The following is a 367,729-nucleotide window of genomic DNA, read 5'->3' on the forward strand; positions in this document are numbered from 1 at the left end:
ATGCGCTTTACGGGACGTCATTCAGCGTCGAGGACGGGACTGGAATCCGGAAAGGGTGGGGCGGACGATCAGGGTGAAATCCAGATCCAACACGCTGGCCCCATACACACATTCTTGCCGCTAACCCATCGTGATGTCGGGTGAGTGTTCACAGTCCCGCGTGAGTGAATGAGAAATGGCCTCCGGATCAGATCCGGAGGCCATTTCCTCTGTTGTGCGCGAAGGGGGACTTGAACCCCCACGCCCGATAAGTTGGGCACTAGCACCTCAAGCTAGCGCGTCTACCAATTCCGCCACTCGCGCTGGCAACAGAGATTACTTTACACGCGACTTTCGGCCGTGCAAAATCAGATCGGCCGATTGTGACGCACGGCACTCAACTGATTTCGCTGAGCCTCTCACCGGCGCCTGCACACGCTCATTCGCGAAGTTCTGAGACCTCGGAGAGGATGTGCGGCTTGCCGGACTTGAGGTCGAAGACAGCGAACTTCGCGGCCTCATGCCGACGCCCCTCGGTGATCGCGAAACCGACCGTCGACGGCAGCAGCACGGGCTTGGCAAAGGATACGTCCCACCGGTAGGAGCTCAGCCTCGTATCGACCGCAGACAGGGCACGCGAGGCGCCGTACATTCCGTGGGCGATGAGCCGCGGGAAGCCGAAGCCCTTCGCCGCGAGTCCGTTGAGGTGGATCGGGTTGTAGTCACCCGAAGCGTGGGCGTAGCGCTGCCCGATGATCGGATCGAGTCGCCACAATGCGGTCGGGGTGGGAGCCGTGAACTCCTCCCGCGGTGGCTGCGGCTTCGATTCGGCATTGGGCAGCTTCTTGCCCTTGGCCAGATAGGTCGTGGTCTCGCGCATGCGCAATTCGCCTTCGACCTTGGCCTCGACGATGACCTCGATCGTGGTTCCAGCAGAATGCTGGAACGGACCGGCCAACTCCACATGGAAGTCGACGCTGTCACCGACATGTACGGCGCCGAGGCTGTCGATGCGGTTGTGGACATGGACCATGCCCATCATCGGCAGCGGCACCTCGGGGTCACCGAGGAGCTGCATGCTCAACGGGAACGCAAGCACGTGGAGGTAGCCGGGATGGACGGTGTTGCCCAGACCGGCGCCGACGACGGTGGTGAACCCGGCGTAGGCATCGGCCTCGATCGGCATACTGCGATCCAGGGCGCGGGTGGGCAGATCAGGACTCGTGCGTGTGCCCAACGGCAGTGCCTTGAGCACGGCCTTCGCGTAGAGCGGCAGCATGGATTCCTTCGCCATCACGCACCCACCATGTTCTGGCCGCACACGCGCAGTGTCGAACCGTTGATGCCCCTGGCCCCCGCCGAGGCGAGGAAGCCGATGGTCTCGGCCACGTCGACAGGGTGTCCTCCCTGCTGGAGGCTGGAGAGCCTGCGGGCGACCTGGCGGGTCAACGCCGGCATCTTGGCGGTCATATCGGTTTCGATGAAGCCGGGGGCCACAGCGTTGATCGTGCCGCCGAGCTTCGCGAAGTCCGACGCCGAGGCGGCTGTGAGTCCGATGACCCCGGCCTTCGACGTCGCATAGTTCGTCTGTCCGCGGTTGCCCGCAATGCCCGAGGTCGAGGCCAGTGACACGACCTGAGCACCCTCAGCGAACAGCCCCTTGGCCTGCAGGTGGGCGTTGATCCGGGCCTGGGAGGCGATGTTGACGGCGATGACGGAGTTCCAACGGGAGGCATCCATGTTCGCCAGCATCTTGTCACGGGTGATTCCGGCGTTGTGCACGAGGATGTCGACCGGTCCGCCGACAGCCTCGGCGATCTTCTCCGCCGCGGTGTCTGTGGTGATGTCGAGCTGGAGGGACCTGCCGCCGACTTCGTTCATCACCTCAGCCAGTGCCTGCCCGGCCTGGGGCATGTCGACGCCGATGACGTGGGCTCCGTCGCGGGCCAGGTTGCGTGCGATCGCAGCGCCGATTCCACGGGCGGCACCGGTGACCACAGCGGTGCGCCCGGCCAGCGGCCCAACGTCACCGGTGGACAGGAATTCCTTCATCCCGATCGGTGTGCCGGCCTGAGTCGAGACGGTGATGAACTGCCCCGAGACATAGGCTGATTTGCCGGAGAGCAGGAACCACAGCGCGGTGGCCACGGAGGGAGCCTGGACATCCACGCCGTCGAGGAGGATGCCGTTGGCGGTCGCTCCGCTGCGCATCTCGTGAGCCATCGACCGTGTCAGGCCGGTGATTCCCTGAGTCGCTGCCGCGAGCTCCGGGCTCTGCTGCTCAGGCTTGGGGGCTGCTGAGACTGTGATGACCCGACCGCAGCGGGCCAGTGATCGCAGTGCCGTTCCGATCTCAAGCACGGTCTCAGACAGGTCTGCGGGGGCTGACGCGTCATCGAAGACGGCGATGATCGCTCGCAGGGACTCCCCCGAGCTGGCATGGCGCCGAACTTCAAGACCGTTGTCGAGCAGCAGATCTGCCAGCTTCTGTGCCTCAGGCCCGGATCCGAGGACGAGGACCGGCTTCCGGTGGTAGTCCGCCGGTGTCGAGTCGAAGCGGTGCAGTTCGACCGGCTGGGGCAGGCCCAGGGTCTTCGCGACCTGCTTCAGTGGGCCGTTGACCAGGCCCAGGTAGGTGTCTTTCATGCTGCCTCCACAATCGCGGTGAGTCCCTGGCCGCCTGCTGCGCAGATCGAGACCAGCGACCTCTTCTTGCCTGTGAGCTTGAGGTACTTCGCGGTGGAGGCGATGATGCGTCCACCTGTCGCTGCGAACGGGTGTCCGGCGGCGAGGCTCGAGCCCAAGGGGTTGAGTTTGCTGCGGTCGATGGATCCCAGTGCTCCGTCGAGGCCTGCCTTATCGCGGCAGAACTTCTCCGATTCCCATGCCGCCAGGTGGCTGAGGACTGTCGAGGCGAATGCCTCGTGGATCTCGAAGACGTCGAAGTCCTCGAAGGTCAGGCCGTTGCGGGCCAGCAGGCGCGGGACTGCGTAGGCCGGAGCCATGAGCAGACCCTCGGCACCGTCGACGAAGTCAACTGCAGCGGCTTCGGCGTCGACGAGGCGAGCCAGGGGTGTGAAGCCGTGCTCGCTTGCCCAGTCTTCGCTGCCGAGCAGGACGGAGGAGGCTCCGTCTGTCAGCGGCGTCGAGTTTCCGGCAGTCATCGTGGCCGGAGTGCTCAGCTTCTTGCCGAAGACGGGTGAGAGCTTGGCCAAGGACTCGGCGGAGGAATCCGCGCGCATGTTCGTGTCCCGGCTGACGCCGAGGTACGGAGTCGAGAGGTCATCGAAGAATCCCTCGTCCCAGGCGCGGGCGAGGTTGTGGTGAGAGGCCAGAGCCAGAGCGTCCTGGGCCTCGCGGGTGATCTTCCACTCGGCGGTGGTGATCGCCTGGTGTTCGCCCATGCTCATGCCTGTGCGCGGCTCAGCTGTCGACGGAGCCTGCGGAGCCAGGTAGGCGGGACGGATCTGCGCGGCGATCTTCGCCCGCTGCGCAAGTGTCTTGGCCCGCGTGAGCTCGAGCAGGATCTCACGCATCGAGTCGTTGACGACGATCGGCGCGTCCGACGCTGAGTCCACACCCGATGCGATGCCCGACTCGAGCTGGCCGGCGTTGATCTTGTTGTTGAGGCTGACCACGGTCTCAAGGCCGGTGGCGCAGGCCTGACCGACGTCGAATGCGGGAGTGGTCGGCGACAGGGCGGAGCCGAGCACCGCCTCACGAGTCAGGTTGAAGTCCTTCGAATGCTTCAGGACAGCACCGCCGGCGACTTCACCGATGCTCTCTCCGGCGAGGCCGAAGCGGGCCACGAGTCCGTCGAGGGCGCTCGTGAGCATATCGAGGTTGCTTGCTTTGGAGTACTGCTTGTTCGAACGAGCGAACGGAATGCGGTTGCCGCCGAGGATGACAGCGCGCTGATTGGGAGTGGACATTTGCACCTCCGGTATATGGATTTAACTGTTACAGACAGTACCTGATACCGTCTGTCACATGAAATCGCTCACAGATGGTCGGTCCACTCGGTGGCAGCAGCATCGCGACCTCAGGCGCCGAGAACTGCTGCGCGCCGTCCGGCATGTCGTCGACGAGCACGGAGACGAGCTGTCGATGGAGCAGATCTCGGAGTATTCGGGCACCACCAAGTCCGTGCTCTACAGGTATTTCACGGATCGTGCCGGACTGCAGGCGGCAATGGGCGAATGGGCGATGGATGTCATCGCCAAGTCACTCGATGACGCAACAGCAGCCTCGGCGCAGGATGCACTCACCAAGATGATCCATGCCTTTGTCGCGCTCGCCGCAGAATCACCGAATATCTACCGATTCTGCGATACGGCAGTCAACCGCTTCGCACCGACGGAGACCGGCGGGTTCTTCAACTCGATCGCCGGCCTCCTCGCCGAGAGGCTGTCCCTGGAAGGAACGCAGGGACGCCTCTGGGCAGCAGGTGCGATCGGGTTCGTGCGTGCCGCGACCGAAAGCTGGCTGGCCGATCCCAGCCGCCCCAATGAATTCGCCACCGCAATCAGTCAATGGCTCTGGGCCTCGTTGCCCGCAAAACTAGGAGTAGACGAATGAAGCTTTCCCTTGATCCACAGGCGATCAACAATGCCCTCGATGGCCGGTGGGCCGAGGCTCGGCGCCAGGGCAGGACCCTGGCACTCGAAGAGATCACGCATGAGGATCCCGCCGATGACCTCGAGACCACGCGGGCGAAGACGCTCGCCGGGGTCGAGCTCATGGCCGACACCGGGCTGCCGATGGTGGCGCTGCCGCCCGCACTCGGCGGCCGCAACGAGCATGCGACCAATATCGCCAGCTTCGAGGAGACAGTCACAGCCTCACCCAGCCTGCAGGTCAAGGCCGGCGTTCAGTTCGGACTCTTCGGCGGAGCGATCCTGCACTTGGGCAATGCCGAACAGCACGACGCGTGGCTGGTCGCGGCGCAGACGGGCAAGCTGCTGGGCTCGTTCGCGATGACGGAGATCGGTCACGGCTCAGATGTGGCCGCGATCGGGACCACGGCAACCTATGAGGTCGAGAAGGACGAGTTCGTCATCGACACGCCCTTCCGTGCCGCGACGAAGGAATACATCGGCAATGCAGCCCGCGATGCCCGTGCCGCAGTGGTCTTCGCTCAGCTCATCACCAACGGCGTCAACCACGGTGTGCACGCATTCTTCGTGCCGATCCGTGACGAGGACGGCACCATCCTGCCGGGAATCAGCATTGAGGATGACGGCTACAAGGGTGGCCTCAAGGGCGTCGACAACGGTCGGATCGTCTTCGAGCAGGTCCGGATTCCTCGCTTCAATCTGCTCGATCGCTACGGTGCCGTGGATGCTGACGGGAAGTACACCTCCCCCATCGACTCCCCCGGACGCCGCTTCTTCACCATGTTGGGAACCCTTGTCCAGGGTCGTGTCTCCCTTGACGGTGCGGCCATCGTGGCGTCGAAGCTGGCGCTGGACATCGCCGTGCGCTACGGGCTCGAACGCAAGCAGTTCACCACTGTCGATGACATCAACGAGACCACCCTGCTGGACTACCAGCAGCACCAGCGCCGCCTCATGCCGGCCATCGCCTCGGTCTATGCCTCGGCCTTCGCCCACGAGAAGCTGCTCAACTCGTTCGAAGAGGTCTTCTCAGGCGCCGACGAGAGTGAAGAGAACCGGGCCCTGCTCGAAACCCGTGCAGCGGCGTTCAAGGCCGACACGACCTGGATGGCCCTCGACGTCATCCAGGAATGCCGGGAAGCGTGCGGCGGTGCCGGTTACATGGCCGAGAACCGTCTGGTGGGACTGCGCGCCGACCTCGACATCTATGCCACCTTCGAGGGAGACAACACCGTGCTCCTGCAGCTGGCAGCCAAGCGCCTCCTCGGCGACTATGCGAAGGAATTCGCCAATATCGATGTCGGCGGGGCCGCCCGCTACATCGGCACCCAGGCGGCTGAGCACACGCTCTACCGGACCGGACTGGCAAATGCGGGACTGGCGATCTCCGATGTCTTCACCCCCAACCTCGGCGAGAAGCGGATCCGGTCCGGACGCCTGCAGCGTTCGCTGCTGGAGACCCGGCTCGAAGTCATGGTCTCCGGCCTCGCGCAGGCGCTGCGCCCGGCGATGAAGATGTCGGCGGCAGACGCGGCCGACCTGTTCAATTCCAATCAGCATGAGTTCATCGAGATGGCTCGTGCCTACGTTGAGCTGGAGAAGTGGAAGGCCCTCGACGAAGCGATGAGGGAGCAGCAGGACCCCGTCCAGAACAAGCTGTTCCGGCGTCTGCGCGATACGTATGGTCTCAGCCTCATCGAGAAGCATGTGGGCTGGCACCTCATGTACGGTCGCCTGCCGATGCTGCGTGCCCGTCAGCTCAACGAGACGCTCAATCGCCTGTGCGCGAAGCTCTCGGCGAATGCTCTGGACCTGGTGGACGCCTTCGGCTACGGCGATGACCATCGTCGCGCCACGATCTCGACCGGCGTTGAGGCCGAGCGACAGGACGAAGCCGCGGACTACTACCGTCACTCCCGCGCCCAGGAAGACTATGCGGTGCCGGAGAAGCAGCTGCGTAAGGCCGAAAAGGCAGCGAAGAAGGCAGCCGAGAAGGATGCTCGCAAGGCGAAGGCCGGGAAGTAGAAGGCTTCACTTCCGGTGAGTCCTGACAGACAGTGAGTCCTGACAGACAGTGAGTCCTGACAGACAGTGAGAGGGCCGTGCGGCGAATCAGCCGCACGGCCCTCTCATGTGTTGTGCCCGGCGTGTTGTGCCCAGGCAGGCGATCAGGTGTCGAGGAAGTCCTTGAGTGCCGTCGAGACAGCCTCGGTTTCGGTGAGGAAGCCGTCATGGCCGATGCCGGAGTCGATGACGTGATGGGTCACGTCTCCGGGCAGGTTCTGGGCGAGGAGTTCGACCTGCGCGGGCGGGAACAGCCGATCCGAGGAGACGGAGACGACGAGGTTGTCGACGCAGGCATCGGCCAGTGCAGTCGTCAGGTCGTGTGAGCGACCGATGCGCACATCGTGGTCTCGCAGGGCTCGGGTGAGCACGACGTAGCTGTGCGGGTCGAACCGTGCGGTGAGCTTCTTTGCCTGGTGGTCGAGGTACGAGGTGACTTCGTAGTAGTCAGGCGATCGGCGTCGCCGGGAGAATCGGTTGTTGAGGTCGACATCGTTGCGGTACGTCAGGTGGGCGATCTGGCGTGCCAGACCCAGCCCCTGTGCGGGGAAGGCCCCGACCGCGGTGTAGTCACCGGAATAGTAGTCGGGGTCGAGTTCGATCGCGCGCTCCTGCATCATCGCCCAGGCGATCTGATCGGCTTCGCAGAAGGCCGGTGCTGCGATGATCGCGCACTTCTTCACCTTGCGTTTGTCGAGGAGCGCGAATTCGAGGGCTCTGGCTCCGCCCATCGATCCGCCGATGACGGCATGCCAGGAGTCGATGCCGAGGATCTGAGTGAGATTGTGTTCCAGTCGGGCCATATCGCGGATGGTGACCTGAGGAAATCTGGATCCGTAGGGCAGCCCGTCGTCATAGACGGACTGCGGTCCGGTGGTTCCCGAGCACCCGCCGAGCGAATTCGCGCACACCACGAAGTATTTCTCGGTGTCGATCGCCTGCCCCGGACCGACGATGCCTGCCCACCATTCGGTGACGCTGGTGTCGCCGGTCAGGGCGTGTTCGACCAGGATCGCATTGCTGCGCTCCGTGTTGAGTGTGCCGAAGGTCTCATAGGCGACTTCGACAGTTCCGAACGTGTGTCCGGATTCTGTGACGAAGCCCAGGATTCGCTCGACGGAAGTGCTCTGGGTGGTCATGTCAGGCGGCGGCCGATGCGATCGCTGCGGCAGCGGCGAAGCCCTTGTCGAGGTCGGCGATGATGTCGTCGCTGCCTTCGAGTCCCACGGACAGACGCACGAAGGCAGGGTTCACGCCGGCGGCGGCCTGTGCCTTTTCGTCCAGCTGGGCATGGGTCGTCGATGCCGGGTGGATGACCAGCGAGCGGACGTCGCCGATATTGGCCACGTGGGAGTGCAGTTCAAGTGCGTCGACGAATGCCACGGCGGCGTCGAAGCCTCCGGCGATGTCGAAGCCGAGGACCGATCCGACACCGTTGGGCAGGTACTTCTTGGCCTTGTCGTGCCAGGGGCTGGACTCGAGTCCCGCGAAGGCGACCCGGCTGACCTGGTCGTGGCTTTCGAGGTAGGAGGCGATCTTGTTCGCGTTCTCGACGTGGCGGTCGATGCGCAGGCTCAGGGTTTCGATTCCCTGGGCGATGAGGAATGCGTTGAACGGGCTGACGGCCGGTCCGAGGTCGCGCAGACCCTGCACACGGGCCTTGAGGCCGAAGGAGACGTTTGCGCCGAAGGCCGAGTCCGCGCCGAGGTCGCGAGCGTAGACCAGACCGTTGTAGGACTCATCTGGGGTGTTGAAGCCGGGGAACTTCTCCGGCTGTGTGCCGTAGTCGAAGTTTCCGCTGTCGACGACGACACCGGCGATCGAGTTGCCGTGTCCGCCGAGGTACTTGGTGGCCGAGTGGAGGACGACGTCGGCACCGTGCTCGATCGGGCGCACCAGGTAGGGGGTGGCCAGGGTGTTGTCGGCGAAGAGCGGAACACCGGCTTCGTGGGCGATGTCAGCCACTGCGGCGATGTCGAGGACATCGGAGCGGGGGTTGGAGACAACCTCGGCGAAGAAGAGCTTGGAGTTGTCCTTCGCTGCTGACTTCCAGGCCTCGAGGTCGTCGACGTCGACGAAGGTGGTTTCGATGCCCAGCTTGCGCAGGGTCACGTGAAGCAGGTTGTAGGTTCCGCCGTAGAGGCTGGAGCTGGCGACGATGTGGTCACCGGCTTCGGCGATGTTCGTGATCGCCAGCAGGGCTGCCGACTGACCTGAGGCCGTGAGCACGGCGTGGACGCCGCCTTCGAGGTCGGCGATGCGGTTCTCCACGACCTCGGTGGTCGGGTTGGTGATGCGGGTGTAGATGGGGCCGAGCTCGGCCAGGGCGAAGCGGTTCGCGGCCGTCTCATTGCTGTCGAAGACGAACGAGGTGGTCTGGTGGATGGGCAGCGCCCGGGAGCCCGTGGCCGGGTCCGGTGTCTGGCCAGCATGGATCTGACGAGTTTCGAATGACTGGGTCATGATGTGTCTCCTTCGGGTACGGGTGAGTCGCCCGTGGTGGTCCGCGCGATTGTTTGTGGTGATGTCACTACTGTCTTCGACTCTGTGACTTCCCCGATGCGATCTCGTCATGTTCATGTCACCTGGCGTCATGTTTCGTCACACCACTAGTTTTCGCAGCGCTCACACCGCCAGTCCCCTCAGCGGAAGTTGCGGGCCTTGGTCGGCAGCTGCACCTCGAGTGGGATGAGCTTGTGCGCGTAGAGGCTCACGACCTCTCCTCCGCGTTGGATCAGCCCGGTGACCACGAGTGCGTTGCGTGAGGTTGCGATCGGCCTGAACCTCTTCATCAGCCCGGCAGTGGCCACGACGTTGAGCATCCCGAATTCGTCCTCGAGGTTGATGAATGTGATTCCCGAGGCGGTGGCCGGGCGCTGTCGGTGGGTGACGATGGCGGCCACCGTCATCCGAGTCCCGTCCGCGGCCGCAGCGGCATCAGCCGTCGAGGCATAGCCGCGTTCGATCAGGGACGCTCGCAGGATCTCGGTCGGGTATCCGTCGACGGTGATCCCGGTGGAGAAGAGTTCTGCCAGGGTCGTATCGAAGGCGTCCATGGTCGGCAGGGTCGGTGCCGAGGAGATCGTGGCGGTTCCCGGCAGCACGCCCGGGTGTGCTCCCGCGACGCCTCCGGCCAACCACAGTGCCTGTCTGCGGTCGAGGTCGAAGCTGCTCAGTGCTCCTGCGGTGGCGAGCCCTTCGAGTGCCTGCTTTCCGATTCCGGTTCTCTCTGCCAGGTCCGCCACCGAGGTGAACGGTGCGTTCGCGCGTTCGGTCACGATCACCTCGGCGAAGGAGCCGACATGGGACACCGAGTCCAGACCCAATCGGATCCCGAACTCGCCCGAGTCTCCGGTGCCATCGGACTCGAGTCGTTCCAGGTCGCTGCCAGCCATTGAGTGGCGGATGTCCACGGGCAGGATTCTCACCCCGTGTCGGCGGGCGTCGGCGACGAGGGACTGCGGCGAGTAGAAGCCCATCGGCTGGCTGCGCAGCAGGCCGACGGTGAATGCCGCATGGTGGTGGTATTTGAACCAGGCCGACTGATAGACGAGGTTGGCGAAGCTGATCGCGTGGGATTCGGGGAACCCGTAGTTGGCGAACGCGGCGATCGTGGAGAAGATGGACTCCGCGGTCTCCTCGTCGACTCCGTTGGCCGCAGCGCCTGTTTGGAATTTCTGGGCCAGCTCGGTCATCCGCTTCTCTGATCGTCGCGATCCCATCGCCTGCCGCAGCTGGTCGGCATCGGCCCCGGTGAAGCCGCCGACGTCGATGGCCATCTGCATGAGCTGCTCCTGGAACAGCGGCACCCCGTAGGTCTTGGCCAGGGATTTGCGCAGCAGCGGGTGGAGGTACTCGACCTTGTCCAGGCCCTGCCGTCTGCGGATGTAGGGGTGGACGGAACCGCCTTGGATGGGGCCGGGCCGAATGAGGGCGACCTGAACGGCGAGATCATAGAACGTCTCCGGGCGCAGGCGGGGCAGGGTCGCCAGCTGAGCCCGTGATTCGACCTGGAAGACGCCCACCGCATCGGCCTTCTGCAGCATCGTGTAGACGGCTTCGTCCTCGTCGTCGATGTGGGCGCGTTCGATGAGCTCGCCGGTGTGCCGGTGGACCAGGTCGACCATCTCGTGGAGTGCGGTGAGCATGCCCAGTCCCAACAGGTCGAACTTCACCAGGTCCATGACGGCGCAGTCGTCCTTGTCCCATTGGACGACGGTGCGATGGCCCATCGTGGCCTTCTCGATCGGAACGACCTCACCGATGGGACGATCGGCGAGGATCATGCCGCCGGAGTGGATGCCCAGGTGACGGGGTGAGCCCAGCAGGTCATCCGCGATCGTGAGCACAGGCGCGGGGACCGGGGAATCCTCCGCCTCGGGCAGGGTCGACCAGCGGTTGCTGGCCTTTGAGAACGCATCCTGCTGCCCCGGTTCGTAGCCGAGGCTGAAGGCCGCGTCACGGATGGCTGATTTCGCCCGGTAGGTGATGACGTTGGCGACCTGGGCCGCCCGCTCACGGCCGAAGTGGTCGTAGACGTATTGGATGACTTCTTCGCGCCTGCCCGATTCGATGTCGATGTCGATGTCCGGATAGCCCTTGCGGTCCGGTGAGAGGAAACGGTCGAAGAGGAGTTCGTGCTTGACCGCGTCGACGGCGGTGATGTCGAGGACATAGCAGACCGCGGAGTTCGCCGCCGAGCCTCTCCCCTGGCAGAAGATGGCCACCCGATGGCAGAACTCGGTGATGTCGTAGACGATGAGGAAGTATCCGCAGAATCCCAGCGTCGCGATCATGTCCATCTCCCGATCCAGCTGGGCCCAGGCCTTCGGGTTCTCTGCTCGGGTCCCGTAGCGCCTGGCACCGCGATCTTCGATGAGCTCACGCAGATATTCCTCGGCCCCACGGTCATCAGGCATCGGCGCACGCGGCAGATCCGGGCGGGCCGAGTTCAGGACGAAGGAGCATTCCCGGCCGATGGCCACCGCGTTCTCCAACGCCTGACGCGGGAAGCGTGCCGCCATCTCCTCCCCCGTGTGGATCCGAGCGTTCGCCGTCGCCGGCAGCCACCCGGCCAGTTCGTCGAGGGACAGCCTGGACCTCACCGAGGCCCGCACCTGGGCTGACTTCCACTGCGCCCGAGTGGCGAAATGGACGCTGTTGCTGGCCACGATCGGCAGGTGGGTGCGCTGAGCCAGGTCGCCGAGGTGGCGCAGCCGTTCATCGTCATCCGGAGTCCCATCCCGGCTGAGTTCAACCGCGAGACGGTCGGCTCCGAAGAGCGCGATGAGTTTGCGCAGGGCACCGAGTCCCCCGTCCGGGTCATTCAGGGCTCGACGCAGGGGGCCTTTGCGGCAGCCAGTGAGAATCGTCCAGTCACCGCTCATCGCTGCCAGTTCCTCGAGGCCGAACACCGGTCGGTTCTTCTCCCCCGCCAAGTTGGCCTCGGTGATGGCCATCGAGAGTCGGTGGTATCCCTCGACTCCACGAGCAAGGACCAATAGGTGGGTGGCATCGGGATCGGTCTGGCCGGGGATCTTCTCCTCCAACCCCACGGACAGCTCAGCACCGAAGACGGTGGGCAGACCCACCTCGGCGGCGGCATGGGCGAACCGCACCGCACCGTAGAGACCGTTGTGATCGGTCAGCGCCAAGGACGTCAGCCCCGCGGCCGCACCCGCGGCCACGAGCTCCTCCGGGTCGGAGGCCCCGTCGAGGAAGCTGAACTGGGAGTGCACATGCAGCTCGGCCCACTCGACGGTCGAAGTGCGCAGAATGGGCCCCTGGCCAGGCCCCGAATACCGGCCGACACCATCGGAGCCGCCTGGACCCACCGAGACCTGATGGCGGTCTGGTCGGGAGAAGGCGGGCGCGTCGGATCCGTCGGCGTGTTCGTCAACCGATCGCCTGTTGACCGTCTGCCTGTCGGTGACCTGTTTGCGGTCGACCTGTTTGCTGCTGGTCTGCTTGCCCTCCAGCCGCTGGGCCAGCTGGGACCAGGGTGTGCGCGGATTCGAAAAGCCCATCAGCGGTTCAGCTCCCTCATCTCGGTGGTTCGGTGCATCAGCGGTATCGGCCGGTGATGTGCCACTGGCCGTTCTCTTTGCTCAGCAGCAGTGCCTGCCCCGAGTCGGTGACGACCTGCAGACGGGTCCGATAGGTGGCTTTCGCCGGATCCCACCAACCGGATTCCACGGGCCAGGAGCCCGAATAGTCAACGATTGCCTCGGTGGCTCCAGTCGGAAAGCGGATCGCGTACGGTGCCGATTCCAGGCCTGCGGGGCGAGCCCCCACCGAGCGACCTCCCACGGCAAGCACGTCGACGGGCAGGTTCTCAACCGTCGTCGGTCGGGGTGCGTGCAGTGCCCCAGGCCAGGGTGCCCCGGGGCTGCGCACCGGTGATGCCGCCTGCTGCCACGGCGTCCACAGGTTTGTCTCGGCCGGATCCCATCCGCCCTGCAGCCCCGGGACCAGAACCGCGTCGGGGCCGAACAGTCCCTGCAGCCGCTCCAGCGTGTGAGTGACCTGCCCGGTGTTCTCATCGAACAGGCTCCTCGTCGCCCCGATGGGGGTGGTCAGCTCCGCGGCCACGAGGCCAAGAGCGATGATGCCTTCCTCGGAGAAGTCCTCCGGGTCGGGGCCAGGCTCGTCGGGGGCCGGCGTCTCCCTGTCCTTGCTGTGCCTGCTGTCTTTGCGGTTCTTGCTGCTCGTGCGGGAAGGGGTTGAACCCTGCTGAGGGGAGGCCGGTCCCTTTCGAGTGCTTCCGGCCAACCATCCTTCTGCCTGCCACCGCAGACGATCGGCGATGGTGTTCTCGTTCATGTCCTCGATCCGCCAGGTCCGCTTCGAGGACTGTCCCGAGACGGCGATGAGCTCGATCGTGATCTGTGTGCATACGAGTCCTCGGCGGCGCACTGTGGTCAGCAGGTCGGCGGCGAGCTGGCGGGTCAGGAATCCTAAGGTGTCACTGCGAGTCGTCGGCTCGTCCAGACCGAGTTCGACGGTGAGCTTCTCCTCCCGCACATGATCGTTCAAGGGTGCCCATTCGACGCCTGTGGCCAGATCGTGAGCGTGTTTGCCCAGCGTCCCGAAACGTGAGTTCACCGCCCGCACGTCGATTCCGGCCAGATCTCCCAAGGTGCGCAGGCCCAGCTGGGTGAAGGTGTCGATGAGTTCGGTCGCACCTGCCCCCGCATACTCGAGGGTGCTGATCGGCTGGGCGGCCAAGAACTCTGCAGTCTCCCCCGGCTCGACCCGCCGCGCCTGCCCCGCGGCGAGGACTGCTGCGAAGACGGTGTCGGCGATGCCGGGGAAGAACTCCCACCCGGTGGCCGCCACCAGCGCGGAGATCAGAGCCTCAACGGCGCTGGGCTCATCGGCATAGCCGTGCTTGAGCGAGTCGAGGGGAATGGCGAGCGTGCCGGGGCTGAGCAGAGTGAACCGTGCCACGAGTTCCTCGAGCGCTCCGACTCCTGCGGAGAAGTGTCGGTTGTCTGTCTCTTCATTCCAGGCCACCACTTGGGCTTCGGGACAGCGATATCCGACCGCGCGTTTGTTGTTGCCCAACGCGATTCCGGCGGCACGAGCAGGCGCGTTGGCCGCAACGACCTTGCCCCCGCTGAGCACCGCTACCGGAGTGCGCGGGCTGAACTCGTGCTCGGTCGCGGCGGCCACGGCGGACCAATCGGGAACGGTGAGAACGAGCGTGCGACGACCCTCGGCGCTCGCGGCGGCAGGCGCACTGTCGCTATCTGCTGGGTCGCTGCGCACCGCCGTGGGGCTCTTCTTCCCTGGCGCGGCTTCAGCTGACACTGCGGATCACCGGCCGTTCGAATGTTCCCTCAGTCGGGGTGCGTGGTGGTGCTTCGCTGGGAGTTCCGTCCGGTCCGGGCAGCAGGAACCGGTGGACGCCGGTCTGGGATCGGGCCTGCACGAGGCAGGATCGGAGACGTCCATGGCCGTGTTCTGTGCCCGACCACTGCGTGTCGGTGATGGTGATCTGCTCCGTGCTGCCGGGCATCGAGGTCAGGCTGATGAAGCTGATCTTGCGTTCGCGCACCTTCGCCAGCAGCCGGGCGCGTTCGCCGGCACTGGGCAGAAATCCTGGATCGACGACGAGGACGTCGAAGGATTCGATGAGGATGGAGGCCACACGCAGCCAGTCTTCGGCCGGGGTGACGAGGTTGACGAAGTGGTCGAGGTCAACACCCAAGTCGGCGATGGATGACACGGCCGGTTCACCGAGTCCGATGCCTGCACACCATTTCTGTTCTTGGGTTGCCATGGCGATCGTGGCCAGGGCGCAGCTGAGGGATTGGCCTCCGGTCAGTGTCACGATCTCACCTCGGGGAAGACCACCTCGGCGGAACATCGGGGCCAGCACCGGGTCCACGGGGCGAGGAACGAGCCCATCGAACAGAGCAGTAGCCGTGGAGATACCCAGCTCCCGGCTGAGCTGTTCAACGAGTGGCACTGCAGACATGACATCCATTATCGAACTAGTGTTCTAAATAGGCAAGATTTACGCGGCCGTATTGTCCGCCCGGGCGTGTCGCCATTCCGCCTCAAACGGATCGGCCGGCGTTTTCTTCATCATGGTTCTCACCCTTCTTCTTCGGCCTTCACAGCCGCTCGGTCCGGGAGTCCCCCTGACCTCGAACCGTGCCTTCACCATACGAGGAGCCACTGACACGTGATCGGAATCATCATGTGCGAGAGAAGACTTTCAATCCACCTCATTCTATTTTGTTTCGTCTGTTGAATATCCCAGTTCGATATGATTGGAATCTCACGCACACAGGCGTCCCCGCGGAGACGCTCCGCGCTCGACCCGGACCGCCTCGGCGGTAGGCTGACTGCATGAGCGATGGGACCAACGAGACCACACACCCGGCTCGGACAGGCTCACAGGAACAGGTCGAGACGGCAGCCAGGGAGTGCGCCACCCGAGCCTCCTATGATGCGATCGCGGAGACGTACACAGACTGGATTTCTGCCGAGCTCACTGCGAAGCCGCATGACCGTGCGGTCCTCGGCGCCTTCTCCGAACTCGTGCTCTCCACAGGACATTCCGAGACCCTTGAGATCGGGTGCGGCCCAGGTCGGATCACGGCATTCCTTGCCGCCCTGGGGCTGAGCCCCTCTGGCCTCGACCTCTCCCCCGCGATGATCGCCCAGGCAACTCGCCTCTACCCGAACCTTGACTTCACCACCGGGTCGATGACCGCGCTGCCGAACCTCGACAACAGCGTCTCCGGACTCGTCGCCTGGTATTCCATCATCCATATTCCCGATGAGTCCCTGCCCACCGTATTCGCCGAGGCGGCACGAGTGCTGCGTCCGGGAGGGTGGTTCCAACTGGCCTTCCAACTCGGTGACCGCGTGGATCATCAGGCCCAGGCCGCCGGCTTCGACGTCGATCTCGACTTCCACCGCCGATCGATCGAACAGGTGCTCACGATCGCCGAAGACCATGGGTTCACGCCCGTGACCCGCATCGAACGCGAACCCGATCGTTCCGGCCCGTTCCCCGAGTCGACCCGCCAGGGCTATCTGCTCGTTCGACTCGCGACCACATCCTCGGACTCGCAGTAACCAAGCTCGTGGACCGGCAAGCGGGCGATCAGTGACAAAATGGGTGTCATATGAACATCGACATCGTCTTCCACACACCCGAGATCCCCGGCAACACCGGCAACGCCATCCGATTGGCCGCGGTCACGGGTGCCCACCTCCACCTCGTCGAGCCCTTGGGCTTCGACCTCTCCGATGCCAAGCTGCGTCGCGCGGGACTGGACTACCACGATCTGGCCCACGTCACGGTCCATGCGTCTCTGACGGATCTGTGGAACCACCTCGGCGAGCGTCGGGTCATTGCGTTCACGACCCACACGGATCAGTCCTTCGCCGAGGTGGACTACCGTGACGGTGATGTCCTCCTCTTCGGTCAGGAGTCGACGGGTCTGCCCGATTCCGTCGTCGACGATGACCATGTGGATCTGTCCGTGCGCATCCCGATGCTGCCGTCGAGGCGGTCGCTCAATCTTGCCAATTCCGCGTCGATCGCGATCTACGAGGCGTGGCGGCAGCAGGGATACACCGGCGCCTGAACGCGCGTAGACTTCTGCCCGACAGCAATTCCCGAAAGGACCACTATGACCTCCAAAGTGCTCACGATCGCCGGTTCCGACGTCTCCGGCGGAGCTGGACTCGAAGCCGACCTGAAGATGTTCGAAGAATACGGCGCATTCGGCACCGCCGCCGTGACCTGCATCGTCACCTTCGACCCGAATGACGGCTTCAGCCATGTCATCGAATTCATCGACCCCGAGGTTGTGACGAGGCAGCTCGAATCGACGCTGGCCGTGCACAAGTTCGATGCGATCAAGTCGGGCATGCTCGGGTCCGTGGAGAACGCGCTGGTCCTGGCTCAGAAGCTGAAGACCAATGAGCTGCCCTATGTCTTCGACCCCGTCCTCGTGTGCAAGGGTGCGGGCACAATGGTCGACCTCAAGGATCTCTTCGTCGACAACCTCGTGCCTTTGGCCACGGTCATCACCCCGAACCTCGAAGAGGCCGCCACGTTGGCCGGACTCGAGCCCATCGATTCGGTTGAGGGCATGGTCGAGGCCGCGAAGATCATCCACGCCCAGGGTGCGAAGAACGTCGTCGTCAAGGGTGGTGCACGTCTGACCGGTGAAGATGCCATCGACATCGTCTTCGACGGTGAGAGCATCACGACGCTGCGCTCACGCAAGGTCAATGAGAAACTCGTCAACGGTGCAGGCTGTTCCTTCGCCTCATCCATCGCCGCTGGCATCACCACTGGCTTGAGCATCCAGGACGCGGTCGTCTCGGCGAAGGAGAAGGTCGCTCACGGCATCGCAAACTGCCTCGACAACGCCACCGGCGTGGCCTCACTGTTCCACCCCGCGGCACGGACTCAGCCCTCACCCGAGGTCCGGGTCACGGTGGACTGACCCGAGCGTCCGAACCAGAGCGTCTCGACCAGCAGGAGACAGAGAACTGCCCCGCACACCAGCTCAGGTGTGCGGGGCAGTTCGCATGAGTCATGCGTGACGGTCGGAACCGTCGGGTCGGTCGAAACCGACAGGGGGTCAGCGCTTGCCGAAGCCCTTGTAGCGATCCTTGAACTTCTCGACGCGGCCTGCGGAGTCGAGGATGCGCTGCTTTCCGGTGTAGAACGGGTGCGATGCACTCGAGATCTCAACGTCGATGACTGGGTAGGTGTTGCCATCTTCCCACTCGATCGTCTTGTCGCTCTTCGCGGTCGAGCGGGTGAGGATCTTGGTTCCCGACGACAGATCGTTGAACACGATCGGTGCGTATTCCGGGTGGATGTCCTTTTTCATATTCTTACCTTTGCTGAATCCGCTCAGGCGCCTGGTATGGGTCGACCCATCCGCCAGTGCCCGAATTCGTCTGCTGGACACGCCCCGTACCGTAGGAACCGGACACGAAGCGACAGTCCAGTCTATCTGATGGACCGGCCCAAAGCGATTCCCGCACCGTCTCCTAAACTGTGGCCATGAACACCAAGGAACGCATCTCCGCGCAATTCGACCTCACGCCCGCCGCAACCGCTCCCGACCTCATGGCCGCATCGACCGCCGAGGCGCTGTCGTCGATCGCCGGCGAGGTCCACGCGTTCGCCATCGATCCGCAGATCGCCGACACAGCCGCCCTGCTCGATGCCACCGGGCTGGGACCCGAAACCTCGGCGAACTGTGTTCTCGTCGCCGGTTCGCGCGCCGGTGAGGAGCGCATCGCCGCCTGCATGGTGCTCGCGAACACCCGTGCCGATGTGAACAAGCGCGTGAAGAAACTCCTCGACGTGCGCAAGGCCTCGTTCCTGCCCATGGACCGTGCGGTTGGCGAATCGGGGATGGAGTACGGCGGCATCGGGCCCATCGGTCTGCCTGCCGACTACCGGATCCTCATCGACTCACGCGTCGCCGAGGCCAAAGAGCTCATCATCGGTTCAGGCATCCGTGGTTCCAAGCTCATCCTCTCCGGTGCGGCGTTGGCATCGCTTCCCACCGCCGAGGTGGTCGAGGGTCTCGCGAACGAGATCAGCTGAGATTCTCGGTCAGCTCAGGTCGTCGGTCAGCTGAGGTCGTCGGTCAGCTCAGTCCTGCCTTGTCGAGCACGAAGTCGATGAGTGGTTCGTAGAGGTAGGGCACGACGTCGTCATCGAGAGGGACGGTGACCTCGATGGCTCTCTGCGCCTCGGCGACGAAGAGGGCCGGATCGTTGCAGTCCGCGTAGCCCAGCGTGCGCAGTCCCCGTGTCGAGGCCGCACCTGCCCACCCATGATCGGCCACGATCAGGTCGGGGGCAGCGCCACCTCGGCAAGTGATGTCATCCAGCAGTGCGTGCATGGGTTCGGCGAGGTGAGTGTGCGGGGTCCCACCGTGCTGGTGCCAGGTCCACACGCGGTTGATCTGCCGGCAGTCGCCGCCGAGTCCCGGAACCGGAACGGCGTTGGCCTGGTGCATGATTGTGGCGCCGCCGGCATCAGCGGCCGCGGCGATGGCCATGTGCACGGGAAGGAGGCCCGCGGGATGACCGGTGGCGAAGAGTATCTCTCCCCCGGCACGAGTGACCTCGCCGATAGCCACGGCTACACGCTCGAGGGCATCGATGCAGCGTTGCGTCGAAATCGTGTCCACACCCTCGACGAAGTCCGTTTCGGGACGCAGCCCGCACCGGTCGACCATAAGAGCGAACACGGAGTCATAGTCCCAATCGCGGGTGAGTTCGACACCGAAGTCGAACTGCTTCTCCTGTGCGAGGAACCGGTGGATGTGGGAGAGGTTGTTCTCTCGGGGTGTTCCCACCTCACCGGTGATGCGAGCTGCTTCCAGGGCGTGGGCGAGTGTGGTGCGGTCCACTGGTCTCCTCTTGTGCGGTCACGTGCGCCAAAGTCACGACGAAAATGGTCATGAAAACGGCAGGACAATGTCTGTCTCCAGTCTCCCACAGCCGGTCTCGCCCCCGGTCAGCGCTGTGGAGGGCTCTGGTCCCGCAATGGTCGGCGCCCCGTGACTGTCAGCAGCATCTCCCGGGCGCTCGCCCGCACTTCGCGCGGGCCGGTGCCCATGCTGAACTCTGCGTCCTCGGCGATGAGTCTGACACCGGTGAGATCCGTGCCGAAGTAGGCGAGGTTCTTCTCCCCTGCCTGTTCGAGTACGAGTCTGATCCGTTCTGCGGGTGCCGATGCAAGTCCCAGAGGCTCCGTGATGTCGAGGCCGTGGATGACGTCGTGGCTGAGGGCTCCCACCGGACCGCCGCCGGGTGGTCTCCATGGATTGCGGATATTCTCTCTCAGCGCGGCCAGGAGGTCGGCGTTCGTGAGTGTGTTCGTGTCCTCGTGGGCGAGATGATCGGCGAAGTCGTTGAACCTGAATCCACGTCTGGCCAGGCCCAGAAGGAAACGGAGACCTCTGTGTCGGTAGGCCATCGTCATATGGGCGACGACTACCCTGACCCGCCACCCGGTGCACAGCGAAGGTGCCGACCAGTCGTGTGAGTCGAGTCCGTTAAGCAGGTCGACCACGCGGGCGCGCTCGGCGAAGGTCTCGTCGCGGATGAGTTCAGCGGAGGGATGTGTGTTCTTCTTTGGGTTCATACTTCTTATACGCAGGTCCGGGTGCGAACTCATCGGTCGACGACGAAATTCTTTTCAGACGAGCGTCTCAGGCAGTGGGGTCCACACTCTCTGGGAGGCCGAACTCGCGGAATCGTCCCTGGCTGCCGAGGAAAGTGACCAGATGGGACACCGTGTTCTCTCGCACCTCGACGAGGAGCAGCGCAAAGGCACGCGGCACACCGTCGCTGCCGACCCGGTACTGCCCGAAGCCTGGGCTGCCGTTGATCGGCACGGGAATGAGTCGGTCACCGTCGCAGGCATCGGCTGCGCTCATGACCGTAAGAATGGTCTCTCGTCCTTCGAGCCACCAGGCGAACGGCGGCATCGAGGACCGAGCGTCTTCACGCAACAGACGCCGGAGCGCGACCATGTCGTGGGCCTCGAAGGCGCTGACATAGTCATCGAGCAGTTGCCTCTGCCGGGCGTCGGTGGGGTCGAAGACCTCTGTTGTCTCTGGTGGGGACTTCGCCAAGCGTGCTCGTGCCCGTTGCAGGGCGCTGTTGACGGCAGGCACCGTGGTTCCGATGATGTGCGCGGACTCCTCGGCGCTGAAGCTGAGAACCTCACGCAGCAGGAGCACCGCGCGTTGCCGTGGTGCCAGACGCTGCAAAGCCGCGATGAAGGCATAGCGCACGCTCAAACGCTGTTCGACGATCTCGGCCGGGTCGGTGGCCGAGATCACCCGGGAGTCAGGGATCGGTTCGACGAAGTGATCGGCTGACAGCGGCGCACCCAAATCAGCAGACGTGGTGCCTGTCCGCGCAGGGCCCAGGTCGGTGGCCCTGGTCCGGCGACGTGCGCCGCGCAGCAGATCCAGGCAGATATTGGTCGCGATCCGGTGCACCCAGGTAGAGAGCGTCGCCCGTTGCGGGTCATAGCTCTCAAGGGAGCGGTAGGCCCGCAGGATCGTCTCCTGGACTGCGTCGTCGGTGTCCGCCACGTTCCCGAGCATTCGGTAGCAGTAGGCAGTCAGCCGAATACGCAGTTCCTCGAGATCATCGACCGTTGGTCTCAGCGGTGCGTCTGTGCTCACACCGACATCATCACACGAAACCGGGGCGAGTGACCATCATTGAGCAAGGATATGGATGGCGCTTGTGCAGTTGGTGTGGCGTGAGGCTCGACCTCAGAGAGCAGCTTCAGGCTCCGTCTGCAGAGCAAAGCAGGCCACCGCCGAGGCGGCTGCGACGTTGAGTGAGTCCACTCCAGCGGGCATCGACACCCTCCACTCAGTCTTTGCTGGAATTCGGGTCACCGTGTCTCAGGGATGATCATACGAATGATGAGTGCGATCATCAGATCTTTTTCGGCCGGATCACCAGTCGAGTGGTTATGCGTTGCCCCTCACTCTGAACTATCGCAAATTTCGCGACAGTTGATTCTCCTTCGAGCTCCCCGCGCAAAGCGTTGGAAACGTGCTTGCCGATAGTCTTCACATCGCGTCCAAATAGAAGCGTTAGCTGAGGGCGTGTCAGCCGCTGACACGAGATCAGTCGTTCTGCAGAGCAAAGCAGGCCACCGCCGACGCGGCTGCGACGTTGAGTGAGTCCACTCCCCCTGACATCGGGATCATCACCGTCGAATCGCAGGCGGCGATCGTCGAGCGGCGCAGACCGTCGCCCTCGGTGCCGAAGACGATGGCGGTGCGCTCGGGAGCGTTCGCAGCGAAATCACGGATGGCCACCGAATCCTGTTCGAGGGCCAGAGCTGCGACATGGAAGCCGAGCTCACGCAATGAGTCGACTCCAGCCGGCCAGGACTCGATCCGCGTCCACGGCACCTGGAACACCGTGCCCATGGAGACTCGGATGGAACGCCGGTAGAGAGGATCGGCGCACCTCGGCGTGACCAGGACGGCATCGACGCCGAACGCGGCGGCGGATCGGAAGATCGCGCCCACGTTGATGTGGTGTCCGGCTACGATCGGCTGCAAGGAAACCGCGCCTGACCAGGCACAACGGCATAAGCGCTTATCGCATGAGCAATTGGATAGATCATACCGATAGCGACGACTCTGGCTTTTGTATCGCAGTGAGTGAGGATGCCGAAGCGCCGAACTGCGATGAGATCGAGACGGCTCCGGCACTTGTCCAGGTGGCGTGCTGACGGGGATGCGGGCCGTCCTGCAATGTAGATTGGAACGTCGGACACACCGAGCGAGGTGGTGGTTTCGCCGAACGGTGCCACACTGCGAGATCGCCGAGCATTCGAGGAAGGAGGGGCATTGATGATCAGCAGCCCGTTCAACACGAGCGCGTCCAACTTCGGCAACGCGGCGATGCAGACGGCCGACGTCCCGTGGGACACTCCTGTGAAGATGCGGCTGGGAGCCGACGGGCCCGGTGAGACCGGCGCGTACATCGAGGTCAGCACCACTCGTGGATTCGCCAAGCGGATCCCGATCGACGAGGCACGCTTGTCCGAGTGCCGGCAAGAGCAGGACGGTGCGGCCGGGCTCGCGCTGTGCCAGCAACTCGTCGACGACCTGGCCGCGCGGATCGAGACGGCCGTGGCCGAAGCGGTGCGCGGTTGAACGGCCAGGCCGAGATGCTCGAACATGCCGCACCCTTGCGTGCCTGGCTGAATGCGCAGATTGTGGCGCGTGAGCGGCTGTGCCGCCAGCGCCCTTCGTGCTGACCTCAGTCCCCAGGCTCCCCACCCCCAGTGGCAAGTCCCCGGAACCGCTCGAAGAACCTGGAGAGCGCTTCGATGACCCGCTTCTTCTTGTCGCCATGGTTGGACTCGCGGTTGAACCGCGACACGGGTGGCAGGATGCGGGTGATCTCGGTGCCCGCTGTGCGCAGCTGGCCGTCCCGGAACGCGGCATCCACGAACGACCGCGTCTGCTCCAGCTTGAGCTTGTGCGTTTCGATGAGCTCTTGAAGCTCAGCCTCGCGCTTCGCGGAGATATACGCCTGCCACTGCTCATCGACCGCGCCCTGCAGCGACACCGACTCGACGAAGTCCTCGACGAGGTCGCGCTTGCTGCGCAGGGTCGGGCTCGCGTCGACGGCGCGGGTGATCTCAGCGCGGATCTCCTTGTCGTCGCCGTCGCCCTCCTCGGCGCGGAGCTTCTCGACGAGCATGAGAATGTAGTCGACGTTGATCTCGACCTGCTTGACGAGCTCGATCTCGAACGCGACGTCGTCATTGATGACCTCCCTGTCGCCGTCGCGATCGCGCGTGTACTCGTCGCGCAGGCGCAGGTAGATGCTGGTGTAATCCTGCCGCTGTCGCTCGGTGAGTGGGTCGTTGCCGTCGAAGTCGTCGAAGGACGTGAGGATGTTCTGCAGCCGCAGGATCGCACCGAACAGCTGGATGAAGTACTTCTGCGCCTGCTCCCCCACGATCTGCTGCCCGATCGGGAAGCGCGTGAGCAGTTCGGTGACCTTGTCGACGTACTCGCCGTAGTAGTCGCCGTACGGTTTCAACAGGACGACGCCGCGGGCATCCTTATTGCCGAACAGTTCCAACGCCGCGTTGGTCTCTTCCTCGAGGTCGCGGAAGGCGACGATGTTGCCGTAGGTCTTCACCGAGTTCAGGATGCGGTTCGTGCGCGAGTACGCCTGGATCAGGCCATGGGCGCGCAGGTTCTTGTCAACGAACAGCGTGTTCAGCGTCGTCGCGTCGAACCCAGTGAGGAACATGTTCACCACGATGACCAGGTCGATCTCGCGGTTCTTCATCCGCTGCGACAGGTCCTTGTAGTAGTTCTGGAACCGGTCCGCACTCGTGTCGTAGCTGGTCCCGAACATGTCGTTGTAGTCCTGGATCGCATCTTCCAGGAACGAACGTGCGTCACCGTCGAGCGCATCGGTGTCGAACGCTTCATCATCGAGGATGCCGTCGGCTTCGGCCTCGTTCGCGCCGTAGCTGAAGATCAGTCCGACCTTCAGGCGCTTGTCCGGTGGCAGCTGCTCCATCTGCAGCTGAAACTGGTTGTAGTACCGGCGTGCGGCATCGATCGACGCGGTCGCGAACAGCGCGTTGAACCCACGCACTCGCTTCCGCTCCTTGAGTGCCTCCGCCTGACGCCGGCCCCGCACCGAGTCGGCGACGTTCGTCACCACGCCGTGCTCGCAACTCGACGACCGCTTCGTCTTCTGATCGAAGTGCTCCAGCGTGTACGCCACGACATCGCGGATCCGGCGCACGTCCAGGAGAGCTCTCTCCCGGTCGATCGCTGACACCTGTGAGTCGTCGGGGTTTCCGACCTTGATGGTGTTGATGTAGTCGATCCGGAACGGCAGCACGTTCTTGTCGGTGATGGCGTCGACGATCGTGTACGTGTGCAACTTGTCGCCGAACGCCTGCTCGGTCGTGCGCAACTGAGGGTTGCCACCGCTGCCGGCGTTCGCAGCGAAGATCGGCGTACCGGTGAACCCGAAAAGGTTGTACTTCTTGAACGCCCGCGTGATGTCGGTGTGCATGTCACCGAACTGCGACCGGTGACACTCATCGAAGATGATCACCGCGTGGCCCGAGAAGACTTCGTGGCCCTTGTTCGCTTTGATGAACGTCGACAACTTCTGGATCGTCGTGATGATGATCCGCGCACCCCGGTCCTCAAGCTGCTTCTTCAGCACCGCCGTGGATGTGTTCGAGTTCGCCGCGCCCTTCTCGAACCGGTCGTACTCACGCATCGTCTGATAGTCGAGGTCTTTGCGATCCACGACGAACAGCACCTTGTCCACACTCGGCATCTTCGATGCCAGCTGCGCTGCCTTGAACGAGGTGAGCGTCTTACCCGACCCCGTGGTGTGCCAGACGTATCCGCCGGCATCGAGTGTGCCGAGCGTCTTGTAGTTCGTCGAGATCTGGATCTTCTGCAGGATCCGCTCCGTCGCCACGATCTGGTACGGCCGCATCACCAGCAGGTCGCGATCCGCGGTGAGCACGCAGTATTTCGTCAGGATGTTCAACAGCGAGTGCTTCGCGAAGAACGTCTTCACAAATGCCGTCAGCTCGGCGATCGGCTGGTTGTTCGCATCGGCCCACCAGCTGGTGAACTCAAACGAGTTGCTCGTCTTCCTGCCCTTCCCGGCACCGCCAGACTTCTTCTGCTCGGCCAGGTGCCTGTTGCGGGTGCTGTTGGAGTAGTACTTCGTGAGCGTGCCGTTGCTGATCACGAACAATTGCACGTACTCGAACAGGCCCGAGCCGGCCCAGAAGCTGTCGCGCTGGTAGCGGTTGATCTGGTTGAAGGCCTCGCGGATGTCGACGCCTCGGCGCTTCATTTCGATGTGCACCAACGGCAGCCCGTTGACGAGCACGGTCACGTCGTAACGGTTGGCGTACTTCGCACCGCCGTCGACGGCATCACCCTCGCCACGCGCGATCTCGTACTGGTTGATGACCTGCAACTGGTTGTTGTGGATGTTGGTCTTGTCGATCAGCGCGATGTTCTTCGTCGTCCCATCATCGCGCCTGAGGATCTGGACGTGGTCCTCCTGGACACGCGCCGTCTTCTCGATGATGCCGTCGTTGGCACCTGCGATCTTCGTCGTGAAGAACTGCTCCCACTCGGCATCCGAGAAGGTCATCGTGTTGACCTTCTCGAGCTGCACCCGGAGGTTGGCAACCAGCTCCGCTTCGGAGGTGATCGGCAGGTAGTCGTACGCCTGTCCCTCGAGGAGTCGGATCATCTCCTTCTCGAGTGCAGACTCCGACTGATACGCATCGGCCCGCGACGGATCGTGAACATACTCAGCGACAACCGTGCTCTCCGATGAGATTGCGATCGGATCGTAGCCGCGTGCCGGTGCAACGCTCATGCCGGCAGCTCCTTGAACGTCAACAGGCGGTCACGATAGTGCTCGTACTGCTTACGACGGGCAACGAGCTCGCCCGGGAGACCAATACTGATGTCATTGACCAGGGCGTCGAGCTTGTCGAGGGTTGCCACGATACGTTCCTGCTCAGCCCGCGGCGGGACGGGCACTGGGTACTTCAGGAACATCGGGCGTCGCAGCGACGTCACAGACGCATGTACCGACGTGCGTTCCAGGTACCTCGAGAAGTCTGAAACTAGATAGTGATAGATGAATCGGGAGTCGATTTGTTTGCCTGGCACAACGCGATAAGCACGCTGATGGAGAGCGTACTTCCCATCGGCGAAGTGGAAGACTTTGCCAACGCCGACCCCGTCTCCGGCAGTGATGATTGCCTGCTCATCGAAGTCATACGAGTCAAGCCGTAGCGGTTCGCGGCCACGTGCGTAGAAGATGAACTCACCGTCCGGGGTCGCGTCTTTCGTATCGTGACTGCCGGTGCCGATCGTGGCGACTTCTCGCAGTGGTCGCCGCGGAACGTCATCCCCAAACGTCAAGAACTCAGTGCGATAGTGCTCGTACTGGGTGCGCCGGGCTTCCAGCTCCGCTTCCAGCTGAGTGAACTTATCCAATACTCGCACGATCTCACACTGCACCTCGAGAGGCGGTACGGGGATTCGGTAAGCGCGGATCATCGCCAAATTGAGCCCACCGCGCGTTCCGTCACCAGACGAAACGTCCCGAAGACGCGAGTACTGAGTCTTGAGGTAATAGAAAAGAAAGTCGCTATCGAGTTCATCGGAGTCAGGAACGATTGATGCTAAGGACTGGTTGGTGCAGCATTCAAGACGCGTTCGAGCTACCATGCCGCGAGTCTTGCCCTGACCGGCAAGCGCGATGACGACGGCCCTCGCGGGTACCATCCTGGTGCTGCACGAGTCATACCCCTCTTTAGTGATAAAGGTGTCTGCCTCGTGAATCGTTCCCTTGTTAACCTCGCCCGAACTGAGCCAAGGGATCGTTCCATTAGTCCAGTAGGACGCGACCGATTTCGATGGAGTTGCACCAGCCGTAACGGTGGCAGCTTCCCCAATCGTGACGAACGTTACTCCGTCCGGGCAGAGCTCCTGGATCAGTTCATCGATGCGGCTCATGCGAAGAAGTCCTCGTCGATCTCGACGACCTTGTAGGTCTCTTTCACCTGCACGCCGACGCCGTAGCGGATCATGAGGCTTGTGAGGCGCTCACCATCGATCAGGATGATGCGGGTCGGCACGTTCTCGGCGTACGTGCGTGCTCCGTCAGAGAAACGGCTGGTCGTGATGAAGACGCCGCCGTCGGCCTTACCGCTGAGCGCTCCGACGAACGCCTGCAGGTCGGGGCGGCCGACCGTGTTTTCGTCCTTGTAGCGCTTGGCTTGGATGTACACGCGGTTGAGGCCCAGGATGTCCTGGTCGATCACGCCATCGATGCCACCGTCATTGCTGAGCTGGGTGACATTGCCGGCCCCAGTGGTGCCGCCGTAGCCCATCGCGAGCAGGAGATCGACGACCGCCTGCTCGAAGAACCCAGGGTCTTTGTCCTGCAGCCGGGTGAGTAGCTCGGCCGCGATCTCGTCGTGGATGCGCTCGATACCGCTCTGCACCTGCTCAGTTGGAGTCATCGACGACTCTTGCGCCGGAGGTGTCGTTACAGACTCGCTCGTCCTGCGGTCCGTGGTCGCCACGTACTCGCGGATCGGCGAGTCGGGATCCGCGCCGAGCGCCTTGATGTCGCGTTCCTTGGCACCGTTCGGAAACAGCCCGATGAGCTGCTTGCCGGCATCGGTGATCTGGTAGTGACCGCGCTTCGGGCGCGTGAGTGCGCCGACGTTCGTCAGGAACGAGACGCCCCAGCCGATCCGGTTCTCATACTTGAGTGCGCTCCCAGAGGGAAGCATCTCCTTCTTCTGCTCATCGCTGAGCTGCGCCTGATCAGCTACGAGAGGCTGAAACTCGCGCCAGTGGCGGATGATGCCATCGCTCATTACCTTGAGCGTCGGGATCATGAAGCCTTCCCAATTGGGCATGTCCGTCATGACCGCGCACCTTCCAGATCCGCCACGATCTCGTCGATTGCGGTGCGGAGCTCGGCCTGGCGCGCGACGATGCGGGCGATCTCGGCGTTCAACTCCGCGATGTCGACTTCCTCGCGAGTGTCCTCGGCCTCTACATACGACGACACCGCGATGTTGTAGTCGTTGGCGGCAATGTCCTCGTTGCTCACGACGGTGGTGAAGTAGTCCTCGGGCTCGCGCGTCGTGAACGCCTCGAGGATCCTCGCCTGGTGCTCCTCGAGCAGCTTGTTCTTGTTGCCGACCCGCTTGAACTCCGCCGAAGCATCGAGGAACAGCACGTCGCCGGTCTTCTTCGACTTCTTCAGCACGAGGATGCAGGTCGCGATCGTCGTGCCGAAGAACAGGTCGGGCGGCAACTGGATCACGGTATCGATGTAGTTGTTGTCAACGAGGTACTGCCGAATCTTCCTCTCCGCTCCCCCGCGGTACAGCACTCCAGGGAACTCGACGATCGCTGCCGTGCCGTTCACCGCCAACCAGCTGAGCATGTGCATCGTGAACGCGAGGTCGGCCTTCGACTTCGGCGCGAGGACTCCTGCCGGTGCGAACCGTTCATCATTGATGAGCAGTGGGTTAGCGTCGCCGTCCCACTTGATCGAGTAAGGCGGGTTGGAGACGATCGCCTCGAACGGCTCGTCATCCCAGTGCTGTGGATCGGTCAGGGTGTCGCCGTGGGCGAGGTTGAAATCGGCGTAGTTGACGTCGTGCAGGAACATGTTGATCCGCGCGAGGTTGTACGTGGTCAGGTTGATCTCCTGACCGTAGAACCCCTGTCGGACGTTGTTTTTGCCGAGCACCTTGTCGAACTTCAGCAGCAGCGACCCGGAGCCCACCGCCGGGTCGTAGACCTTGTTGACCTGCTTCTTGCCGACCACCGTGATGCGCGCCAGCAGCTCGGAGACCTCCTGCGGCGTGTAGTACTCCCCACCAGACTTGCCGGCGTTGGCGGCGTACATCTGCATCAGGTACTCGTAGGCGTCACCGAACAGGTCGATCGAGTTGTCCTCCCACCGCCCCAGCGGCAGGTCACCGATCGCGTCGAGCAGCTTCACCAGCTTCTGATTCCGCTTGGCGACCGTCGAGCCCAACTTGTTGCTGTTGACATCCAGATCATCGAACAGACCCTTGATGTCGTCCTCGCTGTCCGTACCCATCGCCGACGCCTCGATGTTCTTGAAGACCCGCTCGAGCGTCTCGTTGAGATTCTCGTCGCCCGCGGCACGATCGCGCACATTGGCGAACAGGTCGGACGGCAGGATATAGAACCCCTTCTCCGCGACAACCTCGTCGCGAGCGAACTCCGCGTCAGAATCCGCCGCCAGCCGGTAGTCAAACGACACCTCGCCCGCGTCGTGCTCGTTCTTGTTGAGGTACGTCGTGAGGTTCTCAGAAATGAACCGGTAGAAGAGCATTCCCAGCACGTAGGACTTGAAGTCCCACCCATCGACGCTGCCGCGCAGGTCATTGGCGATGCGCCAGATCGTCTTGTGCAACTCTGCTCGCTGCGCCTCTTTGGTCGTCGGTGCCATAGGTCTGTCTCCTCCGCGCCACTGCGCAATCACGGTGTTGGGTGGTTTGCTCTCACGATATCGGGCACGACTGACACTCGGGATTCCAGCCATCATCAGCGCGTCGCGTAGAACGCCACGGCTGCTGCTGCCGTCACGTTCAACGAGTCGACTCCGCCCATCATCGGGATCGTGACCCGGCGATCGAGCAGTGCGTCCGTCTCCGGGGTGATGCCGTGGCCTTCGGTGCCGAACACGAGAGCGAGCTTCTCGTGGTCCTCGGCCACCAGCTCGTCGAGGGTGATCGCGCCTTCCCCCAACGTCATCCCGGCCACGATGTAGCCAGCCGCTTTGAGCTCCGCGATGCCCTTTGTCCAATCGGGTATCCGTGTCCACGGCACTTGGAAGACCGTGCCCATCGAGACCCGCACCGCGCGTCGGTAGAGCGGGTCAGCGCAGGTCGGCGATACCAGCACAGCGTCGAGGCCCAGAGCAGCAGCATTGCGGAAGGCACTGCCGACGTTGGTATGGTCAACGAGGCCCTCCAGGACCGCGACCCGACTGCGTCTACTCAGGTCAGCTGTGGTTTCCGGACGGGGTAGTTTGGGACCACACACGTTCGTATGGTCGACGACGTCTTCGATGACGACGATGCGTCTGGCCTTGGCCACGAGCTGGGAGACATCGTCCATCGCCGGGCGATGCATGGCCGCCAGAGCACCTCGGTGCAGGTGGAAGCCGGTCAGCGCTTCGACAGCAGCGTCGGTGCCGATGAAGATCGGTGCATCGTAGGCGGCGATGAGGTCGGCTAAGTCGAAGAGCCACTTCGGGCTGGTCAGGTAGGACCGGGGAACCATGCCTGCGGCGTGGGCGCGGCGGATGATCTTCGAGGACTCGGCGATGAACAGACCCTCGGCTGGTTCCCGGACGCTGCGCAGGGCGACATCCGTCAGCTGGGTGTAGTCATACAGTTCGGTGGCCGAGACACTGAACTCGACCTCGTCGACGGCGCTGCCGCCGCCTTCGCCGTTGATCGTCTCCTCGTCGAAGAACCGCAGGCGGTCGGCGGTGATGCCGAGCTCGGCCGCACGGTCGATGACCTGCTGCCTTGTCAGTGGTGCCTTGGCGGGTGTGTTCATGCGATCACAGTGTGAGGATTCGCCAGATGGCGACGAGGCCGAGGATGACGATGATGGTGCGCAGCAGGACGGGCGAGAACTTGCGGCCCACGCGGGCCCCGAAGTAGCCGCCGATGAGTGAGCCGATGGCGATGCAGATGACGGCGATCCAGTTGATCCGGTCGTGGCCGACGATGATGTAGGTGCTCGCCGAGACCGTGTTGACGACCAAGACGAGGACGTTCTTCAGTCCGTTGAGCCGCTGCAGGTCATCGGGCAGGAGCAGTCCGAGCAGGGCGATGAGGATGATGCCCTGAGCCGCGGCGAAGTAGCCGCCGTAGATCGCGGTGAGGAAGACGGCGAGGAGAACGAGAACATAGCGGCCGGTGGAGAGTTTATCGCCAGCCGAGGCCGCCACATGCTCTTTGCCTGCCTTTTCGGCACGGCGCACCGCTCGGCTCTTGAGATGACGTGACAGCGCCGGCTGGGCCACGACCATGACGAGGGCGACGACGAGGAGGACTGGCACGATCGTCTCGAAGGCATCTTCTGGCAGGTGGAGAAGCAGATAGGCGCCGGTCAGCGACCCCAGGATGGAGGCCGGCACGAAGCCGAGGATCCTCCGCCATTGGCCCTTGAGCTCCTCGCGGTAGCCGAAGGACGAGGCGATGTTGCCGGGGATGAGGCCGACCGCGTTGCTCATCGTCGACACGACCGGGGGCACGCCGAAGGCGACGAGCACCGGGAAGGTGATGAGGGTGCCGGAGCCGACGACGGCGTTGATTCCGCCGGCGCCGATTCCTGCGAGGACGATCAGCGCGATCTGCCACAGTTCCATTCCGAGAACTGGGTCCATGCTCAGTACTGGGATCGGGCGTGGAACCGCTGCCCGTCGCGGGTGAGCTTGACGTCGATGCCGAAGGTCGCCGAGAGGTTGTCGGCCGTCAGCGTCTCATCGATGGGACCGGCGGCAAGATCGGTGCCCTCGGCCAGAAGCAGCACGTGGGTGATGCCCACAGGGATCTCCTCGACGTGATGGGTGACCATGATCGTCGCTGGAGCCCACTTCGAGGACAGAATCTCCGTCAGCGCAGCCAGCAGCTCCTCACGACCGCCCAGGTCGAGTCCGGAGGCGGGTTCGTCGAGGAGCAGCAGCTCCGGATCCGTCATCAGCGCACGGGCGATCTGCACCCGCTTGCGCTCGCCCTCGGACAGGGTGCCGAAGGTGCGATCGGCCAGGTGGGAGATGTTGAACGCGCCGAGGAGGTCCTTGGCTCGGTCAGTGTCATCGGTTTCGTATTCCTCGACCCAGCGACCGGTGACGCCGTAGGCGGCAGTCAGCACGGTGTCGAGCACGGCCTCGGACAGAGGGATGCGGTTGGCCAACGCGGTCGAGGCATAGCCGATGCGCGGACGCAGTTCGAACACGTCGACGCGGCCGAGGCGCTCTTCTAAGATTCCGACGGTGCCCGTTGTCGGGTGCATTCGCCCGGCGGCCATTTCCAGCAACGTCGTCTTGCCGGCGCCGTTGGGTCCGAGAACGGCCCAATGCTCACCCTCGGAGACGGTCAGGGAGAAATCTTGGAGGAGGAAATTGGCTCCTCGGCGCACGGAAACTGAATCCAAAGTCAGGACATCACTCATATCAGCCAACTCTATCGCAGGCTCGGCGTCTATTCTGGTTCGACATGGACTTGACTACTGACTCACTGCTGCTGACCCTGGCGATGAACCATCGCCTGCACTCCAGCCTCGCCCCTGACGAGGTCAGTGCTGCCTTCCTCGATGACGATCGTGATGTCCCTCTCATCGTCGCCGACGACGTCTTCGGCACCTCACCGCCGACGGGTCTGCTGCTCTTCACCGCCGAGGCGAAGGCCGCCGGTATCACGCACGCGCGCTTGGCTCTGCACCACCCGTCCCTGCCGCATACGACCCCACCGGTGGACAAGGCCGACCGGCTCAGGGTCGGTCGGCACACGGCTCCGATCGTCCTCCACTCGGGGTCGCACCAGGTGGGAGTGGTCCTCCTCGGCGCCGAGGCCAACGTCGAGGTCATCGCCTGCCGGGACACGGTCTTTCGCCCGGTCACGGTGGGAACCCCCGCCGAGGCGCTGCGCCGACTCCGGCTCCTTGTGATGGAGGGGCTCAACCTCATCGAGTCCATCGAGGTTCCCGCCGACTGGCGCGAGGGTCCATGGCGGGACTGGCAGGAGGAGCTGAGCACCAGCCACCCGATTTCACGGCTCATCCCCTCCGTCGCCGATGCCCGGGCCATCTATGCCGCCCTGGACATTCATGAACGGATGCGCACCGTGTTGGCTCCGGCCACGGTCGCACCGCCGGCCTTCGGTGATCTGCTCTCGCGCCTGCACCCCGCGGCCGCCGACTACATCATGGCTGTCGCTACGATGAAGGGGTGAATGACTCAGACTCCGCAGCCCCGATGCCAGGCAATTCGATCCAGCTCCTCGTCATGGACGTGGATTCGACGTTCATCAACGAGGAGGTCATCGACCTCATCGCCGTCCACGCCGAGGTGGGCGCTCAGGTCGCCGACATCACCGAACGGGCCATGGCCGGCCAGTTGGACTTCGCCGCTTCCCTGGCCGAGCGCGTGGCGCTGCTCAAGGGATTGCCGGTCTCCGTCCTCGATGAGGTGCGTGCTCAGATCACGTTGACGCAGGGTGCCCGCGAGCTGGTTGCCGCAGTCCAGTCCGGTGGCGGCGTCGTGGCGTTGGTCTCCGGTGGCTTCACTCAGATCATCGCTCCTGTCGCGGAGGCGATGGGCATCACCGAGGTCTTTGCCAATGGTCTCGACTCCCACGATGGACTGCTCACCGGTGTCACGAGCGGTCGTGTCATCGATCCCAGTGCGAAGGCCGAGATCTTCTCGCAGCTAATCCCCAAGTACGACTGTGATCCGGCCCGGACCGTGGCTGTCGGCGATGGAGCCAACGACATCGGAATGATCCAGGCCGCTGGTCTGGGTGTGGCCTTCTGTGCCAAACCGGCACTTGTCGCCGCCGCTGACGCCGCGGTGACGAATCGTGATCTGCGAGAGGTGCTCACCCTCATCGAAACACGCGCACAGGTGTGAGCCTCACCATGCGTGAACCTCACCACGCGTGAATAGAACTCAGGCGCCTGAACCTTGTTCAGACGCCTGAGTTCTCTCTTGGCTATGGCGTTCAGACGCCGAGGAAGACCCGCAGCTCGGGCTCCGGATAATTCCCGGGTTCGATGTCCCAGCTCTCAAGTGTGAAGACTGCGAGCGAGGAGGGACGGAACTCGTCCGGGACCGCCGATGAGCTGCTGAGGTGACCGACCACCTCGGCGACGGTGGGCTGGTGGCCCACGATATAGGCGCACTGGGAATCGGCCGGGATCGAGTTGATCGCGTCGATCCAGTCCTCGACTCCCCCGTTGTAGAGGGACTCGTCCTGGCGCAGTTCGAGGCCGGTACCGGTTTCGGGTTCCCCGTTGTTCCGGTTGACGGCTTCGACCACGGCCTGCCCGGTCTGGACGGTGCGCCGAGCCGCCGAGGCGATGGCCACGTCAGGTGACCAGCGCTCGGCGATTTCGGCTCCGGCCTCAACAGCCTGAGTCAGGCCCTTGGCGTTCAACGAGCGTTCGAAGTCCGTTGGGCCTTCGGCCTCGGCCTTCGCATGGCGGGCGAGAATGAGCACAGGCATCGTCGTGTTCTCCGGATCAGTGTGGGTGTCGGGTGGTCCGGTTCAGGCGCCGGTGGAGTGGAATCCGCCGTCGACGTGGATCATCTCGCCGGTGGTGGCGGGGAACCAGTCCGAGAGCAGGGCGACGATCGCCTTGCCTGCCGGGGTGGTGTCCTTCTGGTCCCATCCCAGCGGTGCGCGGTCGCCCCACATGTCTTCGAGGGTCCCGAATCCGGGAATCGAGGTGGCGGCGGTGGTCTTCAGCGGTCCGGCCGAGACGAGGTTGACGCGGACTCCGTCTTCGCCGACGTACTTCGCGAGGTAGCGAGCCGTGGACTCGAAGGCGGCCTTGGCCACGCCCATCCAGTCGTAGACCGGCCAGGAGATGGTGGCGTCGAAGGTCAGGCCGACGACTCCGGCACCCTTGTTGAGCACGGGCTTCGCGGCCACGGTGATGGCCTTGAGCGAGAACGCCGAGACGTGGATCGCTGCGGACACGGAGTCCCAGGGGGTGTCGAGGAACACGCCGCCGAGTGCGTCCTTGGGGGCGAAGGCGATGGCGTGGACGATGCCGTCGATGTTGCCTTCGAGGCGCTCAGGCAGTGCGGCCAGGTCGTCTTCGTTGGTGGCATCGAGTTCGATGACCTTCGGGGTCTCGGGCAGGCGTTCGGCGATCACCTGGGTGATCTTCATCTGGCGGCCGAAGCTGGAGAGGATGACTTCGGCACCCTGCTCCTGAGCGATGCGGGCTGCTGCGAAGGCGATGGAGGCCTCGGTCAGAACGCCGGTGACGAGGATGCGCTTTCCGTCAAGAATTCCCATTGTGGTCCTTTCAAACTGTTCAAACGTGGGTGAAATCGTTGTCGTCGACGGCTATGGAGCCGACGCCCTTGGTGTGAAGTCTAGATGTTGGCGGGGCTCAGTGCCCCATCCCCAGCCCACCGTCGACGGGAATGACGGCACCGGAGATGTAGGCGGCCTCGTCCGAGGACACCCAGCGGACGACCTTTGCGACCTCGGTCGCCTCGGCGAATCGCTTCGCGGGGATCGTCGCGAGGTATTCCTTCTGCTGCTTCTCGGGCAGTTCATCCGTCATGTCGGTGCGGATGAAGCCGGGAGCGACGACGTTGGCGGTGATGCCGCGTGAGCCGAGTTCACGGGTGACCGAGCGGGCGAAGCCGACGAGTCCGGCCTTCGAGGCCGAATAGTTCGCCTGACCGGGGACTCCGTAGAGCCCGGACACCGAGGAGATGAGCACGATGCGGCCCTTCTTCGCTCGGATCATGCCGGTGATGGCGCGCTTGACGGTGCGGAAGGTGCCTGTGAGGTTGGTGTCGACGACGGCTTCGAACTCGTCATCGCTCATCCGCATGAGCAGATTGTCTCGGGTGATGCCGGCGTTGGCCACAACCACCTCGACGGGGCCCAGCTTCTCCTCGATCTCTGCGAAGGCACGATCGAGTGAATCGGTGTCGGTGACATCTGCGGAGACGGCCAGTGCGCCTTCGGGTGCGTCACCGTTGCGGGAAGTCACGGCTACCTTGTCGCCCTGGGTGAGGAATTCCTCGGCGATGGTGCGACCGATTCCGCGGTTTCCTCCGGTCACGAGGACTATGCGTGGTTCTGACACGAATCTCTCCTGTTGGTGGACAATACAGATTGATCCACGATGGGGATCAAACCTACCGCCACTAACCTATCGTGAACCGGCGGGCGTCGATACGACTCACACAAACGAAGAGTATGATTTTGTAGGAGAAATCGAGCGAAGAAGGATATGTCCAAGCACCCGCAGCAGATCACCACGGCAGACACTGCCCTTGATGACGACATGAAGTCGCGGATCATCAAATATTCGATCACCATGGCGATTCGCACGTTCTGCTTCGTGGCGGCCTACTTCATGTTCCGGGCGGATCTGCATGTGCTGATGTGGGTCTGCGTCGGCGGTGCTGTGCTCCTCCCCTACCCCGCCGTGATCTTCGCCAATGCCGGCCGGGAACGCTCCAGCAATTCTGACAACGCCTTGATCGACAACGCGCCCATGCCCGAGCTGCCGCCGGCCACCGGAGACACGATCTCTGGAGACACGATCTCCGGTGACACCGTTCCTGGGGAGACCGTTTCCGGGGAAGCAGACGGCTCGGTCACCGACGACACTGACAGCACTGCGTCTGCTGACGGCAGCGCCGACCCCACTGACCCGACTCGAGGTGATCGTGCATGACCGAGAAGCTCCCGTGCTCGGCGAAGGGATGCCGGGCAGACGCCACGCGGGCAATCCTGTGGAACAACCCGAGACTGCACATGCCCAAACGCCGTAAGACCTGGCTGGCCTGTGATGAACATCTCGACTATCTGCGCGAGTTCCTCACCCTGCGCAGCTTCTACCAAAGCGACGTCGCCATCGACGACATCCCGGAGGACGCGGGTTGATGGCACGCTATTCCTTCCTCTTCAGCCCACGGTGGCTGAAATACATCGCGATGACGATCATCGTCGTCATTGCCTGCATCTTCCTCGCCCTGTGGCAGAAGGATCGTCGCGAGCAGCGTGAACACGAGATCGACACGATCAACGCGAACTATTCCGCGACTCCGGTCGACATCGACAGCATCCTGCCGTCCACCTCGGCAACGCTCGATGAAGAGGACGAATGGCGCCAGGTCTCGCTGACCGGGCACTACCAGACATCCGATACCGTCTTCGCCCGCAACCGCACGGTCAATGACAAGGTCGGCTACTACGTCGTCGTCCCGTTTGAGCTCACCTCGGGTGACACGATCGCGATCGTCAGAGGCTGGGTCGCGGAACCCGACGAGGTACCGCCGGCCCCGTCAGGTGAGCAGACCATCAACGCCCGCCTCCAGCCGGCGCAGGACGGATCCGAGGATAAGAATCCCGATGGGCTGATCAAGGCCATCGATCCTGCCCGCATCCCCGGCATGGACTCGGCCTATGACAATGTCTACGCCGAAGCCGTCCACACCGGAAACGGCCTGCCCGATGAGTCCGGGCTGACTCCCCTGCCTGCGCCCGACCTCGACCCGGGCAACCATCTGTCCTACATGCTCCAGTGGTTCACCTTCGGCATCATGATCATCATCGCCGTGTCGATCTCAGCCAGGCGTGAGCGACGAGCCGACGACGAGGCTGCCGAGAAGGTCACCGGTGACGTCGAGTACGTCGTGATCGACAAGGCGGCGCTGGGCGCGGGTGCGAAGATCTCGCAGCCCGGCAACCGCTACGGCCGCAACCGATTGAGATCAGCCAGCGTGCACGGTCGTGCCGAGGCCGAAGAAGACGAGTACATCGAGGACCGCTTCAGGCACAGCTGAGCACGCTTCCGGCACAGCTGAGCCAGCGGTCGAGCCTCAGGCCAGCGTGACGAGGTCCAGGTAGGTGTCGTTCCACAGGTCTTCGTCACCGTCGGGCAGCAGCAGCACACGATCAGGATCGAGTGCGGAGACGGCTCCCTCATCGTGGGTGACGAGGATGATGGCACCCTCATAGCGGCGAATGGCCGAGAGGATCTCCTCACGCGAGGCCGGGTCGAGGTTGTTCGTCGGCTCGTCGAGGAGGAGGACGTTGGCGCTGGAGACCACGAGTGTGGCCAGAGCCAGACGAGTCTTCTCGCCACCGGAGAGCACCTTCGAGGGTTTGTGGACGTCATCGCCGGAGAACAGGAACGAACCGAGCACATTGCGCACCGCGGTGTCATCAAGGTGCGGCGAGTTGCGCTTCATGTTCTCCAACACGCTGCGTTCGAGATCGAGCGTTTCGTGTTCCTGCGCGTAGTAGCCGAGCTTGAGCCCGAAGCCGGGCACGACCTCACCCGAGTCTGGTTCGTCGAGGCCGGCCAGCAGGCGCAGCAGGGTGGTCTTACCGGCACCGTTGTAGCCGAGGATGACAACGCGAGAGCCCTTGTCGATGGCCAGGTCGACGCCGGTGAACACCTCGGTCGAGCCGAAGCTGCGTGAGAGTCCCTCTGCTGTCAACGGCACGCGTCCGCAGTCTGCCGGGGCCGGGAATCGCAGGTTCGCGACCTTCTCGGAGCTGCGTTCGGCGTCGAGGCCCGACAGCAGACGTTCGGCGCGTTTGGCCATCTGCTGGGCGGCGACAGTCTTCGTGGCCTTGGCCATCATCTTGTTGGCCTGGGCGGTCAGTGCCGAGGCCTTCTTCTCAGCATTGGCGCGCTCACGACGGCGACGACGCTCATCGTCTTCACGCTGCTTGAGGTAGAGGCGGTAGCCCATCGAGTAGATGTCGATGGTCTGGCGGGTCGCGTCGAGGAAGAACACCTTGTTGACGACTTCATCGATGAGATCGAGGTCGTGACTGATGATGATGAGCCCACCGGAGTAGCCCTTGAGGTAGTCGCGCAGCCACAGCACGGACTCGGCGTCGAGGTGGTTCGTCGGCTCGTCGAGGATCATGGTGTCAGGTGCCGAGAACAGGATTCGGGCCAGTTCCACGCGGCGCCGCTGACCACCGGAGAGGGTGCCGATCTCCTGATTGATGAGATCTTCGTCAAGGCCGAGGTTGGCTGCGATGGCGTAGGCCTCGGACTCGGCCGAATAGCCTCCTGCTGCCATGAATTCGGCTTCGATGCGCGGGTAGCGGTCGATGGCCTTCATCGAAACGTTCTCATCGGGAGAGGCCATCTGGTGCTCGGCCTTGCGCAGACGCTTGACGAGGACGTCGAGCTCGCGAGCGGAGAGGATGCGCTCCATACCGGTGGCCTGCGGGTCGCCGCTGCGGGGATCCTGCGGCAGGTAGCCCACCGATCCCGACACGGAGACACTGCCCTTCGCGGCGCTGTGCCCTCCCATGATCACCTTCGTCAGGGTGGTCTTGCCCGCACCGTTGCGTCCGACGAGGCCGACACGGTCGCCCTTGTCGACACGGAAGGAGACCTCGGACATCAGCGTACGGGCGCCGACGTTGACTTCGAGGTCGGATGCCTGAATCATTCATTCTCCAAACTGCGACCGATGATGTCGGCCAAGAATTCTTGCGGGTGGATTCCCTGAGCCTGTGCCCGGGAGACGAGTTCGTCTGCGATGTGAGTGGGGACGCGACAGGAGACCAAGGTCGTGGCCTCGTCTGCGACGGGTGCTGTACCTGCGACCGGAGCCTCTTCTGCAACCAGATCGTCTTCGGCTGAGGGCGCGGTGACCGACTCCGACGTCCCCGCGGGGACGTATCCGGGCCCGGAGGGAACCGTGGAGTTCTTCTGATAGGCGGTCGCGGCGGCCCGGGCGCGATCGTCGGCGGCCTCGTTCATCGCATGATTGCTGTGGCCCTTGACCCATTCGAATTCGACCTCACGGCCCTTCAGCGCAGAGTCGAGCTGTTCGAGGAGATCCTTGTTGAGGACGTCCTTGCCGTCAGCCTTCTTCCATCCCTTGCGCTTCCAGCCGGGCATCCACTTCGTCAGGGCGTTGATGACGTACTTGGAGTCGCAGAAGACCTTGAGGTCCTCACCGGCGTCGGCTGTGGAGTTCAGCAGGTCGAGGACGGCCATGAGCTCACCGCGGTTGTTCGTCGATTCTTTCCATCCGCCGGCGTGCCAGCAGTCATCGTCGACATACCAAGCCCAGCCGGCGGGTCCGGGGTTGCCGAGGGCTGACCCGTCTGCGGCCGCGATGATCGTCAATGGTTCTCCTAGGAAAGTCGGTCTTCATTCTTTCATGCCGAGCCCGTGCCCCCGCGTTCAGGGCGGGTGATCTGCACAACCCCTGCCGGCTCGGGACCGGTACACAGGTACTCACGAACATCGCCGAGGTGGGGGCACCGGAATCGATGCTCCCACCTCGGCGAGGTGAGGGTGCGACGTCCCCGCGGGGACGTCTCAGGTGACGAAGATCAGATGTTGAAGCCGAGGGCGCGCATCTGTTCGCGACCGTCGTCTGTGATCTTCTCCGGACCCCATGGCGGCATCCAGACCCAGTTGATCCGGTAGGCCGGCACGATGCCTTCGAGGCACTGAGCCGTCTGGTCCTCGATGACGTCGGTCAGCGGGCAGGCCGCTGAGGTCAGCGTCATTTCGACGACGGCGGTTCCGTCGTCTTCGACTGAGAGGCCGTAGACGAGTCCGAGATCGACGATGTTGACGCCGAGCTCAGGGTCGACGACATCCATCATCGCTTCGCGCACCTCGTCGATGCTTGCATTCTGCGGTGCGTCTATCACTTCGGGCATTCTTACTCCTTCAGAGACGTTTGGGCTTGGTTGAGTGCATCCTTGAACGCCACCCAGGACAGGAGTGCGCACTTGATCCTGGCCGGGAACTTCGACACTCCGGAGAACGCCGCGGCGTCGCCGAGTATTTCCTCGTCCCCTGCCATTGTCCCACGGGAGTGCATGAGTTCGTGGAACTTCGCTTCGACATCGAGCATGCCCTCGAGCGTGTTCTCCTCGGCGAGCTCGGACAGAACCGAAGCCGAGGCCATCGAGATCGAGCACCCGTCGCCGGTCCAGCGCACGACGATGCTGCCGTCGCTGCCCAACTCGGTTTCGAGTTCGATCTCGTCCCCACACGTGGGATTGATCTGGTGCGAGGAGCCGTGCGGCCCCGCGGCCATGTCTCCGAGCAGATCAGCGTTGCCGATCCGTTCCCGCGAGTGGTCGAGGATGACCTGTTGGTAGAGCTGCTGCATCTGTGTGCTCATGACCGAGACCTCACTGAACGCCGAAGAAGGGACGTACCTCGGCCAGAGCGGTCAGGAACCGCTCACAGTCCTCGGTGTTGTTGTACAGGTAGGTGCTCGCCCGGGTTGTGGCGGTGACGCCGAAACGCCGGTGCAGCGGCTGAGCACAGTGGTGACCGACCCGGACCGCGACGCCCTGGGAATCAAGATACTGGCCGACATCGTGGGCGTGGACGCCGTCGACGTCGAAGGCCACGGTGCCGATCCGGTCCTCGGCCGAGCCGAGCACGGTGATGCCGGGAATCTCTGCGATTCCGTCGAGGAGAACTCGGGTGAGGTCTCGCTCATGGTCGAAGATTTTGTCCAGGCCCACCTCGGCGAGGTAGTTGACCGCGGTGGTGAACGCCGCAACCTCGGCCACGGGCTGGGTTCCGGCCTCGAAGCGCTGTGGTGCGTCCATGAACTCTGAATCCTCCATGGTCACCGTGGTGATCATGGATCCGCCGGTCAGGACCGGGGGCAGTGCATTGAGCAGCTCCGACTTGCCCCACAGGGTGCCGAGGCCGGTGGGCCCCAGTGCCTTGTGCGCGGAGAAGGCCGCGAAGTCGACATCGAGGTCAACGAAGTTCACGGGCATGTGCGGGACCGATTGGCACGCGTCGAGGACGACGAGGGCGCCGACCTCTCGAGCTCGGGCGACGAGTGTGTCGACCGGGTTGATGGTGCCGAGCACGTTGGAGACATGGGTGAAGGCGAAGACCTTCGTGGTCTCATCGACGATGGTGTCCAGATCACTGAGGTCGAGCTCACCGGAATCAGTGACGGGAATCCACCGGAGCGTGGCGCCGGTCGAGTGCGCCAACTGCTGCCAGGGCACGAGGTTCGCGTGGTGCTCCATCTCGGTCACGACGATCGAATCGCCGGACCCGAGGTTGAAGCGCTGCGCGGATTCCCCGCCGAAGCCGTGGCTGGCTCGGTCGATGCCGAGCGCGACCACGTTGAGGGCCTCGGTGGCGTTCTTCGTCCAGCACACCTGTTCCGGTGTTCCGCCGACGAGGTTGGCCACAGCTTCCCGGCCGGCCTCGAACGCGTCGGTGGCCATCACCGCGAGCGAATGCGCCCCGCGATGGACAGCGGCGTTGCGCTGCGAGTAGTACTCGGTGAATGTGTCGATGACACACTGCGGCTTCTGCGAAGTCGCGCCCGAGTCAAGATAGCTCAGAGGCGACTCCCCGACCCTGGTGTCCAGGATCGGGAAGTCGTTCCGAAGTCGAGCGAACATCAGGCCGGTGCTTGCAGGAAGCGGTCGTAGCCTTCGTTCTCGAGGCGTTCGGCCAGTTCCGGTCCGCCTTCTTCAGCGACCTTGCCCTTGATGATCACGTGCACGTGGTCAGGCTTGACGTAGCTGAGGATACGCGTGTAGTGCGTGATGAGGAGAACGCCGACATTGGTCGTCTCGCGGACCCGGTTGATGCCCTCGGACACGATTCGCAGGGCATCGACGTCGAGGCCGGAGTCGGTCTCGTCGAGGACCGAGAACTTGGGCTTGAGCATCTCCATCTGGAGGATCTCGTGGCGCTTCTTCTCACCGCCGGAGAATCCTTCGTTGACGTTGCGGCTGGCGAACTCGGGATCCACGCGGAGGTTCTCCATCGCGGACTTGAGGTCCTTGGTCCAGTGACGCAGCTTCGGAGCTTCGCCGTCGATTGCGGTCTTAGCCGAACGCAGGAAGTTCGTCACGGTCACGCCGGGAACCTCGACTGGGTACTGCATGGCCAGGAACACGCCTGCCTTGGCACGCTCGTCGACGGACATCGCGAGGACGTCTTCACCGTCGAGGGTGACGGTGCCCGAGGTCACCTGGTACTTCGGGTGACCGGCCAGGGAGTAGGCCAGGGTGGACTTGCCGGAGCCGTTGGGGCCCATGATGGCGTGGGTCTCGTTGGAGTTGATCTCCAGGTTGATGCCGTTGAGGATCGGCTTGGGACCGGTTTCGGTGTTGACGCTGACGTGCAGGTCAGTGATTTTCAGAGTGGACATGTCAATCCTTTTCAGTTCAGGTAAGCGTGGTGATCAGTTGAGCGTGCTGGTCAATTGAGCACTGTGCTCGGGTCAATCAGGATGCGGCCGGCGATCTCCTTGCAGTCATAGACTGCGATCGGTTCGAAGGCCGGTGGGCTCAGCGGCTTGCCGGAGGTGAGATCGAACTGGGAGCCGTGCAGCCAGCATTCGATGGCGCATCCTTCCACTTCGCCCTCGGCCAGCGATACTTCGCCGTGAGTGCAGAGATCGTCGACGGCGTGGATCGTGCCATCGGAGTCGCGGGCGATGCAGATCTCGAAGTTGTCGACTTCGATGCGCATCGTCGCTCCCGCGGCCACCTCGTCGGCGGCCGCAACGTCGATCATGGTCACAGAACGCTCCGGGAGAGTTCTTCCTCGATTCGCTCGTTGAGGACCTCTTCGATCTCGGGGACCTGGATCTGCTGGATCACTTCGTTGAAGAATCCGCGGACCACGAGCTGACGGGCGACTTCCTCGGGGATGCCGCGGCTCATCAGGTAGAACAGGTGCTCCTCATCGAAGCGTCCGGTCGAGGAGGCGTGTCCCGCACCGGCGATGTCGCCGGTCTCGATCTCGAGGTTCGGCACCGAGTCGGCACGCGCACCATCGCTGAGGATGAGGTTGCGGTTGAGCTCGTAAGTGTCGATGTCGAGAGCTTCGGGGCGGATGAGCACGTCGCCGATCCAGACGCTGCGTGCGTCCTTGCCCTGAAGAGCGCCCTTGTAGTGGACGTTCGACGTGGCCTTCGGCGTGTTGTGGTCGATGTAGGTGCGGTGCTCGAAGTGCTGTCCGGCATCGGCGAAGTAGAGTCCGAGCAGTTCGGCCTCTCCCCCGGCTGCGGAGTAGCGCACGTTCGTGTTCAGGCGCACGATGTCTCCACCGAGGCTGATGGCGATGTGCTTAAGCTTCGCATCCTTGCCCACGATCGCGTCGTGCTGGCCCAGGTGCTGTGACGCGTCGTCCCAGAGCTGCAGGGACACGAAGGTCACGTCGGCGCCGTCTCCGACCACGAGGGAGACCAGCTCGGAATGCCGGGCCAGACCTTCGTGCTCGATGACGACGGTCGCCTTCGCGTTCGCGCCGACCGAGACGACGACATGTCCGTGGGAGATGTCGTCGCCGGTGCCGTCAGCGTGGATGATTGCGGCACCGCTCAGTTCGGTGTTGGCCGGAACCGAGTAGTGGGTCACGGTCGAGGCGCGGTTGGCGGCCACGACTGCGGCCCGGTCCTCGGGTTCGAGGATGCCCAGTTCCTGAGCGGCCTCGAGCGAGATCTCCTCGACGGAGATGCCCTCGGGCAGGTCGCCCTTCGTGGTCAGCTTCGACTCGGAGGCAGCATCGGTGAAAAAATCACTGAGCTTGCGCACCGGGGAGAAGCGCCATTCCTCTTCGCGTCCGTGTGGGACGGGGAAGTCGGCGACATCGAAGCTGCGTGTACGTGCGTCCCGCTTGGAATCGGGAACCTGGACGCCGGCGCCATGAGAGTGCTCATCAAGGCCCAGCGGATTGGTGGTATCAGTCACTTAAAACTCCTTTAGCAGACGGTGGCAGGCTGACTCAGCCCACGCCACCTTCCATCTGGATTTCGATGAGGCGGTTGAGCTCGAGGGCGTATTCCATCGGCAGCTCGCGAGCGATCGGTTCGACGAACCCGCGCACGATCATCGCCATTGCCTCGGTCTCTTCCATGCCGCGGCTCATGAGGTAGAAGAGCTGATCCTCACTGACCTTGGACACGGTGGCCTCGTGACCCAGAGTCACATCGTCCTCGCGGATGTCGATGTAGGGGTACGTGTCCGACCGGGAGATGTTGTCGACCAGGAGTGCGTCACAGAGGACGTTGTTCGACGAGCCCTTGGCTCCGGGGTTCACGTGGACGAGTCCACGGTAGCCGGAACGTCCGCCGCCACGGGCCACGGACTTCGACACGATCGAGGAGTGGGTGTTCGGAGCGGCGTGAACCATCTTCGCACCGGTGTCCTGGTGCTGGCCCTCGCCGGCGAATGCCACGGACAGGGTCTCTCCCCTGGCGTGCTCCCCTGTGAGCCAGATGGCCGGGTACTTCATGGTGACCTTGGAGCCGATGTTGCCGTCGACCCATTCCATGGAAGCGCCCTCTTCGGCGATGGCACGCTTGGTGACGAGGTTGTAGACGTTGTTCGACCAGTTCTGGATGGTCGTGTAACGGACCTTCGCATCCTTCTTGGCCACGATCTCGACGACTGCCGAGTGCAGCGAGTCGGTCTTGTAGATCGGTGCTGTACAGCCCTCGACGTAGTGCACCGACGAGCCTTCGTCGGCGATGATGAGGGTGCGCTCGAACTGGCCCATGTTCTCGGTGTTGATGCGGAAGTAGGCCTGCAGCGGGATCTCGACGTGGACGCCCTTGGGGACGTAGACGAAGGAGCCGCCGGACCAGACCGCGGTGTTCAGCGCTGAGAACTTGTTGTCACCGGAGGGAATGATCGAACCGAAGTACTCTTCGAAGATCTCCGGGTACTCACGCAGACCGGTGTCGGTGTCCATGAAGATGACGCCCTGCTTCTCGAGCTCTTCATTGATCTGGTGGTAGACGACCTCTGACTCGTACTGAGCGGCGACACCGGCGACGAGGCGCTGCTTCTCCGCCTCGGGGATGCCGAGCTTGTCATAGGTGTTGCGGATGTCCTCGGGCAGGTCCTCCCAGGAGGTGGCCTGTCCCTCGGTGGAGCGGACGAAGTACTTGATGTCGTCGAAGTGGATTCCCGTGAGGTCTGCACCCCAGCTGGGCATCGGCTTCTTCTCGAACAGCTTCAGCGCCTTGAGTCGACGCTGCAGCATCCAGTCCGGCTCGTCCTTCAACTTCGAGATGTTGCGGACGACTTCTTCCGAGAGTCCGCGCGCGGCGAACTCGCCGGCGTCGTTTCCGTCGTGCCAACCGTATGCGTACTGTCCGAGGTCTTTGAGCTCGGGATTCGCATCGATGATCCGATTGCCTGTGTCAGTCATCGTGAACCTCCTTGAGGTCGATCATTGCTGTGGATGAGTGGTCTGGTGAGTTCCGAGGTCGGAATGTGGGTGGTGCAGACGTGGTCGCCGTGGGCCAATGAGGACAGACGGCGGACATCGACGCCCAGGTAGTCCGAGAACATGGCGAGCTCTGCTTCACAGATCTCGGGGAACTCGGAGGCGACTGCCTGGATCGGACAATGTTCTTGGCACAGCTGCATCGCTTCGAGAGGGGTTCCGGCCGCCACCGGTGTCGCCGAAGCGGCGTAACCCTCCTTGGTCAATGCCGCAGCCAGGCCCCGGGAGCGGGAAGCCACTGTGGTGCCTCCCCGTCGGTCCAGTTCCCCGCCGAGGTTGTCGCGGAGTTTCGCGACCAGGTCCTCGGTGAATTCCTCAACGGCTTCGGGACCGACTCGGTCCTTCATAAACCGCAGGATATCGACTGCCAGCTGGTCATATGAGTGGGTGACGGACCCATGGCCACGCGAGGTGACCACGTAATGCCTGGCCGGTCTTCCACGGCCTGCCTGCTTGCCGGCGAGCTCGCGGACCTCGATGAGGCCCTCGGTCTCCAGCGCATCCATGTGACGACGAATCGCCGCGGGAGTCAGGTCGAGGCTTTTCGCCAACGCCGAGGCAGTGATCGGCCCTTCATCGAGCACCGATCGAAATACCTTCTCCCTGGTACGGCGATCTTCTGTGTCGTTCGCAGCCATTCTCCACCTCCTTGACTAACACAACACTATTGTTGCGTAATTTGTTTCGTAAAACTAGGTGAGCCTAACTACGGGCCGATTCGACGCGTCGTAGAATGGTGTGGTGTCAGAATCGGCCCTCACCATTCGTGGTCTCCATTACTCGTACGGCGCACACCACGTCGTCGACGGAATCGACCTCGATGCCACCACCGGATCCATCCTCGGTGTGCTCGGCCCCAATGGTGCAGGCAAGTCGACGACGATCTCTCTGGCCGTGGGCACGAGGCCTCCGGATGCCGGTCAGATCGAGATCTTCGGGCTCGACCCTTACCGCCGCCACGACCAGACTTCCCTTCTTGCCGGTGTCATGCTCCAGGACGGCGGTCTGCCGATGAGCGCCAAGCCGCTCCAGGTCCTGCGGCATCTGGCGTCGCTGTATCCCAATCCGCTGACCATCGACGAACTCGCCGAGCCGTTGGGCATCCATGAGTTCGCCTCACGCACGATCCGCCGACTCTCCGGCGGCCAGAAGCAGCGCGTGGCCCTGGCCGCCGCACTCATCGGCCGACCGCGACTGGTCTTCCTCGATGAGCCCTGCGCCGGTCTCGATCCGCAGGCACGCGCGGTCGTCCACGATTTCATCCGTGAGCTCGCGGCCGCCTCGGTGGCGGTGGTCCTGACGACCCATGACCTCGCCGAGGCGGAGGAGCTTGCCGATGAGGTCATCGTCATCGATCGGGGACGCATCATCGCCCAGGGTGCGCCCGAAGATCTGCGCAACGCCTCCCCCGCCGGCCGCCGACTCGTCATCACCGTCGATCGTCCATTGGACCAGACACACCGCGAACTCAGCTCCACGATGAGCACCATCGCCCCCACCTCGGCGGTGGGATCGGGCTTCGTCATCGACGGAGACCTGAGCAGCGGCCAGATCGCGGCCCTGTGCACTGCCGTCGCCGAGGCGGGTCTGGCGATCACAGACATCGACATGCACTCGCAGTCGCTGGCCGACGTGTTCTTCGAACTCACGGGCAGGCCGCTGCGATGAACCAGATGCCCCCGACAAACCAGATGCCTCGCATGAGAACGAAGCGCGTCATCGCGCAGACGAAGTTCGAGACCATCTCGGTCCTGCGCAACGGCGAACAGCTGCTGCTCTCCCTCATTCTGCCGCTGGGGATGCTCATCTTCCTCGCGAAGACCCCGCTGCTGGGCGCCCTCGGCCTCGTCCCGGAGGGCACCGACCCACTGACCGTGGCACTTCCCGGTGCGCTGAGTCTCTGCCTGGCATCGACCGCGTTCACGGGGCAGGCGATCGCCACGGCCTTCGACCGTCGCTATGGGGTCCTGCGCCAGTTGGCGACGACGCCGCTGGGTGCCAACGGACTCATCCTCGGCAAGCTCGGCGCCGTCATCACCGTCGTCATCATCCAGTTCCTACTTGCCTTCGCCATCGCGCTGGGGCTGGGCTTCGATGGCCCCGTCAACGCCTTCGCACTGATCCTGACCACACTGCTTGGCACCGCGGCACTCCTGTCCTTAGGCTTGCTCATGGCAGGAACGGTGCGCGCCGAGGCCACTCTGGCCGGCGCCAACCTGATCTGGGTGCTCATGGCAGGCGTGGGCGGGCTCGTCATCGCACATCCCGGAGAATGGGGCACCGTGGTCGGCTATCTGCCTTCTGGTGCTCTCGGCGATGCCATGCGTGCGGCCGTCGGCGGAGCTGGCTTCGATATCAAGGCACTGATCGTGCTCCTCGTGTGGGGGCTGTTGGGAACGCTTGCGGCACGCAGGTGGTTCCGATTCGAATGAGGAGAGAAATGGTCACAAAGAAGATCCGCGTCGCTGCCTGGGTCATGCTCATCGCACAGGCCGGCATCATCTTCAGCGGTGGCATCGTCAGGCTCACTGGGTCTGGCCTCGGCTGCACCGACTGGCCGAAATGCACCCCGGACTCCCTGGTGACGACACCGGAGATGGGCATTCACGGCCTCATCGAATTCGGGAACCGCACGCTGGCGGTGGTTCTCGCCATGATCGGCGTCGTCATCTTCCTCATGCTCTGGAAGTCGCGGAAGCAGCGTCCCGACCTGTTCTGGCTCAACCTCGGACTGCTGGCCATCGTGCCCGTCCAAGCCATCGTCGGCGGAATCACCGTGTGGACGAAGCTCAACCCCTGGGTCGTGGCTGGGCACTTCGTCCCCTCCGCCATTGCGGTGGGAGTCGCCGCCTACTTCGTACGCCGCACCTACGACACGGGCATTCGCACCGGTGAGAAAGCACCGTCTCCGCTGCCCGCGCTGGGCTGGACCATCCTCGTCCTCACCGCGATCGTCGTCTTCTTCGGTGTGCTGACCACCGGTGCCGGCCCGCACTCGGGCTCGACCATGTCGACACGCAATGGTCTGGACAACATCTGGATCACCCGCGCGCATGCCTTCCCTGTCTGGCTCATGGTCATCGCCACGATCGTGGCCCTCTCCATCGCGATCAAGCGGCACAGCGTCATGGTCAAGCCCCTCGTCGTGCTCCTCATCGTCGAGCTCGCGCAGGGTCTCATCGGCTATGTCCAGTACTTCACCGGTGTGCCGATCGTCCTCGTGGCATTCCATATGATCGGGCTCTCGGCTACGATCGCGGCAAGCGTTGCCGTCCTGGACAGCGCATACTCGAGGAGTACCCATGCCAACACCGATCGTGCCCAGCCTGTGGTTCACTGATCACGCCGAGGAGGCGATGGAGTTCTACTGCTCCGTCTTCCCGAACTCGCACATCGTCTCCATCGAACGCTATCCCGATGAGTCGCTGGATCCCCATTACAAGGGAATGAGCGGGAAGGTCATCACCGGGGTCTTCGTCCTCGACGGAACCCGTTTCATCTGCCTCGACGGCGGCCCCATGTTCCACTTCAACGAAGCGATCTCATTGACGGTCGAATGCGCTGATCAGGCCGAGATCGACCACTACTGGACCTCACTGTCCGCTGTCCCCGAGTCCGAACAGTGCGGTTGGCTCAAGGACAAGTACGGACTGAGCTGGCAGATCGTTCCCGCGAATCTGGGCGAGCTGATGACCGGCGATGCGCAGATCAAGGCGCTGATGGGAATGAAGAAGATCGTCATCGAGGACCTCATCAACGCCGGGTGATTGAGTCACGCTGGGTGGGGCACGCTGGCGCGGGCGGCCTCTGCTGCCGCGCTAACTGAGGAAATACAAATGCCAGCGGCAGAATACGCCGCTGGCATTTGTAGAACCGTTACTCGGCCGGGCTTACGAGCAGCGACTTACCAGAAGCCGGGGAGAACGAACGGGTCGATTGCGACTGCGAGGAAGAGCAGCGACAGGTAGGTGATCGAGCCGTGGAAGACCTTCATCGCCTTCAGTGATGTTCCGCTCTTACCCTTCTTCGCCCGAGAGACGAGGGCGTAGCAGGAGAACAGGAACCAAGCGCCGGCGAGAACAGCCACAGCCGTGTAGACGGGGCCCATGGGGGCAAGCGGAATGAGTGCCAGCGAGCACAGCACCATGGCCCAGGTGTACGCGATCATCTGGCGACCGACGTTCGTCGGCGGCACCTTCGACGGCAGCATCGGAACGTCTGCGGCGTCATAGTCGGCCTTGTATTTGATCGCCAGCGGCCAGTAGTGCGGCGGGGTCCAGAAGAAGACTACGAGGAACAGGAGGAGCGCTTCCCATGCGAGTCCGCCGGTGACAGCGGACCAGCCGATGAGGACGGGCATGCAGCCCGCGGCGCCGCCCCAGACGATGTTCTGCGTGGTGCGACGTTTGAGGATCAGCGTGTAGAAGACCGCGTAGAGCAGGATCGCACAAGCGGTGAGGCCGGCGGTCACCCAGTTGGTGGTGCCGCCGAGCCAGAAGATCGATCCCAGGCCCAGGGCAAAGGCAAAGATGAGTGCGGCCCGGGGCGTGATCTCACCAGTCACGAGCGGACGGTGCTTGGTCCGTTCCATCTTCGCGTCGATGTCACGGTCGACATAGCAGTTGAACACCGAAGCGGAGGCGGCAGCTGCCGCGCCGCCGATGAGCGTGTTGATGACCAGCCAGATATTCGGCATTCCCTGCGCGGCGAGGAACATCACCGGAGCGGTGGTCACCAGCAGGAGTTCGATCACTCGAGGCTTGGTCAGTGCAATGTAGGCACTGATGATCGAGCGGGGACGTTTTGAGAGTCGCTCCTCGTCGATTGCCCTCTGCAGAGGGCGTTCACTCTGCGTGTCCTGGTTCTGACGAAGTTCACTCACGCACTCGATTCTACCCTCTGTCGAATATTTTGCCAGTCGGTGGCGGATGCGTTTCGGAGTCCGATTCTGGAGCCGAAAGGAGCACTGGACCAGAAAGGAACAGCGGGATCCAGATGATGCCGCCGACCGCCGCAAACAGGAACCACCACCTCGCTGCTGAGCACCACTGCGGTCGCGATCTCAGCGTTGGTGATCTCACCCCTCGCGTTTATCACCCGGCACGGTAGAGTTTGAGTGCACGCCTCTAAGACGAACGAAGGATCGCTCGAAGACATGAACTCCCTGTCCTGGACAGAACTCGACAACCGCGCAGTCGACACCGCCCGCCTCCTCGCCGCAGATGCAGTGCAGAAGGCCGGACACGGTCACCCCGGAACCGCGATGAGTCTCGCTCCCGTTGCTCACTATCTCTACCAGCACGGTCTCAAGCATGATCCCGCCGATCCGACCTGGGCAGGCCGTGATCGCTTCGTTCTCTCCTGTGGGCACAGCTCACTGACCCAGTACGTCCAGCTCTACCTCTCGGGCTTCGGTCTTGAGCTCGACGATCTGAAGGCGCTGCGCACCTGGGGTTCTCTGACTCCAGGCCACCCCGAGGTGGGACACACCGCCGGTGTCGAGATCACCACGGGACCACTGGGCTCCGGGCTTGCCTCCGCGGTGGGAATGGCCATGGCCTCCCGTCGCGAACGCGGTCTCTTTGACCCTGAGGCTGCTCCGGGCGCCTCTCCCTTCGACCATTCCGTTGTGGTTCTCGCCTCCGATGGTGACCTCGAAGAAGGCGTCTCCGGTGAGGCTTCCTCCTTGGCCGGAACCCAGGAACTGTCGAACCTGGTCGTCATCTGGGACGATAACCGGATCTCGATCGAAGATGACACCGCGATCGCCTTCAGCGAGGACACTGCCGCCCGCTATGCGGCCTACGGCTGGCACGTCCAGCACGTCGACTTCCGCGCCGGTGACGAATACAACGAAGACCTGAACGCTTTCCATGCAGCGATGGAGGCTGCGAAGGCAGATTCCCGTCCGTCCTTCATCCGTCTCTCGACGATCATCGCCTGGCCCGCTCCGAATGCGCAGAACACCGGCGGCTCGCACGGTTCCGCACTCGGCGACGACGAGATCAAGGCAACCAAGGAGATCCTCGGCTTCGACCCCGAGCAGAAATTCGAGGTTCCCGCCGAGGTGCTCAACCACACCCGTTCAGCACTGGACCGCGGTCGCAGCGCCCACATCGAGTGGGACGAGTCCTACACTGCGTGGCGCGAGGCTAACCCCGCCAATGCCGAGCTCTTCGATCGTCTGGCCAAGCGCGAACTGCCAGCAGATCTTGACGACCAGTTCCCAGTGTTCGAAACCAGCGACAAGGGCATCGCGACCCGCGCCGCCTCCGGACAGGTTCTCAATGCCATCGCCGCAACCATGCCCGAGCTGTGGGGCGGCTCGGCCGACCTGGCAGGCTCGAACAACACGCTGATCAAGGGCGACCCGAGCTTCCTGCCCGAGCATCGTTCGACCGGCGCATTCTCCGGCAATGAGTACGGGCGCAACATCCACTTCGGTGTCCGCGAATTCTCTGCCGGACTCATCGGCAACGGCATCGCCCTCCACGGCGGAACTCGCCCCTACAGCGGCACCTTCCTCGTCTTCAGCGACTACCAGCGTCCAGCCATCCGTCTGGCCGCCCTGCAGCAGCTGCCCAACGTCTTCGTGTGGACTCACGATTCGATCGGCCTCGGCGAAGACGGACCCACCCACCAGCCGATCGAGCACCTCTCCGCACTGCGTGCGATTCCCGGTCTCGACCTGGTCCGCCCTGCCGATGCGAACGAGACCTCGGTCGTCTGGCGCAAGGTTCTCGACCGCACCGACGGCCCCAGCGGGCTCGTGCTCACCCGTCAGGCCGTTCCGGTCCTCGACCGTGAGAAGTACGCTCCCGCCTCCGAGGCTGCTCGTGGCGGCTATGTCCTCCTCGACACTGCCGACGAGCCCGAGGTCGCCATCCTCGCCAGCGGTTCCGAGGTCGCCATCGCGATCGCCGCTGCCGAGGAGCTGCAGGCCGCAGGCACCGCTGCACGCGTCATCTCGATGCCGTGCCAGGAGTGGTTCGACGCGCAGCCCGCGGACTACCGTGCAGCGGTCCTCCCCCGTGGCCTGAAGGCGCGTGTGAGCATCGAAGCCGCATCGGCGATGAGCTGGCACAAGTACCTCGGCGATGCCGGTCGTGCCGTGTCGATCGAGCACTTCGGTGCCTCTGCCGACTACGCGACCCTGTATGAGAAGTTCGGAATCACCCCGGCCGCGGTCGTTACTGCCGCCAAGGAATCGATCGCAGCGGCGAAGGCGGACGCATGAGCACCAATCTGACGAAGCTGAGCGAGCACGGTGTCTCCATCTGGCTCGATGATCTGTCACGGACTCGCCTCGAGTCCGGTGATCTGGCACGACTCATCGAGGACTCGAACGTCACCGGAGTGACGACGAATCCGACGATCTTCGCCAATGCCATCGCCGGATCCGACAGCTATGACTCCACGCTTGCCGAACTCGGCGCCGACAAGGTCACCGCCGATGAGGCGATCGAATCACTGACCACCTCGGATGTCGCAGCGGCCGCCCGACTCTTCCGCCCCGTCTATGACGCCACCAACGGCGACGACGGGCGGGTGTCGATCGAGGTCGCTCCCCCATTGGCACACGATGCCGAGGGTACAGTCGCGGCGGCGAAGGCCCTGTGGGAACGAGTCGGCGAACCCAATGCGATGATCAAGATCCCGGCGACCGAAGCCGGACTGCGTGCGATCTCTGAGACGATCGCCGCGGGCATCAGCGTCAACGTCACCCTGGTGTTCTCGCTCACTCGCTACCGCCACGTCGTCGAAGCGTTCCTCCAGGGGCTGGAGAAGGCTCGAGCGGCGGGACATGACCTCAGCCAGATCAAGTCGGTGGCCTCGATCTTTGTCTCTCGCGTGGACGCGGAAATCGACGCACGCTTGGATGGCCTCGATGATCCGGCTGGAGCTGAGCTCAAGGGCCGTGCAGGCATCGCGAACTGCGTCCTGGCCCATGAGATCCATTCGCAGCTGTTCACCTCCGAGCGGTTCCGGGTCCTCGAGCTTGCCGGTGCCACACCGCAGCGGCTGCTGTGGGCTTCGACCGGAGTCAAGAACCCCGACTACCCGGACACCATGTATGTCTCGGGGCTGGTGTCTGCGAACACCGTGAACACGATGCCAGAACCCACGATGCAGGCTTTTGCCGATCACGGCGAGGTCACTGCCGAGATCTCGCCGGAGAACTACCGGGCCGCCGATGAGGTCTTCGACCGTTTGGCGCGGCTTGGAATCGACTATGCGGAGGTGATGACCGTGCTTGAGACTCAGGGACTTGAGAAGTTCGACGTCAGCTGGGCGGAGCTGCAGGAGACGATTCGCACAGCATTGGACCGGGCATGAGACTGCAGCACAGCGTCCCGGTCACCGAGGACTACGAAGCCGAAGCAGCTCGCCTCCTCGAATCACGTGTGCCCTCCCGCCTGGGTGCCAAAGATTCCACGTTGTTCACCGACGCCGTGGATACTGTGCAGCGCATGGGCTGGGTGGATCTGCCGCAGAGGGCTGCGCAGCTCGTCGACGAGATCGAATCTCTGCGCTCCCGGCTGGAGGCACAGGGACTGCGTTCCATCAGCCTGACCGGGATGGGCGGTTCGTCCCTGGCCCCTGAGGTTATGGCCGAGGCCGCCGGAGTCAGACTCGAAGTGGTCGACTCCACCGACCCTAACCAGGTCGCCGAGGCGATCGGGACCGATCTGTCCCACACCGTGCTCATCGTCGCGTCCAAGTCTGGAACGACGATCGAGACGGATGCGATCCGCCGAGCCTTCTCCGCGGCCTTCGAATCGGTGGGCATCGATCCCGCATCGCGCCTGATCGCGATCACCGATCCGGGTACAGAACTCGACGAATTGGCCACAGAGCAGGGCTTCCTGGCCACCTTCCACGCGGATCCGACGGTGGGAGGCCGCTACAGCGCATTGTCGGCCTTCGGTCTCGTCCCAGCAGGTCTCGCAGGCGTCGACATCCGCGCGATCGCAGACTCGGCGGCAGCGGCCGTCGACGGGTTCGCAGCCGATGCACCTGACAATCCCGCCCTGCAGTTCGGGACCTGGTTGGGCATCGGGCATGCCCGGGCGACAGAGAAGCTCGTGCTCGCGGAGACCACACCCGCATTGTCGGGATTGAGCAAATGGGTCGAGCAGCTCGTGGCCGAATCCCTGGGCAAGGACGGCCAGGGAATCCTGCCCGTCGTTGTCGACGGAACCGGCGACGTCGGCTTCTCTGATGCCCGAGCAGACGCCATGCTGTGCACCCTGGGTCCTGCCACCGACGTCACGGCGCCATCAGGCTTCGATTCCGACCTCGACGGTGACCTTGGCGAGCTGTTCGTGTTCTGGGAGTTCGCGACTGCCATTGCCGGATACAGCATCGGCGTCGACCCCTTCGACCAGCCGGATGTGGAGTCGGCGAAGGCACATGCCAGGCAGGCTCTCTCACAGGGCTCGTCGAGCGCACCCGCGCAGCCGGCGTTCCGCGAGGAGCAGATCGAAGTCTTCGGCGAGTTCGACGAAGCCACCGACCTCGTCGGTGCCATCGGCGAACTCTTTGCACAGGTCGATGAATACGGTTATGTCGGTGTGCAGGCGTTCCTCGACCGCATCGCCGACGCCCATGCCGAGGACCTTCGCGCACTGGTCTCCCAGCATGCGGGTGTGCAGACCACATTCGGGTTCGGGCCTCGGTACCTGCATTCGACGGGTCAGTACCACAAAGGCGGCCACCCCAACGGTGTGTATCTGCAGATCACTGCGGATCCCCGGACGGATCTGCTGGTTCCCGGACGCCACTATGGCTTCACCGAACTGCAGCGGGCGCAGGCTCTCGGCGATGCCGCGGCATTGCAGGAGAAGGGCCGTCCCGTCCTCCGCGTTCATCTGCTCGACCGCGCACAGGGCCTCGAGCAGCTGGGTCGCGCGATCGCAGCTGTCGAGCCGAAACATCATTTCGGTGTCGACTGACTGACGACGGTCTCACCGACCGCCTAGTCAGCTGAAATCATCTGCTGACGACGAAGGACCCTGACCACATGGTCAGGGTCCTTCGTCGTATTACGTGGTTCGTGCTTCCAGTCAGACGCACTCAGGCATTGAAGCGGGTGATGAGACCCAGCAGAATGATGCATGCGCCCCAGATGATCGCCATCAGGGTCGTGAACCGGTTGAGGTTGCGCTCGGCGACACCCGAGGATCCCAGCGATGAGGACATGCCTCCACCGAACATGTCTGACATGCCTCCGCCCTTGCCTTTGTGCATGAGGATGAGGAGTGTCAGGAAGATGCTCGTGATGACGAGCAGCACGATGAGTATGATGTTGAGGATTTCCACGTCGAGAACTACCTATATTTCGTCAGAGGATGTCTTGGTCAGTCTACTTTGCCACTGCGGCCTTGCACAAAGCGGCGAAATCGGGCCCGTTGAGGCTCGCTCCCCCGACAAGTGCGCCGTCGACATCGTCGGATGCGAGGATCTCGGCGACGTTGTCGGTCTTGACCGAACCACCGTAGAGGATCCGCGTGCTCGACGCCAGTGCGGAACCGTACTTCTCTTCCAGGTGGGCTCGGATGGCCGCCGCCATCTCTGCAGCGTCGTCGGCCGTCGCGGTCTCCCCTGTGCCGATTGCCCAGACAGGTTCGTAGGCGATGACGATCCCTTCCAGCGCTGCCGAGTCGAAGCCGCTCAGGGATTCTTCGAGCTGCGTGAGGGTGAAGTCCACATGTGTCTTCTCCTGACGCTGTTCCAATGACTCGCCGATGCACAGGATGGGCGTGATGCCCTGAGCCAGCGCCGCCTTGACCTTGGCCGCGACGACGTCGTTGGTCTCATGATTGTTCGCCCGCCGTTCGCTGTGTCCGATCACGACGTAGGTGCAGCCGAGGCGGGACAGGAACGAAGCGGCGATCTCTCCGGTGTGAGCGCCTGGTTCGTACTGGGAGACGTCCTGTGCCCCGTAGGTCAGCCACAGTTTGTCGCCCTGGATGAGTGTCTGCACGGACCGGATGTCGGTGAACGGAGGAATCACGACGACGTCGCACTGTGTTCCGTCGAGTTTGGCGTCCTCGAGTGCCCAGGCAAGTTTCTGGACGCTCGAGATCGCTTCGAGGTGATCGTGGTTCATCTTCCAGTTGCCGGCCAGAAGCAGGGTGCGGTCGCTCATTGTCGTCTTCTTTCTCACGCGAGTGCTTCGAGTCCGGGCAGCGTCTTGCCTTCGAGGTATTCGAGGCTGGCGCCGCCACCGGTGGAGATATGGCCGAACTCGTCGTCGGCGAAGCCGAGCGTGCGCACGGCCGCTGCCGAGTCGCCGCCGCCGACGACGGTCAGACGTGCACTGTCAGATCCTGCCTGGTTCGTCAGTGCGGATGCGACGGCCTTGGTCCCGGCGGAGAAGGCCGGGAACTCGAATACTCCCATGGGGCCGTTCCAGAACACGGTGGTCGAGTTCGAGATGACGTCGGCGTATGCCTGCGCCGAGTCGGGCCCGATGTCGAGGCCCAGTCCCTGCGCACCGGCAGGCGTGGATTCGAGATCCGCGATCGGACACACCCAGTTCTCGGCCTCGGCTGCGAATGACGCGGCCATGACGATATCCGTGGGCAACACGATGTTCGCACCCCCGGCCTCGGCACGTTCGAGGTAGCCCTTGACGTCGTCGACGCGGTCCTTCTCCACGAGGCTGGACCCGATGTCGTGGCCGAGCGCGGCGAGGAAGGTGAAGACCATTCCCCCGCCGATGAGGAGGTTGTCAGCCCGGTCGATGAGATTGTCGATGACGCCGAGCTTGTCGGAGACCTTCGACCCGCCGAGGACGACGGTGAAGGGCGACTGCGGTGAGTTCAGCAGACGGTCGCTGACTTCGACCTCGGCCCGGACGAGAGATCCGGCGTAGTGGGGCAGCAGAGCCGCGATGTCGTAGACCGAAGCCTGCTTGCGGTGGACGACTCCGAAGCCGTCGGAGACGAAGTCGTCTGCCAGTTCGGCAAGCTGAGCGGCGAAGGCCTGCCGCTCGCTGTCGTCCTTCGAGGTCTCGCCCGGGTTGAAGCGCAGGTTCTCGAGCAGGAGAACCTCACCGTCGGCCAGTTCCGCTGCTTTGATCCTTGCCTCCTCACCGACGGTGTCGGCGGCGAATGCGACATCGCGGCCGATCGCCTTCGCGAGCTCGGGAGCCAGCGGATGCAGTGAGAACTGCGGGTCGGGTTCCCCCTTGGGTCGACCCAGGTGAGACATGACGATCACCCGCGCCCCCGCCTCGGCGAGGGCCTTGATCGTGCCGGCCGAGGCCAGGATGCGACCACGGTCGGTGATCGTGCCCTCATCCATCGGCACGTTCAGGTCACTGCGAACGAGGACCGTGCGGTGGGAGAAGATCTGCGGGTCGTCGTAAGTCCTCATTTGTTCCTTTCGCCGAGGATGTAGCTGACCATGTCCTTGAGGCGATTGGTGTAGCCCCATTCGTTGTCATACCAGGCCACGACCTTGATCTGGTTCCCAAGCGTCATCGTGAGCTGGGAATCCACGATCGCCGAGGCGGTGGTGCCGACGATGTCGGTCGACACCAGAGGTGCCGTGCTGTATTCGAGGTACGGCGAGGATTCCGCGGCCTTGGCCAAGATCTCGTTGACCTCTTCGGTCGTGGCGTTCTTCTTCGGGGTGAAGGTGAAGTCGATGATCGATCCGGCGGGGACGGGAACGCGGACCGCGAGGCCGTCGAGTTTGCCGGCCAGGTGCGGCATCACCTTGCCGACGGTGCGTGCGGCACCGGTCGTCGTCGGGACGATGTTCACGGCTGCGGCACGAGCACGACGCAGGTCGCGGTGGGGCCCGTCGACGAGCATCTGGTCGCCGGTGTAGGCATGGACGGTGTTGAGCAGGCCGGATTCGACCCCAAGAGCGTCGTCGACGGCCTTGACGACGGTGGCCATGCAGTTCGTCGTGCAGGAGGCGTTGGAGACGACGGTGTGCTGGGCCGGGTCGAAGTCGGCTTCGTTGACGCCCATGACGAAGGTTCCGTCGACGTCTTTGCCCGGTGCCGAGAGCACAACGGTCTTCACGGTTCCGCCGAGGTGGACCTCGGCTTGGTCGCGGCGGGTGAATCGTCCGGTGGACTCGACGACGAGTTCGACCTCGTGTGCCGACCAGTCGATCTCGGCCGGGTCAGCCTGGCTGAGCACTGAGATGGTGGTCCCATCAACGGTCAGTGTCTCGTCGCTGGCTTCGACGGTGTGGTCGAAGCGCGGCCACACGGAGTCATAGGCCAGCAGGTGGGCCAGTGTCTGTGTGTCGGTGAGGTCATTGATGGCGACGACTTGGAGGTCGGAGCCGGGTTCGAGGGATAGACGGTACAGGGCACGACCGATGCGGCCGAAGCCGTTGATGGCGATTCGTCTCATGACTCGATCTTAACGATCTTCGAGCATTTCCGGGGTGAGACTGGCCTCTGTGCCGGGAATTCCCAGATCTTCGGCATGTTTGTCGGCGGTGGACAGCAGGCGTCGGATACGACCTGCGACGGCATCTTTGGTCATCGGCGGATCGGCCAGTTGGCCCAGTTCCTCCAAGGATGCCTGCTTGTGCGTCACGCGCAGCTGGCCGGCATAGCGCAGGTGTTCGGGGACCTCGTCGCCGAGGATCTCCAGGGCACGTTCGACTCTGGCTCCGGCCGCGACTGCGGCTCGGGCTGAGCGACGCAGGTTCGCATCGTCGAAGTTGGCCAGCCGGTTCGCTGTGGCGCGGACCTCGCGCCGCATCCGACGTTCTTCCCACACGAGCACGGCGCTGTGGGACCCCATGCGGGTCAGCAGTGCGGCAATGTCGTCGCCATCGCGGATGACGACACGGTCGACTCCGCGCACTTCGCGGGCCTTCGCGCTCAGTCCCAGGCGCCGAGCGGCACCAACGAGAGCAAGTGCTGCCTCTGGGCCGGGGCAGGTGACCTCCAGTGCGGAGGAGCGCCCGGGTTCAGTCAATGATCCGTGGGCGAGGAATGCGCCGCGCCAGGCGGCTTCGGCATCGGCGACGGACCCGTTGACGATCGCTGAGGGCAGGCCGCGGACGGGACGTCCGCGGTTGTCCACGAGACCGGTCTGGCGGGCCAGGGCACCGCCGTCACGGGTGACGCGTAGGAGGTAGCGGTTGGAACGGCGGATTCCGGCGGCATTGATGACGACGATGTCGGCATATTGGCCGTAGAGGTCCTTGATCTCGCTGCGGAGACGTTTGGCCGCCTGCGCGGTGTCGAGTTCGGCTTCGAGGACGATCGACCCGTTGACGAGGTGGAGTGCAGAGGAGAAACGGAAGATCGCAGACACTTCGGCTTTGCGAGCAGAAGTGCGGGTGATCTTCACCCGTGCCAACTCATCCTTGACCTGAGCGGTCAGTGCCATTGTTCGTCCTCCTGCAACTGAATTGGTTACCACTGCTCGTCCACGCCGATCCCGGCGTCCACCAACATGTCACGGTAACACGCGGCGAGCTTGAGGCTGTCATGCTGTCCTGCCCGGCGAGAGTGCAGTGGACGGGCCCAGAGTTTGGCATTGAACATCTCTCTGGCGCACCGCTCGAGCTCAGGTTCTGCCAGGGTTGCCGCCTCGTCGACGAGCACATAGCTCAGCTCGAGGGAAGGGGCATGCCTGTGCAGTGACATGAGGTGCTCGCTGAGACTGAGATCTCTCGTTTCTCCGTCGCTGGACCCGAGATTCAAGGTGAGGGACTTCACTGCAGAGGATCGTTCGATGGCAGCGGCGAGGGATGGAACCAGGAGATGGGGCATTACCGAGGTGTACCAGGATCCGGGGCCGAGATTGAGCACATCGGCTTCGGCGACGGCTTCGATCGTTTCGTGTCGTGCCGGTGGGTCGGGTGGATCAAGCCGCACGGTCTCAACGTGGCCGAGGGTGGAGGCGAGCACGGACTGCCCGCGCACGACCTGGAAGGATCCGGGGAACTTCACATCGGCTTCGATCGTCAGCGGGACCGAGGACATCGGCAGGACTCGACCGTGGGCGCGCAGAAGCTTGGCCATCCAGTCGAGGCCGGCGACGTGGTCGCCGTGGATCTGCCACAGGGCGGAGATGAGCAGGTTGCCCACGGAATGTCCGCTGAGCTCACCGTCGGAATCGAAGCGGTGCTGGATCACATCGCGCCAGGTCTTGCCCCAGTTCCCGTCATCGCAGAGGGCTGCCAATGCCATGCGCAGGTCTCCAGGGGGCAGACCACCGAGTTCGTCGCGGAGCCGACCGGAGGAGCCTCCGTCATCGGCCACCGTGACGACTGCGGTCAGCGACTCGGTGAGCAGACGGAACGCACGCAGGGCGGCGTAGAGGCCGTGTCCTCCGCCGAAGGAGACGATCTTGGGTCCCTTGTCCTTGACGGAGGGGATGATCTGAGGGAGATCCTCGGTCTCCATCTCACTCTCTCCCCAGATCGCGGTGGCGCACAGTGACCGGAATGCCGGTCTGCGCGGCGAGGCTTTTGGCGACACGTTCGCTGATCGCGACCGAACGGTGCTTGCCGCCGGTGCAGCCGATGCCGATCATCGCGTAGCCACGGCCTTCGTGGAGGTAGCCCTGCGAGACGGTGTCCAAGGTCGCGGTGTAGCGTTCGATGAATTCTTCCGCGCCGTTCTGTCCCAGCACGAAGTCCGCGACATCGGAGTCCAGCCCGTTGTTGCCACGCAGGTGCGGGATCCAATAGGGGTTGGGCAGGAAACGGACATCGGCGACGTGGTCAGCATCCTTCGGCAGCCCGTATTTGAAGCCGAAGCTCATCACGGTCAGGCGCAGCAGCGGGGTGTCGATGGTGCTGAAGCGTTTGCGTACCTGAGCCGAGAGCTGGTGAACGTTGAGTTCCGAGGTGTCGATGATGATGTCGGCACGGTGTTTGAGGGATTCGAGTGCCGAGCGTTCACCTTCGATGCCTTCCAGCAGCGTGCCCTCGCCCTGGAGCGGGTGCGGCCTGCGCGTTGATTCGAAGCGCCGGACGAGGACCTCGTCGGCGGCATCGAGATAGAGGATGCGCAGCGAGAGACCCTGATCGATGAAGTCGCTGATCGTCTCTTCGAGTTCTGTGTACTTCGCTCGGCCCTTCGAATCAGTGACGATGGCGATCTTCGGCACCGCCCCGTCTGCACGGGCGACGAGTTCGACGAGGGTGCGCATCATCTGCGGCGGCAGGTTGTCGACGACGTACCAGTCCATGTCCTCAAGCACGTTGGCCACGGTGGTCCGTCCTGCTCCGGACATTCCGGTCACGAGGACGACCTCGATGGGATGGTCGGCACCGTTTGATTCGGCCTGCGTACTCACACGTCCTCCTGGGGCTGCGCGGTTGAAGACAGCTGTCGAGGACTACTCTAGATCAGTTGACTGCTGGAGGGCTCAGCGCCGGCCAAACTGTCACTCGGCCAGGGCCGCGGCAACCTTCTCTGCGAGGGCCTGGCCGATGCCCTTGACCTCGCACAGCTCTTCGATGCTGGCTGCCCGCACCTTCTTCACTGAGCCGAAGTGGCGCAGCAGTGCGGTCCGTTTGGATTCGCCCAATCCGGAGATGTCGTCGAGGACGGAACTCGTCATCGCCTTCGCCCGCTTCGAGCGGTGGTAGCTGATGGCGAAGCGGTGCGCCTCGTCGCGCAGGCGCTGCATGAGGAACAGGCCTTCGGAGTTGCGGGGCAGGATGACGGGGAACGGATCCTCGGGAACCCAGACCTCCTCAAGACGCTTGGCCAGACCTACCACCGAGATGTCGACGATGCCCAGGTCGTGCAGTGCTCGAGTCGCCGCCGCCACCTGTGGACCGGCACCGTCGACGACGAGGAGGCTGGGGCGGTACCCGAAACGTTCGTCGGGTTCATCGGAGCTCATCTGCTCGAGGTAGCGACTGAACCGACGTGAGACGACGTCGTACATCGACGCCGTGTCATCGGTGGCAGCCTCACCGTGGATGGCGAAGTGACGGTAGTCGCGCTTCTTCACCAGCCCGTCTTCGAACACCACGAGGGAGGCGACGACATTGGATCCTTGGGTGTGGGAGATGTCGATGCATTCGATGCGCAGAGGGGCCTCAGGCAGCGACAGGTATTCCTGGATCTCTTTGAGTGCCGTGCTCCGGGTGGTCAGATCGGAGGAGCGTTTGAGCTTGTGCTGGAGCAGGGCCTCCTTCGCGTTCTTCGCGACGGTCTCAAGTACGGCCTTCTTCTCTCCGCGTTCCGGGACTCGGACGGTGACCCGGGAGCCGCGCTGTTCGCTCAGCCAGCTCTCGAGTGATTCGATATCGGCGGGGACGGTGTCGACGAGGATCTCGCGGGGAATCGCGTCCGCGTCGAGACCTGTGTACGCCTGGCGGAGGTAGTCGGTGGTGAGTTCGGCGGGGCTGTGATCGTCGGAGCGTTCGATGATCCATCCGCGCTGACCGCGGATGCGGCCCTGCCGGACGTGGAAGACCTGCACCGAGGCTTCGAGCTCCTCGGTGACGAGCGCGAACACATCGCAGTCGGCGTTGACGGAGAGGACCACAGCCGACTTGTCGAGGACCTTCTGCAGTGCGGTGATCTCGTCTCGCAGGCGTGCCGCCCGTTCGTAGTCGAGTTCCTCTGCGGCCGAGGCCATCTCCTTCTGCCGGTAGCTGATGAATCGCCCGGTGTTGCCGGACATGAAGTCGGAGATGCTGCGCGCCAGGTCCTTATGACCTTCCACGCTGATCTGCCCCACGCAGGGGGCTGCACATTTGTCGATGTAGCCCAGCAGGCAGGGGCGGCCGCTGCGTTCGGCGCGTCTGTACACCCCGGCGGTGCAGGTGCGCATCGGGAAGGCACGCAGCAGCAGGTCGAGTGTGTCCTTGATCGCCCACACCTGGGCGAAGGGACCGAAGTACTTGACTCCCTTGCGGCGCTTTCCGCGGGTGATGAAGGCCCGGGGAACCTCATCGTTCATTGTGATCGCCAAGTACGGGTAGGACTTGTCGTCGCGGAACATGACGTTGAACCGCGGGTTGAATTCGTTGATCCACGTCCACTCGAGCTGCAGCGCCTCGACCTCGGTGTCGACGACAGTCCATTCCACAGAGGCTGCGGTGTGGACCATCGTCGAGGTGCGCGGGTGCAGTTGGGCAGGGTTCGAGAAGTACGAGTTCAACCGGTTGCGGAGGTTCTTCGCCTTCCCGACATAGATCACCCGCCGGTCGGGGTCGCGGAACTTGTAGACCCCCGCCGAGGTTGGAATGCTGCCCGTGGCCGGGCGGTAGGATGCTGGGTCAGCCATCGAGCATCGCTTTGAGGAACCGTCCCGTGTGGCTCTTCTTGTTGCCGGCCACCTCTTCTGGTGTGCCCTGGGCGATGATCTTTCCACCGCCTCGTCCGCCTTCGGGACCCAGGTCGATGACGTGGTCGGCGTTGCCGATGACATCGAGGTTGTGTTCGATGACGATGACGGTGTTGCCCTTGTCGACGAGTCCCTGCAGGACATGCAGCAGCTTCGAGATGTCTTCGAAGTGCAGGCCCGTGGTCGGTTCGTCAAGGACGTAGGCGGTGCGCCCGCGGGAGCGCTTCTGGAGTTCGGCTGCGAGTTTCACACGCTGGGCTTCGCCACCGGAGAGCGTGGTCGCCGGCTGCCCCAGACGGACATAGCCCAGGCCGACCTCGACCAGTGTGTTGAGGTGACGGGAGATCGCGGGGATCGCGGCGAAGAATTCAGCGCCCTGCTCGATGGGCATCTCCAGCACCTCGGCGATGGATTTGCCCTTGAAGGTGACTTCAAGAGTTTCCCGGTTGTATCGGGCTCCCCCGCAGACCTCACAGGTGACGTAGACGTCGGGCAGGAAGTTCATCTCGATCTTGATCGTCCCGTCGCCGCTGCAGTTCTCGCAGCGTCCGCCCTTGACGTTGAAGGAGAACCGGCCCGGCTGATAGCCGCGGATCTTGGCCGATTCGGTCTCGGCGAACAGGCGCCGGATGCGGTCGAAGACGCCCGTGTAGGTCGCCGGGTTCGATCGCGGGGTGCGACCGATCGGCGACTGGTCGACGTGGACGACCTTGTCGAGGTTGTCCAGTCCGGTGACCCGCTTGTGCCGACCCGGCACCCGCGAGGCACCGTTGAGGACGTTGGCCATCTGGGTGTAGAGGATCTCGTTGACCAGTGTCGACTTGCCGGAGCCGGAAACGCCGGTGACGGCGGTGAGCACCCCGAGCGGGAACGAGACGGAGACATCGCGAAGGTTGTTCTCGACGGCCTTCTCAACTGTGACGACACGGTCCTTGTCCACCGGCCGACGGGTCGTGGGAACCTGGATCGACCTGCGACCGGCGAGGTAGTCGCCGGTGATGGAGCGGTCTGCGTCCTTGAGCCCGGGAACCGGGCCTGAGTAGATGACCTCTCCCCCGTGCTCGCCCGCCCCAGGACCGATGTCGACGATCCAGTCCGCCGAGGCGATGGTGTCCTCATCGTGTTCGACGACGATGAGGGTGTTGCCGAGTTCTTTGAGCTTGTTCAGAGTCTCGATGAGGCGCCTGTTGTCGCGCTGGTGGAGACCGATCGAGGGTTCGTCGAGGACGTAGAGGACCCCGACGAGGCCCGAACCGATCTGCGTGGCCAAGCGGATGCGCTGGGCCTCTCCGCCGGACAGGGAGCCGGCAGGGCGGTCGAGGCTGAGGTAGTCGAGTCCGACATCGAGGAGGAAGCCGAGTCGGGCGTTGATCTCCTTCATCACCTGAGCTGCGACTGCCGCGTCACGGGAGTCCAGCTCCAGTTGCGAGAGGAACTCCGCGGATTCGTCGAGAGCGAGCTCCGAGACCTCGGCGATCGACTTTCCGCCGACCTTGACCGCCAGGATCTCCGGTTTGAGGCGAGCTCCGTTGCAGCTGGCACAGGGGATCTCACGCATATAGGACTCATAGCGTTCCCGCGACCAGTCGGACTCGGTTTCCTCGTGTTTGCGCTGGATGTACTGGTAGACGCCTTCGAACCCGGTTGAGTAGGTGCGTTCGCGGCCGAAGCGGTTCTTGTATTTGACGTGGACCTTGTAGTCCTTGCCGGTCAGGATCGCTGACTTGTCCGCCTTCGACAGGTCCTTCCACGCGGTCTTCATGTCGAAACCGAGTTCGTCTCCGAGACCCTTGAGGAGTCGGTTGAAGTACTTCGTGACCTGTTTGCCGCCGGCCCACGGGGCGATTGCTCCCTGACCGAGGCTGAGGTCCTCATCGGGGACGACGAGTGTCTCATCGACCTGCAGTCGAGTGCCGATGCCGTCACAGGTCGGGCAGGCGCCGAAGGGTGAGTTGAATGAGAAGGTCCGCGGCTCGATCTCGTCGATGGCCAGGGCGTGCTCATTCGGGCACGACATGTGCTCAGAGAACGTCCGAGTGATGCCTTCGTCGACCATATCGACATCCATGCGGCCGTCGGCAAGACCGAGTGCCGTCTCGACGGAGTCGGTCAGGCGCGGGCGCAGTCCCGACTTCGCCACCAGACGGTCGACGACGACGGAGATCGTGTGCTTGTACTGCTTTTCCAATGTGGGTGGTTCGCTGAGGCTGATCTGCTCACCATCGACGATGGCGCGGGCGAATCCCTTGGCCTGCAGCTCGGTGAAGAGGTCGACGAACTCGCCCTTCCGGGACCTCACGATCGGCGCCAGGACGAGGAACTTCGTCCTCTCCTCGAGTTCGAGCAGCTGATCAACGATCTGCTGTGGGGTCTGTTTGGTGATGATCTCACCGCACACGGGACAGTGCGGCACACCGATCCGAGCCCACAGGAGGCGCAGGAAGTCATACACCTCGGTGATGGTGCCGACCGTGGATCGCGGGTTGCGGGACGTCGACTTCTGATCGATCGACACCGCCGGTGACAGGCCCTCGATGAAATCGACGTCGGGCTTGTCCATCTGGCCCAGGAACATGCGGGCGTAGGAGGACAGGGACTCGACGTAACGGCGCTGCCCCTCGGCGAAGATCGTGTCGAAGGCCAAGGAGGACTTCCCCGACCCCGAGAGACCTGTGAAGACGACCATGGAGTCGCGGGGCAGGGCGATCTCCACGTTCTTGAGGTTGTGGGCGCGTGCGCCCTTGACCCACAGAGTGTCGAGATGCGACACGCCTGCAGACTGCTCACCGCTGTTAGTTTTCATCACCTGTCCACTGTATTACTCGGCACTGACATTGCTTGAATGGGGACGGGCACTGATCTCTCCGACCGCGAGGATTCGGAGCACGATGTCTCCGGCTTCATCACTCGCGGGCACATCCACCTCGGCGTCGAAGGCCCAGTCCCTGTTGTCATCGGGATCGGCCAAGGTCTGTCGGACGGTCCACGTCTGTGAACCAGGTTCGATCGAGATATATTCCTTGCCTCTGGCCTTCCCGTCGGTGAGGAGGTCGCCGTATTCCTCGTAGAAGTCTTCGATCGCGTCCTCCCAGGCTGTGGCGTCGAAGCCGTCCTCGGCATCGAGGCGGCCCAGCTCTGCGTAGTCGGCGCGTTCGGCCAGCAGCACCCGGTGGAACAGGGCGTTGCGGACCTCGGCGGTGAAGACCTTCACATTGTCGGAGAACTTGCGGTCGAGGTCGGGCAGCTCCTCGTCGGCGAAATCAGTCGGGGACAGACCCTGCAGGGTCCGCCATTCGTCGAGCAGGGATGAGTCGGTTCTCGCGATCGTCTCCCCCAGCCATTCGATGATGGTTGAGAGCTCCTCATTCCTGTCGTCGGCGGGAACATTGTGCGTCAGTGCGCGGAAGACATCGGTGAGGTAGCGCAGGAGGCTGCCTTCGACCCGGGTGAGACTGTAATAGCTGACGAACTGGGTGAAGCCCATCGCCTGTTCGATCATGTCGCGCACGATCGACTTCGGTTCGAAGTTCCCGGCACGCAGCCACGGGTGGGCCTCGATGAAGTGTTCGAACGCGGGGTCGAGGATCTCTGCCAGCGGCTTCGGTCCTTCGATCTCGTCGAGTATCGCCATGCGTTCCGGGTATTCGAGACCGTCGGCCTTGAGCTCGGCCAAGGTGTCCTTCTTGATCCTGTCGAGTTGGCCCTTGAGGACGGGGAACGGCACCGGTGTGGTGGATTCGACGAGGGAGACCACGTCGAGGGCGTAGGTCTCCGCTTCCGGCTCGAGCATCTCGAGTGCGGCGAGCACGAAGGGTGCCAGCGGCTGGTTGAGCGCGAACTGCGGTCCCAGATCCGTGGTCGGGACCAGTTCGCCGTCCCTGACTTCGATGAGTCCGGCGTCGATGAGTGAGCGCCCGATTCTCAGGGCTGTGAGTTTGAGGTCGAGGTGACGTTCCCGGCTTTCGTGGGTCTTGTCGATGAAGCGGCTGATCGTGGACACGTCCGAGCCCGGGCGGGCGACGAGGTTGAGGATCGTCGAATGGTCGATCTTCATGCGTGAGCGCAGGGATTCCGCCTGGGACTCGATGAGCTTCGTGAAGGTCTCCTCGGACCACCCGACGAACCCGGCCGGTGCGGATTTCTTCTTGACCTTCTTCTTTTTCTTGTCTGTGTTGGCTGCCTTGGCTTCTGCCCGCATGTTCTCGATGACATGCTCGGGCGCCTGTGCGATCACGTAGCCGCGGGTGTCGAAGCCGGCACGTCCGGCACGGCCTGCCAGCTGCTGGAATTCGCGGACGCTGAGTTTGCGCATCTTCCGGCCGTCGAACTTCGTCAGCCCTGTCAGCAGTACGGAGCGGATGGGAACGTTGATGCCGACGCCGAGCGTATCGGTGCCGGAGATGACCAGCAGCAGCCCCTTGAGCGCGAGCTGTTCGACCAGCCTGCGGTATTTGGGCAGCATGCCTGCGTGGTGGACGCCGACGCCGTGCAGGAGGAGCTTGCGCAGGCTCTGCCCGAATCCCTTCGCGAAGGTGAAGCCCTTGATGGCTGCCGCGATCGCGGCTTTCTGCTCCTTCGATGCGAGATCGACGGACAGCAGGCCGGTGGCGAGGTCGATGGCCCCGGCCTGTGAGTAGGACACGACGTAGACGGGGGCCTTGTCGTTGCGCACGAGTGAGCGCAGAGTGTCGGAGAGGGTCTCGGTGGAGTATTCGTACTCGAGAGGAACCGGTCGAGTCGCCGAGGTGACCACGGAGCTGTCGCGGCCGGTGGTGTCTTCCATGGTGCGACAGATTTCACTCGTATCGCCCAATGTAGCCGACATGAGCACGAACTGCGCCTGAGGCATCTCGAGGAGAGGAACCTGCCACGCCCACCCTCGTGAGGGGTCGGCGACATAGTGGAATTCGTCCATGACGACCATGCCCGCGTCGACCAGCCCGCCTTCGCGCAGAGCCTGGTTGGCCAGGATCTCAGCCGTCGCGCAGATGACAGGGGCATCCCCGTTGACCGTGGAGTCGCCGGTGATCATACCGACGTTCTCAGCGCCGAAGGCATCGATGAGGGAGAAGAACTTCTCACTCACCAGAGCCTTGAGCGGGGCCGTGTAGTAGGCACGGATCCCACGGGTGAACGATTGGTAGAGAGCGAACAGAGCCACAAGGGACTTGCCCGAGCCTGTGGGGGTGGCCACGATCGTGTTGTCCCCGGCCAGGATATTGAGGATGGCTTCGTCCTGAGCAGGGTACGGTTCGATTCCCAGCTCCTGGCAGTAACTGCCGAAGGCCTCGTACACTGCGTCTTCATCAGCGAATTCCGCTGGGATCTCCTGCAATCGCACCACAACTATGCACAGACCTTTCCGTTTAGACTGATGTCCATCCTATTGATCGAACCTCAGGAGTTTCAGATGCCGGTTTTCGCTGTCAACTATGTCTATGGTCCAGATACTGACACCCGGATGGAATCACGGCCCGCCCATCGTGCGTGGCAGTCCGAACTGTACGAAGCCGGAACCGTTCTGGCTTCAGGACCTCTGGACAATGTTCCGGCCCCCGGCGGTCTTCTGCTGATGCAGGCTGCGAGCCGCGAGGACATCGAAGCTCATCTGGCCAATGACCCCTATGCTTCCGTCGGTGTGATCGACGAGACGATCGTTCGGGAGTGGACACCGGTCTTCGGTCCATTCTCCCAAGCCTGAGGCTGTTCTCGGCAAACTGGCCGCCAGGCCCTTTTGCCCATGTGCGCGGGTGCTCTCCCGAGGGAGGGCTCCCGCGAACAGTCGCATCTGCTGCGAGAAGGAACAGCCGCTCAGTCCTGCGAGTCGTCTGAGTCCTCGGCATTCGTGCTGCGGATGGGGATGCCTTCCTTCTTCATCTTCGCCAGGGAGGCGAGTGTCGCCACACCCATGGCGACCACGATGAAGCTCAACGACAGCCACGTCGGCACCTCAGGGATGTTGCTGCCCCAGGACAGGAACTCCCAGCCCGACTCGTGCAGAGCATGGATGAAGAGTTTGACGCCGATGAAGGCAAGGATCGCCGCAATTCCGTAGTGGAGGTAGACGAGCTTGTCGACGAGGCCTCCGAGCAGGAAGTAGAGCTGACGCAGCCCCATCAGTGCGAACACGTTGGCCGTGAAGACCAGGAACGTATTCTGTGTGACTCCGAAGATCGCTGGAATCGAGTCCAGCGCGAACATGACGTCTGTGGATCCGATCGCGATGAAGACGATGAACATGGGCGTCCAGTACTTCTTGCCTTCGATCGTCACGCGCAGGCTGTTGCCGTGGTATTCGTCGACGACGTTGATCCGTTTGCGCAGAAGGCGGATGAACCCGTTCTCTCCATCGCCTTCGTCCTCATCACTGAATGCCTGCCTGTAGGCGACGATGAGGAGGAAGATGCCGAAGATGAAGAAGACCTCGACGAATGCGGTGATGATCGCAGAACCGGCCAGGATGAAGATGCCGCGGAAGACGATGGCGATGATGATGCCCACCATGAGGACTTCCTGCTGATACTTCCGCGGAACCGAGAAGCTGCCCATGATGATGATGAACACGAACAGGTTGTCGATGCTCAACGAGTATTCGAGCAGCCAGCCGGTGAGGAATTCGCTGCCGTGTGTGGCGTCTCCGATGGCGAAGAGCGCACCGGCGAAGATGATGGCGAGGCCGACGTAGAAGGCGACCCAGATGCCGGCTTCCTTCATCGAAGGAGTGTGGGGGCGCTTGATGACGAGAAGGAGATCGAAGACGAGGATGGCGACGACGACGATGCCCGATGTGATCATGAACCACGGGGGAATGGCGGATTCACCCCCAGCTGCGGCTTGACCGCCTGCTGCGAGTGTGGAGGACAGGATATCCATGAATGCCTTTCAAAGGTGTCGGGAGTGTATCCGTGCCGAAAGTCTCTCCCACGCTAAGTCCACTGCAGCAGTGGCGGCGTGCGCTCCGCGCCCGGACCCTCTGTGGGATCGTGATGACGAGCACGGATGGACGGGATACTCCCTTTCGCCAGCCTTACCAGTATAGTCGCGTGGCTGCTCGTGCACTTGCACGCGGGTCGAATCAGGCGTGCCCGGCCTGCTTCATCTGCCGCAGCTCCTGCTTGAGATCCGAGAGTTCGTCTCTCAGCCGTGCGGCGAGCTCGAACTGGAGCTCCGCTGCGGCTGTGTGCATCTGCGAGGTCAGGGACTCGATGAGTTCGGTCAGGTCAGCAGCAGGTGGGCGCAGCGATCCCGACTTTCCTGCGGCCTGGCGCTGTTCATCGGTCAGCGTCGAGTTGTATCCGCGTTTGCCCTTGCCGTAGTCGAATTCGGTGAGGAGCTCACGCGTGTCTGCGTCCTCGCGCTGCAGGCGTTCGGTGATGTCCGCGATCTTCTTGACCAGCGGCATGGGGTCGATGCCGTGTTCCTTATTGTGAGCAACCTGTATTTCGCGTCGGCGATCAGTCTCGTCGATGGCCTCTCGCATCGACCGGGTGATCGTGTCGGCGTACATATGCACCTGGCCGTTGATATTTCGAGCCGCGCGACCAATCGTCTGAATCAGCGAAGTCGCCGAACGCAGGAAGCCTTCCTTGTCGGCGTCGAGGATGGCCACCAGGGAGACTTCGGGCAGGTCGAGACCCTCACGCAGAAGGTTGATGCCCACGAGCACGTCGAACTCTCCGGCCCGCAGCTCGGTCAGGAGTTCGACTCGGCGCAGAGTGTCGACGTCGGAGTGAAGGTACTGAACGCGCACATCGTGTTCGAGGAGATAGTCCGTGAGGTCCTCGGCCATCTTCTTCGTCAACGTGGTGACTAGGACTCTCTCCTGGGCATCGACGCGGGTTCTGATCTCGTCGAGCAGATCGTCGATCTGTCCCTTCGTTGGTTTGACGACGATCTCCGGATCGACCAGGCCTGTGGGTCGGATGATCTGCTGGACATAGCCGTTCGCGTTGCCCAGTTCGAAATTGCCCGGGGTCGCGGACAGATACACGGCCTGCCCGATGCGTTCACGGAACTCGTCGAATTTCAGGGGACGGTTGTCCATCGCACTGGGCAGGCGGAAACCGTGTTCGACCAAGGTGCGTTTGCGCGACATGTCGCCCTCGTACATGCCGCCGATCTGGGGCACCGTCACATGGGACTCGTCGACGACGAGGAGGAAGTCTTCGGGGAAGTAGTCGAGCAGACAGTTCGGTGCCGATCCGGCGGGGCGTCCGTCGATGTGGCGGGAGTAGTTCTCAATGCCGGAGGTGAAGCCCATGGACTCCATCATCTCGAGGTCGTAGGTGGTGCGCATCTTCAGGCGCTGTGCCTCGAGGAGCTTGTTCTGTGATTCGAATTCGCTCAGCCGCTTCTGCAGCTCGTCCTCGATCTCACTGACGGCCCGACCCATCCGATTCTCACCGGCGACATAGTGCGAGGCGGGGAAGACGTGGATGGTCTCCTCCTCACGGACGATCTCACCGGTCAGCGGGTGCAGCGTCTGCAGGGATTCGATCTCATCGCCGAAGAACTCGATGCGCAGGGCCAGCTCCTCATACTGCGGGATGATCTCGACCGTATCGCCCCTGACCCGGAAGGTTCCGCGAGTGAACGCCATATCGTTGCGTGCGTACTGCATCGACACGAAGCGTTTGAGCAGTTCGTCACGGTCACACTGCTCGCCTCTCTGCAGCGTCACCATCCGGTCGACATATTCCTCCGGTGTGCCCAGACCATAGATGCAGGACACGGTCGAGACCACGACGACGTCACGCCGAGTCAGCAGGGAGTTCGTTGCGGAGTGGCGCAGCCGCTCGACCTCGTCGTTGACCGAGGAGTCCTTCTCGATGAAGGTGTCGGTCTGAGGAACGTAGGCTTCAGGCTGGTAGTAGTCGTAGTAGGAGACGAAGTACTCAACGGCGTTGTTGGGCAGCAGCTGTCGGAACTCGTTGGCCAGCTGCGCGGCCAGGGTCTTGTTCGGCGCCATGATCAGCGTCGGGCGCTGCACCTGTTCGATCAGCCAGGCTGTGGTCGCGGACTTGCCTGTACCGGTGGCACCCAGGAGAACAATGTCCCGCTCCCCCTGATCGAGGCGTTCGGAGATCTCGGTGATCGCCGTGGGCTGATCACCGGATGGGGAGTATTCGGACACGACTTCGAACGGGGCGACTGTGCGCGTGACATCAGGCCGGTGGCCGATGGCTGGAAGGGGACGTTCTGTGCTCATGGTCCAACCCTAGCCCCCGCCCATGACACAGTGAATTGTTGGGACGAGACTCCGGTGTGCGCTGTTCAGTCGAAGCTGGCTGGGACGAGCTGTCGGCGCATCGCCAGGAAGTAGGGTTCCTTCGCCTCCGCATAGCCGTGGGAGTCTCCATGATCGGCATGTTCGTGGGCCAGAGCTCGTTTCAGCTGCTCATACCTGCGTCGTTCGCTCTCGTCGCTGCTCAGGAGCTCAACGAACTTCCGTGCGAAGGCGGCGCCGACGGAATCCGTCGTTCGGACGTGGAGGTTGACTGCCTGGCCCGGGTCCGTGTTCGCGTGAAATCGTTTGGCCTCCTGCTGCCCCTCGCCGAGGTTGTCGACCGCATCCTGGCCGGGAAATCCCAGCTCCGCCAAGCGGTCGGACAGATCACGTGCAACGCCGAGATCGGAGACGAGGAGCTGCAGATCGATGATGTCCTTCGCGGCGAGATCGGGCACCGCTGTTGATCCGATGTGATCGATGCGGAAATGATCGCCGAGACCGTGGTGGAGTTTGGCGATGATCCGCTGTGCCTGCAGCGACCAGTCGTGGCCAACGGGCTCGACGAGTTCGGCCGGTCCGCGCTGGGCAAGTTTCCGTTTGGCCAGATTGGCCGCAAACGGGAGGATCCGGTCTTCGACCAGCCGGGCGACGGTGTCCCGGGTGTCGCTGACCTCTCCTGCGTTGTCGATGATGACGTCGCAGACCGCGTAGCGCTGTTCATCGGTGGCCTGGCGGGCGATGCGTGACTGGGCATCGGCGCGGTCCATGCCTCGGGCGCTCATCAGCCGCTGCAGTCGAAGTTCGGCTGGCACATCGACGAGGAGGTTGAGGTGGTAGGACGGGGTCATCCCGTTCTCGACGAGAAGGGGGACATCGTGGACGACCACCTCGGCGTCGGCATGTTCGGCGAAGTGTGCGATCGTGCGATCGCGGATGGCCGGATGCATGAGGGCGTTGAGTGCCGCGGTCGACTCTTCGTCCCCGAAGGCCGCGGCCGCCAGCTGAGCTCGGTCGAGTCCCCCATCGTCGGCGATGACGTCCTCACCGAACCGCTGGGCGAGCTGAGCCAGCAGCGGCTCTCCCGGTGCGACGACTTCACGCGCGATCTTGTCGGCGTCGATGATGGCCGCGCCATGGTCGGCGAGGATCTCGGAGACGGTTGACTTCCCGGCACCGATGCCGCCGGTGAGACCTATTTTCAACATGCCTTCAGCCTAGCGATATGACCCGGCGCTAGCGATTCAGTGGGTAGACGAGAACACCCTCGTAATCGAACATCGGCTCGCCGAGGCTCGAGTTGAGGAAGTCTTCGTAGTCACCGGGTTCGCCGGGCAGCAGTGGGGCATCAGGGGCGAGTATCACATAGTCGACTCCCGAGGCGCGCAGCTCGTCGACGGCGGCACGGACTTCGGCGCTGTCGGGGTCGGGGAATGGTGCGCCGGCGAAGACCGTGTCGGAGAGGACCTCGTCGAGAGCGTCTTCGGGGGCCGCATAGGTGACGTCCGACTCCGGGCTCGAGCCGATGAAGTACCCGCCGGTCTCCCGGTAGTGAAAGCCGCTCACGGCCTGCCACACCATGGCCTCATCGGCATGCGGTTCGGCCCAGGCCAGGGGGCGCGGCACGGTCTTGACCACGGACCCGGCGGGGACCACCTCGGTGATGGACTCGGTGTAGAAGTCCGGCATGTAGACCTCTCGCGAGGTCTGCACCCCGGGGACCACGACCACCGCGGAGATGACGAGCAGTCCCAGCAGCGCCTGGGCTCGGCGCCTTCGGATATTCTCCAGGGCCCATTGCAGCCCGCAGCCGAGGATCGCGAACAGGGCGATCGTCGAATGCAGGACCAGGCGCATGGGCAGAATGTTGTTGAGCACGGGGATCGCTTCGATCAGCGCGAAGGGACCGACCCCGGATACGACCGTCCCGTTGAGGAGGACGGGTGAGCCCAGTGAAAGGACGAAGACCAGGAACCCCGTCGCCGAGGCGATGGCCAGGATCGTCTTATACCTTCGACTGCGGATCAGGCAGATGACGATGATGACGGCGGCGATGAGCGCGGGAATGCCGACATAGGCTCCGAGCTCGGCGGAATCGATGTCCATGACGCGCGGGATCGGCGATGATCCGGACCCGAGCAGCGTCGGGCCTGCGGGGATGATGGGGTCGAGCAGGTCGGTGTTCCACACCCCATGGGGTCTGATTGCGCCTGTGGGGGCGTTCGGGCCGCGCATGGTCAGCAGCAGGGGAATCGCGAGCAGCAGTGCAAGGGCAGAGCCGATCACACCACCAAGCCCTAACCGCAGCCAACCGGCCAGGGTCCACGCTCTTCGGCCGAAGACGGCGATGGAGATGAGCAGACACAGTGCCGCGATGAAGGTTCCGGCGAGCACCTCGGTGGAGACGTAGAACTGGAAGCCGAGGACGGCGCCGAGTCCGAGGCTCAGCGCCCAGAACTCACGGCTGGCGAAGCCCGTCTGCGGAGCCCGCAGGACCAGTTTGATGATGATCAGCGCCACCAGTGGCGGGGCGACGCCGAAGGCGAGGTTGGGATGGCCGGAGGCCTGTGCGATGACGTAGCTGGAGAAGCCGACACCGCCGGCCGCGACGAAGGCGGGGACGTGGGTGAGGAACCGTGAGAACAGCGCCGCGGTCGCCAGACTCACGAGGACAGGGATGGAGATGATGAGCAGGTTGTAGCTGACGACGGGTCCCGCTGCCCAGGTGATGGGCGCTAAGATCAGCCCCAGTCCGGCCAGGGAGGTGTTCCAAGCGCCGTTGACTCCCCCGTGGAGAGTGTTCATCGCCTCCGTGTAGAGGTAGCCGTCCGCGGTTCCGCCCTGAGCTGCGTCGTTTCCCAAGCCGAGCTGTGAGCCGAGCAGCTCGGCCGCATGTCCGAGCCACCAGATGAACAGCGATGAGTCGTCATTGCTTGCGACGACCTGCCCACCGGGATCGGCAGCGACCTGCCCGAACACACAGATGCTGACAACGGTCAGCAGAAGCGCGTACCACAGCCAGGGACGAGCCCGCTGTCGCAGAGTGGGAGCAAACACAAAGGGCTCCCGATCAATCGACCGGGAGCCCTTGTGAGTGCTGTTATCAGCTGCCTGCAAGCTTCTCACGCAGAGCTGCGAGAGCTTCGTCGCTGGCCAGTGTTCCTTCGTCGCCTGCCTCTTCCGAGGAGAACGATCCGGTGGCTGGAGCAGCTTCGGCAGGAGCGCTGCCTGCTTCTTCGGAGCCGGCTTCGGCATCCGCAGCGATCGCCTTGGCGACCTGCTTCTTGTGCTCTTCCCAGCGTTCCTGAGCGGCAGCGTACTGCTGCTCCCAGACCTCGCGCTGTGAATCGAAGCCTTCCATCCACTCGTTGGTCTCGGGATCGAAGCCTTCTGGGTACTTGTAGTTGCCGTCTTCGTCGTATTCCTGCGGCATGCCGTAGAGGGCAGGGTCGAGGAATTCGTCGGCCTCTGGGTCGACGCCTTCGTTCGCCTGCTTCAGCGACAGCGAGATGCGGCGACGTTCGAGGTCGATGTCGATGACCTTGACGTAGATGGTCTCGTCAACGGAGACGACCTGTTCTGGCAGGTCCACGTGGCGAACTGCGAGTTCGGAGATGTGGACGAGGCCTTCGATGCCGTCTTCGACGCGCACGAACGCACCGAACGGAACCAGCTTGGTGACCTTGCCGGGAACGATCTGGCCGATGACGTGGGTGCGAGCGAAGTGCTGCCATGGGTCTTCCTGAGTCGCCTTGAGCGACAGGGAGACGCGTTCGCGATCCATGTCGACGTCGAGCACCTCAACGGTGACCTCGTCACCAACGGTGACGACCTCGCCTGGGTGATCGATGTGCTTCCAAGACAGTTCAGACACGTGTACGAGTCCATCGACACCACCGAGGTCGACGAATGCACCGAAGTTGACGATCGAGGAAACGACGCCGGGACGGACCTGGCCCTTCTGCAGGGTCTGCAGGAAGTCGTGGCGGACAGCGGACTGGGTCTGCTCGAGCCATGCGCGACGGGACAGAACGACGTTGTTGCGGTTCTTGTCCAGTTCGATGATCTTGGCTTCGACCTGCTGGCCGATGTAAGGAGCAAGGTCGCGGACGCGACGCATCTCGACGAGGGAAGCGGGCAGGAAGCCGCGCAGTCCGATGTCGACGATCAGGCCGCCCTTGACAACCTCGATGACCGTACCGGTGACAACACCGTCGTCTTCCTTGATCTTTTCGATGTCGCCCCAGGCACGCTCGTACTGAGCGCGCTTCTTGGACAACATGAGTCGGCCTTCTTTGTCTTCCTTCTGAAGAACGAGGGCTTCGATTTCGTCCCCGACCTCGACGACTTCGCCGGGATCGACATCATGCTTGATGGAGAGTTCTCGCGAAAGGACGACGCCTTCCGTCTTGTATCCGATGTCGACGAGCACTTCGTCGCGATCGACCTTGACGACGGTGCCCTCAACGATGTCGCCATCGTTGAAGTACTTGATCGTTTCGTCGACTGCGGCGAGAAAGTCCTCAGCGGTTCCGATGTCGTTGACAGCGACCTGCTTCGGCTGCACCGATTCCGGCGTGGTGGTGGTCATATAGGTTGGGACTCCGATGGAATTATGGTCCAGATCCGATACTCTGAGGCGATGCTGTGAAACAGCCCGAGAACTGGATCCGGTCTCGATTACGATTTTGGACATGTATGCATACGCGCATACGGTTGTCAATACTAGCATCATCCATGGCGTGAATGCACGCCGAAGTCGGAAAAGAAACATGGCGATCGCCACGGAGGAATGATGAGCGACGGAAGTTATCAAGCCGAGGTCATCAGCGGTGGCTATCTGCCCATCGATGAAGAGGCCTCAGTACGCGCCAACAGAGGGTATTGGGACAATTCCGCCGAGGAGTACCTCGCCGAACACGGCAGTTTCCTGGGCGCCTCGGAGTTCATGTGGTGTCCCGAGGGAATTCACGAATCCGATGTGAATCTGCTCGGCGATGTGCGCCGACGCCAGATCCTCGAGGTCGGCTGCGGTGCCGGTCAGTGCTCGCGCTGGTTGGCCGAAGAAGGTGCCATCGCCACGGGCGTAGACGTCTCCGCCGGCATGCTCGAGCAGGCTTCTCGCCTGCAGCGAGAGCATCCCCTCAGCGAGGACGCCACTCCCCCGACGTTCCTCCACGCTGATGCCCGAGAACTGCCGTTCGCTTCGAACAGCTTCGATGTCGCGTTCTCCTCCTACGGTGCCCTTCCCTTCGTCAAGGACGCCGAGGTGGTTCTGTCCGAGGTCGCACGTGTGGTCCGCCCCGGTGGACGGTGGGCGTTCTCAACGACCCATCCGATGCGGTGGATGTTCCCCGATGTGCCCGGTGAAGCGGGCCTGACGGTCGAATACTCCTACTTCGACCGCACCCCCTACGTCGAGATCTCCTCCGATGGACAGCCCGTCTACGCCGAGCACCATCGCACGATGGGAGATTGGGTGAATCTGCTGGTCACGGCCGGCTTCACGATCGATTCGGTGACCGAGCCGGAATGGCCGGAGTCCAATCAGACGGCCTGGGGCGGCTGGTCTCCGCTGCGCGGCTCCCTCATGCCCGGCACCGTCATCTTCTCCACCACGCTCAACAAGGACTGACTCCGGGCTCAGTGCGCTGCGTCGTGCCAGGAGGTTCCGGTGCCGACGTTGACGTCGAGCGGCACGTCGAGTTCGAAGGCTGAGCCCATCTCCTCGGTGACGATCTGCGTGACAGAGTCGATCTCCTCGGGGTGGACGTCGACGATGATCTCGTCATGGACCTGCAACAGGACCGTTGACTTGTGATCACCGAGGCGGTCGCTGACCTTGAGCATGGCGATCTTCATGATGTCCGCGGCAGATCCCTGGATCGGGGCGTTGAGCGCAGCGCGTTCGGCCATGTCCCGCAGCTGTCGCCGGTCGCTGTGCAGTGCCGGCAGGTAGCGCCTGCGACCCATGATGGTCTCGGTGTAGCCGTTGGCGCGTGCCTGTTCGACGATCTCGTCGAGGTAGTCCTTGACTGCTCCGAAGCGTTCGAAGTACTGCTCCATGAGATTCTTCGCCTCGTCGACGCCGATGGCCAGCTGGCGGGAGAGACCATAGGCGGAGAGTCCGTAGACCAGACCGTAGGACATGGCCTTGACCTTCGAACGCATCGCCGAGTCGACCTCGTCGATGCCGACGCCGAAGACCTTAGACCCGACGTAGGAGTGCAGGTCCTCGCCGTCCTTGAATGCCTGGATCAGTGCGGCGTCGCCAGAGAGGTGGGCCATGATGCGCATTTCGATCTGCGAGTAGTCAGCCGTGAGCAGTCGAGCGTCGTCGACGTGTGGGTCGGCGATGAAGATCTCGCGGATCCGTCGCCCCGATTCGGTGCGCACCGGAATGTTCTGCAGGTTCGGGTCGAGTGAGGACAGCCGCCCTGTCGCAGCGACGGTCTGCTGGTAGGTGGTGTGGATGCGTCCGTCCTCGGCCACGGTTTTGAGAAGTCCGACGACGGTCTGCTTGAGCTTCGTGGAGTCACGGTAGGCCAGCAGGTGCTGCAGGAACGGGTGCTCGGTCTTGATGAACAGCTCCGCCAACGCCTCGGCGTCGGTGGTGTACCCGGTCTTCGTGCGCTTGGTCTTGGGCATGTCGAGCTCGTCGAAGAGCACGGTCTGCAGCTGCTTCGGCGACCCGAGGTTGACCTCATGGCCGATCGCCTCATAGGCGAGTTCTGCGCTCGCGTTGGCCTGCTTCGTGAATTCGTCGATGAGTCCGGACAGTCCTGCCTCGTCGACGGCGATGCCGGCCAGTTCCATTCTGGCCAGCACAGGCACCAACGGCAGTTCGATATCGCGATAGACCTGGCTCATATTGGCTTCGTCGATCTTCGCCGCCAGAATGTCATGGACCTCGAGCAGCGCGGCCGCCCTGTGCCCGTGGGTCTGAGCGGTTTGATCGGATTCGAGGTCAAGTGCCAGCTGCCCGCTGTCGGACTCGGCATCGCTGAGTTCTATCCCGGCGCGTTCGAGTGCGATCTGCTGCAGTTCGTAGCTGCGCTGATCGGGCACCAGCAGGTAGGCAGCCAGGGCCGTGTCACCGGCAACGTCGTCGACGTCCAGGCCCAGTGAACGCCAGGCCTTGATCTGTGTCTTCGAACTGTGCAGGATGAGGGTCTTCGACCGCAGCGCCGAGCTCAGTTTCGAGACATCGGCTTCCCCCGCCTCGGCGAGGTCGACGACCCAGGCCTCGTCGGGCGCACCGGACACGGCAAGGATCCGCACGTCACCGTGTCCGAGTTCGTACCGCGCATCGGAATCGAGGGCGAGCACATCGGAGTCCGCCATCTTCTCCAGAAGTGCGGGCACGTCGAGGGTCTCAACGGAGACCTCGCGGGCGGGACCCGAAGCCTCCTCTGGGACGGCCTCTTCGCCGAAGATCGCACTCAGTCGTTTGCCGAGGGCCTGGAATTCGAGTTGGTCGAACAGGCTCGAGAGCTCGCTCGGGTCGCCCTCTCCCCATTTGAGATCGGCATAGGTCAGGCCCAGGTCGACATCGTCGAGGAGGCGGTTGAGTCGGAAATTGCGTTCGACCTCAGAAATGTGGTCGCGCAGCTTCTCCCCGACCTTGCCTTTGATCGCGTCCGCGTTCTCCAGCACACCCGGCAGATCACCGTAGGCGGCCAACCACTTCGCTGCGGTCTTGTCACCGACCCCGGGGACGCCGGGAAGATTGTCGGCCTTCTCCCCCACCAGGGCCGCGAGCCCACGGTAGTTCACGGGCGTGACCGCGTATTTCTCTTCGATCGCTGCCGGGGTCATGCGATTGAGGTCGCTGACTCCGCGTTTGGGGTAGAGGATCGTCACGGAGTCGTTGGAGAGCTGGAAGGAGTCCTTGTCCCCGCTCATCACCTCGACCTGCGCACCGGCTTCGGTGCCCATACGCGCCATGGTCGCCAGCGCATCGTCTGCTTCGAAGCCCTCTTTGGTCACCACTGTGATGCCCATGGCCACCACGATGTCCTTGATCAGATCGATCTGCGGGTGGAACTCCGGCGGCGTTTTGGCTCGTCCTGCCTTGTATTCGGGGTACTCCTCGAGGCGGAAGGTCTGTCGCCCCAGGTCGAAGGCCACGGCCACGTGGCTGGGTGACTCGTCCCTGAGGACATTGATGAGCATCGAGATGAAGCCGTAGATGGCGTTCGTCGACTGGCCGGTGCTGGTGGAGAAGTTCTCCACCGGAAGGGCGTGGAATGCCCGGTAGGCCAGAGAGTGTCCATCGATGAGCAGGAGGGATTCGTTTACTTGAGTCACATGACATAGCCTATCGTTCAAAACTGACATGAAGGAGAACGATGTTCATTCCGACCGCATCGCTGAGCGCTCACACCACTGAAGATCAGTGTCGGGAGATGCTCGGCCAGCTCAACAGTCCAGAAGCGGTCGGTGCCCTCGCCGCGAAGATGGGCATCGAGTTCACAGAACTCAGCCATGACCATGTCACGGGAGCGGTGCCGGTGACGGACAACACTCAGCCGATGGGCCTCTTCCACGGCGGCGGTCATGTCGTGCTGGCCGAGTCCCTGGCCTCGATGCACTCGTTCCTCATCTCCGGTGGCAAGAACGTGGTCGGAGTCGACCTCAACGCCACGCATCTGCGCGCGGCTCGAGACGGTACGGTGACCGGCCGCGCCGAGGTGCTCCACCAGGGACGTACGATCGTGTCCCATGAGGTGAAGATGACCGATGCCGCCGGCCGGCTTCTCTCGATCGTGCGGATCACGAACATGATCCTCAAGACCGAACCCAAGTGAGCAGCGGCCGGTGACCGGCCGACAGGCTGTCACCGCTGAATGAAGGAGGCCGGCGAATCCTCATCGGATTCGCCGGCCTCAGTATGTGTTCGGGTGGGGTGTGAGCTACTTGCTGGAGCCGATCTGCTTGAGAACGGTATCGGCAACCTCACGCATGGTCAGGCGGCGGTCCATCGAGGTCTTCTGGATCCACCGGAAGGCCTCGGGCTCGTTGAGACCCATCGAGGTCTGGAGCAGGCTCTTGGCGCGTTCGACGACCTTGCGGGTCTCGAAGCGTTCGGTCAGGTCGGAGATCTCACTCTCCAGGGAGCTGATCTCCGCGTGACGCGACAGGGCGATCTCGAGGGCTGGGATGAGGTCCGCGGCCGTGAAGGGCTTGACCACGTAGGCCATTGCTCCGGCATCGCGAGCTCGCTCGACGAGCTCCTTCTGCGAGAAGGCGGTGAGCAGGACCACCGGGGCGATGCGCGCCTTGGCGATCCTCTCCGCTGCGGAGATTCCGTCGAGGATGGGCATCTTGATGTCCATCACGACGAGATCTGGGCGCAGCTCTTCGGCCAGGCGGATAGCGGATTCGCCGTCTGCGGCTTCGCCGACGACGTCGTATCCGACCTCGCGCAGCATCTCGACGATATCGAGACGAATCACGGCCTCGTCTTCCGCCACTACGACGCGGCGAACCGGCACGGACTCATCTGAAGTTGGTTGTTCGCTGTTTGAAAGCACGGCACCAGTCTAAACCAGGCCTCATCCGTGCACCGACATCGGTACCCAAGTTTCTTCTGTGATGGTAGCCACCCGTGTGATCGTCGCCACCGAACAGGAACTGGAAACGGCGGCAGCACCGAGCCTCGGCACCGATTGTGCAATCACATAAAAGCTGTCGTAAACTCGTCCCTGTCGCGGATTCCATCCGCGGCCCAGCCGGATTGGCGGAATCGGTAGACGCGGTGCACTCAAAATGCATTGTCGAGAGACGTGTGGGTTCGAGTCCCACATCCGGTACAAATAGCTCCAAGTCTCAGTTTGTTCTGAGATTCAGTGCGCAGATGAATCAGCGCTCAGATGCACAAGACCCCCGAACTCAGGTTCGGGGGTCTTGTGCATCAGTGCTCGGCGCTCAGGGCCAGCAGGCGTCGAAGCCGCTCAGGCTCGAGTCCCGCCCGACGGCTGTTCGAGTTCAGCCTCGTCGGAACCTTCGGCGCTGCTGCCGGCAAGAACGCTCTCGTCCGCATCCTCATCGACTGGCACATAGCCGTCGATGCGATCGGAATCATAGCGCACCTCATCGAGGATGCCGTGGCGCTTCGCGACGATCGCCGGGATGAGTGCCTGTCCGGAGACGTTGAGAGCCGTGCGCCCCATGTCGACGATCGGTTCGATCGCCAGCAGCAGTCCCACACCTTCGAGCGGCAGACCGAGCGTGGACAGCGTCAGAGTCAGCATGACCGTGGCACCGGTCGTTCCTGCCGTTGCCGCCGAACCGATGACCGAGACGAAGACGATGAGGAAGTACTGGACGATCGTGAGATCGATTCCGAAGAACTGAGCCACGAACACGGCGGCGATCGCGGGGTAGATCGCAGCACAGCCGTCCATCTTCGTGGTCGCACCGAAGGGCACCGCGAAGGCCGCGTAGCTCTGGGGAACACCGAAGTTGTCGGTGGCGACCTTCTGGGTCACCGGCATAGTGCCGATCGATGACCGGGAGACGAAGCCCATCTGCGCGGCCGGCCACACACCAGAGAAGTACTGGCGAACGGAGAGACCGTTGAGCTTGGCCAGAGTCGGGTAGACGACGAAGAATACGATCGCCAGCCCCACGTAGACCGCGACGACGAACCACAGCAGGGAACCCATGGTCGACCAGCCGTAGGAGTTCACGGCATTGCCGATGAGGCCAAGGGTGCCGATCGGTGCGATGCGCACGATCCACCACACAACCTTCTGCACGACGGCCAGTGCCGCCTCGGTGAACTGGAGGAAGGGTTCAGCGGCCTTGCCGACCTTGACCGCGGCGATGCCGATCGCGCCGGAGACGATGATGAGCTGAAGGATGTTGAAGTCGACCTCGGAGACCAATCCGCCGGCCTCATCGGCGGAGGTGCCGACCTCGAGCCCGAGGAAGTTGACGGGTACGAGTCCGGTGAGGAATCCGATCCAGCTGCCTTCCGAATCGGGGGCCGAACCGCTCAACGATGTGGCGTCAGCGTGCATGCCCGGCTGAATCACGACGCCGAGGATGAGTCCGATGAGAACGGCGATGAGCGCCGTGAATGCGAACCACAGGAGCGTGGAGACGGCGAGTCTGGCCGCGTTGGTGACCTTGCGCAGATTGCCGATGCTGGCAATGATCGCGGTGATCACGAGCGGCACGACAGCTGCCTTGAGGAGGGTCACATAGGAGGATCCGATGGTGTCCAGGGTCGTTCCGAGCCAGTTATCCTGGTCTTCGCTGACCGGCCCCCAGGAGCGGGCAATCAGTCCGAGGATCACGCCCGCAATCAGGGCTATGGTGACCTGCACCCCGAATGATCGGCTCCATTTGGGCAATCTCATGCCATTCCTCTTCTTCGTCTGTTGGTTTCCGGGCAAGGCTCATCTCACGAGCCGTTCACCCACAGCACAACTGTTGAGCAATCTCGGAAATTCCGCAAGTTCGAGTGAAGTGCATCTCACTGGCTCTTCGCCTGCCTGGGCACATGACAACGGCGGCCACCCCGACTCGGGGTGGCCGCCGTTGTCGACGCCTCAGTGCCTGGGTGTGCCGCTCTCTTTGACGATCGGCACCTCACGAGTGATCGGCGACTCGGACACGATGCCGTATCCGGCCAACGGATCCTCCTCGTTGTCCGAGGAGTCTTCGTACGCCGCGGCAACGCCCTTGGCCGCATCACCCATCGTGTGGATGCGCAGAGCGTTGGTCGAGCCGGGAATTCCGGGAGGGGACCCGGCAACGAGGATGCTCTGATCTCCCTCGCGCGCGGTTCCGTCGGCCAGCAGCACAGCATCGACCTGCCTGGCCATCTGGTCCGTATGACGCACGGTCTTCACGAGATAGGGACGCACGCCCCAGGTCAGCGCCAGCTGGTGGCGCACCTGTGGATCAGGAGTGAAGCCGAGGATCGGCCAGGCCGGACGCAGCCGCGACATCCGGCGGACGGAGTCACCCGTCTGCGAGAACGTGCAGAGCAGATCGATATCAAGCTGCTCGGCGATCTGAACGGCCGCTGCGGTGACGGCACCACCCTTGGTGTGGGGAACGGTGCCCAGCTGAGGAATCCGCTCCATGCCGTGTTCCTCGGTTGATTCGATGATCCGGCTCATGGTCCGGATCGCTTCGACCCAGTAATCACCGACAGAGGTTTCACCGGAGAGCATGAGGGCATCGGCGCCGTCGAGGACGGCATTGGCACAGTCGCTGGCCTCGGCGCGCGTCGGCCTGGCCGCATCGATCATGGTCTCGAGCATCTGCGTGGCCACGATGACCGGCTTGGCCTGCTGACGTGCGATCTCGACCGCGCGCTTCTGCACGATGGGGACCTGCTCGAGCGGCAGTTCCCCGCCGAGGTCGCCGCGGGCGACCATGATTCCGTCGAAGGCGTCGATGACGGCGTCGAGCTGCTCCACGGCCTGTGGCTTCTCAAGCTTGGCGATGACGGGGGCGGTGATGCCGACCTCGTCCATGACTGCTTTGACATCGTCCATGTCTTCGGGGCTGCGCACGAAGGACAGCGCCACCCAGTCGAACCCGAGGCTGAGACCCCATTTGAGGTCCTCGATGTCCTTCTCCGACAAAGCTGGGACGGATACCGGAACGCCGGGCAGGTTGATGCCCTTGTGGTTGGAGATCGTTCCGCCGATCTCCACCTCGGTGACGACGTCGGTATCGGTGACCTCGGTGGCCCGCAGGCGCAGGCGCCCGTCGTCGATGAGCAGTGGATCGCCTACGGAGACATCCCCGGGCAGCGTCGACAGAGTCGTGCTCACCACCTCGGCGGTGCCGTCGACATCGCGGTTGGTGATGGTGAACGTTGCGCCCTCGACGAGCTCTTCCTTGCCGTTGGCGAAATTGCCCACCCTGATCTTGGGGCCCTGGAGGTCGAGCAGCACGGCTACTGCGCGTCCGGTATCGAGTGCGGCCTGGCGGACCCAGGCGAACTTCTCTTCGTGCTCTTCGCGGTTGCCATGGCTGAGATTGAACCTGGCTACATCGACGCCCTCGTCTACGAGTGCGCGGATCTCTTCATAGGAATTCTGATTCGGACCTAATGTTGCGACTATCTTTGCACGCCTCATGTACACCACCCTACCTGCATCGTGACGGGCGGTTCGACCCGCCCGTCACGTCTGCTCGTCGTTGAAAGATCACGCACCACAATGTGCGGTCTTCTCATTTAATGACACGAATCATCTTAGCATTTAAAACTCGTGTCCTGTGGTCCGACCGGTGCTGGCAGCCTCGTCGACCCGGTGAGGAAGCGATCGACCTCAGCGGCCACGGAGCGGCCCTCCGCGATCGCCCAGACGATGAGCGACTGTCCGCGCCCGGCATCTCCGGCGATGAAGACGCCTGGCTGAGACCCCTGATAGGACGCGTCACGGTCGAATGCACCGTTCGCGGCCACCTCGAGAGCCAGGGACTCCGACTCCGGCCCTGAGAAGCCGAGCGCCAGCAGGATGAGATCGGCGTCGAGCCGATGCTCTGTTCCCGGGGTCGGGACGCGACGACCGTCGACGAACTGCGTCTTGGCGACCTCGATGCCCGTCACCCGACCGGTCTCATCGCCGACGAATCCCGTCGTCGATGCCAAATACTGGCGCGTACCACCCTCCTCGTGTGAGGACTGGACTTCGAAGACGCGGGGCACCGTCGGCCACGGGTCCATCTCGCTGCGCTCTTCTGGCGGCTGAGCGCCGATCGCCAGGGTCGTCACCGAGGCGGCCTTCTGCCGCAGAGCGGTGCCGAGGCAGTCGGCTCCGGTGTCTCCGCCGCCGATGATGATCACGTTCTTGTCCCGCGCATCGAACTGTGCGTCGACGATCGCGTCGCCGCCCGGACGCTCACCGGCCTGGGACCGGTTCGAGGGCACGAGGTAGTCCATCGCGAACTCGACGCCGTCGAGCTCGCGCCCGCCGATCGCCATGTCGCGGGGCACGGTGGCACCGGTGCAGACGATGACCGCGTCGAAGCTCGACCGCAGATCGTCGAGGGTGATGTCGACGCCGATCTCGACCGAGGTCTTGAACCGCGTGCCTTCGGCCCGCATCTGATCGATGCGGCGATCGATGTGGTGCTTCTCGAGCTTGAAGTCCGGGATTCCGTAGCGCAGCAGGCCGCCGAGGCGGTCGTCACGTTCATGGACGACGACGGTGTGACCGGCGCGGGTCAGCTGCTGGGCTGCGGCGAGCCCGGTCGGACCCGAGCCGATGACGGCCACCGTGTGTCCGGTGATCCGGTCGGGAATCGCCGGCTGGATGAGTCCGGCTGCGAATCCCTGGTCGACGATGGTGACCTCGACCTGCTTGATCGTCACCGCTGGCTGGTTGATGCCGAGGACGCACGCGTTCTCACACGGCGCCGGGCAGGCCCTGCCGGTGAACTCCGGGAAGTTGTTCGTGGCATGCAGGAGTTCGACGGCCCGCGGCAGCTCGCCCCGGTACATCGCATCGTTGAACTCGGGAATCAGGTTGCCCAACGGGCATCCCTGATGGCAGAAGGGCACGCCGCAGTCCATGCATCGCGAGGCCTGCCTGCGCAGCTGTTCGGGGTCGCCCGCTTCGTAGACTTCACGGTAGTCCATGAGGCGGATGGGCACGGGCCGACGGCGAGGCGTCTCCCGATTTTCGATGGTGAGGAATCCGTGCGGATCAGCCATTGGTGGCCTCCAGAATCTTGTGCCAGGCGGCGTCCGAATCGGCAGGCTGACCTGCGGCGGCGAACTCGTCCTGGATGTCCTTGACCCGTGCATAGGTGACGGGAATGATCTTCGTGAAGCGCGAGAGGACGTCCTCTCCGCGGCGGAGCCCGTCGAGGAGCTGGGAGGCCAACGGCGACCCTGTCCACTGAACGTGTTCGTCCAGCAGTCGCTGGAGCACAGCCATATCGTCGACGCCGACTCCCGTGAAGCGGAAGATACCCGCTGCACGTTCCTTCGGATTGAGCCTGGCCGGGTTGAAGTCGAGGACGTAGGCGGTGCCTCCCGACATTCCCGCGGCGAAGTTGCGGCCGGTGGACCCGAGGATGACGGCGATGCCGCCGGTCATGTACTCAAGCCCGTGGTCGCCGATGCCCTCGACGACCGCCTCGGCGCCGGAGTTGCGCACCATGAAGCGCTCCCCCACCTGGCCGGAGACGAACAGCTTGCCTGCCGTCGCCCCGTAGCCGAGGACGTTGCCGGCGATGACGTTGTACTCAGGCCGGGTCGGGTTCTCCGGGTGCGGCGCCACGCTGATGGTGCCGCCTGAGAGACCCTTGCCGACGTAGTCGTTGGCATCGCCGTGCAGGTCGATGCTCACGCCGCGCGGCAGGTAGGCACCGAGCGACTGGCCGGCGGTGCCGTGGAGATCGAGCCGGATCGTGTGCTCAGGCAGTCCTGCATCTGCATGCTCGAGCGTGACGTGGTGGCCGAGCAGGGTGCCAACGCTGCGGTCGGTGTTCTCGATCGCCGAGGTGATGGTGAGCTCGTTCCCCGACGTGATGGCCTCCCGTGCCTGAGCGAGCAGGCGCAGGTCGAGCTCCTCGGCGAAGTCGCGGTCGACGCCGGTGGAGCATTTGCGCTCCACATCGGTGCGGCCGTGGACATCGGCGGGAACCTTGAGGATCGACTCCAGATCGAGGTCGAGGCCCGAGGCGGCTGCCCGCTCCTCATCGACGCGCAGGCGTTCGACAGCGCCGATCGCCTCGTCGAGGGAACGCAGGCCCAGTGCCGCGAGATACCCGCGGACCTCCTCGGCGATGAAGGTGAAGAAGTTGACGACGTGATCGGCCTGACCGTGGAAGCGCTCGCGCAGCTTCGGGTTCTGAGTGGCCACGCCCACGGGGCAGGTGTCCTTGTGGCAGACACGCATCATGATGCAGCCGGAGACCACAAGAGCCGTCGTGGCGAAGCCGAACTCCTCACCGCCGAGCAGGGCAGCGATGATGACATCGCGGCCGGTCTTCAGCTGACCGTCGACCTGCACGCTGACCTTCTCGCGAAGGCCGTTGAGGACGAGGGTCTGCTGAGCCTCGGCGAGGCCGAGCTCCCAGGGTGTGCCTGCGTGCTTGAGCGAATTGAGCGGACTGGCGCCCGTTCCTCCGTCATGGCCGGAGATGAGGACGACATCGGCTCCTGCCTTCGCGACGCCCGCGGCGACCGTTCCCACACCGATGGCCGAGACCAGCTTGACGTGGACTCGCGCCTTGGCGTTGGCACGACCGAGGTCGTGGATGAGCTGTGCGAGGTCCTCGATCGAGTAGATGTCGTGGTGCGGCGGAGGCGAGATGAGGCCGACGCCTGGGGTGGCGTGGCGGGTCTGCGCGATCCACGGGTAGACCTTGGTGCCCGGAAGCTGGCCGCCCTCTCCGGGCTTGGCTCCCTGGGCCATCTTGATCTGGAGATCATCGGCCTCGGTGAGGTAGTGGCTCGTGACGCCGAAGCGACCGCTGGCGATCTGCTTGATCGCCGAGCGACGCTCGGGATCGACGAGACGCTCAGTATCCTCCCCGCCCTCACCGGTGTTCGACTTGCCGCCGATCCGGTTCATGGCGATGGCCAGGGTCTCGTGCGCTTCCTGGGACAGCGAGCCGTAGCTCATCGCACCGGTGGAGAAGCGCTTCATGATCTCGGAGGCCGGCTCGACCTCTGAGATGTCGATCGGGCCCGATTCGGTGGGAACGAGATCGAAGAGTCCACGCAGCGTCATCAGCTCCCGCGACTGCTCATCGATGGCCTTCGTGTACTCGCCGAAGATGTCGAAGCGACCAGTAGCCGTCGAGTGCTGGAGCTTGAAGATGGTCTCCGGGTTGAAGAGGTGTTCGGGACCTTCTCTGCGCCACTGGTATTCGCCACCGACCAGCAGGTTGCGGTGGGAAGGGCGCGGATGGTCGTCGCGGTAGGCATCGGCGTGCCGTGCGCTCGACTCTGCGGTGATCTCGACGATCCCCTTGCCGCCGAGCTGATGCGGAGTCGAAGTGAAGTACTCGTCGACGAAGGCATCAGCCAGCCCGAGGGCTTCAAACGTCTGCGCACCGTGATAGGACTGCACGGTCGAGATGCCCATCTTCGACATGATCTTCAACAGGCCCTTATTCAGCGCCGTAAGCACATTGGCGACGGCGGCGGACTCGCTGATTCCGCGGATCCTGTCGGAGCGCACCAGGGCTTCCGCCGTCTCCATGACGAGGTAGGGGTTGACAGCCGAAGCGCCGAAGGACACGAGCGTAGCCACATGGTGGACCTCGCGGACGTCACCGGCTTCGACGATGATCGATACCCGAGTCCGCGACCGCTGCCGCACCAGATGGTGGTGGAGCGCTGAGGTGAGCAGAAGCGAGGGAATCGGCGCCAGATCAGCGGTCGAGTCACGGTCGCTGAGGATGATGAAGACGGCGCCTGCTTCGACTGCCGCATCCGCCTCCTCGCAGAGAGCCGCGAGACGGTGCTTCATGGCCTCTGGTCCGGCGTTGACCGAGTAGAGGCCGGACAGGATGACGCTGGGGCGAGGATCATCGACGCCGAGGTGGCGGCCCTGAATGTGGGCGATCGCCGTGAGCTCGTCGTTGTCGATGACAGGCTGGTCGAGCAGAATGTGTGCTGAGTCCGGCTGTGAGAACTCCAGCAGGTTTCCCTCGCGACCGATGCCCGAGGACATGCTGGTCACGATGTCCTCGCGGATCGAGTCCAGCGGCGGGTTCGTCACCTGCGCGAAGTTCTGATGGAAGTAGTCGAAGAGCAGCCGGGGACGCTGGCTGAGAGCCGCGACGGCCGTATCGGTGCCCATGGCTCCGAGCGGTTCCGCTCCGGTTTCGGCCATCGGGGCGATGAGGACCCGCAGCTCCTCCTCGGTGTAGCCGAAGGTGCGCTGGCGGCGTCGCACGGAGGCCTGAGGGTGGGTGACGTGGACCCGTGTCGGCAGCTCGTCGAGACGCTTGGAGCAGTCGGCGACCCATTCCTCATACGGATGCTGGGTGGCGAGCTGGTTCTTGATCTCGGTGTCGGAGATGATCCGCTCTGACTCGATGTCGACGAGGAACATACGTCCCGGAGTGAGTCGGCCGCGGGACACGATCTCCGCCTCGGGAAGGTCGACGACGCCGATCTCGCTGGCGAGCACGACGGTATCCGAGGTCATGACGTAGCGGGCAGGGCGTAGGCCGTTGCGGTCGAGGACAGCGCCAGCGAGCTTTCCGTCGGTGAAGGCGACGCAGGCCGGACCATCCCACGGCTCCATGAGCAGCGAGTGGTACTCGTAGAAGGCCTTGCGTGATTCGCCCATGCCGGGGTTGTTCTCCCAGGCTTCGGGGATCATCATCAGCATCGCCTGCGGCAGCGACCTGCCCGAGGCGACCATGAGTTCGAGCACCGCGTTGAACGATGCCGAGTCGGACGCACCCGAGGGCACGATCGGACACAGTCGATCGAGGCTGCGTGAGGTCTCAGGCACAGGAGACTCGAGGAGGTCGGAGGCCAGCATCGATTCTCGCGCCTGCATCCAGTTGCGGTTGCCGCGCACCGTGTTGATCTCGCCGTTGTGGGCGATCGTGCCGAACGGCTGGGCCAGCTGCCAGGAAGGGAAGGTGTTCGTCGAGAAACGAGAGTGGACGAGAGCGATCCGCGAGGTCACGCGCTCATCGTTGAGTTCCGTGTAGAACGATGAGAGCTGGCCCGTCGAGAGCATGCCCTTGTAGGTGATCGTCGCAGGTGAGAGCGAAGGGAAGTAGAGCCCCTCGTGATCGAGTCGCTTGCGCAGGATGTAGGCGCGGCGGGTGAGGTCCTGATCGTCCCTGGCCGGGTAGTCCGGTGCGAGCGTGAAGAAGACCTGACGCATCCGCGGCATCGTCGTCAGCGCGATATCGCCGAGCACGCTCTCATCATGGGGCACATCGCGGAAGGCGAGGACGCTCAGACCCTCTTCACCCGCCAGACGCGCCACCAGTTCGTCCTGATCGGCATCCGCGGGAGCCTCAACTGCGTCGTTGTCGCGGCCGAGGATGTCTCCGGCCGGAACCAGGTCGTCGTTGTAGTTCTGAGCGAAGAATCCGATGCCCACTGCGTAGGATCCCGGTGCGGGAAGTTCGACGCCGTCTCCGGCGAGCACCTCGGCGAAGTAGTCGTGCGGAACCTGGAGGGTGATGCCCGCTCCGTCGCCGGTGCCCTCATCGGAGCCGATTCCGCCGCGGTGTTCGAGCTTGCGCAGGGCCGTCAGGGCCTGATCGACGACCTCATGGTCGGGGTTGCCGCGGTAGCGGACGATGAGCGCGAGGCCGCAGGCATCATGTTCGAGTGCCGGATCGTAGAGCCCGTCGCGGACTGGGTGGTGCGAAGATTTCGGGTTCGTCTGGTGTTCACTGTGCATCGCTGCCTTTACGGGGTCTAGTAATGATCGTTAAAGACGGCGCTGTCCCTAGCTGACTGAAAACATGCCCTTCGAAGATCGTCCTTGGACATAGATGTGTGACGTGGTTCTCACGGCCGGGTATCTAATTTACACCCTGTGACGCAAGAGACGAAGTTGAGAAAGGATCGAACAGTGAACCAAAACGTCTCACTCGCCGGACTTCGGGTCCTCGCCGCGCCGTGATTTCGACTTCACATCAGGAGTGATGGAGATCGCCGAGGTGACGGCTCCGTAGAATCCGAAACCGGGTGCTCGTCCGTTCTCTGCGCCCGTCTGCCCAGCCTCGCTCGAGGCGCGCGCGATCTTCCGGGCACGGCGATTGATGCGCACGATGATGGTCGTCACGATGATGCAGACGACGACGACCGCGGCCACCCACAGGACCCAGACCGGGATCGTCAGAGCCCCGAGGCCGATGGTGTCGGAAACGAGCTGTTGGGCCCGCCTCATGCACAGCCCTCTGCAAGCTCGGACGCCAGCGCTGAGATGCCGGGCACACCATCTGAGTCGAGAGCACGGACGAGGGCGGAACCGACGATGACTCCGTCGGCGTATTCGGCGACCTCTGCCGCCTGTTCACGGGTCGAGACCCCGAGTCCGACGCAGGCACGCTGCGCACCGGCGTCCTTGAGCCGGGAGACCAGGTCCCGTGCATGGTTGTCGACCTCAGAGCGGACTCCGGTCACGCCCATCGTCGAAGCCGCGTAGACGAATCCCCGGCTGGCGCCGACGATCGTCGACAGCCGCTCGGGCGTCGACGAAGGAGCGGCGAGGAAGATGCGGTCGAGATCGTAGTCGTCTGAGGCCTGCGTCCACTCGGCGGCCTCATCCGGAATGAGGTCTGGAGTGATGATGCCCGAACCGCCTGCCGAGTCGAGATCGCGGGCGAACGCGGAGACGCCGTACTGCAGGACGAGGTTCCAATAGCTCATGACCACGGCGGTTCCGCCCGCCTCTGCGATGGCTGAGACCGCTGTGAGCACGTCCTTCGTCCTGACTCCTGCCTCCAGGCCGCGCTCGGCGGCGTGCTGGATGACAGGACCGTCCATGCCCGGGTCGGAATAGGGCATGCCGACCTCGACGATGTCGACGCCGGACTTCACCAGCTCGACCATGGCCTCGATCGACCCGTCCACGGACGGGAAGCCGACAGGGAGGTAGCCGATGAGCGCGGCGCTGCGGCCGGCTTCGTCGACGGCGTCGAGTGTGGTGCCGGTTCTGCGTCCTGAAGTCGTCATTCCTGCACAGCTCCTTCGTCGATGTAGTCGAACCATTTGGCAGCGGTCGTCATGTCCTTGTCCCCGCGGCCGGAGAGATTGACGAGGATGACGGCGTCGCTGCCGAGGCTCTGGCCCACACGCATGGCCCCGGCCAGAGCGTGTGCGGATTCGATGGCGGGGATGATGCCTTCGGTGCGTGAGAGCAGACGCATGGCTTCCATAGCCTCCTCGTCGACGACGGGTTCGTAGATCACGCGCCCGGTGTCGTGGAGGTGCGAATGCTCAGGTCCGACCGAGGGATAGTCCAATCCTGCCGAGATCGAATGCGAGCCTCGGGTCTGTCCATCCTCGTCCTGCAGGATGTACGTGGCGGAACCGTGGAGGACACCGGGGCGACCACCGGAGAAGCGTGCGGCGTGGCGCCCGGATTCGATGCCCTCTCCCCCGGCTTCGAAGCCGTAGACCTTCACCTCGGCGTCGGCGAGGAACGCGGCGAAGATTCCCATCGCGTTCGACCCGCCGCCCACACACGCGCAGACCGCGTCGGGGAGACGCCCGGCGGCGTTGCGGATCTGCTCACGAGCTTCGACGCCGATGACGTTCTGGAAGGAGCGGACCATGGCCGGGAACGGGTGCGGACCGGCGACCGTGCCGATGATGTAGTGGGTATCGGCGACATTGGCGACCCAGTCGCGCATGGCCTCGTTCATCGCGTCTTTGAGCGTGCGCGTGCCGTTGCTCACCGCGTTGACCTTCGCTCCGAGCAGCCGCATCCGGGCGACGTTGAGAGCCTGTCGCTGGGTGTCCTCTTCGCCCATGTAGACCTCGCACTCCATGTCGAGGAGTGCAGCGGCTGTGGCGGTGGCGACTCCGTGCTGGCCTGCGCCGGTCTCGGCGATGACTCGGGTCTTGCCCATGCGCTTGGCCAGCAGCGCCTGTCCGAGGGCGTTGTTGATCTTGTGGCTGCCGGTGTGGTTGAGATCCTCACGCTTGAGGAAGATCCTCGCTCCTCCGCAGTGGGCGGAGAAGCGGGTCGCCTCGGTGAGCAGGCTGGGGCGGCCGATGTAGTTCAGTTGCAGGTCGAGCAGCTGCTCGGTGAATTCCGGATCGACCTGGGACTTGCGCCAGGTCTCCTCGATCTCATCGAGTGCGGGAATCAGCGCTTCCGGGAAGTACCTGCCTCCGTACGAACCGAAGTAGGGTCCGTTCTCCTGGCTCACATCGGTCATTGCAGTCCTCTTCGTGGTGCGAGTTGGTTCGGGTAGTCGGTTCAGGAGACGACGCGCGCCCGGTGCTCCTGCCCTGTCGCGGTGAAGGTCGCGACGGCTGCCTCTGGATCTCCGCCGGTGACGAGCGCTTCGCCGACGAGGACGAGATCAGCACCGGCATCCGCGTAGCCGGCGACGTCCGCGGGTCCTGCGACTCCGGATTCGGCGACGAGGGTGCAGCCCTTCGGCGCACGTGCTGCCAGAGGAGCGAAGCGGCCCGTGTCGACGCTGAGGTCTTTGAGATTGCGGGTGTTGACGCCGATGAGCGGGGCACCGAGGTCCATGGCGATCTCGAGTTCTGCCTCGTTGTGCGTCTCGACGAGCGCCGTCATCCCCAGATCGTTCGCCAGGGCGTGGAATTCGCTCAGCTGCGTCGGGTCGAGGGCAGCGACGATGAGGAGCACGAGGTCGGCGCCGTGGGCCCTGGCCTCGTGGAACTGGTACTCATCGACCATGAAGTCCTTGCGGAGCACGGGGATGTCCACGGCGGCTCTGACCGAATCGAGGTCGTCGAGGCTGCCCGAGAAACGACGCGCCTCCGTGAGGACGCTGATCGCCCGTGCACCGCCGGCGGCATAGAGCCGGGCGAGGGTGCCGGGATCGGGGATGTGCGCAAGGTCGCCGCGCGAGGGAGAGCGTCGCTTCACCTCGGCGATGACGCCGAAGTCCGCGTCGAGGTCGAAGGCACGGGCAGGCTCGGCCGCCCGCGCACGTTCGACGATCTCGCTCAGTCCGACCTGCTTGCGGCGCTCCTCGAGATCTTCGCGTACACCGGCGACGATGTCGTCGAGAACTGTCATTTCTTCTTCGGCTTGTTTCCCAGGCCGACGGCACGCAGGATGATGCCCACGATGAGGCCGAGTACGACGACTCCGACGCCGACGTAGGTGATCATCGCGGTGTGAATCGTGAAGCCGACGCAGCCGATGGCGACACCGATCAGGATGATGATGACTCCGGTCCAGCCGGCCACGGAGTTTCCGTGTCCTGGGTCGGCGATGGCGGCATAGTCGATCGTCGATTTGTCGAGATCGGTTGCGCCGTTACGAGCGACGGTTTGCGACATGGTGCTCCTTAGAGATGCAGGCGTGGCACGCGTGAAAACTTGTTGCATCCATTGTGACACGCTTCGAGTTGGGTCGAGACACCGACCCGGTCACGAGGTCATTTCGATTCATCGTCGGCCCCACCAGCGGCGGAGTCGGGATCGTCTCCGCGGGAAAGTGCGTCCCAGGTCGCGGCCGAGTCGAACTCTTCACCTCCGGCCTCTGCCGTCCGGGCGTACCGGTTCGAGTTCGTCCAGCTCGCCGAGGAGAAGGCGACGTAGACGATGACGATGAGCGCGATGGCTGCCGCGCACAGGCCCACGATCGGCCACGCGGTAGCTCCGGGGGCTGACACGGACTGCAGCGCGGTCATGCCGTAGCCCACGGCGGCCAGGCCGGCGAAGCCGAGGACGACGAAGCGTCCGATCTTTCCCAGCATGGCCGAGAGCAGTCCGGTGACGGCGATGATTGCGACGCAGGCGGTGGCGACCGGCGAGGCCTGAGAGCTCGCGTCTTCCGTGACGTCGGCCACACCTGCTGGTCCGAGCGTGTCGCCGGCGACCCCTGCCTGCCAGGAGGCGAGGCTGATCGCCCACAGGGCTCCCGCAAGAATGAGGACGAGGAGGACACCGCGTGATTTGGTCATCTCAGGTCCATTCCTCTCTCGGCTCTCCGAGCTTCGTCACCGCGCTGGCTGCCGATGCTGCACCCAAGACGGCGGCCGCCTTGTTCTGTGATTCCTGATATTCGGTTTCGGGAACCGAATCCGCGACGAGACCACCGCCGGCGTAGACGCTCATGACCGAGTCGCGGAGGACGCCGGTGCGGATGGCGATCGCCAGGTCGAGGTCTCCGGTGAATGACATGTAGCCGACGACACCCCCGTAGATTCCGCGGCCGATGGTCTCGAGCTCGTCGATGATCTGCAGAGCACGGGGTTTGGGAGCCCCGGAGAGGGTGCCCGCCGGGAACGTGGCACGAAGCACGTCCACGGCCCCCTTGCCCGGCGCGAGTTCTCCGCGCACGGTCGATGAGATGTGCATGATGTGGCTGTAGCGCACAATGTCCATGAACTCGCTGACATCCACGGTCCCCGCCTGGCAGACCTTCGCCAGGTCGTTGCGGGCAAGGTCGACGAGCATCAGGTGCTCGGCCAGTTCCTTCTCGTCGTTGATGAGGTCTCTGGCCAGGGCCGAGTCCTCTTCAGTGGTGGCGCCTCGGGGCCTGGATCCGGCGATCGGATGGGTGACGACGTCACCGGAGCGAACCGTCACGAGGGCCTCCGGAGAAGAACCGATGATGCTGGCGGGCTGGCCCTGATCATCGTGGAGGTTGAGCAGGTACATGAAGGGGCTGGGGTTCGAATGGCGCAGCATCCGGTAGACCGTCAGCGGGTCGGCGGTGCACTCGGTGTCGAAGCGCTGTCCGAGGACGACCTGGAAGATCTCGCCGTTGACGATCTCTTGCTTGGCTCGTTCGACGTTGTCGAGGTAGACCTGTGGGTCGGTGCGTGTCGAGACCTGCGGCGGGACGAAGTGAGTGCTTGAGATCTCGGCGTCGACGGGTTCGGTGATTCTGGCCAGCATCGCTTCGATCCGGTCGACACCCGCGTGGTAAGCCTCGTCGATGCCGGTGTCGGCACCGTTGACGTTGAAGATGTTGGCGACGAGCGTCAGGGTTCCTGAGTAGTGATCGTAGACCGCGATGTCGCCGGGGATCATCAGCTGCACGGTCGGCAGATGGTGCTCATTGGCCGGTGCCGGGCCGAGCTTTTCGAACTGGCGGACGATGTCCCAACCGAAGTAGCCGACGAAGCTTGAGACCATCGGTGCCAGCACCGACTCGGTCTCATCGACGGCGAGCAGTTCCAGGGTCGCGGTCACGGCGTCGAGAACGCTGCCCTCGGCGGGGATTCCCACCGGCGGTGTGCCTTCCCAGCGGAAACTCTCGCCCTCGGAGATCAGAGTGGCCACGGGAGCCGAGCCGATGAATGAGTACCGTGCCCAGGCTCCGGACACGGCCGACTCGAAGAGAAAGCTGCCGGGCCCGCCGTCGGTGAGCTTGCGGTACAGACTCAAGGGAGTCTCCGTGTCGGCAAGCACCTCCGCATGGACAGGCACCAGGCGGTGGTCGGCGCCCGAGGCTCGAAATTCTTCGAGACTGGGACGGATCGTCAGCCCGGTCTCGGTCGTCGAAGTGGACGTCGTCGAAGTCTCAGTTGGCACTGATGGTCCTTCCGGTGAAGCACGTCGGGGTCAGAGTATGGCAGGCCGGTCCGGTCTGTTCGACCTCCATGAGCAGAGCGTCTGCGTCGCAGTCGAGGCTCAGGGAGGCCACCTTCTGTGTGTTCCCCGAGGTTTCGCCCTTGACCCAGTATTCCTGCCTGGACCGGGACCAGTAGACTGCGGCGCCGGTGCTCAGGGTGCGCTCGATGGCTTCCACGTCCATCCAGGCCATCATCAGCACCTCCCGGGTGTTGACCTCCTGGACGATGACGGGGATGAGCCCGTCGGAGTTGAGAGTGATCAGTTCGCGCCAGTTCTCCGGGGTCGCGTCGATCTGCGTGGTGGTCTCGTGTGTGCTCATCGGACTTCGATCCCTTCGTTCCGGAGTGCGTCCTTGACCTCGGCGATGCTCAGAGTTCCGAAGTGGAAGACGCTCGCGGCCAGCAGCGCATCGGCTCCGGCCGCCACGGCGGGAGCGAAGTGCTCGACCCGTCCGGCTCCCCCGGAGGCGATGAGCGGAACGTCGACGGCTGCCCGTGCGGCGGCGATGAGTTCGAGATCGAAGCCATCGTGAGTGCCGTCTGCGTCGATGGAGTTGAGCAGGATCTCACCCACGCCGCGCTCGGCGGCCTCGGTGATCCAGTCGATGGCGCAGCGACCTGTGCCCTCTCTGCCGCCGCGGGTGGTGACTTCGAAGCCGGAACGTGTCTGCGTCCCCTGGCTCCGTCTGGCGTCGAGGGACAGGACGAGGACCTGGTTGCCGAAATGGTGGGCGATGTCGCTGATGAGCTGCGGGTTCGCGACCGCCGAGGTGTTGACGGAGACCTTGTCGGCCCCATCACGCAGGAGGCGATCGACGTCGGAGACGCTGCGGATGCCGCCGCCGACGGTCAGAGGGATGAAGACCTCTTCGGCACAGGAGCGGACGATATCGTGAACCGTCTCCCGGTCGCCGCTGCTGGCGGTGACGTCGAGGAACGTCAGCTCATCTGCCCCTGATTCCCCGTAGCGTCGGGCCAGTTCGACCGGATCGCCGGCGTCCTTGAGATCGGCGAACTTCACTCCCTTGACGACACGTCCCTCGTCGACGTCCAGACACGGAATGACTCTGATGGCAACCATATGACTCTCCTAGTTTCCCGGTCGACGATTAGATTCCAAGGGTGCGATACCGTTCCATCCGCCGTGCGAGACGACGGTCGGAGGGTTCGCGCATGAGCTCGATGAGTTCGTACTCAAGTGTCGCACCCACCCGGGACACGAAGTCCAATGGCTCCTTACTCGCGTCCGGGTGTTCGGCGATGATGCGGTCGACGACTCCTGTCTCCTTGAGCATCGGGGCATGCACCCCTTGGCTCTGTGCCATCTCCGGTGCACGGTCGGTCGTGCGATGCACGATCGCCGAGGCTCCTTCCGGAGGCAGAGGTGAGAGCCACCCGTTCTCCGCGCTGAGCACACGATCCGCGGGGATCAGGGCGAGGGCTCCCCCGCCGGAGCCTTCACCCAGGATGAGTGAGACCGAGGGGGCGTCGAGGTTCGCGAGGTCGGCGAGGCTGCGTGCGATCTCTCCGGCGATGCCGCCTTCCTCCGCCGATTTCGACAGTGCGGCTCCTGGTGTGTCGATGACCGTCACGAGCGGCAGGTCGAGTTCGGCGGCCAGTCGCATGCCGCGCCTGGCCTCGCGCAGAGCCGCCGGGCCCAGCGGCGCACGGGAGTCCTGCCGGAACCGGTCCTGTCCGAGGACGATGCAGGGGGCGGATCCGAACTTCGCCAGCGCCAACAGCAGTCCGGGATCCTTCTCACCCTGTCCCGTGCCGTTGAGGGGCAGCACGGTGTTGGCTGCGGTGCGCAGCAGGTCGCGGACCCCGGGCCGATCGGCCTTGCGGGAACGCGTGATCGCCTCCCAGGCGTCGGACTTCGGGTCGACCACCTCGGGGCGGGTGTCCGGGTCGCTCACTCGGCAGGGAATCTCCTTGGCTCCCATGAGGACATCGAGGACCCGAGCGAGGGTGGTCTGAATACGCTCGGGACTGATCACGGCATCGATGATTCCGTGCTTGTGCAGGTTCTCACCCGTCTGCACGTTCTCCGGGAACTTCTCCCCGTAGATGGCTTCGTAGACCCGCGGTCCGAGGAAGCCGATGAGCGATCCCGCCTCGGCGACGGTGACGTGGCCCATCGAACCCCAGGACGCGAACACCCCGCCGGTGGTCGGATGCCGCAGGTACACGAGGTAGGGCAGAGCTGCCCGGCGGTGGGCCATGACGGCGTTGGTGATTTTGACCATCGACAGGAACGCGATCGTGCCTTCCTGCATTCTGGTACCGCCCGAGGCGGGACCCGCCAGCAGCGGCAGCCCTTCGAGCGTCGCACGTTCGATCGCGTCGACGAGCCGCTGGGCCGCGGCCACGCCGATCGAACCGGCGAGGAAACGGAATTCGCCGGCGACGATGGCAACGCGACGACCCTCGATCCGCCCCTCTCCGGTGATGATGGCTTCGTCGACTCCGGACTTCTCCTTAGCGGCGGCGAGTTCGGCCGCGTACTCGTCGGAGATTCCTCCGGCGGGTGTGATCGGAGTCGTGTCCCAGGACACGAAGGATCCGTCGTCCACGACGATGTCGACGAGTTCATGAGCATTCAACCGTGCCACGTGCGTATCTCCTGTTTCAGATGTGTCTGACGAACGGTAAAGCGGTGTTGGACCTGCTGTGTTGGGCCTGCTGTGCTCGGGAGTCTCAGCCGTCCGAGTCGAGCCAGGACACGATCGCCTCGGCGTCCTCGTTCAGCAGCGGTGGGGCATCGTGTGCGGTCCGCGTGGTCTCGACCTCGGCCTCACCATCGGCGTCGAAGAAGCGCAGTGGCGGTCCCGGCAGGTCGATGTCGCCGAGGACCGGGTGATCGACGGAGACCTTGAGTCCCTGGCTCAGCGCCTGGTCCCAGGAGTAGACCTCTTCGAGAGTGCGCACCGTGCCGGACGGGATCCCTGCGTCGCCGAGCTTGGCGAGCAGGTCCTCTGGCCCGAAGGCGGCGAACTTGCTCTCGATGAGCTCGATCACGGCCGGGCGGTTCGCAACGCGGGAGGCGTTGTCGGACATGCCTTCGGTGGCCGGGTCGATGTCGAATGCGGCGCAGAACTTCTGCCACAGGTTCTCGTTGCCCACGGAGATCTGCACGGCGCCTTCATGGCATTTGAAGAGTCCGTAGGGAGACAGAGAAGGATGGTGGTTGCCGCCGGGCTGCGGGTTCTGCCCGGCCACTGTGGCGCGGGTGCCCTGGAAGGCGTGGACTCCGACCATTCCGGCGATGAGGGAGGTGCGGACGACCTTGCCCTTGCCGGTGCGTTCACGTTCGAGCAGGGCGGCGAGGACACCGTAGGAGCCGTAGATCCCGGCCAGGAGGTCTGCGATGGGGACTCCGACGCGCTGCATGTCGTCTGGCCCCGACCCTGTCAGTGACATCAGGCCCGCTTCGCCCTGAGCGATCTGGTCGTAGCCGGCGCGGGAGGATTCGGGTCCGTCGTGGCCGAAGCCGGTGATCGACAGGAGCACCAGGCGCGGGTTGATCTCCATGCACACCGTGGTGGAGAAGCCGAGGCGGTCGAGGACGCCGGAGCGGAAGTTCTCGATGAGCACGTCGGCCCGGGAGATGAGTTCGCGCAGCGTCTGCTTGCCGGTGTCCGACTTGAGGTCGAGGGCGATGGATTCCTTATTGCGGTTGCAGGAGAAGAAGTACGTTGCCTGCGGGTCGTCTTCGGGTCCTACGAAGGGAGGTCCCCAGGACCGCGAGTCATCGCCCTTGCCCGGGTTCTCGACCTTGATCACTCGGGCGCCGAGGTCGCCGAACATCATTCCCGCATGTGGGCCGGCCAATGCGCGAGAGAGGTCGATGACCGTGTATCCGGTCAGTGGGCCTTCGACCCCTGTGATTGTGTCGTTCGACATTCCTATTCCTCCTTGAAGTGGGTCCATCTAGCGATGAGCATACGCAATCGCTGACATTCCTCGTGGGCTCGGGGGCCATCCGCATGCTGGATCGCCATCACGCTGTAGGTGGTTCCGTCGGTCAGATCGAGGGTCGGCCAGGGGTCGTCTCCCTCCGGGGAGAAAGCGACGCCGAGAATCTGACCCCAGGCGAAGGTCCGCGTCCTGACCATGTTCTTCACGACCAGGCCGGATTCGCTGGGTCGGGCCTGGATGTCGGCGACGCGCAGCAGGGCGGCTGCGGAGATGATTCCCAGCAGGTTCATCCAGACCACATCGAGCGGGGTCCAAGGGTCCCAGTCCACGACGAGCAGTGCCACGGAGAGCACGGCAAAGCCGATGAACACCACCACTGCGCCGACGGTGCTGATGACGCGCACCTGGCGGGGTCGGAAGACGCGGAAATCAGATTCGGCAGGCGCCAATGTTCGTCACCAGAATCGCACGTGCACCGACCGCGTAGAGGCGGTCCATGACGTTGTTGACCTCTTTGGATTCGACCATGACGCGGGCGGCGACCCAGCCAGTCTCCTGCAGTGGGGAGATCGTGGGTGATTCGAGGCCGGGGGTCAGCCCGAGAGCTTGTGGCAGGAGGCGCTCTTCGATGTTGTAGTCGACGAGAACGTACTGACGGGCCACCATCACCGATTCGAGCCGGCGCTTGAGCACCTCGATGGTCTCGGCTGCCCCATCGCGTTGGACGAGGACGGCCTCGGACTCCAGCAGGGGTTCGCCGAAGGTCTCAAGTCCTGCCGCGCGCAGGGTGCTGCCGGTTTCGACCACATCGGCGATGGCATCGGCGACGCCGAGCTGGATGGAGACTTCGATCGCTCCGTCGAGCTGCACGGTCTTCGCATCGATGCCTCTGGCCTGCAGGTCGGCGTCGACGAGGTTGGGGAAGCTGGTGGCGATGCGGGCACCCTCGAGCTGTGCCGGGGAGGTGTAGGAACCGCTGACACCGGCGTAGAAGAAGCGGGAGGCACCGAATCCGAGTCCGATGACTTCCTGCGCCTCGGCCTTCGACTCCAGAAGCAGATCGCGACCGGTGATGCCGGCGTCGAGGATTCCCGACCCGACGTAGACGGCGATGTCGCGGGGGCGCAGGTAGAAGAATTCGACGCCGTTGACTTCATCCTGATGGACCAGGGTCTTGCTTCCCCGGCGGGTGGAGTATCCGGCCTCGCTGAGCATTTCGGAGGCGGCTTCGGACAGTGCGCCCTTGTTCGGCACGGCTACACGCAGCATGGTGTCCTTTTGTGTTTCATCGTCAACGGTTGTGAGTGGTGCTCGGACTGCGGTTCAGGCGGTCTCTGGTTCAGGCGGTCTCTACAGATGCGAGTTGACGTCGTCGAGGCTGAGATCCTTGGCGACCATGAGCACCTGGAGGTGGTAGAGCAGCTGGGAGATCTCCCCGGCAAGCTCGTCCTTGGTCTCGTACTCGGCCGCCATCCAGACCTCTGCGGCTTCTTCGACGACCTTCTTTCCGATCGCATGGACTCCGGCGTCGAGTTCGGCCACGGTCTTCGAGCCTTCGGGGCGATCGAGGGATTTCTGCAGGAGTTCGGCGTAGAGCGAGTCAAAGGTCTTCACGAATCCAGCCTAATACATCGCCTACTTCGCGTCCGCACAGGGTCTCGACCAGCGGGACAGCCCCAGTGAGCGGAACGGTCTCATTCCTCCGGGCTGCGGTTGATGTCCGTTGCGCCGAGGTGGGGCGCAGAGATCGTCTGCCGTGATCTCTTCGACCAGTCGATGAAGCCGATGACGACCATGACGAGGAAGATGAGGTACACAGCCCCGGAGAACACGAGGCCTCCGGCTACTGCCAGGGGAATGCCGACGAGGTCGACGGCCAGCCACACGAACCAGAATTCGACGATCGCCCGTCCCTGGGCGTACATCGCCACGAGTGATCCGATGAAGATGTAAGCGTCTGGGTAGGGGTTCCATGACCATCCGCCCAGTGCCAGGACATAGCCGAACACCGCGGTGCCCAGCAGCAGGGCACCGATCAGGAGGAATCGTTCCTTCCAGGTGGCCCAGCGGACGAGGACCTCTCCTGCGGCTTCGCGCGATTTGTTCCACTGCGTCCAGCCCCACACCGCGGCGACGATGATGACGACCTGCCGGGAGGCGTTGCCGCCCAGGCCCGCGGAGATGCTCGCGGCGAAGAGCAGGATGGAACCGAGGATCTGCACCGGCCAGGACAGGATGTTGCGGCGCAGCGCCAGGACCACAGTGGCCAGGGCGCAGATGTTGCCGAACAGGTCGGAGTACGGCACTGGTTTGCCCAGCAGTTCGAATGCCGGCGTGTTCAGCCAGTCGAGCAGTTCCATATCGGCCTTCTTCAGTGCACGTGTGATGCTGCGAGTTCACGCAGCCCTGAGATCGCGGCGGCGGCGTCTTCGGGTCCGTAGACGGCGGAGCCGGCCACGAGCACATCGGCACCGGCGTCGACAACGCGTTCGACCGTCGAGGTCGACACTCCCCCATCGACCTGAAGTTTGATCTCAAGCCCGGAAGCCGAAATCGCTTCACGCGTGCGCCGGATCTTCGGCAGGCACACATCGAGGAACTTCTGCCCGCCGAACCCGGGTTCAACGGTCATGATGAGGATCTGATCGAACTCGCCGAGGAGGTCGATGAAGGGTTCGATCGGAGTCGCCGGCTTGAGTGCGAGGCTGGCTTTGGCTCCCAGCTTCCGGATCTCCCTGGCCAGACGCACGGGTGCGGCGGCCGCCTCGGCGTGGAAGGTCACCGAGGCACAGCCGAGTTCGGCGTAGACGGGGGCGTGCCTGTCCGCCTCGGCGATCATCAGGTGAGCGTCGAGTGGGATCGGGCTGATCGCCTGGATCCGTTCGACCACGGGAGGACCGAATGTCAGATTGGGGACGAAATGGTTATCCATCACGTCGATGTGAGCCATATCTGCCGTGCTGATCTTCGCCAGTTCGCCCCGCAGGTCCGAGAAATCGGAGCTGAGGATGCTGGGATTGATCTCGATCGCCATTTCAGTTCGCCTTCCGCATCAGAGCCAAGAACATTCCATCGGTGTTGTGGACATGGGGCCACAGCTGAGCGTACCGTCCCGCTCCCCTGGTCACCGAGGCAAACCCCTCGGCGTCGGTGCCGGTGACCTCGGCGAGGACCGCCGGTGCGTCGAGGATCTCGACGTCGGTTTTGCGCAGGACATCGTCGACGACGAGCACGGTCTCTGCGTAGTGGGAAGAACAGGTGGAGTAGGCCACGACTCCCCCGGGAGCGCAGGCGTCCAAGGCCGCACGCAGAAGCTCGCGCTGCAGCCCAGCCAGGGCATTGATGTCCTCGGGGCGCCGCCGGTAGCGGGCTTCGGGACGACGCCGCAGGGCGCCGAGGCCCGAGCAGGGGACGTCGACGAGGACCTTCGCGTAGGGACCGGTGGCATCACGGGCATCTTGGACGCGGGTGGTGACGTTGTCGAGTGCCTGGGTGGAAGACCTCACGAGTTCAACCCGGTGCTCACTGGAGTCGAAAGCGTCGAGGGCACCGCCCTGCTGTTTGGCGATCGCTGCCAGGACTGCGGCCTTGCCGCCGGGGCCGGCGCACAGGTCTGCCCAGTTGCCTGCCGGTGCCTCAACCTGTGCCAGCGCCAGCGCCACCAGTGCGGAGCCTTCGTCCTGCACACGGGCGCGGCCGGTGGCGACGGCATCGACGTTCTTGGGCACGGCGGTCTCGAGGGTGACGCCGATGGGAGAGAATTCGGTCGGGGCCCCAGGCAGCTCGCTGCGGTCCACGAGTCCGGGCAGGGCGGAGACGCTGACCTTGGCCGCCGCATTGTCTGCCTCCAGCAGTGCCTGCAGTTCGGAGGCCTGACGACCATGGCCCTTGAGTGCTTGGGTCATGGCCCGAACGATCCATTCGGGATGAGAGTATTCGATGGCCTGTTCGCCCACAGCGGTGGCACCGTCAGTCACGCGACGCAGCCATTCGGCCCGGTCGACCTCGGAGATCCGACGCAGCACGGCGTTGACGAATCCGGCGGTCTTCGGTGCATTGGTCTTGATCACGGCGACGGTCTCAGACAGTGCTGCATGGTCGGGCACGCGCATGGACAGGATCTGGTGGGCGCCGAGGCGCATTCCGGCCAGCGGTTCGGCGTCGATGCTGTCGATGGGCCGGTTCGCGGCCCTGGCGATGATCGCATCGTAGAACTCCTGTTGGCGCAGGGCGCCGTACGTCAGTTCCGTTGTGAACGCCGCGTCCTGGGGTTCCATGTGCGTGCGGGCCAACTTGGCGGGCAGGAGCAGGTTCGCGTAGGAGTCCTTCGTCTCTACGTCGAGGAGGACCTCCCAGGCGATGCGCCGCGGCAGGTTCTTCGCCTGTCTGGGCTCACGCTCCGTCTGCTGTCGGCGCGGAGCCGACTTCCTGCCGGCTCCACCTGCTTTCCGGCGTGAGTTGCCGGCTGCGTTCCCGGCTGGCTGCTTCCGTGGCCTGCGCTCTTCTGCTGGCATCTGTCTCATGCTCCTTGCTCGGGATCGGCCGCCGGCTCGGCGCTGGTTTCCAGGGGATCGAATCGGATGTCGCCGCGGCCGCGCAGGAAGTCAACGGCGGCCATGCGTGCTTTGCCGAAGGGTTGGATCTCCGCCACGTGGACCCATCCGTCGCCGCAGCCAAGCACGGCGGTCTTCTCCCAGGATGTCAGGAGGCCGACCTCTGGCGGGTCGGTGACCTCGGGAGCAGGTGTGAGACCGAAGAGTTTGGTCCGCTTCCCATCGACATCGGCCCATGGTCCGGGGCTGGGGCTGACTCCCCGGGAGCGGTCGATGATGGCCTGTGCTGGTTCGGTGAAGTCGAGATGAGCATCATCGACGCCGATCTTGTCCGCGTGGGTCGCCTCTCCGGACTGTGGGGTGAGGACTGCGGTTCCGTCCTCGAGGTCGTCGAAGGCGGCGACCAGTTCTGCCGCGCCTTTGTGAGCGTAGTCATCGAGTGCGGTGGCGACGTCGGGATGGTCAAGCGGCAGTTCGAGGCGACGCAGGACGGGGCCGGAGTCCATGCCCTCGTCGATTCTGAACACGCTCACCCCGCTGTGCTGTCGGCCCTCGATCAGGGCTCGCTGGACGGGTGCGGCTCCGCGATGGGCGGGCAGGAGGGAGAAGTGGAGGTTGAACCAGCCGAGTTCGGCGGTGGATAGGGCTGCCGGTCCGGCGATTGCTCCATAGGCGACGACGGCCACGGCATCGACCTTGAGCGCGCGGAGTTCGGCGATGACCTCACCGCGGAGACGACTCGCTTCGATGACATCGAGACCCAGCTCAAGTGCGCGGGCCTTGACCGGCGAGGGGGTGAGGACTCGCTTGCGTCCCACCGGGGCGTCGGGTCGGGTGAGGACGGCACGGATGCGGTGTCGAGATTCGACAAAGGCCTCGAGGGCTGGCACTGCGGCATCCGGGGTTCCGGCGAAGACGATATCCACTTGAGGAATTCTACTTGTTCGGTCCGCAGGTGCGGCGCCCGGGCATCATCGGGCTCACAGCGACCGCGGATCGTCGATGCGGATACGGACTTGGGGCAGCTTCTTCGCCGACCGCGAGGCGATGAGATGGGCCAGTGATTCCCCCACCGCGTCGCCAGCCGCGATCGGATAGGCTGCGACCGCTTTCTGGTCATCGCCGTCGGAGTCGCGGATGAGTTCGGTCAGTTCGGGCACCTCGGCGAGGACTGCGTCGATGCCGGTGCCGGGACCGGTGAGTTCGACGATGCGACGGTAGGGCGGGAATCCGAGTTCCCTGCGATCGCCGAGTGCTCTGGACATGCTGGTGACCGGGTCGAAGGTGGTCACCGTGCTCCGGATTGCCTCGTCGGTGTCGCCGAGGTAGACGACTCCCCCGGCAGTGCGTGATCTCACGAGGACTGCCGCACGCAGTCGTCGGCTGATCCCCTCGTCGGTTGAGCGCATCCAAGGCCCAGGCCACAGCGAGTCGAGCAGAATGGCGCAGGCGTAGCCCCCGAGAGCATAGGGTTCGGCTCCGGTGGTGGCGACGACGATGCGGGCAGTGTCATCGATGGCGACGGGAATGTCATCCCCGCCGGATTCTAGGATTTCGATCCCCGGCATGGCCTTGCGCAGCTCTTCGACGGTGCGACCCCTGCCGCGCACGATCGACCGCACCTGGTTCGAGCGGCAGCGCCCGCAGGAGAAGGTCTCGGAGTGGAAGCCGCAGGATCGGCAGGCGAAGGGCCCCACCTCGGACTGGGTGGTCAGCGTGGCCGAACAGTTGGGGCAGCGGGCGACCTCTTGGCATCGTGCGCAGGCGAACACCGGGTAATACCCGGCTCGTGGGACCTGGACGAGGACGGGGCCGACCGCGTTGGTGTCCTTGGTTCCGGGGCGCAGGGCACCACGCATGAGCTGCCAGGCCCGCGAGGGGATGCGCTGCCAGGCGAAGGGGTCACGTTCCTCATCGGGGACGAATACTCGGGGTGCTCCCTCGCGACGTTCCGGGCCGGTGGGCGTACTGTCGCGCAGCCACCCGACTTCCACGAGACGCTGGATCTCGGCGCTGCGGTCGGTGGAGACGAACAGCAGCCCGGTGGTCTCGATGGTCGACCTCAGCAGGCAGACCTCTCTGGCGTGCGGGTAGGGAGCGTGCTGGTCGAGGTAGTTCGAGTTCGAGTCGTCGAAGCAGATGATGAGGCCCAGGTCTGCGACGGGAGCGAAGGCCGCGGCTCTGGTGCCGATCGTTATGCGTGTGTGTCCCAGCAGTCCCCGCAGCCAGGCATTCCACCGCTGTTCGGGCGATTGGTCGGCGCTGAGCACCGAGTGCGAGTCGATGTCCGCGCTGGCGTCGAGGGCCGCTGAGAGGACAGCAAGTTCGCGGTGATCGGGCACCAGCCACAGCACGGACTCCCCCGCGGCCAGTGTGGCCCTGGCTGCGGCCAGTCCGGCGGTGATCCAACTGAGTCCCGGGGTGGGCCCGGGTACGCAGGTCAGTGCGATGCGCGGATGTTCGGCGGCGGGGAAGTCCTCTGCCTGGTCGGACGGGGAATGTCTGAGGACCCATTCGCCGAGGCGGCCGACCGTGTCCTCGGCAGTCGCCGTCTCGTTGTCTGCAGCGGTGGTCGAGTTCTCGGACGCCGTGCTCGCGTTACCGGAGTCTGTCGGTGCGCTGGAACTGCTCGCGTTCTGCTCACGCGTCTTCTCAGCCTTGAGAACGGCCTTCTCGGCGCGGGCGTGGCGTGGTGGGATCGCCAGCCGAAGGACGTCGGAGAGTGTGCCGGCGTAGCGGCGGGCGGTGGCGGTGCCGAGACGCAGCAGCTCGGGGGTGAGGACTGCGACCGGACTGGTGATGCGTTCGATCGTGGCCAGTGGTCCGATGTGATCGGATGACTCGACCCGCTCGAGCAGGAAACCGTCACGCAGCTTACCTGCGAACTTGACCCGTACTCGTACACCCGGACGGGCGGTGTCGGCGAACTTCTCCGGCACCGCGTAGTCGAAGGCACGGGCCAGGTGCGGCACCGGGTGATCGATGAGCACTCGGGCCACGGGATCCTCCGCAGCCACCGGCACCTGTCCGAGGGCAGAGGTGCCGGTGTCGATCGGAAGAGGTTCGTCCATCAAGCCGAGGAGACTGCACGCAGCAGATCGTCGGCGCGGTCCGTGACCTCCCAAGTAAAATCAGGGAGCTCGCGGCCGAAGTGACCGTAGGTCGACGTCTGGGAGTAGATCGGGCGCAGGAGGTTGAGGTCCCGGATGATCACGGCCGGTCGCAGATCGAAGACCTCGCGAATCGCCTTCGAGATCGCGTTCGGGTCGACCTTCTCGGTGCCGAAGGTCTCGACGTAGAGGCCCATCGGGTCGACACGGCCGATGGCGTAGGAGACCTGCACCTCGGCGCGGTCGGCGAGCCCGGCCGCCACGACGTTCTTCGCCACCCAACGCATGGCATAGGCAGCAGAGCGGTCGACCTTCGACGGGTCCTTCCCAGAGAAGGCACCTCCACCGTGGCGGGAGTAGCCGCCGTAGGTGTCGACGATGATCTTGCGACCGGTCAGTCCGGCATCGCCCATCGGTCCGCCGGTGACGAAGGGACCGGCCGGGTTGATGTGGATGTTGGCATGAGAGTCGTCGAGACCGGAACCGGCGATGACCGGATCGATGACGAAGTCCTTGATCTCGGAATGCAGCTGGGCCTGGTTCACGTGTGCCGCGTGCTGGGTCGAGACGACGATGTTCTCGATCGACACGGCTTCGTCGCCATCGTAGCCGAGTGTCAGCTGGGTTTTGCCGTCGGGGCGCAGGTAGTCAAGGGCGCCGGTCTTGCGCACCTCGGACAGCTTCTCGGCCATGCGTGAGGCCAGGTGGATCGGCACCGGCATGAGGACATCGGTGGCGTTGTCGGCATAGCCGAACATCAACCCCTGGTCTCCGGCGCCCAGGCTTGAGCCGTGGTCGGATTCCACGGCTTCACGGAAGTCCAGCGGGTTGGTCACACCGGAATGGATGTCGGTGGACTGGCTGCCGATGGACACGGAGACTCCGCAGGAGTGTCCGTCGAATCCGGTGTCGGAGGAGTCATAGCCGATTCCTGTGATGAGCCGGCGGACGATGCCGGCGACATCGGCGTAGGCCGCGGTGTTGACCTCGCCGGCGACGTGGACGAGACCGGTGGTGACCATCGTCTCGACTGCGACCTTGGCGTTCGGGTCCTGACTCAGCAGATCGTCGAGAACGGCATCGCTGATCTGGTCGCAGATCTTGTCGGGATGGCCCTCGGTGACGGATTCGGACGAGAAGAAACGCAGATTTGATTGACTCACGGCGTCGATTCTACGCATTCCATTCGATTCACGAGAGCCGCGATGACCTTTTCCGAAACATCGTCCTTGCTGCCGTGGAATTCCACGGATGCGTCGACGTCAGTGCCGTCAGCGCTGAGGATCTGGACGGCGTTGTCATCGTGGCCGAAGGCTCTGTCCTCGGAGACATTGTTGAAGACCAGGAGGTCGACACCCTTGCGCCGGAACTTCGCCTTGGCGTAGTCGAGCGCACTGTGATGAGAATCTCCGGTCTCGGCGGCGAATCCGACGATGATCTGCGACTCGGGGCGTGACTGCACGAGCCCAACGAGCACATCGGGGTTCTGCACCAGGTTGAGGGTCAGGCCCTCACCGCCGGACTTCTTCATCTTCGAATCGGTGCGCTGTGCCGGCCGGTAGTCGGCGACGGCTGCGGCCATGATGATGGCATCGGCCTCGGGTTGAGAGGCGAGCATCTGGGTCTGGAGTTCGAGCGTGGATTCGACGTTCGTGATGCGCACGTTCTCCGGCAGACCGGACAGGAGTCCCGTGTCGATGTTGGCCGCGACCAGGTCCACGTGGGCTCCGGCTGCGGCGGCGGCTCGTGCCAGTGCGATGCCCTGTTTGCCTGAGGAGCGGTTGCCGAGGAATCTCACGGGATCGAGTGGTTCTCGGGTTCCGCCGGCACTGACGACAAGGCGCTTGCCCTGCAGCGGTCCGCCGAGCTTGGCGGCCGCAGCGTTCGCAGCGGCGGCAAGGGCGAAATCAACGATCGTCTCGGGTTCGGGCAGGCGCCCGGGACCGGAGTCGGGTCCGGTGAGTCGTCCCACAGCGGGTTCGAGGACATGGATGCCGCGCTGCTTCAAGGTCGCAATGTTGGCGACGGTGGCAGCGTTCTGCCACATCTCGGTGTGCATGGCCGGGGCGACGACCACCTCGGCGGTCGTCGTCAGGACCGTTGCGGTGAGCAGGTCATCGGCGATGCCTGCGGCCAGTTTGGCCAGGGTATTGGCTGTGGCCGGCGCAATGACGACGAGTTCGGCATCCTGCCCGATGCGGACATGGTTGACCGACTCGACCTCGTCGAAGACGTCGGTGCTCACGGTCTGCGAGGACAGTGCCTCAAAGGTGGCGGCACCGACGAAGTTCAGCGCGCTGGCAGTGGGCACGACCTTGACGCTGTGCCCGAGCTCCCGGAGCCGCCGAATGACATGGCACGCCTTGTAGGCGGCGATTCCACCGGCGACGCCGAGTACGGTTCTCACTGGTCGCTGAAGTCCAGTGCGCCATCGTTGCTGGCAGCGGGCTGCGCAGGCTCCTGGCTGAGGCCACCGAAGTCGGCTTCGGTGACTTCGCGAGCCACGATCTTGCCCTCGTTGATCTCGCGGAGCGCGATCGACAGCGGCTTCTCATGGGTGCCGGGGGTCACCAGCGGACCGACGTTTTCGAGCAGTCCCTCTTGGAGCTGGGCGTAGTAGGAATTGATCTGGCGGGCTCGCTGAGCCGCAATCGAGACCAGTTCGTACTTCGAGCTGGTCACGGCCAGCAGATCATCAATCGGTGGATTGGTGATGCCTTCAGGTTGTGCAGGCAATGAATGTCCAATCTAATCGGTAGTGGATATACCCATCAATGATATGAGTTCTTCGGCCGCAGTGCGAACGTGGTCATTGACGATGGTGACGTTGAACTCGGATTCGGCCGCCAATTCCTGCTTGGCAGTGGTGAGTCGACGCTCCTGTTCGGCCTCTGATTCCGTTCCGCGACCGGTGAGTCTCGACACGAGCTCGTCCCAGCTGGGTGGTGCCAGGAAGACGAACAGCGCCTCCGGCATCTTGTCCTTGACCTGGCGTGCGCCCTGCAGATCGATCTCCAACAGGGCCGGAATCCCCTGAGCAAGCTTCTCCTGCACTTGGGCCGAGGGCGTGCCGTAGCGGTGGCGACCATGGACCACGGCGTACTCGAGCAGCTCACCGGCGGCGATGAGCGAGTCGAATTCGTCATCGCTGATGAAGTGATAATGAACACCATCGACTTCGCCGGGCCGCCGTGGCCGCGTGGTGGCGGAGACGGAGAACCAGACCTCGGGATGGTGATCTCTGATGTACGCGCTGATGGTGCCTTTTCCGACCGCGGTGGGACCCGCGAGAACGGTCAGTCGATTATTCACAGATCTATTGTTCACACATTCAGGAGTATTTCTCCAACAGGGCATTCTTCTGGTGTACGCCCAGGCCCTTGATCCGACGTGACGAGGCGATGCCCACGTCGTCCATGGCCGCTTCCGCACGCCGGTCGCCGACTCCCGGAAGGGATCTCAGCAGATCGACGACGCGCATCTTCGCGAGTGCTTCGTCTGCGTCGGCCTTCTTCAGCACGGCGGCGAGATCGGTTTGACCATTCTTCAGCGCTGATTTGACCTCGGCTCGCGCCTGACGCGCTTTGAAAGCCTTGTCAAGAGCGGCTGAACGCTGTTGCGGGGTCAAAGGTTCGAGTGCCACATTATCTCCTCTGTCACCATGAACGGGCAGGTAGGGAAGTTGCTTCAGTCTAAAACAAAAACCCTCGTGAGAGGCATAAAGCGGCAAAGAAAACTCAATTGCTCGCAGAACTGCTCACTTCGGGTCCACCCCACTCCACCTCAGGCGACGCAGAAAATCGGAGGAGAGCATTCAGGCAATCGGCACAGAGCAGGCAACGAGAGAAGGCGTGCAGGCCGCACAATGACGCTGCCTGCACGCCTTAAGCGCAGTGAGATCAGACACACGCTCAGGTGGTCTCAAACAGCTCCTGCGCGACCGGCTGACATGTCCTGCGAGTCTCAGATCACCTGTGTCAGGGACTCGTTGAGCGACTTTGCCGCTGCCCGCACGCCTTCGGGTCCTGCGCTGAGCACGGCCCGTGAGGTGGTGGCCAGGATCTGGTTGGCCGCGATGGCCTCGGATCCGAAGACATCGATCAGCTCGGCGATCCCTGCTCCCTGAGCACCGACCCCGGGTGCCAGGATCGGACCGCCGCATGCGGCCGGGTCGAAGCCGAGGTCACGGGCCGCGGACCCGATCGTGGCACCGACCACCAGGCCGAACCGGCCCAAGCCCTCGGTGGAGTCTGCCTCGTTGCGCGCGGCGACCTGGGACACGATCGACCCGGCGACCGAGTCACCGAAGCCGTCTGCGGCCTCACCACGTCGTGCGTGCTGAACTTCCGCACCTTCGGGATTCGAGGTCAGGGCCAGGACGAAGACGCCCCGATCATGCGCCTCGGCGAGGTCGAACGCCGGGTCCAGTGCCCCGAATCCGAGATACGGGGAGACCGTGATCGAATCCGCTGCCAGCGCCGAGGTGGGCTCCAGGTAGGCGCGTGCGTACGCTCCCATGGTCGACCCGATGTCCCCGCGTTTGATGTCGAGGACGCTGATGAGCTCGTGTTCCCGGCAGGCAGCCAGAGTCTCTTCGAGCGCAGCGACCCCGGCCGAACCGTATTGTTCGTAGAAGGCCGACTGCGGTTTCACGGCGGCCACAGTCCCGGACAGTTCAGACACCGTGCGCAGAGAGAATTCGCGCACACCTTCCGCCGTGCGCGGCAGTCCCCAGGCCTCGAGAAGATGATCGTGGGGGTCGATGCCCACGCACAGTGGTCCGTGCTCGTCCATGGCCGCCTGGAGGCGGGCGCCGAACATCACGCGCTCCAATCCTGCAGACTGCGAACCTTGAACGTCTTGTCGCGGACGACCTCGAGCGAGGTGACTGCCGCGGCGAATTCGGCCAAAGTGGTGATCAGCGGCACGGAGTTCGCTGTGGCAGAAGCACGGATCTCGTAGCCGTCTGCGCGTTCCTGACGGCCGGACGGAACGTTGATGACCATATCGATCGTCCCCGCTGCCAGGTAGTCGAGGATGGTGCGATCCTCGGCATCGGCCTCGAAGTGCTTGTGCACCTGAGTGGTCTTGATGCCGTAGCGGGACAGGACCGCGGCCGTGCCGGTGGTCGCGACGACGTCGAAGCCCATGTCGACGAGTTCCTTCACGGGCAGGACCATGGCGCGCTTGTCCCGGTCAGCGACCGAGACGAACACCGTACCGGAGGTCGGCAGCTTCACCGATGCGCCCAGGAGACCCTTGGCGAAGGCCGTCGGGAAGTCGTGGTCGATGCCCATGACCTCACCCGTAGAGCGCATCTCCGGTCCGAGGATCGAGTCGACGACCTTGCCCTCGACGGTCCTGAACCGTCGGAACGGCAGGACCGCTTCCTTGACCGCGATCGGGTGGTCCAGAGGCAGCCGCGAACCGTCGCCGGTCTCGGGGAGCATGTCCCCGCGCAGATCTGCGATGGTGCGGCCGACCGCGATGAGCGCTGCTGCCTTGGCCAGCTGAGTGGACGTGGCCTTCGAGACGAAGGGCACGGTCCGCGAGGCGCGGGGGTTGGCCTCGATGACGTGGAGCACGTCGGCGGTGATGGCGAACTGGATATTGAGCAGTCCGCGCACATTGGTGCCTTCGGCGATCGCCGCGGTGGCGGTGCGCACGCGTTCGAGCACATCCTCACCCAAGGTCAGCGAGGGCAGCACGCACGCCGAGTCACCGGAGTGGATACCGGCCTCCTCGATGTGCTCCATGATGCCGCCGATGAAGATGTCGGTGCCGTCATAGAGGGCATCGACGTCGATTTCGATGGCATCTTCGAGGAACCTGTCGACGAGGACCGGACGGTCCACGGAGATCTCCGTGGCCGTGGCCATGTAGTCCACCAGCTGCGTGCGATCGTAGACGATCTGCATTCCGCGGCCACCGAGAACATAGGACGGACGCACGAGGACCGGGTAGCCGATCTCCTCGGCGATCTTCTCGGCCTCGGAGTAGGTCACGGCGGTGCCGTGCTTCGGTGCGGTGAGCCCGGCACGGTCGAGCACGGCCCCGAACTCGCCGCGGTCTTCGGCCAGGTCGATGGCCTCAGGCTGGGTGCCGAGGACCGGCACGCCTGCGGCCTTGAGCTTATCGGCCAAGCCCAGCGGGGTCTGCCCACCCAGGGTGCAGACGACACCGAGCATGGGACCGGCGGCCACCTCGGCGTGGTAGACCTCCATGACATCCTCAAAGGTCAGAGGTTCGAAGTAGAGACGATCGGCCGTGTCATAGTCCGTCGACACGGTCTCGGGGTTGCAGTTGACCATGATGGTCTCGAAGCCTGCCTCGGAGATGGCCATCGTCGCGTGCACGCATGAGTAGTCGAACTCGATGCCCTGACCGATCCGGTTCGGACCCGAACCGAGGATGAGCACGGCCGGCTTCTCACGCGGGGCGACCTCGGTCTCCTCGTCGTAGCTCGAGTAGTGGTACGGGGTGTGTGCGGCGAACTCACCGGCACAGGTGTCAACGGTCTTGAACACGGGGCGGATCCGCAGGGCGTGGCGGACACCGGTGACGACACCGGTCTCCATGCTGCGCAGTTCGGCGATCTGCTCATCGGAGAAACCGTGGTTCTTCGCGACCTTGAGCACCTGGGGATCGAGTTCGTCTGCTGCGGAGATGAACTCGGCGACCTCATTGATGAGTTCGATCTGGTCGAGGAACCAGGGATCGATCTCGCAGGCCTCGAAGACCTCCGCATTGGTCAGTCCCGCAGCCAGACCCCGCTGCACGGAGTGGATGCGATCCGCGGTGGCATGCGAGATGGCTTCGAGGACGGACTCTCTGACGTCCTCGTCGCTGATGTCGGGCAGGTCGGTCCAGGAGAATGAGGCCTTTCGCTGCTCCATCGAGCGCATGGCCTTCTGCAAGGCGGTGGTGAAGTTACGGCCCAGGGCCATGACCTCGCCCACGGACTTCATGGTCGTCGTCAGCGTCGGGTCGGCTGCGGGGAACTTCTCGAAGGTGAACCGTGGGATCTTGACCACGACATAGTCCAGCGTCGGTTCGAAGCTGGCAGGGGTGACCTTCGTGATGTCGTTGGGGATCTCGTCGAGCGAATAGCCGACGGCCAGCTTCGCGGCCATCTTCGCGATCGGGAATCCGGTGGCCTTCGAAGCCAGGGCCGAGGAGCGCGAGACTCTCGGGTTCATTTCGATGACGACGATGCGGCCGGTCTTCGGATCCACGGCGTACTGGATGTTGCAGCCGCCGGTGGCGACGCCGACGGCGCGGATGACGTCGATGCCGATGTCGCGCATCTTCTGGTATTCGCGGTCGGTCAGCGTCAGCGAGGGTGCCACCGTGATCGAGTCACCGGTGTGCACGCCCACAGGGTCGACGTTCTCGATCGAGCAGATGACGACCACGTTGTCCTTGTGGTCGCGCATGAGTTCGAGTTCGTATTCCTTCCAGCCGAGGATCGATTCCTCGAGGAGCACCTCGTGGTTCATCGAATCGCCCAGTCCAGCTCCGGCGATGCGGCGCAGGTCGGCTTCGTCATAGGCCATGCCCGAGCCGAGCCCGCCCATGGTGAACGACGGCCGCACGACGACGGGATAGTTGAGCTCTTCGGCACCAGCAAGTGCCTCGTCGATGGTGTGGCAGATGACGGACTTGGCCGATTCTGCGCCGCACTCTTCGACGATGGTCTTGAACTTCTGACGGTCCTCGCCGCGCTGGATGGCTTCGACGTCGGCGCCGATGAGTTCGACCCCGTACTTCTCGAGGGTTCCTGCGTCGTGGAGTTCGATCGCGGCGTTGAGCGCCGTCTGACCGCCCAGGGTCGGCAGGATCGCGTCGGGGCGTTCCTTCTCGATAATCGATTCGATGATGTCGGGATCGATGGGCTCGACATAGGTGGCGTCGGCGACATCGGGATCGGTCATGATCGTCGCCGGGTTCGAGTTGATGAGGATGACGCGCAGGCCCTCTTCGCGCAGCACACGGCAGGCCTGGGTGCCCGAGTAGTCGAATTCACAGGCCTGACCGATGACGATCGGTCCGGAACCGATGACCAGGACGGATTTGAGATCTTGTCTGAGTGGCATGAGTGCTCCTTAGGCCTGTGCGACCTGGGAAGTGGACATGAGGTCGATGAAGCGATCGAACAGGTAGCTCGAATCGTGAGGCCCGGCGGCGGCCTCCGGGTGGAACTGGACGGAGAACGCCGGAATGTCGAGGCACTGGAGGCCTTCGACCACGTCGTCATTGAGGCACACGTGGGAGACGGTGACTCGACCGAAGTCCGCGTCGTGTGGTGCCTGCGTCTCGCCCTCCAGGGGCGCGTCGACGGCGAATCCGTGGTTCTGCGAGGTGATCTCCACCTTGTCGGTGGTGCGGTCCATGACCGGGACGTTGATGCCGCGGTGACCGAAGGGCAGTTTGTACGTGCCGAAGCCCAGTGCTCGGCCCAGCAGCTGGTTGCCGAAGCAGATGCCGAAGAACGGGATCTTCGCAGCCAGGACCTCGCGCAGGAGTCCGACCTGGTCATCGGCGGTCGCCGGATCCCCGGGGCCGTTGGAGAAGAAGACTCCGTCGACGCCCAGCGCCTTGATCTCGTCGAAGCTCGTCGTGGCGGGCAGGAGGTGGACGTCGATGCCGCGTTCGCTCAGGCGTTCCGGCGTCATCGATTTGATGCCCAGGTCCAGGGCCGCGACACTGAACTTCCGCTCTCCCACAGCGGGGATGAGCTGGGGCTCGGTGATCGAGACCTCTTCGGCCAGTTTCGCGCCGGCCATATGCGGTGAGGCCTGGACCTTGGCCAGCAGCTCTTTGTCATCGGCATCGGCGGCGGGACCGGAGAAGATGCCCATGCGCATGGCACCGGCTTCGCGCAGATGCAGGGTCAGGGCACGGGTGTCGACGTCGCTGATGCCCACGATGCCGGATTCTTCGAGGCGCGTGGACAGGTCTCCGATGGAGCGCCAGTTCGAGGACACGCGGGAGGCGTCGCGGACGACATAGCCGGCGACCCAGATCTTGGCCGATTCGTCGTCATCATCGGTGATTCCCGTGTTGCCGATGTGCGGCGCGGTCTGGATCACGATCTGACGGTGATAGGACGGGTCGGTCAGTGTCTCCTGATAGCCCGACATGGCGGTGACGAAGACCGCTTCGCCCAGGGTCTCTCCGATGGCGCCGTAGGCAGAGCCTCGGAAGGTGCGTCCGTCTTCGAGGACGAGGACGGCAGGTGTGGTGGACAGTGTCATTGTGCCTCTTCGATCATTTCGCGGATGCGGTCGACGGTGGGGGTGGTGCTGGCGGCGTAACGGGCGCGGAAGCCTGTGTCGACGAGGGTCTCCCCCAGCCGCCAGGTGATGCGGACGATGCCGCCGCGTTCGACGAATTTGCCGATCATGCCGGCGGTGGTGTCGACGGAGACGATGTCGCGCCTGGGGATAAGGAAGTCCTCACGTCCGGCGAGGTCCATGATGACTCCCCCGTCGGTGACGACGATCTCTCCCGTGGTGCGGATGCCGAGACCATGGACGGCGACGCGTTCGAGTGGGTGCCCGGCCAGGGTCGTCGACACATAGGAGCCTTCGACAGGTTCTGCGACGGGCTTGATTCCCATATGCGGCTTCGCTGGCTGCGGGACGTCGGTCTGGCTCTTCTTTCGTCGGCTCCACCCCCAGGTGATGGCGAGGACCAGCAGCAGGAAGACGACCGCGATGATGATGACGCTTACTGGTCTGTCCATGATGCTCCTGCCGGATGGGGTGTGCTGAGTCGTCCGCCGGAGAGAACCCGGTGGCCGTAGAAGAATGTGTCGGTGATCGAGGTGGAGACCTCAAGACCGGCGAAGGGGTTGTTGCGGCCCTTCGTCGCGTGGTCATCGGGCACGATCGTGTGCGTCGAGTTCGGGTCGATGAGCACGATGTTGGCACTGGAGCCGATTTCGAGGCTGCCATGGCCGGTGGCCCCGGTGATCCGCGCCGGAGTCACCGACATGACCCGGGCGAGGTCGCCGTAGTCGAAGTCGTAGTCCGCCATCGCCTCGACGACGATGGACAGTGCCGTCTCCATGCCGACCATGCCCATGGCCGCGGCCGTCCACTCGCTGCATTTGTGTTCGGCGGTGTGTGGGGCGTGGTCGGTGCCGATGACGTCGATCGTGCCGTCGGCCAGCGCCTCGCGCAGTGCGGTGACATCGGCCTCGGTGCGCAGCGGCGGGTTGACCTTGTATACAGGGTCGAAGCTGCGGACGAGTTCGTCGGTGAGCATGAGATGGTGCGGGGTAACCTCGGCGGTGATCTCGACTCCGCGCGACTTCGCCCAGCGGATGATGTCGACGCTGCCTTTGGTCGAGACGTGGCAGATGTGCAGCCGTGAGCCCACATGCTCGGCCAGGAGCACATCGCGGGCGATGATCGATTCCTCGGCGACGGCGGGCCAGCCGGGCAGTCCCAGCTCAGCGGAGACGACACCCTCGTTCATCTGCGCGCCCTCGGTCAGGCGCGGTTCCTGTGCATGCTGGGCGATGACTCCGTCGAAGGTCTTGACGTATTCGAGGGCCCGGCGCATGAGCAGCGGGTCGGAGACGCAGATCCCGTCGTCGGAGAAGATGCGGACGCGAGCCGCCGATCGGGCCATGGCTCCGATTTCGGCGAGGTTCTTGCCTTCGAGTCCGATTGTCACGGCACCGATGGGCACGACTTCGGTGTAGCCGGCGGTACGCCCGAGGCGGTGGACCTGTTCGACCACGCCTGCGGTGTCGGCGACAGGTGCGGTGTTCGCCATCGCATGGACGCAGGTGAACCCGCCCGCCGCGGCCGCTCGTGACCCGCTCAGGATCGTCTCCGCGTCTTCCTTTCCCGGTTCGCGAAGATGCGTATGCATGTCGACGAGCCCAGGCAGAGCGATCAGTCCTTCTGCACTCACGACTTCCACCGAGGTGTCGTCGGGATCGAGCAGATCCGGATCGACGATCGTCGAGTCCTTGATGGCGATATCGGCACTTCCCTGGCCCAGCACGTTCGCACCGCGGATCAGATAGTCAGTCATTGGTCTCCTCCTGGCCTGTCAAGAGGCGGTACAGGACCGCCATGCGCACGCTGACTCCGTTCTCGACCTGGTCGAGGATGAGGGCGCGCGGTGAGTCGGCGGCTGCCGCTGAGATTTCGAAGCCGCGGTTCATCGGCCCCGGGTGCATGATGAAGGTCTCCTTCGGCAGTCCCGCCAGGCGGGCCGCGGAGAGTCCCCACAATCGTGCGTATTCGCGTTCGTTGGGGAAGAACGATTCGTGCATGCGCTCGTGCTGGACACGCAGCATCATCACGGCTGCGAAGTCTTCGCTGTGCAGCGCCTCGTCGAGGTCGTAGTGCAGGGTCACAGGCCAGGTCTCGACGCCCCAGGGCAGCAGCGTCGGGGGTGCGACCAGATGGACTTCGGCGCCGAGGTTGGCCAGCAGGTGAACATTCGAGCGGGCTACCCGGGAGTGGAGGACGTCGCCGACGATGGCGACCTTCGCCCCGTCGAGACCGCGTCCGCGTGGGCCGTCCTTGACAGCACCCGAGGCGGAGAATCCGCCGAGGGCACGGCGCAGGGTGAAGGCGTCGAGCAGTGCCTGAGTGGGGTGTTCGTGAGTGCCGTCGCCGGCGTTGACGACGGGAACATCGATCCAACCGGTGTGGGCCAGGCGATGCGGGGTGCCGGATCCGGGATGCCGAACGACGAGCGCATCGGCGCCCATGGCCGAGATCGTCTGGATGGTGTCCTGCAGGCTCTCGCCCTTGGATACCGAAGAGCCCTTGGCGGAGAAGTTGAGGACGTCGGCGGAAAGCCGCTTGGCCGCTGCCTCGAAGGAAAGACGGGTCCGTGTCGAGTCTTCGAAGAAGAGGTTGACCACGGTGCGTCCACGCAGAACAGGCAGCTTCTTGACCTCACGGTCAGAGACCTGTGTCATCTCTTCGGCGATGTCGAGAATCGAGATGGAGTCCTCGCGGCTCAGCGACACGGTGTCGAGGAGGTGCTTCATTCGCGGCCTCCCGAGATGGTCACGCCGTCTTCGCCGTCGATCTCAGCCAGGGAGACATTGACGCGTTCGCTGCTGGAGGTGGGGAGGTTCTTCCCGACGTGATCGGCCCTGATCGGCAGGTCCCGGTGGCCACGGTCCACGAGCACGGCCAGCCGAACCTTGGACGGACGGCCCAGATCCGAGAGCGCATCGAGTGCGGCTCTGATGGTGCGGCCGGAGAAGAGCACATCGTCGACGAGGACGACGGTCTTGGCATCGATGCCGGCGGCGGGAATGGTGGTGGGCTCCGGGGCGCGGTAGGCGCCGCTGCGCAGGTCATCACGGTACATGGTGATGTCGAGGCTACCGACGAGTTCGCCTGCCATCTCCGGTCGTGCCGAGATCGAGGCGATCTGTTCGGCCAGCCGGGTGGCCAGGGGCACCCCGCGGCGTGGAATCCCTAGGAGGACGAGGTCATCGCTGCCCTTGTTGGACTCGATGATCTCGTGGGCGATACGGGTCATTGCCCGTTTCATATCTGGGGCATCGAGCACTGTTCGCTGTGTCATGCTTCCCCTTCTCCGCCTCTCCGGACGGTGGTTAAAGGAGTGGTTCGATTCGATTGTAGACCTCGGTTGAGCGAGGTCGGTTCGCGGGTCCGGATTCCGGACCCGCGGACTCAGATCAGGGTCGGCTTGACGTCCAGGACGCGTGAGAGCAGACCCGAGATGAAGCCGGGTGAGTCATCGGTTGAGAACTGCCTGGCCAGGGACACCGCTTCGTCGATCGCTGCCTTGTCGGGCACCTCGTCGTTGAAGATGATCTCCCAGGTCCCGATCTGGAGCAGCGCCAGATCAACGGCCGGCATCCGCTCCAGAGTCCAGCCCTCCGCATAGGTGGCGATGATCTCGTCGATCTCCTCACGATGACTCGTGATTCCTTCGACGATCTCCACCGCGTAGGCCTTCATCGGATAGTCGGGATCGTTGGACCTCATGGTCACGATCTGCTCGGTGTCGAGGCGTCGCTGACCGGCCTCGAACATCAGTTCCAGGGCCCGACGGCGGGCCCGCGTACGTGCTGACACTTACTTGACGCGACCCAGGTAGTCGCCGTTGCGGGTGTCGACCTTGACCTTGGTGCCCTCTTCGAGGAACAGAGGCACCTGAATGTCGTATCCGGTCTCCAGCGTCGCAGGCTTCGAGCCGCCGGTGGAGCGGTCGCCCTGCAGGCCGGGCTCGGTGTGGGTGATCAGCAGCTCGACCGACGGCGGCAGCTCTACGGAGAGCGCCGTGCCCTCGTGGAAGGAGATCTGCAGGTTCTGGTTCTCGAGCATGTAGTTGGCGGCATCACCGACGAGCTCAGGCGAGACGCTGACCTGGTCGTAGTCCTCAGCGTCCATGAACACGTAGTCGGTGCCGTCATGGTAGAGGTACTGCATGTCGCGACGGTCGACGTTGGCTGTCTCGACCTTGGTTCCGGCGTTGAAGGTCTTGTCGATGATCTTGCCGGAGATGACGTTCTTGAGCTTGGTGCGGACGAATGCCGGACCCTTGCCGGGCTTGACGTGCTGGAACTCCAGCACCTGCCACAGCTGCTTGTCGATATTGAGCACAAGGCCGTTCTTCAGGTCGTTGGTTGAAGCCACTAATCCGTCCTTCTTCGTGTCAGTCTTGGCCACCGCGAGGTGATTGGGTGTGTTTGGCATTGGTTGGCAGTTTCGCCAAACAGCAATTCTAGCAAGCTCCTGCGGGGGCTGCCATCTCGGGCCCGCGAACTCGGCTCAGGATGCGCTCTCAGGTTGCCCCGAGCGCTGACTTCAGCCCAGGTCCGCACCGAGCATGACCCGCGGCGAGTCCTCCCCGATCTCCTGGTAGGCCGTATGGAGGATCGAGACATCTGGGATCTCCACGGTCGAAGGTGCCCCGACCTCACCCAGCAGCACCATGCGCAGCATGGAGCCGCGGGCCTTCTTGTCGCGCTTCATAGTGTCCAGCAGCTGTGGCCAGACATCGGCACGGTAGGCCACGGGCAGACCCAGTTTGGTCAGCAGCTCACGGTGGAGGTCGACGGTCTCGGGAGGAAGACTCTTGACCATCGCCGCCACCTCGGCGGCGAAGACCATGCCCACGGACACGGCGGCACCATGGCGCCACTGGTATCGTTCCTTGTGCTCGATGGCGTGTGCCAAGGTATGGCCGTAGTTGAGGATCTCGCGTCGACCGGATTCCTTGAAGTCATCGGCGACGACCTCGGCCTTGACAGCGATGGAGCGTTCGATGAGCTCGCGCAGGACGGGACCGTCCACCTCGGCGATCTCTGCCTTCGAATGACTGCTCACCAGATCGAGGATCTTGGGATCGGCGATGAAGCCGGTCTTGACCACCTCGGCGAGGCCGGTGAAGAGCTCGTTCTCCGGCAGCGTCTGCAGCGTGTCGAGGTCGACGAGGACACCCGAGGGGGCATGGAAGGAACCGACGAGGTTCTTGCCTTCGGCGGTGTTGATGCCCGTCTTGCCGCCGATGGCCGCATCGACCATTCCCAGCACCGTGGTGGGGATGTGGATGACGGAGATTCCCCGCAGCCAGGTGGCCGCGACGAAGCCGCCGAGGTCGGAGACAGCTCCCCCGCCGACCGTGATGATGGCATCGGAGCGAGTGAAATCACTCTGGCCGAGCACCTGCCAGCAGAATGCTGCGACCTGGACGTGCTTGGCTTCCTCGGCATCGGGGATCTCGGCGACGATGGCATCGAGGCCGGTTGCGCGCAGGTCGTCACGGACCGTCTCCCCCGTCGTCCGCAGAGCCCGAGGATGGATGACGAGCACCTTCTCGACCCGTGGCCCCAGAAGCTCGGGAAGTTCACCCAGGAGCCCCTGCCCCACGAGAACCGGGTAGTTCCCGCCGGCTTCGACGTTGATGCGTGTGAGACTCATTCGTGCACTTTCCCCTTTGCTGCCTCCGCGTCGGTGATGACCGCGGTGGCTGACTTCTGAACGTCTTGCGTCCCCAAGCCTAACTCTCTGCTTCCCGGTCCGAGTACTTGGCATACTCTTCGGCTCGCTGCAGCCCGGTGAGGACATCGACGACGCGGTTGACGATGGTCGAAGGATGCGAATTCGACGCGTGGACGCGGAAGGTCGCGACCTGGTCGTAGAGCGGCTCCCGTTCTTTCACGAGTGCCAACCAGTTCTCGACCGGCGTTCCCGCACCCCGCAGCAGAGGCCGATGCGGCGAGTTCAATCGCGTCATGACGGTGTCAACGTCGATATCGATGTGCACGACCTTGATCGCCGGATGACCCAGCTGCGCTCGGGTGCCCGAATTGAGGATCGCTCCCCCGCCCAGGGATACGATTCCCGGACGGTCGAGGAGACGACGCAGGGCACGTCGGACGACCTCGCGTTCGATCCGCCGGAAGTGGTCCTCACCGCGTTCGACGAAGATCTCTGCGATGACACCGTACTTGTCGACGATATTCGCATCCGTGTCGATGAGCGGCAGATCGAGTCGATCGGCCAAGAGCCGACCGATCGTGGATTTGCCGGCGGCAGGCGGCCCGGTCAGGACGATGCGCGACTGCGAGGCCGGGACCGGTTCCAATGGTGGAACCGGTTTCGGGTGCGGGCGTTGAGTCATTGGCCGATTCGGAGGTTCTCCGGAATGGCCGCCACGTAGGCATCCAGGTTCCGTTTGGTCTCGGCCACGGAGTCTCCCCCGAACTTCTCCACCACTGCCTCGGCGAGAACGAGAGCCACCATGGCCTCGGCCACGACTCCCGACGCCGGAACCGCACAGACGTCGGAGCGCTGGTGGTTGGCCTTGGCGGGTTCACCGGTGACGACGTCGACGGTGGCCAGGGCGCGTGGGACCGTGGCAATGGGCTTCATGCCTGCACGGACTCGCAGCGGACCACCTGTCGACATTCCGCCTTCGGTGCCGCCGGCTCGGTTGCTCACGCGTCGGATGCCGTCGTCACCCACAGCGAGTTCGTCGTGGGCCGCGGACCCGGGGCGCCGGGTGGTGAGGAAGCCGTCGCCGACCTCGACGCCCTTGATCGCCTGAATGCCCATTAGGGCTCCAGCGAGTCGGGAGTCGAGCCGACGGTCCCAGTGGACATGCGAGCCCAGTCCGGGCGGAAGGTTGTAGGCGAGGACCTCGACGACACCGCCGAGGGTGTCCCCGGCCTTCTTCGCAGCATCGATCTCGGCCACCATGCGTGCGGAGAGTTCCGGGTCGAAGCAGCGCACGGGATCGGCGTCGAGTGCGTCGACGTCCGAGGCGAGCGGCAAAGCTGGCTCGGACGTGGCTTCTGTGGACTCCGCAGCCGTGCCGATTGCCACGGTGTGGGAGACGAGTGTGATGCCCAGTTCGCCGAGGAAGTTCGCGGCGATAGTTCCCAGGGCTACACGCATCGCGGTCTCTCGGGCGGAGGCGCGTTCGAGGATCGGGCGTGCCTCGTCGAACCCGTATTTCTGCATTCCGACGATATCGGCGTGGCCGGGCCGCGGGCGGGTCAGCGGGGCGTTGCGGGCCTGACCGGCGAGCTCGTCCTCGTCGATCGGGTCGGGGCTCATCACGGATTCCCATTTGGGCCATTCGGTGTTCCCGACTTCAACGGCCACCGGTGAACCCAGTGTCTGACCGTGTCGGACTCCGCCGAGGAGGCGAACCTCGTCGGCTTCGAACTTCATCCGTGCTCCACGGCCGTAGCCCAATCGGCGTCGAGCCAATCTCGCGCGGATATCTTCCCTGGTGATCGGAACGTGGGCGGGAAGCCCTTCAATGATCCCAGTCAGCGCTTCGCCGTGGGATTCGCCTGCAGTCAGCCATCTCAACATTCAACCGATTCTACAAAAGGATTGGCGCAAGCACCGACCCGAACCACATTCCGGATAGCATTGCGGGTCCGAATGCGATCGTCGTCGTCTTCAGACTGCGTCGTGCGGCCGCCGACAGCAGTGCCGCGAGGCCGGCGATGAGCATCATGATGATGAGGACGAGAGCTGGCGCCCATACCGAGAACAGCGTGGGCACGCCGAACACGACGAAGGCGAGTTTGACGTCGCCGAGGCCCATGGTGCGTGCATGCATGACTCGCCCGATCAGGTGGAGGATGCCGAAGAACAGCACCCCGGCGCCACCGGCGATCAGGGCCAGAACCCACATCTGGGACTCTCCCAGGAGCGATCCGAGGGCGAGGACCAACAGTTCGGCGCCGATGAGCGGGTACATGATCCTGTCCGGCAGCCGGTGGATGACGAAGTCGACGACGACGAGGAATGGTGTGGCCGCGGCTGCTGTGCCCAGGCTCAGCGCCAGCAGAAATGCGTCGAACGCCCCTAGGCCAGCCGAGGAGCCAGCGACGGGGTTGGAAGCCGTCGAGGATCCAGCGACGGAGGCGGGACCGATCCCGGGGAAGAGCAGGGTGGCAACGGTTGCGAGCACGATGCCCAGGACTGCCAAGGGCAGCGGGCGGAAGGCATGTGATCTCGCGAGCACGCCGACGTGTCCGTCATCGGCTGTCCACCATGAAGTCGAGCGAGACAGGAGCAGTCCGAAGCCAGCGCTGATGAGGGCGCTGACCCCGATCGGCCATACGTGGAGAACTCCGATGTCCACCCTCGCCTGCCCTTCCCGTCTCCGTCGTCAGTCGCCTACCGGTCCAGGTGCGTCCTCGAGGGCTCGATACATGGCCACGGTGATGGCTGCTCGACGTGCAGAGTCCCTCGTGCGTCGGTCTCCGCCGTCTGCAGTCTCCGTGTTCCGCAACTCAGCCTCAGCGTTCTGCGACTCGGCTGCGGCGATGAACATCTCCGACTGCGCCACAGCCTGCTCGACGAGCATCACCGTGCCTTCGACCGGGATCAGGCCATGTGCCTCGGCCGCTCGAAGGAAGCCGGATTCGGCGGCATAGGCGACATCAAGTGCCACTCCGCTGTGAAAGTCGGGTGACCACTGCAGCTCGGGAACCGCCTCGGCGGGGAGGGTGGAGATGACGATGGCAGCGGGTTCGATCCGCCTCAGCGGTGCGGTGGTCGCCGTGATCCCGAGCCGTTGACTGAGTTCGAGGACCCGACGCGCCCGATCAGGGTTCCGCACGAGGAACTCGATCGAGGTGATGCCCAATTCGTGGCAGGCCAGCAGCGCAGAGGCCGCAGTCGCTCCCGCACCGAGGATCGTGGCCCTGTCACCATATTCCGTGTCGCACGTGGTCAGCCCTGGTGCCAGGGCTCGCACGATCCCCTGGACATCGGTATTGGCCACTGCCGTCGAACTCGCTGAACGGACAAGGGTGTTCGCGACACCGGTCAGCCCGGCAGTGTCGTCGAGATCCCACCCATGAGCGCGTGCGAGCTCGACGAGCTGCTCCTTCAGCGGCATCGTCAGGGAGAATCCGACTTCCTGATCATGATCCGCCAGAAACGCCTCGAGCTCATCGGCACCGAGGTCGTAGCTGGCGTATTCGCTGCCGTGAAGTCCCAGCGCCTGGAACGCCGCACGATGAAGCAGCGGTGACTTGGAATGAGCGATCGGGCGACCGAGCACCGCAGCCGAAATCGTCATCCGTCGCCGTTGCCTTTGTTATGTTCCTTGAGCCACTTCCGGTAGATCTCGACGTTCTTCCGGTGCTCGTCGAAGGTGTCGGCGAACTTGGTCTCCCCTGTGTCCGGGTTCGTGGCAACGAAGAACTGCCAGTCGCCTTCTGTCGGGTTGAGTGCGGCATCGACAGCACCGGAGCTCGGCGAGTTGATCGGCCCTGGAGGCAGCCCCTTCTGCTTGTACGTGTTGTACGGGCTGTCTGACTGGCGTTCTTCCTTCGTCGTCGTCAGGTCGCTGCGGGCACCGTGGATGTAGGCGACGGTGGCATCAGATTGGAGGAGTTTGCCGGTCTTCGAATCATCGGAGATGCGGTTGAGGAAGACGCGCGCCACCTTCTTCCGGACGTCCTCGTCACCAGGCGATTCGATCTCGACGAGGCTGGCCAGAGTCATGATCCGATTCGCGTCATCAAGGTCGATGCCGGAGTTCTCGATCTCGGTCTTCGTCTTGGCGACCATTTCGGACACAACAGCCTGGGCGGTCTTCTCCTTGTCGAGATCGTACGTCGCTGGGTACAGATAGCCCTCAAGGCTGGGAGCATCGACGTCGAGGCCGTAGTCCTTCGGGGTCTTATCGTCGATGGCTTTGTCGACCGCCTCGGCCTTCATCCCCGATTCAACCATCGTGGACTTGATCTGCTCGATCTTGCGCCCCTCGGCGATCGTGATCTTGGGCGGTTTGATGGGATTGACGAACGCTTCGACTGCTGCCTTGGAACTCATCTTCTCGCGCAAGATGATCGGACCGGCCTGAATCGTGATGTCTCGACGTTCGACCTCATCGAGGAACGGCTCGGAGTTCATGATCACTCCGGCTTCGACGAGCTGGTTGGCCACGGAACGGGCCGAGGCTCCCGGCGGGATCTCCACAGAGACCTCGCTGGTGCCGGCGCCCTCATAGTCGCCTTTGGGACCGAACAGGTCGTCGAAGACTCCGCCGGCGGCTCTGACACCGAAGAAACCGCCGATGCCGAAGACGAGAACACAGACGACGACGATGGCCGTCGTCCTGCGTCTGCGCATCATCCGGCGGTGCTTCTTGGCTTTGAGATCGGACCTGGACAGCCCTTCGTCTTCCGAAAACTCGCCTGGGAACGGGCTCATTGCTCACTCTCCTCGTCGGGCATTGCTCGACCGGCCGGTTGTCCGGTGTTGTGTTCGTATTCGAGGGCGTTCTGCAGAATGATGACTGCGGCCTGGGCGTCGACGATCTCTCGGCGCTGACGCGAGTTCTTCCCTGCGGCTGCGAGGGCGTGGTGGGCTTCGACAGTGGTGAAGCGCTCATCGACGAGGCGGATCGGCGTCGCCGTGGCAGCGCTGATCCGCTTCGCGAACTCCAAGGCTGTTGCTGCTGCCGCTCGGGCCGATCCGTCGAGGGATTTCGGGTCGCCGATGAGTAGTTCGATCGGTTCGTATTCGTCGATGATCTCCCGCAGCGTCTTCAACGCTGCGGGTTCATCGGTCCGCCTCACCACGGTCAGTGGCGTGGCGAGGATGCCATCGGGGTCGCTGGCGGCCACCCCGATGCGCACCGAACCGATGTCGAGGCCCAATCGACGGCCCCGGCGGAAACTCACTGGAGAGCTGCCTTGACTGCTGCGATGGCAGAGGGAATCGCGCTGACATCGCTGCCGCCGCCCTGGGCGAGGTCGGGCTTGCCGCCTCCGCCGCCGCCGAGTTCACCGCAGGCCAGGGAGACGAGCTTCCCAGCTTGGTGTCCCTCTTCACGTGCGGCGGCGGTCGTGGCGATCACGACGACCGGCTTCGAGTTGCTTGTGCCGATTCCCAGAACCACAGCGGACCGTTCGCTGACTCGGCCGCGCAGGTCGGTGACGACGGTGCGGATGTCCCCTGCGTTGGAGACGTCGCCGAGGTCGGCGACGACGAACAGGGTTGATCCCACGGTCTCGGCATTGTCGAGGAACTTGCCGGCTGAGGCCAACAGCTGCTGGGAGTTCAGGCGGGCGATTTCCTTCTCCGCGTCCTTGAGTTTGCTCATCAGGTCCCCGACGCGTTCCTGCACATCGGTGCCTGGCACCTTGAGCATGTCGGAGAGGGAGGACACGCTGCTGCGTTCTGCGGCCAGGGAGCGGAAGGCGTCCATGCCGACTGCGGCCTCGATGCGGCGCACACCGGAGCCCACGGAGGCTTCGGAGAGCACGGAGATCGGCCCGACTTCCGAGGAAGAACCGACGTGGGTGCCTCCGCAGAGTTCACGGGAGAAGGGTCCGCCGATGTCGACGACGCGCACGATGTTCGGGTACTTCTCGCCGAAGAGTGCCATCGCACCGGACTTCCGGGCGTCTTCGAAGGGCAGGAATTCGGTGCCGACCTCATAGTTCGAGCGCACCGCGAGGTTGGCGACGTCTTCGATCTCCGCACGCATCTGCTGGCTGGGTGCTTCGGGGAACGAGTAGTCGAAGCGCATATAACCGGGCTGGTTCATCGATCCGGCCTGAACTGCGTGGGTGCCCAGGATCTCCCGCAGTGCTGCGTGGACGAGGTGGGTGGCGGTGTGTGCCTGTGAACCCTGGAACCGGTGGTCGTGGTCGACGACGGCCAGGACCTCGGCGCCGACGTGGATCTCGCCGTCGATGACTTCGACCCTGTGAGCGGGCAGACCCTTGATGGGATTCTGCACGTCGAGGACACGAGCGGTGAAGCCATGGCCCTTGATGAGGCCGATGTCGGCACGCTGCCCGCCTGCCTCGGCGTAGAACGGGGTCAGATCGAGGATGAGGTCGGCGGTCTGTCCGGGTGTCAGGACTTCCTGGGCGAGACCATCGACGACGATCCCGCGCACCCGAGAGTCGGCTTCGAGCCTGTCGTAGCCGACGAATTCGGAGACACCGTCTTCGAGCAGTGCCGAATAGGCCGAGAGGTCGGCATGTCCGCCGCCCTTCTTCGCCTTCGCGTCGGCCTTCGCCCGGGTCCGCTGTTCGCTCATGAGGGCACGGAATCCCTCTTCGTCGACATTCACGCCCTGCTCGGAGGCCATTTCCAAGGTCAGGTCGATGGGGAAGCCATGGGTGTCGTGCAGAGCGAACGCAACGTCGCCGCTGAGGGTCTTGTCCGATGCGGGCAGTGAGGCTGCCGCGTTCTGGAACAGCTGAGTGCCGGACTCCAGGGTCCGCAGGAACGCCTTCTCCTCGGCATAGGCGATGCGGGAGATGCGGTCGAAGTCGGTCTCGAGCTCCGGGTAGGAGAGCTTCATCGACTCCATCGACACCGGGAGCAGTTCGGGCAGGACCTCGCTGGTCACGCCGAGGAGACGCATCGCACGCACGGCACGGCGCAGGAGACGGCGCAGGATGTAGCCGCGTCCTTCGTTGCCGGGGCGAACACCGTCGCCGATGATGATGAGGGAGGAACGCACGTGGTCAGCCACGACGCGCATCTGCACATCGGCTTCGTGATCGGCACCGTAACGGTGTCCGGAGAGTCGGCTGGCGGCTTCGATGACGGGGAAGACCTCGTCGATCTCATACATGTTCTCGACGCCTTGGAGCAGGAAGGCGACGCGTTCCAGGCCCATGCCGGTGTCGATGTTCTTGGCGGGGAGCTCGCCTGCGATGTCGAAGTCGACCTTGGACCGGACATCGCTGAGTTCGAACTCCATGAACACGAGGTTCCAGATCTCGATGTAGCGATCCTCGTCGGCCACAGGGCCGCCTTCGACTCCGTATTCGGGGCCGCGGTCGAAGTAGATCTCGGAGCAGTAACCGCCGGGACCGGGCTGCCCGGTGTGCCAGAAGTTGTCCTCGTTGTCGCGCGGCTGGATGCGGTCACGGGGAATCGAGGTCTCTTCGAGCCACAGGTCGATGGTCTCGAGGTCGTCTTCGTGGACTGTCGCCCACAGGAGGTTCTTGTCGAAGCCGAGCCCACCGTCGTCCACAGAGTTCGTCAGCAGGCCCCAGGCGAAGCGGATGGCCTCGCGCTTGAAGTAATCGCCGAAGGAGAAGTTGCCGTTCATCTGGAAGAACGTGCCGTGGCGGGTGGTCTTTCCGACTTCTTCGATGTCGCCGGTGCGCACGCACTTCTGCACGCTCGTGGCCCGATTGAACGGAGCAGGTTCCCGACCGGTGAGGTAAGGGATGAACTGCACCATTCCTGCGATGTTGAACAGGATCGATGGATCGGAGCTGATCACCGACGCTGAGGGGACGACCGCGTGCCCATTCGCTTCGAAGTAGTCCAACCAGCGCTGTTTGATCTCTGCCGTCTTCATCCAAGGCCTTTCACATGTTGCGTGTGCACTCTTGCACTCATCAGTGACTAGTTTAGTGACTCAACCACATTATGCGAGGTGCCGACGCTGCGCGCCGCCGACCCGCTGGTCACCCCGAGATCAGCTTTAGGTTCGGTCCTGTGGTTGAGCGATTGTCGGGCGGTTGTTCACCGTCCGAACGAATTGGGGGTGAATGCACAACTGCCCGGAACTCGATGTTCCGGGCAGTTGCTGCCGTGCGATCCCTCTGGGGTGATCAGCGCGAGTAGTGCTCGACGACCAGCTGAACGTCGACGGTCACAGGAACCTCTTCGCGCTTCGGGCGACGAAGCAGAGTGGTCTGCAGTCCCTCGAGGTTGACGTTGAGGTAACCCGGAACTGCAGGGAGAACATCCTTGTGTCCACCGGCTGCAGCGACCTGGAACGGATCCATCGATGCGCTGCGCTCGTGCACCTGGATGGTCTGTCCTTCCTTCACGCGGAAGGAGGGGCGGTCGACGCGCTGTCCGTCAACGGTGATGTGACGGTGCACGACGAACTGACGTGCCTGGGCGATGGTGCGGGCGAAGCCCGAACGCAGGACAAGGGCGTCGAGACGCATTTCGAGGAGCTCAACCATGGTCTCACCGGTCAGACCGGAGAGGCGGCTGGCTTCTTTGTAAGTCTTGAGCATCTGAGCTTCACGGATGCCGTACTGGGCGCGAAGACGCTGCTTCTCCTTGAGACGGACCGAGTAGTCGCTGTCATTGCGACGACGTGCGCGGCCGTGCTCGCCTGGAGGATACGGGCGACGCTCGAAGTACTTCTCCGCCTTCGGAGTCAGCGGCATGCCGAGGGCGCGCGAGACGCGCGTCATCCGGCGGTTACGTGCTGGTGCTGGCACTGTATTACCTTTCATCAATATGGTGTGTCACGACTGGCCATAGGTTCTCGCCCGAGTCGAAACGGTTGTTTCCCAGGATGGGAAAGAGGGATTGAGCGTCGAGATACGCTCGCACCGACCGCCTTTAGCTTGCAGGCACAACAGCAACCTATCTTAGCCGATTCCATTCCCCCTGCGCAAAGCGGAATCGATGGTGATCGTCTGGGTCTTCCGGCACCCAGCGTCGGGGTGTTTCGGCGCCCGATGTCCGGGTCTTCCGGCGCCGAGGTGGGCCGCCGATGGCCCGAATGTTCCCTTGAAGATCAGGTATCGGATTCGGTCCATTTGAAGAGCCGTATGCTTAGTCCGAAGAGCACCACAGTTCCAAGGACCATGAGTGCCCACAGCAATCCCCACGGCAGGGTCGGAGCGATGCCTGAGAGATCGAGATTGATGGCATCCGCCATCCAATTGGTGGGGATGAGATAGCGCACCCAGGGCACATCGCTGAGGTACGGAATTGGAATGACGGTGCCCGATCCGAACAAGACTATGATCGGCACCAAACCTGCCAGCTGCGTCACCAGGTCGGGGTTCTTCGCTCGTGCGGCAAGGAGGAAGCCGATGCTGAATATGAATCCGAAGGCGAGCAGCAGCGATACGATCAGTCGCGGCCAGCTCCCGCCGTGCATGTACCCGCTGAAGAAGGCGATCGCCAACACGATCATCGTCTCCACAAGGCACATCAGGATGCGTGGTGGTGCGTGGGCGATGAGGATATCGCGGGCCCTGACGGGTGTCGTACCCAGCATCGTCATGACGCCCTCGTTTCGCATGCGGGCGAAGGGCGCGGCCGTGCCGACGAAGGCGATGGCGGCGTACCCGGTCAACAGCGCCAGCGACAGGTTCTGTCTCAGAAAGTCGATCTGGGGACTCCCCTCATCATCGACCACGGTGATCTCGGAGTGGGGAACTCCAGCAGACTCAAGTGCCTCCACGATGCGCAGCCAGTCTGGTCGATCTTCGGAAGAGATGACGACTGTGTAGCCGGCTCCTGATCCCTCGCGTGTGAGCTCGGCATTGGCAGCGGCGGCGTCACCGGAAGCTTCGTTGCTCGTCTCGATCCCGTTCGCGGCGTCAAGCTGATCGGTGATTTTCGACTCGACCGTGTCAGTGAGGAGCAGTCGCGGCGTGCTTCCACCGCCGTTGATCATCGCTTGGAGTGCGATGAGCACTAGAACTGTCACTACGAAGAACACGGACATGCTGATGAGTGATCTGCTGTCACGAAGCAGTTCCTTGAAGTTGGCACGAATCAGCGTCTGCAGGGCCGTGCCCGAGGTGGTCTTGGAGCTTGTCATCTCATTCCCCTCTGACCAGCGAGGTGTAGACATCGTTGAGGCTGCCCGCTCGGATTCGCAGGTTTTTGAATCGGAGATCTGAGCTGTACAGGCTTCTGATGAACGAATCCGAATCCTCTGTCGTGACAGTGACGATGCCGCCGGGCGAGAGTCTCGACTGTTCAACCAGCGCATGGGTCTCACACCAGGCCCGCGCCGACTCGCCCTGACCGGGATCGAGCATTGTGAAATCGATGTTCGCGGTGGAATCGAATTGATTGATCAACGCGCCGGGAGACCCTGCGATCCGCATTCGGCCGTCGACCATGATGGCGACTCGATCACACAGCTCGGTCGCCTCTTCGAGATGATGGGTCGTATACACGATCGTCTTGCCCAGCGACTGCAGTCGCCGAATCGACACCTGCAGCTCCGTGCGCGCCGCGGGATCCAAACCGGCCGCTGGTTCGTCGAGGATGAGGATGTCCGTGTTGCCGACGACTGCGAGACTGAATGCCAGACGCCGTTTCTGCCCGCCTGAGAGTTTCGAGAAGCGTTGGCCACGGTGGTCAAGGAGTCCTGCAAATTCGATAGCATCGTCCGGTTTTCTCGGATCGGAATAGAACGATGCGTGCAGCTCGACGAGTTCGGAAACGGTCAGATACTGGAAGACACTTGATTCCTGCTGCTGGAGGGCAACATGCTCTACCGTAAATTTTCTGTCGCGGTAGGGATCGTGCCCCATGATCGCCACCTGACCGCTGCTGGCACGGCGGATTCCGGCAAGCATCTCCAGGGTGGTCGTCTTCCCTGCACCGTTGGGTCCGAGCAGCCCGAATATTTCGCCTTGCTCCACGCTGAAGGACAGATCGCTGACTGCGTGGATGTCGCCGTAGCGTTTGCTCAGATTGGAAACGTCAATGCAGGTGGTCATCACTAGCGTCCCTCCATCGGGCTGGCGTTCTCCTGTCGAGCAACTCCCTCGTCACCGGGTCAGGTGGTCAGATCGCACATCTGCAAGTGACTGGTTTCAAGGGAACGGCTACTACATTTGATCTTACATTTCCTTCGTCTACTGACAAAATTCCTTGCCGAGAGACCAAAGCATATGTGCCTTGTCTGTATGACTCGACCAGGCAGGGCGACGGCCGGAAGCTACCCTTCGACTCCGACGATGCCTATGATGGCGCTCATGGACGAACCTGGCTGGGAGCTCCTGTCGAAACGAGATATCCACCGTGGCTACGTCACCCTGACCGAACATGAGGTCATGCTCCCCAAGGGTGATGTGACCCGATATGAGGTCGATGAGTCCGCCCCCCTGCGGGTTCGCGGTTCTCGGCCTGACCGAGGACGGAATGCTGCGGCTGGCTCGGGAATACCGTTACCCCGTTGGCACGTGGATCTATGATCTGCCGGGTGGTGCTGCGAACAGCGGTGAGGATCCTGCCGATGCTGCGCGAAGAGAGTACGAAGAAGAGACAGGCCTGCGCCCGATCGATCTCGTTCACCTGCATACGTTCTATCAGAACCCGAGTCGCTCCCCCACACCGATTCATCTCTATTTCTGCCGATCGGTCACTGCAGGCACACCCATAGATGACGACCCCCAAGAGGAGGTGCGGACTGTGGAAATGTCAGTGTCCGCGTTCGACGAGCTCATCAGCACAGGCGAAATTGTCGATCCGGTCCTGCTCATCAGCCGTCTCATCGCAGCACAGAAGGGGTTTCTCCCGGAGATCTGCTGAAAAGTCAGATTTCAGCATCGCCTACATCGCCTACATCGCCTACATCGCCGGCATCGCCGGCATGGCCGGCAACATCTGTGTCGCCAGCAATATCGGTGTCGCCGGCTTCGCCGTCGGTCCCTCGTCCGGTCGGCAGCCGCAATGCCGCATCGGCGACCTCGGCCCCCGAACCACCGTAGATATTAACGACAGTGTGAACTCCTGCCGTGGTCAGTGCATCGGCTTGATCCTGACGCTGGACCACTGCGGCAATGGCGCCGCCGAATCCAGCTATTCTCAGCTGTTCGAGCGCGAAGGTGTTCGAGTCATGGATCGCCATAGCCAAAATCACGGTTCGGGCGGTGCCGCCAACGACCAGGCGGTGCCAGAACTCGTGATCGGTGGCGTCACCTTCGAGCACATTGAACTGTTCGCGTTTCAGCTCTTCCACCACCAGGTGATCGTTGTCGACACCGATGACTGAGAGCCCTCCGCTGTGAACGAGGCGTTCGTAGGCGCCGCGACCGATGCGCCCCATGCCCAGCACCACCACCTCGGCGGAACCGGTGTCGATCGGACGATCCAGTGGTCTCAGCTTGGATTCGTTCTCGTCGGGCAGGATCGCGTCGAGTCGGCCGACGATCTGCAGGCTGTAGGCATTGGCCAGTGAGGAGATGATCATGCCGATGGCCACGGCCAGGGCGGTCACGGTCAGCCAGCTGTCCTCGAAAACTCCGTTGCCGGCGCCGACGGCCACCACGATGAGGGCGAATTCGGAGAAGTTGCTCAGCGCAAGACTGGTGCGGAAGCTGGTCCGATTGCGCAGGCCGAAGAGGCGGCCCATCAGGTAGAAGCTGAGGAAGTTGAAGGGAAGAAGGATCACGCACAGGATCAGGGACATCAACAAGTCGGCCCAGGTCGGGACCGCCTGCAGTCCGATGGTGACGAAGAAGGCGACGAGGAAAAGTTCCTTGACGCTGAATAGGGACTTCGACAGCTCGGTGGATCTTGGATGGCTGGCAAAGAGAAGTCCCATCACCAAAGCGCCCAAGTCACCGTGAATGCCCACGGACTCGAACGCCACGTATCCCGGGCCCAGAGCCATGACCACGCCGAAGAGCACCAGCAGTTCTCCTCGGCCGACACGCTCGAGGACGCGGCGCAGCACCCATGCAGCGGGGACGAGGAGAACGAGAGCGAAGGCCCACGGGCTCGGTGGCTCTTCCCCTGCGATGGTGATGAAGGCGACGGCCGCAATGTCTTGGATGACGAGGATGGCGATGGCGATCTGACCGTAGTACGACCCGTCGTCGGAGCGATCTTCGAGCACCTTGACCACGAGCACCGTTGAGGAGAAAGACAAGGCGAAGCCGAGCAGACCGATCGTGCCCAGACCACCGTCGAGTGACACAACGCCCACGACCGCGGCGAGTCCGATCGTGCCGGCTCCGACGAGGACACTGGAGATCATATGGAGTGCAGCCGTGCCGTAGGCCTCGGGTTGCAGCAGGGATCGCAGATCGAATTTGAGCCCGATGGTGAAGAGGAGCAGAACCACGCCGAGGTCGGAGACCCGTTCGAGACCGTCGAACGCGGTGAAACCGAGGTAGTGAAGCAGGAAGCCGGCGCCGAGGAAGCCCACCAATGGTGGAATGCGCAGTTCACGTGCCACCAGCCCCAGGGCGAGGGCGGCCGCGATGGTGACGATGATGTCCTGCACGTCGCCCCTCCTCGGCCCCTACTGCGCCGACTCACCGACAGCGGCGGCGGCACGTGTTCATCTTGTGAACAAAACTACCGTGTCAGCCGGCTCGGCGCTACGACATCCGTCGTGGCTATCAGGGGCGGAGCAGTCTCTGCAGCATCTCGAGTCTCTCCCCTAGGGAGCGCTCCATGCCATTGCCCGTGGGTTCGTAGTATCGCTTGCCGCGCAGTGTTTCGGGCAGGTATTCCTGGGCGGCGACTCCGTGAGGATGATCGTGGGAGTATTTGTAGCCTTCGCCGTGGCCGAGTTCCTTGGCGCCGGGATAGTGCGCGTCGCGCAGATGTGTGGGCACCTGTCCTGAGAAGCCGTTCTTGACATCGGCGATCGCTGCGTCGAGTGCCCGGTAGCTCGCGTTCGACTTCGGCGCCATGGCCAGATAGGTGACCGCCTCGGCGAGGGGGATGCGGCCTTCGGGCATGCCGATGTTCTGCACGGCCGTTGATGCCGCGACCGCGATCGGCAGTGCCTGCGGATCGGCCATGCCGATGTCCTCGGCAGCCGAGATGACAACGCGCCGCGCGATGAAGCGCGGGTCCTCCCCGGCGACGATCATCCTGGCCAGGTAGTGCAGCGCGGCATCGACGTCTGAGCCGCGAATCGACTTGATGAATGCGGAGACGACATCGTAGTGCTGGTCCCCGTTCTTGTCGTAGCGCAGCACTGTCTCGGAGCTGGCCTCGGCACAGGCGGCCTCGGTGATGAGAATCGCTCGAGGCTCGGAATCCGAGGAGTCCTCAGAATCGACCTCAGCATCGCCCTCGTCCTCGTCCTCAGCATCAGCATCAGCATCAGCATCAGTCGAGTCTCCGGCGGTCGCCTTGGCGAATTGTGCCTGTGCGGCGGCGATGCCTGCCGCGGCTTCGAGGATCGTCAGGGAGCGTCGGGCATCGGCACCGGCGATGCGCACGATGAAGTCCTTGGCCGCCGGCTCAAGTTCGAACTGACCGGCCAGACCTCGCTCGCTGACGACTGCACGATCGAGGAGATCGGCGATGGCCGCGTCGTCGAGTGGGCGCAGTGTGAGCAGGAGCGAGCGGGACAACAGCGGGGAGATGACGGAGAAGGACGGGTTCTCGGTCGTGGCTGCGACGAGGACGACGAGGCGGTTCTCCACGGCCGGCAGCAGTGCGTCCTGCTGTGCCTTGGAGAACCTGTGGATCTCGTCGAGGAAGAGCACCGTCGTGCGCTGGTACATGTCACGTTCACGCCTGGCGTTCTCGATCACCTGGCGCACGTCCTTGACCCCGGCGGTGATCGCGGAGAGTTCGACGAAGGTGCGCCCGGGTGCGTGGGAGATGACGTGAGCCAGGGTGGTCTTGCCGACCCCGGGCGGACCCCACAGGATCACCGAGGAGGCTCCGGCCCGGTCTCCCCCGCTGGCTTCGACGAGTTGAACCAGCGGTGAGCCGGGGAACGTCAGATGGTCCTGGCCGACCACCTCGGCGATGGTGCGCGGACGCATCCGCACTGCCAGCGGATCGAGGGCACGGCCCGAATCGGCAGAGGAACCGCCGACGCCCGGACCAGGGAGTCCCTGGTCCGGGCCGTCGGAGGAGAAGAGGTCAGGACCGTTGGTCATCAGGCCTCGGCGTCGTCGTCTTCCGGTTCGAAGTCCACGCCGGCCTCGGCGCGCTGGGCGTCGGTGATCGGTGCGGGTGCCTGGGTGAGCGGATCGTATCCGGCACCGGTCTTCGGGAAGGCGATGACCTCGCGGATCGAGTCGACTCCGGCCAGCAGGGACACGATGCGGTCCCAGCCGAAGGCGATGCCTCCGTGTGGGGGTGCGCCGAACTTGAAGGCTTCGAGGAGGAAGCCGAACTTCTCCTGTGCGTCCTCTTCCGAGATGCCCATGATCTTGAAGACGCGTTCCTGGACATCCTTGCGGTGGATGCGGATCGAACCGCCGCCGATCTCGTTGCCGTTGCAGACGATGTCGTAGGCGTAGGCCAGGGCAGCGCCGGGATCGGATTCGAGGGTGTCGAGGAATTCGGGCTTCGGAGCGGTGAAGGCGTGGTGGACGGCGGTCCATGACCCTTCACCGACGGCGACATCGCCCGCGGCCTGCGCTGCGGCTGCGGATTCGAAGAGCGGTGCGTCGACGACCCACACGAAGGCCCAGTCGCCTTCCTTGATCAGGCCGGTGCGCTCAGCGATCTCGTTGCGGGCGGCACCCAGCAGCGAGCGTGAGCTCGCAGGGTCACCGGCGGCGAAGAAGATTGCGTCACCGGGGTTGGCTCCGGCGGCTTCGACGAGGCCGGCCTTCTCATCCTCGGAGATGTTCTTGGCGACAGGTCCGGTCAGAGTGCCGTCCTCGGCCACGAGAACGTAGGCCAAGCCCTTGGCACCGCGCTGCTTGGCCCAGTCCTGCCAGCCGTCGAGCTGACGACGGGGCAGGGAGCCGCCGCCGGGGTAGACGACGGAGCCGACGTACTCGGACTGGAAGACCCGGAACGGGGTGTCCTTGAAGAAATCCGTGAGGTTGTGCAGTTCGAGCTCGAAGCGCAGATCTGGCTTGTCGCTGCCGTACTTCTCCATCGCCTCGGCGTAGGTGATGTGTGGGATCGGAGTGGTGATCTCGTGGCCGATGAGCTTCCACAGAGCCACGAGGATCTTCTCGGCGAGCTCGATGATGTCCTCCTGCTCGACGAAGGAGGCTTCGATGTCGAGCTGGGTGAACTCGGGCTGACGGTCGGCGCGGAAGTCCTCGTCGCGGTAGCAGCGTGCCATCTGGTAGTAGCGTTCCATGCCGGCAACCTGCAGCAGCTGCTTGAACAGCTGCGGTGACTGCGGAAGCGCGTACCAGGAGCCGGGCTGCAGACGAGCCGGAACGAGGAAGTCGCGGGCACCCTCAGGTGTGGACCGGGTCAGGGTCGGGGTCTCGATCTCGAGGAAGTCCTGCTCGTCGAGGACGTTGCGGGCTGCCCGGTTCGCTGCCGAACGCAGACGCATGGTCGCGGCGGGACCGGACCGACGCAGGTCGAGGTAGCGGTAGCGCAGGCGGGTCTCTTCGCCGACGGTGCCGGCATCTTCGGCATGGTCGGAGACCTGGAAGGGCAGAGCCTCGGCCTGGCTGAGGATCTCGACCTTCGTGTCGATGACCTCGATATCACCTGTGGGCAGGTTCGCGTTGGTGTTGCCCTCGGGGCGCAGGGACACGGTACCGGTGACCTTGACGACGGATTCGTTGCGCAGTGCGTGGGCATCGTCCTCACGGACGACGACCTGGACGATCCCCGATGCGTCACGCAGATCGATGAAGGCGACACCTCCGTGATCGCGACGACGGTCGACCCACCCGGAGAGGGTGACGGTCTGTCCTGCGTGTGAGGCTCGCAGGCTTCCGGTTTCATGGCTTCGCAGCACCTAGGGCTCCTTTACGATGTTTATGTGGCAGCGCGTGAACAATGATAGTCGCTCGCTGCATGTTTGCTGGCACGGCCCACTGCGGGCCGACTGCTGTGGGGACGATGAAGAGGATGACATGAGCACTGGTGGTACAGGCCCGGAAGATCCCGCCGCGGATTTGGGAGGTGACCCCACCTCGGCGCAGGTCGAGGTGGCAGCGGAGACGTTTCGCATGCTCGCCTCCGGGACGCGTCTGCGGCTGGTCTGGACCCTGGTCAATCAGGAACTCGATGTCTCTTCCCTCGCCGAGGCGATCGGTGCGGCAGTGCCCACCGTGAGTCAGCATCTGGCGAAGATGAGGTTGGCTGGCCTGATCTCCTCCCGCCGTGACGGGAGGCGGATCTTCTACACCGTCGATGACCCGCACGTGGTCTCCATGGTGCGAGAGATCTTCGAGCACATCGCCCCGGACGGATCCCTGGCACCCGACCCGCCCGTGAGCGATTCCTGAGGCTGATCAGTCGCGGTACACCCGTGGCTTGCGATCTGCCTCGACAGGCTCCCAGGTCGCCGGGTCTGCCGTGACCTGCTCGCCGGAGCGGATGTCCTTGATTTCGTGACCAGACTCACCATCGGTGAACCATACGAAGGGAATCCCCCGACGTTCGGCATAGCGGATCTGCTTGCCGAACTTCGCCGCACTCGGTGAGACCTCGCAGGCGATGTCGCGGGCACGCAGAGCGGTGGCAACCGCATCGGCTTCCCCGCGCTTGTCCTCATCAGTCACGGCGACAACGACGACCGAGGGTGTTCCGCGTGTGGCTTTGATGCCGCTGTTCGCATCGAGAATGAAGGCCATGAGGCGAGAGACGCCGATCGACATTCCGACACCCGGGTAGCTCTTCTTCCCCACCGTCACGAGCGAGTCATAGCGACCGCCGGAGGCGACCGAGCCGAGCTCTTCGTGCCCGATCAGCTGAGTCTCGTAGACGGCTCCCGTGTAGTAGTCGAGTCCGCGTGCGATCTTCAGCTGTGCCACGACAACGCCGGGGGCGCGCTCATGGGCGGCCCGGAGCATCGTGGTCAGAGAATCGAGGCCCTCCTCCAGCAGGGGGTGTTCGACTCCGAGCGCACGCACTTCGTCGGCGAAGTCCGGCGAATCCGATTCGATCGCGGCCAGGGCCAGGCACAGTCGCTGCTGTTCCTCGTCGGCCTCGGCTTCCGTGGCCAACAGTTTGCCCACCTCGGCGGGACCGATCTTGTCGTACTTGTCCAGGCAGCGCAGGACAGCCTGGATGTTGGTCAGCCCGATGCCACGAGCGAATCCTTCGAGGAGCCTGCGATCGTTGACGACGATCTTGACTCCGGGCACGCCCAAGGGCGCCAGCCTGCTGAAGGCATCGGCGACGGCAAGCGGAATCTCCACTTCGAAGTGTCCGGGCAGCTCCGCCTCGGCGATGACATCGATATCGGCTTGGATGAACTCGCGGTAGCGGCCCTGCTGGGGGCGTTCGCCGCGCCAGACCGGCTGGATTCGGGCGGCTTTGAAGGGGAAGGAGAGCTCGTTCGCGTTGTCGGCGATGAATCGTGCCAGCGGCACCGTGAGGTCGAAGTGCAGCCCCAGTGGATTGCGCTCCGTGCCTTCGGAGTGCAGGCGGCTGACGGCGAAGATCTCCTTGTCGATCTCTCCGTCTTTGGCGAGCTGGCTGATCGGTTCGACTGCCCGGTGGTTGAGTGCCGAGTATCCATGCAGCGCGAAGGTGTGGTCGAGGATGTCGATGATCGACTTCTCGATCACGCGTTCTGCTGGAAGTCGTTCCGGGAATCCGGACAGTCGGGCTGACTTCGCCATTGTTCTCCTTGGTGCTCTTCGTCTCTGGTGGGGTTCGGGTGCTGCCTGTGGTCGGTCGTCGCCGTCAGGGAACCTGGTTCAACTCTAGAAGAACGGGTTCGTCGTCAGCTCGTGACCGACTCGGGAGCCGGGACCGTGTCCAGGATAGATGGGAACGTCGGGAAGCGTCGCAAACGCCCGCAGTGATTCTGCCATCGCCGAGGCGTCTCCCCCTGGCAGGTCGACCCGTCCGATCGCTCCGGCGAAGACCACATCACCGGTGAAGATGATCTCCTCATCGTCGGCTTGGACTCGCAGGAGGGTCGATCCTTCGGTGTGCCCGGGAGCGGCCACAGCGGTGATCGTGAGACCGGCGACCTCCACGGTCTGGGCGTCGACAAGGGCGGTGACCTCGGGGGCGGACCAGCCTTCGACGAGTGGCTGCAGCATCTGAGCGAACTGCGGGCTGAGGGTTTCGGCTGGTTTGTCCAGGCGGTAGCGGTCGGCATCTCCCAGGTAGACGGGCACATTCCAGCGGCTGAGGACGTTGGTCAGGCCGAGGATGTGGTCGGGGTGGCCGTGGGTGAGGAAGACGGCGCTGGGCACCAGATCCTCCTCGGCGACGATTTCGGCAAGTCCCGGTGCGCAATCGAATCCGGAGTCGATGAATATGGCCTCATCATGGCCTTCGGCACGCACGGCATAACAGTTGACTTCGAGAAATTCGGCGCTGGTCACAAATACATCCATGCTCAAAGTCTATCCAGAGCCTGAGGCTTGGTTATGCTGGGATAACGTCAATCAGGAAATCGAGTGATCTGCAGGCACAGAGTCCTGCAGGTTCGACCGATGGAAACAAGGTGAGAATCATGTCGACCCCGACACCGAAGCCGGTCCCGCGCCCGTCCTCTCTGCCCCGCCCACAGGCGGCCCAGACAGTGACCGGGACAACCGTTGATCATGATGCGGAAGTCCGGCGCGCAGTCGAGCACGGTCGCGCGGATCAGGAGGGCAACGTCTTCGTCGTCACGGCCGACGGCGAGCGTGCGGTCGGGCAGTATCCCGATGCCACTCCCGAGGAAGCCTTGGAATACTTCGCCAAGAAGTACGTGGATCTCATGGAGAACGCGGCACTTCTGCGCAATCGACTCTCCGCCGGTGCCCCGGGTCGCGAGATCGTCTCGGCAGCGAAGACGCTGCAGGAGACCCTGCCCGAGGCCAACGTCGTCGGCGATCTCAAGGGTCTGTCCGCCACCTTGGACACCCTGATCTCAGATGCGCAGGCCACCGAGTCGAAGCAGGCTGCCCGTGCCGAGGCAGCCAAGCTCGAAGCCGCACAGGAACGTGAAGAGATCGTCGCCGAGGCTGAATCGCTGGCCAAGCGCGATCCCTCGAAGATCCAGTGGAAGCAGTCCGGAGCACGTCTGCGTGAGCTCTTCGGCCAGTGGAAGGACATGCAGCGCAGCGGTCCCCGACTGCCGCGTGCAGTGGACCAGGAGCTGTGGGGCCGCTTCTCGCAGGCTCGCAATACTTTCGAGCACAAGCGCAAGGAGTTCTTCTCCGAGCTCGACAAGCAGAACTCCGAGGGCAAACGCATCAAGGAGAAGCTCGTGGTCGAGGCGGAGTCGCTGTCGAACTCGACAGACTTCCGCAATGTGTCCCAGAAGTACAAGGACCTCATGAGCCAGTGGAAGAAGGCTCCGCGGGCCTCACGCAAGGACGACGATGCCCTGTGGGCTCGGTTCCGTGCCGCTCAGGACGTCTTCTTCGCCGCCCGTGATGCAGAGAATGCTGCCGTTGATGAGGAGTACAAGGGCAACCTTGTGGTCAAAGAGGAGATTCTGGCCAGAGCTCAAGGTCTGCTGCCGATCGGCGATATCAGTGTGGCGAAGAAGGAGCTGCGCGTCATTCAGGACGAATGGGAGGCTGCGGGCAAGGTTCCTCGTGCCGACGTCTCGCGCATGGAGAACGGACTGCGTGAGGTCGAACGTGCCCTCGCCGATGCAGAAGATGCTGAGTGGAAGCGCAGCAACCCCGAGACCAAGGCCCGCACGTCCGGTGCGCTGAGCCAGCTCGACGACTCGATTGCCGAGTTGGAGCAGAAGTACGAGAAGGCGAAGGCGGGTGGCGATGAGAAGGCTGTCGCTGATGCGCAGTCCGCACTCGATGCGCGTCGCGCCTGGCGTGACCAGCTGGCTCAGACCGCGGCTGAGCTGGACTGATTCGGCGTCCACAGCACCACGAGCATAAGTCGCGCTTTATCCACAGATTGACCCTGCGGCCTTGAACATCGCCTCCCTACAGCGCAATAGTGGCTGTATGGAGGCGATGTTTCATCTGCGCGACTACAGCTATGAACACCTCACGGAACTGACTCTTGACGGGCTGCTGACACGCCTGACCGAGTCCACCTGGGTGCGCAAGGGCGCTGTGCTCAACGCCGCGGACAGAATCACGGCGCTGCGTGCGCAGATCCCTCCACGTCTTGTGCTCTCCCATGACATTGCGTGGTGGGTCCACAGCGGCCTGGGCAGGGCCCCGAGTCCGCTGACGTTCATCACCTACCCCCGGCGCCGCTACGTCGACGGGGCCGATGTCGTCGTTCATGAACTCACGATTGCTGCGCACGAGTGGGAGCTCATCAACGATCTGCCCATCACGACACCGGACAGAACGCTCTACGATCTGCTGCTTCCGCACTTGCGCAGTCCCGACGAATGGTCTGCTCAGACGGTGGGGAATCTCGTCGATGAACTCCCCGGCCAGGCCCGGCAGCAGTTCCGGCTGTATATGGCGGAGATGTCACGCCGACCCTACGTCGCTCATATGCGCACCGTCTTCGAACGCGCCTGCGCCGCCTCAGACCGCGACAGACGCTGACATTGACGTTGCCGTTGCCGTTGCCGGCGATGGCAGTGACGGCGGTGTCAGCCGCCGGCGATGCGGTAGACGTCGAAGACGCCTTCGACTTTGCGAACTGCCGAGAGCACGGTGTCGAGATGGCTCGCATCGCTCATCTCGAAGACGAACTTCGACTGGGCTACTCTGGCCCGTGAGGTGGCGACCGTGGCAGAGAGAATATTGACGTGGGTCTCGGTGAGCACCTTCGTGATGTCTGAGAGCAGACCGGAACGATCCAGGGCCTCCACCTGGATCTGAACCAGATAGATGCCGCTGGTCGTCTCGCCCCAGGAGACATCGACCATCCGCTCAGGCTCTCGCTCCAGAGAGGCGATGTTAGGACAGTCCACACGGTGGACGGATACTCCCGAACCGCGCGTGACGAATCCGAGGATCTCATCGCCGGGAACCGGTGTGCAGCATCGTGCCAGTTTCACCAGGACATCGTCGACACCTCTGACCGTGACTCCCCCGGACGACGAATGGTGTCCCGAGGACTGGCCGGTGCGATTGCGCGGCGACGGCGGCAACACGGTCTCATCATCGTCAACACCTCCGACCTCCTTGGCCAGCAGATCGACGACATGAGCCGCCGAGCTCACTCCATTGCCGATAGCAGCGTAGAGCGCGGACACATCTGGCAGCCGCAGCTCAGTGGCGACGACCTGCAGTGCCTCCTGGCTCATCAGCGACGAAGCCGACAGAGTGTGGCGGCGCATTGCCCGCGCCAGCTGTTCGCGACCGTTCTCGATCGCTTCCTCGCGGCGTTCCTTCGAGAACCACTGGCGGATCTTGCTGCGTGCGCGGGGGCTCTTGACGAAGCCCAGCCAGTCACGGCTGGGGCCCGCATTCTCATCTTTGGACGTGAAGACTTCGACAGAGTCGCCGTTCTTCAGTTCGGTGTCGAGTGCGACCAGACGACCGTTGACTCGGGCGCCCATGGTCTTATGCCCGACCTCGGTGTGAACCGCGTAGGAGAAGTCGACAGGAGTCGCCCCCGCAGGAAGGCTCATCACGTCACCCTTGGGGGTGAACACGTAGACCTCCCTGGAGTTCACCTCATAGCGGAGATTGTCGAGGAACTCGTCAGGGTCGCTGACCTCACGTTGCCATTCCAGCAGCTGCCGCAGCCATGCCGCGTCATCGACTTCGCCGTCGTCGGAGACCTTGACCGAGCGAGCGGTATTCGACGTCACGGCCTTCGAGACGTTGCGTCGATCCTTGTACTTCCAGTGGGCGGCAACACCGAATTCAGCGCGGCGATCCATCTCATGGGTGCGGATCTGGATTTCCACGGGTTTGCCGTTCGGGCCGATCACCGTCGTGTGCAAGCTCTGGTACATGTTGTACTTCGGCATCGCGATGTAGTCCTTGAACCGTCCGGGGACTGGATTCCACCGGGCGTGCACGATGCCCAGCGTGGCATAGCATTCGCGAACGGTCTCAACGAGGACACGGACACCGACGAGGTCGTAGATGTCAGCGAACTCGTGCCCGCGCACGACCATCTTCTGATAGATCGAATAGTAGTGCTTCGGGCGGCCCGTGATCGCGGCTTGGATATTGGACTCCACGAGCTCGGACTGGAGTTCGTTGGAGACAGTGGCCAGGTACTTCTCGCGTTCGGGTGCCCTGTCCGCGACGAGCCGGACCACTTCGTCATAGACCTTGGGGTGGAGAACTTGGAAGGACAGATCCTCAAGTTCCCACTTGATCGTGTTCATGCCCAGTCGATGAGCCAGCGGCGCATAGATCTCGAGGGTCTCCCGAGCCTTCTTCGTACTCGACGAAGCGGGCACGAAACGCCACGTGCGGGCGTTGTGAAGACGGTCGGCCAGTTTGATCACGAGGACGCGGATGTCCTTGGCCATCGCGACGATCATCTTGCGCACGGTCTCAGACTGCGCAGCCTGACCGTAGGTGAGTTTGTCGAGCTTGGTCACCCCATCGACCATGGCTGCGACCTCGGGGCCGAATTCCTCGGTGAGCTCATTCAGCGAATAGGACGTGTCCTCGACCGTGTCATGCAGCAGCGCAGCGGCGAGGGTGACCGGCAGCATGCCGATCTCGGCCAAGATCGTGGCCACCGCCACCGGGTGGGTGATGTAGTCATCACCGGATTTCCGGGTCTGGCCACGATGAGCCTGCTCTGCGATCTTGTACGCCCGGACCACCAGGTCGATATCGGCCTTCGGGTGGTTGGACTGCAGTGCCCTGATCATCGGACCCAGGACACGGGGGTAGCCAGGGTTGTTCTGTGCCCTGGCCGCCCACCAAGCTAAGCGGGAGATGCCTCGCGGACGGCGCGAATCGGCGGAAGAAGCCATGACATCCCCTTTCTGCTCAGACCTCGGCGTGAATCACCGGTGGAACATCTTCTGCTCCATTCTTCAAGCGTAATTCACGCACGGCCTCTTCCTGCTCCTTGACTGCGGGTTCATTCGCCCGCAGCAGGGCGTAGAGAGGGCTGGCAACGAACAACGTCGAAGCTGCTGCCACAATCGTACCGATGAACAGCGACAGAGAGATGTCGACCAATGTGCCGGCACCCAGCAGGAACACACCGATGAACAGAATCGAGGCGATCGGCAGCACCGAGACGACCGAGGTGTTGATCGAGCGCACTGTCGTCTGGTTGATGCCGAGGTTGACCAGCTCGGAGAACTTCAGGTCGCGTTTGTCCTTGAACCGCGTCGTGTTCTCTCTGATCTTGTCGAAGACCACCACGGTGTCGTAGAGCGAGAAGCTCAAGACGGTGAGGAACCCGATCACGGCCTCGGGGGTGATCTCGAACCCTGTCGCGGAATAGATGCCCGTCGTCACGATCATGACGACGAACAGTCCCACGATCGCGGCCAGAGACATCTTCCAGGTCCGGAAGTACAGAGCCATCACGACCATGGCGATGCCGACGAAGATGACAAGGGCCCGAATCATCTTCTCAGTCACGTCTTGGCCCCACTCAGGACCGACGAACGTCGATGTGACGTCCTCTGCTTTAACGTCGTAGCCGCCTACGAGAGCGTCACGGACTTCCTGCATCTGGTCATCGCTGAGCTGGTTCGTCTCGATGCGCACCGCAGTGTCACTCGTCGGAGTCAGGCGCGGTTCAGAGCCCGGCACCACCTCAGAGACGAGATCTTCGCCCTTGGCAGGTGCAGTGTCTGAGACGTGGTCGACTTGGAACTGAGATCCGCCCTTGAAGGCAATACCGAAGTTGAATCCCGCGATCAACGGCACGAGAAGTGACAGGAGCACCAGGGCGCCGGAGATCATCAGCCAGAGTTTGGCCTTCCCGACGAAGGGAATCGACGACTCACCGTTGTGGAGCCGGTTGCCCCAAGCAAAGAACCGTTTCACTTGTCTGCCTCCTTGCCCTTGTCGGCAGATTCTTCGGCTGCCTTCTTCGCAGCCGCCTTCCGCTCCGCGATGGTGCCACCGGCTGGTGCCGGATTCGTCGCAGACTTCGTCTTCTTCTTAGGCTTCTTCTTGGGCTCCGCCTCGGTCGCCTCATCGGCTGGCTCGGCGGAAGCTGAGACCTCGTCGGAGTCGGCGGACTGAGGCTTCTTCGACCGTTTGGTCGTCGTCGTGCCGCGAGGCTGGCCCGAAGATTCTGATTCGGCACCTGCCTTCGACTTCGACGATGCGGACGAGGATTCAGTCGATGAGGATGTCGAATCGACAGTCGATTCTTCGGTCGATTCCGCCTCGGTGTCGGACGACATTCCTGCCTTCCGGGTTCGAGCCTTCTCCCGTCGGCGTGCCTCGGGTGACTTCTCGTCGTCATCGATGCTGAGGTTGAGCGCACCACGATAGGCGGCGGGCTTGACTCCCAGCAGACGCGGATCCATACCGGACATCGGATGGCCCTGGCCGAAGAACTTGGTGCGGGCGAGGACTTCCAACATGGGGTGTGTGAACAGGAAGACGATGAGCACGTCGATGATCACGGTCAGTCCCAGGGTGAAGGCGAAGCCTCGCACGGAGCCGACAGCCAAGATGTAGAGGATGACCGCGGCGAGCATGTTCACTGCCTTGGATGCCCAGATGGTGCGTTTGGCGCGGTCCCAACCGACTTCGACTGCGGAGAGCAGATTTCGACCGCTGCGCAACTCGTCTCTGACTCGTTCGAAGTAGACGATGAACGAGTCCGCGGCCATGCCGATGCCGATGATGATACCGGCGACACCAGCCAATGACAGTCGGTAGCCGTATCGCCACGAAGCCAAGAGCAGCAGCAGATAGGTCAGCACACCTGCGACAACGAGGCTCGAGACTGTGACGAGTCCGAGCACCCGGTACTGCAGGAGCGAATAGATGACGACGAGTATGAGTCCGACGAGACCGGTGAGCAGACCGATGTTGAGGTAGTTGGAACCCAATGTCGGTGAGATCTGGTCCTCGCTCTGGACTTGGAAGCTCAACGGCAGGGAGCCGTTCTTGAGCTGATCGGCCAGGGTCTGAGCCTCGTCAAGGGTGAAGTTGCCTGAGATCTCGGCGTTGCCGTCGGTGATCGCTGCGTTCGATGACGGTGCCGAAAGCACATTCCCGTCAAGAGCAATGGCGAACTGGTTGTACGGCTGCTGCTTCCCGGTGATGTCCGAGGTGATCTGCTTGAAGATCTCGCGCCCGACGTTGTCGAACTTGAGGTTCACAGCCGGCTGGTTGGTCTGGACACCGTTGGCGCCCGCCGCATAGCCGAAGTTTGCGTCCGCCAGGTGCTCGCCTGAGAGTTCGACGGGGCCCAGAATGTACTTAGCCTCTCCGTCCTTGCCACAGGCGACGACTGGTTCATCTGCTGGCTGCTGCTGTCCACCGGTCCGGTTCTTCGGATCGGTGCAGTCAAGCTCCGTGTACTTCTTGATGATCTTGTCGGTCTGCCATTCGTCGACGTCTTTCTCAGGATCGAAGAGTGGCCGCGGCGTCGAATCAGTGACCTTCGTGTCGTCGCCCTTAGCGGAACCGCTCTCTTCGGTCGCCTGTTCGCTGCTCGCTTCTCCGGATTTCTCAGCGTCTTTGCCTGCTGGTCCGGGAACGCTTCCACCGGCGTTGGCGACATCGCCACCAGAATTGGCGGCGTCGCTGCCAGACTTGGCGACTTCGCCGCCGCCTGCAGGTGCTTCTGCTCCGCCCTGTCCGCTGCCATCGCCTTGCGCTCCGGCATCCGCCTGAGCGCCGGCGCTGCCACCGGTGAGTTCCTCGAGGCGTTTCTTCTGCTCGTCGGTGAGTCCCTCGGAGGGGTCCTGCTGTTCTTCCCCGCCGCCCTGCTCCTGTTCCTTCTGGATCTGCTCCTGGGAACGCGGGTCACCGACAAGGGCGACTCGACGGAAGACGAGCTGCGCGGAAGAACGAACCAGATTGCGTGTTTCCTCATCCGGATTGCCCGGCAGGTTCACAACAATGTTGCGGTCACCCTGAGTCGTGATCTCTGCTTCAGAGACACCGGTCGAGTCGACGCGCTGTCGAATGATCGACACAGCCTGGTCAAGCTGCTCCTTGCTGATGTCCGTGTCCTCCGATACCTGGGGTTCCAGGATGATCGAGGTTCCGCCCTCGAGGTCGAGAGCGAGCTTCGGCGTGGTTGTGGCATCTGACCACACGACGCCTGCGGCGATGATGCCGAGGAGCAGTGCAGTGACGATCCCCAGCCACACGAAGCGCAAACCAGGACGTGGCTTTTCTTCAATATCGGACACGTTTCAGCTTTCGATTGAGTGCAGTGAGCGAAGTCAGTTCTTCTTGGGATTCTCAGGATCGGAAGAATCGGTGCCGAATGCGTCCGCATCGGTCTCACCGGTGCCATCCACAGCATCGTCGGCATTCTTCGAGCCGGTGGCGTCATCGATCACGGAATCGGTTTCGTCTGCTTCAACCTGAGTCGTGTCCGACTTCAGTTCCGAATCGGAATCGACAACGTCGTCCGCTGGAAGATCGGTGTCGCCGCTGGTCTTTTCAGCCCGCTTACGCTCATTCATCGCGTCGAGTTCAGCGTCGGTGATCGCCGGGGTGTCGGTGCTCTCAGCATCGTCAGCAGCCTCTGGTGCGTCTGCAACAGCACCGCCAGCGGCAGCGCCTGTAGCTTCAGGATTGCTGATCTGGCCGATGGCCTGGCGGTGGACTCGAAGCACGGTGCCGGGACCCGATTCGAGGGTGACCTGGTTGTTCTCCTCGTCGATGGACAGGACGGTGCCGAATACGCCGAACGTCGTCATCACGGTAGCGCCGGGGACAAGGCCCGACTTGATCTCCTCTGCACGCGCCTTCTGCTTACGCCGAGAATTGAACAGGAAAAAAATAAGCAACGCAGCAAGCGCGAGAGGGATCAATAAATCCACAGGTATCTACCTTTCATAAGAACGAACCAGTCCACTACCTTAGTTCGTAGTCAGTACTCAAGGCGAACTCAATTGCCGGGATCAGAACTCATAGTTTGCTGGGATCTGCATTCCCAGGTGCTTCCAAGCCGCGGATGTGGCAACCCGGCCTCGCGGAGTGCGACTGATCAGACCTTCTCGCACAAGGTAGGGTTCCGAAACTGTCTCCACGGTGTCGGCCTCTTCTCCGACGGAGACTGCGATGGTCCCCAGACCGACCGGTCCCCCGCCGAATCGCTTGCACAGCACTTGCAGCACGGACCGGTCAAGGCGATCAAGGCCGAGTTCGTCGACTTCGTAGACCTTCAGGGCCGACAGGGCCGCGGCCTCATCGATGATGCCTGTTCCGCGCACCTGCGCCCAGTCTCTGACTCTTCGCAGAAGTCGGTTGGCTACGCGCGGAGTGCCGCGAGATCTGGTTGAGATCTCTTTCAGACCTGCAAGTTCTGCTTCGATTCCGAGCATGTGAGCTGAACGTTTGAGCACGGTCAGCAGATCGTTGCTTGAGTAGAAGTCGAGGAGTCCCGTGAATCCGAAGCGGTCTCGCAATGGCGCGGGAAGCAGACCGGACCGGGTTGTGGCGCCGACCATCGTGAACTGGGGCAGGTCGAGTGGAATAGCCGTCGCACCGGGACCTTTGCCGACGATGACGTCGACGCGGAAGTCCTCCATCGCGACGTAGAGCATCTCTTCTGCGGCACGAGCCATCCGGTGGATCTCATCGATGAAGAGGACTTCCCCCTCCTCCAACGACGAGAGGATCGCGGCCAGGTCACCGGCATGTTGAACAGCCGGGCCCGAAGTGACTCGCAGGCTCGTCTGCATCTCATGCGCGATGATCATCGCCAGCGTCGTCTTCCCCAATCCGGGAGGACCGGAGAGAAGGACATGGTCAGGGGCTCGATTTCGGGCCTTCGCAGCATCGAGTACCAGGGAGAGCTGCTCTCGGACCTGGGGCTGGCCGATGAAGTCCTGCAGTCCCTTAGGACGCAGGGCGGCTTCCGCATCGCGTTCGGCGGTCTCTGCTCGACCTGAGACCAGCCGTTCCTCTTCGGCGCCGGTGAGCTTCTGATCACCGAATTCCAGTTCGTAGGAGGCGCTGCCGTCATCAAAGGAGCTCGTCACTTCCGAGCACCCAGAACCTTGAGCGAGGCTTTCAGCAACGCCGATGTGCCGGCGTTCTGGCCAAGATCATTGACCACTTCCTGAACGACGTCTGCCGCCTGGGCCTCTTTCCAGCCGAGTCCGACCAGGGCATCGACAACCTGCTGGTTCGCGCCGCCGAACGACAGCTGCGGTCCGGGTTCCGAGGCGGAGAGCTTCGGCAGTTTGTTCTCAAGTTCGAGAATGATCCTGGAGGCCCCCTTCTTGCCGATGCCAGGCACCCGTGTCAGTGCGTTGGCGTCTTGGTTCGAAATCGCTGCGGCAAGTTCACCGGGGCCCATCACAGACAGGATCGCCATGGCCAGGCGCGGCCCGATTCCGGAGATCGACAGCAGCACTTCGAAGGTGTGATTCTCATCTTCGGTGCCGAAGCCGAAGAGCGTCATCGAGTCTTCACGGACCACGAGCGTGGTCACGAGTTCGATATCGGCGCCGTGGCGGGTGTTCGACAGGGTATCCGGAGTGACGTTGACTCTGCGTCCGACACCATAGGTGAGAATGACGAGGTGGTCAGCTGCGATGCGATGAACCGTACCGCTGAGGAAACTGATCACGGCCTGCCTTTCGAGTGGGAACACGTGTACGAATCCAGGCTATCAGCTTGGCGTTGAGCACCAGGTTCGACATACCGACGATACCAAGGCTCGCGACGCGAGAACCCTACTTAGCGTTGCGTAGCGCTTTGGCCCACTGCTCCTGAGCTTTTGTCAGACCTGTGCCCTGACGGCCGGCGCTCTTGCGCTCGTTGAGGTCCTTGTTCGCTCCAGGGGTCGATTGCCCGCTGAGAGCCCCGCGCCATGAGTGGCAGATGGCGATCGCCAGTGCGTCCGCGGCATCGGCGGGCTTCGGTGCGGCCTCGAGCTCGAGGATTCGGGTCACCATGTTCGTGACCTGTTTCTTATCGGCCCGTCCCGAACCGGTGATGGCTGCCTTGACTTCGGAGGGCGTGTGCATCGCCACGGGCAGCCCGCGCCTGGCGGCCAGCCCCATGGTCAGGCCGGAGACCTGGGCGGTGCCCATGATCGTGGAGACGTCGTTGCGGGCGAACACCCGCTCGATGGCCACGACATCAGGACGGTAGGTGTCGAGCCAGCTGTCGAACGCCTCGGCGAGGGCACCCAAGCGCAGGTCCACGGAATCGGTCGACGGTGTGCGCAGCACATCCACGGACACCATCTTCGCCTTGCGTGCGGGCAGGGTGTCGATGACACCCAGCCCGCAACGCGTCAGGCCCGGATCAACGCCGAGGATTCTCACCAGTCACCCGATTCAGTCTCATCAGGAATCAAGTTCGGCGAGAACCTCATCGCTGACATCAGCATTGGAGTAGACGTTCTGCACCTCGTCGCTGTCTTCGAGCGCATCGATGAGGTTGAAGACCTTGCTGGCGGTGTCCGCGTCCAAGCTGACTTCGATTCCGGGCACGAACGAGGCCTCTGCCGAGTCATAGTCGATGCCTGCATCAACGAGTGCTGTGCGCACGGCAACCAAGTCGGTGGCTTCACAGATGATCTCGAAGTTCTCGCCTTCGTCCTTGACCTCTTCGGCTCCTGCGTCCATGGTGGCCAAGAGGATCGAGTCCTCGTCGGTACCCTCTGCGGGCACGATGATGACGCCCTTGCGGTCGAAGTTGTAGGTCACCGATCCGGGGTCGGCCATGGTGCCGCCGTTGCGTGTGACTGCCACACGGACCTCGGAGGCTGCACGGTTGCGGTTGTCGGTCAGGCACTCGATGAGGAGGGCGACACCGCCGGCGGCGTAGCCTTCGTACAGAATGTTCTCGTAGTTGACGGCAGAGCCGTCGAGACCGCCGCCGCGCTTGACCGCACGGGTGATGTTGTCGGCGGGAACGGAGTTCTTCTTCGCCTTCTGCACAGCATCGAACAGCGTCGGGTTGCCGTCGAGATCAGGTCCACCGTTGCGAGCGGCAACCTCGATGTTCTTGATCAGCTTGGCAAAGAGCTTGGCCCGCTTCGAATCGATGGCAGCTTTTTTGTGTTTAGTCGTTGCCCACTTGGAATGACCTGACACTGGTGTTCCTTCCTATAGATACAGCCCCTAGAGTCTATACGCTCAGCACATCGTCATGTGCGCTGAGCCACGCAAGGCAGCTCCCTGCGCCTGCGCCACGGTCTCTCAACCGATGACGAGGGTCTCTCAGTCGATGACGAGGGGAACGTCGGGCACGGAGCCTGCCGTGACGAGGTCCATGAGGCTGAGCAGATTCTTCGGATAGATCGTCTCGGTCGTCGTCATCAGCTCTTCCCGCGACCACCACCGGAATTCGAGCAGACTGCGCTTCTCGATGTCCGTCCAGACGGCGTCTTCGAGTTCGATGTCCTCGCTCGTTCGGAAGGCGAAGTAGGTCTCCTGCTGATGCAGCGACTTCTCCGTGAATTCGAAGACCTCGTCACGTGTGGCCAAGGGGCCGATGAGTTCGCCGGGTTCGAATTCGATTCCGGTCTCCTCGGCGAGTTCGCGGGCTGCGGTCTGAGCGGCCGACTCCCCCAGTTCGGAACCGCCGCCGCAGGTCATCCACCACTGGTGTGTGGGCGTGAGCAGGTCCTGAGCTCGAATCAGGAGAACCTCGTCGCGCTCATTGAGTAATACGACCCGTGAGGCTTTACGAGGTTTCATGGTTCTCCAGGAGTTGACGATGGACGGACGCAGTCTGTGCAGAATAGTGAAGCGGCAAGCAAGCAGCAAGACCGCAATCGTAACCGACAGAACGATATCGGGAAGTGTCCACTCGACCAACCTGGAGGCGGTCAATGTGACGAATCACCGACTTGGGGTGTGTTCTGGCCAGGTACAGGAGGGGTCGGGTGAGCGCCTTGGAGGCGGTGGGGATGGTCATCGGCTCAGCTGTTCGCCGAGGTGGTCGGATCGTCGAGGTCAGCATCGACGTTTCCGCCCAGATGCTGATCCCACCAGTCGAGCATCGCTTCGAAGCGCTGCCGGCGGTGCCGCGGCTGACCCGCGCGTGAGAGTTCGTGGTTCTCTCCGGGGAAGATGAGCAGTTCGGTGTCCACCCCGGCACGCTGCAGGGCGGCATAGTACTGCTGAGCCTGTTCGAGCGGGCAGCGGAAGTCCAGTTCCGAGTGCATCACCAGGCTGGGTGTGCGCACCTGTGAGGCGTGTGCCAAAGGCGACTGCCTGTCGATGGCCTGCCGGTCACGGGTGGTGTACTCCTCGGTGAAGAACCGTCCGATATCGGAGGTGCCGACGAAGCTGTCGGGATCAAGATAGCCGCGTTCGACGATGGCTGCCTGGAACCGATGGTCGGCGGCGGTGATCATGGCGGTGAGATAGCCGCCGTAGGAACCGCCCTGGACGCCGAGGCGGCTGGAATCGAGCTGCGGGTCACCGGCCAGTGCGCGCTCGAGGACTGCGAGGACGTCGGCCATCGCTGGGGCCGCCATGTTCCCCTGCACCGCTGTCCCCCATTCGCGGGTGCGTCCGCCTGAGCCGCGAGGGTTCGCGTAGACCACGGCATATCCCGCCGAGGTGAGCACCTGAGTCTCGTCGAACCATCCGTGTGTGTACTGCGCGAAGGGTCCGCCGTGGATGTTGAGAATGACCGGGAACGGTCCCTCTCCGGTGGGTTTGGCCAGCCATCCGGTGATGGGTCCGCCCTCACCGTCGACGCGCAGGACCTGTGGAAGGACGGAGTTCGCGGGCGCTGGATGCTCACGGAGTGTGGCTGCAGCCGGCCGGGAAGCGTCCGCATTCGCGTGGGCATCACGTGAGGTGGTGATGCCCGCCTGTGCCAGGACTGCGCCGTTGCTCGGGGTCTGAGCGGTGAAGACCACCGTGTCGCCGTCGAGGTCGAAGCCGTTGACGACGGTCGTCTCATCCGTGAGGAAAGTCAGTTCGTCGAAGCCCACATTCTCAGCCGTGAGATCGATCGACACGATGCGGGAGGCACCGTCTGCGTCCACGACGGCGATGACAGAGGCGTCGTCGAGGACTGAGCCGTCGATGCCGTGGCCCACGATCTGAGGCCGGATGGAGGTGATTGCGACGGTCTCCGGGTCACTCAGGCGTCTGGTCGTGCCGGCAGTCGTATCGTGGACGAAGAGTCCTGGCATCTGAGCGACGAAGTCGAGTTCGTCTCGAACCAGTTCGTTGCCGACGAGCAGCACGGTCTCGTCGTCGACCCAGCGGTGCAGGTGCACGCTCATTCGCGGCAGCTGCAGTGCCTCCGGGTGATCCCCGCCGAGCAGCCACACGGTCGAGCGCAGGTCGGGCTCACCGTGGTCAGGCGCCAGTGCGGCAACCACGCTGACGCGGTTTCCGCTGGGTGAGAACTGCGGGTCGTGGACATCGGACTCCGGAGTCTTCAGGAGCGTGGACAGTGGGACTTCGGCACCGCCGGCGATGCCCGACTTCCCCAGTCCCGGTTCGACGAGGTCGACGATGAATGCCCGTGCCGGACGGTCGTTCGTGTACCCGAGACCATTGCTCAGGTAAGCCGCCGAGGTGATCCGCCGTGGAGCTTCCTCACTGGCTGGAATGTCCTCGTCCTGGCCATAGCGACCCGGTTCGGCCACCCGTGCGACGTAGAGCCCCCGTGCACCCTCGTCATCGAGTGCGAATTCGGAGACGCCGAGGTGGTTGTCCGTGATCCGGTGAGCCGTTTCGAGGGTGGAGCCGACGAAGAGCTGGCCTGCTTCCTTCTTGGCCGCACTGAGGTATCCCGACCAGCTGCTGCGGATCTCGGGAGCGTAGTCGCGCCAATTGTGGGTCAGCCGTCTCGAGGACTCCCCGGACAGGGCGAACAGCTGCGAGAGGTAGCTGTTGGACTCCAGATCGGGGCGGGTGATCGTGATGACGGCTTCGCTGCCTCGCACCAGTGGGGATGAGTACTCGGCGAGGGCGTCGAGGTCTTCGGGGTTCATCTGTTCCATTCCTTTGACAGCGCTGCCTGCACATCGGCGTGCACCTGCGGCAGAGCTTTGGTCTGTGCTACGACGGGCAGGAAGTTCGAGTCCCCGCCCCATCTGGGCACAATGTGCTGGTGGAGGTGCGCGGCGATGCCGGCACCTGCCACGGGTCCTTGGTTCATTCCCAGGTTGAAGCCGTCCGGGGACGAGACGGCACGGATCACGGTCATCGCCTTCTGCGAGAAGTGAGCGAGTTCAGCGGTCTCCGACTCGCTCAGATCCGTGTAGTCGGCAACGTGACGGTAGGGGCAGATGAGGAGGTGGCCGGGGTTGTACGGGTACAGGTTGAGCACCGCGTACACCTCCGCACCACGGGCCACGATCAGGCCCTGCTCGTCGGACTTCGTCGGCGCCGTACAGAACGGGCACTCGGCGATGCCGGAGTCCTTGGGCTTGTCCTGTCCCCCGATGTAGACCATGCGGTGCGGTGTCCACAGCCGCTGGAAGCCATCAGGCTCCCCGGGAAAGCCCGCAGCCGCCTCCGGCTCAGGAATGTCGCGAAGGTGATCGGGGCTGCCCTGGCCGAGGTGGTTGTGTGGGTCCTCCGTCATACCTGGGCCTTGGTTTCGATGGATTCAACGATCCTGGTGACCGCCTCGGCGACGGACACGCCGTTGTCCTGCTCACCATTGCGGAAACGGAACGACACGGCGTTGGCGTCGCGGTCCTCCCCACCGGCGATGAGCACGAAGGGCACCTTCGACTTCGAGGCGTTGCGGATCTTCTTCGGGAACCGATCGTCGCTGTCATCGATCTCGACGCGAACGCCGACGGCTCGCAGCTGTGCGGCCACCTCGGCGAGGTAGTCGTTGAATTCCTCGGCCACGGGAATGCAGGTGACCTGGACAGGTGCCAGCCAGACGGGGAATGCGCCCGCATAGTGTTCGATGAGCACACCCATGAATCGCTCGATGGACCCGAACTTCGCTGAGTGGATCATCACCGGCTGTTTGCGAGTTCCGTCGGCGGCCTGATACTCCAGGCCGAAGCGCTCCGGTTGGTTGAAGTCGAGCTGAACGGTCGACATCTGCCAGGTCCGGCCGATGGCATCGCGTGCCTGGACGGAGACCTTGGGACCGTAGAAGGCGGCTCCGCCGGGATCGGGGACGAGCTCGAGACCGGTCTCCATCGCGACCTCTTCGAGGACCTGCGTGGCTTCGGCCCACTGCTCATCCGAGCCGATGAACTTGTCCTTCTTCTTCCCGTCCTCATCACGGGTGGACAGTTCGAGGTAGAAGTCATCGAGCCCGAAATCGCGCAGCAGGCTGAGGACGAAGTCGAGGAGGTGGCGGATCTCCGCTGCGGCGTCCTCCTGAGCCACGTAGGAGTGCGAATCGTCCTGGGTCAGTGCGCGCACACGAGTGAGACCGTGGACGACTCCCGAGGGTTCATCGCGGTAGACCGTGCCGAATTCGAAGAGACGCAGCGGGAGTTCGCGGTAGGACCGGCCCCGCGAGCGGTAGATGAGGTTGTGCATCGGGCAGTTCATCGCCTTGAGGCGGTACGGAGTACCCTCCTTGACGATCTCTCCCGCTTCGTCGCGGACTTCGTCGACGGAGATCGGCGGGAACATGTTCTCGCCGTAGTACGGCAGGTGCCCGGAGGTGTAGTAGAGGGCTTCCTTCGAGATGTGCGGAGTGCCGACGTATTCGAAGCCCTCCTCGATGTGGCGGGCGCGGACGTAATCCTCCATCTCGCGCTTGACGACACCGCCCTTGGGGTGGAAAACGGGCAGGCCGGAACCGAGCTCCTCGGGGAACGAGAACAAATCGAGTTCGGCACCGAGCCTCCGGTGGTCCCGGCGCTCTGCCTCCGCGAGGCGATCCTGGTGGGCCTTGAGATCCTCTTTCGAGGCCCAAGCCGTGCCGTAGACGCGCTGCAGGCTCGCATTGGCCTGGTCTCCGCGCCAGTAGGCCGCCGAGGAGCGGGTGACGGCGAATCCGTTGCCGATCAGTTTGGTGGTGGGCAGGTGCGGTCCGCGGCAGAGGTCCTGCCATACGACTTCACCCTTGCGGTCGAGGTTCTCATAGACGGTGAGCTCGCCGGCGCCGACCTCAATGGAGGCAGAATCATCGGAACCAGCACCCTTGTCGGTGATGAGCTCAAGTTTGTAGGGCTCGTTGGCCATGCGCGCCTTCGCCTCGTCTTCGGTGACGACGACGCGGTTGAAGATCTGACCGGCTTTCACGATCTGGGCGGACTTCTTCTGAATCGCCTTGAGGTCTTCAGGGGTGAAGGGCTCTGCGACGTCGAAGTCGAAGTAGTAGCCATCGGTGATGTAGGGGCCGATGCCGAGCTTCGCTTCGGGGAACAGGTCCTGGACAGCCTGAGCGGTCACGTGCGCGGCCGAGTGGCGCAGGATGTCGAGTCCTGCCGAAGAGTCAATGGTGATCGGGGCGATCTGGTCGCCAGCGGCAAGTTCGCAACTGAGGTCGACAGGCTGCCCATCGAGCCACATTGCAACGACCGTGCGGTCCGTGGAGAAGATCTCCGTGCCAGTCAGCCCCTGTTTCCAAGGAATGGTCTCTCCCGCGCAGTCAATGCTGTCTGCCACTGATCTTCTCCGTTCGTCTGTGTTGGGGTGCCTCGCCATTAGAGTCTAATACCAAAACGACGGTGCCAAATCAGTTGGGTGGCAGTCGTGAGACTGCCACCCAACTGGTGAATCATACGCAATTTTCGATGCTTGCGCTGTTTCCTGTTATGTCAGTCGGGATCGGAGCGTCGTCCCGACTTCGATCACGCGGCCTTGCTGAATTCGAAATTCTTGCCCTTGCCCAGATCTTCGCCCAGTGCGAGCTTCAGGTGGACCTTGTCGAGTTCAGACGAAGGAACACCATATGCGAGTTGGACGGTCTTTTCGCCGCCGGCAGGAACCGTTGTGTCGAACACGAGGCTGGCCTTGTACTTGCCGCTCTCGAAGACGTCGGCATATTCCTTGCCGGCGCCATCGTCCGCAGACATCTGAGCGCTGCTCATATCGATATCGGAGCCGGAGTTGTTCTTCAAAGTCACGGTCACGACAGCGATCTGGCCATTGGTGTCCTCCGCACCAGCCGCAGTGTCGGACGCGGTACCCGGTTGCACACGGACAGCCGCGGTCAGATCGGTGCCGATCTCGACTCCCCCTTCTTCGACAGGAGGAGGAGCGGCTTCTTCGCCGCCGTCAGAGGGGTCTGCGCCCTGGCTGGGGTCCTGTGCAGGCTCGGACTGGTTCTGGATCGGTGACGCGGATGAGGATGCCTCGTTGGCAGCCTCGTCGATCGCAGAGATGAACAGGCCGCCGAAGATGAAGGTGACGATGACCGAGATGATCGAGAACAGGATGGCGATGAAGCTGAGGATCATGCCGGTGATCGTCATGCCCTTGTTGTTGGCCAGCCCCTTCTTGATCGCGGAGAGACCGACGAAGGCGAAGATCACACCGGCGACGCCGAAGAGGAATCCGATCCCGAAGAAAATGGACAGGACGATGCCGGCGATGCCGCCGACCAGCGCGAGAATCCCCCAGATGTTCTTCGACTTGTTGCCACCCGAACCAGCCGAATACGATCCATAGCTCGCATTGGGGTTGGCTGGGATGAACTGGTCCGAAGAACCGTCGGCACCGACATAGGCAGGCTGCTGGCCGTACTGGTTCGCGTCGTAGCCCTGCGCGTTGGGGTCGTAGCCCTGCGCATTGGGGTCATAACCCTGGCCGTAGCCGTCCTGGTTCTGGCCATACGGGTCCTGGTTGTAACCCTGTGCGTTGGGGTCGTAGCCCTGACCGTAGCCGCCCTGATTCTGGTCGTAGCCTGGAGCACCCGGATCGTTCGGCTGACCGTACTGAGGCTGCGAACCGTACTGAGGCTGCTGATTCGGATCGTTCTGTGAGCCGTACTGAGGCGGCTGCTGCCCGTTGCTCTGCGAACCGTACTGCGGCGCGCTGTTCTGATCGCCCGAAAAACCTGGCGCGTTGGGCGGCTGGTTGTCGGGGCCCGGACCGTTGGGGTTCTGATTTCCAGAACCGTTATTCGGTTCATACGGGTTCTGAGGAGTAGACATGAGTGCTCCGAAGTCTTCGTCGATGGTTACCCTCACTAGCGTACTAGTTAATATGTTGCTTTCCCCATGGCACCCACGTGGCAGTCCTGACACACGACCGACACATCGAGCCAAGCACGTCACGGCGAGAAGGAACGGACGATGAATGCACGAAGCCCCCGAGTGAGTCACTCGGGGGCTTCTTCTGTGCGCGATACTGGGATCGAACCAGTGACCTCTTCCGTGTCAGGGAAGCGCGCTACCGCTGCGCCAATCGCGCCTTATTCAGTTGTTGCACCGGAACACTAGGTCCCTGTGCGCGATACTGGGATCGAACCAGTGACCTCTTCCGTGTGAAGGAAGCGCGCTACCGCTGCGCCAATCGCGCCGACTCACCAACAGCGAACCGTTGGACGAATCCGAGGTGGCGACGGGATTCGAACCCGTGTATACGGCTTTGCAGGCCGCTGCCTCGCCTCTCGGCCACGCCACCATCAAGGCAGTGCCATGACGCCTTCGAGCGGATGACGGGATTCGAACCCGCGACCCTCACCTTGGCAAGGTGATGCTCTACCAGCTGAGCCACATCCGCATTTCTCACTGCCCGGTTTCCCTGGCAACGAGATACAACTCTATACGCAGGTGGGGGTCCATGCAAAATCAGATTCGAGTGATCGTGGTCACACACGCGAATCGAGCTTTCAGGCTCTTCGACTTATATTGGAAGTGTGAACGACGATCCCCAGGACAAGCGCCCCAAAGGGTGGCTGTCGCGCCATCACAAGCAAGGTGTGCGCCCCTGGCGCAAAACGCGTCTGAGCTTCCTGCGCTGGCGCGGAAACGTCATGGCCAACCCGCACGCGGCACGGCTCTATCGAATCGTCGTCGGTGCGGTGGGCACACTCATCGTGCTGATCGGGTTGCTGCTCGTGCCATTGCCTGGCCCGGGATGGCTCATCGTCATCATCGGACTGTTCGTCATCTCCAGCGAGTTCCACTGGGCGCAGAGGATTCTGCGCTTCGTCCGAGTCCACGTCGAGAGGTGGACGCACTGGATCATGGCGCGGCCGCTGTGGGTGCGCTGGACGGTCGGTGCGGTCACAGCAGCGTTCGTCGCTCTCGTCGTCTGGACCGCTTTCAGGATCATCGGGCTCCCCGACTGGGTTCCCGAGCTCGAGGTCCTCAAATACCTCGAGCTGCAATAGCGCCGAGGCGACGGCGCAGAGCGCCGGCTGTCGCCAAGAGCGCCTACTACTGCGAGGAGAGTGCCGTCAGGCGTGAGAGGCTGCGCATGTACTTCTTCCGGTAGCCCCCGGCCAGTGACTCTTCGGTGAAGACCTGGTTCAGCGCCTGTCCCGAGTTGATGATCGTCACGTTGCGATCGTAGAGCCTGTCGACGAGTGCGACGAAGCGCAGCGCCACGCCCTCGTTGTCGATCGTCTTCACGTCTTCCCACACGGCTGCGTCCAGACCGTCGACCATGCGACCGTACCGAGAGGGATGGACGGTCGAGAGATGACTCAGAAGTGTCGGGAAGTCGTCGCGGGCGACTGTGCCGGCCAGTTCGGCGGTCACGGCATCGAGGTTCTCAGCCGGGACGGGTTCGGCCGGCTCGCTCAACCCACGATGACGGTAGTCCTTGCCCTCGATGCGATAGATGTCGAATTGGTCGGCAAGTGCCTGGATCTCACGGAGGAAGTCCTGTGCGGCAAAGCGGCCCTCCCCCAACGACCCGGGCAGAGTGTTGGAGGTGGCGATGATCTTCACGCCGGCGTCGGTGAGTTCGCGCATGAGCCGTGACATCAGCACCGTGTCACCGGGATCGTCGAGTTCGAACTCATCGACGCAGACGAGTTTCATCTGTGAGAGATCGTCACGGGCACGGATGAATCCGAGCGCGCCGACGAGGTTCGTGTATTCGACGAAGGTGCCGAAGGTCGCAGGCTTCTCATTGGCATGCCATGCCGCGGCCAGAAGGTGGGTCTTGCCCACACCATAGCCGCCGTCGAGGTAGACGCCTTTGGGGCCGTCCTTTCCCTTCGAGAACAGCTTGTCCAGGAAGCCCTTCGACGTTGACGACGCCACGAACTCCTCAAGTTTGTTGCGTGCCTGGGCCTGCGAGGGCTCCGTGTCGTCGGTGCGGTAGCTGGCGAAGGACACGTCATGGAACTGCGGTGGCGGGACGAGGCCCGCAATGAGTTCGTCGGGTGCAACTTGGGGGGAACGGTCGCTCAGGGCGACCAGAGTCTGCTCGGCATTCACCCGGCCTAGTCTATTGCAGGCCACACGCTGTCAATCAACTGAGCCCGGCGTGAGAGTCCTCTCAGCTGAAGTCGAAGCCCAGACGCCCCAGCTGCTTGGGATCACGCTGCCAGTCCTTGGCGATCTTCACATGCAGGTCGAGGTAGACCTTGGTTCCGAGCAGTGCTTCGATGCCGCGCCGGGATTCGCTTCCGATCGCCTTGAGTCGGCTGCCGCCCTTGCCGATGATGATCGCCTTCTGGCTGGATCGTTCGACATAGAGGTTGACGTGGACGTTCCACAGCGGATTGTCCTCGCTGCGTCCCTCACGGGGGTACATCTCCTCGACCTGTGCGGCCAGGGAGTGGGGCAGCTCATCGCGGACTCCCTCGAGCGCGGCTTCGCGAACGAGTTCGGCGATCATCATCTCTTCGGGTTCGTCGGTGAGCTCGCCCTCCGGGTAGAGCGGCGGTGAGACGGGCAGGTGACCGGTCAGCACGGTATCGACCGTGTCGATCTGGAACCCGTCGACGGCGGAGACGGGGACCACATCGGCGAAGTCGGCGAGTTGGCCGACTGCCAGCAGCGCCTCGGCGACCTTCTCCTGGGGGACCTTGTCGGTCTTCGTCACCAGCGCCACGATCGGGGTGCGGCCGTCGAGGAGTTCGAGCTGTGAGGCGATGTATCGGTCACCGGGGCCGATGGGCTCATCGGCGGGCAGGCAGAAGCCGATGACGTCGACTTCGCTCAGCGTCGAGGCCACGAGGTCGTTGAGGCGGCTGCCCAGCAGCGTCCGCGGCTTGTGGAGTCCCGGGGTGTCGACGAGGATCAGCTGGTGATCGTCTTTGTGGACGATGCCGCGGATCGTGTGCCGGGTGGTCTGGGGCTTCGCCGAGGTGATCGCCACCTTCTCCCCCACCAGAGCGTTCGTCAGCGTCGATTTCCCGGTGTTGGGCCTGCCCACGAAGCAGGCGAATCCGGCTCGGTAGTTCTCAGGATAGTCCGTGCGAAATTCCATTTCAGTTCTCTTCCTTCGTGACCCTGACGTGGGTGATGCGGTGGCGGCGGCCCTGGCCCTCCATCGCTTCGATGATGAGACCCTCGATCCGTGCGTTCGAGCCGTCGATGGGAACGCGGCCGATGAGCTTCGTGAGAAGTCCGCCGACGCTGTTGACGTCGTCTTCGTCGATCTTCACATCGAAGTAGTCGGCGAAGTCGGAGATGGACATGCGGGTGCTGATGACGAATGACCCGTCATCGACCTCGACGAGCTCATCATCGCTGGTGTCGTATTCGTCTTCGATCTCGCCGACGATCTCCTCGACGATGTCTTCGATGGTGACGAGTCCGGCGGTGCCGCCGTATTCGTCGATGAGGATCGCCAGGTGCGTCGAATCGACCTGCATCTGCTCCATCAGGTCATCGGCGGGTTTGGTTTCGGGAACGAAGAGAACTCCTCGCGCCAGAATGTCGACCGGTCGCTCCGCGTCCTTCGGGTGGAGGTGGAGACGGCGGGCGACGTCCTTGAGGTAGGCGACCCCGCGAATGTCATCGAGGTCCTCACCGCTGACGGGGATCCGTGAGAATCCCGACCGGAAGAAGAGGTTCATCACCTTCGACAGCGGAGTGCCGGAGTTGACGGTCACGAGGTCCGTGCGCGGGACCATGACCTCATTCGCCGAGGTGTCGGAGAGGTTGAACACGGACTGGATCATCTCGCGTTCGCCGTCTTCGATGACATCCGATTCGCTGGCTCGCTCGACGAGGTCACGCAGCTGATCCGAGGTCACGAACGGTCCGTCCTTGTAGACACGGTCCGGGGTCAGCAGGTTGCCGAGGAGGACGAGGATCTTCGTCAGCGGCTTGAGCACGACGAGTGCCGCACCCACGACCCAGCTGAGGTTGAGGCACACGGCCAGGGAACGACGTCGCCCGATGGTCCGCGGGGACACTCCGGCGACGACGAAGACCGCGATCGAGGCGGTCAGCACGGTGAGCACGACCATGAGCGGTCCCACCGAGTAGATCGAGTTATACGCCAACGCGATGAAGACCGTCGCCAGTGCTTCGAGGAAGTTGCGGACGAAGATGATGACGTTGATGTTGGTGGGCAGATCGACGAGGATCTTCTCGGCCCGGAATGCGGCCTTCTTACCTTCGTCCTTCGCCTCCTGGATCGCCTGATGGGAGACGCTGAGCAGAGCCGCGTCCACCGCGGACAGCGTCGCCGAGATCACGAGACACAGGGCGGCGCCGAGGAACAGCCAGAGCACGGCTCAGACCTCGGTCGGTGAGGGGATGTCGGTGCGACCGTCGTAGCGGGCGGCGAAGAAGGTCAGCAGAAGATGACGCTGCAGGGCGAACATCTCTTCCTTCTCCGCGGGCTCACCGTGGTCATAGCCGAGCAGGTGCAGGAAACCGTGGACCGTCAGCAGCAGCACCTCGTCCATGGTCGTATGGCCAGACGACGATGCCTGGGCAGCGGCCACCTCGGGGCAGATGATGATGTCGCCCATCTGGCCCTCGGTGGGAGCACCGGGCTGGCCCTGGGTGAGCTGGTCCATCGGGAACGACATCACGTCGGTGGGTCCCTCGAGGTCCATCCAGGTGACGTGGAGTTCTGCCATCGCCGTGGCATCGACCATGGTCACCGCGAGTTCGGCGCCGGGGTGCATGTGCAGAGCCTGACCCAGGTATTCGGTCAGAGCGACAACCTCGTCGAGGTCGATCGACTCATCGGTTTCGTTGGAGATCTCGGTATTCATTCGCTGCTTCCCCACAGGTCGTAGGCGTCGACGATCTTCGTCACCAGCGAGTGGCGGACGACGTCCTTGCTGCCCAAGTGGCAGAATTTCAGGTCTTCGATTCCGGTCAGGATGTCCTGGACGACGTTGAGACCGCTGCGGGTCTTGCCCGGCAGGTCGATCTGAGAGACGTCACCGGTGACGACCATGCGAGCTCCGAAGCCCAGACGGGTGAGGAACATCTTCATCTGCTCACCGGTCGTGTTCTGCGCCTCGTCGAGGATGATGAACGCATCGTTGAGAGTGCGGCCGCGCATATACGCCAGCGGGGCCACCTCGATCGTGCCCGTTTCGATGAGCAGCGGGATCGACTCGGGGTCGACCATGTCGTGCAGGGCGTCGTAGAGGGGACGCACGTAGGGGTCGATCTTCTCGTTCAGCGTCCCGGGCAGGTAGCCCAGGCTCTCCCCTGCCTCGACGGCCGGGCGGGTGAGGATGATGCGTGAGACCTCTTTGTGCTGCAGGGCGTTGATGGCCATCGCCATGGCGAGGTACGTCTTGCCCGTGCCTGCAGGACCGATGCCGAAGGTGATCGTGTGATTGCGGATCGCCTTCACATAGTCGTGCTGGCCCATCGTCTTGGGACGGATCGACTTTCCGCGTGTGGACAGGATGTTCGTGCCCATCACCGCCGAGGCGGCCTGTCCTTCAGAGGAGAACGACGCGACCCTGTCGATCGTCTCCTCGTTGATGCGGTGGCCCGAGGCGTGCAGCTTCTTGAGTTCCCCGATCACGGAGACGAATGCCGCCACGCGCGTCGGCTCACCGCTGGCCTGCACCTGGTTGGCGCGCACATGCAGATTGAGCTCGGGGAAGACGCGCTCGAGCTTCCGCAGGTTCGACTCCCCCGGCCCGAAGAACTCGACCAGATCGATGGAGTCGGGAATCACGAGACGCACTGTGTCCGATGAGGCTGCTTCGGCAGGTGTGCTGTTCACAGAGTTCGTGGGCTGAGTGGAGGTGTCCAGAATGATCCTTAGTGACTGTGAGTACTTGTGGGAGTACTGCAATTGTGTGCTTCCATCGTAGTCCGCTTCGTCACCAACGGCCCAATGAATTCTGAGCCATGACGAGGCCGGCTGCTCCGGCCGAGGACGAACGCAGGACCGTCGGGCCCAGGAGCACTGTGTCGGCGCCGATGGCCGACAGGGCCTCGAGCTCGGCGTCGCTGATGCCGCCTTCGGGTCCCACGACCAAGACGATGCGGTCCGAACCGGCATCAAACCGAGACAGTGCCTGGGAGAGTTTCAGCTCGGCCGCCTCGTGGAGGACGTAGACGGTATCGCCCTCGGACAGTGCCCCTGCCAATCCGGTGCCGCGGACCAGATCGTGACGCAGTGGGAAGCGGGCGCGTCTGGCCTGCAGAGACGCAGCCCGCAGGACGTTGTCCCATTTGGCGGCGAGTTTGTCGCGCTTCTTCGCGGGCCAATCGGCGATCGAGCGTTCGGCGGCCCACGGGACCACCTCGTCGACTCCGATCTCTGTGGCGGCTTCGATCGCCTGCAGATCGCGGTCGGCTTTCGCCAGAGCCTGCACGAGGACCAACCGCGGTCGTTCCACCTCGGCGTGGGTCACCGAAGCAACCTGAAGTCCCATTTCATTCGCCGAGGCGCTCGTAACGGTTCCGCGCACGCGAGTGCCGGCTCCGTCGACGACTTCGAGCTCATCCCCGGGTCCGAGTCTGCGGACTCGGACCGCGTGCCCGGCCACGTCCTCACCGAAAGTGAGCACCTGACCGGCGGCCGCCTCGGCGACCTGGGAGGAGAAGAAGACGGGAAGACTCACCGACCGGCGAACTTCTCACGCATGCGGGAGAACATGCCTCGGTTCTGGGTGGTGATCTGCGCGCGTGGAGTCTCCTCATCGCGCAGCTTCGCCAACTGCGACAGCAGGTCCTTCTGCTCATCGTCGAGTTTGTCCGGTGTCATCACGTCGACCGTGATGAGGAGGTCGCCTCGGGTCTCCGAACGCAGACGGGAGGCGCCGAGTCCGGGAAGCTTGACGACGGTGCCGGACTGGATGCCGGCCTCGATCGAGAGATCCTGAGTGCCGTCGAAGGTATCGAACGGGATCGAGGCGCCGAGGGCGGCCGCGGTCATCGGCACCGAAACGGAGGCGCGCAGGTTGTCACCGTCGCGCTGGAAGACTTCGTGACGGGTCACCATGACCTCGACGAAGAGATCGCCGGCAGGTCCACCTCCGGGTCCCACCTCGCCCTGGGAGGAGAGCTGGATGCGCGTTCCGTCGGAGACTCCGGCGGGGATGCGGATCTTCATGGTCCGCTGCTTGCGGACGCGGCCGTCTCCCTGGCAGTTGAGGCAGGGGTTGGGAATGACGGTGCCGTAGCCGTGGCAGGAGTTGCAGGTCTGGTTAGTCACCATCTGGCCCAGCAGTGTCCGGGTCATGCGCTGGACGCTGCCGGCTCCGTGGCACAGGGTGCAGGTCTCAACGGAGGTGCCCTGCTGTGTTCCAGCACCCGAACAGGTGTCACAGACCACGGCAGTAGCGACGTCGAGGTCGATGTTGCCGCCGAATGCGGCGGTCTCCAGGTCGATGTTGACTCCCACGAGCGCGTCCTTGCCACGCTGCGTGCGCGGCATCGGGCCACCGGCTGAGCCGGCCCCTCCGCCGAAGAAGGTTTCGAAGATGTCGCCGAAGCCGCCGAAGCCGCCACCGCCGGCAGGGAAGCCCTGTCCGTTCTCGCCGCCGCCCATGTCGTAGTTGCGGCGCTTCTCCGAGTCGGAGAGAACGTCGTAGGCAAGGGAAATGGCTTTGAACTCATCCTCGTGGCCGGGGTTCACATCGGGGTGATACTTCCGGGCCAGCTTTCGGTAGGACGATTTGATTTCAGCCGCCGAAGCGTCTTTGGACACTCCGAGTGTTTCATAGTGATCGGCCACAGAAACTTCTCTCTCCCTGGTGGTGTGGGTTGTTCGCGTTGTCGTGCCTGTTCGCAGTGTGGTGCTTGTTCGCGCTGTGCTGTGCGCTGTCGGATCGGTACATCTAGCTCTGATCGAGGACAGAGGAGACGTACTTCGCCACGGCTCGCACAGCGGTGATCGTCGTCGGATAGTCCATCCGGGTCGGCCCGAGCACAGCCAATCGCGCGGAGGAGCCCGCGTCATGACCATATTCGGCGGCCACGAGGGATGTCGAGCTGAATGACTCGTGAGTATTCTCACGACCGATCCGAACGCTGATCTCCTCTTGGTCCTCGGCCATCGATGTCAGCAGCTTGAGCAGTACGACCTGCTCTTCGAAAGCTTCGAGGATCGGTGCCATCTTCTCACCGAACTCCCGTCCGGAGCGAGCCAGGTTCGCGGTGCCTGCCATGATGATGCGTTCTTCACGCGTGGCGATGACAAGATCTGTGACTGCGGCTCGCACCTGCGTCAGAGCCGCGGCGAGCTCAGCGCCGACTGAGTTGGCTCCGCCGAGGGGTTCTGTCTCGGTGCCGTCGGCGACCGCGCCCGTGGTGCTGGGGGTGACCGTGCTCATCACCTTTGAGAGCTTCTGGCCGGAGAATTCGGTGTTGACCTCATCGCGGATTCCGCGCAGTGATTCGTCGTCGATGACTCCCGGTGTGATCACGACCTTCTGTTCGACCTGACCGGCATCGGTGATGAGGACGACGAGGATGCGGTTGGGCCCCAGGCCCACGACCTCGATGTGTTTGATCGTGGCGCGAGAGACCGTCGGGTACTGGATCAGGGCCACCTGGTGGGTCAGACCCGAGAGGACTCGCACCGTACGGTCGAGCATGTCATCGAGGTCCCCGTTTCCGTCGATGAGCTGGAAGATCGCACGCCGCTCAGCCTGGGTCAGCGGTTTGAAGTCGTCGATGCGGTCAACGAACATCCGGTAGCCCAGGTCGGTTGGGATCCGACCGGCGGAGGTATGGGGCTGCGCGATGTAGCCCTCCTGCTCGAGGTGAGCCATGTCGTTGCGGATCGTGGCCGGCGAAACTCCGAGCGTATGGCGCTGAACGATGGCCTTCGAACCGACGGGTTCATTGGTGGCGACGAAGTCTTCGACGATCGCACGCAGAACCTGTGCTCGTCTGCTGTCGTTCATTCGTCCCTCCTTGAGTTCGGCGCTGCATTTGGCACTCATCTGCCTTGAGTGCCAATTCTACGCCTCTTGCAGTTCGAATTCACTTTCGCCCCTGTCCCAGCGGGTCACCGCCCATCGCGCCGAGTCCTTGATTAGGGTGGTTGACCGTGAATACCTTTGATCGCTACGGACCCGATGTACTGGCAGGTTCCTCTCCTTCCTCGCACCGGCCCAAGAAGTCCACCCCTGTCGAGCTCGCACTCGGAATGGTCCTCGAGGATGCCATGACCGGATATGTCGGTGCCGTCGTCGGCGCCGAGAAGACCACCGCCGGCGTCGTCGTCAATCTCGAGGACCGTGCAGGCAAGGTCCGCGCATTCCCGCTGGGGCCCGGCTTCCTGCTTGAGGGCAAACCCGTAGACATCAAGCTCCCTGCCAAGAAGAAATCGGCCCCAGGTCGCACGGCCTCGGGGTCGCGGGCAGTCGGCAATGCGCGGGCTCGAGTGGCTCGGGGATCGCGCATCTGGGTCGAGGGCAAACATGATGCTGAACTGGTGGAGAAGATCTGGGGTGACGATCTGCGCATCGAGGGAGTCGTCGTCGAACCCCTGGGCGGCTTGGATGACGTCGCTGACAAGCTCGCTGCCTTCGGTCCCGACAAGGAGCACCGCGTCGGGGTTCTCGCCGACCATCTGGTCTCTGGCACCAAGGAGTCCAAGATCGCCGATGCGGTGCGTGCCGATCCTCGCTATCGCGATGTCGTCCACATCATCGGACACCCCTATGTCGACATCTGGCAGGCGGTCAAGCCTCATGTCGTGGGCATCAGGGAATGGCCCGTCGTCCCCCGGGGCGAGGACTGGAAGACGGGAATCCTGAAGCGAATCGGCTGGCCCCACGCCGATCACCGGGATGTGGCACGCGGCTGGGTTCGCATTCTGGGCAAGGTCAGCACCATCGCCGACGTCGAACCCACGCTCTCCGGTCGAGTCGAGGAGCTCATCGACTTTGTGACGGTCGGGTGAGACGCCGTTCGGATAAGCCACCGGGACGGGGAAAACGCAGGTCAGTTGAGGCCCCAGGGAGTTTGTGATCGATCTGGTACACGATTCGGGCTTTCCCCCATTCGGCGCCAGAGCATTTCCGATAGTGTGAATGACCAGAAGCTCTGAAAGGACCCGCATGTCTTATAACCCCCAGCAGCCCAACAACGGCTCTGACCAGTCGCGTCCCATGCCACCGAACTATTCTCAGGCCTCTGGACCCCAACAGCCCTACAGCCAGCAGAACCAGAACTATGGTTCCCAGCAGCCGAATCCCGCTCCGCAGACCTACGGTTCACAGCAGGGCCAGCCGGCTCAGCCCGGTTTCGGATCGCAGCAGCCCGGTCAGCAGCCGAACTACGGTTCGCAGCAGCCAGGTTACGGTTCGCAGCAGGCCTACAGCGGCCAGCAGCAGTCCGGGCAACAGCAAGCGTACGGCCAGGGACAGTATGGGCAGGGTCAACAGCAGTATGCCCAGCAGCCCTATGGGCAGCAGGCGTACGGCTACGGACCAGGACAACCGGTCGGAAATCCGGCGCTGTTCGACTCACGGATGCTCCCGGAGAATGCCTACGGCCCCGGCTCCGAGATGTTCTGGCAGGCCAGCGAGAACGACAGAACCACAGTTCTCTGGACACACCTCGGGTCGATCATCGTCGGGTTCCTGCCCCTGATCATGTTCCTCATCAAGAAGGACGAATCGCCCTACGTGCGCGAACATTCACGACAGGGCCTCAACGCCATGATCACGAACCTCATCGCCACGTTCGCGGCCGTCATGGTGTTCATGGTCATCGGCTTCGTCCTCGCGCTCGTCACCTTCGGTCTCGGGTTCTTCGTCTATTTCCTGGCATTCCTCGTCCCGCTCCTCTACACGGTGCTCTACATCATCGCCGCTGTAGCCGGGAGCAAGGGAGAGGGCTATCAGTTCCCCCTCGTGATCAACTTCGTGAAGTGATCAGGTCCACCCCATGAGCTGAGAGTCGTTTCAGCATCAAGAAGCCGCTGCCATCGCAATCGATGACAGCGGCTTCTTCGCGTTCGGTTCAGTTCGCTGGGCCTGCGTTCAGCTGACCGAGTTCAGGCCTCGGAGCCGATTCAGTCCACGTAGTCGGTCAGGATACGAACCATATAGTCCGCCATGAGCCGTCCCTGCAGAGTGGGTTCGAAGCGACCTTCGTCCACGGCGTCGCCATCGAGCAGTCCCTGTTTCACAAAGCCGCGGATCGCCCGCTCGCTGCCTGCTCCCAACGAGTCCAGTGGCAGTTCCGAATCGATGCGGGCTGCGAGCATGATCCGCTCGATCTCCTGCGTCGACTCGTCGAGGACCTCACGTCCGATGGCAGGTGACTCGCCTGCGAGCAATCGGTCGGACCAGGCACGGGGATGTTTGGCGTTCCAGAACCGCACTCCCCCGACGTGCGAGTGGGCTCCGGGTCCGAAACCCCACCAATCGGCATTGCGCCAGTAGGCCATGTTGTGGTCACAGCGGGTCTCGGCTGACGTCGACCAGTTGCTGACCTCGTACCAGTGCAGACCAGCAGCCGCCATGGCGGCATCGGCGATCTCATACTTATCGGCCAGATCGTCTTCGTCGGGCATCGGCAGTTCACCACGGCGAACCATGGCGCCCATCTTCGTGCCGGGTTCGACGATGAGCGAATAGGCAGAGATATGGTCGACGTCGTTGCTCAGCGCGACCTCAAGTGACCTGCGCCAGTCGTCGATGGACTCCCCCGGTGTTCCGTAGATGAGGTCGAGGCTGAGTTCCAGACCGGCCTCTTTGATCCACCGAGCCACATCCGGAATCTTCGCCGGATCGTGAGTGCGATCGAGGGTAGCGAGCACATGGGGTACAGCTGACTGCATGCCCAAGGAGATCCTGGTGAACCCGGCAGCGGCCAGGGTCGCGATATAAGCCGGATCCAAAGTGTCCGGGTTCGCTTCGGTCGTGACCTCCACATCGGGAGCCAGCCGGAAACGACCACGGATGTCATCCATCACCCCGGCCAACACCTCGGCGGCCAACATCGTCGGGGTGCCGCCACCGAAGAAGATCGTCGTCACCTCACGGTCACCAGCACCCGCCTCGGCGAGGACACGGACCGAGAGGTCGAGCTCTCGGGAAAGATTGCTGCGGTAGTCGTCGCGGGAGGCCCCAGGGCCCAGATCTTCTGCCGTGTAGGTGTTGAAGTCGCAGTAGCCGCAGCGGACTCGGCAATAGGGGACGTGAACGTAGAGGCTCAGGCCGCGAGCGGCCGCGCCGACCCCGGCCGACGCCGGCAGCGAACCGTCGAGCGGTGGAGTCTCCCCAGTCGGTTGTGCCGGCACTTACTTCTTGGCGTCTTTCTTGGTCTCCGGCTCATCGGAGGACAGCGCGGCGATGAAGGCCTCCTGAGGGACCTCGACGTTGCCGACCACCTTCATCCGCTTCTTGCCTTCCTTCTGCTTCTCGAGCAGCTTGCGCTTACGGCTGATGTCGCCGCCGTAGCACTTGCTCAGAACGTCCTTGCGGATGGCACGAATGGTCTCGCGGGCGATGATGCGCGAACCGATGGCGGCCTGGATCGGCACCTCGAACTGCTGGCGCGGGATCAGTTTGCGCAGCTTGCCAGCCATGAGCACGCCGTAGGAGTAAGAGTTGTCGCGGTGGACGATCGCAGAGAAGGCATCGACCTGATCCCCATGGAGCAGGATATCGACCTTGACCAGATCCGCTGCGTCCTGTCCGTCATCGGAGTAGTCGAGGGTCGCGTAGCCCTTGGTCTTCGACTTCAGCTGGTCGAAGAAGTCGAAGACGATCTCCGCCAACGGCAGTCGGTAGCGGATCTCGACTCGGTCTGAGGACAGATAGTCCATCCCCTGCAGGCTGCCGCGACGCGTCTGGCACAGTTCCATGACCGCACCGATGTAGTCGCTCGGGGTGAGGATCGTGGCTTTGACCATGGGTTCGCGGACCTCTTTGATCTTGCCCGTCGGATACTCGCTGGGGTTCGTGACCTCCATCTCCGTTCCGTCTTCCAGGGTGACGTCGTAGATCACGCTGGGTGCGGTGGAAATGAGGTCGAGGTCGTATTCGCGTTCGAGTCGGTCGCGCAGAACTTCGAGGTGGAGGAGCCCGAGGAACCCGCAGCGGAAGCCGAAGCCCAGCGCCGTCGAGGTCTCCGGCTCATAGGCCAGCGAAGCGTCGTTGAGCTTGAGCTTGTCGAGCGCGTCGCGCAGGACCGGGTAGTCCGAACCGTCGATCGGGAACAGCCCGGAGTACACCATGGGCTTGGGTTCTTTGTAGCCGTCGAGCGCCTGCGTAGCTGGAGCGGAATTCAGGGTGACAGTATCGCCGACCTTGGACAGGCGCACGTCCTTGACTCCGGTGATGAGGTAGCCGACCTCACCGACGCCGAGGCCCTTCGTAGCCTTCGGCTCCGGAGAGGAGACCCCGATCTCAAGAAGTTCGTGGGTGCTGCCGGTCGACATCATCGTCAGCTTCTCACGCGGGTGCAGGGCACCGTCGATAAGGCGGACGTACGTCACGACACCCCGGTAGGTGTCGTAGACGGAGTCGAAGATCATGGCTCGCGCCGGGGCATCGGCATCGCCGACAGGTGCAGGAATGTCGGAGATGATGCGGTCGAGGACCGCGTCGACGCCTTCGCCGGTCTTGCCGGACACCAGCAGGCAGTCTTCGGGTTCGCAACCGATGAGGTTCGCGAGTTCTTCCGCGTACTTCTCAGGCTGGGCAGCGGGGAGGTCGATCTTGTTGAGCACTGGAATGATCGCAAGATCGTTCTCCATGGCCATGTAGAGGTTGGCCAGCGTCTGGGCTTCGATGCCCTGTGCTGCGTCGACGAGGAGGAGGGCACCTTCGCAGGCAGCCAGGGACCTGGAGACCTCGTAGCTGAAGTCAACGTGTCCCGGAGTGTCGATCATATTCAGAGCGAAGGGAGTGCCCTCGTTCTCCCAGGCCATACGCACAGCCTGGGACTTGATCGTGATTCCGCGTTCGCGTTCGATGTCCATCCGGTCGAGGTACTGAGCACGCATATCACGCGGCTGAACCGCACCGGTAACCTGGAGCATCCTGTCGGCCAGGGTCGATTTGCCGTGGTCGATGTGAGCGATGATGCAGAAATTGCGGATCAACTCGGGTGATGTAGCGGACGGAGAAATCCGTTCGAGTGCTTGTGGCTTCACCTGAGGTGACATGAACGCCCTTCCTTCGACAGACCAGAATCTCCATTGTTCCATGGGTTGTGCGCCAGACTGGAATCCTCCGCACCCCCGAGCGTGCTCTCCCCTGCTCTGCAAAGCCACACATAGAGTCGGGACGAAGTCACACGAACTCACCGAGAATTCGGGCTCTGATCCCCCACTTTCGGCCCTGATCGGCGAAGATTGTGCCATGAGCGACTTCTCGATCATGACCTTCAACCTCAGATATCCCGCTCTCGACGGGCACCCCGTGGCCACACGGCTGCCCATCGCCGCCGAGCTCATCACCCAGGCTCGCCCTCACATCATCGGCACGCAGGAGGGTGAACTCGACCAGCTCGAGAATCTCATCAGTCTTCTCCCCAAGGAGTACGTCTGGCTGGGCGAGGGCCATTCGGGCGGCAACTCCGGGGAATTCACCGCCGTCATCTACGATTCGTCCCGCTTCGACGTCGACAGGGTCGACATCAGCTGGCTCTCCGAACAGCCGGAGACAGTCGCCTCCGAATCCTGGGGCGTCTCCCATGCCCGGACCCTGACGGTCGTGGACTTCCGTGACCTGGTGACCAAGCAGCCGCTGCGCCTGCTCAACACCCACCTCGACCACAGATCAGAGGAGGCTCGTCTGGAGTCGGGGAAGATCATGGCCGATCACCTCGCCGAGGCGGCCGGACCTTGCGTGGTCACCGGAGATTTCAATGTCGCCACCGGATCCCCCGTGTACAACTATTTCTGCACCGAGCTGGGACTCACCGACACAGGGGCTGCCGTCCCGGGTGAGAACATCGGCACCTTCCACCGCTACAAGGGGCCGAAGGACGGCGACCCTCGCATCGATTGGATCCTCACGACATCAGACCTGCAGACCGTGTCGACCCGGATCAATACCTTCTCCGCTGGTGGCGAATATCCCTCCGACCACTTTCCGGTCGAAGCGGTTCTGCGCCGCGTCGATTAGGATCAGTGCACATGAGTTGGAAATCACTGGTCAGTCGCGTCGTCAGGATCGGCGTCAGAGAAGGCGTCAAATACTACAAAGATTCACAGCGGAAGAAGTCAGGTTCGCAGGGTTCGGAACCGCGCCCCAGCGGTCCCCCACAGGGTGATGGACGGTCGTCGGGATCCGCCTCGGCGAAGGGAGGCGACTACCCCGGTGACTACCGCGGCGCGGTCAACGTCTCCTATGCACCCGATCTCGACGGCGACGCCGATCCGGGCGAAGTCGTCTGGGGATGGATCCCCTTCGAAGAGGACCACAGCCAAGGCAAGGATCGCCCGTCCTTGGTCGTGGGCAAAGACGGACGCTGGGTACTGGCACTCATGCTCACCAGCACGGACCACATTCCAGGTGGCGTCGGAGAGGTCCGCGAGGACCGCCACGCCAAGTGGATGAACATCGGCAGCGGAGAGTGGGACTCACAGGGCAGGCCCTCTGAGATCCGTCTCGACCGTGTGATCCGACTCGATCCGGAGACCATCCGCCGCGAAGGCTCGATCATGCCTCGCGAGATCTTCGAACAGGTCGCGAACAACGTCAACGCGGGCTGAGTCGAATCCCGGACACCGATAATTTCTGCTTGACCGGTTCAGCCTGTATCGTTGGCTGTGTATCTTCATCAATGGCGTGTGTCTCGTCTAGGTCGGGTGAAGATGCCATCAGGCTCGATATCGTCGATGTGTTTCCCCGCGGAGATGAGTATGTCGGTCAGATGTGCCCTCACGACCATGTTCCACTAACACGAAAGAGTGTTGAAATTGGCTAATATCAAGTCACAGATCAAGCGGATTGAAACCAACGAGAAGGCTCGCCAGCGCAACAAGGCTGTGCGGTCCGAGGTTCGGTCACACGTCCGCGTCGTCCGCGAGAACATTGCTGCCGGCAAGAAGGACGAAGCACAGCAGGCTTATGCTGTTGCCGCCCGCAAGCTCGACAAGGCTGTTTCGAAGGGTGTTCTGCACAAGAACAACGCTGCGAACCGCAAGTCGCGCATGGCCACGCAGATCAACGCTCTCTGAGTCGATCACTGAGGCTATAGCTTCGAGGGGCCCGATCCATTTGGATCGGGCCCCTCAACTATTCACCGTTCGGTTCGGCTCACTGTTCGGTTCAGCGTTGGCGAGCCAGCCGGCAGACTTCGGAGACGAACCATTCGACGGCATAGACCGGGTCACGACCGCCGCCTTTGACCGCCTCATCAGCCTCGGCCGCCGCGATCAGAGACTGTCCCAGTGCCACTTCGTTCCACCGGCGCACCTCACGCCTGGCACGGTCGACCTGCCACGGAGCCATCTTCAGCTCCGCTGCCAGTTCACCGCTTGATCCAGAGAAGCCCTGCACCTTGGCCATCCCCCGCAATTTCATCGCAACGGCGGCCACCAGGGGAACAGGGTCCGAACCGGTCGACAGAGCGTGACGCAGCAGGCTCAGCGCACTCTTCACATCTCCCCCGACTGCAGCGTCGGCGACCTTGAAGCCAGTGGCCTCCACTCGGCCGCCGTAGTACTGATCGACGATCTGAGCGGTGATGGTGCCCTCAGTGTCCTCGATGAGCTGTTCGACTCCGGCATTGAGTTCGGACAGATCAGCTCCGAGCGCAGACATCAGCGCTGCCATCCCGGATTCGTCGATCTGCCTCTTCGCGGCCTTGAACCGACCCTGAGCGAACTTGGCCCGGTCACTCTCATTCTTCAGTGCCGCCGCATCGACCCGGGGGAAACCGTTGGCCTCGATCTTCTTGACCAATTTGGCACCGCGATTGCCGCCTCCGTGGAGGAGAAGGACGACGGCGTCGTCATTGGGTTCATCGAGGTAGGCGAGCGCATCAGCCAGGAACGCCTCCGAGCACTTCTCAACGCTGTCGACGATGATGAGCTTCGCAGTGGAGAACAAGGAGGGTGAAGCGGCCATGAGCAGCTCTCCACCCTGATATCCGGCGGCGTCGAATTCCACCTCTTCCGGGTCCTTCTTCCGTGCGGCAGCCACGATCCGGTCCTTAGCCATACGGATGAGCACCGGCTCGTTCCCGGAGATCATCACAACGGGCGCGGGCTTCGCGGAACTCCACGGGATCAGGGTCTTCTTCACTGCCATGGGCCAAGCCTATCGTCAGCCGCGGACACGATGCGCAACGGTCACAGGTGTCTCCCTCGATAGGCTCATTGCTCGTCCCCGTGACAGTCTCGCGCGGTGCTGTACTTCGCGTGTGCGTAGACGGCGACGGTGCCGCAGCGGTCGGTGCGCAGGACGGGGACCGGACCGAATGCCCGTTGGGCACGCGGGGTGGGATGTCCGTAGCTGTTCTCGCCCACGGAGATGACTCCGAGGCGAGCGCCTGCTGCCGTGAAGAAGTCCTCTGCCAGGTCCGAGGAACCGTGGTGGGGTGCGATGAGCAGATCAACGGGTTCCAGGCTCTGGGCGAGAATGAACTGTTCGTCTTCGCCGATGTCGCCGGGGACGAGGAAGCTCAGCCCCTCGAGTTCGACCCGTAGGACCAGGGAGTCTTCATTGCGCACCTCGGTCCCCACTGTCTCTTCACCCACGTCTGTCTCCTCATTCCCGTCTGCTTCCTCCCCTCTATCTGTCTCTGCGGTCTCTCGCGCCGGCGGCCAGAGCACCTCGATTCGGGCCCCATCTGCGTCGAGGCTGCGTCCACGTGTTGTCGGCACTACCTTCGCACCGGTGTCTGCGACGAGACCGCGGACCTCTGCTCCCCCACTGACGTTGCTGGAGACCCACAGACGATGGAGGATCCGCGACCAGGTGGTCCCGGCATACCCGGCGCTGTGATCGGCGTCGAAGTGGGAGATGACGAGGTCGAAGTCCTCGATCCCACCCTCATCGAGGCACACATCGACGGGCTTCGGATCCTTCCCCGTGTCCACGACGAGCCCTGCCCCCTCGCCGAGGTTGATCACCGTTGCCGAGCCCTGCCCCACATCGCAGATCATGACCAGCCAGTCATCGGCCGGTGGCTTCGTCCTGCCGACGACGATGATCAGCGCCGTCAGGCAGATGCAGACGACGACGGTGGGGATCCCCCACAGCTTCCTGCGCACCAGCATCCATAGGCCCGCGGCCAGCAGGATGAGGAGCCCGAGTGCTGCCAGTGTCCCCACAGGAGGTTTCGGCCAGTCCAGGGCTGCCCCGGGCAGTCCGGCACAGATCCTGGCCACGCCGACGATCCACCATGCGCACAGTGAACCGAGCCAGGCGGGCACCTGCGCACACCACAGCAGGCCGGGAACGCCGAGGAGCCCGAGTCCCCCGCACACCATCGACACGAACCCCAGAACGGTGGCCGGCAGGACAGCAGGGGCGGCGAGCGCGTTCGCTGCCACCGACCACAGCCCGATCCGCGGGTCGATCGCCACGAGCACCGGGGTACAGGCCAGCTGAGCAACCAAGGGCACGATGAGTGCACTGATGACGATCGTGGGGACCATGGACAAGTGCAGGCTCAGACGCCGCAGAATGATCGGAACGACGAACAGGATCGCGGCGGTGGAGACGACGGAGAGGACGAACCCCACAGAGGTTGCCAACACGGGAACAAAGCTGAGCAGGATGCATACGGTTGAGCTCATCACCGCCACCGGTGAGATCCCTCCCCCACGCAGGAACACGAGAGCAACCGCGATGGCCATACCCGCAGCGCGTATGGCACTGGGTTCGAATCCGACGATGAAGACATATCCCACACAGGTGAGCACCCCGACGCCCACCCGTGTCCGAGGGCCCGCCCGGCACAGTCCGGCAAGCAGTCCGGCGCCGAGGCTGACGATCGTGACATTGCTGCCCGAGACAGCAGAAATGTGCGTCAGGGACACAACGCGCATGTCATCTTCCATTCGCGCATCCTGGGGTTCGGTGTCTCCGACCACGAGACCCGGCAGCAGTGCGCCCCCGCTGTGCCCCGAGGCCAGCGAGTCGTGGCGCAGCTGCAGGCGCAGATCTGCCCGCCACTTCCAGACTCCGTTGGGCGCACGGATGATGCGAGCGTCATCGTTGCTGATGCGGATGTCATCGAGGGCTTCGGTGCGCAGTGACACGTGGGCACCGTCGGGTGGCGCCGAGGGGCTGAGCACCTCGGTGATCCCTGTCGACGTCAGCACGGTCAGCCGTGACCACCCCGAGTCACCCGGCTGGCTGTGCCCGACCGCGATGCCCTCCACTTCGGTGGCCTCATCGGGCCCGCGTGCAGACCCGAGCATCGTGGTCTGCACCGTGAGCAGGCACGCGAAGACGATGAGGAGCACGCCGAGGTGGTGGTGTCTGCGCAGGCAGAGGAACCCGAGACAGACGAGGGGTGGGACGGTGAAGAGTGCCCAGGGACCGGGTGCCGCCAGAGCGGTGATCCACAGACTCAGCGCACAGATGAGCAGGCGGAAGGACCCGGGCCAGACCTTCGCAGCACCGCGCACCCACGCCAGTGCACCCCTCAGCCGTTCCTTCGCCGCTTCGGCCCTACCCGACGATGACAAGGTCTTTGAGGCTTTCAAAGGTCTTGGGCCCGATCCCTGGGACCAGCAGCAGGTCGTCGACGGTGGCGAAGGGCTGTTCCTCCCGGTAGGCGATGATCGCCTCAGCAGTGACCGGTCCTACCCCCGGCAATGTCTCCAGGGTGGTGAGGTCAGCGGTGTTGAGATTGACGGCGGTACCCGAATTCGGATCTGCGGACGCACTGCCTGACGCACCTGCACTGTCCGAGGTACCGGAACTGCCTGCGCTGCCGGAGCTGCCGTCCTGTCCAGCACCGCCTCCTGCGCCTTGCTCGGCACCCCCTGCCGCGTTCGTGCCGGCACTGTCTGCATCGGATGCGCCCGGTCCTGGGTCCTCTCCGCGCATAGGAATATGGATCTGCTCACCGTCTTGGAGCACCCGAGCGAGATTGATCGCCTCCGCATCCGCTTCGCTCTTCAGACCGCCAGCCGCCTCCACCGCATCTTGGACTCGAGCACCGGGTGCCAAGATCACCACAGAGGGGCTTTGCACCGCCCCGGTGACGTGAACGATGACATCGCCGGACTCGGTGCTGGGGGCTGCAGATGCGGCTTCGGGCCCACCCTTGTCGCCGGAGGCGGTACCCGGTCCATCGTGAGAGGCGGAGCCGTGATCGTCGACAGTACCCGCCTGATCCTCAGACGCCGCGTGCTGTGGGGCCGGCCGGAAGAGGAGAAAGGCGATGACGAGCACAGCAATGGTCACAACTGCCAGAGCTACGAGGATGGGCAGGCGCACTCGACGCGGCTCTACCGGTTCGTCCTCTCCTTCGCTGTCGCTGCCGAAGACGTCTCCGGGGACCCAGCCGCCGCGCTCGGCGCTGGAGTTGATGAGGCCTGCGAAGCGATCATCGGGAGAGACAGCCATGTCGACAAGCTATGCTCGGCGATCACGAGGGCACCAGGCCCAGATTGCTGCCTGTGGACACCGTCTGCACATCCACAGGTCATGGGCACATGAGTCGGCCAGTCATCCACATGACGGCGACCGCGAGTGGGTGGGGCCTGCTCAGGGTCGTCTTTGAACCGTGATTCCGATCGTGCCGGATCCGACGTGGGCGGTGATGATGGCCGAGAGTGTCCGAAACGTCGTCGGCAGACCACTGGCTTCGATCTTCTCCTGCAGCGCAAGCACATCAGGGTGGGAGGGCTCGCCGTCTGCGTGCTGGATCTCTACGTACACGTCCTGCTCGTCTGAGGCGATCTCTGCCGCGGCCTCGCCTGCCAACACGGCCATACGCTCAAGTGCCTTCGTGCGGGTGCGGACTCGTGCGACGGGTGCCACGACCCCGGCGTTGAGTCCGAGGACCGGGACGATCTGCAGGGCCCTGCCCAGGAGCGAGGAGGCGGCCCCGATGCGACCACCTCGGCGCAGGTGTTCCAGGGTCGCCGGGGCGAACGCGGTACGGGTCTCGGCGGCGCACCAATCAGCGACGGTGCCGGCAATCGATGCCACGTCATGACCCTGTGAGATTCCGGCGGCCGCGATCGACACGGCCCCGGCCAAGCCCGCCGAGGTGGTCCGGGAGTCAACGACATTGATCAGCAGGTCCTCGTTCTCGGCTGCCGCGACGGCGGAATCTCGGGTCCCGGAGAGCTCGCCCGACATCGTCACAGTGATGATCGCCTCAGCACCATGGTCGATCAGTGTCGAATAGGCGTTGGTGAATTGGGCGGGAGTGGCCATGGAGGTCGAAACCTCGGTGCCCTCATCCATCCTCCGGCACAGATCCCCGGCGTCCAGTTCACCGTCGGCGAAGGCGACGCCTCCGACGAGAACCGTCAGCGGAACGACGGCGAAGAGGTCACCGGTGACATCGCGCAGCCCTGCCTCCTCGGAGGCAGAGAGCTGCGCGGTCGAATCGGTGACCAGGCCGATTCTCATGGACGGCCCAGCGCCCGATACGTCCAGCCTGCCGAACGCCATACCTCTGGGGTGAGCACATTCCGACCGTCGATGAGGACCTTGCCGGCCACCAGCGATGCCGTGGCCACGGGATCAAGATCCCGATACTCCTGCCATTCGGTGAGCAGCAGCACCGCATCGGCTCCGGCCAGCGCCTGCGAAGCATCCGCGACATAGTTGAGTTCGGGGAACGTCTTCGCGGCATTGTCGATTGCCTGCGGATCAGTCACTGTCACCACGCCGCCCTGGGTGGCGATCAGGCGTGCCACAGCCAGGGCAGGCGAATCGCGCACATCATCGCTGTTGGGCTTGAATGCAGCGCCGAGCACCGTGATCTTCTTCCCGATGAACGACCCGTCCAGGGTGTCCCGGGCGATGTCGACGATGCGCACTCGACGCCGCATATTGATCGAGTCGATCTCGCGTAGGAATGCCACCGCCTGATCGGCACCCAGCTCACCGGCGCGTGCCATGAAGGCTCGAATGTCCTTGGGCAGGCAACCGCCGCCGAAGCCGAGTCCGGCATTGAGGAACTTCCGACCGATGCGATCATCCATTCCGATCGCATCCGCCAGCTGAGTCACGTCCGCGCCCGAGGCTTCACACAGTTCGGCCATGGCGTTGATGAATGAGATCTTCGTGGCCAGGAACGAGTTCGCTGCGGTCTTGACCAGCTCGGCCGTCGCGAAGTCTGTGACCAGTCGAGGCGTCTGCTCCTCGAGCATCGTCGCATAGACCTCATCAAGGTTTTCTGTGGCCCGTTCACCGGCTTCGCCCTCGGCAACGCCGTAGACCAGACGGTTCGGGTGCAGGGTGTCCTCGACAGCATGGCCTTCGCGCAGGAACTCGGGGTTCCACATCAGGCTCGCTCCGGTGGGAGCGAGGATCGCGGCCAGACGCTCAGCGGTGCCGACTGGAACGGTGGACTTGCCGACAACCACAGACGTCGACGACAAGTGCGGAACCAGCGAATTCACTGCAGCATCGACATAGGTGACATCGGCGGCGAACTCTCCTGGCTTCTGCGGAGTCCCGACACACACGAAGTGCATCTGCGAGTCTGCGACACGCGAGACGTCGGTGGTGAACTCGAGGCTGCCGAGATCCTGACCCTTCACCAGCAATTCACTCAGTCCCGGCTCGAAGAAGGGCGGCCGGCCGGAGGTCAGCGCCGCAACCTTGTCTGCGTCGACGTCGACGCCGACGACTTCGTGTCCCAGTGTTGCCATGGCCGCCGCGTGTACTGCGCCCAGATATCCGCATCCGATGACTGAAATCTTCAACCCGTGTTCTCCCTGCTTCGTCCCGGCATTTCAGCCACACTATATGCCACTAGGTTCCACGATATCTGCAGGTTGAAACAGTACCCTTGTAAATGTGAAGCGTTTCTTGGATTTCCTGACCAACTCCCCCGCCGCGGTGACGTTCGCGGTGCTCAGCGTGCTGGGCATCGTGGCCTTCGCCATTCCCGGTCTGCACCCGTTCGCCTGGATCATCGGCCTCGTGCTGTGCCTGGGCGTCATCATTGCCCTGCTCCTCTTCCACGGTGAGTGGCGGCGTGCGCAGATCCAGATCGATTCGCTGCGCCAACTGCTCAGCACCGAGCGCGGACGTCTCGACACACTGGGACTGACACACGTCGATGAGGAGGTCACTGCACTGCCCGACGAGGAGCGAGCACAGCGGATCCTGGGTCTGCTCCCGGACTCGGCCGGTCTGGTGCAGTCACTGCGTCTTGATGCGACCTTCGGATCTCTCGAGGTCGACGAGCTCGAACCTCTGCACACGTTCAGGCAGGAATTCGCGAAGTCCAGCTTCGACAATCCGCGTTCGCACACCGCTTTCATGAATCTCTATCGGGCAGCTGAGGCCCTGTCGATCTGGGTCAACGAAGAGACACGGCAGCTTGCCAGCGATAAGACGAAGCGAGAGATCCGGCCCGGTGACTCCCGCAAGGGCGGATGGAGAGAGTACACGGAGGCACGCAGTCGCGGCGAGAGCCTCGGCGACCGGTTCGTCTACGCCCGCTGGGAGTTCAACCAGACAGCTTTGGAGCTCGGGCTCGTCGCCTGAGTCAAACACAGCCGAAATACACTGCTGGCGACGAACTCGATTGAGTTCGTCGCCAGCAGTGTATTCACCGTCAGTGGCGAATCCACCACGAATCTGTCGGAGCCACAGGGGTGCGACGCTTGTGCTCGGTGGCGCGGTACTTCTCAATGAGGAGAGAGGCGGCCGCCTTCTCGATGTCTCTGCCCTCAAGGAAGTCATCGATCTGGTCGTAGCTGAGTCCCAGAGATGATTCATCGGTCTGGCCCGGTGCATCGTCGAGCAGATCGGCTGTCGGAACTTTCCGCACCAGATGTTCTGGGGCGCCGAGGTGGTCGAGCAGTGCACGGCCCTGCCGTTTGTTCAGCCCGGCCAGCGGCACCACATCGGCGGCTCCGTCACCGAATTTGGTGAAGAAGCCGGTGACGGCTTCGGCGGCATGATCGGTGCCTGCGACGAGGAGTCGCTTCTCCCCTGCCAGTTCGAATTGTGCGATCATCCGCATCCGAGCCTTCACGTTGCCCTTGCCGAAGTCGGTGATGGCCTCTCCGGTCGCGGTATTGTATTCGGCTGCGGCTGCGTCTGTGGCGGATCCGATGTTGATGACGAGTTCATGATCGGCTCGGATGAATTCCAACGCGTCCTGAGCATCACTCTCATCGGCCTGCACATGATGCGGCAAACGGATCGCCCAGAATTCGGCGGCTGCCCCCCGCCGCCGCAGCTCCTCGACCGCCAACTGGCACAGGCGTCCGGCCAGAGTCGAATCCTGTCCGCCGCTGATGCCCAAGGTGAGCCCCCTGACACCGGTGGTCAGGATGTAGTCGGCGAGGAACTCGACCCGCCGGGCGATCTCCGTCGCCGGATCGATTGTCGGTCTCACACCCAGTGCGTGCCGGATCTGGTCCCGAGTAGCTTCCATTGACATATGTGTTTTCAACCCTTCCGGACAGACGCCGTATCTCAGGCGTCGGGGACGATATTGACCAGTTTGGGCGCACGCACGATGACCTTGCGCACTCCGGCCCCGTCGAGCGCCTTGAGCGCGTTCGGCGATTCCAGTGCCAGCTTCTCCAGCTCCTCGGCAGAGATATCGGGGTCGACCTCCAGTCGTGCCCGCACCTTGCCCTTGACCTGGACGACACAGGTGACCTGGTCGGCGACCAGATACTGTAGGTCGACCTCGGGGAAGGACGCGTAGGTCAGCGTCGAAGTGTGGCCCAGTTTCGCCCACAGCTCTTCGCCCAAGTGCGGCGCGAACGGAGAGAGCATGATGGTCAGCGGCTCGAGCACGTCGGCCGTGACACCGCCCTGCTTCGTCGCATGATTCGTGAGCACGATCAGCTTCGAGATCGCGGTGTTGAAACGCAGGTGGTCCATGTCCTCACGGACACCGTCGATGACCTGGTGGAGGACCTTGAGAGTCTCAGGATCGGCGACACCGTCCTTGATCACAGACTCACCCGTGGTCTCGTCCACGAAGAGACGCCACACGCGCTGCAGGAACCTCTGCGCACCGACGACTGCTCGTGTTTCCCAGGGGCGGGCCTGTTCGATGGGTCCCATCGACATCTCATACACGCGGAAGGTGTCGGCACCGTAGGCGTCGTACATCTCATCGGGCGAGACGGAGTTCTTCAGCGACTTGCCGATCTTGCCGTACTCACGGTTGACCTGCTCACCGTCGTACCAGAACGTCGACTCACCGTTGTCAGCGACGGTCTCTTCCACCTCGGCGGCGGGAACGTAGACGCCACGCGCATCGGTGTAGGCATAGGCCTGGATATAGCCCTGGTTGACCAGGCGGTGGAATGGCTCCGAGGAGGAGACATGCCCCAGGTCGAACAGAATCTTGTGCCAGAACCTGGAGTAGAGCAGGTGCAGAACCGAGTGCTCGGCGCCGCCGACGTAGAGGTCGGCTCCGCCGCGCGGCTTGGACTCGCGGGGCCCCAGCCAGTACTGCTCGTTCTCCGGATCGACCAGGCGTTCGGAGTTGTGCGGATCGGCGTAGCGCAGCTGATACCAAGACGATCCGGCCCAGTTGGGCATCGTGTTCGTCTCGCGGTAGTACTTCTGCGGCCCGTCGCCCAGGTCGAGTTCGACCTCGACCCAGTCGCGGTTGCGGCCCAGGGCCGGTTCCGGCTCACTGTCGGCGTCATCGGCGGCGAAGGTCCGCGGAGCGAATTCGTCGACCTCCGGCAGTTCGACGGGCAGCATAGAATCAGGCAGCGCGATGGGAGTCCCGGCCTCGTTGTAGACGATCGGGAACGGTTCGCCCCAGTAGCGCTGGCGTGAGAACAGCCAATCCCGCAGCCGGTACTGGGTCGATTCCGTGGCCAGCCCCTGGTCTGCCAGCCACGCTGTGATCTTGGCCTTGGCCGCTTCGACGTCGAGACCGTTGATGTCGATCTCGTCATTGGCTGAGTTGATCATGACGCCGGTGCCGGTGAACGGGGTGTCTTCGTCGTGGTCGGCAGGCGGCTGCACGGTGCGCACATAGGGCAGTCCGAAGGACTTCGCGAAGTCCCAGTCGCGGGCGTCCTCGGCAGGCACTGCCATGATCGCACCGGTGCCGTAGCCCATCAAGACGTAGTCGGCGATGAAGATCGGGATCTGTTCACCGGTTGCAGGGTTGACCGCGAATGAACCGGTGAAGATGCCGGTCTTGTCCTTGCTCTGCTGACGATCCGCGTCGGTCTTGGCCGCCGCATTGCGCTGGTAGGCGGAGATCGCCTCGGCGGGGGTGGATTCTCCACCGCGCCAGCCTTCGGGAGTCTGCTCGTCCCACTGGGCCGCGGTCAGCTGCTCCACCTGCGGATGTTCGGGGCTGAGCACGAGGTAGGTGGCACCGAACAGGGTGTCGGGTCGGGTCGTGTAGACCTCGACCTGAGTCTCCGAGGCGGCCACGGGCAGTCGCAGCAGGGCACCCTTGGACCGGCCGATCCAGTTGGTCTGCATACTGCGCACCGCGCTCGGCCAGTCCAGCGAGTCCAGATCGTCGATGAGACGGTCGGCATAGGCTGTGATGCGCATGTTCCACTGCCGCAGGCGGCGAGTGTAGACGGGGAAGTTGCCGCGTTCGGACAGTCCCTCGGCGGTGACCTCTTCGTTTGCGAGCACGGTGCCCAGACCGGGGCACCAGTTGACCGGCGACTCCGAGACGTAAGCCAGGCGGTAGCCCTGCAGGACATCTTCCTGCTCGGCGGGGCTCAGCTGAGTCCAGGGGCGGCCGTCGGGTGTCTGTCGGGTGCCCTGGGCGAACTGGTCGATCAGGGTTCCGATCGGTCGCGCCGCACCACGTGAGTTCTCACCTGCGGTACTTGCCTCCGGGTCATACCAGGAGTTGAAGATCTGCAGGAAGATCCACTGGGTCCACCGAACGAAGTCGTCGTCAGTGGTCGCGAAGCTGCGGCGGGCATCATGGGCCAGGCCCAGGCGTCGCAGCTGTCGGGTCATGTTGGTGATGTTGGCATCGGTGGTGATGCGCGGGTGCTGCCCGGTCTGGACGGCGTACAGATCGGCGGGCAGACCGAAGGCGTCGTAGGACAGTGCGTGCATGACGTTGTGCCCGCGCATCCGCTGATACCGCCCGTAGACATCCGTGCCCAGGTATCCCAGGGGGTGGCCGACGTGCAGCCCCGCTCCCGAGGGGTAGGGGAACATGTCCATGATGTAGAGGGACTCACGCTCGCCGAGGTTCTTAGGCGGTCCGTAGCTGGAGTCGACGTCCTGCAGACCGAGACCTGCACCAGCCTGGCTGAGATCACCGGTGGGATTCGGGGCGTGGAATGTTCCCGCCTGTTCCCATGTGTGCTGCCATGACTTCTCGATCTTTTCGGCCAGCCCCGCATCGTAGCGGAAACCGGTCTCTTCAGGGTTCGTCGTCATTACCTTCCTTCACTGAATGGACGTGAGCGGGTTTCGACCATCGTACTCTGAACAATCCCCGCTTCGGCTTGACTAGACTGGCCCAGAGAGCCGCGATGAGGGTTTGAGCTGCAAAACGTGAGCGATTTCACCTCACAGCCCAGGACCAGTAGTATGACCGGGCAGTAACTTATGCCCCAAAGGAGAGCTCATGAGCCCAGCGACAATGCCCCAATCGACCACTCCAGTTGTCGGCTTCAAGGTTGATACGACGTCATCGACGACCGATGTCTTCCTCGCGAAGGCTGCCGAAGACCCGAACCTGCCGCTGCTGGCCAAACCGGTTGACAACGGCTGGGACGAAGTCAGCGCCGGAGAATTCCTGACCCAGGTCCGAACCGCAGCCAAGGGGCTCATCGCCTCCGGCGTCGAGGTCGGAGACCGGATCGCCATCTTCGGCCCCACCTCCTTCGAATGGACTCTCAGCGACTATGCCGTGTGGTTCGCCGGTGGAATCTCCGTGCCGTTCTACGACACCTCCTCGGAATCTCAGCTTGCCTGGATGATCAAGGACGCCGCGGTCGGACGCGGTCTCGTCAGCACCCGTGAGCATGCCGACCGAGTTGAAGCCGCCGCAGCCGCTGCCGGAGTTGCCGCCCCACAGCTGTGGGTCTGGGACCAGGGCGCTTTCTCCGAACTCGAAACCACCGGACGACAGATCAGTGATGATGTGCTCGAGGCCGCACGCTCACAGGTCACCGGCGACTCGGTTGCCACTCTCATCTACACCTCCGGCACCACAGGTAAGCCCAAGGGCTGTGTCCTCACACATGGGAACTTCGTCCAGACCGTGCAGGCTGCCCAGGAACAGATCCCCGAGATCTTCTCGCACGGCATGCGCGCCCTGCTGTTCCTGCCTCAGGCACACGTCTTCGCCCGCTTCATCGAGGTCCTCTCGGTCAGCTCCGGTGCCCTGTTGGCCCACCAGTCCGACCTGACGAAGCTCACAGACGCACTCGGCAGCTTCCGACCCTCGTTCATCCTCGGAGTCCCCCGCGTCTTCGAGAAGGTCTTCAACTCCGCACTGGCCACGGCCGAATCCGGCGGCAAGGAGAAGATCTTCCGTCAGGCGGAGCGGGTCGCAGTCGCCTACTCCAAGGCCATGGATGCCGAGAAGATCCCCGTCTCACTCAAGCTCCAGCACGCACTCTTCGACAAGCTCGTGTATTCGAAGCTCCGTACGGTAATGGGCAACAACGTCAGCGCCGCTGTCTCCGGTGGCGGTCCTCTCGGCGCCCACCTCGGCCACTTCTTCCGGGGCGTCGGCCTCGTCGTCCTCGAAGGTTACGGTCTTACGGAAACGACAGCTCCGATCACCGTCAACGTGCCTGAGAAGGCCAAGATCGGCACCGTCGGCGTTCCCCTGCCCGGTGTGAGCGTGGCCATCGCCCCTGACGGCGAGATCCTCGCCAAGGGCGTCCCCGTCTTCCGCGAGTACTGGAACAACCAGGAGGCCACCGACAAGGAGTTCCACGACGGCTGGTTCTCCACCGGCGATCTCGGTTCGCTCGATGAAGACGGATACCTCACGATCAGCGGACGTAAGAAGGAGATCATCGTCACTTCGAGCGGAAAGAACATCGCACCGGCACCACTTGAAGATGCCCTGCGTCGCCACCCGCTCATCGGCCAGCCCGTCGTCGTCGGCGACAACCGCAAGTACATCTCAGCGCTGATCTTCCTCGACTCGGAGATGCTGCCCACCTGGTTGAAGAACAACGGTCTGCCCGAGATGGATCTGCCTCAGGCAGCGGACGACGAAACAGTGCGAGCCGCCGTCGAAAAGGCAGTCGAAACCGTCAACAGAACGGTGTCACGGGCCGAAGGCATCAAGAAGTTCACCATCCTGCCCGTCGAGCTCTCCGAAGACAACGGATACCTGTCGGCGAAGCAGTCGGTCAAGCGCCACCTCGTCGGCAAAGACTTCGCAGCCGACATCGACGGACTCTATGCCGACTGACCGCTCCGCGGTGGACTGACTCCGTGCCGACTGACCGCGTTGCGGTCGACGGAAGTAGGCTGGGACTGTGCGAGATGAACAAGGCACTTTCCGAAGGAGATGACAATGTCCGATGACAGCAGCCAGATGAACAGCTATGTGGCCAAGGGCGAGGCATTCGACCGGGACACGAACTACATCGAGGACCGAATCCTTGCCGATCCCGACTCCCAGTGGCCGGTCGAGCCGGGTCGATACCGACTCATCGCCGCGCGAGCCTGCCCGTGGGCGAATCGAACGATCATCGTCCGCAGGCTGTTGGGCCTTGAAGACGTCATCTCCATCGGCATGCCGGGGCCCACACACGATGCACGGTCGTGGACCTTCGACCTCGATCCCGGCGGCGTCGACCCGGTGCTGGGCATCGAGCGCCTGCAGCAGGCGTTCTTTGCCCGGTTCCCGGACTACCCGCGCGGAATCACGGTTCCTGCCATGGTCGACATCGCCAGCGGCGCAGTCGTGACCAACGACTTCCCACAGATCACCGAAGACTTCTCCTCACAGTGGAAGCAGTATCACCGCGCCGGCGCCCCTGATCTCTGGCCCGAGGAGTCTCGGGACGAGATGGAGAAGGTCATGCGCCTGATCTACACCGAGATCAACAACGGCGTCTACCGCTGCGGCTTCGCGGGGTCGCAGGAGGCCTACGAAGCCGCCTTCGACCGACTGTTCACTGCCCTGGACACCATCGAAGAGCGTCTGAGCCATTCCCGGTATCTCATGGGAGGCTCCATCACCGAGGCGGATGTCCGTCTCTTCACCACTCTGGTTCGCTTCGACCCGGTCTACTTCGGTCATTTCAAGTGCAACCGTCAGACCCTGCGCGATTTCGAGAATCTCTGGGGCTATGCCCGCGATCTCTACCAGACGCCGGGATTCGGCGACACTGTGGACTTCACCCAGATCAAACAGCACTACTACATCGTCCACGTCGATGTGAACCCGACGCAGGTCGTCCCCAAGGGCCCTGACCTCTCCGGCTGGCTCTCGCCTCACGGTCGGGAGAAGCTGGGCGGTTCACCCTTCGGCGAAGGCACCGCACCCGGGCCGGTGCGCGCCGGTGAGGAAGTTCCTGAGGAACACACCGCAGCAGCCTGGCTGTGATGGCCGCAGCTGCGAACTGAACCTAACCGAAGGCTCAGCCCCCGTACGGGTCGGCTGGGCCTTCGGTGTCTTCGCCGGCGGCATCGGTGCGATCCGCGGCCTTGGCTCGTGAGCGCTTGCGGATCTTGAGCACGATCCACACCACAACGAAGACGACCACAGCAACGATGACCAGAGTCTGGAAGTAACCGGCGTAGGTCTCCACGATCGACCAGTTCTCACCGAGGTAGAAGCCGGCGACGATGAGAATGGTGTTCCAGATCGCGCTGCCGGCCGTGGTCAGCACCAGGAACTTGATGATCGACATGTTCCGCATGCCGGCGGGGATGGAGATCAGAGACCGGAAGATCGGAACCATCCGACCGAAGAACACGGCCTTGTCACCGTGCTTGTCGAACCAGCCGACCGTCTTGTGCACATCGTCGACGTCGACGAGCGGCATCTTCACTGCGATGCGAGAGATGCGCTCAAGACCGATCCATTTGCCCAGGGCCCACAAGATCACCGCGCCGACGACGGAGCCCACTGTTGCGAAGATGATCGCCAAGACGATGTTCATGCTTCCCTGGCTGGCGGTGAAGCCCGCCAGCGGCAGCACCAGCTCACTGGGAATGGGTGGGAAGATATTGTCCAAGAACACCAAGAACCCGACGCCGAGAGGACCCAGCGCCTCCATGAGCCTCACCGCCCAGCCGGAGAAGCCACTGAGATTCTCCGCCGCTGAGGAGCCAGCGGAGAGCAGCAGATCTGTGGACGGGACAGTCGAAAACAATGTCGGCATGGTCAAAAGTCTAGATTGGAGGCGCGGCCCACCCCTCTCAGGACGCTCCCAGCGGTTAGTGTTGAAACAGACACCTGCGGGTCAAGATCGAAGGAGCACGAAGTGGCACCAGCCAAAGTACTGGCCTCACGCAACACCGTCGCCGAAGTCGGCCACAACGCCATCACCCAGCCGGGACCCGCCCACCTGAAGCGGGCCGTCAAGCGCTTCGGCGAACGGTTGGGCAACCAGTTCGGTGCAGCCATCACCTACTTCCTGGTCCTCGCAGTCATGCCCATCGCGATGTTCACCTTCGCGAGCCTCGGTTTCGTCCTCGATGTCCTCAAACCCGAGCTCCTCCCCGTCGTCGTCGAGCAGATCGAGACTCAGGTAGGCGGCAACTCGTCGCTGACAGAACAGCTTGAGAGCTTCCTCACCAGTTGGCAGTCGGTCGGCATCATCGCCATCCTGGCTGCCCTCTACACAGGACAGGGATTCATCGGCAACCTCGGTGCTGCTGTGCGAGCTCAACTCCACGCGGACTTCGACGATGTCATCGAAGACAAGTCGTTCGTCAAGAAGGTCCTCAACAACGTCGTGACTTTGCTGGGGCTTATCATCGGCCTGCTGCTCACCGTGGCGTTGACTGTCGTCGGCGCCGGCTTAGGGTCCGTCATCAGCGACCTGCTCAGCCTTCCCGGCTGGGCGAGGGCCCTCTTGGTCATCATCCCGCCCCTCATCACCTTCGGTGCCGCGTGGTTGATCTTCATGTTCCTCTTCACCATGCTGCCCGACCACCCGGTGGGCAAAAGGGCCAAGATCCGGGGCTCCCTCATCGGTGCTCTGGCCTTCACCATTCTCATCAACTTCGCCACGGTCCTCGTCGACCTCTTCTCCGGCAACAAGGCTGCTGGTGCCTTCGGTTCGATCATCGCGATCATGCTCACGATGAATGTCTTCGCCCGCATCATCCTCTTCGTCGCCGCTTGGATCGGCACCGCGACGCCACCGCGCCCGCAGGAGGATTCCACGCCCGAATACCGCTTCGTCGAACCGAGAGTCCAGATCCAGAGCCTGGGTGCGCTGCTGGCCGGCGCCGGCATCATCGCGCTGACTCTGCTCGGATTCCGACGACTCGATGAGCGCCAGACGAAACACGAGTAGACAACGCGTTAGACTGAGCGAGAATTCGCCAACTGACCGAGGAGACACGACCTTTGACTGATGCAACGACGGCTCGCCTGAACGAATGGGCGAACAAGCAGACTGCCGCCGAAGAACTCATTCCACTGACCGGACGACTTTACCGCGAGAACGATGTGCTGCTGACGCTGTTCGGCCGTTCTCTGCTGAATAAGTCGGTGACCGGGATGATCAAGGCTCACCGCTATGCCCGCCACTTCCTCGGCGAGGATCTCGACATCGAAGAGACCCTGAAGATCGTCCGCGCTCTGATCGAACTCGATCTCGGTCCCACTCGAATCGACTTGGGTCGCCTCATCCAGAAGCTGCAGGACCAGTCGGCCTCGGTCGAGGACTTCCTCTCCACGGAGCTGGCATCGGTCACCGGAGGCAATGCTGAAGAAGGCGCCGTTCGCGATGTCGTCCTCTACGGCTTCGGTCGCATCGGTCGCCTGCTCGCCCGCATCCTCATCGATCGTGCCGGCGGCACGGGGATGCGCCTGCGTGCGATCGTCGTCCGCAAGGGCAGCGATGATGACATCGTCAAGCGTGCCTCGCTCCTGCGCCGCGATTCCGTTCACGGCAGCTTCGACGGCAGCATCGTCGTCGACGAAGAGGCCAACACGATCCAGGCCAACGGAACCCTGATCCAGGTCATCTACTCCAACGATCCTTCTCAGGTCGACTACACCGAATACGGCATCAACGATGCGATCATCGTCGACAACACGGGAATCTGGCGTGACGAGGAGAGCCTGTCCAAGCACCTGGCCTGCCCGGGTGCCTCGAAGGTCCTCCTCACCGCGCCCGGCAAGGGCGAGGTCAAGAACATCGTCTACGGCGTCAATGACGCGGCCATCCTCGAAGAGGACACGGTCATGTCAGCGGCTTCGTGCACCACGAACGCGATCACCCCTGTGCTCAAGGCCCTCCATGACAAGTACGGGGTCCGAAACGGTCACGTCGAGACGGTGCATTCGTTCACCAACGACCAGAACCTCATCGACAACTTCCACAAGGGCTCCCGTCGTGGTCGTGCCGCCGGACTCAATATGGTGCTCACAGAGACCGGTGCTGCCAAGGCAGTGGCGAAGGCTCTTCCCGAGCTCAAGGGCAAGCTCTCGGGCAATGCGATCCGCGTTCCCACTCCGAACGTGTCGATGGCGATCCTCAACCTCAACCTTGAGAAAGCCACGAGCGTCGATGAGCTCAACGCATTCCTGCGTGAGACCTCGATGAATTCGGAACTGCGCAACCAGATCGACTATGTCTCCTCCCCCGAGCTCGTCTCCAGCGACCTCGTCGGCTCGAAGCGGGCCGGTGTCGTCGATGGTCTGGCCACGATCGTCGACGATGACCGTGTCGTCGTCTACGTCTGGTACGACAACGAGTTCGGCTACAGCTGCCAGGTGATCCGCTGCGTGGCCAAGATGGCCGGGGTCGACGTTCCCGCCTTCCCCTGATCTGATCGTCAGCGGTCCGTTCCTCTGATCTGATCGTCAGCGGTCCGTTCCTCCGATCGGAAGATGAAACGCCCGCAGCCTGAATGGCTGCGGGCGTTTGTTCGTCTCTGAGTCTTTGGTGATGGATGCGCGCTCAGGCTCGGTCCTGGCCTGCCTTCTCATTCTCCATCGCTTCGTGGAGCCAGATAGGGGTGTAGGTGCTGAACCGTTTGGCCAGTTCGTCGTCGCTGTCGAGGATGACGGCGAAGCGATCATCGGCGGTGGAGAGCTCATTGGCCCAGATCGGACCCAGGCAGGCCAGAACGGCACACGCCAGAACGATGGCGATGGCCAGGATCGGTGTCGCCGTGAACAGCATCCATCCGAACAGAAGCCCGAGCACCGCGAAGCCGATCGCGACCGCCATTCCCGTATTGCGGGTTCTCGGAGCTTTGGCGCGGGCGGGTTTGGCCGAGGCCGCCGAGTCAAGGACGTCACGATTGATCCTCGTCCAGGCGAGGATCGCCCCCAGTGCACAGACGATTCCGATCATGATGAGGCTGAACGCGGAGAACAGCAGGACCGTGTCCACCCGAGTCCCCTGCGCCTGCATCGCCGCACCGATTCCGGCGACGAGCATGGCCAGAGCCAAGACCAGCATGCTCAGCAGTCGCGCTCGGCGCACCGCGATGAGCTCGCTGACGACTCGAGCGAGGTACGCCCGTTCGTCAGCATGGTCAGACTTCTCGCTCATCGCACGTATCCCGCTGCTTTGTCGACCGTGTGCGGGAATGCCTCACCTGCCATGTGCTTGTCGAAGAGGTCGACGAACTGGTTGGCCAGACGCATGCGCCATCCGTCGGTGTCCCCGCTCATGTGCGGGGTGACGATGACGTTGTCCGCCTGCCACAGCGGATGATCGGCAGGCAGAGGCTCTTCGTCGAAGACGTCGAGTCCGGCGCCGGCGATCTGGCCCGTCTCAAGTGCGTTCACGAGGTCGGAGGTGACGACTCCCTCCCCACGACCGACATTGACAAAGTAGGCATCCGAGTCCATGGCGGCGAACACCTCGGCGTCGATGAGGTTCCTCGTCTTCTCCGTCAGCGGTGCAATGTTGATCACCCAGTCGACTCCCGACAGATGCGAACTCAGCTGAGCCGAGTCGATGACGGTTCCGAAGTCGGCGTCACCGGTCCGAGCACGGCTGCCGGCGCCGGTGACGTTGACGTCGAGCGCGCTCAGTACTCTGGCGATCTCTCTCCCGATCGACCCGGTTCCGACGACCATGGCATGAGATCCGGCGAGGTTCTTCGTCGAGCGACGGTTCCAGGTCGATGTTTTCTGGTCCTGGAGCGAACCCAGCGAGTTCTTCGCATGGATGAGGATGTAGTTGAGCACGAACTCCGCGATCGGCCGGTCGAAGATCCCCCGCGCATTGGTGACGACGACATCCGAGGCCGACAGCTCATCGAAGAGCAGCGAGTCGACTCCGGCCGCGGCCGCATGGATCCACTTCAGGCTGTCAGCACGGTCGAACTCGCTGCGCAGCGCTTTGGAGAAGAAGTCCCAGAGCAGGAGAACATCAGTGCCGGGGAGAGCAGAGCCGAGATCCTGTGCCTCGACGATCCGAAGTTCGACTCCCTCCCTGTGACCGAGGTCAGTCAGCTGGTCGGGAATCTCCGTCCCCGGGGCGTTGAGTAATGTCAGTACCGTCATGAGTCGACTCCTTCAGCCTAGCCTTCTCCGCCAGACTATCGGATGTGACGGCGTGAGAGGCGGACGAATCCGCGTGGCTTGCAGAGGAGTCGGCCCCGACAGTGACAAGCTCGCGCTTTGCAGGGTCGGCCTTGAGCGTCTGCGCCAATGGCGTGTTGGGCAGGAAGCACAGGAAGACGAACCCGAGGACTGCCAGTGGGGCGACCCACAGGAACAGCGGCACCAGGGCGTCGTTGTACGACGTGATGATGAGACTGTGCAGCGGCTCAGGCAGGTCGGCGACGATCTGGGGTGTGAGCCCCGTCGAGGAGACCTTCGGCAGCGGCTGTGAGGGTGCGGCCTTGGCGAGCTCACCCATCCCGTCCTTGATGTTGTCCAGGAGGCGCTGAGTAAAGACCGACCCGATGAAGGCCATGCCCAGGGTCGCTCCGACCTGGCGGAAGTAGTTGTTCGACGCGGTGGCTGTGCCGACCATGGCAACGGGGAAGGCATTCTGGACGACGAGCACGAGCGTCTGCATGCTCAGACCCAGTCCGAGTCCCAGCAGAGCCAAGCAGCCCATGGTCTCCCACGCGGCGCTTTCGGCCTTGAGCTGCGAGAGCAGCACCAGAGAGGCGGCCATGATCAGGATGCCCATGAGCGGGTACTTTTTGTACTTGCCGGTGCGCGAGACGACGAAGCCGATGAGGGTCGAGGAGATGAGCATCGTGCCCATCATGGGAACCATCATCAGTCCGGCCACTGTGGCGTCGATTCCGTGGACCATCTGCAGGTAGGTGGGCATGTAGGACAGGACACCGAACATGCCGATGCCGATGAACAGGCCAGCGATGGTGCACAGCAGGAAGTCACGGTTCTTGAACAGGTACATCGGGATGACCGGTTCGCTGACCTTGAGCTCGACGAAGATGAAACCGACGATGGAGAGTGCTCCGACGATGATGAGTCCGTTGATCTGCCATGAGCCCCATTCGTAGTCGTGCCCGCCCCAGGCGGAGACGAGGACGATGCAGGAAGTGACGATCGAGATCAGGGCCATACCGATGACGTCGATCTTCGGGCGTGGTCCGGGGGCACGCTTGGGCACCTTGAGGAAGATGGCGGCAGCGAAGAGAGCGATGATGCCGAGTGGGAAGTTGATGGCGAAGGCCCAGCGCCAGCCGGGTCCTTCTGTCAGCCAGCCGCCGATGAGGGGACCTGCGACCGAGGACACTGCGAAGGCGGATCCCATGATTCCCATGTACTTGCCGCGTTCACGTGCGGGAACCACGGAGGCGATGATGGACTGCGAGAGGATCATCATGCCACCGCCGCCGATGCCCTGGAGCACACGACCGAAGATGAGCATGCCCATATCGTTGGCGATGAGCGCGAAGACCGAGCCGAGCAGGAAGCAGCTGATCGCGAACATGAACAGCGGCTTGCGACCGAACAGGTCCCCGACCTTGCCGTAGATGGGCATCATGATCGTCGAGGCGAGCATGAATGCGGTGGAGACCCACAGCATCTGGTCGACGCCGTCGAGTTCACCGACAATTGTCGGCAGGGCGGTCGCCAGCACCGTCTGGTTGAGGGAGAACATGAACATGGCGATCATGAGTCCCACGAAGAGCAGGATGATCGCAGATGTCTTCATCTGCTCTGGCTCGCTGCTGTCTTCCGGGGTCTTCGGCATCTCCCCGGTTCGCAGTCCTTGATTGCTTCTCATTTCAGCCTTTGTCATAGTCGGTCCAGAACCTTGAGGAAGAGTCCCAATGATTCTTCGAAGAGTGGTTGTGTGCCGGTTTTCTCGTCAATGCGCTCGGGTGAGCGTTTGACCGTCTGTCCAGCATGGTTCAGGGGCACCCGGCACAGTTGGGTGAGCATCCTGGCGCTGCGCCAGGCCGATTCTTCAGTGGAGAACTCTTGGCCCAGAAAGCGCAGACGCGCCAGCACGTGTTCGGCCACGAGCTCTTCCAGGGCCTCGGCCCGGTCAAAGCGCTTGCTGACAAGCTCCGGATAGCGGGCGAACAGCTTCCTGCGACGGGCCGGCAGGCTGGGATCCATCGATCCCATGAGCAGCACCTCGCGGACGAAGCGGGCAGTGTCCTCGGCCAGATTCTCCACCCCGGAATCGGAGTGGACGTAGTCATCGACCAGTGTGGCGTCGATGTTGGATTCGTCGAGGCCGACGATGGCGTCTTCCTTCGTCGCGTAGTAGTTGAAGAAGGTTCGTGTGGAGACGCCGACGTCGGCGGCGATGTTCGCCACCGTCGCGCATTCGAGTCCTTCATCGAGAACCCGAGTGATCGCCGCGTCATGCAGCGCATGACGCGTCTGGCGGGCCTTTTTGGCACGGAGGGATTCGGGTTCGGATTCACGCATGAGACCATTTTTGCATCTCATGCAACATTTCATCAACTGCAAAATTGCAATTGTGCACTATTTCACGTTCTCAGGCGAGAATCGCAGCCCTCACATCGGTGTCTTCACATGAGAGTCTTCAGCCGCGCCCGGTGCTGTTCGAGCACCTGGAGCTGCCCCAGAAGAGTCGTCTGCGCAGCTGTGTCAGTGGTGTCCTGGCGCTGCAGTCGCGAGTGCAGCTCCTTGGCGATGCGTTCGAGATCGTAGTCGAAGAGACGGGCCACGATGCCGCGGGCAAACCCTTCCGCGCTGACGCCGTCTGCCACCGGCAAGGGCGTCACCAGCAGCTGTGTGACGTAGGGCTTAAGGTCCTCGGCGCTGGCGGAGAGGACCGCGTCGGCCCAACGTGTAGCGGCGGCGGTTCCCGCTGTCTGCGCACCACCGGCCGACTTCAGGCCGCCGGCAGCCTTCACCGCGGCTTGGATCCGTCGATAGCCGGGGTGTTCGAAGGCTCGTGCGGACAGGGAATCGAACAGTTTGGCGTTGACGAACTCGGGATGCTGCAGCGCCACCATCAGGGCGCCCTTCTCTGTCTTCAGGCGAGCGGGGCTGATCGGTGCTGACAAGTTCGACACGTCGGGGCGCTCATCGTAGACGTACTCGATGGCGGTGTCGTCTCCCCCAGCACCTCCCCCTGCGGGTGCGAATCCCGTGGACGGCCGCTGTGCGTCCGCCCCCTGCTGCTGGCCCTGTCCCGATGCGGGCTGGCCGGAAAGCTGCTGTCCCTGTGTCGGCTGGCCGGATGGCTGTTGACCCCGTGCCTGCTGTCCCGGCGCGTACTGGCCCGAGGACTGTGGCCTCGATGCAGGATGACCCGACCTCTGCTGGCCCTGAGATCCGTACCTCTGCGCCTGCGACGCGCCTGCTTGCCCCGGCGGACCCGATGCGACTGGCGGGGCACCGGGCGGGGTCTGGGACGGGGCAGGCTGAGGCTGACGAGACTGGTTCGCCTGCGGTCTGCTGGGACGTTTCCGGGCATCTCTGACCGCAGATTCCACCTCGTCGATGTCGACACCGATGCGACCGGCGACGAAACGGTAGTAGTGGCTGAGACTATTGCGGTCCCGGATGTCAGCGAGCACCTCGGCGCTGGCCTTGACTGCTGCGATCCGACCTTCGACCGAGTCGAGGTCGTAGCGAGAGATTGCGGTGGTGATGACGAACTCGAAGAGCGGCTTTCGACCGTCGATGAGCTCGCGCAGGGCCCCATCGCCCTTCTGCATCCGCAGATCGCAGGGGTCGAGCCCATCGGGTTCGACGGCGACGAAGGTCTGAGCGGTGAACTCGCTTTCGAATTCGAAGGCCCGCAGAGCCGCCTTCTGTCCGGCCGCGTCGCCGTCGAAGGTGAAGATCACCTGGCCTGTCGGATCATCGCCGAGCAGACGCCGAACGATCTTCACATGCTCAGGCCCGAAAGCCGTTCCACAGGTCGCCACCGCCTGTGTGACGCCGGCCAGATGCGCGGCCATGACGTCGGTATAGCCTTCGACGATGACCACGCGCTTGGTCTTCGCGATGTCCTTCTTGGCCAGATCCAGACCGTAGAGAACCTGGTTCTTGTGATAGAGAGCCGTCTCCGGAGTGTTCAGGTACTTCGGCCCCTTGTCATCGTCGTACAGTCGCCTGGCACCGAAGCCGATGGTCCGAGAGGTCATGTCCTTGATGGGCCAGACAACCCGGCCGCGGAAACGATCGTAGATGCCGCGGCCGCCTTCACTGGCCAGACCTCCGGCGAGGATCTCCTCCTCGGTGAAGCCGGCCCGCTTGAGCTGGCTGGTCAGAGAATCCCAGGACTTGGGGGCGAAGCCGAGGCCGAACTCCTTGCTCGAACTCAGTGGGAAGCCACGACCCTCGAGGAACTCCCGACCGATCTGCCCCTGCTCGGATTCCAGGCACTGGGTGAAGAAGCGCTGTGCGACTTCGTGCATCTCCAGCAGCCGCTGTCGTCGGCTGGCCTGCTCACGGTCGGGGCCCTTGCCGTCCTCGTAGCGCAGATGCATCCCGATCTTGCCGGCCAGCGCCTCGACCGTCTCAACGAAGCTGAGCTGTTCGACCTTCTGCAGAAACGAGAACACGTCGCCGGACTCACCACAGCCGAAGCAGTGATACATCCCGACTTGGGGGCGAACCGTGAACGAGGGAGTCTTCTCATCGTGGAAGGGGCACAACCCCTTGAGTGAGCCGATTCCCGCGGTCTTGAGCGTGACGAACTCACCGACGACCTCGTCGATGCGGGTTCGACTGCGCAGCTCGTCGATGTCCTCACGTTTGATCAGTCCGGCCATGGTCTAGAGACGATCCCCCGCCCCTGCTTTGAGCTGGTGGTACAGGGCCCAGGCAGAATGGTCGGTCAGTGATGCGATCTGGTCGACGACGACACGCAGCCGTGCCGCATCGTCGGCAGCTTCGAAGTAGTCGGCTCTGAACATCGGGTCGAGCTTGGTCGGCATCGCGGAGTACCACTGGGCCAACTCGGTGATGACGGCAGACTGGATGTCATGGAGTCGCAGACGGTCTTCGGCGACCATCACCGTCAACGTCGCCATACCCTTGAGGACGGCGATCTCGACGACCGTGGGCTCGGGGACGACCAGCGAGGCCGCGTAACGGGCCAGGGGCTCCCAGCCGAACTCCTCACGTGTTGCGGCTTCGGCCGCACCGACGAACCGCCCGATGAGCTGACTCGTCATGTGCTTGAGCGTGGCCTGGGCCTTCCTGGAACCGTCATAGACATCCGCGGGCCAGTACGCGGCCGCCTGCAGCCGCGACAGCGCCTTGTCCATCTCTTCGTCGCTCGTGGTCGGCAGATACCATTTGCGGGTGATGTCGAAGAGCTCAGCCCGACGGCTCTCCGCAGCGAATTCACCCAGATGCAGGTGGCCCCCGGCGATCGCGTCCTCAACATCGTGGACGGAGTAGGAGATGTCATCGGCGAGATCCATCACCTGGGCTTCGATACACCGTTTGCCGTTCTCGATCCCGTCGCGGTAGAAGTCGAAGACTCCCCTGTCGTCATCGTAGACACCGAATTTCCGCACGCCGGAGTCACGCCGCCCCGCGGACGCTTCGCTCCGTGACCAGGGATATTTCGTAAGTGCGTCGAGGCTGGCCCGCGTGAGGTTGAGTCCTGCCGGTCGGCCGTCATCGGCGATCACCTTCGGCTCGATCCGGGTGACCAGGCGCAGCGTCTGCGCATTGCCCTCGAATCCGCCGATGTCGATGCACAGGGCGTCGAGGATGGTCTCGCCGTGGTGACCGAAGGGCGGATGGCCGAGGTCATGGCTCAGGCACGCGGTGTCGACGATGTCGGGATCGCAGCCTAAGTATCGGGCAAGTTCGCGCCCGACCTGAGCGACTTCGAGAGAGTGGGTGAGCCGGGTGCGGACGAAATCATCAGTGCCTGGTGACACGACCTGAGTCTTGGCGCCCAGACGCCGCAGTCCCGCGGAGTGCAGCACCCGGGCCCGGTCACGTTGAAAGGCCGAGCGGCGTGGATTCTTCGCCGGTTCGCTCACCCATCGTTCCTCGTCCCACGGCGTGTAGACCGCCACGGTCCCCGAGCGCACCGAGGTGCGTGGGTGAGTTTCGAATGGCATTGTCATCCTCCCGAGATGTCGAGTTCCGCCTCGGAGAGCAGTGACTTTCCGCTCACATCGAAGATGCGGGAGTCGAGCCACCCTTCGGGCAGATGCGGCTTCTTCGGGCGGGTCGTCCGCCCCCGGGAGCCTTCCGCGTCCGTACCAGGATACGGTGCGTCCTGATCAAGCTGAGCCAGCAGGCCCGCGAGCTCCTCGAGCGAGGAGACCATCGCCAGCTGACGCCGCAGGTCTCCCCCAACCGGATAGCCCTTGAAATACCAGGCAATGTGTTTGCGCAGGTCACGAACGCCGTAGAACTCGTCCTCGTAGTATTCGGCCAGGTACTCGCCGTGCTTGTAGACGGCGCGAGCCACCTCGGCGAGACCCGGCCGGAAGCGTTCATCGCTGCCGTTGAGGGCATTGGCGAGGTCGCCGAACAGCCAAGGTCGTCCCTGGCATCCGCGTCCGATGACGACGCCGTCGCAGCCCGTGCGGCGCATCATCTCAAGTGCATCCTCTGCCGCGAAGATGTCACCGTTGCCCAGAACCGGAACGGTGTCGCCGAGGTGGTCCTTGAGTCGGGCGATGGCGTCCCAGTCCGCCTGGCCCGAGTACAGATCCGCCGCGGACCGACCGTGGAGGGCGACCGCTGCCACACCCGCATTGCGGGCAGTCTCACCCGCGTCGAGGAAGGTCTGGTGGTCCTTGTCGATGCCTTTGCGCATCTTCACGGTCAGGGGGATGCCGCCGCGATCTGCCTCGGTCACGGCTGTGGTGACGATGGACTCGAACAGGTCCTTCTTCCACGGCAGGGCAGAGCCGCCGCCCTTCCGGGTGACCTTGGGCACGGGGCATCCGAAGTTGAGGTCGATGTGGTCGGCCCGGTCCTCCTCGACGAGCATGCGCACGGCCTGCCCGATCGTCACCGGGTCGACGCCGTAGAGCTGGACCGAGCGCGGTGTCTCATACGGCTCGTGCCGGATGATGCGCATGCTCTTGGGGCTGCGTTCGACCAGCGCCCTGGACGTCACCATCTCTGTCACATACAGGCCGGCTCCGTACTCGCGGCACAGGCGCCTGAAGGCGGTGTTGGTGATTCCGGCCATCGGCGCGAGCACGACCGGCGAGGACAGCTCGATGGGACCGATGCGCAGGGGCTCGGCAGCGGCTGGGGATACTGATTCTGGGGCAGGGCTGATGACACTCACCATGCCATTATCCCCGAGCAGTCAAATGATGGATCACTGGCACGGGCGGCTGGCTCCCGCTCACGATCGCGCATGTGAGGCCTCCTCAAACTCGTTCCTGTCTCCATCAACCTGCTCGTCTCCTTCAACCTGTTCGGGGAGAAGAAATTCCCGAATGTCCCATTCGACGTCGAGGCGCAGCTCCTCGGCGAGACGATCATCGTGGGTGATGACGATCATCGCTCCGCCGAATCCGTCCAGGGCGGTCACCAACGCAGTCAGCGAGGAAAGGTCGAGGTTGTTGCCTGGTTCGTCGAGGATGAGCAGCTGGGGCGCGGGGTTTTGGAGCAGACTCTTCGCCAGAGCCACTCGAAAGCGCTCCCCTCCCGACAATGTCGAACACAGCTGCTCGGTCCGTCCGGCCCTCAGCCCCATCGCGGCCAACACCTCATGAACTCGGTGTGGTCCGAGACCAGGGTTGTCCTCCCTCACGGCTTCCATGACGGTCAGCGTCGGCGGCAGCCTGTACTGCTGGTCGAGGAAGCCGCTGGACACGGGAACGGTGAAGGTCAGATCGGGGAACAGCTCGTTGATCGGGGCACCGGTGTCGTATCGCCCGGCGATCGCCGACAGCATGGTCGACTTCCCGGAGCCGTTGGCACCGGTCAGCCTGATCCGCTCGGGACCGACGATCGTACGTGGCTGCTCGAGCACCGGACCTGAGACCTCAAGGACACGCTTCGCCGAGTGGATCACGGTCTCGGGCAGGTCCAGGCGGATGCTTGAGTCCCTGCGCAGAGCGTCCTTGGCGGTGCGCACCGAGGAACGGGCGGCCTCCTCGTCGTCAGCCTTGTCTCCGCGTCGCTTCGCCGCGCTCTTCTGGGCGAAGTCGGTCAGACCATTCATGACGATCTTGGGTCGGCGTTTGTTCTCCTTGTCCTTGGCAGCCTTGCGATCGGCCCTGGCCAGCTTCGTCTCGAGTTCGATGCGCTGGCGCTTCTCGATCGCCAGGGACTTCTTGGCGTCGACGAGGTGAGCGAGCTTCGCCTCCTCTTCGGCGGCGACCATGCGTTCGTAGTCGTCGAAGTCTCCACCGTAGATGCGCAGCTGGTCCGTCATCTCGACGATCGTCGTCACTTCCGCCAGCAGTGCACGATCGTGGGAGATCACGAGTGTCGGCCCCGTCCGGTCCCGCAGCAGGGAGGCCAGCCGGCGACGTCCCACCTCGTCGAGGTTGTTGCTCGGTTCGTCGAGAATCAGCCAGCGATCACCGGCCAGAGCCGCCCGCGCCAGTCCGATGCGCATGGCCTGACCGCCGGAGAAGGTCGACAGTCGCCGGTCAAGGGCCGCGGCATCGAGTGTGAGTCCGAGATCGGCCAGGGCGCTCAGCGCCCGTTCCTCGATGTCCCAGTCATCGCCGATGACGTCTAAGTCGGCGAAATCGGCGTCACCGGCCAGGGCCTTCGACAGTGCCGATCTGATCTCGCTGATTCCCAGGGTCGAGGCGACGCTGAGGTCGGTATGGGGCAGCAGCTGATCGATGTACACCGCGTCCTCGGCGCCGGTGACGGAGCCCGCGCTGGGGCGAAGCTGTCCGGCGATGATTCTGGCGAGGGTGGATTTGCCGATCCCGTTGTCACCGACCAGTCCGACAAGGGAGGCAGGGATCGATGCAGTGAGAGCAGTGAAGATCTCGGTGTCATCGCCGAGGCGGTAGCCGAGTTTCGAGAGAGATATGGCAGCAGTCATGTGTGTCCTCATTTCGTGCACAGAAGTGCGTTGCGGGTCCGTAGCACCCGCATGATGCGGAAATGAGGAATTACTTCACGAAATGACTGTCTTTCGCCGGGAATGTGTCAAGTCAAGGATGCCGGAGGTCGGCCGTCCTCGTCAAGGGCTGTTGCGAATCTCAGACGATGATGAGCATGAGCTCCGCCGGCTCGTTTCCGGGGTTGGACAGCTGGTGCGGAACATCGCCGGGCGCCTGCGCACAGTCTCCGACCCGCAGGGTGGTCCGGCGATCGATCGTGACGATTTCGATGGTGCCGGCGAGCACGAAGAAGGTCTCACGGGAGCCGCTGCGGTGAGCGGCGAAGGATGCTGTTTCGCAGTGCGGATCAAGCTTGTAGTGCACGACCTCCATGTTCTCCTGCGGAGCGGGGAGGTCTCGGCGCAGAGTGCCTCTGCCGTATGCGCTGTGAGCGGGAATGGCAGCACTGGAGGTGATGACCACTTCGGGCGGGGCGAGGAGCTCTCCCACATCCACGCCGAGGGCACGGGAGAGCCCCATGGCGTTCGAGACCGATGTGTCCTGTTCCCCACGTTCGATCTTCGACAAGGCCGCTCGGGAGATTCCGGCGCGCACAGCAAGTTCGTTGAGCGTCAGGTCGTTGTACTTGCGGCGCGCCCTGATGCGCGCGCCGAATACTCGAGCTCCGAGGTCCTCTGTGTTCACCATGGTGACATCATAGATTGTTCTTGAATAGTAGAGTGAATTCTACCAAGTCTTACTTCTTCACACGATGGAACTGTTCCCATGACTCCACTGCTGGCGCTGACGCCGATTGTGCTCGCGATCGCTCTGCTCGTATTCAAACAGAGCTCCTGGATCGCCGCTGCCGCCGGGGTCATCGCCGCCTGCCTGGCTGTCATTCTCTTCTTCCCGACGCCGATATCCGTTCTCCTCGAATCCGGGGCGGACTACTTCCCACTCATCCTCGAAGTCGCCCTCATCCTTCTCTTCGGCATGGTCCTGGCACGCCTGCTCGAGTCGTCAGGATCGATGGGCGAGATCTCCGCCTGGGTCGAAGCAGCGGCGCCCAGTCGCGCTCTCGGAGTCGGACTCGTCGTGTTCGGACTCGTGCCCTTCGCCGAGTCGGTCACCGGGTTCGGCATCGGTGTGACGATCGGAGTCCCGGTCCTGCGGCTGCTCGGCTGTTCACTGCGGCAGTCGGCGATTCTCGGACTGCTGGGCCTCATCGCCGTCCCCTGGGGCGCGCTCGGCCCAGGAACCACGGTCGCCGCCGCGCTCACCGGCATCAACGTCGACGATCTCGGCGTCGCAACGGCCTGGATCAATGCGATCCCCGTCATCATCGTGGCCACCTCGGTGATTCTCGTCATGCGCCCCGCCCTGTCTTCCTGTCTCGGAATCATTGCCGCCGCGGCTCTGATGTGGACCGGCATCCTCGCTGCGAACATCCTCATCGGCATGGCCCCGGCCGGCATCATCGGCTCACTCCTCGTCATCGCCGTCATGGGCACCCTCTTCATCATCCGCCGCCGCAGAACCGGCTTCACCCGTCAGCTGGGTCTCGCGGTCCTGCCGTACACGACCCTCACAGTGGGCCTGCTCTTGGCCCGTGCACTGGAATCTGCAGTCCCGTCACTGGTGACACAGATCGTGGCCTCTCCCCCGTTCTGGTTGGCCGCCGCCTGTGTCATCGCCGCGCTCAGGGTCACTTCTCGCGGTGCTGTCACCTCCGCCGCCCTTCGATCCTGGCTGCCGATCGGCGCCGGCACAGCCGCCTTCATGCTCATGGGCTGGATCATGACGACGACGGGGATGAGCGCGTCCATCGGGACCTTGGTGCCCGCCGGACTCGTTCTCTTCACGCCCTGGCTGACTGCGGTCGGAGCCATCGTGACCGGATCGAACACCGGCGCCAACTCCATGTTCACCGGCACCATCGACGCGGTCGCCACGGCCTCCCACGTCTCCTCACTGCCGGTGGTGGCAGCAGGAAACGCCGCCGCCTCGCTTGCGGCACTAGCCGCTCCCCCACGGGTGGCGATGTCAGTGCAGATGGCAGACCCCTCAAGCCCCGCCTCGGCGAATGACATCGCCTGGGTCCAGGGACGGGCACTGACCGTCGCAGGGATCAACGCGGTGGCCCTCGGCCTCTGGATTCAGTTCATGGCCTGAGCTACCAAGCGTGGACCTCAGACGCGGATGATCTCGCGCGGGAAGTCGGTGAACGTGTCACAGCCGGTATCCGTGATGAGGACGGACTCGGAGAGCTCGTAACCGTAGCCGTTCATCCACATGCCGCAGATGAGGTGGAAGGTCATTCCTGCCTCGAGGATCTGGTCGTCCTCGGTCCTGATCGAGATCGTGCGCTCGCCCCAGTCGGGCGGGTACCCGATGCCGATGGAGTAGCCCAGCCGGCTCGGCTTCTCCAGACCGGCCAGCGCCAGCACCCGGTTCCAGGTGCGGGCCAATTCGGCGGTGGGCACCTCTGGTGCGGCGACGTCGAGAACCGCGGCCAGCGCCTCGGAGACGACACCCTCGAGTCGGATGAGCTCCTGCTTCGGCTTTCCCACGACGGCGGTGCGCGCCAGGGGCACGTGATAGCGACGGTGGACGCCTGCCAGCTCGATGCTCACCGACTCATCGGCAACGAACTTCCGATTCGTCCAGCTCAGGTGCGGGGTGTCCGCGCTCTCCCCCGTGGGCAGGAGCGGAACGATGGCCGGATAGTCACCCCAGGCACTGCCGCGTCCGCGGGCCTGAGCAGCGGCGATCTCAGCCGCCACCTCATTCTGTGCGACACCGTCGCCGATGGTCGCCAGGGCAGCGTTCATCGACTCCGTGGTCACCTCGGCGGCCTTGTGCATCAGTGCGACTTCGGCTGGGGACTTGATCGCGCGGATCCAATTGACCAGCTCGAAGGAATCCACCAGGCGCCACTCCGGGACACCGTTGACCAGTGAACGGAAGGCGCGCGGAGAGAAGAAATGCGAGTCCATCTCGACCCCGACCGGCGAGGAGGAGGCACGGGCGACTTCCCAGCGCTGCCGCAGCGCGAAGGACACCCAATCGAAGGGATGGATGTGAGGGCGCTGCACGTAGCGTTCCGGATAGCCCACGATGTCCTCCGGGGGCAGCCATGAGGTGTGCATAGCGCCTCGGGCATCCATGTCGCGCATGAACAGAGTCAGCGGTCCCGAGGCCGGGACGAAGAGGAGCTGAGGGGTGTAGAACGACCAGGCGTTGTACCCGGTGAGGTAATAGATGTTGGCGGGGTCGGTGACGATGAGTGCAGACAGACCCTGGTCGATCATGCGATTGCGCACCGAAGCGATGCGCCCCAGGTACTCATCCGGGGAGAACGACAGCTCGTTCGCGTCGATCGTGTCGACCTCGCCGGGACGCGGCTGTGGGCGAGCCCTGACTTCCTGTCCTGCCCGGCCCTGCTCGGCTCCGGGCCGCATTCCCTGCACGTCCGGCCGGTTGTCTTCACCGGCGTAGAACAGCTCACCCTCATTCATGATTACAGTGTGGTGAGCCAGCTCACACCGTGTCAATCACTGTCACACGCGTGTTGTCAGGGGTGAAAATGCCAATTCATGACGAATCCAGAATGAATGTTCTTCGTATTCGACTGAATTCGCATACGAATCTGCGCATTCCGACGGAATCAATGGTAGATTGTGTTGAGACCCAAATCACGGAGGTGAAGAATGGCCCACTTGATGCCGAGCGGAAGCAATCACCGCCTGGGTAATCTCGATGAGAAGTCGAAAGCGATCATCGTCGAATTGCAGCACGACGGGCGCAAGTCCTACTCCGCCATCGGCAAGTCCGTGGGGCTGTCCGAGGCTGCCGTCCGTCAGCGGGTCTCCAGGCTCATCGATTCCGGCGTGATGGAAATCGTCGCCGTGACCGATCCCTTGAGCCTGGGCTTCGCCCGACAGGCCATGGTGGGCGTCAAGGTTCGGGGCGATATCTCCAAGGTCGCCGATCGACTGCACGGCTACGACGAGATCGACTATCTCGTGGTCACCGCAGGGTCGTTCGACATCTTGGTCGAGATCGTCTGCGAATCGGATCGCCACCTGATCGAATTCGTCAATGAAGAGCTGCGTTCGATCGACGCCGTCGTGGACACCGAGCTCTTCATGTACCTCTCACTCGAAAAGCAAAAATACAATTGGGGGACGCGATGACAGAGAATGTCACCAGAGCTGGCACCAGCTATCAGGATGCCATCCGCAACAACGTGTGGATGCATATGGCTCCGCACCAGTCACTGTTCAACGGTGGTGAAGCACCGATCATCACTCGTGGTGAAGGCCACCACATCTTCGACGACAAGGGCAAGAAGTACCTTGACGGACTGGCCGGACTGTTCACCGTCCAGGTGGGCCACGGTCGCGAGGAGATCGCGAAGGCGATGTCGGATCAGGCGATGAAGCTGCCCTTCATGCCCCTGTGGTCCTTCGCCCATCCGCAGGCCATCGAGGTTTCGGAGCGCCTGGCCAGCTATGCCCCGGGTGACCTCAACCGTGTCTTCCTCACCTCCGGTGGCGGTGACTCGGTCGAGTCCGCGATGAAGCTGGCGAAGAACTACTTCAAGGTCACGGGCAAGCCGGGCAAGCACAAGATCATCTCGCGTGCCACGGCCTACCACGGCACACCTCACGGCGCGCTGTCCGTGACTTCGCTGCCGGATCTGCGTGAGCAGTTCGCTCCCCTGGTCCCCGGTGCGATCAAGGTGCCCAACACGAACTTCTACCGCTCACCCGAGCCCTACGCCCACGATGAGAAGGCCTTCGGCCGTTGGGCAGCGGACCGCATCGGTGAGGCCATCGAGTTCGAGGGTGCCGATTCGGTTGCGGCAGTCTTCCTCGAACCGGTGCAGAACTCCGGCGGCTGCTTCCCGCCGCCTCCCGGCTACTTCGAACGTGTCCGCGAGATCTGCGACGAGTACGACGTGCTTCTGGTCTCGGACGAGACGATCTGTGCCTACGGCCGTATCGGCGACATGTTCGCCTGCAACGACTTCGGCTACGTGCCCGACATCATCACGAGCGCCAAGGGCATCACCTCCGGTTATGCTCCGCTCGGTGCGATGATCGCCTCGGATCGTCTGTTCGAGCCCTTCGGTCCCGGCGGGGACGAGACCTTCTACCACGGCTACACCTTCGGCGGACATCCCGTCTCCTGTGCGGCCGCCATGGCGAACTTCGATGTGTTCGAGAAGGAGAAGCTCAACGATCACGTGCATGAGAACGCTGCTGCGTTCAAGTTCACGCTTGAGAAGCTCAAGGACCTGCCGATCGTCGGCGACGTCCGCGGTGAGGGCTTCTTCTACGGCATCGAACTGGTCAAGGATCGCGACACCAAGGAGTCCTTCACCGAGGAGGAGTCGGAGCGCATCCTCAAGAACTTCGTCTCAGCGAAGATGTTCGACGACGGCCTGTACTGCCGCGCCGATGACCGTGGCGACCCTGTCATCCAGCTCTCGCCTCCACTGACCGTCGGTCAGAAGGAGTTCGACGAGATGGAGCAGATCATCCGCGGAACTCTGACCGAAGCCTGGACCAAGCTCTGATCTGCTGATCTCGGCCAGGGCTCCCGCAACAACGGCCCGCCAGAGACAACGGCCCCGATTCCTCATACGAGGAATCGGGGCCGTTTCGCGTCTCCGCTCAGGCCCCGGCAGCAGATTCTGCCGGGGCCCAGGCGAGCCTCAGACGCCGAGGTGCTCGGCCAGGTAGTTCTCCACCTGATCGATGCTCACGCGCTCCTGGCTCATGTCGTCGCGCTTGCGGATCGTGACCGCATTGTCGTCGAGTGAGTCGAAGTCGAACGTGATGCACAACGGAGTGCCGACCTCGTCCTGACGACGGTAGCGACGTCCGATCGCACCGGCATCATCGAAGTCGATGTTCCAGCGCTTGCGCAGACGAGCCGCGAGCTCCTTGGCCTGCGGGGACAGCTTCTCGTTGCGGCTCAGCGGCAGGACTGCGGCCTTGACCGGAGCCAGACGCGGATCGAGCTTGAGCACGATGCGCTTGTCGACGCCGCCCTTGGTGTTCGGTGCCTCGTCCTCGGTGTAGGCGTCGATGAGGAAGGCCATCATCGAGCGGGTGAGTCCGAAGGACGGTTCGATGACATAGGGGGTGAAGCGTTCACCGCTGGCCTGGTCGAAGTACTGCAGCTTCGCGCCGGAGGCCTCGGTGTGGGTGCCGAGATCGTAGTCCGTGCGGTTGGCCACACCCATGAGCTCTCCCCATTCGGAGCCCTGGAAGCCGAAGCGGTACTCGACGTCGATCGTGCCCGACGAGTAGTGTGCCCGGTCATCTTCGGGGACGTCGAGGCGACGCACGTTGTCCTCGGAGATGCCGAGGTCGAGGAACCAGTTCCAGCAGGCCTCAACCCATTCGCGGTAGTAGTCGTCTGCCTCGTCGGGACGAACGAAGTACTCGAGCTCCATCTGCTCGAACTCACGGGTGCGGAAGATGAAGTTTCCGGGAGTGATCTCGTTGCGGAAGGCCTTGCCGATCTGGCCGATGCCGAACGGCGGCTTCTTCCGTGCAGCGGTCACGACGTTGTTGAAGTTGACGAAGATCCCCTGCGCGGTCTCAGGCCGCAGGTAGTTCAGACCCGCTTCTGATTCCACTGGACCCAGGAAGGTCTTGACCAGCCCGGAGAACTCCTGCGGCTCGGTCCACTGACCGCGGTTTCCGCAGTCGGGGCAGACGATGTCGGCCATGCCGTTCTCGGGTGCCTTGGAGTGCTTGGCCTCGTAGGCTTCGACGAGGTGGTCCTCACGGTGGCGCTTGTGGCAGCTGAGGCATTCGACGAGCGGGTCGACGAAGGTAGCCACGTGGCCCGAGGCTTCCCAGACCCGTTTGGGCAGGATCACCGAGGAGTCGAGTCCGACGACGTCTTCGCGTCCGCGGACGAAGGTCTGCCACCACTGGGCCTTGATGTTGTCCTTGAGCTCAACACCCAACGGCCCGTAGTCCCAGGCCGAACGGGAACCGCCATAGATCTCTCCGGCTTGGAAGACGAATCCTCTGCGTTTGGCCAGGGCGATGACGGCATCCAACTTGGACTGTGCCACGTTTATTCTCCTTGAGGTAGTTCGCCGACGGCCGGCTGCCGTGGCTCGCAGGTACAGCCTATCGGTTCGCCTGCGATCGGTGGCTGTCGACTCCTGGGCGACGGAACTCACACTTAAAGCGGGCCGCAGAGCCACCTCGGCGGGCGAGTGGCATGTAGGATTGAGGTACACCCAAACCTTTCTCCGTACTGACGGTTTTCAAGTCTGTCCAAGCAAGCCTTGGATCTCATACGGTTTCGGCCCGGATTGCTCACGATGATTGCACAAGCGGCCGCAGGGTAGATCGCCACTACAGTCATCTGCGATCAAGTGTGTGCCGACGTGAGAGAGAAAACTCATGACCGATGTGTCCTCATCCGACGACCCGACAACACCGAAGTTCTCCGAGCTGGGTCTCCACCCGCTCGTCCTCCAGGCAGTTCAGGCTCAGGGTTACGAAACCCCGACCCCGATCCAGGCCGAAACGATTCCCGCACTGGTCGAAGGCCGCGACGTCATCGGACTCGCCCAGACCGGTACCGGCAAGACAGCCGCTTTCGCCCTGCCGGCACTGTCCGACCTCGCCGAGGCGGGTCGCGCCAATGACGGCCCCTTCGCTCTCGTACTGACCCCCACCCGTGAGCTTGCAATCCAGGTCGCCGAGGCGTTCACCTCCTATGCGACGAACCTCGACGACTTCTCCGTCCTCCCGATCTACGGCGGCCAGGCCTACGGCCCGCAGCTGTCCGGGCTCAAGCGCGGCGCTCAGGTCGTCGTGGGAACGCCCGGTCGTGTCATCGACCACCTCAAGAAGGGCTCCCTCAGGCTCGGCAGCCTCCGTCACCTCATCCTCGATGAGGCCGACGAGATGCTCAAGATGGGCTTCGCCGAAGACATCGAAGAGATCTTCAGCCAGTCCGGTGACTCACGTCAGGTGGCTCTGTTCTCCGCCACCATGCCGACCTCGATCCACCGCCTGACCGGCAAATACCTCAACAACCCCAAAGAGGTGCGGGTCGCGTCGAAGTCGCAGACCGGATCGAACATCCGTCAGCGCTACCACATGGTCCAGCACTCCCATAAGCTCGACGCCCTGACCCGGATCCTCGAGGTCGAGGAGTACGAGGGCATCATCATGTTCGTCCGCACCAAGCAGGCCACGGAGGAGCTCGCGGAGAAGCTGCGTGCCCGCGGCTTCAAGGCTTCGGCAATCAACGGCGACATTCCCCAGCAGGCTCGTGAGCGCACGATCGACATGCTGCGCAACGGCAAGGTCGACATCCTCGTCGCCACCGACGTCGCAGCCCGTGGCCTCGACGTCGAGCGCATCACCCTGGTCGTCAACTTTGACATTCCTCACGACACCGAGTCCTACGTCCACCGCATCGGCCGCACCGGCCGCGCCGGACGCTCAGGTGAGGCCATTCTCTTCGTCACCCCGCGTGAGCAGCGTCTGCTCGGTTCCATCGAGCGCGCAACGAAGCAGAAGGTCGAACAGCTGAAGATGCCCAGCGTCGAAGAGCTGACGAACACCCGTGTGGAGAAGTTCACGAAGCGCATCGACGGTGTGCTCGCAACGACCGAGCTGACCGAGCTCGCGACCGTCATCGAACAGTACGAGCTCTCCCGCAACGTGCCTGCGACCGACATCGCCGCAGCGCTGGCGTCGCTGGTGCTCGAGTCGAACACCCTCAAGGCCGATCCCATGCCGGAGCCTTCGCGCGGCAAGCCAGCTCGTGACCGTGACAGCGGCGGACGCGACGGCAAGCCCGGCCGTGAACGCTCATCCCGTCCGCGTGATGAGAACATGACCACCTACCGTCTGGCGATCGGACGCAATGAGCGTCTGCAGCCCGGTGCGGTCGTCGGCGCCATCGCCAACGAGGGTGGTCTCACCTCGAAGGAGATCGGCCACATCGACATCCGGTCGAACCACACCCTTGTCGATCTGCCCAAGGATCTCGATTCTTCGGTCATGCGCAAGCTCTCCAACACCCAGATCCAGGGTCGCCCGATCGACATCCGTCCGGATTCGGGCCGTCCGGCTCGTCCGTTCAAGAAGCGCAACTTCGACAAGCAGCCCGGTGACAGCCGCAACTTCCGCAATGATCGTCGCGGAGGCGCCAAGAAGTTCAGCAATGACCGCTTCGGCGGCGAACGCTCACACGACCGCTACTGAGTCGCTGCCGCTGTGCAGTCGCCCAGCCGTGTTGGTCCACCGGCACTGCTGAGCCGGCTTCGGCGCAGCGAGCACACATGACACGAGGTCCCGCAACGTTTTCGTTGCGGGACCTCGTGTTTGCCTCTGGGCTGTCGTGTTTGCTCAGACCGTGCGCGACCGGCTAGGAGCCTGAGCGGTCCACGGCGCCGCCGAAGCGACGATCACGGCGTGCGTATTCTTCGATCGCCGACCACAGGGTGCGACGGTCGACGTCGGGCCAGAGCACGTCTTGGAAGACCATCTCGGCGTAAGCGGACTGCCACAGCAGGAAGTTCGAAGTCCGCTGCTCCCCCGATGAGCGCAGGAACAGGTCCACGTCGGGAACCTCGGCGGCGTAGAGACGGGAGCGAACGGTCTTCTCGCTGACCTTGCCCGGTTTCAGCTTCCCGGCGGCCACATCGGCGGTGATCTGGTTGACCGCATCGACGATCTCCGAGCGTCCCCCGTAGTTGACGCAGAACTGGAGGACCAGTCCGGTGTTGTGCTTGGTCATCTCCGCTGCGGTCTCAAGCTCGTCGATGACCGAGCGCCACAGGCGACCACGACGCCCGGCCCATACGATGCGCACGCCCAAAGCGTTGAGCTCATCGCGGCGCCGGCGGATGACATCACGGTTGAAGCCCATGAGGAAACGAACCTCGTCGGGTGACCGTTTCCAGTTCTCGGTAGAGAAGGCGTAGGCGGACAGGTAGTCGACGCCCATCTCGATGGCACCGTGGATGACTTCGAGAAGCGAGGCCTCTCCGGCCTTGTGTCCTTCGGTGCGCGGCAGACCGCGGTCGTTGGCCCAGCGGCCGTTGCCGTCCATGACCACGGCCACGTGATTCGGGACGAATTTCGACTCGATGCGCGGGGGTCGGGCTCCGCTGGGGTGCGGAGGTGGTGCGGGATAGCTCATCTGCTCTCCAGAACTCTCAGTGATCGGATATTGCGCTCCAGATGCCACGACACCCAGTCCGAGACGAGTTTGGAACCGTCGATCTGGTCGTGGAGATCAGAGGATTCCGCGCGCTCCCAGTCACCGGAGAGCAGCGCCGCCATGTGTTCGAGTGCGTCGGTGTCCGGCAGGGCCGCGCCGCTGGGGCGACAGGTGGTGCACACGGCACCGCCCAGGGAAGCCGAGAACGCACGGTGGGGTCCAGGACTGCCGCACTGTGCGCAGTCGAGCAGGCTCGGCGCCCAGCCGGCCACGGACATGGCCCGCAGCAGATACGCGTCGAGGGCCAACCTCGGCGGATGCTCGCCGTTGCACAAGGACCGGATGGCCGAGACGAGGAGCAGGAAATGGGTCCGTGATTGGGGTTCGACCTCGGTGATCCGAGCGGCGGTCTCCGCCATCACACTCGCGGCCGAGTAAGCGTCATAGTCGGCGCCGATGCCGCGGGCAAAGGGTTCGATGAGTTCGACCTGGGTGACGATGTCGAGGCTGCGGCCGACGTGGCACTGCAGATCGACGAGCATGAAGGGCTCGAGTCGGGAACCGAAGCGTGACTTGGTGCGGCGAATGCCCTTCGCAACTGCTCGGATCAGCCCGTGGCTGCGGGTGAGAACAGTGACGATGCGGTCGGCTTCGCCGAGTTTGTGCCCCTGGAGCACGATGCCTTCATCACGATAGTTGTGCACCCGCCCATTATCGCAGAGTGCGGCGGGGAATCATCCCCGCCGCACTCAGACATCAGTTGTGAGATTGCACCCTGCCGGCCCTCGATCCGACCGGCAGACACAGTCTCGAGAGTCAGACCTCAGCGCTCTCCGTCACGGTCGCGTGCCGCTCGATTGACCGCCGAGACGACGGCCTTGAGAGAGGCCTTGGTGATGTTGGAGTGCAGTCCGGCACCCCAGACCACACGGTCCTCGACAGCGAGTTCGACGTAGGCTGCGGCCATGGTGTCGGCACCCGATCCGATGGCGTGCTCGGTGTAGTCCTGGAGTCGGAGATCCACGTCGAAGTTCTCGACGAGGATCTTCACCAGCGCATCGATCGGACCCTTGCCGTGTCCTTCGTAGGTACGTTCCTGGCCGTCGACGATGAGGTCGACCTCGACGCGCTCGGCAGACCCGGAGTCATCGACCGTGCCGGAGTCTGTGCGCAGGCCCACGATCTGGAAGCGGCCCCAGACGTTGTCCGGATCATCGCTGGGCAGGTATTCGTGGTTGAAGATGCGGCGGATCTCTTCGGCCGAGACCTCTCCCCCGCCTTCGGTGTGTGCCTGGACGGCGCGGGAGAATTCGACCTGCATGCGGCGCGGCAGATCCAGGCCGTACTCGCTCTTGAGCAGGTAGGTGACTCCGCCCTTGCCGGACTGCGAGTTCACGCGGATGATCGCCTCGTACGAGCGCCCCAGATCCTTCGGGTCGACCGGCAGGTAGGGCATGTCCCACTCCATCAGGTCCACGGGCACGCCCTGCTCGTTGGCCCTCTTCTCACGGTCGGCGAACGCTTTGTTGATGGCGTCCTGGTGCGAGCCGGAGAACGAGGTGAAGACGAGGTCGCCGCCGTATGGATGGCGCTCGTGGACGCCGATCTGGTTGCATTCGGTGACGGTATGGATGACTTCGTCGATGTCGGAGAAGTCCAGTTCGGGGTCAACACCCTGCGTGTAGAGGTTGAGTGCCACGGTGACCAGGTCGAGGTTGCCCGTGCGTTCGCCGTTGCCGAAGAGGCAGCCTTCGATGCGGTCGGCACCGGCCATGATGCCCATCTCTGCGGCGGCCACACCGGTGCCACGGTCGTTGTGGGGGTGCAGGGACACCGCCACCTCGTCGCGGTAGGGCATGTTGCGGCAGAACCATTCGATCTGGTCGGCGTAGGTGTTCGGGGTGCCGCGCTCGACGGTGGCAGGCAGGTTGACGACCGTTTCGCGATCGGTGGCCGGCTGCCACATGTCGAGGACGCTGCCGACGATGTCGAGAGCGAATTCGGGTTCGGTGTCGACGAAGATCTCCGGGGAGTACTGGTAGCCGAAGTCAGCGTCGCCGAGGAGTGACTCGGCGTGCTTCATGACCGCCTGGGTGCCGCGGGTGGCGATTTCGCGAGTCTGGTCGAAGCCCTCACCGTCGAAGCCGAACACGACCTTGCGGAAGACCGGTGCGGTGGCGTTGTAGAGGTGGACGGTCGGCTTCTTGGCACCGACGAGGGACTCCACGGTGCGCTCGATGAGATCTTCACGCGCCTGGGTGAGCACGGAGATGCGCACATCGTCAGGAATCGCGTCCTGTTCGATGATCTCGCGGACGAAATCGAAGTCGACCTGGCTGGCAGCGGGGAAACCGACCTCGATCTCCTTGAAGCCCAGCTTGACGAGGAGGTCGAACATCTTGCGCTTGCGATCGGGTGTCATCGGATCAATGAGGGCCTGGTTGCCGTCACGCAGATCCGTGCTCAGCCAGCGCGGGGCCTTGCGAATCAGTTGGTCTGGCCAGGTGCGGTCGCGCATATCGAGGGCGATCCGGTCCTGAAAGGACTTGTATTTGCTGAACGGCATGGGAGTGGGCTTCTGCAGTTTCATGGTTCCTCAATCATTCATCGTGTGCTAAATCAGCATATGAAAAACTCCGCGACGAGGGTGCTGTCCGATCAGGACTCGTCGCGGCAAGGAAGGAGGAGCAACCTGTGAGCCACACCATCAACATAGCCCTGGTTGCTCCGTCCGCCCCAAATCTGTCCAAATCCTAAGATCGTAGTCCTGATCTCGCCGAGGTGGTGGGTCCTTGCAACGCCGAGGTGGCTCTGCCTAGTCGAGGAAATCGACCGAGGCTCGTCGCATGTTGAAGCCGACGCCGGACTCATCGGACTTGCATGTCATGCCCTCTCGGGTGGAGGTGCAGGTCATTCCCTCAGCGGTGATCGATTCGCCGTAGCCGAGGACTCGAGCGGGGCCGGAATTCTCAGGCGCCTGCGCGCAGGAGAAGCCCGCGCCCTCGGAATTGGCCACGACGACAGCGCCCCAATTCTCCAGTTCGCAGTCATCGGGTTTCTCCGGAGCCTTGTAGTCAAAGGACGTGATCACGCACCTGGTGCGGTCTGCATCGATCGTGCAGGAGATGTTGCCCGACGGTGACTTGAACGACTCTGCCGCGGCCGGTGGCGTCGAAGCACCCGGGTCCTCGGTCTCGGAGCCCGCACCCTCGGACGGTCCCTGGGAGGACGTGCCGGTGGCATCGTCGTCCTTGCCCTGTGTTGCGTCCCACGCGATGTATCCGACGATGCCGAGTGCGAGGATCAAAGCGATGGCAGCCAGCGCCCAGAGCCAGCCTGGGACCTTCCTGGTATCGGGGTCCCGTCGATAGGGGCCTCCCGGACCACCTGGCCCGCCCGGACCATATCCGCCTGGACCGCCGGGACCGTACCCGCCGGGCCCACCCGGACCGCCCGGCCCATATCCACCGGGTCCGCCAGGACCACCGGGGCCATAGCCTCCGTTCGTGGGTCCGGGACCGCCGGTTCCCGCGTAGGCGGCTGCGGCATGTGGGGCGTAGGCTGATGCGCCGTTGGGCACGTGCGACTCACTTCCGGGGTGTTCAGAGGGATGTGGTTGAGGGATCGGCTGCTGTGGTGGGGGTCCGGCTGGAGGGCCGGGTGCACCGAATTCCGGCACCCACTGCTCGGGCTGCGGCGGGGTCGGGGCCGAGGCACCCTGCGGGTTCCACTGTTTCGGTGCCGAAGCGGCTTGGGCTTCGGCGATGTCCTCGGAACTTGCCTTTCGAGGTACCGGATCGCTGCTGCCGGTGGATGCGTCGTTCTCTGCTGCGGCCAGCTGGCGCAGCTCGTCGAGGCTGAGCACCTCGGTGGCCTCGGCGCCGTCGGAGGACACCATCGACCGGAGCCTGGCCAGCTCCTCGGAGCTGAGTGCTTGGGTTGAACCATCAGCAGCCGGGGATTTGTCCTGACCGATGAACAACTGCGTCGTGATCGAATCTGGAGACTCCTCGGCCGGCTTCCGACGCCCGGGGCGCGGAGGGTGGTTCGGCACAGGTGGAATGCTCATGGGGTCATTTTCGCATAGTCATTACCACGGCGTTCTCAAGGTTCGTGAGAAGATGACCCCATGTTCAGTGGTGGAACCCGGACCGGGACCAGCCTGACGGTTGCTGTTCTGGCTCTGACGCTGTCGTCGTGCGGGACACCGACCGACAGCGAAGACGATGACGGCGCCGCCGTTCCCTCCGGTGTGGTCGCGGCCCCCGCACAGCAGAACGACCTCGGTGATTTCGCCGCCCCTGCTCAGATGACCCCGCCCGGAACAGCACCCAAAGAAGAAACCGGGCCCGCCCACTCTGTACCGGTGCCAGGACTCGGACCGGAGACTGCGTCGCAGATCCCTGCCGAGACCTCACAGGTCCTTGTTGCCAGCGGCTCGGATGCGAGCTCCGATTCAGGACAGCTGAGCTTCTACACCTTCGACGACGGCGACTGGAAGAAGCGCAAGACCTTCGACATCCACAACGGGAAGAAGGGGTGGTTGGCCGATCGGCGGGAAGGCGACAAGACCTCACCGATAGGAGTCTTCACTCTCAGCGATGCCGGCGGGTACAAAAAGGATCCGGGGACCCAGCTCCCCTACTCCCAGGATGATCGGCTCCCCTCATCGGCGACGGTGGCCTACGGGTCCGAGTACGAACGGGTCTTCGACTACATCATCGCCATCGACTACAACCGCGTCCCGGGGACACCGCCGACCGACAGGACACGCCCCCTGGGGTGGGACAAGGGCGGTGGGATCTGGCTGCACCTCGACCATGATTCGGGGACCAACGGCTGCGTGACCCTCAAGGAGAAGGACCTCACGTGGATCCTTGAGACCATCGACCCCGACGCCCACCCGCGCATCGCCATGGGACCTGAGTCCCAGCTGCAGAAATAGAGGCACAGTGACGCGCAAGCTCATCATCTCCCTGGTGCAGTCGATCAACGGCTCCTATGCCCAGGACGGCTGGTCAACGGGTGTGTCCACCAAGGCCGACTTCGCCTATTTCACGTCGCTCCGCAAGCAGGCGGGTGCCATCATCATCGATCGCCGGACCGCGCTGAATCCCGCATTGCCGGTCATCAACGCACCGGGCAAGGCACTCGAGCACACCCCCGTGCATGTCCTCACCGAATCAGATCCGAAGGCACTGACCCAGCAGCTCGCCGAGGCGGGCCTCGACTACCGGGCCCAGCACTTCACTCCCGAGGCTGCCGCCGCCACCATCGAGGCTCTCGAGGCCACGAATGAGACCCTGGTGTGCGAATCGGGGCCCAATCTGGCTTTCCGTCTCCTCGACGCCGTCCCCGGTGCCGAACTGCATCTGAGTCTCAGTCCGCTCTACAGCCGCACCCCCGGCAGCCACTTCTCCCAGCTCGAGGCCACCCTCGATCTGCGACTCATCGATGTGCGGGCCGTCGATGACCAGGTCTTCGTCCGCTACGGTCGAGCCTGAGCTCAACGTCGAGCTGCGAGCTACACGTTGAGCTGCGTGCTCAGTTCGTGATCCTCCGGCCTGCTCACGATGTCGATGACAGCCTCGGCGACGGTCGTCAGTCCGATCGTCTCCACTCCCCCGCTGAGGTCGTTGCGGTCGTCGCCGGCGATGGGCGCCATGACCTTGAGTTCGCGGTAGTGCACCGAGTCCGTCTCTTCCGCGGCGACCCTGAGCAGCATCTCCTGGGCCGCACCGAAGACGCTGATGGCTCCGGACCCGGCACAGGGTTCGACGCTGGCGACGCCGTTGAGAGTCAGGTGGCGGATTCGGTCACTGCCACCCGCCTCGGCGAGCGCCTCCGACACGGCACAGGCCGCGAAATGACCACGCAGGTATGAACCGTAGTCCGCGTCGAAGGAGTCGACGCCGCGGGCAATCATCGAGATGTCGACGTACCAACCGCCGACCGCGGCGATGACAGCGTCGACCGGTGGTGTTCCCACGCGGCCGAGTTCGTCGACGACGGTCTGCGGTCGCTCCACCCATTCGGGCACAACGACCGGAGTGTAGGGAGTCTTGGCCTCCGGCTGTGAACGGACGATTCCGGTGATGCGGTGGTCGGCGGACAGGTGCTGAGCAAGTCCCGAGCCGACATGGCCCGAGGCTCCGAAGATGAGGATGTGCATGTCTCGAAGTCTATTTGACGAAGGCCTCGACGCGTTCGCCCAGACGAATTCCGGCGCGGGTCGATCGCCGCGCCGGCCGCGATAGAATCGTCCTCGACCGCTTCCCACCCGGACAAGGACCTCATGGCCGATCAGCACGAGCTCACTCGTCGCGAACGCGTCCTCGACGATCTGGCCAATCGGCATCTGGCTCGGATCCCTGCCGGCCTGAGAGAGTTCCTCGTCTTCGGAATCAAGCAGGCGTGGGCGTGCCTGTTCGGAGCCCTCATGCTGCTGGCCATCATCGCCACAGCGTGGTGGTACCCCGACGATGCGAGCCTGGCCCGCAATGACCTCCTCGTCATCCTGGCTGTCCTCATCCAAGCCCTCATGCTCATCTTCCGTCTGGAGACCGGGCGCGAGCTCTGGGTCATCGTGCTCTTCCACATCGTGGGCACCGGCATGGAGATCTTCAAGACTTCGGTGGGTTCGTGGAACTACGCGGAAGGCGGTGTCCTCCACATCGGGGCCGTCCCCCTGTTCACGGGGTTCATGTATGCCGCCGTCGGCTCCTATATCGTCCGCGTCTACCGACTCTTCGATCTGCGCTTCAGTCATTACCCGCCGAGGTGGATCACCGCAGTCATCGCCGCAGCGATCTACATCAACTTCTTCACCCACCACTTCATGGTCGACGTGCGGCTGGTCCTCGTCCTGGCTGTGGCCGTGGTCTTCCTCCGCTGCAGCATGCATTTCCATGTGCACAGGCTCACGTTGCGCATGCCGGTGCTTCTCGCCTTTGTGCTGGTGGCGTTCTTCATCTGGATCGCTGAGAACATCGGCACCGTCACCGGCGCCTGGCTCTACCCCTCTCAGGTCGACGACTGGGAGCTGGTGCCGGTGACCAAGCTCGTGGCGTGGTTCCTGCTGATGATGATCTCCGTCGTTCTCGTCACGTTCGTCTACCCGCCCAAACCCCCTGATGAGGTCACTTCACCTGATAATCTGAGCTGAAACTCAGACTTGGCCGAAGGAGACACATGGCAGACGCGGATCCCGAGGATTCCAGTGCACTGGTGGCGGCGGTCCGCCGCCCATCGGGATCGCATCGCTTCGTGAGCATGAAGGTCCTCATCCGCGTCCTCGCCGCAGTCCTCGTCCTGCTGCTGATCCTCACCCTGCTCGGTGTCTTCATCATGCGTCGGTCGTTTCCCACCACGGACGGTGACATGTCGTTGCCTGGCCTCGATGCCGAGGTCAGCGTCACACGAGATGAATCGGGAGTCCCGACCGTGGAAGCCAGCACCTCCCATGACCTCTTCATGGCCCAGGGCTTCGTCCATGCCCAGGACCGCTTCTGGGAGATGGACTTCCGCCGGCATGTCACCTCGGGTCGGCTCTCGGAGCTCTTCGGAGAATCACAGTTCGGCACCGACTCGTTCATTCGCACTCTGGGCTGGCGCAAGGTCGCCGAGGCGGAGGTCGCGGCACTCGATGACAAAACGCGCGCATACTACGAAGCCTATGCCGAAGGCGTGAACGCCTATCTGCACGACAAGTCCCCTACCGAGGTGTCCCTCGAGTACGGAATCGTCGGCCTGCAGAACGGTGGGGTCGAGATCGAGGAGTGGACACCCGTCGACAGCGTGTCCTGGCTCAAGGCCATGGCCTGGGACCTGCGTTCGAACGTTGAGGACGAAATCGACCGCGCCATCAGCACAACCGGACTCGACGACGAGCAGATGGCCGATATCTACCCCGACTACCCCTATGACACCCGACCGACGATCACCGGCGGCAACGCCGGAGCTAAAGCGCCCGCGACAAGCCGCAAGAGCGGAGCGGGTAAACCCGGTGGCAGCACAGCAGGTGGCGGTGACGCGCCCAGAGCCGACTCCGGCGAGGACGAAGCACGAGCCGGCGGCGAAGTGGCCGGCGTCAACGCACCACGAACGGACGCCGAGGTGGACGGCCAGACTCCGGGCAACCTCGGCGAGCTCAAGCAGCAGCTGAAGTCGCTGCCCACACTGTTGGGGGTCAACAGTCATGACATCGGATCGAATTCCTGGGTCGTCTCCGGTGAGCACACGGCCACCGGCGCCCCGCTTCTGGCCAACGATCCGCACCTGTCTCCGTCCATGCCCTCGGTATGGCATCAGATCGGTCTGCGCTGCACCGAGATCACGCCCGAATGCCCCTTCGACGTGTCCGGCTTCTCCTTTTCCGGACTGCCCGGGGTCGTCATCGGACACAACCAGAACATCGCCTGGGGGCTGACGAATCTGGGACCCGACGTCGCCGACCTCGTGGTGGAGAGGATCCGCGACGGCGAAGCAGTTCGTGACACCGGCGACGAAGCGGTCACCACCCGCAAAGAGACCGTGAAGATCGCGAAGCAGGAACCGCGCGAGATCACGATCCGCTCGACGAGCAATGGTCCGCTTATCTCAGACCTCGAGGGCCCTTACCGGGGTGTCCTCGATGCTGCGACGGGAGCCGACACCTCCGATACGAAATCGGGTCCGGCGGAGGAGCACTACCAGCTGGCGCTGCAGTGGACGGCTCTGCAGCCGGGCAATACTGCCTCCGCGATCTTCGGACTCAACGCGGCCAGGAACTGGGGCGAATTCCGTCAGGCCGCCTCGCTCTTCGACGTGCCGTCCCAGAACCTCATCTACGCGGACACCGCCGGCAACATCGGCTACCAGGCACCGGGCAAGATCCCCAAACGGGGCAAGGGCGACGGCATGCTGCCCCGACACGGGTGGAAGACCGACGAAAACTGGCAGGGATACCTCGACTTCAAGGACCTGCCGAGTCTCTACAACCCCGAACGCGGGTGGATCGTGACGGCCAACAACCCGGTCACTCCCCCTGGGGATTCCGTCCAGCTGAGCAATGACTTCGACGATGGGGACCGGGCTCGGCGAATCACGAAGCTGGTCCAGGACACCATTGCCGACGGAGACGTCACGACTGACGACATGTCTCGGATTCAGGGCGATGACCTCAATCCACTTGCCCTGACCCTGATCCCTCTGTTGGAGGACCTTGAGGCAGAGGAAGGCAGCGACATCGCCGAAGCGCAGGAGCTGCTCTCGTCATGGGACGGCCGCGATGATGCCAACAGTGCCGCCGCAGCCTATTTCAACGTGCTCACGAAGACGATCCTCGACGAGGTCTTCGCTCCCAAGCTGCCCGACGCTGTGCCGCCTGGAGGCGGGTCACGCTGGTACCTCATCATCAAGAACCAGCTCAAGGACCCCGACTCCGATTGGTGGGCCGATTCCGAGGTCGATGATCGGGACGAGGCACTGACTCGGGCCATGGACTCGGCGTGGGAGACGACTGAGGATCTGCTCGGCTCCGAGCCCGTGACCTGGCGCTGGGGCATTCTGCACAGACTGACCATCCGCAACGCCAGCCTCGGCGAATCGGGGATCAAACCCATCGAGCAGCTGTTCAACCGTGGCCCCTATGAGGTCGCGGGCGGTTCCGGAGAGGTCAACGCCACCGGCTGGGATGCCTCGGTCGGATTCGAGACGAACTGGGTGCCTTCGATGAGGCAGATCATCGACCTCAAGGACTTCAACCACTCGCAGTGGATCAACCTCACGGGTGCCTCTGGTCATGCCTTCCACCCGCATTATGCGGATCAGACCGAGGACTGGGCAGCCAATAAGACCCGGCCCTGGCCCTACACTCCGGATGCCTTGGACCGGCATACCGAGGACACTCTGGTGCTGCGGCCCTGAGACCCGTTATCCGCTCTTGGGCAGGACCTTCGCCTCGAGGAAGTTCGCCACATCGTCTTCCCAGCGGACGGGGTCGACGTTCCATTCCTTGGTGTGGCGGGCCTTCTCGTAGACGGGCATCGTCACCAGGTCACGGCGCACCGATGCCAGCGCGTGAGATGGCGAAGAAGGTACGAACTCGTCATCGTCGGAGTGGATGAGCAGCACCGGAACGTCAAGCTCAGCGGCACGGGTCACCCAGTCCAATCGGCCCAGGTCCAGCGGCGTCTGCAGCCCGGTGATCGGACGCGCCCACGGCTGGGTGATCATCTCCAAGGTGAGTTTCGCGATCGGGGTCGGCAGCATGTTGAGGCGGGCCTGGTTATCGAGGACATTCACCCAGTCGACGACTGGTCCGTCGAGGACGAGTGCCTTGACAAAACGTCTGTTGCGTCCGCGGGAAGCGGCCTGGAGCGCGATGGCTCCACCCATCGACCAGCCGATGAGAACGACGTCGCTGGCACCGTGTGAGAGCGCGAAGTCGATCGCGGCGTCCACGTCGATCCATTCGGTGTCGCCGAGTCCGTAGCGAGAGGTGGTCTCGACCCGCACCTCGGCGTCGTTGCGATAGGACATGGCGATCGCAGGAATCCCCAGCGTGTTGAGGATCGGTGCGGCACGCAGGCCCTCGGCACGGGTGCTGGCACGACCGTGGACGAGGATCGCCCAGGTGCTCTGCGGCTCGGGATGGTCGGTGAGCAGAAGCCAGGCCGGGAGCTTGCCTGCATCGGACTCGATCTCGATGTCCTTCGCGTCGACTCCAGCCGCCAGCGGCTCCGGGTACACGATGCCCGTCCAACGGCCGTGAGCGGCACGTTTGATGTCGCCGCGAGTCACCGAGAGGATCTCCCGGGACACGGTTCTCGATCGCGGATCGTATTCGACGATGTCACCGATCACGGCATGTCCGGCACCCTGGTTGAAGTAGAGGCCATAGGTGCCGCGCACCGTCGTCTCTTCGGTGGCGGGCAGATGAATGCGCATATTGGGCGAGAATCCATCGATGTGGAGAATCTCGAGCTCTTCCGGCGCATTCTCGGGCACCACGATCTTACGTGCGAAGTAGACGGCCAGCCCCGAGGACGCCACCGAGATCACAGCGCCGATCCCAGCACCGACACCCACCGAAGCCAGAAGCAGGCGAGTCGGGAATTTAGTGTCGCGAACCATGAAAACCTCCTGCCTTCATTGTCGCCCAAGGAATGAGCAGTCTCCAAACGCTGTTGTGCAGGTGAGAAGGCTTCCCAGAGTCCGCGCGCTGCCACACCACGCATCGTCCGCAGCCGGACTGCCGGTGTGTCAGGCGGCGGTGGGACAATGGGAGACACGAGAAACCGACAAGGCCCGGAGGTCGCGATGAGTCAGTCACCGAATGCCAATGCAGAAGCCAATCCCGAGGAAGTCCGCTGGCAGGATGTGCTCACTCCTGCCGAATTCGCGGTGTTGAGGCAGGGCGGTACGGAACGTCCGTTCACGGGCGAATACGTCGACACGACGACTGTCGGAATGTACCAGTGCCGTGCCTGCGGCGCGGATCTGTTCCCCTCCGACACCAAGTTCTCCTCCCACTGCGGTTGGCCCTCGTTCTATGCACCACTGGCCGAGGACCGGGTGCGCTACCTCCGCGATTCTTCGTTGGGCATGGAGCGCATCGAGGTCCGGTGCGCGAACTGCGATTCGCACATGGGTCACCTGTTCGAGGGCGAAGGCTACGACACGCCCACCGACCTGCGTTACTGCCTGAACTCGGTGTCGCTGCGGCTCACCGAGGGACAGGAGTGAGCGAAGACTCCCAGCTCGTCGTCAAGACCTTCGACGAACTCACCCTCGCCGAGCTCTACGGGATCATGCAGCTGCGCTCCCAGGTCTTCGTCGTCGAGCAGAGCTGCATCTTCCTCGACCAGGACGGTGTAGACACTCTGCCGCGGACCCTGCACGCTTTCTTCCCCGGAGACGTTCGAACCATGCAGGATTCTCACGGCGCCGAGGTGGGCCGGAGTCTGGCCCCCAATGCCTACGCTCGTATGCTGCCGCCCGATTTCCCGGACGGGCCGGCGTTCGAGCCCGGTGCCCGCAGCATCGGTCGCGTCGTGACCAATCCCGAGGTCCGCGGCGGTGGCTGGGGGCGACGGCTCATCAGTGAGCTCGTCGCCGGTCACAGTCACGGACTGTTGACGCTCAACGCTCAATCTCACCTTGAGGGCTTCTACGCCGGCTTCGGGTTCAGCCCGAATGGTCCACGATTCTTCGAGGACGGGATCGAGCACACTCCGATGTCACGCCCGGCGACCGCCTGAGGCTTCGGGACACACTAGGCTTGGGCCGAACTGTCCTGCTGCTGCGCCTGAGAGGCGTCGACTGCCTCGATGAGGCGTGTCATCGTTGAGTGGAGTTCACGCAGATCTCCCTCGCCCATATCGAGCTTGGCCATCATCTGCCCGGGAATCGCCTCAGCCGTCTTCCGCAGATTCGCACCAGTCTCGGTCAGGGAGACTTCGACGATCCTCTCGTCGTGGCTGCTGCGTCGCTTCTCCACGTAGTCCAATGCTTCGAGACGTTTGATCAGCGGCGACACCGTTGCCGCCTCGAGTCGCAGCAGCTCGGCGATCTTTCGCACCGGCAGCCTCTCATGCTGCCAGAGAGCCAACATGACCAGATACTGCGGGTGGGTGAGATTGATGGGCTCGAGCACCGAGCGATAGGCGGAGATCACTCCGCGAGAGGCCACGGCCAGGGCGAAGCAGATCTGGCTCTCCAGAGCCAGAGGATCGTTTCTGGTCTGCATCTCTTCTTTGTCCTTCCACCGGCGACGCCATTTAGTTAGTGCACTAATGATTAGTGTACACTGTATGTATTGCGTTCATCTCAGCCCGACGCCAGCTGTCCGGCTCCACATCACCGAATGGAATCACATGTCAGACTCCCACGATCCTCAGCGACGCGTTGCCTGGCTCAATCGCTTCTTCCGCAAGATCGTCGGCCCTGCACAAGTCGACAACTCCCGTCCCGGTGGCTATTACGAAGATGAGCACCTGCGCCATGAGCGCCTCGACGCGATGGGCCTGGAGATGCGCACCGACGCCAACGGCCATTCCTATGTGGTGAAGAAGCAGAACCCCGAATAGTCAGCGCGGGGTGCGCGTCCCGGAACGCACTCGGGGCCGCGCCGAGGTGGTCTCCCCCGTCGCGGCCCCGAGCCGAAAAATCAGCGCCAGTCGGTGATGATATCGACGAGTTCGCGCAGCGGCCCGGTGTAGAACGGAACCTCTTCGCGCACGTGCAGGCGCGCCTCGGTGTTGCGCAGATCGCGCATGAGGTCGACGATGCGGTGAAGTTCGGGGGCTTCGAAGGCCAGCAGCCATTCGTAGTCACCAAGAGCGAAGGAAGCGATCGTATTGGCCTTGATGTCCTTGTAGCCAGCGGCGGCCATGCCATGATCGCGCAGCATCTTCGAGCGCTCCGCGGGATCAAGGAGATACCAGTCGTAGGAGCGGACGAACGGGTACACGCAGATGTACTTGCCTGGTTCGTCATCGGTGAGCAGTGCAGGCAGGTGCGCCTTGTTGAACTCGGCCGGACGGTGAAGTCCCACGACTGACCACACAGGTTCGAGGACTCCGCCCAGCATGCTGCGGCGCACTGCCGAGTAGGCGGCCTGGACCAGTTCGATGGTCGGCGCATGCCACCAGAACATCACGTCGGCATCTGCGCGCAGGGCGGAGACATCGTAGATTCCGCGAACGACGAGACCCTGCTCCTTCAACGGGGCGAGTGCTTCGTGGACCTCGTCGGCGAGTTCGGCGCGATCGGCGTCACCGAGTTCGCCGGCGGAGGCGAAGACCGAATACGCGATATAGCGCGTCTCGTTGTTCGCCTGATCGATCTGCTCGTCGGTGGGGTGAGAGTATTCGCTCATTCCTGCTCCTTCTTCTGTGTGTCGGTGCTTGTGCACGATTCTGTGTAGCGGTCGAGCCTGCGAGGTGGTCGGGGCTGCGAAGTGGTCGCGCCCGTCTGGAGTGTTCAGGTCTGCATCGATGTGATTCTCTGGGCTACGGTCTCTGCCCGGCTGATGCAGGCAGGAATGCCCACACCGAAGTAGGCCGAACCGGCCAGTTCGAGTCCGGCGATGTCGTTGATCTCCTCATCGATTCTCGCCACCATCTCACCATGCCCCGGCAGGTACTGCGGCAGAGCACGTTCCCAGCGATGCGCCTCGGCCGCGATCAGCCGATCCGAACTCCGGCCGACGGTGGCCTGCCAGTCGTCGAAGGCCTGTGAGATGAGCTCTTCGTCCGTACAGTCCTGCCAGACCCCGGGCTCGTCCCCGTATCGTCCGATGCTCATCCTGATCAGGGCGGTTCCTGCGGGGATGCGCTCCCCCGTCCAGGGCCACTTGTTCGACACGAAGGTCGACGCCTTGATGAATGATTTCTCCGTCGGCGGGATGAGGAAGCCGGAGCCGTCGAGTTCACCCTCTCTGAGCTCGACAAGTGCAGGGATCAGAGCGGTGGACGCGTAGGGCACGGAGGCCAGCATCGATGCGGACCGAGGGGCCACCTCGGCGATGAGATCCTTCGTCACGTGTGCGGGGGTGGCCAGCACCAGACCGTCGGATTCCAGGCTGAAGTCCTCGGTTTCAACGGTCCAGCGACCGTTGTCGACGTGAACCGAGTTCACTCGTGTGTCGGTGTGGATGGTGCCGTTGTGCTCGCGGATGCCCTCCACGAGGGCGGGAACCAGACGGTTGATCCCGCCGATGAGGCTCATGAACACCGGCCGCGGGGTCTTCCCGTCAGCCAGCGCTGCCGACTGCGCGTCACGGGCTGCGAGCAGGGTCTCGACCAGTTCGAGCACCGAGGTACCTTCTGCTGCGGCTGGCAGCAGGGCAGGCACCGTCGCCGCCAGCGACAGGTCACGGCATCGTCCCGCATACACGCCCCCAAGCAGAGGGTCGACGAGTGTGTCGACGAGGTCAGCGCCGAGGCGGTCGCTGAGGAAGTCCCCCAATGACACATCGCCGCCGTCGATCGGTGCGGTGATGACCTCATGTGCGACGCGCTCGCTGGCGGCCGGCCCGAGGAGGTCACTGACCTCGGAGCCGTTGCCAGGCACTCCCATGACGGTGCGTTTGGGAATCGGGTGGAGGCGTCCCTTCGACAGGACTCGCGAACTGTGCTTCGTGGAGGGGAATTCGACGTCGAGCCCGAGTTCGGCAGCCAGGTCCTTCGTCTCGGGGCGACGGTACAGGCTGGCTTCGGCACCGGTGTCGAGGCCCACTGGCACAGTCCCGTTCAAGGTCGTCGAATGCAGGCAGCCGCCGAGGCGGGAGTCAGCTTCGATGAGTGTGACCCGATGATCAGGGGCCAGTCGATGGGCGGTGACGAGACCGGAGATTCCTCCCCCGACGATCGTGATGTGACGCATCGCCTCAGCCTCGTGCGGCCAGGATCTCTGCGGAGACGCGGTGGACTTCGTCCACGATCCGTCCGGGCACGTCCGGGTCGGTGTAGGGCAGGACGCCGTGGCCGAGGTTGAAGACGAAGCCTGCTTCATGGTTGAGGCCCTGTTTCACGATCTCCTCGATTCGCGGTGCCAGAGCCTCCCAAGGGGCGAAGAGCAGCGCCGGATCGAGATTGCCCTGCAGCGGTTGGCCCGGCTGCACTCGCGTTGAGGCATCGTCCAGGTCGACTCGGAAGTCTACGCCGACTGCGGTGGAGCCGGCGCGTGACATGGAGGTCAGGAGCTCACCGGTCTGGACACCGAAGTGGATGCTCGGCACCTCGTGGTGGCGCAGCGATTCGAAGACCGCGCTGGAGTGCTCGACGACGTGAGCCTCGTAGTCGCGGCGGGACAGGTAGCCTGCCCAGGAGTCGAAGAGCTGGAACGCTGAGGCTCCGGCGCCGAGCTGGACGTCGAGGAAGGTCGAGGAGATCCGAGCGAGCTTGCTCAGCAGCAGGGAGAAGGTCTCCGGGTCGGAGGCCATGAGGGATTTGGTCTTCTCATGGTTCTTGCTCGGTCCGCCCTCGATGAGGTAGCTGGCCAGCGTAAAGGGAGCACCGGCGAATCCGATCAGCGGAGTCTCCTGGCCCAGCTCTTCGAGGATCCGGCCGATGGATTCCGCAATATCGGGAATCTGCTCGGGTTCGAGCTCGGCCAGTGCGTTGACATCGGCACGGCTGCGGATCGGGTTCGCGATCACGGGACCGGTGCCGGGGACGATCTCCACATCGACTCCGGCCGCCTGCAGCGGCACCACGATGTCGGAGAAGAAGATGGCGGCATCCACACCGTGACGGCGCACCGGCTGCAGGGTGATCTCGGAGACGAGCTCCGGGGTCCGGCAGGCATCAAGCATTGCGGTGCCGGCACGCAGTTCGCGGTATTCGGGAAGTGAGCGGCCTGCCTGTCGCATGAACCAGACGGGAGTGTGCGCAATCTGCTCTCCGCGCAGGGCGGGCAACAAGGTTGAAGTCATGTCTCCATCCTCCCATGCTCCACGGACTGATGCCCACCGGATGCCGGTTTCAAGACTCCGAGTCTTGCTCGCGGGTGCGGGCGAAAACTCTTGGTTCCGCCACGGCGTGGACGGTTCACCTCTACCGTGGCCTGATCTATCGTGGCAGGTGTGGTCAACACCTCACCTCTCAATCGCATTCCGCCGGAGTTCTCCGCCGTGACCTCGGTTCTGCGCGAAGCCCGGAACACGAACAACGTCTCGATCTCTGAAATCCCGGCGCCGGCTCGTCTGGCGCCGTACTCCTATGCGCTGGGAGCCGAGGTCAGCGCCGATGAGACCTTCCTGCGTGCCAGCGGAGAGGCCATCGACGAATTGGCCACCGGCCGCATCGTCGTCCTCTTCGACCCCAGCTCCCCCGAGGAGTGGGAAGGGCGATTCCGGGTCGTGTCCTATATACGTGCCGAACTCGAACACGAACTCGGCAATGAGACGATGCTCGGTCCGGTCGCCTGGACCTGGCTCGAAGAAGCTCTGGAATCCAATAACTGCGAGGTCGTCGCCGCCGGAGGCACGACCACCCGCGTCCTCTCCGAGAGCTTCGGCACGCTTGCCGATCGGCCGTCCACGATAGACTTGGAGCTGCGCGCTTCATGGACCCCCGTGATCGCGGAGCCGGAACTGATCGGCGATCACTTCGAAGCGTGGATCGATCTGCTGTGTACAGTTGCCGGACTGCCACCGCTTCCTGAAGGAGTTTCAGCCCTGCCCGGGCGACGTCGATGACAACCGAACTACCGCTCTTGGCCACACCCGCAGACGGCGTACCGCCACTCGTCGACACCCCAGCCGAATTCTCCTCGGCCTGTGCCGAGCTCGCGCAGGGATCCGGTCCCATCGCCATCGACGCCGAGCGTGCCTCGGGTATCAGATACGGCCAACGAGCCTTCCTGGTGCAGCTGCGTCGCGCGAACGCCGGCACCTACCTCCTCGACTCCGAGGTGCTTGCTGACCTCAGCCCGCTCAATGACGCATTCGCCGGGGCGGAGTGGGTCATTCACTCTGTGACCCAGGATCTGCCGTGTCTGCAGGAACGCGGCATGCAGCCCGAGGTGCTCTTCGACACCGAGCTTGCTGCCAGAATGCTCGGGTGGGAGAAGTTCGGTCTCGCCGCCGTGGCAGAGAGGACTCTCGGAGTCCGTCTGGCCAAGGAGCACTCGGCAGCCGACTGGTCGAAGCGGCCGTTGCCGAAGGAGTGGCTCAACTACGCAGCCCTTGACGTCGAGGTGCTGCTGCCCATCCGCGACATTCTCCACGAGGCTCTCATCGAGGCCGACAAGTGGGAGTTCGCCAGGCAGGAGTTCGAGCATCTCCTCGATTTCCAGCCCAAGCACTTCACCGAACCCTGGCGTCGGACCCATGGGCTGACCAAGCTCAAATCGCGCAAGGACATCGCCAAGGTGCGCGAACTGTGGACGTCTCGTGATGAGATGGCCGCCGAGTCTGACATCGCGCCCTCACGCATCCTCCGCGATCGCGATCTTGTCGCCCTCGCCCAGTCACGGGTGCAGTCGAGCGACGACATCATGGCGACGTGGCCCAAGCTCTCCCGCGCGAACTCCGGTCGACTGTACCGGGCCTTCCGCAAAGCGACGCGGCTCACAACAGAAGAATTGCCTGCGCGCAAGGAAATGCACGCAACGCAGTCGCGGTCTCCTTTCAGCCACACTGATATCAAGGACCGGGTCTCTGCCCTCAAGGCGGCAATGGCCGAGCTGTCCGAGGAGCACACGATTCCCCACGATGTGCTGCTGCAGCCGGCCATCGTCAAGGCGCTCGGCGCGCAGTCGAGGGTCAACGTCGAGGAGTTCCTCTTCGAAAGGGGAGCTCGGAGATGGCAGGTCGAACTGAGCGCACCGGTGCTCAGAAGCACCCTCGAGTCACTGCCCCGAGCCTGAGAAGTTCTCTGCCCGGCTCAGCAGCTCATAGGGTCAGACGGCTCTTCGAGTCAGACGGCTCGGCGTGAGCTCTGCTGAGCGCGTTCCCTGACCTCTGCGGGCAGGATATGAACGATCTCGGAGACGATGGTGGCCACATCGAGGCCCGCGTATTCAAGGATCTCATCGCGAGTGCCCTGTGGCAGGAACTCATCGGGTGCTCCGAGTTCGAGGACACCGACACGAGAGTCAGCGGCGCGCAGATCACTGCGGATCTGTGAACCGACGCCACCGACCTTGACGCCGTCTTCGATGACTGCGACGAGACTGTGCTCAACGGCCATGTCGATGACACCGCCTGGCACAGGCAGCACCCAACGCGGGTCGACGATCGTTGACGCAATGCCCTGGTCAGCCAACTCTTCGGCCACTTCCTGAGCACGTCCGGCAAATGGCCCGACGGACACGATGAGTACGTCTTTGGGAGTGCCTGCCGGCACCTCTCGCAGAACGTCGACGCCATCGTCGAGACGACGCAGCGCCGGAATGTCCGTACCCACACTTCCGCGCGGGAACCGGATCACGGTCGGTGCGTCCTCGATGGCAACGGCCTCGGCCAGTTCCTCAGTCAGACGCGCCGCATCACGAGGGGCGGCCAGCTTGAGGCCGGGCACGATGCGCAGCATCGCCATGTCCCAGATTCCGTGGTGGCTGGCGCCATCGGGTCCAGTGATTCCTGCCCGGTCCAGGACGAAGGTGACTCCCTGACCGTGCAGGGCCACGTCCATGAGTATCTGGTCGAACGCGCGGTTGAGGAACGTCGCGTAGATGCACACGATGGGGTGCAGTCCGCCGTAGGAGAGCCCGGCTGCGGACGTCACTGCGTGCTGTTCGGCGATGCCGACGTCGAAGACCCGCTCCGGATACACCTCGGCGAACTTCGCGAGACCCACGGGCAGGAGCATTGCAGCGGTGACTGCGACGATATCGTCGCGGTTCTTCGCGATCTCGAGCACTTCGCTGCCGAAGACCGAGGTCCATGAAGTCTGCTTCGACGGGGTCGACTTGCCGGTCAGCGGGTCGATGACTCCGACGGAGTGGAACTGATCGGCATCGTCATTGAGCGCCGGGTCGTAGCCCTGGCCCTTCTGAGTGATCATGTGCACGATGACGGGGCCGCCGTCGTACTGCTTGGCACGCTGCAGCGCCTTCTCGACCATCGGCAGGTCGTGGCCGTCGACAGGACCCAGATATTTGATCCCGAGTTCGTCGAACATTCCGGCCTGCTCAGCGGAGACCATGTCCTTGAGGCCTCGTTTGACCCCGTGGATGGCGCTGTAGGCGGCCCGTCCGGGTGCGCCCGACTGCCGCAGCGTCGATTTGCCCCAGGACAGCAGCTTTTCGTATCCGGTGGTGGTGCGCAGTTCATCGAGGTGCTCGGCGAATCCGCCGACGGTCGGGGCGTAGGAGCGTCCGTTGTCGTTGACGACGATGATGAGCTTGCGTGGTGGTGTCGACTTGTCGGCCGCGATGGTGTTGAGGGCCTCCCAGGCCATACCGCCGGTCAGTGCACCGTCACCGATGACGGCGACGACATGACGGTCGCTTTCACCTTTGAGTTGATGAGCCTTCGCGATTCCGTCGGCCCAGGACAGTGAGGCCGAGGCATGGGAGTTCTCGATGACGTCGTGTTCGCTCTCGGCCCGGCTCGGGTATCCCGAAAGCCCATCGCGCTGGCGCAGACTCGAGAAGTCCCCCATGCGTCCGGTGAGGAGTTTGTGCACATAGGTCTGGTGGCCGACGTCGAAGAGGATCGTGTCGTGCGGGGACTCGAACACGCGGTGGAGACCGACTGTGAGTTCGACCACGCCGAGGTTGGGCCCCAGGTGACCACCTGTGCCGGCGACCGTGGTGACCAGGTAGTCCCTGATCTCCTTCGCCAGGACCTCGCACTCGGCGTCGTCGAGTTCACGCAGCTGTGATGGCGAGTTCATCGACTCGAGGAATGTCATTCGACCTCGCTCCTGAATGCACAATAGATGGTCTGATACTGCAATTTCCGCTCGAATCATCTTAACGCTTCACGGCCCAGAGTTCGCCTTCAGGCGAGCTCATCCGCCATTGAGTGTGTCTGGATCCACAGCCACCCCGGTGTCTGGGGCACGGACACCCGAGCATCTGGCACGCGGGCTCCGGGTTGTCAGCGCGTCCGAGCTCAGCGGCGCAGAGTCCCCCGCGGCACCCAACACCGCCACTCGCAAATCCACTCTCAGCAGAGGTTGCTTAAGACACTGACGGTCAGCATTGCGCTGCCAAGGGTATGAGTTGGCAGCAACGGTGGGCATAGGCGGCGCGGGGAGGACTTCACACCTGCAGGAGGCCTTGGCGCCAACGGTAGGGCTTGGCGCAATCCGGCATCTCCTGCCCGACCGTACACAAAGGGTATGGACACCCAGCTATAGCCACCCGAGCACGACGAAGGCCGGCGGGATGTTCCCACCGGCCTTCGTCAATCAGTCCTGATTACCGTTCAATCAGTCCTGATAATTATCAGGCAGTCGCGAGCTGACGCAGCACGTACTGCAGGATGCCGCCGTTGCGGTAGTAATCGGCTTCACCCGGGGTGTCGATGCGGACCACTGCATCGAAGTCGACGGTGGTTCCGTCTTCCTTCGCGGCCGAGACCTTGACGGTCTTGGGGGTCTTACCCTCGTTGAGCTCGGTGATGCCGGAGATCGAGAAGGTCTCCGTGCCATCAAGGCCCAGCGAGTCAGCTGACTCGCCGACGGGGAACTGCAGGGGAACAACGCCCATGCCGATGAGGTTCGAGCGGTGGATGCGCTCGAAGCTCTCGGTGATGACGGCTTCGACGCCGAGCAGCTTCGTGCCCTTGGCAGCCCAGTCACGCGAGGATCCCGAACCGTATTCCTTGCCACCGAGGATGACAAGCGGGGTCTCGGCATTCGCGTAGTTCACGGATGCGTCGAAGATCGAGGTCTGCGGACCGCCCTCCTGCGTGAAGTCGCGGGTGAAGCCACCCTGGACTCCGTCGAGCAACTGGTTCTGCAGGCGGATGTTCGCGAACGTGCCGCGGATCATCACCTCGTGGTTGCCGCGACGCGAACCGAAGGAGTTGAAGTCCTTGCGCTCGACACCGTGATCGATGAGGTACTTGCCGGCCGGAGTATCAGCCTTGAAGGAACCTGCTGGCGAGATGTGGTCGGTGGTGACCGAGTCGCCGAGCTTCGCCAGCACGCGTGCACCCTTGATGTCGGAAACAGGCTCTGCTTCCAGGCCCATTCCGTCGAAGAAGGTGGGTTTGCGCACGTAGGTCGACTCATCGTCCCACTCGAAGATCGCGCCTTCTGGCGTCTGCAGCGCCTTCCAGCGGTCGTCACCTTCGAAGATCCGGCCGTATTCCTCGTCGAACATATCTGTCGAGATCGACGAAGCGATGACCGATTCGACCTCTTCCGGCGAGGGCCACAGATCCTTGAGGTAGACGTCCACGCCTTCCGAGTCCTGGCCCAAAGGCTGGTTCTCGAAGTCGAAGTCCATAGTTCCGGCCAGAGCATAGGCGATGACCAGTGGAGGCGAGGCGAGGTAGTTCATCTTCACATCGGGGCTGATGCGGCCCTCGAAGTTACGGTTGCCGGAGAGAACTGCACTGACCGCCAGGTCGTTGTCCTGGATGCTCTGAGAGATATCGGAATCGAGCGGTCCGGAGTTGCCGATGCAGGTGGTGCAGCCGTAGCCGACGACGAAGAAGTTGAGTGCCTCGAGGTCCTCGATGAGGTTGGCCTTCTTGTAATACTCGGTGACGACCTTCGAACCCGGAGCGATGGAGGTCTTGACCCATGGCTTGGAGTTGAGTCCGCGCTTGCGGGCATTGCGGGCCAGGAGGCCTGCAGCCAGCATCACCGATGGGTTCGAGGTGTTGGTGCACGAAGTGATCGAAGCGATCGCCACAGCACCGTTGGCCAGTTCGAAGCTGGATCCGTCGCCGGTGGTGACGGGAGCCGACTTGTTCTCTTCGCCGGGCTTCGCGTAGTTGTGGATGTCCTTGGCGAACTGGTTCTTCGCGTCGGAGAGTTCGATGCGGTCCTGCGGGCGCTTCGGTCCTGAGATCGAAGGCACGACGGAGGAGAGATCGAGCTCGATGTACTCCGAGTACTCAACTTCCTTGCTGGGGTCGTGCCACAGGCCCTGGGCCTTGGCATAGTCCTCAACCAGCTGGATCTGTTCGGCCGAACGACCGGTGAGCTTCAGGTAGTCGATGGTGACCTCGTCGATCGGGAAGATCGCAGCGGTCGAACCGAACTCGGGGCTCATGTTGCCGATCGTCGCGCGGTTGGCCAGAGGCACCGCGGAGACGCCCTCGCCGTAGAACTCGACGAACTTGCCGACGGCTCCGTGCTGACGCAGCATATCGGTGATCGTGAGCACGACGTCCGTTGCGGTCACACCGGAGGGAATCTCGCCGGTCAGCTTGAAGCCGACGACGCGAGGGATGAGCATTGAGACGGGCTGGCCGAGCATGGCTGCCTCTGCCTCGATGCCGCCGACGCCCCAACCGAGCACTCCGAGGCCGTTGACCATGGTGGTGTGGGAGTCGGTGCCGACCAGGGTGTCCGGGTAGGCGCGGAGCACACCGTCGACCTCACGCGGCATGACGACGCGTGCGAGGTGCTCGATGTTGACCTGGTGAACGATGCCCATGCCTGGAGGAACGACCTTGAAGTCGTCGAAGGCCGTCTGGCCCCAGCGCAGGAACTGGTAGCGCTCACCGTTGCGCTTGTACTCCATGTCCATGTTGAGCTCGATCGCTTCGGCGGTGCCGAAGTTGTCGATCTGGACCGAGTGGTCGATGACCAGCTCGGCCGGAGCCAGCGGGTTGACCTGCTCGGGCTTTCCACCGAGCTCGACGACCTTCTCGCGCATTGTCGCGAGGTCGACGATGCAGGGCACGCCGGTGAAGTCCTGCATGACCACACGGGCGGGGGTGAACTGAATTTCCGTAGCCGGTTCGGCACTGGGATCCCAGTTGCCGAGGGCTTCGATATGCTCCGAAGTGATATTCGCACCGTCTTCAGTGCGCAGCAGATTCTCCATCAGCACCTTGAGGCTGAAAGGAAGCTTCTCTGACCCTGGGACCTGATCCAGGCGATAGATCTCATAATCCGTATCGCCTACGGTCAGGGTGCTCTTCGATTTGAACGTATCGACGTTGCTCATCGTGATTCTCCTGTTTCATCCGACACTCATCCAAGAAACCGGGCAAGCCCGTGAGCCGCGCACCGATTTACGCGACACAAATGTTTCCAAAAGTATCTTGACGTCAAGATAAATTCTATCTCATTTGGCCGCCCTTGACCACCTTCTGACGGTGGCCTGTCGGTGAACTGAGAATCGGGTTTTCCCCAAGCGAGCGTCCGGACAACTCCAGCGCGGAGCGGCGTCGAAGAACCCTAATCTGGAGTCATCTCAACAGCAGCGAGCAAGGAGCTCTCATGGACCCGTTCACACTCGGAGCCGGATTCGGATTCGGCGCACTCCTCGTGGGCATCATCTTCGCCGTCATCTGCCGTTCCCTAGCCGACGAGAAGGGCCGCTCCTCCGGATGGTGGGGGCTGTGGGGCTTCCTGACCACTTTCATCGCCCTCATCGTCCTCATCCTCCTCCCACAGCGGTCCCAAGTCTGACCTCCCCCGCCGAGGTGGGAACGCGTCAACCCCTCACCCTCGCCGAGGTGGGCCGTCGTCCCGCAACTGTCACCGTCTGAGGACGGTGACAGTTTCCACGTGTGAGGTGAGTGGGAACAGGTCGAAGCCGGAGAGGCTGTCAATGGCGAATCCACCGTTGACCAGGACCGCGAGGTCCCGAGCCAGGGTGGCGGCGTCGCAGGAGACGTAGACGATCGTTGTCGCGCTCGATTCGATGAGTGCCCTGGTGACGGCTTTACCGGCGCCGGCACGCGGCGGGTCGAGGATGATGACGTCTGAGTTCGGGATCTTCGCCCGATCTGCCCGGGACGCATCGAAGTTCGCGGTGAGGCCCTTCGCGTTGACTTTTGCGTTCTCGATGGCGGACTTCGCACCTTCGACCCCATAGAGTCGTGCACCGGTGGCGGTGGCGGCACTGATTCCCAACAGCCCGACACCACAGTAGAGATCCGTGATCATCTGCGTCTGGTCGCTGAGAGCGGAGTTGACCTTCTTACTCAGCAGCCCCGGAGACTGTTCATGGACCTGCCAGAATCCGTCGGCCGCGACCCGGTAGTCACGCCCGGAGACCGTTTCGATCAGCTGGTCCTCTCCCCTGACCACGGCCAGCTTCGAGTGTCCGCCCTTCGTTCCGGCTCCCTTGCGGCCGGTGCCGTTTCGCGCGTCTGCGAGAACTGACCACTGCGAGGGCAGGATCTGCGCCAGCTCGGAGAGCCCGGAGGGATCACAGTCACCGCGCACGATGGCGGCTCCACGATCACCGGCCCAAGCGAACTCAAGTCGATCGGCACCGGGCAGGCGCAGTGAGGACAGGGCCACCTCGGCGATGGCAGACGTTGCCAGTGGAGCGGCGGTCAGCGGCACGATGTCGTGGGAGCGCGGTGCCAGCATGCCGAGGCGACCGTTGCCGTCGACGGCCAGCTGCACGCGGGTCCGCCAGTTCAGGCCGGTGGTCTCCCCCGGTGCGGCCGCCACCTCGACGCTGCGGTCGATGTGGCCGATCCGGGAGAGCTGATCGCGGAGGACTTCGGCCTTGAGCTCACGACTGTGGGCGAGGTCGACATGGGCGAACTCCATCCCGCCGAAGAGCGCCCCGGCGTCGGCGCCTTCTGTGAGGAACTGCGAGCGACGGTCATCGACTCGGAATTCCGAGGCGTCGAGGACCTCGGTGACATCGGCGCGCAGGAACTTCGCCTTCGGCCCGGCTTCGGTGCGAGCACGCACTGTCTCCCCCGGGATCGCACCGGTGACGAAGACGACCTGCCCCTCGTGGCGAGCGATGCTGCTGCCTCCGGCAGCGGGGCTCTCGATGTGCAGGGTCAGATCCATGGCCGGGATCTCTTCGGCTGAAGGTGCGCTCATCGGTGTTCAGGCCTGTCTGTACAGTGGATTGTCGTTTTCGGGTCCATCGCCCTCGTACTGCCGGGAGAAGGAACGCAGCCGCCAGGGCACGGAGACCACGACGACGTTGGGGACCAGCAGCAGACGAGTGCGCAGCTTCAAGGCTACTTGGTTGTGCAGGATGTGCTCCCACCAGCGCCCGACGATGAACTGGGGAATGTAGACGATGACGAGGTCGCGTGGGGATCTGCGCCGGATGGCCAGCACATGCGCCAGCAGAGGCCTGACGAGCTCTCGGTAGGGAGAGTCGAGGACCGTCAGCGGCACGGGCAGCGCCATCTCGTTCCATTGCCGCTGCAGGGCCGCGGCAGAGTCCTCATCGACGGCGACGGTGATGGCCTCGAGCTGGCTCGAGCGTGTCACCCGTGCATAGGACAGGGCTCGCAGGGTCGGTTTGTTGATCTCATTGACGACGACGATCGCGTGGGTGTTCGACGGGATCGTGCGGGATTCGCTGTCCGTCTCCGGTGCCAGTTCCCGTGCCACGCGGGAGTAGTGGCGATGGATCGCACCCATGATCATGAACAGTCCGGCCATCGCCGCGACCGCGAGCCAGGCACCGGCGAGGAACTTGGAAACGATCACGACGAGCAGGACGCCGGAGGCGATGACGCAGCCGGCGCCGTTGACGAGACGGTTGAGGTGCATCCGCACGCGCGCCTTGGACTCGATGACCAGGCGCAGCCGTTTGTTCCAGTGGAGGACCATGCCTGCCTGACCCACGACGAAGCTGGCGAAGACGCCGACGAGATAGAGCTGGATCAGTGTCGTCGCCGAGGCTCGCGTGGCGACGACGAGGAGGATCGCGGCGAAGGCCAAGAGCAAGATGCCGTTGGAGAACGTCAGCCGATCGCCCTTCGTCGCCAGCTGCCTGGGCAGGAATCCGTCGCGTGCCAGCCGGGAGGCGAGGCCGGGGAATCCTTCGACCGCGGTGTTCGCGGCGACGATGAGCACGAGCGCTGCGACGAGCACAACGAGGTAGAACATCACGGGTGCATTGTCGAAGATGGCATGGGCCAGCTGCGCGAGCACCGGTTCCTGTTCGTATTCGGCGCTGACCGCACTGCCGTCGGGTCGCATCAGGTAGAGATGCGGATCGTCGACGTATTTGACCCCGGTCACCGACGCCAGATAGGTCAGGCCGGTGAGCATCAGGGCCGCCAGCAGGCCAGAGAGCAGCAGGGTGTTGCCGGCATTCTTGCCGCGCGGCTTCTTGAATGCGGGCACCGCTGTGGCCACCGTCTGCACACCGGCCAATGCCACCGACCCCGAGGAGAAGGCGCGCAGGACGATGAGGACCGTCGCCAGTCCGAGGGTGGCCTCGTCGTTGATCCCCGTGTGGGCAACGGTGTAATCGGCCGTCTCCGCCTGCGGGAGGTCGCCGGCGCCGACCCGCAGCAGGCCCACGCACATGGTGAGGAATACAGCGCCGAGGAACAGGTAGGTCGGGACGGCAAGCAGCACAGGGGTGGCGCGTGAACCACGCAGTCCGGCCAGGGTGATGAGCAGAATCCCGATGATCGCCACGGGGACACGGTATGGGGCCAGAACTGGGAAGGCCGTGGTGATGTAGGCGGCGAAGACCGTCATCGACACGGCCAGGGTCAGCACATAGTCAACCAGCAGGGCCGCGGCGACGACCAGACCGGCACGGGGCCCGAGGTTCTTCGACGCGACCTCGTAGTCGCCGCCGCCCGAGGGGTAGGCCTTGACGTTGATGCGATAGCAGGCGACGATCACCAAGATCACCGCGCCGACGGCTACACCGATCCAGGGCGCCACAGTCAGAGCGACAAGAGATGTCAGGGACAGCGCCAGTAGGATCTCGTCGGGGGCATAGGCCACGGACGAGAGCATGTCGGAGGCGAAGACGGGCATTGCGATGCGCTTCTTCAGCGCAGGCGCACGCCTGTCCTCACTGCGGAAGGGCCGTCCAACGAGTAGTCTTTTGACGGCATCAGAAAAACTGCTGGCCACGGGCACTAATGGTAGATCAATGCGGAGAGGATTACCCATGCACTTCGTGATTATGGGCTGCGGCCGAGTCGGAGCGTCCTTGGCCAAAGCCCTCGATGCCAACGGGCACTCGGTGGCTGTAGTCGATCGCAACCCCGATGCGTTCCTCAAGCTCGGCAGGGAATTCAGCGGTTCCACCATCACCGGCATCGGGTTCGATCGTGAGACCCTCTCCCAGGCGAAGACGTCGGACGCCTACGCCTTCGCCGCCGTCTCCAGCGGAGACAATTCCAATATCCTTGCCGCGCGTGTCGCCCGGGAGACCTTCGGCGTGGTCAACGTCGCGGCCAGAATCTACGATCCCAACCGCGCCCAGGTGTTCGAACGACTGGGCATTCCGACCGTTCCCACAGTGAGGTGGACGGCCGACCAGGTGATGCGCAAACTCGTTCCGCAGGGATCCATCACCGAATTCCGCGAGCCTTCAGGCAGGCTCGTGCTCGCCGAAGTCCATCTCGATCCCGGCTGGGTGGCCAGGCCGATCAAGGAGATCGAGACCAGGACCAAGGCACGAGTCGCCTACGTCACACGCCTGTCCGAGGGCATCCTCGCTCACGAGGATCTGCTCCTCCAGGACGGGGATCTGGTCCATCTGATGTGCCCGGTGGACCGCCTCGGCGAGATCGAGAAGATCCTGGACCAGCCGGTGCGAGCAATGGAGGAAGAATGAGAGTCGTCATCGCAGGGGCCGGATCCGTCGGTCGTTCAGTGGCTCGGGAACTCCTCGACAAGAAGCACACGGTCATGCTCATCGATCAGAGCAAGGAGGCTCTGGGCCATGAGCGCATACCGGGGGCCGAATGGCTGCTTTCGGATGCGTGCGAGCTGGCGGGATTGGGTGAGGCCAAGCTCGAGGAGGCCGATGTCGTCGTGGCCGCGACCGGTGACGACAAGACCAATCTCGTTCTGTCTCTGCTGGCGAAGACGGAGTTCGGTGTGCCGCGCACCGTTTCGCGGGTGAACAACCCGAAGAACGAGTGGCTCTTCGACGAGAACTGGGGAGTCGACGTGGCAGTGTCGACTCCACGACTGATGACCGCACTTGTCGAGGAGGCCGTCGAGGTCGGCGGCCTGGTGCATCTGATGAGCTTCGAACGCGGTCAGGCTGGTCTGATGGAGTTCACCGTTCATGAGTCGTCCGCGCTCGTCGCCTCACGGATCGGCGAAATCGCCTTCCCGCTGGACACGGTGCTCGTCGCGATCATCCGCAACTCGAGAGCCTTCGCGCCCAGCGCCGATGACGTGATCGAGGCCGGGGACGAATTGTTCTTCCTCTCCTCACCCGATCAGGAGGGCGCACTGCTGAGCCTGCTGCAGGCTCCGGCGACTTGAGCTGAAGATCTCAGGCCTTGGCCTCGTCGCCAGAAAGAATTATTCGTGGTCGTCGCGGGTCTGGATCAGCTCATAGACGGGGTTATGGGCCTTCAAAGCACCGTCGTGTGCGCAGAAGCGCCCCTCGAGGACGATGAGTGCACCGGGCTTGATTCCGCTGATCTCGCGGCGGCCCAGGAACTGCGCATGGACCTCGCCGGTCCCGTCAGCAACCGTGATGTGCAGACGGGGACTGTCGCCGCTGCATGACTGCGTCACAGCGCTGACGACTCCGGCGATACGTGAGAGCTGCCGTGGGCTGAGGTCCTGCACACTGATGACGCCGGGAATCTGGGACACCAGTCTCAGATCGGCCCGCGCCTCAGCGTCTCTGGACCCGAAGTCACGCACGAGGCGTGTGATGAGATCCAGCATGGATCTCAGCGAACCTCGGTGATTTCCGGGCCGCGTTCGAACGGGTTGAGTTCGTCCTTGTCTTCGTCCTCAGTCTCGGAATCTCCGTTGACCTCGGGTGCTGTGAGCACGATGAGCTCACGCGGAGCCATCGCCTCCTGGCCCCTGTCGACGATGACGCCGCGGAAGAGTGCGCTGAGTTCGGACCGGATCTCATCGTTGGTCACCGCCTTGCCGGAGAACACCGCGCGTACGAACCAGCGTGGTCCGTCAACGCCTGCGAAACGCATGGCGCGCTTGCCGGGACGACCGTCCTCGGTCTTGGCTGGAACTTCGACGGCCAGTTCCCTGCCCAGCGCGGTGTGCAGCTCCGAGGCTTCCCCACCCTGTGAGGTGACGCCGCTGGCCAGCTGTTTGCGGACCGTGTTCCACAGTCCCTCTGATCGCGGTGTAGCAAAGGCCTGCAGCTGGATTCCGCCACCTTCGTGGATGAGCGTCACCGCCAGCACGCGCTGGGACTCGTCGTCGGTGTCCAGGCGCACCTGCATACCGTCGACGACTGGCACCTTGAGAGCACCCAGGTCGAGCCTGTTGAGCTCGGGGTAGTCTTCCGAAGCGTCGAAGGGACCCTTCTCCGAACGGTCGTAGGGAGCGGACTTCTCGAGCAGGGCGTCCTCGTCGAGTTCGTCGACATCTTCATCTTCGGCGGCGTCTTCGTCATCGGTGGAGTTGTCGGCGTCGCTCGGTTCGGCTTCGTCTGAATCGATGTCAGTCGATTCTTCGGCCTCGGTGTCTTCTGTCGCAACGTCATCGACGTCGCGCTCCTCGTCGACGGTGTCGTCGATCTTCTCAGCGGAGGATTTCTTGGAGAATCGAGAGAACAGTCCCATGGTCGTTCACACCTCTTTCTCTGTCAGACCTGCTTTTACCCCACCAGTGGAGCCGAAGCCCCCTGCGCCGCGATCGCTGTCGTCCAGCGATTCGACGAGGGTGAAGTCTGCTTGTTTGATTTCTTGGATGACGAGCTGTGCAATGCGGTCTCCGCGCGAGATGCGCACCGGGGTCCGCGCGTCGAGGTTGATCAGCGGCACTTTGATCTCACCGCGATAGCCGGCGTCGATCGTGCCTGGGGCGTTGATCACAGTCACGCCGTGTTTGCTGGACAGCCCAGAGCGCGGATGGACGAATCCTGCGGTACCGATCGGGAGGGCGATTGCAATGCCGGTGGGCACAACCTTGCGCTCAAATGGTTCGAGAACGAAGTCGATCGCTGAGCATAGATCTGCTCCCGCGTCGGACGCATGCGCGTACGAAGGAGGAGTGATGCCTGCGTCGAGCAGTTTGAGGTCAATTTTCAGGATTTCTGCCACAAAGATGCACTCTAACGCCGAAGCCTGAGCGCTTCCAAAAAGTCCGTTATGGGAGAATGGCCCTATGGCAACGACTCAACCCGAAACACGTGTGGTCTACACGGAAAAACTCGGCCCCTCGATCGGTATGTGGATTCTCATTGTGATCGCTGCGGCCTCGACCGCACTGATGGTGTTCCCCGTGTGGACGGCAGGCACCATCATCCTCCCAGTGGTCAGCTTCGTCCTTCTGGCCTGGTGGCTGCGCTCGCTCGGTATTTCGATCATCGTCACCGAACAACAGCTCTTCGTCGGGGACGCGCATATTGATCGCCGTTACGTCACCGATGCCACGGGGTACGACGCTGAATCTGCACGAACCGCGCGGGGAACGGGCCTCGACGCCCGAGCCTTTTTGATGCTGCGTCCTTGGGCCAAATGCGCGGTGCGCATCGACATCCACGATGAGTCCGATCCGACTCCCTATTGGCTGGTGTCGAGCAAACGTCCGATGGAACTCGCCGCCGCACTCAAACCCTGAGACCAGCTGCACCGCTCGGAGACGGCAGACACGTTCACAGGCAGGGATACCAGGTGCCAGAGATACAGAAACGCGCCCCGACAAGGGCGCGTTCTTGTATCATCCGACAGTTGCTTCAGCCAGCACAGTCCGTGCAGATGGGGACTCCGCCTTCATCACTGGCCAACTGAGAGCGATGGCGGACCAGGAAGCATTCCATGCAGGTGAACTCGTCATTCTGCTTAGGCAGCACTCGAACGGAGAGCTCTTCGTTCGACAGGTCCGCACCGGGCAGTTCGAACCCTTCCGCAACCGCGGTCTCATCTTCGTCAATCTTGCTGGCCTGCGCCTGCGAGCGTGAAGCCTTCAGCTGTTCAATCGAATCGCTTTTGATTTCATCGTCTTGCTTACGAGGTGCGTCGTAGTCTGTTGCCATATGGCTCATCGCTCTCTGTCGGGTGTGCTGAAGAGGATTTTCGGCCCCTCTCGCCAAACGTGCCCCCAGCATTGTGCACTGTATGCTTACCGTTGGCAAGACCAGATCGTGAATGTTCACAGTGATACTCGTCACTGATGTGTCAGTTCGTGACGGTTCGCACATACGACTCTCGAAAAGCTCTGCGAGAATACATAAGTCGAATAGTGCCGATTGAACATCGTCGGTGAACGAAACTGGGATCGCCCCATGCGTGGGAGACGACCCGAGGAAGGACGAATACACGATGAGTGAATTCGCAAATCAACTCGATACCAGGATCGACGATGTCCGTCATCGCCTCCAGGAAGCCCGGTCCGAGGGAGACGACTATCTCGTCGAGACACTCATCGACGACCTGCAGAATCTCTTGGAACTCGCCGATCGCAATGATGTGGACACAGGACCCATAGCCGCCGTCATCACAGCAGAGACCGGAGCCATTCCGATCATTCCTGCACCCGAAGAGTCCTGACTCCCCAGGACCGAAGCAACTGAGAATCCCTCCCCTGCGAATTCTGCAGAGGAGGGATTTCTGTTTGCTGACGAGGCGTGGTGAGGCTTCTCTCAGGCCGGCCAGTTGGGTTCGGTCGCTCGTTCGATGCGTCCTCGGCAGCATTCGATGCTGCACGCGCCGCTGCCGGGAGTCAGCGCTGTGGAACCGGCAATGACAGGGGCAGCTGTCTGCTCACCGCGAAGCTGTGCGATTCTCTCCTCGACGAGGACGACGAGCCCGGAGACGAACAGGGGATGAGTTCCGACTGTCGCAACGCGGGTGAATGCGAAGTCGAGTTCGGCAGCAGTCTCCTTCGCTTCGGTGTCGAGGTCGAAGGCAACTTCCATGTGATCGGAGATGAAGCCGATCGGCACGAGGACGACGCCGGTGACCCCGTCTTCGGAAAGCTCCCTCATCCGATCATTGACATCGGGTTCGAGCCACGGGACCTCTGGGGATCCCGAACGAGAGCAGTACACCAGCTCCGCCGGAAGTGCTTCGGATTCCGAGAGTCCCTCGAGGAGGTGGGCCATCAGCTCTTCGTGCTGCGCCTGGTAGCCGCTCGTCGCCACCGCAGAAGCGTCCTGCATGACGTTGGGAATGGAATGCGTGACGAACAGTATCCGATGCTTCCCAGCATCTAGAGCCCCGACCTGCTTCGCAAAGTCGACCAGCCCCTCCTTCAGAAGCAGAGCGCAGGCCTGGGCATACCCAGGGTGGTTGTAGAACTGTCGGATCTTGTCGATCGTGACTGTCGTGCCCTCGGCTGACAGTTCCTGGATCGTCTTGGCGAAGTCCTCCCGGTACTGACGGCACGATGAGTACGACGAGTACGCCGAAGTGTCGATGGACAGAAAACGTGTTCTTCCTGCCTCTGCCTCGGCACGGACCTCGTCTGTCAGGTACGGCTCCCAGTTGCGATTGCCCCAAATCAGTGGAGTATCAATTCCGCGGCGTTCGAGCTCTTCGCGCAATGCCTGCAGGAGCGCCTTGTTCTGATCGTTGATCGGCGACTTTCCGCCGAAGCCATAGTAGTGCTCACCGACTTCTTCGAGTCGCTCCTCCGGTATTCCGCGACCGGCGGTGACGTTTTTGAGGAAAGGGACGACTTCTTCTGGAGCCTCCGGTCCCCCGAAAGACATGAGGACGAGAGTGTCAATGGGTGCAGTCTTATTCACAGTTACTGATTTTACAGCCAGTAGAGATGCCGCGCCCGTTGTCCATACAGTGAGTCAGTTCCTCTCACCGTTCAGACCAGAGATCGGTTCATGGACCGATAGCCCTCTGGCCGTTGCCGATTGCGCGCTGACTGTTGCCGATGGCCCGCTGGCCGTTCGCGGTGGGCATTTCGCGACTCGCGCGCAAATCTGCCCAACACGCGGTGCCGAACGTGACACGATGCAGGGAGACGCGATAAAGGAGCTTAAGGCATGCGTGAACTGATCTTGAACGGAGTCGACGCCGACGGCACACATCTGCTGCTGAACGACGAAAACGGGCTGCAGTATCGATTGGCTCTCGACGAAGCTCTGTACGCCGCTGTCCGCAAGGACCGCACCACAGTCAAGCCCGAGACCCCTGTGCGCCCCCGGGACATCCAGGCGATGATCCGCGGCGGGATGAGCGCAGAGGAAGTCATTGCTTCCACAGGTGCCGATATCGAACAGGTCCGCACCTACGAGCGACCAGCCCTGGCCGAACGCGCACACACCGCGTACACCGCCAGCCAGCATCCGATCTATTCCGATCATGACCCCAATGGCGACCCGACTCCCCTGGTGGAGCTGTGCCAGACCCGTCTGGCGATGCGCGACGTCGACATCGAGACCATGGATTGGGATGCGTGGAAGCAGCAGGACGGCAACTGGTACATCCAGCTCAGCTTCACTGCCGCTGATCGGACTCGCACGGCCGGATGGAATTACTACCGCCGGTCACTGACACCCATCGACGACGAAGCGAAGTGGTTGGCAGATTCCGGTCCGACGGATACGGGCCCCATCCCGAACTACGGTACCGGCGCCGAACGACAGAAGAACACCGAGGAGATCGACACTCCGCCCGCTCCTCCGGCTTCATCCGAGCCCTCTCCCGCCGCCCGCGACCACCAGGCCGAGACCGGCCGGATCTTGGAGAATCTGCGCAAGCGGCGTCGCCATGAGGAAGAGGACGAACCCCGAGGTCGGCTCCGCGCCGTCACCGAGGACCCCGAGACCCACCCACAGGGTGCGCACACCGCACCGGGTCGGCCGGAGGACGCGACCGATGACGAGGTCTTCGCCTTCGAAGATCCTTCGAGGCCGGACCCGGACGAACCTCAGGAACCGACCCAGGAGGTCGGCAGATTCGATGACGACAACCAGCTGTCTCTGCTCAATGAGCCTGGAGTCAGCGAAGATTCGAATCAGTACAAGGACCCTGAGTCGAAGGCGAAGTCGAAGAAGAACAGCCGCGCATCCATTCCCAGCTGGGACGAGATCATGTTCGGCTCGAAGCGCGACTGAGTTCGTCTCCCAACTCGACCAGTCGATCGCCCTCAGCGATCAGACTGCGATCGTGAGTGACCATCACAACGGCGTGTGAGTCCAGGCTCATCCGCAGATCAGCCACCAGCCGATGAGCCATCTCATCGTCGAGGTGAGCCGTCGGCTCGTCGAGGACGATCACTTCGGCCCCGCTCAGGATCGTCCTGGCCACGGCCAGCCGCTGACGCTGCCCGCCGGAGATGTCAGCACCGTGATCGCCGACCCACAGGTCCAGGCCAGCGGCATCTGCCCATTCGCCGAGGCCAGCGCGGGTCAGAGCCTCACACATCTCCTCTGTGGTGGGTGTGCCCGAACGTGCGATCGCGAGATTACCTCTCACCGTCGACCGGAAGATGTGCGCCTCCTGGGGACACCACGCAATCCTCCCTGCGAGGTCTGACGGTGCAAGGCTGAGCACATCCGTCTCGCGGCCTGCTTCGTCTTCGGCACGATAGCTGCCGGTCCACGGGTCGAGGAAGCGCAGGAGCACGCTCAGTGTCGTTGACTTGCCCGTCCCGCTGTCACCGTGGAGAACCGTCCACTGCCCCGTCCGAGCACGCAGATCCACGTCTTCAACGACGGGGCCGGCTTCCCATCCGACGCTCATGCTTTCCAAATTGAGGGCGGTGAAGGAGCTGCCAGCAGCACGCTCGCCCCCGTTGCTCGCCCACGTGCCGTTCTCGTTTGAGCTACAACGTTCCGACTGGGCCGGTGGCATTGCGGGGAGACGGTCGAGAACGACACCGAGGCTCGGCAGCGCACGGAATGCGAGCATCGACTGTGAGAAGACATCCGCGCACCCCAGCGCAATGAGAACGACGACGGCCCGGATCTCGGTCGGTGCCGATGAGGTCAAGGCGATGAGCACCGCGGCCCCGACCGTGCTCAGTTGCAGCCAGAGTTGGGCGATGCCGAGGTGGTGGGACGAGCGGCGCTGCACACGGCGCAGTTCCTGCTCTTCGCGGCCCAGTGCTGTCAGAACCGTGCCCACGCCGCGATTCGTTCGCAGGTCCGCTGTGGCATTCAACGCACGTGCCAGGACAGAGAGGATCCGGTTGCGTGCAGTTCGGACGCCGCGGGCCAGACCGCTCTCACTCCTGATCACGGCTGCCGGCAGCAGGATCAGGTTGAGGCCGCCGAGTATCAGGAACACCGGCAGCGACGCCGGGTCGAGGGCCCAGGCCGCGATGAGCACCGCGATGAAGACCAACGCCGAGGCGATTGGTGGGAACAGCGTCCGCGGAATCAGATCGCGAACATCATCGGCATCGGAGACCATGGTGCGCAGTGCGGCATCGGAGGTCAGCAGCTTCCGGTCCCCCATTCCGACCGCTTCGAAGTGCTCCCACAGACGGGAGCGCAGCCTGCCCAAGGAAGCGAATATCGCCGAGTGCAGTTTGAGGCGACTGAGATAGAGCAGCACGGACCGGCTCAGCCCGAAGAATCGCACCCCGACGATGGCGACGAGGAGAATCATGATGGGCGGCTGATAGGAGGCCTCGACGATGAGCCACGCGGAGACCGCGGTCAGTGCGATCGCGGCCAGACTCGAGGCACACGATGCGAGCAGCGCGATGATCATATTCGGTGTGAACAGAGGCATGCTCGAACGCAGGAGCGACCAACGGCGGCGAAGCCTCGCCCGCGGTTCTTCCGCTGCGAACTCACGGTTCGCCGCCGCCGTGTCTGTGTCCTGAGCTCCATCCTCCGATGACGGGACGGCAGGAACTTCCCCGCCCGCCGCAGACGCTGTCTCGGACACATTCGCAGAAGCAGGCTGGGCAACCATGCCCGAATCTGCGCTCCGAGCACGGGTGTGCGCAGTCGCCGAGTTGCGGAGTGCACTGCCGAGTTCATTAGGTCTGCTGGGCACGATCTCGTCCCCGGCCAGTGCGACGACACGGTCGTCATGGCTGGCCAGGATGACACGCACACGCGTGGCCGCCTCGGCGATCATGCCGATGATGATCTCCGAGTTCTCATCGTCGAGGTGGGCGGTCGGCTCATCGAGGACGAGGGCTGTCGCATCATCGTCGATCAGATGCTGGACACGGACGAAGGCGAGTCGACGAAGCTGACCTGGACTCAGTGCCGAGGTCGACAGGTGCGTGTCCACGGGCAGTCGGGCACGGCTCAGAGCGGCAGTCTGCAGATCATGTGGGAGACCGTAGACATCGAGTTCAGCCCCGATCGTCGCGCCGAAGAATCGTGGAGCCTGCGGGACGAACGCAACTCGGCGAGGTGCCACTGTGGTGCGGGCCTGGGCGGGCAGGTTGCCGGCCAGGGCCGAGAGAATCGTCGATTTTCCCGCGCCTGAGGGCCCTCGAACAGCGGTGATGCCCGGAGACTCCCGGAAATCACCGGACCACTCGATCGTCGTCCGATTCGGGTACACGACCCGGTGACGGACCTCCGTCGTCTCGTCATGGGCCTCGGCACTGGTCGCACTGTCCCGGTCTGGCCCTTCATGTGTCTCGCTCTCGGTGCTCTCGATCAGCGCATGTGCCCGGGCTTGGGCCTCACGGCCGTTCTCGCTGGCGTGATAGCCGGCGCCCAGCTCACGTAGAGGGGTGAAGCACTCGGGTGCCAAGAGCAGGACGAAGAGACCGGAGCTCAGGTCCATGGTTCCCGAGACCAGTCGCAGGCCGATGACGACGGCGACCAGGGCCACGGAGATCGTAGCGATGAGTTCGAGGGCGAGGCTTGAGAGGAATGCGATGCGCAGCGTTGCCAGGTTGGCGCCGTGGTACTTCTCCCCCAGGGCTCGCAGCGTGCGCGCGTGATCCCTGGATCGGCCCAGGCCGATGAGCACGGGCAGGCCCTCGGCCAACTCGGCGAGGTGATCGGACAGGCGCTCGAGTGCCGTGGTGCTGGCTGCCGTCGATTCCTCGGTGAAGCGGCCGATGAGGATCATGAAGATCGGAACCAGCGGCAGACACAGGGCGATGATGACCGCCGAGAGGACGTCGGTGAACACGATGCGCACAAGCAGCGTCACCGGAACCACCGCCGCCGCGGCCAGTGCCGGCACCACGGTCGTGAAGTAGTCGTCGAGGTCGTCGATGCCGCGGGTGACGGTGACTGCTGTGTTCATGCGAGGCTGGCCGCGCCCGGTCAGCAGCGAGGAGAGGATCGAGGACCGCAGCCGCTGTTTGTTCACCGCTGCCAGGGACGTGCCCAGGGTGTGATCTGCCCACAGGTTCGCTCCGCGCAGTGCCGCCCCCAGCAGTCCCAGCACCGCCCAGACTGCGACAGGGCTCGTGCCGATGATCGAACGCACCAGAGCCTCGGCGATGAGCACGATGCCGACGGCACGCGCCAGTGCACTGAACACGGAGAGGCAGAGTCCCCGCCGTCCAGCCGGCAGATCGAGCAGGATCCGCAGTGGCGAGCTCATGATCTGATCGCGACCGGAACGCGGTGTGCCTCCGGGATGTGGGTCTCGGCGATCCGTCCCAGGAACATGCGGTAGCTGTAGATCTGGTAGGCGATGATGATCGGCAGGAAGACAGCGGTCACGACCAGCATCACCGTGAGGGTGTAGTCCGATGACGAGGCCGAGGCGATCGTCAGCGAGTTCGCCGAGTCCAGTGTTGAGGGCAGGACATTGGGATAGGCCCCGGCGAACACTGCGGCCAGTCCCGCCACGAGGTAGATCCCGTGGAGGGCGAAGGCTCGCTTCTCTGCCCCGGAACGCACCGCGAGGTACGCTGCCACCAGCGCGATCACGGCGACGACGACTAAGGCAATGAGCCACGGACGTGCGGTGATGGAGAGCCCGAACCAGATGAGGAAGCCGATCGACCCCGGCAGCATCAGTCTCCGCGCCCACCGCTGAGCCTTCTCTCGGATGTCGCCCTGAGTCTTGAGCCCCAGGAAGATCAGACCGTGGACGAGGGCGAAGCCGACCCCTCCCAGGCCGCCCAGGACCGCGGGCCATCCCATCCAGGCGAAAGCTCCGCCGACGATGTCACCGTGTTCGTTCAAGGGCAGTCCGCTGGAGGTGATGGCGAGCATGGCGCCGATGAAGAACGCGATTCCGGCCGAGCCCACTGCTATGGCCCACGTCCAGAAGGACTTCCACACCGCGCTGTGGCCCTTGCCGCGATATTCGATGGCGACGGCGCGGAAGATCAATGCCAGCAGGCACAGTGTCAGGGGGATGTAGAGCGCGCTGAACAGCGAGGCGTACCAATGGGGGAAGGCGGCGAAAGTGGCACCGGCAGCAGTGATCAGCCATACCTCGTTGCCGTCCCAGGTCGGTCCGATCGTGTTGAGCAGCACCCGTTTCTGCCGTTCGGTGCGGCTCAGCACCGGCATGAGCATCCCGACGCCGAGGTCGAAGCCGTCGAGGAACAGATACCCCATCCACAGCACGATGATGAGGACGAACCAGATCGTAGCGAGAGTTTCCATCGTGACTTCTCCTCAGTACGCGAACGACAGGACGTCGTCTTCGTCGTTCGTGATCTTTGGGGTGTGATTGGTCTTCGTGACCTCCGGCATCGCCGAGGCGACCCCTCCCCTGATGTAGACGATGAGCAGCCGCAGTTCCACGACCATGAGAATGCCGTAGACGAGACTGAGGCTGATCAATGAGAACAGCAGCATCCCCGGGGTGAGCTCAGGAGACAGCGCCGCTTGAGTGAACATGTACACGCCATCGAGCTGCGCGGGATTCGGCGCGACCACGAATGGCTGACGTCCCATCTCCGTGAAGATCCAGCCTGCGGAGTTGGCGATGAACGGGGCGGTGATCGACAGGAGCGCTCCGCGCATCAGCCACGGTGAGGCAGGGACGGTGCCCTTTCGGGTCAGCCACAGCCCCAACGCGCTGACTCCTGCCGCGATCATGCCGAACCCGATCATGAACCTGAAGCCCCAGTAGGTGACGATCATGATGGGCTGGTAGTCGATCTTCTCGCCCGAGTGCTGGCCGTAGCGTTCGTCCTCGGGCAGATGGGTGCCGTATTTCTCCTGGTAGTCAGGAAGCAGCGTCGTGACGCCGTGGACCGGAGTGTTGAAGTCTCCCTTGGCGAGGAAGGAGAGCAGCCCCGGGATCTCGAATACGTTCTCCACCCCGTCGCAGTCGTTTGATGAGGGATCGCCGATCGTGAGCACGGAGAACTCGGTGCCGTCGTGGCAGGCGGCCTCGGCTGAGGCCATCTTCATGGGCTGCTGTTCGAACATCAGCTTGGACTGGATGTCACCGGTGATCGCGACTCCGACGAAGGCCACGAGGCCGACGACTGCCCCGATGCGCAGGGACCGGATCCAGACCTGATGGTCGATGGCGTCTCTGCCGGGCACATCAGGTGCGGAACCGACGACGACCTTTCCGTCGGCCCCGATGGTGTCGATACCGTCCTTGCGTCGGCGGTACAGGTGATACCAGGAGATTCCGAGCAGGAAGCTGCCGCCCACGGCCAACGCCCCGCACAGTGTGTGAGCGTAGGCCGCGAGAGCCGTGTTGTTCGTCAGCACTGCCCAGACGTCGGTCATCACCGCTCTGCCCTCGACCAGCTCGACACCGACGGGGTGCTGCATCCATGAGTTCGCAACGATGATGAAGTAGGCGGAGATCCACGATCCGATCACGGCACACCAGAGGCTGCCTAAGTGGACGGCACGAGGGAGTCTGCCCCAGCCGAAGATCCAGAGCCCGAGGAACGTGGACTCCAGGAAGAACGCGAGCAGAGCCTCCAGCGCCAGAGGCGCACCGAAGACGTCGCCCACGAAGCGGGAGTACTCACTCCATGCCATGCCGAACTGAAATTCCTGGACCAGACCGGTGGCAACACCCATGATGAAGTTGATGAGGAAGAGCTTGCCGAAGAACTTGGTGCTGCGCAGGTACATTTCGTTGCCGGTGCGGTGGTACCTGGTCTGCAGAATCGCGACGAGCATGCCAAGGCCGAGGGTGAGCGGAACCATCCAGAAGTGATAGACGGTGGTGATGCCGAATTGCCAGCGCCCGATGAGAACCGGATCCAGGTCCATGGGAACTCCGTTCGTGGAAGACCTAATTTCTACAACACGTAGAATTCTACAACACGTAGAGGACGTTGCGGCAATATTCTGCCCACTAAGATCTGCCGTCCCAGAATGAGCGTCATTGCCCGTTTGCGCTCACCCTACTCCGACGGAATGGGCGGGCAGACGAAACCGGCCCGAAAGCCGCACCCACAGCGGCCACGAAGCGGATTGCTGTTGATCTCACATGGAATTCGACAGCCTGTAGAGTTAGACTGATCTGGCAAGAAGAAACATCTCCTCGAAGGACAAGGACACCGTGGGAACACTGGGCGAACTCGAACGCAGCGTCATGGACGCCATCTGGGTACATGATGATGGGTTGAGCGCGGCCGAGCTCCGCGATGTGCTCGCAGCACGCGACCTCGCACTGACCACCGTCCACACCGTCCTCACTCGACTGGAGAAGAAGGGCTTCGTCACTCGCGATCGCAGCATCCGCCCGCACCGCTACCTCGCGGTGTCAACACGCGAAGACCATGTCGCAGAGCTGATGACCGAAGTTCTGTCACAGGCACCTGATCGCCAGGCCGTTCTCGCCCGCTTCCTGGGCACTGTGTCGGAGGCCGATACGAAGGCTCTGCGCAATCTGCTGGGACGCAATCACTCAACCAACTCCTGAAGCAGGTAGTTCCCGAGCATGAGCATCGTGGGATCCGTCCTCGCGGTACTTGCATTTCTCTTAGCGTGGCCGGTCCCGGCTGCGCTGTCTCGTTTTCGCGGAGACCCTATCTCGAAGGTCATTCTGTGGCAGGCCGTGGGCCTTTCCGGTGGCCTCTCACTTATCGGTACGGCTTTGGCCTTCGCCGTGGCTCCGGACTCGCGCAGCCTGTCTGAGGGACTGTGGCAGCTTGCCAGAGGAGAGTCGCACACCACTCTCACGGTCTTCGGCTGGATCTTCCTCATCATCGCGGTGGCGCTCATCGCGCGCCTGCTGGGCTGTCTGGCGCTGACGTTCTACTCAGCGCGCAAGACTCGCGTTCGTCATGATGAGATCCTGCATCTGCTCAGCGAACCGTCTGCCACGTACCCGGATACGCGGATCATCACGACCGACGAGGCTGTGGCCTATTGCCTGCCGCAGGGACCGCGCAAAGGCACTGCGGTCCTCTCCACCGGTCTGCTCGAAGTCCTCAGCGAGGACGAGCGCACTGCCGTCATCGCCCATGAGCGAGCTCACCTGGATTTTCGCCACGACGTGCTGGTCATTCCCTTTGCCGCATGGCATCGCGCCCTGCCGTTCTTCTCGGCCACCGCGATCGGACTCAACTCCATCAATGGTCAGATTGAGCTCATGGCCGATGACCAAGCGCGTGAACAAGTCGATCCTGCGATTCTGGCCCAGGCGGTGCGTGAAGCAGCAGGCATCAGCCCGGAGCACCGCAGCGATCTTTCGGTGCAGAGAATCGACCGTCTCTCGCGTCCGCTGGACCCTGCGCGGATCCCGGTGCGTGTGACGTCGAGCCTCGTCGCACTGGGACTGCTGCTCGTCCCCAGTCTGCTGCTCTTCGCTCCGATCGCCGCCGGAATCTGAGCTGGACGGGAGCGCCGCCTAGCTGAACACCGTAGTTCAGCTGGCGGGGCCCCACCTCGTTCGGTTCAGCTGTCGATGCGCTCGGCGTCGAGGACAGCGGCCCCCGAGACGATGAATTCCTTGCGCGGGCCAACGGAGGAACCCATCAGGAGCTCGAAGGTGTTCTCCGCCGCTTCGGCATCGGCCATTGTGACCCGACGCAGTGTGCGCATACTCGGATCCATCGTCGTCTCCGCCAACTGGTCGGCATCCATCTCGCCGAGGCCCTTGTAGCGCTGAATGGGTTCCTTGTACGTCTTCTTCGACTTCTCCAGCTTCTTCAGCAGCGCTTGGAGCTCTGCCTCGCTGTAGGTGTAGATGACATCGTTCGGTGTTCCTCGCTTCGTGACCACTTCCACGCGGTGGAGCGGTGGAACGGCGGCGAACACTCGCCCCTGTTCGACCAGCGGCTTCATGTAGCGGAAGAACAGGGTCAGCAGCAGGGTACGGATGTGGGCACCGTCGACGTCGGCATCGGTCATGATGATGACACGCCCGTAGCGGGCGGCATCGATGTCGAAGCTGCGGCCGGACCCCGCCCCGATGACCTGAATCAGAGCGGCACATTCGACATTGGCCAACATGTCAGACAGAGATGCCTTCTGCACGTTGAGGATCTTGCCGCGGATCGGAAACAGCGCCTGATGGTCGGAGTTGCGAGCAGCTTTCGCCGTCCCCATCGCGGAGTCACCCTCGACGATGAACAGCTCCGTGTTCTCCACCCCGTTGTCACGGCAGTCGTAGAGCTTGGCAGGCAGAGACGATGCCTCGAGTGCCGTCTTGCGACGCTGATTCTCTTTGTGCGTGCGTGCCGAGATGCGCGATTTGAGTTCGGCGACGACCTTCTCCATGAGGACGGCCGCCTGCTGCTTCTCTGCGCGTTTGGTCGAGGACAGTATGTCGCCCAGCTGCCTCTCGACCGTCTTCGCCACGATCTGCCTCACCGCAGCCGTACCCAGGACTTCCTTGGTCTGTCCTTCGAACTGAGGTTCTGCCAACTGCACCGTGACCACGGCGGTCAGCCCAGCCAGGACGTCGTCCTTTTCGAGTTTGTCCTTGCCCAGTTTGAGCTTGCGGGCATTGGCTTCAACGGCCTTGCGCATCGCTTTCAGACTGGCCTGTTCGAAGCCGGACAAGTGCGTTCCGCCGTGCGGAGTGGACACAACATTGACGAAGGACTTCACCTTCGTGTCGTAGCCGGTCCCCCACCGCAGAGCGATGTCGACACCGACCTCGCGTTCAACCTCCTTCGAGACCAGATGGCCCGAGGAATCGAGCACCGGAACTGTCTCACTGAATTTCCCGGTGTCCTGCAGACGCCAGGTGTCCGTCATCGGCGGATCGATCGACAGGTGGTCGACGAATTCGGTGATGCCGCCGTCGAAGCGGAAGACCTCGAGTCGTTCGGCGATGACTTCACCGGTCTCGTCACGTGCGACTCCACGGCGGTCTTCGATCCGCAGCTCGAGACCGGGGACGAGGAATGCCGTCTGACGAGCGCGCTCGACGAGATGCTGGTAGTCGAACTGAGCTTTGGACAGGAAGATCTGCGGATCGGCCCAGTATTGGACGCGGGTTCCGGTGACTCCCTTCTTCGCCTTGCGGACGACGTCGAGCCCGGTCGGCTCGTGGAATTCTTCGAACGGATTGTCTGGCCCCGGCTGACCGGACGAGTCATCGAATCGTCCCGGCACTCCGCGACGGAAGGACATCTTGTGAACCTTCGACCCTCGGGTGACTTCGACATCGAGGCGAGCAGAGAGCGCATTGACGACTGAGGCGCCGACTCCGTGCAGGCCGCCGGATGCGGCATATGAGCTGCCGCCGAACTTGCCTCCGGCGTGGAGCTTGGTCAGGACAACCTCGACGCCGGTCAAACCGGTCTTGGGCTCAATGTCCACGGGGATGCCACGGCCGCTGTCTGTGACAGCCACCGAACCATCTGGTTCCAGTTCGATGAGGATCGATTTGCCGAAACCACCCAGAGCCTCATCAACAGCGTTGTCGATGATCTCCCACAGGCAGTGCATCAGCCCTCGGGAATCAGTGGTCCCGATGTACATGCCCGGACGCTTGCGAACCGCTTCGAGACCCGACAAGACGGACAGATGCCTGGCGCCGTAACTTTCCTCTTCCACACGTTTCCTCTCGTTCGATTAAATTCTAATCGCTCAGTCGACTCTGTCCCGGCCATTGCGAGCCGTGTCTCGCTTCGATTCTGCCGAATCCTCCTGCGCAAAGCATCTTTGCTGGAACAATGGCACTATGTCTCCACGTCGCAGCCTCGCAGTCCCCCTGGTGTGTGCAGCACTCGCCTTTCCCACCCTCACCTCGTGCGGACCGGAGCCGCAGGAAGATGCGGCTGCCTCCACCTCAGCTGCCTCCGCCTCGGCCGCACCCGAGGGAACGGAGCGTTCGGCGAGTGCTGAGACACAGAAGACTCCGACCACGGAGCCTGCCGTCGACCTCAGTGGACGGACAATCGCCATTGATCCCGGCCACAATGGAGGCAATGCCTCGCACCCGAGCGAGATCGCGAGCCCAGTACCGGATGGTCGCGGTGGAGCCAAGGCCTGCAACACCACGGGAACATCAACGAACTCCGACTTTCCCGAGACCGACTTCAACTGGGGAGTCGCTCAGAAGCTCGAGAAGGATCTCGAAGACGCCGGAGCGAAGGTGGTGATGAGTCGCGATGACAATGATGGCGTTGGCCCCTGCGTCGATGAGCGCGGCACATTCGCCGATGATGCCGACCTCATGGTCAGCATCCATGCCAACGGAAGCGAATCGTCCACGACAAAGGGCTTTCATGTCATTGTGGCCGAACCAGGCAGTTCGGATACCGTCGAGGACGACTCGAATCGTCTTGCCGATGCCATGAGCAAGGCTTTTGCCGGCCCCTTCACACCCAACAGCGCCTATGGAAAGGACGCGATCAGTCGGCGTCCGGACCTGGCTGGGCTCAACAACGCCTCCGTGCCTGCTGTCATCGTCGAGTGCGGCGAGATGCGCAACCCGGATGAAGCCAAGTCCATGGAATCGAAATCCGGTCAGCAGAAATATGCTGACGCTCTGATGGACGGCATCGTCGACTGGTACTGAACCTCATCGCGACCAGAGGACTCCCTGAAAGGCAAGACGACGTCTCAAAGAGAGACGTCCCTGAACAGAGAGATCGCCTGCGGTCGCGAGAATTCGCGTCCGCAGGCGATCGTTGTCACCGGCTCAGAGCCAGAGTGCAGCCCAGGCTGTCGGCAGCCGACTCAGTCGAGGTAATCGCGCAGAACCTGTGAGCGTGAGGGGTGCCGCAGCTTCGCCATGGTCTTCGACTCTATCTGGCGGATGCGCTCACGCGTGACGCCGTAGACCTTGCCGATCTCGTCTAAAGTCTTCGGCTGGCCGTCGTTGAGTCCGAAGCGCATCGACACGACTCCGGCCTCACGCTCGGACAAGGTGTCGAGAACCGAGTGGAGCTGTTCCTGCAGCAGCGTGAAGCTGACCGAGTCCGACGGGACGACGGCCTCGGAGTCTTCGATGAGGTCACCGAACTCAGAGTCACCGTCTTCGCCGAGCGGAGTGTGCAGAGAGATCGGCTCGCGACCGTACTTCTGAACCTCCACGACACGCTCAGGTGTCATGTCAAGTTCCTTGGCAAGCTCTTCTGGGCTTGGTTCCCGTCCGAGATCCTGCAGCATCTGGCGCTGGACGCGAGCAAGCTTGTTGATGACCTCGACCATGTGCACCGGAATGCGAATGGTACGAGCCTGATCGGCCATGGCGCGGGTGATGGCCTGACGAATCCACCACGTGGCGTAGGTCGAGAACTTGAATCCCTTCGTGTAGTCGAACTTCTCGACTGCACGAATGAGGCCCAGGTTGCCTTCCTGGATCAGGTCGAGGAAGAGCATTCCACGACCGGTGTAGCGCTTGGCCAGCGAGACCACGAGACGCAGGTTGGCCTCGAGGAGGTGGTTCTTCGCGATGCGGCCGTCGTGGATGATCCACTTGTAGTCCATGGATTCGCGCGGTTCGGTGATGCCACCGGCGTCGAGCAGATGCTCGGCATACATGCCGGCTTCGATGCGCTTGGCCAGATCGACCTCTTCGGCCGCGTTGAGCAGTGCGACCTTGCCGATCTGCTTGAGGTAGTCCTTGACCGGGTCAGCGGTGGCGCCGGCAGACACGACCTGCTGTGCTGGCGCATCCTCTTCGTCGGCATCGGAGACGATGAAGCCGCCTGCTTCGGTGACCGCGGCGTTCTTCTCCTTCTCTTCGGAGTTCTTCGTCTCAGTCGCCTCGGCGGGGCTCTGTTCGGTTCCGAGTGTGTCGGTTGCCGGCTCGACGGTCTCGCCCGCTTCGAGCACATCGTCGGACTTCTTCTTCGCGCCGCCGGCCTTGGTGGTCTTCGCAGCAGTCTTCTTCGCCACGGTGGTCTTTGCTCCGGTGGTCTTTGCTCCGGTGGTCTTCGCCACCTTGGCTGCCGTCGATTTCGTGGCAGCAGTTTTGGCCGTCGCCGTCTTGCGGGCGGCGGTGGTCTGCTTGGTCCCGGTCGCCGCGGCGGTCGCTGAAGCCGATGTCTTCGTCGTCTTCTTGGCTCCCTTCGACGCCGCAGTGGTCTTGGATCCAGCGGTGGAGGTCTTGGCGGCCGTTTCCTCCGACTTTTCCGTCACCGTCGTGGATTCCTTGTCGACTCTCGGCACGTGTTCACCTTTCGCGAGCGTTGAAACTTCTCGAATGCACCAGGACATTACTAAGACCCATGTCAAGAGGTCCGAGGATCGGGCCCGAGGGGAACACATAGTTCGCCCATGATGCTATGACAGGGTCAACACCCAATTTTCGCACGATATTCCCGGCTTTGCGAATTGAGCCCGGGACGGTGAGTCGAGGGTGTGTCACGGCCTCATCCGGGGCCGCGACGCACCGGCATCAGCCACCGTGGGAGATACCCATGTTGAACGGCGTTGATGATCAGTGTAGCCATCGAATGATCAGCATCGAGGTCAAGCCCGGCCTGGGCGTAGTGCTCTGCCATCGTCGACCCTCCCAACGACCATTCGAACCATGCGATCACAGCATAGGCGGTGGCCCGGACATCCGGGTGGCCCAGAGGGATGTAGGCCTCGAGGAACTCGATGCCCAACTGAACATCGCTTGGCTTCGGAGCGCGATCGGACAGGCCCACCATGTGCTGGGCAGCCTGCGGGGATCTTCCATATCGCTGTGCGCGACGGTGCAGCTGTCCGGGACCGCATTTCTTCAGATCAGAGCGTGAGAAGTTCGGGTGGTCGAAGCTGAGGATCATCTCGAGTGCGTCCCGAGACCACTTCTCCCCCAGAATCGCATCGATGGCCATGACCGTCTGCAGCGTCATCAGCTCTGTGAGGGCGGCTCGGTCGATGGGGTCGTCTCCCTCGCTCAGGCGGACCAGCCGCGGATAGACCTCGGAGATGATGTCGAAACCCTCGCCGATGGTCAGCCGGGTGTCTGCGCAGTCTCTGCGGCTGTCTTGGAACTCCGCTGCTGAAACGGGCCTGGCCACGAGCTCCTTCGCTGATGCCGCGGGCGCTGAGCCGCCGGCGATGAGTTCGGTGGCGCAGGCCGAGGTCGCTGCGGCCTCAAGCAGGGTGCTGGTCAGCCCATCGCCATCGATGCGACCGAATCTCTCCTCACTCACCCACCACGCGCCCAGAGTGTCGATGCCTCGGTCCCCCAGCGCCATGGCAATCTCGTCGATGGCGGCCCGGATGAGATCCCGGCGAACGTATGAGTACTCGTCGCCGTTGTCCCCGCCTTGCGCAGGATCTGTGTCCGGCCTCCGCCCTGCCCCGGGCAGATCGCGCTGATATTCCGAGTCGTAGAGGGCCAGGAACACTCCCGAGGCGGCGCAGGCTCCGGCGATGAGATCGCTGTACCACTGCCCTCCCTCGGCAACGATGTGCGCGGCCGTCTCCAGGTCGAAGTCGACGCGCAGCGTCGTGGCACATGACTGACCGCCGTCTTCGTCGGTTCCCACGATGATGGCCACAAGGCTCTCGCGTGGAATGTAGCCGAGCGTATGGGGCACGATTCCGATGATGTCTTCTGCTGTCTTCGCTGTCGTCTGCATGGGATCACTTCAGCTTCTCCTCTGCCGGAATGACCAGGGTTGATCAGATGCCTGTGGATTCGCTCGAAGCATCCACAGGCCGAGAGCACATGAGTCCGGTCCGCTGTCCCCACGCTGCGACACCCGGAATTGCCACCGAGGCACATCTGGCATACAAGTGAGGGGTGGCGAAACGACGGATATACACAGCACCCGGCTCACAAGTCGTCGATATCTCGACCGGCACCGCGCGGCTGGAGAAGGTCGACGGTGAGGTCGACAGCTACGTCCTTCATGTCAACGGTGTGCCGTCTTCGTCGATCACTCTGAGTGAGCCGACTCGTCTGGACTTCGAATATCTGGATTGGATGTCGCGGATCATCGACGTCCAGTTCGCACCGGGACCGCTGCGAGCGGTCCACATCGGGGCCGCCGGATGCGCCCTCGCTCGTGCCCTCCATGCACAGCGCCCGGGGTCGAAGCAGACGGCAATCGACATCGACCCGGTTCTCCTCGACTATTCGCGCGACTGGTTTGATCTGCCGCGCTCCCCCGCGCTTGCACTGCGCGCCGGCGACGGTGCCCTCGAAGTTGAGAAGTTCCGGCCCGACACCCTTGATGTGCTCATCCGTGATGCCTTCGATCACGACTCTGTGCCCCCGACGCTGCAGACTTCGGAGTTCTTCACCACCAGCGCACGAATCCTCAAGGACACGGGGGTCTATATCGCCAACGTCCCCGACTCCGGCGACCATCGGGTCCTCCGGGCCGAGCTTGAGCTGCTGTACTCTGCCTTCGACCACGTTGCTGCGGCCGCCGAACCGGGGATTCTCAAGGGCCGTCGACGCGGCAATGTGGTCGTCATCGCCTCGGCTTCTCCACTGGAAGTGCCCGAACTCGACAGGAGTCTGCGGACCGCCGCGACCATGGCGACCTTCCTTTCCGGGCACAGTCTGAAGTCGCGGCTGGGGCTGTGACGGAACACACCAGCATTGTTTCAGTGCTTCCAACTACTCCCGGTGAGAAAAGTTCGGCATAATGGAATGCCGATTGGGAAGGTGAGATGACCGAGACTTCAGAAATACGCGTCGAGCAGGTCAAGCTTGACGAGCTCTATGCACGACTCGACGAATTGCGAGATGAGGCCACGGCCCGACTGGGCAAGGTGAGGATCTCCGAGGTCGGCGGCAATCATCAGCACCGGAGTGAGCGCGATGCGTTCGCAACTCTGTATGAGGACCAGCTGATCCGACTCAACAGCGCTGAGGACGGGCTGTGCTTCGGCCGTCTCGATCTCAGATCGGACGCGGAGCCCAGCTATATCGGACGGATCGGGCTCACCGACGCCAACCGTCAGCAGATCCTCATCGACTGGCGTGCTCCGGCCTCGGAGCGCTTCTACCAGTCGACTGCTGCCAATCCGGCCGGTGTCATCCGGCGTCGCCATCTGGTGACGAAGAACCGCACGGTCACCGACCTCGAGGACGATGTGCTCGACATCGAGGCCCTCGATGATGATGAACGGTCGAATCTGCAGGGCGAGGGCGCGCTGATCGCGGCCCTGACCAATCACCGCACCGGTCGCATGGGCGATATCGTCGCAACCATTCAGGCCGAGCAGGACGCCATCATCCGCCAGCCGCTGCAGGGTGTGCTCGTCGTCCAAGGCGGACCGGGAACAGGGAAGACGGCGGTGGCACTCCACCGTGCGGCCTTCCTCCTCTACCGTCACCGGGAGCGCATCGCGAAATCGGGTGTGCTGCTGGTCGGCCCCTCGGCGGTGTTCCTCAAGTACATCGAGAAGGTCCTGCCCAGCCTCGGCGAAACGGGTGCCCTTCTGCTCACCCCCGGACAGCTCTACCCCGGTCTCGAGACCGAGCTGAGCGATGACACGGATGTCGCGGTGATCAAGGGGCGATCCGAGATGGCCACGGTGCTGAGGAATCACATCGCCAACTACGAGCGGATCCCCGAGCAGGACGAAGAGCTGCGAGTCGGCTCGCACACCATCTGGCTGCGTCGCCGCGACGTGCGCGGGGCCCGCGATCGAGCCCGTCGCAGCGGTGACGCTCACAATGCCGCCCGCAACGGCTTCGTCTCCGGTCTGCTCAAGACCCTCGCAGAGGATCTGGCACGGCAGATGGGCCTCGACGGTGCAGGTGAGCGACTGCCGGAGCTGATGGACGAACTGCGTTCGAGCGTGGACGTGCGCCGGGCTCTCAATCTCGCCTGGTTCCCCATCAGTCCCGCTGCGGCTCTGCGTGCGTTGCTGTCCAAGCCGCACAAGCTGCAGGCCGCCGCCGAGCGACTGCTGTCCCCCGAAGACCAGCAGAGACTGATCCGCCCTGCGAACGCAGAGCTGACCATCGAGGACGTTCCTCTCCTCGACGAGCTCGCGGAGCTGCTCGGCAGCAGCCCGCAGCAGACTGCCGCGCGCGATGAATCGGCTCGGGAATACGCCGAGGCGGTCCTCGACATGACGGACACCTCGGCTCTCATCGATGCGGAGACACTGGCTGCCCGATGGGAGGAGGAAGGCCCGACAGTCACGTTGGCCGAGCGTGCGCTCGACGATCGCGAATGGACCTACGGCCACCTCGTCGTCGACGAGGCTCAGGAACTCTCCCCCATGCAGTGGCGGGTGCTCTTCCGTCGAGTTCCGTCGAAGTCCGCGACTGTCGTGGGTGACCTGGCTCAGTCCTCGCACGTGGACAACACCCGGACTTGGAATTCCATCCTGTCCGAGTTCGTCGGCGATCGCTACAGCCTGCAGGTGCTCACCGTCTCCTACCGAACTCCGCAGTCGGTCATGGACCTGGCTAACCGCTACCTGCATCGCCATTTCCCGCAGCTCGAACTCGTCGAATCGGTTCGCCAGGGCGGTCCCGACCCACGAATGGACTCGTTCTCCTCGACGCAGGAGACACTCGCGGCACTCGTTCCCACTGTCAGGGATGAGGTCGAGACCGTCGGCGGCGGCAAGATCGCCGTGATCGCTGCGCGCGATCTCATCGATTCCGTCGCCGAGGTGCTGGCCGGCTTCGACATCGGCCGTTCAGTCACCGGCCTCGACCATCAGATCGCGGTCATCACCGCTCAGCAGGCGAAGGGCCTGGAATTCGATTCCGTGGTCATCGTCGAACCCGGTCTGATCGCTCCCGAGGGGCACGAAGACGGGGTCGGAGCGCTCTATGTGTCGTTGACCCGTACGACGGATAGGCTGCGGATCTTGGCTTCTGCGCCGACCGAGCTGTCAGAGCTCATCGCAGACTGAGGCAGGCTGACCTCCCGGTCTCTCAGCACGCCTGAGAGAAGACGAACAGAGGGCGCATCGGAATCATTCCCGATGCGCCCTCTGTCGTCGTGGAGCAAGTCTCACGGAGAAATTAAAGGGCCGCTTGACGGTTCGGCTTCCCCTCCGAACCGCAAGCGGCCGCGCGCCGAAGCGCGCACTGTCAATATTACACAAGAATCGGTGCGCTGGACTACTCCGCTCACAGAATTCTGTCGGTGATTTTCTCAGGCTTGGAAATCTTCGGGAATTGCCTGCCTGGCATCGCCCGATTTCAATGCGGCGTCGGCACGCAGCGAGTCGATCGCCGCCTCGAAGTCTTCGAGGGAGTCGAAGCCCTGGTAGACGCTGGCGAATCTCAGGTAGGCGACCTGGTCGAGTTCGCGCAGCGGTTCGAGGATGCTCAGACCCACCTCGTCGGCATCGATCTCGGCGATCCCTTTGGACCGAATGTCTTCTTCGACCTTCTGCGCGAGCTTCGCCAGGTCGTCGTCATTGACCGGACGCCCCTGGCAGGCCTTGCGCACACCCGACATGATCTTCTGTCGGGAGAACTCCTCGGTCACACCGGAACGCTTGATCACCGAGAGGCTGGTCGCCTCCATGGTCGTGAAGCGGCGCCCGCAATGACGGCACTGCCGGCGACGCCGGATCGCGGCGCCGTCTTCGCTGGTCCGCGAATCGACGACTCGGGAATCTGATTCACGACAGAACGGACAACGCATATCTACTCCTCGAACCGGATGCTGACGGCGCGACCGTGGGCGGGCAGCTGTTCACTGTCGGCCAGCACCTCGATGTGGTCGGCGACCTCGGCCAGTGCCGAACGGTCATAGTCGATGACCTGGCTGACCTTGATGAATGAGTGCACTCCGAGGCCGGAGCCGTGTGCCGCGGTTCCCATGGTGGGCAGGACGTGGTTCGAGCCTGCGCAGTAGTCGCCCAGGGACACCGGGGACCAATCTCCGACGAACACCGCTCCCCCGTTGGTGATGCGGGCAGCGACGGTATCAGCCTCGGCGGTGTGGACCTCGACGTGCTCCCCGGCGTAGCCGTTTACGACATCGATTCCTGCGTCGATATCGTCGACGAGGACGATGGCGGACTGCTGACCCGACAGTGCGGTGTTGATCCGCGCTTCGTGTGCGGCGGCCGGGACCTGGGTGAGCAGTTCTACCTGGACCCGTTCGGAGAGTTCGGTCGAGTCCGTAACGAGAACGGAGGCCGCCAGTTCGTCGTGTTCGGCTTGGCTGATGAGATCGGCGGCGACGAAGGCCGGATCGGCGTTCGCGTCTGCGAGGATGATGATTTCGGTGGGTCCGGCCACGGCGTCGATGCCGACCTGGGATCGCATGAGCGATTTGGCGGCGGCGACGTAGGCGTTGCCCGGACCGGTGATGAGGTCGACGGGGTCGAGCTGCTCCTCATCATCGAGGCCGTAGGCCAGCGCTCCGATGGCTTGGGCACCGCCCATGGCCCAGACCTCGTCGACGCCGAGGATGTGGGCTGTGGCGAGCACCGTGGGGTGGGGCAGTCCGTTGCTCTGCGGTGGGCTGGCGATAGCCAGTGAGGCTGACCCTGCAGCCTGTGCCGGCACGACGTTCATCACGACGGTCGATGGGTAGACTGCCAGCCCGCCGGGAACATAGAGACCGACTCGTTCGATCGGCAGGTGCCGTGTCGTCACGTGCGCACCGGAGGCCAACTGTGTGCGGACGTCTGTGGGTCGCTGGTCCGCAGCAACCTTCCTGGCTCGGGAGATCGATTCGACCAGGGCAGCCTTGACCGAGGGGTCCAGTTCGGCTTCGGCGCGTTCCAGTTCGGAGGCGGGCACACGCAGCGACTCAAGGGTGACCGAGTCGAACCTCTCGGTGAATTCCTTCACGGCACGGGTTCCCCCAGCCTGTACCTGAGCCAGGAGCTCGGCGACTCGTCGTTCGATGTCGGCATGCGTCTCGGCGGCACGAGGCAGTCTCTGCTTGAGGAATCGCTTGTTCAGTCTCTCGCCGCGGAAGTCCAGAATGTTCACCCGCACCATTCTAGTCCCCGCCCTCACCGCTCGTGTTCTCAGGCTGTCAGACAGCGGGATCCCAGCAGTGCCTTGAGGTCACCGTAGAGGCTCGGATTGGGATCGACGCGGATGGCGCGATCCAGACGCATCACCGTCTGCCGGCCCGGCTGCGAGAGCACCAGGTGCACATCGGTCTGGCCCTTGTGGGATTCGAGGACCTGGAGCAGCTTCGAGGCCATCTCCTCTGTGGCCTTCTCCATCGGCAGCATGAGGTTGAGCGGACGATCCTTCGGGTCGGTGACATCGGGAATCGTCATCGACATCGCCATCATCGACGTCGGGCGGTCATCGGAATGGCGGATGCGTCCGGTCAGCGAGATGACGAGGTCGTTGGTCAGCAGGCTCGCCACAGGTTCGTAGGTGTCACCGAAGAACATGACCTCCACCTCGGCGTTCAGGTCCTCCACGGTCACGATCGCGTACGGCTTGCCTGAGTTCTTCGACACCTTGCGGCTGACTTGGGTGATCATGCCGCAGATCTTGACCTGCGATCCATCGTGGCGGTGGGACTCCGGATCCACCACCTCGGCGATGGAGGCCTCCGACTCAGCTGCCAGGACTCCTTCGAGACCATTGAGCGGGTGGTCGGAGACGTAGAGGCCGATCATGTCGCGTTCGAACGCGAGCTTCTCCTTCTTCTCCCATTCCGGTCGGTCGGGAATCGCCACGGAGAAGCTCGGCTCGTCATCGTCCCCGCCGAGTCCGGCGAACAGATCGAACTGGCCGTTGGCCTCCTGACGTTTGACGCCGATGACCGAGTCGACGGCCTCCTCATGGACCTCGACGAGTGATCTGCGAGTCTGGCCCAGCGAATCGAAGCCGCCGGCCTTGATGAGCGATTCGATCGTGCGCTTGTTGCAGACGTGGCTGGGCACCTTGTCGAGGAAGTCCGTGAAGGAGGTGTATGCCCCCTTCTCCCCACGGGCTTCGACGATGCCGTCGACGACGTTGGCGCCGACGTTGCGCACGGCTCCCATACCGAAGCGGATGTCCTCACCGACTGGGGTGAAGTGCAGGGCCGAGTCGTTGACGTCTGGCGGCAGCACCGTGATGCCCAGGCGTCGACACTCATTGAGGTAGATCGCGAGTTTGTCCTTGTTGTCGCCCACCGAGGTGAGCAGCGCGGCCATGTACTCCGCCGTGTAGTGAGCCTTGAGGAAGGCCGTCCAATAGGACACGAGACCGTAGGCCGCCGAGTGGGCCTTGTTGAACGCATAGTCGGAGAAGGGCAGCAGAATGTCCCACAGGGCCTGCGCCGCCGCCTCGGAGTAGCCGCGTTCCTTCATGCCGCCGAAGAAGCCGACCTGCTGTTTGTCCAGCTCGGACTTCTTCTTCTTGCCCATGGCGCGACGCAGAATATCCGCCTGGCCCAGCGAGTACCCGGCGACCTTCTGCGCGATCGCCATCACCTGCTCCTGGTAGATGATGAGACCGTAGGTCGTGCCGAGGATATCCTCGAGAGGCTCCTCGAGCTCCGGATGGATCGGGGTGACCTCCTGCAGACCGTTCTTGCGCAGCGCGAAGTTCGTGTGGGAGTCGGCACCCATGGGGCCCGGACGGTAGAGCGCAATCGTTGCGGAGATGTCTTCGAAGTTGTCCGGCTTCATCAGTCGCAGCAGGGCGCGCAGTCCACCGCCGTCGAGCTGGAACACGCCGAGTGTGTCACCACGGGAGAGCAGATCGTAGGCCCCGCGGTCGTCGAGGTCGAGGTGTTCGAGATCGAGATCGTAATCGCGGTTCGCTTTGATGTTCTCAACCGCGTCGGAGATGATCGTGAGGTTTCTCAGCCCCAGGAAGTCCATCTTGATCAGTCCGAGGCCCTCAGAGGTGGGGTAGTCGAACTGGGTGATGACCTGGCCGTCCTGGAAACGACGCATGATCGGAATGACATCGATGATCGGGTCCGAGGACATGATCACTCCGGCAGCGTGGACGCCCCACTGCCGCTTCAGTCCCTCGATGCCCTTCGCCGTCTCGAAGGTCTCACGCGCATCCGGGTCGGAGTCGACGAATTCTCTGAACTCCCCCGCCTCGTTGTAGCGCTTCGATTCGGCGTTCTCGATGTCGGCCAGCGGAATGTCCTTGGCCATCTCGGCCGGGGGCAGAGCCTTGGTCAGACGCTCCCCCATCGAGAACGGCTTGCCGAGGACGCGCGCGGAGTCCTTGAGCGCCATCTTCGTCTTGATCGTGCCGTAGGTGACGATCATGGCGACACGTTCGTCACCGTACTTCCGTGTCACATAGTCGATGACCTCGCCGCGGCGACGATCATCGAAGTCGACGTCGAAGTCGGGCATGGAGACACGGTCAGGGTTGAGGAAGCGCTCGAAGAACAGTCCGTGCTTGAGCGGGTCGAGGTCGGTGATGCGCATCGCGTAGGCGACCATAGAGCCGGCACCCGAACCACGTCCGGGTCCGACGCGGATGCCGTTGTCCTTCGACCAGTTGATGAAGTCGGCGACGACGAGGAAGTAACCGGGGAAGCCCATCGAGATGATGACGTCGAGCTCGTAGTCGGCCTGCTTGCGCACATCGTCGGGGATTCCTCCCGGGTACCGGTATTCGAGTCCCGTCTGCACCTCTTTGACCAGCCAGGACGTTTCGTCTTCGCCGGGAGGGCAGGGGAACTTCGGCATGTAGTTCGCCGAGGTGTCGAAGGAGACTTCGCACTTCTCGGCGATCTCGAGGGTGTTGTCGCAGGCCTCGGGGAATTCGGAGAACAGGGCGCGCATCTCCGCACCCGATTTGAGGTAGTAGCCGGATCCGGAGAAGGCGAAGCGGGAGCCGCCCTGGTCATAGGTGGGCTCGATGAGCTTCGACCCGGATTGGATGGCCAGCAGCGCTTCGTGGGCCTTCGCATCGGACTCATGCGTGTAGTGCAGGTCGTTGGTCGCGACCAAGGGAATGTCCATCTCCTTCGACAGACGGATGAGGTCCTTGGTCACACGCTTTTCGATCGAGAGCCCATGGTCCATGAGCTCGACATAGTAGTTGTCCTTGCCGAACATCTCACGGTATTTGCCGGCAGCGGCCCTGGCCTCTTCGTACTGCCCGAGGCGCAGGCGGACCTGGATCTCCCCCGAGGGACAGCCCGTGGTCGCGATGAGCCCCTCCGAGTAGGTCTCGAGCAGGTCCTGGTCGATGCGCGGCCACTTGCTGAAGACAGAGTCGAGGGAAGCGTAGGACGAGGCCTTGAAGAGATTGCGCATGCCCGTGTTGTTGCGTGAGAGCAGGGTCATGTGGGTGTAGGCACCACCGCCGGAGAGATCGTCACGTTTCTGCGACTCATCCGTGCGCCATTTCACCCTGGTCTTATCGCGCCGGTCGGTGCCGGGAGTGACATAGGCCTCGACGCCGATGATGGGTTTGATGCCGGCTGCGGTCGCCTGCGACCAGAAGTCGAAGGCACCGAAGAGATAGCCGTGGTCCGTGGTCGCGATGGCCGACATTCCCGATGCCTTGGTCGCGGCCATCAGGTCCGTGAGTCGGGCGGCTCCGTCCAACATGGAGTATTCGGTGTGGACGTGAAGATGGACGAAATCGTCTTTCGGCACTGACAGCCTTCCCTCAGATATGACCTTTGCTGCGACCCCCAGCTTAGACCATCTCCGGGTCTGCCAGCGGAGCCCGAAACGCCACCTCGGCGACCGAGAAGATGTCGGTCAGCGAGGTGGCGCTACGGAGCTGCGACGCAGTTTCCGAGGTGAGATCAGGACGTACGGATGCGATCGATCGCGTACTGCAGGTCCTCGGGGTATCCGCTCTCGAATTCGACCCATTCGTTCGACTCCGGGTGATGGAAGCCGAGCTTGACGGCGTGCAGCCATTGACGTTCCAGGTGAAGGTCCTTGGCCAGAGTCGGATCCGCACCGTAGGGAAGATCACCGACGCAGGGGCGTTTCAGCGCAGAGAAGTGGACTCGGATCTGGTGGGTGCGCCCGGTTTCGAGATGCACCTCGACCAGGGACGCTCGTCGGTGAGCTTCGAGCACCTCATAGTGGGTGATCGCGTTCTTACCTCCGCTGTGGACGGCGTAGAGACCGTCATGGCGAGGGTTGCGGGCGATGGGCGCGTCGATGGTGCCGAGCACAGGATCCGGCAGTCCCTGGACGACGGCGTGATAGGTCTTCTCCACGGTGCGTTCCTTGAACGCGCGTTTGAGCACGCTGTAGGCGTATTCGCTCTTTGCGATGACCATCAGGCCCGAGGTGCCGACGTCGAGGCGCTGGACGATTCCCTGTCGTTCGGGTGCACCCGAGGTCGCGATTCTGAAGCCGGCTGCGGCGAGTCCGCCCACGACGGTCCTCCCCTTCCAGCCCAGTGCCGGGTGAGCGGCGACGCCGACGGGTTTGTCGACGACGACGAAGGAATCCTCGTCGTGGACGACCTTCATTCCGGGCACGGGATCCGGGACGACTTCCAGCGGTCGCGGAGGTTCGGGCATCTCGATGTCCAGACGCTCTCCGGCGGAGACCCGATCCGATTTTGCGACGACCTGTCCTGACAGCTGCACGCCCCCTTCGGCGCAGATGTCGGCGGCTGCTGTGCGGGAGAGCCCCAGCAGCTTCGACAGCGCAGAGTCCACCCGTTGGGCTTCGAGGCCCTCGGGTACCAGGATCGAGCGTTCAGCCATGTGTGTCCTCTCCGACCGTGTTCTCGTGCTTCGAGTCCGATCCGTCCAGTTCAATGCCTTTGAGGCTGACGACCACGAGGGTGACAGCCGCTGCGGATATCGCAATGTCAGCGACATTGCAGATGAAAAACGATAGGTCGATGAAATCGACTACGGCACCGTGGAGGAATCCCGGTTGTCGGAACAGCCGGTCCACGAGGTTGCCGAACAGTCCGCCCAACAGCAGACCCAGTCCGATGGCCCAGGCCACGGAGCCCAACTTCCTCGACAACATGATGATCGCGACGAAGACAGCGATTGCGATGAGAGGGAAGATCCACGTCACACCGGACCCGAGTCCGAGTGCCGCACCTGGGTTCCGATAGAAGTTGAAGCCTGCCAGAGTGCCGATGACGGCGACTGGCTCCTGTCCTTCGAGAAATCGGACCGCGAGGAACTTCGTGAACTGATCCACGATAAGGACGATCCCGGCAATGCCGAACAGCATCCCGAGCATTCTGCGCCGCCGGGGTCTTGTCTCAGTGGCATCATCGTTCATTTGGCTCATTCTAACTCACTGACTGATGACGCGATGGCACGGAAGGAGCCGTTATGCGCCATCTCACCCGGGCACGAACAAGGCCCGGGATCTCCATGGAGCTCCCGGACCTTGCGTGTCTGCTGTGACGAATCAGAGTTTGTGATTCGACGACGAACCGAAGGAGTTCCCGTCCAGGGTCTCCGGTGCCAGACTTGTCGAATTCTCGAGGTCGCGCAGCTGATCGTTGAGGTAGCTCTTGAGCCGCGTGCGGTACTGACGCTCGAAGTTCGAGAGCTGATCGATGGAGCGCTCGAGGGTCGACTTCTGGGTTTCCAGGGTCGACAGTGTCTCGTCGCGCTTGGTCTCAGCCTTGCCAACGATGTCCTTGGCTTCGGTCTCTGCAGACCTGATGAGCTCGTCGCGGCGGCGTTCGCCTTCAGCCACATGCTCGTCGTGGACGCGCTGTGCAAGAGCGATGAGCCCGTGGGCGTCGCCGTCTCCGCTGCCGAGACCCGAACCGAGGCCGAGACCAGCGGCTGTGCCTGCTGCAGCAGCTGGTGCTGCGTTGTTGCCGGCAGAAGCAGATTCCTTCGCTGCAGGAGCCTGAGCGGCAGGTGCTGCTTCCTTGACTGCAGGTGCGGAAGGCTGTTCGGTGGTTTCCGGGACAGCAGGTGCTGCTGGGGTCTGCTCCTGCTTCGGCGCTTCGGCGGCCTTCTTCGAGGAGGGAGCCGGCACCGCGGCAGGCATTGCCTGAGTGGCGTCGATGTCCTTAGCGGGTGCGGCAGCAGATGCTCCGCCGGCGTCGAGCTCCTTGACGCGCTGTTCGGCGGTGGAGAGCTTCTGACGAAGTTCGTCGTTCTCCTGGTAGAGACGGCGGATCTCTACGACTACCTCATCGAGGAAATCGTCGACTTCATCCTGGTCGTACCCGTCGCGGAACTTCACATGCTGGAACCGCTTGTTTACTACGTCTTCAGGCGTGAGCGCCATGAGGTCACCTTTGGTCGATCTACATTCATTACGCTGCCGCCTTAAAGACGGCTTCAACGTCACATTAGCGTAACACCTGCAGTTTTGTCCTGCAGAAATGCCGTGTCGCAATTTTCATATGACGAAGTTGTAATAATCGAGCCTAGCAACACCCGGTTCTGTTCCGCGAACTGAGCACCTTCTCAGGACAGCCGCAGTGATGCGTGTAACAGTAGTGAAACGAAGAGGAAGCTCGTGCTGTAAGTGTTCTCAGCGAGTTGCTTCAGGCGCTCACCCTCGAGAAGTTGAACAGAACAGATGCAAGGATCTGGATTCCGATCAGCAGCACGATGAAGCCCAGATCCAGTGAGATCTGACCCAGGCGCAGGGGCGGAATCACCTTGCGCAGGAGGCGCAGCGGCGGATCGGTCAGCGTGTACACGATCTCTGCCAGAACAAGGAAGAAACCAGCAGGTTTCCATTCGCGTGAGAAGACCTGGACGAGGTCGAGGACGACTCGCGCCAGCAGAACATAGACGTAAAGACTGAGTGCCGTGCCGAGGATGTAGAAGATGATGGCCACGTGTTTCCTCGTACCTTTCTTTGGTGCTTAGCTGTCGATCCCCAGCGTATACGGTCGAGCTGAGGATGAGATCAGAATGACTTCGACCAGAGCCCGAACGCGTTGCACGGACTACGCCCCAGCAGGTCCGACCGGGTGATCTCAGTTCAGTTCCGGGCGGGTGATCTCAGTGCTGGTCCAGGCGAATTCGCCTGAGTTCGCGAGGTTCAGTTCTGGTCGATGAGGCTGCGTCTGAGTTGACGCAACCCCGCTCCGGTTGAACGTGCCCAACTCTGGTTGAACGAATCTGAGTTCTGTTTGAACGGGACTCAGTTCTGTTGAACCAGTCTCAGCTCTGGTTGAAGAAGCTCGCCTGGGTGTCGGGGTCGGACTCGTTCTCGCCGCTGACCTCGATGTCCTCAGGGGTGAGAAGAAACACCTTGTTGGTCACACGCTCGATCGAGCCGTGCAGACCGAAGATCAGGCCGGCGGAGAAGTCGACGAGGCGCTTTGAGTTGTTCTCGTCCATTTCGGACAGGTTCATGATCACCGGGGTTCCCTCACGGAACGCGGCACCGATCACCATCGCGTCGTTGTAGCTGCGGGGGTGGATTGTCTTAATGCGGTTCATGGAGATTCCTGGCGCGGGAGAGTCGACTGGACGAATCGGTGACGGATGGATCGGCGTCACCTGGGCGGAGGGCCGTTCCTCTTCTTCCTCGACATGATCGTCGACGGGCTCTTCGTAGGTGTCGATGACCTCGCGGTCACGACGTTCGATGGGCTCGTCCTCTTCTTCGACGAAACCCAGGTATTCCAGCGTCTTCTTGATTGCTGACATTTTTCCACTCCTCGGCCTTCGGCACTTCCTCGCCTGCCGCCAAACTATCTCAACAGACCGGCCTGGCGGGTGAGTCTCATGGGTGTGTCGTGGGGTTTTCTTCCTGGAGCCAGACCACGCCTGCGAATCTGCCTGTGCTCTGGTGTCTGCGGTAGGAGAACAGGTCCTCGGACTCGCGGGTGCAGGTGCGGGAGAAATGATCGATGTGCACGTCCGCCCGACGCAGCTGTTCGGCCACTGCCCCGGCGACGTCAAGTGCCGGGGTTCCGGTCACCGACACCGAGGCGGCCACTGGTTCGACCGCTGCGACTTCGTCCCTCATCGCGGCCGGGACCTCGTAGCACCGTGGGCACACAGAGGGTCCGATGATCGCGTGGATGTTCGCAGCGCCCAGATCCCGCATATGGGTGATCGTCTCCGCCACCACGCCTGCGGCCATTCCGGGGCGTCCGGCATGAATCGCGCCGATGACTCCGACGTCCGGGTCCGCGAGCATGATCGGTGTGCAGTCTGCGACCATGATGGCCAAGCCGATGCCACCGCGGGTGGTGACCTGCGCATCTGCCGTCGCCGGAGCCTCCCGCAGCTGCTCCGGTGACTCGACGGTGTGCACGTCGGTCCCGTGGACCTGGGACACGAAGCTCAGTCGTTCTCCGCTCAGCCCGAGGACCTGGGCCAGAGCTGCGCGGTTCGCTGCGACCAGCTCATCATCGTCCCCGACGTGTCGTGCGAGGTTGAATGATGACAGATCTCCCCTCGAGTAGCCGCCGTGCCGGTCGGTGAACGCCACATGTGCGTTCAGCCTTCCGGGGACGACGAATCTCGAGTGCAGCATGTTACTTCAGGAAATCCGGGATATCGAGGTCGTTGTCGAAGCTCGATGAGCTGCGCTCGTTGGGCAGTGAGGTCGGAATCTGATGATCCTCGTTGCGAGGCTCAGGCTCGGCCGCTGCCGCTGGTGCAGCGGGCTCGGCGTCTTCTGCCGGCGGTGCGGATTCGATGTCCGAGGGATTCGTCGCCATCGGGATCGAGGCAGGAGCAGCCTCGACCGGGGCTGAATCCTGACCGGCGACCGTGTTGTCGAATCCGGCGGCGATGACCGTGACGCGGCATTCGTCGCCGATGTTGTCATCGATGACTGCACCGAAGATGATGTTGGCTTCGGGGTGTGCAGCCTCCTGCACCAGACGAGCAGCTTCGTTGACTTCGAACAGGCCGAGGTCGGCACCGCCCTGGATGCAGAACAGCACGCCGTGGGCGCCGTCGATGCTGGCCTCGAGCAGAGGCGAGGCGATGGCGGATTCGGCGGCCTGGACGGCACGGTCATCACCGGTCGCAGCTCCGATGCCCATGAGCGCGGTTCCGGCGTCCTGCATGACCGACTTCACGTCGGCGAAGTCGAGGTTGATAAGTCCCGGGACGGAGATCAGGTCCGTGATGCCCTGGACACCCGAGCGCAGGACCTCATCGGCCGAACGGAACGCGTCGACGACGGAGACGCTGCGGTCCGAGATGGAGAGCAGACGGTCGTTGGGGATGACGATGAGGGTGTCGACCTCTTCGCGCAGTGCCGCGATGCCTGCCTCGGCCTGCGCGGAACGACGACGTCCCTCGAAGGTGAATGGGCGGGTGACGACACCGATCGTCAGTGCTCCCAGAGATCGTGCGACACGAGCCACGACAGGGGCTGCGCCCGTGCCGGTTCCGCCGCCTTCGCCTGCGGTGACGAAGACCATGTCGGCACCATCGAGTGCGTCGCGGATGGCTTCTTCGCTGGAGTCTGCGGCCTTCCGGCCGATCTCCGGATCAGCACCGGCACCGAGTCCGCGAGTCTGGTCGCGGCCGATCTCCAGCTTCACATCTGCGTCCGAGAGCACGAGTGCCTGGGCGTCCGTGTTGATCGCGATGAACTCCACGCCGCGCAAACCGACGTCGATCATCCTCTGAACAGCGTTGACACCGCCGCCGCCGGTACCGGCAACCTTGATATCCGCTCCGGAATTTGGGAATTCAGCCAAGTCGGTTCCTCTTTCGGCGCATCGTCCACGCATCATCTGCGTGCAAATTCGAAAAGTCTTCTTTGCCCTGAGGCTATTGTCCGGGGCAACACCACTGCAACCATTCTCGCCGGAGTGTCGGACATCGGCCAAACTTCAGCCCCGGTGTGTCGGCGGCAATGAGAGGCAACTGCTCCGGAATCGACGGTTTTCAGTTCGTCACGGGCACCGAGGGGACGGAGACGTCGATCTCGGTGCGTCCGTCGGCCGCCAGCTGCAGCGCGGTGCGCATCTTCAGGCCGGCGCTCGAGTCGTCACCGAAGACCACCTTCGCCTTCGTCTTTCCGGTGTCGATGACCCCTGACAGGTTCTTCTCATCCTTCGCCTGGATCGAGTGCAGGTCGGAGCGCAGCTTGGGTGGTAGCTCGGCCATGAAGCGGATCACGGCGGCCACCGTCTTCTCATCGGGTGCGCCCCCGGACTCTTTGAGCACGGTCACACCCTTCGGCGCCTTCTTGACGGTGCCAAGGTTCACGGCCTCATCGTCGAAGAGCTCGTATCCGTCACTCGTTGTGATCGCCAGAACCGGGTCCCTGTCGGTGATTTCGATGCTCAGGCTGCGCGGACCTGAGTAGTGCACCGAGGCCTCCTTCGCGCGGGGGAACTCCTTGAGCACGTTCTTCTCCACGGTTCCCGGTCGGACCTGGGGAAGCGGTGTCCCTCCCTCGGTGCGGAGAACCTCCTCAGTGACCTTCTCACCGTCGACCAGGTTACTGTCCTTGACGCTGACCTTGTCCAAGGCCAGCAGGGGCGAGAACCAGAGCACAGCGACGATGATGAGGACCGCAGCGACTGCGCCGATGAGAATCAGGCGGGAGCGCCACACCTGTCTCCGGCGGGCACGGATGACCCCGGTGAGGTCCGCGGTCGAGTTGTCGTCGGTGCGCGGTTCGGGAAGAGGCACCACGGGGTTCAGGCCTCCAGCGCGGTGAGCAGCTCAGGACCGAGGATCGTCACATCCCCGGCACCGAGGGTGAGCACGAGATCGCCGGGACGCACCCGTGCGGCCACGTAGGGCACCGCTTCGCTGAATGACTCGACGAAGGTCACATTCTCGTGTGGGACACGATCGGCGATGAGCGCACCGGTGACACCTGGCACCGGATCCTCCCGGGCGGGGAACACGTCGAGGACGACCACCTCGTCGGCAAGTCCGAGCGCCTCACCGAATTCGGTCCGGAACTCCATCGTGCGTGAGTACAGGTGCGGCTGGAAGATCGCCCACACCCGGCCTTCGTCGGTGACGACCCCGCGGGCCGCACTGAGAACGGCGCGCAGCTCTGTCGGGTGGTGGGCATAGTCGTCGATGACACGGACTCCCGCGGCGATTCCGCGCTCTTCGAAGCGGCGTCGAGTTCCTCCGTAGCCTCCGAGACCGCTGGCCGCCTTGGCCACATCGGCACCGAGGCTGTGGGCGACTGCGATCGCCGCCGTCGCATTGAGGGCGTTGTGGGTGCCCGGCTGCCGCAGCGCCACCGGCAATGGCTCTGCCTGTCCCGGGACGTCGAGAACGAATTCCGAGACCAGGCCCGATTGAAGTTCACGCAGGCGCACATCGGCTGACTCCGAGGTGCCGTAGAGGATGACCGACGTTCCCTGTGCCCGGGCCTGTTGGGCTACGTCGAGCGAACCCGGGTCATCGGCGCACGCGATGACGGTGCCGCCGTCGGCACCGATCCCAGCACAGAATTCGACGAACGCCTCCCGCACCTTCTCTGGAGTCCCGTAGTAGTCCAGGTGGTCCGCTTCGACGTTGGTGAGGATGCCGATGGTGGGTTCGTAGAGCAGGAACGAGCCGTCCGATTCGTCGGCTTCTGCGACGAAGACGTCTCCGGTCCCCAGGTGGGCGTTGGTGCCTGTGGTCGACAGCACTCCCCCGATGACGAACGAGGGGTCGAGCCCGCATGCCTGCAGCGCGACGGTCGTCATGGAGGTTGTCGTGGTCTTGCCATGGGTTCCGGCCACCGCCACGGCCCGTTTGCCCGCCATCAGTGAGGCCAGGGCTCCCGAGCGGTGCAGGATCCGCAGACCCCTGCGTTCGGCTTCGACGAGTTCGGGGTTGTCCTTGCGGATGGCTGAGGAGATGACCAGTGTGTCGGCCTCGCCGAGGTTGTCCGCCGAGTGTCCGATCTCGACTCTGGCACCCAGCGTGCGCAGAACGTCGACGCCTGCTGATCCCTTCGCATCGGAACCGGAGACTGCGACGCCGTTCATCACCATGATCCGCGCGATCCCGGACATGCCCGAACCGCCGATTCCGATGAAGTGGACGGCACCGAGTTCTGTGGCCGGGACGATTTCAGGTGTTGACATGTTCAACCTCTCAGAACGCGGGTTGCGATTGTGGCCATGGTGGTGGCGGCGTTGGTCGGATAGTGCAGATCGAGGGCCGCTGCGCTCATGGCATCCAGGCGGGCCTGGTCGCTCACCAGCGGCAGAATCTGATCGGTCACGGTCGACGGGGAGAATTCCGCATTGTCGACGAGCAGCGAGGCTCCGGCCTTGACGCTTCCGGCTGCGTTGAGGCGCTGTTCACCGTTGCCGATGGCCAAGGGAACGTAGAGGGCGGGAACCCCGACCACGGTGGCTTCGGAGACGGTGGCGGCTCCCGAACGTGCCACGAGCAGGTCCGCGACCGCGTATGCTCTGTGCATTCCGTCGACGTAGTCGACGACGTGATAGTCAGGCAGCTGGGCCGCGGCTTCCCGCAGGGCGTCGTCCTTACCGGCTCCGGTGATGTGGAGGACCTGGACCCCGGCCTCCTGGCACAGAGGTGCTGCTGCGAGGAATGCGTCGTTGATGCGCTGTGCGCCTGAGGAGCCACCGGTCACGACCAGTACGGGTTTGTCATCGCTCAGGCCGAGGTCGGCCCGCCATGCCTGTCGTTGGGCGGAGTCGCTGCGGTCCAACGAGGAGATCTCGGTCGGCATCGGCATGCCGACCAGCGTCGAATTGCGCAGCTTCGTGTCGGGGAAGGTGGCCCCGACCAGACCTTGCGTCGTCAGGGCCGCGCCGAGGCGGTTCGCCATTCCGGGCTTCGCATTGGCTTCGTGGACGAGCAGTGGGATCTTCGCCTGTTTGGCTGCGATGAACGCCGGTGGGCAGACATACCCGCCGACTCCGACCACTGCCTTGACGTCACGTTCGGCGATGATCTTCTTGACGTGGGAGATATTGGCGGCGAATCGTTTGGGGAACTTCAGCGCGGCGGGCGAGATCGAACGCGGCATGGGAACCTTGTCGATCGTGAGGAGTTCGAAGCCGGCCTTCGGAACGATGTCGGCTTCGAGCCCGTCTGCGGTTCCCAGCGCGAAGACGTCCCACTCGGGATGGTTGGCACGCAGCTCACGGCCGATCGCCAGCATGGGCGATATGTGTCCGGTGGTGCCTCCACCGGCAAGGAGAATGCTCGTCATCTCACTTCTTTCTCTTTCTGGCAAGTACGGCGAACGACGATCTCACTCGATCTTTGTGCACCTTGATCGCGGCGGGTGCACCGTCCTCTGTTCTGGCGAAGGACAGTATCACCCCGACGGCGAGCAGAGACGCGACGATGGAGGATCCGCCATAGGACACGAAGGGCAGGGGCAGGCCGATGACCGGCAGAAGTCCGGTCACGACAGCGATGTTGATTGCGGCCTGGCCGATCAGCCAGGCGAAGAGTCCGGCCGTGGTGATCTGGATGAATCTGGACTTCGAGCGCAGGATGACCCGAATCATTCCGCAGGCCAGGGCCACGAACATCAGGATCACGGCCAGTGAGCCGAGGAGTCCGAGTTCTTCGCCGATGATGGCGAAGATGAAGTCGTTGTGAGCCTCGGGCAGCCAGGACCATTTCTCTCGGCTGGCACCGAGCCCCACTCCCAGCCAACCACCGGAGGCCAATGAGAACAGTCCGTGGTTGGACTGCCAGGCCTGGCCGGTGATGTCGGAGGCGCTCTGGTCTGCGTGGCCGGTGAGTGCCGCGGTGATGCGATTGAGCCGGTTCTCCGAACTGAAGACGAAGAACGCGGCGACAGCGGCCAAGCCGCCGAAGAGCAGAAGGAAGTACTTCCATGGGAAGAAGCCGATGAACAGACACACGAGTGCCATGGCCATGAGCACCAAGGCCGTGCCGAGGTCGTTGCCGCCGACGACGAGGCCGACAGCGAGGATGATGCCCGGGACGACGGGGATCATGGCGTGGCCGAAGGTCGTCATCTTTCCATATTTGCTGGCCAGCACGGCTCCCAGCCACACGGCCAGGGCAATCTTGAGGAATTCGGAGGGCTGCAGCTGGAAGCCGCCGAACTGGATCCAGTTGGCGTTGCCCTTCGTTGACTTGCCGAGTCCGGGGATGAAGACGGACGCCTGCATGCCCACGCCGAGCAGCAGCGCCCACCATGACACTTTCCGCCACACGTGGACCGGGAAAAACGAGGCCGCGACCATGAGGATGATGCCCAACGCGACGAACCCCGCCTGCTTGTTGAAGTAGGCGAAGGACGATCCCTCTCCCCCGTCGTAGGAGGTGATGGAGGACGCCGAGAGGACCATGACGAGTCCGAGCGACGTCAGCGCGAGGACCGAGACGAGAATCAGATAGTAGGTCGTGAGCGGGTAGGCAGAGACTCGCCCGAACTCACGGCGCACAGTCGACAGCATGGTCCGTACGGCACCGGTCCCGGGTCGATTCTCTGTATCGGTCGCCTGAGGGCTGTGAGCGCTCGTCGCCTGTTTCCGGGTGCGTGAGGCGCTGGCCCCGGCGGGCTTCTTCGGCGAGTGTTTCTTCGGTGCCTGTTTCTTCGCTGACTGCTTCGTCGCGGCCGACTTCGTGGCCACAGACTTCTTCGCTGTCGACTTCTGCTGCGACTGAGTCGCCTGCTGTGACAGCGGCTTGGGCTTCGACTGCGACAGCGACTTCTGCTGGGACCGAGGCTTCCGCTGAGGCTGTGACTGCGACTTCTGCTGTGACTGCGACTTCTGCTGTGACTGCGGTTTCACGGCCTGGGGCTTGCGCTTGGCCTGCGGCTTCGCGGTTGTCTGCCGTCCCATCTCAGCTCCCCAGGTGTGCGTGGACAGCCTGAGTGAAGAGTTCACCTCGAGTGTTGTAGTTGAGGAATTGGTCCATGCTTGCTGCTGCAGGAGCCAACAGCACGGTGTCACCGGAGGTGGCGATGCCCGCAGCGGCTTCCACTGCGGCAGCGACCACGGCTTCACCGCGACGTCGAGGCACGCCCGAGTCCACCGCGAGTGCGGGCTCGATCCGGATCACGTCGAGATCGGGAGCGGTCGCCGCGATGGCATCGCGGAAGGCTGAGTCATCGGATCCGATGAGCACAAGCGCGCGCAGCCGGTGTCCGTGGTCGGCGAAGAGAGAGGTGAAGTCCGCCCCTTTGGGCAGTCCTCCGGCGATCCAGACGATCGAGTCGAAGCTGCCGAGCGAGGCATTGGCGGCGTGTGTGTTCGTCGCCTTCGAATCATCGACCCAGGTGATCCCGTTGTTCTCCGCGACGGTGACCATGCGGTGGGCTCCAAGTGAGTGGTTCTTCAGTCCCTCAGAGATGGCCTGACCAGGTACCCCGATGCTCCGTGCCAGGGCAGCGGCAGCGAGTGCGTTCGCAACCTGGTGGTCTGCTGGAGCACGGCCGGGAACTCCGGTCGCCGCGGCCACATCGTCCAAGGATGCGAGTTCGGCGGCCGAGGAGTAGCGCTGTGGGATGAAGGCACGATCGACGAGGATGTCCTCGACGACGCCCAGCTCTCCCGGACGCGGAATTCCTGTGGTGAAGCCGATGGCCTTAGCCCCGTCGACGACGTCGGCCTCTTCGACCATGTGCAGGGTCACCTCGTCGGCGACGTTGTAGATGCACGCGGTCTTCGCCTGATGGTAGATCTTGGCCTTCGCGGCCACGTAGGCGTCGGCGCTGCCGTGCCAGTCCAGATGATCGGGGGCGATATTGAGCACGGCGGCGGCATCGGCGCTCAGCGAATACTGCCAGTGGAGCTGGAAGCTCGAGAGTTCGATGGCCAGGACCTCAAGGCCAGGTTCGAGGACGGCCTCGAGCAGCGGTGCTCCGATGTTTCCGCACGCCTTGGCCTTCATGCCATTGGCCACGAGCATCGATTCGAGCATCGTCGTGGTCGTGGTCTTGCCGTTGGTGCCGGTGATGGCCAACCAGGTGGCGTCGTTGGTGCCGCGGATGCGCCATGCCAACTCGACTTCGCCGATCACGGGCACCCCCGCCTCGGCGGCGGCCAGAAGCAGCGGGTGGTCGGGCCGCCAGCCCGGGGAGGTCACAACCAGATCGAGGGCTTCCTCGGGCAGCGAGGTGACGTGCTGCTCTCCGCGTCGGATGTCGACGTCGAAGACCTCGAGGATCTGGATCTTCTCGCTGACATCGGCATGCTCATCACCGTCGACGACGATGACGTCTGCGCCACGTTCGCCGAGGTGGACCGCCGCAGGGAATCCCGTCACACCGAGACCGGTGACGAGGATCCGCAGGCCGTCCAATGACGAGCTCGGCCCCTCGAGTGCGGCCGGGATCGCGTCGGCGTTCGGATAGTCCGTGCGGGGATTCTCAGCCAACGCGAGACACCCATTCGGCGTAGAAGAGGCAGATTCCGGCGATGACGAAGAGCGCTGCGATGATCCAGAACCGGACCACGATGGTGACTTCGGCCCATCCCTTGAGTTCGAAGTGATGTTGGAGCGGTGCCATTCGGAACACGCGTTTCCCGGTGGTCTTGAACGACACGACCTGGATGATCACGGAGAGGGTGATGATGACGAAGAGACCGCCGAGGACAACGAGCAGAAGTTCGGTCCGCGACATGATCGCGAGACCGGCGATTGCGCCGCCGATGGCCAGAGAACCGGTGTCGCCCATGAAGATCTTCGCCGGGGAGGTGTTGAACCACAGGAAGCCGAAGCAGGCGGCTGCCATAGCGCCGGCGACCATCGCGAGATCACGTGGGTCGCGCATGTAGTAGCAGGCGTTGGTGGCGTCCGTCATCAGGTTGCAGTTCTGTGTCGACTGCCAGGTGCCGATGACGACGTAGGCGGCGAAGACGACCACCGAGGCGCCGGCTGCCAGACCGTCGAGGCCGTCGGTGAGGTTCACTGCGTTGGATACCGCGGTGACGATGAGGTTGGCCCAGATGACGAAGAGGATGAGACCGAGGACCGCGGACCCGAAAGCCAGATCGAGGTTGGTATCGCGGATGAACGACACCTTCGTCGATGCCGGCGTCTCTCCGAACGAGTTCGGGAACTGCAGTGCCAGAACTGCGAAGGAGATTCCGACGAAGGCCTGGCCGAGCAGCTTCGGCACCGGGCGCAGGCCCAGTGAGCGCTGCCTCTTGATCTTGATGAAGTCGTCGAGGAAGCCGACGACGCCGAGTCCGGCGGCAAGCCAGAGGACGAGGAGTCCGGAGGCCGTCGGGACCGACCCTGTGAACAGGTGCCCGAGAAGGTAGGCGAGGATGGCGGCACCGATGATGACGACGCCGCCCATGGTCGGTGTGCCGCGCTTCGTGGCATGCGACGTCGGGCCGTCATCACGGACGAACTGGCCGTAGCCTCGTTTGACGAGAACACGGATGAACAGCGGTGTGCCGACCAGCGCGAAGATCAGTGCCAGACAGGCAGCAAGCAGTACGGCGATCATTGGCCCCCCGATACACCGGCGATTTCATCTCCAAGATAGCGCAGACCGGCATCTCTGGAGGATTTGAACAAGACGATGTCTCCCGGAGCCAGTTCCGCGTTCAGGAGGTCCCTAGCCTCAGCAGCGGTGGGAACCCAGGCTGCTTCGTTGCCCCATGAACCTTCGAGGTTCGCGGCATTGAAGATGGGCTTTGCTCCGTCGCCGACGACGATGGTGCGAGTGATGTTGAGTCGTACGACGAGTTCTCCGATGTCGGAGTGGGCTGAGATCGATTCGTCGCCGAGCTCGAGCATTTCACCGAGGACTGCGAAGGTCCGCCGTGGTCGGCTCTCCTCGTCGCCGCGGCCCATCGATGCCAGCGTCTTCAACGAGGCTCGCATTGATTCCGGGTTCGCGTTGTACGCGTCGTTGAGCACGGTCACACCGGACGGGGAGTCGATGAGCTCCATCCTCCACCGGCTCGCGGCCGAGGAAGTGGAGAGTGTGGTCACGATGGACTTCATGCCCACCCCGCAGGCGTGGGCGATGGCGGCCGAGGCAAGTGCGTTGCCGACATGGTGTTCGCCGATCAGGGCCAGGCGCACGTCCTGCGGCTCTTCACCGGGCAGGTTCAGTGAGAAGGTGGCGTGTCCCGAGGCGTCGGTGGTGACACCAGTTCCGCGCACGACCGAGTCCTCGTCCGCAACCCATTCGGGCAGTGACTCACGCTGTGAGAACCACAGGGTGCTGACATCGGGTGAGAGGACCTCACGCATCCCGGCCACTCGTGAGTCATCGGCGTTGAGGATCGCGACGGATCCTGCTGTCAGGGACTCGACGAGCTCGGCCTTGGCCCGCGCGGTGTTCTCGATCGAGCCGAACACGCCGGAGTGGGCTGTGCCGACTGCGAGTTCGACCGCAATATCGGGGCGGACCAGGCTGGTGAGGTAGGCCAGGTTGCCGATGGATCGGGCACCCATCTCGAGGACGAGGAAGCGGGTGGTCTCCCCTGCCCGCAGCGCGGTCAATGGCACGCCGACCTCGTTGTTGTATGAGTTGGGCGGCCATACCGTCTCGTCCTCGCCGGCGAGCAGGTCGGCGGCGAGATCCTTCACCGTCGTCTTGCCGACCGAGCCGGTGATCGCGATGACCGTGATCTCACCGGCCTCACGCAGCGATTCGATATTGCACTTGGCCAACTGGCCCAGCGCCTCCGTGGCATCGGAGACGAGGACGGTGGGCAGCGTCGCATCGTCAAGGGTGGGGACGGATTCGCCGATGATCAGCGCTGCGCCGGCCTCGACGGCTGCCGCTGCGAATTCGATGCCGTCGAAGGATTCACCTCGGCGGGCAACGTAGATATCGCCGGGTCCGACTTCTCTCGAATCGGTTACCACTCCGGCGGACAATTTGGTCTCGGGGTCAACGCCGTACAACTCGCCGGAGACGGCGGTTGCTATTTCGGCTGCACTCAGTCGCTTCATATCAACTGTGAACTTTACCTGTTTGTGCGCCGCCAAGTCGCGTGCACAGCGCTGAGCGTGTCCTCGATCTGTCGTCGAAGTCGGTCACAACGCCGCCAGCGGACTGTCCGGTTTCGTGGCCCTTCCCTGCAATGAGCACGGTTGTGGAGGCCTCAGCGGCGGCAATCGCCTCGTCGATGGCGGACCCCCTCTCGGCAACTTCAATGACTTTCTTCACACGCGCGCGTCCGTTTGAGATCTCTGCATCGATGCCTTCTCTGATGGCGGCTCGAATCAAGTTCGGATCCTCGGTGCGCGGGTTGTCATCGGTGAGGACGATCACGTCTGCCCCGCGAGCGGCGGCCTGACCCATCCCATATCGCTTCCCCCTGTCACGGTCACCACCTGCGCCGAAGACGATGACGAGTTCCTCACTGTCGGCATGAAGCGAGGCCAGGGCCTTCTCGATCGCATCGGGCGTGTGGGAGTAGTCGACGATCGCACGGGGCAGGCGTTCCGGATGCGTCTGCCCTTCTGCACGCGGGCCGCTGACATCGATGATCTCCATCCGGCCTGGGACTGAGGCACTGAAGGTGCGTCCGATCGCGTTGAGATCCGAGACGGCGATTCCGGCTTCCAGCAGCATCGCCGCGGCCAGCGCGGTGTTCGTGACGTTGAAGTCCCCCGGCAGCGGAGAGCGCAGGGCGATGGTCTCGTCGGCGGATCCGCCGAGGTGGAGGATGAAGTCGGATACGCCTGGAGTGTGTTCGATCCGCAGTTCGCTGCGGTCGTCTCGCCCCAGCGTGCGCACCGGCACCTGAGCGGCTTCGACCATCTTCTCGCCCCACCTGTCCTCGACAACGATGACAGCGGCATCGGAGAAGGTTCGAGTGAACAGCTGGGCCTTGACGTCGAAGTACTCGTCCATGGAGTTGTGGAAGTCGAGATGATCCTGGGAGAGGTTCGTGAAACCCGAGACCGCGAAGTGAGCCCCGTCGACCCGGTGCTGGCTCAGCGCATGTGAGGACACCTCCATGGCACAGGTGTCGACGTCAGCGGCGCGCATCTTCGCGAACAGGGCATGCAGCTCGGGAGCTTCAGGGGTCGTACGCACGCTCGGTTCTCTCACGCCGGCGATGAGCGTCGCCACAGTGCCGATGACTCCGGTGCGGTGTCCGAGGGCTTCAAGCATCCCGTCGACGAGGTAGGTCGTCGTCGTCTTCCCATTGGTTCCGGTCACACCGATCAGCTGTGGAGACACCGAGGTGCCGTACACGGCTGCCGAGACGAACCCCAGGACCGACCGGGGGTGTTCCACGATCAGCCCGGTCACCTCGGCGAGGGTCTGCGGGTCAACGGCAGCGGAGATCATGTCCCAACCGGCGGCATCGGTGAGGATCGCGGTGATCCCGCGCTCCATGAGATCCGGTGCGAACTTCGCTCCGTGGACGTTCGCACCCGGCAGCGCTGCGTACAGCTGACCCGGGGAAACGGTGCGCGAATCGTGGGAGACTCCCCCGACCTCGCGTTCAGGATCTCCGTGGACTGTTCCAGGGGCTGCCGGCAGCAGCTGTGAGATACGCATTATTTCCATTCTCGAGCGGGTAGCTGGGGATCCTCGGTCGATGGAGGGATCTTGAGGTGACGCATGGTGAAGCCGGCGACATCAGAGAACACCGGGGCCGCGGCACTTCCACCGTAATAGCCGTTTCGGGGCCGCTGCAACGTCACCGAGATCGCGATCTGCGGGTCCTCGGCGGGGAGGACACCGACGAACGAGGCTGTGTAGCCGTCGTAGCCGCCGCCTTCGGCTGCCGGAGCCTGCGCGGTTCCTGTCTTTCCCGCCACCCGGTAGCCGGAGACCTGCGCCGACTTGCCGGTGCCCTTGGCGACGACGCCTTCGAGCATGGACAGTGTCTGGTCAGCGGCCTTCTTGCTGATGACCCGCTCGGGTTCACCTGCCGGGTTCGGGATCGTCTTCCCTGAGGGAGAGACCGTTCCATCGACGAGCGTCGAGGGCACGTGCACCCCGCCGTTGGCGATGGTCGCGATGACATCGGTGGTCTGGACAGCGTTCGCGGCCACACCCTGGCCGAACATCACCGTGTATTTGGTGCGACCGTCCCACTCCTTATAGGGGTGGAGGATGCCTGAGGTCTGTGCAGGGAACTTGACGCCTGTCGGCGTACCGAAGCCGAACTTCTTCAGGTAGCCGTAACGCTGCTCTTCTGAGAGCGCGTTTCCTGCCAGAATGGTGCCGGTGTTCGACGATTCGGAGAGGATCCCCGCGAACGTGAGCTTCTCGTCTGGGTGCGGGTGGGAGTCACGGAACTCTTCGTCGTTGGGTGCCTTCCACTTATCGGGCACCGTGAATTCCTGCTCCGGAGTCACCAGTCCCTGGTCGAGCAGTGCGGCGGCCGTGACCATTTTGGCCGTCGAACCGGGCTCGAAGACATCGGTGAAGATGCGAGACCCACGGTCCTCGCCGTCGACCTTGCCCGGTGAGTTCGGATCGACGCTGGGGGCATCCGCGGCAGTCAGGATCTTGCCGGTTTTGATGTCCTTGATCACGATCGACGCGGATTCTGCCTCGTGCTTCTTGCGCTGTTCCTCGATCGCCTGCTGGGCGTAGTACTGCAGGGCCGGGTCGATCGTCGTCTGCAGACCTTTTCCGTCGACGGCGGCACGGGTGTTGTTGTCCCCGAGCGGGATGATCTCACCGCGTGCACCACGCTCGTACTGCTGCTGACCGTCGCGCCCGCTCAGCTGTTCGTTGTAGGCCATCTCAAGCCCAGCCTGAGGCTGGCCGTCGGAGCTGAGGAAGCCCACGAGGTTCCCGGCCACCGCGCCGGACGGATAGGAGCGCACTGCGTACTCCTCCGCGGAGAGGCCGAGGATGTTGAGATCCTTCACCTCGCGCCAGGTCTCGGAGGTCAGTCCCTTCGCAACAGGGTTCCAGCGTTTGTCGCCGACCAGCTTAGGGTACAGCAGACCGGGGTCGGTGTCGAGTGGAGCGGCCAGAGCCTCAGCAGCACCCCAGGCGCCGACCAGCTTTCCGTCCACCTTGTACTGCGCCACGTTCTGCTGGTCCACGACGAGCTGATAGCGGGAGACGCTGTCGGCGAGAACTGTGCCATCGGCGGCCAGGATCTGTCCGCGCGAAGCCGGCAGGGTTTTGGTGACGAGCCGGTTGGAGAGAGCCTTCTCCGCCAGTTTCATCGAATCCATGCCCTGGATCGAGATCAGGCGCCCCGAGGTGACGAGGAGAACCAGGATGGACAGGCTCGCGATCAGCGCCATCCGCAGGCGCAGATTCGGTTTGCCTCGTCCGCCTTTTTTCTTCACCCGAGTTGCTCGTGGGCCCATTGCTCTGTCCTTGGTCCTTGCTGATCGGCGAATGGCTGTCGGACTCGCCTTATTTCGGAGTGTCCTGAGCCGGTGGGGCGATGTCCTTGCTGGGACTGCCGCCGACTACTGGCAGCTTCTCATCCGATCGTAGATTGGGACGGAGGTCTTCGCGGGTATTGGCACGCGGGCCGGGGACAACTGTCGGCTTCTTTTCTCCGCTGACGTCGATCGGAGGGGCGTCGATGATCTTCCCTGTCTTCGCATCGAGGAATTCGGGCGACGAGTCACGAACCAGCCCGAGCTCTTCGGCCGCAATGGAGATGTTCTGCGGTGACTCTCGGTAGGAGTTGTCTTCGACCAGTCGGTCCTTCTGCTCGGCCAGCTGCTCCTTCTCGGAGTTGAGCTGGTCGATCTGATAGGAGGTGTGGGAGATGAAGATGTTGAGCAGCAGCACCGCGACGAGGGTCGCGACGAGGATCGCCACGCACAGCATCGAGAACGGCACTCGGGCCTTCGGCAGCTCGAACTTCAGCAGCTTCAGGCTCGGTGGTGTCAGCCGAGAGCTCGACTCCCCTGCGACGCGGCTGCGCTCGGTGAGGTGCGGGCGGCGGACGGCGGCTTGGGCGTTGTTCACGATTGTGCCTCCCTGATCTTCTGTACTGCACGCAATCGCACGCTCTTGGCGCGAGGGTTTCTGTCGGCTTCGTCGCTGTCGGCCAGTTCCGCACCGCGGATGATCTCCGACAGCCACGGCTGGAGCTCTTCGGGAACGACCGGCATGTCCGGCGGCGCCGAGGTGGTGGTTCCGGCGCGGAAGATCTTCTTGACAATCGTGTCCTCAAGGGACTGGTAGGACTCGATCACGGCCACTCCCCCGAGGTGGAGTGCCTGCAGCGCCTCCGGGAGCGCGGTCCGCAGCACTCCGAGTTCGTCGTTGACCTCGATGCGCAGAGCCTGGAATGTGCGTTTTGCCGGGTGAGACTTCTTCTTCGTCTGCGGAAGGACTCGGCTGAGCATCGCTGCCAGCTGCTGCGAGGTCTCCCACGGTGTGGTCTCACGGTCGGTGACGATGATGTTCGCGATCCGGCCCGCCATCTTCTCTTCCCCGTATTCACGGAGAATGCGGCGCAGTTCGGCTTCGGAATAGGTGGCCAGCACCTCGGCGGCGGTGAGGGACTGGGTTCGATCCATCCTCATGTCCAAGGGGGCCGGACGGGAGTAGGAGAACCCACGCTCGTCCTCGTCCAGCTGCAGGGAGGAGACCCCGAGGTCGAGGAGGACCGCGCTGATGCGGTCGACGCCGAGGTCGTCAAGGATCTCTGGGATCTCGTCATCGACGGCATGGACGATGTCGGTCCGGTCGGCGAAGGGAGCGAGCCGCTTCGTGGCGATGTCGATGGCCTGGGTGTCGCGATCGACTCCGATGAGGTGCACATCGGGGAAAGCGGTGAGAATGGCTTCCGAATGTCCGCCCATTCCCAGGGTTCCGTCCACGACGATCGGCGCGTAGCCATTGTCCCTGGCGGCCTGGACCCCGACTCCGATGAGCTCGACCACGCGCTCCAAGAGGACCGGTACGTGCTGGTCGTTCATAGGTGAGTCCTTCGTGGGTGGTGGTCGTGGGGGTGAAACGCTGGAGCCAGAACCTTGTCCGCCGCTGCCCTGGCACCGGGGAAGTGTGTCAGGACTGCCGAGCTTCGGAAACGGGGAAGTTCCCCGAAACTCGAACACGGCGGGCAAGGATCAAACCCGAGCAGAATCAGATCACTCCGGGGATCACCTCGTTCTCACGTTCAGCGAATGCCTGCTGAGCGCCGACCAGGTAGTTGTCCCATGTCGGTGAGTCCCAGATCTCGACGCGGTTGCCCATGCCGATCACTGCCACTTCCCGATCAAGTGATGCGTACTGCCGCAATATGTTCGGAACCGTGATGCGTCCCTGTTTGTCCGGTTGGTCCGCAAAGGCCGCCGACAGGAACACACGCTGGTAATCGCGGGCTTCCTTATTCGTCTTCGGCGCGTTCTGGATTCGCTCATGCTCGGCTTCGAACTCCGTGGTGGGGAACAGGGTGAGGCAGTTCTCCTGTCCACGGGTCAGTACGAGACCGGGCGAAAGCTCCTCCCGGAACTTTGCGGGCAGGATGAGCCGACCTTTGTCGTCGAGCTTCTGCAAATGAGTGCCCAAGAACATGTCGTCTCACCCCTTTCGAAACCCAATTGGCTCCGATAGCAACCACAGTACTCCACTTCCCTCCACCTAATCTAGTATCTGACCCCATTGCGGTCTCATTGACCTATAAAAGCCCAGGTCAGATAGGTGGAGGAAAGTGGGGAAAATTTCCGATCGGCGCGTCGAACGGGGGTTTCAAAGGGGCCATTTCGGGTCTTTTCGGCTTCCAGGTCCCCATCTGCTCGGATCGTGCCAGACCCTCAGATCCCTGACTTCCCGGGGAAGTTCGCGGTGTCGAGCCGTACGGGGAGGAAAGTGGGGAGGGAAATGGGGAGGAAAGTGGGGGTCCCGGTGGAGCGAAGTGGGGAGGAGTGTGGGGAGGGAAGTGGGGAGCGAAGTGGAGGGGGCCGGCGGATGAGTGTGGGAACAGCTGCGCAGGTGCGGAAAGTGCGGCCCGAAGACACCTATGTGGATGCTGGGGTCGGGATAGGGGACAATGGGATCATGTCGATCAGCCAAGAAGGTACACAGACCAATTCCGTGATCGGTGCCGAGCACATCGAATGGGTGCAGCAACTCACCTCACGGGCACGCACAGCAATGAACGCCGTCCTCGAAGGCAAGGACGAAGCCGTCGGACTGTCGCTGATAGCGCTCCTGGCAGGGGGCCATGTCCTCCTTGAGGACGTGCCCGGAGTCGGGAAGACTCTGCTGGCTCGGGCCATGGGCAAAGTCGTCGACGGTTCTGTGAGGCGCATCCAGTTCACTCCCGACCTGCTCCCGACAGACGTCGTCGGTGTGAACCTGTTCAACCAGGAGACCCGTCACTTCGAATTCCGCCAGGGTCCGGTGTTCGCCAATATCGTCATCGCCGATGAGATCAACCGCGCCTCCCCCAAAACCCAGTCTGCGATGTTGGAGTGCATGGCCGAGGGGCAGGCCACCATTGACGGTGAGACCTACCAGATGCCCTCGCCATTCATCGTCGTCGCTACTCAGAACCCGATCGACATGGAAGGCACGTACGCCCTTCCCGAAGCGCAGCGCGACCGCTTCATGACTCGCATCTCCCTTGGCTACCCCAATACTGCTGACGAAATCGACCTGCTCGACAACCAGATCGAGCATGATCCGCTCTCCAGTGCGACTCCGGTCACCAGCCTTGAGCAGATCAACCAGGCCCGAGGAATCGTCCGACATGTCAGTGCAACCCGAGAGCTGCGCGAATACATCGTCTCCATCCTCCATGCCAGCCGAAACGACGAGGCTATCCTCCTCGGCTCCTCCCCCCGCGGCGGTGTCCACCTCCTCCGTGCGGCCAAGGCTCGCGCCGCGCTTTCGGGACGCACCTTCGTGACCCCGGACGACATCCAGGCGTTGGCTCCCTACATCCTGGCTCACCGAATCATCCCGCGCGATGGCGACGACTCCGAGCTGGCAGCCGAGCTGGTCGGACGGCTCCTGGCCCGAGTGCCCATTTCGACGGTTCAGTGACCACATGCGTCTGAGCACCTCAGGAATCATCTTCGTCCTCGCCGGGGCGGCACTGATCGTGACCGCCTATCGGTTCTCGCTGCCCGGGCTGCTGCCTGCGGGGATTCTGCTTCTTGCGCTGGTCTTCCTCTCGGCACTGCTGATCACCTGGGGAACCAGGCGTGTTTCGATCACTCTGCGCACAGGGCTGCCCACCGTGGCGCTGCCTCAGTCCAGAGACCGCTACCCGCTTGCCCACGAGGGAAAAGAGGTCGAGGTCGAGGCTCTGGTGACGAACACCGGGCGTCTGGCGATCCCGGCCTCGACGATCGACTTCGTGGCGGCCGAAGGATTCGGCGATTCCACGGTCGGACAGGTCCCTCCGCTGGCTCACGGCGCCTCTCAGACGGTCTTGACGTCCTTCACCCCGCATCGTCGGGGTCTGAGCGGAGTTCAGACCGTTCTCATCACTGTCTCGGGTCCCTTCGGCCTCGTCACAAGGAAGAAGAAGGTGATCGCCGGTCACCCTGTTGCAGTATCGGTGCCCATCCTTCCGGCACGGATCCCCTCCGACTCGGCGATCAGACCAGCCCGACTCGACGATGGCAAGTCTCGTCCGGGCCACACAGCTCGAGACTTCCACACCCGGGAATACGTCCCGGGAGACGACCTCAGACACGTCCATTGGCCGAGCACCGCGAAGTCCGGTGAGCTCATGGTCCGACACGAAGCCGACGAGGAGACGCTCTATGCGCTCATCGTCGTCGATCTCAAGGGTGAGGGCGAACGTCCGGACTCCCTCGAGATCGAATTCCTCCTTGCCGCAGCCGCAGCAGCCGGAACGGCGTTCCTGCGTGCAGGCTACGAGGTCTTCGTCGTTGCACCCGGCCATCAGATCAGGTTCAAAGGACAACGCGATATCGACCGACTGCGATTGCTCACCGCCCTCGTCGAGGCCGGCAGAGTGCAACTTCCTGCCCATGACAATCCCAACCACATCCTCATCTGTGCCGTCGACGACGCTCGTGGGCAGGAGCTGGCCGCACAGTTCTCCCGCCGCGTGCCGGTGACCGTCCGCAGCCTCGATGACATCAATGACCTGACGATGGTGGGTCTGAGCGAGGACCTGCCCGAATCATGGACCGCGTTCGATTCGAAGCGGGTGAAGCGATGAGCACCGACACACGTGAGAGCACCGAGAAGCAGTCTCCCGCCTTGCTCGAGGCCTGCACCGTATTTGTGGCCATGGTCTTGGCCGCCGTCGGACTCTCGGCCGTCTTCTCCGACTTCGCCTGGCTTCCCCCCGTCCTCATCTCGATCTTCCTCATCGTCATCGTCGGGGCGATCTTCCGCAGCATCCCGGTCCTCCGAGCCACTGGTGCGGCCGTCATCGCGCAATGCCTCGTGGGGCTCATCGCAGTTCTCGTACTCTGTGCACCCAGCACGCTGATCCTCGGCGTCATCCCCACCGGCAGCTCTTTCACCAGTGTGATCGATCTGCTGTCCTCCGGGGTCAGCGATCTGTACGCCACGGTTCCGCCGGCTCCGAGCACTCCCGGTTTCACCACGATGCTGACCATCGCGTTCACTCTGATCACCATCCTCATCGACGGCCTCGTCTGCGACCTCAAAGCTCCCAAGGTCAGCGGTGTTCTGCTCTTGGTGCTCTGGATGATCCCCGTGTTCTTCGCTCCCACCCAGGTGCAGTGGTGGCATGTGGTCGCGATCTTGGCGGCCTTCCTCATCCTCATGCTCAGCCCGTATCTCCCAGCAGCGAAGTGGCGCGGCGGTCTGACCGCGACCGTGGCCGGAGCTGTGGCCGTTGCCATCGGCATCGGGCTCCCCGTGCTGCTTCCGGAGGTGCCGTCGCTGCCCAATCGCGCGGCAAGCGACAAGGGCGACCTCACCGTGACGAACCCGTTCCTCGATCTGCGTGCTGATCTGGGCGACCGTGACGACTCGACTCTCTTCGACTACACGAGCACTGAATCGCAGGGGCAGCCGATCAGGCTGACATCGATCAACTCCTTCGACGGTCAGACCTGGGCACCGACCCCGTTCCCGCTCGATTCGTTTGCGATCGCAAATGAAGGTCTGCCCTGGCCGCAGGGGCTCCCACGGAGCAAGAACTACAGCCAAGAGCGCATCGACGTCTCTATCACTGACGAATACGATCAGCAGTATCTTCCTTCCCCATACGCTCCACAGCAGCCGACAGGTTTGGATCGGCGTTGGATCTATGACGAGAAGTCGCTGACGGTCGTCGGCAATGGTGAGAAGTCCGGTGGGCAGGACTACTCGATGGAGTACGTGTCCATCAACCCCGACGTCAAGGACCTGCAGAGTGCAACACCGGTGAACACCAGTGACTTCGAAACCGAACTCGAAGTCCCGGACAGTCTGCCCACCAGCGTCAAGGAGACCGCAGAGAAGGTCACTGCGGATGCGGACAACCAGTGGGAAGCCGCTGTGCTGCTCCAAGCCTATTTCCGCAGCGGTGACTTCGAGTACTCGCTGGATGCCCCGGAAAGGGCCAGCGGAGATGCGATCTCTGATTTCCTCGTCGACAAGAAGGGCTACTGTGTCCAGTTCTCGTCGGCGATGACGATCATGGCCCGAACCATGGGAATTCCCGCACGCATCGGAGTCGGCTTCGGTGAGGGAAGCAAGTCAGGTGAGGGCTACGAGGTCAGCATGCAGGATTCGCATGCATGGCCGGAACTGTACTTCGAAGGCGCCGGGTGGGTTCGGTTCGAACCCACTCCAGGTGGACCCGCCGGTGACCCGCCTAAGTGGTCGGTCGCCAGCGGCAGCACCGATGGTGACTCCGAAGAGGATTCCGAAGAGTCCTCCTCACCCTCAGAGGAGCCCACAGACGGCGCCGAAGAGTCCGAGGCAACGGAGTCGGAGAGCTCCAGCGAAGAGACCTCAGCTGCGGGAGAGCCTGCCGGTGCGAGTATCGGCAAGTACCTCTGGGCAGGTCTCATCGTTTTGGTGATCCTGCTGCTCGCGGCGATCCCCGCGCTGTGGAGGCTGATCCTTCGTCGTCGTCGCACAAGCGATCCCAAGCAGCTCGAAAAGGTCTGGACCGAGGTGCGAGCGCTGTCGACCGACTACGGTCAGAGCCTTGACCCGAGCAAGACGCTGAGGTTCAACGAACTCGTGCTGGCCAGCAGGGCCCAAGGCGGGACCGAAGAGCCTGACAGCTCCTCTGCAGAGTCTGATTCCGGCGCTGACTCAGTCTCCTCGGGAACCCGAGGAGACTCCGGGGATCAATTCACCGCGCTGCGCAGCCCAGCTCCCCCAGCGGGTACACGCACTGCCGGCGATGACACCGCCCTGTCAGCCTTCGTTGATGCCCTTGAGGCGCACCGCTACGGCGGCAGTGAACAGAGCATCTCGTCAACTGAGGTCAGTGCCCTCATCGACGAGGTCAGGTCCGATCTGTCGGCCAATGCCACACCCGGCAGTCGGATCACCGCCCGCATCTGGCCGGCCAGCATCTTCAATCCGCCTCGCTGAGCCACCTGACTGCCCCGACGCTGCCCCGGATGCCCCACGCATCCGGGGCAGCGTCGTCTGAGGCAGCGGGCAAGAGCGCAGTTCTGCCGATGAGTGTGCACTTCTGCTGACAAGTGTGGTTCCTGCCCCTGCGTGCAGAGACACACGCGATTACCACGTCGTGTGTCGGACAAGTCCTGCAGGGGCCGACGCATGGAGCCAGAGCGAGTCTACGGGTCCATACACCGTCGCTACCGGTTCATACGCGGTCGCTAGGGACTCACACGCACACGAAAAAGCGCCCTCGAGACGAGGACGCTTCGTTGGTGCGCGTTGGTGTGATCAGCAGTTGTCGGAGGGAATCTGCTCAGCCGGGGACGGCCGTGCAATCATTCTCCGCGCTGGCGCTTCTCCCACCGGTCTTCGATGCGGTTCATGAAACCTGACGGGCCCTTCGCCTCAGGCTTGGGACCATTCGACGGCTGTGCACGCTTCGCTTTGTCGCCGATCTGACGCGGCCGACTGAAGGCCCAGTACATACCGGCAACCATGAGACCGAATCCGACGACGCCGAGGATGATCCACCATGCGGTGTTCGCGACCATCGAGATGGCGAAGATCGTCGCGGCAAGCCCGACCAGCGTGACCAGAATGCCCACCACGAATCGCTTCGCGGAGAAGCCTGGACCATTGGCGGCTGCCTGTGTTTCGGAAATATTGCGTGCGAAACGTGGGTCTTCACTGCGCAGCTGCTTCTCCAACTGATCGAGCAGCTGCTGTTCGTGATCGGAGAGTGGCATCTCGAACCCCCGTTTCCTTACTCTGGCCTGATGACACAATCATAGTCTCTGAACCCTGAAAAAACATCTTGAGGACCTTTGCATCCCCCGGATTCTCACCACGTCCTCAGACTATGGCGCACCTCACCGCCTAAACATGGTCAGGACCCGTATTGTCATGCTCAGGACGCTTCCTGAGCAGAGAGGCCTGCGAGATCGCGGCAGTCCCGAACTTCTTGCGCACATCGTCCAGAGCAACCTCGGCTTCTCTGCCCGAATCCTCGGCCTCATCCAATCTCACCTGGCGCCCGCTGGCCGAGAAGTCCATCAAGCCGGCCGCTCGGACTCCCAGCAGGCGCACCCCTTTCGACTTCTGCTCCCGCAGATTCCTCATCGCTGGCCGCAGGGCCTCATAGATCTCACGGGCCAGGTCTGTCGGGGCATCGAGAGTGATCGACCGTGACAGCGTCGTGAAATCGGCCAAGCGATATTTCAATCCCAAGGTGGTCGCGACCTTGCCATCGGCCCGGACCCTGTGTGCCACCTTGTCCGCCAACCTCAGCAGCTCGTGTTCGAGTTGGCTCAGGTCCCAGACGTCCTCGTTGAACGTGTGCTCGGCACTGATGGACCGATCCTTCACCTGCCTGTCCATCCCATGCGAGTCCAGCCCGTGGGCGCTGCGCCACAGATGATGCCCATGGGCCCCAAAGACCCGGCCTGCCCATGCTTCGTCGACGGCTGCCAGATCACCGATCAGTCGAATGCCGTATCTGAAGAACCCCTCCTTCGTCTTCTCCCCCACGCCGGGAAGCGCTTCGATCGGCATCGGGTCGAGGAACTCCCGAGTCGCCGACAGCGGGACGAGCAGCTGCCCATGCGGCTTGGCTCGAGTGGACGCGAGTTTCGCCACCACCCGACTGCCGGCGATGCCCACAGATGCGCTCAACCCCGTCTGTGCCTCGATCTCGGCTCTCAGCTGTGAGGTGATCCGCACCGGGGAACCCAATCTGCGGACGGCTGCAGAGACGTCGATATAGGCTTCGTCGACACTGACCTGCTGAAAATCGGGCGTCACCTGAGCGACCAGATCGAAGACCTTCTGCGAGTACGAGGAGTACAGGCCATGGGAAGGAGGGATCACCTCGGCGAAGGGACACAGATTCATCGCTCGACCCATCGGCATGGCCGCATGGACACCGAACTCTCGGGCCTCGTAGCTGGCTGAGACCACGACTCCCCGCCCGCTGCGACCACCGACGATGACGGGTCTGCCCACAAGTTCAGGGCGGCTCAGAAGCTCCACCGAGACGAAGAAGGAGTCCATGTCGAGATGGAGCATTGTGGCTCCGGTGTCGTCCGTGCCGAGACGGCTCAGATCGCCGCCGGAACGTGCCAGCTGTTTACGACTCATCGAGCATCCATGTTGTCTGCGCCTGCTCCTTTCGGCTCCCGTCACTCAGTCCGGGTAGTCTGTAGTCATGGTAACGCGCGCCACTGTCATGACATTGCCCCTCGCCGCCGCCCTCGTCCTCGCAGGATGCTCGGGCCCGGACAATGAGGCGGCCGAAGGATCACCCACTGCGGAGGAGACCCAGTCTTCAGCCGCCGCATCAACACCGGCGGCCTCTGAGTCTGCCGGCACCAAGCAGGCGAGTGAGGATTCAGACGCTGCTTCCACAGACGTCAAAGATTTCCCGAAGTATCTCAAGCCCTACCCGGACTCGACCGTGCTGTCGAGTGCTCGTGCGAAGGCGGAGAACGGAGCCGATTCGGGGAAGCTCGAACAGGTCAGCCTGGTGATGAGCGCCAAAGCCGAGCCGAAGGACATCTTCGAGTTCTACTCCAAGGCGCTGAAGAAGGCCGGGTTCGAAGAGTACGGTGACCAGGTCAAGACGAAGAGTGCCCAAGTCGTGAACTTCCGCCATAAGGACAATGAAGGCCTCCTCGTCGTCACCATCGCAGAGGATCCCTCGGAGAAGAAGAATTCGATCGTCACGGTCGGCGGGAACATCGTTCCATGACGCCTGCCGATGCTCCGGGCACTGGTAGCACGGAGACTGCACGGTCAACCGAACCCTCCCAGCACGGCACCACTGTCAGCGAACTGGACTCGCCTGAGTCCATCGCGGCTGAGGTCTCCGCAGGGATAGAGGCATTCCTCGAGCTGAAGGCGGCCGAGTTCCTCGCGATCTCACCGGATGCCGATGACATCGGTCGGGCCCTGCTCGAGTTCACACGGGGCGGCAAGATGATCCGCCCGGTCCTGCTGTGGTGGGGCTTCCAATTGGCCTCCGGCGATGATTCCTCGCGCAGCGCCCTGAACGGGGGTGTCGCCGAGGCGGCCGGGTCGCTTGAACTCCTCCACGCCGCTGCTCTCATCCATGACGATGTCATCGATCATTCCGATACTCGCCGTGGCAAGCCGGCATTGCATCGACAGTTCGAGTCGCGGCACTCCGAGCGCCGCTTCCAGGGCGGGGCCGAGCCCTTCGGTGTGGCGGCCGCCATCGTCATCGGAGACATCTGTCTTGCGCTCAGCGAAGAGCTCTTCGAAAAGTCCCAGAGCGTCCTGGGCATCACGCCTTCGGCACGTGACCTGCGCGCCACGCTCCGGAGAGATGTGATGGTCGGTCAGTACCTCGATGTCCTCGCCGAGGTGGTTCCCCTTGACGACGCACGCATCGGTGAACGCGCGTGGGAAGTTCTCAGCTTCAAGTCGGCGAAGTATTCGGTCGAGCAGCCGCTCCTCCTCGGTGCCGCACTCGGCGGCGCAGACGAGGAACAGCTCGCGGAGATCTCCCGGTTCGGGCTGCCGCTGGGCCAGGCGTTTCAGCTGCGCGACGACGTGCTCGGCATCTTCGGCGACCCCGCCGCCACGGGCAAACCAGCAGGCGATGACATTCGTGAGGGCAAGCGCACGGTCCTCATCGCCGAAAGCATGAAGAACCTCAACTCAGAGCAGACTCAGATCATGGCCGAACGACTCGGTGATCCGGATCTCTCCGATTCCGAGGTCGCAGAATGCGTGTCGATGCTCACGGAATCAGGGGGTCTGGACGCAGTCGAATCCTTCATCCGGTCCAAGCATGACGAGGCACTGTCCGTGGTCCGAGAATGGGCGACCGACAGCTCACCTGTCTCTTCGACCCGAACGAGGATCGGCCCCACGGCGCAGCGACAGCTCACGAAATTCGCGGAGGCGCTCAGCTACCGCAAGAGCTGAGAGATCAGTCAGACGAGAGAAGACTCAGAAGGCCAGAGCCTGTGCACGGCGCCGGACCTCTTTGCGATTGCCGGCGCGCAGCAGATCAATGGGGCGACCTGGCAGGGAATCATCCGGGGTGAAGAGCCAGTGGATGGATTCCTGATCGTCGAAGCCCGCATCCCGCAGGGTGCTCAGAGTGCCCTTGAGCGGAGTGAGCACTGATCCGTCGACGAAGAACGCCGTCGGCACCTGCATCACTTTGGGGCTCCCGTGCTTGTAACCGCAGATCGCACCGTCTTCCAGGAGCCTGCGCACCTGCATGATGTCGAGACCAGTCGACTCGGCGATATCTGGCAATGTGGCCCATTCCTGGACGAGTTCTTCCGTATTCACATCATTAAGCCTAGCAATATTTGAAAGACACACCCCGCCATGCGGGGCCGAATGCTCGGGTGTGGGCCGGGCACTCGATACTCTGGAGTGTGAAACTTCCCCATCCGATATGAAGTCAACAGGTGACAGATGACACGAATGCGACGGAATCCCCAGGTGCCCGTTACCGCCGCTCCTGACATCCGTGCTGCTTCAAAGGTGAACTCCACGGGTCCCATCCCGGGCTTCACTGACCGTGATTCCACGGACCACGATGTTGAGATCGACTTCGCCGAGGTTGCTCCTTCCCCTGGCGTCGAAACACCTGCAGACCCCGCGAATACGTATGCAGACTCCCCCTCCTCACCGATGGCTGCACCGGGACCACAGTGGACGTCGGGAACCAGCGGAGAGACCGTTCCCGTCACTCACGGCGGCCGAACCTATAAGACCCGCGACGGTGACACACTGTACGGAGTGGCCAGCAAACACGGCGTCTCAGTCCCTGCTCTGGCCGAACTCAACGCCATCTCGCCGCGTCAGAACCTCCACCAGGGCCAGGTGCTGTCCCTGCCGGAGAAGAATGACCTGCCCGATACGGATCCCTCCCACGTCGTGGCACCGGGTGAGACACTGGCCGGGATTGCGGCCAGGCATCAGATGTCGCCCGGATCGCTGCGTCGGGCCAACTCCATGGGCGAGGAGTCCTTTCTCCAGGTTGGCGAACTGCTCCTGCTCAGGGATTCGACGGCCCGCCGGCACCGCACCCCTCCCGAACCTCCGACGGATGTCCCCCGCGTCGCCACGAGTGCCCAGGTCGAAGGCATCCGACCCGCTGTGCTCGCGGCCGCACGACTCAACAAGTTCACCCTGCTGCGCAGGACCCACCCGGCTCCGGCCCAGGCTCGTCTCATCGTGGCATCCATCGCCGAGGAACTCGGTGCCGATCCGGCTCTCATGCAGGCCGTCGCGGCGCAGGAGTCGGGATTCCAGCACACCACGGTCTCGGCAGGCAATGCCATCGGCATCATGCAGGTCACCCCGAGATCGGGTCGTTGGGCCAGCGACATCGTCGGCCGCAGCCTCGATCTGCTCGATGTCGCCGACAACATCGTTGCCGGAACAGTCATCTTGGGGTGGCTGATCGAAACGGCAGAATCAGAGAACGACGCTCTGGCCGGGTACTACCAGGATCTGCGCTCCGTGAGAAGCGAAGGGCTGCTGCCCGAGACGAAGGCCTTCGTCCGCGCCGTTCAGATGCAGCGACAGCGAATGCAGGAGGCGCTATGAGTGCCCGCACGGATCCGCTCATCGGCACCGTACTCAATGACCGGTATCGCATCGATGCGAAGATCGCGCGCGGTGGAATGGCCATGGTCTACCGCGGCACCGACCTGCGACTCGACCGTGAGATCGCGATCAAGGTCATGCATGAGCACCTCATCAGCGACGAGACCTTCGTCGAGCGGTTCCGCCGCGAGGCCATCAACGCCGGGCGGCTGACTCATCCGAACCTCGTCGCCATCCATGATCAGTCGCGTGACGGCGACACCGTCTACCTCGTGATGGAGCACCTGCCCTCGGTGACCCTGCGCCGTGAGCTCAAGCACCGCGGCACGTTCACTCCGCGACAGGCGATCGTGGTTCTCGATGCGATCCTGGCTGCGCTCGAAGCAGTCCATTCCACCGGGATCATCCACCGAGATCTCAAACCCGACAATGTCCTCCTGGGCACAGACGGTCAGGTCAAGCTCGCAGACTTCGGGCTCGCACGCGCCGTGACCACCGCAACGACGACGAAGACACTCATCGGCACCGTCGGATATGTCGCACCCGAGCTCGTCACACGTGCCGGTGCCGATATCCGCACCGACCTCTACACCGTCGGCATCATGTTCTACGAGATGCTCACCGGCAAACAGCCCTACACGGATGAGGTCCCGATCCAGGTCGCCTACCGTCACGTCCACGATTCCGTGCCTCCCCCATCGGATCAGATCACGGGCCTGAGTCCCCGGCTCGATGCCTTGGTGCTGTGGGCGACGTCGAAGGATCCCAACGACCGCCCCGACGATGCGGCAGAGTTCAGGCTTGCTCTCGCCGAGGCGCGATCTGAGATGAGTGACACCGAGCTCGATTTCGGTGACCCGAATGTGCTCCCCGGCGAGCACTCCCCCGCGCTGACGGCGAGCATCGATCTCGGAGCCGAAGCTCCGAAGGAGAAGCGATCGCGCACGGACGAGATCCCCTACCTCGACAATGACGAAGAGGAAAGCGAGACCGCCGCGGCGGCTGACTCGGATGACTCCTCGGACCAGGACACAGGTGGTGGCGCGGGCACTGCAGCAGCGGCCGGTGTTGCGGGTGCCGGTGCAGCTGCCATCGGAGCGGCAGGAGCTGCTGCTGCTGCGACGGCAGACGACTCCGGAGAGCCTTCCGACGACGCATCGCAGGACGACACGGATCACTCCGACGACGAATCTCGTGACGGCAAGCCCGACTCCGTCGACAAGCACGCGGGCGCGGCCTCCGCAGCCAGCGCAGCCGCTGCTGGAGGCGCCGGCGGGGCTGGGGCGACCGGCGAGAGCGGCACCGAAGCTGCGGGTGCGAGTGCAGCGGCCTCTGCGGCGCCGCATCGCAGGCGCAGACGACGACTGGCAACGACCATCGGCGCTGCCCTGCTCGTCCTCGCACTCGTGGCCTGGCTGGTCATTGCCAATCTCCCCGCACCGACCTCCATCGTCCCTGCCCAGCTGGCAGGCAAGGACATCGACAAGGTGTCCTCGCAGATTGAGAACAGCGGCCTCGAGGCTCAGCCGAAGGAGGTCTTCGACGACACTGTGCCGGCCGGAACCGTCATCGGCACCGACCCGGTGGGAGGATCCGAGCTGGCACCAGATTCGACCGTCACTGTCGTCGTGTCCAAGGGCGAAGAGATGTTTGCAGTGCCCAAGCTCAAAGGCCTCAGCAAAGATAAGGCCGAGGACGCTCTGAATAAAGCCGATCTGAAACTCGGCAAGGTTGATGAGGAGTACAGCGACTCGGTCGACAAGGACACTGTCATCTCAGCGTCGAAGAAGTCAGGTGACGAACTGTCCAAGGACACGAAGGTCGACCTCGTCGTCTCCAAAGGCGTCAAACCGACTCCCGTGCCCAATGTCGAGGGACTGACCTTCGACGCCGCCTATGCCACCTTGGCCAAACGCGGATTCCGTGTGGGCAAGGACGAAGTGTTCTCCGACGACATTCCCAAGGGCAAAGTGGTCTCCCAATGGCCGAAGAGCTCCGAAGCCAAGCCCTATGACTCCCTCATCATCGTCCGCGTCTCCAAGGGCAAAGAGAAGAAGGAAGAGTCCAAGGACGACAAGAAGGATGAGAAGAAGAAGGACGAAGACAAGAAGAAAGACTCTGACAAGAAGGACGACTGAGCCCGACAGGTTCCTTCAGTGACCAGTGTCAGCCTCTGAACAGCAATGTCCAGTCTTTGAATACAGTGAAACCGGTGGCCGTGCGATTGGATCGCACGGCCACCGGTTTCTTCTCTGCTGTCTGAGACGACCGGTTACGGTCTGAGACGACAGCTACAGTCTGTGACTACCAGGCAGCGGCCACTGGCACATCGTCATATCAGTTGCGGCGTGTGAGGTACTCCGCGACCTGGAATGCCATCTCCAGCGACTGGTCGTGATTGAGGCGAGGATCAACGAGCGTCTCGTAGCGACGGCGCAGTCCCTCGTCGTCGATCTCGGTCGCACCACCCATGATCTCGGTGACATCGTCACCGGTGAGCTCGATGTGCAGTCCGCCCGGAATGGTTCCGGCCTCCTGATGCGCTGTGAAGAAGCCTTCGACTTCAGCCATGACGTCTTCGAACCGACGGGTCTTGTAACCGGTGTTCGAGGTGATGGTGTTTCCGTGCATCGGATCGCAGACCCAGGTCACGTGCGGAAGACGGTCCCCGATCCCGGACAGCAGATTCGGCAGCGCTTCGGTGATCTTCCCTGCACCCATACGGGTGACAAAAGTCAGCCTGCCAGGTTCTGCATCCGGATCGAGCTTTTCTGCCAGGGCCAGAGCGTCGTCCGCAGTGGCCGTGGGGCCGAGCTTGACGCCGATCGGATTGCGAACCTTCGACAGGAAGTCCACGTGGGCTCCGTTGATATCGCGGGTGCGTTCGCCGATCCACAGGAAATGTCCCGATACGTCGTATGGCTGTCCGGTGCGCGAATCAATCCGGGTCAGTGCCCGTTCGTACTCGAGCAGCAGAGCCTCATGAGCGGCATAGAATTCGGTGGTCTTCAGTGCGTCGAAGTCTGCACCGCATGCGTCCATGAACCGGATGGCGCGATCGATCTCGCGCGCAGTCTGTTCATAGCGTTGGTACCCGGGGTTCGATGCCAGGAACCCGCGATTCCACTCATGGACGAGACGCAGGTCGGCGAAACCGCCCTGGGTGAAGGCCCGGATGAGATTGAGAGTCGAAGCGGAGACATGGTAACCCTGGAGCAGCCGAGCCGGATCGTGACGACGAGACTCCTCGGTGAACTCGTAGCCGTTGACGATGTCGCCGCGGTATGAGGGAAGCGTGGCACCGTCTCGTGTCTCCATGTCCGCAGAGCGGGGCTTGGCGAACTGACCGGCCATGCGACCGATCTTGACGACGGGCATCGAACCGCCGTAGGTGAGCACCGCAGCCATCTGCAGCACCGTCTGGACTCGGGCCCGGATCTTGTCGGCCTGAGCACCGGCGAAGGACTCGGCACAGTCACCACCGGCCAGGACGAAGGCTTCACCTCGGGAGGCGGCTGCGATGCGCTGTTTGAGCACGTCGGCTTCTCCGGCGAAGATCAGCGGCGGAGAGTTGCGCAGGCTGGTCAGAGCCTCGTCGAGTGCTGGAGTATCAAGATAGGTCGGCTGCTGCTGCGGATCCATCTCACGCCAGGCATCGAGACCACTGAGGTCATTCGTGCCTGCTGGGGCGCTGTCTCTGTTGGCGAATACCGGATCGATATGGAAGCTCACAATCGTTCTTTCATGATGTTTCGGTACCGGTTTCGAAGTCCTCTGCCGAGACGTTGTCGAGGAAGTCCCTGAATTGGGCGACTTCCTCTTCGTCGGCTTCGGGTGCTTCGATTCCGGCGTCTTCGAGAAGTTCTGAATCGACGTAGACGGGACACTGAGCCGTGAGGGCCAGCGTCACTGCGTCGGAGGGACGTGCAGAGATCGACTTGCCATCGTTCGTGTGTAGCTCGGCCAGGAAGATCTGTCCGTCGCGGCCGGTGATCGTGACATCGGCCAACGACGTCTCATACGCTTCGAGAGTATCGAGCAGCAGCGCATGCGCCATCGGTCGCGGTGGGGTCAGTCCCCGCTGCGCAATCGAGAGTGCATTGGCTTCGATGGCACCCACCCAGATGGGCAGGTAGTAGGCAGGCTCAGTGGCTTTGAGCAAAAGGATCGGCTGGTTGGCAGGCATCTCGATGCGAACACCAACAACCTCAACTTCAATGTTTGACATTATCCCCCGGTCAGGAGCGCGGACGCTGCTGGAAAATCATCCGGAACTTGCCGATCTGCACATCGGCTCCGTTCTGCAATTCAATCGAATCGATGAGCTGACGACCCACGTAGGTTCCGTTGAGTGAGCCTGTGTCGCGCAGTGTGAAACCACTTGGAGTCCGAATGAATTCAGCATGCTTGCGCGAAACGGTGACATCGTCAAGGAAGATATCAGCGTTCGGACTGCGACCCACGGTCACCACATCAGTGTCGAGCAGAATCTGTGAACCCGAGTCCGGGCCCGAAACGACGACGAGAAGCGCATCCGTGTCCTGCAGTCCTTCAAGGTCGGGCACAGGGTAGATCTCACCGGTATGCGGATCCAGGATCCCCTGGAACTGCTGGTTACCGGAGTCGCCGGAGACCGGCTCATCGTTGCGATACTGCTGCTCCTGGCCGCCGTACTGCGGCTGATTGCCGTACTGCTGACCCTGGCTGCCGTACTGCTGTCCCTGGCTGCCATACTGCGGCTGATTACCCTGACCGTTGGGATCCTGCGGTCCATAGTTACCACCCTGAGGCTGATTGCCCTGGGGAGGATACTGGCCCCGATTCGGCTGCTGTGAAGGCTGCTGATAGCCCGGCTGCTGGCCCTGGCTCCCGTTGTACTGACCCTGCTGTCCAGCGTTGTACTGACCGTACTGAGCATCATTGCGCTGCGGAGCATTGCCGTACTGCGGAGCCTGCGGTCCGTTGTTCACCGGAGCCTGCCCGTAGGGAGGCGTCTCCTGCGGAGCCGGCCTGCCCTGAGACTGCTGAGGCGGTGCATAGTTCTGCTGGCCGTTTCCCTGGCTGCCTCCGTTGTGCTGACCGTAGGGATCGACTTGCGGGTTATGGCGAGTCTCGGGTCCCGAAGCGTCGTCACCGTTTCCGGCGCCGAATGGGAACCTCTTCGACTGCGGCACCTGACCGTTGTCATACCAGGTCTGCGAGGGGTTGGGACGACCTTGATCGTTGTTCTGCGACATTACGCCTCCTCGCTCTGAATGAGCTCTTTGTACTGCTCGACGTCCATCAGCGCTTCGACTTGCTGCGGATCACTGAGTTCAACGAGATACATCCAACCGTCTTGGAACGGGGAGGTATTCACGGTTTCGGGGGCGTCGTCGAGTCCCTCGTTGACCTCGGTGATGGAACCGGACACGGGTGCAATGAGATCGGACACGCTCTTCGTGCTCTCGACCTCGCCGCAGGATTCTCCAGCAGTGGTCTTATCGCCGACTTCAGGAAGATCGACATACACGACGTCACCCAGCTGCTCTTGGGCAAAATCGGTGATACCCACGCGGACAACCGCACTGTTCTCCGTGGTCTCGACCCATTCGTGGTCGCGCGAGTATCGCAAGGACACTGGATAATCCAGGTTTGCCATGTCGACTCCTCTTAGCTTGTTGGTCCTCCAAGCATAGCCGCCTGGGGTGCTTTCATAACAATCACGAAACAGAAATGTTACCGATCCTCGGTACCAGTCCAGGCTTACACCCGTCTCTCACATGACTACCAGGGATGATACTCGTTTTTTCATGGTCACGAAACGCAATTTTGGCACTTGGCCGGGGATCGTTATAGGCTGGGTCTCGTTGCTTTCCGAAGCAGCACGGAAACGGGCTATAGCGCAGCTTGGTAGCGCGCTTCACTGGGGGTGAAGAGGTCGTGGGTTCAAATCCCGCTAGCCCGACCGTTGTGATGTGTCGCGACATCGTTCACTCGATGTCGCGGCACATTTCTCATTTCTGACCCGGGCCCGGTCCACAGTTTGGTGGCCGCAATGCCGCTCAACCACTCAGACTGCACCCAGCGGCCTTCCGAACAGCCGCTCAACCTGAACGCAACGGCCTTCCGCCTAGTCGACCAGCGAAGACCATGGTGACGGCACCGATGACGATCAGGACCGACAGTCCCCACCGCAGATTGCCGAGACCGGCGATGACTCCGACCAATGGACTCGTCCCCAGGAAGCCGATTCTCATGATCCAGTTCACCAAGGTGACACCTCCGGCCCGCCCCACTCCCGGAAGGTGGGCTGCGGCACCGAGAGCACCCGGGACGAGAGTGGCCGAGCCATATCCCATCATGCCGAGGCCGACCAACAGCTGGATCGGCTCGAACGCGGTGACTGCCCCGAGTCCGCCGAGGGCGATGAGTCCCCCGCCGAGGCGAGCGATCCGACCGGACCCGAATCGCTGAACTAGGATGTCGCCGCTGAAGCGGCCCAGGCATTGGCTGCCGATGACCACGCTGAAGGCGATTCCAGCTGTCGCAGCAGACATCCCGCTGAACTCGACAGCAGCCAGCGCCGACCAATTGTTCGCTATGTCCTCGACCGCGGTGCCGCAGATGGCAACGACGGCCAAGGGCAGTGCCATGAGCAGAATGGCACGCCTCGAACTGGGTTGCTTCGCCCCTGCGCCTTCGCTGGAACCTGCCTCCGCGCTGGGACCGGCATCAACCTCGGCGATGTCATCGATACTGGAAGTCGCAGAACTGCTGCGAAGAACGGCATCGCCGATCAGTCGACGAGCGAGCAGGATCACGATGATGGATGCCACCGTGATCAGTGCCAGGTGGAGTCTCATGTCCATTCCATTGGCAGCGGCGATCGTGGCGAGGGCACCGCTGACGAGTCCGCCCAAGCTCCACAGCGCGTGCATAGACGAGAGGATGACGCGCGACAGACTCTCCTGCACCCCGATGCCGACAACGTTCTGGGCCACGTCCACAATGGCATCGAAGAAGCCGACGAGGAACAGGCAGATGGCCATCATCCACCCGTTGACCGACCACGCCGTGGTGGCAGCCGACAGGCCCAGCAGCACGGTGCCGCCGACGACGACGGCGTTGGCTCCGAACCGTGAGATGAGGTGCGCCGGTACGACTGAGGAGACGATCGCGCCGAGCGCGAACGAGGCGACGACGAGCCCGAACTCCCAGGAGCTCAGCCCCAGCCGCTGGACCAGCAGCGGATACCACGGCAGCAGCGCCGCGAACACGAAACCATTGCAGCTGAAATAGAGCCCGACGCCGGTGATCGCGCGGGCACCGGCGCTGGGCCGAGGGCTCATTGGCCGGGCTCACTCGCCCGGTCGTTCGAGCCTGTTCCCTTCATCGCCTCGAGCCTGCCCTGCCGCATATTCAGACCCGCGCGTCCGAGCACAAGCAGAGTCACCAGCACGCCGAGGAGCTTCCACCACAGGCCGTCGGTCATGAACAGCAGCACCATCGCGGCCAGAATCGGAACCAGGTGGGTCATCGACCATCCGACGTACCCGCCGAAGCTGGGCATCGTCACGTTGGCCGAGTCAGCAACGGATTTCACCATGAAGTTCGGCCCATTGCCGATGTAGGTGATCGCCCCGCCCATGACAGCGCCCAGAGACACGGCGATCAGCAGAGTTTCGGCGACGCCTGCCACTCGGGGCTCCCCCGGCACCTGAGAGGCCATTTCGAAGAACGTCACATACGTCGGAGCATTGTCGAGCACCGAGGAGAGCCCACCGGTGAATACGAAGAGTGAGATCTCATTGAGCGGAATCCGATGCGCAATCTGACCGAGGTAGGCCAGTGCGGGCATCATCGTGAGGAAGATGCCGATGAATAGCGCCCCGACCTCCAGAATCGGCGTCCACGTGAACTTGTTGAGATTGAACCGTGCACCGCGGTCTCCGAACAGGAATGATGCGAGTGCCGCGGCGAGCATCACGATTTCTCGCCAGGGAACGAATTGGGCGAGGCTTGCGTGCCCGGATTCGACCGCATGCATGTCGATCGAGGGGATGAACGCGACGGCGATGATGATCACGGCAAGATAGACGAGTTCGCTCGCCCCGCGCAGTCCGAGTTTGGGCGCGTATTCCGCGTCCTTCGCCAGCGCCTCGGCGGGTTCCTTCGCATACATTTTGCGATCCAGGGCATAGAAGCTGATGAGCAGCAGCGAGTTGACGAAGAGCCAATAGGGCCACAGTCCGAACGTCCATTCGAAGGGCACACCGCGCAGCATTCCGAGGAACAGCGGCGGGTCGCCCAGTGGGGTCAGCAGGCCTCCGCAGTTGGCCACGATGAAGATCGTGTAGACGACGGTGTGGGTCCGGTGCTTGCGGTCTTGGTTCGTGTTGAGGATCGGGCGGATGAGGAGCATGGCCGCTCCGGTGGTGCCGATGAACGATGCCAGCACCCCGCCGACTGCCAGGAAGATCGTGTTGTTCTTCGGGGTCGCCTTGATGTCACCGACGAGGAAGATTCCTCCCGAGGCGACGAACAGGCTCCCGACCAAGACGATGAACTGGAAGTACTCCACCAGAGCGTGGGAGACAGTGGAACCGGCTCCGCCGATGACGAACCACACGGCGATGGGAACACCGAGGATCAGTGCCACGGTGAGTTTGACGAGATTGCGGTCCCAGATCTTCTCGGTGGCAGGAATGAGCGGCAGGACCGCAATGCATCCCAAGAGCAGAACGAAGGGGATGATACTCCACCAGGCAACAGCCATGCGGCGGTCCCTTTCTCATAGTGGTGATGACGAGTTCCACCGAGCTCGTCGACTGTGACGTGGCACTTACTCTACTGACATTTCGGCTCCGCTCCCCGCAGTCGCCCATTTCTCGGACAGTCGGTCCTTTCGGACAGTCGGGCTTCTCAGGCAGTCGTGTGCCGGACTTCCTCTCCGTGGCATACCCTGGGGTGCAGCTCATCGACATCGCATTCGCACCAGGTGCCGAATGTCATTCACAGGAGGAGTCCTACTTGCCTCAGAACGACCCATCCCCCGACGGCAGACTGCACGGTCGAGAACGGGTGAACTCCCGCATCGTCGGAATCTCGCTGGCCGCCGCCTTGGGCGGATTCCTCTTCGGATTCGACACTGCCGTCATCAACGGCGCCGTCGACGCATTGGCCGAGGAGTTCGCGCTCAGCGCCGGTGTGAAGGGCTTCGCGGTCTCCTCAGCCCTGCTGGCGTGCGCGCTCGGAGCCTGGTTCGCGGGCAGCCTGGCCAATCGCTATGGCCGCCTCCCGGTCATGGTCGTCGCGGCAATCCTGTTTCTTGCCTCTGCCATCGGATCGGGCTTGGCCTTCGGCGTCACCGACCTCATCATCTGGCGCATGGTCGGCGGTCTCGGTGTGGGTGCCGCGTCCGTCATCGCCCCTGCCTACATCGCCGAGGTGTCTCCCGCCCGAGTGCGCGGTCGACTCGGTTCTCTGCAGCAGCTGGCGATCGTGACCGGCATCTTCGCCGCTCTCTTGTCGAATGCGCTGCTGGCATCCCTGTCCGGCGGTGCCGCCGATCCCCTGTGGTTCGGCATCGAGACCTGGCGCTGGATGTTCATGGTCGAGGCTCTGCCTGCGCTGGTCTACGGGCTCATGGCTCTGGGACTGCCCGAGTCCCCACGGTTCCTGGTCGCCCGCGGCAGAGAGGATGAGGCTGCTCGGGTTCTGCGCGTCTTCACCGGGGTCACCGACACGGATTCGCTCATCGAACGCATCCGCGATTCGATCCAACGCGAGCACAAAGAGTCCTTCAAAGACCTCATCGGCCGCCGGTTCGGACTCAAGCCGATCGTCTGGATCGGAATCCTGCTGTCCGTGTTCCAGCAGTTCGTCGGCATCAACGTCATCTTCTACTACTCCACGACGCTGTGGAAGTCAGTCGGGTTCGACGAATCCAGTGCCCTTCTGACCTCGGTCATCACCTCGGTGACGAATATCGTCGTGACGATCGTCGCGATTCTCCTCGTCGACAGAGTCGGGCGTCGGAAGATGCTCTTGGCCGGTTCGTTCCTGATGGGAATCTCATTGGCGATGATGGCGGTGTCGTTCTCGTTCGCCGAGCTCACCACGGCTACCGACGGCACCACCAGCGCACAGCTGGGTGCGCCGTGGTCGATCATCGCACTGATCTCAGCGAACGTGTTCGTCGTCGGATTCGGTGCCACCTGGGGTCCCCTGGTGTGGGTGCTGCTGGGAGAGATGTTCCCCAATCGGATTCGGGCCGGTGCGCTTGCCGTGGCCGCCGCAGCCCAGTGGATCGCGAACTTCGCCATCTCGACGACGTTCCCGATCTTCGCCGATATCAGCCTGACCTTCGCCTATGGCTTCTACGCGTTCTTCGCGGTGCTGTCGTTCTTCTTCGTCTGGTGGAAGGTGCCGGAGACGAAGGACATCGAGTTGGAGGACATGACCGAGGATCTCCCGGTTCGCCCGCGCGACTGAGTTCGCCGAGGTGGCTCGCCGTTCAGGGGACCGCGCCGAGGTGGCTCGCCGTTCAGGCCGAGCAGTTGGCGGCGTGCTCGGGCTTCTCGTCCTTCTTCTTCAGACCGACGACGAGTCCGACGATCGCCAGCGCGAAGCAGGCGCCCAGACCGACGGTCAGGCCCGGCTCCGCGTTGTAGGCGGTGGCCAGGGCCTTGAAACCGATGAGACCGACGGTCGAGTAGATCAATGCCCACAGCGAGCCGCCGACGACGAGCGCGGGAATGTAGCGGCGATAGCTCATGCCGCTGGTTCCCGCTGCCAGGTTGAGAACGGTCTGCACCCCGATCATCAGGAAGCTCAAGGCGATCACCGGGGCGCCGAAGCGTTCGATCATGGCCTCGGCCTTGCGGTACTTCGGTCCCGACATGATCGTGTCGATGCGTTCGATCTTCCTGATTCCCTTGCGCGCCAAGCGCCCCAGGAGGAAGGTCCCTCCGGCACGGGCCAAAATGATGCCGAAGAGAATGAGCCACGTGACGCCGATGGGAAACGTCCAGTCCAGAGGGTTCATCGCATATCGACGCCTCTGCCAACGTCCCGGGTGCTGTCCCTGCCATTGGCGCTGCACGGATGGTTTCGATTGCTCACGCCGCAATTGTACGCCAGGTGAGGTTAGTCTCCCCTCACCTGGCGTACACGGTCAGCGTCTTGAGCCGGTCTCCGCGGACGGACGCCAGCCTCCTCAGACGAGTGCGCCGCCCAGATGAACCGAACTGACACGGGACTCGATTCCCCTGACGTCTGCGGTGCTGAGATCACCATCGACGACGACAAGGTCGGCGAGCGCATCTGCCTCGATCCGCCCGACGTTGTCATGGCCGAGCAGCTCAGCCGCAATGGATGTGCCGGCCGCCAGAGCTTCGGTGGTGGATAGGCCGACCTCGGCGAGGAGGCTGATCTCTTCGAGGTTCTCCCCATGCGGGCCGACACCGGCATCGGTGCCCATCGCAATCCTGACCCCAGCCTCATGGGCCTTCGTGATCGACGCATAGTGGGATTCGATGACTGAGTGGGCCTTGTCGACCACGGACTGCGGCAGAGCTGAACCCGCCTCGGCGGCCTTGATCACTGCCTGCGGAGCCTGCAGGGTCGGGACCAGGAAGGTGCCGTTCTCGAGCATCAGGTCGATGGCTTCATCGTCGAGGTAGATGCCGTGCTCGATGGAGCGCACCCCCGCACGGACCGCGTTCTTGATTCCTGGGGCACCCTGCGCATGGGACATGACGTGAGCACCCTGGGCAGCCGCCTCGGCGACGATGACTGCGATTTCGGCCTCTGTGAACTGGGAGTGCCGGGGATCATCACGGGGCGAGAGCACGCCGCCGGTCGAGCAGATCTTGATGTGATCGGCACCGGCTCGCAGCAGCTCACGGGTCTTGCGCTGCACTCCTTCGAGACCATCGGCCACGCCCGAGGGCCGACCAGGGTGAGGGGCGAGGAAGGGCGAATCGGCGCCCGAGACCAGGTGGAAATCACCGTGCCCACCCGTCTGGGACATGATGTTCACCGCAATCGACATCCGTGGCCCGCGAACGATGCCCGTCTCGACTGCCACCTTCGCCCCGAGATCGGTGCCGCCGGCATCGCGGACAGTGGTCACTCCGCCCTTGAGCGTCTTCTCCATATTGTCCACGGAGTTGTAGAACTGCAGCGAGAACGGGTCATGGAATGACGAGGAGTTGCTGGCACCCGTGCTCATCAGGTGCACGTGGCAGTCGATGACGCCGGGAATGACCGTCTTGCCCGCACAGTCGATATAGGTGTCCCCGGCATCATGCGAGCCCTGGCCGCCCTCGGTGACGGCGACGATCGCTCCCCCGTCGACGACGATGTCGCGCACTCCCGCCAGGAATCGGAATCCGTCGAAGACCTTGGCGTTCTTGAAGACTGTGACCATTGAATCTCTCCTCGTCATTGAAAATCGTTCGGGTGACGTGCCTCACGCCCGCACTTCAGCTCTATCACGGACATCTGCGTCTCGTCATGCTGTGGTTCAACCATCATGCTGTGGTTCACACAATAGTGAAGGGTCTTGCACCATAGTGAAGATGCCCATGGTCCGAGACGTGCAGACGGGCTGCGTGTTCACATTCGCGACACCTTCGAGCTATAGAGTGTTGGTCGATGATGGCTGGCACGTACGCCGCTGTCCATTTCTCACGCTCGACCCGGAAGACCTGTGACTGTATATTCTGCGCAATTTCCCGCACCTCCGCGACCACGCGAGGACCGCACCCTCATCGACGTTCTCCTAGAGGTCGCCGGAGCTCATGGCGATCAGCCGGCCATCGATGACGGACAAAAGGTTCTCAGCTATTCCGAGCTGATCGTCGAGATACGTGATCTCGCACTGCAGCTGGCCGCCGTCGGAATCGGCCCCGGGGACAAGGTGGGCGTTCGTGTGCCCTCCGGTTCGGTCGACCTCTACGTGTCGATTCTCGCCACCATGATGCTGGGCGCGGCGTACGTTCCCGTCGACGTCGACGACCCCGATGAGCGGGCACACACCGTCTTCACCGAGGCGGCTGTCACCGGCATCATCACCGCCGACCGGTCGATCGAGGCTCGCACCGACCGACCACCGCTGCAGAACTCAGATCTGCGCCGTCCCACTCCCGACGACGACTGCTGGGTCATCTTCACCTCCGGTTCGACCGGCAAGCCCAAGGGTGTTGCCGTCTCCCACCGCAGCGCAGCGGCATTCGTCGACGCTGAGGCTGCCATGTTCTGCCAGGAGGAACCGCTCGGCCCCGGGGATCGGGTGCTGGCCGGGTTGTCCGTGGCCTTCGATGCCAGCTGCGAGGAGATGTGGCTGGCCTGGCGTCATGGTGCCTGCCTGGTTCCTGCGCCCCGTACATTGGTGAAGTCCGGGATGGACTTGGGCCCGTGGCTGTCCTCACGCAATATCACGGTGGTCTCGACCGTGCCCACGCTCGCCGCTCTCTGGCCGGCCGACAGCCTCGATGCTGTCCGCCTCCTGATCTTCGGCGGAGAGGCCTGCCCGCCGGAGCTCGGGCGCCGACTCAGCGATGAGAGCCGGGAGGTCTGGAACACCTATGGCCCCACCGAGGCGACCGTGGTGGCCTGCGGTGCCCAGCTCGACGGCTCCGACCCGGTGCGGATCGGGCTGCCCTTGGCCGGTTGGTCCCTGGCCGTCGTCGACGCGGCCGGCATTCCGGTGGCCGAGGGCGAGACCGGCGAACTCATCATCGGTGGGATCGGACTGGCCCGCTACCTGGATCCTGAGAAGGACGCCGAGAAGTATGCGCCGATGCCGACCTTGGGCTGGGACCGGGCCTACCGTTCGGGTGACCTGGTCGTCAATGACCCCGCAGGACTCGTCTTCGTCGGTCGTGCCGATGAGCAGATCAAACTGGCGGGCCGTCGTATCGAACTCGGCGAGATCGACGCCGCCCTGCAGGCCCTGCCTGGTGTCGAAGGGGCCGCAGCGGCCGTCAAGCAGACCCCGGCCGGCACCGACATCCTCGTCGGCTACCTCGCCTCCAGCACACCCGATCCGGAATCCCGCATGTCCGAGTGGGAACAGCTGCTGCGCGCCGAACTGCCTGCCGCCCTGGTTCCCCGGCTCACCCTCATCGAGGAGCTGCCGACGAAGACGTCGGGCAAGGTCGATCGCAACGCCCTGCCGTGGCCGATGGGCGATGCCGCCGAGGCGGAGGGAAGCTCCGAGGTCTTCGATCCCGAGGTGGAATGGATCGCCGAGCAGTGGTCCTCTGTGCTCGGGGCTCGCCCCGGCTCCGACACGGACTTCTTCACCGCCGGCGGTGGATCGCTGGCCGCCGCGCAGTTGGTCTCACGACTGCGGACCCAGCACCCCAGCGTCACGGTCGGCGACATCTACTCCCACCCGCGCTTCGGTGCACTCTCAACCCTGTGTCTCGTCGACAACGGTGCCGCCGCGGCCTCGGCACGTCCACGACGGACGATCGCACGCACCTCGAAGGGAATGCAGGCGTTCCAGACGCTGCTCGCGATACCCGTCCACATCCTCGGCGGTGTCCGCTGGGTCGTCATTGCGATGGTGCTGGCAAACATCGGCAGCAGCCTCGGCGCGGATCTTCCGGTCACTCCCTGGCCCGTGATCATCACCCTGTTCCTCGTCTTCGTCACCGCCTGGGGCCGTATGCTCATCTCTGCCGGTGCTGCACGGGCCCTCATGGCCGGGATCCGGCCGGGAGACTATCCGCGGTCGGGATGGGTGCATAAGCGTCTGTGGCTGGCCGAGCACATCGCGGATCTCGCTGCGGCCGTCTCTGTGGCGAGCGCACCCTGGGTGACCTGGTACGCAAAGCTACTGGGCAACAAGATCGGCTCCGACGCCGATCTGCACTCCGCTCCCCCTGTGACGGGGTTCCTGACCCTGGGCGATGGTGCCGCGATCGAACCCGAGGTCGATCTCAAGGGCTGGTGGGTCGACGGTGACCTGCTGCGCATCGGCACGATCGAAGTCGGCTCCAATGTCACGATCGGAGCCCGCTCCACACTGATGCCGGGCACCCGAATCGGTGAAGGCGCACTGGTCGAGGCCGGATCTGCTGTGACGGGCAAGGTGCGACGGAACCAGATCTACTCGGGTTCCCCAGCGGTCCGCATCGGCAAGGCCAAGAAGAGCTGGCCCGCTCCCCCACCTCGGCGCCGGCCGCCGTTCCTCCTCTATGCTCTGGGATCCCAGCTCAATGCCGCTCTGCCATATCTGGCGGCTCTGCCCGGCATCGCGCTCATGCTCGGCGTCTCAGGCATCGACGTCGTCGAGTCACCGTGGCTCGTCCTCGCCTGGTCTCCTCTCATCGCGTGCCTGTGGTTCGTCTGCACCGCACTATTCATCCTGGTGTCGGTGCGGCTGCTGTCCATCGGCATGGAAGAGGGAGAGTTCCCGGTCCGTTCGGCTCGCGGCTACCGAGTCTGGGCCACCGAGCGCCTGCTCGATCTGGCCCGCGACCTCCTCTTCCCGCTCTATGCGTCGATGCTCACACCCTGGTGGCTGCGGCTGCTCGGGGCGAAGGTCGGACCGGGCACGGAGATCTCAACGGTGGTCTTCGTCCCCAAGATGACGACCATCGCCGCCGGGGCGTTCCTCGCCGACGACACCATGGTCGCCAGCTACGAACTCGGACACGGATGGATGCGCGCCGGTCGGGCGAAGGTCGGCAAACGGGCCTTCCTCGGCAACTCGGGAATCGCCTCCCCCGGACGACGAGTGCCGAAGAACGCACTGGTCGCGGTGCTCTCCGCGGCCCCGGCGAAGGCGAAGAAGGGCTCCTCGTGGCTGGGCTCTCCCCCGGTGCAGCTGCGCAGAGCCGCCGTCGATGCCGAGGAGGCACTCACCTATGCTCCGAACTTCGGCGTCAAGGCCGCCCGCGGATTCTTTGAGACTCTGCGCATCACCTCGGTGATGGTCGCCGGGCTTCTCATCGCCGCAGTTCTCCTCACGATCGAGTTCCTGCTGGGACTGCCGAACTCGGGCTCCGCAGCGGGAGTTGATGGTGCTGCTGGCGGCGCTGCTGGCGGTGGCGGTTCGTTCCTGGCCTCTGTCGGTCTCGCGCTGCTGACCTCGGGCATCGTGATGATGGCCGCCGGCGCTGTGGCGGCAGGGCTCGCAATCGCAGCCAAGTGGATCTGCGCGGGTCCGATCAAGGCAGGCGAACACCCTCTGTGGTCATCATTCATCTGGCGCAACGAGGTCGCCGACTGCTTCGTCGAGCTCATCGCCGCACCATGGTTCGCTCGAAACGCCGTGGGGACACCCGCCATCGTGTGGTATCTGCGTGCCATGGGCGCGAAGATCGGCCACGGCGTGTGGTGTGAGACCTACTGGCTGCCCGAGGCCGACCTCGTCAGCCTCGGCGACAACTCCACGATCAACCGCGGCTGCGTGGTCCAGACGCACCTCTTCCACGACCGGGTGATGAGTTTGGACACCGTCGAGCTCGAGGACGGGTCCACCCTGGGCCCCAATAGCGTGATTCTGCCCGCCTCCAGCTTGGGCACGAATGCCACGGTCGGTGCGACGTCGCTGGTGATGCGCGGAGAGTTCGTACCCGCGCATGCCTATTTCAGCGGCAATCCTGTCATACCCTGGGTGGATGCACCAGAACTTCCTGAAGTCGGATCCAGCGAACCGGAAACACCAGCAAGGCGGCACCACGATGCTTGATCCCTACACTCCCGACGTCGGCAGCTCCGACCTCACCATCGACCACTACGACCTCGACCTCGACTACCGGATCGGGCCCAACCGGCTTTCGGCACGCGCGAGCCTGACGGGGAGGGTACTGCAGGAGACGAAGACGATCGTCCTCGATCTCACGGGCCTGCGAGTCACGAAGGCCCTCGTCAACGGCAAGAGGGTCCGATACTCGACGCGGGGCAAGAAGCTGCGGCTGACCACCGATGTTCTGCCCAAGAACCAGCCGGTGCGCATCGACATCTCCTACGTCGGGAACCCGCAGCCCGCGATCGGGACCTGGGGCGACGTCGGCTGGGAGGAGCTCGAAGACGGTGTCCTCGTCGCCGGGCAGCCCGTCGGTGCATCCACCTGGTTCCCCTGCAACGATCACCCTTCGGACAAGTCGAAGTACCGTATCCGGGTGCTCACGGAATCCGAATACACCGTCGTGTCCAACGGCGAACTCGTCGATAAGGTCCGCAAAGCCGGACGCACACTGTGGACCTACGAATCCCGGACTCCGTTGGCCACCTACCTGGCAACGGTGCAGATCGGGCGCTACCGGCACACCCAGCTCGAGGCCGAGGACGGCGCCAAGACCTCCCCGATCCCCCTGGGGCTCTACGCGGGCGAGCATTGGCCCAAGGCATCGACGCGGCTGCAGGTCCAGCACTCCATGATGAACGAGTTCATCGAACGGTTCGGGCCCTACCCCTTCGACCGCTACGACGTGGTCGTGACCGATGATGAGCTCGAGATCCCGCTGGAGTCACAGCCCTTGTCGGTGCTCGGGCCCAACCACCTCGGCGAGGAATGGGAGGCCGAACGACTCGTCGCCCATGAGATGGCCCACCAGTGGTTCGGGAACTCACTGACACCTCGGCGCTGGAGCGATATCTGGCTCAATGAAGGTTTCGCCTGCTATTCGGAGTGGGTGTGGTCGGAGGCCTCGGGTCGCAGCAGTGCCCACGAATGTGCGCAGACGTGGAGGGAGGCCCTGGCCGACGAACCGCAGGACTTCCTGCTCAGCGATCCTGGTGGTCCCGACATGTTCGATGACCGCGTGTACAAGCGCGGAGCCCTGTGCCTGCATGCGCTGAGGCTCGCGATCGGTGACGAGGACTTCTTCGCCGCGATCTCCGAGTGGACGACGAAGTATCGTCATTCCTCGGTCGCGACTTCGGAGTTCCTCACGTGCATATCCGCTGTGGCTGGCCGTGACCTCGCCGAGGTTGTCCATCCGTGGCTGTACGAAGAGGAACTTCCCGAACTGGCTTAGCTGGGGCGGCTATTTCAGCCGGCGGACGAGGATATCGGCGTCCCCGTTGCGACCGACCGCAACGAAATCGCGGTCATGGTAGAGACGCGCCGCGCCGTTTCCGTCTTCGACCGAGAGGCTGACGGCCGGGAAGCCGCTCATCTTCGCCAATGTGCACACCACGTCGAGGAGCATGCCGCCGATGCCCTGCGACTGATGGTCGGGCAGGACAGCCAACGACAACTCGGGGATGTCCGCGGCCACCCAGCCGTACCCGGTGAACCGCGGCCCCACCTCGGCGGTGGTGTCGGTGGCATTGCCATCGTCTGAGGCTTCGGTATCGTCTGAGTTATCGGAATCTGCGGTGGTCTGATCACTCGCGGTGTCCTCGGGGGCGGCAGTCGACCTGTCCATCACTGCATCGAACTCGGCCAGCCGCAGCCATGCGAGGCCCACGATCTCCGGCTCCGAACCGGCAACGGAATCGTTCTCGGCGGCGTCTCCGGTGTTCGGATCTGACGCATAGGCGGCCACCGCGATGTCTCCGTTGCGGCCCCAATCCTTGAAGTAGAAGGCGGCATCGTCGCGTTCGACAAGCTCGTCGACCTCGACCCGCGGCTTGTCCATCGACCAGTTGAAGCACAGGTCGAGGAACGGCAGAAACAGCTCGTCCGGGGTGTCTGCGCCCAGAGGACGGATGCGTGATCTGAGTGCGCTCCGGCGTTCCGCCTCGGCGGGATCCAGGTTCTGACCTTCGTTCATGACGTTCCTTTCTCGACCGCACGAGCGATCCAGCTGCGGTTGCGCACGCGCCAGCCCAATGTCAGCGCCCGCAGGCCGACGAAGCCGATGCAGAACGCCGCCCACAGCCCCAGTGCACCGGGCCAGTAGAGGACGACCGGAATCAGCAGGATCGCATATCCGCCTACTGCCACCAATTGTGCCAGAGCGAGATATCTAGCGTCCTCGGCACCCATGAGGACACCGTCGAGGACGAAGACATAGCCGGCGATGGGCATGCTCAAGGCGAGGATCGGAAGGAGGCTCGTCAGCAGAGCCACGACCGCGGGGTCCGAGGAGAAGCCGCGGGGAATGAGTCCCGCGCCGGCCAACAGGATGAGACCGACGACGACTCCGAAGACTATGCCCCACAGGCACAGTCGGCGGTTGATTGCGGCCACCGCGTCGCTGTTCCGTGCCCCTAGCTGCAGTCCGATGAGCGCCTGACCGGCGATGGCCAGTGAGTCGAGGGCGAGCGCGAGGGCGAAGAAGAGACTTTGTGCGACCTGAATCGCGGCGAGTTCGGTCGTTCCCGTGGCTGTGGCGAGGAAGACGAGGATGATCAGTGCCGCGCGCAGGGAGGCGTTGCGCACCAGCAGCCAGCCGGAGGTCTTCGCCGAAGCAAGCACGCCGGACCAGTCGGGGCGGAATGTGGCATGGAATCGTTGTGCGGCCCTGATAGAGATCAGCACGTAGACGAAGCACATGCCGGCTTGTGCGATGACTGTGCCCAGCGCGGAGCCGGCGACTCCCATATCGAGACCATAGATGAAGATCGCGTTCAGCCCGATGTTGGCGATGCAGCCGGCCGCGGCCACGATCAAGGGCGTGCGCGTGTCCTGCAGTCCGCGCAGCAGCCCAGTCGCGGCGATGACGACGAGCATGAAGGGCAGACCCCACCAGGAGATGGCGAGGTAGGAGTGCGCGCCCGCGGCGATCTCGGCGCCGGGTTCGAACGCTGCGATGACAGGCTTGAGCAGAGGCAGTCCCATGGCCAAGAGCACCACCGAGGTGCACAGTGCGAGCCAAATCCCGTCGAAGCCTGCGTTGATGGCACCGGAGCGGTCCCCCGCTCCCATGCGCCTGGCAACCCGAGGTGTGGTGGCGTAGGCGAGGAAGATCATCAGCCCGAGAACGGTCTGCAGGATCGTGGACGCAATGGCCAGCGACCCCAAAGCACCGGCGCCGAGGTGGCCGACCATGGCCGTGTCAGAGAGCAGGAAGATGGGTTCGGCGATCAGCGCTCCGAGGGCCGGAAGTGCCAATCGGAGAATGTCTTTGTCGATCGCTGCCACGGATCGAGTCTAACGAATCAATCGAGTCCGACGAACCGGGTGGCATTGACTCTCGTGTCAGTGGCGAATGAGATCATATTCAAACAAACCGATCCAGTCACCGGTATTGGACTACAAGTAGATGATAGTGGAATTTTAAGGATCAGTCGCTGTTCCTGTTCTATCAAATCACCTATTTTATTTCGTCCTCTATTCGAATCTATCTATCTTTCTGTTCTATTTATCGATACACTGGATATAGACGCCAATGCCATTGAAAGGTCTCCACAGAGCGGTGGAGAGGAGGCAACGCAATGAAGCACATGAACGACAGCAGTTCGCACTACAGCGTGCATTCAGCCGACACCAGCTCGTCAGCCTCCAACGGCCGTTGCCTCGATATCGACGAGGATTCTCCATTCAGCGACCTGTCGGCTGTCTACGCCTGCAGCGACCAGGCACAGTTCGCAGCGCTCGATGCCACCAGCAGCATCTTCGTTCGCGAAGTTGCGCACTACCTCGGTCTTGCTGGTCCCGATCTGACTGTCCCCTATGACTTCGCGCCTCTCGCGGAGACCGTCCGCCGACACTGCCGTCGCAAACGCCCCCGCACGAGCTCCACAGCAGGCGCCGCTGCCAGCGCGCAGTCTCCTGCATCTTCTGCTTCGAGCGCTTCGTCCACTTCTGGCCGAAAGAAGGACCGCGGAGCTGGTCGCAGAATGCGGCGTGAGCAGAGGGAAGCCCGGGAGCACCCTGAGCCGCTTCCCGACTTTCCTGCATTCAATCCCGCGTCGACGTTCAATGGCTGGACCCATCAATACGCCTGGGCTGAAGACATCTGCGAGTACTCGACGCTCCTCGGTGCCACCACGTCGGGGGCCTATAAGCACATCACGTCTGCAATGACGCTGGTCCACGGGCTTCCACAGTTCCACCAGCGTTGCCTCGATGGCGATTTCACCATCGAACATGTCGCATTTGTGACCCGTCGCTGCCGGGATGTCGCGTTCAGATACCTGCCCAGCATTGATGACTACTTAGCCGACAGGCGTGCAGACATCACGATCGAAACGTTCAAGCGTTCGCTCGCTCTGAAGATCGCAGCACTTCAACCAGCACAGGAGACACTGGAGAAGGTCGCAGTCCGCCGCCGGGTCGATATCAGCACGGGTGACGATGGGACCGCATATCTCACGTTGACTGGGCCAGCTCCAGAACTTCACGCCTGCTATAGACGGGTCGAAGCATTCGCTCGAGCCGTCTACAAGGGAAATATCGATGCATTCGGCGACCAACTGAACGATGGTGAGTCCTTCGACGACGATCGCGGCATCGACGCGCTCATGTTCGACATTCTCACTCGCACCCGACCCCAGCTGAAGCTTCGGATCACCAGCAACAACACGACAACTGGGGACATATCGAGCACGGACTTTCCGATCGATGGCCTTTTCGCTGGACCTGACGGTGTCCCCATGTCGCCCGAGGAATCTCTGCTCGATTGCATCGAACGGACCTTTGGTCAGATGAACGACGAGACTTCAGTACCGGCCGGCGCAAACGACCAAGAGCATGCAGCCGGGCAAGGACGGGCCGCCGCCCAAGGACAGGGCGACAGCCAGGAACAGACCACCAGCAAAGGACAGGCTGCATCCGACTACTGGTTGCGCGACCCGCGATTCTTCGAAGCCATGATCAACAGTCGGCCGACACCGGGTAGGGCATTCTGGCCGCCCGGGACCGACCCGCAGACACCGCTCGACGATGATTCCTCGTCCCCATATGACGGATCGACAAGTACGGTCAGCTACGAGGTTCTCCTCGACTTACCCACCCACGAATATTGGCTTTCCCACCAAGCACGGACGACGATCACCGTCCCCATGTTCACACTGCTCAGCCAGTTCCTCGGCACTTCAGATGACGAGACAAGTACCGAACCGGCCCGGACGCCGAAGACACCTGCCAATGCAGAGGCCCCACCCGTAGAAGTTAAAACAGCCGAGGGTAAAGAAACAGATGCAGATGTTTGCGATCTGGCCGGGATGCTTCCGGACGGCTCCCCTCTGCCAGCCGACATGGCACGCAGGCTCGCCGGATATGCGTCAACATGGACACGCATCCTCACGGATCCAGCGACCGGCACACCACTGGATGCGAAGGCGATCAACTACACGATCCCCAACAGCGTTCGCCAGCCCCTTTCCGCCCAATGGATGAACTGCACCATGCCCGGGTGCACTCGGCGGGCCGAACTCACAGAAGTCGATCACATCATCCCCTTCGACCACAGCAGCCCACAAAGCGGTGGCCACACCCGATTCGGCAACCTGCACAATCTCTGCAAACTTCATCACCAGGCAAAGACAGACCGGAAGTTCTCGGTCAGAATGACCGAACCTGGACGGCTCGAGTACATTTTCAGACACGGGATCACGACGGAAGTCATGCCGCCTGACAACCCGATCAATGTCGAGCATGCCAAGCTGTTCCTCAAGTATTTCGCGACACCGCCACCACAAACGGCTGCCCCACCCCCAACTGCGGCCTCGCCGAGAGCTGCCCCGTGTGCCACAGAGGCTCCCCCACGGCAGACGGACGAACAGAAGGAGTCCGAGACGGCAGAAGAAAAGCCGCCGACCGCGCAGTCACAAACTGCGCAGCCGACGACTGCTCCTACCGGGAAAGGTCAGTCCCCCGTGTGGGCCGAATACGTTGACCCCTTCTCTGGCCAACCCGAGCAGAACGCGAAGCAGCAGATCTGGGGTTCGGGTGAGAAGCCACCATTCTGATGATCAGCCAGATGATGAAGCTTCAGCCAACGTATTGGGTCAGCAGACTTCGAAGAGTCCGGCCGCTCCCTGACCGCCGCCGATGCACATCGTGACGACGACATACTTGACTCCGCGGCGACGCCCCTCGATGAGAGCGTGACCGACCAGGCGGGCACCGGTCATTCCGTAAGGGTGACCGACCGAGATTCCTCCACCGTCGACGTTGTACTTCTCTGGATCGATCCCGAGGCGGTCACGGCAGTAGAGAGCCTGGACCGCGAATGCTTCGTTGAGCTCCCACAGACCGATGTCATCGATGGACAGTCCCTGCGCCTTGAGCAGCTTCGGAATCGCAAAGACGGGACCGATCCCCATCTCGTCGGGATCGCAGCCAGCGACGGCCATGCCCCGATAGATGCCCAGTGGCTCCAGTCCACGTCGGCTCGCTTCATCACTCGACATCAGTACCGAAGCAGAGGCTCCGTCAGACAGCTGTGAAGCATTGCCAGCGGTGATGCTTGGGACCTTCGAAGCGTCGCCGGGCTTGAGGACTGGGTTCAGACCAGCCAAGCTCTCCAAGGTCGTCGACGGACGGTTCCCTTCATCGCGCTCGAGAGTCACCTGTTGAGCCGAGGTTTCCTTGGTCTCCTTGTCCACGACGATCTTCGTCGTCGGCAACGCGACGATCTCGTCGTCGAACCGGCCAGCCTCCTGGGCTGCGGCAGTCCGCTGCTGCGAAGAAAACGCGTACTCGTCCTGTGCTTCCCGGCTGATGCCATAGCGTTCGGCCACAACCTCGGCGGTGGCGAGCATCGGGTAGTAGATTCCGGGAACATGTTCGACCAGCCACGGGTCCTTCGCCCGGAACATATTCATCTTGTCGTTCTGCACCAGGGACACAGACTCCATGCCGCCGCCGACTGCAATCTCCTGGCCATCGAAGAGGATCTGCTTGGCAGCGGTGGCGATCCCCATCAGCCCGGAGGAGCACTGACGATCAATCGTCATTCCTGAGACCGTTGTCGGGAGGCCGGCTCGCAGTGCCGCCTGGCGAGCGACGTTGGTGGATTGGCTGCCCTGCTGCAGGGCTGCACCGAAGACGACGTCTTCGACTTCGCCCCCTTCCAGACCTGCCCGTGAGACAGCGTGGGAAATGGCGTGACCCGCCAATTCCTGGGCTTGGGTGTCGTTGAACGCACCCTTGTACGCCTTTCCGATCGGAGTTCTAGCAGTGGAGACGATGACTGCTTCGCGCATGACGTGCCTTTCTTCAGTGAGGTGCGCCGGACCGGAGTTCGTCGCGATGTCAGTGGGACTAGATTGTCAGTAGGACCAGAGTCTCAATGAGACCAAAGTGTCTGTGAGACCAGAATGCCAGTGGGACCGGAGTCCGCTGTTGGTCAGTTTTTCGGCCCTCCAGCGACATAGATGACCTGGCCGGAGACGAAGCCGGCTCCCTCTGAGGCGAGGAATGATGCCGTGTGAGCAATGTCTTCGGGCTTTCCCGTGCGCGCAACGGGAATCTGTCCGACTCCCGCTGCGATGAAGTCTTCGTAGTTCACGCCCATCCGCTCAGCGGTGGCTTTGGTCATGTCGGTTTCGATGAGGCCGGGAGCAATCGCGTTGGCCGTGACTCCGAACTTGCCGAGCTCGATCGCCCAGGTCTTCGTCATTCCCTGGATTCCCGCTTTGGCCGCGGAGTAGTTCGTCTGGCCACGGTTGCCCAACGCTGATGTCGACGACATCGATACGATGCGCCCGTATTTGGCCTCGACCATGTAGGCCTGAACTGCCTTGGCCATCAGGAACGCACCGCCGAGGTGGACGGAGAGGACCTTCTGGAATTCCTCGTGCGTCATCTTGAACAGCAGGTTGTCTCGCAGGATGCCGGCGTTGTTGACGAGGACTGTCGGCGCACCAAGAGTTTCGGCAACGGTCTTCACTGCTGACTCGACGGAGGCTTCGTCGGAGACATCGGTGTCGATCCCCAGCCCCTTCACGCCTGCGGCTTCAACGGCCTTGACCGTATCTTCAGTCGGACCCATGTCGAGGATCGCAACGTTCATTCCGTCTGCTGCCAGGCGCTGGGCGATAGCGGCTCCGATGCCGCGGCCGCCACCTGTGACGATTGCTGTCCGAGTCATGACGATTTTCCTCCGAAATGCTGGTTCGTGATTGGGCGCGACAACAGTGATGTGGATCTCACCTCTCGCAACTTCCACCATAGACCACATTTCTCACTGAACGATTGTTTGCTCAGGAATTGGGATCTCGACTTCCCGCGACTGCCGACCAATGCTCACTTCAACACCGCACCCTGGGCGACCGACCCCAGCTCCGACCACCACAGGAGCACAACACGAGCCGACCAGACTGCACCGCATCGCGGTGTGAGAACAAAAGTCAACGATTTCCAAAATGAGATTGACATCACATTTGATGATGTATAGGTTCCATTCTAAGCCTCAATCGAATATTCGTTCAGATTGGCTTCGGGGCCTATTCAGGCATCCCGACAATTTAAAGGAGCGCTGTTGCTCCGTCTCACTTTTCAAAGGAGAAAAGATGACCTCAATCCCGCGAAGGGCGAGCCGTCCTGTGCTTGCTGCGGCCGTCATCAGCACATTTGCACTGGCTCTCGGCGCATGCGGTGGGGGCGGTGGAAGCGGAGACTCCGGAGGCGGCGATGAATCTGTAGTCATCGGCTATACAGGTCCCCTGAGCGGCGGAGGGGCAGCCTATGGAGAGAACGTCCAGACCGGACTCCAGATGGCTGTCGACGATATCAACAAAGATGGGCTCGAAGTCGACGGGAAAAAGGTCACCATCGAGCTCAAGTCCCTCGACGACAAGTATGCGCCGTCCACCGCAGCCAGCAATGCACAGCGACTGGCAGATCAGGACAAAGCCCCTGTTGTCGTCTCCCCCAATGCCGGGGCCATCAAGGCGATCCAGCAGATCAACGACGGTCGCTCCAAGTTCTTGATCTCCGCGTACACCTCGGATCCTGCCATCGTGCAGGCCGACAATCCGCTGACGATGATGATTCCGCCGAACTTCGAGTCCTATGCCAAACCGTTCACTGAGCAGGGAATGAAGCATGGCGGCAAGAAGCTCGCTCTGCTCGGCACCCAGAGCGAATACGGTCAGCAGTGGACGAAGGCGATCACGGACGAGTGGAAGAAGGCCGACGGCAAAATCGGTGCAGACAACAGCATTGACTATGCCACCGTCTCGGACTTCGCCGGCCCAGTCTCGAAGGCGCTGTCAGAGAAGCCGGACAGCATCTTCGTCGGTGGCCCTTCACAGCCGACCGCACTGATCATGGAAGAGGCGAAGAAGCAGGGCTTCAAGGGCAGCTTCCTTGTGATGGACCAGGCGAAACTCGACGAGATGGCAACCGTGACCAAGCTCGAGAACCTGACGAACTCCGTTGGAGTGCTGCCAGTCAAGGAATACGAGGATCCGGGCACAAAGGACTTCCTCAAGCACTTCGCGGAAGTTGCCGGTGAGAAGAAGGTCGCGACCAGCGAGACTGCGCTGAACTATCAGAGCATCGCCATCATCGCCAAGGCGATGGAAGAAGCGGGTACAACCAGCGATCCAGAGAAGATTCGGGCAGCGATCCCCGACGCACTCAGCAAGGTCGATGACAAGTACAAGGTCAACGGCTTCCCGACCGAAATCTCAGATGAGGGCCACCTGGTCAACCCTGAGCTGGAGGTCACCTACCTCGACAAGGACGAGAAGTACACGAAGGTACCCGTAGAGCAGGTATCCGACGCCAAGTAGTCACCATCGTCTAGTAGTCACCATTGTCGGCGCTTCCCGCAGCGGGGTATGAGCTTCATACCCCGCTGTGGCGCCGTCTGACGTCCTGTGAGGATTCGCTTCATGACCCTTTTCATCCAACAGCTCTTCAACGGCGTTGCACTCGGCGGTGTGTACTGCCTTGCAGCAATCGGTCTCACCCTAGTCTTCGGCGTCCTGCGCATCCCCAACCTGGCGCACGGTTCGCTGTACATGCTCGGCGCCTACGTCACCTACTTCTTCCTGACCACGGTTGGAGTGCCCTATGTGGCAGCCATCGGCATTGCAGCACTCATCCTGTTCGTCCTCGGTGTGCTGCTCGAACGCTTGGTCTTCCACCCTCTGCGTAACTCACCGCACACCCATCACATGATTGCGGCCATCGGCGCCATGTTCTTCTTCCAGGCCGTGGCACAGGCGATCTGGGGCGCCGATTTCCGGCGGATGGAGACACCGATCTCGGGAAGCCTGCGTATTCTGGGCGCTGAGATCTCCGCACAGCGCATCGTGATCATCGTGACTGCAGTCGTCGTGCTCTCTCTGCTGACATGGTTCATCAAACGATCCATCCACGGCCAGACGATCGAAGCCATCGAACAAGACCGGACAGGATCGGCTCTGGTCGGAATCAACCCCGCCATGGTCTCGATGCTGACTCTTGGCTTGTCCGCGCTTCTGGTCACAATCGCGGCCGGCCTCGTCTCTCCCATCAACCTCCTCTCCCCCACGATGGGTGACTCGCTCAACCTCAAGGTGTTTGCGATCATCATCCTCGGCGGCCTCGGATCGTTGCCGGGCGCCATCGTCGGCAGCTTCGCGCTGGCGATAGCGGAGACGATGACCTCAACCTATATCTCCTCGGCTGTCGGAGAAGCGGTGGCCTTCATCGTTCTGGTGGCGGTGCTCGCGATCAAACCCACAGGCCTGTTCGCAAAGGCGGTGCAGCGATGAATGCACTGAAGAATCCCCGCATCCTCGGCACACTGGCTGTGCTGCTCATCATCGCCCTGACACCGGTGGCTTTCGGCGACGAGAACTACATCATGCGCGTGATCACCGTCGGACTGTGTTCGGCGATCGCGGTCTACGGCATGAACATCATCCTCGGCTTCACCGGGCAGCTGTCGCTGGCCCAGGGTGGCTTCTTCGGCATCGGGGCTTACACGGTCGGATTGCTGACGACGGATTTCGATTGGTCATTCTGGCAGGCCTTCCTCGTCGGCGTGGTCGGCACCTCCGCCATCGGTTACCTGTTCGGACTCATCGCACTGCGTACGAAGGACGAGTACTTCGCCATCTTCACGATGGCCATCGGCTTCATCATCTATCTGACCATCAGCCGATGGGAATCGGTGACTCACGCCCATTCCGGAGTCAACAATGTGAAGTTCCCCGAGGCTGGGGATCTGATCGATTTCAGCAACCCGACGGCGATGTTCTATCTCGTCTTCATCATCCTTCTGGCCTGCGTCTACGTCACGTATGCGATCCGTCGCTCCAGCGTTGGTCGCACACTGCTGACGATTCGAACCAGCGAGGACCTTGCCGACGCGATCGGCGTGAATGTGGGGCTGAGCAAGCAGCTCGCCTTCGCTGCGTCAGCCTTCTTCGGCGGCATCGGCGGCGGCCTCTATGCCTCCGTCGTCGGTTTCATCGGCCCCGATGCTGCGACCGTGGACAAGACATTCGAGTTTCTGATGTTCATCCTGGTCGGAGGCATGGGCACTGTGGCCGGGCCGCTGGTGGGCACCATGATCGTGACGTTCCTGTTCGAACTCTTCCAGGACTTCCAGGCCTACCGGTTCATCGTGCTCGGGCCCATCATCATTGCACTCGTGATCTTCGCCCCGCGCGGAGTCGTGGGGTACCTGGGTGGGTTCATCGACAAACGAGCGCGAAAGCGACGAATCGGCTCCGCTCGCAAGGACGGCTCAACTCCTGCCGGCACTCCGAGCAGCGCTGACGCTGCCGGTCACCGAGGAGCTCCCGCCGACACCATCACCACGACCGAGGAGAAGAAGTGACGCTGCTCGAAATCAGAGGCCTCGGGAAACGCTTCGGCGGACTTGATGCCGTGAAGAATGTCGACCTCGATGTGCAGGAAGGACAGATCACCGCTGTGATCGGTCCCAACGGTGCCGGCAAGTCAACTCTGTTCAACCTCATCCATGGGTTCTATCGCCCCACCGCTGGGACCGTGTCCTTCAACGGGCGGGATATCACCCACTCGTCTCCGCACAACTCGGTCAACGGGGGAATTGCGCGAACCTTCCAGACGACGCACCTCTTCGACGACTCCACACTGTTGGAGAACGTGTTGGCCGGTCGCATCGTCCGGTCCAAGTCCAATGTCTTCGACGCGATCTTCCACACTCCGCGGCATCGCCGGGAATCGGCACTCAATCAGGACAAGGCGCTCGAAGCGCTCGACTTCTGCGGTGTCGCCGAATTCCGGCACGACCTTGCGTCCAATGTTCCGCAGGAAGTGCAGAAGCGCACGGCCGTCGCGATGGCATTGGCGACCGAACCTGAGCTGATACTCCTCGATGAACCTGCTGGAGGCATCCCCGAGGAGGAGACCACGGACTTCGGCAATCTCATTCGCTCTCTGCCCGGTCGCGGGGTGTCGGTGCTGCTGGTCGAACACAAGATGTCGATGATCATGGGCCTAGCAGACACGATCCTCGTTCTCGATCACGGTCAGAAACTGGCGATCGGCTCCCCCGCGGAGATCCAGAGCAATCCGGACGTGATTCGTGCCTACTTGGGATCGACCAAGGATGAGGAGAACTGATGCTCTCGCTGGAGAACATAAGCGTCGGCTATGACGCGACTGACGTGCTGCACGGGGTGAGCATCACTGCCCAGCCCGGTGAGCTGACGGTGATCCTGGGAGCCAACGGCTCGGGAAAGACCACCTTGTTCAAGACCATCAGCGGACTTCTGCGCACGCGTTCGGGAACGATCGAATACAACGGGCACCCCATCCAACGAACTCGGCCGAACACCATCGTCAAACGCGGCATCGCTCATTGCCCCGAGGGGCGGCACCTGTTCGGGAAGATGTCGGTTGAGAAGAATCTCCGCTTGGGCACGTACCCGCACAGGGATCGCACCCGCACCGAGGAGATCCTCAATGAAGTCCTCGAGCTGTTTCCCATTTTGAAGGAGAAGTCGGCCCAGCCTGCAGGTTCGCTCTCGGGCGGACAGCAGCAGATGGTGGCGATCGGTCGCGCGTTGATGTCAGACCCCAGCCTGCTGATCTTAGACGAGCCGTCTATGGGCCTGGCTCCCCTGGTTGTCGAACAGGTGCTGGAATCGATTGCACAGATCAACAGGAACGGAATCGGCGTGCTGCTCAGTGAGCAGAATGCCAAGGCTTCCTTGGCGATCGCCCACCGTGGATATGTGTTGGCTGAGGGACGAGTCGTGCTTGCCGACGATGCCGAGAAGCTGCTCGACAACCCTCAAGTGCAGGCGGCCTACCTGGGACTGTGAACCGGTCGGGCACACGCATCACGCCCACGGTTCGGCACAGGCGCAGCTCTCAGACGACTTCGACCTCTGGTGCTTCGCATTCGCTGCGAGGCACCAGAGGTCGATGGAGCACTGCTACCGGTCGAAGGAGCACTGCCATGAGTCGAAGTGAACCGCCGCAGTCGATGAACCGCTGAAGCTCATTCGAAGCGGGAGACGTCTCCGGCTCCGACGCGGGCAACCACTGGTTCCCGACCGGTGAAGTCGATGACGGAGGTCGGGACGTTGCCCGGTACTCCGGATTCGATGACGGCGTCCAGTTCGTGGCCGATCTGTTCGACGACCTCGTCGGCCTGGGTCAGCGGGTCCTCGGCGCCGGGCAGCAGCAGGGTCGATGACAGAATGGGCTCGCCCATTGCTTCAACGAGCGCCAGTGCTGTCACATTCTGAGGAATGCGTGCACCGACCGAGTGCTTTTTGGCGTGCATCATGCGACGTGGAACTTCCTTCGTCGCCTTCATGATGAATGTGTAGGGCCCCGGAGTCATCGACTTGATGACCCTGAAGTCAGAGTTGTCGACGATGACGAACTGTCCCAGTTGGGCGAAGTCGCGGCACATCAGAGTGAAGTGATGCTTCGAGTCCAGTTGCCTGATGCGGGTGATCCGCTCGATTCCGGCCTTATTGTCCAAGGCACAGCCCAGGGCATAGCCCGAGTCTGTGGGGTAGGCGATCAGTCCGCCGTCCCGCAGAGTCTGCACGGCCTTCTCGATCATTCGGTTCTGTGGGTTCTCAGGATGAATATTCAGTACAGTCGCCATACTTCATGCTAACCACTCACAGCATACGAGGCGAGAGGCATGACGTAATCGATCGCACAATTCTGCGGTCCCGACCGCCAGAGACTTCGTCTGCCGAGCTATCGGGTCAGTTCTTCGGTCCGGACGTGTCCTGCTCGGCTTCACTGTGCGGCGTAGTCAGGCTATCTTCGTCGGCAGCTGACGCGGCAGACTCCTCCGACTCTTCCGAATCAGACATCCCCAACGGCGATCCGAGAGTGTCGCCCAATGACTCGGTCACTGGTGACACCGGTGGTTCCTCCGTAGAACTGTTCGCAGTCGTCGGGTCCGAGGCGAGGAGAATGTTCACCCATTTGGCCTTCGGGTCTGCGTCGACGAGCAGCGCCTTGAGCAGAAGTGTCGCAGGCAGTGCGAGGAGCGCACCGAGCCATCCGAGCACCCACACCCAGAACAGCAGCGACAGGAAGGACACCAATGGTGTGACCCCGACCGACTCGCCCGTGAACTTCGGTTGGATGATCGATTGGATGACGAAGTTGAGCACACTGTAGGCGATGACGACCCACAGCGCCGACTGCCAACCGCTGTCGACGAGGGCAAGCAGTGCCGGAGGGATGAGGCCGATGACGAACCCGATGTTGGGAATGTAGTTCGTCAGGAACGCGAGCACGCCCCACACCCAGATCAGCGGGACGTCGATGATCGCCAGAGCGATGACGTCGAGGACAGCCACGATGAGGCCGAAGACCGTGGCCACGACCCAGTAGCGTCGGACCCCACTGGCGAAACCGCCGAGTGAGGCCGCCAGCGAGGGCTTGACGTCGAGGAGCATCAGCATGCGCCGGTCGATGCCCATGGAGTCCATGGCGACGAAGAACACTGCCATGACGACAGTGGTCAGCAGCCCAGCGACCAACGACACATTGGTCAGCAGCGGATACACAGCGTCGATGAGGGATCTGACGTTGAACTGCTGGAACTGCTGTTGGAGGACTGAGGACGTGACACCGATATCGGACAGGAACGACAGTGCGCTCTGGTAGGTCGCGACGAGCTGTTCACCGTAGCTGGGGATGAGGAGCACGAGTTCGGCAACGGACCATGCCGTCAGCCCGAAGAAGCCGAAGATCATCACCAGCACGAGGAGCACCGAGATGGTGGCTCCGATCGCACGCGGCACCTTCAGCTTGGTCAGATACTTCTGCAGCGGATAGACGACGATGTAGAAGTTGAGCGCCAGGAACACCGGAGCGACGATGTCCTGGAGTCCTTTGAAGAACATCAGGGCATAGGCCAGACCGGCGATCGTCAACGCGATGACAAGCGCCCTGGCAGGCCGGCTGGCATGCCAAGGACGTTGTTCACGAGTCAGCTCAGGCTGCTGCTCACGATGATTCAGCTCCGGTCGCTGCCCGTGGAACTGCCCGTCAACGCTCACTCAGCGCCCTTTCCGCTTCTCCCTGATTCGCATCGACACCTCGATGGGAGTTCCCTTGAACCCGAACGTCTCACGCAGACGCCTGACAATGAAACGACGATACCCCGGATCGAGGAATCCGGAGGTGAAGAGCACGAACTTCGGTGGCCGGGACTGTGCCTGGGTTCCGAACAGGATCCTCGGCTGCTTGCCTCCGCGCACCGGGTGAGGGTTCGCGGCGACCAGTTCACCGAGGAATGCGTTGAGTCGCCCGGTTGGGATGCGTGTGTCCCATCCCTCCAGAGCCGCCTCCATCGCGGGGACCAGCTTGTCGGCGTGGCGTCCGGTCTTGGCCGAGATGTTCACTCGCGGAGCCCAGGCCACATGAGCCAGGTCCCGCTCGATCTCGCGCTCGAGATAGTAGCGACGCTCGTCATCGAGAAGATCCCATTTGTTGAACGCCAGCACCACGGCACGGCCGGCTTCAGCCGCCGTCGTGACGATGCGAACGTCCTGTTCGCTCAAGGGCTCCTGGACCTCAAGGAGGACCAGAGCCAGCTCCGCGCGTTCCAGAGCGGTCTGGGTGCGCAGCGCAGCATAGAAGTCAGCACCGCTGGCCTGGTGAGCACGACGACGGATTCCGGCGGTGTCCACGAAACGCCACTGCTTGTCACCGAGCTCGATGAGTTCGTCGACCGGGTCGCGGGTGGTGCCGGCGACGTTGTCCACGAGCACACGGTCGGAACCGATGAGCTGGTTGAGCAGGGAGGACTTTCCGACGTTCGGTCGCCCCACCAGAGCGATCCGACGTGGACCGCCCTCTTCGATGCGGGTTTCGACGGCAGAGACCTCGGGCAGGATTGTGAGCACCTCGTCGAGGAGGTCAGCGACCCCGCGACCGTGGAGACCGGACACCGTGAACGGCTGTCCCAGACCCAGGCCCCAGAGTTCGGCGGCCATGAGCTCGCCGCGTTCGTCATCGACCTTGTTGGCGGCGAGGATGACGGGCTTCTTCTTCCGGCGCAGCATCTTCACGACCATTTCATCGGTCGCGGTCGGTCCGGTCGTGGCATCCACGACGAGGACCACGGCGTCGGCCATGTCGACGGCGACTTCGGACTGGATCGCGATGCGCGAGGCCATGCCCTTGGAGTCCGAGTCCCAACCGCCGGTATCGACGAGGGTGAATTCCTTCGTGTTCCATTCCGCCCGGTAGCTCACCCGGTCACGGGTGACTCCGGGGACGTCTTCGACCACGGCTTCACGGCGGCCGAGGATCCTGTTGACCAGGGTCGATTTGCCCACGTTGGGGCGCCCGACGACGGCCAGGACGGGGTCAGCCCCGCGGGTCTCTTCGGCTTCGAACTCGAAACCGTAGGCGTCGAGCAGTGCCCGGTCCTCGTCTTCGAGGTCATAGCTGGAGAGACCGGCTTCGAGAGCAGTCGCCCTCTTCTCGGCCTCCTCGTCGCTGATGCTCTCGAGACGCTCGGCCAGATGCTCGTCCGGGTTCTCGTGGAATTCTGAATCAGTCATTGTGAGTCCTTCACCAGTTTCAGCACCGTCTCGACCACCTGGTCGAAATCGATGTCACTGGTATCGAGTGTGTAGACACCTTCGGAGGCTTCCAAGAAGCTCGTTGTCGCTGAGTCCTTGGCGTCACGGCCGGTGACCTGGGATTGGGTGGCGGCGAGAGCCTCGGCGTCGGCGTTTCCGTGGAGCTCCTTGGCCCGGCGGGCCACGCGAACCTCGTCACGGGCGGTCATGAGGATGCGAACCTCAGCGTCCGGGGCCACGACGGTCGTGATGTCACGTCCCTCGACGACGATTCCCTCCGGTGCCGCGGCGATGATGGTCCGCTGCATGTCGATGAGCTCTTCGCGGGCATCGACGACGGCAGACACGGTCTGCACGTTCTCCGACACCTCGGGTTCGCGGATCTCCTCGCTGACATCAATTCCGTCGACGGAGACGAAGAACTCGTCCGGATCGGTCGAGATCTCCAGATCGACCCCGCGGACCTGTTCGAGGACGTCGACCGGGTCGGTCACGCCCCGGTTGAGGCACAGCCAGGCCATCGCACGGTACATGGCACCCGTGTCGAGGTAACTGTAGCCCAATCGGCGGGCCGTTTCCTTCGCGGTGCTCGACTTGCCGACCCCGCTTGGTCCGTCAATGGCGACGACGCTCATGCAATTCCCTCTTTCTCGATGGCGGATTCGGGAATCTGCCATCCCTTCGACAACAAACCGATCTCAAGTTCCTGCTGGGTGGCCGGCACCACCGAGACATCGACGATCCCGATTTTCTGACCCGGCGCGTGATCCATCCGGAAGTCCTCGACGTTGATGTTCAGGTCACCGATGTCCTTGAACAGTGTGGCCAGAGTTCCCGGGGTGTCGGGAACCAAGATCGTGACTACAGCATATTTGGTCGGAGCCTGTCCGTGCTTGCCCGGAATCCGATCGTGACCTTCATTGCCCAACGCAATGGCCTTGGCCAGTGCGCCTGTCGAGCCGGGGCCCAATTCCAGAGCAGTGATGACCTCGTCGAGTTCGGTGCGCAGATCCAGCAGCACCGAGCGGATCTCCTCGGAGTTCCCGGCCAAGATCTGCGTCCACAGGCGCGGGTCGGAGGCGGCGATCCGCGTCACGTCTCGCAGTCCCTGACCTGCCAGTGCGACTTCCTCCAACGGCGCATGACGCAGCTGCGAGGCCACCAGCGAGGCGACGACCTGCGGCACGTGTGAGACCTTCGCGACCGCGGCATCGTGGATGCGCGGATCAAGATGGATGACCGAGGCACCGGTGGCTTCCGCCATCGTGACGACCTCGCCGAGGCGGCTGCCCGGTGTGTCCTCATCCGAGCAGATCACCCATGGTCGGGCCGTGAACAGGTCCGACCGGGCAGCGATCGCCCCCGACTTCTCCCGGCCCGCCATCGGGTGACACCCGATGTAGCGGCTGAGTTCGGCCTCGCCGACCAGTTCCCGCACCGCTTCGAGCAGGCGAGTCTTGATGCTGGCGACGTCGGTGACCGTGGCGTTCGGGTAGGTCTCCAGCGCCGTCGCGATCGTCTGCGTGGCAACATCCGGTGGAGTGGCGACGACGACGATCTGCGGATCTTCGGCATCGAGACGTGCGGAACTGACAGTCCCTGCCCCCAGATCGGCCGCCAGCTGCTGGGCGGTCGGTGAGGTGTCTTCGAGGCTGACCTGGTACTTCTGTGCACTCAACGCCAGTCCGAGGCTCGCGCCCAGCAGACCGGTGCCGATGATGTGGATTCTCACAAGCCGACGGCCTCGAAGAGCTCGCCGATCTCGTCCGAACGCAGCGGGCGGATCTTGCCCTGCCTCTGCTCGTCCAAGGTGATGGGACCGAACTTCGTGCGCACCAGACGTTCGACCGGGTGGCCGACCTCCTTGAGCAGGCGACGCACAATGCGGTTGCGGCCCGAATGCAGAGTCAGTTCGACCACGGACTTGCCGGGCGTCGAATCCACGAGCTTGAACGAATCGACCTTGACGAAGCCGTCGTCGAGGTCCATGCCTGCCTTGAGGCGAGAGCCCACGTCCTTGGCCAGCTGTCCCCGGACCTGGGCCAGGTAGGTCTTGGGGATCTCGTAGCGCGGGTGAGCCAAGCGGTTGCTCAGCTCCCCGTCATTGGTCAGCAGGATGAGTCCCTCGGTCTCGGTGTCGAGTCGTCCCACGTGGAAGAGACGGTCGACGCGGTTCTTGACGTAGTCGGCCAGGCAGGGGCGCCCGTCCGGGTCGCTCATCGTCGACACGACTCCGGCCGGCTTGTTCAGCACGAGGTAGACCTTCTGAGTCTGTGTCGAAATTCTCACTGCGTCGACGTACACGGCTTGGGTTTCGGTGTCGATTCGGGTGCCCAGCTCGGTCACGATGGAACCGTCCACTTCGACCCGTCCGTCGAGGATCAGCTGCTCACATGCACGACGTGAGCCCAGGCCCGCCTCGGCGAGGATCTTCTGCAGTCTCACACCCCCGCTGACATGGGCATCCGACTTCTCGCCCGTGCCTGACTGCGACCGCTGGGAGCCTCGTGCAGAGGTGCTGGATCGCTGTTTTCGGGTCGGACGATTGTTGCGCCCGCCTGGCGCTCGGGGATCACGGTATGGACTCATAATGTCCATTCTCTCAAATCAATCGTCAACTCGTGACATCTCATCGTCGAGATCGGCCATCTCGTCCTCCACAGAGGCCAGAACCTCCGTGTTGTCGGCACCCAATTCGGCGACATCGGCGTCCTCGGGGAGGTACGGAGCAATCTCCGGCAGGTCGTCGATGCTGTTCATTCCCAGGGCGTCGAGGAACTGGTGGGTAGTGGTGTAGAGCAGCGCCGAGGTGGTCGCCTCCTTGCCCGCTTCGACGATGAGTCCGCGCAGCAGCAGGGTGCGGATCACGCCGTCGACGCTGACCCCGCGGATGGCGGCGATGCGCGGGCGCGAGATCGGCTGCCGGTAGGCGATGACGGCCAGGGTCTCGAGTGCGGCCTGCGACAGCTTCGCGCTCTGTCCGGAGGTGAGGAAGTCCTTGACGATCTCGTGATAGTCCCCGCGGGAGAAGATGCGGAAGCCTCCCGCGACGAGGCGGATCTCGAATCCGCGCTGCCTGCGGTCTTCCCCGCCGTCGTAGTCGGCCTTGAGCTCGGCGATGGCATCGGTAACGGTGTCCTCATCGAGCCCGAGGGCGGTGGCCAGCTCGGTCACCGAGACAGCGGAGTCGCTGATCATGAGGACGGCCTCGATCCCGGCCAGGATTTCATCGTCGATCATGCCGGTCCCTCTTCCTTCTCGGCAGTGTCTTCCTCGTTGACGCCGCCCGCGTATTCTTCGCCACCGTATTCCTCCACGGGAGCGCCGTCCCACTCCCCCTCGGTTCGCAGGTCGACCCCATCGTCGGTGGAGTCGGTGCGGGAGATGAGCAGCGGCCCCAGCGGCTCCTCCTGCGCGAAGTCACACAGGCCGACCTTGAACAGCTCCAGCAACGCGAGAAAGCGGGCCACGACGACCAGCGTGTTGTCAGCGGTGTCGAGGAGCTTCTGGAAGTCCAGGTCCCCGGCCCGCAGCAGGCTGAGGATGTGGCCGCGCTGTTCGGAGACGCTGACCAGCGGCAGATGGATGTGGTCGACGGCGACGCTCGGGGGCGTGTGGTCGCGTTGGAGCACGGTTGCGTAGAGCCCGGCCAGCTCACCGGGACCGATGTGCATCTGCAGCGGGGGCAGCACGTCCTGGAATTCGGGTTCGAGTCCGACGCTGCGTGGTGCCCTGACCGACCCCGCGGCCATGGCTTCGGCGAAGAATCTGCTCACGGACTTATAGGCCCGATACTGCAGGAGCCGGGCGAACAGAAGATCACGAGCTTCGAGCAGTTCGAGGTCGAGTTCCTCCTCGCCGTCCTCGTTGGGCAGCAGTCGCGCCGTCTTGAGGTCGAGGAGGGTCGCGGCCACCAACAGGAACTGGGAAATCTCGGCGAGGCTGGAACCGGCTTTGGCACCGGTGCGTTCGCTGAGACTCGTCGTGTACGCGATGAACTCATCGGTCACCTCGGCGAGGGCGATCTCTGTGACGTCGAGGCGACGTTTCGAGATCAGGCCGAGGAGCAGGTCGAAGGGACCGGAGAAGTTCTCCAGCTCAACCTGGAACCCCTCGTGCACGGTCTCGCTCAGGGTGCGCCTCCGCGGGCGATGAGCTCCCTGGCCAGGCGACGATAGGCTTCCGAGCCTGCGTGCTTGGGAGCGAAGCTCGTGATCGGTTCGGCGGCGACCGAGGCATCCGGGAACTTCACAGTGCGGTTGATGACCGTCTCGAAGACCTTGTCGTCGAAGGCCTCCGTGACACGCGACATGACCTCTTTGGAGTGCAGCGTGCGCGAGTCGAACATCGTGGCCAGGATCCCGTCGACGACGAGGGAGGGATTGAGCCGGTCCTGGATCTTCTCGATGGTCTCCACCAACAGCGCGACACCACGGAGGGCGAAGAACTCGGTCTCAAGCGGAATGATGACGCCGTGCGCGGCCGTCAGCGCGTTGACAGTGAGGAGGCCCAGGGATGGCTGGCAGTCGATGAGGATGACATCGTATTCGTCGGCGACCTTGGACAGCACACGGGAGAGGATCTGCTCCCGAGCGACCTCGCCCACGAGCTGGACTTCGGCGGCGGAGAGGTCGATGTTGGCCGGGAGGATGTCGATGTTGTCGAAATCGGTGCCGACGATGACCTCGTGGGGGTCAAGACGTGAGTTCATCAGCAGGTTGTAGACGCTGATCTCGAGGTCATAGGGGTTGACGCCCAGCCCAACGGACAGTGCGCCCTGCGGGTCGAAGTCGACGAGCAGCATCTTGCGGCCGTAGGCGGCCAGTGAGGCGCCGAGGTTGATCGACGAGGTCGTCTTGCCGACGCCGCCCTTCTGGTTGACCATCGCGATGATGCGGGCGGGCCCATGAGTGTCCAGCGGTGCTGGTTCGTCGAAGTCCTGCTGCTCGGGGACAGTGGATTTCGATTTGGGAATATCCAACGCCTGTTGCGTATTCATCACTCGGATGGCCACCTTTCATTGCTCTCTGCTCCAACCCTACCGCGCCCGAGGGTGCGAGGTCGCGTACACTTCCCGCAATGTTTCCTCCGACACCTTGGTGTAGATCTGCGTGGTAGTGACTGAGGCGTGTCCCAGCAGTTCTTGGACAACGCGGATATCGGCCCCGCCTTCGAGCAGGTGTGTCGCAAACGAGTGTCGGAACGTATGCGGTGACACCTCGGCCTCCAGCCCCGCCAGTTCCCCGGCGTCCTTGACGATCTGCCACGCGGTCTGGCGTGAGAGGCGAGTTCCCCGGGCGTTGAGGAACAGGGCCCCGGCCGGTGCCGATGATCTGGCCTTCGCGGCCATGCTCGGCCTGGTCCGTGATACCCAGGCGCCCAGAGCGGTGGCGGCGTGGGAACCGAAGGGCACGATCCGTTCCTTCCCGCCCTTGCCGTAGAGGCGCACGAGGCTGGTCTCGAGGTCGAGATCGTCGAGATCGACACCGACGGCCTCGGAGATCCTCGCCCCGGTCGCATAGAGCAGCTCGAGCAGTGCGGCCGCACGGATCTGCGCGGGTTCCTCACCGCCGGTGGTTGCCAGCATCGCCTCGATATCGTCTAAGGACAGAGCCTTGGGCAGACGCAGCCCTTCCTGCGGTGGGCTGACCTCGGAGGCCGGATCTGTGGCCGCCAGTCCCTCACCGAGGGCGAATCCGTGGAACCGGCGCACCGCGACGAGTGCTCGTGCTCGGGTCCGTGGCGCCAGGTTCTCATCGAGGAGGTGAAGCGCAAAGGCTTCGACGTGGGTGCGTTCGACCTCGCCGAGGTGGCTCATCCCCTGCCCGTTGAGCCAGGTGCCGTACCTGGCGAGGTCACGGGCGTAGGCGTCGATGGAGTTTCGCGAGAGCCCACGTTCGAAGCGCAGCGAGTTCAGGTACGTCTCAAACGCACGGGCCAGCGACGCCGGAAGTTCGGGGAGAAGTTCGGCACCGTGCCGGGCCATGGCGTGCCCTCAGGCCTGCGGTCGGCCGTCGATGAGGCGGCGGGGCGCGTCGACGCTGCGAGTCCTGGTGGGTTCGCCGGCGGCTTCTGCGCGCAGGATGCGGGCGACCTGCAGGATGGCCAGCTGTGCGATCGCGTTTGTGATCTCACCGGCGCTGACAGCGTCGAGTGCCTCGTCGAGACTGGCCCACCGGAATTTGAAGCCGGCTTCCTCTTCGCTGCGTTCGTGCCGGTCTTCGTCGGCGATGAGTTCGAAGTCCCGGGCCAGGTACAGCCGGATCGTCTCGCTGCTGCCGCCGGGCGTCAGACAGGAGTCGGTGAGGACCTCCCAGCGGGCGGCCCTCAGATCGGCTTCCTCAGCCAGTTCCCGCTGGGCCGCGGCGAAGGGTTCCTCGTCGGGCACATCGAGGAGACCGGCCGGTACTTCCCAGAGCCTGGCCCGAACAGGGTGGCGGTACTGCTGGATGAGCAGGATCCGCTCCTGCTCATCCACGCACGCGATCGCCACAGCACCGGTGTGAGACATCATGTCGCGCACCAGCCCGGTTGCTTCGGGCAGGTCGAAGGTCTCGCGTCGGATGTTCCACACCGCACCGTGGTAGACGACCTCGGAGTCGGTGATGTCCGGCGTATAGGCTTCGTCGCGCAGATCGCTCACGTTGGTCCTGACTACTTCTGGGCCTTCAGCGCCGCTGCCACGAGTCCGGAGAACAGCGGGTGGGGCTTGGTCGGACGTGACTTGAGCTCGGGGTGAGCCTGTGTCGCCACGTAGTAGGGGTGCTCAGATTCCGGCAGCTCCACGAATTCGACGAGTTCACCGCTGGGTGAGGTGCCCGAGAACCGGAGACCGGCCTTGGCCAGATCCTCGCGGTAGGAGTTGTTGACCTCGTAGCGGTGACGGTGACGTTCGGTGATGAGCGTCGAGTCGTAGACTCCGGCGACGACGCTGCCTTCGTCGAGCTTCGCCTCGTAGGTGCCCAGGCGCATGGTACCGCCCAGGTCGCCTTCGCCTTCGACGATGGAGAGCTGCTCGGCCATCGTCGCGATGACGGGGACCTGTGTCTCGGGGTCGAACTCGGAGGACGAGGCATCGGCGATTCCGGCGATGTTGCGGGCGTACTCGATGACCATGCACTGCAGGCCCAGGCACAGTCCCAGGGTCGGGATGCCGTTGGTGCGTGCGTACTTCAGCGCACCGAGTTTGCCTTCGATGCCGCGGATGCCGAATCCGCCGGGCACGCAGATCGCGTCGAGGCCCGAGAGCTTCTCAGCCGCGCCGTCCTCGGATTCGCAGTCATCGGACTGGATCCATTCGACCTTGACGCGAGCGTCGTTGGCGAAGCCGCCGTGACGCAGCGCTTCGGTCACGGACAGGTAGGCGTCGGGCAGGTCGATGTACTTGCCGACGATGCCGATGCGCACATGGTGTGCGGGATTGTGGACGCGTTCGAGTACCCAGTCCCACTTCGTCCAGTCGACGTCGCGGAAGGGCAGGTTGAGACGACGGATCACGTAGACGTCGAGGCCTCCGTCGTGGAGGACCTTCGGGATGTCGTAGATGCTCGGTGCGTCCACGCAGGACACGACCGCGTCGGATTCCACGTCGCAGGAAGAGGCGATCTTCGTGCGGATCGAGTCGGGCAGCTCACGGTCGGAGCGCAGCACGATCGCGTCGGGCTGGATGCCGATCGAGCGCAGTGCGGCCACCGAGTGCTGCGTCGGCTTCGTCTTCAGCTCACCGGAGGGTCCCAGGTAGGGCACGAGTGAGACGTGGATGAAGAAGACGTTGTCGCGGCCGATGTCGTGTCGGACCTGACGTGCTGCTTCGAGGAAGGGCTGGGATTCGATGTCGCCGACGGTGCCGCCGATTTCGGTGATGATGACATCGGGACGTTCCTCGACAGGACGTTCGGCCTGGGCCCGCATCCGTGATTTGATCTCATCGGTGATGTGCGGGATGACCTGCACGGTGTCACCGAGGTAGGCACCACGACGTTCCTTGGCGATGACCGAGGAGTAGACCTGTCCGGTCGTCACATTGGCCGCGCCGTCGAGGTTGACGTCGAGGAATCGTTCGTAGTGGCCGATGTCGAGATCGGTCTCAGCACCGTCTTCGGTGACGAAGACCTCACCGTGCTGGAAGGGATTCATTGTTCCCGGATCCACATTGAGATAGGGATCCAGCTTCTGCATTGCTACCGAGAGTCCGCGCTGAGTGAGCAGGTGACCGAGGCTCGAAGCCGTCAGTCCCTTGCCCAACGAAGAGGCAACGCCTCCCGTGACGAAGATGTGCTTTGCCGTATTTGTGCCGCCTGGGCCAGTTCGATTCACCACGGGATTTGATTCTATCAAAGTCCGGCTCACGAATCCGACGATTCGGCGACTTCGGCGTAGAGATCAAGCAGAGTCGCAGAGATCGCGGCCCCGTTGTTCACGTCGATGACGCGCTTCTTCGCGGCTACAGCCTGCGATCCGCGTCCGGCTGGGTCGTCGATAAGATGATTGATCTCACTCAGAAGTGCGTCCGTGTCGTCGGCGGCAACGGCCTTCGCCGCCGCGCCCCAGATGCCTGCACGTCGTGTGTTGCCGATGAAGACTGCCGGCTTCGACAGCTGCATGAGGTCCTCATGGCTGAGGCCGGTCATGGTCTCGCTGGCGATGACGACGTCCGCGGCTGCTGCCACGTCGACGAGGTCACTGGCGGGGGCGACGATGACGTGTCGGTCTGCGAAGGCGGACTCGATCGTGCTCCGGTCCTTGCCGGTGCCGGTGAGCACCGTGACGACGGGACGTCCGGGCCGTTTCGTGTTGATCTGGTCGGCGGCGTCGAGGACGGTGGCCAGTGCCGTGTGGTCGCGCAGGGCGATGGGGCTGGCGACCATCCAGGTGCCCTCTTCGACGCCGAGTTCCTTGCGCACCTGTGCGCGCGGTGTCCTGACGGTGAGGTCGACGTCGATGTCCGGGTGGACGAGTTCGGCCCGTTCGACGACGGGGACCTTCTCCCCGAAGTAGTCGACGACGGGTTCGGTGGTGCCCAGGATCGCGGTCGCGGTGCGGCCCACGATCTCGGCGCCGGTCTTCTCGATGACGTTGGCCGCGTCGAAGGACTCGACCGTTGCGACGACCTTCGGGTGCAGGCGGGCCGGGAGGCCGGTGAAGGCCAGGCCGGCGAGCGTCGCGGCGTGCAGTCCGTGGGCGTGGACGATGTCCACGTGCTGGTAGTACTTGTGCAGAGTGAATGCGGTGTTGGGATCTGCCAGCGTGAAGCGTCGTCTGGCCGCGAGTTCGATCTCACGGAAGTTGTCTGCCAGTTCCTCGGGGACTCCGAAGGTGCCCAACAGCGAACGGTGGGCGGCGACCGCTACCTTGAAGCCTGCGCGCAGATGCCCGAGCACTGCGAGTTTCGCCACTTCGACAACGGGACCCGTAGTTTCGGCGAGCACATGCAGAATCCTCGTGTCTGCGCTGAGTGGGTGGACCTCGCCGGATTCGCTCATTTCCTCATCCTTTTCATTAGATCGACGCTGCTTCTACCCTACCTGGGAGGGCATGAGTTCCGTGTATATGCCCACCAGTTCTTTGGCCACTTCCCTCTCATCGGGAAGTTGCGCTCCACGAGACTGGGCGCGTGCGGCCAGTTCGGCCCGGCGGGTGGGATCGGTGGCCAGTTCGGCAATGGCTGCGGCCAGTCCGGTGTCATCATCGCTGTCGATGAGAATGCCCGCGTCGCCGACGAGTTCCGTCGTTCCACCGGTGCTCGTGGCGATGATGGCCTGCCCGGAGATCAGCGCCTCCTGCAGCACGAGGGCACGGGCCTCCCAGACGCTGGTGAGGACGTAGAGATCGGCGGCCGCATTGAGTGCCGCGACGTCATCACGCGGGCCCAGGAAATGCAGAGCCGGAATCGCCGAGGTGGCCGCGAGGCTCTCGTACTGCCCCTGCACTTCGTCGAGGACGGTGGGGTCCGCGGCTCCCGCGATGAGGACGACAAGCTCCGGTGTCGTTCGGTCCGAGGCCACAGTTGATACCTGTGCATCGCCGAGGTGGCCCAACGCCCTGATCAGCATCGGATAGTTCTTCTGTGGTGCGACACGCCCGACGGCGAGCACGATGACGGTCTCAGGTCCGAACCCGAATTCCTCGCCCAGGGCTGCACGGGTGGCCAGGACAGCCTCGGCGGGGACGGGGTGAACCTCCGGGGCCGCGACGGGCAGGAACCGGGCGTCGACGGCGCCGAGCTCTCGGGCTCGGTCCACGAGGTCGGTGCTCGCCCCCAGCGTCAGGTCCGCGCCCTTGGCCAGCAGGGTCTCGATGCCGGTTTCGACGGTGCCGCGCAGGCCGTGGCCGCTGGCCTGGTTGTGCAGGCTGATGATGAGGCGGGGACGGCGTCGAGCGGTGCGGACGGACAGGAGAGCGACGAAGCCGGCCCGGAAGCCGTGAGCGTGGACGATATCGGCATCAAAGCTGCCGATGAGACTGCGCAGGCGGATGATCAGCGCGGCATCACGGACACCGATTCCGGTGCCCATGTCGAGGGCGGCGAAGCGAACACCGGGCAATGAGGAGAAACCGAAGTGTTCGTCGGTGGAGGCGGGTCCGATGATTCCGATCTCATGGCCGGCCGCGGCGACATCTCTGGCCAGTGCCTTCACATGGGTGCCGACTCCCCCGGTCGATGTACCGAGCACGTAGACGATTCTCATCTCTCATCCTCATTCTCTTTGGGAGTGATCGGTGGGGCGGCCTGGACGGCAGGGTCAGTCTGTTCGGCCAGGTCGGGGCCACCTCGGCGACCGGCGAGCACCGTTCGCACCTCGGAGATGAACCCTTTGTCGAGGACGACGATCGCTGCGAAGATCGCGCAGCCGATGAGCGCGGAGATCACGCCGTTGGCCACCGAGGACAGTGCGTCGATGCCCACAGGCCCCGCCAACCAATGCGAGACCAGCGCGCCGGCAACCGACGCGAGAGCAGCGGCAACCAGAGACAGCAGGCCTCGGCGCAGCACTCTGTGAAGCCCGGCAGGCCCCAGCACCCGCCGCATCGAGGTCAGCAGGAAACCTCCGGCGACGCTCATGCCGATTGCGTAGCCGATGCAGATGGAGACCAGCGTCAGCCCGTCATCGCCGTCGGCGTTGATGACCAAGACTGCCAACAGCATTCCGACGATGACAAGCAACCAGCCAGTCGTCGTCGCCACCGCTGAATGACGCGAATGTTCCAGCGCGTAGAACACGCGGGTGCCCCAGGCGACGAAGGACCAGCCAGGCACCGCAAGAGCCATGACCATGATCGCCTGACTCATTGCGTCGAAGGGCGCATCTCCGCCTTCGCCTGCGGCATCGATGGCGGTGAAGAACGTCTGCAGAGGCCCTGCCGCGCTGACGAGGATGACCGTGCCCAGCAGACCGATACTGATGATCAGCGCGGTTGTCGTCGAGGTCAGACGTCGCAGTTGAACTCCGGCATTGCCTCTATCCGTATCGCTGGCATCGGGGTCTTTGGAACGAGCGACCCAGGACGACAGGGATGGGAAGACCACCGTGGCGACTGTCACCGCGAGGACACCGTAGGGCAGAAGATAGACGGCGTTGATGTAGCTGAAGAGAACGAAAGTACCCTCGCCACCGGAATGGTTCGACAGGAGCATGGTTGCCAACATCGCGGCCTGCTGTGCCAGCAGCGCCGCCATGCCTGCACCGGCCAGCCGAAGAGCCCGCTGAGCGACTCCGGGTGGGAAACTCCAGGTGGGCCTGATGCGCAGTCCAGTGGTGCGCATGGGCAGAGCCAACGGCAGCGCCAGAGCAGCGACGCCGATGGTCGTGCCCCAGCCCAACCAGCCGATGTGGTCCCGCCAGGATTCGTCGGAGCCGCCGACCATGTTGTAGGCGATGTAGCAGCCGATGACGACGAGGCTGGACAGCAGCGGCGCAAAGGCCGGCCAGATGAACTTTCGATGCGCCTGGAGCACACCGGTGAGCACGGCCCCGATGCCGTAGAGCACCAGTTGGGGCGAGAACATGAGCAGGAACACGACAGTCGCCTCGAGTTGCGCTGTCTTGTCGACATCGGTGCCGATCAGCAAGCTTGCGATCGGGTGCGCGAAGACCGCGAGAATGATGCTCAACGGCAGCGTCACTGAGACTGCCCAGGTCAGCAGCGCCGAGGCGATCCGACCTGCCGTCTCCTTGTCCGATCGGGCCAGAGGAATCGCGAGCAGAGGGATGACGGCACCCGCCAGGGCACCACCTGCGACGACTTCGAAGAGGATGTTGGGAACCAAATTCGCGGTCTGGTAGGCGTTGCCGACCGACCCGGCGCCCACATTGGGCGAGAATACGAGCCACCTCAGGAACCCGACGAGTCGGGTGAAGAGGGTGATGACCGAGACGAGCAGCGCCGCGGAGGCGAAGACTCGAACCACCTTATTCACACGACCTCGCGGCCGAAGGCGTCGATCTCTCGCAGTCCCGGAGTGGATTCGATGATCGAGGTGAAGGAGACCTTCTCGCTGAGCAGGGTGAGACCGACCAGTCCGGTGAGAACCAGCGCACGCTGCTTGGCCGTGGAGTTCTCGACCAGGATCGTGCCCAGAGCCGCACCGAGTGCGTTGGCGCCGGTGTCGCCGAGCATGACGGCACCGTCGAGGTCATCGGGCCAGGCCGCCGTGCTGGCCCCGGCGATGGCCGCACCGGGTGCCCAGGTCAGGCCATGTCTGTGGGGCATGAAGGCCAACGTCAGCAGTCCCGCCTTGAGCGCACGTCCGGGGCGCAGATCGAGCAGATTGAACAGGTTCGCGGTGCCGGCGATGACTCCCCCGGTGACGACGACGTCGACCGTGGACCCCCACCATGTCTGGGCTTCGGTCGTCCGATGGGAAGAGAACAGCCCGTGGTTGTTTCGACCGGTGCGCAGGATCGTCGCTGCGGCGATCGAGGCCAAGGGGATGCCGATGACCTTGATCGCACCGGTGGTGATCTCGCCGCGGGACAGAGCCTCGAGATGGCCACGCAGTCCCTTCGAATCCCCGGATTCGAGGAAGTCATCGACCGCACCCAGGCCGCCGGAAACTGTGGTCACCAGCAGAGTGGCCGCGCGCTGGCGTGGTTCTTCGATGAGGAGGCTGCCGGCGACCAGTCCGGCGGTGACGGCCGGGCCTTCGACGAGGGAGACGTCATTTCCGGCATGGTTGGTGCGCACCACCTTGTCATGGGTGCGCAGCTTCGAGTTGAGGATGGCTCTGGTCGCCGTGTAGCCGACGAGGCCGGCGACGGCGGAGCTGACGAGTGAGCGGATCATCTCAGTCCTTTCCGGGCATGATCTCTTCGGCGTCATCGGAGAAGCCGTAGTGGCCGTGGGTTCCGGCTTCGCCTGCAGCAAGGGCTCGCACAGTGATGACGGCTCCGGCTCCCAGGCCGAGTCCGTCGACGGTGCTGGCTCGCGACTTCTCCGTCCGGAGGATCGAGACGAGTCCGTTCTGGGCCGAACCGGCGTCTCCTGCCACGACCACGGACTTCGAGTCCGAGGTCAGCGCATTGACGAAGTCGGTGATGAGGGTCCGGTTGGCCTTGTCATCGGTCGCTTCGGGGCTGGGTTCGGTCTCGTCGGCGAGCTTTGAGTTCTCGTCATCGATAACGACGAAGAGCGGGGTGGGCTTGTGGTCGGTGTCGGTGCGCAGTCGGCCCGCGTCGACGAAGGCATCGAAGATTCCGGAGGACTTCTTCTCCGCAGCGTCCCGGTCCTCGCTGTCCTCGAGCATCGAGGCGTTGCCGGTCAGGGCGATGACGAGGGCGGCCCGCAGTGCTGTCGAATCGTCCTTGGGCAGACTCGGAACCGAGGCCCGCAGGATCTTGAGGAACTCTTCGGAGTCCGCCAGCGACAGGGTGTTGTCGACGAAGGAGACGTCTCCGCCGATCTTGCCGCCTGCTTCCTTGATCCGGTTGGTGACCTCTTCGACCTGCTCAGGATCGGCATTGGGTGCACCGATGATGCTGACGTCCTTACCTTCGAGTGTGTCGCCGATGAGTTCGGGGGCGGCGGAGGTCACGAAGTCGTTCTGCTTGTCGATGTTGCCGTTGGCGGCATCGATCTTCGCGCGCAGGTCGTCACGGTCGGCCCGCAGTGAGTCGACCTGACTCTGCAGGGACTCACCGATCGGCTCCTTCAGCGGTCCGGCGCCCAGGACGATCCCCACCGCCAGGGCGAGGAAGACCGAGACGAGGGAGACGAGGTGGTAACGAAAATCAATCACTGGTCAGTCCTTGAATGATGCTGGCAGATTCTGAAGATGCAGCAGGGTCGCCGCCGAACAGGGAGCCGATCCATCCGAAGACCCCGTCGAGTTGGGCTCCGATGAGTCCGATGAGGGTCTGGCCGGCAGCGGTCGCGAACAGGGCCACACCGAGTGCGACGAGACCAGCGATGATCAGGACGCTCAGCTGCAGGCTGGAGATCCTCTGTCGATACAGCAGGGACACGCCCTTGGCGTCGATGAGCTTCGAGCCCACCCGCAGTCGCGTGATGAATGTCGAGGCCATGCCCTTGCGCCCCTTGTCGAGGAACTCCATCACGGTGTCGTGGGTGCCCACGGCCACGATCAGGTCGGCACCTTTGTCGTCGGCCAGCAGCATGGCGATGTCCTCGCTGGTGCCGGAGGCGGCGAAGGCGACGCAGTCGACGCCGAGGGAGTGAACGCGCTCGGTTCCCGGAGCGTTTCCGTCCCGGTAGGCGTGGACGACGATTTCGGCTCCGGAGGTCAGCGCGGTGTCGGAGACGGAGTCCATGTCGCCGACGATCATGTCGGGCTTGTATCCGGCCTCGATGATGGCGTCGGCCCCGCCGTCGACTCCGACGAGGAGCGGACGGTATTCGCGGATGTAGGAGCCGAGGATCGCGAGGTCCTCTTTGTAGTGATAGCCGCGGACGACGATGAGGACGTGTCGGCCCTCGAACTTCGTGGCCACCTCGGGGACGACGAGCTCGGCCGAGAGGAGGTCGGAGTCCTTGCGGATGTATTCGATCGTGTTGTCGACGAAGTCCACGAGCACGGAGTTCATTCCGGCTTCGGCTGCGTGCATGTCCTCCGCGATCGTCTCCGAGGTCTGGACGATGCCGGTGGCGATCTCCTTCTCATCGAGGAACACGGTGTCATCGGAGATGCTGATCTGGGCGTTCTCGTCGACTAGGTCGAAGATCTCGGGCCCGGTGGCGTCGAGGAGGGGGATGCCCGCGTCGACGATGATTCCCGGTCCCAGGTTGGGGTAGCGTCCGGAGATCGATTTGTCTGCGTTGATGACGGCTGCGGGTTTGCAGGCCACGAGCGCCTCGGCGGAGATTCGGTCGATGTCGCCGTGTTTGATGACTGCGATATCGCCTGCGCTCAGCCGTTTGGTGAGGTCTTTCGTCCGCCGGTCGAGCCTGGCGGGAGCCGGGCCTGACCTGGTCGGGACTATGTGCTTCTCCCGGGTTCTACGCGCTCTCATGGTGAGCCTATTCTCTCATGTCAGCGCAGCTGAGCCGGTCTTGACCTGCCGGGCCGAGTCCAGCAGTTCGGCTGCATGGGCCTTTGCTGAGGAGGAGTCCTCCATGCCTGCCAGCATCCGTGAGAGTTCGATGACCCGTTCGTCCTCGCTGAGTTCTCTGACCCCGGACATCACGGTCTCGGCGTCATCGTCCTTGACGATGGTCACGTGGGTGTCGGCCCAGGCCGCGACCTGCGGCAGGTGGGTGACGACGATGACTTGGGCGTTCTCGGCCAGCTTCGCCAGTCGTCTCCCGATCTCGATGGCGGCCTTTCCGCCGACACCGGCATCGACTTCGTCGAAGACGTAGGTGGGGATGGCCTCCCCTGCCGCGCGGACGACTTCGATGGCGAGCATCACGCGTGAGAGCTCACCGCCGCTGGCGACCTTGCCGATGTCGTCACCGGCCGAGGAGTCGTGCGGAGCGAAGGTCAGTCGCACGTCGTCACAGCCGTGGGCTGCCGGTTCTCGGTCGGTGAGTTCGAACGTCACCTGGGCCTTCGGCATCGACAGGGCTGCCAGTTCTGCGCTCACGGCGCGGGAGAACGATGCGGCGGTAGCCGTTCTGATCTCGGTCAGTCCGCGAGCCGCCTCGACCATTGCGCTGTGGGCTTCGTCGAGTTCGGCATCGAGCTGGTCGAGATCACGGTCATCGGCTTCGAGCTCTGCCAATTCCTGAGCTGAACGGGTTTCGAAGTCGAGTACCTCGGTCACGTTCTGGCCGTAGGCTGCCAAGGATCCGAGTTCGGCTCTGCGGGCCTCAGTCTCTTCCAGTGAGGTCTCCCCCAGCTCGTCGAACCCGGTGAGGTAGGAGCTGAGCTCCGCGGCGGAGTCGGACAGGCGCAGGACGGCGTCGTTGAGGGCGGCCTTGATGCGGGCCAGTTCCGGGTCCGCGGATTCGACGTCAGACAGGGCGCTGATCGCCTGGTGTACGTGGTCGACAGCAGCACCGGCGTCGTCGAGTTCGCTGCCGAGCAGGAGGTCATGGGCGCTGCCGACGGCCTGCGTGATCTCGGCGGCGGCACCGAGTTTCGCGGCCTGCGCGGTCAGGGCTTCGTCTTCGCCTGGAACCGGGCGCACCTTGTCGATGGCCTCGAGGCAGCCGTTGAGCCACAGGATCCTCTCCCGCCTGGCAGCGGTGCTGTCCTTGATGCGGGCGACCTTGGTCTGGGTCTCGCGCCAGTTCTCAAATGCTGCGTGGTATTTCTTGGCCACTGCTTCGAGTTCGGGGCCGCCGGCTGCGTCGAGGAGCTGCCGCTGCTGGGCGGGGCCTTTGAGTCGCAGCTGTTCGGACTGTCCGTGCAGGGTGATGAGCTCGTCGGAGATCTCGGTGAGCACGGAGATGGGGACGGTGCGTCCTCCGGCGGTGGCGCGGGCTCGGCCCTTCTGGGCCACGGTGCGGGAGATGATCGCTTCATCTTCGGCGCTGCCGCCTGCCTCTTCGATGCGGGAGCGCACGGAGTCTGTGACGGAAGAGAAGATGCCTTCGACCTCGGCCTTCTCGGCTCCCTTGCGGACCACACCGGAACCGACCTTGCGGCCCATGAGCAGGCTCAGTGCTGAGACGAACATCGTCTTGCCGGCACCGGTCTCACCGGTGACGACGGTGAAGCCGGTGGAGAGTTCGACCTCTGCTTCGGCGATCACGCCGAGGTGGGAGATCCTCAGTTCGGAAATCATCTACGCCTCCTCGATCGGTCCCCGCCAACCGGAGACGGGCAGTCGGAACTTCGCCACCAATCGATCGGTGAAGGGACCGGTGTGCAGCCGGGCCAGTTTGATCGGGGACTGTGAGCGCTTGGCTTCGATCCGTGCCCCGGCGGGCAGCTCCAGGGCTCTGCGTCCGTCGCACCACAGGACTGCTGAGAAGTCGGGGTTGCGTGGGGAGATCTCGACGCCGAGGCGGGAGTCGGGGTTGACGACGAGTGGTTCGGTGAAGAGGGCGTGGGCTGAGATCGGGATGAGCAGCAGTGCTTCGACCTCGGGCCAGACGATGGGTCCTCCGGCGGAGAACGCGTAGGCGGTCGATCCGGTCGGCGTCGCCAGGATCACTCCGTCGCAGCCGAAGGAGGACACAGGGCGGGCGTCGACGCCGAGGACGACGTCGATCATGCGGGCCTTGGAGGTCTTTTCGATGGTGGCTTCGTTGAGGGCCCAGGCGTTGTAGATCGCCTCCCCTTCGTGCCAGACGGTGACGTCGAGGGCGAGGCGCTCCTCGACGAGGTAGTCACGTTGGGAGGCTCGGTGGACCGCCTCGGCGAGGTCCTCTCTCTCGCTTTCGGCGAGGAATCCCACGTGTCCGAGGTTGACGCCCATGAGCGGCACACCGGACCCGTGGAAGCGTTCGGCCGCGCGCAGGATCGTGCCGTCGCCGCCTAAGACGATGACGAGTTCGCATTTGGTCTTCCAGATCGCCAGCTGGGCTGGGTCGATGACCTCGCAGCGGCTGAGCAGCTCCTGCTGCACGTCGGCGTGGGAACTGCGTTCGGCGAAGTTGAGGACCTCTTCGTCGAGGACGACTGGGGTGATTCCGTCGTCGAGGAGCGCCTTCCACACGCTCACTGCTGCCACTGCTGATTCCTCGCGTTGGGGGTGCAGCAGCACCATGATGTGTCGGCTCACGGCTCTCCTCTCATGATCTGATCCAGATGGGTTTCGATGTCCGCCTCGTTGAGCCTATCGGACTCGGTTCGTGTTTTCCCTGGTCGAACACGCAGGAAATACTCCCGGTTTCCGCTCGGACCTGGGAGGACGGAGGGCGCGATGTCGATTACGCGAGCCTCGTGTTCGCTGATGCCGGCGAGGACGGAGTCGAGGGCGCGCCGCCGTTTGGCCGCGGTCGCCACGACCCCGTGTTTGTCGAGTGCTCCGCGGGCGAGTTCGAATTGGGGCTTGACCATGAGCAGCAGCTCACCGGTGGGTCGTGTGGCTGCCAGCAGTGGGGCCAGCAGGAGGCGCAGGGAGATGAAGGACACGTCGGCAACGACCAGGTCGACCTGAGGCACGTCCGAGTCGTCGAGCTCGCGGAGGTTGAGGCCTTCCCGGACATGGATACGCGGGTCCTCGCGGAGTCCGGCATCGAACTGGTCGTGTCCGACGTCGACGGCCCAGATCTCCGCTGCGCCGCGGTGGAGCAGGACTTGCGTGAAGCCACCGGTGGAGGCGCCCGCGTCGAGTGCGGTCAGTCCTGTGACGTCATCGATTGAGAATGATTCAAGCGCGCCGAGGAGTTTGTGGGCACTGCGTGCCACCCACGGGTCGGGTTCTGTGACGCTGAGTTCATCGGAGTCGGACACGACCTGCGAGGGCTTCGACACTGTGTGGCCGTTGACGCTGACGCGTCCGGCGGCGATCTCTCTTGCCGCACGGGAGCGTGTGGCGATCAGTTCCCGTTCGACCAGTTCGCGGTCGAGTCTGCTCACAATGAACTCACCTGCGAGTCGAGGTCGTCGAGGAGTGCGGAAAGCTGGTCGTGCCGTTCGGCGCTGGGTGCCTCGCCGATCTGTTCGAGGTCGCGGCGCCAGGCTTCGACCGGCACATCACCGTTGACCGAGGCCGGCGTCGGTCCTGGTGCGGGTGTCGGTCCTGGTGCGGGTGTCGGTCCGGGTGCCGGCGCTGGAGTCGGTGCGGCAGGCTGCTGTGGCTCGTGGCTCGGTTCAGTCATGGATCCTCCGTGGCAGATTCCCTGGAGCCACGTCCTCGCCGCGGTCCATCGCCTCCCATGCTAATCGGAGTGCGCTCTCGACCGTTGAAACACTGTCCTGGGCAGACTCGTCCACACGGAGTTCACCGTCGACGATCTGACATGCTGCCGACCCCGAAGTCTCGTCCGACGCTGGTTGCGCGCTGCCGGTGATCAGAGTCGGCAGACTCCGCAGACTGGGCAGGATGTAGGTGGGGCGCAGCTCGGAACTCGCGTGGAGTGCATCGTGGATGTCGTGGACGCCGGTGAGGACGAGTGCGGTTTCGAATCCGGCCGAGTTGCCGCCTTCGATGTCGGTGTCGAGACGATCGCCGACCATGAGAGGTCGTTGGGCTCCGCACCTGTGGGCTGCGAATTCCATCATGTGCGGAGAGGGTTTGCCGACGACGGTCGGCTGTGAGCCGGTGAGTCGCGCGAGCATGTCGATGAACGCACCGTTTCCCGGGACTCGGCTTTTGGGCCCGACCATCGAATAGTCGGGGTTGGTTGCCCACCATTCGATGCCTGCCGTGATGGCCTCGCAGGCGGCTACGATCCGCTGATAGGAGATCTCCGGGTCGAGGCCCTGGGCGATCGCCACTGGGCCATCATCGAGGGTGCGTGTGACCCGGAGGCCCTCGGATTCCAGTGCGGTTGCCAGTCCGGTGGCGCCCACCAGGTAGATGAGTGCGCCGGTCCCGAACTTCGCAGCGAGCTTCCCCGCCAGCACCTGCGCCGAGGTGGTCACCTCGGCGGGTGTCGTGCTGATTCCCAGCGTGGAGATGTGATCGGCCACCACCTCGGCGGTGCGGGTGGCATTGTTCGTCACATAGCTGACGGGGATTGACTGATCGTGGAGGAAGTTGATGCCCTCCACGGCTCCGGAGATCGGTTCCGGACCGTGGTAGACAACGCCGTCGAGGTCGAACAGCACACAGTCGATCGGTGCGCCCGATTGCTCAGGCGCACGGCGATCAACCGGTGCTGCTGCATTGGCGACTGGCGTCACTGATGACCGTTCAGCCGATACGAGACGTTCGTCTCCTCTGAGCTCGCGTTGTCGGCAGGCTTGAGGCTCGTGCCCGATTCTTCGGGTTCCGCGTGAACTTCTTCGTCGGAGGTCTCGGAAGTCTCCTCATCGGAGGCGGCGCTTTCCTCGGCGTCCTCGAGCAGTTCGTCGAGTTCAGCTTCGATCTCCTCTTCGGAGACCTTGACCTTCTTCAGTTCCTTCTCTGAGACGTGCGTCTTCGACTTCGCCGGAACGTGATCGTCTCCAGCCGCGTCAGCAACGGCATCTGTAATGGCGTTGTCTGCGACGAGGCTGGCAGTAGGGGCATCGTCGGCCTCGGCATCGCCAGCGTCCTCGTCGAACTCTGTTTCGCCCGCACCCTCAGCGTCTGCGTCGTCGAAATCGACATTGTCGGCGCCTGAACCAGCCGCGGTCGAAAGTTCGGTCTCGGCATCGTCGAACTCAGCATCTTCGAGTTCTGCAGCGTCCCTGTTGTCAGCGTCGGCCATGCCAACAGCATCAGCATCGTGTGCCGAGCCGTACTCAGCCTCAGCAGGAGCATCGTCGAGTGAGGCAGGCTCGTCATCTTCGATCTCTTCGACGGTCTCGATTTCCACGCCGAGGTTGGGATCTGGCTCTTCGTCCCCGAAGAGAGTGCCCGTGGCCTTGGCAGTGCGACGCGAAAGCTCTTCGTACTTGTCGGCCATCTCGGTTTCTCCGTGCAGGCGCAGCACTTCGGAATATGCGGCCATCAGTCGCACCAATGCACCGCTTGGCTTCTGAGTGAAGTCCTCGGCTTCGATCAGAGCGCGTGCGCCCTTGAGGTCACCGAGGTCCGACTTCGCTCCGGCTGCCACGATGACGAGTTCGGTGCGAGCATCGTTGTCGAGGTCGAGCTCTGCTGCCGACTCGAACAGTTCAAGTGCCTTCTGTGGCTTCTCACGGCCACGTTCGGCATCGGCGATGAGCGCGATGTTGTCGTCCGAACCAGAGATACGACGGTGAGTGCGCAGTTCGCGCACCGCCTCGTCGTACTTCTCCACGTGGTAGGCGGCAATGCCGAGGGCTTCTCGGACGAGACCGACGCGACCCGCGCGGGCCATGGCTGCCTTTGCGTGTTCGTAGGCGCGTTCCGGATCGACGTCCAGGAATCCTCCGGCGGAGACGAGGTGCTTGGCAACTGCCGCAGCATTCTCCTTGTCGAGGGAACGCAGCTGGCCCAACAGCTCCTTGTCGAGCTCCTTGCCGGTGACCTCTTCGGGGATCGGCGGCTCTTGGATCCGCGGACGACGGGCACGCTGCTCGCGTGCGTATTCGCCGGTTTCGGTTGACCGAACGGCCCTACGGTCGTTGTTGTTGCGACCGAATCCACCGCGATCACTACCGCCGCCTTCACGACGTCGGTCTCCTCCGCGGTCATTACGGCGATCGCCCTGGTATCCCCCACGACGATCGTCCCGACGGTCACCGCTGAAGCTGCGACGCTCACCATCATTGGAGCGATTGCCCTGGTAGCCCCCACGGCGTTCACCGTCATTGGAGCGATTGCCCTGGTAACCACCGCGACGTTCACCATCGTTGGAACGGTTACCCTGGTAACCACTGCGACGTTCACCATCGTTGGAACGATTGCCTTGGTATCCGCCACGGCGTTCACCGTCATTGGAGCGATTGCCCTGGTAACCACCGCGACGTTCACCATCGTTGGAACGATTGCCCTGGTATCCGCCACGGCGCTCACCATCGTTGGAGCGATTGCCCTGGTATCCACCTCGGCGATCATCTCGACGGTCGCCACCGAAGCTACGACGCTCACCATCGTTAGAGCGATTGCCTTGGTATCCGCCACGGCGTTCACCATCGTTCGAACGGTTACCTTGGTAACCCCCACGGCGTTCACCGTCATTGGAGCGATTCCCCTGGTAACCGCCACGACGCTCACCGTCGTTCGAACGGTTGCCCTGGTAGCCCCCACGACGCTCACCGTCATTGCGACGGTCGCCACCGAAGCTGCGGCGCTCACCGTCGTTACTGCGATTGCCCTGGTAACCCCCACGGCGCTCACCGTCGTTACTGCGATTGCCCTGGTAACCACCACGACGTTCACCGTCGTTCGAACGGTTACCTTGGTAGCCGCCTCGGCGGTCGTCGCGACGATCGGAGTTACGTGACCCGCGCTCGTCCCGGGACTGGTGAGAGTCCTGTCGACGATTGTGATTGCTGTCGCGATCTGAGCGGCGCCCGCCGTCCGAACGGCGGTTGTGCTGGCTGTCTCGCGAATCCCCTGGGGCCACGATTCTCCCTATAAAGTCTTTTCAATGATTCCGCACCATTCTAGTCCACTCGAAACGGGTAAGTCCTGTGCGTGGGAACACGTATTTATGGTGAACGAAGAGCAGCAGCGACTGCGGTAAATTCTCTTTCACCACCGGCGGACAGGTTAAGACCGAACAACTAGAGGGTCTGCCGGAACCTCATTCGGCCACGTGGCCACTCGGCGAATGGTTAGCAGGAACACTCGCCTATTAGAAATCCAGCTCCGGCAAAAGTTCAGGAGCTCGTTCAAGTGCTCTGTTAGAATCATGGCGAACCGTCCCGCCAGCATTGGTCTGCGGAGACGTACGGTCATCTCATCGCGGTCAGTAGGGGATTCATGAAGCCTGGTGTGGAAGATTCGAGCATGATGATCAGCTCCTCGTGCGCGCCCACATCAATAGCTTCATCAACACGCGAAACTACATCCGAAATTACACCTCATCTGCACTCACACGCCATTGCCGGTCGTCGCTTTAGTCGTCGCAGTGGGATTTCCTGCCCATTCAAATGCGCTATCGCCATCCCGTCAATTGTGCTCATTGTCACCGCGGACTCCGAGTCAGGTCCGAAGATGCTGGCTCGGTATAACCCGGATGGTGCCGGCAGTTCCCTGCCCACCTATGCGGACGCAGATATCGGCATCCACTACCGTTCACACCCGCATATGCGCACCGTGACGCCTTCATTTTGTGATCCGATTCATTCGATTAAGCGTCGGATGCCCCTGTTCGCATATCGTGGCCTTCAGAAGCGGCACTACCAGCGGAAAGAGGAGCCATGCCCTCAACTTTGACTCCCCCGCCCACAGTGGTGCAACGGAGAACCTCAAACTCAATCTCAGCAATTTTCACCATCAAGGAATAGGAGACATCGTGCCCAACACGCTTTTCATCGATGGACAGTGGGTTTCGGCCCAAAACGGCGGGATCAGAGAGATCCATAATCCTGCCGACGGCAGCTTCGTCGCCGAGGTGGACGAAGCCAGTCCAGCTGACACCGAACTCGCAATCGCTGCCGCACGTCGAGCCTATGACTCGGGCGTCTGGGCAAGCGTGCCCGCCAGCGAACGAGGCGACCTTCTCCTCAAGTTCGCTTCGGTCCTGCGTGAGCGCAAGGCCGAGTTCGCTCGTGCCGAGTCCCTTGACACCGGCAAGCGCTACGTCGAGTCCGAGATCGACATGGACGATATCGCCAACTGCTTCGACTACTTCGGCAAGCTTGCCGCCAATGATGCAGGCCGCGTCGTCGACGCCGGAACCGACACCGTCGCCAGCCGCATCGTCCACGAACCAGTCGGCGTCTGCGCTCTCATCACACCGTGGAACTACCCGCTGCTGCAGGCCGCATGGAAGATCGCACCGTGCCTGGCAGCCGGTAACACGTTCATCCTCAAGCCCGCCGAGCTCACCCCGCACACGGCGATCCTGACGATGAAGGTGCTGGAAGAGTTGGGACTGCCCGCAGGTGTGGGCAACCTGATCCTCGGCGCCGGTGCAGATGCTGGAGCACCACTGTCAACACACGATGACATCGACATGGTCTCCTTCACCGGCGGACTGGTCACCGGACGTCTGCTGGCAGCCAACGCCGCAGCCACCGTGAAGAAGATCGCCCTGGAACTCGGTGGCAAGAACCCGAACGTCGTCTTCGCCGATGCCGACTTCGAGGCCGCTGTCGACAACGCGCTCAACGCCGCGTTCGTCCATTCCGGTCAGGTCTGCTCCGCAGGCGCACGACTCATCGTCGAAGAATCGATCGCCGAGAAGTTCGTCGACCGTCTCGTCGAGCGTGCTCAGCAGATCCGCCTCGGCGGACCCTTCGATGACAACGCAGAAACCGGACCGCTCATCTCCGCAGCCCACCGCGACAAGGTCACCGCCTATGTCGACAAGGGCGTTGCAGAAGGCGCCCGTGTGCGCTGCGGCGGCACCTGGGGCGAGGGCGACCTGGAGAAGGGCTACTACTACCTGCCGACCATCCTCGACCAGGTTGAACGCGGAATGTCCGTGGTCTCCGACGAAGCCTTCGGTCCTGTCGTCACCGTCGAAACATTCTCCACGGTCGACGAGGCCGTCGAGATCGCCAACGACACCTACTACGGCCTCGCCGGCGCAGTCTGGAGCCAGGATGCCGGCAAGACCCAGCTGGTCGCCCAGCGCCTGCGCCACGGAACCATCTGGATCAACGACTTCCACCCCTACCTGCCACAGGCAGAGTGGGGCGGATACAAGCAGTCAGGCTCCGGACGCGAGCTGGGACCGACCGGTCTGGCCGAATACCAGGAAGCCAAGCACATCTACCAGAACCTCGAGCCCGCCGTCACCGGCTGGTTCCCCGACCACAGCAAATAAGGAGAGTCAGAACGTGGAAACAACTAATAGCTTTGACTATGTCGTCGTGGGCGGAGGCTCCGCGGGTGCCGCTGTGGCAGCACGCCTCAGCGAGGATCCCGACGTCAGCGTCGGTCTGCTGGAAGCGGGCCCGACCGATGTCGGCGAGGACGTCATCCTCAGCCTCAACCGCTGGATGGAACTGCTCGAGTCCGGCTTCGACTGGGACTACCCCATCGAGGAGCAGGAGCACGGCAACTCTCATATGAGGCATGCCAGGGCAAAGGTCCTCGGCGGCTGCTCCTCGCACAACTCATGCATCGCCTTCTGGGCACCGCGCGAGGATCTCGACGACTGGGAGACCAAGTTCGGCGCCACCGGGTGGGGATCAAAGGACACCTTCGGCCTGTACAAGAAGCTCGAGAACAACGAGCTTCCCGGTGACCACCACGGTCACGATGGCCCCGTGCACTTGATGAATGTGCCGCCGAACGACCCCTGCGGTGTTGCCCTGCTCGACGCCTGTGAGCAGGAGGGCATCCCCCGCGTTCAGTTCAACGAAGGCGAAACCGTCATCAACGGTGCCAACTTCTTCCAGGTCAACCGCAAGGCCGACGGCACACGTTCGTCCTCCTCGGTGTCCTACCTGCACCCGATCCTCGACCGTGAGAATCTCACGATCCTCACCGACACTCAGGCCAAGGTCCTCGAGTTCGATGAGCAGGAGAACTGCACCGGCGTCCACGTCGTCAACAACGCCTTCGGTCACACCAAGCGCATCGAAGCCAAGCGGGAAGTCATCGTCTCCTCTGGTGCGATCAACACCCCGCAGCTGCTGATGCTCTCCGGTATCGGACCCAAGGACCACCTCGCCGAGGTGGGTATCGATGTTCGCGTCGATTCGCCGGGAGTCGGTGAACACCTCCAGGACCACCCCGAAGGTGTCATCGCCTGGGACGCGAAGAAGCCCATGGTCGACGACTCCACCCAGTGGTGGGAGGCCGGCATCTTCACACCGACCGAAGAGGGCTTGGACCGCCCTGACCTGATGATGCACTACGGTTCCGTGCCGTTCGACATGCATACCCTGCGTCAGGGATACCCGACGTCGGAGAACACCTTCTGCCTGACACCCAATGTCACGCATGCCCGCTCACGCGGCACCGTGCGTCTGCGCTCACGTGACTTCCGGGACAAGCCCCACGTCGACCCTCGGTACTTCACCGATCCAGAGGGCCACGATATGCGCGTCATGATCGCCGGTATCCGCAAGGCTCGGGCCATCGTGGCCCAGGACGCCATGTCCGAGTGGGCCGGTGAGGAATTGTTCCCCGGCAAGCATGTGCAGACCGATGAGCAGATCGAGGACTACATCACCCGCACCCACAACACCGTCTACCACCCGGTGGGCACAGCACGTATGGGTGCCGCCGATGACCAGTCCTCGCCGCTGGATCCCCAGCTGCGGGTCAAGGGCGTCAACCGCCTCCGCGTCGTTGATGCTTCGGCCATGCCGGAGATCACGACGGTCAACCCCAACATCACAGTGATGATGATGGGTGAGAAGTGCGCCGAAATGATCAAATCAGGATCCTGATACCTCGCCTCATGACACTGAGCGGTCGAGACCGAACAGTGTTCTGACGCAAGGAGATTAGAGGCTCATCGTAATTGAGAGTGTAGAACCGGTCTGAAGCCACCGGACTCGAGCAGACACCTGGCGATGTAGTGGGTGATGTTACGGAACCCCAGAGCAGACCCGCGGAGGTGTTCAAGCCTGCCGTTG

The 367,729-nt window shown here is 63.2% G+C and carries 310 protein-coding genes, 7 tRNA genes and 1 pseudogene; 81 read left to right on the plus strand and 237 right to left on the minus strand.

From position 1 onward, the window contains the following. Positions 1–215: 215 nt before the first annotated feature. The 4 genes from BAUR9175_RS00005 to BAUR9175_RS00020 all read right to left on the minus strand — a co-directional run bounded on the left by BAUR9175_RS00005 (position 216) and on the right by BAUR9175_RS00020 (position 3,911). Positions 216–303: transfer RNA gene (locus tag BAUR9175_RS00005), tRNA-Leu, on the minus strand. Between the two features lie 115 nt (positions 304–418). Next, entirely contained in the window at positions 419–1,273 is an 855-nt protein-coding gene (locus BAUR9175_RS00010) for a MaoC family dehydratase (RefSeq protein WP_009881314.1), read from the minus strand. After that, positions 1,273–2,625, minus strand: a complete 1,353-nt coding sequence (locus BAUR9175_RS00015; protein WP_009881315.1) for a 3-oxoacyl-ACP reductase — start codon at positions 2,623–2,625, stop codon at positions 1,273–1,275. The genes BAUR9175_RS00010 and BAUR9175_RS00015 overlap by 1 nt, the downstream gene beginning before the upstream one ends. Next, on the minus strand, positions 2,622–3,911 hold the full coding sequence (locus tag BAUR9175_RS00020; RefSeq protein WP_096145575.1) for an acetyl-CoA C-acetyltransferase: 1,290 nt from the start codon (positions 3,909–3,911) through the stop codon (positions 2,622–2,624). Before BAUR9175_RS00020 ends, BAUR9175_RS00015 begins: the two co-directional genes overlap by 4 nt. Before the next feature lie 58 nt (positions 3,912–3,969). Between BAUR9175_RS00020 and BAUR9175_RS00025 the strand changes: the two genes are divergently transcribed. Both BAUR9175_RS00025 and BAUR9175_RS00030 read left to right on the plus strand, forming a co-directional pair. After that, positions 3,970–4,557 (plus strand): TetR/AcrR family transcriptional regulator, encoded by a 588-nt coding sequence (locus BAUR9175_RS00025; RefSeq protein ID WP_101582573.1) that lies wholly within the window; start codon positions 3,970–3,972, stop codon positions 4,555–4,557. Then, positions 4,554–6,620: an acyl-CoA dehydrogenase family protein gene (locus BAUR9175_RS00030; protein WP_069600213.1), complete on the plus strand. Its 2,067-nt coding sequence runs from the start codon at positions 4,554–4,556 to the stop codon at positions 6,618–6,620. Before BAUR9175_RS00025 ends, BAUR9175_RS00030 begins: the two co-directional genes overlap by 4 nt. A gap of 143 nt (positions 6,621–6,763) precedes the next feature. Here the strand turns inward: BAUR9175_RS00030 and metX are convergent, their stop codons facing one another. The 5 genes from metX to imuA' all read right to left on the minus strand — a co-directional run bounded on the left by metX (position 6,764) and on the right by imuA' (position 15,141). After that, positions 6,764–7,798, minus strand: coding sequence for a homoserine O-acetyltransferase MetX (gene metX / locus BAUR9175_RS00035; protein WP_069600214.1), 1,035 nt, complete (start codon positions 7,796–7,798; stop codon positions 6,764–6,766). 1 nt (position 7,799) lies between these two features. Beyond that, entirely contained in the window at positions 7,800–9,122 is a 1,323-nt protein-coding gene (locus BAUR9175_RS00040) for an O-acetylhomoserine aminocarboxypropyltransferase/cysteine synthase family protein (RefSeq protein ID WP_101582575.1), read from the minus strand. 179 nt (positions 9,123–9,301) lie between these two features. Further along, the gene (locus BAUR9175_RS00045; protein WP_101582577.1) at positions 9,302–12,685 is read right to left on the minus strand and encodes an error-prone DNA polymerase; all 3,384 of its coding nucleotides are present in this window, start codon (positions 12,683–12,685) and stop codon (positions 9,302–9,304) included. A gap of 37 nt (positions 12,686–12,722) precedes the next feature. Next, positions 12,723–14,471: a Y-family DNA polymerase gene (locus tag BAUR9175_RS00050; RefSeq protein WP_240519902.1), complete on the minus strand. Its 1,749-nt coding sequence runs from the start codon at positions 14,469–14,471 to the stop codon at positions 12,723–12,725. Further along, positions 14,461–15,141 (minus strand): DnaE2-dependent mutagenesis accessory factor ImuA', encoded by a 681-nt coding sequence (imuA', locus tag BAUR9175_RS00055; RefSeq protein ID WP_226823531.1) that lies wholly within the window; start codon positions 15,139–15,141, stop codon positions 14,461–14,463. The genes BAUR9175_RS00050 and imuA' overlap by 11 nt, the downstream gene beginning before the upstream one ends. A gap of 377 nt (positions 15,142–15,518) precedes the next feature. On the opposite strand from imuA', the gene BAUR9175_RS00060 reads away from it, so the two are divergent. From BAUR9175_RS00060 to BAUR9175_RS00070, 3 genes are read left to right on the plus strand one after another with little or no spacing between them, the layout of a single operon-like run. Further along, positions 15,519–16,253: a class I SAM-dependent methyltransferase gene (locus tag BAUR9175_RS00060; RefSeq protein ID WP_009881325.1), complete on the plus strand. Its 735-nt coding sequence runs from the start codon at positions 15,519–15,521 to the stop codon at positions 16,251–16,253. Between the two features lie 50 nt (positions 16,254–16,303). Further along, positions 16,304–16,768, plus strand: coding sequence for a tRNA (cytidine(34)-2'-O)-methyltransferase (locus BAUR9175_RS00065; protein ID WP_009881326.1), 465 nt, complete (start codon positions 16,304–16,306; stop codon positions 16,766–16,768). A 45-nt stretch (positions 16,769–16,813) separates the two neighbouring features. Then, positions 16,814–17,638, plus strand: a complete 825-nt coding sequence (locus BAUR9175_RS00070) for a PfkB family carbohydrate kinase (RefSeq protein WP_101582579.1) — start codon at positions 16,814–16,816, stop codon at positions 17,636–17,638. A 138-nt stretch (positions 17,639–17,776) separates the two neighbouring features. Here BAUR9175_RS00070 and BAUR9175_RS00075 read toward each other — a convergent pair whose 3' ends face one another. Continuing rightward, on the minus strand, positions 17,777–18,031 hold the full coding sequence (locus BAUR9175_RS00075) for a type B 50S ribosomal protein L31 (RefSeq protein ID WP_009881328.1): 255 nt from the start codon (positions 18,029–18,031) through the stop codon (positions 17,777–17,779). Positions 18,032–18,207: 176 nt separating this feature from the next. Here BAUR9175_RS00075 and BAUR9175_RS00080 point away from each other — a divergent pair, with 176 nt between their 5' ends. Further along, the gene (locus BAUR9175_RS00080; RefSeq protein ID WP_096177774.1) at positions 18,208–18,759 is read left to right on the plus strand and encodes a YbaK/EbsC family protein; all 552 of its coding nucleotides are present in this window, start codon (positions 18,208–18,210) and stop codon (positions 18,757–18,759) included. A 43-nt stretch (positions 18,760–18,802) separates the two neighbouring features. Here the strand turns inward: BAUR9175_RS00080 and BAUR9175_RS00085 are convergent, their stop codons facing one another. The 4 genes and pseudogenes from BAUR9175_RS00085 to BAUR9175_RS00105 all read right to left on the minus strand — a co-directional run. Next, on the minus strand, positions 18,803–19,573 hold the full coding sequence (locus BAUR9175_RS00085; RefSeq protein ID WP_009881330.1) for a phosphatase: 771 nt from the start codon (positions 19,571–19,573) through the stop codon (positions 18,803–18,805). Between the two features lie 107 nt (positions 19,574–19,680). Beyond that, positions 19,681–20,310, minus strand: coding sequence for a maleylpyruvate isomerase family mycothiol-dependent enzyme (locus BAUR9175_RS00090; protein WP_101582581.1), 630 nt, complete (start codon positions 20,308–20,310; stop codon positions 19,681–19,683). A gap of 67 nt (positions 20,311–20,377) precedes the next feature. Beyond that, entirely contained in the window at positions 20,378–21,364 is a 987-nt protein-coding gene (locus tag BAUR9175_RS00095; RefSeq protein ID WP_101582584.1) for an RNA polymerase subunit sigma-70, read from the minus strand. Between the two features lie 456 nt (positions 21,365–21,820). Then, positions 21,821–22,240: pseudogene (locus BAUR9175_RS00105) on the minus strand (TrmH family RNA methyltransferase); the annotation flags it as partial. 318 nt (positions 22,241–22,558) lie between these two features. Here BAUR9175_RS00105 and BAUR9175_RS00110 point away from each other — a divergent pair. Next, a complete protein-coding gene (locus BAUR9175_RS00110) occupies positions 22,559–22,864 on the plus strand; it encodes a hypothetical protein (RefSeq protein WP_101582587.1) in 306 nt (101 codons plus the stop codon). Between the two features lie 106 nt (positions 22,865–22,970). On the opposite strand, the gene BAUR9175_RS00115 is transcribed toward BAUR9175_RS00110, so the two are convergent. From BAUR9175_RS00115 to BAUR9175_RS00145, 7 genes are all read right to left on the minus strand, one after another. Then, positions 22,971–26,105, minus strand: coding sequence for a type I restriction endonuclease subunit R (locus BAUR9175_RS00115; protein WP_101582590.1), 3,135 nt, complete (start codon positions 26,103–26,105; stop codon positions 22,971–22,973). Continuing rightward, positions 26,102–27,256, minus strand: coding sequence for a restriction endonuclease subunit S (locus BAUR9175_RS00120; protein WP_101582594.1), 1,155 nt, complete (start codon positions 27,254–27,256; stop codon positions 26,102–26,104). The genes BAUR9175_RS00115 and BAUR9175_RS00120 overlap by 4 nt, the downstream gene beginning before the upstream one ends. Next, complete coding sequence (locus BAUR9175_RS00125) at positions 27,253–28,179, minus strand: restriction endonuclease (protein WP_101582596.1); 927 nt, start codon at positions 28,177–28,179, stop codon at positions 27,253–27,255. Before BAUR9175_RS00125 ends, BAUR9175_RS00120 begins: the two co-directional genes overlap by 4 nt. After that, entirely contained in the window at positions 28,176–29,747 is a 1,572-nt protein-coding gene (locus tag BAUR9175_RS00130) for a type I restriction-modification system subunit M (protein ID WP_101582598.1), read from the minus strand. Before BAUR9175_RS00130 ends, BAUR9175_RS00125 begins: the two co-directional genes overlap by 4 nt. A 95-nt stretch (positions 29,748–29,842) precedes the next feature. Then, on the minus strand, positions 29,843–30,865 hold the full coding sequence (locus tag BAUR9175_RS00135) for a TrmH family RNA methyltransferase (RefSeq protein WP_096158758.1): 1,023 nt from the start codon (positions 30,863–30,865) through the stop codon (positions 29,843–29,845). A 4-nt stretch (positions 30,866–30,869) separates the two neighbouring features. Beyond that, positions 30,870–31,682, minus strand: coding sequence for a sulfite exporter TauE/SafE family protein (locus tag BAUR9175_RS00140; RefSeq protein ID WP_009881341.1), 813 nt, complete (start codon positions 31,680–31,682; stop codon positions 30,870–30,872). A gap of 20 nt (positions 31,683–31,702) precedes the next feature. Then, positions 31,703–32,488, minus strand: coding sequence for an ABC transporter ATP-binding protein (locus BAUR9175_RS00145; RefSeq protein WP_069600222.1), 786 nt, complete (start codon positions 32,486–32,488; stop codon positions 31,703–31,705). A 44-nt stretch (positions 32,489–32,532) separates the two neighbouring features. On the opposite strand from BAUR9175_RS00145, the gene BAUR9175_RS00150 reads away from it, so the two are divergent. Further along, entirely contained in the window at positions 32,533–33,267 is a 735-nt protein-coding gene (locus BAUR9175_RS00150; RefSeq protein ID WP_009881343.1) for a hypothetical protein, read from the plus strand. Beyond that, entirely contained in the window at positions 33,264–33,944 is a 681-nt protein-coding gene (serB, locus tag BAUR9175_RS00155; RefSeq protein ID WP_009881344.1) for a phosphoserine phosphatase SerB, read from the plus strand. Before BAUR9175_RS00150 ends, serB begins: the two co-directional genes overlap by 4 nt. A 91-nt stretch (positions 33,945–34,035) precedes the next feature. Here the strand turns inward: serB and BAUR9175_RS00160 are convergent, their stop codons facing one another. The 3 genes from BAUR9175_RS00160 to BAUR9175_RS00170 all read right to left on the minus strand — a co-directional run bounded on the left by BAUR9175_RS00160 (position 34,036) and on the right by BAUR9175_RS00170 (position 36,148). Further along, a complete protein-coding gene (locus BAUR9175_RS00160; protein ID WP_096177771.1) occupies positions 34,036–34,539 on the minus strand; it encodes a SixA phosphatase family protein in 504 nt (167 codons plus the stop codon). Between the two features lie 42 nt (positions 34,540–34,581). Next, positions 34,582–35,340 (minus strand): enoyl-ACP reductase FabI, encoded by a 759-nt coding sequence (gene fabI / locus BAUR9175_RS00165; RefSeq protein ID WP_009881346.1) that lies wholly within the window; start codon positions 35,338–35,340, stop codon positions 34,582–34,584. A gap of 97 nt (positions 35,341–35,437) precedes the next feature. Continuing rightward, positions 35,438–36,148: a beta-ketoacyl-ACP reductase gene (locus BAUR9175_RS00170; protein WP_101582600.1), complete on the minus strand. Its 711-nt coding sequence runs from the start codon at positions 36,146–36,148 to the stop codon at positions 35,438–35,440. Between the two features lie 147 nt (positions 36,149–36,295). On the opposite strand from BAUR9175_RS00170, the gene BAUR9175_RS00175 reads away from it, so the two are divergent. From BAUR9175_RS00175 to BAUR9175_RS00185, 3 genes are read left to right on the plus strand one after another with little or no spacing between them, the layout of a single operon-like run. After that, positions 36,296–36,745 (plus strand): DUF3099 domain-containing protein, encoded by a 450-nt coding sequence (locus BAUR9175_RS00175; protein ID WP_009881348.1) that lies wholly within the window; start codon positions 36,296–36,298, stop codon positions 36,743–36,745. Continuing rightward, the gene (locus tag BAUR9175_RS00180; protein ID WP_009881349.1) at positions 36,742–36,954 is read left to right on the plus strand and encodes a hypothetical protein; all 213 of its coding nucleotides are present in this window, start codon (positions 36,742–36,744) and stop codon (positions 36,952–36,954) included. The genes BAUR9175_RS00175 and BAUR9175_RS00180 overlap by 4 nt, the downstream gene beginning before the upstream one ends. Continuing rightward, a complete protein-coding gene (locus tag BAUR9175_RS00185; RefSeq protein WP_096145583.1) occupies positions 36,954–37,856 on the plus strand; it encodes an SURF1 family cytochrome oxidase biogenesis protein in 903 nt (300 codons plus the stop codon). The genes BAUR9175_RS00180 and BAUR9175_RS00185 overlap by 1 nt, the downstream gene beginning before the upstream one ends. Positions 37,857–37,892: 36 nt before the next feature. On the opposite strand, the gene BAUR9175_RS00190 is transcribed toward BAUR9175_RS00185, so the two are convergent. From BAUR9175_RS00190 to BAUR9175_RS00235, 10 genes are all read right to left on the minus strand, one after another. Beyond that, positions 37,893–39,491, minus strand: coding sequence for an ABC-F family ATP-binding cassette domain-containing protein (locus tag BAUR9175_RS00190; protein WP_009881351.1), 1,599 nt, complete (start codon positions 39,489–39,491; stop codon positions 37,893–37,895). Next, a complete protein-coding gene (locus BAUR9175_RS00195) occupies positions 39,488–40,177 on the minus strand; it encodes a ribonuclease H family protein (protein ID WP_096145584.1) in 690 nt (229 codons plus the stop codon). The genes BAUR9175_RS00190 and BAUR9175_RS00195 overlap by 4 nt, the downstream gene beginning before the upstream one ends. 209 nt (positions 40,178–40,386) lie before the next feature. Then, complete coding sequence (locus tag BAUR9175_RS00200; RefSeq protein WP_009881355.1) at positions 40,387–40,722, minus strand: metal-sulfur cluster assembly factor; 336 nt, start codon at positions 40,720–40,722, stop codon at positions 40,387–40,389. 2 nt (positions 40,723–40,724) lie between these two features. Then, positions 40,725–41,192 (minus strand): Fe-S cluster assembly sulfur transfer protein SufU, encoded by a 468-nt coding sequence (gene sufU / locus BAUR9175_RS00205; RefSeq protein ID WP_009881356.1) that lies wholly within the window; start codon positions 41,190–41,192, stop codon positions 40,725–40,727. 10 nt (positions 41,193–41,202) lie between these two features. Continuing rightward, positions 41,203–42,453, minus strand: a complete 1,251-nt coding sequence (locus BAUR9175_RS00210) for a SufS family cysteine desulfurase (protein ID WP_009881357.1) — start codon at positions 42,451–42,453, stop codon at positions 41,203–41,205. After that, on the minus strand, positions 42,453–43,211 hold the full coding sequence (gene sufC, locus BAUR9175_RS00215) for a Fe-S cluster assembly ATPase SufC (RefSeq protein ID WP_101582604.1): 759 nt from the start codon (positions 43,209–43,211) through the stop codon (positions 42,453–42,455). The genes BAUR9175_RS00210 and sufC overlap by 1 nt, the downstream gene beginning before the upstream one ends. A gap of 50 nt (positions 43,212–43,261) precedes the next feature. Next, positions 43,262–43,585 (minus strand): non-heme iron oxygenase ferredoxin subunit, encoded by a 324-nt coding sequence (locus BAUR9175_RS00220; RefSeq protein WP_009881359.1) that lies wholly within the window; start codon positions 43,583–43,585, stop codon positions 43,262–43,264. Then, entirely contained in the window at positions 43,582–44,757 is a 1,176-nt protein-coding gene (sufD, locus tag BAUR9175_RS00225; protein ID WP_101582606.1) for a Fe-S cluster assembly protein SufD, read from the minus strand. The genes BAUR9175_RS00220 and sufD overlap by 4 nt, the downstream gene beginning before the upstream one ends. A 34-nt stretch (positions 44,758–44,791) precedes the next feature. Further along, positions 44,792–46,222 carry a Fe-S cluster assembly protein SufB gene (gene sufB / locus BAUR9175_RS00230; RefSeq protein ID WP_009881361.1) on the minus strand — a complete coding sequence of 477 codons (1,431 nt, stop codon included), beginning with the start codon at positions 46,220–46,222 and terminating at the stop codon, positions 44,792–44,794. Further along, positions 46,219–46,938, minus strand: a complete 720-nt coding sequence (locus BAUR9175_RS00235; RefSeq protein WP_101582608.1) for a helix-turn-helix transcriptional regulator — start codon at positions 46,936–46,938, stop codon at positions 46,219–46,221. Before BAUR9175_RS00235 ends, sufB begins: the two co-directional genes overlap by 4 nt. Before the next feature lie 103 nt (positions 46,939–47,041). Between BAUR9175_RS00235 and BAUR9175_RS00240 the strand changes: the two genes are divergently transcribed. The 4 genes from BAUR9175_RS00240 to BAUR9175_RS00255 are packed head-to-tail and all read left to right on the plus strand — an operon-like array spanning position 47,042 to position 50,067. Next, entirely contained in the window at positions 47,042–47,968 is a 927-nt protein-coding gene (locus tag BAUR9175_RS00240) for an ABC transporter ATP-binding protein (protein WP_009881363.1), read from the plus strand. A 32-nt stretch (positions 47,969–48,000) separates the two neighbouring features. Next, a complete protein-coding gene (locus BAUR9175_RS00245; protein WP_226823534.1) occupies positions 48,001–48,732 on the plus strand; it encodes an ABC transporter permease in 732 nt (243 codons plus the stop codon). An 8-nt stretch (positions 48,733–48,740) separates the two neighbouring features. Continuing rightward, positions 48,741–49,640 (plus strand): COX15/CtaA family protein, encoded by a 900-nt coding sequence (locus tag BAUR9175_RS00250; RefSeq protein ID WP_009881365.1) that lies wholly within the window; start codon positions 48,741–48,743, stop codon positions 49,638–49,640. Continuing rightward, positions 49,603–50,067, plus strand: a complete 465-nt coding sequence (locus BAUR9175_RS00255; RefSeq protein ID WP_009881366.1) for a VOC family protein — start codon at positions 49,603–49,605, stop codon at positions 50,065–50,067. Before BAUR9175_RS00250 ends, BAUR9175_RS00255 begins: the two co-directional genes overlap by 38 nt. Before the next feature lie 137 nt (positions 50,068–50,204). Here the strand turns inward: BAUR9175_RS00255 and BAUR9175_RS00260 are convergent, their stop codons facing one another. Beyond that, positions 50,205–51,182, minus strand: coding sequence for a heme o synthase (locus BAUR9175_RS00260; protein ID WP_009881367.1), 978 nt, complete (start codon positions 51,180–51,182; stop codon positions 50,205–50,207). A 273-nt stretch (positions 51,183–51,455) separates the two neighbouring features. On the opposite strand from BAUR9175_RS00260, the gene tkt reads away from it, so the two are divergent. Genes tkt through BAUR9175_RS00275 form a run of 3 tightly spaced genes read left to right on the plus strand, consistent with a single transcriptional unit; the run spans position 51,456 to position 56,256 of the window. After that, entirely contained in the window at positions 51,456–53,537 is a 2,082-nt protein-coding gene (gene tkt / locus BAUR9175_RS00265; RefSeq protein WP_009881368.1) for a transketolase, read from the plus strand. Beyond that, positions 53,534–54,637 (plus strand): transaldolase, encoded by a 1,104-nt coding sequence (tal, locus tag BAUR9175_RS00270; protein ID WP_009881369.1) that lies wholly within the window; start codon positions 53,534–53,536, stop codon positions 54,635–54,637. Before tkt ends, tal begins: the two co-directional genes overlap by 4 nt. Further along, positions 54,634–56,256, plus strand: coding sequence for a phosphoglucose isomerase-related protein (locus BAUR9175_RS00275; protein ID WP_009881370.1), 1,623 nt, complete (start codon positions 54,634–54,636; stop codon positions 56,254–56,256). The genes tal and BAUR9175_RS00275 overlap by 4 nt, the downstream gene beginning before the upstream one ends. Positions 56,257–56,377: 121 nt before the next feature. Here the strand turns inward: BAUR9175_RS00275 and secG are convergent, their stop codons facing one another. From secG to BAUR9175_RS00325, 10 genes are all read right to left on the minus strand, one after another. After that, the gene (gene secG, locus BAUR9175_RS00280) at positions 56,378–56,623 is read right to left on the minus strand and encodes a preprotein translocase subunit SecG (protein WP_009881371.1); all 246 of its coding nucleotides are present in this window, start codon (positions 56,621–56,623) and stop codon (positions 56,378–56,380) included. 43 nt (positions 56,624–56,666) lie between these two features. Beyond that, the gene (tpiA, locus tag BAUR9175_RS00285) at positions 56,667–57,452 is read right to left on the minus strand and encodes a triose-phosphate isomerase (protein ID WP_101582611.1); all 786 of its coding nucleotides are present in this window, start codon (positions 57,450–57,452) and stop codon (positions 56,667–56,669) included. 14 nt (positions 57,453–57,466) lie between these two features. Beyond that, positions 57,467–58,684, minus strand: coding sequence for a phosphoglycerate kinase (locus BAUR9175_RS00290; RefSeq protein ID WP_101582613.1), 1,218 nt, complete (start codon positions 58,682–58,684; stop codon positions 57,467–57,469). Beyond that, positions 58,681–59,682 carry a type I glyceraldehyde-3-phosphate dehydrogenase gene (gene gap / locus BAUR9175_RS00295; RefSeq protein WP_101582615.1) on the minus strand — a complete coding sequence of 334 codons (1,002 nt, stop codon included), beginning with the start codon at positions 59,680–59,682 and terminating at the stop codon, positions 58,681–58,683. The genes BAUR9175_RS00290 and gap overlap by 4 nt, the downstream gene beginning before the upstream one ends. 9 nt (positions 59,683–59,691) lie before the next feature. Continuing rightward, a complete protein-coding gene (whiA, locus tag BAUR9175_RS00300; RefSeq protein ID WP_009881375.1) occupies positions 59,692–60,675 on the minus strand; it encodes a DNA-binding protein WhiA in 984 nt (327 codons plus the stop codon). 26 nt (positions 60,676–60,701) lie between these two features. Next, positions 60,702–61,697: a gluconeogenesis factor YvcK family protein gene (locus BAUR9175_RS00305; RefSeq protein ID WP_009881376.1), complete on the minus strand. Its 996-nt coding sequence runs from the start codon at positions 61,695–61,697 to the stop codon at positions 60,702–60,704. A gap of 1 nt (position 61,698) precedes the next feature. Next, complete coding sequence (rapZ, locus tag BAUR9175_RS00310; protein WP_009881377.1) at positions 61,699–62,595, minus strand: RNase adapter RapZ; 897 nt, start codon at positions 62,593–62,595, stop codon at positions 61,699–61,701. Between the two features lie 90 nt (positions 62,596–62,685). After that, positions 62,686–64,545 (minus strand): excinuclease ABC subunit UvrC, encoded by a 1,860-nt coding sequence (gene uvrC / locus BAUR9175_RS00315; RefSeq protein WP_009881378.1) that lies wholly within the window; start codon positions 64,543–64,545, stop codon positions 62,686–62,688. After that, complete coding sequence (uvrA, locus tag BAUR9175_RS00320; protein WP_101582616.1) at positions 64,538–67,408, minus strand: excinuclease ABC subunit UvrA; 2,871 nt, start codon at positions 67,406–67,408, stop codon at positions 64,538–64,540. Before uvrA ends, uvrC begins: the two co-directional genes overlap by 8 nt. Positions 67,409–67,423: 15 nt before the next feature. Beyond that, entirely contained in the window at positions 67,424–69,949 is a 2,526-nt protein-coding gene (locus tag BAUR9175_RS00325) for a DEAD/DEAH box helicase (RefSeq protein ID WP_101582618.1), read from the minus strand. Positions 69,950–70,015: 66 nt separating this feature from the next. Between BAUR9175_RS00325 and BAUR9175_RS00330 the strand changes: the two genes are divergently transcribed. Beyond that, entirely contained in the window at positions 70,016–70,306 is a 291-nt protein-coding gene (locus BAUR9175_RS00330) for a YciI family protein (protein WP_009881381.1), read from the plus strand. 110 nt (positions 70,307–70,416) lie between these two features. Here the strand turns inward: BAUR9175_RS00330 and BAUR9175_RS00335 are convergent, their stop codons facing one another. From BAUR9175_RS00335 to rpsA, 5 genes are all read right to left on the minus strand, one after another. Continuing rightward, a complete protein-coding gene (locus tag BAUR9175_RS00335) occupies positions 70,417–71,478 on the minus strand; it encodes a TerC family protein (protein ID WP_101582620.1) in 1,062 nt (353 codons plus the stop codon). A gap of 202 nt (positions 71,479–71,680) precedes the next feature. After that, positions 71,681–73,813, minus strand: coding sequence for an excinuclease ABC subunit UvrB (gene uvrB, locus BAUR9175_RS00340; RefSeq protein ID WP_101582622.1), 2,133 nt, complete (start codon positions 73,811–73,813; stop codon positions 71,681–71,683). Between the two features lie 65 nt (positions 73,814–73,878). Continuing rightward, complete coding sequence (gene coaE, locus BAUR9175_RS00345) at positions 73,879–75,039, minus strand: dephospho-CoA kinase (protein WP_101582624.1); 1,161 nt, start codon at positions 75,037–75,039, stop codon at positions 73,879–73,881. Between the two features lie 28 nt (positions 75,040–75,067). After that, positions 75,068–76,888 carry a hypothetical protein gene (locus BAUR9175_RS00350; RefSeq protein ID WP_101582625.1) on the minus strand — a complete coding sequence of 607 codons (1,821 nt, stop codon included), beginning with the start codon at positions 76,886–76,888 and terminating at the stop codon, positions 75,068–75,070. A gap of 46 nt (positions 76,889–76,934) precedes the next feature. Further along, a complete protein-coding gene (rpsA, locus tag BAUR9175_RS00355; RefSeq protein WP_069600240.1) occupies positions 76,935–78,422 on the minus strand; it encodes a 30S ribosomal protein S1 in 1,488 nt (495 codons plus the stop codon). A gap of 204 nt (positions 78,423–78,626) precedes the next feature. Here rpsA and BAUR9175_RS00360 point away from each other — a divergent pair, with 204 nt between their 5' ends. Next, complete coding sequence (locus BAUR9175_RS00360) at positions 78,627–79,466, plus strand: class I SAM-dependent methyltransferase (protein WP_009881388.1); 840 nt, start codon at positions 78,627–78,629, stop codon at positions 79,464–79,466. 8 nt (positions 79,467–79,474) lie between these two features. Here the strand turns inward: BAUR9175_RS00360 and polA are convergent, their stop codons facing one another. Then, positions 79,475–82,141 carry a DNA polymerase I gene (polA, locus tag BAUR9175_RS00365; RefSeq protein ID WP_009881390.1) on the minus strand — a complete coding sequence of 889 codons (2,667 nt, stop codon included), beginning with the start codon at positions 82,139–82,141 and terminating at the stop codon, positions 79,475–79,477. 41 nt (positions 82,142–82,182) lie between these two features. Between polA and BAUR9175_RS00370 the strand changes: the two genes are divergently transcribed. Beyond that, entirely contained in the window at positions 82,183–82,641 is a 459-nt protein-coding gene (locus tag BAUR9175_RS00370) for a PaaI family thioesterase (RefSeq protein WP_009881391.1), read from the plus strand. Between the two features lie 105 nt (positions 82,642–82,746). Here the strand turns inward: BAUR9175_RS00370 and BAUR9175_RS00375 are convergent, their stop codons facing one another. Beyond that, positions 82,747–83,367, minus strand: coding sequence for an ANTAR domain-containing response regulator (locus tag BAUR9175_RS00375; RefSeq protein ID WP_050773324.1), 621 nt, complete (start codon positions 83,365–83,367; stop codon positions 82,747–82,749). Positions 83,368–83,564: 197 nt separating this feature from the next. Between BAUR9175_RS00375 and BAUR9175_RS00380 the strand changes: the two genes are divergently transcribed. Next, a tRNA-Leu gene (locus BAUR9175_RS00380) sits at positions 83,565–83,646 on the plus strand. A gap of 141 nt (positions 83,647–83,787) precedes the next feature. On the opposite strand, the gene BAUR9175_RS00385 is transcribed toward BAUR9175_RS00380, so the two are convergent. From BAUR9175_RS00385 to BAUR9175_RS00620, 48 genes are all read right to left on the minus strand, one after another. Further along, complete coding sequence (locus BAUR9175_RS00385) at positions 83,788–85,200, minus strand: dicarboxylate/amino acid:cation symporter (protein ID WP_096158770.1); 1,413 nt, start codon at positions 85,198–85,200, stop codon at positions 83,788–83,790. A 192-nt stretch (positions 85,201–85,392) separates the two neighbouring features. Continuing rightward, a complete protein-coding gene (gene pyk, locus BAUR9175_RS00390; protein WP_101582627.1) occupies positions 85,393–86,940 on the minus strand; it encodes a pyruvate kinase in 1,548 nt (515 codons plus the stop codon). 116 nt (positions 86,941–87,056) lie between these two features. Next, positions 87,057–88,520, minus strand: coding sequence for a glutamate synthase subunit beta (locus tag BAUR9175_RS00395; RefSeq protein ID WP_009881395.1), 1,464 nt, complete (start codon positions 88,518–88,520; stop codon positions 87,057–87,059). Further along, a complete protein-coding gene (gene gltB, locus BAUR9175_RS00400; RefSeq protein ID WP_009881396.1) occupies positions 88,513–93,201 on the minus strand; it encodes a glutamate synthase large subunit in 4,689 nt (1,562 codons plus the stop codon). The genes BAUR9175_RS00395 and gltB overlap by 8 nt, the downstream gene beginning before the upstream one ends. A 189-nt stretch (positions 93,202–93,390) precedes the next feature. Continuing rightward, entirely contained in the window at positions 93,391–93,693 is a 303-nt protein-coding gene (locus tag BAUR9175_RS00405; RefSeq protein ID WP_101582629.1) for a hypothetical protein, read from the minus strand. Beyond that, complete coding sequence (gene trpA / locus BAUR9175_RS00410; protein ID WP_009881398.1) at positions 93,690–94,481, minus strand: tryptophan synthase subunit alpha; 792 nt, start codon at positions 94,479–94,481, stop codon at positions 93,690–93,692. Before trpA ends, BAUR9175_RS00405 begins: the two co-directional genes overlap by 4 nt. Then, positions 94,478–95,692, minus strand: a complete 1,215-nt coding sequence (gene trpB / locus BAUR9175_RS00415; RefSeq protein WP_009881399.1) for a tryptophan synthase subunit beta — start codon at positions 95,690–95,692, stop codon at positions 94,478–94,480. The genes trpA and trpB overlap by 4 nt, the downstream gene beginning before the upstream one ends. A 41-nt stretch (positions 95,693–95,733) precedes the next feature. Beyond that, positions 95,734–96,531, minus strand: coding sequence for an indole-3-glycerol phosphate synthase TrpC (gene trpC, locus BAUR9175_RS00420; protein WP_096160753.1), 798 nt, complete (start codon positions 96,529–96,531; stop codon positions 95,734–95,736). Beyond that, the gene (locus BAUR9175_RS00425; RefSeq protein ID WP_009881401.1) at positions 96,528–96,797 is read right to left on the minus strand and encodes an HGxxPAAW family protein; all 270 of its coding nucleotides are present in this window, start codon (positions 96,795–96,797) and stop codon (positions 96,528–96,530) included. The genes trpC and BAUR9175_RS00425 overlap by 4 nt, the downstream gene beginning before the upstream one ends. A 98-nt stretch (positions 96,798–96,895) precedes the next feature. Continuing rightward, entirely contained in the window at positions 96,896–97,423 is a 528-nt protein-coding gene (locus BAUR9175_RS00430) for a Trp biosynthesis-associated membrane protein (protein ID WP_069600244.1), read from the minus strand. 1 nt (position 97,424) lies between these two features. Continuing rightward, positions 97,425–99,002 carry an anthranilate synthase component I gene (trpE, locus tag BAUR9175_RS00435; RefSeq protein WP_101582632.1) on the minus strand — a complete coding sequence of 526 codons (1,578 nt, stop codon included), beginning with the start codon at positions 99,000–99,002 and terminating at the stop codon, positions 97,425–97,427. After that, positions 98,992–99,363, minus strand: coding sequence for a phosphoribosyl-AMP cyclohydrolase (hisI, locus tag BAUR9175_RS00440; RefSeq protein WP_009881404.1), 372 nt, complete (start codon positions 99,361–99,363; stop codon positions 98,992–98,994). The genes trpE and hisI overlap by 11 nt, the downstream gene beginning before the upstream one ends. After that, positions 99,360–100,124: an imidazole glycerol phosphate synthase subunit HisF gene (gene hisF / locus BAUR9175_RS00445; RefSeq protein ID WP_101582634.1), complete on the minus strand. Its 765-nt coding sequence runs from the start codon at positions 100,122–100,124 to the stop codon at positions 99,360–99,362. The genes hisI and hisF overlap by 4 nt, the downstream gene beginning before the upstream one ends. Before the next feature lie 28 nt (positions 100,125–100,152). Beyond that, positions 100,153–101,655, minus strand: a complete 1,503-nt coding sequence (locus BAUR9175_RS00450; RefSeq protein ID WP_101582637.1) for a carboxyl transferase domain-containing protein — start codon at positions 101,653–101,655, stop codon at positions 100,153–100,155. Positions 101,656–101,740: 85 nt separating this feature from the next. Further along, positions 101,741–102,946 carry a CaiB/BaiF CoA transferase family protein gene (locus BAUR9175_RS00455; protein WP_009881407.1) on the minus strand — a complete coding sequence of 402 codons (1,206 nt, stop codon included), beginning with the start codon at positions 102,944–102,946 and terminating at the stop codon, positions 101,741–101,743. Between the two features lie 2 nt (positions 102,947–102,948). Further along, positions 102,949–103,410 (minus strand): PH domain-containing protein, encoded by a 462-nt coding sequence (locus BAUR9175_RS00460; RefSeq protein WP_101582640.1) that lies wholly within the window; start codon positions 103,408–103,410, stop codon positions 102,949–102,951. Next, positions 103,391–104,230 carry an ATP phosphoribosyltransferase gene (hisG, locus tag BAUR9175_RS00465; RefSeq protein ID WP_009881409.1) on the minus strand — a complete coding sequence of 280 codons (840 nt, stop codon included), beginning with the start codon at positions 104,228–104,230 and terminating at the stop codon, positions 103,391–103,393. The genes BAUR9175_RS00460 and hisG overlap by 20 nt, the downstream gene beginning before the upstream one ends. Positions 104,231–104,311: 81 nt before the next feature. After that, positions 104,312–104,575, minus strand: a complete 264-nt coding sequence (locus BAUR9175_RS00470; RefSeq protein ID WP_009881410.1) for a phosphoribosyl-ATP diphosphatase — start codon at positions 104,573–104,575, stop codon at positions 104,312–104,314. 80 nt (positions 104,576–104,655) lie between these two features. Next, positions 104,656–105,321, minus strand: coding sequence for a nicotinamide mononucleotide transporter family protein (locus BAUR9175_RS00475; RefSeq protein ID WP_009881411.1), 666 nt, complete (start codon positions 105,319–105,321; stop codon positions 104,656–104,658). An 11-nt stretch (positions 105,322–105,332) separates the two neighbouring features. Next, complete coding sequence (gene rpe / locus BAUR9175_RS00480) at positions 105,333–105,995, minus strand: ribulose-phosphate 3-epimerase (RefSeq protein ID WP_009881412.1); 663 nt, start codon at positions 105,993–105,995, stop codon at positions 105,333–105,335. 1 nt (position 105,996) lies between these two features. Next, positions 105,997–107,484 (minus strand): RsmB/NOP family class I SAM-dependent RNA methyltransferase, encoded by a 1,488-nt coding sequence (locus BAUR9175_RS00485; protein WP_241211483.1) that lies wholly within the window; start codon positions 107,482–107,484, stop codon positions 105,997–105,999. Further along, the gene (locus tag BAUR9175_RS00490) at positions 107,481–108,440 is read right to left on the minus strand and encodes a methionyl-tRNA formyltransferase (RefSeq protein ID WP_069600246.1); all 960 of its coding nucleotides are present in this window, start codon (positions 108,438–108,440) and stop codon (positions 107,481–107,483) included. The genes BAUR9175_RS00485 and BAUR9175_RS00490 overlap by 4 nt, the downstream gene beginning before the upstream one ends. A gap of 54 nt (positions 108,441–108,494) precedes the next feature. Further along, positions 108,495–110,585, minus strand: coding sequence for a primosomal protein N' family DNA-binding protein (locus BAUR9175_RS00495; protein ID WP_069600247.1), 2,091 nt, complete (start codon positions 110,583–110,585; stop codon positions 108,495–108,497). Continuing rightward, the gene (gene metK, locus BAUR9175_RS00500) at positions 110,585–111,787 is read right to left on the minus strand and encodes a methionine adenosyltransferase (RefSeq protein WP_009881416.1); all 1,203 of its coding nucleotides are present in this window, start codon (positions 111,785–111,787) and stop codon (positions 110,585–110,587) included. Before metK ends, BAUR9175_RS00495 begins: the two co-directional genes overlap by 1 nt. Next, a complete protein-coding gene (gene coaBC / locus BAUR9175_RS00505; protein WP_101582650.1) occupies positions 111,784–113,031 on the minus strand; it encodes a bifunctional phosphopantothenoylcysteine decarboxylase/phosphopantothenate--cysteine ligase CoaBC in 1,248 nt (415 codons plus the stop codon). Before coaBC ends, metK begins: the two co-directional genes overlap by 4 nt. Continuing rightward, positions 113,028–113,360, minus strand: a complete 333-nt coding sequence (rpoZ, locus tag BAUR9175_RS00510) for a DNA-directed RNA polymerase subunit omega (RefSeq protein WP_009881418.1) — start codon at positions 113,358–113,360, stop codon at positions 113,028–113,030. Before rpoZ ends, coaBC begins: the two co-directional genes overlap by 4 nt. 12 nt (positions 113,361–113,372) lie before the next feature. Then, positions 113,373–113,936, minus strand: coding sequence for a guanylate kinase (gene gmk / locus BAUR9175_RS00515; protein ID WP_009881419.1), 564 nt, complete (start codon positions 113,934–113,936; stop codon positions 113,373–113,375). A gap of 19 nt (positions 113,937–113,955) precedes the next feature. After that, positions 113,956–114,267: an integration host factor, actinobacterial type gene (gene mihF / locus BAUR9175_RS00520; RefSeq protein WP_096158782.1), complete on the minus strand. Its 312-nt coding sequence runs from the start codon at positions 114,265–114,267 to the stop codon at positions 113,956–113,958. 320 nt (positions 114,268–114,587) lie between these two features. Next, positions 114,588–115,445: an orotidine-5'-phosphate decarboxylase gene (gene pyrF, locus BAUR9175_RS00525; RefSeq protein WP_101582651.1), complete on the minus strand. Its 858-nt coding sequence runs from the start codon at positions 115,443–115,445 to the stop codon at positions 114,588–114,590. After that, positions 115,445–118,720, minus strand: a complete 3,276-nt coding sequence (carB, locus tag BAUR9175_RS00530; protein ID WP_101582653.1) for a carbamoyl-phosphate synthase large subunit — start codon at positions 118,718–118,720, stop codon at positions 115,445–115,447. Before carB ends, pyrF begins: the two co-directional genes overlap by 1 nt. A 9-nt stretch (positions 118,721–118,729) precedes the next feature. Beyond that, complete coding sequence (gene carA / locus BAUR9175_RS00535; RefSeq protein ID WP_009881423.1) at positions 118,730–119,881, minus strand: glutamine-hydrolyzing carbamoyl-phosphate synthase small subunit; 1,152 nt, start codon at positions 119,879–119,881, stop codon at positions 118,730–118,732. Then, the gene (locus tag BAUR9175_RS00540) at positions 119,878–120,372 is read right to left on the minus strand and encodes a PH-like domain-containing protein (RefSeq protein ID WP_009881424.1); all 495 of its coding nucleotides are present in this window, start codon (positions 120,370–120,372) and stop codon (positions 119,878–119,880) included. Before BAUR9175_RS00540 ends, carA begins: the two co-directional genes overlap by 4 nt. Next, complete coding sequence (locus BAUR9175_RS00545) at positions 120,357–121,676, minus strand: dihydroorotase (RefSeq protein WP_009881425.1); 1,320 nt, start codon at positions 121,674–121,676, stop codon at positions 120,357–120,359. Before BAUR9175_RS00545 ends, BAUR9175_RS00540 begins: the two co-directional genes overlap by 16 nt. Next, positions 121,669–122,649: an aspartate carbamoyltransferase catalytic subunit gene (locus tag BAUR9175_RS00550; RefSeq protein ID WP_096145599.1), complete on the minus strand. Its 981-nt coding sequence runs from the start codon at positions 122,647–122,649 to the stop codon at positions 121,669–121,671. The genes BAUR9175_RS00545 and BAUR9175_RS00550 overlap by 8 nt, the downstream gene beginning before the upstream one ends. Beyond that, positions 122,646–123,197 carry a bifunctional pyr operon transcriptional regulator/uracil phosphoribosyltransferase PyrR gene (gene pyrR / locus BAUR9175_RS00555; protein ID WP_009881427.1) on the minus strand — a complete coding sequence of 184 codons (552 nt, stop codon included), beginning with the start codon at positions 123,195–123,197 and terminating at the stop codon, positions 122,646–122,648. The genes BAUR9175_RS00550 and pyrR overlap by 4 nt, the downstream gene beginning before the upstream one ends. Before the next feature lie 110 nt (positions 123,198–123,307). After that, positions 123,308–123,715: a transcription antitermination factor NusB gene (gene nusB / locus BAUR9175_RS00560; RefSeq protein WP_029416485.1), complete on the minus strand. Its 408-nt coding sequence runs from the start codon at positions 123,713–123,715 to the stop codon at positions 123,308–123,310. Beyond that, positions 123,716–124,276 carry an elongation factor P gene (gene efp / locus BAUR9175_RS00565; RefSeq protein ID WP_009881429.1) on the minus strand — a complete coding sequence of 187 codons (561 nt, stop codon included), beginning with the start codon at positions 124,274–124,276 and terminating at the stop codon, positions 123,716–123,718. A 171-nt stretch (positions 124,277–124,447) separates the two neighbouring features. Beyond that, the gene (gene aroB, locus BAUR9175_RS00570; RefSeq protein ID WP_009881430.1) at positions 124,448–125,563 is read right to left on the minus strand and encodes a 3-dehydroquinate synthase; all 1,116 of its coding nucleotides are present in this window, start codon (positions 125,561–125,563) and stop codon (positions 124,448–124,450) included. 79 nt (positions 125,564–125,642) lie between these two features. Continuing rightward, positions 125,643–126,266, minus strand: coding sequence for a shikimate kinase (locus BAUR9175_RS00575; RefSeq protein WP_009881431.1), 624 nt, complete (start codon positions 126,264–126,266; stop codon positions 125,643–125,645). Next, positions 126,263–127,468 (minus strand): chorismate synthase, encoded by a 1,206-nt coding sequence (aroC, locus tag BAUR9175_RS00580; protein ID WP_029416487.1) that lies wholly within the window; start codon positions 127,466–127,468, stop codon positions 126,263–126,265. Before aroC ends, BAUR9175_RS00575 begins: the two co-directional genes overlap by 4 nt. Before the next feature lie 10 nt (positions 127,469–127,478). After that, entirely contained in the window at positions 127,479–128,249 is a 771-nt protein-coding gene (locus BAUR9175_RS00585; protein ID WP_009881433.1) for an A24 family peptidase, read from the minus strand. A 27-nt stretch (positions 128,250–128,276) separates the two neighbouring features. Further along, on the minus strand, positions 128,277–129,194 hold the full coding sequence (locus tag BAUR9175_RS00590) for a shikimate dehydrogenase family protein (RefSeq protein WP_101556307.1): 918 nt from the start codon (positions 129,192–129,194) through the stop codon (positions 128,277–128,279). Beyond that, positions 129,191–130,333 carry an endolytic transglycosylase MltG gene (mltG, locus tag BAUR9175_RS00595; protein ID WP_101582655.1) on the minus strand — a complete coding sequence of 381 codons (1,143 nt, stop codon included), beginning with the start codon at positions 130,331–130,333 and terminating at the stop codon, positions 129,191–129,193. The genes BAUR9175_RS00590 and mltG overlap by 4 nt, the downstream gene beginning before the upstream one ends. Beyond that, positions 130,330–130,806 carry a Holliday junction resolvase RuvX gene (ruvX, locus tag BAUR9175_RS00600; protein WP_029416490.1) on the minus strand — a complete coding sequence of 159 codons (477 nt, stop codon included), beginning with the start codon at positions 130,804–130,806 and terminating at the stop codon, positions 130,330–130,332. Before ruvX ends, mltG begins: the two co-directional genes overlap by 4 nt. Next, on the minus strand, positions 130,803–133,457 hold the full coding sequence (gene alaS / locus BAUR9175_RS00605; protein WP_101582657.1) for an alanine--tRNA ligase: 2,655 nt from the start codon (positions 133,455–133,457) through the stop codon (positions 130,803–130,805). The genes ruvX and alaS overlap by 4 nt, the downstream gene beginning before the upstream one ends. 256 nt (positions 133,458–133,713) lie before the next feature. Beyond that, entirely contained in the window at positions 133,714–134,313 is a 600-nt protein-coding gene (gene rpsD, locus BAUR9175_RS00610; RefSeq protein WP_009881438.1) for a 30S ribosomal protein S4, read from the minus strand. Positions 134,314–134,642: 329 nt separating this feature from the next. Next, positions 134,643–135,680 carry an ABC transporter permease gene (locus BAUR9175_RS00615; protein ID WP_069600253.1) on the minus strand — a complete coding sequence of 346 codons (1,038 nt, stop codon included), beginning with the start codon at positions 135,678–135,680 and terminating at the stop codon, positions 134,643–134,645. Position 135,681: 1 nt separating this feature from the next. Beyond that, positions 135,682–136,593, minus strand: a complete 912-nt coding sequence (locus BAUR9175_RS00620) for an ABC transporter ATP-binding protein (protein ID WP_101582659.1) — start codon at positions 136,591–136,593, stop codon at positions 135,682–135,684. Positions 136,594–136,966: 373 nt separating this feature from the next. Here BAUR9175_RS00620 and BAUR9175_RS00625 point away from each other — a divergent pair, with 373 nt between their 5' ends. After that, positions 136,967–137,407: an NUDIX hydrolase gene (locus BAUR9175_RS00625; protein WP_257944243.1), complete on the plus strand. Its 441-nt coding sequence runs from the start codon at positions 136,967–136,969 to the stop codon at positions 137,405–137,407. A 4-nt stretch (positions 137,408–137,411) separates the two neighbouring features. Here the strand turns inward: BAUR9175_RS00625 and BAUR9175_RS00630 are convergent, their stop codons facing one another. From BAUR9175_RS00630 to aspS, 3 genes are all read right to left on the minus strand, one after another. Beyond that, positions 137,412–139,106 (minus strand): cation:proton antiporter domain-containing protein, encoded by a 1,695-nt coding sequence (locus tag BAUR9175_RS00630; RefSeq protein WP_009881442.1) that lies wholly within the window; start codon positions 139,104–139,106, stop codon positions 137,412–137,414. A 118-nt stretch (positions 139,107–139,224) separates the two neighbouring features. Next, the gene (locus tag BAUR9175_RS00635) at positions 139,225–140,730 is read right to left on the minus strand and encodes a replication-associated recombination protein A (RefSeq protein WP_069600254.1); all 1,506 of its coding nucleotides are present in this window, start codon (positions 140,728–140,730) and stop codon (positions 139,225–139,227) included. Continuing rightward, entirely contained in the window at positions 140,730–142,514 is a 1,785-nt protein-coding gene (aspS, locus tag BAUR9175_RS00640; RefSeq protein ID WP_009881444.1) for an aspartate--tRNA ligase, read from the minus strand. The genes BAUR9175_RS00635 and aspS overlap by 1 nt, the downstream gene beginning before the upstream one ends. A gap of 118 nt (positions 142,515–142,632) precedes the next feature. Here aspS and BAUR9175_RS00645 point away from each other — a divergent pair, with 118 nt between their 5' ends. Then, positions 142,633–143,007 (plus strand): ArsR/SmtB family transcription factor, encoded by a 375-nt coding sequence (locus BAUR9175_RS00645; protein ID WP_009881445.1) that lies wholly within the window; start codon positions 142,633–142,635, stop codon positions 143,005–143,007. A gap of 6 nt (positions 143,008–143,013) precedes the next feature. Here the strand turns inward: BAUR9175_RS00645 and hisS are convergent, their stop codons facing one another. Continuing rightward, the gene (hisS, locus tag BAUR9175_RS00650; RefSeq protein WP_009881446.1) at positions 143,014–144,348 is read right to left on the minus strand and encodes a histidine--tRNA ligase; all 1,335 of its coding nucleotides are present in this window, start codon (positions 144,346–144,348) and stop codon (positions 143,014–143,016) included. Between the two features lie 84 nt (positions 144,349–144,432). Beyond that, positions 144,433–145,077, minus strand: a complete 645-nt coding sequence (locus BAUR9175_RS00655; protein ID WP_035277963.1) for an MBL fold metallo-hydrolase — start codon at positions 145,075–145,077, stop codon at positions 144,433–144,435. 119 nt (positions 145,078–145,196) lie between these two features. On the opposite strand from BAUR9175_RS00655, the gene BAUR9175_RS00660 reads away from it, so the two are divergent. Both BAUR9175_RS00660 and BAUR9175_RS00665 read left to right on the plus strand, forming a co-directional pair. Further along, the gene (locus BAUR9175_RS00660) at positions 145,197–146,549 is read left to right on the plus strand and encodes a DUF349 domain-containing protein (protein WP_096145605.1); all 1,353 of its coding nucleotides are present in this window, start codon (positions 145,197–145,199) and stop codon (positions 146,547–146,549) included. A 97-nt stretch (positions 146,550–146,646) separates the two neighbouring features. Then, positions 146,647–147,207: a hypothetical protein gene (locus tag BAUR9175_RS00665; protein WP_226825567.1), complete on the plus strand. Its 561-nt coding sequence runs from the start codon at positions 146,647–146,649 to the stop codon at positions 147,205–147,207. A 47-nt stretch (positions 147,208–147,254) separates the two neighbouring features. On the opposite strand, the gene BAUR9175_RS00670 is transcribed toward BAUR9175_RS00665, so the two are convergent. From BAUR9175_RS00670 to BAUR9175_RS00750, 17 genes are all read right to left on the minus strand, one after another. After that, entirely contained in the window at positions 147,255–149,555 is a 2,301-nt protein-coding gene (locus BAUR9175_RS00670) for a RelA/SpoT family protein (RefSeq protein ID WP_009881449.1), read from the minus strand. Positions 149,556–149,571: 16 nt separating this feature from the next. Further along, positions 149,572–150,588 carry a protein translocase subunit SecF gene (gene secF, locus BAUR9175_RS00675; RefSeq protein ID WP_069600261.1) on the minus strand — a complete coding sequence of 339 codons (1,017 nt, stop codon included), beginning with the start codon at positions 150,586–150,588 and terminating at the stop codon, positions 149,572–149,574. Beyond that, positions 150,585–152,924 (minus strand): protein translocase subunit SecD, encoded by a 2,340-nt coding sequence (secD, locus tag BAUR9175_RS00680; RefSeq protein WP_240519901.1) that lies wholly within the window; start codon positions 152,922–152,924, stop codon positions 150,585–150,587. Before secD ends, secF begins: the two co-directional genes overlap by 4 nt. A gap of 33 nt (positions 152,925–152,957) precedes the next feature. After that, positions 152,958–153,563 carry a preprotein translocase subunit YajC gene (locus BAUR9175_RS00685; protein WP_101582662.1) on the minus strand — a complete coding sequence of 202 codons (606 nt, stop codon included), beginning with the start codon at positions 153,561–153,563 and terminating at the stop codon, positions 152,958–152,960. 81 nt (positions 153,564–153,644) lie between these two features. Next, a complete protein-coding gene (ruvB, locus tag BAUR9175_RS00690; RefSeq protein WP_371860635.1) occupies positions 153,645–154,727 on the minus strand; it encodes a Holliday junction branch migration DNA helicase RuvB in 1,083 nt (360 codons plus the stop codon). Then, positions 154,724–155,344 (minus strand): Holliday junction branch migration protein RuvA, encoded by a 621-nt coding sequence (gene ruvA, locus BAUR9175_RS00695; RefSeq protein ID WP_009881454.1) that lies wholly within the window; start codon positions 155,342–155,344, stop codon positions 154,724–154,726. The genes ruvB and ruvA overlap by 4 nt, the downstream gene beginning before the upstream one ends. An 82-nt stretch (positions 155,345–155,426) precedes the next feature. Continuing rightward, positions 155,427–156,023 carry a crossover junction endodeoxyribonuclease RuvC gene (ruvC, locus tag BAUR9175_RS00700; RefSeq protein WP_069600263.1) on the minus strand — a complete coding sequence of 199 codons (597 nt, stop codon included), beginning with the start codon at positions 156,021–156,023 and terminating at the stop codon, positions 155,427–155,429. A gap of 21 nt (positions 156,024–156,044) precedes the next feature. Continuing rightward, positions 156,045–156,797: a YebC/PmpR family DNA-binding transcriptional regulator gene (locus tag BAUR9175_RS00705; protein WP_009881456.1), complete on the minus strand. Its 753-nt coding sequence runs from the start codon at positions 156,795–156,797 to the stop codon at positions 156,045–156,047. 126 nt (positions 156,798–156,923) lie between these two features. Next, positions 156,924–157,403, minus strand: coding sequence for an NUDIX hydrolase (locus BAUR9175_RS00710; protein WP_257944244.1), 480 nt, complete (start codon positions 157,401–157,403; stop codon positions 156,924–156,926). A gap of 224 nt (positions 157,404–157,627) precedes the next feature. After that, positions 157,628–159,667 (minus strand): alpha/beta hydrolase family protein, encoded by a 2,040-nt coding sequence (locus BAUR9175_RS00715; RefSeq protein WP_069600264.1) that lies wholly within the window; start codon positions 159,665–159,667, stop codon positions 157,628–157,630. Then, complete coding sequence (locus tag BAUR9175_RS00720) at positions 159,664–160,263, minus strand: HIT family protein (RefSeq protein WP_009881459.1); 600 nt, start codon at positions 160,261–160,263, stop codon at positions 159,664–159,666. The genes BAUR9175_RS00715 and BAUR9175_RS00720 overlap by 4 nt, the downstream gene beginning before the upstream one ends. Then, on the minus strand, positions 160,260–162,266 hold the full coding sequence (gene thrS / locus BAUR9175_RS00725; protein ID WP_096167305.1) for a threonine--tRNA ligase: 2,007 nt from the start codon (positions 162,264–162,266) through the stop codon (positions 160,260–160,262). The genes BAUR9175_RS00720 and thrS overlap by 4 nt, the downstream gene beginning before the upstream one ends. A gap of 185 nt (positions 162,267–162,451) precedes the next feature. Then, positions 162,452–163,756, minus strand: coding sequence for a DUF4190 domain-containing protein (locus BAUR9175_RS00730; RefSeq protein ID WP_240519900.1), 1,305 nt, complete (start codon positions 163,754–163,756; stop codon positions 162,452–162,454). Positions 163,757–163,943: 187 nt separating this feature from the next. Further along, positions 163,944–164,015, minus strand: a tRNA-Val gene (locus BAUR9175_RS00735). Positions 164,016–164,051: 36 nt separating this feature from the next. Then, positions 164,052–164,123 (minus strand) — tRNA-Val (locus tag BAUR9175_RS00740). A gap of 34 nt (positions 164,124–164,157) precedes the next feature. Then, a tRNA-Cys gene (locus tag BAUR9175_RS00745) sits at positions 164,158–164,228 on the minus strand. A 26-nt stretch (positions 164,229–164,254) separates the two neighbouring features. Next, positions 164,255–164,327 (minus strand) — tRNA-Gly (locus BAUR9175_RS00750). Between the two features lie 136 nt (positions 164,328–164,463). On the opposite strand from BAUR9175_RS00750, the gene BAUR9175_RS00755 reads away from it, so the two are divergent. Further along, on the plus strand, positions 164,464–164,940 hold the full coding sequence (locus tag BAUR9175_RS00755; protein ID WP_233429197.1) for a PGPGW domain-containing protein: 477 nt from the start codon (positions 164,464–164,466) through the stop codon (positions 164,938–164,940). Between the two features lie 46 nt (positions 164,941–164,986). On the opposite strand, the gene zapE is transcribed toward BAUR9175_RS00755, so the two are convergent. The 8 genes from zapE to hrcA all read right to left on the minus strand — a co-directional run bounded on the left by zapE (position 164,987) and on the right by hrcA (position 172,854). Then, a complete protein-coding gene (zapE, locus tag BAUR9175_RS00760) occupies positions 164,987–165,997 on the minus strand; it encodes a cell division protein ZapE (protein WP_083248748.1) in 1,011 nt (336 codons plus the stop codon). Between the two features lie 61 nt (positions 165,998–166,058). After that, positions 166,059–166,994, minus strand: coding sequence for a GTPase Era (gene era / locus BAUR9175_RS00765; protein WP_009881464.1), 936 nt, complete (start codon positions 166,992–166,994; stop codon positions 166,059–166,061). Position 166,995: 1 nt separating this feature from the next. Beyond that, a complete protein-coding gene (locus BAUR9175_RS00770; RefSeq protein ID WP_101582668.1) occupies positions 166,996–168,249 on the minus strand; it encodes a hemolysin family protein in 1,254 nt (417 codons plus the stop codon). A gap of 3 nt (positions 168,250–168,252) precedes the next feature. Continuing rightward, positions 168,253–168,741 carry an rRNA maturation RNase YbeY gene (gene ybeY / locus BAUR9175_RS00775; protein WP_069600267.1) on the minus strand — a complete coding sequence of 163 codons (489 nt, stop codon included), beginning with the start codon at positions 168,739–168,741 and terminating at the stop codon, positions 168,253–168,255. Then, positions 168,738–169,790 (minus strand): PhoH family protein, encoded by a 1,053-nt coding sequence (locus BAUR9175_RS00780; protein WP_009881467.1) that lies wholly within the window; start codon positions 169,788–169,790, stop codon positions 168,738–168,740. The genes ybeY and BAUR9175_RS00780 overlap by 4 nt, the downstream gene beginning before the upstream one ends. Before the next feature lie 28 nt (positions 169,791–169,818). After that, on the minus strand, positions 169,819–170,565 hold the full coding sequence (locus tag BAUR9175_RS00785) for a 16S rRNA (uracil(1498)-N(3))-methyltransferase (protein ID WP_009881468.1): 747 nt from the start codon (positions 170,563–170,565) through the stop codon (positions 169,819–169,821). Further along, on the minus strand, positions 170,562–171,680 hold the full coding sequence (gene dnaJ / locus BAUR9175_RS00790) for a molecular chaperone DnaJ (protein WP_009881469.1): 1,119 nt from the start codon (positions 171,678–171,680) through the stop codon (positions 170,562–170,564). Before dnaJ ends, BAUR9175_RS00785 begins: the two co-directional genes overlap by 4 nt. A 103-nt stretch (positions 171,681–171,783) precedes the next feature. Further along, complete coding sequence (hrcA, locus tag BAUR9175_RS00795; protein WP_069600269.1) at positions 171,784–172,854, minus strand: heat-inducible transcriptional repressor HrcA; 1,071 nt, start codon at positions 172,852–172,854, stop codon at positions 171,784–171,786. A gap of 140 nt (positions 172,855–172,994) precedes the next feature. Between hrcA and BAUR9175_RS00800 the strand changes: the two genes are divergently transcribed. Together BAUR9175_RS00800 and BAUR9175_RS00805 are read left to right on the plus strand one after the other, a co-directional pair. Next, complete coding sequence (locus tag BAUR9175_RS00800; RefSeq protein ID WP_009881471.1) at positions 172,995–173,858, plus strand: DUF3097 domain-containing protein; 864 nt, start codon at positions 172,995–172,997, stop codon at positions 173,856–173,858. A 157-nt stretch (positions 173,859–174,015) separates the two neighbouring features. Further along, the gene (locus BAUR9175_RS00805) at positions 174,016–174,834 is read left to right on the plus strand and encodes a DUF4870 domain-containing protein (RefSeq protein ID WP_069600270.1); all 819 of its coding nucleotides are present in this window, start codon (positions 174,016–174,018) and stop codon (positions 174,832–174,834) included. A gap of 140 nt (positions 174,835–174,974) precedes the next feature. Here BAUR9175_RS00805 and hemW read toward each other — a convergent pair whose 3' ends face one another. Together hemW and lepA are read right to left on the minus strand one after the other, a co-directional pair. After that, positions 174,975–176,207, minus strand: a complete 1,233-nt coding sequence (hemW, locus tag BAUR9175_RS00810; protein WP_096145613.1) for a radical SAM family heme chaperone HemW — start codon at positions 176,205–176,207, stop codon at positions 174,975–174,977. Next, positions 176,208–178,079 carry a translation elongation factor 4 gene (gene lepA / locus BAUR9175_RS00815; RefSeq protein WP_035277969.1) on the minus strand — a complete coding sequence of 624 codons (1,872 nt, stop codon included), beginning with the start codon at positions 178,077–178,079 and terminating at the stop codon, positions 176,208–176,210. A 196-nt stretch (positions 178,080–178,275) separates the two neighbouring features. Between lepA and BAUR9175_RS00820 the strand changes: the two genes are divergently transcribed. The 3 genes from BAUR9175_RS00820 to rpsT all read left to right on the plus strand — a co-directional run bounded on the left by BAUR9175_RS00820 (position 178,276) and on the right by rpsT (position 180,101). Then, on the plus strand, positions 178,276–179,043 hold the full coding sequence (locus tag BAUR9175_RS00820) for an endonuclease/exonuclease/phosphatase family protein (protein ID WP_009881475.1): 768 nt from the start codon (positions 178,276–178,278) through the stop codon (positions 179,041–179,043). Between the two features lie 11 nt (positions 179,044–179,054). Further along, positions 179,055–179,633 (plus strand): type II toxin-antitoxin system PemK/MazF family toxin, encoded by a 579-nt coding sequence (locus BAUR9175_RS00825; RefSeq protein ID WP_009881476.1) that lies wholly within the window; start codon positions 179,055–179,057, stop codon positions 179,631–179,633. Positions 179,634–179,840: 207 nt separating this feature from the next. After that, complete coding sequence (gene rpsT / locus BAUR9175_RS00830; protein WP_009881477.1) at positions 179,841–180,101, plus strand: 30S ribosomal protein S20; 261 nt, start codon at positions 179,841–179,843, stop codon at positions 180,099–180,101. Positions 180,102–180,192: 91 nt separating this feature from the next. Here the strand turns inward: rpsT and holA are convergent, their stop codons facing one another. The 5 genes from holA to BAUR9175_RS00855 all read right to left on the minus strand — a co-directional run bounded on the left by holA (position 180,193) and on the right by BAUR9175_RS00855 (position 186,773). Continuing rightward, on the minus strand, positions 180,193–181,176 hold the full coding sequence (gene holA / locus BAUR9175_RS00835) for a DNA polymerase III subunit delta (protein WP_009881478.1): 984 nt from the start codon (positions 181,174–181,176) through the stop codon (positions 180,193–180,195). A gap of 65 nt (positions 181,177–181,241) precedes the next feature. Further along, positions 181,242–183,566, minus strand: a complete 2,325-nt coding sequence (locus BAUR9175_RS00840) for a ComEC/Rec2 family competence protein (RefSeq protein WP_226830030.1) — start codon at positions 183,564–183,566, stop codon at positions 181,242–181,244. Then, positions 183,550–184,452, minus strand: a complete 903-nt coding sequence (locus BAUR9175_RS00845; RefSeq protein ID WP_101582671.1) for a helix-hairpin-helix domain-containing protein — start codon at positions 184,450–184,452, stop codon at positions 183,550–183,552. Before BAUR9175_RS00845 ends, BAUR9175_RS00840 begins: the two co-directional genes overlap by 17 nt. Positions 184,453–184,593: 141 nt before the next feature. Next, positions 184,594–185,469: a DegV family protein gene (locus BAUR9175_RS00850; protein ID WP_069600271.1), complete on the minus strand. Its 876-nt coding sequence runs from the start codon at positions 185,467–185,469 to the stop codon at positions 184,594–184,596. After that, complete coding sequence (locus tag BAUR9175_RS00855) at positions 185,466–186,773, minus strand: UDP-glucose dehydrogenase family protein (RefSeq protein ID WP_009881482.1); 1,308 nt, start codon at positions 186,771–186,773, stop codon at positions 185,466–185,468. The genes BAUR9175_RS00850 and BAUR9175_RS00855 overlap by 4 nt, the downstream gene beginning before the upstream one ends. 94 nt (positions 186,774–186,867) lie before the next feature. On the opposite strand from BAUR9175_RS00855, the gene BAUR9175_RS00860 reads away from it, so the two are divergent. Further along, the gene (locus BAUR9175_RS00860) at positions 186,868–187,563 is read left to right on the plus strand and encodes a hypothetical protein (protein ID WP_257944245.1); all 696 of its coding nucleotides are present in this window, start codon (positions 186,868–186,870) and stop codon (positions 187,561–187,563) included. 70 nt (positions 187,564–187,633) lie between these two features. Here BAUR9175_RS00860 and nadE read toward each other — a convergent pair whose 3' ends face one another. Together nadE and leuS are read right to left on the minus strand one after the other, a co-directional pair. Continuing rightward, positions 187,634–188,461 carry an NAD(+) synthase gene (gene nadE, locus BAUR9175_RS00865; protein ID WP_009881484.1) on the minus strand — a complete coding sequence of 276 codons (828 nt, stop codon included), beginning with the start codon at positions 188,459–188,461 and terminating at the stop codon, positions 187,634–187,636. Positions 188,462–188,502: 41 nt separating this feature from the next. Continuing rightward, entirely contained in the window at positions 188,503–191,427 is a 2,925-nt protein-coding gene (gene leuS / locus BAUR9175_RS00870; RefSeq protein WP_101556295.1) for a leucine--tRNA ligase, read from the minus strand. Between the two features lie 190 nt (positions 191,428–191,617). Here leuS and BAUR9175_RS00875 point away from each other — a divergent pair, with 190 nt between their 5' ends. Together BAUR9175_RS00875 and BAUR9175_RS00880 are read left to right on the plus strand one after the other, a co-directional pair. Next, positions 191,618–193,426: an AMP-dependent synthetase/ligase gene (locus tag BAUR9175_RS00875; protein WP_180957317.1), complete on the plus strand. Its 1,809-nt coding sequence runs from the start codon at positions 191,618–191,620 to the stop codon at positions 193,424–193,426. Positions 193,427–193,531: 105 nt separating this feature from the next. Continuing rightward, entirely contained in the window at positions 193,532–194,569 is a 1,038-nt protein-coding gene (locus BAUR9175_RS00880) for a glutathione S-transferase family protein (RefSeq protein ID WP_009881487.1), read from the plus strand. 34 nt (positions 194,570–194,603) lie between these two features. Here the strand turns inward: BAUR9175_RS00880 and BAUR9175_RS00885 are convergent, their stop codons facing one another. Continuing rightward, the gene (locus BAUR9175_RS00885; protein WP_069600274.1) at positions 194,604–195,350 is read right to left on the minus strand and encodes a DedA family protein; all 747 of its coding nucleotides are present in this window, start codon (positions 195,348–195,350) and stop codon (positions 194,604–194,606) included. Between the two features lie 102 nt (positions 195,351–195,452). Between BAUR9175_RS00885 and BAUR9175_RS00890 the strand changes: the two genes are divergently transcribed. Both BAUR9175_RS00890 and BAUR9175_RS00895 read left to right on the plus strand, forming a co-directional pair. Further along, positions 195,453–196,493 (plus strand): YhjD/YihY/BrkB family envelope integrity protein, encoded by a 1,041-nt coding sequence (locus BAUR9175_RS00890; protein ID WP_096145618.1) that lies wholly within the window; start codon positions 195,453–195,455, stop codon positions 196,491–196,493. Between the two features lie 53 nt (positions 196,494–196,546). Beyond that, positions 196,547–197,974, plus strand: coding sequence for a glyceraldehyde-3-phosphate dehydrogenase (locus BAUR9175_RS00895; RefSeq protein WP_096145619.1), 1,428 nt, complete (start codon positions 196,547–196,549; stop codon positions 197,972–197,974). 133 nt (positions 197,975–198,107) lie between these two features. On the opposite strand, the gene BAUR9175_RS00900 is transcribed toward BAUR9175_RS00895, so the two are convergent. The 9 genes from BAUR9175_RS00900 to BAUR9175_RS00940 all read right to left on the minus strand — a co-directional run bounded on the left by BAUR9175_RS00900 (position 198,108) and on the right by BAUR9175_RS00940 (position 209,295). Beyond that, complete coding sequence (locus tag BAUR9175_RS00900) at positions 198,108–198,707, minus strand: hypothetical protein (protein WP_009881491.1); 600 nt, start codon at positions 198,705–198,707, stop codon at positions 198,108–198,110. Next, positions 198,704–199,669 (minus strand): D-2-hydroxyacid dehydrogenase, encoded by a 966-nt coding sequence (locus BAUR9175_RS00905; protein WP_009881492.1) that lies wholly within the window; start codon positions 199,667–199,669, stop codon positions 198,704–198,706. Before BAUR9175_RS00905 ends, BAUR9175_RS00900 begins: the two co-directional genes overlap by 4 nt. Continuing rightward, positions 199,611–201,377: an MDR family MFS transporter gene (locus tag BAUR9175_RS00910; protein ID WP_101582674.1), complete on the minus strand. Its 1,767-nt coding sequence runs from the start codon at positions 201,375–201,377 to the stop codon at positions 199,611–199,613. The genes BAUR9175_RS00905 and BAUR9175_RS00910 overlap by 59 nt, the downstream gene beginning before the upstream one ends. Before the next feature lie 11 nt (positions 201,378–201,388). After that, positions 201,389–202,033, minus strand: a complete 645-nt coding sequence (locus BAUR9175_RS00915) for a TetR/AcrR family transcriptional regulator (protein WP_009881494.1) — start codon at positions 202,031–202,033, stop codon at positions 201,389–201,391. A gap of 104 nt (positions 202,034–202,137) precedes the next feature. Continuing rightward, the gene (gene dnaG, locus BAUR9175_RS00920; RefSeq protein ID WP_069600277.1) at positions 202,138–204,357 is read right to left on the minus strand and encodes a DNA primase; all 2,220 of its coding nucleotides are present in this window, start codon (positions 204,355–204,357) and stop codon (positions 202,138–202,140) included. 3 nt (positions 204,358–204,360) lie between these two features. Next, positions 204,361–205,668 (minus strand): deoxyguanosinetriphosphate triphosphohydrolase, encoded by a 1,308-nt coding sequence (locus tag BAUR9175_RS00925; protein ID WP_009881496.1) that lies wholly within the window; start codon positions 205,666–205,668, stop codon positions 204,361–204,363. A 2-nt stretch (positions 205,669–205,670) separates the two neighbouring features. Then, the gene (gene dusB, locus BAUR9175_RS00930) at positions 205,671–206,861 is read right to left on the minus strand and encodes a tRNA dihydrouridine synthase DusB (RefSeq protein ID WP_009881497.1); all 1,191 of its coding nucleotides are present in this window, start codon (positions 206,859–206,861) and stop codon (positions 205,671–205,673) included. Positions 206,862–206,918: 57 nt separating this feature from the next. Next, positions 206,919–208,586 (minus strand): ABC-F family ATP-binding cassette domain-containing protein, encoded by a 1,668-nt coding sequence (locus tag BAUR9175_RS00935; RefSeq protein ID WP_096145620.1) that lies wholly within the window; start codon positions 208,584–208,586, stop codon positions 206,919–206,921. A gap of 160 nt (positions 208,587–208,746) precedes the next feature. Further along, a complete protein-coding gene (locus BAUR9175_RS00940; RefSeq protein ID WP_009881499.1) occupies positions 208,747–209,295 on the minus strand; it encodes a helix-turn-helix domain-containing protein in 549 nt (182 codons plus the stop codon). A 78-nt stretch (positions 209,296–209,373) separates the two neighbouring features. Here BAUR9175_RS00940 and BAUR9175_RS00945 point away from each other — a divergent pair, with 78 nt between their 5' ends. Next, the gene (locus BAUR9175_RS00945; protein ID WP_096145621.1) at positions 209,374–210,762 is read left to right on the plus strand and encodes an L-lactate permease; all 1,389 of its coding nucleotides are present in this window, start codon (positions 209,374–209,376) and stop codon (positions 210,760–210,762) included. A 17-nt stretch (positions 210,763–210,779) separates the two neighbouring features. On the opposite strand, the gene BAUR9175_RS00950 is transcribed toward BAUR9175_RS00945, so the two are convergent. Next, complete coding sequence (locus BAUR9175_RS00950; RefSeq protein WP_180959180.1) at positions 210,780–212,108, minus strand: M24 family metallopeptidase; 1,329 nt, start codon at positions 212,106–212,108, stop codon at positions 210,780–210,782. Positions 212,109–212,300: 192 nt separating this feature from the next. Between BAUR9175_RS00950 and BAUR9175_RS00955 the strand changes: the two genes are divergently transcribed. Together BAUR9175_RS00955 and BAUR9175_RS00960 are read left to right on the plus strand one after the other, a co-directional pair. Then, positions 212,301–212,786: an Lrp/AsnC family transcriptional regulator gene (locus tag BAUR9175_RS00955; RefSeq protein WP_101582677.1), complete on the plus strand. Its 486-nt coding sequence runs from the start codon at positions 212,301–212,303 to the stop codon at positions 212,784–212,786. Next, positions 212,783–214,174 carry an aspartate aminotransferase family protein gene (locus BAUR9175_RS00960; RefSeq protein WP_009881503.1) on the plus strand — a complete coding sequence of 464 codons (1,392 nt, stop codon included), beginning with the start codon at positions 212,783–212,785 and terminating at the stop codon, positions 214,172–214,174. Before BAUR9175_RS00955 ends, BAUR9175_RS00960 begins: the two co-directional genes overlap by 4 nt. Before the next feature lie 138 nt (positions 214,175–214,312). On the opposite strand, the gene BAUR9175_RS00965 is transcribed toward BAUR9175_RS00960, so the two are convergent. After that, the gene (locus tag BAUR9175_RS00965) at positions 214,313–215,692 is read right to left on the minus strand and encodes a glycine--tRNA ligase (protein WP_009881504.1); all 1,380 of its coding nucleotides are present in this window, start codon (positions 215,690–215,692) and stop codon (positions 214,313–214,315) included. Positions 215,693–216,029: 337 nt separating this feature from the next. On the opposite strand from BAUR9175_RS00965, the gene BAUR9175_RS00970 reads away from it, so the two are divergent. Continuing rightward, positions 216,030–217,850 carry a DEAD/DEAH box helicase gene (locus tag BAUR9175_RS00970; protein WP_101582681.1) on the plus strand — a complete coding sequence of 607 codons (1,821 nt, stop codon included), beginning with the start codon at positions 216,030–216,032 and terminating at the stop codon, positions 217,848–217,850. A 163-nt stretch (positions 217,851–218,013) separates the two neighbouring features. On the opposite strand, the gene BAUR9175_RS00975 is transcribed toward BAUR9175_RS00970, so the two are convergent. From BAUR9175_RS00975 to BAUR9175_RS19285, 4 genes are all read right to left on the minus strand, one after another. Next, a complete protein-coding gene (locus BAUR9175_RS00975) occupies positions 218,014–218,790 on the minus strand; it encodes an isoprenyl transferase (RefSeq protein WP_101582684.1) in 777 nt (258 codons plus the stop codon). Beyond that, the gene (recO, locus tag BAUR9175_RS00980; RefSeq protein WP_009881508.1) at positions 218,787–219,515 is read right to left on the minus strand and encodes a DNA repair protein RecO; all 729 of its coding nucleotides are present in this window, start codon (positions 219,513–219,515) and stop codon (positions 218,787–218,789) included. Before recO ends, BAUR9175_RS00975 begins: the two co-directional genes overlap by 4 nt. Positions 219,516–219,634: 119 nt before the next feature. Beyond that, the gene (gene leuA, locus BAUR9175_RS00985; RefSeq protein ID WP_009881509.1) at positions 219,635–221,401 is read right to left on the minus strand and encodes a 2-isopropylmalate synthase; all 1,767 of its coding nucleotides are present in this window, start codon (positions 221,399–221,401) and stop codon (positions 219,635–219,637) included. Between the two features lie 225 nt (positions 221,402–221,626). Further along, positions 221,627–222,880, minus strand: a complete 1,254-nt coding sequence (locus tag BAUR9175_RS19285; RefSeq protein ID WP_180959185.1) for a DUF6636 domain-containing protein — start codon at positions 222,878–222,880, stop codon at positions 221,627–221,629. Positions 222,881–222,940: 60 nt separating this feature from the next. On the opposite strand from BAUR9175_RS19285, the gene BAUR9175_RS00995 reads away from it, so the two are divergent. Both BAUR9175_RS00995 and BAUR9175_RS01000 read left to right on the plus strand, forming a co-directional pair. Beyond that, positions 222,941–223,756 carry a L,D-transpeptidase family protein gene (locus BAUR9175_RS00995; RefSeq protein WP_009884422.1) on the plus strand — a complete coding sequence of 272 codons (816 nt, stop codon included), beginning with the start codon at positions 222,941–222,943 and terminating at the stop codon, positions 223,754–223,756. A 7-nt stretch (positions 223,757–223,763) separates the two neighbouring features. After that, positions 223,764–224,315, plus strand: a complete 552-nt coding sequence (locus BAUR9175_RS01000) for a hypothetical protein (protein ID WP_009884421.1) — start codon at positions 223,764–223,766, stop codon at positions 224,313–224,315. 20 nt (positions 224,316–224,335) lie between these two features. Here the strand turns inward: BAUR9175_RS01000 and BAUR9175_RS01005 are convergent, their stop codons facing one another. Then, entirely contained in the window at positions 224,336–224,983 is a 648-nt protein-coding gene (locus BAUR9175_RS01005) for a Rossmann-fold NAD(P)-binding domain-containing protein (protein ID WP_096158810.1), read from the minus strand. A 123-nt stretch (positions 224,984–225,106) separates the two neighbouring features. On the opposite strand from BAUR9175_RS01005, the gene BAUR9175_RS01010 reads away from it, so the two are divergent. Next, positions 225,107–225,976 carry a DUF817 domain-containing protein gene (locus BAUR9175_RS01010; protein WP_096158811.1) on the plus strand — a complete coding sequence of 290 codons (870 nt, stop codon included), beginning with the start codon at positions 225,107–225,109 and terminating at the stop codon, positions 225,974–225,976. A gap of 26 nt (positions 225,977–226,002) precedes the next feature. Then, positions 226,003–228,717 carry a penicillin acylase family protein gene (locus BAUR9175_RS01015; RefSeq protein WP_096163033.1) on the plus strand — a complete coding sequence of 905 codons (2,715 nt, stop codon included), beginning with the start codon at positions 226,003–226,005 and terminating at the stop codon, positions 228,715–228,717. A 6-nt stretch (positions 228,718–228,723) separates the two neighbouring features. Here BAUR9175_RS01015 and BAUR9175_RS01020 read toward each other — a convergent pair whose 3' ends face one another. Beyond that, entirely contained in the window at positions 228,724–229,926 is a 1,203-nt protein-coding gene (locus BAUR9175_RS01020) for an alpha/beta hydrolase family protein (protein WP_096163032.1), read from the minus strand. A 186-nt stretch (positions 229,927–230,112) separates the two neighbouring features. Between BAUR9175_RS01020 and msrB the strand changes: the two genes are divergently transcribed. Both msrB and BAUR9175_RS01030 read left to right on the plus strand, forming a co-directional pair. Beyond that, complete coding sequence (msrB, locus tag BAUR9175_RS01025) at positions 230,113–230,538, plus strand: peptide-methionine (R)-S-oxide reductase MsrB (RefSeq protein ID WP_009884416.1); 426 nt, start codon at positions 230,113–230,115, stop codon at positions 230,536–230,538. Continuing rightward, positions 230,535–231,053, plus strand: a complete 519-nt coding sequence (locus BAUR9175_RS01030; RefSeq protein WP_009884415.1) for a GNAT family N-acetyltransferase — start codon at positions 230,535–230,537, stop codon at positions 231,051–231,053. Before msrB ends, BAUR9175_RS01030 begins: the two co-directional genes overlap by 4 nt. A gap of 14 nt (positions 231,054–231,067) precedes the next feature. Here BAUR9175_RS01030 and BAUR9175_RS01035 read toward each other — a convergent pair whose 3' ends face one another. After that, a complete protein-coding gene (locus BAUR9175_RS01035) occupies positions 231,068–231,541 on the minus strand; it encodes a MarR family winged helix-turn-helix transcriptional regulator (RefSeq protein ID WP_101582687.1) in 474 nt (157 codons plus the stop codon). A 127-nt stretch (positions 231,542–231,668) separates the two neighbouring features. Between BAUR9175_RS01035 and BAUR9175_RS01040 the strand changes: the two genes are divergently transcribed. Next, a complete protein-coding gene (locus BAUR9175_RS01040) occupies positions 231,669–231,881 on the plus strand; it encodes a hypothetical protein (protein WP_035279299.1) in 213 nt (70 codons plus the stop codon). 80 nt (positions 231,882–231,961) lie between these two features. Here the strand turns inward: BAUR9175_RS01040 and hemQ are convergent, their stop codons facing one another. From hemQ to hemE, 3 genes are all read right to left on the minus strand, one after another. After that, entirely contained in the window at positions 231,962–232,672 is a 711-nt protein-coding gene (gene hemQ / locus BAUR9175_RS01045; RefSeq protein ID WP_009884412.1) for a hydrogen peroxide-dependent heme synthase, read from the minus strand. Positions 232,673–232,776: 104 nt separating this feature from the next. Continuing rightward, a complete protein-coding gene (gene hemG / locus BAUR9175_RS01050; protein WP_069600290.1) occupies positions 232,777–234,180 on the minus strand; it encodes a protoporphyrinogen oxidase in 1,404 nt (467 codons plus the stop codon). Between the two features lie 4 nt (positions 234,181–234,184). Further along, positions 234,185–235,231: a uroporphyrinogen decarboxylase gene (hemE, locus tag BAUR9175_RS01055; protein WP_009884410.1), complete on the minus strand. Its 1,047-nt coding sequence runs from the start codon at positions 235,229–235,231 to the stop codon at positions 234,185–234,187. A 150-nt stretch (positions 235,232–235,381) separates the two neighbouring features. On the opposite strand from hemE, the gene BAUR9175_RS01060 reads away from it, so the two are divergent. Together BAUR9175_RS01060 and BAUR9175_RS01065 are read left to right on the plus strand one after the other, a co-directional pair. Further along, positions 235,382–235,996, plus strand: coding sequence for a DUF3000 domain-containing protein (locus tag BAUR9175_RS01060; RefSeq protein WP_009884409.1), 615 nt, complete (start codon positions 235,382–235,384; stop codon positions 235,994–235,996). Next, on the plus strand, positions 235,993–237,168 hold the full coding sequence (locus BAUR9175_RS01065) for an HRDC domain-containing protein (RefSeq protein ID WP_069600291.1): 1,176 nt from the start codon (positions 235,993–235,995) through the stop codon (positions 237,166–237,168). The genes BAUR9175_RS01060 and BAUR9175_RS01065 overlap by 4 nt, the downstream gene beginning before the upstream one ends. 50 nt (positions 237,169–237,218) lie before the next feature. On the opposite strand, the gene dxs is transcribed toward BAUR9175_RS01065, so the two are convergent. Then, positions 237,219–239,159, minus strand: coding sequence for a 1-deoxy-D-xylulose-5-phosphate synthase (gene dxs / locus BAUR9175_RS01070; RefSeq protein ID WP_069600292.1), 1,941 nt, complete (start codon positions 239,157–239,159; stop codon positions 237,219–237,221). Between the two features lie 538 nt (positions 239,160–239,697). Continuing rightward, positions 239,698–242,382 carry an aconitate hydratase AcnA gene (gene acnA, locus BAUR9175_RS01075; protein WP_101582689.1) on the minus strand — a complete coding sequence of 895 codons (2,685 nt, stop codon included), beginning with the start codon at positions 242,380–242,382 and terminating at the stop codon, positions 239,698–239,700. Between the two features lie 275 nt (positions 242,383–242,657). Between acnA and BAUR9175_RS01080 the strand changes: the two genes are divergently transcribed. Continuing rightward, positions 242,658–242,849 (plus strand): hypothetical protein, encoded by a 192-nt coding sequence (locus BAUR9175_RS01080; RefSeq protein ID WP_009884405.1) that lies wholly within the window; start codon positions 242,658–242,660, stop codon positions 242,847–242,849. A 69-nt stretch (positions 242,850–242,918) separates the two neighbouring features. Here BAUR9175_RS01080 and BAUR9175_RS01085 read toward each other — a convergent pair whose 3' ends face one another. Both BAUR9175_RS01085 and BAUR9175_RS01090 read right to left on the minus strand, forming a co-directional pair. Then, entirely contained in the window at positions 242,919–244,232 is a 1,314-nt protein-coding gene (locus BAUR9175_RS01085) for a class I SAM-dependent RNA methyltransferase (RefSeq protein ID WP_257944246.1), read from the minus strand. A gap of 6 nt (positions 244,233–244,238) precedes the next feature. Continuing rightward, the gene (locus tag BAUR9175_RS01090) at positions 244,239–246,149 is read right to left on the minus strand and encodes an APC family permease (RefSeq protein ID WP_009884403.1); all 1,911 of its coding nucleotides are present in this window, start codon (positions 246,147–246,149) and stop codon (positions 244,239–244,241) included. A 136-nt stretch (positions 246,150–246,285) separates the two neighbouring features. On the opposite strand from BAUR9175_RS01090, the gene BAUR9175_RS01095 reads away from it, so the two are divergent. Together BAUR9175_RS01095 and BAUR9175_RS01100 are read left to right on the plus strand one after the other, a co-directional pair. Then, a complete protein-coding gene (locus BAUR9175_RS01095) occupies positions 246,286–246,957 on the plus strand; it encodes a potassium channel family protein (protein WP_009884402.1) in 672 nt (223 codons plus the stop codon). Continuing rightward, complete coding sequence (locus BAUR9175_RS01100) at positions 246,954–247,619, plus strand: potassium channel family protein (protein WP_009884401.1); 666 nt, start codon at positions 246,954–246,956, stop codon at positions 247,617–247,619. The genes BAUR9175_RS01095 and BAUR9175_RS01100 overlap by 4 nt, the downstream gene beginning before the upstream one ends. 39 nt (positions 247,620–247,658) lie before the next feature. Here BAUR9175_RS01100 and BAUR9175_RS01105 read toward each other — a convergent pair whose 3' ends face one another. Genes BAUR9175_RS01105 through dut form a run of 3 tightly spaced genes read right to left on the minus strand, consistent with a single transcriptional unit; the run spans position 247,659 to position 249,382 of the window. Then, entirely contained in the window at positions 247,659–248,033 is a 375-nt protein-coding gene (locus BAUR9175_RS01105) for an OB-fold nucleic acid binding domain-containing protein (protein ID WP_009884400.1), read from the minus strand. Between the two features lie 5 nt (positions 248,034–248,038). Continuing rightward, on the minus strand, positions 248,039–248,902 hold the full coding sequence (locus tag BAUR9175_RS01110) for a DUF3710 domain-containing protein (RefSeq protein WP_009884399.1): 864 nt from the start codon (positions 248,900–248,902) through the stop codon (positions 248,039–248,041). 6 nt (positions 248,903–248,908) lie between these two features. Then, on the minus strand, positions 248,909–249,382 hold the full coding sequence (dut, locus tag BAUR9175_RS01115; protein ID WP_009884398.1) for a dUTP diphosphatase: 474 nt from the start codon (positions 249,380–249,382) through the stop codon (positions 248,909–248,911). Positions 249,383–249,446: 64 nt separating this feature from the next. Between dut and BAUR9175_RS01120 the strand changes: the two genes are divergently transcribed. Then, positions 249,447–249,902 carry a DUF3093 domain-containing protein gene (locus BAUR9175_RS01120; protein WP_009884397.1) on the plus strand — a complete coding sequence of 152 codons (456 nt, stop codon included), beginning with the start codon at positions 249,447–249,449 and terminating at the stop codon, positions 249,900–249,902. A gap of 115 nt (positions 249,903–250,017) precedes the next feature. Here the strand turns inward: BAUR9175_RS01120 and BAUR9175_RS01125 are convergent, their stop codons facing one another. After that, positions 250,018–250,317 (minus strand): DUF4193 domain-containing protein, encoded by a 300-nt coding sequence (locus BAUR9175_RS01125; protein WP_009884396.1) that lies wholly within the window; start codon positions 250,315–250,317, stop codon positions 250,018–250,020. A 286-nt stretch (positions 250,318–250,603) separates the two neighbouring features. On the opposite strand from BAUR9175_RS01125, the gene BAUR9175_RS01130 reads away from it, so the two are divergent. Continuing rightward, the gene (locus BAUR9175_RS01130) at positions 250,604–250,831 is read left to right on the plus strand and encodes a Med9 domain-containing protein (protein ID WP_009884395.1); all 228 of its coding nucleotides are present in this window, start codon (positions 250,604–250,606) and stop codon (positions 250,829–250,831) included. A gap of 92 nt (positions 250,832–250,923) precedes the next feature. On the opposite strand, the gene BAUR9175_RS01135 is transcribed toward BAUR9175_RS01130, so the two are convergent. Continuing rightward, positions 250,924–252,030: a ferrochelatase gene (locus BAUR9175_RS01135; protein ID WP_101582692.1), complete on the minus strand. Its 1,107-nt coding sequence runs from the start codon at positions 252,028–252,030 to the stop codon at positions 250,924–250,926. Between the two features lie 252 nt (positions 252,031–252,282). Between BAUR9175_RS01135 and sepH the strand changes: the two genes are divergently transcribed. Continuing rightward, positions 252,283–253,356, plus strand: coding sequence for a septation protein SepH (sepH, locus tag BAUR9175_RS01140; protein ID WP_029417479.1), 1,074 nt, complete (start codon positions 252,283–252,285; stop codon positions 253,354–253,356). Here sepH and cydC read toward each other — a convergent pair. The 3 genes from cydC to BAUR9175_RS01155 are packed head-to-tail and all read right to left on the minus strand — an operon-like array spanning position 253,331 to position 259,371. Further along, positions 253,331–256,774: a thiol reductant ABC exporter subunit CydC gene (gene cydC, locus BAUR9175_RS01145; protein WP_101582694.1), complete on the minus strand. Its 3,444-nt coding sequence runs from the start codon at positions 256,772–256,774 to the stop codon at positions 253,331–253,333. The genes sepH and cydC overlap by 26 nt on opposite strands. Further along, the gene (gene cydB / locus BAUR9175_RS01150; RefSeq protein WP_101582698.1) at positions 256,771–257,793 is read right to left on the minus strand and encodes a cytochrome d ubiquinol oxidase subunit II; all 1,023 of its coding nucleotides are present in this window, start codon (positions 257,791–257,793) and stop codon (positions 256,771–256,773) included. The genes cydC and cydB overlap by 4 nt, the downstream gene beginning before the upstream one ends. 12 nt (positions 257,794–257,805) lie before the next feature. After that, complete coding sequence (locus BAUR9175_RS01155) at positions 257,806–259,371, minus strand: cytochrome ubiquinol oxidase subunit I (protein WP_035279304.1); 1,566 nt, start codon at positions 259,369–259,371, stop codon at positions 257,806–257,808. Positions 259,372–259,669: 298 nt separating this feature from the next. Here BAUR9175_RS01155 and BAUR9175_RS01160 point away from each other — a divergent pair, with 298 nt between their 5' ends. Together BAUR9175_RS01160 and BAUR9175_RS01165 are read left to right on the plus strand one after the other, a co-directional pair. Then, positions 259,670–260,032 (plus strand): BlaI/MecI/CopY family transcriptional regulator, encoded by a 363-nt coding sequence (locus tag BAUR9175_RS01160; RefSeq protein WP_009884389.1) that lies wholly within the window; start codon positions 259,670–259,672, stop codon positions 260,030–260,032. Positions 260,033–260,050: 18 nt separating this feature from the next. Further along, positions 260,051–260,944, plus strand: coding sequence for a M56 family metallopeptidase (locus BAUR9175_RS01165; protein ID WP_009884388.1), 894 nt, complete (start codon positions 260,051–260,053; stop codon positions 260,942–260,944). Between the two features lie 65 nt (positions 260,945–261,009). Here the strand turns inward: BAUR9175_RS01165 and BAUR9175_RS01170 are convergent, their stop codons facing one another. Then, positions 261,010–263,121: a DNA gyrase/topoisomerase IV subunit B gene (locus tag BAUR9175_RS01170; RefSeq protein WP_069600299.1), complete on the minus strand. Its 2,112-nt coding sequence runs from the start codon at positions 263,119–263,121 to the stop codon at positions 261,010–261,012. Positions 263,122–263,248: 127 nt separating this feature from the next. Between BAUR9175_RS01170 and BAUR9175_RS01175 the strand changes: the two genes are divergently transcribed. Further along, complete coding sequence (locus tag BAUR9175_RS01175; protein ID WP_101582701.1) at positions 263,249–264,088, plus strand: N-acetylmuramoyl-L-alanine amidase; 840 nt, start codon at positions 263,249–263,251, stop codon at positions 264,086–264,088. A gap of 161 nt (positions 264,089–264,249) precedes the next feature. Here the strand turns inward: BAUR9175_RS01175 and BAUR9175_RS01180 are convergent, their stop codons facing one another. Further along, positions 264,250–265,686: an RNA polymerase sigma factor gene (locus BAUR9175_RS01180; RefSeq protein WP_101582702.1), complete on the minus strand. Its 1,437-nt coding sequence runs from the start codon at positions 265,684–265,686 to the stop codon at positions 264,250–264,252. Positions 265,687–265,889: 203 nt separating this feature from the next. Further along, the gene (locus BAUR9175_RS01185) at positions 265,890–267,095 is read right to left on the minus strand and encodes a DUF4192 family protein (protein WP_069600301.1); all 1,206 of its coding nucleotides are present in this window, start codon (positions 267,093–267,095) and stop codon (positions 265,890–265,892) included. Between the two features lie 164 nt (positions 267,096–267,259). Between BAUR9175_RS01185 and BAUR9175_RS01190 the strand changes: the two genes are divergently transcribed. Continuing rightward, complete coding sequence (locus BAUR9175_RS01190; protein WP_069600302.1) at positions 267,260–268,051, plus strand: spermidine synthase; 792 nt, start codon at positions 267,260–267,262, stop codon at positions 268,049–268,051. Between the two features lie 86 nt (positions 268,052–268,137). After that, entirely contained in the window at positions 268,138–270,348 is a 2,211-nt protein-coding gene (locus BAUR9175_RS01195) for a HelD family protein (RefSeq protein WP_009884382.1), read from the plus strand. A 245-nt stretch (positions 270,349–270,593) separates the two neighbouring features. Here BAUR9175_RS01195 and nrdR read toward each other — a convergent pair whose 3' ends face one another. The 22 genes from nrdR to mraZ form a co-directional block, all read right to left on the minus strand. After that, positions 270,594–271,091, minus strand: coding sequence for a transcriptional regulator NrdR (gene nrdR, locus BAUR9175_RS01200; protein WP_009884381.1), 498 nt, complete (start codon positions 271,089–271,091; stop codon positions 270,594–270,596). 2 nt (positions 271,092–271,093) lie between these two features. After that, a complete protein-coding gene (gene hisD, locus BAUR9175_RS01205) occupies positions 271,094–272,404 on the minus strand; it encodes a histidinol dehydrogenase (RefSeq protein WP_009884380.1) in 1,311 nt (436 codons plus the stop codon). Between the two features lie 29 nt (positions 272,405–272,433). Beyond that, positions 272,434–275,943 carry a DNA polymerase III subunit alpha gene (dnaE, locus tag BAUR9175_RS01210; RefSeq protein ID WP_236850743.1) on the minus strand — a complete coding sequence of 1,170 codons (3,510 nt, stop codon included), beginning with the start codon at positions 275,941–275,943 and terminating at the stop codon, positions 272,434–272,436. Positions 275,944–276,146: 203 nt separating this feature from the next. Beyond that, positions 276,147–277,070: an RluA family pseudouridine synthase gene (locus BAUR9175_RS01215; protein ID WP_096162302.1), complete on the minus strand. Its 924-nt coding sequence runs from the start codon at positions 277,068–277,070 to the stop codon at positions 276,147–276,149. After that, positions 277,063–277,608, minus strand: coding sequence for a signal peptidase II (locus BAUR9175_RS01220; RefSeq protein ID WP_009884377.1), 546 nt, complete (start codon positions 277,606–277,608; stop codon positions 277,063–277,065). The genes BAUR9175_RS01215 and BAUR9175_RS01220 overlap by 8 nt, the downstream gene beginning before the upstream one ends. A 132-nt stretch (positions 277,609–277,740) precedes the next feature. Beyond that, positions 277,741–278,580 carry a DivIVA domain-containing protein gene (locus BAUR9175_RS01225; protein ID WP_096162301.1) on the minus strand — a complete coding sequence of 280 codons (840 nt, stop codon included), beginning with the start codon at positions 278,578–278,580 and terminating at the stop codon, positions 277,741–277,743. A 262-nt stretch (positions 278,581–278,842) separates the two neighbouring features. Then, positions 278,843–279,142: a YggT family protein gene (locus tag BAUR9175_RS01230; protein WP_069600305.1), complete on the minus strand. Its 300-nt coding sequence runs from the start codon at positions 279,140–279,142 to the stop codon at positions 278,843–278,845. 328 nt (positions 279,143–279,470) lie between these two features. After that, on the minus strand, positions 279,471–279,962 hold the full coding sequence (locus tag BAUR9175_RS01235) for a cell division protein SepF (RefSeq protein ID WP_009884374.1): 492 nt from the start codon (positions 279,960–279,962) through the stop codon (positions 279,471–279,473). A gap of 76 nt (positions 279,963–280,038) precedes the next feature. Then, the gene (gene pgeF, locus BAUR9175_RS01240) at positions 280,039–280,797 is read right to left on the minus strand and encodes a peptidoglycan editing factor PgeF (RefSeq protein WP_069600306.1); all 759 of its coding nucleotides are present in this window, start codon (positions 280,795–280,797) and stop codon (positions 280,039–280,041) included. Position 280,798: 1 nt separating this feature from the next. Beyond that, positions 280,799–281,980 carry a cell division protein FtsZ gene (gene ftsZ, locus BAUR9175_RS01245; RefSeq protein ID WP_009883149.1) on the minus strand — a complete coding sequence of 394 codons (1,182 nt, stop codon included), beginning with the start codon at positions 281,978–281,980 and terminating at the stop codon, positions 280,799–280,801. 190 nt (positions 281,981–282,170) lie between these two features. Next, positions 282,171–282,926, minus strand: a complete 756-nt coding sequence (locus tag BAUR9175_RS01250) for a cell division protein FtsQ/DivIB (protein WP_069600307.1) — start codon at positions 282,924–282,926, stop codon at positions 282,171–282,173. A gap of 5 nt (positions 282,927–282,931) precedes the next feature. Beyond that, positions 282,932–284,332 (minus strand): UDP-N-acetylmuramate--L-alanine ligase, encoded by a 1,401-nt coding sequence (gene murC, locus BAUR9175_RS01255; protein WP_096158821.1) that lies wholly within the window; start codon positions 284,330–284,332, stop codon positions 282,932–282,934. Positions 284,333–284,334: 2 nt separating this feature from the next. Then, positions 284,335–285,435, minus strand: a complete 1,101-nt coding sequence (locus BAUR9175_RS01260; RefSeq protein WP_101582704.1) for a UDP-N-acetylglucosamine--N-acetylmuramyl-(pentapeptide) pyrophosphoryl-undecaprenol N-acetylglucosamine transferase — start codon at positions 285,433–285,435, stop codon at positions 284,335–284,337. A 1-nt stretch (position 285,436) separates the two neighbouring features. Continuing rightward, a complete protein-coding gene (gene ftsW / locus BAUR9175_RS01265) occupies positions 285,437–287,053 on the minus strand; it encodes a putative lipid II flippase FtsW (protein ID WP_096158823.1) in 1,617 nt (538 codons plus the stop codon). Between the two features lies 1 nt (position 287,054). Then, entirely contained in the window at positions 287,055–288,590 is a 1,536-nt protein-coding gene (gene murD / locus BAUR9175_RS01270; RefSeq protein WP_101582707.1) for a UDP-N-acetylmuramoyl-L-alanine--D-glutamate ligase, read from the minus strand. Beyond that, on the minus strand, positions 288,583–289,671 hold the full coding sequence (gene mraY, locus BAUR9175_RS01275) for a phospho-N-acetylmuramoyl-pentapeptide-transferase (RefSeq protein ID WP_096147018.1): 1,089 nt from the start codon (positions 289,669–289,671) through the stop codon (positions 288,583–288,585). The genes murD and mraY overlap by 8 nt, the downstream gene beginning before the upstream one ends. Further along, complete coding sequence (locus BAUR9175_RS01280) at positions 289,668–291,134, minus strand: UDP-N-acetylmuramoyl-tripeptide--D-alanyl-D-alanine ligase (protein WP_101582709.1); 1,467 nt, start codon at positions 291,132–291,134, stop codon at positions 289,668–289,670. The genes mraY and BAUR9175_RS01280 overlap by 4 nt, the downstream gene beginning before the upstream one ends. Position 291,135: 1 nt before the next feature. Then, the gene (locus tag BAUR9175_RS01285; RefSeq protein WP_009883141.1) at positions 291,136–292,698 is read right to left on the minus strand and encodes a UDP-N-acetylmuramoyl-L-alanyl-D-glutamate--2,6-diaminopimelate ligase; all 1,563 of its coding nucleotides are present in this window, start codon (positions 292,696–292,698) and stop codon (positions 291,136–291,138) included. Beyond that, the gene (locus tag BAUR9175_RS01290) at positions 292,698–294,479 is read right to left on the minus strand and encodes a peptidoglycan D,D-transpeptidase FtsI family protein (RefSeq protein ID WP_009883137.1); all 1,782 of its coding nucleotides are present in this window, start codon (positions 294,477–294,479) and stop codon (positions 292,698–292,700) included. The genes BAUR9175_RS01285 and BAUR9175_RS01290 overlap by 1 nt, the downstream gene beginning before the upstream one ends. Positions 294,480–294,528: 49 nt before the next feature. After that, a complete protein-coding gene (ftsL, locus tag BAUR9175_RS01295) occupies positions 294,529–295,095 on the minus strand; it encodes a cell division protein FtsL (RefSeq protein WP_009883135.1) in 567 nt (188 codons plus the stop codon). After that, a complete protein-coding gene (rsmH, locus tag BAUR9175_RS01300) occupies positions 295,092–296,054 on the minus strand; it encodes a 16S rRNA (cytosine(1402)-N(4))-methyltransferase RsmH (RefSeq protein ID WP_101582711.1) in 963 nt (320 codons plus the stop codon). The genes ftsL and rsmH overlap by 4 nt, the downstream gene beginning before the upstream one ends. Positions 296,055–296,220: 166 nt before the next feature. Further along, positions 296,221–296,652, minus strand: coding sequence for a division/cell wall cluster transcriptional repressor MraZ (gene mraZ / locus BAUR9175_RS01305; RefSeq protein WP_009883133.1), 432 nt, complete (start codon positions 296,650–296,652; stop codon positions 296,221–296,223). A gap of 483 nt (positions 296,653–297,135) precedes the next feature. On the opposite strand from mraZ, the gene BAUR9175_RS01310 reads away from it, so the two are divergent. The 3 genes from BAUR9175_RS01310 to BAUR9175_RS01320 are packed head-to-tail and all read left to right on the plus strand — an operon-like array spanning position 297,136 to position 301,626. After that, complete coding sequence (locus BAUR9175_RS01310) at positions 297,136–298,125, plus strand: AAA family ATPase (protein WP_096160795.1); 990 nt, start codon at positions 297,136–297,138, stop codon at positions 298,123–298,125. 4 nt (positions 298,126–298,129) lie between these two features. Then, positions 298,130–299,278 (plus strand): DUF58 domain-containing protein, encoded by a 1,149-nt coding sequence (locus BAUR9175_RS01315; RefSeq protein ID WP_069600317.1) that lies wholly within the window; start codon positions 298,130–298,132, stop codon positions 299,276–299,278. After that, a complete protein-coding gene (locus BAUR9175_RS01320; RefSeq protein WP_226823542.1) occupies positions 299,275–301,626 on the plus strand; it encodes a transglutaminase TgpA family protein in 2,352 nt (783 codons plus the stop codon). Before BAUR9175_RS01315 ends, BAUR9175_RS01320 begins: the two co-directional genes overlap by 4 nt. 368 nt (positions 301,627–301,994) lie before the next feature. Here BAUR9175_RS01320 and BAUR9175_RS01325 read toward each other — a convergent pair whose 3' ends face one another. Beyond that, entirely contained in the window at positions 301,995–302,405 is a 411-nt protein-coding gene (locus BAUR9175_RS01325) for a DUF3040 domain-containing protein (RefSeq protein WP_009883127.1), read from the minus strand. A 130-nt stretch (positions 302,406–302,535) separates the two neighbouring features. Then, positions 302,536–303,795: a DNA polymerase IV gene (dinB, locus tag BAUR9175_RS01330; protein WP_009883126.1), complete on the minus strand. Its 1,260-nt coding sequence runs from the start codon at positions 303,793–303,795 to the stop codon at positions 302,536–302,538. Between the two features lie 88 nt (positions 303,796–303,883). Between dinB and BAUR9175_RS01335 the strand changes: the two genes are divergently transcribed. Both BAUR9175_RS01335 and BAUR9175_RS01340 read left to right on the plus strand, forming a co-directional pair. Then, positions 303,884–304,405, plus strand: coding sequence for a hypothetical protein (locus tag BAUR9175_RS01335; protein ID WP_009883125.1), 522 nt, complete (start codon positions 303,884–303,886; stop codon positions 304,403–304,405). Then, positions 304,402–305,607: a polyprenyl synthetase family protein gene (locus BAUR9175_RS01340; protein WP_009883124.1), complete on the plus strand. Its 1,206-nt coding sequence runs from the start codon at positions 304,402–304,404 to the stop codon at positions 305,605–305,607. The genes BAUR9175_RS01335 and BAUR9175_RS01340 overlap by 4 nt, the downstream gene beginning before the upstream one ends. 24 nt (positions 305,608–305,631) lie before the next feature. On the opposite strand, the gene BAUR9175_RS01345 is transcribed toward BAUR9175_RS01340, so the two are convergent. Next, positions 305,632–305,982 (minus strand): Rv2175c family DNA-binding protein, encoded by a 351-nt coding sequence (locus BAUR9175_RS01345; RefSeq protein WP_009883123.1) that lies wholly within the window; start codon positions 305,980–305,982, stop codon positions 305,632–305,634. Positions 305,983–306,120: 138 nt separating this feature from the next. Here BAUR9175_RS01345 and BAUR9175_RS01350 point away from each other — a divergent pair, with 138 nt between their 5' ends. Together BAUR9175_RS01350 and BAUR9175_RS01355 are read left to right on the plus strand one after the other, a co-directional pair. After that, the gene (locus tag BAUR9175_RS01350; RefSeq protein WP_009883122.1) at positions 306,121–307,251 is read left to right on the plus strand and encodes a lytic transglycosylase; all 1,131 of its coding nucleotides are present in this window, start codon (positions 306,121–306,123) and stop codon (positions 307,249–307,251) included. Further along, a complete protein-coding gene (locus BAUR9175_RS01355) occupies positions 307,248–309,389 on the plus strand; it encodes a protein kinase domain-containing protein (protein ID WP_096158830.1) in 2,142 nt (713 codons plus the stop codon). The genes BAUR9175_RS01350 and BAUR9175_RS01355 overlap by 4 nt, the downstream gene beginning before the upstream one ends. A 199-nt stretch (positions 309,390–309,588) precedes the next feature. On the opposite strand, the gene BAUR9175_RS01360 is transcribed toward BAUR9175_RS01355, so the two are convergent. The 4 genes from BAUR9175_RS01360 to gcvH are packed head-to-tail and all read right to left on the minus strand — an operon-like array spanning position 309,589 to position 312,892. Continuing rightward, positions 309,589–310,983, minus strand: a complete 1,395-nt coding sequence (locus BAUR9175_RS01360) for a class II 3-deoxy-7-phosphoheptulonate synthase (RefSeq protein ID WP_069600323.1) — start codon at positions 310,981–310,983, stop codon at positions 309,589–309,591. A gap of 10 nt (positions 310,984–310,993) precedes the next feature. Continuing rightward, a complete protein-coding gene (locus tag BAUR9175_RS01365) occupies positions 310,994–311,479 on the minus strand; it encodes a bifunctional nuclease family protein (protein WP_009883118.1) in 486 nt (161 codons plus the stop codon). Between the two features lie 10 nt (positions 311,480–311,489). After that, positions 311,490–312,488, minus strand: coding sequence for an FHA domain-containing protein (locus BAUR9175_RS19835; RefSeq protein ID WP_069600324.1), 999 nt, complete (start codon positions 312,486–312,488; stop codon positions 311,490–311,492). Further along, positions 312,488–312,892, minus strand: coding sequence for a glycine cleavage system protein GcvH (gcvH, locus tag BAUR9175_RS01375; protein WP_009883116.1), 405 nt, complete (start codon positions 312,890–312,892; stop codon positions 312,488–312,490). The genes BAUR9175_RS19835 and gcvH overlap by 1 nt, the downstream gene beginning before the upstream one ends. A 232-nt stretch (positions 312,893–313,124) precedes the next feature. Here gcvH and BAUR9175_RS01380 point away from each other — a divergent pair. Then, positions 313,125–313,198: transfer RNA gene (locus BAUR9175_RS01380), tRNA-Pro, on the plus strand. 139 nt (positions 313,199–313,337) lie between these two features. Here BAUR9175_RS01380 and BAUR9175_RS01385 read toward each other — a convergent pair. Both BAUR9175_RS01385 and BAUR9175_RS01390 read right to left on the minus strand, forming a co-directional pair. Beyond that, positions 313,338–314,582, minus strand: coding sequence for an MFS transporter (locus BAUR9175_RS01385; RefSeq protein ID WP_009883115.1), 1,245 nt, complete (start codon positions 314,580–314,582; stop codon positions 313,338–313,340). Next, the gene (locus BAUR9175_RS01390) at positions 314,579–316,009 is read right to left on the minus strand and encodes a sodium:proton antiporter (RefSeq protein WP_069600326.1); all 1,431 of its coding nucleotides are present in this window, start codon (positions 316,007–316,009) and stop codon (positions 314,579–314,581) included. Before BAUR9175_RS01390 ends, BAUR9175_RS01385 begins: the two co-directional genes overlap by 4 nt. Before the next feature lie 317 nt (positions 316,010–316,326). On the opposite strand from BAUR9175_RS01390, the gene BAUR9175_RS01395 reads away from it, so the two are divergent. Further along, complete coding sequence (locus tag BAUR9175_RS01395) at positions 316,327–317,727, plus strand: sugar porter family MFS transporter (RefSeq protein ID WP_029416992.1); 1,401 nt, start codon at positions 316,327–316,329, stop codon at positions 317,725–317,727. A gap of 52 nt (positions 317,728–317,779) precedes the next feature. On the opposite strand, the gene BAUR9175_RS01400 is transcribed toward BAUR9175_RS01395, so the two are convergent. Both BAUR9175_RS01400 and BAUR9175_RS01405 read right to left on the minus strand, forming a co-directional pair. Further along, positions 317,780–318,280 (minus strand): DedA family protein, encoded by a 501-nt coding sequence (locus BAUR9175_RS01400; protein WP_101582712.1) that lies wholly within the window; start codon positions 318,278–318,280, stop codon positions 317,780–317,782. 171 nt (positions 318,281–318,451) lie between these two features. Next, the gene (locus tag BAUR9175_RS01405) at positions 318,452–319,666 is read right to left on the minus strand and encodes a metal-dependent hydrolase family protein (RefSeq protein WP_083248755.1); all 1,215 of its coding nucleotides are present in this window, start codon (positions 319,664–319,666) and stop codon (positions 318,452–318,454) included. Positions 319,667–319,948: 282 nt separating this feature from the next. Here BAUR9175_RS01405 and BAUR9175_RS01410 point away from each other — a divergent pair, with 282 nt between their 5' ends. Continuing rightward, a complete protein-coding gene (locus BAUR9175_RS01410) occupies positions 319,949–323,944 on the plus strand; it encodes a Pls/PosA family non-ribosomal peptide synthetase (protein WP_101582716.1) in 3,996 nt (1,331 codons plus the stop codon). Next, entirely contained in the window at positions 323,937–325,235 is a 1,299-nt protein-coding gene (locus tag BAUR9175_RS01415; RefSeq protein ID WP_096147005.1) for a M1 family metallopeptidase, read from the plus strand. The genes BAUR9175_RS01410 and BAUR9175_RS01415 overlap by 8 nt, the downstream gene beginning before the upstream one ends. Before the next feature lie 9 nt (positions 325,236–325,244). Here BAUR9175_RS01415 and BAUR9175_RS01420 read toward each other — a convergent pair whose 3' ends face one another. Continuing rightward, positions 325,245–325,976 (minus strand): GNAT family N-acetyltransferase, encoded by a 732-nt coding sequence (locus tag BAUR9175_RS01420; RefSeq protein WP_101557485.1) that lies wholly within the window; start codon positions 325,974–325,976, stop codon positions 325,245–325,247. Further along, positions 325,973–327,289, minus strand: a complete 1,317-nt coding sequence (locus BAUR9175_RS01425; protein WP_101582717.1) for an MATE family efflux transporter — start codon at positions 327,287–327,289, stop codon at positions 325,973–325,975. Before BAUR9175_RS01425 ends, BAUR9175_RS01420 begins: the two co-directional genes overlap by 4 nt. Positions 327,290–327,582: 293 nt before the next feature. Here BAUR9175_RS01425 and BAUR9175_RS01430 point away from each other — a divergent pair, with 293 nt between their 5' ends. Continuing rightward, a complete protein-coding gene (locus tag BAUR9175_RS01430; RefSeq protein WP_257944247.1) occupies positions 327,583–330,060 on the plus strand; it encodes an HNH endonuclease signature motif containing protein in 2,478 nt (825 codons plus the stop codon). A 39-nt stretch (positions 330,061–330,099) separates the two neighbouring features. On the opposite strand, the gene BAUR9175_RS01435 is transcribed toward BAUR9175_RS01430, so the two are convergent. After that, on the minus strand, positions 330,100–331,299 hold the full coding sequence (locus BAUR9175_RS01435) for an acetyl-CoA C-acyltransferase (protein WP_101582720.1): 1,200 nt from the start codon (positions 331,297–331,299) through the stop codon (positions 330,100–330,102). A gap of 143 nt (positions 331,300–331,442) precedes the next feature. Beyond that, positions 331,443–332,186 (minus strand): SDR family oxidoreductase, encoded by a 744-nt coding sequence (locus BAUR9175_RS01440; RefSeq protein WP_069600331.1) that lies wholly within the window; start codon positions 332,184–332,186, stop codon positions 331,443–331,445. A 421-nt stretch (positions 332,187–332,607) separates the two neighbouring features. On the opposite strand from BAUR9175_RS01440, the gene BAUR9175_RS01445 reads away from it, so the two are divergent. From BAUR9175_RS01445 to BAUR9175_RS01465, 5 genes are all read left to right on the plus strand, one after another. Then, positions 332,608–333,834 (plus strand): ABC transporter substrate-binding protein, encoded by a 1,227-nt coding sequence (locus BAUR9175_RS01445; RefSeq protein WP_101582723.1) that lies wholly within the window; start codon positions 332,608–332,610, stop codon positions 333,832–333,834. A gap of 102 nt (positions 333,835–333,936) precedes the next feature. Further along, positions 333,937–334,803: a branched-chain amino acid ABC transporter permease gene (locus BAUR9175_RS01450; RefSeq protein WP_009883101.1), complete on the plus strand. Its 867-nt coding sequence runs from the start codon at positions 333,937–333,939 to the stop codon at positions 334,801–334,803. Further along, on the plus strand, positions 334,800–335,876 hold the full coding sequence (locus tag BAUR9175_RS01455; protein WP_009883100.1) for a branched-chain amino acid ABC transporter permease: 1,077 nt from the start codon (positions 334,800–334,802) through the stop codon (positions 335,874–335,876). Before BAUR9175_RS01450 ends, BAUR9175_RS01455 begins: the two co-directional genes overlap by 4 nt. Then, complete coding sequence (locus BAUR9175_RS01460) at positions 335,873–336,646, plus strand: ABC transporter ATP-binding protein (RefSeq protein ID WP_009883098.1); 774 nt, start codon at positions 335,873–335,875, stop codon at positions 336,644–336,646. The genes BAUR9175_RS01455 and BAUR9175_RS01460 overlap by 4 nt, the downstream gene beginning before the upstream one ends. Beyond that, a complete protein-coding gene (locus tag BAUR9175_RS01465; RefSeq protein ID WP_009883097.1) occupies positions 336,646–337,350 on the plus strand; it encodes an ABC transporter ATP-binding protein in 705 nt (234 codons plus the stop codon). Before BAUR9175_RS01460 ends, BAUR9175_RS01465 begins: the two co-directional genes overlap by 1 nt. A 179-nt stretch (positions 337,351–337,529) precedes the next feature. Here BAUR9175_RS01465 and BAUR9175_RS01470 read toward each other — a convergent pair whose 3' ends face one another. The 24 genes from BAUR9175_RS01470 to BAUR9175_RS19585 form a co-directional block, all read right to left on the minus strand. Continuing rightward, entirely contained in the window at positions 337,530–338,150 is a 621-nt protein-coding gene (locus BAUR9175_RS01470) for an L-threonylcarbamoyladenylate synthase (RefSeq protein ID WP_009883096.1), read from the minus strand. 106 nt (positions 338,151–338,256) lie between these two features. Beyond that, positions 338,257–339,567: an AI-2E family transporter gene (locus BAUR9175_RS01475; protein ID WP_009883095.1), complete on the minus strand. Its 1,311-nt coding sequence runs from the start codon at positions 339,565–339,567 to the stop codon at positions 338,257–338,259. Further along, complete coding sequence (gene der / locus BAUR9175_RS01480) at positions 339,568–341,079, minus strand: ribosome biogenesis GTPase Der (protein WP_009883094.1); 1,512 nt, start codon at positions 341,077–341,079, stop codon at positions 339,568–339,570. Continuing rightward, positions 341,076–341,735 carry a (d)CMP kinase gene (cmk, locus tag BAUR9175_RS01485; RefSeq protein WP_009883092.1) on the minus strand — a complete coding sequence of 220 codons (660 nt, stop codon included), beginning with the start codon at positions 341,733–341,735 and terminating at the stop codon, positions 341,076–341,078. The genes der and cmk overlap by 4 nt, the downstream gene beginning before the upstream one ends. Next, positions 341,732–342,832, minus strand: a complete 1,101-nt coding sequence (locus tag BAUR9175_RS01490; protein WP_101582726.1) for a prephenate dehydrogenase — start codon at positions 342,830–342,832, stop codon at positions 341,732–341,734. Before BAUR9175_RS01490 ends, cmk begins: the two co-directional genes overlap by 4 nt. After that, a complete protein-coding gene (locus BAUR9175_RS01495; protein WP_029416991.1) occupies positions 342,829–343,689 on the minus strand; it encodes a pseudouridine synthase in 861 nt (286 codons plus the stop codon). Before BAUR9175_RS01495 ends, BAUR9175_RS01490 begins: the two co-directional genes overlap by 4 nt. Before the next feature lie 18 nt (positions 343,690–343,707). Continuing rightward, positions 343,708–344,340, minus strand: a complete 633-nt coding sequence (gene scpB / locus BAUR9175_RS01500; RefSeq protein WP_009883088.1) for an SMC-Scp complex subunit ScpB — start codon at positions 344,338–344,340, stop codon at positions 343,708–343,710. Continuing rightward, the gene (locus tag BAUR9175_RS01505; protein WP_009883087.1) at positions 344,337–345,221 is read right to left on the minus strand and encodes a segregation and condensation protein A; all 885 of its coding nucleotides are present in this window, start codon (positions 345,219–345,221) and stop codon (positions 344,337–344,339) included. Before BAUR9175_RS01505 ends, scpB begins: the two co-directional genes overlap by 4 nt. A gap of 8 nt (positions 345,222–345,229) precedes the next feature. Continuing rightward, positions 345,230–346,099: a ParA family protein gene (locus tag BAUR9175_RS01510; RefSeq protein ID WP_009883086.1), complete on the minus strand. Its 870-nt coding sequence runs from the start codon at positions 346,097–346,099 to the stop codon at positions 345,230–345,232. Positions 346,100–346,138: 39 nt separating this feature from the next. Continuing rightward, complete coding sequence (gene xerD, locus BAUR9175_RS01515) at positions 346,139–347,086, minus strand: site-specific tyrosine recombinase XerD (protein WP_009883084.1); 948 nt, start codon at positions 347,084–347,086, stop codon at positions 346,139–346,141. 9 nt (positions 347,087–347,095) lie between these two features. Beyond that, positions 347,096–347,743, minus strand: a complete 648-nt coding sequence (locus BAUR9175_RS01520) for an NUDIX domain-containing protein (RefSeq protein ID WP_069600336.1) — start codon at positions 347,741–347,743, stop codon at positions 347,096–347,098. An 11-nt stretch (positions 347,744–347,754) separates the two neighbouring features. Then, positions 347,755–349,437 (minus strand): CTP synthase, encoded by a 1,683-nt coding sequence (gene pyrG / locus BAUR9175_RS01525; protein ID WP_069600337.1) that lies wholly within the window; start codon positions 349,435–349,437, stop codon positions 347,755–347,757. Between the two features lie 8 nt (positions 349,438–349,445). Continuing rightward, entirely contained in the window at positions 349,446–350,582 is a 1,137-nt protein-coding gene (locus BAUR9175_RS01530; RefSeq protein WP_009883079.1) for a hypothetical protein, read from the minus strand. A gap of 33 nt (positions 350,583–350,615) precedes the next feature. Continuing rightward, positions 350,616–351,788, minus strand: coding sequence for a glycosyltransferase family 4 protein (locus BAUR9175_RS01535; RefSeq protein WP_101557490.1), 1,173 nt, complete (start codon positions 351,786–351,788; stop codon positions 350,616–350,618). Then, positions 351,785–353,518, minus strand: coding sequence for a murein biosynthesis integral membrane protein MurJ (murJ, locus tag BAUR9175_RS01540; protein ID WP_101582729.1), 1,734 nt, complete (start codon positions 353,516–353,518; stop codon positions 351,785–351,787). The genes BAUR9175_RS01535 and murJ overlap by 4 nt, the downstream gene beginning before the upstream one ends. Beyond that, positions 353,515–354,384, minus strand: a complete 870-nt coding sequence (locus BAUR9175_RS01545; RefSeq protein WP_101582734.1) for a hypothetical protein — start codon at positions 354,382–354,384, stop codon at positions 353,515–353,517. The genes murJ and BAUR9175_RS01545 overlap by 4 nt, the downstream gene beginning before the upstream one ends. Position 354,385: 1 nt before the next feature. After that, on the minus strand, positions 354,386–355,336 hold the full coding sequence (locus BAUR9175_RS01550) for a copper transporter (RefSeq protein WP_096161101.1): 951 nt from the start codon (positions 355,334–355,336) through the stop codon (positions 354,386–354,388). After that, positions 355,329–356,567, minus strand: a complete 1,239-nt coding sequence (steA, locus tag BAUR9175_RS01555) for a putative cytokinetic ring protein SteA (RefSeq protein WP_096146997.1) — start codon at positions 356,565–356,567, stop codon at positions 355,329–355,331. Before steA ends, BAUR9175_RS01550 begins: the two co-directional genes overlap by 8 nt. Positions 356,568–356,582: 15 nt before the next feature. Then, entirely contained in the window at positions 356,583–358,286 is a 1,704-nt protein-coding gene (recN, locus tag BAUR9175_RS01560; protein ID WP_096146996.1) for a DNA repair protein RecN, read from the minus strand. Continuing rightward, positions 358,287–359,228: an NAD kinase gene (locus BAUR9175_RS01565; protein ID WP_009883072.1), complete on the minus strand. Its 942-nt coding sequence runs from the start codon at positions 359,226–359,228 to the stop codon at positions 358,287–358,289. Beyond that, on the minus strand, positions 359,225–360,028 hold the full coding sequence (locus BAUR9175_RS01570; RefSeq protein WP_096157164.1) for a TlyA family RNA methyltransferase: 804 nt from the start codon (positions 360,026–360,028) through the stop codon (positions 359,225–359,227). Before BAUR9175_RS01570 ends, BAUR9175_RS01565 begins: the two co-directional genes overlap by 4 nt. After that, a complete protein-coding gene (locus BAUR9175_RS01575) occupies positions 360,025–360,270 on the minus strand; it encodes a hypothetical protein (protein ID WP_101582736.1) in 246 nt (81 codons plus the stop codon). The genes BAUR9175_RS01570 and BAUR9175_RS01575 overlap by 4 nt, the downstream gene beginning before the upstream one ends. Further along, positions 360,263–361,297, minus strand: coding sequence for an HAD-IIA family hydrolase (locus BAUR9175_RS01580; protein WP_009883068.1), 1,035 nt, complete (start codon positions 361,295–361,297; stop codon positions 360,263–360,265). The genes BAUR9175_RS01575 and BAUR9175_RS01580 overlap by 8 nt, the downstream gene beginning before the upstream one ends. Further along, positions 361,294–363,591 (minus strand): hypothetical protein, encoded by a 2,298-nt coding sequence (locus BAUR9175_RS19585; protein WP_257944248.1) that lies wholly within the window; start codon positions 363,589–363,591, stop codon positions 361,294–361,296. Before BAUR9175_RS19585 ends, BAUR9175_RS01580 begins: the two co-directional genes overlap by 4 nt. Positions 363,592–364,485: 894 nt before the next feature. Between BAUR9175_RS19585 and BAUR9175_RS01595 the strand changes: the two genes are divergently transcribed. Continuing rightward, on the plus strand, positions 364,486–365,964 hold the full coding sequence (locus BAUR9175_RS01595; RefSeq protein ID WP_096162867.1) for an aldehyde dehydrogenase family protein: 1,479 nt from the start codon (positions 364,486–364,488) through the stop codon (positions 365,962–365,964). A gap of 13 nt (positions 365,965–365,977) precedes the next feature. Beyond that, a complete protein-coding gene (locus tag BAUR9175_RS01600; protein ID WP_101582738.1) occupies positions 365,978–367,540 on the plus strand; it encodes a GMC family oxidoreductase in 1,563 nt (520 codons plus the stop codon). The last annotated feature ends 189 nt before the right edge of the window (positions 367,541–367,729 follow it).

Source organism: Brevibacterium aurantiacum, from assembly GCF_900169065.1.
GTDB classification, from domain to species: Bacteria; Actinomycetota; Actinomycetes; order Actinomycetales; family Brevibacteriaceae; genus Brevibacterium; species Brevibacterium aurantiacum.

Excerpts from the sequence above, each read along its gene's own strand:
- BAUR9175_RS00010 (WP_009881314.1), bottom strand. The coding sequence starts at position 1,273 with ATGGCGAAGGAATCCATGCTGCCGCTCTACGCGAAGGCCGTGCTCAAG.
- BAUR9175_RS00015 (WP_009881315.1), bottom strand. The coding sequence starts at position 2,625 with ATGAAAGACACCTACCTGGGCCTGGTCAACGGCCCACTGAAGCAGGTC.
- BAUR9175_RS00020 (WP_096145575.1), bottom strand. The coding sequence starts at position 3,911 with ATGTCCACTCCCAATCAGCGCGCTGTCATCCTCGGCGGCAACCGCATT.
- BAUR9175_RS00025 (WP_101582573.1), top strand. The coding sequence starts at position 3,970 with ATGAAATCGCTCACAGATGGTCGGTCCACTCGGTGGCAGCAGCATCGC.
- BAUR9175_RS00030 (WP_069600213.1), top strand. The coding sequence starts at position 4,554 with ATGAAGCTTTCCCTTGATCCACAGGCGATCAACAATGCCCTCGATGGC.
- metX (WP_069600214.1), bottom strand. The coding sequence starts at position 7,798 with ATGACCACCCAGAGCACTTCCGTCGAGCGAATCCTGGGCTTCGTCACA.
- BAUR9175_RS00040 (WP_101582575.1), bottom strand. The coding sequence starts at position 9,122 with ATGACCCAGTCATTCGAAACTCGTCAGATCCATGCTGGCCAGACACCG.
- BAUR9175_RS00045 (WP_101582577.1), bottom strand. The coding sequence starts at position 12,685 with ATGGGCTTTTCGAATCCGCGCACACCCTGGTCCCAGCTGGCCCAGCGG.
- imuA' (WP_226823531.1), bottom strand. The coding sequence starts at position 15,141 with ATGTCTGCAGTGCCACTCGTTGAACAGCTCAGCCGGGAGCTGGGTATC.
- BAUR9175_RS00060 (WP_009881325.1), top strand. The coding sequence starts at position 15,519 with ATGAGCGATGGGACCAACGAGACCACACACCCGGCTCGGACAGGCTCA.
- BAUR9175_RS00065 (WP_009881326.1), top strand. The coding sequence starts at position 16,304 with ATGAACATCGACATCGTCTTCCACACACCCGAGATCCCCGGCAACACC.
- BAUR9175_RS00070 (WP_101582579.1), top strand. The coding sequence starts at position 16,814 with ATGACCTCCAAAGTGCTCACGATCGCCGGTTCCGACGTCTCCGGCGGA.
- BAUR9175_RS00075 (WP_009881328.1), bottom strand. The coding sequence starts at position 18,031 with ATGAAAAAGGACATCCACCCGGAATACGCACCGATCGTGTTCAACGAT.
- BAUR9175_RS00080 (WP_096177774.1), top strand. The coding sequence starts at position 18,208 with ATGAACACCAAGGAACGCATCTCCGCGCAATTCGACCTCACGCCCGCC.
- BAUR9175_RS00090 (WP_101582581.1), bottom strand. The coding sequence starts at position 20,310 with ATGAACCCAAAGAAGAACACACATCCCTCCGCTGAACTCATCCGCGAC.
- BAUR9175_RS00110 (WP_101582587.1), top strand. The coding sequence starts at position 22,559 with ATGATCAGCAGCCCGTTCAACACGAGCGCGTCCAACTTCGGCAACGCG.
- BAUR9175_RS00115 (WP_101582590.1), bottom strand. The coding sequence starts at position 26,105 with ATGAGCGTTGCACCGGCACGCGGCTACGATCCGATCGCAATCTCATCG.
- BAUR9175_RS00120 (WP_101582594.1), bottom strand. The coding sequence starts at position 27,256 with ATGAGCCGCATCGATGAACTGATCCAGGAGCTCTGCCCGGACGGAGTA.
- BAUR9175_RS00125 (WP_101582596.1), bottom strand. The coding sequence starts at position 28,179 with ATGACGGACATGCCCAATTGGGAAGGCTTCATGATCCCGACGCTCAAG.
- BAUR9175_RS00130 (WP_101582598.1), bottom strand. The coding sequence starts at position 29,747 with ATGGCACCGACGACCAAAGAGGCGCAGCGAGCAGAGTTGCACAAGACG.
- BAUR9175_RS00135 (WP_096158758.1), bottom strand. The coding sequence starts at position 30,865 with ATGAACACACCCGCCAAGGCACCACTGACAAGGCAGCAGGTCATCGAC.
- BAUR9175_RS00140 (WP_009881341.1), bottom strand. The coding sequence starts at position 31,682 with ATGGAACTGTGGCAGATCGCGCTGATCGTCCTCGCAGGAATCGGCGCC.
- BAUR9175_RS00145 (WP_069600222.1), bottom strand. The coding sequence starts at position 32,488 with ATGAGTGATGTCCTGACTTTGGATTCAGTTTCCGTGCGCCGAGGAGCC.
- BAUR9175_RS00150 (WP_009881343.1), top strand. The coding sequence starts at position 32,533 with ATGGACTTGACTACTGACTCACTGCTGCTGACCCTGGCGATGAACCAT.
- BAUR9175_RS00160 (WP_096177771.1), bottom strand. The coding sequence starts at position 34,539 with ATGCCTGTGCTCATTCTCGCCCGCCATGCGAAGGCCGAGGCCGAAGGC.
- fabI (WP_009881346.1), bottom strand. The coding sequence starts at position 35,340 with ATGGGAATTCTTGACGGAAAGCGCATCCTCGTCACCGGCGTTCTGACC.
- BAUR9175_RS00175 (WP_009881348.1), top strand. The coding sequence starts at position 36,296 with ATGTCCAAGCACCCGCAGCAGATCACCACGGCAGACACTGCCCTTGAT.
- BAUR9175_RS00180 (WP_009881349.1), top strand. The coding sequence starts at position 36,742 with ATGACCGAGAAGCTCCCGTGCTCGGCGAAGGGATGCCGGGCAGACGCC.
- BAUR9175_RS00185 (WP_096145583.1), top strand. The coding sequence starts at position 36,954 with ATGGCACGCTATTCCTTCCTCTTCAGCCCACGGTGGCTGAAATACATC.
- BAUR9175_RS00190 (WP_009881351.1), bottom strand. The coding sequence starts at position 39,491 with ATGATTCAGGCATCCGACCTCGAAGTCAACGTCGGCGCCCGTACGCTG.
- BAUR9175_RS00200 (WP_009881355.1), bottom strand. The coding sequence starts at position 40,722 with ATGCCCGAAGTGATAGACGCACCGCAGAATGCAAGCATCGACGAGGTG.
- sufU (WP_009881356.1), bottom strand. The coding sequence starts at position 41,192 with ATGAGCACACAGATGCAGCAGCTCTACCAACAGGTCATCCTCGACCAC.
- BAUR9175_RS00210 (WP_009881357.1), bottom strand. The coding sequence starts at position 42,453 with ATGTTCGCTCGACTTCGGAACGACTTCCCGATCCTGGACACCAGGGTC.
- sufC (WP_101582604.1), bottom strand. The coding sequence starts at position 43,211 with ATGTCCACTCTGAAAATCACTGACCTGCACGTCAGCGTCAACACCGAA.
- sufB (WP_009881361.1), bottom strand. The coding sequence starts at position 46,222 with ATGACTGACACAGGCAATCGGATCATCGATGCGAATCCCGAGCTCAAA.
- BAUR9175_RS00235 (WP_101582608.1), bottom strand. The coding sequence starts at position 46,938 with ATGGCTGCGAACGACACAGAAGATCGCCGTACCAGGGAGAAGGTATTT.
- BAUR9175_RS00245 (WP_226823534.1), top strand. The coding sequence starts at position 48,001 with ATGAGAACGAAGCGCGTCATCGCGCAGACGAAGTTCGAGACCATCTCG.
- BAUR9175_RS00250 (WP_009881365.1), top strand. The coding sequence starts at position 48,741 with ATGGTCACAAAGAAGATCCGCGTCGCTGCCTGGGTCATGCTCATCGCA.
- BAUR9175_RS00255 (WP_009881366.1), top strand. The coding sequence starts at position 49,603 with ATGCCAACACCGATCGTGCCCAGCCTGTGGTTCACTGATCACGCCGAG.
- tkt (WP_009881368.1), top strand. The coding sequence starts at position 51,456 with ATGAACTCCCTGTCCTGGACAGAACTCGACAACCGCGCAGTCGACACC.
- tal (WP_009881369.1), top strand. The coding sequence starts at position 53,534 with ATGAGCACCAATCTGACGAAGCTGAGCGAGCACGGTGTCTCCATCTGG.
- BAUR9175_RS00275 (WP_009881370.1), top strand. The coding sequence starts at position 54,634 with ATGAGACTGCAGCACAGCGTCCCGGTCACCGAGGACTACGAAGCCGAA.
- tpiA (WP_101582611.1), bottom strand. The coding sequence starts at position 57,452 with ATGAGCGACCGCACCCTGCTTCTGGCCGGCAACTGGAAGATGAACCAC.
- BAUR9175_RS00290 (WP_101582613.1), bottom strand. The coding sequence starts at position 58,684 with ATGAGGACTTACGACGACCCGCAGATCTTCTCCCACCGCACGGTCCTC.
- gap (WP_101582615.1), bottom strand. The coding sequence starts at position 59,682 with ATGAGACGAATCGCCATCAACGGCTTCGGCCGCATCGGTCGTGCCCTG.
- whiA (WP_009881375.1), bottom strand. The coding sequence starts at position 60,675 with ATGGCACTGACCGCTCAGGTCAAGGATGAGTTGGCACGGGTGAAGATC.
- BAUR9175_RS00305 (WP_009881376.1), bottom strand. The coding sequence starts at position 61,697 with ATGGAGACCGAGGATCTCCCTCAGATCATCCCCTCCGTCAAGGACAAG.
- uvrC (WP_009881378.1), bottom strand. The coding sequence starts at position 64,545 with ATGGCTGACCCAGCATCCTACCGCCCGGCCACGGGCAGCATTCCAACC.
- uvrA (WP_101582616.1), bottom strand. The coding sequence starts at position 67,408 with ATGAAAACTAACAGCGGTGAGCAGTCTGCAGGCGTGTCGCATCTCGAC.
- BAUR9175_RS00330 (WP_009881381.1), top strand. The coding sequence starts at position 70,016 with ATGCCGGTTTTCGCTGTCAACTATGTCTATGGTCCAGATACTGACACC.
- BAUR9175_RS00335 (WP_101582620.1), bottom strand. The coding sequence starts at position 71,478 with ATGGATATCCTGTCCTCCACACTCGCAGCAGGCGGTCAAGCCGCAGCT.
- uvrB (WP_101582622.1), bottom strand. The coding sequence starts at position 73,813 with ATGAGCACAGAACGTCCCCTTCCAGCCATCGGCCACCGGCCTGATGTC.
- coaE (WP_101582624.1), bottom strand. The coding sequence starts at position 75,039 with ATGTTGAAAATAGGTCTCACCGGCGGCATCGGTGCCGGGAAGTCAACC.
- rpsA (WP_069600240.1), bottom strand. The coding sequence starts at position 78,422 with ATGACCACCACCACGCCGGAATCGGTGCAGCCGAAGCAGGTCGCTGTC.
- BAUR9175_RS00360 (WP_009881388.1), top strand. The coding sequence starts at position 78,627 with ATGAGCGACGGAAGTTATCAAGCCGAGGTCATCAGCGGTGGCTATCTG.
- BAUR9175_RS00370 (WP_009881391.1), top strand. The coding sequence starts at position 82,183 with ATGTTCATTCCGACCGCATCGCTGAGCGCTCACACCACTGAAGATCAG.
- BAUR9175_RS00385 (WP_096158770.1), bottom strand. The coding sequence starts at position 85,200 with ATGAGATTGCCCAAATGGAGCCGATCATTCGGGGTGCAGGTCACCATA.
- pyk (WP_101582627.1), bottom strand. The coding sequence starts at position 86,940 with ATGAGGCGTGCAAAGATAGTCGCAACATTAGGTCCGAATCAGAATTCC.
- BAUR9175_RS00395 (WP_009881395.1), bottom strand. The coding sequence starts at position 88,520 with ATGGCTGATCCGCACGGATTCCTCACCATCGAAAATCGGGAGACGCCT.
- gltB (WP_009881396.1), bottom strand. The coding sequence starts at position 93,201 with ATGCACAGTGAACACCAGACGAACCCGAAATCTTCGCACCACCCAGTC.
- BAUR9175_RS00405 (WP_101582629.1), bottom strand. The coding sequence starts at position 93,693 with ATGAGGCGGGCCCAACAGCTCGTTTCCGACACCATCGGCCTCGGGGCT.
- trpA (WP_009881398.1), bottom strand. The coding sequence starts at position 94,481 with ATGACGACTTCAGGACGCAGAACCGGCACCACACTCGACGCCGTCGAC.
- trpB (WP_009881399.1), bottom strand. The coding sequence starts at position 95,692 with ATGACCGATGTGAGCCAGGAGAACGGACCCTACTTCGGTTCGTACGGA.
- trpC (WP_096160753.1), bottom strand. The coding sequence starts at position 96,531 with ATGACAGTTCTCGACGACATCGTCGCCGGTGTACGCGAAGATCTCGAG.
- BAUR9175_RS00425 (WP_009881401.1), bottom strand. The coding sequence starts at position 96,797 with ATGTCGCAAACCGTCGCTCGTAACGGCGCAACCGATCTCGACAAATCG.
- BAUR9175_RS00430 (WP_069600244.1), bottom strand. The coding sequence starts at position 97,423 with ATGACCAAATCACGCGGTGTCCTCCTCGTCCTCATTCTTGCGGGAGCC.
- hisI (WP_009881404.1), bottom strand. The coding sequence starts at position 99,363 with ATGAGCACACACGAGACCACCACGCAGATCGACGCGACCCCGGAGAAC.
- hisF (WP_101582634.1), bottom strand. The coding sequence starts at position 100,124 with ATGGTTGCCATCAGAGTCATTCCGTGTCTGGACGTCGACGAGGGACGT.
- BAUR9175_RS00455 (WP_009881407.1), bottom strand. The coding sequence starts at position 102,946 with ATGTCGAACGACACAATCACAGGGGTCGAAGGCCCACTGACCGGATAC.
- hisG (WP_009881409.1), bottom strand. The coding sequence starts at position 104,230 with ATGCTGCGTGTAGCCGTGCCGAACAAGGGCGCACTGTCCGAAGCCGCC.
- BAUR9175_RS00475 (WP_009881411.1), bottom strand. The coding sequence starts at position 105,321 with ATGGAACTGCTCGACTGGCTGAACACGCCGGCATTCGAACTGCTGGGC.
- rpe (WP_009881412.1), bottom strand. The coding sequence starts at position 105,995 with ATGGCGATCGAGATCAATCCCAGCATCCTCAGCTCCGATTTCTCGGAC.
- BAUR9175_RS00485 (WP_241211483.1), bottom strand. The coding sequence starts at position 107,484 with ATGAGACAGATGCCAGCAGAAGAGCGCAGGCCACGGAAGCAGCCAGCC.
- BAUR9175_RS00495 (WP_069600247.1), bottom strand. The coding sequence starts at position 110,585 with ATGGACGAACCTCTTCCGATCGACACCGGCACCTCTGCCCTCGGACAG.
- pyrF (WP_101582651.1), bottom strand. The coding sequence starts at position 115,445 with ATGTTCGGCGCCCGCCTCCAGGCGGCCATGGACGAGCACGGACCACTG.
- carB (WP_101582653.1), bottom strand. The coding sequence starts at position 118,720 with ATGCCACTCAGACAAGATCTCAAATCCGTCCTGGTCATCGGTTCCGGA.
- carA (WP_009881423.1), bottom strand. The coding sequence starts at position 119,881 with ATGACACTGTCCACCACACCTGCCGTCCTCGTCCTCGAAGACGGACGC.
- BAUR9175_RS00540 (WP_009881424.1), bottom strand. The coding sequence starts at position 120,372 with ATGGACAGACCAGTAAGCGTCATCATCATCGCGGTCGTCTTCCTGCTG.
- BAUR9175_RS00545 (WP_009881425.1), bottom strand. The coding sequence starts at position 121,676 with ATGACTGACTATCTGATCCGCGGTGCGAACGTGCTGGGCCAGGGAAGT.
- BAUR9175_RS00550 (WP_096145599.1), bottom strand. The coding sequence starts at position 122,649 with ATGAAGCACCTCCTCGACACCGTGTCGCTGAGCCGCGAGGACTCCATC.
- pyrR (WP_009881427.1), bottom strand. The coding sequence starts at position 123,197 with ATGACACAGCGAACAGTGCTCGATGCCCCAGATATGAAACGGGCAATG.
- aroB (WP_009881430.1), bottom strand. The coding sequence starts at position 125,563 with ATGAGTCTCACACGCATCAACGTCGAAGCCGGCGGGAACTACCCGGTT.
- BAUR9175_RS00575 (WP_009881431.1), bottom strand. The coding sequence starts at position 126,266 with ATGACTCAACGCCCGCACCCGAAACCGGTTCCACCATTGGAACCGGTC.
- aroC (WP_029416487.1), bottom strand. The coding sequence starts at position 127,468 with ATGTTGAGATGGCTGACTGCAGGCGAATCCCACGGCGAAGCGCTGACT.
- BAUR9175_RS00590 (WP_101556307.1), bottom strand. The coding sequence starts at position 129,194 with ATGACGATTTCGGCTGCGGTGCTCGGTCGCCCGATCGCTCATTCCAAG.
- mltG (WP_101582655.1), bottom strand. The coding sequence starts at position 130,333 with ATGAGCCCGTTCCCAGGCGAGTTTTCGGAAGACGAAGGGCTGTCCAGG.
- alaS (WP_101582657.1), bottom strand. The coding sequence starts at position 133,457 with ATGAAGACGGCAGAGATCAAACAGCGCTGGTTGGACTACTTCGAAGCG.
- rpsD (WP_009881438.1), bottom strand. The coding sequence starts at position 134,313 with ATGACGCGCGTCTCGCGCGCCCTCGGCATGCCGCTGACTCCGAAGGCG.
- BAUR9175_RS00615 (WP_069600253.1), bottom strand. The coding sequence starts at position 135,680 with ATGACAAGCTCCAAGACCACCTCGGGCACGGCCCTGCAGACGCTGATT.
- BAUR9175_RS00620 (WP_101582659.1), bottom strand. The coding sequence starts at position 136,593 with ATGACCACCTGCATTGACGTTTCCAATCTGAGCAAACGCTACGGCGAC.
- BAUR9175_RS00625 (WP_257944243.1), top strand. The coding sequence starts at position 136,967 with ATGAGTCCGCCCCCCTGCGGGTTCGCGGTTCTCGGCCTGACCGAGGAC.
- BAUR9175_RS00635 (WP_069600254.1), bottom strand. The coding sequence starts at position 140,730 with ATGACCAACGGTCCTGACCTCTTCTCCTCCGACGGCCCGGACCAGGGA.
- BAUR9175_RS00645 (WP_009881445.1), top strand. The coding sequence starts at position 142,633 with ATGAGCACTGGTGGTACAGGCCCGGAAGATCCCGCCGCGGATTTGGGA.
- hisS (WP_009881446.1), bottom strand. The coding sequence starts at position 144,348 with ATGGCGAAGTCAGCCCGACTGTCCGGATTCCCGGAACGACTTCCAGCA.
- BAUR9175_RS00655 (WP_035277963.1), bottom strand. The coding sequence starts at position 145,077 with ATGGATGTATTTGTGACCAGCGCCGAATTTCTCGAAGTCAACTGTTAT.
- BAUR9175_RS00660 (WP_096145605.1), top strand. The coding sequence starts at position 145,197 with ATGTCGACCCCGACACCGAAGCCGGTCCCGCGCCCGTCCTCTCTGCCC.
- BAUR9175_RS00665 (WP_226825567.1), top strand. The coding sequence starts at position 146,647 with ATGGAGGCGATGTTTCATCTGCGCGACTACAGCTATGAACACCTCACG.
- BAUR9175_RS00670 (WP_009881449.1), bottom strand. The coding sequence starts at position 149,555 with ATGGCTTCTTCCGCCGATTCGCGCCGTCCGCGAGGCATCTCCCGCTTA.
- BAUR9175_RS00710 (WP_257944244.1), bottom strand. The coding sequence starts at position 157,403 with ATGAAACCTCGTAAAGCCTCACGGGTCGTATTACTCAATGAGCGCGAC.
- BAUR9175_RS00715 (WP_069600264.1), bottom strand. The coding sequence starts at position 159,667 with ATGAACCCCGAAGACCTCGACGCCCTCGCCGAGTACTCATCCCCACTG.
- BAUR9175_RS00720 (WP_009881459.1), bottom strand. The coding sequence starts at position 160,263 with ATGACGGAGGACCCACACAACCACCTCGGCCAGGGCAGCCCCGATCAC.
- BAUR9175_RS00730 (WP_240519900.1), bottom strand. The coding sequence starts at position 163,756 with ATGTCTACTCCTCAGAACCCGTATGAACCGAATAACGGTTCTGGAAAT.
- era (WP_009881464.1), bottom strand. The coding sequence starts at position 166,994 with ATGGAATTTCGCACGGACTATCCTGAGAACTACCGAGCCGGATTCGCC.
- ybeY (WP_069600267.1), bottom strand. The coding sequence starts at position 168,741 with ATGAATACCGAGATCTCCAACGAAACCGATGAGTCGATCGACCTCGAC.
- hrcA (WP_069600269.1), bottom strand. The coding sequence starts at position 172,854 with ATGAACGACAGCAGACGAGCACAGGTTCTGCGTGCGATCGTCGAAGAC.
- BAUR9175_RS00805 (WP_069600270.1), top strand. The coding sequence starts at position 174,016 with ATGTCTTATAACCCCCAGCAGCCCAACAACGGCTCTGACCAGTCGCGT.
- lepA (WP_035277969.1), bottom strand. The coding sequence starts at position 178,079 with ATGTCACCTCAGGTGAAGCCACAAGCACTCGAACGGATTTCTCCGTCC.
- BAUR9175_RS00820 (WP_009881475.1), top strand. The coding sequence starts at position 178,276 with ATGAGCGACTTCTCGATCATGACCTTCAACCTCAGATATCCCGCTCTC.
- BAUR9175_RS00825 (WP_009881476.1), top strand. The coding sequence starts at position 179,055 with ATGAGTTGGAAATCACTGGTCAGTCGCGTCGTCAGGATCGGCGTCAGA.
- holA (WP_009881478.1), bottom strand. The coding sequence starts at position 181,176 with ATGGCAGTGAAGAAGACCCTGATCCCGTGGAGTTCCGCGAAGCCCGCG.
- BAUR9175_RS00845 (WP_101582671.1), bottom strand. The coding sequence starts at position 184,452 with ATGGCTGTCTCTCCCGATGATCGCTTCGCAGGCCTCATCAACTCCAGC.
- BAUR9175_RS00850 (WP_069600271.1), bottom strand. The coding sequence starts at position 185,469 with ATGAGAATCGGCCTGGTCACCGATTCGACCGCGCAGCTCTCTGCCTCC.
- nadE (WP_009881484.1), bottom strand. The coding sequence starts at position 188,461 with ATGGAAGCTACTCGGGACCAGATCCGGCACGCACTGGGTGTGAGACCG.
- leuS (WP_101556295.1), bottom strand. The coding sequence starts at position 191,427 with ATGACGACGAACCCTGAAGAGACCGGTTTCCGCTACGATGCGGGGCTG.
- BAUR9175_RS00875 (WP_180957317.1), top strand. The coding sequence starts at position 191,618 with ATGAGCCCAGCGACAATGCCCCAATCGACCACTCCAGTTGTCGGCTTC.
- BAUR9175_RS00880 (WP_009881487.1), top strand. The coding sequence starts at position 193,532 with ATGTCCGATGACAGCAGCCAGATGAACAGCTATGTGGCCAAGGGCGAG.
- BAUR9175_RS00885 (WP_069600274.1), bottom strand. The coding sequence starts at position 195,350 with ATGCCGACATTGTTTTCGACTGTCCCGTCCACAGATCTGCTGCTCTCC.
- BAUR9175_RS00900 (WP_009881491.1), bottom strand. The coding sequence starts at position 198,707 with ATGAGCGAGAAGTCTGACCATGCTGACGAACGGGCGTACCTCGCTCGA.
- BAUR9175_RS00905 (WP_009881492.1), bottom strand. The coding sequence starts at position 199,669 with ATGACGGTACTGACATTACTCAACGCCCCGGGGACGGAGATTCCCGAC.
- BAUR9175_RS00910 (WP_101582674.1), bottom strand. The coding sequence starts at position 201,377 with ATGAGAAGCAATCAAGGACTGCGAACCGGGGAGATGCCGAAGACCCCG.
- BAUR9175_RS00915 (WP_009881494.1), bottom strand. The coding sequence starts at position 202,033 with ATGCGTGAATCCGAACCCGAATCCCTCCGTGCCAAAAAGGCCCGCCAG.
- dnaG (WP_069600277.1), bottom strand. The coding sequence starts at position 204,357 with ATGGCCGGACTGATCAAACGTGAGGACATCGACGAGCTGCGCAGTCGA.
- BAUR9175_RS00925 (WP_009881496.1), bottom strand. The coding sequence starts at position 205,668 with ATGCCATTCGAAACTCACCCACGCACCTCGGTGCGCTCGGGGACCGTG.
- dusB (WP_009881497.1), bottom strand. The coding sequence starts at position 206,861 with ATGGTGAGTGTCATCAGCCCTGCCCCAGAATCAGTATCCCCAGCCGCT.
- BAUR9175_RS00935 (WP_096145620.1), bottom strand. The coding sequence starts at position 208,586 with ATGACTGCTGCCATATCTCTCTCGAAACTCGGCTACCGCCTCGGCGAT.
- BAUR9175_RS00940 (WP_009881499.1), bottom strand. The coding sequence starts at position 209,295 with ATGGTGAACACAGAGGACCTCGGAGCTCGAGTATTCGGCGCGCGCATC.
- BAUR9175_RS00945 (WP_096145621.1), top strand. The coding sequence starts at position 209,374 with ATGACTCCACTGCTGGCGCTGACGCCGATTGTGCTCGCGATCGCTCTG.
- BAUR9175_RS00950 (WP_180959180.1), bottom strand. The coding sequence starts at position 212,108 with ATGAATGAGGGTGAGCTGTTCTACGCCGGTGAAGACAACCGGCCGGAC.
- BAUR9175_RS00955 (WP_101582677.1), top strand. The coding sequence starts at position 212,301 with ATGGCCCACTTGATGCCGAGCGGAAGCAATCACCGCCTGGGTAATCTC.
- BAUR9175_RS00960 (WP_009881503.1), top strand. The coding sequence starts at position 212,783 with ATGACAGAGAATGTCACCAGAGCTGGCACCAGCTATCAGGATGCCATC.
- BAUR9175_RS00970 (WP_101582681.1), top strand. The coding sequence starts at position 216,030 with ATGACCGATGTGTCCTCATCCGACGACCCGACAACACCGAAGTTCTCC.
- BAUR9175_RS00975 (WP_101582684.1), bottom strand. The coding sequence starts at position 218,790 with ATGAGCTATCCCGCACCACCTCCGCACCCCAGCGGAGCCCGACCCCCG.
- leuA (WP_009881509.1), bottom strand. The coding sequence starts at position 221,401 with ATGAAACTGCAGAAGCCCACTCCCATGCCGTTCAGCAAATACAAGTCC.
- BAUR9175_RS19285 (WP_180959185.1), bottom strand. The coding sequence starts at position 222,880 with ATGAGCATTCCACCTGTGCCGAACCACCCTCCGCGCCCCGGGCGTCGG.
- BAUR9175_RS00995 (WP_009884422.1), top strand. The coding sequence starts at position 222,941 with ATGTTCAGTGGTGGAACCCGGACCGGGACCAGCCTGACGGTTGCTGTT.
- BAUR9175_RS01005 (WP_096158810.1), bottom strand. The coding sequence starts at position 224,983 with ATGCACATCCTCATCTTCGGAGCCTCGGGCCATGTCGGCTCGGGACTT.
- BAUR9175_RS01010 (WP_096158811.1), top strand. The coding sequence starts at position 225,107 with ATGGCCGATCAGCACGAGCTCACTCGTCGCGAACGCGTCCTCGACGAT.
- BAUR9175_RS01015 (WP_096163033.1), top strand. The coding sequence starts at position 226,003 with ATGGCAGACGCGGATCCCGAGGATTCCAGTGCACTGGTGGCGGCGGTC.
- BAUR9175_RS01020 (WP_096163032.1), bottom strand. The coding sequence starts at position 229,926 with ATGGTTCGCGACACTAAATTCCCGACTCGCCTGCTTCTGGCTTCGGTG.
- msrB (WP_009884416.1), top strand. The coding sequence starts at position 230,113 with ATGAGTCAGTCACCGAATGCCAATGCAGAAGCCAATCCCGAGGAAGTC.
- BAUR9175_RS01035 (WP_101582687.1), bottom strand. The coding sequence starts at position 231,541 with ATGCAGACCAGAAACGATCCTCTGGCTCTGGAGAGCCAGATCTGCTTC.
- BAUR9175_RS01040 (WP_035279299.1), top strand. The coding sequence starts at position 231,669 with ATGTCAGACTCCCACGATCCTCAGCGACGCGTTGCCTGGCTCAATCGC.
- hemQ (WP_009884412.1), bottom strand. The coding sequence starts at position 232,672 with ATGAGCGAATACTCTCACCCCACCGACGAGCAGATCGATCAGGCGAAC.
- hemG (WP_069600290.1), bottom strand. The coding sequence starts at position 234,180 with ATGCGTCACATCACGATCGTCGGGGGAGGAATCTCCGGTCTCGTCACC.
- hemE (WP_009884410.1), bottom strand. The coding sequence starts at position 235,231 with ATGACTTCAACCTTGTTGCCCGCCCTGCGCGGAGAGCAGATTGCGCAC.
- BAUR9175_RS01065 (WP_069600291.1), top strand. The coding sequence starts at position 235,993 with ATGACAACCGAACTACCGCTCTTGGCCACACCCGCAGACGGCGTACCG.
- dxs (WP_069600292.1), bottom strand. The coding sequence starts at position 239,159 with ATGACATTCCTCGAGTCGATGAACTCGCCATCACAGCTGCGTGAACTC.
- acnA (WP_101582689.1), bottom strand. The coding sequence starts at position 242,382 with ATGAGCAACGTCGATACGTTCAAATCGAAGAGCACCCTGACCGTAGGC.
- BAUR9175_RS01080 (WP_009884405.1), top strand. The coding sequence starts at position 242,658 with ATGGACCCGTTCACACTCGGAGCCGGATTCGGATTCGGCGCACTCCTC.
- BAUR9175_RS01085 (WP_257944246.1), bottom strand. The coding sequence starts at position 244,232 with ATGAGCGCACCTTCAGCCGAAGAGATCCCGGCCATGGATCTGACCCTG.
- BAUR9175_RS01090 (WP_009884403.1), bottom strand. The coding sequence starts at position 246,149 with ATGCCCGTCTTCGCCTCCGACATGCTCTCGTCCGTGGCCTATGCCCCC.
- BAUR9175_RS01095 (WP_009884402.1), top strand. The coding sequence starts at position 246,286 with ATGCACTTCGTGATTATGGGCTGCGGCCGAGTCGGAGCGTCCTTGGCC.
- BAUR9175_RS01100 (WP_009884401.1), top strand. The coding sequence starts at position 246,954 with ATGAGAGTCGTCATCGCAGGGGCCGGATCCGTCGGTCGTTCAGTGGCT.
- BAUR9175_RS01105 (WP_009884400.1), bottom strand. The coding sequence starts at position 248,033 with ATGCTGGATCTCATCACACGCCTCGTGCGTGACTTCGGGTCCAGAGAC.
- BAUR9175_RS01110 (WP_009884399.1), bottom strand. The coding sequence starts at position 248,902 with ATGGGACTGTTCTCTCGATTCTCCAAGAAATCCTCCGCTGAGAAGATC.
- BAUR9175_RS01120 (WP_009884397.1), top strand. The coding sequence starts at position 249,447 with ATGGCAACGACTCAACCCGAAACACGTGTGGTCTACACGGAAAAACTC.
- BAUR9175_RS01125 (WP_009884396.1), bottom strand. The coding sequence starts at position 250,317 with ATGGCAACAGACTACGACGCACCTCGTAAGCAAGACGATGAAATCAAA.
- BAUR9175_RS01130 (WP_009884395.1), top strand. The coding sequence starts at position 250,604 with ATGAGTGAATTCGCAAATCAACTCGATACCAGGATCGACGATGTCCGT.
- sepH (WP_029417479.1), top strand. The coding sequence starts at position 252,283 with ATGCGTGAACTGATCTTGAACGGAGTCGACGCCGACGGCACACATCTG.
- cydC (WP_101582694.1), bottom strand. The coding sequence starts at position 256,774 with ATGAGCTCGCCACTGCGGATCCTGCTCGATCTGCCGGCTGGACGGCGG.
- cydB (WP_101582698.1), bottom strand. The coding sequence starts at position 257,793 with ATGGAAACTCTCGCTACGATCTGGTTCGTCCTCATCATCGTGCTGTGG.
- BAUR9175_RS01165 (WP_009884388.1), top strand. The coding sequence starts at position 260,051 with ATGAGCATCGTGGGATCCGTCCTCGCGGTACTTGCATTTCTCTTAGCG.
- BAUR9175_RS01175 (WP_101582701.1), top strand. The coding sequence starts at position 263,249 with ATGTCTCCACGTCGCAGCCTCGCAGTCCCCCTGGTGTGTGCAGCACTC.
- BAUR9175_RS01185 (WP_069600301.1), bottom strand. The coding sequence starts at position 267,095 with ATGCAGACGACAGCGAAGACAGCAGAAGACATCATCGGAATCGTGCCC.
- BAUR9175_RS01195 (WP_009884382.1), top strand. The coding sequence starts at position 268,138 with ATGACCGAGACTTCAGAAATACGCGTCGAGCAGGTCAAGCTTGACGAG.
- nrdR (WP_009884381.1), bottom strand. The coding sequence starts at position 271,091 with ATGCGTTGTCCGTTCTGTCGTGAATCAGATTCCCGAGTCGTCGATTCG.
- hisD (WP_009884380.1), bottom strand. The coding sequence starts at position 272,404 with ATGGTGCGGGTGAACATTCTGGACTTCCGCGGCGAGAGACTGAACAAG.
- dnaE (WP_236850743.1), bottom strand. The coding sequence starts at position 275,943 with ATGTTGGACGGAGCCGCCCGACTCACGGACCTGATGGCCGCGACCAAG.
- BAUR9175_RS01215 (WP_096162302.1), bottom strand. The coding sequence starts at position 277,070 with ATGGCTGAACGCTCGATCCTGGTACCCGAGGGCCTCGAAGCCCAACGG.
- BAUR9175_RS01220 (WP_009884377.1), bottom strand. The coding sequence starts at position 277,608 with ATGAACGATGATGCCACTGAGACAAGACCCCGGCGGCGCAGAATGCTC.
- BAUR9175_RS01225 (WP_096162301.1), bottom strand. The coding sequence starts at position 278,580 with ATGGCGCTCACGCCTGAAGACGTAGTAAACAAGCGGTTCCAGCATGTG.
- BAUR9175_RS01235 (WP_009884374.1), bottom strand. The coding sequence starts at position 279,962 with ATGTCAGCAATCAAGAAGACGCTGGAATACCTGGGTTTCGTCGAAGAA.
- pgeF (WP_069600306.1), bottom strand. The coding sequence starts at position 280,797 with ATGCTGCACTCGAGATTCGTCGTCCCCGGAAGGCTGAACGCACATGTG.
- murC (WP_096158821.1), bottom strand. The coding sequence starts at position 284,332 with ATGTCAACACCTGAAATCGTCCCGGCCACAGAACTCGGTGCCGTCCAC.
- BAUR9175_RS01260 (WP_101582704.1), bottom strand. The coding sequence starts at position 285,435 with ATGACGAGCATTCTCCTTGCCGGTGGAGGCACCACCGGACACATATCG.
- ftsW (WP_096158823.1), bottom strand. The coding sequence starts at position 287,053 with ATGGGACGGCAGACAACCGCGAAGCCGCAGGCCAAGCGCAAGCCCCAG.
- mraY (WP_096147018.1), bottom strand. The coding sequence starts at position 289,671 with ATGATCGCCGTACTGCTTGCTGCCTGTCTGGCACTGATCTTCGCGCTG.
- BAUR9175_RS01280 (WP_101582709.1), bottom strand. The coding sequence starts at position 291,134 with ATGAAGCGACTGAGTGCAGCCGAAATAGCAACCGCCGTCTCCGGCGAG.
- BAUR9175_RS01285 (WP_009883141.1), bottom strand. The coding sequence starts at position 292,698 with ATGCGTATCTCACAGCTGCTGCCGGCAGCCCCTGGAACAGTCCACGGA.
- BAUR9175_RS01290 (WP_009883137.1), bottom strand. The coding sequence starts at position 294,479 with ATGGGCCCACGAGCAACTCGGGTGAAGAAAAAAGGCGGACGAGGCAAA.
- rsmH (WP_101582711.1), bottom strand. The coding sequence starts at position 296,054 with ATGAACGACCAGCACGTACCGGTCCTCTTGGAGCGCGTGGTCGAGCTC.
- mraZ (WP_009883133.1), bottom strand. The coding sequence starts at position 296,652 with ATGTTCTTGGGCACTCATTTGCAGAAGCTCGACGACAAAGGTCGGCTC.
- BAUR9175_RS01310 (WP_096160795.1), top strand. The coding sequence starts at position 297,136 with ATGTCGATCAGCCAAGAAGGTACACAGACCAATTCCGTGATCGGTGCC.
- BAUR9175_RS01315 (WP_069600317.1), top strand. The coding sequence starts at position 298,130 with ATGCGTCTGAGCACCTCAGGAATCATCTTCGTCCTCGCCGGGGCGGCA.
- BAUR9175_RS01320 (WP_226823542.1), top strand. The coding sequence starts at position 299,275 with ATGAGCACCGACACACGTGAGAGCACCGAGAAGCAGTCTCCCGCCTTG.
- BAUR9175_RS01325 (WP_009883127.1), bottom strand. The coding sequence starts at position 302,405 with ATGCCACTCTCCGATCACGAACAGCAGCTGCTCGATCAGTTGGAGAAG.
- dinB (WP_009883126.1), bottom strand. The coding sequence starts at position 303,795 with ATGAGTCGTAAACAGCTGGCACGTTCCGGCGGCGATCTGAGCCGTCTC.
- BAUR9175_RS01335 (WP_009883125.1), top strand. The coding sequence starts at position 303,884 with ATGACATTGCCCCTCGCCGCCGCCCTCGTCCTCGCAGGATGCTCGGGC.
- BAUR9175_RS01340 (WP_009883124.1), top strand. The coding sequence starts at position 304,402 with ATGACGCCTGCCGATGCTCCGGGCACTGGTAGCACGGAGACTGCACGG.
- BAUR9175_RS01350 (WP_009883122.1), top strand. The coding sequence starts at position 306,121 with ATGCGACGGAATCCCCAGGTGCCCGTTACCGCCGCTCCTGACATCCGT.
- BAUR9175_RS01355 (WP_096158830.1), top strand. The coding sequence starts at position 307,248 with ATGAGTGCCCGCACGGATCCGCTCATCGGCACCGTACTCAATGACCGG.
- BAUR9175_RS01365 (WP_009883118.1), bottom strand. The coding sequence starts at position 311,479 with ATGTCAAACATTGAAGTTGAGGTTGTTGGTGTTCGCATCGAGATGCCT.
- BAUR9175_RS19835 (WP_069600324.1), bottom strand. The coding sequence starts at position 312,488 with ATGTCGCAGAACAACGATCAAGGTCGTCCCAACCCCTCGCAGACCTGG.
- gcvH (WP_009883116.1), bottom strand. The coding sequence starts at position 312,892 with ATGGCAAACCTGGATTATCCAGTGTCCTTGCGATACTCGCGCGACCAC.
- BAUR9175_RS01385 (WP_009883115.1), bottom strand. The coding sequence starts at position 314,582 with ATGAGCCCTCGGCCCAGCGCCGGTGCCCGCGCGATCACCGGCGTCGGG.
- BAUR9175_RS01390 (WP_069600326.1), bottom strand. The coding sequence starts at position 316,009 with ATGGCTGTTGCCTGGTGGAGTATCATCCCCTTCGTTCTGCTCTTGGGA.
- BAUR9175_RS01400 (WP_101582712.1), bottom strand. The coding sequence starts at position 318,280 with ATGAACCCTCTGGACTGGACGTTTCCCATCGGCGTCACGTGGCTCATT.
- BAUR9175_RS01405 (WP_083248755.1), bottom strand. The coding sequence starts at position 319,666 with ATGGTCACAGTCTTCAAGAACGCCAAGGTCTTCGACGGATTCCGATTC.
- BAUR9175_RS01415 (WP_096147005.1), top strand. The coding sequence starts at position 323,937 with ATGCTTGATCCCTACACTCCCGACGTCGGCAGCTCCGACCTCACCATC.
- BAUR9175_RS01420 (WP_101557485.1), bottom strand. The coding sequence starts at position 325,976 with ATGAACGAAGGTCAGAACCTGGATCCCGCCGAGGCGGAACGCCGGAGC.
- BAUR9175_RS01430 (WP_257944247.1), top strand. The coding sequence starts at position 327,583 with ATGAAGCACATGAACGACAGCAGTTCGCACTACAGCGTGCATTCAGCC.
- BAUR9175_RS01435 (WP_101582720.1), bottom strand. The coding sequence starts at position 331,299 with ATGCGCGAAGCAGTCATCGTCTCCACTGCTAGAACTCCGATCGGAAAG.
- BAUR9175_RS01440 (WP_069600331.1), bottom strand. The coding sequence starts at position 332,186 with ATGACTCGGACAGCAATCGTCACAGGTGGCGGCCGCGGCATCGGAGCC.
- BAUR9175_RS01445 (WP_101582723.1), top strand. The coding sequence starts at position 332,608 with ATGACCTCAATCCCGCGAAGGGCGAGCCGTCCTGTGCTTGCTGCGGCC.
- BAUR9175_RS01450 (WP_009883101.1), top strand. The coding sequence starts at position 333,937 with ATGACCCTTTTCATCCAACAGCTCTTCAACGGCGTTGCACTCGGCGGT.
- BAUR9175_RS01455 (WP_009883100.1), top strand. The coding sequence starts at position 334,800 with ATGAATGCACTGAAGAATCCCCGCATCCTCGGCACACTGGCTGTGCTG.
- BAUR9175_RS01465 (WP_009883097.1), top strand. The coding sequence starts at position 336,646 with ATGCTCTCGCTGGAGAACATAAGCGTCGGCTATGACGCGACTGACGTG.
- BAUR9175_RS01470 (WP_009883096.1), bottom strand. The coding sequence starts at position 338,150 with ATGGCGACTGTACTGAATATTCATCCTGAGAACCCACAGAACCGAATG.
- der (WP_009883094.1), bottom strand. The coding sequence starts at position 341,079 with ATGACTGATTCAGAATTCCACGAGAACCCGGACGAGCATCTGGCCGAG.
- cmk (WP_009883092.1), bottom strand. The coding sequence starts at position 341,735 with ATGAGCGTCGTCGCCATTGACGGACCAAGCGGGGTCGGCAAGTCGAGC.
- BAUR9175_RS01495 (WP_029416991.1), bottom strand. The coding sequence starts at position 343,689 with ATGAGTCCATACCGTGATCCCCGAGCGCCAGGCGGGCGCAACAATCGT.
- scpB (WP_009883088.1), bottom strand. The coding sequence starts at position 344,340 with ATGATCGACGATGAAATCCTGGCCGGGATCGAGGCCGTCCTCATGATC.
- BAUR9175_RS01510 (WP_009883086.1), bottom strand. The coding sequence starts at position 346,099 with ATGAATACGCAACAGGCGTTGGATATTCCCAAATCGAAATCCACTGTC.
- xerD (WP_009883084.1), bottom strand. The coding sequence starts at position 347,086 with ATGGCCCGGCACGGTGCCGAACTTCTCCCCGAACTTCCGGCGTCGCTG.
- BAUR9175_RS01530 (WP_009883079.1), bottom strand. The coding sequence starts at position 350,582 with ATGAGCGAATCCGGCGAGGTCCACCCACTCAGCGCAGACACGAGGATT.
- BAUR9175_RS01535 (WP_101557490.1), bottom strand. The coding sequence starts at position 351,788 with ATGAGAATCGTCTACGTGCTCGGTACATCGACCGGGGGAGTCGGCACC.
- BAUR9175_RS01545 (WP_101582734.1), bottom strand. The coding sequence starts at position 354,384 with ATGATCCGCTCACTCGTCAGCTCCGCCGTCGCCGGCCTCGTCGGCTAC.
- steA (WP_096146997.1), bottom strand. The coding sequence starts at position 356,567 with ATGAGAGCGCGTAGAACCCGGGAGAAGCACATAGTCCCGACCAGGTCA.
- recN (WP_096146996.1), bottom strand. The coding sequence starts at position 358,286 with ATGATTTCCGAACTGAGGATCTCCCACCTCGGCGTGATCGCCGAAGCA.
- BAUR9175_RS01575 (WP_101582736.1), bottom strand. The coding sequence starts at position 360,270 with ATGACTGAACCGAGCCACGAGCCACAGCAGCCTGCCGCACCGACTCCA.